This is a genomic window from Kitasatospora sp. NBC_00374 (assembly GCF_041434935.1).
Lineage (GTDB): Bacteria > Actinomycetota > Actinomycetes > Streptomycetales > Streptomycetaceae > Kitasatospora.
The window spans coordinates 6,190,195-6,651,567 of record NZ_CP107964.1 but is presented as its reverse complement, the minus strand read 5'-3'; the positions used below and the strand labels follow the sequence as shown (position 1 = coordinate 6,651,567).

At 72.9% G+C, this 461,373-nt stretch carries 398 protein-coding genes, 1 tRNA gene, 6 pseudogenes and 2 riboswitches (2 of these 407 cut by a window edge); of the genes and pseudogenes, 181 read left to right on the top strand and 224 right to left on the bottom strand.

Translation table 11 applies throughout. The features are described 5' to 3' along the window. The 6 genes from ggt to OG871_RS29640 all read right to left on the bottom strand — a co-directional run. Positions 1-1,034, bottom strand: partial view of a gamma-glutamyltransferase gene (ggt, locus tag OG871_RS29665; protein WP_371500992.1) — the 5' portion only. It extends 754 nt beyond the left edge of the window; the window shows 1,034 of its 1,788 coding nt (coding positions 1-1,034); the start codon lies at positions 1,032-1,034; its stop codon lies off the left edge, out of view. Between the two features lie 188 nt (positions 1,035-1,222). After that, a tRNA-Leu gene (locus OG871_RS29660) sits at positions 1,223-1,309 on the bottom strand. A gap of 77 nt (positions 1,310-1,386) precedes the next feature. Beyond that, positions 1,387-2,499 (bottom strand): ROK family glucokinase, encoded by a 1,113-nt coding sequence (locus tag OG871_RS29655; protein ID WP_371500990.1) that lies wholly within the window; start codon positions 2,497-2,499, stop codon positions 1,387-1,389. Further along, positions 2,496-3,275: an ATP-binding cassette domain-containing protein gene (locus OG871_RS29650; RefSeq protein WP_371500988.1), complete on the bottom strand. Its 780-nt coding sequence runs from the start codon at positions 3,273-3,275 to the stop codon at positions 2,496-2,498. Before OG871_RS29650 ends, OG871_RS29655 begins: the two co-directional genes overlap by 4 nt. Further along, positions 3,275-4,264, bottom strand: a complete 990-nt coding sequence (locus tag OG871_RS29645) for an ABC transporter permease (RefSeq protein WP_371503466.1) — start codon at positions 4,262-4,264, stop codon at positions 3,275-3,277. The genes OG871_RS29650 and OG871_RS29645 overlap by 1 nt, the downstream gene beginning before the upstream one ends. A 38-nt stretch (positions 4,265-4,302) precedes the next feature. Beyond that, positions 4,303-5,277, bottom strand: coding sequence for a substrate-binding domain-containing protein (locus OG871_RS29640; protein ID WP_371503465.1), 975 nt, complete (start codon positions 5,275-5,277; stop codon positions 4,303-4,305). Positions 5,278-5,697: 420 nt separating this feature from the next. Between OG871_RS29640 and OG871_RS29635 the strand changes: the two genes are divergently transcribed. After that, on the top strand, positions 5,698-6,771 hold the full coding sequence (locus OG871_RS29635; RefSeq protein ID WP_371500986.1) for an alpha/beta hydrolase: 1,074 nt from the start codon (positions 5,698-5,700) through the stop codon (positions 6,769-6,771). Between the two features lie 76 nt (positions 6,772-6,847). Here OG871_RS29635 and OG871_RS29630 read toward each other — a convergent pair whose 3' ends face one another. From OG871_RS29630 to OG871_RS29615, 4 genes are all read right to left on the bottom strand, one after another. After that, complete coding sequence (locus OG871_RS29630) at positions 6,848-8,086, bottom strand: acyltransferase family protein (protein ID WP_371500984.1); 1,239 nt, start codon at positions 8,084-8,086, stop codon at positions 6,848-6,850. Positions 8,087-8,125: 39 nt separating this feature from the next. Then, positions 8,126-10,270: a bifunctional polysaccharide deacetylase/glycosyltransferase family 2 protein gene (locus OG871_RS29625; RefSeq protein WP_371500982.1), complete on the bottom strand. Its 2,145-nt coding sequence runs from the start codon at positions 10,268-10,270 to the stop codon at positions 8,126-8,128. 24 nt (positions 10,271-10,294) lie between these two features. Next, positions 10,295-10,903: a hypothetical protein gene (locus tag OG871_RS29620; RefSeq protein ID WP_371500980.1), complete on the bottom strand. Its 609-nt coding sequence runs from the start codon at positions 10,901-10,903 to the stop codon at positions 10,295-10,297. A 273-nt stretch (positions 10,904-11,176) separates the two neighbouring features. After that, positions 11,177-12,769 carry a PucR family transcriptional regulator gene (locus OG871_RS29615; RefSeq protein WP_371500978.1) on the bottom strand — a complete coding sequence of 531 codons (1,593 nt, stop codon included), beginning with the start codon at positions 12,767-12,769 and terminating at the stop codon, positions 11,177-11,179. A 456-nt stretch (positions 12,770-13,225) separates the two neighbouring features. On the opposite strand from OG871_RS29615, the gene OG871_RS29610 reads away from it, so the two are divergent. The 10 genes from OG871_RS29610 to OG871_RS29565 all read left to right on the top strand — a co-directional run bounded on the left by OG871_RS29610 (position 13,226) and on the right by OG871_RS29565 (position 26,541). After that, positions 13,226-14,113 (top strand): xanthine dehydrogenase family protein subunit M, encoded by an 888-nt coding sequence (locus tag OG871_RS29610; protein WP_371500976.1) that lies wholly within the window; start codon positions 13,226-13,228, stop codon positions 14,111-14,113. Beyond that, complete coding sequence (locus OG871_RS29605; RefSeq protein ID WP_371500974.1) at positions 14,110-14,595, top strand: (2Fe-2S)-binding protein; 486 nt, start codon at positions 14,110-14,112, stop codon at positions 14,593-14,595. The genes OG871_RS29610 and OG871_RS29605 overlap by 4 nt, the downstream gene beginning before the upstream one ends. Further along, positions 14,592-16,952 (top strand): xanthine dehydrogenase subunit D, encoded by a 2,361-nt coding sequence (pucD, locus tag OG871_RS29600; protein ID WP_371500972.1) that lies wholly within the window; start codon positions 14,592-14,594, stop codon positions 16,950-16,952. Before OG871_RS29605 ends, pucD begins: the two co-directional genes overlap by 4 nt. A gap of 287 nt (positions 16,953-17,239) precedes the next feature. Further along, positions 17,240-18,724, top strand: a complete 1,485-nt coding sequence (locus tag OG871_RS29595) for an NCS2 family permease (RefSeq protein ID WP_371500971.1) — start codon at positions 17,240-17,242, stop codon at positions 18,722-18,724. A gap of 98 nt (positions 18,725-18,822) precedes the next feature. Then, on the top strand, positions 18,823-20,019 hold the full coding sequence (locus OG871_RS29590; RefSeq protein WP_371500969.1) for an XdhC family protein: 1,197 nt from the start codon (positions 18,823-18,825) through the stop codon (positions 20,017-20,019). A gap of 731 nt (positions 20,020-20,750) precedes the next feature. Beyond that, positions 20,751-21,971 (top strand): hypothetical protein, encoded by a 1,221-nt coding sequence (locus OG871_RS29585; RefSeq protein WP_371500967.1) that lies wholly within the window; start codon positions 20,751-20,753, stop codon positions 21,969-21,971. Between the two features lie 64 nt (positions 21,972-22,035). Continuing rightward, a complete protein-coding gene (locus OG871_RS29580) occupies positions 22,036-24,117 on the top strand; it encodes a tetratricopeptide repeat protein (RefSeq protein WP_371500965.1) in 2,082 nt (693 codons plus the stop codon). A 177-nt stretch (positions 24,118-24,294) separates the two neighbouring features. Further along, positions 24,295-24,723, top strand: a complete 429-nt coding sequence (locus OG871_RS29575; protein ID WP_371500963.1) for an XRE family transcriptional regulator — start codon at positions 24,295-24,297, stop codon at positions 24,721-24,723. 67 nt (positions 24,724-24,790) lie between these two features. Beyond that, entirely contained in the window at positions 24,791-25,333 is a 543-nt protein-coding gene (locus OG871_RS29570) for a ParH-like protein (RefSeq protein WP_371500961.1), read from the top strand. Further along, complete coding sequence (locus OG871_RS29565; protein ID WP_371500959.1) at positions 25,324-26,541, top strand: MAB_1171c family putative transporter; 1,218 nt, start codon at positions 25,324-25,326, stop codon at positions 26,539-26,541. Before OG871_RS29570 ends, OG871_RS29565 begins: the two co-directional genes overlap by 10 nt. Positions 26,542-26,610: 69 nt before the next feature. Here the strand turns inward: OG871_RS29565 and OG871_RS29560 are convergent, their stop codons facing one another. Genes OG871_RS29560 through OG871_RS29545 form a run of 4 tightly spaced genes read right to left on the bottom strand, consistent with a single transcriptional unit; the run spans position 26,611 to position 31,218 of the window. Further along, positions 26,611-28,329 (bottom strand): SDR family oxidoreductase, encoded by a 1,719-nt coding sequence (locus tag OG871_RS29560; RefSeq protein WP_371500957.1) that lies wholly within the window; start codon positions 28,327-28,329, stop codon positions 26,611-26,613. Continuing rightward, the gene (locus tag OG871_RS29555; RefSeq protein WP_371500955.1) at positions 28,326-29,174 is read right to left on the bottom strand and encodes a M24 family metallopeptidase; all 849 of its coding nucleotides are present in this window, start codon (positions 29,172-29,174) and stop codon (positions 28,326-28,328) included. Before OG871_RS29555 ends, OG871_RS29560 begins: the two co-directional genes overlap by 4 nt. A 14-nt stretch (positions 29,175-29,188) precedes the next feature. Further along, positions 29,189-30,274: a 2Fe-2S iron-sulfur cluster-binding protein gene (locus OG871_RS29550; protein WP_371500953.1), complete on the bottom strand. Its 1,086-nt coding sequence runs from the start codon at positions 30,272-30,274 to the stop codon at positions 29,189-29,191. 59 nt (positions 30,275-30,333) lie between these two features. Further along, complete coding sequence (locus OG871_RS29545; RefSeq protein ID WP_371500952.1) at positions 30,334-31,218, bottom strand: metal-dependent hydrolase; 885 nt, start codon at positions 31,216-31,218, stop codon at positions 30,334-30,336. A gap of 196 nt (positions 31,219-31,414) precedes the next feature. On the opposite strand from OG871_RS29545, the gene OG871_RS29540 reads away from it, so the two are divergent. Beyond that, on the top strand, positions 31,415-32,107 hold the full coding sequence (locus OG871_RS29540) for a pyridoxal 5'-phosphate synthase (protein WP_371500951.1): 693 nt from the start codon (positions 31,415-31,417) through the stop codon (positions 32,105-32,107). A gap of 23 nt (positions 32,108-32,130) precedes the next feature. On the opposite strand, the gene OG871_RS29535 is transcribed toward OG871_RS29540, so the two are convergent. The 7 genes from OG871_RS29535 to OG871_RS29505 all read right to left on the bottom strand — a co-directional run bounded on the left by OG871_RS29535 (position 32,131) and on the right by OG871_RS29505 (position 40,831). Beyond that, complete coding sequence (locus OG871_RS29535; RefSeq protein WP_371500949.1) at positions 32,131-32,910, bottom strand: IclR family transcriptional regulator; 780 nt, start codon at positions 32,908-32,910, stop codon at positions 32,131-32,133. Between the two features lie 285 nt (positions 32,911-33,195). Further along, complete coding sequence (locus OG871_RS29530) at positions 33,196-34,656, bottom strand: catalase (RefSeq protein WP_371500947.1); 1,461 nt, start codon at positions 34,654-34,656, stop codon at positions 33,196-33,198. A 44-nt stretch (positions 34,657-34,700) separates the two neighbouring features. Beyond that, positions 34,701-35,966, bottom strand: coding sequence for an allantoicase (gene alc, locus OG871_RS29525; protein ID WP_371500945.1), 1,266 nt, complete (start codon positions 35,964-35,966; stop codon positions 34,701-34,703). A 13-nt stretch (positions 35,967-35,979) separates the two neighbouring features. After that, complete coding sequence (allB, locus tag OG871_RS29520) at positions 35,980-37,341, bottom strand: allantoinase AllB (protein ID WP_371500944.1); 1,362 nt, start codon at positions 37,339-37,341, stop codon at positions 35,980-35,982. Between the two features lie 166 nt (positions 37,342-37,507). Further along, the gene (locus OG871_RS29515) at positions 37,508-38,650 is read right to left on the bottom strand and encodes a glycerate kinase (RefSeq protein WP_371500942.1); all 1,143 of its coding nucleotides are present in this window, start codon (positions 38,648-38,650) and stop codon (positions 37,508-37,510) included. A gap of 382 nt (positions 38,651-39,032) precedes the next feature. Then, positions 39,033-39,926, bottom strand: a complete 894-nt coding sequence (locus tag OG871_RS29510) for a 2-hydroxy-3-oxopropionate reductase (protein ID WP_371500940.1) — start codon at positions 39,924-39,926, stop codon at positions 39,033-39,035. Between the two features lie 59 nt (positions 39,927-39,985). Then, positions 39,986-40,831: a TIM barrel protein gene (locus OG871_RS29505; protein ID WP_371500938.1), complete on the bottom strand. Its 846-nt coding sequence runs from the start codon at positions 40,829-40,831 to the stop codon at positions 39,986-39,988. 204 nt (positions 40,832-41,035) lie between these two features. Between OG871_RS29505 and OG871_RS29500 the strand changes: the two genes are divergently transcribed. The 7 genes from OG871_RS29500 to OG871_RS29470 all read left to right on the top strand — a co-directional run bounded on the left by OG871_RS29500 (position 41,036) and on the right by OG871_RS29470 (position 46,927). Next, positions 41,036-41,308, top strand: a complete 273-nt coding sequence (locus OG871_RS29500; protein ID WP_371500936.1) for a thiamine-binding protein — start codon at positions 41,036-41,038, stop codon at positions 41,306-41,308. Beyond that, a complete protein-coding gene (locus tag OG871_RS29495) occupies positions 41,305-41,676 on the top strand; it encodes a helix-turn-helix domain-containing protein (RefSeq protein ID WP_371500934.1) in 372 nt (123 codons plus the stop codon). The genes OG871_RS29500 and OG871_RS29495 overlap by 4 nt, the downstream gene beginning before the upstream one ends. Before the next feature lie 195 nt (positions 41,677-41,871). Further along, positions 41,872-42,387 (top strand): 2-oxo-4-hydroxy-4-carboxy-5-ureidoimidazoline decarboxylase, encoded by a 516-nt coding sequence (uraD, locus tag OG871_RS29490; protein WP_371500933.1) that lies wholly within the window; start codon positions 41,872-41,874, stop codon positions 42,385-42,387. 49 nt (positions 42,388-42,436) lie between these two features. Beyond that, the gene (gene uraH, locus OG871_RS29485; RefSeq protein WP_371500931.1) at positions 42,437-42,772 is read left to right on the top strand and encodes a hydroxyisourate hydrolase; all 336 of its coding nucleotides are present in this window, start codon (positions 42,437-42,439) and stop codon (positions 42,770-42,772) included. A gap of 26 nt (positions 42,773-42,798) precedes the next feature. Continuing rightward, positions 42,799-43,713, top strand: a complete 915-nt coding sequence (gene pucL, locus OG871_RS29480; protein WP_371500929.1) for a factor-independent urate hydroxylase — start codon at positions 42,799-42,801, stop codon at positions 43,711-43,713. A 289-nt stretch (positions 43,714-44,002) separates the two neighbouring features. Beyond that, positions 44,003-45,481 (top strand): nucleobase:cation symporter-2 family protein, encoded by a 1,479-nt coding sequence (locus OG871_RS29475; protein WP_371500928.1) that lies wholly within the window; start codon positions 44,003-44,005, stop codon positions 45,479-45,481. Between the two features lie 63 nt (positions 45,482-45,544). Next, positions 45,545-46,927, top strand: a complete 1,383-nt coding sequence (locus tag OG871_RS29470; RefSeq protein WP_371500927.1) for an 8-oxoguanine deaminase — start codon at positions 45,545-45,547, stop codon at positions 46,925-46,927. A 179-nt stretch (positions 46,928-47,106) separates the two neighbouring features. Here OG871_RS29470 and OG871_RS29465 read toward each other — a convergent pair whose 3' ends face one another. The 3 genes from OG871_RS29465 to OG871_RS29455 all read right to left on the bottom strand — a co-directional run bounded on the left by OG871_RS29465 (position 47,107) and on the right by OG871_RS29455 (position 51,636). Beyond that, a complete protein-coding gene (locus OG871_RS29465) occupies positions 47,107-48,348 on the bottom strand; it encodes an ammonium transporter (RefSeq protein ID WP_371503464.1) in 1,242 nt (413 codons plus the stop codon). 199 nt (positions 48,349-48,547) lie between these two features. After that, positions 48,548-49,543, bottom strand: coding sequence for a TAXI family TRAP transporter solute-binding subunit (locus tag OG871_RS29460; protein WP_371500925.1), 996 nt, complete (start codon positions 49,541-49,543; stop codon positions 48,548-48,550). Then, a complete protein-coding gene (locus OG871_RS29455; protein WP_371500923.1) occupies positions 49,540-51,636 on the bottom strand; it encodes a TRAP transporter permease in 2,097 nt (698 codons plus the stop codon). Before OG871_RS29455 ends, OG871_RS29460 begins: the two co-directional genes overlap by 4 nt. 464 nt (positions 51,637-52,100) lie before the next feature. Between OG871_RS29455 and glsA the strand changes: the two genes are divergently transcribed. From glsA to OG871_RS29435, 4 genes are all read left to right on the top strand, one after another. Further along, entirely contained in the window at positions 52,101-53,780 is a 1,680-nt protein-coding gene (gene glsA, locus OG871_RS29450) for a glutaminase A (protein ID WP_371500921.1), read from the top strand. A 108-nt stretch (positions 53,781-53,888) separates the two neighbouring features. Further along, positions 53,889-54,908, top strand: a complete 1,020-nt coding sequence (gene glnII, locus OG871_RS29445) for a glutamine synthetase (protein WP_371500919.1) — start codon at positions 53,889-53,891, stop codon at positions 54,906-54,908. A 140-nt stretch (positions 54,909-55,048) separates the two neighbouring features. Beyond that, positions 55,049-55,177, top strand: coding sequence for a hypothetical protein (locus OG871_RS29440; RefSeq protein ID WP_371500918.1), 129 nt, complete (start codon positions 55,049-55,051; stop codon positions 55,175-55,177). Beyond that, on the top strand, positions 55,174-55,791 hold the full coding sequence (locus tag OG871_RS29435; RefSeq protein WP_371500916.1) for a hypothetical protein: 618 nt from the start codon (positions 55,174-55,176) through the stop codon (positions 55,789-55,791). Before OG871_RS29440 ends, OG871_RS29435 begins: the two co-directional genes overlap by 4 nt. A 22-nt stretch (positions 55,792-55,813) precedes the next feature. Here the strand turns inward: OG871_RS29435 and OG871_RS29430 are convergent, their stop codons facing one another. Further along, entirely contained in the window at positions 55,814-56,200 is a 387-nt protein-coding gene (locus tag OG871_RS29430) for a gamma-glutamylcyclotransferase (protein WP_371500914.1), read from the bottom strand. Between the two features lie 195 nt (positions 56,201-56,395). Continuing rightward, the gene (gene aceB, locus OG871_RS29425) at positions 56,396-58,075 is read right to left on the bottom strand and encodes a malate synthase A (protein ID WP_371500912.1); all 1,680 of its coding nucleotides are present in this window, start codon (positions 58,073-58,075) and stop codon (positions 56,396-56,398) included. A gap of 190 nt (positions 58,076-58,265) precedes the next feature. Between aceB and OG871_RS29420 the strand changes: the two genes are divergently transcribed. After that, positions 58,266-59,060: an IclR family transcriptional regulator gene (locus tag OG871_RS29420; RefSeq protein ID WP_371500911.1), complete on the top strand. Its 795-nt coding sequence runs from the start codon at positions 58,266-58,268 to the stop codon at positions 59,058-59,060. Positions 59,061-59,063: 3 nt separating this feature from the next. Here the strand turns inward: OG871_RS29420 and OG871_RS29415 are convergent, their stop codons facing one another. Further along, positions 59,064-59,366, bottom strand: a complete 303-nt coding sequence (locus OG871_RS29415) for an antibiotic biosynthesis monooxygenase (RefSeq protein WP_371500910.1) — start codon at positions 59,364-59,366, stop codon at positions 59,064-59,066. Between the two features lie 78 nt (positions 59,367-59,444). Between OG871_RS29415 and OG871_RS29410 the strand changes: the two genes are divergently transcribed. After that, on the top strand, positions 59,445-59,918 hold the full coding sequence (locus OG871_RS29410) for a hypothetical protein (protein ID WP_371500908.1): 474 nt from the start codon (positions 59,445-59,447) through the stop codon (positions 59,916-59,918). Between the two features lie 30 nt (positions 59,919-59,948). Here the strand turns inward: OG871_RS29410 and OG871_RS29405 are convergent, their stop codons facing one another. Both OG871_RS29405 and OG871_RS29400 read right to left on the bottom strand, forming a co-directional pair. Next, a complete protein-coding gene (locus OG871_RS29405) occupies positions 59,949-61,151 on the bottom strand; it encodes a hypothetical protein (RefSeq protein ID WP_371500906.1) in 1,203 nt (400 codons plus the stop codon). A gap of 1 nt (position 61,152) precedes the next feature. Beyond that, positions 61,153-61,323, bottom strand: a riboswitch (cyclic di-AMP (ydaO/yuaA leader). Between the two features lie 147 nt (positions 61,324-61,470). Then, entirely contained in the window at positions 61,471-62,331 is an 861-nt protein-coding gene (locus OG871_RS29400; protein WP_371500905.1) for a MerR family transcriptional regulator, read from the bottom strand. 155 nt (positions 62,332-62,486) lie between these two features. Here OG871_RS29400 and OG871_RS29395 point away from each other — a divergent pair, with 155 nt between their 5' ends. Then, positions 62,487-62,816, top strand: coding sequence for a hypothetical protein (locus OG871_RS29395; protein ID WP_371500903.1), 330 nt, complete (start codon positions 62,487-62,489; stop codon positions 62,814-62,816). Here the strand turns inward: OG871_RS29395 and OG871_RS29390 are convergent. From OG871_RS29390 to OG871_RS29380, 3 genes are all read right to left on the bottom strand, one after another. Continuing rightward, positions 62,809-63,939: an alpha/beta hydrolase gene (locus OG871_RS29390; protein ID WP_371500901.1), complete on the bottom strand. Its 1,131-nt coding sequence runs from the start codon at positions 63,937-63,939 to the stop codon at positions 62,809-62,811. The two genes, OG871_RS29395 and OG871_RS29390, sit on opposite strands and share 8 nt — an antisense overlap. Before the next feature lie 70 nt (positions 63,940-64,009). After that, entirely contained in the window at positions 64,010-64,666 is a 657-nt protein-coding gene (locus OG871_RS29385; RefSeq protein ID WP_371500900.1) for a Pr6Pr family membrane protein, read from the bottom strand. 207 nt (positions 64,667-64,873) lie between these two features. After that, complete coding sequence (locus OG871_RS29380) at positions 64,874-65,437, bottom strand: histidine phosphatase family protein (RefSeq protein WP_371500898.1); 564 nt, start codon at positions 65,435-65,437, stop codon at positions 64,874-64,876. 298 nt (positions 65,438-65,735) lie between these two features. On the opposite strand from OG871_RS29380, the gene OG871_RS29375 reads away from it, so the two are divergent. Next, positions 65,736-65,948, top strand: a complete 213-nt coding sequence (locus OG871_RS29375) for a CbtB-domain containing protein (RefSeq protein WP_371500897.1) — start codon at positions 65,736-65,738, stop codon at positions 65,946-65,948. A gap of 24 nt (positions 65,949-65,972) precedes the next feature. Then, the gene (locus OG871_RS29370) at positions 65,973-66,728 is read left to right on the top strand and encodes a CbtA family protein (RefSeq protein WP_371500896.1); all 756 of its coding nucleotides are present in this window, start codon (positions 65,973-65,975) and stop codon (positions 66,726-66,728) included. Positions 66,729-66,844: 116 nt separating this feature from the next. Here the strand turns inward: OG871_RS29370 and OG871_RS29365 are convergent, their stop codons facing one another. Beyond that, positions 66,845-67,708, bottom strand: a complete 864-nt coding sequence (locus tag OG871_RS29365; protein WP_371500895.1) for a universal stress protein — start codon at positions 67,706-67,708, stop codon at positions 66,845-66,847. A 124-nt stretch (positions 67,709-67,832) separates the two neighbouring features. Beyond that, a complete protein-coding gene (locus OG871_RS29360) occupies positions 67,833-69,275 on the bottom strand; it encodes a PLP-dependent aminotransferase family protein (protein ID WP_371500893.1) in 1,443 nt (480 codons plus the stop codon). Between the two features lie 75 nt (positions 69,276-69,350). Between OG871_RS29360 and OG871_RS29355 the strand changes: the two genes are divergently transcribed. Both OG871_RS29355 and OG871_RS29350 read left to right on the top strand, forming a co-directional pair. Then, positions 69,351-69,587 carry an RNA polymerase subunit sigma-70 gene (locus OG871_RS29355; protein ID WP_371500892.1) on the top strand — a complete coding sequence of 79 codons (237 nt, stop codon included), beginning with the start codon at positions 69,351-69,353 and terminating at the stop codon, positions 69,585-69,587. A 3-nt stretch (positions 69,588-69,590) separates the two neighbouring features. Then, complete coding sequence (locus OG871_RS29350) at positions 69,591-70,166, top strand: Clp protease N-terminal domain-containing protein (protein ID WP_371500891.1); 576 nt, start codon at positions 69,591-69,593, stop codon at positions 70,164-70,166. A gap of 57 nt (positions 70,167-70,223) precedes the next feature. On the opposite strand, the gene OG871_RS29345 is transcribed toward OG871_RS29350, so the two are convergent. The 3 genes from OG871_RS29345 to OG871_RS29335 form a co-directional block, all read right to left on the bottom strand. Then, the gene (locus OG871_RS29345) at positions 70,224-72,371 is read right to left on the bottom strand and encodes an MMPL family transporter (protein ID WP_371500889.1); all 2,148 of its coding nucleotides are present in this window, start codon (positions 72,369-72,371) and stop codon (positions 70,224-70,226) included. A 120-nt stretch (positions 72,372-72,491) separates the two neighbouring features. Next, positions 72,492-75,902: a BTAD domain-containing putative transcriptional regulator gene (locus tag OG871_RS29340; RefSeq protein ID WP_371500887.1), complete on the bottom strand. Its 3,411-nt coding sequence runs from the start codon at positions 75,900-75,902 to the stop codon at positions 72,492-72,494. Positions 75,903-75,972: 70 nt separating this feature from the next. Further along, on the bottom strand, positions 75,973-76,452 hold the full coding sequence (locus OG871_RS29335) for a group III truncated hemoglobin (protein ID WP_371500885.1): 480 nt from the start codon (positions 76,450-76,452) through the stop codon (positions 75,973-75,975). Positions 76,453-76,565: 113 nt separating this feature from the next. Between OG871_RS29335 and mgrA the strand changes: the two genes are divergently transcribed. Next, positions 76,566-77,558, top strand: a complete 993-nt coding sequence (mgrA, locus tag OG871_RS29330; protein ID WP_371500884.1) for an L-glyceraldehyde 3-phosphate reductase — start codon at positions 76,566-76,568, stop codon at positions 77,556-77,558. A gap of 55 nt (positions 77,559-77,613) precedes the next feature. Here mgrA and OG871_RS29325 read toward each other — a convergent pair whose 3' ends face one another. The 5 genes from OG871_RS29325 to OG871_RS29305 form a co-directional block, all read right to left on the bottom strand. Beyond that, positions 77,614-78,255 (bottom strand): winged helix-turn-helix domain-containing protein, encoded by a 642-nt coding sequence (locus OG871_RS29325; protein WP_371500882.1) that lies wholly within the window; start codon positions 78,253-78,255, stop codon positions 77,614-77,616. Between the two features lie 315 nt (positions 78,256-78,570). Next, entirely contained in the window at positions 78,571-79,197 is a 627-nt protein-coding gene (locus OG871_RS29320; RefSeq protein WP_371500880.1) for an ATP/GTP-binding protein, read from the bottom strand. After that, positions 79,178-79,615, bottom strand: a complete 438-nt coding sequence (locus tag OG871_RS29315; RefSeq protein ID WP_371500879.1) for a DUF742 domain-containing protein — start codon at positions 79,613-79,615, stop codon at positions 79,178-79,180. Before OG871_RS29315 ends, OG871_RS29320 begins: the two co-directional genes overlap by 20 nt. A 7-nt stretch (positions 79,616-79,622) precedes the next feature. After that, positions 79,623-80,042, bottom strand: a complete 420-nt coding sequence (locus OG871_RS29310; protein ID WP_371500876.1) for a roadblock/LC7 domain-containing protein — start codon at positions 80,040-80,042, stop codon at positions 79,623-79,625. Continuing rightward, positions 80,039-82,729, bottom strand: coding sequence for a nitrate- and nitrite sensing domain-containing protein (locus tag OG871_RS29305; RefSeq protein ID WP_371500874.1), 2,691 nt, complete (start codon positions 82,727-82,729; stop codon positions 80,039-80,041). Before OG871_RS29305 ends, OG871_RS29310 begins: the two co-directional genes overlap by 4 nt. A 389-nt stretch (positions 82,730-83,118) precedes the next feature. Here OG871_RS29305 and OG871_RS29300 point away from each other — a divergent pair, with 389 nt between their 5' ends. After that, positions 83,119-84,939, top strand: coding sequence for a long-chain fatty acid--CoA ligase (locus tag OG871_RS29300; protein WP_371500872.1), 1,821 nt, complete (start codon positions 83,119-83,121; stop codon positions 84,937-84,939). A 335-nt stretch (positions 84,940-85,274) separates the two neighbouring features. On the opposite strand, the gene OG871_RS29295 is transcribed toward OG871_RS29300, so the two are convergent. The 3 genes from OG871_RS29295 to OG871_RS29285 all read right to left on the bottom strand — a co-directional run bounded on the left by OG871_RS29295 (position 85,275) and on the right by OG871_RS29285 (position 87,347). After that, positions 85,275-86,078 carry an SGNH/GDSL hydrolase family protein gene (locus OG871_RS29295; RefSeq protein WP_371500870.1) on the bottom strand — a complete coding sequence of 268 codons (804 nt, stop codon included), beginning with the start codon at positions 86,076-86,078 and terminating at the stop codon, positions 85,275-85,277. A gap of 219 nt (positions 86,079-86,297) precedes the next feature. Continuing rightward, positions 86,298-86,663 carry a glyoxalase gene (locus OG871_RS29290; RefSeq protein ID WP_371500869.1) on the bottom strand — a complete coding sequence of 122 codons (366 nt, stop codon included), beginning with the start codon at positions 86,661-86,663 and terminating at the stop codon, positions 86,298-86,300. 69 nt (positions 86,664-86,732) lie between these two features. Beyond that, the gene (locus OG871_RS29285) at positions 86,733-87,347 is read right to left on the bottom strand and encodes a hypothetical protein (protein ID WP_371500867.1); all 615 of its coding nucleotides are present in this window, start codon (positions 87,345-87,347) and stop codon (positions 86,733-86,735) included. Positions 87,348-87,755: 408 nt separating this feature from the next. On the opposite strand from OG871_RS29285, the gene OG871_RS29280 reads away from it, so the two are divergent. Both OG871_RS29280 and OG871_RS29275 read left to right on the top strand, forming a co-directional pair. After that, the gene (locus tag OG871_RS29280; RefSeq protein WP_371500865.1) at positions 87,756-88,925 is read left to right on the top strand and encodes an exonuclease SbcCD subunit D; all 1,170 of its coding nucleotides are present in this window, start codon (positions 87,756-87,758) and stop codon (positions 88,923-88,925) included. Further along, positions 88,922-91,957 (top strand): AAA family ATPase, encoded by a 3,036-nt coding sequence (locus tag OG871_RS29275; protein ID WP_371500863.1) that lies wholly within the window; start codon positions 88,922-88,924, stop codon positions 91,955-91,957. The genes OG871_RS29280 and OG871_RS29275 overlap by 4 nt, the downstream gene beginning before the upstream one ends. A 38-nt stretch (positions 91,958-91,995) precedes the next feature. Here OG871_RS29275 and OG871_RS29270 read toward each other — a convergent pair whose 3' ends face one another. From OG871_RS29270 to OG871_RS29255, 4 genes are all read right to left on the bottom strand, one after another. Continuing rightward, on the bottom strand, positions 91,996-92,217 hold the full coding sequence (locus OG871_RS29270; protein ID WP_371500861.1) for a hypothetical protein: 222 nt from the start codon (positions 92,215-92,217) through the stop codon (positions 91,996-91,998). A 94-nt stretch (positions 92,218-92,311) separates the two neighbouring features. Beyond that, on the bottom strand, positions 92,312-92,734 hold the full coding sequence (locus OG871_RS29265; RefSeq protein WP_371500859.1) for a YjbQ family protein: 423 nt from the start codon (positions 92,732-92,734) through the stop codon (positions 92,312-92,314). A gap of 143 nt (positions 92,735-92,877) precedes the next feature. After that, positions 92,878-93,144, bottom strand: a complete 267-nt coding sequence (locus OG871_RS29260; protein WP_371500857.1) for a hypothetical protein — start codon at positions 93,142-93,144, stop codon at positions 92,878-92,880. A 189-nt stretch (positions 93,145-93,333) separates the two neighbouring features. Further along, positions 93,334-94,242, bottom strand: coding sequence for a hypothetical protein (locus tag OG871_RS29255; RefSeq protein ID WP_371500856.1), 909 nt, complete (start codon positions 94,240-94,242; stop codon positions 93,334-93,336). A gap of 497 nt (positions 94,243-94,739) precedes the next feature. Here OG871_RS29255 and OG871_RS29250 point away from each other — a divergent pair, with 497 nt between their 5' ends. After that, positions 94,740-96,938 carry a CDP-glycerol glycerophosphotransferase family protein gene (locus OG871_RS29250; RefSeq protein ID WP_371500854.1) on the top strand — a complete coding sequence of 733 codons (2,199 nt, stop codon included), beginning with the start codon at positions 94,740-94,742 and terminating at the stop codon, positions 96,936-96,938. Here OG871_RS29250 and OG871_RS29245 read toward each other — a convergent pair. Beyond that, complete coding sequence (locus OG871_RS29245) at positions 96,926-97,303, bottom strand: hypothetical protein (protein WP_371500852.1); 378 nt, start codon at positions 97,301-97,303, stop codon at positions 96,926-96,928. The two genes, OG871_RS29250 and OG871_RS29245, sit on opposite strands and share 13 nt — an antisense overlap. A 358-nt stretch (positions 97,304-97,661) precedes the next feature. On the opposite strand from OG871_RS29245, the gene OG871_RS29240 reads away from it, so the two are divergent. Continuing rightward, positions 97,662-98,333, top strand: a complete 672-nt coding sequence (locus tag OG871_RS29240) for a lysophospholipid acyltransferase family protein (RefSeq protein WP_371500850.1) — start codon at positions 97,662-97,664, stop codon at positions 98,331-98,333. Between the two features lie 144 nt (positions 98,334-98,477). Here OG871_RS29240 and OG871_RS29235 read toward each other — a convergent pair whose 3' ends face one another. The 6 genes from OG871_RS29235 to OG871_RS29210 form a co-directional block, all read right to left on the bottom strand. Further along, positions 98,478-100,283 carry an ABC transporter ATP-binding protein gene (locus OG871_RS29235; protein ID WP_371500848.1) on the bottom strand — a complete coding sequence of 602 codons (1,806 nt, stop codon included), beginning with the start codon at positions 100,281-100,283 and terminating at the stop codon, positions 98,478-98,480. 164 nt (positions 100,284-100,447) lie between these two features. Beyond that, entirely contained in the window at positions 100,448-101,221 is a 774-nt protein-coding gene (locus OG871_RS29230; RefSeq protein ID WP_371500846.1) for an SDR family NAD(P)-dependent oxidoreductase, read from the bottom strand. A 109-nt stretch (positions 101,222-101,330) separates the two neighbouring features. Next, on the bottom strand, positions 101,331-102,338 hold the full coding sequence (locus OG871_RS29225; RefSeq protein ID WP_371500845.1) for a zinc metalloprotease: 1,008 nt from the start codon (positions 102,336-102,338) through the stop codon (positions 101,331-101,333). A 322-nt stretch (positions 102,339-102,660) separates the two neighbouring features. Further along, on the bottom strand, positions 102,661-103,542 hold the full coding sequence (locus OG871_RS29220) for an SDR family oxidoreductase (protein ID WP_371500843.1): 882 nt from the start codon (positions 103,540-103,542) through the stop codon (positions 102,661-102,663). Continuing rightward, positions 103,539-104,465, bottom strand: coding sequence for an alpha/beta fold hydrolase (locus OG871_RS29215; RefSeq protein WP_371503463.1), 927 nt, complete (start codon positions 104,463-104,465; stop codon positions 103,539-103,541). The genes OG871_RS29220 and OG871_RS29215 overlap by 4 nt, the downstream gene beginning before the upstream one ends. 5 nt (positions 104,466-104,470) lie before the next feature. Then, positions 104,471-106,009, bottom strand: coding sequence for a flavin-containing monooxygenase (locus OG871_RS29210; RefSeq protein WP_371500842.1), 1,539 nt, complete (start codon positions 106,007-106,009; stop codon positions 104,471-104,473). Positions 106,010-106,202: 193 nt separating this feature from the next. Between OG871_RS29210 and OG871_RS29205 the strand changes: the two genes are divergently transcribed. The 3 genes from OG871_RS29205 to OG871_RS29195 all read left to right on the top strand — a co-directional run bounded on the left by OG871_RS29205 (position 106,203) and on the right by OG871_RS29195 (position 109,580). After that, positions 106,203-106,964 (top strand): MerR family transcriptional regulator, encoded by a 762-nt coding sequence (locus OG871_RS29205; RefSeq protein ID WP_371500840.1) that lies wholly within the window; start codon positions 106,203-106,205, stop codon positions 106,962-106,964. 396 nt (positions 106,965-107,360) lie between these two features. Continuing rightward, entirely contained in the window at positions 107,361-108,596 is a 1,236-nt protein-coding gene (locus tag OG871_RS29200) for an MFS transporter (protein WP_371500838.1), read from the top strand. Between the two features lie 87 nt (positions 108,597-108,683). Further along, positions 108,684-109,580, top strand: coding sequence for a DMT family transporter (locus OG871_RS29195; RefSeq protein WP_371500836.1), 897 nt, complete (start codon positions 108,684-108,686; stop codon positions 109,578-109,580). Between the two features lie 41 nt (positions 109,581-109,621). On the opposite strand, the gene OG871_RS29190 is transcribed toward OG871_RS29195, so the two are convergent. Further along, positions 109,622-109,828, bottom strand: a complete 207-nt coding sequence (locus tag OG871_RS29190; RefSeq protein ID WP_371500834.1) for a DUF397 domain-containing protein — start codon at positions 109,826-109,828, stop codon at positions 109,622-109,624. 64 nt (positions 109,829-109,892) lie between these two features. Continuing rightward, positions 109,893-110,813, bottom strand: a complete 921-nt coding sequence (locus OG871_RS29185; protein ID WP_371500833.1) for a Scr1 family TA system antitoxin-like transcriptional regulator — start codon at positions 110,811-110,813, stop codon at positions 109,893-109,895. A gap of 37 nt (positions 110,814-110,850) precedes the next feature. Between OG871_RS29185 and OG871_RS29180 the strand changes: the two genes are divergently transcribed. Beyond that, positions 110,851-111,072, top strand: coding sequence for a hypothetical protein (locus OG871_RS29180; protein ID WP_371500831.1), 222 nt, complete (start codon positions 110,851-110,853; stop codon positions 111,070-111,072). Between the two features lie 253 nt (positions 111,073-111,325). Here OG871_RS29180 and OG871_RS29175 read toward each other — a convergent pair whose 3' ends face one another. Next, a complete protein-coding gene (locus tag OG871_RS29175) occupies positions 111,326-112,096 on the bottom strand; it encodes a (2Fe-2S)-binding protein (protein ID WP_371500829.1) in 771 nt (256 codons plus the stop codon). A gap of 443 nt (positions 112,097-112,539) precedes the next feature. Here OG871_RS29175 and OG871_RS29170 point away from each other — a divergent pair, with 443 nt between their 5' ends. From OG871_RS29170 to OG871_RS29145, 6 genes are all read left to right on the top strand, one after another. Further along, positions 112,540-113,736 carry an acetyl-CoA carboxylase biotin carboxylase subunit family protein gene (locus tag OG871_RS29170; RefSeq protein ID WP_371500828.1) on the top strand — a complete coding sequence of 399 codons (1,197 nt, stop codon included), beginning with the start codon at positions 112,540-112,542 and terminating at the stop codon, positions 113,734-113,736. After that, entirely contained in the window at positions 113,733-115,409 is a 1,677-nt protein-coding gene (locus tag OG871_RS29165) for an IucA/IucC family protein (protein WP_371500826.1), read from the top strand. Before OG871_RS29170 ends, OG871_RS29165 begins: the two co-directional genes overlap by 4 nt. Before the next feature lie 70 nt (positions 115,410-115,479). Continuing rightward, positions 115,480-117,267, top strand: coding sequence for an IucA/IucC family siderophore biosynthesis protein (locus tag OG871_RS29160; protein WP_371500824.1), 1,788 nt, complete (start codon positions 115,480-115,482; stop codon positions 117,265-117,267). After that, positions 117,264-118,454, top strand: coding sequence for a type III PLP-dependent enzyme (locus OG871_RS29155; RefSeq protein WP_371500822.1), 1,191 nt, complete (start codon positions 117,264-117,266; stop codon positions 118,452-118,454). The genes OG871_RS29160 and OG871_RS29155 overlap by 4 nt, the downstream gene beginning before the upstream one ends. 42 nt (positions 118,455-118,496) lie before the next feature. Continuing rightward, on the top strand, positions 118,497-118,904 hold the full coding sequence (locus OG871_RS29150) for a VOC family protein (RefSeq protein WP_371500820.1): 408 nt from the start codon (positions 118,497-118,499) through the stop codon (positions 118,902-118,904). Positions 118,905-119,003: 99 nt separating this feature from the next. Further along, complete coding sequence (locus OG871_RS29145; protein ID WP_371503462.1) at positions 119,004-119,807, top strand: inositol monophosphatase; 804 nt, start codon at positions 119,004-119,006, stop codon at positions 119,805-119,807. A gap of 15 nt (positions 119,808-119,822) precedes the next feature. On the opposite strand, the gene OG871_RS29140 is transcribed toward OG871_RS29145, so the two are convergent. From OG871_RS29140 to OG871_RS29125, 4 genes are all read right to left on the bottom strand, one after another. Then, the gene (locus OG871_RS29140; RefSeq protein WP_371500818.1) at positions 119,823-121,025 is read right to left on the bottom strand and encodes a cytochrome P450; all 1,203 of its coding nucleotides are present in this window, start codon (positions 121,023-121,025) and stop codon (positions 119,823-119,825) included. A gap of 98 nt (positions 121,026-121,123) precedes the next feature. Further along, positions 121,124-121,843: a tRNA-dependent cyclodipeptide synthase gene (locus OG871_RS29135; RefSeq protein WP_371500816.1), complete on the bottom strand. Its 720-nt coding sequence runs from the start codon at positions 121,841-121,843 to the stop codon at positions 121,124-121,126. 636 nt (positions 121,844-122,479) lie between these two features. Beyond that, entirely contained in the window at positions 122,480-123,979 is a 1,500-nt protein-coding gene (locus OG871_RS29130; RefSeq protein ID WP_371500815.1) for an aspartate aminotransferase family protein, read from the bottom strand. Next, positions 123,976-125,343: a diaminobutyrate--2-oxoglutarate transaminase family protein gene (locus OG871_RS29125; protein WP_371503461.1), complete on the bottom strand. Its 1,368-nt coding sequence runs from the start codon at positions 125,341-125,343 to the stop codon at positions 123,976-123,978. The genes OG871_RS29130 and OG871_RS29125 overlap by 4 nt, the downstream gene beginning before the upstream one ends. Positions 125,344-125,622: 279 nt before the next feature. On the opposite strand from OG871_RS29125, the gene OG871_RS29120 reads away from it, so the two are divergent. Further along, a complete protein-coding gene (locus OG871_RS29120) occupies positions 125,623-126,252 on the top strand; it encodes a class I SAM-dependent methyltransferase (protein ID WP_371500813.1) in 630 nt (209 codons plus the stop codon). Positions 126,253-126,270: 18 nt separating this feature from the next. Here OG871_RS29120 and OG871_RS29115 read toward each other — a convergent pair whose 3' ends face one another. The 9 genes from OG871_RS29115 to OG871_RS29075 form a co-directional block, all read right to left on the bottom strand. Continuing rightward, positions 126,271-127,227: a hypothetical protein gene (locus OG871_RS29115; protein WP_371500812.1), complete on the bottom strand. Its 957-nt coding sequence runs from the start codon at positions 127,225-127,227 to the stop codon at positions 126,271-126,273. A 72-nt stretch (positions 127,228-127,299) separates the two neighbouring features. Next, complete coding sequence (locus OG871_RS29110; protein ID WP_371500810.1) at positions 127,300-128,637, bottom strand: ABC transporter substrate-binding protein; 1,338 nt, start codon at positions 128,635-128,637, stop codon at positions 127,300-127,302. A 181-nt stretch (positions 128,638-128,818) separates the two neighbouring features. Beyond that, complete coding sequence (locus OG871_RS29105) at positions 128,819-129,439, bottom strand: ATP/GTP-binding protein (protein WP_371500808.1); 621 nt, start codon at positions 129,437-129,439, stop codon at positions 128,819-128,821. Next, positions 129,420-129,749 (bottom strand): DUF742 domain-containing protein, encoded by a 330-nt coding sequence (locus OG871_RS29100; protein ID WP_371503460.1) that lies wholly within the window; start codon positions 129,747-129,749, stop codon positions 129,420-129,422. The genes OG871_RS29105 and OG871_RS29100 overlap by 20 nt, the downstream gene beginning before the upstream one ends. Positions 129,750-129,849: 100 nt before the next feature. Then, positions 129,850-130,260 carry a roadblock/LC7 domain-containing protein gene (locus OG871_RS29095; protein WP_371500806.1) on the bottom strand — a complete coding sequence of 137 codons (411 nt, stop codon included), beginning with the start codon at positions 130,258-130,260 and terminating at the stop codon, positions 129,850-129,852. After that, entirely contained in the window at positions 130,257-132,875 is a 2,619-nt protein-coding gene (locus tag OG871_RS29090) for a nitrate- and nitrite sensing domain-containing protein (RefSeq protein ID WP_371500804.1), read from the bottom strand. Before OG871_RS29090 ends, OG871_RS29095 begins: the two co-directional genes overlap by 4 nt. Before the next feature lie 48 nt (positions 132,876-132,923). Further along, the gene (locus tag OG871_RS29085; RefSeq protein ID WP_371500802.1) at positions 132,924-133,721 is read right to left on the bottom strand and encodes an MHYT domain-containing protein; all 798 of its coding nucleotides are present in this window, start codon (positions 133,719-133,721) and stop codon (positions 132,924-132,926) included. 243 nt (positions 133,722-133,964) lie between these two features. Continuing rightward, positions 133,965-135,314, bottom strand: a complete 1,350-nt coding sequence (locus OG871_RS29080) for a cytochrome P450 (protein WP_371500800.1) — start codon at positions 135,312-135,314, stop codon at positions 133,965-133,967. Between the two features lie 99 nt (positions 135,315-135,413). Beyond that, positions 135,414-136,481 carry an RNA ligase (ATP) gene (locus OG871_RS29075; RefSeq protein WP_371500798.1) on the bottom strand — a complete coding sequence of 356 codons (1,068 nt, stop codon included), beginning with the start codon at positions 136,479-136,481 and terminating at the stop codon, positions 135,414-135,416. Between the two features lie 243 nt (positions 136,482-136,724). Here OG871_RS29075 and modA point away from each other — a divergent pair, with 243 nt between their 5' ends. The 3 genes from modA (at position 136,725) to OG871_RS29060 (ending at position 139,526) form a co-directional block, all read left to right on the top strand. Then, complete coding sequence (gene modA, locus OG871_RS29070; protein ID WP_371500796.1) at positions 136,725-137,540, top strand: molybdate ABC transporter substrate-binding protein; 816 nt, start codon at positions 136,725-136,727, stop codon at positions 137,538-137,540. Further along, a complete protein-coding gene (gene modB / locus OG871_RS29065; protein WP_371500794.1) occupies positions 137,537-138,373 on the top strand; it encodes a molybdate ABC transporter permease subunit in 837 nt (278 codons plus the stop codon). Before modA ends, modB begins: the two co-directional genes overlap by 4 nt. An 88-nt stretch (positions 138,374-138,461) precedes the next feature. Next, positions 138,462-139,526 carry an ABC transporter ATP-binding protein gene (locus OG871_RS29060; protein ID WP_371500792.1) on the top strand — a complete coding sequence of 355 codons (1,065 nt, stop codon included), beginning with the start codon at positions 138,462-138,464 and terminating at the stop codon, positions 139,524-139,526. A gap of 9 nt (positions 139,527-139,535) precedes the next feature. Here the strand turns inward: OG871_RS29060 and OG871_RS29055 are convergent, their stop codons facing one another. Both OG871_RS29055 and OG871_RS29050 read right to left on the bottom strand, forming a co-directional pair. After that, positions 139,536-140,189, bottom strand: coding sequence for a response regulator (locus tag OG871_RS29055; RefSeq protein WP_371503459.1), 654 nt, complete (start codon positions 140,187-140,189; stop codon positions 139,536-139,538). A 2-nt stretch (positions 140,190-140,191) separates the two neighbouring features. After that, the gene (locus OG871_RS29050) at positions 140,192-141,346 is read right to left on the bottom strand and encodes a sensor histidine kinase (RefSeq protein WP_371500791.1); all 1,155 of its coding nucleotides are present in this window, start codon (positions 141,344-141,346) and stop codon (positions 140,192-140,194) included. 348 nt (positions 141,347-141,694) lie between these two features. Here OG871_RS29050 and OG871_RS29045 point away from each other — a divergent pair, with 348 nt between their 5' ends. Continuing rightward, on the top strand, positions 141,695-142,204 hold the full coding sequence (locus OG871_RS29045) for a hypothetical protein (RefSeq protein ID WP_371500789.1): 510 nt from the start codon (positions 141,695-141,697) through the stop codon (positions 142,202-142,204). A 213-nt stretch (positions 142,205-142,417) separates the two neighbouring features. Next, positions 142,418-143,365, top strand: a complete 948-nt coding sequence (locus tag OG871_RS29040; RefSeq protein WP_371500787.1) for a DMT family transporter — start codon at positions 142,418-142,420, stop codon at positions 143,363-143,365. A 4-nt stretch (positions 143,366-143,369) separates the two neighbouring features. On the opposite strand, the gene OG871_RS29035 is transcribed toward OG871_RS29040, so the two are convergent. After that, complete coding sequence (locus OG871_RS29035; protein WP_371500786.1) at positions 143,370-144,083, bottom strand: aminoacyl-tRNA hydrolase; 714 nt, start codon at positions 144,081-144,083, stop codon at positions 143,370-143,372. A gap of 31 nt (positions 144,084-144,114) precedes the next feature. Beyond that, positions 144,115-145,035, bottom strand: coding sequence for a hypothetical protein (locus OG871_RS29030; protein WP_371500785.1), 921 nt, complete (start codon positions 145,033-145,035; stop codon positions 144,115-144,117). A 137-nt stretch (positions 145,036-145,172) separates the two neighbouring features. Here OG871_RS29030 and OG871_RS29025 point away from each other — a divergent pair, with 137 nt between their 5' ends. Then, entirely contained in the window at positions 145,173-145,544 is a 372-nt protein-coding gene (locus tag OG871_RS29025) for a YbjQ family protein (RefSeq protein WP_371500783.1), read from the top strand. A gap of 77 nt (positions 145,545-145,621) precedes the next feature. Here OG871_RS29025 and OG871_RS29020 read toward each other — a convergent pair whose 3' ends face one another. Next, positions 145,622-147,145 (bottom strand): FAD-dependent monooxygenase, encoded by a 1,524-nt coding sequence (locus OG871_RS29020; protein ID WP_371500782.1) that lies wholly within the window; start codon positions 147,143-147,145, stop codon positions 145,622-145,624. A gap of 48 nt (positions 147,146-147,193) precedes the next feature. Between OG871_RS29020 and OG871_RS29015 the strand changes: the two genes are divergently transcribed. Next, positions 147,194-147,829: a TetR/AcrR family transcriptional regulator gene (locus tag OG871_RS29015; protein ID WP_371500780.1), complete on the top strand. Its 636-nt coding sequence runs from the start codon at positions 147,194-147,196 to the stop codon at positions 147,827-147,829. On the opposite strand, the gene OG871_RS29010 is transcribed toward OG871_RS29015, so the two are convergent. After that, positions 147,813-148,508 carry an NAD(P)-dependent oxidoreductase gene (locus OG871_RS29010; RefSeq protein WP_371500778.1) on the bottom strand — a complete coding sequence of 232 codons (696 nt, stop codon included), beginning with the start codon at positions 148,506-148,508 and terminating at the stop codon, positions 147,813-147,815. The genes OG871_RS29015 and OG871_RS29010 overlap by 17 nt on opposite strands. Before the next feature lie 83 nt (positions 148,509-148,591). Here OG871_RS29010 and OG871_RS29005 point away from each other — a divergent pair, with 83 nt between their 5' ends. From OG871_RS29005 to OG871_RS28995, 3 genes are all read left to right on the top strand, one after another. After that, positions 148,592-149,194: a TetR/AcrR family transcriptional regulator gene (locus OG871_RS29005; RefSeq protein ID WP_371500777.1), complete on the top strand. Its 603-nt coding sequence runs from the start codon at positions 148,592-148,594 to the stop codon at positions 149,192-149,194. Positions 149,195-149,405: 211 nt separating this feature from the next. After that, positions 149,406-150,416, top strand: a complete 1,011-nt coding sequence (locus OG871_RS29000; protein WP_371500775.1) for a Scr1 family TA system antitoxin-like transcriptional regulator — start codon at positions 149,406-149,408, stop codon at positions 150,414-150,416. Positions 150,417-150,503: 87 nt separating this feature from the next. After that, positions 150,504-151,025 (top strand): hypothetical protein, encoded by a 522-nt coding sequence (locus OG871_RS28995; RefSeq protein WP_371500773.1) that lies wholly within the window; start codon positions 150,504-150,506, stop codon positions 151,023-151,025. A 27-nt stretch (positions 151,026-151,052) separates the two neighbouring features. Here the strand turns inward: OG871_RS28995 and OG871_RS28990 are convergent, their stop codons facing one another. Beyond that, positions 151,053-151,655, bottom strand: a complete 603-nt coding sequence (locus tag OG871_RS28990) for a hypothetical protein (RefSeq protein WP_371500772.1) — start codon at positions 151,653-151,655, stop codon at positions 151,053-151,055. A 230-nt stretch (positions 151,656-151,885) separates the two neighbouring features. On the opposite strand from OG871_RS28990, the gene OG871_RS28985 reads away from it, so the two are divergent. Then, positions 151,886-152,752, top strand: coding sequence for a GyrI-like domain-containing protein (locus tag OG871_RS28985; RefSeq protein WP_371500770.1), 867 nt, complete (start codon positions 151,886-151,888; stop codon positions 152,750-152,752). An 85-nt stretch (positions 152,753-152,837) separates the two neighbouring features. Next, entirely contained in the window at positions 152,838-153,890 is a 1,053-nt protein-coding gene (locus tag OG871_RS28980) for an FAD-dependent oxidoreductase (RefSeq protein WP_371500768.1), read from the top strand. 87 nt (positions 153,891-153,977) lie between these two features. Here OG871_RS28980 and OG871_RS28975 read toward each other — a convergent pair whose 3' ends face one another. From OG871_RS28975 to paaA, 7 genes are all read right to left on the bottom strand, one after another. Further along, entirely contained in the window at positions 153,978-154,664 is a 687-nt protein-coding gene (locus tag OG871_RS28975) for a class I SAM-dependent methyltransferase (RefSeq protein WP_371500767.1), read from the bottom strand. A 43-nt stretch (positions 154,665-154,707) separates the two neighbouring features. Further along, positions 154,708-155,310: a hypothetical protein gene (locus OG871_RS28970; protein ID WP_371500766.1), complete on the bottom strand. Its 603-nt coding sequence runs from the start codon at positions 155,308-155,310 to the stop codon at positions 154,708-154,710. Positions 155,311-155,432: 122 nt separating this feature from the next. Then, positions 155,433-156,497, bottom strand: coding sequence for a 1,2-phenylacetyl-CoA epoxidase subunit PaaE (paaE, locus tag OG871_RS28965; protein WP_371500765.1), 1,065 nt, complete (start codon positions 156,495-156,497; stop codon positions 155,433-155,435). Then, entirely contained in the window at positions 156,498-157,007 is a 510-nt protein-coding gene (gene paaD / locus OG871_RS28960) for a 1,2-phenylacetyl-CoA epoxidase subunit PaaD (protein ID WP_371500764.1), read from the bottom strand. Continuing rightward, positions 157,001-157,885 carry a 1,2-phenylacetyl-CoA epoxidase subunit PaaC gene (gene paaC / locus OG871_RS28955; protein ID WP_371500762.1) on the bottom strand — a complete coding sequence of 295 codons (885 nt, stop codon included), beginning with the start codon at positions 157,883-157,885 and terminating at the stop codon, positions 157,001-157,003. The genes paaD and paaC overlap by 7 nt, the downstream gene beginning before the upstream one ends. Positions 157,886-157,901: 16 nt before the next feature. Continuing rightward, a complete protein-coding gene (gene paaB / locus OG871_RS28950; RefSeq protein ID WP_371500760.1) occupies positions 157,902-158,195 on the bottom strand; it encodes a 1,2-phenylacetyl-CoA epoxidase subunit PaaB in 294 nt (97 codons plus the stop codon). Then, positions 158,188-159,159 (bottom strand): 1,2-phenylacetyl-CoA epoxidase subunit PaaA, encoded by a 972-nt coding sequence (gene paaA, locus OG871_RS28945; RefSeq protein ID WP_371500758.1) that lies wholly within the window; start codon positions 159,157-159,159, stop codon positions 158,188-158,190. Before paaA ends, paaB begins: the two co-directional genes overlap by 8 nt. Positions 159,160-159,397: 238 nt before the next feature. Between paaA and OG871_RS28940 the strand changes: the two genes are divergently transcribed. After that, on the top strand, positions 159,398-159,796 hold the full coding sequence (locus tag OG871_RS28940) for a hypothetical protein (RefSeq protein ID WP_371500756.1): 399 nt from the start codon (positions 159,398-159,400) through the stop codon (positions 159,794-159,796). A gap of 137 nt (positions 159,797-159,933) precedes the next feature. Here the strand turns inward: OG871_RS28940 and OG871_RS28935 are convergent, their stop codons facing one another. Further along, complete coding sequence (locus OG871_RS28935; RefSeq protein ID WP_371500754.1) at positions 159,934-161,334, bottom strand: M20 family metallopeptidase; 1,401 nt, start codon at positions 161,332-161,334, stop codon at positions 159,934-159,936. Between the two features lie 622 nt (positions 161,335-161,956). Between OG871_RS28935 and OG871_RS28930 the strand changes: the two genes are divergently transcribed. Beyond that, positions 161,957-162,961, top strand: coding sequence for an aldo/keto reductase (locus OG871_RS28930; RefSeq protein ID WP_371500752.1), 1,005 nt, complete (start codon positions 161,957-161,959; stop codon positions 162,959-162,961). Positions 162,962-163,009: 48 nt separating this feature from the next. Further along, positions 163,010-163,597 (top strand): TetR family transcriptional regulator, encoded by a 588-nt coding sequence (locus OG871_RS28925; RefSeq protein ID WP_371500750.1) that lies wholly within the window; start codon positions 163,010-163,012, stop codon positions 163,595-163,597. 36 nt (positions 163,598-163,633) lie between these two features. Here OG871_RS28925 and OG871_RS28920 read toward each other — a convergent pair whose 3' ends face one another. Further along, entirely contained in the window at positions 163,634-164,140 is a 507-nt protein-coding gene (locus tag OG871_RS28920; protein WP_371500748.1) for a DUF2199 domain-containing protein, read from the bottom strand. A gap of 186 nt (positions 164,141-164,326) precedes the next feature. Here OG871_RS28920 and OG871_RS28915 point away from each other — a divergent pair, with 186 nt between their 5' ends. Beyond that, positions 164,327-165,232, top strand: coding sequence for an ADP-ribosylglycohydrolase family protein (locus OG871_RS28915; RefSeq protein WP_371500746.1), 906 nt, complete (start codon positions 164,327-164,329; stop codon positions 165,230-165,232). Between the two features lie 71 nt (positions 165,233-165,303). Here the strand turns inward: OG871_RS28915 and OG871_RS28910 are convergent, their stop codons facing one another. Further along, on the bottom strand, positions 165,304-165,570 hold the full coding sequence (locus OG871_RS28910) for a GlsB/YeaQ/YmgE family stress response membrane protein (RefSeq protein WP_371500744.1): 267 nt from the start codon (positions 165,568-165,570) through the stop codon (positions 165,304-165,306). Positions 165,571-165,726: 156 nt separating this feature from the next. On the opposite strand from OG871_RS28910, the gene OG871_RS28905 reads away from it, so the two are divergent. From OG871_RS28905 to OG871_RS28845, 13 genes are all read left to right on the top strand, one after another. Further along, a complete protein-coding gene (locus OG871_RS28905) occupies positions 165,727-166,437 on the top strand; it encodes a response regulator transcription factor (protein WP_371500742.1) in 711 nt (236 codons plus the stop codon). Then, on the top strand, positions 166,434-167,900 hold the full coding sequence (locus tag OG871_RS28900) for a sensor histidine kinase (protein ID WP_371500740.1): 1,467 nt from the start codon (positions 166,434-166,436) through the stop codon (positions 167,898-167,900). Before OG871_RS28905 ends, OG871_RS28900 begins: the two co-directional genes overlap by 4 nt. A 107-nt stretch (positions 167,901-168,007) precedes the next feature. Continuing rightward, positions 168,008-168,400, top strand: coding sequence for a hypothetical protein (locus OG871_RS28895; protein WP_371500738.1), 393 nt, complete (start codon positions 168,008-168,010; stop codon positions 168,398-168,400). 7 nt (positions 168,401-168,407) lie between these two features. Next, on the top strand, positions 168,408-168,617 hold the full coding sequence (locus OG871_RS28890; RefSeq protein ID WP_371500736.1) for a hypothetical protein: 210 nt from the start codon (positions 168,408-168,410) through the stop codon (positions 168,615-168,617). A gap of 159 nt (positions 168,618-168,776) precedes the next feature. After that, positions 168,777-169,580: a glycosyltransferase family 2 protein gene (locus OG871_RS28885; protein ID WP_371500734.1), complete on the top strand. Its 804-nt coding sequence runs from the start codon at positions 168,777-168,779 to the stop codon at positions 169,578-169,580. A 304-nt stretch (positions 169,581-169,884) separates the two neighbouring features. Further along, on the top strand, positions 169,885-170,418 hold the full coding sequence (locus tag OG871_RS28880; protein ID WP_371500732.1) for a cysteine dioxygenase family protein: 534 nt from the start codon (positions 169,885-169,887) through the stop codon (positions 170,416-170,418). After that, positions 170,412-170,855, top strand: coding sequence for a rhodanese-like domain-containing protein (locus OG871_RS28875; protein ID WP_371500730.1), 444 nt, complete (start codon positions 170,412-170,414; stop codon positions 170,853-170,855). The genes OG871_RS28880 and OG871_RS28875 overlap by 7 nt, the downstream gene beginning before the upstream one ends. Positions 170,856-170,912: 57 nt before the next feature. Further along, on the top strand, positions 170,913-172,028 hold the full coding sequence (locus OG871_RS28870) for an ABC transporter ATP-binding protein (RefSeq protein ID WP_371500729.1): 1,116 nt from the start codon (positions 170,913-170,915) through the stop codon (positions 172,026-172,028). Further along, entirely contained in the window at positions 172,018-172,686 is a 669-nt protein-coding gene (locus OG871_RS28865; RefSeq protein ID WP_371500727.1) for an ABC transporter permease, read from the top strand. The genes OG871_RS28870 and OG871_RS28865 overlap by 11 nt, the downstream gene beginning before the upstream one ends. Further along, on the top strand, positions 172,683-173,378 hold the full coding sequence (locus tag OG871_RS28860) for an ABC transporter permease (RefSeq protein ID WP_371500726.1): 696 nt from the start codon (positions 172,683-172,685) through the stop codon (positions 173,376-173,378). The genes OG871_RS28865 and OG871_RS28860 overlap by 4 nt, the downstream gene beginning before the upstream one ends. Further along, on the top strand, positions 173,375-174,292 hold the full coding sequence (locus tag OG871_RS28855) for an ABC transporter substrate-binding protein (protein WP_371500724.1): 918 nt from the start codon (positions 173,375-173,377) through the stop codon (positions 174,290-174,292). The genes OG871_RS28860 and OG871_RS28855 overlap by 4 nt, the downstream gene beginning before the upstream one ends. Positions 174,293-175,005: 713 nt before the next feature. Beyond that, the gene (locus tag OG871_RS28850) at positions 175,006-176,745 is read left to right on the top strand and encodes a glycosyl hydrolase family 18 protein (RefSeq protein ID WP_371500723.1); all 1,740 of its coding nucleotides are present in this window, start codon (positions 175,006-175,008) and stop codon (positions 176,743-176,745) included. 90 nt (positions 176,746-176,835) lie between these two features. Beyond that, entirely contained in the window at positions 176,836-177,804 is a 969-nt protein-coding gene (locus tag OG871_RS28845; protein ID WP_371500721.1) for a hypothetical protein, read from the top strand. 28 nt (positions 177,805-177,832) lie between these two features. On the opposite strand, the gene OG871_RS28840 is transcribed toward OG871_RS28845, so the two are convergent. The 3 genes from OG871_RS28840 to OG871_RS28830 form a co-directional block, all read right to left on the bottom strand. Next, the gene (locus OG871_RS28840; RefSeq protein WP_371500719.1) at positions 177,833-179,119 is read right to left on the bottom strand and encodes a multidrug effflux MFS transporter; all 1,287 of its coding nucleotides are present in this window, start codon (positions 179,117-179,119) and stop codon (positions 177,833-177,835) included. A gap of 117 nt (positions 179,120-179,236) precedes the next feature. After that, positions 179,237-179,596 (bottom strand): hypothetical protein, encoded by a 360-nt coding sequence (locus tag OG871_RS28835; RefSeq protein WP_371500717.1) that lies wholly within the window; start codon positions 179,594-179,596, stop codon positions 179,237-179,239. Positions 179,597-179,680: 84 nt separating this feature from the next. Continuing rightward, a complete protein-coding gene (locus OG871_RS28830) occupies positions 179,681-180,862 on the bottom strand; it encodes an acyl-CoA dehydrogenase family protein (protein WP_371500715.1) in 1,182 nt (393 codons plus the stop codon). A gap of 121 nt (positions 180,863-180,983) precedes the next feature. Here OG871_RS28830 and OG871_RS28825 point away from each other — a divergent pair, with 121 nt between their 5' ends. Next, entirely contained in the window at positions 180,984-181,556 is a 573-nt protein-coding gene (locus OG871_RS28825; RefSeq protein WP_371500713.1) for an N-acetyltransferase family protein, read from the top strand. 10 nt (positions 181,557-181,566) lie between these two features. On the opposite strand, the gene OG871_RS28820 is transcribed toward OG871_RS28825, so the two are convergent. Together OG871_RS28820 and OG871_RS28815 are read right to left on the bottom strand one after the other, a co-directional pair. Then, on the bottom strand, positions 181,567-181,899 hold the full coding sequence (locus OG871_RS28820) for a DUF6204 family protein (RefSeq protein ID WP_371500711.1): 333 nt from the start codon (positions 181,897-181,899) through the stop codon (positions 181,567-181,569). Then, complete coding sequence (locus tag OG871_RS28815; protein ID WP_371500709.1) at positions 181,892-182,635, bottom strand: TetR/AcrR family transcriptional regulator C-terminal domain-containing protein; 744 nt, start codon at positions 182,633-182,635, stop codon at positions 181,892-181,894. Before OG871_RS28815 ends, OG871_RS28820 begins: the two co-directional genes overlap by 8 nt. Before the next feature lie 97 nt (positions 182,636-182,732). Here OG871_RS28815 and OG871_RS28810 point away from each other — a divergent pair, with 97 nt between their 5' ends. Next, positions 182,733-184,286, top strand: coding sequence for an MFS transporter (locus OG871_RS28810; RefSeq protein ID WP_371500707.1), 1,554 nt, complete (start codon positions 182,733-182,735; stop codon positions 184,284-184,286). Between the two features lie 19 nt (positions 184,287-184,305). On the opposite strand, the gene OG871_RS28805 is transcribed toward OG871_RS28810, so the two are convergent. Together OG871_RS28805 and OG871_RS28800 are read right to left on the bottom strand one after the other, a co-directional pair. Further along, entirely contained in the window at positions 184,306-186,039 is a 1,734-nt protein-coding gene (locus tag OG871_RS28805; protein ID WP_371503458.1) for a cholesterol oxidase substrate-binding domain-containing protein, read from the bottom strand. A gap of 183 nt (positions 186,040-186,222) precedes the next feature. Next, positions 186,223-186,582, bottom strand: a complete 360-nt coding sequence (locus OG871_RS28800; RefSeq protein WP_371500705.1) for a hypothetical protein — start codon at positions 186,580-186,582, stop codon at positions 186,223-186,225. Positions 186,583-186,745: 163 nt separating this feature from the next. Here OG871_RS28800 and OG871_RS28795 point away from each other — a divergent pair, with 163 nt between their 5' ends. Then, positions 186,746-188,140 (top strand): class II fumarate hydratase, encoded by a 1,395-nt coding sequence (locus tag OG871_RS28795; RefSeq protein WP_371500703.1) that lies wholly within the window; start codon positions 186,746-186,748, stop codon positions 188,138-188,140. Between the two features lie 79 nt (positions 188,141-188,219). On the opposite strand, the gene OG871_RS28790 is transcribed toward OG871_RS28795, so the two are convergent. The 4 genes from OG871_RS28790 to OG871_RS28775 form a co-directional block, all read right to left on the bottom strand. Beyond that, positions 188,220-188,663 carry an SPW repeat protein gene (locus OG871_RS28790; RefSeq protein WP_371500701.1) on the bottom strand — a complete coding sequence of 148 codons (444 nt, stop codon included), beginning with the start codon at positions 188,661-188,663 and terminating at the stop codon, positions 188,220-188,222. A 98-nt stretch (positions 188,664-188,761) separates the two neighbouring features. Next, the gene (locus OG871_RS28785; protein WP_371500699.1) at positions 188,762-189,793 is read right to left on the bottom strand and encodes a winged helix DNA-binding domain-containing protein; all 1,032 of its coding nucleotides are present in this window, start codon (positions 189,791-189,793) and stop codon (positions 188,762-188,764) included. Positions 189,794-189,821: 28 nt separating this feature from the next. Then, positions 189,822-190,784, bottom strand: coding sequence for a hypothetical protein (locus tag OG871_RS28780; RefSeq protein ID WP_371500697.1), 963 nt, complete (start codon positions 190,782-190,784; stop codon positions 189,822-189,824). After that, positions 190,781-191,128: a PadR family transcriptional regulator gene (locus tag OG871_RS28775; RefSeq protein ID WP_371500695.1), complete on the bottom strand. Its 348-nt coding sequence runs from the start codon at positions 191,126-191,128 to the stop codon at positions 190,781-190,783. Before OG871_RS28775 ends, OG871_RS28780 begins: the two co-directional genes overlap by 4 nt. Before the next feature lie 181 nt (positions 191,129-191,309). Between OG871_RS28775 and OG871_RS28770 the strand changes: the two genes are divergently transcribed. Together OG871_RS28770 and OG871_RS28765 are read left to right on the top strand one after the other, a co-directional pair. Next, a complete protein-coding gene (locus OG871_RS28770) occupies positions 191,310-191,852 on the top strand; it encodes a PadR family transcriptional regulator (RefSeq protein WP_371500693.1) in 543 nt (180 codons plus the stop codon). Between the two features lie 39 nt (positions 191,853-191,891). Beyond that, the gene (locus tag OG871_RS28765; protein ID WP_371500691.1) at positions 191,892-193,592 is read left to right on the top strand and encodes an acyl-CoA dehydrogenase family protein; all 1,701 of its coding nucleotides are present in this window, start codon (positions 191,892-191,894) and stop codon (positions 193,590-193,592) included. Between the two features lie 63 nt (positions 193,593-193,655). Here OG871_RS28765 and OG871_RS28760 read toward each other — a convergent pair whose 3' ends face one another. The 4 genes from OG871_RS28760 to OG871_RS28745 all read right to left on the bottom strand — a co-directional run bounded on the left by OG871_RS28760 (position 193,656) and on the right by OG871_RS28745 (position 199,354). Continuing rightward, on the bottom strand, positions 193,656-195,032 hold the full coding sequence (locus tag OG871_RS28760) for a M28 family metallopeptidase (RefSeq protein ID WP_371500689.1): 1,377 nt from the start codon (positions 195,030-195,032) through the stop codon (positions 193,656-193,658). 179 nt (positions 195,033-195,211) lie between these two features. Then, positions 195,212-195,883, bottom strand: a complete 672-nt coding sequence (locus tag OG871_RS28755; protein WP_371500687.1) for an epimerase — start codon at positions 195,881-195,883, stop codon at positions 195,212-195,214. 528 nt (positions 195,884-196,411) lie between these two features. After that, a complete protein-coding gene (locus tag OG871_RS28750) occupies positions 196,412-198,499 on the bottom strand; it encodes a sensor histidine kinase (RefSeq protein ID WP_371500685.1) in 2,088 nt (695 codons plus the stop codon). A gap of 102 nt (positions 198,500-198,601) precedes the next feature. After that, positions 198,602-199,354 carry a response regulator gene (locus OG871_RS28745; protein WP_371503457.1) on the bottom strand — a complete coding sequence of 251 codons (753 nt, stop codon included), beginning with the start codon at positions 199,352-199,354 and terminating at the stop codon, positions 198,602-198,604. A 149-nt stretch (positions 199,355-199,503) separates the two neighbouring features. Between OG871_RS28745 and OG871_RS28740 the strand changes: the two genes are divergently transcribed. Further along, a complete protein-coding gene (locus OG871_RS28740) occupies positions 199,504-200,436 on the top strand; it encodes a hypothetical protein (protein ID WP_371500684.1) in 933 nt (310 codons plus the stop codon). Positions 200,437-200,452: 16 nt separating this feature from the next. On the opposite strand, the gene OG871_RS28735 is transcribed toward OG871_RS28740, so the two are convergent. The 3 genes from OG871_RS28735 to OG871_RS28725 all read right to left on the bottom strand — a co-directional run bounded on the left by OG871_RS28735 (position 200,453) and on the right by OG871_RS28725 (position 202,425). After that, positions 200,453-200,851: a hypothetical protein gene (locus OG871_RS28735; RefSeq protein ID WP_371500683.1), complete on the bottom strand. Its 399-nt coding sequence runs from the start codon at positions 200,849-200,851 to the stop codon at positions 200,453-200,455. Continuing rightward, positions 200,848-201,177 (bottom strand): hypothetical protein, encoded by a 330-nt coding sequence (locus tag OG871_RS28730; protein ID WP_371500681.1) that lies wholly within the window; start codon positions 201,175-201,177, stop codon positions 200,848-200,850. The genes OG871_RS28735 and OG871_RS28730 overlap by 4 nt, the downstream gene beginning before the upstream one ends. Positions 201,178-201,306: 129 nt before the next feature. Beyond that, on the bottom strand, positions 201,307-202,425 hold the full coding sequence (locus tag OG871_RS28725) for a hypothetical protein (RefSeq protein WP_371500679.1): 1,119 nt from the start codon (positions 202,423-202,425) through the stop codon (positions 201,307-201,309). A 182-nt stretch (positions 202,426-202,607) separates the two neighbouring features. On the opposite strand from OG871_RS28725, the gene OG871_RS28720 reads away from it, so the two are divergent. After that, positions 202,608-203,210: a hypothetical protein gene (locus tag OG871_RS28720; protein ID WP_371500677.1), complete on the top strand. Its 603-nt coding sequence runs from the start codon at positions 202,608-202,610 to the stop codon at positions 203,208-203,210. A 179-nt stretch (positions 203,211-203,389) separates the two neighbouring features. On the opposite strand, the gene OG871_RS28715 is transcribed toward OG871_RS28720, so the two are convergent. Then, a complete protein-coding gene (locus OG871_RS28715; RefSeq protein WP_371500676.1) occupies positions 203,390-203,740 on the bottom strand; it encodes a hypothetical protein in 351 nt (116 codons plus the stop codon). Between the two features lie 245 nt (positions 203,741-203,985). On the opposite strand from OG871_RS28715, the gene OG871_RS28710 reads away from it, so the two are divergent. The 7 genes from OG871_RS28710 to OG871_RS28680 all read left to right on the top strand — a co-directional run bounded on the left by OG871_RS28710 (position 203,986) and on the right by OG871_RS28680 (position 212,003). After that, positions 203,986-205,275 (top strand): phosphoribosyltransferase family protein, encoded by a 1,290-nt coding sequence (locus tag OG871_RS28710; protein ID WP_371500675.1) that lies wholly within the window; start codon positions 203,986-203,988, stop codon positions 205,273-205,275. 224 nt (positions 205,276-205,499) lie between these two features. Next, complete coding sequence (gene hppD, locus OG871_RS28705; protein WP_371500673.1) at positions 205,500-206,708, top strand: 4-hydroxyphenylpyruvate dioxygenase; 1,209 nt, start codon at positions 205,500-205,502, stop codon at positions 206,706-206,708. 20 nt (positions 206,709-206,728) lie between these two features. Continuing rightward, complete coding sequence (locus OG871_RS28700) at positions 206,729-207,928, top strand: homogentisate 1,2-dioxygenase (RefSeq protein WP_371500671.1); 1,200 nt, start codon at positions 206,729-206,731, stop codon at positions 207,926-207,928. Continuing rightward, positions 207,925-208,746 (top strand): hypothetical protein, encoded by an 822-nt coding sequence (locus tag OG871_RS28695; RefSeq protein ID WP_371500670.1) that lies wholly within the window; start codon positions 207,925-207,927, stop codon positions 208,744-208,746. The genes OG871_RS28700 and OG871_RS28695 overlap by 4 nt, the downstream gene beginning before the upstream one ends. After that, positions 208,743-209,960 carry a fumarylacetoacetase gene (gene fahA, locus OG871_RS28690; RefSeq protein WP_371500668.1) on the top strand — a complete coding sequence of 406 codons (1,218 nt, stop codon included), beginning with the start codon at positions 208,743-208,745 and terminating at the stop codon, positions 209,958-209,960. Before OG871_RS28695 ends, fahA begins: the two co-directional genes overlap by 4 nt. A gap of 119 nt (positions 209,961-210,079) precedes the next feature. Next, positions 210,080-211,108, top strand: a complete 1,029-nt coding sequence (locus tag OG871_RS28685; RefSeq protein WP_371500666.1) for an enoyl-CoA hydratase/isomerase family protein — start codon at positions 210,080-210,082, stop codon at positions 211,106-211,108. A gap of 118 nt (positions 211,109-211,226) precedes the next feature. Continuing rightward, positions 211,227-212,003 carry an enoyl-CoA hydratase gene (locus tag OG871_RS28680; protein ID WP_371500664.1) on the top strand — a complete coding sequence of 259 codons (777 nt, stop codon included), beginning with the start codon at positions 211,227-211,229 and terminating at the stop codon, positions 212,001-212,003. 29 nt (positions 212,004-212,032) lie between these two features. Here OG871_RS28680 and OG871_RS28675 read toward each other — a convergent pair whose 3' ends face one another. Further along, on the bottom strand, positions 212,033-213,049 hold the full coding sequence (locus OG871_RS28675) for an NAD-binding protein (RefSeq protein WP_371500662.1): 1,017 nt from the start codon (positions 213,047-213,049) through the stop codon (positions 212,033-212,035). Continuing rightward, the gene (locus OG871_RS28670; protein ID WP_371500660.1) at positions 212,995-213,822 is read right to left on the bottom strand and encodes an NAD-binding protein; all 828 of its coding nucleotides are present in this window, start codon (positions 213,820-213,822) and stop codon (positions 212,995-212,997) included. The genes OG871_RS28675 and OG871_RS28670 overlap by 55 nt, the downstream gene beginning before the upstream one ends. Before the next feature lie 175 nt (positions 213,823-213,997). Here OG871_RS28670 and OG871_RS28665 point away from each other — a divergent pair, with 175 nt between their 5' ends. Then, entirely contained in the window at positions 213,998-214,582 is a 585-nt protein-coding gene (locus OG871_RS28665; protein ID WP_371500658.1) for an HdeD family acid-resistance protein, read from the top strand. Positions 214,583-214,720: 138 nt separating this feature from the next. Continuing rightward, entirely contained in the window at positions 214,721-214,891 is a 171-nt protein-coding gene (locus tag OG871_RS28660) for an Lrp/AsnC ligand binding domain-containing protein (protein ID WP_371503456.1), read from the top strand. Between the two features lie 18 nt (positions 214,892-214,909). Here OG871_RS28660 and OG871_RS28655 read toward each other — a convergent pair whose 3' ends face one another. Continuing rightward, complete coding sequence (locus OG871_RS28655; protein WP_371500657.1) at positions 214,910-215,215, bottom strand: antibiotic biosynthesis monooxygenase; 306 nt, start codon at positions 215,213-215,215, stop codon at positions 214,910-214,912. Between the two features lie 154 nt (positions 215,216-215,369). Between OG871_RS28655 and OG871_RS28650 the strand changes: the two genes are divergently transcribed. Continuing rightward, positions 215,370-215,630, top strand: a complete 261-nt coding sequence (locus OG871_RS28650) for a Prokaryotic metallothionein (protein ID WP_371500655.1) — start codon at positions 215,370-215,372, stop codon at positions 215,628-215,630. Between the two features lie 43 nt (positions 215,631-215,673). Here the strand turns inward: OG871_RS28650 and OG871_RS28645 are convergent, their stop codons facing one another. The 3 genes from OG871_RS28645 to OG871_RS28635 form a co-directional block, all read right to left on the bottom strand. Then, positions 215,674-216,960, bottom strand: a complete 1,287-nt coding sequence (locus OG871_RS28645) for an ATP-binding protein (protein WP_371500653.1) — start codon at positions 216,958-216,960, stop codon at positions 215,674-215,676. A 113-nt stretch (positions 216,961-217,073) separates the two neighbouring features. Further along, positions 217,074-218,321, bottom strand: coding sequence for a cytochrome P450 (locus OG871_RS28640; RefSeq protein WP_371500652.1), 1,248 nt, complete (start codon positions 218,319-218,321; stop codon positions 217,074-217,076). A 105-nt stretch (positions 218,322-218,426) separates the two neighbouring features. After that, complete coding sequence (locus tag OG871_RS28635) at positions 218,427-219,245, bottom strand: EI24 domain-containing protein (RefSeq protein ID WP_371500650.1); 819 nt, start codon at positions 219,243-219,245, stop codon at positions 218,427-218,429. A 135-nt stretch (positions 219,246-219,380) separates the two neighbouring features. Between OG871_RS28635 and OG871_RS28630 the strand changes: the two genes are divergently transcribed. Together OG871_RS28630 and OG871_RS28625 are read left to right on the top strand one after the other, a co-directional pair. After that, positions 219,381-220,412, top strand: coding sequence for an MBL fold metallo-hydrolase (locus tag OG871_RS28630; RefSeq protein WP_371500648.1), 1,032 nt, complete (start codon positions 219,381-219,383; stop codon positions 220,410-220,412). Between the two features lie 135 nt (positions 220,413-220,547). After that, complete coding sequence (locus OG871_RS28625) at positions 220,548-220,973, top strand: nucleoside deaminase (protein WP_371503455.1); 426 nt, start codon at positions 220,548-220,550, stop codon at positions 220,971-220,973. A gap of 78 nt (positions 220,974-221,051) precedes the next feature. Here OG871_RS28625 and OG871_RS28620 read toward each other — a convergent pair whose 3' ends face one another. Both OG871_RS28620 and OG871_RS28615 read right to left on the bottom strand, forming a co-directional pair. Further along, positions 221,052-222,854 carry a hypothetical protein gene (locus tag OG871_RS28620; protein ID WP_371500646.1) on the bottom strand — a complete coding sequence of 601 codons (1,803 nt, stop codon included), beginning with the start codon at positions 222,852-222,854 and terminating at the stop codon, positions 221,052-221,054. A 185-nt stretch (positions 222,855-223,039) separates the two neighbouring features. Beyond that, a complete protein-coding gene (locus tag OG871_RS28615; protein WP_371500644.1) occupies positions 223,040-224,491 on the bottom strand; it encodes a lipase maturation factor family protein in 1,452 nt (483 codons plus the stop codon). A 211-nt stretch (positions 224,492-224,702) separates the two neighbouring features. Between OG871_RS28615 and OG871_RS28610 the strand changes: the two genes are divergently transcribed. Next, positions 224,703-225,653 carry an EamA family transporter gene (locus OG871_RS28610; protein WP_371500643.1) on the top strand — a complete coding sequence of 317 codons (951 nt, stop codon included), beginning with the start codon at positions 224,703-224,705 and terminating at the stop codon, positions 225,651-225,653. A 326-nt stretch (positions 225,654-225,979) separates the two neighbouring features. After that, entirely contained in the window at positions 225,980-227,062 is a 1,083-nt protein-coding gene (locus OG871_RS28605; RefSeq protein WP_371500641.1) for a sugar ABC transporter substrate-binding protein, read from the top strand. 414 nt (positions 227,063-227,476) lie between these two features. On the opposite strand, the gene OG871_RS28600 is transcribed toward OG871_RS28605, so the two are convergent. Together OG871_RS28600 and OG871_RS28595 are read right to left on the bottom strand one after the other, a co-directional pair. Next, on the bottom strand, positions 227,477-228,334 hold the full coding sequence (locus OG871_RS28600; RefSeq protein WP_371500639.1) for an EamA family transporter: 858 nt from the start codon (positions 228,332-228,334) through the stop codon (positions 227,477-227,479). Positions 228,335-228,421: 87 nt separating this feature from the next. Continuing rightward, the gene (locus tag OG871_RS28595) at positions 228,422-228,631 is read right to left on the bottom strand and encodes an EF-hand domain-containing protein (protein ID WP_371500637.1); all 210 of its coding nucleotides are present in this window, start codon (positions 228,629-228,631) and stop codon (positions 228,422-228,424) included. Between the two features lie 124 nt (positions 228,632-228,755). Between OG871_RS28595 and OG871_RS28590 the strand changes: the two genes are divergently transcribed. The 4 genes from OG871_RS28590 to OG871_RS28575 all read left to right on the top strand — a co-directional run bounded on the left by OG871_RS28590 (position 228,756) and on the right by OG871_RS28575 (position 232,778). Next, the gene (locus OG871_RS28590; RefSeq protein WP_371500635.1) at positions 228,756-229,628 is read left to right on the top strand and encodes an Fpg/Nei family DNA glycosylase; all 873 of its coding nucleotides are present in this window, start codon (positions 228,756-228,758) and stop codon (positions 229,626-229,628) included. Between the two features lie 69 nt (positions 229,629-229,697). Further along, on the top strand, positions 229,698-230,621 hold the full coding sequence (locus OG871_RS28585; RefSeq protein WP_371500633.1) for a 1-phosphofructokinase family hexose kinase: 924 nt from the start codon (positions 229,698-229,700) through the stop codon (positions 230,619-230,621). A gap of 90 nt (positions 230,622-230,711) precedes the next feature. Then, a complete protein-coding gene (locus OG871_RS28580) occupies positions 230,712-232,190 on the top strand; it encodes a phytoene desaturase family protein (RefSeq protein WP_371500631.1) in 1,479 nt (492 codons plus the stop codon). An 87-nt stretch (positions 232,191-232,277) separates the two neighbouring features. Further along, positions 232,278-232,778: a hypothetical protein gene (locus tag OG871_RS28575; protein ID WP_371500629.1), complete on the top strand. Its 501-nt coding sequence runs from the start codon at positions 232,278-232,280 to the stop codon at positions 232,776-232,778. 42 nt (positions 232,779-232,820) lie between these two features. On the opposite strand, the gene OG871_RS28570 is transcribed toward OG871_RS28575, so the two are convergent. After that, positions 232,821-233,576 (bottom strand): SUMF1/EgtB/PvdO family nonheme iron enzyme, encoded by a 756-nt coding sequence (locus OG871_RS28570; protein ID WP_371500627.1) that lies wholly within the window; start codon positions 233,574-233,576, stop codon positions 232,821-232,823. A 53-nt stretch (positions 233,577-233,629) separates the two neighbouring features. Here OG871_RS28570 and OG871_RS28565 point away from each other — a divergent pair, with 53 nt between their 5' ends. Both OG871_RS28565 and OG871_RS28560 read left to right on the top strand, forming a co-directional pair. After that, positions 233,630-234,046 carry a GNAT family N-acetyltransferase gene (locus OG871_RS28565; protein ID WP_371500626.1) on the top strand — a complete coding sequence of 139 codons (417 nt, stop codon included), beginning with the start codon at positions 233,630-233,632 and terminating at the stop codon, positions 234,044-234,046. 71 nt (positions 234,047-234,117) lie between these two features. After that, positions 234,118-235,065 carry an ROK family protein gene (locus tag OG871_RS28560; RefSeq protein WP_371500624.1) on the top strand — a complete coding sequence of 316 codons (948 nt, stop codon included), beginning with the start codon at positions 234,118-234,120 and terminating at the stop codon, positions 235,063-235,065. A gap of 64 nt (positions 235,066-235,129) precedes the next feature. On the opposite strand, the gene OG871_RS28555 is transcribed toward OG871_RS28560, so the two are convergent. Then, positions 235,130-237,235, bottom strand: coding sequence for an MDR family MFS transporter (locus OG871_RS28555; RefSeq protein ID WP_371500622.1), 2,106 nt, complete (start codon positions 237,233-237,235; stop codon positions 235,130-235,132). A 139-nt stretch (positions 237,236-237,374) separates the two neighbouring features. Here OG871_RS28555 and OG871_RS28550 point away from each other — a divergent pair, with 139 nt between their 5' ends. Both OG871_RS28550 and OG871_RS28545 read left to right on the top strand, forming a co-directional pair. Beyond that, positions 237,375-237,803: an HIT family protein gene (locus OG871_RS28550; protein ID WP_371500620.1), complete on the top strand. Its 429-nt coding sequence runs from the start codon at positions 237,375-237,377 to the stop codon at positions 237,801-237,803. A 133-nt stretch (positions 237,804-237,936) separates the two neighbouring features. After that, positions 237,937-238,263, top strand: coding sequence for a hypothetical protein (locus OG871_RS28545; protein WP_371500618.1), 327 nt, complete (start codon positions 237,937-237,939; stop codon positions 238,261-238,263). 23 nt (positions 238,264-238,286) lie between these two features. Here OG871_RS28545 and OG871_RS28540 read toward each other — a convergent pair whose 3' ends face one another. Then, entirely contained in the window at positions 238,287-239,147 is an 861-nt protein-coding gene (locus OG871_RS28540; protein WP_371500617.1) for a PaaX family transcriptional regulator C-terminal domain-containing protein, read from the bottom strand. A 20-nt stretch (positions 239,148-239,167) separates the two neighbouring features. Next, positions 239,168-239,767 carry a GNAT family N-acetyltransferase gene (locus OG871_RS28535; protein WP_371500615.1) on the bottom strand — a complete coding sequence of 200 codons (600 nt, stop codon included), beginning with the start codon at positions 239,765-239,767 and terminating at the stop codon, positions 239,168-239,170. 73 nt (positions 239,768-239,840) lie between these two features. Here OG871_RS28535 and OG871_RS28530 point away from each other — a divergent pair, with 73 nt between their 5' ends. Further along, positions 239,841-240,851, top strand: a complete 1,011-nt coding sequence (locus OG871_RS28530) for an alpha/beta hydrolase family protein (protein WP_371500613.1) — start codon at positions 239,841-239,843, stop codon at positions 240,849-240,851. A gap of 126 nt (positions 240,852-240,977) precedes the next feature. Here OG871_RS28530 and OG871_RS28525 read toward each other — a convergent pair whose 3' ends face one another. Together OG871_RS28525 and OG871_RS28520 are read right to left on the bottom strand one after the other, a co-directional pair. Continuing rightward, positions 240,978-241,181 (bottom strand): acyl-CoA thioesterase, encoded by a 204-nt coding sequence (locus tag OG871_RS28525; RefSeq protein ID WP_371500611.1) that lies wholly within the window; start codon positions 241,179-241,181, stop codon positions 240,978-240,980. A 48-nt stretch (positions 241,182-241,229) separates the two neighbouring features. Beyond that, positions 241,230-241,697: a nitroreductase/quinone reductase family protein gene (locus OG871_RS28520; protein ID WP_371500609.1), complete on the bottom strand. Its 468-nt coding sequence runs from the start codon at positions 241,695-241,697 to the stop codon at positions 241,230-241,232. 145 nt (positions 241,698-241,842) lie between these two features. Between OG871_RS28520 and OG871_RS28515 the strand changes: the two genes are divergently transcribed. Both OG871_RS28515 and OG871_RS28510 read left to right on the top strand, forming a co-directional pair. Then, a complete protein-coding gene (locus OG871_RS28515) occupies positions 241,843-242,592 on the top strand; it encodes a TetR/AcrR family transcriptional regulator (protein WP_371500607.1) in 750 nt (249 codons plus the stop codon). Positions 242,593-242,605: 13 nt separating this feature from the next. Next, positions 242,606-243,406, top strand: a complete 801-nt coding sequence (locus tag OG871_RS28510) for an aminotransferase class IV (RefSeq protein WP_371500605.1) — start codon at positions 242,606-242,608, stop codon at positions 243,404-243,406. A 53-nt stretch (positions 243,407-243,459) separates the two neighbouring features. Here OG871_RS28510 and OG871_RS28505 read toward each other — a convergent pair whose 3' ends face one another. The 3 genes from OG871_RS28505 to OG871_RS28495 form a co-directional block, all read right to left on the bottom strand. Further along, positions 243,460-244,062: a superoxide dismutase gene (locus OG871_RS28505; protein WP_371500603.1), complete on the bottom strand. Its 603-nt coding sequence runs from the start codon at positions 244,060-244,062 to the stop codon at positions 243,460-243,462. A gap of 238 nt (positions 244,063-244,300) precedes the next feature. Beyond that, on the bottom strand, positions 244,301-244,621 hold the full coding sequence (locus tag OG871_RS28500; protein WP_371500601.1) for a GNAT family N-acetyltransferase: 321 nt from the start codon (positions 244,619-244,621) through the stop codon (positions 244,301-244,303). A gap of 223 nt (positions 244,622-244,844) precedes the next feature. Next, positions 244,845-245,768, bottom strand: a complete 924-nt coding sequence (locus OG871_RS28495; protein ID WP_371500599.1) for a LysR family transcriptional regulator — start codon at positions 245,766-245,768, stop codon at positions 244,845-244,847. A 108-nt stretch (positions 245,769-245,876) separates the two neighbouring features. On the opposite strand from OG871_RS28495, the gene OG871_RS28490 reads away from it, so the two are divergent. Continuing rightward, positions 245,877-246,572, top strand: a complete 696-nt coding sequence (locus OG871_RS28490) for a type 1 glutamine amidotransferase domain-containing protein (protein WP_371500597.1) — start codon at positions 245,877-245,879, stop codon at positions 246,570-246,572. 10 nt (positions 246,573-246,582) lie between these two features. On the opposite strand, the gene OG871_RS28485 is transcribed toward OG871_RS28490, so the two are convergent. The 3 genes from OG871_RS28485 to OG871_RS28475 all read right to left on the bottom strand — a co-directional run bounded on the left by OG871_RS28485 (position 246,583) and on the right by OG871_RS28475 (position 250,370). Next, on the bottom strand, positions 246,583-247,119 hold the full coding sequence (locus OG871_RS28485; RefSeq protein ID WP_371503454.1) for a PadR family transcriptional regulator: 537 nt from the start codon (positions 247,117-247,119) through the stop codon (positions 246,583-246,585). 63 nt (positions 247,120-247,182) lie between these two features. Further along, positions 247,183-249,204 (bottom strand): FAD-dependent oxidoreductase, encoded by a 2,022-nt coding sequence (locus OG871_RS28480; RefSeq protein ID WP_371500595.1) that lies wholly within the window; start codon positions 249,202-249,204, stop codon positions 247,183-247,185. A gap of 80 nt (positions 249,205-249,284) precedes the next feature. After that, a complete protein-coding gene (locus OG871_RS28475; RefSeq protein WP_371500593.1) occupies positions 249,285-250,370 on the bottom strand; it encodes a GNAT family N-acetyltransferase in 1,086 nt (361 codons plus the stop codon). A gap of 369 nt (positions 250,371-250,739) precedes the next feature. Here OG871_RS28475 and OG871_RS28470 point away from each other — a divergent pair, with 369 nt between their 5' ends. Continuing rightward, positions 250,740-251,405, top strand: a complete 666-nt coding sequence (locus OG871_RS28470) for a DUF4232 domain-containing protein (protein WP_371500591.1) — start codon at positions 250,740-250,742, stop codon at positions 251,403-251,405. A 12-nt stretch (positions 251,406-251,417) separates the two neighbouring features. On the opposite strand, the gene OG871_RS28465 is transcribed toward OG871_RS28470, so the two are convergent. Next, entirely contained in the window at positions 251,418-252,083 is a 666-nt protein-coding gene (locus OG871_RS28465) for a hypothetical protein (RefSeq protein WP_371500589.1), read from the bottom strand. A gap of 208 nt (positions 252,084-252,291) precedes the next feature. On the opposite strand from OG871_RS28465, the gene OG871_RS28460 reads away from it, so the two are divergent. Beyond that, positions 252,292-252,567, top strand: a complete 276-nt coding sequence (locus tag OG871_RS28460) for an SHOCT domain-containing protein (RefSeq protein WP_371500587.1) — start codon at positions 252,292-252,294, stop codon at positions 252,565-252,567. 24 nt (positions 252,568-252,591) lie between these two features. Here the strand turns inward: OG871_RS28460 and OG871_RS28455 are convergent, their stop codons facing one another. Together OG871_RS28455 and OG871_RS28450 are read right to left on the bottom strand one after the other, a co-directional pair. Next, positions 252,592-252,885 carry a hypothetical protein gene (locus tag OG871_RS28455; RefSeq protein ID WP_371500585.1) on the bottom strand — a complete coding sequence of 98 codons (294 nt, stop codon included), beginning with the start codon at positions 252,883-252,885 and terminating at the stop codon, positions 252,592-252,594. A 90-nt stretch (positions 252,886-252,975) separates the two neighbouring features. Further along, on the bottom strand, positions 252,976-254,172 hold the full coding sequence (locus tag OG871_RS28450; protein ID WP_371500583.1) for a M20 family metallopeptidase: 1,197 nt from the start codon (positions 254,170-254,172) through the stop codon (positions 252,976-252,978). Positions 254,173-254,432: 260 nt separating this feature from the next. On the opposite strand from OG871_RS28450, the gene OG871_RS28445 reads away from it, so the two are divergent. From OG871_RS28445 to OG871_RS28435, 3 genes are all read left to right on the top strand, one after another. Then, on the top strand, positions 254,433-255,845 hold the full coding sequence (locus OG871_RS28445) for a family 2B encapsulin nanocompartment shell protein (RefSeq protein ID WP_371500581.1): 1,413 nt from the start codon (positions 254,433-254,435) through the stop codon (positions 255,843-255,845). 131 nt (positions 255,846-255,976) lie between these two features. After that, positions 255,977-256,777 (top strand): hypothetical protein, encoded by an 801-nt coding sequence (locus OG871_RS28440; protein ID WP_371500580.1) that lies wholly within the window; start codon positions 255,977-255,979, stop codon positions 256,775-256,777. A gap of 49 nt (positions 256,778-256,826) precedes the next feature. Further along, on the top strand, positions 256,827-257,597 hold the full coding sequence (locus OG871_RS28435) for a hypothetical protein (protein WP_371500578.1): 771 nt from the start codon (positions 256,827-256,829) through the stop codon (positions 257,595-257,597). Positions 257,598-257,770: 173 nt separating this feature from the next. On the opposite strand, the gene OG871_RS28430 is transcribed toward OG871_RS28435, so the two are convergent. Then, positions 257,771-259,825, bottom strand: coding sequence for an APC family permease (locus tag OG871_RS28430; protein ID WP_371503453.1), 2,055 nt, complete (start codon positions 259,823-259,825; stop codon positions 257,771-257,773). A gap of 424 nt (positions 259,826-260,249) precedes the next feature. Next, positions 260,250-260,424: riboswitch (M-box (ykoK) riboswitch) on the top strand. 364 nt (positions 260,425-260,788) lie between these two features. On the opposite strand from OG871_RS28430, the gene OG871_RS28425 reads away from it, so the two are divergent. After that, positions 260,789-261,955 carry a magnesium and cobalt transport protein CorA gene (locus OG871_RS28425; RefSeq protein ID WP_371500576.1) on the top strand — a complete coding sequence of 389 codons (1,167 nt, stop codon included), beginning with the start codon at positions 260,789-260,791 and terminating at the stop codon, positions 261,953-261,955. Between the two features lie 25 nt (positions 261,956-261,980). On the opposite strand, the gene OG871_RS28420 is transcribed toward OG871_RS28425, so the two are convergent. Beyond that, positions 261,981-262,985 (bottom strand): magnesium and cobalt transport protein CorA, encoded by a 1,005-nt coding sequence (locus OG871_RS28420; RefSeq protein ID WP_371500574.1) that lies wholly within the window; start codon positions 262,983-262,985, stop codon positions 261,981-261,983. Positions 262,986-263,153: 168 nt separating this feature from the next. On the opposite strand from OG871_RS28420, the gene OG871_RS28415 reads away from it, so the two are divergent. From OG871_RS28415 to OG871_RS28385, 7 genes and pseudogenes are all read left to right on the top strand, one after another. After that, the gene (locus OG871_RS28415) at positions 263,154-263,948 is read left to right on the top strand and encodes a VOC family protein (protein ID WP_371500572.1); all 795 of its coding nucleotides are present in this window, start codon (positions 263,154-263,156) and stop codon (positions 263,946-263,948) included. A gap of 93 nt (positions 263,949-264,041) precedes the next feature. Next, positions 264,042-264,338 carry a hypothetical protein gene (locus OG871_RS28410; RefSeq protein ID WP_371500571.1) on the top strand — a complete coding sequence of 99 codons (297 nt, stop codon included), beginning with the start codon at positions 264,042-264,044 and terminating at the stop codon, positions 264,336-264,338. Between the two features lie 118 nt (positions 264,339-264,456). After that, on the top strand, positions 264,457-265,668 hold the full coding sequence (locus OG871_RS28405; protein ID WP_371500569.1) for an FAD-dependent monooxygenase: 1,212 nt from the start codon (positions 264,457-264,459) through the stop codon (positions 265,666-265,668). 158 nt (positions 265,669-265,826) lie between these two features. Further along, positions 265,827-266,618 carry a ParA family protein gene (locus OG871_RS28400; protein WP_371500567.1) on the top strand — a complete coding sequence of 264 codons (792 nt, stop codon included), beginning with the start codon at positions 265,827-265,829 and terminating at the stop codon, positions 266,616-266,618. Beyond that, the gene (locus OG871_RS28395) at positions 266,615-267,511 is read left to right on the top strand and encodes a hypothetical protein (RefSeq protein WP_371500565.1); all 897 of its coding nucleotides are present in this window, start codon (positions 266,615-266,617) and stop codon (positions 267,509-267,511) included. The genes OG871_RS28400 and OG871_RS28395 overlap by 4 nt, the downstream gene beginning before the upstream one ends. A 156-nt stretch (positions 267,512-267,667) precedes the next feature. Next, positions 267,668-268,828, top strand: a complete 1,161-nt coding sequence (locus OG871_RS28390) for a sulfite oxidase (protein WP_371500563.1) — start codon at positions 267,668-267,670, stop codon at positions 268,826-268,828. 144 nt (positions 268,829-268,972) lie between these two features. Further along, a pseudogene (locus OG871_RS28385) lies at positions 268,973-269,305 on the top strand (hypothetical protein); the annotation flags it as partial. Positions 269,306-269,331: 26 nt separating this feature from the next. On the opposite strand, the gene OG871_RS28380 reads toward OG871_RS28385, so the two are convergent. Then, entirely contained in the window at positions 269,332-269,454 is a 123-nt protein-coding gene (locus OG871_RS28380; RefSeq protein ID WP_371500561.1) for a DUF397 domain-containing protein, read from the bottom strand. After that, complete coding sequence (locus OG871_RS28375) at positions 269,438-269,701, bottom strand: hypothetical protein (RefSeq protein WP_371500559.1); 264 nt, start codon at positions 269,699-269,701, stop codon at positions 269,438-269,440. Before OG871_RS28375 ends, OG871_RS28380 begins: the two co-directional genes overlap by 17 nt. Positions 269,702-269,768: 67 nt before the next feature. Between OG871_RS28375 and OG871_RS28370 the strand changes: the two genes are divergently transcribed. Continuing rightward, positions 269,769-269,999, top strand: a complete 231-nt coding sequence (locus OG871_RS28370) for an ATP-binding protein (RefSeq protein WP_371500557.1) — start codon at positions 269,769-269,771, stop codon at positions 269,997-269,999. Between the two features lie 4 nt (positions 270,000-270,003). On the opposite strand, the gene OG871_RS28365 is transcribed toward OG871_RS28370, so the two are convergent. The 3 genes from OG871_RS28365 to OG871_RS28355 form a co-directional block, all read right to left on the bottom strand. Beyond that, a complete protein-coding gene (locus OG871_RS28365; protein ID WP_371500555.1) occupies positions 270,004-273,099 on the bottom strand; it encodes an AAA domain-containing protein in 3,096 nt (1,031 codons plus the stop codon). A gap of 318 nt (positions 273,100-273,417) precedes the next feature. Then, complete coding sequence (locus OG871_RS28360; RefSeq protein ID WP_371500553.1) at positions 273,418-274,101, bottom strand: response regulator; 684 nt, start codon at positions 274,099-274,101, stop codon at positions 273,418-273,420. Further along, positions 274,098-275,339: a sensor histidine kinase gene (locus OG871_RS28355; protein WP_371500551.1), complete on the bottom strand. Its 1,242-nt coding sequence runs from the start codon at positions 275,337-275,339 to the stop codon at positions 274,098-274,100. Before OG871_RS28355 ends, OG871_RS28360 begins: the two co-directional genes overlap by 4 nt. 224 nt (positions 275,340-275,563) lie before the next feature. Here OG871_RS28355 and OG871_RS28350 point away from each other — a divergent pair, with 224 nt between their 5' ends. Then, the gene (locus OG871_RS28350) at positions 275,564-276,373 is read left to right on the top strand and encodes a DUF4386 domain-containing protein (RefSeq protein WP_371500549.1); all 810 of its coding nucleotides are present in this window, start codon (positions 275,564-275,566) and stop codon (positions 276,371-276,373) included. A 17-nt stretch (positions 276,374-276,390) separates the two neighbouring features. Here OG871_RS28350 and OG871_RS28345 read toward each other — a convergent pair whose 3' ends face one another. The 19 genes from OG871_RS28345 to OG871_RS28255 all read right to left on the bottom strand — a co-directional run bounded on the left by OG871_RS28345 (position 276,391) and on the right by OG871_RS28255 (position 298,766). Next, positions 276,391-277,629, bottom strand: coding sequence for a VWA-like domain-containing protein (locus tag OG871_RS28345; protein WP_371500547.1), 1,239 nt, complete (start codon positions 277,627-277,629; stop codon positions 276,391-276,393). Then, the gene (locus OG871_RS28340) at positions 277,626-278,906 is read right to left on the bottom strand and encodes an AAA family ATPase (RefSeq protein WP_371500545.1); all 1,281 of its coding nucleotides are present in this window, start codon (positions 278,904-278,906) and stop codon (positions 277,626-277,628) included. The genes OG871_RS28345 and OG871_RS28340 overlap by 4 nt, the downstream gene beginning before the upstream one ends. Before the next feature lie 56 nt (positions 278,907-278,962). Beyond that, positions 278,963-280,372 (bottom strand): hypothetical protein, encoded by a 1,410-nt coding sequence (locus OG871_RS28335; protein WP_371500543.1) that lies wholly within the window; start codon positions 280,370-280,372, stop codon positions 278,963-278,965. A gap of 247 nt (positions 280,373-280,619) precedes the next feature. Then, a complete protein-coding gene (locus tag OG871_RS28330) occupies positions 280,620-281,561 on the bottom strand; it encodes a YhjD/YihY/BrkB family envelope integrity protein (RefSeq protein WP_371500541.1) in 942 nt (313 codons plus the stop codon). Between the two features lie 249 nt (positions 281,562-281,810). After that, complete coding sequence (locus tag OG871_RS28325; protein WP_371500539.1) at positions 281,811-283,652, bottom strand: Ig-like domain-containing protein; 1,842 nt, start codon at positions 283,650-283,652, stop codon at positions 281,811-281,813. Positions 283,653-283,756: 104 nt separating this feature from the next. Continuing rightward, the gene (locus OG871_RS28320; protein ID WP_371500537.1) at positions 283,757-284,833 is read right to left on the bottom strand and encodes a hypothetical protein; all 1,077 of its coding nucleotides are present in this window, start codon (positions 284,831-284,833) and stop codon (positions 283,757-283,759) included. Positions 284,834-285,623: 790 nt separating this feature from the next. Then, on the bottom strand, positions 285,624-286,430 hold the full coding sequence (locus OG871_RS28315) for an ABC transporter permease (RefSeq protein WP_371500536.1): 807 nt from the start codon (positions 286,428-286,430) through the stop codon (positions 285,624-285,626). Between the two features lie 5 nt (positions 286,431-286,435). Beyond that, positions 286,436-287,203, bottom strand: coding sequence for an ABC transporter permease (locus tag OG871_RS28310; RefSeq protein WP_371500534.1), 768 nt, complete (start codon positions 287,201-287,203; stop codon positions 286,436-286,438). Beyond that, positions 287,200-288,207, bottom strand: a complete 1,008-nt coding sequence (locus OG871_RS28305; RefSeq protein WP_371500532.1) for an ABC transporter ATP-binding protein — start codon at positions 288,205-288,207, stop codon at positions 287,200-287,202. The genes OG871_RS28310 and OG871_RS28305 overlap by 4 nt, the downstream gene beginning before the upstream one ends. Continuing rightward, positions 288,207-289,352 carry a hypothetical protein gene (locus tag OG871_RS28300; RefSeq protein ID WP_371500530.1) on the bottom strand — a complete coding sequence of 382 codons (1,146 nt, stop codon included), beginning with the start codon at positions 289,350-289,352 and terminating at the stop codon, positions 288,207-288,209. Before OG871_RS28300 ends, OG871_RS28305 begins: the two co-directional genes overlap by 1 nt. After that, positions 289,349-290,131 (bottom strand): hypothetical protein, encoded by a 783-nt coding sequence (locus OG871_RS28295; RefSeq protein WP_371500528.1) that lies wholly within the window; start codon positions 290,129-290,131, stop codon positions 289,349-289,351. Before OG871_RS28295 ends, OG871_RS28300 begins: the two co-directional genes overlap by 4 nt. Beyond that, positions 290,128-291,366 (bottom strand): M16 family metallopeptidase, encoded by a 1,239-nt coding sequence (locus OG871_RS28290; RefSeq protein WP_371500527.1) that lies wholly within the window; start codon positions 291,364-291,366, stop codon positions 290,128-290,130. The genes OG871_RS28295 and OG871_RS28290 overlap by 4 nt, the downstream gene beginning before the upstream one ends. Positions 291,367-291,683: 317 nt before the next feature. After that, positions 291,684-292,370 carry a 2OG-Fe(II) oxygenase gene (locus tag OG871_RS28285; RefSeq protein WP_371500525.1) on the bottom strand — a complete coding sequence of 229 codons (687 nt, stop codon included), beginning with the start codon at positions 292,368-292,370 and terminating at the stop codon, positions 291,684-291,686. Positions 292,371-292,426: 56 nt separating this feature from the next. Next, the gene (locus OG871_RS28280; protein ID WP_371500523.1) at positions 292,427-293,329 is read right to left on the bottom strand and encodes a helix-turn-helix domain-containing protein; all 903 of its coding nucleotides are present in this window, start codon (positions 293,327-293,329) and stop codon (positions 292,427-292,429) included. A gap of 263 nt (positions 293,330-293,592) precedes the next feature. After that, positions 293,593-294,708, bottom strand: coding sequence for a tRNA pseudouridine(13) synthase TruD (gene truD / locus OG871_RS28275; RefSeq protein ID WP_371500521.1), 1,116 nt, complete (start codon positions 294,706-294,708; stop codon positions 293,593-293,595). A 189-nt stretch (positions 294,709-294,897) separates the two neighbouring features. After that, positions 294,898-295,623, bottom strand: coding sequence for a 2OG-Fe(II) oxygenase (locus OG871_RS28270; protein WP_371500519.1), 726 nt, complete (start codon positions 295,621-295,623; stop codon positions 294,898-294,900). Beyond that, on the bottom strand, positions 295,620-296,282 hold the full coding sequence (locus tag OG871_RS28265; protein WP_371500517.1) for a hypothetical protein: 663 nt from the start codon (positions 296,280-296,282) through the stop codon (positions 295,620-295,622). Before OG871_RS28265 ends, OG871_RS28270 begins: the two co-directional genes overlap by 4 nt. Then, positions 296,279-297,442, bottom strand: coding sequence for a histidinol-phosphate transaminase (locus OG871_RS28260; protein WP_371500515.1), 1,164 nt, complete (start codon positions 297,440-297,442; stop codon positions 296,279-296,281). Before OG871_RS28260 ends, OG871_RS28265 begins: the two co-directional genes overlap by 4 nt. Further along, positions 297,429-298,766 (bottom strand): radical SAM protein, encoded by a 1,338-nt coding sequence (locus tag OG871_RS28255; protein ID WP_371500513.1) that lies wholly within the window; start codon positions 298,764-298,766, stop codon positions 297,429-297,431. Before OG871_RS28255 ends, OG871_RS28260 begins: the two co-directional genes overlap by 14 nt. A 301-nt stretch (positions 298,767-299,067) precedes the next feature. Between OG871_RS28255 and OG871_RS28250 the strand changes: the two genes are divergently transcribed. Then, entirely contained in the window at positions 299,068-300,474 is a 1,407-nt protein-coding gene (locus tag OG871_RS28250; protein WP_371500511.1) for a hypothetical protein, read from the top strand. Between the two features lie 147 nt (positions 300,475-300,621). Here OG871_RS28250 and OG871_RS28245 read toward each other — a convergent pair whose 3' ends face one another. From OG871_RS28245 to OG871_RS28235, 3 genes are read right to left on the bottom strand one after another with little or no spacing between them, the layout of a single operon-like run. Beyond that, positions 300,622-301,242 (bottom strand): 2OG-Fe(II) oxygenase, encoded by a 621-nt coding sequence (locus OG871_RS28245; RefSeq protein WP_371500509.1) that lies wholly within the window; start codon positions 301,240-301,242, stop codon positions 300,622-300,624. 38 nt (positions 301,243-301,280) lie between these two features. Continuing rightward, positions 301,281-302,033, bottom strand: a complete 753-nt coding sequence (locus OG871_RS28240; RefSeq protein WP_371500507.1) for an SDR family NAD(P)-dependent oxidoreductase — start codon at positions 302,031-302,033, stop codon at positions 301,281-301,283. Beyond that, a complete protein-coding gene (locus OG871_RS28235; RefSeq protein ID WP_371500505.1) occupies positions 302,030-302,749 on the bottom strand; it encodes a class I SAM-dependent methyltransferase in 720 nt (239 codons plus the stop codon). Before OG871_RS28235 ends, OG871_RS28240 begins: the two co-directional genes overlap by 4 nt. Positions 302,750-302,959: 210 nt before the next feature. On the opposite strand from OG871_RS28235, the gene OG871_RS28230 reads away from it, so the two are divergent. The 6 genes from OG871_RS28230 (at position 302,960) to OG871_RS28205 (ending at position 311,101) form a co-directional block, all read left to right on the top strand. After that, positions 302,960-304,156, top strand: coding sequence for a hypothetical protein (locus OG871_RS28230; protein ID WP_371500503.1), 1,197 nt, complete (start codon positions 302,960-302,962; stop codon positions 304,154-304,156). Then, a complete protein-coding gene (locus tag OG871_RS28225) occupies positions 304,153-304,923 on the top strand; it encodes a tyrosine-protein phosphatase (RefSeq protein ID WP_371500501.1) in 771 nt (256 codons plus the stop codon). The genes OG871_RS28230 and OG871_RS28225 overlap by 4 nt, the downstream gene beginning before the upstream one ends. Continuing rightward, a complete protein-coding gene (locus OG871_RS28220; RefSeq protein WP_371500499.1) occupies positions 304,920-305,921 on the top strand; it encodes a GNAT family N-acetyltransferase in 1,002 nt (333 codons plus the stop codon). Before OG871_RS28225 ends, OG871_RS28220 begins: the two co-directional genes overlap by 4 nt. Positions 305,922-306,198: 277 nt before the next feature. Beyond that, positions 306,199-307,248, top strand: coding sequence for a helix-turn-helix domain-containing protein (locus OG871_RS28215; RefSeq protein ID WP_371500497.1), 1,050 nt, complete (start codon positions 306,199-306,201; stop codon positions 307,246-307,248). A 220-nt stretch (positions 307,249-307,468) separates the two neighbouring features. Further along, positions 307,469-310,318 (top strand): glycoside hydrolase N-terminal domain-containing protein, encoded by a 2,850-nt coding sequence (locus OG871_RS28210; protein ID WP_371500496.1) that lies wholly within the window; start codon positions 307,469-307,471, stop codon positions 310,316-310,318. Between the two features lie 81 nt (positions 310,319-310,399). Beyond that, the gene (locus OG871_RS28205) at positions 310,400-311,101 is read left to right on the top strand and encodes a FadR/GntR family transcriptional regulator (protein ID WP_371503452.1); all 702 of its coding nucleotides are present in this window, start codon (positions 310,400-310,402) and stop codon (positions 311,099-311,101) included. An 84-nt stretch (positions 311,102-311,185) separates the two neighbouring features. Here OG871_RS28205 and OG871_RS28200 read toward each other — a convergent pair whose 3' ends face one another. The 4 genes from OG871_RS28200 to OG871_RS28185 form a co-directional block, all read right to left on the bottom strand. Next, positions 311,186-311,860, bottom strand: a complete 675-nt coding sequence (locus tag OG871_RS28200) for a FadR/GntR family transcriptional regulator (RefSeq protein ID WP_371500494.1) — start codon at positions 311,858-311,860, stop codon at positions 311,186-311,188. A gap of 141 nt (positions 311,861-312,001) precedes the next feature. Continuing rightward, positions 312,002-313,036, bottom strand: a complete 1,035-nt coding sequence (locus tag OG871_RS28195; protein WP_371500492.1) for an ABC transporter permease — start codon at positions 313,034-313,036, stop codon at positions 312,002-312,004. Beyond that, positions 313,020-314,609: a sugar ABC transporter ATP-binding protein gene (locus OG871_RS28190; protein WP_371500490.1), complete on the bottom strand. Its 1,590-nt coding sequence runs from the start codon at positions 314,607-314,609 to the stop codon at positions 313,020-313,022. The genes OG871_RS28195 and OG871_RS28190 overlap by 17 nt, the downstream gene beginning before the upstream one ends. Before the next feature lie 40 nt (positions 314,610-314,649). Next, on the bottom strand, positions 314,650-315,696 hold the full coding sequence (locus tag OG871_RS28185) for a sugar ABC transporter substrate-binding protein (RefSeq protein ID WP_371500488.1): 1,047 nt from the start codon (positions 315,694-315,696) through the stop codon (positions 314,650-314,652). Positions 315,697-316,072: 376 nt separating this feature from the next. Here OG871_RS28185 and OG871_RS28180 point away from each other — a divergent pair, with 376 nt between their 5' ends. The 10 genes from OG871_RS28180 (at position 316,073) to OG871_RS28135 (ending at position 324,517) form a co-directional block, all read left to right on the top strand. Beyond that, entirely contained in the window at positions 316,073-316,924 is an 852-nt protein-coding gene (locus OG871_RS28180) for a fumarylacetoacetate hydrolase family protein (protein ID WP_371500486.1), read from the top strand. A 33-nt stretch (positions 316,925-316,957) separates the two neighbouring features. Next, entirely contained in the window at positions 316,958-318,301 is a 1,344-nt protein-coding gene (locus OG871_RS28175) for an L-fuconate dehydratase (RefSeq protein WP_371500484.1), read from the top strand. Then, positions 318,298-319,056 (top strand): SDR family NAD(P)-dependent oxidoreductase, encoded by a 759-nt coding sequence (locus OG871_RS28170; protein WP_371500482.1) that lies wholly within the window; start codon positions 318,298-318,300, stop codon positions 319,054-319,056. Before OG871_RS28175 ends, OG871_RS28170 begins: the two co-directional genes overlap by 4 nt. A gap of 11 nt (positions 319,057-319,067) precedes the next feature. Further along, positions 319,068-320,060 carry an aldo/keto reductase gene (locus OG871_RS28165; protein WP_371500481.1) on the top strand — a complete coding sequence of 331 codons (993 nt, stop codon included), beginning with the start codon at positions 319,068-319,070 and terminating at the stop codon, positions 320,058-320,060. Continuing rightward, positions 320,060-320,800, top strand: a complete 741-nt coding sequence (locus tag OG871_RS28160; RefSeq protein ID WP_371500479.1) for a (Fe-S)-binding protein — start codon at positions 320,060-320,062, stop codon at positions 320,798-320,800. Before OG871_RS28165 ends, OG871_RS28160 begins: the two co-directional genes overlap by 1 nt. Then, entirely contained in the window at positions 320,797-322,284 is a 1,488-nt protein-coding gene (locus OG871_RS28155; RefSeq protein WP_371500477.1) for a lactate utilization protein B, read from the top strand. Before OG871_RS28160 ends, OG871_RS28155 begins: the two co-directional genes overlap by 4 nt. Next, entirely contained in the window at positions 322,281-322,919 is a 639-nt protein-coding gene (locus tag OG871_RS28150; protein WP_371500475.1) for a lactate utilization protein C, read from the top strand. The genes OG871_RS28155 and OG871_RS28150 overlap by 4 nt, the downstream gene beginning before the upstream one ends. Continuing rightward, complete coding sequence (locus OG871_RS28145) at positions 322,916-323,227, top strand: L-rhamnose mutarotase (RefSeq protein ID WP_371500474.1); 312 nt, start codon at positions 322,916-322,918, stop codon at positions 323,225-323,227. Before OG871_RS28150 ends, OG871_RS28145 begins: the two co-directional genes overlap by 4 nt. Next, positions 323,224-324,072 (top strand): amidohydrolase, encoded by an 849-nt coding sequence (locus OG871_RS28140; RefSeq protein ID WP_371500472.1) that lies wholly within the window; start codon positions 323,224-323,226, stop codon positions 324,070-324,072. The genes OG871_RS28145 and OG871_RS28140 overlap by 4 nt, the downstream gene beginning before the upstream one ends. A 100-nt stretch (positions 324,073-324,172) precedes the next feature. Beyond that, positions 324,173-324,517 carry a hypothetical protein gene (locus OG871_RS28135; RefSeq protein ID WP_371500470.1) on the top strand — a complete coding sequence of 115 codons (345 nt, stop codon included), beginning with the start codon at positions 324,173-324,175 and terminating at the stop codon, positions 324,515-324,517. A 27-nt stretch (positions 324,518-324,544) separates the two neighbouring features. On the opposite strand, the gene OG871_RS28130 is transcribed toward OG871_RS28135, so the two are convergent. Then, positions 324,545-326,905, bottom strand: coding sequence for an arylsulfatase (locus tag OG871_RS28130; RefSeq protein ID WP_371500468.1), 2,361 nt, complete (start codon positions 326,903-326,905; stop codon positions 324,545-324,547). A gap of 634 nt (positions 326,906-327,539) precedes the next feature. On the opposite strand from OG871_RS28130, the gene OG871_RS28125 reads away from it, so the two are divergent. Then, the gene (locus tag OG871_RS28125; RefSeq protein WP_371500466.1) at positions 327,540-328,904 is read left to right on the top strand and encodes a glutamate decarboxylase; all 1,365 of its coding nucleotides are present in this window, start codon (positions 327,540-327,542) and stop codon (positions 328,902-328,904) included. 232 nt (positions 328,905-329,136) lie between these two features. On the opposite strand, the gene OG871_RS28120 is transcribed toward OG871_RS28125, so the two are convergent. The 7 genes from OG871_RS28120 to OG871_RS28090 all read right to left on the bottom strand — a co-directional run bounded on the left by OG871_RS28120 (position 329,137) and on the right by OG871_RS28090 (position 358,857). Continuing rightward, positions 329,137-329,334, bottom strand: coding sequence for a hypothetical protein (locus OG871_RS28120; RefSeq protein WP_371500464.1), 198 nt, complete (start codon positions 329,332-329,334; stop codon positions 329,137-329,139). After that, a complete protein-coding gene (locus OG871_RS28115) occupies positions 329,334-330,092 on the bottom strand; it encodes an SRPBCC domain-containing protein (RefSeq protein ID WP_371500462.1) in 759 nt (252 codons plus the stop codon). Before OG871_RS28115 ends, OG871_RS28120 begins: the two co-directional genes overlap by 1 nt. Before the next feature lie 32 nt (positions 330,093-330,124). After that, positions 330,125-331,372 carry a cytochrome P450 gene (locus tag OG871_RS28110; protein ID WP_371500460.1) on the bottom strand — a complete coding sequence of 416 codons (1,248 nt, stop codon included), beginning with the start codon at positions 331,370-331,372 and terminating at the stop codon, positions 330,125-330,127. Positions 331,373-331,382: 10 nt separating this feature from the next. Next, complete coding sequence (locus OG871_RS28105; RefSeq protein ID WP_371500459.1) at positions 331,383-331,598, bottom strand: MbtH family protein; 216 nt, start codon at positions 331,596-331,598, stop codon at positions 331,383-331,385. 3 nt (positions 331,599-331,601) lie between these two features. Beyond that, positions 331,602-355,916: a non-ribosomal peptide synthase/polyketide synthase gene (locus tag OG871_RS28100; protein WP_371500457.1), complete on the bottom strand. Its 24,315-nt coding sequence runs from the start codon at positions 355,914-355,916 to the stop codon at positions 331,602-331,604. A gap of 102 nt (positions 355,917-356,018) precedes the next feature. Further along, entirely contained in the window at positions 356,019-358,316 is a 2,298-nt protein-coding gene (locus OG871_RS28095) for an ATP-binding cassette domain-containing protein (protein WP_371500455.1), read from the bottom strand. Between the two features lie 190 nt (positions 358,317-358,506). Beyond that, on the bottom strand, positions 358,507-358,857 hold the full coding sequence (locus OG871_RS28090) for a DUF5132 domain-containing protein (protein ID WP_371500453.1): 351 nt from the start codon (positions 358,855-358,857) through the stop codon (positions 358,507-358,509). Positions 358,858-359,396: 539 nt separating this feature from the next. On the opposite strand from OG871_RS28090, the gene OG871_RS28085 reads away from it, so the two are divergent. Genes OG871_RS28085 through OG871_RS28070 form a run of 4 tightly spaced genes read left to right on the top strand, consistent with a single transcriptional unit; the run spans position 359,397 to position 364,618 of the window. Next, entirely contained in the window at positions 359,397-360,980 is a 1,584-nt protein-coding gene (locus OG871_RS28085; RefSeq protein ID WP_371500451.1) for an ABC transporter substrate-binding protein, read from the top strand. A gap of 13 nt (positions 360,981-360,993) precedes the next feature. Continuing rightward, positions 360,994-361,962 (top strand): ABC transporter permease, encoded by a 969-nt coding sequence (locus OG871_RS28080; protein WP_371500450.1) that lies wholly within the window; start codon positions 360,994-360,996, stop codon positions 361,960-361,962. A 35-nt stretch (positions 361,963-361,997) separates the two neighbouring features. Then, on the top strand, positions 361,998-363,830 hold the full coding sequence (locus OG871_RS28075) for a dipeptide/oligopeptide/nickel ABC transporter permease/ATP-binding protein (RefSeq protein ID WP_371503451.1): 1,833 nt from the start codon (positions 361,998-362,000) through the stop codon (positions 363,828-363,830). Further along, positions 363,827-364,618 carry an ABC transporter ATP-binding protein gene (locus OG871_RS28070; protein ID WP_371500448.1) on the top strand — a complete coding sequence of 264 codons (792 nt, stop codon included), beginning with the start codon at positions 363,827-363,829 and terminating at the stop codon, positions 364,616-364,618. Before OG871_RS28075 ends, OG871_RS28070 begins: the two co-directional genes overlap by 4 nt. A 215-nt stretch (positions 364,619-364,833) precedes the next feature. Here the strand turns inward: OG871_RS28070 and OG871_RS28065 are convergent, their stop codons facing one another. Further along, complete coding sequence (locus tag OG871_RS28065) at positions 364,834-365,916, bottom strand: alpha/beta hydrolase (protein WP_371500446.1); 1,083 nt, start codon at positions 365,914-365,916, stop codon at positions 364,834-364,836. Between the two features lie 325 nt (positions 365,917-366,241). On the opposite strand from OG871_RS28065, the gene OG871_RS28060 reads away from it, so the two are divergent. Beyond that, positions 366,242-367,276: a 3-oxoacyl-ACP synthase III family protein gene (locus OG871_RS28060; protein WP_371500444.1), complete on the top strand. Its 1,035-nt coding sequence runs from the start codon at positions 366,242-366,244 to the stop codon at positions 367,274-367,276. 145 nt (positions 367,277-367,421) lie between these two features. Further along, the gene (locus OG871_RS28055; RefSeq protein ID WP_371500443.1) at positions 367,422-368,762 is read left to right on the top strand and encodes a glutamine synthetase; all 1,341 of its coding nucleotides are present in this window, start codon (positions 367,422-367,424) and stop codon (positions 368,760-368,762) included. Between the two features lie 161 nt (positions 368,763-368,923). Here OG871_RS28055 and OG871_RS28050 read toward each other — a convergent pair whose 3' ends face one another. From OG871_RS28050 to OG871_RS28040, 3 genes are all read right to left on the bottom strand, one after another. After that, on the bottom strand, positions 368,924-369,538 hold the full coding sequence (locus OG871_RS28050) for a GNAT family N-acetyltransferase (RefSeq protein WP_371500441.1): 615 nt from the start codon (positions 369,536-369,538) through the stop codon (positions 368,924-368,926). Then, on the bottom strand, positions 369,535-370,707 hold the full coding sequence (locus tag OG871_RS28045; protein WP_371503450.1) for a type III PLP-dependent enzyme: 1,173 nt from the start codon (positions 370,705-370,707) through the stop codon (positions 369,535-369,537). The genes OG871_RS28050 and OG871_RS28045 overlap by 4 nt, the downstream gene beginning before the upstream one ends. A gap of 1,176 nt (positions 370,708-371,883) precedes the next feature. Then, positions 371,884-372,315 carry a hypothetical protein gene (locus OG871_RS28040; RefSeq protein WP_371500439.1) on the bottom strand — a complete coding sequence of 144 codons (432 nt, stop codon included), beginning with the start codon at positions 372,313-372,315 and terminating at the stop codon, positions 371,884-371,886. Positions 372,316-372,907: 592 nt separating this feature from the next. Here OG871_RS28040 and OG871_RS28035 point away from each other — a divergent pair. The 10 genes from OG871_RS28035 to OG871_RS27990 all read left to right on the top strand — a co-directional run bounded on the left by OG871_RS28035 (position 372,908) and on the right by OG871_RS27990 (position 385,206). Further along, positions 372,908-373,852 (top strand): hypothetical protein, encoded by a 945-nt coding sequence (locus tag OG871_RS28035; RefSeq protein WP_371500437.1) that lies wholly within the window; start codon positions 372,908-372,910, stop codon positions 373,850-373,852. 107 nt (positions 373,853-373,959) lie between these two features. Next, positions 373,960-374,352, top strand: coding sequence for a peptidase inhibitor family I36 protein (locus OG871_RS28030; RefSeq protein WP_371500435.1), 393 nt, complete (start codon positions 373,960-373,962; stop codon positions 374,350-374,352). A gap of 150 nt (positions 374,353-374,502) precedes the next feature. Continuing rightward, positions 374,503-374,988 (top strand): hypothetical protein, encoded by a 486-nt coding sequence (locus OG871_RS28025; protein ID WP_371500433.1) that lies wholly within the window; start codon positions 374,503-374,505, stop codon positions 374,986-374,988. Positions 374,989-375,076: 88 nt separating this feature from the next. Next, a complete protein-coding gene (locus OG871_RS28020; RefSeq protein WP_371500432.1) occupies positions 375,077-375,982 on the top strand; it encodes a hypothetical protein in 906 nt (301 codons plus the stop codon). A gap of 927 nt (positions 375,983-376,909) precedes the next feature. Then, the gene (locus tag OG871_RS28015) at positions 376,910-377,416 is read left to right on the top strand and encodes a hypothetical protein (protein WP_371500430.1); all 507 of its coding nucleotides are present in this window, start codon (positions 376,910-376,912) and stop codon (positions 377,414-377,416) included. A 277-nt stretch (positions 377,417-377,693) separates the two neighbouring features. After that, positions 377,694-378,956 (top strand): hypothetical protein, encoded by a 1,263-nt coding sequence (locus OG871_RS28010; protein ID WP_371500428.1) that lies wholly within the window; start codon positions 377,694-377,696, stop codon positions 378,954-378,956. Between the two features lie 743 nt (positions 378,957-379,699). Beyond that, positions 379,700-381,679 (top strand): BTAD domain-containing putative transcriptional regulator, encoded by a 1,980-nt coding sequence (locus OG871_RS28005; RefSeq protein WP_371500426.1) that lies wholly within the window; start codon positions 379,700-379,702, stop codon positions 381,677-381,679. 971 nt (positions 381,680-382,650) lie between these two features. After that, complete coding sequence (locus OG871_RS28000; protein ID WP_371500424.1) at positions 382,651-383,082, top strand: hypothetical protein; 432 nt, start codon at positions 382,651-382,653, stop codon at positions 383,080-383,082. A 337-nt stretch (positions 383,083-383,419) separates the two neighbouring features. Beyond that, on the top strand, positions 383,420-384,310 hold the full coding sequence (locus OG871_RS27995; RefSeq protein WP_371500422.1) for a peptidoglycan-binding protein: 891 nt from the start codon (positions 383,420-383,422) through the stop codon (positions 384,308-384,310). A 68-nt stretch (positions 384,311-384,378) separates the two neighbouring features. After that, the gene (locus OG871_RS27990) at positions 384,379-385,206 is read left to right on the top strand and encodes a CHAP domain-containing protein (RefSeq protein ID WP_371500421.1); all 828 of its coding nucleotides are present in this window, start codon (positions 384,379-384,381) and stop codon (positions 385,204-385,206) included. A gap of 1,116 nt (positions 385,207-386,322) precedes the next feature. Here the strand turns inward: OG871_RS27990 and OG871_RS27985 are convergent. Beyond that, positions 386,323-386,769 (bottom strand): MarR family winged helix-turn-helix transcriptional regulator, encoded by a 447-nt coding sequence (locus tag OG871_RS27985; protein ID WP_371500419.1) that lies wholly within the window; start codon positions 386,767-386,769, stop codon positions 386,323-386,325. A 110-nt stretch (positions 386,770-386,879) separates the two neighbouring features. Between OG871_RS27985 and OG871_RS27980 the strand changes: the two genes are divergently transcribed. After that, positions 386,880-387,809 carry an alpha/beta hydrolase gene (locus OG871_RS27980; RefSeq protein ID WP_371500417.1) on the top strand — a complete coding sequence of 310 codons (930 nt, stop codon included), beginning with the start codon at positions 386,880-386,882 and terminating at the stop codon, positions 387,807-387,809. Between the two features lie 746 nt (positions 387,810-388,555). Further along, the gene (locus OG871_RS27975) at positions 388,556-389,065 is read left to right on the top strand and encodes an RICIN domain-containing protein (protein WP_371500415.1); all 510 of its coding nucleotides are present in this window, start codon (positions 388,556-388,558) and stop codon (positions 389,063-389,065) included. Between the two features lie 87 nt (positions 389,066-389,152). Here the strand turns inward: OG871_RS27975 and OG871_RS27970 are convergent, their stop codons facing one another. The 4 genes from OG871_RS27970 to OG871_RS27955 all read right to left on the bottom strand — a co-directional run bounded on the left by OG871_RS27970 (position 389,153) and on the right by OG871_RS27955 (position 392,166). Beyond that, the gene (locus OG871_RS27970) at positions 389,153-389,458 is read right to left on the bottom strand and encodes a hypothetical protein (protein WP_371500413.1); all 306 of its coding nucleotides are present in this window, start codon (positions 389,456-389,458) and stop codon (positions 389,153-389,155) included. 662 nt (positions 389,459-390,120) lie between these two features. Next, positions 390,121-390,687, bottom strand: a complete 567-nt coding sequence (locus tag OG871_RS27965; protein ID WP_371503449.1) for a transposase — start codon at positions 390,685-390,687, stop codon at positions 390,121-390,123. Beyond that, on the bottom strand, positions 390,603-391,157 hold the full coding sequence (locus OG871_RS27960; RefSeq protein ID WP_371503448.1) for a winged helix-turn-helix domain-containing protein: 555 nt from the start codon (positions 391,155-391,157) through the stop codon (positions 390,603-390,605). The genes OG871_RS27965 and OG871_RS27960 overlap by 85 nt, the downstream gene beginning before the upstream one ends. A 280-nt stretch (positions 391,158-391,437) precedes the next feature. Continuing rightward, positions 391,438-392,166, bottom strand: a complete 729-nt coding sequence (locus tag OG871_RS27955) for a TetR/AcrR family transcriptional regulator (RefSeq protein WP_371500412.1) — start codon at positions 392,164-392,166, stop codon at positions 391,438-391,440. A gap of 89 nt (positions 392,167-392,255) precedes the next feature. On the opposite strand from OG871_RS27955, the gene OG871_RS27950 reads away from it, so the two are divergent. Both OG871_RS27950 and OG871_RS27945 read left to right on the top strand, forming a co-directional pair. Beyond that, on the top strand, positions 392,256-393,116 hold the full coding sequence (locus tag OG871_RS27950) for an SDR family oxidoreductase (RefSeq protein WP_371500410.1): 861 nt from the start codon (positions 392,256-392,258) through the stop codon (positions 393,114-393,116). Between the two features lie 134 nt (positions 393,117-393,250). Continuing rightward, positions 393,251-394,075 (top strand): annotated as a pseudogene (locus OG871_RS27945) (IS481 family transposase); the annotation flags it as partial. 187 nt (positions 394,076-394,262) lie between these two features. Here the strand turns inward: OG871_RS27945 and OG871_RS27940 are convergent. Beyond that, entirely contained in the window at positions 394,263-395,024 is a 762-nt protein-coding gene (locus tag OG871_RS27940; RefSeq protein ID WP_371500409.1) for a maleylpyruvate isomerase family mycothiol-dependent enzyme, read from the bottom strand. 62 nt (positions 395,025-395,086) lie between these two features. Here OG871_RS27940 and OG871_RS27935 point away from each other — a divergent pair. After that, positions 395,087-395,266: pseudogene (locus OG871_RS27935) on the top strand (integrase core domain-containing protein); the annotation flags it as partial. Between the two features lie 1,049 nt (positions 395,267-396,315). On the opposite strand, the pseudogene OG871_RS27930 reads toward OG871_RS27935, so the two are convergent. From OG871_RS27930 to OG871_RS27905, 6 genes and pseudogenes are all read right to left on the bottom strand, one after another. Next, positions 396,316-396,428: pseudogene (locus tag OG871_RS27930) on the bottom strand (thioredoxin-disulfide reductase); the annotation flags it as partial. Between the two features lie 116 nt (positions 396,429-396,544). Beyond that, the gene (gene aspS, locus OG871_RS27925; protein ID WP_371500408.1) at positions 396,545-397,852 is read right to left on the bottom strand and encodes an aspartate--tRNA(Asn) ligase; all 1,308 of its coding nucleotides are present in this window, start codon (positions 397,850-397,852) and stop codon (positions 396,545-396,547) included. A gap of 262 nt (positions 397,853-398,114) precedes the next feature. Further along, positions 398,115-399,230, bottom strand: coding sequence for a radical SAM protein (locus tag OG871_RS27920; protein ID WP_371500406.1), 1,116 nt, complete (start codon positions 399,228-399,230; stop codon positions 398,115-398,117). Further along, positions 399,214-400,389, bottom strand: a complete 1,176-nt coding sequence (locus tag OG871_RS27915; RefSeq protein ID WP_371500404.1) for an amidohydrolase family protein — start codon at positions 400,387-400,389, stop codon at positions 399,214-399,216. Before OG871_RS27915 ends, OG871_RS27920 begins: the two co-directional genes overlap by 17 nt. A gap of 35 nt (positions 400,390-400,424) precedes the next feature. Then, positions 400,425-401,414 carry a TauD/TfdA family dioxygenase gene (locus OG871_RS27910; protein WP_371500402.1) on the bottom strand — a complete coding sequence of 330 codons (990 nt, stop codon included), beginning with the start codon at positions 401,412-401,414 and terminating at the stop codon, positions 400,425-400,427. Positions 401,415-401,647: 233 nt separating this feature from the next. Then, the gene (locus tag OG871_RS27905; RefSeq protein WP_371500400.1) at positions 401,648-402,127 is read right to left on the bottom strand and encodes an ATP-binding protein; all 480 of its coding nucleotides are present in this window, start codon (positions 402,125-402,127) and stop codon (positions 401,648-401,650) included. A 449-nt stretch (positions 402,128-402,576) separates the two neighbouring features. Between OG871_RS27905 and OG871_RS27900 the strand changes: the two genes are divergently transcribed. The 3 genes from OG871_RS27900 (at position 402,577) to OG871_RS27890 (ending at position 405,273) form a co-directional block, all read left to right on the top strand. Next, on the top strand, positions 402,577-402,942 hold the full coding sequence (locus OG871_RS27900) for a helix-turn-helix domain-containing protein (RefSeq protein ID WP_371500398.1): 366 nt from the start codon (positions 402,577-402,579) through the stop codon (positions 402,940-402,942). Positions 402,943-403,378: 436 nt separating this feature from the next. Beyond that, entirely contained in the window at positions 403,379-404,392 is a 1,014-nt protein-coding gene (locus tag OG871_RS27895) for a hypothetical protein (RefSeq protein WP_371500396.1), read from the top strand. Then, on the top strand, positions 404,389-405,273 hold the full coding sequence (locus OG871_RS27890) for an aminoglycoside phosphotransferase family protein (protein ID WP_371500395.1): 885 nt from the start codon (positions 404,389-404,391) through the stop codon (positions 405,271-405,273). The genes OG871_RS27895 and OG871_RS27890 overlap by 4 nt, the downstream gene beginning before the upstream one ends. Before the next feature lie 224 nt (positions 405,274-405,497). Here the strand turns inward: OG871_RS27890 and OG871_RS27885 are convergent, their stop codons facing one another. Continuing rightward, positions 405,498-406,646: a hypothetical protein gene (locus OG871_RS27885; protein ID WP_371500393.1), complete on the bottom strand. Its 1,149-nt coding sequence runs from the start codon at positions 406,644-406,646 to the stop codon at positions 405,498-405,500. A gap of 238 nt (positions 406,647-406,884) precedes the next feature. On the opposite strand from OG871_RS27885, the gene OG871_RS27880 reads away from it, so the two are divergent. From OG871_RS27880 to OG871_RS27835, 10 genes and pseudogenes are all read left to right on the top strand, one after another. Continuing rightward, the gene (locus OG871_RS27880; RefSeq protein ID WP_371500391.1) at positions 406,885-408,138 is read left to right on the top strand and encodes a helix-turn-helix transcriptional regulator; all 1,254 of its coding nucleotides are present in this window, start codon (positions 406,885-406,887) and stop codon (positions 408,136-408,138) included. Positions 408,139-408,185: 47 nt separating this feature from the next. Next, the gene (locus tag OG871_RS27875; RefSeq protein WP_371500389.1) at positions 408,186-409,454 is read left to right on the top strand and encodes a hypothetical protein; all 1,269 of its coding nucleotides are present in this window, start codon (positions 408,186-408,188) and stop codon (positions 409,452-409,454) included. Beyond that, on the top strand, positions 409,451-412,768 hold the full coding sequence (locus OG871_RS27870) for a hypothetical protein (RefSeq protein ID WP_371500387.1): 3,318 nt from the start codon (positions 409,451-409,453) through the stop codon (positions 412,766-412,768). The genes OG871_RS27875 and OG871_RS27870 overlap by 4 nt, the downstream gene beginning before the upstream one ends. Positions 412,769-412,798: 30 nt before the next feature. Then, positions 412,799-415,741, top strand: a complete 2,943-nt coding sequence (locus tag OG871_RS27865; protein WP_371500386.1) for an RNaseH domain-containing protein — start codon at positions 412,799-412,801, stop codon at positions 415,739-415,741. Positions 415,742-415,804: 63 nt separating this feature from the next. After that, positions 415,805-416,739: pseudogene (locus OG871_RS27860) on the top strand (transposase); the annotation flags it as partial. A gap of 455 nt (positions 416,740-417,194) precedes the next feature. Continuing rightward, complete coding sequence (locus OG871_RS27855; protein ID WP_371500384.1) at positions 417,195-419,240, top strand: N-6 DNA methylase; 2,046 nt, start codon at positions 417,195-417,197, stop codon at positions 419,238-419,240. A gap of 76 nt (positions 419,241-419,316) precedes the next feature. Further along, entirely contained in the window at positions 419,317-420,972 is a 1,656-nt protein-coding gene (locus tag OG871_RS27850) for a type I restriction-modification system subunit M (protein ID WP_371500383.1), read from the top strand. Continuing rightward, positions 420,969-422,180 carry a restriction endonuclease subunit S gene (locus tag OG871_RS27845; RefSeq protein WP_371500381.1) on the top strand — a complete coding sequence of 404 codons (1,212 nt, stop codon included), beginning with the start codon at positions 420,969-420,971 and terminating at the stop codon, positions 422,178-422,180. Before OG871_RS27850 ends, OG871_RS27845 begins: the two co-directional genes overlap by 4 nt. Positions 422,181-422,283: 103 nt before the next feature. Then, a complete protein-coding gene (locus OG871_RS27840) occupies positions 422,284-425,613 on the top strand; it encodes a type I restriction endonuclease subunit R (RefSeq protein ID WP_371500379.1) in 3,330 nt (1,109 codons plus the stop codon). A gap of 247 nt (positions 425,614-425,860) precedes the next feature. After that, positions 425,861-426,475: an ISAs1 family transposase gene (locus OG871_RS27835; RefSeq protein ID WP_371500378.1), complete on the top strand. Its 615-nt coding sequence runs from the start codon at positions 425,861-425,863 to the stop codon at positions 426,473-426,475. Between the two features lie 377 nt (positions 426,476-426,852). Here the strand turns inward: OG871_RS27835 and argS are convergent, their stop codons facing one another. Further along, positions 426,853-428,613 carry an arginine--tRNA ligase gene (gene argS, locus OG871_RS27830; protein WP_371500377.1) on the bottom strand — a complete coding sequence of 587 codons (1,761 nt, stop codon included), beginning with the start codon at positions 428,611-428,613 and terminating at the stop codon, positions 426,853-426,855. Between the two features lie 483 nt (positions 428,614-429,096). After that, positions 429,097-429,945 carry a methyltransferase domain-containing protein gene (locus OG871_RS27825; protein WP_371500375.1) on the bottom strand — a complete coding sequence of 283 codons (849 nt, stop codon included), beginning with the start codon at positions 429,943-429,945 and terminating at the stop codon, positions 429,097-429,099. 594 nt (positions 429,946-430,539) lie between these two features. On the opposite strand from OG871_RS27825, the gene OG871_RS27820 reads away from it, so the two are divergent. Then, on the top strand, positions 430,540-430,974 hold the full coding sequence (locus tag OG871_RS27820; protein WP_371500373.1) for an NUDIX domain-containing protein: 435 nt from the start codon (positions 430,540-430,542) through the stop codon (positions 430,972-430,974). Between the two features lie 642 nt (positions 430,975-431,616). On the opposite strand, the gene OG871_RS27815 is transcribed toward OG871_RS27820, so the two are convergent. After that, entirely contained in the window at positions 431,617-432,684 is a 1,068-nt protein-coding gene (locus OG871_RS27815) for a DUF4192 domain-containing protein (protein WP_371500371.1), read from the bottom strand. A gap of 290 nt (positions 432,685-432,974) precedes the next feature. Further along, positions 432,975-434,012, bottom strand: a complete 1,038-nt coding sequence (locus OG871_RS27810; protein ID WP_371500370.1) for a DUF932 domain-containing protein — start codon at positions 434,010-434,012, stop codon at positions 432,975-432,977. Positions 434,013-434,367: 355 nt separating this feature from the next. On the opposite strand from OG871_RS27810, the pseudogene OG871_RS27805 reads away from it, so the two are divergent. From OG871_RS27805 to OG871_RS27795, 3 genes and pseudogenes are all read left to right on the top strand, one after another. After that, a pseudogene (locus OG871_RS27805) lies at positions 434,368-434,666 on the top strand (DUF6087 family protein). A 232-nt stretch (positions 434,667-434,898) separates the two neighbouring features. After that, entirely contained in the window at positions 434,899-435,399 is a 501-nt protein-coding gene (locus tag OG871_RS27800) for a hypothetical protein (protein ID WP_371500368.1), read from the top strand. Further along, positions 435,380-438,877 carry a tetratricopeptide repeat protein gene (locus OG871_RS27795; RefSeq protein ID WP_371500366.1) on the top strand — a complete coding sequence of 1,166 codons (3,498 nt, stop codon included), beginning with the start codon at positions 435,380-435,382 and terminating at the stop codon, positions 438,875-438,877. The genes OG871_RS27800 and OG871_RS27795 overlap by 20 nt, the downstream gene beginning before the upstream one ends. On the opposite strand, the gene OG871_RS27790 is transcribed toward OG871_RS27795, so the two are convergent. The 13 genes from OG871_RS27790 to OG871_RS27730 all read right to left on the bottom strand — a co-directional run bounded on the left by OG871_RS27790 (position 438,874) and on the right by OG871_RS27730 (position 446,488). After that, positions 438,874-439,182: a hypothetical protein gene (locus OG871_RS27790; protein ID WP_371500365.1), complete on the bottom strand. Its 309-nt coding sequence runs from the start codon at positions 439,180-439,182 to the stop codon at positions 438,874-438,876. The genes OG871_RS27795 and OG871_RS27790 overlap by 4 nt on opposite strands. A gap of 104 nt (positions 439,183-439,286) precedes the next feature. Then, positions 439,287-439,655, bottom strand: a complete 369-nt coding sequence (locus OG871_RS27785; RefSeq protein WP_371500363.1) for a single-stranded DNA-binding protein — start codon at positions 439,653-439,655, stop codon at positions 439,287-439,289. Positions 439,656-439,664: 9 nt separating this feature from the next. Further along, positions 439,665-440,222 (bottom strand): hypothetical protein, encoded by a 558-nt coding sequence (locus OG871_RS27780; RefSeq protein WP_371500361.1) that lies wholly within the window; start codon positions 440,220-440,222, stop codon positions 439,665-439,667. A gap of 51 nt (positions 440,223-440,273) precedes the next feature. Then, a complete protein-coding gene (locus OG871_RS27775; protein WP_371500359.1) occupies positions 440,274-440,564 on the bottom strand; it encodes a hypothetical protein in 291 nt (96 codons plus the stop codon). A gap of 355 nt (positions 440,565-440,919) precedes the next feature. Further along, complete coding sequence (locus OG871_RS27770) at positions 440,920-441,366, bottom strand: hypothetical protein (RefSeq protein ID WP_371500357.1); 447 nt, start codon at positions 441,364-441,366, stop codon at positions 440,920-440,922. Next, the gene (locus OG871_RS27765) at positions 441,363-441,731 is read right to left on the bottom strand and encodes an HU family DNA-binding protein (RefSeq protein ID WP_371500356.1); all 369 of its coding nucleotides are present in this window, start codon (positions 441,729-441,731) and stop codon (positions 441,363-441,365) included. The genes OG871_RS27770 and OG871_RS27765 overlap by 4 nt, the downstream gene beginning before the upstream one ends. A 99-nt stretch (positions 441,732-441,830) precedes the next feature. Beyond that, the gene (locus OG871_RS27760; protein ID WP_371500355.1) at positions 441,831-442,067 is read right to left on the bottom strand and encodes a hypothetical protein; all 237 of its coding nucleotides are present in this window, start codon (positions 442,065-442,067) and stop codon (positions 441,831-441,833) included. Positions 442,068-442,133: 66 nt separating this feature from the next. Next, the gene (locus OG871_RS27755; RefSeq protein WP_371500353.1) at positions 442,134-442,739 is read right to left on the bottom strand and encodes a hypothetical protein; all 606 of its coding nucleotides are present in this window, start codon (positions 442,737-442,739) and stop codon (positions 442,134-442,136) included. Between the two features lie 159 nt (positions 442,740-442,898). Beyond that, positions 442,899-443,858, bottom strand: a complete 960-nt coding sequence (locus OG871_RS27750) for a LysM peptidoglycan-binding domain-containing protein (protein ID WP_371500351.1) — start codon at positions 443,856-443,858, stop codon at positions 442,899-442,901. Positions 443,859-443,984: 126 nt separating this feature from the next. Further along, complete coding sequence (locus OG871_RS27745; protein WP_371500349.1) at positions 443,985-444,341, bottom strand: hypothetical protein; 357 nt, start codon at positions 444,339-444,341, stop codon at positions 443,985-443,987. Further along, positions 444,338-444,526, bottom strand: a complete 189-nt coding sequence (locus OG871_RS27740; protein WP_371500348.1) for a hypothetical protein — start codon at positions 444,524-444,526, stop codon at positions 444,338-444,340. The genes OG871_RS27745 and OG871_RS27740 overlap by 4 nt, the downstream gene beginning before the upstream one ends. Before the next feature lie 198 nt (positions 444,527-444,724). Then, positions 444,725-445,801 (bottom strand): hypothetical protein, encoded by a 1,077-nt coding sequence (locus tag OG871_RS27735; protein WP_371500347.1) that lies wholly within the window; start codon positions 445,799-445,801, stop codon positions 444,725-444,727. Between the two features lie 102 nt (positions 445,802-445,903). After that, complete coding sequence (locus tag OG871_RS27730) at positions 445,904-446,488, bottom strand: hypothetical protein (protein ID WP_371500345.1); 585 nt, start codon at positions 446,486-446,488, stop codon at positions 445,904-445,906. Between the two features lie 315 nt (positions 446,489-446,803). Between OG871_RS27730 and OG871_RS27725 the strand changes: the two genes are divergently transcribed. Continuing rightward, on the top strand, positions 446,804-447,622 hold the full coding sequence (locus OG871_RS27725) for a hypothetical protein (RefSeq protein ID WP_371500343.1): 819 nt from the start codon (positions 446,804-446,806) through the stop codon (positions 447,620-447,622). Between the two features lie 65 nt (positions 447,623-447,687). On the opposite strand, the gene OG871_RS27720 is transcribed toward OG871_RS27725, so the two are convergent. The 16 genes from OG871_RS27720 to OG871_RS27645 form a co-directional block, all read right to left on the bottom strand. Continuing rightward, complete coding sequence (locus tag OG871_RS27720) at positions 447,688-448,077, bottom strand: hypothetical protein (RefSeq protein ID WP_371500341.1); 390 nt, start codon at positions 448,075-448,077, stop codon at positions 447,688-447,690. Between the two features lie 178 nt (positions 448,078-448,255). Beyond that, positions 448,256-448,858 (bottom strand): GTP cyclohydrolase I, encoded by a 603-nt coding sequence (folE, locus tag OG871_RS27715; RefSeq protein ID WP_371500340.1) that lies wholly within the window; start codon positions 448,856-448,858, stop codon positions 448,256-448,258. Continuing rightward, complete coding sequence (locus OG871_RS27710; RefSeq protein ID WP_371500338.1) at positions 448,855-449,586, bottom strand: 7-carboxy-7-deazaguanine synthase QueE; 732 nt, start codon at positions 449,584-449,586, stop codon at positions 448,855-448,857. Before OG871_RS27710 ends, folE begins: the two co-directional genes overlap by 4 nt. Continuing rightward, entirely contained in the window at positions 449,583-450,083 is a 501-nt protein-coding gene (locus OG871_RS27705; protein ID WP_371500337.1) for a 6-pyruvoyl tetrahydropterin synthase family protein, read from the bottom strand. The genes OG871_RS27710 and OG871_RS27705 overlap by 4 nt, the downstream gene beginning before the upstream one ends. Continuing rightward, positions 450,080-450,451, bottom strand: a complete 372-nt coding sequence (locus tag OG871_RS27700; protein ID WP_371500335.1) for a hypothetical protein — start codon at positions 450,449-450,451, stop codon at positions 450,080-450,082. Before OG871_RS27700 ends, OG871_RS27705 begins: the two co-directional genes overlap by 4 nt. Continuing rightward, entirely contained in the window at positions 450,448-451,380 is a 933-nt protein-coding gene (locus OG871_RS27695; RefSeq protein WP_371500333.1) for a hypothetical protein, read from the bottom strand. Before OG871_RS27695 ends, OG871_RS27700 begins: the two co-directional genes overlap by 4 nt. Further along, positions 451,377-452,279: a hypothetical protein gene (locus OG871_RS27690; protein WP_371500332.1), complete on the bottom strand. Its 903-nt coding sequence runs from the start codon at positions 452,277-452,279 to the stop codon at positions 451,377-451,379. Before OG871_RS27690 ends, OG871_RS27695 begins: the two co-directional genes overlap by 4 nt. Next, positions 452,276-453,121, bottom strand: coding sequence for a hypothetical protein (locus tag OG871_RS27685; protein ID WP_371500330.1), 846 nt, complete (start codon positions 453,119-453,121; stop codon positions 452,276-452,278). The genes OG871_RS27690 and OG871_RS27685 overlap by 4 nt, the downstream gene beginning before the upstream one ends. Positions 453,122-453,595: 474 nt before the next feature. Next, positions 453,596-454,852, bottom strand: coding sequence for a hypothetical protein (locus OG871_RS27680; RefSeq protein WP_371500329.1), 1,257 nt, complete (start codon positions 454,850-454,852; stop codon positions 453,596-453,598). An 83-nt stretch (positions 454,853-454,935) separates the two neighbouring features. Next, the gene (locus tag OG871_RS27675; protein WP_371500327.1) at positions 454,936-456,198 is read right to left on the bottom strand and encodes a recombinase RecT; all 1,263 of its coding nucleotides are present in this window, start codon (positions 456,196-456,198) and stop codon (positions 454,936-454,938) included. A gap of 304 nt (positions 456,199-456,502) precedes the next feature. Further along, positions 456,503-456,820 (bottom strand): hypothetical protein, encoded by a 318-nt coding sequence (locus OG871_RS27670; RefSeq protein ID WP_371500325.1) that lies wholly within the window; start codon positions 456,818-456,820, stop codon positions 456,503-456,505. Positions 456,821-456,952: 132 nt separating this feature from the next. Further along, positions 456,953-457,195 (bottom strand): hypothetical protein, encoded by a 243-nt coding sequence (locus OG871_RS27665; RefSeq protein ID WP_371500323.1) that lies wholly within the window; start codon positions 457,193-457,195, stop codon positions 456,953-456,955. A gap of 28 nt (positions 457,196-457,223) precedes the next feature. Continuing rightward, positions 457,224-457,442: a hypothetical protein gene (locus tag OG871_RS27660; protein WP_371500321.1), complete on the bottom strand. Its 219-nt coding sequence runs from the start codon at positions 457,440-457,442 to the stop codon at positions 457,224-457,226. A gap of 14 nt (positions 457,443-457,456) precedes the next feature. Beyond that, positions 457,457-457,825 (bottom strand): hypothetical protein, encoded by a 369-nt coding sequence (locus OG871_RS27655; RefSeq protein WP_371500319.1) that lies wholly within the window; start codon positions 457,823-457,825, stop codon positions 457,457-457,459. Next, positions 457,822-458,529 (bottom strand): hypothetical protein, encoded by a 708-nt coding sequence (locus OG871_RS27650; protein ID WP_371500317.1) that lies wholly within the window; start codon positions 458,527-458,529, stop codon positions 457,822-457,824. Before OG871_RS27650 ends, OG871_RS27655 begins: the two co-directional genes overlap by 4 nt. A 17-nt stretch (positions 458,530-458,546) precedes the next feature. Further along, on the bottom strand, positions 458,547-461,373 hold the 3' portion of the coding sequence (locus tag OG871_RS27645) for a hypothetical protein (protein ID WP_371500315.1). It continues 611 nt past the right edge of the window; only the last 2,827 of its 3,438 coding nucleotides appear in the window; its start codon lies beyond the right edge, outside the window — the gene reads right to left on this strand; it ends in the stop codon at positions 458,547-458,549.

Here is a 461,373-nt window from a genome sequence, read left to right as displayed (position 1 = left end):
TCGCCGACCCAGCGCCCCCGGTCGGCGAAGGCGATCCGGCTCGCCTCCAGGAAGCGGTGGTAGTACTGGGTGTCGTCCAGCCGGGAGAGGTCGCTCTGCCGCAGGATGCCCAGCGCCTCGCCGCCGGTGGTGCCGCCGGAGGAGGAGGGCGCGATGCCGTTCACCTCGAGGCCCCGGTAGGCGACCTTGGTCGGCTGCTGGAGCAGTACCTGATAGGCCGCCAGGTCGGCGGTGGTGACCTGGCCGGGCCGGGCGTTGCGGCCGGAGGCCGGGTCGACCGGCGGGTGCTGGAGGGTGCGGACCAGGTCGGCGCCGATCGGGCCGCGGTAGAGCGCGTCCACGCCCTGGCGACCGAGCTCGCGGTAGGTGGCGGCCAGGTCGGGGTTGCGGAACCGGGAGCCGACCACCGGGAGCGCGCCGTTCGGCAGGAAGAGCTGCCGGGTGGCCGGGAAGTCCTTGAAGCGGCTCTGGTTGAGCGCGGTCTGGTCCTGGAAGGTCTGGTCGACCGTGAAGCCCCGGTCGGCGATCCGCTCGGCGGGGCGCAGCACCTCGCCGAGGGAGCGGCTGCCCCAGAGCTTGAGCGCCTTGTCCCAGGTCGCGGGGGCGCCTGGGACGCCGACGGACAGGCCGCTGGTGACGGCGTCGGCGAACGGCAGCGGCTTGCCGTTCTCCTGGAAGAGGGTCTCGTCGGACCGGCGCGAGGCGGTCTCCCGGCCATCCAGGGTGGAGACCCGGCCGGTGCGGGCGTCGTAGAGGACGAAGTAGCCGCCACCGCCGATGCCGGCCGAGTAGGGCTCGGTGACGCCGAGCGCGGCCGCGACGGCGACCGCGGCGTCGACGGCGTTGCCGCCGTGGCGGAGCACCTCGATGCCGGCCGCGGTGGCGTCCGCGTCCACGCTCGCGACGGCGCCGCCGTAGCCGGCGGCCTCCGGGACCTTGGGCGGGGGCGCTGCGGCCCGGGCGGGCGCGACCACCGCACAGACCAGGGCTGCGGCGATCGCCAGAGCGGGAACCGAACGGGCCAGGACTCTCATACGGACCTCCTGAGGCGGCGTCAGTTCCCGTTCTTTCACAGGTGTGGTGCACAGGACAACCGCGCATCGCCGCACTACCGGCCGGTAGCCTTCGGTTCCCCGGCCGCTGGCCCGTCCTGGATCTCGATCCCGCTGAGGTGCGGCGGGGAACACAGCGAGGCCGGTCGGAGATGTCCGACCGGCCTCAGTGGTGCGCGAGGGGGGAGTTGAACCCCCACGCCCTTTCGGGCACTGGAACCTGAATCCAGCGCGTCTGCCTATTCCGCCACCCGCGCCCGAGTGATGAGGAAACCCTACCCGATCCGCGGAACCTCCCGGACCACCACCCACCACCCTCCGGAGCCGGCCGCCGCTACCGCAGCGAAGCCCGTTCCGCGCGACGGCGTTTGACGGTGCGGAAGCGGCGGGCCACCTGACGGGCCAGGTCGGCCGCGCCGACCAGCCCGGCCTCGTTGCCGAGGGCCGCCGGCACGATGCCGGCCTCGGGGCGGAAGCCACGGCCGGTCAGAGTGCGGCGGAAGGCGTCCTGGGCCGGGGCGAGCAGCAGCTCGCCCGCCTCGGAGACACCGCCGCCGACCACGAACCGCCCCGGGTCCAGGGCGGCGGCCAGGTTGGCGATGCCGACCCCGAGCCAGTGGCCGACCTCGTAGAGCAGCTCGACCGCGATCGGGTCGCCGTCCCGCGCGGCCTCGGTGACCAGTGGTCCGGTGATGCCCGCCGCCGTACCGCCGGCCCGGGCCAGCAGCGGCTGGATCACCGGGGACTCCTCCTCGACCAGCCCGCGGGCCTCCCGGACCAGCGCGTTGCCCGAGGAGTACTGCTCCCAGCAGCCGCGGTTGCCGCACGGGCAGCGGTGCCCGGCCGGGACGACCTGCATGTGGCCGAACTCGCCGGCCAGCCCGTACTTGCCCCGGTCCACGTAGCCGTCCCGGACCACCGCCCCGCCGATCCCGGTCCCCAGGGTGATCATCACCATGTGGTCCTCTCCGCGCCCGGCACCGAACCGCCACTCGGCCCAGGCCGCGGCGTTGGCGTCGTTCTCCACGATCACCGGGAAGCGCAGCCGCTCGCTGAGCGCGTCCCGCAGCGGTTCGCCCCGCCAGTTCAGATGGGGGGCGAAGAGCACCTTGGAGCGGTCCGCGTCCACCCAGCCGGCAGCGCCGACGCCGACCGCGTGGACGTCGTGCTTGTCCGCGAGTTCGAGCACCAGCTCGACGATGACGTCCTCGACCACCCGGGGGCTCTTGCTCTTGTCGGGGGTCTCGGCGCGTACCCGGTCCAGCACCCGGCCCTCGCCGTCGACGACTCCGGCCACCACCTTGGTGCCGCCGATGTCGACACCGATGGTGGGCAGCCGCAGCACCCCGGCCGGCAGGGTACGCCGTCGGCGGTCGGCCCCGCGCTGGCCGATGCCGAACAGGGTGGGCAGGACCGGCGGCCGCGCGCTGTCGTTCGGGCTGGTCACTGGGGTGGACGCTCCTTCGGGTCGGGGCGGCCGAGCTCGTGGCTGAGCTCGGCGAGGTCAGAGCCGCCCGCCATCTCAGTGGTGAGCCGTTCGAGGCTGATCTCCGCGCGCGGGTGGCTACCCGCCATCCTCCCCCTTCGCAGCAGCGTGAAGTGGTCACCCACCAGAAAGGCGTGGTGCGGGTTGTGGGTGATCAGCACCACCCCGAGCCCGGCCTCCCGCGCGGCGGCCACGTACGTGAGCACCACGCCGGACTGCTTGACCCCGAGCGCGGCCGTCGGCTCGTCCAGCACCAGCGCCTCGGCGCCGAAGTGGACCGCCCGCGCGATCGCCACGCACTGCCGCTGGCCTCCGGAGAGGGTGCCGATCGGCCGGTCCACGTCGGCCAGCTCGATGCCCATCCGGGCGAGCGCCTCCCGGGTGACCGACCGCATCCGGGGGATGTCCAGGCGCAGCGAGCCGAGCTCGGCGCCGAGGAAGAAGTTCCGCCAGACGGGCATCAGGGGGACGACGGCGAGGTCCTGGTAGACCGTCGCGATGCCGAGGTCGAGGGCCTGGCGCGGCGAGGTCAGGCGCAGCTCCCGGCCGCCCACGGTGTAGGTTCCCTCGTCGTGCTGGTGCAGCCCCGCGATGATCTTGATCAGGGTGGACTTCCCGGCTCCGTTGTCGCCCAGCACACAGCTGATCCGCCCGGCCTCCACGGTCAGCGACACCCCCTCCAGGGCCCGCACCGAGCCGTACCACTTGCCGACCCCGGCCAGTTCCAGCAGCGCCATCAGGCCCTCCCCAGCTCGGCCCGGTGCTTGACCCAGGAGTTGAGCAGCGCGGCCAGCAGCAGCATCCCGCCGAGGAAGAACCTGAACCAGTCCGGGTCCCACTGCGCGTACACGATGCCCTTGCTGACCATCCCGAAGATCAGCGCGCCGAGCGCCGAGCCGGCCACCGAGCCGTAGCCGCCGGTGATCAGGCAGCCGCCGATCACCGCCGCCACGATGTAGATCAGCTCGTTGCCGACCCCCTCGCCGGACTGCACGGTGTCGAAGGAGAACAGCAGATGCTGGCCGAGCACCCAGGCGCAGAAGCCGACGCCCAGGTAGAGGCAGGTCCTGGTCCTGGCGACCGGCACACCCACCGCGCGGGCCGCCGCCGCGTCACCGCCGACCGCGAACACCCAGTTGCCGAAGCGGGTGCGCAGCAGCACCCAGCTGCCCGCCGCGACCAGACCGAGCCACCACCACACCGTGGCCCGCACCGTCAGCCCGCCGACGGTGAACTCCGAGGCGAACAGCCAGTGGCAGGAGGCGAAGCCCTCCATGTCGCCGATCGGCATGGTGCTGACGGTGCCGGAGACCAGTTTGGTGACGCCGAGGTTGGCACCGGTCAGCATCAGGAACGTGCCGAGCGTGATGATGAAGCTGGGCAGCCGGGTGCGGCCGAGCATCCAGCCGTTGAAGCCACCGACCGCGAGCACCACCGCGAGCGAGACCGCCGCCCCGACCCAGGTCACGGCGGTGAGCTGGTACGAGACCATCGACGAGGTCAGCGCCGCGGTGGTGACCAGCACGCCGGCCGAGAGGTCGAACTCCCCGCCGATCATCAGCAGCGAGACCGGCACCGCCATGATGCCGAGGGTGGAGGCCGCGTACAGCACCGTGCCGAGCGAGGACAGCCGCAGGAAGCTGTCGGCCGTCAGGGCGAAGAACAGGAAGACCGCGACCGCCGCCAGCAGGGCCCCGAACTCCGGGCGGGCGACCAGCCGGTGCATCCGGCCGCGGCCGCCCTCCAGCACCTCGGCGGGGGCGCTCACCGGGTGCCCCGGGCGACGTACCGGGCGAGCGCGGCGGCGTCGTCCTTGGTCAGCACCTGCGGGCCGGTGAGCACCGGGCCGCCGCCACCGAGCGCGTCCAGGTTGTAGCGGTGGAGCCAGAGCAGGTCGACGCCCTCGTAGCCCTGGAGGTAGGGCTGCTGGTCGACGGCGAAGCCGACGGTGCCGGCCTGGAGGCCGGTGACGACCTGGGTGCCCAGGTCGAAGGTGTCCAGCTCGACCGGCCGGCGGGCGTCCTGGACGGCCTGCAGGCCGGTGGCGGCCAGCGGCGCGCTGAGGGTGAGCACGGTGTCCAGCGAGGGGTCGGCCTGGAGCTTGGCGGCGATCGCGGCCCGCGCGTCGGGCAGGTTGACCCCGTCCACGTACAGGGTCTGGAAGCCTCCGCCGAAGGCCGATCGGGCACCGGTGCAGCGCTGTTCCTGGCCGACGTTGCCCTGCTCGTGGATGACGCACAGCACGCCGGTGCGCGAACGCCGGGCCAGTGCGCGGCCGGCGGCCTCGCCTGCGGTGGACTCGTCCTGGCCGATGTGGGTGAGGGCGCCGAACCGGGCGGAGAACTCCTGGCCGGAGTTGATGCTGATGACCGGGATGCCGGCCGCCTCGGCCTTGGCCAGGACGTCGGCCATCGCGTCGCCCTTGGCGAGTGAGACCAGCAGGCCGTCCACCCGCTGGTCGATCGCGGCCTGGACCAGCTGCACCTGATTCTGGGTCTGCGCGTCGTTGGAGTAGAGGAAGGTGATGTTGTCCTTGGCCGCCGCCTGCTCGGCCCCCTTGCGGACGGTGTCCCAGAAGGAGTCGCCGGCGCCGGCGTGGGTGACCATGGCGACCTTCCAGCGCGGGGTGTCCACCGCGCCGCCGGCCGTGGCCGCCCGTTCCCTCGCCTGCTCGGCACGGCGGCCGCCGGTACTACTGCACCCCGCCGTCAACAGGAGCACCACGAGCAGCAGCAGCATCGTCCGTGCTCTCACTGTGACGCTCCACCCTTCGCCCCGGCCGTGGATACCAGTGTCGGCGCCGGGCGGCCCGCGGTCGAGGTCGCGTACGGCCGCCCGGGTGAGCCGCTCTGACGGTTCGGCAGTTCGAGCGGCGGGTCCCGCCAGGTCGGGATATGCCTGAGAGCAGATCGGGTCCGCACCGTGCGGTCGTCCGGTCGGGTGGCAGACTTGGGTCGGCACTCGACCGGGACTCACGGAAACGTGATGTTCCTCTCAGGTTTCCTTCAGTTCGGCGAGCAACTGATCGCCCGTTCCACCCCGTCTGATCCATTGGAGCACGCCCTGGGCGCCCTGAGCCCCGGGCGACCGCAACCCGGATACGAGAAACATTCCATGCAACTGACTGGCACACCATTCCTTGTCGTCACGATCATCCTCGTGCCGATCTCCATCGCGGCGGCGCTGCTGCTCTGGGGGCGGGTGCCCGGGCCCAGGCCCGTGCAGATCCTGTCCAGGCTGGTGATGATCCTCTTCTGCCAGGTGACGGCCGTGACCATGGTCTTCGTCATGGTCAACAACGCCAACCTGATCTACGGGAACTGGGACGACCTGCTCGGCACCGGCGACCACGTCCGGGCCGTCCCGAAGGTCGCGGCCGACAGCGCGGGCAGCGGCTCGGACGGCAAGACCCGGGCCAAGGTGATCCAGTCCTTCAAGAGCGTCGGCGACCCGAAGGTGCCGAACGACGTGCAGCACACCGAGCTGAAGGGCGAGCTGTCCGGTGTGGACGGCGAGGTCCTGGTCTGGCTGCCGCCGCAGTACAACGACCCCGCCTACAAGGACAAGAACTTCCCGGTGGTCGAGCTGCTGCCGGGCTGGCCGGGCTCGTCCAAGACCTGGTACGGCACGCTCAAGGTCTCCGACCAGCTCAAGCCGATGATGCAGCGCGGCGAGGTCACGCCGTTCATCCTGGTCTCGCCGCGGACCAACCTGCTGGGCGACGACGTGGACACCGGCTGCGCCGACGTCAAGGACAAGGTCAACGCGGACACCTGGCTCTCGCGGGACGTGCCGCAGATGGTCCTGGACAACTTCCGGGCCGACCCGTCCGCCGACCGGTGGGCGGTGGCCGGCTACTCGGCCGGCGGCCACTGCGCGGCCAAGCTCGCGGTGGAGCACCCGAACCGCTACCGGGCCGGCATCAGCCTCTCCGGTTACAACGACCCCGCGCAGGAGCCGCACTCGCTCACCGCGAAGGACCCGGCCCTGCGGGAGAAGTCGAACCCGGTCAACATCCTCAAGACCGCCCAGACCCCGCCGAAGACCGCACTGTACGTCAGCGGCAACAAGGGCGACGGCTACGAGGCCGCGCTGGCCCTCAAGGACGCCGCCAAGCCGCCGACCACCGTCACCCCGGTGGAGACCACCGGCCCGCACGCCAGCGACGTCTGGAAGCCGATGGTCCCCGAGATCTTCAAGTGGCTGTCGGGCATCATCCCCGCCCAGCACTGACGGCACCGACCGTCCGGTCGCACAGACGCCTCGGGCCCCGGCAACTGCCGGGGCCCGAGGCGTCTGTTGCGCGCGGTCAGCGGCGGTGCGCCGCCGACCGGATCTGCCGCGGGTACGGGAACAGCCGGGGCCGGCGCTTGGCGGCGACGTCCTCGATCCAGCCGAAGGCGACGATGCACAGGCCGATCAGCGGCCAGGCCAGCAGCATCGGCAGCCACTCGCTGTCCAGCAGCCACGGCACGTTCTCGGCCAGCAGCGGCAGACCCCAGGTGAGGCCGATCAGGCTGATCGCCGCGGTGATCGCCAGGTTGTGCCAGAGGTAGACGGTGACGGCCCGCGAGTTCAGCAGGCTGATCAGCCCGCCCCAGCGGCGCAGCCGCGGCGGCCACTCGTCCCACGACGGGCTGGCGTTCAGCAGCAGCAGGACGAAGCCGAAGGACCAGACGGCCTGTCCGAGGGTGCTGTCCTCCAGGGTCGCCGGGCCGCCCACGTCGTTGGTGCCGTTCAGCGTCCACCACAGCGCCGCGGCCATCACGAAGGGCACCACCGAGGGGGCGAGGTAGCGCGGGAACCGGTTGAGCATCCCCTCCTGGTACGCCATGCCGAGCAGCCAGCAGGAGCCGTAGATGGCCAGGCCGTCGACGATGCTGTACAGCTCGGGCCGCAGGTCGACGTAGCCCAGCTCCAGGACCACGCAGAACAGCATCGGCGCGGGCACCACCAGCCACGGGACCTTGCGCATCAGCCTCAGCAGCAACGGCGACAGCAGCACGAACCACAGGTAGGCGCGCAGGTACCAGAGCGGTCCGGCGGCGTGCTCGCCCCAGGCGTGGTCCAGCAGGCCGTGCACCCCGGGCAGCGGATCGCCGTACGGCGGGTCGCTCAGCGGCAGGATCCACAGCAGCATGCGGCCCCAGAAGCCCGCCGTGCTGTGCCCGGAGGAGGCGGCCGACCACCCCTGCAGCAGCATCCCGGGCACCGCGATGACGCCCATCAGCCACAGCGGCGGCAGCAGGCGGCGCAGCCGGCCGCGGATCACCGACAGCGTCGGCCGGGCCAGCGAGCGGGCCATCAGCGAGCCGGCCAGCGCGAACATCACGCCCATCGACGGGAACACGATCGGCAGCCAGGACCAGGCGAACATGTGCAGGAACACCACGCGGACGAGCGCCAGCGCCCGCAGCAGGTCGAGGTAGCGGTCGCGGCCGGGCACGGCCCGGACCGGCGGGCCCGGAACGGGGCCGGGGGCGGCCGGACCGGAGTCGAACGGCCCGGTGCCGGGGGGCGCGTACCCGGGGTGGGCTGGCGCGGTCATGGTGGCCTCTCGGTGGTGGGTGTGGTGGTGGGCCGGGGCTCAGACGTTGACGGGGACGTCGACCTCGCCGGTGCGCTGGAGCTTCTGCCAGCGCAGCCGGCCGCCGGTGAGCGCGGTGATCCAGGACTGCAGCAGCACCAGGTACATCAGCTGGCGGTAGACCAGCTGCTGCAGCGGCAGGGTGATCAGGTGCCAGGGCTTCTCGCGGTCCAGCCAGAACGCGTACCCGGCGCAGACCAGCTGGACGATCAGGACGGTGAACCAGGCGGCGAGCGTCTTGGGCGCGTCCACGAAGAGGATCCCGTACACCAGGAAGACGTCGAAGAGCGGGGCGAGCAGCGGGGCGAGCACCATGAACAGGGCCACCAGCGGCAGTCCGACCCGGCCGAACCGCCCGGCCGGCCCGGAGGCCAGCACCGCGCCGCGGTGCTTCCACATCGCCTGCATGGTGCCGTAGCACCAGCGGTAGCGCTGCGACCAGAGCTGGGCCATGCTGCCGGGCGCCTCGGTCCAGGCCCGGGCGTTCTCGGCGTAGACCACCTGCCAGCCGTTGATGTGCAGCGCCATGGTGAGGTCGGTGTCCTCGGCGAGGGTGTCCTCGCTCATCCCGCCGGCCTGCTCCAGGGCCTCGCGGCGGTACGCGCCGACGGCACCGGGGACGGTGGGCATGCAGCGCAGCTCGTCGTACATCCGGCGGTCGAGGTTGAAGCCCATCACGTACTCGATGTGCTGCCAGGCGCCGATCAGACTGTCGCGGTTGCCGACCTTGGCGTTGCCGGCGACCGCGCCGACGCCCGGGTCGGCGAACGGCTGCACCAGCTCGCGGACGGTGGAGGGCTCGAAGACGGTGTCGCCGTCCATCATCACGATCAGGTCGTGGGTGGCGTGCGCGATGCCGGTGTTGAGCGCGGTGGCCTTGCCGGAGTTCGGCTGGCTGATCACCCGGACCCCGGGCAGGTCCAGCTCCTCGACGATCCGGACGGTGTCGTCGGTGGAGCCGTCGTCGATCACGATCACCTCGACCGGGTGCTCGCTGTCGATCAGGGAGCGCAGGGTGTTGGCGATGCACTCCTGCTCGTTGTAGGCGGGGACCAGCACGGTGGCCGCCTCGGTGACCGGCGGGCCCCAGCCGAAGGTCTTGCGCCGGGTGCGCCGGGCGTGCTTGACGGACAGGAAGAGCATCAGGGCGAACCGGCCGAACACCAGGGTGCCGACCACGGCGAGCAGCACGATCAGGACCGGCATCACCAGCACCGCCGCGTGCGCGAGGCCGAGGAAGAGCTTGCCCTCCCACAGCTGGAACCCGGTGACCTTCGACATCGAGGTCTCGGCGCCGATCGACTCGCTGACGGTGCTGAAGCGGTAGCCCTCGGCCTGCAGCCTGGGCATCATCACCTTGAGCGCGGCCACGGTCTGGGACCGGTCGCCACCGGCGTCGTGCATCAGCACGATGTGCCCGTCACCGGTCTTCTTGGGCATCGCGGCGGCGACGATCGCGTCCACGCCCGGGCGCTGCCAGTCCTCGGTGTCCTCGTCGATGAACGCGGTGACGTACCCGCGGTCGGCGAGCTTCTTGAGCACCGGCCAGGTCAGGTCGTCCAGCGCGGCCGCGTCGGAGGAGTACGGCGGGCGGAACAGCGCGCTGTGCACCCCGGCGACACCGGCCAGGGCGAGCTGGGTCTGGGCCATCTCCCAGGTGATCCGGCGGTCCGACTGGAGGGTGAAGTCCGGGTGGGTGAAGGAGTGCAGGCCGATCTCGTGGCCGTCCGCGATGATCCGCCGGATCAGGTCCGGGTGGCGGGTCACCATCGAGCCGGTCACGAAGAAGGTGGCCTTGGCGTGGTACTGGGCGAGGACGTCGAGGATCTGCGGCGTCCACTGCTCGTCCGGGCCGTCGTCGAAGGTGAGCGCCATGGTGTGGTCCTGCGCGCGGTAGTTGCGCGGGGCCCCCGGCCCGCGGGCGTCGATCACCGGACCGCCGGTCAGCAGGTCCGGCGGCACGGTGGTCTTGTCGACGGACACGTTGATCCGGGCGTCGTGGAAGACCTCGTTGGTCACCAGGCCGCGCAGCAGCAGGGTGGCGAGCAGGGTGAGCAGCACCACCGTGGGCAGGCTGAATCTCAGGGGTGGGACGGCACGGCGGCGCGGGCGACTGGCCGCTCGCCTGCCTCGGGTTCGCAGCATGGCTGTGGTCCTTGGTACGGCAGCCTAGCGGGGCTTGGCGGCGGAGCTGGCGGATCGGGGGGTGACCGCGTTGACGGCGGCGGCGCCGGGACCGGCGGTAGCGCCGGCGGGCTTGGCCGAGGTGGTCGCCGTCCTCGCCGTGCCGGTCGGTTTCCCGGTGGCCGGGCCGGTGGCGACGGCCGAGGCGGACGCGGAGGGCTTCCCGGTGGCCTTCGCCCCACCCGGGGACGGGGACGGGGAGGCGGAGACGGTCGCGGCGGCGCTCGGCGCGGCGGAGCCGGACTCCCCCAGCACCTTCTGCCCGCCGGAGCTCGCCGTGCGGGTCGGGATCGGCATGGCGGGTGCCTGGGAGTTGGACCCGGCGACGGTGGTCAGGGCGGTGGCCGCGAAGCCGGCGCAGGCCAGTCCGGCGATCCAGCCGAGGCCGCGCAGGGCCCGGCCGCGTCGCCCGCTCTGGTCGACGAAGACGGCCTTCGGGATCTCGGTGTGCACCTGGACCCGCTCGACCCCCCGGGCGACGGGCTCCGCAGCAGCCGGAATGGTCACCCAGGGTGACCGAAGCTGGAGCGTTTCCTCGTGCCGCACATACGCGTCGGGCGGATCCTCGGGTATGCGGTAACGCGGATTGGTCACGGTACGCAGTCAACTTTCGCAGCCGCGCGCCGGATCGAAGACGTCGACCGCGAGCGGAGAAGGGGGACAGGTGCGCACGGAGACCCCCGCACCCCGGCGACATCGCGGGGTGGTTCGTCCGTTGCGGACGGCCCCCCTTCGCGTTGCGGTCGAAAACTACCTTACAAACCTGGGAGGAAACTGTAAGAGTTGGCCCGATTCGCCCCTATTTGCAGCAGATCGAAATCAACTCGTGACCGATTTGCTGGAACCTTTACCGGCCCCTGTCAAGTATCAGGCGAGTTCCAGAGCCAGGTAGAAGTCGACCCGGTCCTCCAGTCGGGAAAGATCACGCCCAGTCAACTCCTCGATGCGCCCGATCCGGTAACGCAGAGTGTTCACGTGCACGTGCAGCTGGGCCGCGCAGCGGGTCCACGAACCGTCCGAGCGCAGGAACGCCTCCAGCGTCCTGACCAGGTCCGCCTGGTGCTCGATGTCGTACGCGATGACCCGGTCCAGCAGGCGGCTGCGGAACGCCCGGCGGACCTCGTCCGGGACGGCGGCCAGCAGCAGGACGTGCGAGGCGAGCTCCTCGGGGCCGGCCACGCAGACCCGGCCGACCCTGGCGGCGGCGATCCGGCGGGCGTGCCGGGCCTCCTCCAGGGCGCCGCGCAGACCACCGGCCTCGTCGGCCGGGGCGCACACGCCGACGGTGATCCGGCCCTCCGAGCCGAGGCCCGCCTCCAGGGGGGCGAGCAGGTCGCGCAGCGCCTCCGCGGGCACCGCCGCGTCCAGGGCCGGCAGGACGCCCACCGCGCCGTTGCCGGAGCCCGCCACCAGCGCGCGGTCCGAGGCGTCGCCGAGCGCCTCCTCCAGGATCGTGCGCAGCACGCCGTCGGGCAGTCCGGTGCTGTCGGCGCTGAGCACCAGCCAGGTGCCCTCACCGCTCGCCTGCGCCGCCTTGGCACCCTCGTAGCGGGCCGCCATCGCCGAGGAGGCGTGCAGGGCGCGGCTGATCTCGGCCGGATCGGCATCCCGCTGCAGCAGGGCCAGCACCTCGTCCGCGAGCCGGCGGCGCAGCCGGCGGCCCTCGTCGCGGCGGATCCGCTCGGCGGCGACCAGCCGGGCCAGGTTCTCCGCGAGCTGCTGGCGCTTGCCGGTCCACTCGGTGACGTCGCCGGCCACCGCGAGCACCCAGTCGGCCAGCGGGTTCTCCTCGGCCGGGTCCGCGGCGGCGGGCAGCAGCGAGTACGAGCCGGAGATCAGCCGGGCCCGGTGCGGGGGGCGGCGGCGCTGGCGCTGGGCGGCCAGATGGGTGCGGGCCAGCTGGTCGCGGTCCTCGGCGGAGAGCCGGTCGACCGGGCCGGCGATCACCCGGCCGGTGGGCGTGAGCACCCAGCAGTCCAGGTCGAGGTCGCCGCCGAGCAGGTCGAGCACGGCGTCCAGGCCGCCGCTGCCGGCGGCCGAGACCAGCATCCGGTGGCGGTCGACCAGGGCGGCCAGGTCGGCGGCCCGGTCCGCGGACACCTGCCTGCCGACGAACTCGGTGACGGCGCCGAAGGCGATGTCGTCGGGCACCGCGAGCAGTGGCATCCGGTGCCGTCCGCAGGCCTCGATCAGGTCCTCGGGCACCGGGCCGACCTCGGCCTCGCCGGCTGCCAGCGCGACCGCCCCACCGGCCACGATGGTGCGTACGAAGCGCTCGGAGTCCTCCGGGGAGGTGCGCCACAGCATGCCGGTGAGCACCAGCTCGCCGCCGTGCAGGTACCGGCCCGGGTCGTGCAGGTCCGTGGTCATGACACCGCTGACCTGCCGGTCGAGCTCGTCCTCGGCGGCGAGCAGCCGTAGCCCGAGGGTCCCGGGGGCGAGCAGGTCACGGACACGCATCCGCAGACTCCTTCGTCTGGAGGTGGGGGTCTGGTGGTGTGGGGGCTCACAGTGTGCCCCAGCCGAAGGCCTCGGTGTTACGTCTCAACGGCGGCCCGGGTCACGGGGTCGTAGCGCCGCCATCACGACCGGATTACGGTCGTATTGAGCGGTCCGGAACCGCTTGGGCTGGGCCGTTGCCCTCGTTAGAGGAACGTACAGGATGCCGGGCAGCACCACCGCCGGGGCTTCATGCCATCGGTGACTGCCTGCGGGAGGTCGGTCGGAGGTTCACTGGCCACACGCCGCCGGACACACCCCGGTGACCAGGACTCAACGCCCCGGCAACGGGGCAGTAGCAGAGTCCGAAACCCGAGGGTGAGAACTCGGTGCAGCCGCCTCCGAACGGGCGAGCGGCCGGGTTCCGGGCACTGTGCCCGACCGTTCTGGTAGGCGACGACTTGAGGAGACACCCGCATGGAGTTCCTTCGGCCCGCTACGTGGGACGAGGCACTCGCGGCGAAGGCTGAGTACCCGACCGCGCTGCCGATCTCGGGTGGCACGGACGTCATGGTCGAGATGAATTTCGACGTGCACCGGCCATCCGCGATTCTCGACCTGAACCGCATCACCGAGCTCACCGAATGGTCGAACGACGGCGATGTCGTCCGCCTCGGCGCAGCCGTGCCGTACACCCGGATCATCGACGAGCTGTCCGGCCCGCTGCCGGGCCTCGCGCTGGCCTCGCACACCGTGGGCTCTCCGCAGATCCGCAACCGCGGCGGTGTGGGCGGCAACCTGGGCGGCGCGTCCCCCGCCGGTGACGCGCACCCCGCGCTGCTGGCCGCCGGCCGTGACGTCTTCGTCGAGGCCGCCTCGGTCCGCGGGACGAGGATGATCGCGATCGACGACTTCTACGTCGGGGTGAAGCGCAACTCGCTGGAGCAGGACGAGCTGATCCGTGCCGTCCACATCCCGGTGGCCGACGGGCCGCAGCAGTTCTCCAAGATCGGCACCCGCAACGCGATGGTCATCGCGGTCTGCGCCTTCGGTTTCGCACTGCACCCGAAGAACGGCACCGTCGGCACCGGGATCGGTTCGGCCGCCCCCACGCCGCGCCGTGCCGTGGCGGCCGAGGAGTACCTGCAGGGCGTGCTCGCCGAGCGCGGCCTGTGGGAGTCGGGCGACCTGCTCGGCGCCGAGGTGATCCAGCAGTTCGGCGAGCTGGTGAAGGCCGCCGCCTCGCCGATCGACGACGTCCGCGGGACCGCCGACTACCGCCGGCACTCGCTGGCCGTGATGGCCCGCCGCACGCTCACCTGGACGTGGAACGACTACAGCAAGCAGATCAGGAGCGCGGCATGAGGGTCACTTTCACCGCCAACGGCAAGCCGGTCGAGGCCGACGACGTGTGGGAGGGCGAGAGCCTCCTGTACGTACTGCGCGAGCGGGTCGGCCTGCCGGGCTCCAAGAACGCCTGCGAGCAGGGCGAGTGCGGCTCCTGCACCGTCTACCTGGACGGCACCCCGGTCTGTTCCTGTCTGGTCGCGGCCGGCCAGGTGCAGGGCCGCGAGGTCCGTACCGTCGAGGGCCTCGCCGACGAGGACGGCGAGCTGGGCCTGGTCCAGCAGGCGTTCATCGACGCCGGCGCCGTCCAGTGCGGGTTCTGCACCCCCGGCCTGCTGGTGCAGACCGACGCGCTGCTGGAGCAGGACGCCCAGCCCAGCGACACGGACATCCGTGAGGCGCTGTCGGGCAACCTGTGCCGGTGCACCGGTTACGAGAAGATCATGGACGCGGTGCGGCTCGCTTCCGCCCGCAAGTGCGCGAAGGCGGCCTCCGAATGAGCACTCGTACCATCCAGGGTCAGAAGAACCTGCAGGACATCCGGCAGGCGAGCAAGGACGGCATCGGCGGCTCGCCCCTGCGTCCGGACGGCAACCTCAAGGTCAAGGGCGAGTTCGCGTACTCGTCGGACATGTGGCACGAGGACATGCTCTGGGGCATGGCGCTGCGCTCGCCGCACCCCCGCGCCAACATCCTCGGTGTGGACATCTCCGAGGCGCTCAAGCTGCCGGGCGTCTACGCGGTGCTGACGCACGAGGACATCCCGGGCTCCAAGTTCTACGGTCTGGAGATCCAGGACCAGCCGGCACTGGCGATCGACAAGGTCCGCTACCACGGCGAGGCGATCGCGCTGGTCGCGGCCGACCACCCGGAGACGGCCCGCCGCGCGGTGAAGAAGATCAAGGTCGAGTACGAGGTGCTCACCCCGATCGTCACCGAGGAGCAGTGCCTGGCCCCCGAGATCCACGGCTACGTCCACGAGCCGCACGAGTTCAAGTCGCACGGCCACGGCAACATCTGCCACGAGCAGAGGCTGGTCTCCGGTCTCGGCGTGACCGACGAGGTGCGGGCGATGGCGGACGTCATCGTCAGCGGCACCTACGAGGTCGGCATGCAGGACCAGGCCTTCCTCGGCCCGGAGTCCGGCCTGGCGGTGCCCGCCGAGGACGGCGGCATCGACCTCTACGTCGCCACCCAGTGGCTGCACGTGGACCGCCAGCAGATGGCCCCCGTGCTCGCCCTGCCGGAGGAGAAGGTCCGCCTCACCCTGGCGGGCGTCGGCGGCGCCTTCGGCGGCCGCGAGGACCTGTCCATGCAGATCCACGCCTCGCTGCTGGCCCAGCGCACCGGCAAGCCGGTCAAGATCGTCTATGCCCGGGACGAGTCCTTCTTCGGCCACGTGCACCGCCACCCGGCGAGGATGTTCTACGAGCACGGCGCGACCCGCGACGGCAAGCTGGTCTTCGCCGACTGCCGGATCGTGCTGGACGGCGGCGCGTACGCCTCCGCCTCGCCCGCCGTCGTCGGCAACGCCGCCTCGCTCGGCCACGGCCCGTACGTGATCCCGAACGTGAAGATGCACGCCATCGCGCTCTACAGCAACAACCCGAGCTGCGGCGCGATGCGCGGGTTCGGCGCGGTGCAGGCGGCCTTCGGCTACGAGACCCAGATGGACCGGCTCGCGGCCGAGCTCGGCATGGACCCGGTCGAGCTGCGCCAGCTGAACGCGATGGCCGAGGGCGACCGTCTGCCCACCGGCCAGCAGATCGACTCGCCGGCCCCGGTCGCCGAGCTGCTGCAGCGGGTCAAGGACATGCCGCTGCCGCCGCCGCTGGACCTCGACAACCTCGACGTCCGCACGCTGCCCGGCGCGCTGTCCAACACCTCGCACGGCGAGGGCATCGTCCGCGGCATCGGCTACTCGGTCGGCATCAAGAACGTCGGCTTCTCCGAGGGCTTCGACGACTACTCCACCGCCCGGGTCCGCCTGGAGGTCATCGGCGGCGAGCCGGTCGCCATGGTGCACACCGCGATGGCCGAGGTCGGCCAGGGCGGCGTCACCGTGCACGCCCAGATCGCCCGTACCGAGCTGGGCGTCGAGCAGGTCACCATCCACCCGGCCAACACCGAGGTCGGCTCGGCGGGCTCCACCTCCGCCTCCCGGCAGACCTACATGACCGGCGGTGCGGTGAAGCTCGCCGCCGAGGCGGTCAAGCAGGCGCTGATCGAGAAGGGCCGCCGGCGCTACGGCTGGACCCAGCTCGACATCGACCTGGTCGACGGCAAGGTGGTCTCGCGGAGCGCGGGCGCGCTGATCTCGATGGTGGACCTGCTCGGCGACGAGGCGATCGACCTCACCCGCGAGCACCACCACCGTCCGACCGTCCCCTTCGACAAGGAGACCGGGCAGGGCTTCGGTCACGTCCAGTACACCTTCTGCGCCAACCGCGCGGTGGTCGACGTGGACGTCGAGCTGGGCCTGATCAAGGTGGTCGAGCTGACCGCGGCCCAGGACGTCGGCAAGGCGCTGAACCCGCTGTCGGTGGTCGGCCAGATCCAGGGCGGCTGCACCCAGGCGCTCGGCCTGGCCGTGATGGAGGAGATCATCGTCAAGGACGGGAAGGTGCGCAACGCGTCCTTCACCGACTACCTGATCCCCACCATCCTGGACACCCCGCCGATCCCGGTGGACATCCTGGAACTGCCCGACCCGAACGCCCCGTACGGGCTGCGCGGTGTCGGCGAGGCCCCCACCGTCTCCGCCACGCCGTCGATCGTCGCCGCGATCCGACAGGCCACCGGCATCGCCCTGAACCGCATCCCGGTCCGGCCCGAGCACCTCACCGGAACGCTCTAGCCCCCACCAGACCTCCCCGGGGCGGCGACCGTCTTCCCCGCCGCCCCGGGGCAGTTCCACAAGAGACAGCTCCACAAGAGAAACCAGAGCACCACCCCCACGCAACAAACGTGCACCATCCCGCTGCCTCTCCCACGCCGGGGCTCTGCAGCGGTGCGCACCACCCCCGCGCCGCAGCCCACCGCACATGCACATCGTGAGTCGAACAGTCCCCCTGCGCCTGCTCCTATGCCTGGCGAAAAGGTCGGCTCGCCCACCCCAACCCCCTTTGAACCTTGGGAGTGGACATGACCCGGATCCCGACGGAGCCCGGCACCACTGAAGAAGCACCCGCCGCTGACGAGCCCCTCACCTCGCCACCGGCAGCAGCCCCGCCGAGAAACGCGCTGGACGCCTACTTCAAGATCTCCGCCCGGGGCTCCAGCCTCGGCAACGAGCTCCGAGGCGGCCTCACCACGTTCATGGCGATGGCCTACATCGTCCTGCTCAACCCGATCATCCTGAGCGGCGCCGACGTCAACGGCCTCAAGCTGGACCACGCGCAGCTCACCACGGCGACCGCGCTCGCGGCGGCGGTCACCACGATCCTGATGGGCGTGGTCGGCAACGTCCCGCTGGCGGTGGCCGCAGGCCTCTCGGTCTCCGGCGCGATATCCGCCCTGGTCGTCCCGCACACCACCTGGCCGCAGGCCATGGGCCTCTGTATGATCTACGGTCTGCTGATCGTGCTGCTGGTCGTCTCCGGGCTGCGCGAGAAGATCATGAACGGCATCCCGCTGCCGCTCAAGCACGCCATCACCATCGGCATCGGCCTGTTCGTGGCCCTGATCGGCCTGGTCAAGGCGGGCTTCGTGCACACCGGCGGCCCGACCCCGGTCTCGCTCGGCGCGTTCGGCGAGCTGTCCGGCTGGCCCGTCCTGGTCTTCTGCCTCACGCTGCTGACGATCTTCGTCCTGCTGGCCCGCAACGTCCGCGGCGCGATCCTGATCGGCATCGCCGGCGGCACCGTGGTCGCGTTCGTCGTCAACGCGGTCGTCGACCTGCCGGCCAAGACCTGGAGCAGCTCCGCCCCGGTGTGGCCGGGCAGCCCGGTCTCGGCGCCCGACTTCGGCCTGTTCGGCAGTGTCGACCTGTTCGGCGCGTTCGGCAGCCACGGTCTCGGCGCGATCAGCGCCACGGTCGCGGTCTTCACCCTGGTGCTGGCCGGCTTCTTCGACGCGATGGCCACCATCATCGGCGTCGGCACCGAGGCCGGCCTCGCGGACCGGCAGGGCCGGATGCCCGGCCTGTCCAAGGCGCTGTTCATCGACGGCGCCGGCGGCGCCATCGGCGGCCTGTCCGGTGCCTCCGGCCAGACCGTGTTCGTCGAGTCGGCCACCGGTGTCGGCGACGGCGCCCGGACGGGCCTGGCCTCCGCCATCACCGGCGCGATGTTCGCCCTGATGCTGTTCTTCTCGCCGCTCGCCGCGATCGTCCCGGTCGAGGTCGCCGCCGCCGCCCTGGTGGTGATCGGCTCGATGATGATGAGCCAGGCCCGGCACATCGACTGGTCGGACCGCGAGGTCGCCATCCCGGCCTTCCTCACCTGCGTCCTGATGCCGTTCACCTACAGCATCACCGCCGGTGTCGCCGCGGGTGTCATCTCCTACACGGTCATCAAGGCCGGCACCGGCAAGTGGCGCGAGCCCGGCCCGCTGATGTGGATCCTGACCGGGGTCTTCGTGATCTACTTCGCGCTCGTCCCGATCAAGGACTGGCTGGGCGTGCACTAGGCACCGCCCGCCCACCCGCCGCGGTACGGGGGCCACCCGCCCCGTACCGCGGCACCTTCCGTACACCGTGCACACTCGACTGGTAAGGAGCACCGGACATGCAGGACATCGCCGAGCAGCTGCACGCCTGGCACGCCGCCGGGCGGTCCTTCGCCGTGGCCACCGTGGTCGGGGTCTCCGGCAGCGCGCCGCGTGATCCGGGTGCCGCCCTGGCCGTGGACGCCGTCGGCGAGGCGATCGGCTCGGTCTCCGGCGGCTGTGTCGAGGGCGCGGTGTACGAGCTGTGCCGGGCGGCGATCGAGAGCGGCGAGCCCGTCCTGGAACGCTTCGGCTACAGCGACGAGGACGCCTTCGCGGTCGGTCTGACCTGCGGCGGCATCCTGGACGTCTTCGTGCAGCCGGTCGTCCCCGGCGCCGACCCCGCCCTGGACGCCGGGATCGCGTACATCGCCTCCGGCACCCCGGTCGCGCTCGCCCGGGTGATCGCCGGACCGGCCGGACTGCTCGGCGCCACCGTCGCCGTCACCGCCGACGCCCACCACGGCGCGCTCTCCCCCGCCCCCTCGACGACCGCACCGCTGGAACGCGCGGTGGTCGCCGAGGCCCGCGCGATGCTGGACGCCGGCCGCACCGGCCGGCTGGTGCTCGGCCTCGACGGCCGGCCGTGCGACGACGAGGGGCAGGGCACCGTCACCCTCTTCGTCGAGTCCTACGTGCCGGCTCCCCGGATGCTGGTCTTCGGCGCCATCGACTTCGCCGCCGCCGTGGTGCGGATCGGCAGGTTCCTCGGCTACCGGGTGACGGTCTGCGACGCCCGCCCGGTGTTCGCCACCGCGCGCCGTTTCCCGGACGCCGACGAGGTCGTGGTCGACTGGCCGCACCGCTACCTGGACTCCCAGCTCGACCGGATCGACGGCCGCACCGTGCTGTGCGTGCTCACCCACGACGCGAAGTTCGACATCCCGCTGCTGGAGCGCGCGCTGCGGCTGCCGGTCGGCTACGTCGGCGCGATGGGCTCCCGCCGGACCCACCGGGACCGCAACGCCCGGCTGCGCGAGGTCGGCCTGACCGACGCCGAGATCGGCCGGCTGCGCTCGCCGATCGGCCTGGACCTCGGCGCCCGCACCCCCGAGGAGACCGCCGTCTCGGTCGCCGCCGAGATCGTCGCCCACCGACGCGGCGGCAGCTGCCTGCCGCTCTCCGCCGGCCACGGCCCGATCCACCACGACCTGGCCCGCGCCGAGGCGGCCGAGCAGCCGGCCGAGCGGCCACGTGAGCGCTCGCACGCGGCCTGATCCGCGACGCCGCCCATGACCTGACCTGACGTACCGTCACCAGCCCGACGCCCCAACGGCGTCGGGCTCTTCCGTATGCCCGCACCCCCCGCCCGACACCCTCCCCTCATGATCGGAGATGAAACATGGAGACATCTCCATTCACATCCGTTGACACGCTTGATTGACCACCGCCATGCTGAGCCAGCTGAAATGACGACCCGTCACACCGGTGTTCATCTCAGCGACCCTTCGCTGCTGCGCACTTCCTCAAGGGGGTGATTCCGCATGAAGAAGATCGCCATCCGCAAGGTCGGCCCGGTCCGCATGACCAGCGCCGCCAAGGCCCTGTACGCGCCGTGGGACTGCATCGTCGTCGCGAACTGACCCGTACGGCAGCCCGCTGCCCACACCTGTGGAGGGGGTGCTCCCGCATGAAGAAGATCGCCATTCGCAAGGCCGGCCCGGTCCGCCTGACCAGTGCCGCCAAGGCGCTGTACGCGCCGTGGGCGTGCATGCTCGACGTCTGATCGGCCGATCCCGTCACCCGTAACCCGTGAAAGGGGTGTTTCCGCATGAAGAAGATCGCCATTCGCAAGGCCGGCCCGGTCCGGATGACCAGCGCCGCCAAGGCCCTGTACGCGCCTTGGGACTGCATCATCGTCGCCCAGGCCTGATCCAGTACCGCACCGGGTCGTTCGCGCCTGCCGCGGACGGCCCGGCTCGGCGGTTTCCGCACGCAGGAGGTTGCCTTGCCACCCCGTCCGGACAGCGACACCGCCCGGAACCCGCTGGACCTGCCGCAGCCGATGCACCCGCTGGTCTTCCACCCCGAGGGGGACGAGGTCGTGGTGGGCCGCGCCGACACCGACACCTACGTGGTGCTGCCGGCCGACGGCGCGTACCTGGTCCACCTGCTCGCCGAGGGCACACCCCCGAACCGGGCCGCCGCGTCCTACCGTGAACGGTGGGGCGAGGACGTCGACATCCGGGACCTGCTCGACTCACTCGACGAGCTGGGCTTCCTGCGCGGCGCGGACGAGAGCGCAGCCGAGACCCGCCCCGTCCGCCACCAGCGGCTCGGCCGCGCGCTGTTCAGCGCCCCGGCCTGGGTCTGCTACGCCGCCGTCACCGCCCTCTGGCTGGTCGAGTGCGTCCGGACCCCGGACCTCCTCCCGGACTACCACCACATCTTCTTCACCCCGTACTACAGCCTCATCGTGCTGTTCCTGCTGGTCGGCCAGACCCCGCTGATCGCCCTGCACGAGGCCTTCCACGCGCTCGCCGGGCGCCGGCTCGGCCTGCACTCCCGGTTCAGCCTCGGGCGCCGGCTCTACTACGTGGTCGCCGAGACCTCGATGGACGGACTGGTCGCCGTCCCGCGCCGCCGGCGGTACCTGCCGATCCTCGCCGGGATGCTCGCGGACGTGCTCGCGCTGGCCGTGCTGACCCTGGCCGCCGACCTGCTGCGCCGGCCGGACGGCAGTCTCCCCCTCGTGGCCGCGCTCTGCCTGGCGCTGGCCTACGCGACCGTGCTGCGGCTCGCCTGGCAGCTGCTGTTCTACCTGCGCACCGACCTGTACCTGCTGATGACCACCCTGCTCGGCTGCGTCGACCTGCACAGCGCCGCCACCTTCGTGCTGCGCCGGCGGATCCGCCGGCTCACCCGCCGCCCAGCCGAGGACGACGCGCACCTGCACCCCACCGACCTGAGGGTCGCCCGCTGGTACAGCTGGCTGATGGTGTTCGGCTACGCGTTCACCATCCTGCTCGGCGTCACCACCGCCGTGCCGATGAGCTACCACGTCGTGGCCGGGGTGCTCGGCCGGTTCACCGGCGGCGGCTCCACCGTCGGGCTGATCGACTCCGCCACCGTACTCACCCTCAGCGCCGCCCAGTTGGCGGTCGCCGGCGCCATCGCGCTGCGGGACCGCCGCGCCGCCCGGGCCCCCCGGGCCCCGAAGGCCGCCTGACCGCCACCCGTTCCGCGTTCCCCGTCCCGTCCCGTTCCGTCCCCGCACGAAAGGCAGCACCCTCATGGCCGAGCACCGGCACCACTGGATCCGGGCCACCCACCGCAGCGCCGCGGCCGACGCCCGCACCGGTCTGGACCTGCCCGAGCTGCTGGCCACCGTGAGCGCGCACCGGCGCCTGCGCGGACCGTACACCGCCGTCGGCGGCATCCTGCGAGCCGTCGTCCCGGACGCGCTGGTGCGCTGCCCCGAGGCGGTGGCCCGGCACGACGTCGAGATCCTCTCCACCGCGCCCGAGCTGCGCCCGGTCGTCCGGGCCACCCGCGAGACGCTCACCTCGCTCGCCATCCCCAAGGAGCGCACCCGGTTCTACTCCCGGCTGCGCACCCTGCGGATCACCCACGGCCTGGTCGAGTTCCTCACCGCGTACGTCCGCTCGCTCGACGACGGCCCGCGCACCCTGGCGGTCGAGGACGTCCAGCACGCCGACCCGACGGACCAGGAGTTCCTCGCGGTCCTGCTGCGCCGGGCCGACCCCGCGCTGCTCACCGTCGTGATCGGCACCGGCCCCGACGCCCCGGCCGTGCCCGAGGGCCCCGTCGAGGCGCCGCTGCCGCCCGCCCTCGCCGCCCACTGCGCCGTCCTCGACGTGGACGCCGCCCCGCAGCCGCTGCCCGCCGACCCGGCCCGCGCCTGGGTGGACGGCGACGGCACCTCGGACGACCCCCGGACCGAACAGGCCTACCTGGCCCTCCCGGCCGACCGGCGGGCCGCCCTGCACGACCGCCGGTACCGGGAACTCACCGCGCTCGCCGAGGAGTCGCTCGGCCACGGCGCCCTCACCTGGCACGCCCAGTACGGCGGCGACCCCGCCGGCACCGGGATCCCCGCACTGCGCCGGGCCCTGGACACCTGCATCGACCTCGGCTTCTACCACGCCACCGTGGAGCTCGGCGAGCGCGGACTGACCCTCACCGGGCCGGACCAGGACCTGGACGCCTGGTGGGCCTTCACCACCAAGATGACCACCTCGCTCGCCGCCCTGGGCCTGCCCGAACGCTCGCTCCCCTTCTACACCGAGGCCCGCGCGCTCTCCACCCACCCGCTGGTGCACATGCAGGCCGCCTACGCGACCTCGATGCTGTACACCCGTCACTTCGAGCCCGGGGAGCGCGACCACCTGGTCGCCCGGGGCTGGATCAACCTGGCGATCGCCCTGGCCGAACAGCTGCCCGACCCCAAGGAGCGGGTCGCCCGGGCCGTCTTCAACCGCAACGGGCTCGCCCTGATCGAACTGCACCAGGGCAACCTGACGGGCGCGCTCACCCTGCTCGACAGCTGCCTCGCCACGCTGGACGAGACCCTCGACCCGGACGAACACGCCCTGCACCGCTCGGTGCTGCGACACAACCGGGCCCAGGTCACCGGGCAGCTGGGGATGCACGAGGAGTCGATCGCCGACTTCACCGAGGTCATCACGCTCGACCCCAACTACGCCGAGTACCACTTCGACCGCGGTATCGCCCGCCGGGGCCTGGGCCGCCCGGTCGAGGCCCTCGCCGACTTCGAACAGGCCGTACGACTCTCCCCGCCGTTCCCCGAGGCCTACTACAACCGCGCCGACGTCCGCGCCGAACTCGGCGACCTGGAAGGGGCGGTGGACGATTTCGGGTACGTCCTCGAACTCGACCCGGCCTTCCCCGACGCCCATCTCAACCGCGGCGGCCTGCTGCTCGCGCTCGGCCGCCTGCAGGACGCCTGGCAGGACGCCGAGGCCGGCCTGGCGCTCACCCCGAACAGCCCCGAACTCTGGTGCCTCAAGGCCCAGTTGCACGTCGAGGCCGGGGCTGCGGAAGAGGCCCTGCGGGCGCTCGGGTTCGCCCTGGCGGCGGCCCCCGAGTACGCCCCGGCCTGGGCGCTGCGCGGCGGCCTCGCCTACGAGCAGGGCGACCTGCCCGCGGCGCTCAGCGCGCTGGAGCGGGCCGCCGAACTCTCCCCCGATCCGGAGATCCGCTTCAACCTGGCGGTCGCCCTCCGGGAGTCCGGCCGCCCCGAACGCGCCGCCGAGCTCCTGGACACCCTGCTCTCCGAGGAGGAGGACCCGGACGTCCGCGCCGAGCGCGACCGCTGTCTCGCCGCGGGCTGACCGCCCGTCAGCAGCCCAGGCGGAACGCCGGACACCGCTTGATCCGCACCAACTTTGCACCGAGCCCGCACCACCCCACGGTATCCGCGCCAGGTCGGCGCCAACTACGATGTCCCGGGAACAATCCCGACTCCAGCTGTGCTCACCCGGCCGGCGTGGGACCGTGAGGGAGGCGCTTTGACTGGTCCGGACCTTGACCCGCCCACACTCAGCGACCGGATCGACCGTCTGTTCCAGGTCGTCCGTCGACCGAGTGGCGAGCCCTACAGCCACGAGGAGGTCGCCCGCGCCTGTCGCGAGGCCAGCGGGGAGACATTTTCGGCCACCTACCTCTGGCAGCTGCGTACCGGGCGCAGGGACAACCCGACCAAGCGTCATCTGGAGGCGCTGGCGCAGTTCTTCCAGGTCCCGCCCTCGTACTTCTTCGACGACGAGCAGAGCGACCGGATCACCGAGGAGCTCGCGCTGCTCGGCGCGATGCGCAACGCCGGCGTCCGGGAGGTCGCGCTGCGGGCCGTCACCCTTTCCCCCGAAGGGCTGGGCACCATCAGCGACATGATCGAGGCGATCGCGCGCAGAGAGGCCAGATCACAGCGGTCCGAGTGATATCTCCCGTCCGGCGCCCGCGCCTAGGATCGGGGGCTGTTGGTCGGACGGCAGGGTGGGAGTGGCGATGGCAGTGGCGGACCGGCACGGCAGGCGGCTCTGGCGGCGGTGTCAGCAGCTGGTCGCCGACGCCCCGCTGCCGGTGCCCTTCGAGATCACCGGCTTCCTCGGCGCGCTCTCCGAGCAGCTGGACCGGCCGATCGAACTGATCCCGCTGCCGACCGGCGTCCGGGCGCCGTGCGGGTTGCTGGTCAGCACCGACCGCGCCGACTACATCGGCTTCCCGACCGACACCACGCCGCTGCACCAGCAGCACATCGTGCTGCACGAGGTCGGCCACCTGCTCTGCGGCCACCGCGGCGGGCTCGCCAGGGCCGACGACGCCACGGCCGGGCCGCTCTTCCCCCACCTGTCCGGTGAGCTGATCCGCCGCGTCCTCGGCCGCACGGTCTACAGCGAACTGCAGGAGCAGGAGGCCGAACTCTTCGCCTCGCTCGCCCTGCACCGCACCAGCCGGGCCCGGCCCGCCTCCCCCGCCGGACGGGCCGGCCAGGCCGACCGGCTCGGCTCGATCTTCGACCGCCCGGCCCGATGGGGCTCATGTCCGTGATCGACCTCGCGGCCGTCGTGGCCTGCCTGGTCGCCCTGCTCGGCATCGTCGTCCGGCTCCACCAGGTCCGCGGCAGCCGCCTGCGCTCGGGCACCTGGTACCTGGTCGCGTTCGCGCTGTGCATGGCCCTCGCGATGGCGTCCCTCGCCCCCTCGGTGTCCGAGAGCGCCCGCGGGCACCCGTCATGGGCCCTCGGACTCGCCCTCGCGGGCGGCGAACTCAAGGTCGCCGCCCAGGGGTTCCTCGCCCTGCTCGCCCTCTCGGTGGAGCCCCCCGAACGCGGCCGCCGGCTGATCCGGCGCCAGGTCGCCGGCACGCTGGCGGTGATGGCGGCGGCCGCGGCCGCCTTCCTGAGCGCCGGGGCGGTACCGGCCGTCGGCGGCCTCTACGTCGCCGAATCCGGGCGACCCGCGCTGACCTGCTACAACTCCCTCTTCACCGTGCACTCCACCTGGTGTCTCGCGGTCTTCCTGCTACTGATCGGCCGGGCCGCCCGGCAGGTCGACGACCGCCTGCTGCGGGCGGGCCTGCGGCTGGTGCTCGCCGGCGCCTTCGTCGGACTCGTCTGGGCGGTCCTCAGCATCGGCCCGCTGTGGGACGCGCTCACCACCGGACACCAACTCACCCGCGAGGACCGGGTCTCCGCCACCGCCAGCGTGCTGGCCCTCACCCTCGGGATCGGCGGCGCCACCCTCACCGCCTGGGCCGGGCTCTCCGCCCGGCCGTTCCGCTGGCTGCGCGCCTGGTACCGCTACCGCAGGCTGGCCCCGCTCTGGTGCGCGCTGCACTCCGCCGTACCCGGGATCGCCTTCGACGCCGCGGCCGGCAGCCACCGGCTGCCCAGGGACGCCGAGTTCGCGCTGTACCGGCGGATCATCGAGATCCGGGACGGACAGCTCGCCCTGCGCCCCTACCTGCACCCCGAGGCGGCCGCCTGGGCCGCGGCCGAGGCCACCGTGCGGGAGCGCGCCGACCCGGTCCGGCTGGCGGCCACGGTGGAGGCGGCGGTGCTGGCCACCGCGCTGGAGGCCGCGGCGGCCGGCCGGACCAGGACGGCCGCACCGGGCGGACGCTACGTCCCCCGGGAGATGCCCGCCGACCCCGATGTGGAGGCCGCCTGGCTCTGCCGGGTCGCCGACGCGTTCCACTGCTCGGCCACCGTCCGCCGCCTGCGCGGCCGCGCCCGCGACGAGCTCACCGGCCCCTGACCCGGGTCACGGGTCAGGGGCCGGGGGTCGGGTGCCGCCGGACGCGCTGCCGGGAGCCCTGGGCGGCGGCTACCCGACGTTCAGCCGGGCGGCGAGGCGCAGCAGCCCCGGCGAGAGGCGGCCGAGCAGGCGGGCCGCCTTGGCCTCGAAGGTGACCGGGACGACCGGCTTGCCGGTGCGTACGGCGCGGAGGATCTCGGCGGCGACCTTCTCCGGGGGGAAGCCCCGGCGGGCGTAGAGCTTCGACGCCCGTTCCTGCTTGGCGGCCTGCTCGTCGGCGCCGACACCGGAGAAGGTGGAGGTGCGGGTGATGTTGGTGTTGACGATGCCGGGGCAGATCGCCGAGACGCCGATGCCGTGCGGTGCCAGTTCGGCGCGCAGGCAGTCGGAGAGCATCAGGACGCCCGCCTTGCTGGTGGCGTAGGCGGCGAGCACCTTGGACGGCAGGTAGGCCGCGGCGGAGGCGAGGTTGACGATGTGCCCGCCCTCGCCACGCTCCACCATCAGCGCGCCGAACGCCCGGCAGCCGTGGATGACGCCCCAGAGGTTGACGTCCAGGACCCGCTGCCACTCCTTCTCGGTGGTCTGCAGGAAGGTGCCGGAGTGGCCGATGCCGGCGTTGTTGACCACCACGTCCGGCACCCCGTGCTCGTCCGCGACCTGCCGGGCGAAGGCGTCGACGGCCGCACCGTCGCTGACGTCCACCCGGTAGGCGTGGGCGGGGGTGCCGATCAGGGTGCAGAGTTCGGCGGTGCGGCGGGCGGAGTCCAGGTCGAGGTCGGCGACCACCACCCGGGTGCCCTGCTCGGCGAAGGCGAGCGCGGTGGCCCGGCCGATGCCGCTGCCGCCGCCGGTGACCACGGCGAGCCTGCCGCTGTCCGGCGGCCCCTGGCTCTCCCCGGCGGCGGTGCGGGCGGCGAAGTCGCGGACGAGTGCGGCCACCGCGGGTCCCTTCTCCAGGAGCGCCGACCAGTGGGTGGCGTTGAGGGTGCGCCTGGTCAGCCGGGGCACCCAGCGTTCCAGACCTTCGGACAGGAAGTCGGAGACGTAGTGGTCGCGTTCCAGGGTGACGAGCTGGACGGGCACCTCGGTGGGCCGTTCGCGGGGCCGGCGGATGGTGGGCCGCATGTTCGCCCGGTAGAGCTCGATGCCGCGGACGGCGTCCTGCTTGAGCGTCGGCTGCGGGTGTCCGGGCCGGGGCCGGACCGCCTCCAGGTCGCGCAGGACCCGGGGCCAGGCCCGGGCGAGCCAGAGCCGCCAGGCGGCGGGGGCGAGCACCGGCAGGTGGAAGGCGGTGATGTACCAGGAGTGCGCGCCCTGCACCAGCAGCTGCCGCAGGTGGCGCGGGGTCGGGCGGCGCAGCCGGTGGCGGATCCAGAAGCCCAGGTGGTCCAGCGAGGGGCCGGACATGGTGGTGTAGGAGGCGATCCGCTGCTCGGCGCCGGGCTCGGTGACGGCCTCCCAGGACTGCACCGAGCCCCAGTCGTGGGCGACCACGTGCACCGGCTCGTCGGGGCTGACGGCCTCGGCGACGGCGAACAGGTCGGCTCCGAGCAGCTCCAGCCGGTACTCGCTGCGGGCGGCCGGGACACCGGAGCGGCCCGCGCCGCGGACGTCGTAGCGGACCACGTGGTGGTCGGCGGCGAGGTCGGCGGCGACGTCGTCCCAGACCGTGTGGGTGTCGGGGTAGCCGTGCACCAGGATGACGGTCGGGTGGGCCGGGTCGCCCTGCTCGAACACGGCGAGCGGCAACCCGCCGGAGTGGACGGTGCGGCGGCGGACGGTCATCGGGCCTCCTCCAGGCTGTGCTGCGTGGTCCAGCGCCGCACGTGCGGCAGGTCGTCGTCGAGCCAGTAGGCGTCGTCCTCGGTGACCACCAGCAGTTCCTCGAACTTGATGCCCACCTCGCGGAAGCCGATGTGCGGTTCCACCGCCCACAGTCCGGGGGTGGGCGCGTGCCGGGAGGCCCGTCCGTCCGCCCAGAGAGGTGAGCGGCCGTGCAGCCGTTCGCTGATCAGCTCCCGGCCGAGGGTCTGGAGTGTACGCACCCCGAACCCGAACAGGTTGACCCCGGCGGGCCCGCGCGAGGTGGTCCGGGTGACCTGGTGGCCGATCACCCGGCCCGGGTAGACGCGGTGCCGGTTGTCGTAGCCGTGGGCGGCGATCTGGGCGTCGACGGCGGCGTACACCTCGTCGAGCGGCTTGCGGGCCCTCACCTCCCGCAGGATCAGCTCCCGGTAGACCTGCAGGTCGCGGGCGAGCCGGTCCCAGACCGGGTTCTCGCCGACCTTGCCGCCGTAGCCGATGTCGGCGGTGTAGCCGTCCACGACGGGGGCGCAGTCGAGGACGTACGGCATGCCCTCGGCGAGCCGCCGGTTGCCGGCGAAGAACTGCAGCGGGGTGTGGAAGTGCCGGAAGGCGGTGCGGTCGCCGAACCAGGCGAACGGGACGTGGAAGAAGTCCTGCACCCCGGCGGCGACCAGGCAGCGGCGCAGCTTGCCGGTGGCCTGGCGCTCGGTGACACCGGGTTCGATCCAGGCGGCGACCTGCTCGGCGCAGTGGTAGGCGAGCTGCTGGGTCTCCCGGAAGCGGGCGAGGTCGTGGTCGCTGTAGGGGAAGGCGGGCTTGGGCATCGGGTGGTCTCCTCTTACACGTCGAGCACGAGGGTCTCGCCCTCGGCGGCCCGGGAGACGCACGGCAGCAGGGCGCCGCCGGCCCGGTCCTCGGGGGTGAGGCGGCGGTCGCGGTGCTCGGGGGTGCCGGCCAGCACCTGGACCCGGCAGGTGCCGCAGAAGCCCTGGTGGCAGGAGTACGGCAGGTCGGGGCGCAGTTCGCGGGCGACGTCCAGGGCGGATCGGTCGGCGGGGACGGCCAGGTCGGGGCCGTCGGCGCCGAGCCGGAGGGTGAACGGGCGGCCGTCCGGGATCGGTGCGGCACCGAAGCGTTCGAAGTGCAGCGAGCGGGCGGGCGAGGCGTCCAGGGCGCGCTGCACGGCGGCGAGCATCGGGGCGGGGCCGCAGCAGTAGACGGCGGCGCCGCGGGGTGCGCGGGCGAGCAGGTCGGCGGCGTCGGGCGGGCCGCCGTGGTCGTCCGTGCGGACCTCGACGCGGTCGGGGTCGAGGGCGCGCAGCTCGTCGGTGAACGGCAGGCCGGCGGCGGTCCGGCCGGTGTGCACCAGCCGCCAGTCAAGGCCGCGCCGTCGGGCCTCGCGGGCCATCGGGAGCAGCGGGGTGACGCCGATGCCGCCGGCCAGCAGGAGCACGGCGGGCTCGCCGCAGAAGGCGAAGCCGTTGCGGGGCCGGCGGGCCGTCAGCCGGGCGCCGGGGTGCAGGTCGTCGTGGATCTCCACCGAGCCGCCCCCGCCGTGGGCGATCCGGCGGACGGCGATCCGGTAGGTGTACCGGTCGGCCGGATCTCCGCACAGCGAGTAGTGCCGCTCGCGGCCGGAGGGCAGGGTGAGCAGCAGCCGGGCGCCGGGCTGCCAGCGCGGCAGCGGGCCGCCGGCGGGATCTGCGAGCAGGAGCTCCGCCACGTCCTCGGCGATCCGGCGGTGGCGGGTGATCACGAGCCGCAGCGGGGCGGCGGGGCGGGGTGCCGGACGGCGGGGGTTGCGGCGCAGGCCGGGGCGGCCGAGGGCGGGGGTGTACCAGTCGCTGAAGGCGGTCAGCCTGCGCAGGAAGCGGTCCGGCCGGGGGCGGCCGTAGAGGTCGGGCGGCGGGGTGAGGAGGTCCATCGGGGCGGCTCCGGGCGGGGGTCGGTTCGGTCGCGGGGGCGGGCGCCGGGCGCGCCGGGTCAGTCCTGCGCCGCCGCGCGGGCGGCCGGGGAGCCGGCGAGGTAGCCGAGGGCCTGGCTGGAGGAGCCCTCCTGGGTGGGGTGGTAGCCGGGCCGCAGGTAGCGCAGGGCGGAGCGGACCATCCGGGCGGGTTCGGGCAGCATGCCGCGCCGGGCGTTCTGCCGGGCCTGGCGCCAGGTGGGGCGGAGGCGGCCGTCGAGGGTGGGGTCGGCGGCGAGCAGGTAGCGCACGCCGCGGACCCACAGGTGGGTGAGCAGCGGGCCGGACAGCGCCATGCCGCGGATCCGGCGCCAGTAGCCGGGGTCGAGGTGGACCATCAGGTCGTAGGCGACGCTGCGGTGCTCGACCTCCTCGGCGCCGTGCCAGCGCAGCAGGTCGAGCATGGTCGGGTCGGCCTGGGCCAGGTCCAGGCCCGGGGAGTTGAGCGCCCAGTCGCCGAGGAAGGCGGTGAAGTGCTCGATCGCGGCGACGTAGGCGACCCGTTCGACGATGCTCTCGCGGCGGCGGTCGGGGGCCAGGGTCGGCCGCTCGCCGAGGACGCGGTGGAACAGCCAGTTGACCTGCCGGACGTACGGGCGGGGGTCGAGGCCCTGGCCGAGCAGGTGGTCCAGGACCTCCTGGTGGGCCTCGGCGTGGATGGCCTCCTGGCCGATGAAGCCGAGGACCTCCTCGCGCAGCTGCTCGTCGGTGATGTAGGGCAGGGCGTCCTTGAAGACCTTGACGAACCAGCGCTCGCCCTCGGGCAGCAGCAGGTGCAGCACGTTGATGGTGTGGGTGGCCATCGGCTCGTCGGGGATCCAGTGCAGCGGCAGCTGCGACCAGTCGAAGCGGACGTCCCGGGGCTCCAGCACCAGGCTGTCGTGGACGTCGGTGGGACGGGGCATGGAGTGCCTCCTGACCTGCGGTGGGGGCGGCGACCAGCAGCAAACTACTCGCGGGTAGGGCGGCCGACAAGGGTTTCGGCGATTCTTATCGACACTGAGTCTAATAAGCTCGCGACGTGCCGGGAAGAGGACCCGCGCGGACCAGTAGGGTGGAGCCCCTGATCCGACGGACCCGACCGACGAGAGGAGCGGCGCCGTGCTGGAGCAACCGCACGACCTCGGCCCGGGCACCGTGGCCGGAGTGCTGAGGGAGCGTCCGCCGATGGACCGCGAGCTGCCCGGCTTCGACCCGGCGGCGGCCCCCGCCGCCCCCGGCCCGCTCTTCGTCGAGTGGCTGCTCGGCGCGCTCACCGCCGAGGTCCCGGACGCACAGGTCGCCACCCTGTCCACGGTGGACGCCGACGGACTGCCGGACGCCCGGATGCTGGTCCTGCGGGACGTCGACGCCGAAGGGGCCGGCTGGCTCTTCGCCGGCGACACCGACAGCCCCAAGGGCCGCCAGCTGACCGCGCACCCGGTGGCCGCGCTGACCTTCTACTGGCCGCCGCTCGGCCGCCAGGTCCGGATCCGCGGCTCGGTCGAGACCGCCGCCCCGGAGCTGTCCGCCGCCGAGTTCCTGACCCGCTCCCCCGCCGCCCGCGCCGCGGCGCTCAGCGGGCCGCAGAGCGGGCCGATCGACTCCACGGACGCGTACGGGGCCGAACTGGCCGCGGCCCTGGAGCGGTTGGCCGCCGACCCCGGCCTGATCGCCCCGGGCCACACGGTGTACACCCTGCGGGCCCTGGCCGTGGAGTTCTGGCAGGGCGACCGGGCCCGCCGCCACGTCCGACTGCGCTACGAGCGGCCGTCTCCCGAGGCCGCCTGGACCAGCGGCCTGCTGCGGCCCTGACGGCCGCACGGACGGGCGGCCCGTCAGACCGCCATCGCCAGCATCAGCGGCGCCGCCTGGGCGGCCAGCAGCTCGGCGGCGCCCTTGAGCTGGTGGATCCGCTCCACCGGCATCGAGGTGGCCAGGCAGCCGACGGTGGAGCCGGCGGTCACCGGGACGGCGGCACAGACCGTGCCCAGCGCGTACTCCTGGATGTCGAGCACCGGGACGGTGGCCGGCTGGCGCTCCAGGCGGTGCATCAGCTGCTCGGGGTCGGTGATCGTCCGGGCGGTGAGGCGGGCGATCGGGTGCCGGGCGAGGTGGTCGCGGCGGCCGTCGTGGTCGAGCTGGCTGAGCAGGCACTTGCCGATCGCGCTGGCGTGCGCGGTGGCCCGGAAGTCCACCCACTCGTCGACGGCGGGCGCGTGGTCGGCGGCCGAGACCGCCTCGACGCACAGCTCGCCGTCCTGGTAGCGGCTGAAGTAGACGGCGGCGCCCAACTGGTCGCGGAGTTCGGCGAGTTTGTGGTGCAGCTTGGCCCGGATGAGCTGTTCGCGGTTCTGCCGGCCGAGCAGGGCGAGCGTGCCGCCGAGCGACCAGATGCCGTCCACGCAGTGCAGGTAGCCCTCGGTCTCCAGCTCCTCGGCCAGGCCCTGGACGGCGGCGGACGGGAGCGAGAGGTCCCGGCCGAGTTCGGCGAGGGTGGCCCCGTGCGGGTGCCGGTCGACCGCCTCCAGCAGTCGCAGGGCCCGGCGCAGCACCCCGAACGGACCGGGCCCGCCCTGGCCAAGCGTGGCCTGGTGGCCCCGGGTCGGTACCGACATGGCGTCCCCTCTCCGTCGCAAGCGGCGCGCGGACCGGCCGCGCTGTCCAGACTAGCCACCTGAGGCCCCGTCAGGGGCGGCTCTGCGGGATATCCGTGCAGGTGGGGACGGAACATGCGGTTGGCATATGCCGTGGCGAGCCGGCGCCGGACAGCACGACGGCCCCCTCCCCACTGCCCGGGGGAGGGGTTCTCCCCCGACCTCCGGCCGGGGGCACCCCCAGGCCGCCCGCCCGGGCTCGGGGCCCGGGCGGGCGGGTGAGGGTCGGTCGGGTGGAGCCGGGGGTCAGGCCTCGTCGCCGGCGCGGAGCTTGGTGACGGCGGCCTCCAGGCGGGCGCCGTACTCCTCGTCGGCCGCGTGGAAGTGGGCCAGGTTCCTCTCGATGACGTCCTCGCGGCTGACCTGCGCCAGGAAGCCCGCGATGTTGTCGATCAGACGGGTCTTCTCACCGGCCGACATCAGCCGGTAGAGCTCGCCGGCCTGGAAGAAGTCGTCGTCCTTGGTGTGCGCCGGCGTGGTGTAGGTGCCGGTGTGGCCGTCCAGGCGCAGCGGCGCGGCGAGCGCGCTGTCGGTCTGGGCCGGGCCGTCGAAGGAGTTCGGCTCGTAGTTCTTGCCGCGGCCGGCCGTGTTGAGGGCCGAGTAGCCGTCCCGGCCGTAGTTGTTCGCCTCGGTCGCCTTCGGGGCGTTGACCGGCAGCAGGGTGTGGTTCACACCGAGTCGGTAGCGCTGGGCGTCCGCGTAGGCGAACAGGCGGCCCTGGAGCATCTTGTCCGGGGACGGCCCGATGCCGGGCACGAAGTTGTTCGGCGAGAACGCGGACTGCTCGACCTCGGCGAAGACGTTGTCGGGGTTGCGGTTCAGCACCAGGCGGCCCACCTTGACCAGCGGGTAGTCCGCGTGCGGCCACACCTTGGTCAGGTCGAACGGGTTGAAGCGGTAGTCCGCGGCCTCGGCGACCGGCATCAGCTGAACGTAGAGCGTCCAGGACGGGAACACGCCCCGCTCGATGGCCTGGTGCAGGTCGCGCTGGTGGCTGTCGGCGTCGGCGCCGAGCACCTCGGCGGACTGGTCGCCGTCCAGCGAGCGGATGCCCTGGTTGGTCTTGAAGTGGTACTTCACCCAGAACGCCTCGCCCTGGGCGTTGACCCACTGGTAGGTGTGCGAGCCGTAGCCGTTCATGTGACGGTACGAGGCCGGGATGCCGCGGTCGCCGAACAGCCAGGTGATCTGGTGGGTGGAGGCCGGCGAGTGGGCCCAGAAGTCCCAGACGTTGTCGGCCTCCTGCACGCCGGTGAACGGGTCGCGCTTCTGGGAGTGGATGAAGTCGGGGAACTTGATCGGGTCCTTGATGAAGAACACCGGGGTGTTGTTGCCGACCAGGTCGTAGTTGCCCTCGGCGGTGTAGAACTTCAGCGCGAAGCCGCGCGGGTCGCGCACCGCGTCGCTGGAGCCCAGGTTGCCGGCCACGGTCGAGAAGCGCAGGAAGACCTCGGTGCGCCGGCCGACCTCGGCCAGGAAGTCCGCCCGGGTGTACTGCGAGACCTCGTCGGTGACCTCGAAGTAGCCGTAGGCGCCGGAGCCGCGGGCGTGCACCACGCGCTCCGGGATGCGCTCGCGGTTGAAGCGGGCGAGCTTCTCCAGCAGCTGCTGGTCCTGGATCAGCAGCGGGCCGTACTCGCCGGCCGAGGCGGAGTTCTGGTTGTCGGCGACCGGGGCGCCGGACTCGGTGGTCAAGATCTTCGACATGAGGGTCCTTCAGTTACGGCGGTGCGGGGTGAGGTGGAGCGGCGTCAGACGCCGAGCAGGCGCCAGACGGCCGAGCGGCGGCGGGAGGACTGCTCGCCGTCGGGGCCGTCGGTCGGCTGCAGGGCAGCGACAGCGGCGGTGGTCGCGGCGGCGTCCGCGAGCGGGCGGGAGGCGGTGAGCGCGGCGGCCTCCGCCGCGTTCAGCCCGGCCCCGGTGAGGGCGGCGGCGGCCTCGGCGGCCGGCAGCGCGTCGAACCAGCGCAGCGCCAGCGCGGCGCGGCCGTCCTCGGTGAGCCTGCCGGTCAGCCGCAGGCGGGCCAGGCCGCCGTCGGGGTACACGTTGATCCGTACGTGGGTCACGGGCCGGCCCGCGGGGAGCCGGAAGCGGTGCCGGGTGTCGGGCTGCAGGCGGGTCCGGGGGAGGACCTCGAACCAGCCGGCCGCATCCGTGGAGGGGTCACCGCCGCGGGAGGCGTCGTAGCCCACCAGGTCGGCCCAGCCGGGGGCGTTGGCGACGAAGTGGGTGGTGTCCACCTCGGCGGCCAGGACCTCGCCGCCCCCGGCCAGGGCGATCTGCACCCAGTCGTTGGCCTTGTCGCGCCGACGCCGGGTCTCCCAGCCCTCGCCCATGACGGAGGCGCGACCGGGAGCGTTCAGGTTGTGCGGGGAGGAGAAGTAGCGGTCCGAGGCGGCCTCGGCGACGCCGCCGAACTCCTGGGCGGCCAGGTCGAAGGTGAGGCCGTCCAGCTCGCGCGGGTCGGGCAGCACCTCACCGTGGACCCGCAGGCGGGCGACGCCGCCGTCCGGCCAGATGTTCAGCCGGACGTGGGTGTAGCGGGTCCCGTCCCGTACCTCGAACTCGTGGGCGGTGTCGCCCCGGAGCGCGGTGCGCGGCACCAGGTCGACCCACTCGGCGGCCAGGACCTCCTCCGGCGAGGGCTGCCCGGGGACGGACGCGCCCTGCACCGAGCCGGTCTCCGGGTAGTTGCCGGTGAAGTGGGCGGTGTCCACGATCACGCCGCGGATCACTCCGGCCGCCCCGAGCCGGACGATCGCCCAGTCGTGGTCCTCGTCGGTGGGGTGCGGCTGCTCGGCGCTGACGCCGCGGCGGCGCTTGCTCTCCCAGCCGTCCATGATCTGGCCCTTGTGGCCGAAGGTGTGCGGGCGGAACTCGGCCGGCTTGGCGACCAGCAGGTTCTCCGCGTCCGCGAAGGTGTCCTCGTTGGTGGCCACGACGCCGGCGCCGAGCAGCCGGGAGGCCAGGTCGACCAGCTCGGTGAAGGGAGCGCTCGGGGTCTGACTGGTGCTCAACGAAAGTCTCCTTCTATCGGCGGGCGATCTGGCGGCCGAACGGCTCGGCGGCGGTGTCCACGACCCGGCCGCGCAGCCAGGTGGTGCGGACGGTGCCGGTGAGGGTGCGACCGGCGTACGGGGTGACGGGGTTGCGGTGGTGCAGCTCCTCGGCGTGCACCGCGAACGTGCCGTCGGGGTCGAAGGCGACCAGGTCTGCGTCGTGGCCGACGGCGATGGCGCCCTTGGTGCCGGTCAGGCCGACCAGCGAGGCGGGGCCGCTCGACATCCAGCGCACCACGTCGGACAGCGTGTGACCGCGGCGGCGGGCCTCGGTCCAGATCGCCGGCAGGCCGAGCTGGAGGGAGGCGATACCGCCCCAGGCCGCGGCGAAGTCGCCGCTGCCGCCGTAGCGCCGGAGCAGCTTGAGGTCCGGGGTGGACGGCGAGTGGTCGGAGACCACGGCAACGAACTCGCCGGCCGCCAGCGCCGCCCAGAGCAGGTCGCGGTTGGACTCGTCCCGGATCGGCGGGCAGCACTTGAAGGCGGTGTCGCCGTCCGGCACCTCCTCGGCCGACAGGGTGAGGTAGTGCGGGCAGGTCTCGGCGGTCACCCGGACGCCGTCCGCGCGGGCCTGCCGCAGCAGCGGCAGCACGGCGGCGGAGGAGACGTGCAGGATGTGCACCCGGGCACCGGTCCGGCGGGCGGTGTCCAGCAGCCGGGCGACGGCGGCGGACTCGGCGTCGTCGGGGCGCGAGGCCAGGAAGTCGCGGTAGTGCACGCCGGGCTGCTGCGGCGCGGCCGCCAGGACGGCCGGGTCCTCGGCGTGGATGATCGCCAGCGCGCCGATCCGGGCCTGCTCGGCCAGCGCCGCCTCCAGGTCCGCCTGCTCGACGTGCGGGAACTCGTCCACGCCGGAGGGCGCCAGGAAGCTCTTGAAGCCGAAGACGCCGGCGTCGTGCAGCGGCTCCAGGTCCCCGGTGTTGCCGGGGATCGCCCCGCCCCAGAAGCCGAGGTCGACCCAGGCCTGGCCCTCGGCGGTCTTCCGCTTGGCCGCCAGGCCGTCCAGCGTGGTGGTGGGCGGGACGGAGTTGAGCGGCATGTCGATGACGGTGGTGACCCCGCCGGCGGCCGCGGCCCGGGTGGCGGTGGCGAAGCCCTCCCACTCGGTGCGGCCGGGCTCGTTGACGTGGACGTGGGTGTCCACCAGGCCGGGCAGCAGCGCGAGGTCGCCGAGGTCGGTCAGGTGCTGGTCGCCGGCGAGCAGGGAGCCGTGCTCCGCGATCTGCTCGATCCGGCCGTCCCGGACCAGGACGTCGGCGGGACGCTCGCCGTCCGGCAGCACGACGCGACGGGAGCGGATCACCGCCGTGCTGGGCGTCTCGCTGAGGGGCATCTGGACCTCCGGGCCGGGTGTGTCTGGTGGGGCCGTTGATGACGGGCAGGCCGTGCCACCGAGGGAAGTTGAGGTCTGACCATCAGACTTTCACCCCGAGTGCTCGGAGCCTAGGCCTGCCTTCAACAAAACGTCAATGTAGGAAACTACGAGTGGCCGAACGGGGTCAGCGGGCCAGCAGATCGGCCGCCAGCCGCTCCCCCGCGACCTCCGCGAGCTCGGCCGCCCTGGTCATGCTGTCGCCGGGCCGCTCGGCCAGATCGGTGAGCGCGACGGCCGCGGCGAAACCCGCCGCCCGCCACTGGTCCTCCGACAGTTCCAGCCGCCCTGCCACGGCGGCCACCCGAACCCCCGCCCGAGTGGCCGCCGCGGCAACGCCGGCGGGAGCCTTGCCGTGGAGCGTCTGTGCATCCAGGCAGCCCTCGCCGGTCACGACGAGACGCGCCCCACGCACAGCCTCGTCGAAACCCAGCAGTTCGAGCAGGAGCTCGATGCCGGGTCGCATGGTGGCGCCGAGCAGGGCCAGGGCGGCGAAGCCGACCCCTCCCGCCGCTCCGGCGCCGGGTGCGTCCCGCACGTCCCGACCGGTGGCCTCGCGGACCGCGTCCGCCCAGCGGGTCAGGCCCTCTTCCAGGACCACCAGGTCACCACCGTCCGCACCCTTCTGCGGACCGTAGACGGCGGTCGCGCCGCGGGCGCCGAGCAGTGGGTTGTCCACGTCGCAGGCGACCACGACCTCCACCCCGGTCAGGCCGTCGGCGAGCGACCCGAGGTCGATCCGGGCCAGCCTGCGCAGGGCGGCTCCGCCGGGTGCCAGCTCGGCGCCGTCGGCGTCCTTCAGCCCGATGCCGAGCGCCTGGATCATGCCGGCGCCGCCGTCGGTGCAGGCACTGCCGCCCAGCCCGAGCACGACCCGCTTGACGCCCAGTCCGACGGCCCGGGCGATCAGCTGGCCGACCCCGTAGGAACCGGCCGCGAGCGGGGCGGTCCGGCCGCCGGGGAGCCTGGCCAGGCCGGAGGACTGGGCCAGCTCGACCACGGCGGTGTCGCCCTTGACCGCGATCGCGGCGTCCACCGGCAGGCCGGTCGGACCGGCCACCTTCACCGGGACCCGGGTGAAGCCGGCCGCCAGCGCGGCGGCCAGGGTGCCCTCGCCGCCGTCGGCGACCGGGAGCTCGCGGACCTCGACGCCGGGCCGGGCGCGGCGGATGCCGGCGGCGATCCTGGCCGCGACCTCGGCGCCCTCCAGCGTGCCCTTGAACTTGTCGGGGGCGACGACGACATGGCCCTGGGTGGGGGTTGCGGGCATGGCGTGGGCCTCACTTCCGGGTCGGGCTGATGAGCGGTGAACGATGCGGCTCGGGGCAACCACAGCATGTGCTTACCCGGTTTTCGGTACGGATGGGGTGCGACCCCCTCCCCGCCGTTCTCCCCCAGCCTTCGGCCGGGGGTACCCCCACACGTCCCGCTTCCGACGTACGCGTGGCTCCCCTCGGCGAGGGAGGGGGCCGGGCGGGGCGCGCAGGCACGACCGAAGTGCCCCCGGGAGGGATGCGCGCACCGCCGGCTTGGCCTCCTGGTGGCGCGGGCACGACCGGACAGGTACACGCCACCAGGAGGAGCTTTCGGGTCTCGCCGGGGGACGGTTGTCAGGGCACGTCCCCCGGCGAGGGGTCTTGGACCGGCCGGCCCTACGCGACCTCGCGGCCGGAGAGGCGCTCGACGCCCCGCAGCAGGGCCGAGTGGTCGAGCGAGCCGTCGCCGTTGGCGCGGGCCGAGGCCACCAGCTGGGCCACCACGGCGCCGACCGGCAGCGCCGCACCGACGGCCCGGGCGGCGTCGGTGACGATGCCCATGTCCTTGTGGTGCAGGTCGATCCGGAAGCCGGGGGCGAACTGGCGGTCGATCATGTTGGCCTTCTTGCGGTTCAGCACGGTCGAGCCGGCCAGACCGCCGCCGAGCACGTCGAGCGCGGCCGGGAGGTCGACGCCGGCGTTCTCCAGGAAGACCACGGCCTCGGCCAGGACCTGGATGTTGACGGCCACGATCAGCTGGTTGGCGGCCTTGACGGTCTGGCCGGCGCCGGCCGGACCGACGTGGATGACCGTGGTGCCGAGCGCGTCGAACAGCGGCTTCGCCTCGGCGAAGTCGGCCGCGTCGCCGCCGACCATGATCGACAGGACGGCCTCGATCGCGCCGGCCTCACCGCCGGAGACCGGGGCGTCCAGGGTGCGGACCCCCCGGGCGGTGGCGGCGGCCTCGACCTTGATCGAGGTCTGCGGGGTGATCGAGGACATGTCGATCACGAGGGTGCCGGCCTTCACGTTCTCCAGCACCCCGCCCTCACCCAGGATGACCTGCTCGACCTGGGGGTCGGCGGGGACCATGGTGATGACGACCTCGGCGTCCTCGACCGCCTCGGCGATGCTGGTGGCGCCCAGGCCGCCGGCCGCCACCAGGGCGTCGATCGGCGGCTGGGTGAGGTTGAAACCGGTCACCCGGTGGCCGGCCTTGACCAGGTTGGCGGCCATCGGGCTGCCCATGATGCCGAGGCCGATAAAGGCGATCTTGCGGGAGGCGCTCATCGCGTCGCGTTCCTTCGTACGTGGTGGGTGGGGAGGCGGTGACTGCTCGGCGGCGCCGGTTACCTCGCGGCGCGCAGCTCGCGCGGGAGCCACGCGAAGCCGTCGGCGCTGACGCCGTTCGCGGGGCGGTACTCCAGGCCGATCCGGCCGGTGTAGCCGGCGGCGGTGAGCCGGGCGAAGAGGTCCTCGAAGTCGAGGTCGCCGGTACCGGGCTCGTTGCGGCCCGGGGTGTCGGCGATCTGCACGTGGCCGAAGCGGTCGGCGTAGGTGTCGATGACGGCGGCCAGGTCCTCGCCGTTCCTCGCCAGGTGGTAGAGGTCGCAGAGGAACCTGGCGTTGCCGAGGCCGGTGGCCGCGTTCACCCGGTCCACCACCTCGACGGCGGCGGCCGCCGAGACCAGCGGGTAGTCCGGGGACTCGGGCCGGTTGAGGGCCTCGATCAGCAGGATCGCGCCGATCGAGTCGGCGGCCCGGGCGGCGAGCACGAGGTTCTCCAGCGCCAGCTCGTCCTGCTCGGCGGCGGTGGCGCCCTCGACCCGGTTGCCGTAGAGCGCGTTGAGCGCCTTGGTGCCGAGCGACTCGGCGAGGGCGACCGTCACCGGGACGTTCTCCCGGAAGCGCTCCTTCTCGGCGGGCACGGAGACGGTGCCGCGGGCGCCCTTGGTGAGGTCGTCGAGGAAGTTGAGGCCGGTGAGCTGGACGCCGGCGTCGCTGAAGGCCTTGCGGAGCGCGTCCAGCTCGGCCTGGGCCGGGGTGTGCTCCGCGCCGAAGGGCCACCACAGCTCGGCGGCGGTGAAGCCGGCGGCGGCCGCGGCGGCGGGGCGCTCCAGCAGCGGGAGCTCGCCGAACAGGATCGACAGGTTGACCGTGTAGCTGTGCTTTGCGGCGGCGGTCACGTCGTTCACCTCTCACTCTCTCTTCCGTCTTCCGCAACTTCCACGATCCGGAAGAGCGATTCTGCTTGGTGGAAGCTTGTCCCGCGGTCCGCGGAGTGTCAAGGCCGTCACAACAATTTGTTGAAGCGGCCGAAACCCGCCCGCCCCATGGGTGCTCGACTGTCTGATCGACCAGCCCCTGTCATCCGCAGGGCCGCTCGCTACAGTGAGCGGGTGCGATTGATGGTGGAGTTCACGACAGAACCGTTCGAGCTGGACAGCTTCCCCGACCACGCCAAGGCCGCCCGCCGGGTCGTGGACGAAGCCGGTCTCGCCGTCTCGGTCGGCCCCTTCGGCACCAGCGCCGAGGGCGACGCCGAGCAGACCCTGGCGGCCGTGACCCGGCTGCTGCGCGAGACCCTGGACGCCGGGGCGACCCGGATCTCCGTCCAGGTCAGCGTGCTCGACGACGACAACCAGACCCCGGAAGGAGTGGGTACGCAGTGAGCAACTCCCTGGAACACCCGCTCACCGCGGCGATAAAGCCGCTGCTCGACGCAGTCGGTGCGACCGCGGTCGAGGTCCGCGAGGCCCGGCCCGACGACGTCCTGCTGGAGTGGGACGGCGCGCCGGCCGTGGCCGTACGGCTGCCGCACCTCAGCAGTGCGCTGGACCGGCTGCTGGCCGAGATGGCCCGCCAGTTCGACGGACGCCCGCTCGCCGAGCTCGACCGCGCCGACAAGCAGCGCGTGGTCGCCCTGCTGGAGGAGCGCGGCGCGTTCACCGTGCGACACGGCGTCGAGACGGTGGCCTCGGCGCTGGGCGTCAGCCGGTTCACGGTGTACAACTACCTGAACCGCCAGGACGGCAAGTAGGGGCGGGCCCCCGGGCCGGTTTCGCCCCAGTCTGTCCCGCCGTCACGCCGGACACACTTGGCGAATCGCACACGACATGCGGCGGTAACGGCCCTCGGCTCGAAACGTAACCACCAACCGTTCAACAAAGTGTTGACGGGCCGGGGTGGTGGATCTAGCTTTTGCGGGTGGCACCACTCTTCAGGAGGTCCACCCGTGACCAACCACCCTCATCCGTCCTCCGCGGCGCTCGAGAAGCTGTCGGCGGCTCCGGCCGCCGAGCTGCGTGAGACGCTGCTGGAGATCTGCTCCAGCCCCGGCTGGGCCGCGTCGGTCGCGGCCGCCAGGCCGTGGTCCGACCGGGACGCGCTGCTCGCCGCCAATGCGGCGGCCATGGCGGCGCTCACGGCCGAGGACCTGGCCGACGCCATGGCCGGCCACGCCCGGATCGGCAAGCCCAGGACGGGCGACGCCACCTCCGAGCGCGAGCAGGCCGGCATCCGGGGAGTGGACTCCGCGCTCCTCGACGAACTGCACCGGGCGAACGCCGCCTACGAGGCGAAATTCGGCCATGTGTTCCTGATCTGCGCGACCGGCCGCACCGCGGCCACCATGCTCGCCTCCCTCCGGGAGCGCTTCCCGAACGATGCCGCCACCGAGGCGGAGATCGTCCGCGGCGAGCTGCGCAAGATCAACGACATCCGCATCAACCGCCTGCTCGACGAGGACTGACCTCGTCGACGGTGAGTCGACTCCTGCCATCAGTAAGGTCATTCAACCCATGACTGGCATCTCCACGCATGTGCTCGACACCAGCCTCGGCCGCCCGGCCGAGGGTGTCCCGGTCGAGCTCGCACTGCACACCGAGGGTGGCTGGAAGGTGCTCGGCACCTCCGCCACGGACTCCGACGGCCGGGCCAAGGACCTGCCGGCCGTGGAGGCGGGCTCGGTCGTCCGGCTCCTGTTCGACACGGCCGCGTACTACGCCGCCGCCGCGGACCAGGCGCCGTTCTTCCCCGAGGTCTCGATCGTCTTCACGGTCGCGCCCGCGCAGCACCACTACCACGTGCCGCTGCTGCTCAACCCGTTCGGATACTCGGTCTACCGCGGAAGCTAGACCGCTTCAAAGCTTAGGAGCCAGCCATGGCCCACGTGCTCGGACAGAACCAGTACGGCAAGGCGGAGAACCGCATCGTCCGGGTCTACCGTGACTCGACCCGTCACGAGATCAAGGACCTGAACGTCTCGGTCGCCCTCTCCGGCGAGTTCGACGACGTCCACCTCACCGGCTCCAACGCCAACTGCCTGCCCACCGACACCACGAAGAACACCGTGTACGCCTTCGCGAAGGAGTACGGGATCGAGTCGGCCGAGGCCTTCGGCATCACGCTGGCACGGCACTTCGTCGACAACACCCCGCCGGTGCACCGGGCCCGGATCCGGATCGAGGAGTACACCTGGGACCGGATCAGGACGCCGGACAGCTCGGCGCGCTTCATCGGTTCCGAGGAGGTCGGCCACTCGTTCGTCCGCAACGGCGGTGAGGTCCGCACCTGCGAGATCGTCTACGACGGCGAGAGCGTCCAGGTGATCTCCGGGCTCAAGGAACTGACCGTCATGAACTCCACCAACTCGGAGTTCTGGGGCTACATCAAGGACAAGTACACCACCCTCCAGGAGGCGTACGACCGCATCCTCGCCACCCAGGTCACCGCCCGCTGGAAGTACTCCTACAGCGGCCGCGAGGGCGAGGCCCAGCCGAACTGGAACCGCTCCTACACCCACGTGCGGCGCCACATGCTGGAGGCCTTCGCCGAGACCTACTCCTACTCGCTGCAGCAGACCCTGCACGCGATGGGCACCCGGGTCCTCAACAACCGCGCCGAGGTGGACGAGGTCCGCCTGGAGCTGCCGAACAAGCACCACTTCCTGGTCGACCTGGCGCCCTTCGGTCTCAAGAACGAGAACGAGGTCTACTACGCCGCGGACCGGATGTACGGCCTGATCGAGGGCACCGTGCACCGCGAGGGCGTCGTCCCGGTCATCCCGGTCGCCTGAGGCACACCCCATGACCGCCGTCCGTCGCCGCAGCACCCTCCGGCCCCCGCGGGCCGGACGGTCGCGGACGGCATGCTCCACCCGCACGGCCAGTACCACCTGCACGTCCGCTTTCTCCACCCCCACCAACCGGAGACCGTGCCCGCCTCACGGCGGCCGCCCCGGGGAGCTGGAGAGACCGGCCGAGGGACCCTTGCACCGCCGTCCCGCCCTCGGCCGAGGCGAGTTCCGCCGGTCTTCTCCAGCGCCGCGGGCGCGTCGGGAGCCATGGGCACAAGAGGGGCTCGACATGGCACTGCGCTCGACCAGTACCGCAGACGGCGGTTCCACCCCTGACAGACCTTCGCGGCCGGACGGCACGTCCAGCCTCCCTGACACCCCGTCCGGCCCGAAGACCGTCCACCCCGTGGACGAGCTGCTGCCCCCGGTGAAGCTCTTCAGCACCGGTCTGCAGCACGTCGCCGCGATGTACGCGGGCGTTGTCGCGCCCCCGCTCATCGTCGGCGCCGGCGTGGGGCTCTCCCCCGCCGAGCTCGCCCTGCTCATCTCGGCCAGTCTGTTCACCGCGGGCCTGGCCACCCTGCTCCAGACCCTGGGCATCTGGCGGATCGGCGCCCGGCTGCCGTTCGTGAACGGCGTCTCGTTCGCCGGTGTCGCCCCGATGCTCGCCATCGCCAAGGGCTCGATCGACAAGGACGGGGGCCCGAAGGACGCCCTCCCGGTGATCTTCGGCGCGGTGATCGTCGCGGGGCTCCTGTGCTTCCTCGCGGCACCGTACTTCTGCAAACTGATCAGGTTCTTCCCACCGGTCGTCCAGGGCACCGTGATCACCCTCATCGGGGTCTCGCTGCTTCCGGTGGCGGTCAACTGGGCCCGCGGCGGAGCACCCGGCGCACCCGGCTACGGCTCGATGCGGGCGATCGGCCTCGCCGCCTTCACCCTGGCGGCGGTCGTGCTCTGCAACAAGCTGCTCCGTGGCTTCTGGCAGCAGCTCGCGCTGCTGATCGGGCTGGCGCTGGGCACCGCACTGGCCTTCCCACTCGGCCTGGCCGACTTCGGGCCGGTGGGGGACGCGAAGATCTTCGCGCTCCCGTCGCCGTTCCACTTCGGGGCGCCGGTCCTCGACGCCGCGGCGATCGCCTCGCTGTGCATCGTCATGGTGGTCTCGATGACCGAGTCCACCGCCGACATGCTGGCGCTCGGGCAGATCGTCGACCGGCAGGCCGACGAACGGACCCTGGCCGCCGGCCTGCGGGCCGACGGACTGGCCACCGCCGTCAGCCCGGTCTTCAACGGCTTCGCGGCCAGTGCCTTCGCCCAGAACATCGGGCTGGTGGCGCTGACCAACATCCGCAGCCGCTTCGTGGTCGCGGCCGGCGGAGGGATCCTGATCCTGCTGGGCCTGTTCCCGGTCCTCGGGTCGCTGGTCTCGCTGGTGCCGCAGCCCGTCCTCGGCGGCGCCGGGATCGTGCTCTTCGGCACCGTCGCGGCGAGCGGCATCCGCACCCTCGCCGAGGCGGGCATGGAGTCCAGTGCCAACACCATCCTGGTGTCGGTGTCGCTCGGGGTAGGCATCATCCCGATCGCCGCCCCCACCTTCTACGACGCCTTCCCGGAGGCCTTCCGGACCCTGATGCACTCCGGAATCTCGGCCGGCTGCGTGATGGCCGTCCTGCTCAACCTGCTCTTCCACCACGTCGGCGCCGCCCGTAGGTCCCCGACCACCGAGCCACCCGGCACGGCGGTGTCAACGGCGACACCGTCCTGATCGGCGGGGGGCGCGCACCGCTCACCTGTGCGCCCCCTCCCTCGCCCCCATAGGAGTCACACCATGGCAGTCCAGCCCCCGCCCGCCGACCAGCGGATCGTGATCGAGAACGTCGCCGTCGCCACGGTCGACGCCAACGACACCGAGTACACCCGCGGTCACGTGGTCATCCTCGGCAACAAGATCGAGTCGGTCGGCGACGGCCCCGCCCCGCAGTGGCTGGACAACGTGGTGCGCCGGATCAACGGCGAGGGCCATCTGATCACCCCCGGCCTGGTCAACACCCACCACCACTTCTACCAGTGGATCACCCGCGGCCTGGCCCAGGACAACATCCTGTTCGACTGGCTGGTCGCGCTCTACCCGACCTGGGCGCGGATCGACGACCGCCTGGTGCACGCCGCCTCCCAGGGCTCGGCGGCCGCCCTGCTCAAGTCCGGTTGTACGACCGCCAGCGACCACCACTACGTGTTCCCGAAGGACGGCGGCGACATCCTCGGCGCCTCCATCGAGGCCGTCCAGGAGCTGGGCCTGCGCTTCACCGCGCTGCGCGGCTCGATGTCCCGCGGCAAGAGCGACGGCGGGCTGCCGCCGGACTTCGCGGTGGAGAAGACCGAGGACATCCTGATCGCCTCCGAGGCCGCCGTGGACAAGTACCACGACTCCTCGTTCGGCTCGATGCTGCACGTGGCCATCGCGCCCTGCTCCCCCTTCTCGGTCACCACCGACCTGATGCGCGAGGCCGCCGAACTGGCCCGCCGCAAGGGCGTGCGCCTGCACACCCACGGCTCCGAGACGGCCGAGGAGGAGGAGTTCTGCAAGGAGCTCTTCGGCATGGGTCCGACCGACTACTTCGAGTCGGTCGGCTGGCTCGGCGAGGACGTCTGGATGGCGCACTGCGTCCACATGAACGACTCCGACATCGCCAAGTTCGCCGAGACCGGCACCGGTGTCGCGCACTGCCCGTCCTCGAACGCCCGCCTCGCGGCCGGCATCGCCCGCGTCCCCGACATGCTGAAGGCCGGCGTACCCGTCGGGCTCGGCGTGGACGGCACCGCCTCCAACGAGTCCGGTGAGCTCGGCACCGAACTGCGCAACGCACTGCTGATCAACCGTCTGCACGGCCGTCCCGACGCGCTCACCGCGCGCAGCGCGCTGCGCCTGGGCACCATGGGCGGCGCCCGGGTGCTCGGCCGCCAGAGCGAGATCGGCTCCATCGAGGCGGGCAAGCTCGCCGACCTGGCGCTGTGGAAGGTCGACGGCATCATGCACTCGTCGATCGCGGACCCGGTCGCCGCCCTCACCCTGGGCGCACTGCCGCCGCTGGCCGTGCTGTTCGTCAACGGCAACGCCGTGGTCGAGAAGGGCACCCTGACCACCGTCAACGAGGACCAGATCGCGCTGGCCTGCGCCCGCGCCGCCAAGGAGCTCGCCTCCCGGGTCTGATCCCCCACCGACTCCGGTGCCGCGCCCGGGACGGCACGGCACCGGAACCTCGACCGGCCCACCGGCCGACGAGGGCGCAGCCCCGGACCCACGGCGAGGGTCCGGGGCTGTGATGCGCCGTCATCGTCCCCGCGTCGGCGGCGGACGGGTGGCTTTTGGCGGCCTGCGGACCGTCGGCCCTACGGCCGCACCTCCGTCCTGCGGTGGTTCGGGACGACCGTCGTGATGCCGCCCGGGCCGGTGACCGGGCCGGTGTGCCACAGGGCCGGCGTGCCGGCCGGTTCGCCGAAGTCGTAGGCGGTCTCGGCGTGGAAGGCCAGGTCGACCCCGGAGGTCTCGTCGTCCTCGCTCGCCCGGAGGCCGACGGTGAGGTCGACCAGCTTGGCGAGGACCCAGGAGACCACGAACGAGAAGGCCATCACCGAGAAGGCCCCGATCGCCTGCCGGCCGAGCTGGCCGAGGCTGCCACGGCCGCCGGTGGCCAGGACGCCGACGAGCAGGGTGCCGACGAGGCCGCCGACCAGGTGGACGCCGACGACGTCCAGCGAGTCGTCGTAGCCCAGCCTGAACTTGAGACCGACCGCCATCGAGCACAGCACCCCGGCGACCACGCCGATCAGCATCGCCCCGAAGGCGTTGACGTGGGCACCGGCCGGGGTGATGGCGACCAGTCCGGAGACCGCGCCGGAGGCGGCGCCCAGCGTGGTGAACGCGCCCTGCCTGAACCGCTCGTACGCCAGCCAGCCGATCATCGCGGCGCCCGTCGCGACCTGGGTGTTCAACGCCATGATCGCGGCCGTGCCGTTCGCCGCGAGGGCCGAGCCCGCGTTGAAGCCGAACCAGCCGAACCAGAGCAGGCCGGCGCCGAGCATCACCAGCGGCAGGCTGTGCGGCCGCATCGGCTCCTTGGTGAAGCCGATCCGCTTGCCGACCACCAGGACGGCGGCGAGCGCGCCGATGCCGGCGTTGATGTGGACCGCCGTGCCGCCCGCGAAGTCGATCACGTCGAGCTTGAAAAGCCAGCCGTCCGCCTGCCACACCCAGTGCGCGACCGGGAAGTAGACGAACGTGACCCAGAGCACGATGAACAGCACCCAGCCGCTGAACTTCGCCCGGTCGGCCAGCGCACCGCTCATCAGCGCGGGCGTGATGACCGCGAACATCAGCTGGAAGAGGGCGAAGGCGAAGATCGGGATGCCGCCGCCGGTGAGCAGGCTCTCCGGCCCGACACCCCGCAGGCCGACGTAGCCGAATCCGCCCAGCAGCCCGCCGCCCAGATCGTCGTCGAAGGTGAGCGAGAAGCCGTAGAGCACCCACAGCACGCTGACGACGCCGAGCGAGACGAAGGACATCATCAGCATGCTGAGTGCGCTCTTCACCCGCACCATGCCGCCGTAGAAGAACGCCAGCCCTGGCGTCATCAACATGACCAGCGCGGCGCTGATCAGGACGAAGGCGGTATCTGCGCCGTTCACTGTCGAAAGTCTCCTCAGCTCGGGGATGCACCTCCCGGCTCCTGCGGGAGGTGGTGGTGCCGGCCGGACGCCGGCCGTTCGCGTCCTAGGGGCTGTCTGACAATTCCCGCCGCGCGCTGATGCGATGCGAATCGTCAGACAGCCCCTAGCGCCCGGCGCGGGCCGTCAGCGCCTGCCGGGCGCCGGGGTTGAGCGGGATCGGCCCGGTCTCGGCGGCCGTGTCGGTGGTGATCTCCTTGGCCGCGGCGTTCGCCCGCTCCAGATCGGCCCGGCGGTCGAACATCAGGTCGACGATCTGCTTGGCCAGTTCGGGGTCGAATCCCTTCTTCACCAGCAGCACGTTGGGCACCACCACGGCCGGGACGTCGGCCGGCTGCCGGTAGACCGCGGCCGGCACGGTACCGGGCCGGTAGACCTCGCCGTACTGCTTCTGCAGCGCCCCCAGCAGCGGGGTGACGTCGAGGAAGCGCACCTTGTCCCCCAGCGTGGTGGTCAGGTCGGTGATCCCGCCGGTGGGCAGACCGCCGGACCAGAAGAGCGCGTCGACGGTGCCGTCCTTCATCGCGTCGACGGTCTCCGGCAGGCCGAGCCGCTGCGCCTTCACGTCCTTGTCGGCGTCGAGCCCGCCCGCCTTCAGGATCCGACGGGCGATCACCTCCGTGCCGGAGCCGGGCGAGCCGGTGGAGACCCGCTTGCCGCGCAGGTCCGCCACGGAGGTGATGCCGGAGTCGGCCCGGACGAGCACCTGGGTGTAGTTCGGGTAGAGCCGGGCCAGCGCCTCCACGGGCTGCCGGTCGGGGAAGGATCCCGTGCCGGTCACCGCGTCGCTCGCGGTGTCCATCAGCGAGAAGGCCACGTCGTAGCTGCCCGACACGAGACCCTGGACGTTCTGGACGGACGCCCCCGTGGCGGTCGCGGTCGCCCGGTAGCCCTTGATGTTGTCAGAGATCAACTGGGCGAGACTGCCTCCCAGTTGGTAGTAGACGCCGGTGGTGTTCCCGGTCGCGACGGTGAGCCGCCCGCCGGGCGCCGCGCCCTCGTGGGCCGCTGGGCCGGTCTGCTTGCCGCCGCAGGCGGTCACGGCCAGGACCAGCGCACAGGCGGCGGCGAAGCGCAGGGCGCGCTGACGGACGTACTTCATGACGGGGTGTTTCCTTTCGGGAGGGGTGAGGGGTCGCCCGGCCCGGCGGCGGCACCCGCCGCGGAGCGGCGGCGTACCAGGTGGGCCAGGACGGCGGCGCCGAGCAGCGCCGCTCCGGCGGCGATGGAGACCGGCTCCAGGTAGAGCAGGAGGAGTGCGGCGCCCGCGCAGAGCCCGCGTTCGAGCACGGTGGCCGGCCCGAGCAGCCGGCCGCCGGTGGCCGCGGCGAGGGCGGCCACCGCGAGGGCGGAGACGGCCGTGGTCCAGACGACGTCGACGAGCGGCCCCTGCCCCAGCAGGTGGGCGCCGTTGTCCGTCAGGACGAAGGCGAACGGCACCAGGAACGCGGGCAGCGAGTACTTCCAGGTCTGCGTCATGGTGCGGATCGGGCTGCCGCCCGTGATGGCGGCGGCCGCGGCGGCCGCCAGTGCCGTCGGCGGCGTCACCTCGGACAGCACGGCGTAGTAGAAGATGAACATGTACGCCTCGGGGGTGGCCACGCCGAGCGAGATCATGGCCGGCGCGATGATCACCGCGGAGATGATGAACGAGGCCGTCACCGGCACCGCGAGCCCGAGGACCGACACCGCCACGGCGGCGAACAGCACGGTCAGCGTGAGCCGCACCGTCGGGTCGCTGCCCAGGACGCCCGCGGCGTCCACGATGATCGCCGCAAGGTTGAGGCCGAGCCCGGTCTGGGTCACCACCGCGACGATGATTCCGGCCGCCGCGCAGGTCGCCACCACCGGCAGCACCGACCGGCTGCCCTCCGCGAGCGCCGCGTACAGCCGGCGCGGGGTCAGCCGGTGCCGGGGGTCCAGGAAGGAGAGCGCGACCTGCAGCGCCGTCGCCCCGACCACCGCCTTGAACGGCGGCAGGCCCGCCGCCATGAAACCGATGATCAGGAACAGCGACAGGAAGTGGTGGCCGGACCTCGCCAGCAGCCGCGGCACCGACTGCCGCTCCACCTCGACCACCCTGGTCAGCGAACGGCGGGCGTCGATCTCGACCGCCAGCAGGATCCCCAGGTAGTACAGGGCGGTGGGGATGGTGGCGTAGAGCAGCACCGTGAGGTAGCCGACCCGAAGGTACTCGGCGATGACGAACGCCGCCGCGCCCAGGGTCGGCGGGGAGAGGATCGCCCCGATCCCGGCGGCGGCGAGGATCCCGCCGCCCTGCTCCCTGCTGTAGCCGGCCCGGCGCAGCAGCGGCCAGGCGACCGAGCCGAGGCTCACCGCGGTGGCCGCGCCGGAGCCCGACACCGTGCCGAGCAGGAAGCCGGCGACCGTCACGGTACGCCCGGGGGCGCTCCGCGAGCCGCGGAAGGCGGCGAACGACAGGTCGATGAAGAAGCCGCCCGCGCCGGACAGTTCGAGCACCGCGCCGTAGATCGTGAACAGCACGATGTAGGTCGCCGCCACACCCAGCGGCACCCCGTAGAAGCCGTCGGTGCCCATGAAGAGGTTGGCGACGATCGCGTCGGCGTCGAAGCCGCCGTGCGCCAGCGACCACTCGTACGGGAGCAGGCCCCCGTAGTAGGCGTAGAGCAGGAACGCCCCGCAGAACGCCGGGAGCACCCACCCGGTGGTCCGCCGGCAGGCCTCCAGGATCAGGAGCAGCAGCACCGCTCCCGCCACCGTGTCGGCGGTGGTGGGCAGTTGACGCCGCTCCAGGAAGCCGTCGAAGTCGACCAGCGGGTAGAGGCAGACGGCCACCGCGAGGGCGGCCAGCAGCCAGTCGAGCACGCCCGGGTCGTCCCGGTCGTCCCGGTCGTCCCGGCTCCCGGCGGCGCCCGGGCGGCGCCACCGCAGCAGGGCCGCCGGCATCCGTATCCCCGCGCGGTGCGTGAGGAAGCACAGCGGCAGCGCGGCGGCCAGGAAGACCGTCAGGTAGTACTGGGTGCCCCTGGCCGGCGGGTGGAAGACCGCCAGCAGGACGAAGACCGACAGGGCCGCGCAGACCGCCGACACCACGGCGAGGACGGGCGGGGAGAGCCGGCGCATCGGGCGCTCCTGGTCGTACTCGGCCACCAGCTCCTCGACGCTGCGCCGTTCCGGTGCAGCGTCGTTCGGACATGGAATTCGCTCGGACAACGGAATTGACCCTTTTCTCTCCGCAGGCCCGGCGCGACCGATTCCGGATCGGCGCCGGCGTGCTGCGCCAGCCCATCAGCAGCGGATTGTGATCGGCAACCCGGTAATCCCCGGGGGGCGCGACCTCTCGGTCCCCGGCCGATATGTTTTCGGTACCCGGCCCGAAACACGTCGGCGGATCCGGCGACTGTCGGCGGCCGATCCGGGGAACCAGCCCCGGCAAGGGAACTCCGCCCGACGTTCCGTCAGATTCACCGGACGTCGACCCGGTTGCCGGTACGTCGGGGAAGGCGGCGGCCGGCCGTGGCGGCAATCCACCGAAAGACTTTCGGGATGCAGCCGGAATCCACCGAAACACCAACCCGGAGATTAGCGCCGACGACCCCGTTTCCGTTTCTCCACGGCTTGTTCCGCTGCTGGAATCGGATGTGTCACCGGGCCGTCCGAGGGGAGCGAACAGCAGCATGGGAACAGCTTCAGGAGCCACCGCGGCGAAAGCGGGAAAAGGCGCCGAGGTGACGGGCGGGAGCTCTTCGCCCGCCGACCGGGGCCGGCCGTCGGGGGCGAACGCACCGGACGACACCGGGAGCCACCGCAGACTCTTCGACACCTTCAGGAAGGACGCGCAGGGCCGGGTCTCCCGCGTGGAGATCATGGCCCGCCTCCGGCAGGCGGGCATCACCCCCGACGACCCGCGGGTCAGGGATCTCTGGGGCCAGCCCGGCGCGGCGCCCGCCGAGGGCCAGGGGCTGGACCTCGCCGAATTCGCCCGGCTCTGCCTGCGCCACCAGGGGCTGATCGCCCGGGCCGTCAAAGGCGAGCTGGTCGTCCCGGACTTCCCGTCCTTCGTGGCCGACCTCACCAAGATCCACGAGGAGCTGGTGTCCGACCGGCGGGGCGCGGTCGCCGACTACATCCCGCAGCTGAAGCGGGTGCCGCCGGACCAGTTCGCGGTCGCCGTGTGCACGGTGGACGGTCAGCGGTTCAGCATCGGCGACGCGGGCGTGGGCTTCTGTGTGCAGTCCGTCTGCAAGCCGATCAACTACGCGCTCACGCTGGAGGAGCACGGCGCCGAGGTGGTCCACCGGCACGTCGGCCGGGAGCCGAGCGGGCGCGGGTTCAACGAGCTGTCGGTCAACGGGGACGGGCTTCCGCACAACCCGATGATCAACTCCGGCGCCATCATGAGCTGCGCGCTGATCAAGCCGGACCTCGCCATCGCCGACCGGTTCGACTACGTCGCCGACACCTGGCGCACCCTGTCCGGCGGCAGCCCCGTCGGCTTCAACAACGCGGTCTACCTGTCGGAGCGGCAGACCGCCGACCGCAACTTCGCGCTCGGCTACTTCATGCGCGAGCACGGGGCGTTCCCGGAGGGCACCGACCTGATCGAGACCCTGGAGTTCTACTTCCAGTGCTGCTCGGTCGAGCTCGACGCCGGCGGGCTGGCCTCGGTCGCGGCCACCCTCGCCAACGGCGGGGTCGTGCCGCTCACCAGCGACCGGGTGTTCTCCACCGACTCGGTCCAGAAGTGCCTCTCGCTGATGTCCTCCTGCGGCATGTACGACTACTCCGGCGAGTTCGCCTTCACCATCGGCCTGCCGGCCAAGAGCGGGGTGTCCGGCGCGCTGATGCTGGTCATCCCCCAGGTGATGGGCATCGCCATCTGGTCCCCCCGGCTGGACCACCTGGGGAACTCCGTCCGCGGCATCGAGGTCTGCCGCCGACTGGTCGAGACGTACAACTTCCACATGTACGACTCGCTGGTCGGCAGCGACCGCGACGGCAAGCGCGACCCCCGGCTGCAGAAGAACCAGAGCGCCGTCGACGGCACGGTCCGGCTGCTCTGGGCGGCGAGCACCGGCGACCTGGACGGCGTCCGCGCCGCCCTGGCCTCCGGCGTCGCCGCCCGCGCCAGTGACTACGACGGCCGCACGGCGCTGCACCTGGCCGCCTCCGAGGGCCGTCTCGACGTGGTCGGCTACCTGCTGGAGCAGGGGGCCGACGTCACGGCCACCGACCGCTGGGGCGGCACCCCGCTCTCGGACGCCGAACTGGGCGGACACACCGCCGTCGCCGAGGCCCTGCGCAGGCCCGCCGGCCACCCCGCCGGGTCCGCGCGGCCCGGCCGGCGCAGCGCCTGAGGGCCCGTACCGCCCCACCCGAAGCCAACCCCACCCGAAAGACCAACCCCACCCACCCCGGCGGCACACCTCCGTGCCGTCGGTACCACCTTCCCGAAGGGACCAACCATGAGCTACCGCGCCGAGTACATCTGGATCGACGGCACCACCCCGACCGCCCGGCTGCGCTCCAAGACCAGGATCCTGTCGGACTGGGACAAGCTGCCGCTCTGGGGCTTCGACGGCTCCAGCACCGGCCAGGCCGAGGGCCACGCCTCCGACCGGGTGCTCCAGCCGGTGTTCTCCTGCCCGGACCCGATCCGCGGCGGCGACAACCTCCTGGTGCTGTGCGAGGTCCTCAACACCGACATGACCCCGCACGAGTCCAACAGCCGGGCGCGGCTGAGCCCGGTCGCCGGGCAGTTCGCCGAGCAGGAGCCGCTCTTCGGGATCGAGCAGGAGTACACCCTGTTCAAGGGCGCCCGCCCGCTCGGCTTCCCCGAGGGCGGTTACCCGGCCCCGCAGGGCGGCTACTACTGCGGTGTCGGCGCCGAGGAGATCTTCGGCCGCGAGATCGTCGAGAAGCACCTGGAGCACTGCCTCGCCGCGGGCCTCGGGATCAGCGGCATCAACGCCGAGGTGATGCCCGGCCAGTGGGAGTTCCAGGTCGGCCCGCTCTCCCCGCTGGACGTCGCCGACCAGCTGTGGATCGCGCGCTGGCTGCTGCACCGCACCGCCGAGCAGTTCGGCGTCCGGGTCAGCCTCGACGCCAAGCCGGTCAGCGGCGACTGGAACGGCGCCGGCGCCCACACCAACTTCTCCACCAAGGCCATGCGTGAGGGCTACGACCCGATCATCACCGCCTGCGAGGCGCTGGGCGCCGAGGGAAAGCCACTTGAGCACGTCAGCTCCTACGGCGTGGGCATCGAGAACCGGCTGACCGGCCTGCACGAGACCGCCCCGTGGGACGAGTACAGCTACGGCGTCTCCGACCGCGGCGCGTCCGTCCGCATCCCGTGGCAGGTCGAGATCGACAAGAAGGGCTACATCGAGGACCGCCGCCCGAACGCCAACGTCGACCCCTACGAGGTGACCCGGCTGATCACCGACACCTGCTGCGCCGCACTAGAACGCGCCTTCCAGGCCTGACCGTCACGGCCGCCCCGGCCCGCTGGGCCGGGGCGGCCGCGCTTGTGCGCTGGCAAGGTGTGGACAGCCTCGGCGAGTTGTCCTATATTCGGCCGATCCCTGCGCGTGATCAGCACCGCAGGCCGTTTCGGGGGCCTTCCATGCACCATGTCACCGGCCGTCAACTCACCGATCCCCGGCCGATGACGCTGGTCGCCCAGGACACCCGGGCCCGCACACCGCTGCCGGCCGGAGCGCCGGTCGTCGCCCGGCCGGTGGAGCAGCCTTGAGCTACGGCACCTTCGCCCGGCTGGCCCGTGACCCGTCCCTCCCGTTCGGGAAGCGGGTGTCGAACCTGCGCTCCTGCGTGCAGCTGTACCGGCCGCTCGGCTTCCACGCCACGCTGGACTTCCTGGAGTCCCGGGCCGGGCACTTCCAACGGGACGAGGGCGCGCTGCTGCGGGCCCTCGCCGAGATCGACGCCAGCCGCGCCGCCTGGCAGCGGGAACTGGCGTCCTACGCCCTGGTGCGGCGCGCCGCCAAGCGGGCCGGGCAGCGCTCCCCGCGGCGCGACGAGCGCAACCCGCACCTCTGCGACCGCTGGCACGCCGCCCCGCGGGAGGGCGCCCTGCACGCCGTCCGGTTCGCGCACCGTCGGCTGCCCGGCCCCGCGGCACCCGGGCTGGACCACCTGGTCGCCGTCTGTCTGGCCGCCGGCGGGAGGCTGGACGCCGAGGGCCTGGCGGCGCTCGCCGCGTACCGGTCCGCCCTGCTGGAGAGCCGGACGGTGGCGCTGTACGAGGACGCCTCGGCCTGGCGCCGCGCCGACGCCGAGCTGGCGGTGTGCCACCGGATCGCGCTCGCGGCCGAACTGCCCGCCCCGGCTGCGCCCGGCGCGGGCTGAGCCGGCGTCGGCGACCGGCCGGTCAGGCGGTGCGGCCCAGCGTGGCGAGGTAGGCGCGCCAGCCGCCGTACTCGGTGATCTCCCTGTGCACACCGCGCTCCAGCTCGCCCCGGGCCAGCACCATGGACAGGCAGGCGGAGCCGTCGGCCAGCTCGATCACGCCGAGCTCCAGGGCGCGGGGCTCGCCGGGGAGGATCACGTCGCGCAGGTGCGCCAGCGGGACGTCGTACAGCTCGCCCTCGATGGCGGTGTCGACGGCCGGGTCGGCCAGCAGGCCGGGGCAGACGTCGCCGAGCGAGAAGAACCGGTAGCCCGGCGCGGTCCGGACCGGGCCGAGCAGCATGTCGGCGACCGAGGGGTGGAACGGGCCGCCGACCATGGCCTGGCCGTTGAAGAAGATGCGTGCCATCGGGTGGTGCCTCCGGGGGGACGGCGCGGCCCGGCCGAGGGCGGGACCTCCCCAGGTGTGCCCTCGGCCGGGCCGTGTCGGTGGGCCGTTTCCGTACCGACGCGGCGACGGTCGTACGGATCGGCGAAAACGGTGCGGGCAGTGCTACAGCCTGGCAGGCTGCGGACGGCTCGCGGCTGGATAGATTGGGCTCGTTCAGCCGAGCAGGCGCAGCGCCGGCAGGGTGAGGAAGTCGACGAACTCCTCGGCCAGCGCGACCTGTTCGAAGAGCCTGGCGGCCTCGGCCCAGCGCCCACCGGCGTAGGTCTCGTCGCCCAGTTCGGCCCGCAGCGCGGTGAGCTCCTCGGCCACGAGCCGGCGGACCAGCTCGGCGGTGGTCTTCTCGCCGGTGTCGGCGAGCACCACGCCGTTGTTGATCCACTGCCAGATCTGCGAGCGGGAGATCTCGGCGGTGGCGGCGTCCTCCATCATGTTGAAGATGCCGACGGCGCCGAGGCCGCGGATCCACGCCTCGATGTAGCGGACTCCGACCTGGACGGCGTTGTGCAGGCCGGCGTGGGTGCAGCTGCCGCCGGCGCCGGCGATGTCGAGCAGTTGGGCGGCGGTGACGGTCTCGGCCGGGCCCGGGTTGTCCTTCTGGTTGGGGCGCTCGCCGAGGACGGCGTCGAAGGAGGCGCGGGCGACCGGGACGAGGTCCGGGTGGGCGACCCAGGAGCCGTCGAAGCCGTTGCCGGCCTCGCGGTCCTTGTCGGCCTTGACCTTGACCAGGGCGGCGGCGTTGACCTCGGGGTCCTTGCGGGAGGGGATGAAGGCGGCCATGCCGCCGATGGCGTGGGCGCCGCGCCGGTGGCAGGTCTGCACCAGCAGGCGGGTGTAGGCGGCCATGAACGGGGAGGCCATGGTGACGCTGTTGCGGTCCGGCAGGATGTAGTGCTCGCCGGCGTCGCGGAAGTTCTTGACGATCGAGAACAGGTAGTCCCAGCGGCCGGCGTTCAGGCCCGCGGCGTGCTCGCGCAGCTCGTGGAGGATCTCCTCCATCTCGAACGCGGCGGTGATGGTCTCGATCAGCACGGTGGCCCGGATGGTGCCGTGCGGGATGCCGAGCGCGGCCTGGGCGTGGGTGAAGACGTCGTTCCAGAGCCGGGCTTCCAGGTGGCTCTCGGTCTTCGGCAGGTAGAAGTACGGGCCCGAGTTCGGGTCCTGCTCGCCCTTGGCGAGCAGCCGGGCGGCGTTGTGGAAGAAGTACAGGCCGAAGTCGAGGAAGGCGCCGGCCACCGGGTCGCCGTCGACCAGCAGGTGGTTCTCGTCGAGGTGCCAGCCGCGGGGGCGGACCACGACGGTGGCGAGCTCGGCGGCGGGCTTGAGGGTGTAGGCCTTGCCGGCCTCGGAGGTGAAGTCGATCCGGCCCTCGAACGCGTCGATCAGGTTGACCTGGCCGGAGAGGACGTTCTCCCAGGTGGGGGCGGTGGCGTCCTCGAAGTCGGCGAGCCAGACCCGCGCGCCCGAGTTGAGGGCGTTGATCACCATCTTGCGGTCGGTCGGGCCGGTGATCTCGACCCGGCGGTCCTGGAGCGCGCGGGGGGCGGGGGCGACCTGCCAGTCTCCGGCCCGGACCTCGGCGGTCTCGGGAAGGAAATCCAGCGTTCCCGTCTCGGCGATCTCGGCACGCCTGGCCTTGCGTCGGGTCAGGAGCTCCTGCCGGCGGCCTTCGAAGGTTCGGTGGAGGCCGACCACGAAGGCGACCGCCTCCGGGGTGAGCACCTCCTCTGCGCGGGGGACACGCGGACCGGCGACAGTGACGACCGGGGCGGCGGGGGAAACGCCCGGGGGCACCTCCGGCCGAAGGCTGGGGGCGGGTCCCTGATCTGCACCCATGGGCAGGACACTCCTTGGACGGTTGTGAATGCTTGGGGAGCTCCGGTGGGAACTTCCCAGATCCGAACCCACCTACCGGCGGGTTTCGTTCTGTAGGGTGGAGACTAGTTTCCGCGATACAGAATTTCAACGGTTTGTTGAGCTAGATCGCTGGGACTCTACTCCTCCTCCGACAGTGAAGGGAACGCCGGTGGCCAGCACCCCCGCCGCAGCACCGACAGGCACCGAGCGCGCCGCCGGTGGCGTGCAGTCCGTCGAGCGCGCCTTCCAGTTGCTGGAAGCGCTCGCCGACTCGGGCGGCATCGCGACCCTGAGCGAGCTCTCCACCACCTCGGGCCTGCCCATGCCCACCATCCACCGACTGATCCGTACCCTCGTCCAGCAGGGATATGTCCGCCAGGACACCGCGCGCCGGTACACCCTCGGCCCGCGGCTGATCAGGCTCGGCGAGACCTCCGGCCGGCTGCTCGGCAGCTGGGCCCGCCCCTACCTGGCCGAGCTGATGGAGGCCACCGGCGAGACCGCCAACCTCGCGGTGCTGGAGGGCGGCGAGGTGGTCTACGTCGGCCAGGTGCAGTCCCGGCGCTCGATGCGGATGTTCACCGAGGTCGGCCGCCGGGTTCAGCCGCACTGCACCGGCGTCGGCAAGGCCCTGCTGGCCCAGCTGCCCGAGGAGGAGACCCGGGCCCTGCTCGGCCCGCAGCCGCTCCAGTCGCACACCCCGTACACCGTGACGGACCCCCAGGAGCTGATCATCCAGCTCGCGCACGCCCGCGAGGCCGGCTACGTGGTGGACGACCAGGAGCAGGAGATCGGCGTCCGCTGCATCGCGGTCGCGGTGCCCGGCGCGCCGACCCCGACCGCGCTCTCGGTCTCCGGCCCGGAGGCCCGGATCCGGGCCCTGGAGTCGGCGGCCGGCAGCGCCGCACTGGTACCGGTGATGCGTCAGATCGCCCTGCGGCTCGGGCAGGTGCTCGCGCCCTGACGGTCAGTCGGGGTGGACGACCGAGGCCATCAGCGCGAACACCACCAGGTCCGGCTCGGACCCGGCCTCCCGGAACAGCCGGGGCGCGGCGGCCATCTTCGGATCCGCCCGCACCGCCTCCAGGGCGGCCAGGTCCCGCCACAGGCTCTGCACCCGCCAGTGCCGGTCCGGGCCGCGCAGCAGCTCGGTGCGCAGCAGTCCCTCGGGCAGCTCGCCGGAGATCAGGGTGCGGTACGCCGTCACGAACCCCGCCTCCCGCTCCTCGGCGATCCGGCCACTGACCTCACTCAGTACCTGCTCGGACACCCGCGTCCTCCTCCACTCGTACCATCTTCGGTCGCTACCGTGAGTATCGACCAGAGTGCGAGCGGTGGGAGGTCCGACATGTCCGGGAGGGTGAGTCCGCGTACGGCGGCCGCGCTGGCGGCGGCGCTGCTGGGGGTCTGCGGCACACTCGGTGCGGCGCGGCCGTCCGACGCCGACCTGCAGGTGGTCCGGCTCGACCCGGACCCGGCGCCGCCCGGCGGCGCCACCACGCTGCACGCCTTCGTCGCCAACGCCGGGCCCGACCGGACGGCCTCGCCGTTCACCGTGCTGGTCGACCTGCCGGCCGGCTTCACCTTCGAGGGGCCCTTCTTCCCCGGCTCCTGCACGCCCGGGGCCGCCGGGCACCTGCTGCGCTGCGAGTTCCCCGCCGGGCTGGGCTCCGGGCGCAGCGCGACGGCACTGGCCCCCGTCCGGGTGGCACGAGAGGTGCCCCCCGGCACACGGGCCGAGGGGCACCTCGTGGTGGTCGGGGCCGACGACCGCCGTCCGGCGGACAACGGGACCTCGTTCACGCTGCGCGTGGCGGGCTGATCGGACGCTGCGTGTGGGGCGGGCCGACCGTCAGCGGTAGACCCGCACGTAGTCCGCGGCGAAGGTGATCGGCGCGGTGCCGGAGGGGGCCGGGTGGTACTGGCCGGCGCTCAGCGACAGGTTGAGGATCAGGTACGCGGACCAGGTGGTGCCGACCCCGGTGTTGTCCGAGAAGACCTTGGTGCCGTTGACGTACCAGTCGACGGAGTTGGCGCCGTAGTAGGTGCCGATGGTGACCCACTTGTCCTTCGCGACGGCGCCCGCGTCGGTGTAGTACTTCGAGCCGGACTTGACGTGGTTGGTCAGCTCCAGCAGGTTCGGGTTGTCCGGGTGGTACTCGAACGAGTCGATCTCCCCGTTGCCGTTCTTCCAGGTCCACAGGGCCGGCCAGGCGCCGGTGCCGGAGGGCAGCTTGACCCGGGTCTCGGCGTAGTCGCCGGTCTTCACCTGGAAGCCCTCGGCGGAGTACTCGGTGGTGAGCAGGCCGGTGTCCCAGGCCTGCTTGCCGTTCTCCAGCTTGTTGGCGCTGGGCCTGGCCGTGAAGTTCGCGCTGCCGCCGGAGACGCTCACGCCGCTCTTGCTCAGCCAGTCCAGCTTGTTGTCGTCCGGGTTGTGGTTGCCGTAGCGGTACGAGCTGCTCTTGTCGGTGGTCCAGCGCGATGCGGAGAGGCTGTCGAACTCGTCCGACCAGGTCAGCGACTTGCCCGCGACCGGGGCGCCGGTGCCGGGGGTCGGGGTCGGGGTCGGGGTCGGGGTCGGGGTGGGGGTGGGCGCCGGGGTGGGCGCCGGGGTGGGGGTGGGCGCCGGGGCCGGCGCGGGGGCGGTCGAGGCGCTGACCGTCAGCGTCTGCGAGGGCAGGTTGTGCCAGGCGTTGGCGGAGTCCTGCCAGAAGCCGAACTGGGTGTACGTGCCGGCCGGCAGGCTGCGGGCCGCGCTGGTGAAGGTGGTGCCGCTCGGGCAGATCTGCACGTTGGAGGCGTTGCCGGGGAAGTCCAGGTTGTGCCCGGCGGCGTCGCGGACGCCGACACCGAGCGTCTTGGCCGTGAAGCAGCCGGAGGAGTGCACCGCGAGGGTGGCCTTGGTGGCCGTGTTGGCCGCCATCGCGGTCGGCGAGAGGCGGTCCTGGGTCACCGTCGGGGCGGCGGCCTGCGCCTGGCCGACCAGCGGGACGCCGGCGAGCACGGTCGCTCCGGCGAGCAGGCCGAGGCGGGCAGGGGTCGGTGAAAGTCGCATGGAGGGTCCTCTGCGACGCCTGCGAGGTGAGCTGTCGGGTTCGGGCACGAGGCTGCCCGGCCGCCTGCGGAGCGGCTTCACCCCAAGCCGTGCACCCGGCTCCGGACGGAGCGAGGGCGCGACGACAACAAACCTGGTTCCCCCGCTCCTGTCCAGAAGGTGGTCGGGTGACCGCCGTCGGGTGGACAGGACTAGGCGTCCCGACCGCGGGTCTGCCCAGCCGGGCATCCCGTGCAGGCTAGGCAGATGGGTCGCATACCGACAATGAGACGTCCCTCACAGGTACCCCCGCCTCCGGCCCCGGCCCCGCCCCCCGGCGTCACCAGAACCGGGGCTGCCCCGGGATGCTCTCCAGGTCCGCGAGGACGAGCTCGCGGTCCTCGGGGGCGGCGATCTCCTCGGCGGCGGCCAGCGCCTGCCCGGTCCAGGCCCTGGCCTGCTCCGAGTCCCCCGCCACCGCCGCCGCCCGGGCAAGCGCCTCGTAGGCGAAGGCCAGGTCCCAGTCGCCGATCGCGTGGGCCCGGCAGATCTCCAGCCCGCGCCGGGCGTGGTGCAGCGCGGGCTCCGCCCGGCCGAGCACGGCGTACACCCGGGAGCACTGCCACTCGCCCCGGCTGAGGTTCACGGCCGTGCCCACCTCCCCCCAGTGGTGGCGCGAGGCGTGCGCCATGTGCACCATGCGGTCGTCGTCCTCGACCGAGCGGTCCTCCCGCTCCAGCAGCCGCCAGACCCCGTTGAACAGGTCCACCGCCAGCTGCCGCTCGTCCGCCGGGGCCGCGGCCCCCGCTACGTCCTCGCCCATGACCGTGTCGATCCCTTCCTCGATCAGATGATCCGTGCGGTGGACGGCGCCGCGCAGCCGGTCCAGCCGGGCCTGCAGCCGCCGCCGGTGGTCGGCCAGCACCCGGCGCACCAGCGCACCGCCGTCGCCGTCGCCCGCCGCCTCGGCGGCGGCCAGGCACTCCCGTACCCGGTCCAGCGGCAGGTCGACCGCCCGCAGCACCCGCACCAGCCGGGCCGCGGCCACCTGCTCGGCCCGGTAGTACCGGTAGCCGGTGTCCTGGTCGACCTCGGCCGGCCGCAGCAGCCCGATCCGGTCGTAGTGCCGCAGCGCCTTGGCGGTCAGGCCCGCGCGCCGGGCCATCGCGCCGATGGTGAGCAACCGTTCCGTTCCGTCCACGCCCCGAATCTAGGACCTTGCCCCGCGGGAAGCTCAAGGCCGACGAGCCGGACCGTTCGAAGCGGGCTCGGCCGGGCACCCGTCCGCTAGGTTGGAGGCAGCGGCCGGAGCCCCGGCCGTGGCCGCCGCCGACCGTTCAGAGGATCACCCCCGAGATGACCGCGCCCCTGCCTGGCTTCGCCGGACATACCTACCTGTTCGACGTCGACAACGGCGCCGCCTTCCGCAACTCCTACTCCGCCGACGGGACGCGGCTGCGCTGGGAGGGCCTCGGCGAGTCGGCCGGCCAGTGGGAGGACGTGAAGCTGCACGTCGCGGAGATCGGCCCGCAGCAGTACTTCGTCAGCTGGACGGAGCAGAGCGGCATCACGGTCAGCCATGTGATGGACCTGGACGCGCTCACCGTGCGGGTCTTCTGGACGTACGAGGGCGAGGGCGGCCGGGTCGGCGAGCTGCACACCGGCAAGCTCCAGCCGGTCAGCTGACCGCCAGCCGCGGCGAGAGCCACTCCAGCGCGGAGGGCAGCAGCCGGCTCCAGGTCTGGAAGTTGTGGCCGCCCTCGGGCACCGTCGCGGTGGCCAGCGCCATCGGGCCGCGCACCGCGGCGGCGAACGCCCGGGTGTCCCGCAGGTAGTCCCCGTCACCGCGTTCGGCCCCGGCCAGCAGCACGGCGATCGCGGGCGGCGGGAGATTGTTCAGCCGCCAGAGCAGATCCGCCTCGTCGCGGCGCCGTCGGCTGCCCCGGAAGAGGTCGCCGGTCGAGGCGTCCTCGGCGGCCCGGTAGTAGCCGGACATCGAGACCGCGCTGGGGAACACCTCGGGATGGCGCATCGCCAGCTTCAGCGCGCAGTAGCCGCCGGTGGAGTTGCCCATCACCGCCCAGCCCTGCGGCCGCACCGACACCCGGTAGCCGGCGGCGACCGCCCGCGGCACGTCCTGCGTGAAGTAGGTCTCCGCCTGCACACCGCCGGGCACGTCCTCGCACTCGGTGTCGGCCGGCATCGCCGGGGACGGCCGCATCAGCACCAGCACGGTCGGCTGCATCCGCCCGTCCCGGTTCAACCGGAGGGCCGCACCGGGGTAGTTGAGCCGGGTCAGCAGGTTCCTGGCGTCCCCCGGGTAGCCGGTCAGCACCACCACGGCAGGGAAGCGGCGGTCCGCGTACGCGGGCTGGAAGTACTGCGGCGGCAGGTAGACGAACCCGTCGGTGCTCAGCCCGGAGCGCGGACCGGGGATCCGGACCGCCTGGATCTCGCCCGCGGACCGCGGGTCGCGCCCGCTCGGCCCGGCCCCCTGGACCGGCTCGCGGCCCAGTACCTGCACGGGCCCGGCCGGCCGGCCGTCGGCCCCGGTTCGGACGGTGACCGGACCGGGGTCACCGGTGCCCAGCAGGTCGTCCCAGCTGGTGTAGAAGGAGAAGTAGGAGTTGGCGGCGAGCCCGAGTGCGCAGAGCACGGTCAGCTGGGTCGCGAGCAGCGCCCCGATCCGGCCGAGCACCGCCGCCCAGTGCCGCCGCGCCAGCCGCGGCCAGCAGCCGACCGTCACGGCCATCGCCAGCAGCGCGGCGCCGACGGCGACCGCCAGGACCTTGTGGCTCGTCAGGCCCATGTCCGCGTTCCCGCTTCCTCTTCCTCGAACGACTCGGCTCGGATCGGATCGGCTCGGCAGGTCCGTCGGCTCAGGTCGGGTCGGCGGCGCTCCCCCGGGCCGCCCTGGCGTGCCGCGGTGTCCGGCGCACGGCCCGGCGGTTGCCGATCCACCGCACGGCCGCCGCCACCAGCACGAACGCGCCCATCAGCAGGGTGCAGGCGCCGGCCACCCGGCCGTAGCCGCCGCGCAGGTCCGGGTCGACGAAGGGGTACGGGTACCAGTGCACCAGCGGCCCCCGGAGCAGGGTGTACGCCAGGTACACCAGCGGGAAGACCAGCCACTTCAGTGCGGTGACGCGGCTCAGCCGGGCGACCGGCGGCACCATCAGCCAGTCCGCGAGGTAGACCACGGGCATCAGCCGGTGGACGATGTCGTTCACCCACGGCAGGAGCAGCCCGAGGTGGTAGCCCGAGAGCAGCACCGCGTAGACCAGCCCGGTGATCACCATGTAGAGCACGATCGCGCCGCGGATCCCGTCCGGTACGCCCGGGCGGCCGCGCAGCCCGAGCACGCCCCCCGTGATCAGGACGAGCAGGCCGCCGATGTTGCTGAGGTTGGTGAAGTAGCTGAAGAAGTCGGTGAGCGGCTCGCCCTCGCTGACGGCGTGGTAGCCCTGCACGGACAGGGCCGCCGCCGCCAGCAGGCCGAAGGCGATCCGCCCGAGGTGGACTGCACGTTCCCGCATGGTCCCGACCTCCGCGCCGCTGAATGATCATCAGTCGGCAACATCATCGGCCCGGCCCGCCGGAGCACTCGGGAGGCGGACCGGCGGCGCGGACGCCGTCACCCGTTCGGACCGGGCGTCCGCACGGAGCCCCGGCGAGACCTGCCGGAGGGGCCGGGCGACGTCGGCACCCCGGGCCGGCGGCGGCCGGCTCGGTCAGAGCCGCCGTCAGTCCGCCAGGGGCGAGCCGCAGGCGAGGTTCCAGCGGCCTGCGCCGCCGGTGAGGCGGGTGAGGGTGAGCGGCTCGACGTCGAGGCGCCAGAAGGCCTGCGGGGGCAGGGCGAGGGCGTGCAGGACGGCGGCGCGGATCACGGCGGGCTCGGCCACGGCGATGGTGCGGCCGCCGTCCAGGGCGGCGAGCCAGGTGCCGACACGGACCGTCAGGTCGAGGAGGGACTCGCCGCCGTGGGGCGCAGCGGCGGGGTCGGCCAGCCAGGCGCCGAGGGCCGCAGGGTCCGTCGCGGCGAGTTCGTCGAGGGTGACGCCGCGCCAGCCGCCGGTGTCCAGGTCGGCGAGGGCGGGGTCGCTCTGCGCCGTCAGGCCGAGTGCGGCGGCGGTCTCGGCGCAGCGGCGGGAGGGGGCGGCCGAGACCCGGTCCGCTCCCGGGGTCCGGGCGGCCGCCGAGCGGGCCCGGCGCAGGCCGGCCTCGGAGAGCGGGGCGTCGGAGCCGAATCGGGCCGCGCGCAGGTCTGTTGAGGCCGCCGGTGAGATCAGCATCACCCGGACCGTCATCGGTGCCCTCCTCCCGCCCGGCGGCAAGCCCGGCACGTACACGTACGGTTTTCCGGCGGCGCCGCGCGCCGTGCCGTGCGCCGTGCGCTCCTGCTGCAGCCCTTGGCCGAGCCGCCGCCCCACGGTACCGTCACCTCGACAATTGACGACGGTGTGACGGAAGCCGGTGAGATCCCGGCACGGTCGCGCCACTGTGTACCCGGTGCCCGACTCCTCGTCAGGTGCCGGAAAGTCAGACCCGACTCCGTCGTCCACTGCTCCATCGAACGGGACGCGAGTTCCCCCAGGAGGTCCGGTCATGGCTCACCCCATCGCCCCCGCCGCCGCTCCGGCGATTCCCCCCATCTCGCTGAAGGCGATCGCCCCGTGGGCGGCGTTCTTCGGCATCCTGATGCTGGTCGTCATCTACTTCGTCGGCGCCGAGCAGGGCGCCACCGCACTGATCTCCGGTGAGACCGTGCACGAGTGGGTTCACGACGGCCGGCACCTGCTCGGCTTCCCCTGCCACTGATCTCCACAAGGGGAAGCAACGCTCATGAACTCCGTCTCTGTCAGATCCCTGCTCGTCCGGGGCATGCTCGCGGGCCTGGCGGCCGGCGTGCTCGCCCTGGTCGTGGCCTACCTCCTGGGTGAGCCGCACGTCGACGCCGCCATCGGCTTCGAGGAGGCGCACGCCCACTCGCACGGCGACGGCGAGGTGGAACTGGTCAGCCGCAGCCTCCAGTCCACCCTCGGCCTGGCCACCGGCATCCTGCTGTACGGGCTCGCGTTCGGCGGCATCGCCGGGCTCGCGTTCTGTTTCGCGCTGGGCCGGATTGGCCGCTTCGGCCCGCGGGCCACGGCCGCGCTGCTCTCGGGCGCCGGGCTGGTCGCGGTGTACGTCGTGCCGTTCCTGAAGTACCCGGCCAACCCGCCGTCGGTGGGCGAGCCGGACACCATCGGCAGGCGCACCACGCTGTACTTCCTGATGATGGTGCTCAGCGTGCTGCTCGCGGTGGCGGCCACCATCCTCGGTCGCCGGCTGGCGCCGAGCCTGGGCAACTGGAACGCGACGGCGGTGGCGATCGTCGGCTTCGTGGCGGCCGTCGGTGTGGCCTACGCGGTGCTGCCGGTGGTGGACGAGGTCCCGGAGGACTTCCCGGCCTCGCTGCTGTGGCAGTTCCGGCTGTCCGCGCTGGCGATCCAGGTGACGCTGTGGAGCGGCTTCGGCCTGCTCTTCGGGCACCTCGCCGAGCGCCTGCTGAACCCGGCTCCGGCCACCGCGCCGGCCGCCCGGGCCGCTGCGGTCTGAACCGCGGTACGACCCACGCACGACCCTCGTACCACCCGAAGGCCCGGCGGGATGCCCGCCGGGCCTTCGGCGTTCCCGGCCCCCGGGTGCGCCCGGGGCCGGACCGGTGTTGCGGGTCAGGCCGGTACCACCGCGACCGGGCAGTGCGCGTGGTGCAGGACGGCGTGCACCGCCGTCCCCAGCCGCAGGCCGAAGTGCGGCGAGGGCTCGTGCCGGGAGACCACCAGCAGCGCGGCCCGGCGTGAGGCCTCCACCAGGGTCGCCGCGGTCGCACCGGTGAGCGGGCGGGCGTCCACCCGCACGTCCGGGAACTCCTCCGCCACCGGTTCGACGGTGTTCCGCAGCAGCTGCGCGTGCAGCCGGGCCTCCTCCCCCACCTCGTCGATCATCGGCGCCATGTGCGCGGCATCGGCCACCACGGGTGACCAGGTGTGCAGGGCCTCGACCGGCAGCCGTCGGTCGGTGGCCTCACGCAGCGCGAACCGCAGGGTCTCGCCGTCGCGTTCGTCGCGGATGGCGACCAGGATGTGATTGCCCGTGTCCGGGGCGCCCCGGACCACGACGACCGGGCACCGGGAGTGCGCGGCCACCCGCAGGCTGACCGAGCCGAGCAGCAGCGAGGCGAAGCCGCCGTGGCCGCGGGTGCCGACCACCGCGAGCTCGGCGTGCTCGGCGGCGGTGAGGACGGACTCGGCGGCGTCCCTGGGCACCACGTCCCCGGTGAGGCGCAGCTCCGGGTGGGCGGCGGCGAGCTTGCCGAGCGCCTCGTCCAGGACGGCCTGGGCCTCGCGCAGGATGAGGTCGGTGACGGCGGCGCCGGTCCGTGGGGAGAGGGTGACGGTGCCGGTGTTCACGGCGTGCACCAGGTGCAGTGCGCACCCTCGACGTTCGGCCTCCTGGGCGGCCCATTCGGCGGCGGCCGCGGCGGGCACCGACCCGTCCACGCCTGCCACCACGCCTGCGGGGGCTCTGTTGTTCATGACCGCCTCCGGGAACGATCCACGCCCTCCGCACCGGCCCCGGCCGGGACCGCCACGCAGGGCCCTGGTACCAGGATGCGCCTCGCGGCGGCCGTATGCCGTGGCTCGCCTCCCCGGCCCCGCCTCAGCCGCGGTCGGGCGGCAGGGCCCGGCACAGGGCTGCCAGGGCGGCGCCGTACGCGCGCTCGGGCGGGGTGGCGTAGCCCACCACCAGGCCGTGGGTGGCGGGTGCCGCGGCCGCCGGGTGGCGGAAGGCGGCGAGGCCGTCGACGGCGAGCCCCAGCCGGGCCGCCGCCGCGAGGGCGCCGGCCTCGGTGCCGGCGGGCAGCCGCAGGACGGCGTGCAGCCCGGCCGCGATCCCGGTGACCTCGATGTGCGGTGCGTGCGCGGCGAGCGCCGCGAGGAGCCGGTCACGGCGGTGCCGGTAGCGCTGCCGCATCCGGCGCACATGGCGGTCGTAGAGGCCGGACGCGAGGAACTCGGCCAGGGTCAGCTGGTCCAGGGTGCCGGCCCAGGCCTCGCGTTGCCCCTTGGTCGCCAGGACGGGCCCGACCAGCCGCTCCGGCAGGACCATCCAGCCCAGCCGGAGGGCCGGGGAGAGGCTCTTGCTCACCGAGCCGAGGTAGAGCACCCGCTCCGGGTCCAACCCCTGGACGGCGCCGACGGGTTCGCGGTCGTAGCGGAACTCGCCGTCGTAGTCGTCCTCCAGGAGCAGTCCGTCGCGGGTGCCGGCCCAGTCGACCGCCGCGGTACGCCGGGAGGCGTGCAGCGGCCCGCCGGTGGGGAACTGGTGCGCCGGGGTGAGCAGCACCGCCCGAAGGCCCCGGCGCGAGGCCAACTCCGCCACCCGGGCGCCCTGTTCGTCGATCTCCAGCGGTACGGTGCGCACTCCGGCCTGGGCCAGCAGGTCGCGGTGGAAGCCCAGCCCGTACGCCTCCACGGCCAACGGCCCGCGCAGGGGTCCGCGCCCGGCGCCACCGGTGCCGCCGAACAGCAGCCGCAGCGCGTGGGCGAAGCCGGAGCACAGGACGATCCGGTCCGGTGTGGTGCGTACGCCGCGGGCGCGGGCCAGGTACTCGGCGAGGGCGCGGCGCAGCTCGATCCGGCCCTGCGGGTCGCCGGGTCCGAAGGCCTCGTCGGGGGCGGCGTTCAGGGCGCGGCGGGCGGCGGCGAGCCAGGCCGTGCGGGGGAAGGAGGCGGCGTCCGGCTGGCCCTGCCGCAGGTCGTGGGCGGGGCCGGGCGCCTTCCGCGGCGCCTCGGCGGGCCGGTGGACGGGTTCGGGTGGCGCGGCGCGCTCGGCCACCCGGGTGCCGGAGCCCTGCCGGGCGGCGAGCCAGCCTTCGGCGACCAGCTCGGCGTAGGCGCCGGCGACGGTGTTGCGGGCGATCCCGAGGTCGGCGGCGAGCGAGCGGTAGGGCGGCAGCCGGGTGCCGGGGGCCAGCCTGCCCTCCCGGACCGCCTCGCGCAGGGCGCGGGTGAGGGCGGCCTGCCGGCTCCCCGGCCGGGCGAGCGTCACGTGGAGGTCGATGCCGATGCGTTCGGCGGCGTCGACCCAGGATTCGGACACGGGACCGGACCCTACCAGCGGGCCAGAGTGTCAACCAGGGTTGACAACGCCGGGGCGTCAACCTACGTTGACATCATGAGCGAGACCAAGGAGCTCGCGGCAGCCGCGAGCAGCCGCGACCCGGCCGTCGGACTGCGCGCGGTCCGCGCCCTGCGCGAACTGGCGGACCGGCTGGAGGACCTCCAGGTGGCCAACGCCCGCGGCCAGGGCTGGTCCTGGCAGGACATCGCGGTGTGCCTGGGCGTGAGCCGGCAGGCAGTCCACAAGAAGTACGCCCGACGGGGATTCCCCACGAACGAGGACGGAGGCTGAGCAATGTTCGAACGATTCACGGCTTCGGCGCGCCAGGTGGTGGTACGGGCCAGGGAGGAGGCCGCCGAGCTCGGGCACGGGCACATCGGCACCGAGCACCTGCTGCTCGCCGTCCTCGCCGACGCCGCCGAGCCGTCCGCCGCCGTCCTGGTCGACGCTGGCCTGGACCACGCCACGGCCCGCGAAGCGGTAGTGCGACTGCTGGGCGGCGGCATGGACGGGCTGGCGCTGGCCACCATCGGGGTCGACCTGGACGCCGTCCGCGAGGCCGTGGAGGCGGTCTTCGGGGAGGGTGCGCTGGACCCGCCGGCGGAGGAGCCGGCCCGGCGCCGCGGCTGGTTCCGCTCCGGGGAGGCCAAGGGCGGACGCGGCGGGCGCAGCCCGTTCACGGCCCGGGCCAGGAAGACGCTGGAGCTGTCGCTGCGGGAGTCGCTGCGCCTGGAGTCGGGCCGGATCGCCACCGGCCATCTGGTGCTGGGCCTGCTCCGCGAGGGCGAGGGCCTGGGCGCCAAGGTGATCGCGGACCACGGGCTGGACTTCGCGGCAGTCCGCAGGACCGTCGAAGCCACCCTGATCTGACCCCGGACGCCGGTCCGCCCGGCGGGGCTCGCAGCCCCTCCGGGCGGACCGGGCGGATCAGGCCGGCACGCGCTCGGGCTCGGGCTCGCGGGCGGGCGGCACCACCGGGTCGCCGCCGTGCTCGATCCGCAGCTCGGGCAGCAGGCGGTCCAGCCAGGCCGGGAGCCACCAGTTGAGCCGGCCCAGCAGGGTCATCGTGGCGGGGACCAGCACCAGGCGGACCAGGGTGGCGTCGATCAGCACCGCCACGGCCATGCCCACCCCCATCATCTTGACGGTGATGTCCGGGTCGATGGCGAAGCCGGTGAAGACCGCCACCATGATCGCGGCCGCGCTGCTGATCACGCGCCCGGTCGCCGACAGGCCGCGGACCACGCTGCCGCGCGCGTCACCGGTGGCCAGCCACTCCTCCCGGACCCGGGCGAGCAGGAACACCTCGTAGTCCATCGACAGGCCGAACAGCACGGTGAACATCAGGATCGGCACCCAGCTGGAGACCGGCACCGAGTGCGGCAGCCCGAGCGCCTTCGCGCCCGCGTCGGACTGGAAGACCGCCGTCATCACCCCGTAGGCGGCGGCCACCGAGAGCAGGTTCATCACCGCCGCCTTCACCGCGATCACCGGCGCCCGGAAGAGCACGGTGAGCAGGATCAGCGAGAGCGCGACCACGAACGGGACGACCACCCAGAGCCGGTCGGAGAGCCGCTCGGAGATGTCGGCGAAGGAGGCCACCACACCGGTCACCTCGGCGCCCGCGGGCGGCAGGAGCTCGCCGCGCATCCGGTCCAGCAGCCGGGCGGTCCGCTCGTCCTGCGGGCCGGTGGCCGGCTGCACCGACAGCACGGCGGCGTCGCCGGCCTTGTTCAGCAGCGGCGGGGCGACCGCCGCGATCCCCGGGTCGGCCGTCAACCTCTGCGTGATCGAAGGAAGTTCCGCGGCGGGGAGCCGGCGCAGGTCGACCGCGACCAGCAGCGGCCCGTTGGCCCCCGGGCCGTACGCCTCGGCCACCAGGTCGTACGCCTTGCGGGTGGTGTTGCCCTCCGCCTGGCTGCCGGCGTCCTGCGGCCAGGTGCGCATGCCCAGCATCGGGGCGGCCAGCGCCAGCAGCACCACCAGGGAGGCCAGCGCGGCGGCGGCCGGACGGCGGCCGATCAGCCGCGCCCAGCGCTCGGTCCTGGTCGGCCCGGCGCTCTCCGCCGGCACCGGGTCGCGGCGCTCGGCGCGACGCAGCAGCCGCGGCCCGGCCAGCGAGCAGAGCGCCGGCACCAGGGTCAGCGAGGCCAGCATCACGGCGCCGACCACGACGAAGGTCGCGTAGCCGAACGAGGAGTAGGTGGGCAGCCCGGCCAGCTTGAGGCCGAACAGCGACACCAGCACGGTGGAGCCCGCGACCACCACCGAGGAGCCCGCCGTCGCGGTGGCCTCGGCCGCCGCCGCCTGCCGGGTCAGCCCCTTGCGCAGGCCCTCCACGTGGCGGCTCACCAGGAGCAGCGCGTAGTCGATGCCGACCCCCAGGCCGACCATGCTGGCCACCGTCGGCGCGGTCGGGCTGATGTCGGTGACGGCCGCCAGCAGGGTGGTCAGCGCGGTGCCCGCGCCGAGCCCGGCCAGCGCCACCACCAGCGGAAGCCCGGCCGAGACCAGGGTCCCCAGCGAGAGCACCAGGACGATCAGCGCGGCCACGATGCCGATGATCTCGGCGGTGCCGTCGGGGGCGGCGAAGTTCTCCGGCAGCTGGCCGCCGAACTCGACCTCCAGGCCCGCGTCCTGCGCCGGGCGGGCCGCCTCGCGCAGCGCGTCCAGGCCCTCGGAGCCCTCGAACGCGGTCACCGGTATCAGGTAGTTGACGGCCAGCAGGGCCGTGTCACCGCCGGCGGAGAAGACCGGCGGGGCCACCGGGCCCGCGCCGCGGACCCCGCCGATCCGGCTGCTCACCTCGGCCAGGACCGACTCCGGGACGCGCTGCCCGGTGCGGTCGTGGACGACCACCCGGGCGCTCGCCCCGGACATCTCCGGGAAGCGCTCGCGGAGCAGGTCGAGTCCGGCGGTGGAGCGGGTGCCGGGCACCCGGTAGTCGTCGCGAGGGGAGCCGCCGAAGGCGGTGGCAAGCCCGAACAGGGCGGCGAGGAGCAGCACCCAGCCGAGCACGGTGTGCCAGGGTCTGGCGGCTGCGGCGCCGCCGAGGCGGCCGAGGAGGGAGGACATGACGGGCCTTTCGGCTGGTCCGGTGCAGGAGACCTGCTCAGCGTGGCCGGTCGGGCTTGGAGTCGACTTGGCGGGCACTTGGAGAGCGGTGCGGGGCCGGACCTGCGTCCCGCAGGCAGGTTAGAGGTCCGGGCCGAGTTCCGCCAGAGCCCGGAGGGCCTCGGCCTCCCAGTGCGGGGCCTCCCACCGCCGGGCCACCTCGGCGGCGGCCCGGAAGTGTTCGGCCGCCTCGGCCGCCAGCCCCAGGTACCGGGCCAGTTCGCCGCGGACCAGAGCCACCGGGCGCAGCGCGATCGAGGTGCTGGCGGCCCCTGCCACCAGGTGCTCCAGCTCGGCGAGTTCCGCCAGGAGTGCGGCCGCCTCGGCCCGCTCGTCCAGGGCGATCACCGCCATGGCCCGCAGCGCCAGGAAGAAGGAGCGGTAGTAGTCGAGCGTGATCGGACGCCCGGGGGTGCGCGCCGCCCGGGCCTCCTCGATCCGGCCGTCCTGGGCCAGCGCGAGCGCGAGGGCGTCGTCGACCAGCGGGCCGTAGATCGCGGCCGCGGCCCGGACCAGCGGCAGTTCGTCGCGCAGCCGGCCGCCCTGGATCGCCAGGGTGAGCCGGTAGACCGCGTCGAACCCGTCCGCGTGCAGCGACCCGCGCGAGCGCAGACCGTCCACCGCCCGCACGTACAGCGCCTCGGCCTCGGCCGGGCGGCCCGCGATCAGCGCCATCATGCCCTGCTGGCACAGCCCGACGTCGACCAGCTCGGGCAGCCCGTACGCCTCGGCGATCCGCAGGCCGGCGTCGATGTGGGCCCGCAGACCGGGCAGGTCGGCCCGGACGGCGGCCGCGGTGGCGTGCAGGTGCTCGGCGTGCCAGCGGTACGCGGGAAGGTCGAACTCCTGGGCCAGCTCGATGAGTTCGTCGGCGATCTCGGTGCGCAGGTCCAGGTCGTGCTCGTAGTCGTGCACCCGGGCCTGGGCGGCCAGCGCGCGGGCGAGCAGCCGGGGGTCGCCGACCTCGCGGGCGATCCGGACCGCCTCCGCCCCGGCCTCCCGCCCGCCGTGCGAGCCGCTGCAGTCGAGTTCGTAGGTGAGCGCGTCCAGCAGCCGGCAGCGGGTGACCGGCGGCAGGTCGTCCCGGCGCAGCAGGGCGGTGAGCGCGTCGATCGCGAGCTGGTCGACCGAGCCGTAGGGGTGTGCCACCCAGGGGGTCGGCTCGGTCCAGGCCGTCCAGGCCTCGATCAGCAGGTCCTCGCGGCCGCTCTCCCGGGCGAGGCCGACGGCGGCCGACCTGGTGGCCAGCGCGGCCGCGACGGCGCCGGCCCTGACCTGGGCCCGCAGCAGCGCGCCGAGCAGGGCGAGCCGCCGGGCCGGGCGGTCGTCGGCGCCTTCGGGTACCAGGTCCAGCGCGTCCAGGGCCTGCCGGAGCAGCGCGGCGCAGTTCTCGTGCGCGTACCGGCGCTCGGCGGCCTCGGCGGCCCGGACACAGTGGTCGACGGCCGGTTCGGCGGTGGCCGCGGAGGCGGTCCGGGAGTAGTGGTGGGCGAGCGCGGTCAGCCGGTCGGGGTGCAGGGTGCTCAGCGCCTCGGCGACCCGGCCGTGCAGCCTGGTGCGGCGCAGCGAGCTCAGGTCGGCGTAGAGGGTGTCGCGGACCAGGGCGTGGATGAACCGGACGGTGCCCGGGCGCGGTTCGGTGAGCAGGCCGCCGACCAGGGCCGCTTCCAGGGAGTCGAGCAGCCGCTCCTCGCTCTGGCCGGAGGCGGCGAGCAGCAGGTCCACCTCGGCCTCCCGGCCGACCACCGCGGCCAGCCGCAGCACCTCGACGGTGGCCCCGGGCAGCCGGGAGAACCGCCTGCGCAGCACGTCCCGGACGCCCTGCGGCACCTCCTGGACGGCGACCAGCGCGCCTTCCCCGGCGAGCAGTTGGGCGCTCTCCAGCAGGTAGAACGGGTTGCCTCCGGTGCGTTCGGCGAGCGCCCGGACGGTGCGCGGGTCGACCTCCGCCGAGCAGACCGACTCGATCAGCCGGCCGGCCTCCTCCTCCGCCAGGCCGGCCAGCGGCAGCCGGTACGGCGACCTGCGGGCCAGCACGGCCAGGATGTCGGTGAGTTCACCCTCCCCCGGGCGGTGCGCCACCACCAGCAGCAGGCCGGGCAGTTGGGCGGCGGCCAGCGCGGCGAGCAGGGCGCGGGTCTCCTGGTCGGCCTCGTGCAGGTCGTCCAGGAGGACGGCGACGGGCCGCTCGGCCGCCACCCGGCGCAGCCAGTCCTCGACGGCCCGGTGCAGGCGGAAGCGGCCGACCAGGGCGTCGGCGGGCTCGCCGCCGGCCGGGTGGGGCGGTTCACCGCCGAGCAGCGGGGCCAGCCGGCGGGCCACGACGTGCGGGAGGTGGGTCTGGGCGGCCAGCTCGCGCAGCGCCTCGGTCCAGGCCCAGGCCGGTGGCGCACCCTCGGTCTCGGGGCAGCGCCCGCCGGCCACCAGCCAGCCGGCGCTGCGGAGTTCACCGCGCAGCCGGCCCAGCAGGGTGGACTTTCCGGCGCCCGCCTCGCCGCTGACGACCGCCACCGCGTGTCCCTCGGCCTCGACCTCCCGGGCCGCCCGGCGCAGCGCGCCGAGCTCCTCCTCGCGGCCGACGAACAGCGGGCTGGGCGGGCCGTTCCCGCACCGGCCGCCGGCGCGCGGGGCCGGCTGGAGGGCGGCCGGCGTGGCCGGGGCGGGCGGCAGCAGGTCCGCGCGCTGGGTCAGGATGGCCGCCTCCAGGTCGACCAGTGCCGGGTGCGGGTCGAGGCCGAGCTCCTCGGTCAGCAGTGCCCGGGCGCTGCGCAGCGCGTCCAGGGCCTCGGCCTGCCGGCCCGCGCCCCACAGGGCGAGCGCGAGCAGCCGCCGGCCCTCCTCGCGCAGCGGGTACTCCTCGACCAGCGCCCTGGCGCCCGGGACGGCGTCCCCGGGACGGCCTTCGGCGAGTGCCGCCTCGACCGCCAACTCGCGAGCAGAGATGTGCAGTTCGCCGAGCCTGGCGATCTCGGTCAGGGCCCACGGCTGGTCCGCGAACTCGGCCAGCGCGGGGCCGCGCCACAGCTCCAGGGCGGCGTCGACCGAGTGGGAGAGCGGCTTCGCCCAGTTCTCCGCCACCTTCGCGGCGAACGGCAGCAGCCCCCGGGCCTCCCGGACGCCGGACTCGAACTCCCACGCGTCCACGGCGGGAGCCGCGAGATCCAGCGCGTACCCCGGGGCCCGGCTGACCAGCAGCCTGGCCGGTTCGCGCGGGCCGCGGCCGGGCTCCAGCAGGCGCCGCAGGTTCGACACGTAGGCCTGCAGCGAGGCGGCGGCCTTCGCGGGCGGGCGCCCGCTCCACAGGTCCTCGATCAGGCGGTCGACCGGGACCACCTCGCCGCGGGCCACCAGCAGCCGGGCCAGCACCGCGCGCTGCCGGGGGCCGCCGAGCGCGACCGGGCGCCCGTCGACCAGGGCCGTCAGCGGGCCGAGCACCGTGAGGGCGACCCGCTCGGCACCGTCCCCCGGGCCGGGCAGGGCTGCTCCGTGCACGGACGCCGAAGCTCCGCCGCCGTACCGCACCTGCCCTCCTCGCGCCCGCCGTTCCGGGGTCGTGACGAGCCTATGCGATCGGCCCGGGTGCGTTCGACGAGGCCGCCGGGGGTGCGGGCCGGCCGCGCAGCAGGACCACCGAGAGCGGGACGAACCCGCCCGCGCCGCCGTCCGTCCCCCCGCCCGAGGTGCGGCGCAGCATCGCCAGGGCGATCCGCTCGCCCTGCTCCTTGGCCCGGTCCGCCACCGGCCCCCGGTACAGCCCGTCCACGCTCGCCCGCCACAGCTGGACCCAGCGCCCGAAGTGCTCGGCGGTCATCGGCCGCTGCCGGTGCAGGCCGGCGTGCGGGGCGAAGGCGTCGCGCCGGTACTCGGCGCTGCGCAACAGCGCGCGTTCCCAGAAGTCGGTGATGTGCGGGAGGTGCGCCTCCAGGTCCAGGCCGGCGATCTCGGTGAAGAACGGGCCGATCAGCGGGTCGGCGAAGGCGGCCCCGTAGAAGCGCCGGAGCAGGCGGTCGAGGTCCGCCCGGTCGGTGATGTCGGGGCACATCGGCGGCTCCTCTCCCGGTGGTTCCCTCTCCCGGCCAGCCTACGTCCCACCGTGCGGACGACGCAGGCGTCACAGGCCCCGCCCGGCGGCCACCGCCTGGCAGGATGCTCCCCATGAGCTATCTCGCCGCCGACGACCGCTACCGCTCGATGACCTACCGCCGCGCCGGACGCAGCGGGGTGCAGCTGCCCGCCGTCTCGCTCGGCCTCTGGCACAACTTCGGGGACACCCAGCCGCTGGAGGTCCAGCGCGCGGTGCTGCGCAGAGCCTTCGACCGCGGTATCACCCACTTCGACCTGGCCAACAACTACGGCCCGCCGTACGGCAGCGCCGAGGCGAACTTCGGCACGCTGTTCGCCCAGGACTTCCGGCCGTACCGGGACGAGCTGTTCATCGCCTCGAAGGCCGGCTACGACATGTGGCCCGGCCCGTACGGCGACGGCGGCTCGCGCAAGTACCTGCTGGCCAGCCTGGACCAGTCGCTGAGCCGGATGGGCCTGGACTACGTGGACGTGTTCTACTCGCACCGCCACGACCCCGACACCCCCCTGGAGGAGACCATGGGGGCGCTGGACACGGCGGTGCGCTCGGGTCGCGCGCTGTACGCGGGCATCTCCAACTACTCGGCGGAGCAGCACCGCGAGGCGGTCGCGATCCTGCGCGAGCTGGGCACCCCGATGCTGCTCAACCAGGCGAGCTACTCGATCCTCAACCGCAGGCCCGACGAGGAGGGCCTGCTGACCGCCGTGGGTGACACCCGGACCAGCCTGATCGCCTACTCCCCGCTGGCCCAGGGCCTGCTGACGGACCGCTACCTCAGCGGCGAGGTGCCGGCCGGTTCGCGGATGTCGGTCGGCCACTTCCTGAAGGAGGAGGCGCTGACCGGCGCGAAGCTGGAGCAGCTGCGCGCGCTGAACAAGGTGGCGGAGCAGCGCGGCCAGAGTCTGGCGCAGCTGGCGCTGTCCTGGGTGCTGCGCGACCCGCGGGTGGTGTCGGTGATCGTGGGTGCCAGCAGCGCCGCCCAACTCGACCAGAACATCGACGCGTTGAACGGTGCGCCGCTGACCGACGAGGAGCTGGCGGAGATCGACCTGCTCAGCCGCTGAGGCCGGTCCGACGCGTCGGGGGGCGGGCCGGTGCGGCCCGCCCCCCGACGTTCGGTCAGGCCGCTGCCGGGGAGTACTTGTAGCCGACCCGACGGACCGTCACGATGGAGTCGCGGTAGGCCGCCCCGAGCTTGCGGCGCAGCCGCGCCACGTGCACGTCGACCGTCCGGCCGTCGCCGACGTGGCCGTAGCCCCAGACGGCGGAGACCAGGTGGTCGCGGGTGTGCACCCGGTGCGGGTGCTGGGTGAGGTGGGCCAGCAGCTCGAACTCCAGGTAGGTGAGGTCGAGCAGTTTGCCGTCGACGTAGGCGTTGCGCCGGTCCGGGTCGACGCTGATGCCGCGGCCGGAGGGCACCGCGGCGGGCCGGGCCGGGGCGGCGGGAGCCGGCGCCGGCTGCTCCGGCTCGGCCGGGACCAGGACCAGGTAGCCGACCAGCGGGTGCCCGGCGGCGGCGCCCAGCTGGGCGCCGTACTGGGCGAGCAGGCTCTGCGGGAGCGCGGACTGCGGGAGCGCCGCGACCAGCGCGCCCTCCGGCAGACCGGCCAGGCCGGCCAGAGCGACCGGTGCGGCGGGTGTGGCGGGGCGGGTCGGATGGACGGGCTCGCGCCGACGGTCGGCGCTCGACGGGACGGACCGGACCGCGCGCAGGTGCGGGGTCGCGGAGGGAACGGGCAGGGTGGCCGTGGAAGAAGACATGGTGCCGCTCTTTCGCGCGTGACGACTGGGGTGGAAGCGTCTGCGCGTCGAACCGGGCCGTGCGGGCGGAGCTGACGGAACGTCAGGCCGCGGAGCGCCGGGACGCGCGAGGCGAACCCGGACACGTCTGGTCGAAGAGGTGCGGCTGTCGGGACGGCCAGAACGGCTCAAGGTCGAAACGACCCTCAGCGCTGTCCTCGACAAGATTCATGGGGCTATTCAACCAGACGAACGCGTCCTTGCGCCCCATCAGATCGGACCTCACCCGGTGGCGTCCCTTTTCGCCCGGTCCGGCCGGATAACCGGGCCGGGCGGTCACCCGCGGGCGGCCCGGACCCGGTCGGCGGCGTGCTCGACCAGCCGGATCAGCAGCTCCTTGCCGTCCTCGCGGCTGCGGGCGTCGCAGAGCAGCACGGGCACCTCGGGGTCGAGGTCGAGCGCCGTCCGGACGTCGTCGGGCGCGTAGGACTCGGTGCCCTCGAAGCAGTTCACCGCGACCACGAAGGGGATCCGGCGCCGCTCGAAGAAGTCGACCGAGGGGAAGCAGTCGGCCAGCCGGCGGGTGTCGGCCAGGACCAGGGCGCCGAGCGCCCCGCGGGCCAGCTCGTCCCAGACGAACCAGAACCGGTCCTGGCCGGGCGTGCCGAACAGGTAGAGCGCGAGGCCGGGCCGCAGGTCGATCCGGCCGAAGTCCATGGCGACGGTGGTGGTGCGCTTGGCCTCCACCCCGTGGGTGTCGTCGACCGGGCGGCCGAGCTCGCTCAGCTGCTCCTCGGTGCGCAGCGGCCGGATCTCGCTGACCGCGCCGACCAGGGTGGTCTTGCCGACGCCGAAGCCGCCGGCCACCAGGATCTTCAGCGCGGCGCTCCCCCAGGGCCCCTGGGGGGCCGGGGTGGGCCCGGTGGCCGGGGCGGGGGCTGTCTCAGAGTGCGCGGAGGCCATTGATCACGTCTCGCAGCAGGCGCTCGTCCGGGAGATGGGCGAGCTGGACGGGTCGGGTGACGTCGACGAGCCGGGCGTCGTTCAGGTCGCCGAGCAGGACCCGTACGACACTGACCGGCAGGTCGGTGTAGGAGCCGAGTTCCGCGACGCTCAGCGGCTCGTCGCGGCAGAGCGCCAGGATGGCGTGGTGCTCCGGTGCCAGCGGGTGGTCGACGGCGGCCTGCTCGGCCCCGCTGACCGCGGTGACCAGGGAGATCAGGTCGAACAGGCCGTCGTCGGCGGGCCTGGCCCGGCCCCCGGTCATCGAGAACAGCCGCACCACCGGGCCCGCGTCGTCGTCGAACCAGCGGTCGTCCACGGGAGTGCGGGGCGCGAACAGGTCGAGCGCGGGCTCGGTGGCGGCGTCCTCGGTGCTCATCGGTCCCTCATCTCCCGGGCGGAGCGGGCTCGGTGCGCGGCTCGGCGGAGAGGTGCTCGCCGACCCGCTTCACCAGCAGGGCCATCTCGTAGGCGATCTGGCCGACGTCGGACTCGGCGTCGGCCAGTACGGCCAGGCAGCTGCCGTCGCCGGCGGCGGTGATGAACAGGAAGGCCTCGTCCAGCTCGACCATCGTCTGCCGGACGCCACCGACCTGGAAGTGCCGGCCGGCGCCCTTGGCCAGGCTGTGGAAGCCGGCCGCCACGGCGGCCAGGTGCTCGGCGTCCTCGCGGCCGAGGCCGCTGGACACCCCGGTGGCCAGCCCGTCGCTGGAGAGGATCACCGCATGCCTCAGGGTCGCCACCCGGCCGACCAGTTCGTCCAGGAGCCAGTCGAGGTCCCCGGACGGCTGTGCTGTTGCGGTCATGATTCGGTTCCTTCCGCCGGTGCGGATTGTGCGGGTGCTGCGGGAGCAGGTGCTACGGGCTGTGCGGATGCTACGGGTTGTGCCGATTCCGTGGGCGGCGTGGGGGCCGCGGGTGGAGCGGGTTCGGACGGCTGGGGGGCCGCCCGGGTGGGGGCCGCCGGGAGCGCGTACGGCACGGGGGCCGAGGGGAGCGCGATCCGGAGCCTGGGCGGGCCGGGCACCCGCTCGGGGGGCTGGGCCGACCGGTCGGCGGGAGCTGCGCCGGCCGGCTCGGGCTGCTCGCGGACGACCGTCAGGGAGGCCGGCTGCAACCGGTCGCCGCGGCCGCGCTGGAAGCCCCGCTGGAAGGAGGCGAAGGTGGCCCTGGCCTCCTCCGGCGAGCGCTCACGGGCCGGCTCGGCCGGCTCCGCGGTGGCTGCCTGGTCCTTCAACTGCGGTGCCAGGTTCGCCTGTCGGACCCGCCGCGGCAGCAGGCCGCCGGCCACCGGCGGGGCGGCGTGCGCGGGGCTGGTGGGTACCGGGCGCTCCTCGACCGGGCTGTCCGCGCGGCGGTGGCGGCCGCCGGATCCGTCCGGGACCAGGACCGGGCCGCCGGCCGCCCGGCGCCGCGGCAGGCCGCCGGGGGTGCTGGCGGGCTGGACGGGCGAGGGCTTGGGTCCGCCGGCCCGGCGGGGCGCGGAGCGGACCGGCTCGTCGGCGCCGAGCGGGGCCGCCGCGGCCCGGCCGTGTCCGCCGTCGCCGACCGGGGCCGCCGCCACCGGCTGGGCCGGCACCTGGTCGACCGAGAGCTCCGTCGCCTCGGCCAGCAGTTCGCGCGGGATCAGCACCACGGCCGAGGTGCCGCCGTACGGCGAGGGGCGCAGGTGCACCCGGATGCCGTGCCGCCGGGCCAGCCGGCTGACCACGAACAGCCCGAGCCGGTCGGTGTCGGCGAGGTCGAACTCCTGCTCCACCGCGAGCCGCTGGTTGATCTCCTGGAGGGCCTGTTCGCTGAGGCCGAGTCCGCGGTCGTCGATCTCCAGGCAGAAGCCGTGCGCGACCACCTCGCCCTGCACCGTCACCTGGGTGTGCGGCGGGGAGAACACCGCGGCGTTCTCGACCAGCTCGGCGATCAGGTGGGTGACGTCGGCGACCGAGCTGCCCAGCAGGCCGGTGCCCGGGAACGGGCGGACGATCACCCGGGCGTAGTCCTCGACCTCGCCGACGGCGGCCCGCACCACGTCCACCATCCGCACCGGCTTGCGCCAGGCCCGGCCGGGCGAGCCACCGGAGAGGATGATCAGACCCTCGGAGTGCCGCCGCATGCGGGTGGTCAGGTGGTCCAGCCGGAACAGGTCCTCCAGCTCCGCCGGGTCCTCGGTGCGCCGCTCCATGGTGTCCAGCAGGGTGAGCTGGCGGTGCAGCAGCACCTGGCTGCGGCGGGCGAGGTTGACGAAGACCGCGGAGACGCCGCGGCGCAGCTCGGCCTGCTCGACCGCGGCCTCGACGGCGACCCGCTGGACCTCGTTGAAGGCCCGGCCGACCTGGCCGATCTCGGCGTTGCCGAAGTTGAGCTGCAGCACCTCGGAGGCGGTGTCCACGCTCTCGCCGCGGCGCAGCCGGAGCATCACCGAGGGCAGCCGGTTGCCGGACATGTCGAGTGCGGCGTTGCGCAGCGAGACCAGCTCGCGGGCGAGCTTACGGCCGATCCGGTAGGAGATGAGGATCGAGGCGACCACGGCGGCCAGGCCGACGGCACCGGCGATGCCGCCGCGCAGCAGCGAGTTGATCGCGTAGGACCTGGCGCGGTCGCTGTTGGCGGCGTCCAGCCGGCTGTTCAGGCTGGCGAGGTCGGCCAGCACCCGGTCGGCGTTCTCGTGCCAGGGGTCGTCGGTGTTGCTCTTGACCTCGTGGATCCGGCTGTCGGCCTCCTCGAAGGCGCGTTCCGCGCGGGCCAGGGTGGTCCAGTCGATGCCGCCCTGCAGGACGCGGAAGTCGCCCTGGTCCTGGGGGTCCAGCTCGGGCAGGTAGATCCGGTACAGCGCCTGCTGGCTGTGCTGGTAGTCCAGGGCCGCCTGTACCTTGCGGTCGTCCGGGGCCGCGGTGAGCTGGAGCGCCTCCATCGCGACCGCTTCCTGGGAGAGGAACTCGCGGGCGCGGGTCAGCTCCACCAGGACGGTGCCCTGGCGGGCGAGCGGGCCGGCCTGGGTGGCGACGAAGGAGGACCGGAAGGTGAAGACCGGCTGGACCAGGCCGCCGTAGTCCGTGATGACGGTCTCCCAGCCGTCCCGGCCCTGGTTCGCGCGGCTGCGGATACCGGCCAGTTGCTCGGACACGCTCAGCACGTCGCGGAACTTGCGCTGCTGGTCGCTGTCGAGCTTGGCGGCGTCGGCGCCGTCGACCATGGAGCGCAGCAGCTGGAGATCGCGGTCGGTGGCGGCCTGGGCCGCCTGGTAGGAGTCCGCGGTGGTCCTGGAGCCGCGGTCGGCCACCCGCATCACGGCGGCCCAGCGCTCGGCCTGCAGGTCGCGGACGTACTGGTCGGAGGGGCTGCCGAACGCCTTGTAGGTGGCGTTGACGTCGAGCTGCCCCCAGACGTCCCAGGTGGTGACGAGTGTCGCGTACACCCACAACCCGGTCAGCGCCACGATGGGCACCATGAGCAGCGCGATGATCCTCGCGCGGATCGAGCTGCTGCGCAGACGCATGGGGTCCTCGGGAGGGGTGGGCCAGGCGCGGACAGGGGGTGCGGACGGGCGGCCTCGGGCCGCCACGTGAGGCGGGTGGGGTCGGTCCGGCGACAAGGCCGGGCCGTTGGATCTGCGTGAGCTTACTACTCCCTGACCACCTGTTCGAAGGGTGAATATCCATTGCTTTCGCGGCTGTCCGGATCATCCATATTTTTCCTTTGATGGCGTGTTCGACCTGCTGCGCTCCGACGGGCTTCGGAGGTTGGCACGTGCCGATCCCGATCAGGTCGGCGGCACCTCTGGGCAGCGATCCGGCGATCCGGTAACTTCGCTGCAGTCCGCCCCCCGGCCGACCCCTGGCCCACCCCGGGGCGGCCGACCGCTCGGACCATCGGATCGGGGGCAGCGTGCGCGAGTTCAGCAGCCCGGCCCTGGCCGAGGCCGCGACCGGCGGCCTCGCCGACAGCGTCTACGACGCCGCGGAGCGCACCCCCACGCTGGTCCAGCTGTCCCGTTGGCTGCGCGACGACTGGCAGCCGGTGACGGCCCTGCGCTTCCGCGACGAGGTGCTCGCCCTCGCCAAGGGACTGCTGACCCGGGGGGTCCGCTACGGCGACCGGGTCGCGGTGATGTCCACCACCCGGTACGAGTGGACGCTCTTCGACTATGCGCTGTGGTCTATCGGCGCCATCCCGGTGCCGGTCTACCCGACCGCCGCCGCCGAGCAGGTCCGCTGGATCCTGGCCGAGACCCAGGCCGTCGCGTGCGTGGTGGAGGACGAGGACCACGCGATGACGATCGGCGCGATCTGCGACGCGCTGCCCGACCTCACCGGCATCTGGCAGCTCGACCGCGGCTGCGTGGCGGCCCTGATGGAGGACGGCCGCAGCGTGCCGGACGCCCTGGTGCACCGGCAACGGCTCGCCGTCGGGCCCGACAGTGTGGCCACCGTCATCTACACCTCGGGCACCACCGGGCGGCCCAAGGGCTGTCTGCTCACCCACGCCAACTTCGCGGCCGAGGCCGATACCCTGCTGGCCGGCTGGGGCGAGGTGATCCGGGACGGCGGCGGCGCTCCCCCCGCCGTCCTCCTCTTCCTTCCGCTCGCGCACGTCTACGGCCGGGTGGTCCAGATCGCCGCGCTCCGCGGCGGGATCCGGATCGGCCACCACGGCCGGCTCTCCGCCGACTCCCTGCTGCCGGCGCTGGCCTCGTTCCGGCCGAGCTTCCTGCACGCCGTGCCGTACATCTTCGAGAAGATCCACCAGAGAGCCCGGGAGCGCGCGGAGAGCAGCGGGCGGCTCGAACTCTTCGAGCAGGCCTCCGAGGTGGCCGTCGCCTGGGCCACCGCCCGCGAGCAGCGCAGCCTCGGCCGGGGCCCCGGGCCCAGCGCGGCGCTGCGGATCCGCCACCACGCCTACGACCGCATGGTGTACCAGCGGCTGCGGGCCGTCCTGGGCGGGCGGGTGCGCAACGCGATGTGCGGCGGCTCCTCGCTCAGCCGCGAGCTGGGGCTCTTCTTCTCCGGCGTGGGGATCACCGTCTACGAGGGCTACGGACTGACCGAGACCACCGCCGCCGTGGCCGTCGCGCCGCCCGACAAGCCCAGGTTCGGCACGGTCGGGCCGCCGATCCCGGGCACCAGCATCGCGATCGGCGAGGACGGCGAGGTCTGGGTGCGCGGCGACACCGTCTTCGCCGGCTACCTCAACCACCCCTCCTGTACCGAACAGGCCCTGTACGACGGATGGCTGGGCACCGGCGACCTCGGTTCGCTGGACGAGGACGGCTATCTGACCATCACCGGGCGTAAGAAGGAGCTGATCGTCACCAGCAGCGGCAAGAACCTGGCGCCGTTCGCCCTGGAGGAGCGGGTCCGGGCCCACCCGCTGGTGGCCCAGTGCCTGGTGGTCGGCGACAACCGGCCGTACGTGGCGGCCCTGATCACGCTGGACCCGCAGGCCCTGGCGCACTGGCAGAAGACCCGGGGCCGCGAGCAGCTCGACCCGTGGGCCTCCCTGGTCGACGCGGACCTGCACGCCGAGATCCAGCGCGCGGTGGCCGCCGCCAACACCACGGTCTCCCGTGCCGAGTCGATCCGCGCCTTCCGGATGCTGCCCACCGAGTTCAGCATGGAGGACGGTCTGCTCACCCCGTCCCTGAAGCTGCGCCGGCACGCGATCGTGCAGCGGTACGCCTCGGACATCGAGGAGCTCTACACCGGCTGACGGGCCGAGCGGCGGACCGGGCGACGGGCCGGGCGGCGGGCCCGGTGACGCTCCGCATGGCGGCTCTTGACGGGGCGACAGTCCACAGCGCTGCGCCGAGTCGCGGCCTGCGCGGCGGGCGCCGCCCTGGCCGTCCTCGACCTCGCCGCGCCGGCCGCCCCGGCCGACCAGGCACCCGGCACCCGGCACCAACCTGGCCACCAACCCCGGCTTCGAGATCCCCACCCTGCCGCTCGCCGGCCAGGGTCGGGGCTGCGGCCCGCCGGGCCGGTGGACTACCTGCGCTGACCGGATCGTGGGGGAGCGGCCGGCTGCGGCCGGTCCCCCACGACTGCTCAGACCCCGGCGGTGAAGGCGGGCAGGTAGCCGCCCGACTGGCCGGCCGCCTTGGGGTGGTAGCTCTCGTCGACCGGGAGGGTGGTGCTGTTCAGCCACACCGTCCCGCTCGCGCAGATCTCGTGGCCGGTGAAGAGGCCTCTGACGTCCTTGAAGGTGAAGCCGGCGTCGGCGGCCCGCTTGGCGATCACGTCGTCCAGCGTGTCGGCAGCGCCGTTGATGGCCGCGCGCTTGGTGTCGCCGATGCCGAAGATGCAGCTGCCGCCGATCTTGTAGAGGTGCGGGTACCCGAGCACCACCACGTGCGCGTTGGGCGCCTTGCTGTGGATCGCGGTGTAGACCTGGTCGAGCTTGCCGGGCAGCGTGGTGGTGGCGTAGCTCTTCGCCGCGGCGACGGCGCTCAGGCAGGCGCTCTCGCTGTTCAGCACGCAGGTCTGCATGGTGTCGGCGAAGCCCGCGTCGTTGCCGCCGATGGTGATGCTGACCAGCGTGGTGGAGGAGTCCAGCACGGAGAGCTGGCTGTTGAGGACGTCGCCGGTGCGCGCGCCGGAGCACGCCACGAACGAGAAGGCGGACGGCCCGTGGGCGTTCTTCCACAGGTACGGGTACGCGTTGGTGCTGCGCTTGCAGCTGCCGCTGTCGCCCAGGTAGCTGCCGGCGCCGACGCCGGCGGAGTAGGAGTCACCGAGTGCGGCGTACCTGGCGCCCGCCGCACCGGCGTCGGTGGCGGCCGCCAGGGTGGCGAGCGAGAGCAGGACGGCCGTCAGGGCTGCGGGCAGGGCACGGCTACGGACACGGCGCATGAGCACCTCCGGGAGAGTGATGTGGGTCACATTCTGGATACCAGCCAGTAGCCAACCCGGATAGTGGTCATGCCAAAGTTGCCGTCGCCCGGAGGATGAATTTTTTCCCAGCGGCGGTCGACAGCCGGGAAGTTGACGTTCGGTCGAGGTCAGAGCGCCGGCCGGCCGGTCTTCAGCGAACCGTCAGCCGGCTCCCAGGAAAGCCGTCCTGAATTTCCGTCAGGCCACGACGATCTCCAACTCGAAGCCCTGCGCGTCGATCAGGTGCACCGCCTCACCGGTGTCCACCCGCTGCCGCCAGCCGGCCGACAGCGCCGCCGCCACCGCCGCACGCGACCCGTGCACCGCCAGGTGGTTGAGCCCCGCCCGGAGCCGCTCGTGGCCGCCGGGGAGCAGCGCCGGGGACTGCTCGAACACCAGGTACGCCGAGCCGAGCCGCCAGCTGCGCCCGTTCGCCCAGTGCTGGAACGGTTCACAGCCGAGCGCCACGAGCACCGGGCCCCACTGGGCCTCGGCCACGGCCAGGTCGTCGACCCAGAGCTCGACGTGGTGGAAGAGGCCGGGCTGCGCGGCGGGGCCGGTCACGGGTGTCGACTCCCGGGCTCGGGGGACGGGTGCGCACGACATCGTGCCAGAGCGGACGGCGTCGGAGCGTCAGAAGGTACGGCCGGCCTCGGGGAAGCGGCAGCCGGCCGCCGGGAGCTCCTCGATGGTCTCGTCGGCCACGGCGGGCACACCCAGCCGGCCGACGGCGCACGCCACCGCCGCCCGCGCCTGCCGCAGGCCCGGCGCGCCCCACCCCAGCAGCTCGACCGCCAGCCCCGGGGCGACCAGCAGCCGCCGGTAGTGCCGCCCGGAGGCCGGGTCCGGAGCGGTCGGGCCGACCCGGCGCAGGGCGGCCGCCATCCGGACCCGGGCGCACTCGTGCCCGCCGTTGGCCGAACCGACCCGGTCGTAGAGGTAGCCGAGGTAGTGCGGGCGGCCGATCTCCGCCTGCGCCTCCTCGGCCGACTCGCGGGCCAGCGCGGCACCCGGGTCGCCGCGGTCCTCCGGCTCCAGCGAGCCGCCGGGCAGGCTGACGATGCCGTCCTTCGGGTTGACCAGGGTGAGCACCCGCCCGTCCGGGGCGAACAGCCAGCCCCAGGACTGCTTCACCGGGAGCCCGGCCGGTACGGGCTCGCCGGGCCGCCACGGCCAGCCGGCCGTCGGGCGACGCCGCACGCGGCCGAGCAGGTCGGAGATCTCCGCGCTGTACTCGATGCGGCCCATGCGTCTCCCTTCGGGCTCGGGTCGCGGGCTCGGCGGCCGGCGGTCGGTGGGGCCACGACCGGCGCCGGGCCACGGAGTGGGCTCGGCGGGGCCCGCCTCACACTCCGCCTGTTGATCTTCCCCGAACAGACGGTCGATGAACAGTCCTGGCCGCCGCCCGGGGCACGGCCGGGCCGCTCCCGCGCCCCACAGCCGCGCGCACGGGCACGGGCCGGGCGGGCCGGCGCCGCCGGGCCGCCCGCGTCCGGGGACCTTACCGAACGCCGGCCGCGAGTGTCCCGATCGTCCCGGAACCGCCCGGCCTGTCGGTGGTTCCTGTGATACTCGGTGCTGGTCGGCCGGTCCCCGTGCCGACCCGGTGATCCGGAGGGAGCAGGGCGTGGCGCGCATGCGGGCGGAGGCGGTGGCGTGAGGCTGCTGCACACCTCGGACTGGCACCTCGGCCGTTCGTTCCACCGCGAGAGCCTGCACGAGGCCCAGCGCACCTTCCTGGACCACCTGGTCGCGGTGGTCCGCGCCGAGCGGGTCGACGCCGTCCTGGTCGCCGGCGATGTCTACGACCGCGCGCTGCCCGGCCTGGACGCCGTGGCGCTCTTCGACGACGTGCTCTTCCGGCTGGCCGGCCTCGGCGTGCCCACGGTGTTCATCAGCGGGAACCACGACTCGGCCCGGCGGCTCGGCGTCGGCTCCCGGCTGATCGACCGCGCCGGCATCCACCTGCGGACGGACCCGGACGGCTGCGCCGTCCCCGTCCTGCTCGCCGACGAGCACGGCCCGGTCGCCGTGTACGGGCTGCCCTACCTGGAGCCCGCGCTGGTCCGGGAACGCTTCGGGCTCGACCGCGGTGGGCACGACCGGGTCCTCGGGGCCGCCATGGACGCCGTCCGCGCCGACCTGGCCGGCCGGGAGGCGGGGACGCGGGCCGTGGTGCTGGCGCACGCCTTCGTCACCGGCGGCGAGGCCAGCGACAGCGAGCGCGACATCACGGTGGGCGGGGTGGCGAGCGTGCCCGCCTCGGTCTTCGAGGGGGTCCACTACGCCGCCCTCGGCCACCTGCACGGCAGCCAGACCCTCGCCCCGCACCTGCGCTACAGCGGCTCCCCCCTCGCGTACTCCTTCTCCGAGGAGCACCACCGCAAGTCGATGTGGCTGGTCGACCTCGCCGCGGACGGCTCGGTGGCGGCCGAGCGGATCGACTGCCCGGTGCCCCGCCCGCTGGCCCGGCTCCGCGGCACCCTCGCCGAGCTGCTCGCCGACCCCCGGCACACCCCGCACGAGCAGTCCTGGGTGCAGGCCACGCTGACCGACCCGGCCCGCCCCGCCCAGCCGATGGACGAGCTGCGCCGACGCTTCCCGCACGCCCTGCAACTGCTGTTCGAGCCCGAGGGCGGCGACGCCGACGGCGCGCTCTCGTACGCGGCCCGGGTCAGCGGCCGCAGCGACCTGGAGGTCGCCGAGGGGTTCGTCCGGCACGTCCGGCCCGGCCGGTCGGTCGACGCCGCGGAGCACGCCTGGCTGGTCGAGGGCCTGGAGTCGGTCCGGCGGAGCACCGAGCGCGCCCAGGAGGAGACCCGATGAGACTCCACCACCTGACCGTCACCGCGTTCGGCCCGTTCGCCGGCACCGAGCAGGTCGACTTCGACCGGCTCGCCGACACCGGGCTCTTCCTGCTGCGCGGCGCCACCGGCGCCGGCAAGAGCAGCGTGCTGGACGCGGTCTGCTTCGCCCTGTTCGGCGAGGTGCCCGGGGCCCGCAAGGGCAATCCGCTGCGCAGCGACCACGCCGATCCGGCCAGGCTCACCGAGGTCCGTCTGGAGCTGACCCTCGGCGGGCGGCGGCTGGAGATCACCCGCAGTCCCGAACAGCGTCGCCCCAAGCGCCGCGGCACCGGCTGGACGGTCGAGAAGCCGCAGACGCTGCTGCGCGAGGCGGTGGCCGGTCCCGAGGGCGGCGCGCCCGTCTGGCGGGCGCTGAGCAAGTCGCACCAGGAGGCCGGCGAGGAGATCCGGCACCTCGTCGGGATGAGCCGGGACCAGTTCTGCCAGGTGGTGCTGCTGCCGCAGGGCGACTTCGCACGCTTCCTGCGCGCCGACTCCAGGCAGCGCGCCGAGCTCCTCGGCAAGCTCTTCGACACCCGCCGCTTCGAGCTGCTGGAACGCTGGCTGGCCGAGCAGCGCCAGCAGCAGGAGGCCGCCGTCCGCGACGGCCGCCGGCGGCTGCGCGACCTCGCGGCCCGCGCCGAGGAGGCGGCCGGCCCGTTGGCCGAGCCGGCCGAGGAGTGGCTGCCCGCCGAGGACGGCCCGGCGGCCGGCTCCGCCGGACTCACCGACGCCGTCCTCGGCTGGGCGGCGGTCCTGCGGGTCGGCGCCGCCGAGCAGCTGGCCGTCGCCGAGAGCGGCCTGGCCGGTGCCGAACAGGCACACGCCGCCGCCCAGCACCGTCGGCAGCGGGCGGCCGGGCTGGCCGACCGCCAGCGCCGGCACCGGGCGGCCGCCGTCGCGGCCGCCGCGCTGGCCGGGCAGGCGGCCGCGCTGACCGGCGAGCAGGAGCGGCTGACGGCCGCGCAGGCCGCGGTCGGCGTCGAGACGCTGCTGCGCCTGCGGGCGAACGCCGCCGCCGCGCTGCGTACCGCCGCCGAGGACGACCGCGTCCGGCGGGCCGCGCTGCCCCTCGACGGCGGCCTGCGGGAGGCGGGCACCACCGACCTGGCCGAGGCCGAGCACCGGCTGCGGGCCGAGGTCGGCCGGCTGGAGGCCGCCCGGGCCGACGAACAGCGGCGGGCCACGCTGACCGGGGAGCTGGCGGGGCTGGCCGCCGAGCGGACCCGCGCCGAGGAACTGGCCGAGGAGGCCCAGGACTGGCTGGTCGACTACGACGGCCGGCTGAAGACCCTGCAGGAGGAACAGGCGGCCGCCCGCGCCGCCGAGGCCCGGGTCGAGCAGCTGGACAGGCGCCGCGCCGAGCTGACCGACCGGCTCGCCGCCGCCGAACGCCGGGACGCCCTGCGGGCCCGGATCGCCGTCGCCGAGCCCGCCGTGCTCGACCTGCGCAGCCTGGCCCAGGACGCCCGGGCCCACACCCTCGACCTCCAGGAGCGGCGGCTGGCCGGCATGGCCGCCGAGCTCGCCGGAGCGCTGCGCCCGGGCGAGGCCTGCCGGGTCTGCGGCTCCGCCGAACACCCGGCCCCGGCCCGTCCGGCCGGCGCGCCGGTGACGGCGGCGGACGAACGACGGGCCCGCGACGCCCAGCGGCGGGCCGAGGAGGAGCACGACGGCGCCGAGGCCGCCCTGACGGTCCTGCGGGTCGACGAGGCCGCGGCCGCCGGCTCGGCCGGCACCCTCGGCCCGGCCGGGCTCGCGGCCGAACTGGCCGAGGTCCGGCAGGCCAGGGCCGACGCGCTGCGGGCCGCCGACGGGCTCGGCCAGACCGGTCAGCGGATCGAGCAGCTGGCCCAGGAACAGCACGGCAGGCAGCAACGGCTGCGCGAGGCCGACGCGCGGGCGGCCGCCCTCGCGGCCCGGATGCAGGCGCTGGCGACCGAGAGCGAGACGCTGTCGGAGCGGATCGCCGCCGCCCGGGGCGACGCACCCTCGGTCGCCGCACGGGCGTGCGGGCTCGCCGCGCTGGCCGAGTCGGTGGCGGCCGCACTGGCCGCCGCCCACACCGCGGGCCAGGCCGCCGACCGGCTGGCCGAGGCCGAGCGGGAGCTGCACGAGGCCGCGCTGGCGGCCGGTTTCGACGGTGCCGACGCGGCCGCGGCCGCCGTCCTGCCGGCCGCCGAACGCGCCGCGCTGCGCGATCGGCTGGAGCGGCTGCAGGCCGACCGGGCCGCCGCCGAGGCCGGACTGGCCGACCCGGAGCTGATGGCGGCCGCCGCCGAACCGCCGGTCGACCAGGAGCTGGCCCAGTCGGAGCTGCTGCGGGCGACCGAACGGCTGCGCCGGGCCGCCGCCGAGGACAGCGCGGCCCGGGAGCGGTGCCTCGCGCTGAGCCGGATCGGCGGCCGGCTCACCGAGCTGGCCGCCGCCCTGGCCCCGGCGCTGGAACAGTACGGCCGGATCAGCCGGCTGGCCGGCCTGGTGGCCGGCGCGCCCGCGGACAACGCGCTGCGGATGCGTCTGGAGTCGTACGTCCTGGCGGCCCGGCTGGAGCAGGTCGCCGCGGCGGCCAGCGACCGGCTGGTGAAGATGTCGGGCGGCCGCTACACCCTCGTCCACAGCGACGGCCTGGTCTCCGGGAACAAGCGCTCCGGCCTGTCGCTGCGGGTGGTCGACGCCTGGACGGGCAGCGAGCGGGACACCGCGACGCTGTCCGGCGGGGAGAGCTTCTTCGCCTCACTGGCCCTCGCCCTCGGCCTGGCCGACGTGGTGACGGACGAGGCGGGCGGGATGCCGCTGGACACCCTCTTCATCGACGAGGGCTTCGGCAGCCTGGACGAGCACACCCTGGAGGAGGTGATGGACGTGCTGGACGGCCTGCGGGAGCGGGACCGGGCGGTCGGCATCGTCAGCCACGTCGCCGACCTGCGCAGCCGGATCCCCTCCCAGCTGCTCGTGCGCAAGCACCGGCACGGCTCGACCCTCCGGCTGGCGGGCCGCGAGGACGCGTAGCGCCCTCCCCGCGCGCCGCCGGCCGTGGACCGGGCGGGTCAGCCCGAGCAGGCGATCCGCTGGGCCTGCTGCCAGGTGCAGACCGGGCAGTAGGTGCTGCCCCGGTGGTCGGCCGGGTACTCGGTGGGCTCCCCGCACAGGACGCAGTCGGCGCGCGGCCCGGCCGGGTCGGCCGGCGCCGTCAGGCCCCGGGTCGGGTCGCCGGCGGGCGCGAGCTCGCACAGCGGGGCGGCGTCGGCGGGTGCGGGCTGGTCGGTCATGCCGTCTTCCTACCCCCCGCACCCGGCCGCCGCAAACCCCGCCCGCCTGCCGGGACGCCGGGCGACCGCGGAGCCCGGCCGGGGACCGTACGGCTCAGCCGAGGAAGGAGAGCCGGACCGAGCGCCGGGGATTGTCACCGTTGGTGTCGACCAGCACCACCGACTGCCAGATGCCGAGGGCGAGCTGTCCGTTGATCACCGGGAGGGTGGCGTGCGGGGCGACCAGTCCGGGCAGGACGTGGTCCCGTCCGTGGCCGGGGCTGCCGTGCCGGTGCCGCCAGCGGTCGTCGGCCGGCAGCAGCTCACGCAGGGTGGCGAGCAGGTCGCGGTCGCTGCCCGCGCCGGTCTCGATCACCGCGACCCCTGCGGTGGCGTGCGGGACGAAGACGTTGAGCAGGCCGCTGCGGCCGGCCGCGGCACCGACCAGGAAGGCCGCGCAGCGCTCGGTGATGTCGACGGCCGCCTCGTCGGAGCCGGTGGTGATCTCGAAGACGATGGAGTGGAAGTTGTCCGCCATGGCGCCATCCTGACGGATCATCGGCCCGGCCCCGGACCATCGCGTCCGGCGTGGCGACGGCGGCCGGACCGGCTCCGGACATGACTGAGCGAGGCATGGCCGTCAGTCCCCGGCCATGCCTCCGCGCCGTCGGCCCGCCGGGTTCAGCCCCGGCTGCCGAACAGACTCCGCCGGAGCCGGCGCAGCGGGGTCAGCAGCCGCACCCGGGCCGCCCGCCGAGGCGTGGCCGGGGTACCGGCGCCGCGCGGCGTCAGCTCCCTTATCAGTCCGAGCGCTTCGGCGGTGTCCACCGCCGGGAGCGCGGGTGCGCCCAGCACGGCGAGGTGCCGCTCGATCCGGCGGCCGGTCGTGCCGACACCGCACTGGACCGCGGGCACGCGTGGCCGCGTCCGCACTTGCATGTGTTCCATCAGTTTCCCACCCCTACGAGGCGCCAGGGCCGTGAGGCGAAGACTATCCGTGTGAGACGGAGTTCGCGCAACCGTCCTGGTGTGCTGCCACCGTATCGTGCGGCAGGAACTGACACATCACCAGGTACGAGTGGCCTGGGTCACGAGTGGGCATCGAAAGCGGGATTCACGCCCCCGGCCCGCGTCGGGTCAGGCGGGCCGCGCCGGGCGCACCCCGGCGCTCTCCTGCAGTTGGACCTCGGGGCCGTCCGCCTGTTCCGGTGGATCGATCAGCCAGGAGACCCCGGCACCCGAGAGCCCGAGCCCGGCGAAGGCGGCGAGCAGCAGGACCACCAGCCAGGCGCCCGGCCCGCACCAGTCGATCAGCCCGCCGTTGCGGAGCAGGCCGACCAGCCCGAGCAGGCCGGTGACGACCAGCGCGGCCATGCCGCCCAGCACCCGGCGCAGCTCGGCCTCCCACCAGCCGAGCAGCAGGGCGACGCCGAAGGCGAGGCACCAGGCGCCGAGCACCCGGACGTCCAGCGGCCGGACCTCCCACGGCCAGCGCCTGGCGGCGGCGTCCGGCAGGGCGTACAGCAGGAGGCCGGTGGCCGTGACGGTGAGGCCGCTGGAGAGGACCGGGGCGGCGACCCACCAGGGCAGGCGGGGCGCGCGGGGCGGCTTCGCGCCGGCGACCCGCCACTGTGCGCCCAGCGCGACCAGGCCGACGAGCGGGGCGGCGAGGTGGACGCCGAGCCAGCCCCAGGCGGCGGCGAAGGCCGGGAGCGAGCCGCCGGTGAGGTGGAGGGTGCGGTGGCCGAGCAGGCTGGCGCCGAGCATCAGCAGCATGAAGAGCGCGCTCGCGGCGGTGGCCACCCTGACCTTCTCCCAGGCCCGGGCCCGCAGGGCGAGGGTGAGCATGACGCAGGAGCCGCCGTAGCCCGCGCCGAGCAGGGCGGCGGTGACCGGGGACATCCGCCAGGCGAAGAGGCCGTCGGTGGATCCACCGAAGAAGGTGAGGGAGAGGAAGACGCCGCCGGCGGTCACCGCGAGGGGGCCGAGCACCAGGAGCCTCAGGGCGGGGCTGACCGGCCTGGCGGAGGGTGTCGGCCGGCTCATCGGGGCTCCTTTATGAGACTTCGCGTCAATATAGGAGCCGGGGGACACCCAGGGCAATGCCTGGGACATCATTCAGAAATTGAACACAGCGGAGGGATTGACGCGGCCGAAACCTCCAAGCAATATCTCTACCAGGGCCGCATCACCGGACAGCTCCCCCGAGCTCGTCGCTTGTGTGTTCGACATATGAATAATCTTCCGACACTGCAGTGAGTCACTGCTTGGCCGTCTCGACGCTGCGACGGTTCGACTCCCCCGCGGTGGACGGACCGGCGGTCGGCCGTTGAGGGTCGGCCGGACCGCCACACCGGGCTGCCGGTGCCGCCGCTCGCACGGCGCGGCACCGGCGGTCGCGTGTTCACCCCTCCTCCCCCTCCGCGCTGCGCCGCCGCACCCCGCGCCTGCGCGGTGATCGGCCCGGCGCCCCGGCTCGCTAGAGTTGGCCGCACCGGCGAACCTGCCGAGAGCCGTCCAGCACCGTCGCGGAGAACCCACGCGTGAGCCCCCTCCTGAGCATCGTCCTGCCGGTCCACGGGGTCGAGCGCTACCTGCCGCACTGCCTCGACTCGCTCACCGCCGAGCACGCCCGGCCCGGCGAGGTCGAGGTGATCGCGGTCGACGATCTCTCCCCCGACGGCTGCGGCGGGATCCTGGACGCCCACGCGGCCCGGGACGAGCGGTTCCAGGTCCTGCACCTGGCCGAGAACCAGGGCCTCGGCGGTGCCCGCGCCGCCGGCCTCGCCGAGGCGAGCGGCCGCTACGTCTGGTTCGTCGACAGCGACGACTGGCTGCCCCCGGGCACCCTGGACGCCGTGCTGACCGAGCTGCGCCGGGAGCAGGAGACCGAGCAGGCCGGCGGCCGCCCCGTCGACGTGCTGCTCACCGACTTCACCCACGTCTACCAGGACGGCAGCACCGAGCCCAACCCCTGGCGCCACCTGCTCTCCGGCCCCCCGCTGGCCGACGGCTGCACGCTGGCCGAGCATCCCGCCCTGCTCACCGCCGTGATGGCGGTCTGGAACAAGGTCTTCCGCCGCGCGTACCTGCTCGGCCTGGACGTCGCGTTCGGCCGCGGCTACTACGAGGACATCTCGGTCACCTACCCGGCCCTGCTCGCCGCCGAGCGGCTGCGCTACCTGGACCGCTCCTGCTACGCCTACCGGCGCGGGCGGCCGGGCGCGATCACCAACACCGCCTCCCCCAAGCACGCCGACGCCTTCGCCCAGTACGACGCGATCTTCGCCTTCCTGGACCGGCACCCCGGCATCGGCGCCCCGCTGCGCACCCTGGTCTTCGAACGCACCGTCAAGCAGGCCGTCACCGTCTACGACACCCCCGGGCTGGTCCCGACCGACCTGCGCGCGGAGTTCTTCGGCCGGATCACCGACCACTTCGAGCGGCACCGCCCGGCCGGCTACCGCTTCCCCGGCGGGGTCCGCGGCCTGCAGTACCGGCTGGTCGCCCGCGGCGCCCGCCGCTCGTACGCGGAGCTGCGGCGCACCGGGCAGCTGCCGCGCACGGTGAAGCGGAGCACCCGGGCGGTGGCGCCGGCCGTCCGCAAGGCCGTGCGGGGCAGTGCCCGGTTCACCGCCTACAACGCCTTCCGGCGCCTGCCGCTGGACCGGAACCTCGCCGTGTACGCGGCCTACTGGCACCGCGGCTACGCCTGCAACCCGGCCGCGATCTACGAGAAGGCCAAGGAGCTGGCCCCGCAGATCCGCGGGGTGTGGGTGGTGGAGGACCGCGCGCGGGCCGCCGCGCTGCCGCCGGGCGTCCCGTACGTCATCGTCAACACCCCGGCGTACCTGCGGGCGATGGCCACCGCCACGTACTTCGTGAACAACGTCAACTTCCCGCACACCATGGCCAAGCGGTCCGGCACCGTGCACCTGCAGACGCAGCACGGCACCCCGCTCAAGACCATGGGCATGGACCTGAAGAACTTCCCGGTCGCGGCGGACGGGATGGACTTCGAGCGGCTGCGCGAGGCCGTCGCCCGCTGGGACTACCTGGTCTCCTCCAACCCGCACACCAGCGAGCACTTCGCCCGGGCCTTCCCCGGCCGGTACGAGATGCTGGACACCGGCTACCCGCGCAACGACCGGCTGGCGCTGGCCACCCCCGAGGAGTGCGCGGCGGTGCGGACGCGCCTCGGCATCGCGCCGGGCAGCACCGCCGTGCTGTACGCCCCGACGCACCGGGAGGCCCAGGGCGGCTACGTGCCGCTGGCGGACCTGCAGGAGCTCGCGCACCGGCTCGGCCCGTCCTACACACTGCTGGTGCGCACCCACTACTTCCACGACGGCGGGGCGGGCGACCTGACGGCCGGTCCGCAGGACGCCCGCGTCCTGGACGTCTCCGACCACCCGGTGGTGGAGGACCTCTTCCTGGCCTCGGACGCCCTGGTCACCGACTACTCCTCGATGATGTTCGACTACGCCGTGCTGGACCGCCCGATCGTGATCTTCGCACCGGACTGGGCCGAGTACCGGCGGGACCGCGGCGTCTACTTCGACCTGATGGCCGAGCCGCCGGGAGCGATCGCCGGCGACCAGGACCGGCTCGCCGAGGCGCTGCTGGCCGGCGACCCGGAGCCGGCCGCCCGGGCGGCGTTCCGCAAGCGGTTCTGCCCGTGGGACGACGGCGGGGCGGCGGAGCGGGTGGTCCGCCGGGTGTTCCCGGTTCAGGAGGGCTGACCGCCCGGGGCGAGCTCCAGGTACTCGGCGACCAGGCCGTCGGGGTGCCGCAGGTGGCGGGCCCGGCCGTGCGGCATGGCCGGCAGGTCGCGGACGAGTTCGGCGCCCTGGGCGAGCAGGAGTTCGGTCGTCCCGGCGAGCGAGTCGACGGTGAAGACCACACCGACCGCCCGGGTCGGGGCCAGCGCCTCCTCGGCCCCGCTCAGTACCAGCACCGGCCCGACCACCGTGGCGCTCAGACCGGTGGCCGGCATCCGCAGGGTCGGGCCGGCGGCCGTGCCGGTGACGTGCTGGTAGAGGACCACGGTGTCGGAGTGCCGGTCCTCCTCCGTGAAGACCGGGACCAGGGCAGTGTTGATCGGCATGGCCGCCCCCCAGGGCTCGACATGTCTCGGCTCGGCGCGCGACCCGGCCCCGCGCGGTCCGGGCCGGCGTGCCTGCCCCGGCTCGGCGCGACCCGGTGATCCGCCTTCACACGCTAACCCGTCGGAAGTCGCCCGGTCCGGCTTCCGCCGGATCCGGTGCCCGGCCGGGCCGCCCGAGGGCCCCCGCCGGACCCCGATGTCGTCCGCGCGTGGCCGAGCCTGCGCGGGGCGTGACGGGAATCGCACCGGACTTCGGGCCGGAAGGAGTGGACGGGCCCGGGGGGCAGTGTCGTAATCTGCCAGCTGACCTCGGCTCCGCACGGGCCGAGCCCATGAGTCAGCCGGCCGGGGAGGGCCCATGATCAACCTCATCACCAAGCTCGTGCTCAAGCCGCTGGCGAAGTCGGTCTACCGGCCCGTCATCGAGGGGCTGGAGAACGTGCCGCGCAAGGGTGGGGTGATCCTGGCCAGCAACCACCTGTCGTTCATCGACAGCGTGGTCATCCCGCTGACCGCGCCGCGCCAGGTGTTCTTCCTGGCCAAGGCCGAGTACTTCACCGGCACCGGTCTCAAGGGCGCGATCGTGCGCTCCTTCTTCACCAGCGTCATCAACGCGGTGCCGGTCGAGCGCGGCACCTACCGCTCGGCGGCGGCCTCGCTGGAGCAGGCGCTGGAGATCCTCCAGGACGGCAAGGCCTTCGGCATCTACCCGGAGGGCACCCGCTCGCTGGACGGCCGGCTCTACCGGGGGAAGACCGGGGTCGCCTGGCTGGCGCTGACCGCGGGCGTCCCGGTCGTGCCGGTGGCGCTGGAGGGCCCGCAGGACATCCTGCCGGTCGGCCGCAGGATCCCCCGGGTCCGCCAGGTGACGGTCCGCTTCGGCAAGCCGCTGGACTTCTCCGAGCTGCACGGGCAGGCCCGCTCGGCCAAGGCCCGCCGTCAGGTGACGGACGAGGTGATGGCCGCGATCCAGGAGCTCTCCGGCCAGGAGGCCGCCGAGAGCTACAACGAGCTCCCCAAGGCGGCCTGAGCCGCCGTCGGGCCCTCGCCCGCCGGGAACTCCCGCATCCGCCGGCCGATCTCCCCCGCGCCGGTGGCGGGCACCGAGTGGTGCGAGGCCTGCGCCGGCACGTCCACCCGGACGTCGGCCCGCCGGGCCGGGGCCGGCCCGGCCTCAGACTGACACCGGGTGCTCGCGCCTGAGCAGCGCGGCGTAGCGCCCGCCGAGGGCGAGCAGCTCCTCGTGGGTGCCGAGCTCGGCGATCCGGCCGTGGTCGAGCACCGCGATCTGGTCGGCCCCGCGGACGGTGGACAGCCGGTGCGCGATGGTGATCGTGGTACGCCCGGCGGCCAGCGCGTCGATGGCCTGCTGGACGGCGAGCTCGGTCCGGTTGTCCAGGGCGCTGGTCGCCTCGTCCAGGATCAGCACCGGCGGGTTGCGCAGGATGGTGCGGGCGATCGCGAGGCGCTGCTTCTCGCCGCCGGAGAAGCGGTAGCCGCGCTCGCCGACCAGAGTGTCGTAGCCGTCCGGCAGCGCCGTGATCATGTCGTGGACCTGGGCGGCGCGGGCGGCGGCGACCAGTTCCCCGTCGGTGGCGGCGGGCTTGGCGAACCGCAGGTTGTCGGCGACCGAGGCGTGGAAGAGGTAGGTCTCCTGGGACACCACGCCGACGGCGTCGGCCAGGCTCTCGAAGGACAGCTCCCGTACGTCCGTGCCGTCGATGGTGACCCGGCCCCCGGTGACGTCGTAGAGCCTGGGCACCAGGTAGCTGAGGGTGGTCTTGCCGGACCCGGTCTCGCCGACCACGGCGAGCGACCCGCCGGCCGGGATCTTCAGGTCGATGCCGGACAGGGTGGGCCGCTCCTGGTCCGGGTGGTAGCGGAACTCCACGCCGTCGAAGGCCACGTCGCCGCGGACCGCGGCCGGGCGGACCGGGTGGGCGGGCTCGGCGATCTCGACCGGCAGGTCGAGGTACTCGAAGATGCGCTGGAACAGGGCCAGCGAGGTCTGCACCTGGACGCCGGTGGAGAGCAGGCTGACGGTCGGACGGAACAGGCCCTGCTGGAGCGAGACGAACGCGACCAGGGTGCCGATCGAGACGATCGGGGCGCCCCCGGCGGCGGTCAGTCCGGCGGCCCAGTAGATGAGCGCCGGCATCGCCGCCATCACCACGCCGATGGTGGACATCCGCCAGCGCCCGGCCATGCTGGAGCGCACCTCCAGGTCGGCGAGCTCGTCGGACTGCCGGGTGAACTCCCGGGACAGCGAGCCGGAGCGGCCCATGGTGCGGCCCAGCAGGATCCCGCTGACCGAGAGCGACTCCTGTACGGCCGAGCTCATCGCCGCCAGCTGCTTCTGCCGCTCGGTGGTGATCTTCTTGCGCTCGTTGCCCACCCGCCGGCTGATCCAGACGAACAGCGGCAGCAGCAGCAGCGAGACCACCGTCAGCCGCCAGTCGAGGGCGACCATGGCAACCACGCTGGCGACCACACTGGTCAGGTTGGACACCAGCGAGGTGGCGGTGGAGGTGACGGTGGACTGCATGCCGCCGATGTCGTTGGCGATCCGGGACTGCACCTCGCCGGTGCGGGTGCGGGTGAAGAACGCCAGCGACATCCGCTGGAGGTGGCTGTAGACGGCGGTGCGCAGGTCGTGCATGACGCGCTGGCCGACCGTGGTGGAGATCAGCGTCTGCAGCACGTTGAAGACGCTGTTCACCACGGCGGCGGCGATCATGCCGAGCACCAGCAGGCTGAGCAGGCCGGTGCGGCCCTGCGGGATCGCGGTGTCCAGGACGGCACGCAGCAGGAACGGCGTGGTCACCGAGACCACCGCGGAGGCCGCGACCAGCAGGCCGACGACGGCGAGGCGGCCGGCGTACGGGCGGAACAGCGTGGCGATGCGGCGCAGCTCGGCGGGCGGCGGCGGTTCGCCCTTGGGGCGTTCGGGTGGGGTCCAGTCGTTCCGGTCGGGTCGCAAGGGCAGCCTCCATCGGCGCGGGTGGGCGGGGAACCAGCATACCGAGCCTGGCTCATGATTAGGCAAACTAATAATGAGCCTCACAGTATTCCTGGCTCCGCGCGCCCGGGCCCGCGCCGACGTGCGGCCGCTGCGGCCGCTGCGGCGAGGTACGACCGCGGCGGTCAGTCCGTACGGTAGGTGCGGGCCGCCTTGGAGGAGACCCCGCCGAGCTTGCCGCTGGGCAGCAGCCGGGCCAGCGCCACGATCGCCTTGTAGCGCTTGCCGGGGACGGAGACCGAGCGGCCGCGGGCGAGGTCGCGCAGCGACTCGTCCACCACGCGGTCGGCGGAGAGCCAGCCCCAGGCCGGGACGTTGGAGGTGCCCATCCCGGCGCGCTGGTGGAACTCGGTCCGGGTGAAGCCGGGGCACAGGGCCTGCAGCCGCACGCCACTGCCGCCCAGGTCGCGCGCGACGCCCTGGGTGAAGCTCACCACCCAGGCCTTGCTCGCCCCGTACGTGCCGCGCGGCAGGAAGGCGGCCACCGAGGCGACGTTGACGATGCCGCCGCGCCCGCGCTCCCGCATGCCGGGCAGTGCGGCACCGGTCGTCCGCAGGATCGCCTCGACGTGCACCTTGAGCATGTCCAGCTCCTGCTGGAGCGGGACGGTGAGGTAGGCGCCGCGGTTCCCGAAGCCGGCGTTGTTGATCAGGATGTCGACGGGCCGCTCGCCGTCGCGCAGCCGGTCCTCGACCGCGCCGATCCCCTCGTCGGTGGCCAGGTCGGCCCGGAGTGTCTCGACCTGGACGCCGTACTTCTTGGCGAGTTCCTCGGCCGTCGCCGCCAGCCGCCCGGCGTCCCGGGCGACCAGGACGAGGTCCCGGCCGTCCTTGGCCAGGCGGCGGGCGAAGGCGGCGCCGATGCCGGCGGTGGCGCCGGTGATGAGAGCTGTGGTCATGGACAGACCGTACTGGCTGGTAGGCCGGGTGCGCACCGGCGCCGCCGGCACGCGTCCGTACCGGGCCCCGCCAGGCGGCCCGGTACGGACGGTCGGTGGCCCGCGCGGATCAGGCGCGGTAGGAGGCCCAGGAGTTGGTCATCCGGGTGACCTGGCCCGGGGTGAACTGGGTCATGCAGGAGTCGTAGGTGTAGTCCATGAAGTTGTGGATCGGGTCGACGCCCGTCGAGGAGCAGGTGTTCCGGCCGGTCGGGCACTCGAAGGCCGCACTGGCCTCCGCCGGGGTGTCGCTGACGGAGTCGCCGCTGCCGCTGCAGCCGCCCTGGAAGGTGTGGTAGAGCCCGAGCCAGTGCCCGACCTCGTGGGTGGCGGTGTCGCCCTGGTTGTAGTTGGCCGCCGAGCCGCCGGGCAGCGAGGCGTCCAGGATGACCACGCCGTCCATGGTCGGCTGCGACCGGTAGGAGCTCGGGAAGGTCGCCCAGCCGAGCAGGCTGTCACCGAGGTTGGCGGTGTACAGGTTGAGGGCGTTGGCACCGCCCTTGTGCAGCGCGGTCTTCATCGACCGCTCGGCGCTGGTGCCGTCGGTGATGCCGTTGTACCAGGCCGCCTTGTCGGTGTAGTCGGTGGCGACCAGCTGGAACTTGAACGGGGTCGCGGTGTTGCCCGACCCCTGACCCCCGTACGCCGCGTTGAGGACGGCGATCTGACTGCTGATCGCACTCGCGCTCAGCTTGCCGGTGGTGCCGCTGTGGATCACGTGGAAGTAGACCGGGATGGTGGTCGCGGCGAGACCGCCGTCCACCAGGCTGCGGGAGTCGGACGAGCGGCGCAGCTGCTCGACGGTGGACTTGAGGTCCGCGTCCATCGCCTTGACCTGTGCGGCCGTCAGCGAGTTGGGGTCGTGCGCGGTGGAGCCCTCGGCCTGGCGCGCGGCGGCGTCGGCGGCCGGGGCGGCCTGGCCGTCCACGCACTGGGTCTGGGCGGCCGCCGGGGCGGCGGCGAGCGTCGAGAACGCGGTGGGGGCCGCGAACTGGGTGACGCTGAGCGCGCCGGCCAGCGCGGTGACGCTGAGGATCCGGTTCGCGATGCGGGCAGCGGAACGGGCAGGACGAGACATCTGCTCTCCCGTGGGGGTGTGGGGGGTGGCGGATTGGGGCCGCCGAGCAGAGGTTAAGCACTGCCGCCGTGTACGCGTCAGGTCCGTTCCGGCCGCGAAATTGTCCGGACAAATGACCCAAGTACCGCATGTTTAACGGAGTTTGGGGCTCTCCAGATGGAGGCTTTACATCCGGGACACCTCACCGGAACACCGCCTACATGGCTGAAAACCGCCCCCTGCCGCTCCGGGGCCGCACACCCCCGGTCGCACCCGGGCGGGCGGCGGCCCAGCACACGGGGCACCGGGGGTGACCCCGGCGCCCCGGTCGGGCGGTGGCGCGTCAGCCCTGGCGCACGGCCGAATCCGCCTCGCCGCCGGCCCCGACCGGACGCAGCCGGTCCCCCGCGGTGGCCTTCAACTCCGGTGCGAGCTTCGCGACATCACGTGCGCCCACGGCCGCGATCAGGCTCGGCAGCAGCCACCGCACCGGCTGCATCCCGCGCAGCCACGCCTGGGCGTAGACGTGCGCGGAGCGCCGCTCGATCCCGGCCACCAGCCGGTCCACGGCCGGGCCGAGCGGGTAGGTCTTGTTGGCCGGCCACGGCAGCCGGGCCCGCATCTGCCGCAGCACGGTGTCCTGGTCCGCCCCGCGGACCATGTCGGTGTCGGTCCAACTCAGGTAGCCGACACCCACCTTGACTCCCTGATAGGCGACCTCCGCGCGCAGCGAGTGGGCGAACGCCTCGACCCCCGCCTTGCTCGCGCAGTACGCCGCCATCAGCGGCGCGGGGGTGATCGCGGCCAGCGAGGCGATCTGCAGCAGGTAGCCGCGGCTCTCGACCAGCGCGGGCAGGAAGGCCCGGGCGGTGACCACGCTGCCGAGCAGGTTGACCTCGATGACCCGGCTGAACGCCCGGTGGTCGCTGTCCAGCAGCGGCCCGCCGATCGCGATGCCCGCGTTGGCCACCACGGTGTCGATCCGCCCGTAACGGTCCTTCACGGCCCGCGCGGTGGCGCTCAGCGCCTCCAGGTCCGTGACGTCCGCCTCCCAGGACGAGGCCTCGGGTCCGCACTGTGCGGCGACCGCCTTCAGCTCCGCCGGCTCCAGGCCGACCAGCGCGACCCTGGCCCCGCGCTGCGCCAGCCTGCGGGCCGTCAGCGCCCCGACACCACGGGCCGCGCCGGTCACCACGACCACCTGACCTGCGATCGACGGGCTCATCCGACATCACTCCTCTGGTCTGCGGAAACGAGGTTGACGATGCGCCGGATCTCACCGGCCACCTCGGCCGGGCGCTCGACCGGAGCCATGTGCCCGACACCGGGCAGCTCCAGCAGGCCCTGCGGCGAGGGCAGCGCGGCGAGAATACGGCGGGCGTGCACCGGCGGGGTGAGCCGGTCGTGGGTACCGACGACCACCGCGGTCGGCACCGCCAGGGCGGCCAGGGCGGCGTTCAGCTCGACCGTCCGCAGCACCTGCGACCAGCCGTACCGGGTGCCGGTCGGGCAGGTGTGCACCACCCGGGCGCAGGCCTCGACCTGGTCGGCGGGCGTGGCGGGCCCCATCGTGGCGTACTTGAGCAGCGCCCGGCTGACCGCGTTGACCGGCCCGAGCGGCAGCCGGGACTCCAGGATCAGCCGGTGCAGGAAGCGGCGCAGCCGCACCGAGCGGACCGCGTCGGGCACCACCCTGAGCTCGGCCAGCAGATCGCTCGGACCGGTGCTGATCAGCACCGCGCCGCTGGTGCGGGCGGTCACCTGCGGGCGGTCGGCGGCGGCCATCACGGTCATACCGCCCATGCTGTGGCCGGCCAGCACGGCCCGCTCGCCGGCCGGGAGCAGCGCGGTGAGCACGGCCTCCAGGTCGTCGGCCAGCTTGGCGGTCGAGAAGCCGGCCGGGCTCGCGGGCCGGTCGCTGCCACCGTGGCCGCGCTGGTCGTAGGCGACCACCCGGTGGTCGGCGGCCAGCCGGTGGATCACCGGCGCCCAGAACGGCACGGCGCAGGTCCAGCCGTGGGCCAGTACCACGGTCGGCGCGCCGTCCGGACCGAACACCTCGACGTGCAGCCGGGTGCCGTCGGCCGAACGGACCCGGCGGGTCTCCACGGGCGCGGGCAGCACGTGCGGGTCGAGGGTCTTCGCCATACCGCTCACGCGGGGACCTCCTCGGCGGCCGGGGCCGCGACGGCCCGCTTGATCAGCTCGTACTCGGCGAGGTCGACCCGCCGGGTGGCGCGGCGGAAGGAACTGGTGGAACCGGGCCAGAGCACGGTGTTGCGGCCCGAGGCGTCCAGGTACCAGCTCTTGCAGCCGCCGGTGCTCCAGACCGTCCGGCCCATCCGGTGCTGGAGTTCGAGGTTCCAGTGCCGCTGCGCCCGGACGGTGGGCTGCAGGGCGGCGGCGCCGACGGCGTCCAGCGCGGCCAGCGCGTCGATCAGGTAGTTCAGCTGGGACTCGATCATCAGGATCATCGAGTTGTTGCCCAGACCGGTGTTGGGGCCGATCACGAAGAACAGGTTGGGGAACCCGTGCACGGTGGAGCCGCGCAGCGCCTCCATGCCGTCCTTCCACTCCTCGGCCAGCGCGCGGCCTCCGATACCGAAGACCCGCTGGGCGATCGGCATGTCGGTGACGTGGAAGCCGGTGCCGAAGACCACCGCGTCCACCTCGTGCTCGCTGCCGTCCGCAGCGACCAGGGTCGAGCCGCGCACCTCCCGCAGGCCGGCGGCGACCACCTCGGCGTTGGGGGCGGCGAGCGCCGGGTAGTAGGTGTTGCTGAGCAGGATCCGCTTGCAGCCGATCCGGTAGTCCGGGGTGAGCTTGGCGCGCAGCGCCGGGTCGGGGATGCTGCGGGCGATGTGCCGCTCGGCCAGCTGCTGGACCAGCCGCAGGGCGCCGGGGCGGCGGACGAAGGCGTCCACCTGGAGCTCGCGCAGCGCGAACAGGGTGGCGCGGCGCAGCGTGCCGGTCGGCGGGACACGGGTGTGCAGCCACTTCTCGACGGCCGAGATCTCCCGGTCGGCACGCGGCAGGACCCAGCCGGGGGTGCGCTGGAAGACGGTGAGCCTGCCGACCCTGGGCTGGATCGCCGGGATGATCTGGGCCGCCGAGGCGCCGGTGCCGACCATCGCGACGCGTTTGCCGGTCAGGTCGTAGTCGTGGTCCCAGCGCGAGGAGTGGAAGACCTTGCCGGGGAAGTCCGCGAGACCCGGCAGGTCGGGGATCTGCGGGTCGGCGAGCGGTCCGGCCGCGGAGACCACGGCGTCGGCGGTCCACTCGCCCCTGCCGGTGCGGATCCGCCAGCGGGTCGCGTCCTCCTCCCAGCGCAGTTCCAGCACCTCGGTGTCGAAGCGCAGGTGCGGGCGCAGGCCGAAGGTGTCGGCGACCTTCTCCAGGTAGGCGCGGATGTCCGGCTGGCCGGAGAAGCTGCGCGGCCACTCGGGGTTGGGCGCGAAGGAGAAGGAGTAGAGGTGCGAGGGGACGTCACAGGCGCAGCCGGGGTAGCTGTTGTCGCGCCAGGTGCCGCCGACCGAGGAGGCGCGTTCGAGGATGACGAAGTCGGTGACACCGGCCCGGCGCAGCCGGACCCCGGCCCCGAGGCCGCCGAAGCCCGAGCCGATCACGGCGACCCTGACGTGCGGGGTCCCGGCGGGGGGCGGGGCGGCGGGCTGCTTGCTGCGGGGAACCATGCGGCGGACCTCCTGCGGCGAGGTGTGGGGGTGCAAGACGGGTGTGCACGACAGGTGTGCACGGGAGGTGTGCACGACCCATTAAAACCTTGCCAGTAATCACTGGCACGATTGGCAGGGTAGCCCCTGCCGGCAGTTCCCGGAAGAAGCCGGACCACATCGGTTCGCCGCCGCCCCGCCCTATGCTGGCCGCGTGGCTGAGACCGAGGAGATCAAGCAGGGGGACGGCACGGCCGCGCGCCGGTACCGGGTCGAGGAACTGGCCGAGGCCGCCGGGATCACCGTGCGCACGCTGCGCTTCTACCGCGAGCGCAAGCTGCTCCAGCCACCCCGCAAGGAGGGCCGGATCGCCTGGTACGGCGAGGAGCACCTGGCCCGGCTGCGGGTGGTCGCCGAACTGCTGGAGCGCGGCCACGCCCTCGGCGGCATCGCCGAGCTGATCGGCGCCGGCGAGCGCGGACGCGACGTCGCGGAGCTGATCGGCCTGCAGGACGCGATCGTCGCCCCCTGGTCGGACGAGACCCCGGTGCACCTCGACTGGGCGGAGCTGCAGGCCGCCTTCGGCGACCAGCTGACCGAGGAGAACACCGCCGAGTCGATCGCCCAGGGCTACATCACCGTCGAGGACGACGGCATCACCCACATCAGCCGGCGGCTCATGGACGCCACCATCGCCCTGGTCGACGAGGGCGTACCGCTCGGCGCCGTACTGGCCGCCAGCCGCACGGCCCAGGAGCACGCCGACGCCATCGCGGAGTCCTTCATCTCGCTGATCGCCGACCAGCTGCTCCCCCCGCTCGACGAGGTGGACCGGCTGACGCCCGCCGAGGCGGGCCGGCTGCGCGACCGGATCCTGCGGATCAGGCCGCTGGCCCGGGCGGTGGCCGACACCCAGTTCGCCCTGGCGATGGACCGCCGGGTCCAGGCGGAGTACGAGCGGCTGGGCCGGCACTGAACCGGCACCGGCCGGACACTTGCCGGTGACACCCAATCAAGTTAGGGTTGCCTAAGCTTCACCGGCTGTGGCTCGCGCCTCGACGCGCGGGCCCCGGACCATCGACTTCGGTGTCCGCGCGAGGGGTCTCGCGGGCACCGGCGAAGCCACGGCCCCGCCCACCCGGTGACGGTCCATCGGGCGGGCGGGGCCGTCGGCGTTTCACCCAGGCCCCCTTGGTGGCTCCTCCAACTCCCCCGTACCCGCCGGCCCCGGCCCGCTGGGCGATCCGCCCCTTACCGGCCCGCCCGGCCCACCCGTACGGTCGAGGCTCACCCGCACGCTGTCAGACCAGCCAGGGCCGACGGACGGGAGGCGGGCACCCCGACGCGGCCCCGCCCCGGGGGGTGGCGGCTGATGGCCGCTGTCACACGTTTCAAGGCCGCCGTGCGGCTGACCGGCCGCAGCGTCCTGCTCTGGTCCCTGCTCGGCCGGCTGCCCAACGCGATGTGCCCGATCGGCAGTCTGCTCCTGGTCAGCCACAACTCCGGCAGCGTGTGGCGGGGTTCGGCCGTCACCAGCGCACTCGCGGTGTCCCAGGCCGTGGCCGGACCGCTGGTCGGGCGGCTCGCCGACCGGCGCGGCCAGCGGGTGGTCGGGCTGGTCGCCGCGGCCGTCAACGCCCTGGCGATCCTGGCCCTGGTCGCGGCCTCCGAACTCGACCTCCCGCTGCCGGCGCAGCTCGCGCCCGCCGCCCTGATCGGCCTGTCCGTCCCCCTGGTCGGCCCGCTCTCGCGCAGCCGGTGGGTCCGGCTCGCCGACGGCGACCGGGAGTCCGCCGCCGCGGCGATCTCGCTGGACGGCATCATGGACGAGATCAGCTTCACGGCGGGGCCGGCCGTGGTCGGCATCCTCGCGACGCTGCTCGACCCGGCCGCCGGGCTGCTGCTCGCCGCCGCCCTGGTCGGCGTCTGCGGGACGCTGTTCGCCCGCCACCGCACCGCCCCGGCCGGAACCGCCGGCCGCTCACCGCGCTCCCGCGAGGCCCTGTCGACCACCCCCTTCGTCCTGCTGCTGGGCGGCATGGCGCTGCTCGGGGTCTGCTTCGGATCCGTCCAGGTCGGCGTCACCGCGACCACCGAGCACCTCGGCCACCCCGGCGCGGCAGGCCTGCTCTACGGGCTGCTCGGCCTCACCAGCTCCTTCGCCGGGGTGGCCACCGCGGCGCTGTCCGCGCGGTTCGGGCTGCCGCTGCGGCTGAAGGCCGGCACGGTCCTGCTGCTCTCCTCCTCCCTGCTGCTGCCCGGCGCCGGCACCCTGAGCGCACTCGCCGTCGGCATCGGCTGCCTCGGCGTCGCCGTCGCCCCGCAGATGATCACGATGTTCGGTCTCACCGAACGCGCCGTCCCCGCCGACCGCCTGGGCGAGGCGATGGCCGCCCTGGTCAGCAGCATCACCCTGGCCCAGTCCGCCGGCACCGTCCTGGCCGGCCGGCTCGCCGACCTGCACGGCCCGGCCGCGCCGTTCCTGGTCACCTGCGCGGCCGCGGCCGCAGCCGCGCTGCTCGCGCTCACCACCGCCACCGAGGCCCGCTACCGCCGCCGCGACCACCCGGCGACGAGGATCCCGCCCAGGGTCGCGACCGGGCGCTGAACGGACGGGCACTCGACCACCCGGGCCAGGGCGGAGCGGGACGAAACCCGCTTTCCAGCGATCGGGAGCACGGCCTAGGTTGGCCGGATGACCGAGGGAGACACCGTAGTGGCACCGGCAGTGGCACGGATGGACCGCAGGGCGCTCGCCGCCGTCTCGACCACGGTGGTGCTGTGGGCGTCGGCGTTCGTCGCGATCCGGGGTGCGGGCGAGCACTTCGGGCCGGGGGCGCTGGCGCTCGGGCGGCTGCTGGCGGGGTCGGTGGCGCTGCTCGTCCTGCTCGCGGTCCGCGGGGAGGGGCTGCCGCCGCGGGCGGCCTGGCCGGGGATCGCGGCCTCCGGGGTGCTGTGGTTCGGGGCGTACATGGTCGCCCTCAACTGGGGCGAGCAGCAGGTGGACGCGGGCACCGCGGCCATGGTCGTCAACGTCGGCCCGGTGCTGATCGCGCTGATCGGCGGCAAGGTGCTGGGCGAGGGGTATCCGCCGAGGCTGCTGGCCGGCATGGCGGTCTCGTTCGCGGGTGCGGTGGTGGTCGGGCTGTCGATGTCGGGCGGCGGCGGGAGTTCGGTGCTGGGGATCGCGCTGTGCCTGCTCGCGGCGGTCACCTACGCGGGCGGGGTGGTGGCCCAGAAGCCCGCGCTGCGGTACGCCTCCCCGCTCCAGGTCACCACGTTCGGCTGCCTGGTCGGCACGGCCGCCTGCCTGCCGTTCTCCGTCCAACTGGTGGACCAGGTCGGGCGGGCACCCCTGTCGGCCACCCTCGGGGTGGTGTACCTGGGCCTGTTCCCGACCGCGCTGGCCTTCACCACCTGGGCGTACGCCCTGGCCCGCACGACCGCCGGGAGGATGGGTGCCACCACCTACGCGGTGCCGGCCCTGGTGGTGCTGATGGCCTGGGCCGTACTGGGCGAGGTGCCGGCCCTGCTGACCCTGGCCGGCGGCGCGCTCTGCCTGGCCGGTGTGGCGGTCTCCCGCCGCCGCTGAGGGCTCCGCCAGGACGGGAGCCCCCGGCGGCGGCGGGACGTTCAGATCTCGCAGGCGGCGGCGAAGCCCACGAAGGACCGCCATGCCTCGGTGCCGACCACCAGACTCGGGCCGTCCGGATCCTTCGAGTCCCGGACCGGTACGACACCGCTGCTCAGGAAAGTGCGCGCCATCTCGACGCACAGTCCGCCGTTTCCGCCGCTATAGCTGCTCTTCTGCCACTCGGCCAGCTCCAGATCGACGTTCATTCGTGTGCTCCTCATATGTTCGGCGACATGAATTGCGTGCCCTCCCCTGCCTCCTGCGGGCTTTTCAGCCGTCCTCGGCCCGGGCGTGCTGCGTGTGTTCCCGGGCCGCGGCGTCGATCAGGGCCAGTGACGCCGCGGGGGTCAGGGCATCGGCCCTGGCCAGATCGAAGGACAGTTGGCACTTGCGAACGGTTGTCACGTCTTCCACCAGGATGGCGGCGTGCGGCCCTTCGATGTAGGCCATGTCGGGGCTGCCGTCCGCAAAGGACATCAGGCTCATTACACCCTCGAGCAATGCGTGCGGGCCTTGTTTGATCGGAAGGATCTGGACCACGGCCAGGTGCGACCGGATCAGTTCGCCCAGGAACCGCAACTGGTCGGACATGACGCCGTGCCCGCCCGCCGGTCTGATCAGGGCCGCCTCGTCGGTGAGCCACCACAACAGCGGTCGTGTTGGACTCCCGAGCAGGTGCTGGCGCCCGAGACGGTTCTTGACCTGCGCCTCGACCTCCTGCTCGTCGGCCACCGGCATCGCCGAACGGAACACCGCCCGCATGTAACCCTCGGTCTGCGCCAGGCCGGGAATGAAGTTTCCGGAGTACTCGGAGATGGCGCAGGCCCGCCGCTCCAATTCGGCGTACAACCGGAAGTAGTGCGGGAAGGAGCTGCGACCGACGTGCGGCCACCAGCGCCCGAAGATACCGCCCGTGTCGAGCGCGCCGTCCAGTCTCTGCGCGAACTCCTTGCTGGGGAGGCGTCGTCCGGTCTCCACCTGGCCCACCAGTGAACCGGTGTAACCGAGGACTTCCCCCAGGGCTTCCTGGCTGAGTCCGGCGGCCGTTCGGAATCGGCGTAGTTCGGCGCCGAAGAGTGCCTGCATCGATTCGGAGGGGTCGAGTTCTCGCGGGTTCGGCATGGACGGCCCCGGTCTGTCACTTGCGGTGTTGGACTTCCTGCTCTGGCGATCGTAACGCTGCGTGGCCAAGCTGTAACAGAAATCGGACCAAGTCAGGAGATTCGCGATGGACGAGCCGGCAGGGGTCGACGGGTTGCTCCGGAAACAGCGGGACGGATCGCGCCGGGTGAGCGCGATGACGATCCGGGTGTACCGGCTGACGCCGCACGGCGAGCGCAGCACTCTCTCCCGGTCGACCGTCCGGACCGACGAGGCGTCACGCGACCCGCTGCGCTGGGGCGACTGCCGCTGCCCGCGCTGCTGCGGGCGTCAGTCGCCGGACAACTGACCGCTCCCGCCGGGCGGTTGCCGGACCGCGCGGAGCGGCCGGGAGAGCAGGCCGCCGATCCCGGCGGCGAGGACGGCCGCCGCGCACAGCAGCGTGGCCGCGGCGGCGCCCGCCGCATCGGCGTACGCCCCCGGGGCGGACGCGGAAGGGCCGGCCCTCGCAGGACGGGTGGCGCGGTGTCGGGGGAGGCCACGGCCGCCGACCCCAGGAGCCTCGACCTGCTCGAGGGCAAGCCGCCTGCGGTGGGCGGGGCTCAGGCCTCCAGGCGGCGGACGCGCTCCTCGTCGCCGGTGCGCGGGCAGGTGACGCAGGCCTCGTCGGGGCGGATGGCGTAGTAGAGACAGCAGCCGGCCCGGGTGCGGGTCCAGTGGGTGCGGCCCCCGGTGCCGGTCAGGCGGCGGAAGTCGGCGGCACCGGGGAAGGGCGGGGTGTCTCCGGGCAGGAGCGCGGCCGCGGCCTCGACCGCGTGGTCCTCCTCGCCGAGCAGCTTCCCGAGGTGGCAGATGCCGGAGACCAGGTCGTCGGCGGCCATCCCCCACAGGGCGCGCGGGCCGCGTTTGACGAGCGGCTGGAAGGCGGCGAGCACCGGCCCGAGGTGGTCGGCGACCGCGCTGCGCAGCTGCGCCCCGCCGCCGGCCGCCCAGCGGCCCGGGCGCAGTGCCAGGCGGCCGTCGGCCGGGGCGATCCACAGGTCGGTGGCGCGCAGGTCCGGGATCCGGCCCTGGAGGTACCAGGGGCCGCTGACGAGGAGTGAGACCGACCAGAGGTAGTGGTGCAGGGCGCGGGAGGCGGCGACGTGGGTCCGCGGTACCCGGCCGTGCTCGGCCGCGATCCGGGCGCTCTCGCCGGCCACCAGCTCCTCCACCGAGCAGGCCAGGGTGTCGGCCCGGCGCCAGCCGGGCCCGGTCATCGGCCGACCGGTGAGCTCGACCCGGAGGGCGCCGTCGCAGGCGGCGAGGAGGAGCCGATAGGTCTCGGACAGTTCGTCCGTCCGGTGACGCTGATCGGCCGTCAGCTGGAGCATCGGGACTCCCGGCAAGGGATAAGGTGAGGCTTGCCTTGATCCACAACTGACGGTGCGTCCGATCAGTCGAGGGGGCGAAGCCGCAACTTGACGAGATAAGGTTCGCCTAACCTAACATGCGGTTCGTGCTGACAACCGCCCAGCCGGATCCGGCAACTCCGACGAGTGACGCCGAGCTGGCCATTCGGCCGCCGATACCGCGGCGCACACCACGGTCGACGGCACCGCACGGACCGGCGGACGCGCCCGGTCCGGCCGCCGCCGCGCGCCGGTCGGGCTGACCGGGATCCGGCAGCGACCGACGGTGTGACAGTGCGCCATCCGGGTGAAGAACTCAAGGTCACCCCCGGGCCGGGCCGGCCGGGACCCCACCCGCACCACCCGGCCCCCGCCATCACCCGATCCCCATCCGCCACGCCCGTCGACCACAGCGAGGACCATGAATGCGGCTCTACCTGCTCGCCCTGAACCCCACCGACTCCGTCACCCTCGGTTTCCTGCCCGCCGCCGCCCGGCTCGGGCTGACCGTCACCGTCCTCACCGACTGCCCGCAACAGCACCGCAGCGCCTACGCCGGGCTGGAGTTCGCCCCCGAGGTGCTGGACTGCGCGGTGCACGACTTCCGTGAGGTGATCGGGCTGATCTCCCGGCACGCGGCGCCGGACGCGGTGTTCAGCAACAGCGACCACCTGCAGACCCAGACCGCCCTGGCCGCCGAGTACTTCGGGCTCGCCGCCAAGGACTGGCGGGCCGCCCTGCGGACCAAGAACAAGGGCCAGCTGCGCCGCCACCTCACGGCGGCCGGCCTCGACACCGTCTGGTCCGCCGAACTCGCCCCCGGACAGGACCCGGCCGACCTCGACCCGCCCTACCCCTGCGTGGTCAAACCGCGGGAGGGCGTCGCCAGCGAGGACGTCGCCCTGGTCGCCGACGCCGGCGAGCTCCTGCGGCGGTGCGCCGAGATCCGGGGCCGCAGAACGGCCGCCGCCCTGGTCGTCGAGGAGTTCCTGCCCGGCCGGCTGTACACCCTGGAGACCCTCGGCGACGGCGCCGTCCGGCACGTCCTCGGCGGCTACCGCACCACGGTCTCGGCGCCCCCGCACTTCATCGAGGAGGTACTGGAGTTCGTCCCCGCCCACCCGGCCCCGGTGGTGGCGCAGGTGCTCGCCCAGCTGGACGCCCTCGGCGTCGGCCTCGGCGCCTGCCACACCGAGTTCGTCGTCCAGCCGGACGGCCGGGCCCGGCTGATCGAGGTCAACTACCGTGCCATCGGCGACCACTGCGACCTGCTGCTCGAACAGCTCCTGGAGATCCCGTACTTCGAGCTGGTGCTGCGCGCCCACCTCGGCGAGCGGCTCCCCGCCGACCTCGGCCTGCGCGCCGACCGCCGGGCCCGGATCGAGGCGGTCTGCGCCGGGCGCGCCGGCACCCTGACCGCCGCCCCCGGGCCGGTCGAGCAGGACCGCGCCGGCGTCCGGCTCGGCTACCGGCCGACCCGGGCGCTCGGCGAACGGCACGCGCACTACCGCACCAACCGCGACTACCTGGGCCTGGTCTGGGCGGTCGGCCCCGACCAGGACGCGGCCGACCGGGCCGTCGCCGGGTTCCTCGCCGCCAACCACTGGGAGATCGCACCGTGACCGAGGCCGAGTCGCTGACCCTGCGGGTGCTCAGCGCACTGCTGCGCGAGGACGTGGTCGCGCTGCGCAGCGCCGGCGTACCCGAGCAGCGGACGGACGGCACCTGGCTGCGGTCCGGCACGCTGGCGCTGCCGGTCGCCGAGGACGGGTACCAGAGCGAGTACGCCGCCAGGCTGCCGCTGCTGGAGTCCGAGGGCCACCGGCTCACCACCCTGCCGGAGATCCTCGGCCGGGTGGCCGAACTGGCCGACCCCCGGGACCGGCCGGGCCACCTCGACTTCGCCGAGGAGTGCCGCCAGACCCTGGCCACCATGCGGCTGCACTCGGCCTCCCGGGCCGAGGTGCTCGCCCGGCTCGCCGACCGGTACGGCCCGGACACCGCCGACTGGACCGGCCCGGCGGCCTCCCTCGCCTTCGACACCCTCGCCGCCTACCTGGACCACCCGGTCTACCCCACGGCACGCGGCCGGTCCGGCCTCACCGACGACCAACTGCGGCGATACGCGCCAGAGTTCCACCCGACCTTCGCACTGCGCTGGCTGGCCGTCCCGGAACGGCTGCTGACCGTCCACGGGACCGGCCCGCTGCCCTCCTGGTGGCCCAGCTCCCGGCAGCTGGGCCTGCGCCCGGGCCTGGCCGTGCTGCCCGTCCACCCCTTGACGGCCGACCACCACCCGGAGCGGCTGGTGCCCGGCGCCGCCCTCGCCGAGGCGCCCCGCCTCGACGTGCTGCCGACCCTCTCGATGCGGACCGTCGCCGTCGCCGGGGACCCGTCCTGCCACCTCAAACTCCCGCTCGCCACCGCCACCCTGGGCCTGCGCAACCGCCGCACCATCAAGCCCGGCACACTGGCCGACGGCGCCGCCGGGCAGCGGCTGCTGGCCGCCGTCGTCGCCCGCGAACCGCGCTTCGCCGGGCGGATCCTGCACGCCGACGAGCAGCGCTGGGCGCATGCCGGGCACGAACTGCTGGCCGTGCTGCTGCGCCGCTGCCCGACCGGCCTGTCCGGCGCCGTCACGGTACCGCTCGCCGCGCTGACCGCCACCGCGCCCGACGGCCGACTGGTCGTCGACCAGCTCGCCGACCGCTTCCACGGCGGCGCGGTGCTCGACCTCTACCGCGACCTGCTGACCCTGCTGCTGGACTGGCAGACCACCCTCTTCGGCTACGGCATCGCCCTGGAGTCGCACCAGCAGAACACCTCGCTGGTCCTGGACCGCCCCGGCGGCCGCACCCGGCTGCGCCTGCTCCTCAAGGACAACGACGGCCCGCGGGTCAACACCGCGAGGATCGGCGAACTCGGCCGGTTCGTCCGGGAGTTCGACGACCGGCGGATCTTCGGCGAGGACGACCTGGCGCTCACCGACCTGTTCACCACCATCACCGCCCACCTGTGCACCGCCGCACCCGCCTTCGCGCTGGCCGCCCACGGCCGGGCGCCCCTGGACCAGACCCTCGGCCTGCTGCGCACCGCCCTCACCGAAGCCGTGGACCGCCTCGGCGCGGCCGGCGAACCGCTGCGCACCCGGCTGCTGGACGCCGAGCGGCTCCCGGTCAAGGCCATGGTCACCGCCGGCACCCTGCTCAGCAAGGAACGCTCCGGCGCCGCCGACATCAACAAGCACTACACCACCGGCCCCAACTACCTCCGCCGACCAGGGATTCAGCGGTGACCGCCGAGGGCGTCGGCACCCGCCCCGCCCTCCCGGCCGCCCTCGCACGTCCGACCCGCAGGAGCCAACGATGACGACCCCCCGGACCCTCCGTCCGCAGCACCACCACGCCCCGTCGGTGGCGCCCACCACCCTGCCCACCGCCGAGCACGCCGTCGCGCACACCCTGCTCAACTGCCTGCTGCGCGAGGTCTCCGGGCCCGAGCACCAGACCGCCGTCACGGACGGCCGCCTGCTCCTGCGGCTGCCCCGGACCGGCGTGGTGCTCAGGGCCGCGCTGCGCCGCACCTCGCTCACGGGGGCACACCGCTTCACCGGGCCCGTCCTGGAGGAGACCCCGGACGGCCGTCGGGAGCTGGGCTGGCGCGAACTGGCCGAGCGGGTACAGGCCGAACTCACCCTGCGCAGCGGCCTGCGCAACCCCGAGTTCCTCAGCCAGCTGGCCTCCAGCCACGCGGGCGTCGCCGCCGCGCTCACCGACCGCCCCTCCCCCGGCCCGGACCGCTACCTGGAGTCCGAGCAGGCGCTGCTGTTCGGCCACCGCTTCCACCCGGCGCCCAAGTCCCGTACCGCCGAGCGCGGTTCGTGGGCCGACTACGCGCCCGAGGCCCGCGCCGCCTTCCCGCTGCACCACCTCGCCGTCCGCGGCGACCTGCTCGCCGAGGAGAGCTGCGAGCCGGCCGCCGGCGCGCTGCTGGACGGGCTGCGCCCGGTCCCGGACGGCTACCGCCTGTTGCCCGCGCATCCCTGGCAGTACGAGCTGCTGCGCGAGAACCCGCTGCTGCGGGCCGCGATCGGGCGCGGGCAGGTGCTGGACCTCGGCCGGGGCGGCGAGCCGTTCACCCCCACCGCGTCGGTCCGCACCCTGGCCGGCGCCGGGGCCTTCCTCAAGTTCAGCCTGAACGTGCGGATCACCAACTGCCTGCGCAAGAACGCCGCGTACGAGCTGACCGGCGCCGTGGCGCTCACCCGGCTGCTGGCCGGCCCGCTGGCCGACCTGGCCCGGCGCTTCCCGCACGCCGCGGTGCTGCGCGAACCCGCCTACCGCACCCTCGCGCTGCCCGGGCCGGACGGGGAGCCGGACACCGCGCTGTTCGAGGGCCTCGGCGTGATCGTCCGCGAGGGCACCGCGGAACGGCTGCGCCCCGGTCTCACGCCGCTGCTGGCGGCCGCCGTCGCGGACGAGTACCCGACCAGCTCGGCCCACATCTCGGTGCTGCTGGACGGCGCCGGCCCGCACCGGGCCCGCCGGTGGTGGGCCGCATACCTGCGGCTGCTGGTGCCGCCGGTGCTGGCCGCCTACTTCGACCACGGGGTGGTCCTGGAGCCGCACCTGCAGAACGTGCTGATCTGCGTGGACGCCGCGGGCCGCCCGGCCCAGGTGCTCTTCCGCGACCTGGAGGGCACCAAACTGCTGCCCGAGCTCAACGGCCCCGCGCTGGCCGCCCTGCCGCCCGAGGTGGCCGGCCCGATCGCGTACGACGCCCGGCGCGGCTGGGACCGGGTGGTCTACTGCCTGCTGGTCAACCACGTCGCCGAACTGCTGGCCGCCCTCGCCGACCGGTACCCGCAGCTGGAGGCCGCCCTCTGGGCGGAGGTCCGCGCGGTGCTGGCCGAGTACGCCTCGGCGCACGGCCGCCCGGCCCGGCTGGGCGCCCTTCTGGCCGGCGGGCCGCTGCCCGCCAAGGCCAACCTGCTCACCCGGTGGGAGCGCCGCGCCGACCGGGAGGCGGGCTACGTCCGGCTGCCCTCGCCGCTGGCCGAGCCCGTGCCGACCGGGCCGATGCCGTCCGGGCCGATGCCGTCCGCGGCCGGCCCGGTGCCGACCGCCCGGTGCCGGCAGGGGGCGCTGCGGTGAGCGGCCCGGTGCTGCGCGCGGCCGACGCGCTCGCGGCCGAGCAGCTGCCCGCCTTCCTCTACGACCTGCCGGGCCTGCGCGCGCACGCCGCGGCCGTCCGGGCGGCGCTGCCGGAGCGGGTCGAGCTGTACTACGCGGCGAAGGCCAACCCGGCGCCGCCGCTGCTGACCGCGCTGCGGGGCGCCGTCGACGGGTACGAGGTCTCCTCCGCGGGCGAGTTGGCGCACGTCCGGGCGGCCGTCCCGGACGCGCCGCTGGCCTTCGGCGGGCCTGGCCGGACACCGGCCGAGTTCACCGCCGCGCTGGCCCTCGGGGTGCACCGCTGGCACGTCGAGAGCGAACGGGACCTGCACCTGCTGGCCGCCGCCGCGACCGGCCCGGTCGACCTGCTGCTGCGGGTCAACCTCCCGGTGGCCTCGGGCACCCTGGACTCGGTGGCGCTCGCCATGGGCGGGCGGCCCACCCCGTTCGGGCTCGACCCCGACCGCGCCGCGGCCTGCCTGGAGCTGCTCGCCCGACCGGAGTACGCCCGGCTGCGGCTGCGCGGGGTGCACGCCCACCTCGCCAGCGGCCTGGCCGCGGCCGAGCAGCTCGCCCTGGCCGAACGGGTGGTCGAGTGGTCCGTCTCGCTGGCCGCCCGGCACGGTTTCGCCCTGGACGAGGTCAACATCGGCGGCGGCATGGCGGTGGACTACGCCGACCCGGCCGCGCGCTTCGACTGGACGGCCTTCGGCAAGGGCCTGGCCGACCTGCTGGACCGCCGTCCGGGCCTCACCCTGCGGATCGAGCCCGGCCGGGCGCTGACCGCCTACTGCGGCTGGTACGCGACCGAGGTCCTGGACGTCAAACACAGCCACGGCGAGGACTTCGCGGTGCTCGGCGGCGGCACCCACCACCTGCGCACGCCGGCCACCCGGGGCCACGACCAGCCGTTCACCGTCCGCCCGGTCGCCGCCTGGCCCCACCCCTGGCCGCGGCCCGCCGTCACCACCGGCCGGGCCACCCTGTGCGGCCAGCTGTGCACCCCGAAGGACGTCCTGGCGCACCGCGCCCCGGCGGCCGGGCTGCGTGCGGCCGACCGGGTGGTCTTCGCCATGGCGGGGGCGTACGGGTGGAACATCTCGCACCACGATTTCCTGATGCATCCTCATCCCGGCTTCCACTTCCTGGAGGGCGGCGAGGACTGACCGGCGCCGCCGCGGCGGCGCCCACCCGAGAGGAGCCCGGCCATGGACTGGAAGCTGGAGGTCGTGGTGGTGCCCGTCGTCGACCTGGACCGCGCCAAGCACTTCTACGCGGAACAGGTCGGCTTCGGGCTGGACCACGACACCAGGCTCGGCGAGCACGGCCGGGTGGTGCAGCTGACGCCGCGCGGCTCGGGCTGCTCGATCGTGCTGGGCGCCGGGATCCCGCAGTCCGCGCCCGGCTCGCTGCGCGGGCTCCAGCTGGTCGTGGACGACGTGGCGGCGGCCCGGGCGGAGCTGGCGGGCCGGGGCGTGGACGTCACCGAGGTCCGCCACCTCGGAGGCGACGGGACGTGGGCATCCGGGCCCGGGGAGCCGTGGAACTCCTTCATCTTCTTCGAGGACCCGGAAGGCAACAGCTGGACCGTCCAGGAGCGGCCCGCCGCCTCCTGACGACCCCGGCCCGGGGCCGCCCCGGAGGGGTCCCGCCGCAGGTCCGCGCCGCACGACCGTGCGAGAGTGGTACCTGGTGAAAGGAGCGGTCAGGTGCTGATGGAGAAGGTGGCGGAGATCCTCGCCGAGGCGTCAGCCGAGGCGGTGGAGCCCCGGTTCCGGGCCCTGGCCACCGGCGAGGTGATGGAGAAGGCCCCCGGCGAGGTGGTGACGGTCGCCGACCGCGAGGCCGAGCTGATCATCGCCCGGCGGCTGCAGGAACTGCTGCCCGTCCCGGTGGTCGGCGAGGAGGCGGTCTCCGCCGACCCCGCGCTCGCCCGGGCACTGACCTCCGAACCCGCCGTCTGGCTGGTCGACCCGATCGACGGCACCTCCAACTTCGTCGCCGGCCGGCCGGAGTTCGCGGTGATGGCCGCGCTGGTCCGGGACGGCCGGACGGTCGCCTCCTGGATCTGGCAGCCCTCCACCGGAACGGCCTACGCGGCCGAGCTGGGCGCCGGCGCCTGGCGGGACGGGCACCGGATCACCCGGGAGCGCGCCGCCGACCTCCCGGAGAAGTGGCACGGGCTGCTGAAGAGCCGCTTCCTCGACCCGGCCCTCCACCATCAGCTGCACACCAGGGCCCGGGCCTTCGGCCGGCTGGAGGAGGGCCTGCGGTCGGCCGGCATGGAGTACCCGCTGCTGGCCGACGGCGGCCTCGACTTCATCCTCTACTGGCGCACCCTGCCCTGGGACCACGCCCCCGGCTCACTCCTGGTCACCGAGGCGGGCGGGGTCTCCGCCCGCCTCGGCGGCACGCCGTACCGGCCGGAACCGCCCGGCTGCGAGGACGGCCTGCTGGTGGCCGCGGATCCCGCCCTGTGGGAGCGGGCCCGCGACATCCTCCTCGGCGTCGGGGGCTGATTCGGCCCGGACGGGCTACCAGACCACCGGGAGCCGCTCCGGGAGCCGCTTGATGAAGCCCGGGCGCCAGGCCAGCTGGTCGGCGGGCAGCGCGAGCCGCAGCTCCGGCAGGCGCTGGACCAGGGCCGTCAGGGCGATCTCGGCATGGGTGCGGCCCAGCGCGGAGGCCGGGCAGAAGTGCCGGCCGGCGCCGAAGGCCAGGTGCGGGTTGGCGGCGCGGTCGAAGTCGATCCGCTCCGGCTCCGGGAACACCGCGGGGTCGTAGTTGGCACCCTCGATCAGGACGAGCACCAGCTCGCCCTTCCTCACCAGCACCTCGCCGACCCGCACGTCCGCCAGCGCCAGGCGGGGCAGCGCGTCGCCGATCGACAGGTTGTACCGCAGCAGCTCGTCCACCGCCCGGTCGATCACGGCGGGCTCCGCACGCAGCCGCTCGGCCAGCTCCGGCCGCAGGGCCAGCGCGATGATGGCGTGCAGCAGGAAGGCCGAGGTGGAGACCGCGCCCGCGCCGAACAGCGAGAGCGCGACGGTGGCCAGCAGCTCGTCGCTGACCCGGTCCGAGACGTCCGGCGAGCGGCGCAGCTCGGCGAACCGGCCGAGCAGGCCCTCGGTGGGCCCGGGGTCGGCGTTCAGCCGGTCCAGCATGTAGCCGAGGTCCTTGTACCAGTTGGGGGCGGAGCCCTCGAAGGGCGCCGGGCTGGTGATGAACGCGACGTCGATGCCGGACATCAGCCGGCGCCAGTCGTCGGTGGGCAGGCCGAGCAGCCGGCAGTGCAGGGCGGCCGAGTAGGGCTCGGTGAAGGAGTCCCGGAGGTCCGCGGGCGGACCCTGCTCGACCAGCAGGTCGAGCAGCCGGTGCGCCTCGGCCTCCAGCCGGCCGGCCAACTCCCGGTCGGCGCGCGGGCTGAGGGTCTTCATCACGGCGTTGCGCAGTCCGGCGCTGTTGATGTTGCCCATGTTGTTGACGACCTCGGGCGGGATGGTCAGCGCGTACTGGCGCGGCACGCCGGGGTTGGCGGTGTCCTTCAGGCTGAACCGCTCGTCCTCCAGCACCTGCTTGGCCAGCGCGTAGGTGCTGACCAGCCAGGCGTCGTCACCGGTCATGGTGCGGACCCTGGCGATCGGGTGCCTGTCCCGCAGCAGGGCGGCCTCCTCGGGCAGCACGTCGCCGCGGCGGGAGAGCGGGAAGGTGAACTCGGGCTCGGCTGTGGTGGTCATGTGGATGCGCTCCTCGGCAGACGGTTCGGTCGGGATGGGCGGTTCGGTCGGGGTGCGCGGGCCGCCCGGGCGCGGGCGGCGGGCCGGCTGTGGGGGGCTCAGGCGGCCACGGGCTGCGGCACGGCGGCCGGCCGGACCACGGCGTAGCCCTGGGCGGGCGCCGCGCGCAGACCCTGGCCGCGGCCGAACAGCACCTCGGTGAGCGGGAGTTCGACGTGGTAGCAGGAGACGGACGAGTCCACCCCGAGCAGCGCCGGGGTGTCCAGGAAGAAGGGCAGCTCGGCGGCTATGTACTGGACTCCGGCGGCCAGTTGGACGGGCGTGGGCCCGGCTCCCTCGGCCAGCCTGGTCTGCAGGAAGCCGCGTGCCATGCCCTCGGTGGCCGCCCGCAGTACCGGGTCGGTGTCCAGTGCGGCCAGGACGGCCGAGTGCAGCCGCCGGTAGGCGGGCTGCGGGGTGAAGTCGGAGAGCGCGTGGGTGCCGACCCGGTCCGGGCCGGCGTCCTCGACGGCGCGGCGGATCCGCCGCTGGGTGGCCTTGACCTCCTTGGCGGCCCGGCGCTCGGCCTGCTCGGCGGGGTGGCCGCCGGCCAGGAACTGGGTGGCGACGTGCAGATCGGCGTGGACCACGTCCACCCGTTCGAAGAATGCCCTGCCCCAGCGGATGAGGTCGGCGAGTCGCTGGTGGCTGAAGTAGCTGTTGCCGGGGCTGACACCGATCAGCAGGTGGTCGCCGCGGTCGAAGACCGCCCGGCAGCGGTCCGAGAACGGGACGGCCTCGAAGGTGTCCGGTGTCGTGGTCGGAAGGGTTTCGCTCATACCGCGGCCTCCGCGTCGCAGGGCTGGATCCACCGGCCGGCGGCAGCCGGGCACGGTGGAGAGGGTCGGGGCGGTGCAAGGTGCATGAGGGAGTGCAGGGGTGACCGATGACGGTGCGGGAGTGAGGGGTGGTGCGGATGCCGCGGCGCGCGCAGCCGGGCCGTGATGCGGCCGACGGGCGGGAGGCGGCGGGGAACGCCGGGCCGGGGCAGGGTGCCGCGCCGGGCCGGTGGAGGGGTGGAGACGAGAGGGCCGGCGGATCAGCCGGAGACGGGCCTACCCGGTCGATCCGAGGGCGCGGTCGACGCCACGGGGCGGCAGGCCGCAGTGACCGCACGGACGCGGCGGCACATGGTGGATCCCCCTTGCGCCGCTAGTCCCTGGGTGCCGTGTGCTCCCGGTGTGGCGGCGGCTACCCGAAGTTACCGCTGCGGTTCCGCTTCCCCGCAAGCCGAGCCCCGGGGTTGGCGGGAAATCGCCTTGGTACGGCCGGAATCAGCTGGACAGATTGCAGGAAAGTATGTCCACAAAGGCTTCCGGATCACCGGCTCGCGCGGGCCGAAAACGCTGCGGATCCACCGCGCGCCAGTGTGTTTTCGTCCAGAGGGAAGGGCGCCCGACCTGCGGCGCGCTGTGTCACCGGCCAATTCCCGACGCGCCGTCCGAGGTCTCCGATTCCCGCCCGGCGCGGACGATGTCGGACAGGATCCGGGCGGTGTCGGCCGCCGTGCTGTGCGGATTCAGCAGGGTGAGTTTCAGCCGCACCCGGCCCGGTCCCTCGCCCGGCAGCTCGGTCCGGCCGACCACCGCGCGGCCCTCCCGCAGCAGGGCCCGTCGGAGCTCGGCGTTGACCCGGTCGGCCGTCACCGGGTCGCCGCCGGCCGGCCGGTAGCGGAACACCACGGTGGTCAGGATCGGCTCGCAGTGCAGTTCCAGGGAGGGTTCGGCGCGGACGGCGGCCGCCGTCGCACGGGCCAGGTCGTGGCAGGCCTCGACCAGCCGGCCGAGCCCGTCCCGGCCCAGGGTCCGCAGGGTGACGGCGAGTTTGAAACCGTCCGGGCGGCGGGTGGTGCGCAGCGAGCGGCCGAGCAGGCTCGGGTAGCCGGCCTGCTCGTCGTCGGCCGGGTTGAGGTAGGCCGCGTGGCGGGCCAGCGAGGCGTAGTTCTCGGCCCGCGCGGTCAGGAAGACGCCGGCGGCGGCGGGCTGCCAGCCGAGCTTGTGGAAGTCCAGCGAGACGGAGTCGGCGCGGGCGATGCCGTCGAGCAGCGGGGCGAGCCGCCGGGAGAGCAGGGCGCCGCCCCCGTACGCGGCGTCCACGTGCAGCCGGGCGCCGTGGCGGGCGGCCAGGTCGGCCGCCCGGTGCAGCGGGTCGACCGCGCCGGTGTCCGTGGTCCCGGCGGTGGCGACCACGGCGATCGGCGTGCGGCCCGCGCGTACCGCCCCGGCGAGCGTGTCGGCGAGCGCCCGCGGGTCCATCCGCAGCTCACGGTCGACCGGGACGGCCAGGACCGCGCGTTCGCCGAGGCCGAGCAGGGCGGCGGCGCGCTGCACCGAGAAGTGTGCCGCGCGGGAGGCGACGATCACCGGCCGGACTCCGGCCGGCAGGCCGTCCAGCTCGACCCCGCCGCCGAGGACGGCGTCCCGGGCGAGCATCAGGCCGAGCAGGTTGGACTCCGTCCCGCCGGTGGTGACCACCCCGGCCGCCCGGCCGGCCGGGAAGCCGACCAGCTCGGCCAGTTCGGCGAGCAGCTCGGTCTCGAAGACGGTGGCGGCCGGGGCCTGGTCCCAGGAGTCCTGGGACGGGTTGAGGGCGGCGACGGCGAGGTCCGCGGCGACCGCGACGGCCAGCGGCGGGCAGTGCAGGTGGGCGGCGCAGGCGGGGTCGGCCGGGTCGGCGCTGCCCTGGGCGAGGTGGACGGTCAGCCGCAGCAGGGCGTCCGGGTCGGGCTCGTCCCGGCCGTGGCGCAGCACCCCGGCGAACTGCTCGGCGAGCCGGTCCGGCGGGCCGGCCGGGATCGGGCCGGAGCGCTGCTCGGCGCCCACGGCCAGTGCGGTGAGCACCAGTTCCAGCAGCGGGCCGAGGGCGGCCGGGCCGGCGACGCCGCCGGAGAGCGGGGGCTGCGGCGGCCCGTTCACCGCCGGTGCCCGGCCGCGGCGGTCTCGACGGCGTCGCAGAGGCGCTCGAGCACCGCCTCGGTCTGCTCGTCGCTGATGGTGAGCGGCGGGAGCAGGCGCAGCACGGCGTCGTGGCGGCCGCCGAGTTCGACGATCAGGCCGCGCTCCAGGCAGGCCCGGCGGACCTCGACCGCGAGCTCCGGGTCGGGCGGCAGGGCGCCGCAGCTGTCCGCGTCGCCGGCCGGGTCGACCAGTTCGATCCCGATCATCAGGCCGCGGCCGCGGACGTCGCCGACGGCCGGCACCCGGGCCTTGAGCCCGTCCAGCCGGGCGGTGATCCGGGCGCCGACCAGCTCGGCCCGGGCCACCAGGCCGTTGGCCTCGACGTACCGCAGGGTGGCCGCGCCGGCCGCCATCGCGAGGGTGTTGCCGCGGAAGGTGCCGGTGTGCGCGCCCGGCTCCCAACCGTCGTACTGCTCGCGGTAGACCACCACGGCCAGCGGGAGGCTGCCGCCGATCGCCTTGGAGAGCACCATCGCGTCCGGCATGATCCCGCTGTGCTCGACGGCCCACATCGCGCCGGTGCGGCCGACGCCGGTCTGCACCTCGTCGACGATCAGCGGGATGCCGCGCTCGGCGGTGATGCGCCGCATCTCGCGCAGCCAGCCGTCCGGGGCGGGCACCACACCGCCCTCGCCCTGGACGGCCTCCAGGATCATCGCGGCGGGCGGCACCACCCCGCCGGACGGGTCGTCCAGCAGTCGCCCGGTGTACGCGGCCGACAGCTCGGCGCCGCGCTCGCCGACCCCGAACGGGCAGCGGTACGGGTACGGGTAAGGGAGCCGGGTTACCTCGCCGCCGCCGGGCAGTGGGGATTTGACGGCGACGCTGCCGGTGACGGCCAGCGCGCCCGCCGTCATGCCGTGGTAGGCGCCGGTGAAGGCGAGTGCACCGCGCCGGCCGGTGGCGGTCTGCATCAGTTTGAGCGCCGCCTCGACCGCGTCGGTGCCGGCCGGCCCGCAGAAGTGCACCCGCGCGCCGGCGGCGAACGCGGGCGGCAGGCTGGCGAACAGGGCGGTGGTGAAGTCGTCCTTCTCCGCGGTGGCGAGGTCCAGCAGGTGCAGCGGCGCGCCACTGTCCAGGGTGCGCCGGATCGCCTCCAGCACCACGGGGTGGTTGTGGCCGAGGGCCAGCGTGCCGGCGCCGGAGAGGCAGTCGAGGTAGCGGCGGCCGTCGGCCCCCTCGACGGTCATCCCGTTGGCGCGGACCGGGACGATCGGAAAGGACCGGGCGTACGTCCGGGCGGCCGACTCGCGGATGCGCTGGCGGCGCAGGATCGCGTCGCCGACGGGGACGGCGGTGTCGACGGTGGGGGTCACGGGCAGGCTCCCTCGAAGTTAGGTAAGCCTAAGTTTACTGGTCGCAGCCGCGCGGCCGCGCACCGCCACCGAACTCCACCTGACCGGATGACGGCCGCACACCCCGCCGACGACCGGAACAACGACCGCCACCCCGGTCGGACACGGCCCGCACCCCACCGGATTCCGACCGGCCACGAACGGTGGCGGCGGCCTGCCGGCGGGCCCCGGCAGGGCTCCGCCGGCCGGACGGGTGGGGCGGGTTGGCTACGCTGGCGGCGAGCGAAACCCCAGGGAGAGCAGAGCATGTCGGACGCGGCGGAGCGGTCCCGTACCCGTGAGTTCTTCGCCGCGCGGGCGGCCGGATGGGATGCGAGGTTCCCCGACGACGGGCCCCGCTACGCCGAGGCGATCGCCGAACTCGGTCTCGGAGCCGGGCAGTTCGTGCTGGACGCGGGCTGCGGCACCGGGCGGGCGCTACCGCTGCTGCGGGCGGCCGTCGGGCCCGACGGAACGGTGCTGGGCGTGGACCTCACGCCCGAGATGATCGACCGGGCCCGCGCCCACCGGGCGCACGCCGCCCTGCTGGTGGCCGACTGCACCCGGCTGCCGCTCCCCGACGCCGCCGTCGACCTGGTCTTCGGGGCCGGCCTGATCTCCCATCTGCCGGGCCCCGGCACCGGCCTGCGCGAGCTCGCCCGGGTCACCCGCCCCGGCGGCCGCCTCGCGCTCTACCACCCGGTCGGCCGGGCCGCCCTGGCGGCCCGCCACGGCCGGCGGATCACCGCGGACGACCTGCGGGCCGAGCCCAACCTCCGCCCGCTGCTGGCGGCCTGCGGCTGGCAGCTGACCGGCTACACCGACACCGACGACCGCTACCTCGCCGTCGCCGTCCGGGCCGAGGCGCGGGAGGTCCGGGCCGAGCACGGGCTCTGAGCCCGCCGGCCCCGTGCCTCAGATCTCCGCGCGGCCGCTGACCGCCCAGGCCAGGCCGGTGGCCGGATCCTCCAGGGTGAGGTGGAGGTAGCGGAGCTCGTCGGCCGGTTCGCTCCAGGTGAAGCAGCGCAGCCGGGCCACCAGGGACTCGATCTCGGCGCGCGCGGGGCGGACGGCGCCGGTCATGGCGGCCAGCACCCGCCAGAGGGCCAGCCGGCCGTGGGCCGCACCGGTGGAGGGGTGCTCGGAGCCGACCCGGACCAGGACGGGGTAGGCGGCGGTGAACGGCAGGTGCCCGCCGACGACCTGGCCGGCGGGCGCCGTCCGGGCGGCCGCGTCGGGGCCCGTGCCGCGTACGCACGACACCGTGGCCCAGGGGGCGAGGGTGGCGAGCAGCCGGGTGGCGGCCAGCCCCGGGACCAGCTCGCCCGCCCCGGGCAGCTTCACCGGACCGAGGCCCTCCCGGGTGGCGGGCAGCGCCGGCGGGACCCGGAGCGCTCCGCCGCTGCGCAGGTACTCGGGGACCAGGCCGCCCTCCTGGCGCCCGGCCGCCTCCCAGGCGGCGAGGACCAGCGGGACGCCCTCCGGGTCTGGTTCGGCCTCGGTGGAGAGGTCCTCGCCGAGCAGGACCCGGGTGTGGGTGACCAGCCGCCGGATCGGTTCCGGGTCGAGCAGGGGCGCGAGCCGGCGCCAGGAGTGACGGGTGGCCAGCACCTCCCACAGCGGCCCGGCGTCGTGGTCGGCCGGGCCGGCGGCGGTGTCCGGGCCGCCGTCCTGGTCGAACAGCCGGGCGGCCAGCTCGGGCGGCGCCCCGAAGGCGATCAGGTGCCCGAACGGCGCCGCCTCGGCGACTCCCACCGCCGGGCCGTGCAGTGCCACGGCCGCCGCCCGGGTACGCCGGTAGGCGCCGAGCAGCTCCGTCCAGCGGCCCTCGTCGGCCAGCGCTGCCAGCCTGCGGTGCTGATAGGTGATCACATTTTGAGCGTACGACGCCGGTCGCCGCATCGGCCGACGGCACGGCGGCCCGGTGCGTCGCCCACGACCGCTCTACTGCGGCGGCTTCCCGCCGGTGAGCACCCAGCGGACGTCCACGAAGCCGCTCTGCTGTTCCGTCAGCCGCCCGTCCTTGACCTGCTGGAAGGTGACCCAGGTGTTGGTGAGCCGGGGCGACTCCGCGCTGGGCAGCATGTCGCCCTGGCCCCAGTTGAGCGGCGGGGTGACGCCCCCGGTGTCGATCGAGTCGCCGCTGTCCAGCTGTGCCCGCAGGCCCTTCGCGGTGAGCGGCTGGCCGGCGGAGGAGATCCGGTCGACCGCCTGCAGGAAGGTCTGGTAGGCGACCCAGGTGGTCTGCACGGCGAGGTCGGAGGTGTCGACCGGCTTGGCGCCCGAGGCGGCCGCGTTGCCGGCCGTGGTCCGCAGGTCGTCCCAGACCTTCGAGGTCTCCGGCGGGAACCAGCCGGTCGCCAGCGAGCCGTTGAGCGGGCTGCCGGCGCCGCCGGTGGAGTCGATGACGGCCTGGTGGACACTGCCGATCACCGAGGCCAGCTGGGTGCGCCTCGGGTTGGCCTTCCGGTAGGCGTCCAGCAGGAGCAGGGTCTGCTCGGGCCCCAGGGCGGCCGTCACGCAGCCGCCGGCCCGGTCGTCGCCGACCGCCCTCTGCACCGGGGCGGCCATCCCGGCGGCGTCGGCGCGCTCCGGCACCTTGACGTCGGTGAGCCTGATCCCGGCCGGGGCGACGGCCGCCGAGAGGTACCGGGTGAGGGTGTCGCCGTTGCCGGTGTCCGGGCGGATCAGCGCGACAGCCTTGCAGCCGGCCGCGGCCAGCTGCCGGCCGCTGCCCGCGATCAGGGCCGGGGTGCCGCCGGCCACCGGGTAGGACAGCGGGCTGCTGAACTCCGAGCCGGAGACGCCGTACCCGCCGAGGTACGGGATGCCGGCCGCCTCCAGGGTGGGCATGAAGGTGTCGCCGAACTGGCTGTACGAGCCGATCACCGCGACCGCGTGGGCGGCCACGGCCTGCTGGGCACAGGCGGTGACGCCGGCCGCGGTGTTGTGCTCGTTGCAGGTGAGGACCTTCAGCTTCCGGCCGGCCCGGCCGCCCTTGGCATTGACCTCGCGGCCGATCTCCTCGGCCAGCGCCGTCACCCCGGGGCGGTCGGTCGAGCCGGTACCGGCGGGGGCCCAGGTCATCACCGTCAGCGCGGCACCGGCGTCGCCGCCCGCCGCGTCGGCCGAACCGCCGCAGGCCGCCGTGGCCAGCAGCATCGGCAGCAGGGCGGCGGCAGCGGCCGCGGACCCGGCCCGGCGCCGCCCGGCCGGGTCTCCCCCACCTGCCCGACGCCCTTCGGAGGGGTCTCCCCCGGACGCCACGGTCCGCCTGCTCATGCTGCCTGCCCTCGTTGGACTGCTCGCGGCGCGGGACCGCGCTCGCTCGGCGGCCAGCCAAACGGCACCGGCACACGGCCAGGCGGACGGCGCACGAACACAGGGCGGACGGCTCCGTAACAACAGGGTCGAAACTCCTGGTGGGCCGTCGAACCGGAAGCTGACGCTCAGTCACCAGCGGTCACCCGGGCCCCGGTCCGGAGACCTCGGCGAGCAGCCGGGCGGCGTGCACCCGCCCGGCGTGTTCGACCAGGCTGATCAGCACGTCCTTGCCCGAGCCCCGGTGCCGGGCGTCGCACAGCACCACCGGCGTGGCCTCGTCCAGGTCGAGGGCGCGGGAGACCTCACGGGGGCGGAAGACACGGCTGCCGGCGAACTGGTTGACGGCGACCACGAACGGGATGCCCCGGTGCTCGAAGAAGTCCACCGCGGGGAAGCAGTCGGTCAGCCGCCGGGTGTCGGCGAGCACCACGGCGCCCAGCGCCCCCTGGGCCAACTCGTCCCAGAGGAACCAGAACCGGTCCTGTCCCGGGGTGCCGAACAGGTAGACCGACAGCCCGTCCCGGATGGTGATCCGGCCGAAGTCCATGGCGACCGTGGTGGTGGTCTTCCGCTCGACCCCGCCCAGGTCGTCCACCCCGCGGCCGGCCGCGGTGAGCTGCTCCTCGGTACGCAGCGGGCGGATCTCGCTGACCGCGCCGACCAGGGTGGTCTTGCCCACCCCGAAGCCGCCGGCCACCAGGATCTTCAGGGCCAGCACCGGGGCGTCCGGTGACGGCGGGTCACAGTGCGCGGAGTCCATCGATGACCTCCTGGAGGATGTGCTCGTCGGGGAGCAGGGCCGGCGGTACGGGGCGGCTCACCCGGATGTACTCGGCGTCCAGCAGGTCGCCGAGCAGCACCCGGACCACGCCGAGCGGGAGGTCCACCTCGGCGGCGATCTCGGCGACCGAGAGCGCGTCGCCGCGGCACAGGTCGAGGATGGCCGCCGGCTCCGGCCCGACCGGCGGATCGGCGTCGGCCGGTATGTCGGCGACCACCAGGGCGATCAGGTCGAACTCCCGGCCGTCGGGCCTGGTCCGGCCCCTGGTCACGGCGTACGGGCGGACCATCGGGCCGGCCGCCTCGTCGTACCACCGCTCGGGGGCGGGCCCGGTGGGGAGGCCGAAGGAGGAGCCGGGCGGATAGGAACGCGGCGGGTACGGCACCTGCTCAGCCCCCGACCGAACCGCGCGGCGGGGTGTACAGGTGCTCGCCGACGCGGCGGACCAGCCGGGCCATCTCGTAGGCGACCAGCCCGAGGTCGGCGTCGGCGCGGGCGAAGACCGCCAGGCAGGTACCCTCGCCGGCGGCGGCCACGAACAGGAAGCCGTGTTCCAACTCGACCATGGTCTGGCGGACTTCGCCCGCCTCGAAGTGCCGTCCGGCGCCCTTGGCCAGGCTGTGGAAGCCGGACGCGACGGCGGCCAGGTGCTCGCTGTCCTCACGTCCGATCCCGGCGGAGGTCCCCATCGCCAGCCCGTCGGCGGAGAGCATCACCGCGAACCTGACCTGGGCGACCCGGGCGACCAACTCGTCGAGCAACCAGTCGAGTTCTCCGGCGTGGTGGGTGGTGCCGATCATCGACGCTCTCCTTCGGGGCCGGTGGGGCGGGCGGGCTCGGTGACGGGGGCCGGCGCGGCGGAGCCCCGGGCCCAGCCCTGCTGGTAGGCGGACATCGCGGCACGGACCTCGTCCGGGTGGCGGCCCGCCGGGGCGGGGCCGGCCGAGCGCGGGCGCGGTCGCGGCCGGGGCGGGGCCTCGCGGAGCTGCGGGGCCAGGCTGGCCTGGCGGACCCGGCGGGGCAGCTCGTCCTCCTCGGCCGCCGGCGGCGGGGCCGGCGAGGCCTCCGGCGGGCCGAGCGCGACAAGCGGCCTGGGGCGGGCCGCCGGAGCCGGGGCGGGGGCGGGCGCCGGGGCGCCCCACTCGGGGCGGTCGACGGCCCGCCGGAACGGTGTGGGCCGCAGCACCCCGGGGTCGGCGCCCCGGGCGCCGAACGGGACGGCGGTGGCCGGCGGCCCGACCGGCTGCTCGGCGACCGGCCGCTGCTCGACCGGCTGCCGCTCGACCGGCCCCTGCTCGACCGGGCGGCGGGCCGGCGGCAGCGAGCTCCGCGGGGGCGGCCCGTCCGGCTCGGGTGTCTCCAGCAGCGCGGTGGGCAGCAGCACCACGGCCGTGGTGCCGCCGTACGCGGAGGGCCGCAGCGCCACCCGCACCTCGTGCCTCCTGGCCAGCCGGCTGACCACGAAGAGGCCCAGCCGGTCACTGTCGAAGAGGTCGACCTGTTCGGTGGCCGCGATCCGCCGGTTGGCGTCGGCGAGGGCCTCCGGGCCCATGCCCAGCCCCCGGTCCTCGATCTCCAGCGCGTAGCCGTTGCCGACCTGCTCGCCCCGGATGTGCACCTTGGTGTGCGGGGGCGAGAACCCGGTGGCGTTCTCGACCAGTTCGGCCACCAGGTGGGTGAGGTCGGCGACCGCGGGGCCGGTCACCGCCGCGAACGGCAGCCGGTGCACCTCCACCCGGGCGTAGTCCTCCACCTCGGCGACGGCCGCCCGGACCACGTCCACCAGCGGCACCGGCCGGCGCCAGGCCCGGCCGGGGGCCGCGCCGGAGAGGATGATCAGCCCTTCGGCGTGCCGGCGCATCCGGGTGGTCAGGTGGTCCAGCCGGAACAGGTCGTCCAGCTCCGCCGGATCCTCGGTGCGGCGCTCCATCGCGTCCAGCAGGGTGAGTTGACGGTGCACCAGGACCTGGCTGCGGCGGGCCAGGTTGACGAACACGCCGGAGACGCCGGAGAGCACCTCGGCCCGCTCGACGGCGGCGGTCACGGCCGCCCGCCGGACGCTGCCGAGGGCGCCGTGCACCTGGCCGATCTCGTCCTCGCCGTGCGGGCGCAGCGGTGCCTCGGCCTCCACGTCGATCTCCTCGCCGGCCCGCAGCCGCCGCATCGTGGACGGGAGTTGGCGGCCGGCCAGTTCGAGGGCCGAGTTCCGCAGGCCGATCAGCTCGGTGACCAGGCCGCGGCCGATCTGCACCGAGATCAGCAGCGAGGCGACCACGGCGATCAGGCCGAGCAGCACGGCGGCCCCCGCCGGGGTGAACAGGCCGACGGCGTACGGGTCGGAGCGTTCGACGGCGGCGGCGCCGGCCCCGCTCCGGACGGCGCCCAGGCCGCGGGCGACGCCGTCCGCGGCGAGCACCCAGCGCTCGGGGGCGACCGCCGCGACCGCGGCCCGGCCGTCGGCGGCGGTGCGGACGGCGTCCTCGTAGCGGGTGAGGTCGCGGTGGTCGGGGCCGTCGGTGACGGCCTGCAGCGCGGCCCGGTCGCCGGGCCGCAGGTCGCGGGCGGCGGTCTGCTCGAAGAGCCGGCGGGCGTGGGCGGTGGCGCCGTACTCGCGGAACTGCTCCTCGGTGAGCCGGCCGGCCGCCTGCCCGGTGCGCAGCAGCGCGTCCTCGCGGGCCAGCAGTTCGTGGGAGTGGGCGAGCTCCAGCAGCACCCGGGCGTCGGAGCCGGCCCGGTGGCCCTGGAGGGCGGCGACCGCGCCGGTGACCTCCAGCGCCCGGTCGACGGCCGCGCCGTACGCGGCGTAGGCGTCGGCCCAGCCGGCGGTGCGGGCGAGGAGCCCGGCCCGCAGGTCGGCGAGGCCGGCGACGGCGGCGGTGAGGGCGTCGACCCGGCCGGCGGTCTCCGGGCCGAGCCCCTCGGCGTCGGCCCGGTTGTAGCCGGGGGCGAGGGTGAGCGGGGCCGCCGCCCGGTCGGTGGTGGCGGCGGCCTCCCGCAGGGCGCTCTCGCGGGCGAGCCCCGGCAGGGCCGAGAGCTGTCCGGCGGCGGACCGTTCGGCCTGCAGGGCGGCCACGGTGGCCTCGGCCGGGATGCGCAGGGCGCGGTCGAGGCTCTGGGTGCGGCGCAGGTCGGCGACGTTCTGGGCGGTGGTGACGGTGGCGAAGGACCACAGGGCGATCACCGAGACCACGGGGACCATCAGCAGGGCGAGGATCTTGGCCCGGACGGTCCGGGGGCGCAGCGGCAGGGCGCGCCGCGGGCCGGGCGCGGGCGGTTCGGGGCGCTGGTCCTCCCGGGCCGGCGGTCCGGCGTGGGCGCCCCGGCGGTGCCCGCCCGCGCCGGGCCGGACGGGGCCGCGGGGGGCGCTCGGGGAGGCCGTCGGCGCACTGCGGGGGGTACCGCGGCGTACGCGCATGGGTGGCTGCCTTTCGGGTGTGGGCGTGGGGTGCCGGGCCGGACCGGCTCAGGCGGCGCGGTCCAGTGCGGTGGGGTGCAGGTCCTCGACGGGGAGTTCACCGGCCTCGCGGTAGGCGGCCCGTTCCTGAGCGCTCGGGGAGAGGGCGACGAAGGCGGAGGTGAGGAAGAGGAAGGAGCCGAGCCCGACCGCGAGCGGGAAGATGAACTGCATCGGGGTGGCGCCGTCGAGACCGGTGCGGGCCGGGTCCAGGTGGACGTGCACGGCTGCCATGCCGGTGTAGTGCATGGAGCTCACCGCGAGGCCCATGACCAGGGCGGCGCCACCGGCCGCGGGCAGGGTGCGGATGGTGACGGCGGCCCAGAGGGCGGCGGTGGCGGCGGCGATCGCGATGACGACGGAGAGGGCGACCGCCCCCGGGGTGTAGGAGAGGGTGCCGTGCATCCGGACCGCGGCCATGCCGAGGTAGTGCATGGCCGCGACGCCGAGGCCGGTGACGCAGCCGCCGATCAGCAGGCTGCGCCCGCGGTGGGCGCCGTGGCCGACCACGAAGACGCCGAGGCCGACCACGAGCACGGCGACCAGCAGGCTGAGGAGGGTGAGCGGCACCTGGTAGCGCAGTTCGGTGCCGTCCACGGAGAAGCCGAACATGGCGACGAAGTGCATGGTCCAGATCCCGGTGCCGATCGCGGCGGCGGCGGTGAGCAGCCAGTTGCGGCGCGAGGGGCCGGTGGCGGACAGGGCCCGCAGGGTGCAGCGCAGGCCGAGTGCGGCTCCGATGCAGGCCATCAGGTAGGAGAGGGTCGGGGTGAGCCAGCCGAAACTCAGGTGGTCGATCGTTCCCATCGGGGCCTCCGTGCGGTTCGGCATATGCCTTCCGCATGTGCGCTCTCGTTCTCGGATGCGCTGGACGCTACCGAGCGTCCGCGGATGGTCACCCGAAGATGTGAAAAGCCGCCCACCCCAAGGGTCGGATGTGCTCGAATGGTGCCCCTCTATGGCCGACCGCCATCTGACATACCGTCACATGGCGGACATATGGCCGCGCAAAAGGGGCGCACGGGAGAGATCCCGTACGCCCCGAGCGCACTACTTGGCGGCGGTCAGGGCGATCCTGACCTGGCCCTCCACCCTCAGGGTGATCCCGTGCGAGAGCCGGACATCGGTGTCCACCGCGGCCACCTCGAAGCGGCAGAGCAGCGCCGCGAGACCGAGGACGGACTCCAGCATGGAGAAGTGCTGGCCGATGCAGGCCCGCGGCCCGCCGCCGAACGGGAACCAGGCGTAGCGGTGCCGGGCCGCCTCCCGTTCCGGGGTGAAGCGCTCCGGGTCGAAGCGCTCCGGGTCCGACCAGTGCTCGGGGTGCCGGTGGGTGACGTAGGGGGCGACCAGGACGTCGGCGCCGGCCGGTATCGGTACGCCGTCGACGGTGCAGTCCGCGGCCGCGCGCCGGCCGATCACCGGCGCCGCGGGGTAGAGCCGCATGGCCTCCTTGAGGACCTGGGTGAGGTAGGGCAGGGCGGCGAGGTCCTCGGCGCGGGGCGCCCGGCCGTCGCCGAGGACGGCGAGCGCCTCGGCCCGGGCGCGGGCCTGCTGCTCGGGATGCCGGCCGAGCAGGTGCAGGGCGAAGGTGAGCGAGGTCGCGGTGGTCTCGTGACCCGCGAGCAGGAAGATCAGGACCTGCTCGCGCAGCTCGGTGGCGTCGAGCGCCTCGCCGTCCTCGCCCCGCGCGTCGGCGAGCAGGCCGAGCAGGTCGTCGGAGCTCCGTCCGGCCCGACGGGCGATGATCTCGTCGCAGACCCGGTACAGCGCGTGCTCGGCGGCCCGGGCCTCGCGGTTGCCGGGGGTGGGCCAGCTGCGCGGCAGCCGCAGCGGGGAGACGCCGCGCGCGCGGACGTAGCGCCCGAGGACGGGGAACCGGGTGCGGACCACGTCGATGGCCGCCTCGACGTCCGCGCCGAACAGGATCCGGGCGACGGCCCGCAGCGCGAAGCGCGACATCTCGTCGGCGGCGTCCACCACACCGCCGGGCACCCGGGCCCAGCGCTCCGCGAGGGCCTCGGCCTCGATGCCGACCGCCTCGGCGTAGCCGTCCACCCGGCGCCGGGTGAACAGCGGCTGGACCAGCCGGCGCTGGCGCTGGTAGTCGGTGTCCTGGGAGGTCAGCAGGCCGTTGCCGAAGGTCTGCCGGATCTCCTCGTAGAAGACGTTCTCCTTGCGGAAGTTGGCCGCCTGGGTGGCCAGCACCTGCTGTGCGCCCTCCGGGGAGAAGACCATGTGGAACTCGCCCCGCAGCCCCGGCGGGCCGGCGACGAAGCGGACCACGTCTCCGTGGTCGCGCCGCGCGTCCAGGTAGGCCTGGAGCGGGTCCCGCTTCAGGTCGAGCAGCGACCCGAGGAGCGGGAGCCCGGTCGGGCCCGGGGTCCGGGTGGCCGGCATGACACCTCCGAGTGGGGAACGGATGTACGTATCCGCACCACGCTAGCCGAGGGTCCGTCACCACATAAGAGGGCAAAGGTGCACGCCCGTTGCCCGCGACTACTCGAACTCGGTGCCGCCCTTGCGGGTCAGGTACGCCCCGCCGACCACCTTGGCGATCGCCCGGCCGCCCAGCACCGGGCTGTACCGCTCGGCGACCGGCCGCACCACCACGCCCTCGCGGATGTGCAGCGCCCGGCCGGACACCGTCTCCCGCCCCTCGGCCAGCTCCAGCACCCGCCCGGCCTCGAACGGTCCGGTCCACAGCTGCGGCACCAACGGCAGCTCGCCCGCGAGCAGTTCGGCCGCGTCCAGCCAGACCGTCTGCCCGTCGACCAGCGCGCAGACGTCGAAGGCCGCGTATCCGGGCAGCTCGCTGCCGCCGACCGCGCCGTACCCCAGGTCCTGCACCCCGGCGCCGAAGACCTCGCCGAAGATGCCCACCCGGCTCGCCCCGAGCCGCTCGGCCAGCCGGGCCGCCACCTCGGCGACCCGGTGCGCGCGCACCGCGCGCCAGTACAGGTTGCGCCCGTCCTCCTTGAGCGCTAGGCCCTGCGCGCCGATGCCCTTGGAGGAGACCTGCACCCGTCCGCCGTCCGCGTGGAAGGTCAGCAGGCAGCAGCTGCCGTGCAGCTTCTCGGTGACGACGACCGGCTCGCCGGGCTCGAAGACGTCGGGGAAGCGCTTGAGGTTCTCGATGTCCACCCAGGGCAGCAGGTCCGGCGCGGCCTCCACCTCGCCGTTCATCGCGGTCGGGATCGGCGGCGCCCACTTCACGATCCCGAGCAGCTCGGCGAAGTCCCCGCCGGTCTCGGCCGCCCGCGCCAGCTCGGTGTCGGTCACCGCGCGCGGGCGGCAGACGATGCCCTGGGAGAGCTCGCCGCGCAGCCGGACGGCCTTGACCCGGTCCGCGTTCCCGCCGGCCAGCCGGCCGGTCAGGCCCAGCTCCTCGATCAGCGCGGCCGGCAGGACGGCCTGCTCCGGGATGTAGACCGCGAGGTCCCCGGTACGGAACGCGCCCTTGGCGACCACCGCCCGGTAGAGCCCGACCTGGGCCAGCTCCAGCGCGTCGGCGTTCGGGTGCTCATGGATGGTCAGCCGCTCGGCGGTGACCCGCAAGGTCGACATCCCGGGGTACTCCTCCCCTGTCGCGCCGCCCCCTCGGCCGCGCCGTCCGGACACTCTCGCCGCCGGGCACCCGCCGCGGCCAGGGATTTTCCGGTTGAGCTATCGCACATGCGATCATCCGGGCACCGGCCGACTGGCCTGTGCGATGAAACAGGGGATTTTTCGGCCGCATTTGCGACAGTATGATCAGCGTTGCCGCCGCACCCCCGCGCCTGTCACCGGCGCGGCAGAAGGGGAAATCCCATGAGCTCCATCAGACGTCGCACCGCGCTCGCCGCCGCCTCCGTGCTGGCCCTCGCCGCCGGCCTCACCGCCTGCGGCAGCGACGCCGCCACCCCGGCCGCCTCGTCCTCCCCGGCCGGCGCCGGCTCCTCCGCAGCCGCCCCCAAGGCCACCGGCGCGATCACGGTCTTCGCCGCCGCCTCGCTCAAGGAGTCCTTCACCGAGCTCGGCAAGAAGTTCGAGACCGCCAACCCCGGCACCAAGGTGACGTTCAACTTCGCCGGCAGCTCCGCACTGGCCCAGAGCATCAACTCCGGTGCCCCGGCCGACGTGTTCGCCGCCGCCAGCCCGGCCACCATGAAGACGGTCGTCGACGCCAGGGGCGCGGAGACCTCCAAGGTCTTCGTCCGCAACACGCTGGCGATCGCCGTCCCCAAGGGCAACCCGAAGCACATCAGCGGTCTGGCCGACCTCACCGGCGTCAAGGTCGCGCTGTGCGCCAAGGAGGTGCCGTGCGGCTCGGCCGCCGTCACCGCCCTCGCGGCCGGCGGCGTCAACCTGACGCCGGTCACCCTGGAGCAGGACGTCAAGGGCGCCCTCACCAAGGTCGAGCTGGGCGAGGTGGACGCCTCGCTCGTGTACAGGACCGATGTCAGGGCCGACACTGCGAAGATCGACGGCGTGGACTTCCCCGAGGCCGCGAAGGCCGTGAACGACTACCCGATCGCCGCGCTGACCAAGGCTCCCAACGCCTCGGCCGCCGCCGCGTTCGTGGCCTACATCCAGTCGGACGAGGCCAAGCAGGTCCTGACCGCCGCGGGCTTCCAGACCCCGTGAGCCGGGCCGCACCGCCCACCGACGGCGCGCCGGCGGCCACCCGCCGCCGGCGCGCCCGCCGGATCCCGTACGCCCTGCTGCTGCCCGCCCTGCTCGGCCTGGCCTTCCTGGTCCTGCCGCTGGTCGGGCTGCTGATCCGGGCGCCCTGGAGCGCGCTGCCCGAACAGCTCGCCAGCACCGAGGTCTGGGAGGCGCTGCGGCTCTCGCTGATCTGCGCGACCTCCGCCACCGCCATCTCGCTGGTCCTCGGCGTGCCGCTGGCCTGGCTGCTTGCCCGTACCGAGATCCCGGGCCGGCGGATCGCCCGCGCGCTGGTGACCCTGCCCCTCGTGCTGCCCCCGGTGGTCGGCGGCGTGGCGCTGCTGCTGGTACTCGGCCGCAACGGCATCGTCGGCCGCTGGCTGGACTCGGCCTTCGGCCTCACCCTGCCGTTCACCACCACCGGTGTGGTGATCGCCGAGGCCTTCGTCGCGATGCCCTTCCTGGTGATCAGCGTGGAGGGCGCGCTGCGCGCCGCCGATCCCCGGTACGAGGAGGCGGCGGCCACCCTCGGCGCCTCCCGGCTGACCGCGTTCCGCCGGGTGACGCTGCCGCTGGTCGCCCCCGGCATCGGCGCCGGCGCGGTGCTCGCCTGGGCCCGCGCGCTCGGCGAGTTCGGCGCCACCATCACCTTCGCCGGCAACTTCCCCGGCCGCACCCAGACCATGCCGCTCGCCGTCTACCTCGCCATGGAGCGAGACCCCGAGGCGGCGATCGCGCTCAGCCTGGTGCTGCTCGCGGTGTCCATCGCGGTCCTCGCCGGACTGCGCGAGCGCTGGCTGTCGACCCCGTGAGCCGGCGCCACCCGGCTGCCCGCCGGACGGGCGGGAGATCCGGCGGGGAGTTCGCCCGCCCGTCGCCCCCTCCCCAGGAGCCAGCACCATGACGCCGCCCGCCCTCGACGCACACCTGCGGGTGGACCGCGCCGCGTTCACCCTCGACCTGCACCTCACCGCCGCCCCCGGCGAGGTGGTCGCCCTGCTCGGGCCGAACGGCGCCGGCAAGTCCACCGCACTGCGCGCCCTGGCCGGCCTGCTCCCGCTGACCGCCGGTCACCTCCGGCTGGACGGCGTCACCCTGGAGGAGCCGGGCACCGGGCTGCACACCCCGGCCGAGGAGCGCCCGGTCGGCGTGGTCTTCCAGGACTACCTGCTCTTCCCCCACCTCAGCGCCCTCGACAACGTCGCCTTCGGTCTGCGCTGCCACGGTCTGCGCAAGGCCGCCGCCCGGGCCGAGGCCCGGCCCTGGCTGGAGCGGATGGGCCTGGCCGAGCACGCCGCCGTCCGGCCCCGCAGCCTCTCCGGCGGTCAGGCCCAGCGGGTCGCGCTGGCCCGCGCACTGGCCGTCCGTCCCCGGCTGCTGCTGCTCGACGAGCCGCTGGCCGCCCTGGACGCCCGGACCAGGCTGGAGATCCGCTCCCAGCTGCGCCGCCACCTGGCCGCGTTCGACGCGGTGGCGGTCCTGGTCACGCACGACCCGCTGGACGCGATGGTGCTGGCCGACCGGCTGGTGGTGATCGAGGACGGCCGCCAGGTGCAGGCCGGCACTCCCGCCGAGATCGCCCGGCGCCCGCGCACCGACTACATCGCCCGGCTGGTCGGCCTCAACCTCTACCGCGGCGCCGCCGACGGCCACCGGGTCGAACTCGCCGACGGCGGACCGGTCCTGGTCACCACCGAGGACCTCACCGGCGAGGCGTTCGTCGCCTTCCCGCCGTCCGCCGTCACCCTGCACCGCGAACGGCCCGACTCCAGCGCCCGCAACCTCTGGCAGCTCACCGTGGCCGGTCTCGACCTGCACGGCGACCAGGTCCGGGTCGACCTCACCGGCGCGCTCCCGCTGGCCGCCGACCTCACGCCGGCCGCCGTCGCCGAACTCGACCTCGCCCCGGGCAGCACGGTCTGGGCGACCGTCAAGGCGGCCCAGACCCACGCCTACCCTGCGTAGTGCCCGGCCTCAGCCCTGGTCCGGAGCGACGAAGCCCGACTCGTAGGCGGCGATCACGGCCTGGGTGCGGTCCCGGGCGCCGAGCTTGCCGAGCAGGCTGCTGACATGGGTCTTGACGGTCTGCACGCCGAGGAAGAGCTGTTCGGCGACCTCGGTGTTGGACAGGCCGCGGGCCATCAGCCGCAGCACCTCGGCCTCGCGCCCGGTCAGGCCCGCCCGGGCCATCGCGGCCCGCGCGGGGCTGTTGGCCCGGCGCGTCGCGAGACTCCGGATGGCGGCCGGGAAGAGCAGTGACTCCCCCGCCGCCACCAGCCGGACGGCCTGGACGATCTCGGCCGGGCGGGCCCGCTTGAGCAGGAAGCCGTCCGCGCCGGCGCGCAGCGCCTCGTAGACGTAGTCGTCGTTCTCGAAGGTGGTGACGACGAGGATCTTCGGCGGCGGTACGCAGCCGGCGAGGATCGACCGGGTGGCGGCCAGCCCGTCGACCTCGGGCATCCGGACGTCCATCAGCACCACCTGCGGCCGCAGCGACCGGGCCAGCGTCAGCGCCTCGGCACCGTCCGAGGCCTCGCCGACCACCCGCAGGTCGCCCTGGGCCTCCAGGACGGCCCTCAGTCCGGCCCGGACCAGCTCCTCGTCGTCGGCCAGCAGAATGTCGGTCATCGTCACGCGGCCAAGCGTAGGGGCAGCCGTACCCGCACCACCCAGTCGGACCCGTCCATGCCCGTGCTGGCCTCGCCGCCGAGCAGCACGGCCCGCTCGCGGATGCCGCGCAGGCCCTTGCCGCCCGGCCGGCGCCGCGGCTCGCCCGGCACGCCGTTGGCACAGTGCAGCTCCAGCGCGCCGCCGGCGATCCGCGCCACGACCCGGATCGGCACCCCCGGCGCGTACTTGAGGGCGTTGGTGACGCTCTCCTGGACGATCCGGTACGCCTCGCGGGACAGCACGCCGGGCAGGTGCTCGGCGCGGGCCTCGATGGTGTCCTCGACCGGGCTGCCGGCCGCCCGGGCGGTGGCCAGCAGCGCCGGGACCTGGTCCAGTCCGGGCCGTTCGACGGCCGCCCCGTCGGGGCTCTCGCGCAGCAGGACCAGGGTCCGTTCCAGGTCCTCCATGGCCTGCCGGCCCGTCGACTCGATGACCTCCAGGGCCCGGTCGCGGAACGCCGGGTCGGCCACCTCGCGGGCCGCGCCCGCCTGGAGCACCGTCACGGTGAGCGCGTGGCCGATCGAGTCGTGCAGTTCGCGGGCCAGCCGGTTGCGCTCCAGCAGCCGTTCGGCGCGCAGCTCGGCCGCGGCCAGCCGCTCGGCCCGGGAGGGGCCCAGCAGGCCCTGAGCGAGCCGCAGTTGAAGCCGTCCGACGAGCACCACCGACCAGCCGATCACGAGCAGCACGACCGGCGCGAGCAACGGGCGGGCGCCGGCCAGGGGCTCCCGGGCCAGGTCGACGGCCAGCATCGCCCCCCGCACCGAGACCAGACCGACCGCCGTGCCGAGGCCGACCCGGGCGACCAGCCAGCAGGCCGTCCGCCACCGGTCGGCCCAACTCGCGGACGGGGCGGCGCCGATGCTCTCCTCCCGCGCGGGCACCAGCAGCAGTCGTGCCTGGACGCCCTCGGCCCGGCGGGTGGCCGGGATCAGCGCCGCGAGGCAGAGCAGCACGGTGTCCACCACCGCGGCCGCCGTCAGCGTGTGCACCGGCGAGCCGCCCTCGATGCCGGGGTAGACCACCAGCACCACCCCCGCGAACACCGTGCCGATCAGCAGGTGCAGCCAGCGCGCGTAGGTGACGGACTGCAGGAACGGGGCGAGGATTCGGGGCACCCGTCCATCGTGCCAGCTCAGGGCTGTCCGGCGGCTCCCTCTCGGGAGGGAGGAGGCAGGGAGGGGATCCCCTCGCGGGCGGGATCCGCCGGGCCCGCCGCCCCGGTTGACTCGGATCACCAACCAGCCAGGGAGGCCGGCGTGATCGAGGTACGAGACCTCTGCAAGTCCTACGGCGGGACGCCTGAGCGGGCCGTGGCGCCCGCCCGCGCACGCCGGGCTCCGTCCCCGCGGGGCTCGCTCCGGCCCGGACCGCGAACTGCGACCGAAGCCGGCCGGGCACGTGACGGCGTCACTACGATCGGTCAACGACCCGTCCCCGTCCGGCCGTTGACCCAGGAGGCCCTCGTGACCGACGCAGGCCGCTCGCTCCAGCTGTTCCGTCTGCTCACCCGCCTGCATCCCGAGCTCTGGGAGCTGTTCCACCCGCACGTCCCCTCCGTCGGCGTGGCGGAGCGGTACGACCTGTCGGCGATCGACGCCCACGCGTTGCCGCCCGTGGTCCGGATCTCCCGTACCGTCCGGTGGACCGCCGGCTCGGTGGCGCAGGCGACGATCGCCGCCGACCTCGCGGGCCGGGACGCCGGCGACATCCTCCGGGAGATCGCCGACGACTGGTGCGGCACCGGCAGCGGACACCGGATCCCGTGGCCGCGCCGCTGGCCGGTGCCGTGGCCGCCCGGGGAGCCCTACCCGATCGACCCGAAGGCCCTCACCGCCTCGGTCCAGGCCGAGGCGGGGCTGGTGTTCCAGTCCTACGCGGACTCGATCGCCGACGAGCGGCTGAGCGGCGCCTTCGCCGAGCTGGCCGACCGGCTGACCACGTCCGCGCTGGAGGTCGGAGCGCTCGACCGGTAGGCCGCGGCCCAGGTGGCGCCGGCCCGCCGGCCCGGCGCCACCACCGGCTAGGCTGGCCGGCATGCCGCAGACCGTGCTGCCACCTCCCGCCGCCTGAGCGGGCGGCCAGGCCACTGAGAGACCACCCCGGGTGATCACCACCCCCGGGCCGGTCGGTGCTGCCCGCGTACGGGATCGAGCGACCGACCTCATGTCTTCGGTGGGAGAACACCCATGTCTGCTTCCCGTGCCCTGCCCGTCGGGCGGGCCCTGCTCTACCTCGTGCTGTCGGCGACCGCCTGGGGCACCGCCGGCGCCGCCGCCGCGCTGCTCTACGGCCGCAGCGGCCTCGGCCCGATGGCGCTGACCTTCTGGCGCTCCGCCGGTGGGGTGGTGCTACTGCTGGCCGTCCGGGCACTCGGCGGCCGCCCGGCGGCCCCGACGGCGCGGCCGGCGGCGCTGCGGCGCCGGCTGTCCCGGATCCTGGTGAACGGCCTCGGGCTGACCCTCTTCCAGGCCGCCTACTTCCTCGCCGTCCAGCGGACCGGGCTGGCCGTCGCCACCGTCGTCACGCTCGGCGCCGCGCCGCTGCTGATCGCCGTCGGCGCCCGCCTGACCATGGGCGAACGGCTGGGCGGCGCGGGCGGGCTGGCGGTCGGCGGGGCGCTCGGCGGGCTCGCGGTGCTGGTCCTCGGGGACGGCGGCAGCGGCCAGGTGCGTCCCGCCGGCGTGGCCTGGGCGCTGCTCTCCGCCGCCGGGTACGCCTGCATCACCCTGTACACCCGGCGGCTCGGCCGGGCCGGGGACGGCGGCAGCCCGTACACCACCGCCCTGTGGTCGTTCACGGTGTGCGCCGTGTGCCTGCTGCCGTTCGCGGCGGCCGAGGGGCTGTGGCCCGACCCGGCCGGGATCGGCCGCACCCTCGGGCTGCTGGCCTACCTGGCCGCCGTGCCGACGGCGCTCGCGTACGGGCTGTACTTCGCGGGCGCGGCCGTGGTGCGGGCCACCACCGCCTCGGTGGTGGCCCTGATCGAGCCGGTCAGCGCCACGGTCATCGCGGTGCTGCTGCTCGGCGAGCGGCTGACCACGGCGACCGCCGCCGGGACGGCCGTGCTGCTGCTGTCGGTCACCGGGCTGGCGCTCGCCGAGGCCCGGCCGGCGGCCCGGGCCAGGCCCGCCTGACGGGTCAGCCCTCGCGCAGCGCGGGGTGGTCCGCGACGACGGTGCAGCTGCCGGGGGCGATCTCGGTGAAGCCCGCGTCGCGGACCAGCGGGAGCCCACTCGCCGTCAGCTCGGCCCAGGCGCCGGGGCTCGCGGTCCGTACGGCCAGCGCGAAGCCGGACTCGGCCCACTCCTTGCGCCGGGCGCCGTCCAGCCGCCACCAGGCGAGCTGGGCGGCGTGGCCGGTCTGCGCCATGGTCTTGCCTGCGCTCATCTCCAGCTCGGGGTTGAGCCACAGGACCGGGCCGTCGGGGGCGGTGGCGGGCGGCTCGGCGTCGTCCAGGTCGGTGCCGGAGACCTGGAGCTTGGCCAGCTCCCTGGGCCAGCCGTCCAGCGGGACCGGCGGGAAGACCCGCACCTCCGCGGTGGCCCCGGCGACGGTGATGCCGGGCAGCTCACCGGCCTTGCGCCACTCGCCGCCGCGGGCCCGGCGGACCACCTTGCGGATCCGGGCGTCCTCCCAGGCGGCGACCCGCTCGGCCCACTCCCCCTCGGGGCCGGTGACCCGGGGGTCGGCGAGCAGGGTCAGCACCGCGCGGGCCGAGGTCTCCAGCGCGTCGGTCCGCGCCGGCGGGTCGGTCCGCTCCAGGCGGACCACCAGCGGCAGGACGTACTGCTCGAGGCTGTCCCGGTCGGCCGGCTCTTCGGGGGTGCTGGGGGCGTCGAAAGGTGAGCTCACCCCACCAGGATGCCAGCCCCGCCGTCGGTGATCAGCGCCGGTAGCCCCGGCCGGCGTCGCGCTCCTCGGCGTCCTCGTAGGCGAGGAACCAGCCCTCGGGGTGGGTGGCGGCCAGCAGCTGCTCGGTGCGCTGCAGGGCGTCCAGCTCCGGGTCACCGTCGTCGGGACCGAAGACGCCGAACAGTTCGTCCGCGCAGCCGTCCCAGTCGTAGTCGTAGAGGTCCGCCGGGAGGTCGCCCATCATGTCCGCGACGGACTCCGGCTGGGCGCCGAGCAGCGCGCGGGCGTCCGCCAGCGCCATCCGCAGGGCGAGCTCCTCGGCCAGGCAGCGCGGCAGCGGCCACTCGCCGAGGGCGAGGTCGTCGGCCAGGTCGTCGAAGGTGCGGGCGAGGGTGCGGCGCCAGCCGCGGTGCAGGCCCCAGGTGCGCTGCGGCAGCCGGGAGTAGACCGTCCACTCGCCCTCGTCGCCGTCGGTGACGGGCTCGTCGAGGTGCTCGTCCAGGTCGTCGTAGGCGGCGTCGGCGAGGGCGATCAGCTGGGTGTGCAGCAGGCACGCGGTGCGCGGGGTGAGCGTCCAGTCGCCGCTGTCGCCGTCCTCGGTCTCCAGCGGGAACAGCTCGGCGAAGTCCGGGGCGAAGTCGTCGGTGATGCTGATCTCCAGCGTGCCGCCGAGCGCCTCGATGCCGGGGATGGCGGCGACCAGCCGGTCCGGGTGCAGCAGCGCGCCGAGCGCGGCGTTGGGGTCCTCGGTCACCTCGCGCAGCAGGTCGGCCCGCTGCCCGGCCGGGTCGATGCCGCCGAACTCCAGCTCCGCGACGGCGGCCTGCGCGGCCGCGCGCAGGGCCGGCCAGTCGGTGATCCGGATGCCGAGGACCACCGTCGCCTCGATGTCCTGCGCGTTGGACTCCTCCGCCGCGCCCGGCCCCTGCGGATGATCGCTTCGCTCGCCCATGCGCCTACAGTACGGCCCCGGCGGCCCTGCTTCACCGGTGCGTACCGGTTCTTCTCCCGGCCCGGCCGTCCGCCGGACGCGGCACCCTCCCGGCGCGCCAGCCGCGTGGGCCCGGACCGATCGGCGAGGGTGGTGGGATGAGCAATCTTGACGACTACGGTGGCGGGCAGCGCCCGTCCGACAGTGTGCTGGTGGTCACCACCAACGACGTCCCCGGCTACCGGGTTGACCAGGTCATCGGCGAGGTGTTCGGGCTGACGGTACGCAGCCGGCACGTCGGCTCGCAGATCGGCGCGAGCCTGAAGTCGCTCGTGGGCGGTGAGCTCAAGGGCCTCACCAAGACCCTGGTGGAGAGCCGCAACCAGGCGATGGAGCGGCTGGTCGAACAGGCCAAGTCCCGGGGGGCGAACGCCATCCTGATGATGCGCTTCGACGTCTCGGAGGCGGCCGACCTGGGCACCGAGATCTGCGCCTACGGCACGGCCGCGGTGATCTCCCAGACCGGCTGATCCGGGTTCCCGGACCGGGTGCGGGCGCGGGGCGAACGCCCGGCCCGCACCCGGTCCGCTGTCGGCGGTGGGAACGCTCAGGGCGCCGCGGGTGCGCCGAACCAGGTGGCGAGCGCCTCGGCCAGGCCGTCCCCCGGACCGCCGTGGTCGGTCGCCCAGACCACGAAGCCGTCCGGGCGCACCAGCAGGGCGGCCGGCCCTGGCCGGTCGGGGCAGGAGGCCGTGACGGTCCGGACGCGGTCGGCGTAGCCCTCGATCTCCGGCGTCGCCGGCGACAGCCGCAGCAGCAGGCCACCGCCCCGGTGGAAGTGGTCGGCGAGCCGGCTGCCGTCGGCGAGGACCAGCTCGGGTGCGGCGGCCCCGACCAGTGGGTGGCCGTCCGGCGGACCGATCCGCTGGAGCACCCCGGAGAGCCTGCGCGCCATGTACGTGCTGCCGTCCGTCCCGGCCAGCAGGTCGGCGACGACCGCCCGCAGCGCCCGCTCGTACGGGCGCGGCCGCATCAGGGCGACCTGGGCCCTGGTCCAGTCGAGGACCTGCGCGGCGACCGGGCGGCGCTCGGCGGTGTAGCTGTCGAGCAGCCCGTCGGGGGCGGTGCCGCGTACCACGGCGGCCAGCTTCCAGCCGAGGTTGGCGGCGTCGCCGAGGCCGAGGTTGAGCCCCTGCCCGCCGAACGGCGAGTGGACGTGCGCGGCGTCCCCGGCCAGCAGCACCCGGCCGCGCCGGTAGTCGTCGGCCAGGCGCGCGTTGTCGGTGAACCGGGTCGCCGAGCGCACGGCCGTCACGGTCACCTCCTCGCCGGTCACCCTGCGCAGGGCGGCGGTCAGCTCCTCCGCCGTGATCGGGGCGTCCCGGTCTGCGGGCGGGCCCTCGAACTGGACGGTGAGGATCCGCCCGGCCATCGGCCCGTTGACGAACACCCCGGTGTCGGTGGCCTGCCAGCCGCGGCCGAGCTTCTCGCCGCCCTCCAGGTCGACCATCGCCTGGTGGCCGGTGATCTCCGGGTCCGTGCCCGGGAAGGCGAAGCCGGCGAGCTTGCGGACGGTGCTGCGCCCGCCGTCCGCGCCGACCAGCCAGCCGGCCCGCCGCTCTCCCCCGTCGGCGAACCGCACGGTGACGCCCGTCTCGTCCTGGTCGAAGCCGGTGACGGTGACGCCGCGCCGGACCTCCACCCCGAGGTCCGCCGCCCACCCGGCCAGCATCGCCTCGATCGCCTGCTGCGGCACGGCCAGCACCTCGCCGGCCGGGCCGAGGTCCGCGAGGGCCGGGTCGCTCCCGTCGATCCGGGTGCCGTCGATGACGATCCCGCCGAAGTGCGCGGCGAACCGCGGCACCCGGGCGGGCCCGCCCCCGCCGCCCTGCTGCCGCATGAACTCCCTTACCTGCACCAGCAGTTCTTCCTGGGCGGCCTGCAGTTTCGGGAGCAGGCCACGCCGGTCCAGCGCCCGGGCGCTGGCCACGTTCACGGAGCCGGCCTTGACGGTCCGGTCCGGCTCGGTCAGCCGTTCGACGATCAGCGGGTGGGCACCCGCCAGCTTGAGTTCGCATCCGAGGAGCAGCCCGACCGGACCTGCCCCCACGATCACCACGTCCGTGTCCATGGAAAAGAATGTACCCGGTAAAAGTTTTGGTTCGCTACACTTTTCCGTATGGACCTGGACCACCTCCCGCTGCGCGAGCGCAAGAAGCAGCAGACCCGCGAGCGGATCTCGGCCGCGGCCACCGCACTCTTCGTCGCCCGCGGCTTCGACGAGGTCTCGGTGGCGGAGGTCGCCGAGGCCGCCCAGGTCTCGAAGATGACGGTGTTCAACTACTTCCCCCGCAAGGAGGAGCTCTTCCTGGACCGCGTCCCGGAGGCACTCGCCCTGCTCGACAGCACCGTCGGCGACCGGCCCGAGGGCCGGGGCGCCCTGCCCGCCCTGCGCGACCTGATGCTCCGCCTCGCCGAACAGGACCATCCGTTCGCCGCCACCGGCGCCCGGCACCCCGCCTTCTGGCGCACCGTGCTCGCCGCCCCCGCGCTGCGCGCCTACGCCCGCGAGTCGGTGGAGGTCCTGGAGGAACACCTGGCCGACCTGCTGATCGCCGAGGGCCAGGACGAGCGGACCGCCCGCTTCACCGCCGCGCTCGCCGTCACCGCCCTGCGCACCGTCTTCACCGGCAACGCCCGCCGCCTGCTCGCCGGCGACCCCGCCGAGGAGGTCGCCGCCGACCACCCCGCCCTCACCCGCCGCACCTTCGCGGCGGTCGAACAGGCCCTCGCCGCCTTCACTTCCCCTTCTTGACCGCCTCGCGCCAGATCAGGCCGAGGATGCTCGGCCGGACAGCGGTGGTGATCACCGCCATCGCCCTGCGGCCGTAGCGGTCGTCCCGGAGCTGGGCAAGCATCGCGGCCGCGAGGTCGGCGCGGGCCGTGAACAGACCGTCGGCCCGGTCCTCGGCGACCTGATAGTCCGTCGGCGCCGGGTGGTCGAACAGCCCGGAGGGCCGGACGATCGTCCAGACCACGCCGCTCGCCCGGATCACCGACTCCATCCGCCGCATGTCCTCGTGCAGGGTGCGGCCCAGCCGCCGGTTCACCAGCGGATCCATCACGTGGTTGAAGAAGAACTCGCCGCTCGGCCGCCACTTCGGGTCCGTGACACTGGAACTGACCGCCACCAGCCGCCGTACCCCGTGCCGCTCCATCGCCGCGAGGATGTTGGCCACGCCCTGCGAGTAGACCGTGACCGGCGCCGGGCTGAACGGCACCCCCAGCACCGACAGCACGGCGTCGCGACCGGCGACCGCCGCGTCCACCGCGGCGGGATCGGCGACGTCCGCGCCCACCACGGTGAGGCCCGCCCTCGGCGCGACGCCCTCCGGACGCCGGGTCACCGCCGTCACCTCGAACCCCGACGCCAGTGCCTGCTCGACGACCTGACGACCCGTCGGGCCACTGGCCCCGAAAACCACGATACGCATCTGTCGACTCCCCGTCCGGGACCGGACGTTCCGGCCTCTCGGGCCTTGACACTGCGCGCCGGCACCGGGCAGGTTCAACGACGATGAATAAGTTACGAGGACGTCCACCCGGCAACCCGCCCACCCGCGAACGCATCACCGAGGCTGCCCGGGCACTGTTCCTGGCACGCGGCTACCGGGGCACCACGCTCAGAGCGGTCGCGGCGGAGGTCGGCGTCGACCAGGCCGTGGTCAGCTACCACTTCGGCTCCAAGAAAGGCCTGTTCGGAGAGGTGATGCAGCTCCAGTGCGCACACTCCTTCGCCCTCGCCGCAGCGCTGGAGGGGCCGGCCGAAGGACTTCCGGTCAGGCTGCTGAAAGCCGTCACCGACCTCTGGGACGACCCCGAGTTCCAGCAGATGTCGGGCCAGGACCGGGACGTCCTGGAGGTGCTCCGGGAGTACCTCGAAGGCGAGGTACTCGGCCGGATCGCTGAATATCTCGGCGGCCCCGAGGCGACCGAACGCGCCACCGCCGTGGTCACCGTCATCGGCGGCCTGATCTTCACCCGCTACCTCAACCCCCTGCCCACCACCGCCCGCCTGCCCGCCGCCGACATCCACCGCATCCTCACGCCGACCCTGCACGCGGCCCTCCACGGACGCACCCGCCGGACGGCGCCGCGACGGCGGGTTTCGGTCGCCTGAACTGTGCCGGCAGGATCCGGCACAACTGCGGAACCCCTGGTCAGGGCGGGGGCGGTCCGACGGAGCGTCACATTCGGCCACCAGATACTCACTCGCGGTAGTAGCGTGCTGAGGGAGGGCCGATCGCCCGGATCCGCCCGGCTGGGGGTGCTGCGCTGTGGGAAACCGTCGACCGGCAAGGCCGCACGGGGCGTTGGCCCCGAAGGCGTTCATGTGGCTGCTCACCGACCTGCGGACGTCCGCGGGCGTGACCGCCAGCGCGCTCGCCCGGCAGGTGCCGTGCCACCCGTCCTTCATCTCCCGCCTGGAGAGCGGCGACCGGGTACCGCAGCGGGACTTCGCCGAGAGATGCGACGCCATCCTCGGAACCGGCGGCCGGCTGGCCCGCGCCTGGGACGAGGTCGCCTGGTACGCGGAGGTCGAACACCCGGACTGGTTCCGGCGGTACGCGGAGATGGAGGCGGAGGCCGTCCATCTGCGTGAGTATCAGGTCAGCCTGGTGTCCGGACTGTTGCAGACACCGGCGTATGCCGAGGCGCTCTTCCGTGCCCAGAACGAGACGGCCGACGACGGGCAGATCGCCGAGTTCGTGGACGCCAGACTGAGTCGGCAGCATCGATTCTTCGACGGGCCGGACGCTCCGACCCTGTCGGTGGTGCTCGACGAGGCCGCCATCCAACGCGAGGTCGGCGGAGCAGAGGTGATGGCCGACCAGCTCGCCCACCTCCTGGCGGTGGCGGAACGGCCCAACATCACCCTCCAGGTCGCACCGTTCACCTTGGGCGAGCGCACCCGGTCAGGAATGACGTTCAAACTCGTCACGCTCCCGGACGGCGCTCGGTGGATCTACTCCGAGAGTATCGCCGGAGGCCATTTCCTCAACGATCCGAACCAACTCTCGCGGCGCACACGGGCCTATGATCGGCTCAGCGCCGACGCCCTCTCGACCGGCGAGTCGGCCCAGTTGATCCGCCGTGCGATGGAAGGACTGACGAACATGAGCCGGAAGCCCACCGACCTGTCCGCCGCGAAGTGGTCCAAGAGCAGCTACAGCGACGGCAACGGCGGAGACTGCGTCGAGGTCGCCGCCAACCTCGCCCCCTCCGGCATCGTGCCGGTCCGGGACTCCAAGAACCCCGACGGCCCCGCCCTGGTCTTCCCGGCCGCCGCCTGGACCGACTTCGTCCGCGCCGCTGTCGACGGCGAGTTCGGCACGATCTGAGTCTAAGTCACCTTTCGTTCCAGGAGCGGCGCTGCCACCCGCCGGGGCGCCGCTCGGCGCGGGCGTAAGGACGCACATACTGCCCGCATGGCACACCAATCCCCCCGCAGGGCCGCCGCCGCCCCGCTCGCGACGGCCCTGCTCGTCCTGCTGACGGGCTGCACCTCCGGCGCGACCACGCCGAGCGACAAGGCGGGGACGACCTCCTCCGCCGTCGGCTCGCTCACCGTGAAGAGTTTCCGGGCCCATCTGGAACTGACGGACGGTCTGCTCCAGGCGCAGCCGTCCGGGGCGGCCGAGCTGACGGTGACCGTCCGCAACGAGGGTTCCGTGCCCGAGCACCTGGCGCAGGTGAGCACGGCGGCCAACGGCCGGTCGGCGTTCCAGGCCGGGAAGGGGCCGGAGAACCTGCTCTCGACCGCGGGTGTCCTGATCCGCCCGGGCGAGAGTGTCACCTTCGGCGGGGACGGCCCGCGGATCCTGTTCCCCGCGCCCGCCACACCGCCCGCCGCCACCGCCGCCACCACCGGCGGCGGCGCCTCGGTCGACACCATCATGATCTTCGCCGTCGCCGGACTGGTCCACCTCCCGGCCAAGGCCGCCGCGTAGGGCCGGGTACGGGCGGCCGGCCTCCGGCTACGGGTGGTAGAGCTCGCTGATGCTGGTGATCACGTTCTTGCCGTCCGCCTTGATCACGTACTGGTTCCCGTAGCAGTTGTACGGCGCCGCCACGGCCGTCGGGTTCTTCAGGCAGTCGTCCATGTGCTTCATGAAGGTGTCCAGGTCGACCGGCTTGCCCGTCGAGCCGACCAGCAGCGTGGTCTTGACGTCGTTGCTGAAGGTGTAGACGGCGGGGGCGCCGTAGCCCTCGAAGTAGCCGTCGTTGGGGACGTCGGGCCCACAGACGAACTTGGTGGCCTTGGCCCGCATCCACACGCTGGTCAGGTAGCCGTTCTCGGTGGCCTCGACCACGTGGCCGACGCTCGACGCCTGTGCCGTGCAGTCGGCCTTCGGGGTCGCGCCACCGGACTTGGCGGGGCTCGGCTTGGCGCTGCCCGGCTTGGCGCTCGCGGTGGGCTGGGCCGACGGCGCCGCCGAGGTGGTGGACGTCGCGGCCGTGCTGGGTGCGGCCGACCCGGCGGTGCCGGCGCCGCCGGACGTGTCGTCCGGGTCGCAGGCGGTGAGTGCGAGCGCGGCGACGGCGACGGCTGTGGCGACGAACAGACGGCTGGCCTTCATGGTGGTTCCCCCCTGGGATCGGATCACGGCCGACCGGTCGGTGACGGCCGGTCATCTACCTGCACGGCGCAGGCCCGTCTTCCGTTGCCCCGGTTGCACGCCTGTGACACTGCTGAGCCGATCCGCGGTCATCCCGGCGGCCGGGGACCCGACCGGGGCGGGCACAGGATGTCGGGTCGGGCAGGGTGGGTCGTTCCTAGGGTGGGTGATCAGAAGGGAAGGAGACCGGGGTGCTGGAACGGCTGAACCAGGCCATGGAGCACATCGAGGGCCGCCTCGACCAACCGATCGAGGTGGCCGAGCTGGCCCGGATCGCGGTGACGTCGGAGTACCACTTCCGGCGGCTGTTCTCCGCACTGGCGGGTATCCCGCTGTCGGAGTACATCCGCCGTCGGCGGCTCACCGTCGCGGGCGCCGAGGTGCTGTCCGGGGAGCGCACGCTGCTGGAGGTGGCGGTGCGGTACGGCTACACCTCCGGGGAGGCGTTCGCCCGGGCGTTCCGTGCCGTGCACGGCGTCGGCCCGGGCGAGGCCAGGCGGACCGGCGCGGCTCTGCGGTCCCAGCCCCGGATGTCCTTCCGCCTCATCGTCGAAGGGAGCAGCAGCATGCAGTACCGAGTGGTGGAGAAGGAGGAGTTCCGCGTGGTGGGCAGGCGGGCCCGGGTGCCCCTCGTCCACGAGGGGGTGAACCCGGCCATCGCCGCGTTCATCAAGGGCATCGACCAGGAGACCGTGCGGCGGATCGCGAGCCTGTCCGACCAGCAGCCGGAGGGGATCGTCTCGGTCAGCGACAACCTCGCCGACAGCCGCGCGGAGGGCACCGAACTGGACTACTACCACGCCGTGGTGACCGGTGCCGAGGCACCGGAGGACCTGGACTCGCTCACCGTCCCGGCCGGGGACTGGGCGGTGTTCGAGAGCAGCGGGCCGTTCCCGCTCACGCTCCAGCACCTGTGGCGGGACGTGTTCACCCAGTGGTTCCCGTCCAACCCGTACCGCAGCAGGCCGGGCCCGGAGATCCTGCGCGTCCGGCTCTCGCAGGACGGGGCCGAGGCGGACGCGGCACTGTGGATCCCGGTGGAGCGGACCGCCCGCTGAGCACCGTGGCCCGGCCCGGGAACAGTCGCGCCGGGGCCGATGTTTCACCGGCGTGACTGTTTACCGTGCAACCAGTGAGCCGTCGATGGTCGACGTCGTGGTGATCGGCGCCGGCCAGGCCGGCCTGTCGGCCGCCTACCACCTGCGGCGGCGCGGCTTCGCGCCGTACGAGGGCTTCGTGGTGCTGGACGCGGACCCCGCACCCGGCGGCGCCTGGGCGCACCGCTCGCCCTCGCTGCGGATGGCCACCGTGCACGGCTTCCACGACCTGCCGGACTTCGAGCTGCCCGCGCCGGACCCGGCCGCCCCGGCCCGCGAGGTGGTCCCGGGCTACTTCGCGGCGTACGAGGCGAAGCACGCGCTGCCGGTGGTGCGGCCGGTCCGGGTCCGGGCCGTGCGCCCGCTGCCGGACGGCCGGCTGCTGGTCGACACGGACGCCGGGCAGTGGTCGGCCCGGGCGCTGATCAACGCGACCGGGACGTGGACCAGACCGTTCCTCCCCCACTACCCCGGGCGCTTCGCCGGGCGGCAGCTGCACTACGCCGACTACCGCGGCCCGGAGGAGTTCGCCGGGCAGCGGGTCGTCGTGGTCGGCGGCGGCGCGTCCGCCGTCCAGGTGCTCTCGGAGGTCGCCGCCGTCGCCGGGACGGTCTGGGTGACGCGGCGGCCGCCGGTCTACCACGACGGGCCGTTCACCGAGGAGTTCGGCCGGGCCGTGGTCGCCCAGGTCGAGGAACGGGTCCGGCTGGGGCTGCCGGTGCGCAGCGTGGTGAGCGTGACCGGGCTCGGCCCCTCGGTCGCGTACCGGCGGGCGCAGGAGCTGGGTGCGCTGGAGCGCCGCCCGATGTTCGACCGGCTGACCGAGCACGGTGTGGCCTGGGGCGAGCACGAGGAGCGCGTCGACGCCGTCGTCTGGGCCACCGGCTTCCGTCCGGAGATCACCCACCTCGCCCCGCTCGGCCTGCGCGGCCCGGGCGGCGGAATCCGGATGGACGGCACCCGGGCCGCCGCCGACCCCCGGATCCACCTGGTCGGCTACGGCCCGTCCGCGAGCACCATCGGCGCCAACCGCGCCGGGCGCGCGGCGGTCAACGGGATCGTCGGGCTGCTCGGCGAGCCGGCGATGGCGGTCCGCTGACCGGCCGTCATCCCGCGCGGGGCGAGCGGCGCGGCCCGGGCGAGGACGGCCGTCCACCGCTCCCGGTGTCCCGCCCGCTCGGCCCGGTCACCGCGCGTCGGCGGCCTCCGGCCCGGCGCCCGGCTTGCGGGCGACCAGGACGGCCTGCGGGGTCAGCTCGGTGAAGTCGCCGAAGTCGTCCGGCTCGCGCAGCAGGCGGGCGCGGACGGGCAGGCCGGCCCGGGCCAGGAGGTCGGCGACCTGCTCCGGCTGCCGGCGGTGGAAGTCGAGCGAGACCGGGTGGCCGAAGGCCTCGGCGACGTGCCGGGGTTCGTCGCCGACCTGGAAGGCGAGCAGTGCGTGGCCGCCCGGGGCCAGCACGCGGTGGAACTCGGCGAAGACGTCCGGCAGTTGCCGGTCCGGGACGTGGGTGGTCGAGTACCAGGCGAGGAGGGCGCCGAGGGAGGCGTCCGGGAGGTCGAGGGCGAGCATCGAGCCGACCTCGAACCGCAGGCCGGGGTAGGACTCGCGCGCGACCGCGACCATGCCCGGCGAGAGGTCGATCCCGAACACGGGCAGGCCGAGGCCGTGCAGATGGGCCGTGACGCGCCCGGTGCCGCAGCCGATGTCGGCGACCGGGCCGGCGTCGCCGCCCGGCACCAGTTCGGCGAAGGCGGCGAGCGCGGCCCGTTCGAACGGTTTGGCGGCCAGTTCGTCGCGGAAGCGGTCGGCGTAGTCGGCCGCCACGGCGTCGTAGGAGGCGCGGGTGGTACGGACGAAGTCTGGTTCGGTCACGCTCGGGCACGATACCCGGCCCGACCCGCCGAGCACCGGCGGATCAGCCGCGCAGGGCGGCGAGCGAGGCCCGGGCGAAGTCGTCCATCTCCTTGAGCACGGCCTCGGTGTCCTGGTCGTCCGGTGTCCCGCGGAAGGAGACCAGGAAGGTCAGGGTCATCTGGACGTTGCTGTCGCGGGTGACCAGCTCGAACATCGGGCTGCGGTCCGAGCCGGCCGTGTTGCGGAACCGGAAGGCCTCCCGGCCCACCCGCTTCACCTCGCTCACCTTGCCGTCGACGGCGTACTTGGGCTGGTTCTCGGTGCGGTCGAAGGTGTGCAGCTTGCGGGCGAGCGCGGTGTCCGGGAGGAAGATCACGTCGACCGTGGTGACGGTGTGCTCGAAGGGTGAGGCGCTCTGCGGGCTGAAGGAGGCCACGCACTTCGCCGCCGGCGCACCTCCCGCGCTCCGGTGGGAGGGTTCGTCGGTGCCGAACGGCTCCCCCAGCGGGTCGACCAGCTCCCGGAACGGGAGGACGCCGCAGATGTCCTCCTTCGCCCGGTAGTCGCCGGGCCCGTCCTTCTCGGGCGCCGGGTCCGAGCCGCAGCCGGCCGCCAGCAGCACCGCGAACAGGGCCGACCCGCAGCGGGCCAGGTGGTTGCGCATCCGGTCTCCCTCGGGGTCAGGACGAGATCCGCCAACTCAACCACAGTCGTGTACACATGAGTTGATGATTGTCCCGATCCGCGAACGGAGACCGGACGCGGCTGCGGCGGTCGCCGCCCGGCTCAGCGGTCGTAGTCGACCGTGACCCGGTCCGACACCGGCCGGGCCTGGCAGGTCAGCACGTAGCCGGCCGCCAGCTCCTTCTCCTCCAGGGCGAAGTTGCGCCGCAGGTCCACCTCGCCGTCCACCACCAGGGCCCGGCAGGTACCGCAGACACCGCCCTTGCAGGCGAACGGCAGGTCGGGCCGGGAGCGCTGGGCGCCGTCCAGCAGCGAACGGTCCCGGGGCAGCGCCAGGGTGGAGGAGCGGCCGTCCAGGATCAGCGTGACCTCGCTCAACTCGCCGTCCGGGACGGCCTCCACCCGTTCGGCGGCCGGCTCGTCCTCGGCGTGGAACAGCTCCTGGTGCACGCGCTCGGCGGACACCCCGAGCTCGGTCAGCAGCTCCTTGGTGCCGATCACCATGCCGTACGGGCCGCAGAGCCAGAAGTGGCCGACGGCGGGCAGGTCGACCAGCGCGCCGAGCAGCGCCCGGACCCGGTCGGCGTCGAGGCGGCCGCTGAGCAGTTCGGCGTCCCGGCTCTCCCGGGAGAGCACGTGCAGCAGCTGGAACCGGCCGAGGTGGCGGTCCTTGAGGTCGGCGAGCTCGTCGGCGAACATCACGGTGTCGCTGCGGCGGTTGCCGTAGAGCAGGGTGACATGGGAGTCCGGATGGGCGTCCAGCACGGAGCCCGCGATGGAGAGCATCGGGGTGATGCCGGAGCCGGCCGCGATCAGCACGTGCTCGGCGGGCTCGGTCAGGTCGGGGCTGAACAGCCCGGCGGGCGGCAGGACCTCGACCGGCTCGCCGACCCGGGCCTGGTGCACCAGCCAGCGCGAGAACAGCCCGCCGGGCACCTCCCGCACGGCGATCCGCAGCGGGCCGCCGACCGGCGAGCAGAGCGAGTACGAGCGGCGCTCGTCGGCGCCGTCGACCAGCCGGCGCAGCGTGAGGGTCTGGCCGGGGCGGAAGGCGAAGTCCTCGGCGAGACCGTCCGGCACCTCGAAGGTGACCGCGACCGCGTCCTCGCAGAGCCGTTCCAGGGCCGCGATCCGCAGCTGGTGGAACGTCGGTCGGCGGACGGCCATTCAGATCTCCTTGATCCGGTCGAAGGGCTCCCGGCAGTCGCGGCAGCGCCAGAGCGCCTTGCAGGCGGTGGAGCCGAAGCGGGACAGCTCCTCGGTGTCGGCGGAGCCGCAGTTCGGGCAGGTGACGGCGGCGACGGCGGCCCGCCGGGTGGGGCCGAGCCGCAGCAGACCGGGGCCGGGGCCGGCGGTGGTGTGCGGCGGGGCGATGCCCGCCTCGGCGAGCTTGCGGCGGCCGTCCTCGGTGATCAGGTCGGTGGACCACGGCGGGTCGAGCCGCAACCGGACCCGGACGTCGCTGAAGCCCGCCGCGCGCAGCCGGCCGTCGACGTCGGCGGCCATCTCGGCGACGGCCGGGCAGCCGGAGTAGGTCGGGGTGATCCAGGCGGTGACCGCGTCGCCGTCCTGCTCGACCTCGGACAGGATGCCCAGGTCGGCGAGGGTGAGCATGGGCAGCTCGGGGTCGGGGACGCCGGCCGCCACCTCCCAGGCGCGGGTCTCGGTGGTCACCATGTCGCCCCCGGGTGGGCCCGGGCCAGCACCTGGAACTCGGCCAGCAGCGGGCCGAGCGCCTCGGTGTGCACGCCGTCCCGTCCGGCCCGGCCACCGACCCGGGCCAGCGGCGGGGTGGTGGGCACGGTCAGGCAGGCCTCGCCGATCACGGCGGCCAGGTTCGCCAGCACGCCCTCGCGCAGCCCGGAAGGGTCGACGCCGAGCCGGAGCTCGGCCTCGTGCGGGGTGAAGAGCTCGTCCAGCAGCGGCCAGACGGCGTCCAGCCCGGCCTGCATCCGGGCGGCGGAGTGGGCGGTGCCGTCACCGAGCCGCAGGGTCCAGGAGGCGGCGTACTCCTGGTGGTACGCGAGCTCCTTGGCGCCCCGGGCGGCGACGGCGGCCAGCACCGGGTCGGCGTGGCCGGAAAGCCGCAGGTAGAGCGCGTGCCGGGCGGTGGAGAAGAGCAGCAGTCGGGCCACGGAGTACGCGAAGTCGCCGTTCGGGGCCTCGACCAGCCGGACGTTGCGGAACTCGTGCTCCTCACGCCAGTAGGCGAGGTCGTCCTCGGTGCGGTTGCCGCCGTCGGCCTGGCCGGCCCGGGTGAGCAGGTGGCGGGCCTGGCCGAGCAGGTCGAGGCCGAGGTTGGCGAGCGCCACCTCCTCCTCCAGCTCGGGGGCGCGGGTGCACCACTCGATCAGCCGCTGGGCGAGGATCAGCGCGTCGTCGCCGAGCATCAGGCAGTACGCGGCGAGGTCGGCGCCCTCCACTCCGGGCGGCACGGCGGTGTCGACGCCGAGCAGCGGGTCGGCGAAGCCGGTGCCGTACGCCCAGCGGGCCTCGCCCTCCGGGTCCGGGGACGCCTCGGAGAGGTGCAGGTAGACGTGGTCGTCGTCGGTCATGGTCTGCGGTCCCCCGTCAGATGTGCGGGACATCCTCGGGGATGTCGTAGAAGGTCGGGTGGCGGTAGACCTTGTCGCCGCTGGGCGCGAAGAACGGGTCCTGCTCGTCGGGGGTCGAGGCGGTGATCGCGCTGGAGCGGACCACCCAGAGGCTGACGCCCTCGTTGCGGCGGGTGTAGAGGTCGCGGGCGTTGAGCAGCGCCATCCGGTCGTCGGGCGCGTGCAGCGATCCGACGTGCACGTGGTTGAGGCCGCGCCGGGGGCGCACGAACACCTCGTAGAGCGGCCAGCCGGCCTTGGTCTCAGTCACGATCGGCTCCACGTTCCGCTCTCCGCTTCTCCGCGTACGCCAGGGCCGCCTCGCGGACCCAGGCGCCGTCCTCGTGGGCGGCCCGGCGGCGCTCGACGCGCTGCTCGTTGCACGGGCCCTGCCCCTTGATCACCTGCTTGAGCTCGGACCAGTCCGGCTCGCCGAAGTCCCAGCTGCCGCGCCCCTCGTTCCAGCTCAGCGCCGGGTCGGGGAGGGTGACGCCGAGGTGCTCGGCCTGCGGCACGGTCATGTCGACGAACCGCTGGCGCAGCTCGTCGTTGGTGTGCCGCTTGATCCGCCAGGCCATCGACTGGGCGGTGTTCGGCGAGTCGCCGTCCGGCGGGCCGAACATCATCAGCGACGGCCACCACCAGCGGTCCACCGCGTCCTGCACCATCCGGCGCTGGGCCTCGGTGCCGCGCATCAGCGTCATCAGCAGCTCGTAGCCCTGCCGCTGGTGGAAGGACTCCTCCTTGCAGATCCGCACCATCGCCCGGGCGTACGGCCCGTACGAGCAGCGGCACAGCGGGACCTGGTTGCAGATCGCCGCGCCGTCCACCAGCCACCCGATCACGCCGACGTCGGCGAAGGTCAGGGTGGGGTAGTTGAAGATCGAGGAGTACTTCTGCCGGCCGGAGATCAGCTTCTCGGTCAGCTCCGCGCGGTCGATGCCGAGGGTCTCGGCGGCCGCGTAGAGGTAGAGGCCGTGGCCGGCCTCGTCCTGCGCCTTGGCGAGCAGGATCGCCTTGCGGCGCAGCGAGGGGGCCCGGGTGAGCCAGTTCCCCTCCGGCTGCATGCCGATGATCTCCGAGTGGGCGTGCTGCGCGATCTGCCGGATGAGCGTCGCCCGGTAGGCGTCCGGCATCCAGTCCCGGGGCTCGATCCGCTGTTCGGCGGCGATCACCTCGTCGAAGTGCGCTTCCAGACCCGGCTCTGCCAGGCCCGTCGCCTCTGTCGCCGTCATTTGCACCCGCCTCCCGACTGACCGTTCGGTCGGTTCCATTGTGGACGCCGGTACCGCACCTTGACAAGGCGGTCCGTGAACGGAGTCCGCCGGGCGGGCCGGACGGCGGACTCCGGCCCGGCCCGGGCAGGCCCGGCCGTTCCCGCCGCGCGGCGGGAACCGGCTGTACGGCCCTCGTCTGGGCCGGTATCTTCGCGCGGTGCGCGCTCCGTCGGCGCGCCGCTGGGAGGGGAGCTCCATGACCGACACCGCGACCGCCGGCCTCGTCCAACTGATCCTCACCGCCGTCGCGGTCCTCGCACCGCTCGGCGGCGCGATCGTGGCCGCCGTCTTCATCCGGCGCCGGGGGCTCAACGCCCGCCTGGCGATGGCCGGCTGCCTGGTCATGCTGCCGGGGCCGATGGTCGTCACGGTCGGCTCGGTAGTCGGCCTGGAGCCGCTCGTCGACGCCTTCGGCCCCGCCACGGCGTACAGCATGCTGTCGGCGGTCACCGTCCCGTTCCACCTGATCGGGCTCGGACTGGTGCTCGCCGGAGCCCTGGTCGCCCCCGCCGCAGAACGGCTGCCGGCCCCGGAGGCGATCCGCGTCGGCGACCCGGAGGCGGGCTGGCACGAGGACGCCGGCGCCGCGGTCTGACCCCCGGGCCACCCGGACCCCCGGCAGCCAGGGCCGACACGGCACGGCTGCGGCCCAGGGCCGACGGCTCCCGGGCCGCAGGGGTCCGCCCGGCGCCGCTCGCGGCCGGACCCGGCGGCGAGCCCGGCCGGGCCCGGTCAGGCCCGGTCGCGCAGGCGGGGCAGCGGGACGGCCAGCAGCGTCGCCAGCAGGGCGATCCGCGGGGCGACCTGGTCGACCCGGATGTGCTCGTGGCGGGCGTGCGCGCCGGCCCCGACACCGCCGAGTCCGTCCAGCGTGGGCAGCCCCCGCGCGCCGGCCGCGTTGGTGTCGCCCGCGCCGCCGGCCGGTGCGCCGTCGAGCTGCTGACCGAGCGCCGCGGCGAGCGAACGCACGTGCCGCAGCAGCAGGTTGCCGGACCGCTCGGGCCAGGCCGGACGGCTGGAGATCACCTCGGCCCGCACCCGCGCCCCCGGCCGCAGCGCGGTGAGCCGCTGCAGGGTGTCCAGGGTGTGGCGCTGCGCCTCGGCGGTGGCGAACCGCAGCCCGAGCTCGGCCTCGGCCCGCCCGGCCACCACGTTCGCCCGGGTTCCGCCGGTGATCCGGCCGGCGTTGAGCTCGGTACCGGGCTGCCGGGCCAGACCCCGCACGGCGACCAGCTGGTCCACCAGCTCGTCCACCGCCGAGACGCCGAGCGCGGCGTCGTTGCCCGCGTGCGCCTCCCGGCCGGTCACCGTCAGCCGGACCCGGGACGAACCGCGCCGGGCCGTCTTCAGCCGGCCGTCCGGATGCGAGGGCTCCAGGCCCAGCACGGCGGCCGCGCCCCGCAGGTGGCGCTCGACCAGGACCCGGCCGCTCGGGCTGCCGACCTCCTCGTCCGCGACCACCACCAGCCGGACGGTGCGGTGCGGACGCTGACCGAGATCGGCGAGCAGCGCGAACGCCCCCTCGACGAGCGCCAGGCCGGCCTTCATGTCGAGGACACCCGGGCCGCTGAGCAGCCCCTCGGACTCCTCCACCGGCCAGTCCGCCAGCGTGCCGACCGGCCACACCGTGTCGTGGTGGCCGACGACCAGCAGGTGCGGGAGGTCGGGCCGGCGTCCGGGCCACTCCATCACCAGGTGGTCGCCGGCCGGGCCGGGCTCACGCCTGACGTCCGCGCCGGTGTCCCGGAAACCGGCGGACAGCTCCTCGGCCAGCGCGTCCAGCCGCGGGGCGTCCCCCGACGGGGACTCCATCCGGGCCAGGTCGGCGCAGCGGCGGCGGACCCCGCCGGCCAGGGTGCGGGCCCGGCTGCTGAGCGTCTGCGGCAGGCCGGGGAGGGCCGCGATGGCGGCGGCCGCGGCCGTCTGGGGAGCGGTCGCCGGGGCGGCGGTCGTCGGGCCGGCGGCGCTCGTCGGGGTGGCGGCGCTCGTCGGGGTGGCGGCGCCGCCGCTCGTACTGTCGCCCTCGGGCGCACCGTCCCCCGGCAGCTGGTCGGCGGTGCGGTGGGAGGCGGCCGCGGGCCCGGAGCCCGCCGGGGCGCCGGTGACGGCCGCGTCGACGGTATGCGCGCTCATCGGGCACCTCCCGTGCCGACGGTACTGAGCGGCCTCGTCGCGGCGTCGGCGACGCCGCAGCCGTGACGGGCACGGCGGGCCGGGAGCGCGCGGCGGCATGGCGCCTGGCTCGGCAACGACAGGTGGTGCGACCTCGGGCTGGGCAACACTGCGTCCTCCTCGCTAAGTCCGGCGGCCCCGGCTCGGCCCGGGCCCGTGGACGACGGCCTCGATACCTCGGTGCGGACGGGCACCGGCGCAGGGGAAGCCGAGAAGCGAGCCTAGAAGATTCGTTCGTCTCCCTGCGAGGTGGCCCGGCACTCCACGCGTCCTTCACGGCCGGTGGCGGGGGCAGCCCTCGGGGGATCTCCTCCAGGAGGCAGCCGCGCCGTGGCCTGGCGCGGAGCGGGGTGCGGTCGGTGGATCACACCTGGTTCCACCATGGACCTCCGTCGACGCTTCAGCAGCGCGAACGGCCTGCACAGGCGCCCACTCCAGGCCTGATGGGTGACGTGGGATCAGCCTTCGGTACCAGTCGAGAGGTGCGATCTCGAATGACAGATATTGAAATCTGTCATCCCACATGGCATAGTTGTCATCTGTCAGCCCCATCCTGTCCCCGCCCCGATCCGAGGAGCCCCTCATGGCCACCACCCCCCGCACCGCCCTCGGCCGCACCGGCCTGACCACCTCCGTCCTCGGTCTCGGCCTGATGGGCATGTCGGACCTCTACGGGCCGGCCGACGAGGCCGAGTCGATCGCCACCGTCCACGCCGCCCTCGACGCGGGCGTCACCCTGCTCGACACCGGCGACTTCTACGGCATGGGCCACAACGAGCTGCTGCTGCACGAGGCCCTGCGCGGCCGCGACCGCGCCGCCGTCGAGATCAGCGTGAAGTACGGCGCCCAGCGCGGCCCGGACGGCGGCTGGCTCGGCTACGACGCGAGCCCCGCCGCCACCAAGTCCGCGCTCGCCTACACCCTGCGCCGGCTGCGCACCGACTACATCGACGTCTACCGCCCCGCCCGGCTCGACCCGAACGTGCCGATCGAGGAGACCGTCGGCGCCATGGCCGACCTGGTGAAGGCCGGCTACGTCCGCCACATCGGCCTCTCCGAGGTCGGCGCCGACACCCTGCGCCGGGCCGCCGCCGTGCACCCGATCAGCGACCTGCAGATCGAGTACTCGCTGATCTCCCGCGGCCCGGAGGAGGAGATCCTGCCGACCGCCCGCGAGCTGGGCATCGGCGTCACCGCGTACGGCGTGCTCTCCCGCGGTCTGCTCAGCGGCCACTGGCAGCGCGGCCGGGAGATCGGCGGGGGCGACTTCCGGGGCCACAGCCCGCGCTTCCAGGGCGACAACCTCACCCACAACCTGGGGCTGGTCGAGGCCCTGCGGTCGATCGCCGAGGCCAAGGGCGCGACGGTCGCCCAGGTCGCCATCGCCTGGGTCGCGTCGCGCGGCTCGGACATCGTCCCGCTGGTCGGCGCCCGTCGCCGGGACAGGCTGGCGGAGGCGCTCGGCTCGCTGCGGGTCGAGCTGTCCGCGGCCGATCTCGCGGCCGTCGAGGCTGCCGTCCCCGCCGGTTCCGCCGCCGGTGACCGGTACGCTGCCGCACAGATGGCGCACCTCGACAGCGAGCGCTGATCACCCCGCAGACCGCTCGTGAAGACCGCACGTTAGGACGTACCCGCCGTGGCCACGGACAGCACACTCACCCCCGAGCAGATCCTGGGCGCGGCGGAGGACGTCCTGCGGCGGTTCGGGCCGGCCAAGGCCACGGTGGTCGACATCGCCCGCGCGCTCGGGGTCAGCCACGGCAGCGTCTACCGGCACTTCCCGAGCAAGGCGGCCCTGCGCGAGGCCGTCACCCAGCGCTGGCTGGACCGCGCCCACCACAGCCTGGCGGCGATCACCGCCGAGCGCGGCGCGGCCACCGAGCGGCTGCACCGCTGGCTGGCCACCCTGTTCGCGGCGAAGCGCGCCAAGGCCCTGGAGGATCCGGAGCTGTTCGCCACCTACACGACCCTGGTCGGCGAGCTGAGCGACACGGTCGAGGCGCACATCGAGACGCTGGTCGGCCAGCTCGCCGAGATCATCCACGACGGCATCGACCAGGGCGCGTTCCGGCCCACCCACGTGCAGACCGCCGCCCGGGCCGTGTTCCAGGCCACCGCCCACTTCCACGACCCGGCGCACGCCGCCGAGTGGACCAGGCCGCAGGCCGAGGCCGACTTCGAGGCGGTCTGGGCGCTCCTGCTGAACGGGCTCAAGGGCGCCTGAACGGCTGCCGCATCCCCCAAAAAGAGAAGGCCGTCCTCAGCCGGGCAGCAGCAGCTCCGCGAGTTCGCCCAGCCGCGCGGCGGTGACGCCCTCGCGCTGCTCGACCGCGAGCGGATGGTCGGTGGGCTCCAGCTCGATCAGGGGGCGCACCCCGACCGCCCGGGTGCGGACGTGCGCCTTGAGCAGGAGGGTCGACTGCCCGTAGCCCGGCAGTTCGGTCGAGAGCCAGCCGAAGTACGGGGGCTCCTGCTCACGTGCCGGGTCCTCCCACAGGTCGCAGGTCCGACCGAAGTTGGCCTCGCTCAGTGAGACCCAGACGCCCCAGGAGAACGTGTCGCCGGTGTCCAGGACCGGGATCTCGATCAGGCCGTGGACGTAGAAGTGCCGGCCCTTGACGACGCACTGGTCGGCGGTCAGCTCACTGTCGCGGCGCCACGCGTAGCGGCGCTTCCAGCCCACCGGGGCGGGGGAGCCGTACGACAGCGGCGGGCCGTCCTGCGGCTCGGCGCAGCAGGAACAGGCGTGGTGGTGGGCGGCAGGCATGCCGCCCACCCTACGCAGCAGGTCAGAGCCGGTTCCCGCCTCCCCCGGCCGCAGGGAGCCGGGATCGGGCCGGGCCCCGGTCGAGCCTGGGTCGGGCTTGCGCCGGGGTCCGCGTAAACCCCTCGCGCCCCGGGGCGGCCGGGCGCGAGGATGGGCGGCGAAGGTTGTTCTCACCAGGAGGAAGACATGGCGGCCCCGACCCCCGCGCTCGACAGTCTCCAGGGCCTCGCCCTCGGCGACGCCTTCGGCGACCGCTGGTTCTCCCCGCGCGTGGACGAGGCCGCCGCCGAGTACCGGGCCCGGATCCCGCGCAGGGCGCCCTGGCACTGGACCGACGACACCGCCATGGCCCTGACGCTCTTCCGGCACCTGGCCGACCACGGCGAGGTCCGGCAGGACGAACTGGCGGCCGCGTTCGCCGCCGAGTACACGGCCAACCCGGGCCGCAAGTACGGCCCGTCGATGCACCAGGTGCTGCGGCGGATCCACCAGGGCGCCGACTGGCGCGAGGTGACCTCCTCGGTGTTCGGCGGCCAGGGTTCGCACGGCAACGGCGCGGCGATGCGGGTCGCTCCGCTCGGCGCCTGGTTCGCGGCCGATCCGGACGCCGCCGCCGGGCAGGCCGAACTGGCCGCCCTGACCACGCACTTCAACCCCGAGGCGGTGGCCGGCGCGGTCGCCGTCGCGCTGGCGGCCGCGTTCGCCGCCCGCAGCCGGGGCGGTCCCGCCCCCGACCGGGTGGAGCTGCTCACCCGGGTCGCCGACCTGCTGCCGGCCGGCGATGTCCGCTCGGGCCTGCGGACGGCGGCCCGGTTCCCGGCCGGGACGTCCGTGCGGCATGCGGCCGTGGTGCTCGGTTCGGGCTCACGGATGTCCGCGCAGGACACCGTGCCGTTCGCCCTGTGGTGCGCCGCAGGGCAGTTGGACTCACTGCCCGAGACCATCTGGCAGACCCTCGGCGGCTGGGGCGACATGGACACCACCTGCGCCATCGCCGCCGGCGTCACCGCCGCCCGGACGGGGCTCGCCGAGGTGCCGGCCGCCTGGCTCGCCGCCCGCGAGGAGCTGCCGGGCCTGCCGCCGCCCCGCTGACACCACGAAGGGCCGGGCCGCCGCCGATCGTACGGCTGCGGCCCGGCCCGGAAGCCCGGTCGGGCTCCCGGTCAGTCGCGCGACTTCCCGAAGACGAGCCGATAGGCGATCAGCAGCACCAGGGCGCCGACGATCGCGGATCCCCAGGTGGGGAGGTCGAAGAAGTTCTTGGAGATCGGCTTGTCCAGGATCTTCGAGGAGAGCCAGCCGCCCACGAACGAGCCGGCGATACCGATCAGGGTGGTGACGATCACGCCGCCCGGGTCCTTGCCGGGCAGCAGGAACTTCGCGATGGCCCCGGCGACCAGGCCGAGGATGATCCAGCTGACTATGCCCATACCCTCTGTCCTGCCCTTCGTCCGGCGGAGCGAATCGCATCCGCCTCACCCCGCAGGACGCCGGGCCGGCCCCCGGCGGTTGCGGCGACCCGGAACCCGGTCGGCCCGCCGTCACCCGGACATGAGAGGGTCTGGCCCGGACGGGAGGAGGCCCCGATGGACGGGAACGCAACGGCCGGCCGGGTCCTGGTCGTGGACGACGACGCCGCCATCCGCCGCTCGCTGGAGCGCGGACTGCGGCTGAGCGGCTTCACCGTGCTGCTCGCCGAGGACGGCCGGGCCGCACTGCGACGACTCTCCGAAACCCCGGCCGACGTCCTGGTCCTGGACGTGTCGATGCCCGGCCTGAGCGGCACCGAGGTCTGCCGGACCCTGCGCGCCGCACGGGACGACACCCCGATCCTGATGCTCTCCGCCCTCGACGAGCTCGCCGACCGGGTGGCCGGCCTGCAGGCCGGCGCGGACGACTACCTGGTCAAACCGTTCGCCCTGGAGGAGCTCGTCCTGCGGCTGCACGCCCTGCTGCGCCGCCGCCCCGCCACCCCCGGCGACCTGCTGCGGGTCGGCCCCCTGACGATCGACCCGGCCACCCGGCAGGCCCACTGGGACGACTGCGAACTCCGGCTCACCCGCCGCGAGTTCGAACTCCTCACCCACCTCGCCCGGAACGTCGGCATCGTACTCGGCCGGGACCAGCTGCTCGACCGGGTCTGGGGCTACGACTTCGAGGTCCGCAGCGACGCCGTGGACACCTTCATCAGCTACCTGCGGCGCAAGCTGGAGGAGGGCGGCCGGCCCAGGACCATCCACACCGTGCGCGGGGTCGGCTTCGTCCTGCGGCTCCCGCCGAACGGCGGGACGCCGTGAGACGGCCCGGCGCGACGCGCCCCGGCATCCGGCTGTCCACCCGGATCGCGCTGTGGGTGACCGTCCTGGTCCCGCTGCTGGTGGTCGCCTTCGGGCTGCTGCTGCTCCCGCTGGTCAACCGCGACCTGCACCACCAGGAGGACTCCGTCCTCACCGACCGGGCCGCCGCCGTACTGCCGAGCGTGCGGACCCTGCTCACCGCCGACCGCCGCGGCCGGCCCAAGTCCGAGCAGAACCAGCAGCGCAAGGTCATCAACGAGGCCCTGGACGCCGGCGTGCGGCTCGCCTCCCAGGACGGCGAGGTCCTGGTCGCGATGGGCCCCCAGCCCACCGACCCGACCCGGCTGCCCACCCGCGCCGGCGGCCCGGTCACCGTACGCGGCGACGGCCAGGCCTGGCGGGTGCTCACCGTCCGGATCGACGGCGCGGCCCCGGGCACGCTCTGGCTGCTCGCCCCCATCCCCGCGACCAACCCGCAGCTCGCGGCCGTCCGCCGGCGGGTCCTGCTGATCGCACTCGTCTCCGCACCGGTCTCCGGACTGATCGCACTCGCCGTCGCCGAACGCGGGACGGCCTCCCTGCGGCGGCTCAGCCGCCGGGCCGCCGCGCTCGACCCGGGCGCCGGCGCGGCCGCCTTCACCCACGGCCGCACCGGCACCGCCGAGGTGGACGAACTCGCCTCCGCCATCGGCCTGGTGCTGTCCCGCTACGACGAACAGGCGGCCCGCACCGCCCAGGCCCTGGACACCGCCCGGTCGTTCTCCTCCGCCGCCTCCCACGAGCTGCGCACCCCGCTGATGAGCATGCGCACCAACCTGGACGTCCTCGCCGCCCACCCCGACCTGCCGCGCGCCGAGCACACCGAGGTCGTCCAGGAGCTCCAACAGGACCACGCCCGGCTGCTGGAGCTGCTCACCGCCCTGCACACCCTCGCCCGCGGCGACCTCGTCGAGGTCTCCGCGTTCAGCTCCGCCGATCTGGCCGAGCTGGTCGACGCCGAGGTCGCCGAAGCCTCCCGACGCCACCCCACGGCCACCATCCACGCCGAACTCCCCGCCGGTCTAAGGGTGTTCGGCTGGGAGTCCGGGCTGCGGATCATGCTGGCCAACCTGCTCGGCAACGCGGCCCTGCACGGCCACCGACCCGGCGGGGCCGCCGACATCCGGCTGTCGCTGCGGGCCGAGGACGGCTGGGCGGTCCTCACCGTCGACGACCGCGGCCCCGGCATCCCCGCCGCCGACCGGGTCACCGTCTTCCAGCGCTTCCACCGCCGCCAGGACAGCCCCGGATCCGGCCTCGGCCTGACCCTGGTCGCCCAGCAGGCCGCCCTGCACCGCGGCACCGTCACCATCGACGACGCCCCCGGCGGCCAGGGCTGCCGCTTCACCGTCCGCCTCCCGCTCCCCCACGGCACCGGCCCCGCCGACCCGCTGCCGCCCCGCCGCGACTGGCTCTCCGGCTGACGCCCGCCGCACGGACCGCGGCTTCCACAGGGAATCCACAAGAACGGCCCCTACGCTCCTGCCGAGTCGGGAACCACCGACATCCGCGAACCGGAGAAGAGGCCACTGTGCTCGTCAACCGTAAGGCCACCGCGGCCGCCGTCGCCTCGCTCGCCGTCGCGGGCGCACTGCTCGCAGCCGCCCCCGCCGAGGCCGCCCCGACGCCCAAGGGGGACGGCGCCAAGGCCATCTGCAAGCGCCTCCCGAAGACCGAGGAGCGCGTCGCCAAGTCCCTGGAGCGGCTCAACGGCGATGCCGGCACGGTCGGTTCGGTCGCCCGGCTGGAACAGCGCGTGAACAACGCCAAGACCGCCGGTCACACCGAGATCCAGACCTACCTGAACGACCGGCTGACCTTCCGCAAGAGCCTGGTCACCACCCTGCAGACCCGCCAGAACGACCTCAAGTCCGTCGCGACCTGGTGCGGCACCCAGAGCGCGTCCCCGTCGACCGGCAAGTGACCGGCCGGTGACCCGACGCACCAAGGCCGCCTGCGCGGCCGCGGCCCTCACCGCCGCCCTCCTCCTCACCGCCTGCGGCCCCGACACCGCCACCCCGCACCAGGCGGCCCCCTCCGCCACCCTCGACGAGTCCCAACTCGCCGACCTCCAGCAGAAACTGGACGCCGCCGAAAGCGCAGCCGCCGCAGCCGACCAGAACGCCACCGAGGACAACTGACACCCCCACACCCCCACCCTCAGCCACCGTAGACCTGCCCTTCCCCGAGGGCAGGTCTACGGTCGTTCGCGCCGCCGCCGGCCCGGACGAACCGGCCACGGGCCAGGCTGCGCGTCGAACATAGAATCGACCGGGTCGACCTGCCGACCCGGGGGAGCCATGCGCGCACGCGACGGCCAGGACAGCACGCCCTCGGGGCCGGCCCCCACCGTCTCCGTGCTCACCGCCTGCCGGACGGGCCGGGTCGCGACGCTTCCGGACGCCCTCGCCTCCCTGGAGGCACAGCACGGCACGGACTGGGAGTGGGTGCTGCAGTTCGACGGGCCCGTCCCGGCGCTGCCGCCGGCCCTCCTGCCGGCCCACACCTCCGGGCGGCTGACCGTCGGCGGCAGCGAGCGGCCGGGCGGGTACGGGCCCGCCGAGGCCCGTAACCGGGGACTCGCCCGCTGCCGGGGCGAGTTGGTGCAGAACCTGGACGCGGACGACGAGCTGGAACCGGACGCGCTGACCCTGCTGGCCGGCGCGCTGCGCGAGCGGCCCGACGCCGCCTACGCCGTCGGTGACGCCCGGGACCTGCTGCCCGACGGCTCACTGGTGTCCGTCGCGCTGGAGCTGCGCCCCGGTCTGCTCGCACCCGGCGAGGTGTACCGGCACTGGCGGACCGAGCCCGCCTCGGCCTACTCCGTACCGCTGCACCCGGCCGGGGTGATGTGGCGGCGCTCGGTGCTGCTGGAGTTCGGAGGGTGGCCGGCACTGTGGGGAATGGACGACACGGCCCTGCTGATGGCCGTGTCGGCCGTCCACCCCGGCGTCTACGTGGGCGCCGACACGCTCCGGTACCGCCTCCACGAGGGCCAGCTCTCCACCCGGGTGGCCCGGCACCGGGGCGGTCTCGGGGACCAGGTGGCGATGGTCCGCCAGCGGGTGGCCGCACTGCGGTGGCGGGCCCGGGTGGGGCGGTGAGCTGGGGGGCCGGTGGGGGGATGGGGTTGGTCCGGGGGGTGGACCCGGCTTGACTCGGTGGGGGATTGTCGTGAACGATTCGGCGCATGAAGCCCGGCACCGCTCTGGTCTGCCGCCTGCACGTCGATCTGCGACGCCAGGCGAGCGACATGTGTGCCCGCTGACCGTTCGTCTCCGCCCTGTGCCGTTCTCCGGGGCCCTGTTCCACTGACGTCTCCCCCGTCCTTCCGGTCGGTGTCCCGTGCTGTTGTCGCGCAGGGGCGCCGCCGTCCCTCCGGCTCGTTGAGGACCTCCGATGAGTGTTGTGAGTCTTGTTCCAGCGCCGACGCTGACGCCGCCGCAGACGCCGGCACCGGCTTTGGCGCCCGCACCGGCCGCGCCGCAGCCGCTGTCCCCGAACGCCCTGCGGAAGATCGTCCGTGAGCTGGCCGAACGGCCCGACGAGTGGCTCCACCGGGTCCGACTGGCGGGCGACGACCGCTGGTACGAGCGGCTGGCGGCGGACGCGGACCACGAGGTGTGGCTGATCAGCTGGCTGCCGGGGCAGTCCACCGGGTTCCACGACCACGGCGGCTCGCGCGGGGCGTTCACGGTCGCGCTGGGCGAGTTGGAGGAGCTGTCGCTGGGCGGTCCCGAGCAGGGGCTGTTGATCCGGCGTCTGGGGCGCGGCACGGAGCGCGCGTTCGGCCCGGAGTACCTGCACGACGTGCGCAACACCGGTACGGGCCCGGCGGTGACGATCCACGCGTACTCGCCGCCGCTGGGCGGGATGTCCCGGTACGAGCTGCGGGTCGGCGGCCTGGTCCGGACCGCGGTGGAAGGGCCGGAGCAGTGGTGAGCGCGGCCGGTCGGGTGAGCGGGGTGGACGCGCTGGTGGCGCGTTCGCGGGTCGGGGTGCACCGGCCGGGGCCGACGGAGGCTCAGGAGGCGGCGGCCCGGGGTGCGCTGCTGGTGGACATCCGTCCGGCCGCTCAGCGTGCCCGGGAGGGCGAGATCCCCGATTCGCTGATCATCGAGCGCAATGTGCTGGAATGGCGGCTTGATCCGACGGGCAGTCACCGGATCCCCGAGGCGAGCGGCAGCGAGATCGAGGTGATCGTGGTCTGCTCGGAGGGGTATGCGTCGAGTCTGGCGGCCGCGAGTCTGCGGGAGCTGGGCCTGCACCGGGCCACGGACCTGGACGGCGGCTTCGTCGCCTGGGCCGCGGCCGGGCTGCCGACCCGTCCGGCGGATCAAGGTTTGCGCCGAGCCGAGCCCGGGCACCAGCATGGCTGACTTACCGTTCGACAGTTGTTCGATTCCACCGCACGGCCACCGCTGAGGACCAACCCTGTGATCAGATTCGACGGCGCCGCCAAGCGCCACCCCGACGGCACGGTCGCCGTCGGGGGCCTTGACCTCGACGTCCCCGCCGGGCGAATAACAGTCCTGGTCGGTCCGTCCGGCTGCGGCAAGACCACGATCCTGCGGATGGTCAACCGGATGGTCGAGCCGACCTCCGGCCGGGTGCTGCTGGACGGCGTCGACGTCGCCGAGCAGGACGCGGCCAGGCTTCGCCGCGGCATCGGGTACGTGATCCAGCAGGCCGGCCTGTTCCCGCACCGGCGGGTGCTGGAGAACATCGCCACCGTGCCGCGGCTGCTCGGCTGGGACCGCAGGCGCTCCCGGGCCCGCGCCCAGGAGTTGCTGGAGCTGGTCGGCCTGTCCCCGGAGACGGGCACCCGCTACCCGTACCAGCTGTCGGGCGGTCAGCAGCAGCGGGTCGGAGTGGCCCGGGCGCTCGCCGCCGACCCGCCCGTCCTGCTGATGGACGAGCCGTTCAGCGCGGTCGACCCGGTGGTGCGGGCCGGTCTGCAGGAGGAGCTGCTGCGCCTGCAGTCGGAGCTGAACAAGACCGTGCTGTTCGTCACCCACGACATCGAGGAGGCCGTCCGCCTGGGCGACCAGGTGGTGGTGCTCCGCGAGCACGGCGAGATCGCCCAGCTGGCCGATCCGCACACCCTCCTCACCGCTCCGGCCGACGCCGACGTGGCGGCCTTCCTGGGCCGTGACCGCGGGCTGCGCGGCCTCGGGCTGCGGCCGGCGGACGGCCTCGGCCTGGAGCCGGTGACCCACCGCCCCGGCGGCTGGCAGCTGGCCCTGGACGGGGACGGCCGGCCGCTCGGCTGGCGCTCCCCGCACAGCGCGGGACTGCACCCGGCGCCCGCCTTCCACCCCGGGCGGGACACCCTGCGCAGCGCACTGGACGCCGCGGTGCTCTCCCCCGCCGGTGCGGCCGTCGCGGTGGACGACACCGGCCGGGCCACCGGCCTCGCGGACCGGGCGACGGTCCTCGCCGCCACCGGGCCTGCCACCGTCACGTCCCCGTCCGCAGCCGAGGAACCCGCCGAGGAACCCGCCGGGAAGCCCGCCGAGGCCGAGCACGGGGCGGCGCCCGGTGGACGGTGAACCCCTGGTCCGCTGGAACTGGATCGGCGACCATCTCGGCTACCTGCGGGACCTCACCCTGGACCACGCCGTGATCGCCCTGGTCCCGGTGCTGATCGGCACCCTGGTCGCCGTCCCGCTGGGCCTCGCCTGCACCCGCTGGCCGAAGCTGTACCAGCCGCTGGCCGGCCTGTTCAACGTGGTCTACGCCCTGCCCTCGCTGGCCGTGTTCGTGGTGCTGATCCCGTACACCGGGCTGGCCACCCGGGCGACGGTGATGATCCCGCTCACCTTCTACGCCGTCGCCGTCCTGCTGCCGACCACGGTGGACGGGCTGCGCGCGGTGCCCGAGGCCGTCCGGCAGGCCGCCACCGCGATGGGCTACGGCCACTGGCACCGGCTGACGGCCGTCGAGCTGCCCGCCGCGGTGCCGTTCCTGGCGGCCGGGCTGCGGGTGGCGGCGGTCGCCTCCATCTCGCTGGCCGCGGTCGGCGCGCTGGTCGGCCGGGGCGGTCTCGGCTACCTGTTCATCGACGGCTTCCAGCGGACCTTCCCGACGCCGATCGTGGCCGGGATCGTCCTGGTGGCGCTGCTGGCGCTGGTCACCGATCTGCTGCTGGTGCTGGCCCGGCGGCTGCTCGCCCCGTGGGCGACCCGGCGGGCGGGGGCCGGCCGATGAACTGGTTCAGCTGGCTCAGCACCTTCTTCACCGCCCCGGACCACCGCAGCGGCCCCGACGCGATCGCCCACCGGATCGCCGAACACCTGGTGATCTCCGGCGAGGCCCTGCTGCTCGCGGCGGTGCTCGCGATCCCGGTCGGCCTGCTGATCGGCTACACCGGCCGCGGCACCTTCGTGGTCACCGCACTCACCGGCGTCGCCCGGGCGCTGCCCACCCTGGGCCTGGTGACCCTGGCGGTGCTGCTGGCCGGGGTCGACGACCTCGCCGTACTGGTGCCGCTGGTCGCGCTGGCCGCGCCACCGCTGCTGGTGGCCACCGCCGAGGGCATCGCGGGCACCGACCCGGAGGTCCGCGACGCCGCCCGCGGGATCGGCCTGACCCACCGCCAGGTGCTGTTCGGCGTGTGTGTCCCGGCGGCGCTGCCGACGGCGCTGGCGGGCCTGCGCACCGCGGCCGTCCAGGTCATCGCGACCGCCACGGTGGCCGCCTACGTCGGCCTCGGCGGGCTCGGCCGGTATGTCATCGACGGGCTGGCCACCCGCGACTTCCCGACCACGCTCGGCGGCGCCCTGCTGGTGGTGCTGCTGGCCGTGGCCACCCAGCTGGTGTTCGCCCTCCTGATCCGTCTCACCCTGCCGCCCGGCGCCCGCGTCCGGCGGTCCGCCACCACTCCCAAGGAAGCACTATGACGTCCCGTCTGGTCAGAACCCTCACCGCCGCCGCGATCGTGCTGGGCGCGGCCGCCTGCAGCTCCTCGGGCGGCAGTGACCCGCTGGCGGCGCCCGGCAGCGGCGGCGCCGCCTCGGGGACCGGAGGCAGGACCGTGGTGGTCGGCTCGGCCAACTTCCCGGAGAACGTGCTGCTCGCCTCGATCTACTCGCAGGCCCTCAAGGCCAAGGGCGTGAAGGTCGAGGAGAAGTTCAACATCGGCAGCCGCGAGGTGCTGTACGGGCAGCTGCAGAGCGGCAGCTTGACGGTGCTGCCGGAGTACAACGGCGCCCTGCTCGGCTACCTGGACCCGAAGGCGACCGCCACCGGCACCCAGGACGTCAACGCCGCGCTGCAGCAGAAGCTGCCCGCCGAGCTGGCGGTACTGGACTCGGCGGCGGCCGAGGACAAGGACTCGCTCACCGTCACCCAGGAGACCGCGGACAAGTTCCAGCTCAAGAGCATCGCGGACCTCGGCGCCAAGGCGGGCGAGTTCACCCTCGGCGGCCCGCCGGAGTTCAGGTCGCGCCGCGAGCAGCAGTTCAAGGACGTCTACGGGCTGACCTTCAAGGAGTGGAAGCCGACCGCCGACACCACCGCCAACGCCCTCAAGGACGGCGGCATCCAGGTCGGCAACGTGTTCACCACCGACCCGCGGATCGTCCAGTTCAAGCTGGTCTCGCTGGCCGACCCGAAGAACGCCTTCAGCTCCCAGAACGTCACGCCGCTGGTCAACAAGGCCGGTGTGGACGCGACCGCGACCGCCGCGCTGAACGCCGTCTCCGCCAAGCTGGACACCGCCGGGCTGACCGCCCTGATGACCAAGGTCGCGGTGGACAAGGAGGACCCGCAGAAGGTCGCCAAGGACTGGCTGAAGGCCAACAACCTCGGCTGATCGTCCCCCCGCCGCCGGTCGAGGCGGTGGAACAACTCCCGGGTCGGGCGCCCCCCGGCGTCCGACCCGGGAGTGGTCATCAGCGGAACCGCGCGCCGGCCACCGGGCCCGCGGTCCGTACCTTCTCCCGCGGCCCCCGCGGCCGGCCGCCGCCCGCCCGCGTCGCGAACGCCGCACGGGGGTCCGCCTCCGCGCCGGGGCCGACACCCGCGTCCCACGGCGCCACCACCGCCCGCACCGGCGGCGTGCGGAAGTCCGCTGCTCCTCCTGCGTCCGGTCGCATGTCGGCCCGGGCTTCCCGGGCGGGGCCGCACGGTGCGGCGGTGACGAGCGACTCGGGGCCCTGGCCTGCCGCCTCCCCGGGCGGCGGTGCGGGGCTCATCGGCGCGGGCGGTGGCCGCCCTCCCGGTCGAAGTCGCACATGAGAGCGATCATCTCGGATCGGTGGCGGGCTCGGCAAGCGGGACGTCCGCCCGGGACACCGGCGCCGGACGCTGCGCTGACGAACTGTTAGGGCTCTTGACAGACGACTGGTCTAGTCCAAACATAGGCGGTGGTCTTCCGACCGGGACGCATCGTGGGGGTGTGACCACCGGCCGGCTGTGCTGTCGTGCACCGCCGCACCACCCCAGCCGTACCTGCCGCCGCCGCGGCAGTCACCGCCGCGTCCAGGTCCGGGCCGGCGGCCTTCCTTCCTGTCTGTTGGAGCATCCATGCGCCTGTACAGATCGATCCAGGCCCTGCTGACCACCTGTGCCACCGTGGCCGCATCGGCGAGCCTGCTGGTCGTCGGCGGCGGCACCGCCCATGCGGCGACCCCGCTGCCGCAGCACGTCTTCGCCCCCTACTTCGAGGCCTGGACGGGCGCCGATCCGGCCACCCTGGCCGCCCAGTCCGGCGCCAAGCACCTGACCATGGCCTTCCTCCAGACCGCCGCCAAGGGATCCTGCACGCCGTACTGGAACGGCGACACCGGGATGCCGGTCTCCTCCACCGTCTTCGGCAGCGAGATCACCACCATCCGGGCCGACGGCGGCGACGTCATCCCGTCCTTCGGCGGCTACACCGCCGACAACACCGGCACCGAACTCGCCGACAGCTGCACCGACGTGAACGCCATCGCCGCGGCCTTCGAGAAGGTGATCACCACCTACGAGATCAGCCGGATCGACCTCGACATCGAGGACAACTCACTGACCAACACGGCCGGCATCGACCGCCGCAACAAGGCGATCAAGCTGGTACAGGACTGGGCCGCCGCCAACGGCCGCTCCATCCAGTTCTCGTACACGCTGCCGACCACCACCGGCGGGCTCGCCGCCAGCGGACTCGCGGTGCTCAAGAACGCGGTGCAGAACAACGCGCGGATCGACGTCGTCAACCAGATGACCTTCGACTACTACGACAACGCCGCCCACACCATGGGCGAGGACACCAAGACCGCGACCACCGGGCTCTACAACCAGCTCGCCAAGCTCTACCCGGCCAAGTCGCCCGCGCAGCTGTGGGGTTCGATCGGCATCATCGAGATGCTGGGCATCGACGACTTCGGCCCGGCCGAGACCTTCACCCTGGCCGACGCCACCAACGTCTACAACTGGGCCACCGAGAAGGGCATCAACACGCTGTCCTTCTGGGCGCTGCAGCGCGACAACGGCGGCTGCCCCGGCACCGCCGGCTCCGACAGCTGCTCCGGGATCAACCAGAACACCTGGGACTTCTCGCGGATCTTCGCGCCGTTCACCCGCGGCGGCCAGAGCACCAACGACTTCTCGGTCGCTCTGGCGCCCGCCAACGGCGCCGTGAACCCGGGCGGTTCGGCCACCGCGACGGTCAACACCGCCGTCACCGCGGGCTCCGCGCAGACCGTCAACCTCGCCGTCACCGGCGCACCCGCCGGCGTCACCGCCAGCCTGAGCGCCTCCTCCGTCACCGCCGGCACCGCCGCCGGCCTGACCATCACCACCACCGCCGCGGCCGCCCCCGGCAGCTACCCGCTCACCGTCACCGGCACCGCCCCCTCCGGCAGCCGCACCGCCACCTACACCCTGACCGTCAACGGGTCCGGCGGGAGCGGGCTGGTCAACGGGGGCCTGGAGAGCGGCAGTCTGAGCCCCTGGACGTGCCAGAGCGGCGGCGCCGTGGTCTCCACGCCGGTGCACGCCGGGAGCAGGTCCCTCCAGGCGGCGGCCACCGCGGGTCAGACCGGCGAGTGCGGCCAGAGCGTGACCCTCGCGCCCGACACCAGGTACACCCTGAGCGCGTGGGTGCAGGGCAGCTACGCCTTCCTGGGTGTCAGCGGCGGTGCCACGGCGAGCAGCTGGACGTCCAGCACGGGCTGGACCAGGCTGAGCGTGCCGTTCACCACCGGGGCCTCCGGCACCGTCACCGTCTACCTGCACGGCTGGTTCGGGCAGGGCAGCGTGTACGGGGACGACTTCACCGTCTCCTGACCCTTCCGGCCCCGCAGGTCCGCACGGTCCTCCGGGCGGACCTGCGGGACCGTCCCGCGAAATCGCTCCGGTGTTCTAGGATCGCTGACCATGAGTGACGGGTGGGGCACAGGCAACGGCTGGGGCGGGCCCAACGGACCGCAGCCCGCCGGGCAGCCGCAGACCGGGCCGGACTGGGCGGCCCTGGCCGAGCAGCACGACCAGGAGCAGCGGCGGCGCAGGCAGCGCCGGGTCGTCGGCGGGGCGGTGGCCGCCACCCTGGTGATCGGCGGGCTCACTGCCACGGCCGTCGCGGTGACCGGCGGGAAGCCGTCCCCGGCGGCCGCGGGTGACGCGCGGCCCAGCCCGGCTTCCGACAGCCCGACGGCGCTCGCCTTCGGCGGCTCCTCCGAGACACCGTCACCCACCGCCTCGGCCCTGCCCTCGCAGTCCGCCTCCACGTCCGCCTCGCCCGGCGCCTCGGCGAGCGCGTCGCGGTCGGCCTCCGCGAAGGCCACCGGCAAGCCCGGCGGCGCCTCCGCCGCGCCGTCCGTCCCGGCCGGGCCTCCGGACCCGCTCACCGTGATCTCCGCCGCGGCCACCGACACCGCTCCGCTGGATCCGGCCGGCCTGTTCTCCTCGACCACCCTCACCGTCAACGGCAAGACCTGGACCAGGGTGGCCACCGGCTCGGCGGACCCCTGCTGGAACGCCACCACCGGCCACCTCGGTGACCCGGTCACCGCCCAGGGCTGCCGGGCGATGCTTCGGGCCACCTACACCTCGGGGACCAGCGCGGTGACCATCGGCGTCGCCGTGTTCGACGCCAAGGCCAACGCGGACGCCGCGGCCGCCGGCCACAAGGGCCAGGTCCAGGGCCTGGTCCCGGCCGGCAGCACCTCGTTCTGCACCACCGAAGGCTGCCCGGGCACCCATGGCGCGATCGGCCGCTACACCGTCTACACCGTCTCCGGCACGACCAAACCCGGCGGCAACGCGACCGACGCGACGGCCACCGCCGCCGGGGCGGGCTTCGCCTCCTACGCCCAGTCGCAACTGCTCGCCCGGGGCAGGCGGTAGCCCCACCGGGGCGGGAGCAGAGGTACGGCTACGCGGCCGCCGGGCTGTCCGCGACCGGCTCGGGCCGGGCCCACGGGCGGCAGAGCAGCAGGTAGGCGGCCCCGGCGAGGACGGCGCAGGTGAGTACGACGGCGCCGAGGGCGACCGCCGAGGGCTCGCCGCCGATGCTGCTCAGCGGGGCGACCACGGCGCCGCACAGGAAGGTGCTGGTGCCGAGCATGGCGGAGGCCGAGCCGGCCGCGTGCGGGGCCATGGTGAGCGCTCCGGCGGCGGAGTTCGGCAGGATCAGGCCCTGGCCGGCCATCAGCAGGAACAGCGCGGGCCACACGCCCGCCAGCCCGACGTCCCAGACCGTGGTGAAGGCGATCAGCGCCACGCCGGCGAGGCCGACGGCGGCGAGCCCCACCTGCATCAGCACGGACTGGCTGAACCGCCCGGCCAGGACCCGGCCGTTGAGCTGCGTGAAGGCCACCACGGCGACCGAGTTGGTGGCGAAGATCAGGCTGTAGGTCTGCGGGGAGACCTGGTAGACGCCCTGCAGGACGACCGAGGAGCCGCCGATGTAGGCGAAGAGCGCCCCGAAGGCGAAGGTGCTGGTCAGCACGTACCCGACGAAGGGCCGCTCCCTCAGCAGGCCGCCGATGGCGCGGAAGGTGACCGCGAGCCCGCCCGCGTGCCGCCGCTGCGGGGGCAGCGTCTCGCGGAGCACGAACAGCATTCCGAGGGTGAGCGCCGCGCCGAGCACCGAGAGCACGGCGAAGGTGCCGCGCCAGGGGGTGAACCGCAGGATCTGGCCGCCGACGACCGGGGCGAAGATGGGGGCCAGTCCGGAGATCATGCCGAGCGAGGCGAGGAAGCGGATCATCGCGACGCCCTCGTAGCGGTCCCGGGCGATCGCCCGGGAGATCACCAGCCCGGCCGAGCCGGCGACGCCCTGGACGAGCCGCGCGCCGATCAGCACCGGCATCGACGGGGCGAGGGCGCAGACCACGGTCGCGAGGGTGTAGACCACCAGGCCGACCGTCAGCGGCCGCAGCCGGCCGAGCCGGTCACTCAGCGGGCCGAACAGCAGCTGGCCGAGGGACAGGCCGATCATCGATGCGGTGATGGTCAGCTGGGCGGCCGGCACGGTGGAGTGCAGGTCGGTGGTGAGCGCCGGCAGGGCCGGCATGTAGAGGTCGAGAGTGAGGGGGCCCAGCGCGACGAGGCCGCCGAGCACGACCACGGTGGTCGGGCTCGGCGGCGCGGCGGTCGCCGGTATCGGGCCGGAGTCGGTCGAGCGGTCCCCGTCGGCGTCGACGGATGGGGATGCCATGGGGCTCCTTCGCGTGGCGGTTACGCCCCGTCCTATCGCACGCGGACGGTCCCGCGAAACCCGGGGCCCCCGATCGTGGCGGGGGTGTGGGGCAGTCGGCGGTCTGTCCCCGTCCGGTCAGGCGGCGGCGCGGAACTCGTGCACGACCTCGATCCGCCCCACCAGGTGCCGGTTGAACTCGGCCAGCTCCTCCGCGGGGACCCACAGCTCCAGGATGGTCTCCCCGCCGGCCTGCCGGACGGGGTAGCGGGCCAGGAAGGCGGTCTCCACCTCGAAGCGTGTGACGTAGCCGGCGCCGGAGGCCGGGACGTTCCAGTCCCGCGCGATCCGGACGGCGTAGTCCTCGTTCAGCACCGGGTAGAAGATCGGCTGCTCCGGGAGCCGCGGCGGCCAGGCCCGCCAGTCGGCGGCCTCGACCAGCGCCAGCTCCGCAGGGCCGGTGGGACGCCAGAGGGTGGTGGTGTCGGTGGTGGTCACGGGTGCGGGTCTCCTTCGGGATCGCTGTGCACCGTAGCCAGCCGCGCCCCGCGGCCACCACCGGTTATCCGGGCCGGTCGGGCGTCAGCGGTAGGCGGCCTCACCGGTGATCGCCTCGCCGAGCACCAGCGTGTGGATCTCCGAGGTGCCCTCATAGGTGAGCACCGACTCCAGGTTGTTGGCGTGCCGCAGGGGCGAGTACGCGGTGGTGACGCCGTTGGCGCCGAGGATCGTCCGGGCGGAGCGGGCGATCTCCAGCGCGGTGCGGACGTTGTTCAGCTTGCCGAAGCTGACGTGGGCGGGCAGGCTGCGGCCCTCGTCCTTGAGCCGGCCGATCCGGACGGCGACCAGGTAGGCCTTCTCCACCTCCAGCATCATGTCGACCAGCTTCTGCTGGGTCAGCTGGAAGCCGGCGATCGGCCGGTCGAACTGGATCCGGGTCCTCGCGTAGTCGAGCGCCGCGGTGTAGCAGTCGCGGGCCGCGCCGACGGTGCCCCAGAGGATCCCGTACCGGGCCTCGTTGAGCGAGGAGAGCGGGCCGCGCAGGCCGCGCACGCCGGGCAGCATCGCGTCGGCGGGCAGCAGCACCTCGTCGAGGACCAGCTCGCTGGTGACCGAGGCGCGCAGCGAGAGCTTGCCGTGCACGTCGTTGGCGGTGAAGCCGGCGGCGCCCCGCGGGACGAGGAAGCCGCGCACACCGTCCTCGGTCTGCGCCCAGACGACCGCGACGTCCGAGACCGAGCCGTTGGTGATCCACATCTTGGAGCCGGAGAGCACCCAGTCCTGGCCCTTGCGGCGGGCGCGGGTGCGCATGTTGGCCGGGTCGGAGCCGAAGTCCGGTTCGGTGAGGCCGAAGCAGCCGATCGCGCGGCCGGCGGCCAGCTCGGGCAGCCACTGCTGCTTCTGCTCCTCGGAGCCGAACGCGTGGATGGAGCGCATCGCGAGCGAGCCCTGGACGGAGACGAAGCTGCGCAGCCCGGAGTCGGCGGCCTCCAGCTCCATACAGGCGACGCCGTACTCGGTCGCGGTGGAGCCGGTGCAGCCGTAGCCGTCCAGGTGCATCCCGAGCACGCCGAGCCGGCCGAGTTCGGGGGCGAGCTCGCGCACCGGGAACACACCGCGCTCGAACCAGTCGCCGATCTCCGGGCGGATCCGCTCCTCGGTGAACTTCCGCACGGTGTCGCGGATCAGCCGCTCCTCGTCGGTGAGCAGCTCCCCGACGGCGAGCAGGTCGGCCGGGTCGAGGCGGTCGGGGGTGGTGGCCATGGCGGTCTCCTCGGGCGGTGACGGCGCGGCGGGGGTGGGGCCGCGGCGACGAGTATGCCGCGCCCGCGGTACCGGCCGGTACGAGATGATGCCCACAGTCGACCGACGATTGGAGCCCGACATGCCCGAGCTGCCCACCGCGCCGGCCGTTCCCGCCGTTCCCGCCATCACGCGCCTCGGGGCCGGGGAACTGCTGGCCGGTGCCGGGGAGCTCGGCGAGCTGCTGACGGACGCGGTGGCGGGCGGTTCCTCGGTGGGCTTCCTGGACCCGCTGGACGCGGGCGAGGCCGCCGCCTGGTGGCGGGGCCTCGCGAGCGGGGTGACGGACGGTTCGATCGCGCTCTGGGCGGCGCGGGACGGCGCGACCGGCCGCCTGCTGGGCACCGTCCAGCTGCGGCTGAGCACCATGCCGAACAGCCGTCACCGGGCCGAGCTGGCCAAGCTGATCGTGCACAGCGCGGCGCGCGGCCGAGGCCTGGGCCGGGAGCTGCTGGGGCACGCCGAGCGGCAGGCGGTCGTGCTCGGGGTCGGCCTGTTGCTGCTGGACACCGAGACCGGCAGCCCCGCCGAGCGGCTGTACGACGCGGCCGGCTGGACCAGGCTGGGCACCGTGCCGCGGTACGCCGCCGACCCGGCCGGGGTGCTGCGGCCGACCACGTTCTTCCACAAGTCGCTGCCGCTGCCGGCCGGGTGAGCCGCGGCGGTCAGCGCCGGGGCCGGCGGATCTTCATGTCGTCGAGGCTGGTGGCGCTGCCGCGCAGCGGGCCGTGGCCGACGCCGCGTCCGGCGAGGGTGGCGGCCGCCCGGTCGCAGGCGTGCCCGACCGCCGTCCGTTCGTCGCCGTCGCCGGGCTGCCGGACCACGCACCGGAAGCTGAAGGTGCGCAGTGCGCGGTCGTAGACGAGGGTGCCCTCGTCGGTGAACGCGGCGTCGAGGATGTCGTGCCGGTCGGCGGTGGCGAGCAGGTCGGCGCGGCGGGCCTCGTCCAGGTCCGCGAAGACGCCTCGGACGATGACGCGGTAGGTGCGGTCACTCACGGTCGGTGGTCTCCCTGTCGTTCCCGGTCGTTCCCGGTGGGGGTGCGGCGACGGTGCCGGGCTCGGGCAGCAGTGCGGCCATGCCGTCGAGGAGGCGTTCGAGGCCGAACGCGAACCGGTCGTCCATGGTCGGTGCGGTGAGGTCGCCGGCGAGGGCGACGAGGTTGGGGAAGGCCGCCTCGGGCAGTCGGCGGAACTGGGCCCCCACCGCGGTGGCGGCCTCGCGCCGCCCGGCCCCCATGGCCTCGGAGGCCGAGAGGGGAGTCTGCTCCTGGAGCACGAAGCCCTGCACGTAGACGCCGAGCATGTGGTTGATCAGCGCGGCGTCGGCGTCGGCGAAGCCGGCCTCGCGGAGCCGGCCGAGCTGGTCCTCCATCAGGCGCAGGATGTGCGGGCCGGGGGCCAGTCGGCCGGCGGTGACCTTGGCCGCGTCCCGCTTGCCCAGCAGGTGCTGCCGGTGGAGTTCGCTGTAGGCGCGCAGCTGGTCGCGCCAGGGGCCCTCGCGGGGCGGGGGTTCGGCGTCGGCCATCAGCGCGTCGGTGAGCAGGTCCAGCAGCTGTTCCTTGTTGCGGACGTGCCAGTACAGCGAGGCGGCCTTCACGCCGAGCTCGGCGCCGACCTTGCGCATCGACAGTCCGTCGATCCCTTCGCGCTCCAGTACCCGCAGGGCGGCCTGCGCGATCGCCTCCCTGGTCAGGCCCGGCTGCGGGCTCGCGTCCGCACCGTCGTCCACCATCGGCCGCCTCCGTTCCGAGAGATTCCGCTTGCCATCTAACACTGTTAGGGGCATTCTTGCCACGCCGGGACATCGACTAACACTGTTAGGGAGAGTGATGGAGGAGTTGACCCCCCGGCGCAAGAGGCTGGTACTCGCCACCCTGTGCGCCACCATGTTCATGGCAATGCTCGACAACGTCGTCGTCAACAACGCGCTGCCCCGGATCGGGCGGCAACTGCACGCCGGCGTCGACGGGCTGCAGTGGATCGTCGAGGGCTACAGCCTGGTCTACGCCGCCCTGCTGCTGACCGGCGGCACGCTCGGCGACCGGTACGGGCGCAAACGGATCTTCCTGACCGGCCTGGCGCTGTTCACCGCCGGATCCGCGGCGGCCGGGCTGTCCTGGTCGACCGGCCCGCTGATCGCCGCCCGGATGCTCCAGGGCCTGGGAGCCGCACTGCTCACCCCGGGCAGCCTGTCGGTCCTGCGGCACGTCTTCACCGACGAGCGGGAGCGGGCCCGGGCCGTCGGCCTCTGGTCCGGGGTCTCCGCGCTCGGCCTCGCGGTCGGCCCGGTCGTGGGCGGTCCGATCGTGGAGGCGTTCGGCTGGTCCGGGGTGTTCTGGATCAACGTCCCGGTCGGCGCCGCGGGACTGCTGCTGGCCGCCCGGGCACTCCCCGAGTTCGCCGGCCGGGCCCGGCGGTTGGACCTCGCGGGGCAGGCACTGTCCGCCCTCGGCCTCGGCGCCCTGGTCTACGCCCTGGTCGAGGGACCGACCCACGGCTGGACCGAGCGCGGTGTCCCGGCCTGCGCCGCCGCCGCGGCCCTGCTGCTGCCGCTCTTCGCCCTGGTCGAACTGCGCACCGCCGACCCCATGCTCGACCTGCGATTCTTCCGGGATCCCGCGCTCACCGCAGCAGCCCTGAGCGGCTTCATGGTGAGCTTCGGGATCTTCGGCACCTCCTTCTTCCTGCCCCTGCTGATGCAGGACGTGATGGGCTGGGCCCCCTCGGACGCCGGGCTCGCCGGGCTGCCGATGACCGCGATGATCGTCGTCGCCGCGCCGCTCTCGGGCGCGCTCACCGCCCGCCGCGGACCGCGTCCGCCCCTGGTGACCGGCCTGGCGCTGTGCGCCGCCTCGCTCGCGGGCCTGTCGGCCTACGGCGAACAGGCCCGCTACCCGCAGTACCTCTGGGTCCTGCTGGCCATGGGGCTGGGCATGGGGATGACCTTCACCCCGGTGTCGATCACGGTCATGCAGCGCGTCGACCCGGCCCGGGCCGGCATGGCCTCCGCGACCGTCAACACCCTGCGCGAACTCGGCGGGGTCGTCGGGGTGGCGGTCCTCGGGGCCGTCCTCACCAGCCGTCTGGCCGGCGTCCCGACCGGCTCGCCGGACCTCCTCGGCGTCCCGCCGGAGCAGCGGCACCCGGTGCCCGGGCCAGCCGCCGGAGCCCTCGCCGCCGGTCCCGGCGACACGCTGCCCCAGGCCCTGCGCGACGCGGCGGACGCCGCCTTCGTCGACGGCCTCCACCTCGCGCTGCGCTGCGGCGCCGCTGCCCTGGCCGTCGCCGCCGTGCTGGTGGCCGTCCTGCTCCGGCGCGCCCCGGCCGCCCCCTCCCCGGCGGCCGGCCGGCCGGTTCCCGCGGCGGAACCGGTCGGCCGGTAGCCGGGCCGGTCCGTCGGTCTCAGCGCAGCAGACGGTCCAGGAAGTCGTTGGAGAAGACCCGGTCCGGGTCGTACCGGTCGAGGACGGCGACCGCCTCGGCCCAGCCGCCGTCCTCGGCCAGCGAGGCCGGGACGGTGCGGTCGAGCATCTCGTCGTCGGCCCAGGCGGCGTCCTCGCTGTACGCCCAGCCCTTGGACCACTCGACCCGCAGCCCGGCCCGGGTGCCGTCGAAGGTGCGGAGCAGGAACTGCTCCAACTCCCGGCAGAACCGGGCCAGTCCGGGGGTGCCGGGGAGACTGAGGATGTCCAGCCAGACGGCGGTGTCCCAGTCCGGCCGGTCGGCGCGCGGGCGCAGGGCCGAGAGCAGCGGCGGGCGGGCGCCGGGAACGCCGGAGCGGGCCGGGTCGTCCAGACCGGTGACCCGGATCTCCACGCCGCCGTTCACCGGGAACTCGCCGCGCGCCCGGTACCGCGCCAGCAGCGCACGGTAGAAGGCGGCGAACTCGGCGGCCACCCACTGGAGGTCGGCCCGGCGGGCGAGCACCGCGTACCCGTTGGCGGTGACCCGCAGGGTGCTCGGGCGGACGTACTGGAGCAGGGTGCGGGAGGGTCCCCACAGGTCCGAGCGCAGCCCGCCGGCCAGCAGGTGCACCAGGGCGTCGCCGCTCAGCAGGTCGCGCAGCACCCCGCCGGAGAGCAGCAGGTCGGTGAGGTCCCCGGTGAGTCCGATCTTGGTGACCAGGTACTGGAGCTGCCCGAGCAGCGGCGCCGAACCCCAGGCGCCGGCGGCGATCTGCCCGGCCAGCCGGGCGACCGGCTCCGGGATCCGGTCGGAGAACGGGTAGTTGTACGGCTCGCGCACCTCGCGGGCGGGGATCGGCCGGGTCGGCGCGGTGCTCCACACCTTGACCCAGGGCAGCTCGGTGAACGCGTACCAGATCACCTCCACCCGGCCGGAGGCGTCCACCAGGCCCGCCAGGCTGCGGCCGCCGGAGCCTGGCGGCGCGAGCAGCTCGGCGACGGGGATGTCGAGGCGGCTGACGCAGCGCAGCCGCTGGTCCTGGCCGACCCGGAGCTCGACCTCGGTGAGGAAGGCCCGCCCGAGATGGACCAGGAAGGCGGCGGCGTCCGCCTCCGAGCGCTCGAAGGTGCGCAGCACGTACCGTCCGGCGGCCGGGTCGAGGACGACGGCGGTGAACCGGACCACCTGGTTGCTGAGGGTGCCGTAGCCGTGGCCGGCCACCGGCTGCGCCCCGGCCGGCGGGAGGGCGGTGCCGTGGCCGCCGATCGCGAGCACACCGCCGACGGTCAGCTCCCCGGGGGCGGGGCAGGCCGCCACGCCGAGGCCGCGGTCGGCGAGGTGGGCGAGCAGCGCCTCCATGTCGGCGCCGGTCTGGGCGCGGACCGTCGCGCCGTCGACCTGGGTGAGCGCGGTGAGGTGGCGGGTGGTGTCCAGCAGCAGCACCCGGGCGGCGGCCGGGGTGCCGTCCGGGACGGTGAGCGGGGCCCAGGTGTGGCGGTGGCCCTGGGCGCGCAGCCGCCAGCCGTTGGCGCGGGCCCAGTCGGCGAGCAGGACGACCTGCTCGGGCGACTCGGGTGCGCAGGTCCAGAGTTGGTCGGCGTGGATCTCGCCGGACCAGTTCCGGTACTCGGCGCGGTAGGGCGTCACCCCGGCCGGCAGCGCGGGCGGCAGCGGGACGGCGGCGCTCGCGCTCTCCGGCCCGAGGGTGCCGTTGAGCAGCCACCCGGCCATGCCCAGCGCGGCCGTGCCCGCGACCAGTTCGCGCCTGGTCAGTCCCGTGCCCTGGTGACGCTCCACAGCTGCCCGCCCCGTGTCGGATGTTCCGGATTCCGGGCCGACGCTAGGCAGCGGGGCGGGTCGGACGCACACCGGCGCACCGATCTTCATTCTTCCGAGTGAAGATTCGACGGTTCGTCAGCGCGGGGACCGAAATGCTGCTTCGGCGAAGTTGTCCCAGTGTCCGGCCGACCCGGCCGGCAGGCAGACCCAGTCCTTCATCGGCCGCCCGCCGGCCGGGTCGAACAGGTGCGCGTCCGGCAGGTGCAGGGCCTCGGCGAAGGCCGGGGTGTCCCGCCCGAGCCGGCAGACCAGCTCGCCCCGGTGCAGGCCGAGGAAGGCCTTCCCGTTCGCGTCCTTCAGGCACGGCATGCCGAACATCTGGGCCGGGGTGGCCCCGTGCGGCGCCAGCTCGGCCGCGATCTCCTGGTAGCGGCCGGCCGGGTCGGGCACCTCGGCCGGTTCCGGTCCGTCGGTCAGTTGCGGTGTGTCGGTCACCCCGCCATGCTCCCGCACCGCGACGCTGGCCGGGGGTTGCCCCGCCGACCGACCGGCCGGACGCGGTGCGGGTGCGCGGCCGGGTCGGACCTCGGGATCGGACCTCGGGATCGGAAATATTGCGGCCGCCCGCGCGGCTCGGGAGAGCAGGAGGTGTCACACGATGGGTGATGAGGACAGGTTCCGGGTCGAACACGACTCGATGGGCGAGGTGCGGGTGCCGGCCGCCGCCAAGTGGCAGGCGCAGACCCAGCGGGCGGTGGAGAACTTCCCGGTCTCCGGCCTGCGGCTGGAGCGGGCGCACATCGCCGCGCTGGCCCGGATCAAGGCCGCCGCCGCGCGGGTCAACGCCGAACTGGGCGTGCTGGACGGCGAGACGGCCGAGGCGATCGAGCAGGCCGCGTACGAGGTCGCGGAGGGCCACTGGGACGACGAGTTCCCAGTCGACGTCTTCCAGACCGGCTCCGGCACCTCGTCGAACATGAACGCCAACGAGGTGATCGCGACCCTGGCCGGCGAGCGGCTGGGCCGGCCGGTGCACCCCAACGACCATGTCAACGCCAGCCAGTCCTCCAACGACGTCTTCCCGTCCTCGATCCACATCGCCGCCACGGCGGCCGTGACCTCGGAGCTGGTCCCGGCCCTGGAGCACCTGGCGGAGGCGCTGGAGCGCCGGTCGGCCGAGTTCGACGACGTGGTGAAGGCCGGCCGGACGCACCTGATGGACGCCACCCCGGTCACCCTCGGCCAGGAGTTCGGCGGCTACGCGGCGCAGGTCCGGTACGGGGTGGAGCGGCTGCGCTCGGCCCTGCCCCGGGTCGCCGAACTGCCGCTCGGCGGCACGGCGGTCGGCACCGGCATCAACACGCCGCCGGGCTTCGCGTCCGCCGTGATCGCCGAGGTCGCCCGCACCACCGGGCTGCCGCTGACCGAGGCGCGCGACCACTTCGAGGCGCAGGGCGCCCGGGACGGACTGGTCGAGCTGAGCGGTCAGCTGCGGACGGTCGCGGTCGGCTTCACCAAGATCGCGAACGACCTGCGCTGGATGGGCTCGGGCCCGCGCACCGGCCTCGGCGAGATCAACCTGCCGGACCTCCAGCCGGGTTCCTCGATCATGCCCGGCAAGGTCAACCCGGTGCTGCCCGAGGTGGTGCTGATGGTGGCCGCCCAGGTGATCGGCAACGACACGACCGTCACCGTGGCCGGGGCGAGCGGCAACTTCGAGCTGAACGTGATGCTGCCGGTGATCGCCCGCAACGTCCTGGAGTCGGTGCGGCTGCTGGCCAACAGCGCCCGGCTGCTGGCCGACCGGACGGTGGAGGGGATCACCGCCAACGCCGAACGGGCCCGCGAGTACGCCGAGTCCTCGCCGTCCGTGGTGACACCGCTCAACCGCTACATCGGCTACGAGGAGGCCGCCAAGGTGGCCAAGCAGGCGCTGGCCGAGCGCAAGACCATCCGTCAGGTGGTGCTGGAGCGCGGGTACGTCACACGCGGGGACCTGACCGAGCAGCAGCTGGACGAGGCCCTGGACGTCCTGCGGATGACCCACCCCTGACCGGACCGCCGGCTGGCGGCCGGGGACACGAGTCCGGCCGGTGCGGCGCCCATGCACGCACCGGCCGGACAGCTCTCACTCAGCTGCCGCCATCACGGCGCAACGGGGAACCGGCCATGGAGATCGCTCCCAGCGACAGGCAGATCATCAGACCGCCCACGACGAGGTTGGTGAGGATCGTCCGGAAGACGGCCTCACTGCCCACCGTCCACCAGGGGGCGAGACAGGTCCAGGCACCGATGGCGAGGCAGGCCCACGCGCGGGCGTGGGTGCGCTCGTACGCGGAGCCGTAGCCCGCCATCAGGACGGTGAAGGCCAACCCGAGGACCAGGTTGCTGATGGTCAGCGCGGAGAAGCCGGAGAATCCGACCACCCACGGGGAGATCGCCAGGAAGAGGCCGGCCAGCATGGCCAGTGCCTCGACCGCCTGGGCGCGCGGGGTGGCCGCGGCCCGCTCGTAGTGCTCACGCAATTCCAGGATGTCCGGGTGGTGCTCCATGCCCATGGGCAACTGGGTCGACACCGGGACCACCTCCTCAGATCGGGACCGGCAGGCGCATGGTCACTACCCACTATGGACCTGATATCACACTTATTCGACCCTTATGTCCGATTTTTCATCTACACTTCCTCCACCCTCAGCGGAAGTGCCTCGCACAGGAAGGCCCGCAGCGCTCCGGCCTCCTCCTCCAGCCCAGCCCGGACGGTCGCCGGCAGCGGCTCGAAGACCTCCACCAGCAGCTCGCCCGCCGCCCGCCGCCAGGTCCCCAGCACCCGCCCGTCCACCACCAGCGCGGGCCGGACCACCCCGCCCCCGGCGTTGATCAGCTTCGTCCGCGCGGGGTCCAGCATCAGCTCCCGGGAGCGGTAGCCGAGCAGGTACGTGTCGTACGGGCCGAGCAGCCGCACCAGCGGCGGGCCCGGCGCCGGCGGCGCCGCGCCCGGCAGGGCGGCCAGGCCCGGCAGCACCTCGACCGCCCCCGCCGCCTCGAAGGCGCGCCGCGCCACCGCCGGGGCCAGCCCCGCCCAGGCCGCGAAGTCCGCCGGGCCGGCCGGGCCGAACGCCCCGAGGTAGCCACGGGCCAGCTCCTCGACGGCGAACTCGCGACCGGGCGGCACCGGCCGGTACCCGGGCTCGCGCGGGGCCGCGTCGGCACCGCGGCAGAGCACGCCGTGCGCCGCGAGGAACGCCGTCAGATGCGCGGGAGCCTGCCCGGCCGGCTCCACCGGGACGCCGTGCCCGCGCAGCCGCGCGATCAGGTCCGCCCGGCTCGGCGGCGGGTCGAGCACCGCGGGGGCGGCGGCCAGCGCCCGCGCACACAGCTCCTCGGTCAGCCCGAGTTCGCGGCGGCGGCGCGCACCGGCGGCCAGGTTGCGCTCCCGGAACAGCGTCAGCATCCCGGCGGCGTCCTCGGCCGGCACCAGGTGCAGGGTGCCGCGCATCAGCCAGGTGGTGACCACCTCGCCGGACTCGTACGCGGCCCGCACCGCGTCCGGCCCGGCGACCCCGCGGGCCCGCAGCGCCAACCGCGCCGCGCCGGCGTCCTGGGCCTGGACCCCGGCGCAGCGGCGGGCCGCCCGGGCCACGTCCGGCGAGCCGTCGGCGAACTGGGCGTGCATCCGCCACCGCAGCAGCTCCGCGTCATCGATCACGCCGCCATTGTGCCGGGCCGCGAACGGCTCAGGCCGGATCGGCGGGCTCGGCGCCCCGCACCCGGCGGATCATCCGGACACCCGCCGCCAGCGCGACCATGAGGCCGACCAGGACCAGGTAGGCCGTCAGCATCCGGCCCACCCGGGGGAGCCAGCTCGACCCCTCCAGCAGGCCGGGGAGCAGCCAGACCAGGCCGACCAGCCCGGCACCGGCCGCCCGGAGACGGTCGGGGCGCCTGGCCGCGAGGTGGCCGAGCAGCACGGCCGCGGCGGCCAGCAGGGGCCAGCACACGTACACGTTGAGGAGGGTGGTGCCGCTGAAGTACCCGTAGAGGTCGGTCCGGTGCGAGACGATCAGCAGAGTGGCGTAGGAGAGGGCCACCGCGGTGACCTTCCACCGGCCCCGCACCGAGCGGTCGAGCAGCGTCGGCGGCGCGAGCAGCACCACGGCGCAGAGCACCGCCCACTGCGTCACCCCGCCGTAGAGGAGCTGCGTCCACGGGCCGAACACCACCGAGAGCGCCGCCCAGAGGAGGGTCGCGACCAGGGCCAGCGCCCGGGCGAGCCGCCAGCGTCCGACCGCGACGGCGACGAGGACGAGGACCCACGGCAGGTACGCCGCCATGGCGTACAGCACGGACTGGACCGCGACCCGCAGCCCCAGGTTCGGGTAGGGGTGGCGGACCCGGTAGGCCAGCTCGCGCAGTTCCGGCAGCAGGACCCACATGCAGAACCCGGCCAGCAGCCCGAGCACGACCGGGACCGCCCCGGCGAGCACCCGGCCGGCCGGGTCGGTGGCGCCGATCCGCAGCCGCAGCCGCAGTGCGTGGGAGGCGAGGTCGAGGCGTTCGCGGAGCACCGCGCGGCGGCTCAGCCCCTCGGCGGCCTCGGCGAAGGTCGCGGCGATGTCCTCGCCGTGGGCCGCCCGGTAGCGGGCCGGGTAGAGCCCGATCAGCAGCCGGCCGGCCTGCGGGGTGTGCTGGTCGCTCATGCGCTCGCTCCGTTCGGACGCAGCCGGGCCCCGCCCAGCCGGCGTTCGGCCTCGACCACGGCGAGCCGCAGCCGCCGGGTCTCCTCGGTCAACAGGTCCTGGCCCTGCCCGGTGAGGGCGAAGGTGCGGCGCAGCCGTCCGCCGACCACCTGCTCGCTCTCGACCCTGACCAGTCCCTGCTGGAGCAGCCGGTCGAGCGCGGTGTAGAGGGTGCCGGTGCGCAGCCGGGTGCGGCCCTCGGAGATGGCGAGCACCTCCTGGATGATCGCGTAGCCGTGCCGGGGGGCGTCGGCGAGCGCGGTGAGCACGAGCCTCGTCGGCTCCTGGAGTTGACGGTCTGTCATGATCGAAGCATAGGTCCACGGTCGCCATATGTCGATGGTCAACCTATTGAGACTCACGGGCGCGGCACGACGGCCGGATCCGGCAGGTCGGCGGCGCGGCCCCGGCGGCCGAGCGTGAGTTGCGTCTCAACCCGGTGCGGCGCCGTTGCCTATGCAACTCGTTGCATAGCAGGATGCGGGTATGGCACTGGAGCACGCGATCCTCGTCTCGCTGCTGGAGCAGCCCGGCTCCGGCTACGAGCTGGCCCGCCGGTTCGACCGGTCGATCGGCCGCTTCTGGACCGCCACCCACCAGCAGATCTACCGGGTGCTGCGGCGGATGGAGACGGACGGCTGGATCGCCGCCGAGGAGGTCGCCCAGGACGGCCGGCCGGACAAGAAGGTCTACTCGGCCGCCGGCCCCGGCCGGGCCGCGCTCTCCGCGTGGCTGCGCGAGCCGGTCGAGCCGGAGACCGTCCGGCACGAGCTGGCCGTGAAGATCCGGGCGGCGGCCTTCGACGATCCCGCCGCCCTGGTCTCCGAGGTCGAACGGCACCGGGAGTCGCACGCCGCCCTGCTGGCCCGCTACCTGGCCGGCGAGCAGCGCGACTTCCCCGCCGACGCCGAGCCCGACGCCCGCCAGGAGCTGCAGCACGTGGTGCTGCGCGGCGGCATCGAGTACGAGCGGATGACCCTCGCCTGGCTGGACGACGTGCTCGCCACCCTGCACCGCCTCGCCCGCTGAGCCCGAAGCCCACTGACCCTCAACCCCAGGGACGACACCATGCTCTTCAACCCGCGCAACTACGACCCCGTGCAGTTCGACGAGCCGACCCGCCGGCTCCTTCGCGCCACCGTGGACTGGTTCGAGTCGCGTGGCAAGAAGTCGCTGATCGACAGCTACATCGACCGCACCTGGTACGCGGACTTCCTGGAGTTCGCCGCCAAGGAGGGGCTGTTCGCGGAGTTCCTGACGCCCGCCTCCGCCGACGGCGACAAGCGCTGGGACACCGCGCGCAACGCCGAGCTGAACGAGATCCTCGGCTTCTACGGCCTGGGCTACTGGTACACCTGGCAGGTCACCATCCTGGGCCTCGGCCCGGTCTGGCAGAGCGAGAACGAGGCCGTCCGGGCCCGCGCCGCGAAGCTGCTGACCGAGGGCCACGTGATGGCCTTCGGCCTGTCGGAGCGCAGCCACGGCGCCGACATCTACTCCACCGACATGATCCTCACCCCGGACGGCGAGGGCGGCTTCACCGCGACCGGCTCCAAGTACTACATCGGCAACGGCAACGTGGCCGGCCTGGTCTCGGTCTTCGGCCGCCGCTCGGACGTCGACGGACCCGAGGGCTACGTCTTCTTCGCCGCCGACAGCCGCCACGAGGCCTACCACCTGGTCAAGAACGTGGTGAACGCGCAGATGTACGTCAGCGAGTTCCGCCTGGAGGAGTACCCCGTCCGGGCCGAGGACGTGCTGCACACCGGCAAGGCCGCCTTCGACGCCGCGCTGAACACCGTCAACGTCGGGAAGTTCAACCTCTGCACCGCCTCGGTCGGCATCTGCGAGCACGCGATGTACGAGGCCGTGACGCACGCCCACAACCGGGTGCTCTACGGCAAGAAGGTCACCGACTTCCCGCACGTGCGCCGCGAGCTGACCGACGCGTACGCCCGCCTGATCGCGATGAAGCTGTTCAGCGACCGGGCCGTGGACTACTTCCGCACCGCCTCCCCCGAGGACCGCCGCTACCTGCTCTTCAACCCGATGACCAAGATGAAGGTCACCACCGAGGGCGAGAAGGTCATCGACCTGATGTGGGACGTCATCGCGGCCAAGGGCTTCGAGGCGGACACCTACTTCGACAAGGCCGCCAAGGACATCCGCGGCCTGCCGAAGCTGGAGGGCACGGTCCACGTCAACCTGGCGCTGATCCTCAAGTTCATGGGCAACTACCTGTTCAACCCGGCCGAGTACGCGCCGGTGCCGAGCCGGCTGGACGCCGCCGACGACGAGTTCCTGTTCCGCCAGGGCCCGGCCCGCGGCCTGGGGGCGATCCGCTTCCACGACTGGCGGACCGCGTACGACGCGCACGCGCACGTCCCGAACGTCGCCCGCTTCCGTGAGCAGGCGGACGGGTTCTGCGCCCTGCTGCTGGCCCACGCGCCCAGCACCGAGCAGCAGCAGGACCTGGACTTCCTGCTGGAGATCGGCCAGCTGTTCGCGCTGGTCGTCTACGGCCAGCTGGTGCTGGAGCAGGCCGAGCTGACCGGCCTCGACGCGGACGTGCTGGACCAGGTCTTCGACGCGCTGGTCCGGGACTTCTCCGCGCACGCCACCGAGCTGCACGGCAAGGCCTCCACCACCGACGAGCAGGCCGCCTGGGCACTCGCCCACGTCCGCCGCCCGGCCGCCGACGCCGAGCGCGCGGCCCGGGTCTGGGGCCGGGTCGAGGCGCTCAGCGGCGCGTACGAGATGCAGCCGTAACGACGGCGGAGGGCGGGGGCGCCGGTTCTCGCCGGCGCCCCCGCCCTCCGGTGTGACGACGCCTCAGAAGGTGAGCTTCCAGCTGTCGATGTAGCCGGTGTCCTGCGCCGCGACGTCCTGGACCTTCAGCTTCCAGGTGCCGTTGGCGACCTCGCCGGAGGCGTTCACCGTGTAGGTGGTGACGACGTTGTCGGCGGAGTCGTTGCCGCTGGAGTTCTTCAGCCGGTACGTCGAGCCGTCCGGCGCGACCAGGTCGATCACCAGGTCGCCGCGCCAGGTGTGCTTGATGTCCACGCCCACCTGGAGGGCGGCCGGCGCGTTGCCGGTGCGGCCGGCGACGGTGATCGAGGAGGTCACGGCCGCGCCCGCGTCCGGGACGGCCACGTCGGCGGCGTTCTCGAAGACGTTGCCGCCCGGGGTGGTCGGCGAGGGGGAGGGCGACGGCGTGCCGCCACCGGCGGCGAGCGTCCAGATCGCGTACGCGATGGCGTCGCTCATCCGGTCCAGCACGGTGTCGTCGATGTTCGCCGAGGTGTCGCAGGAGGAGTGGTAGCAGCGGTCGAAGGCCTGGCCGGCCGTCCCGCCCCACTTGGCCGCCTGGGCACTGGTCTTGGTGTAGTCGGCGCCGCTGAACAGGCCGCCGACGGCGATCCCCGCGTTCTTGAACGGCGAGTGGTCCGAGCGCCCGTCGCCCTCGGTCTCCGGCTCGGTGGCGACGCCCAGGCCGCTGAAGTAGTTCTGGAACAGCGTGTCCAGCGCGGCGTTGTCGTCGTAGACGAAGTAGCCCGGGTTCGGCGAGCCGATCATGTCGAAGTTGAGGTACGCCTCGATCTTCGAACGGTCGGCGCTGGAGAGGCTGTTGACGTAGTTCTTGGAGCCGACCATGCCGGCCTCCTCGGTGCCCCACCAGCCGAAGCGCAGGTGCTTGGCGGGTTGCAGACCGGCCCGCGAGACGGCCAGCGCGGTCTCCAGGATGCCGGCCGAACCGGAGCCGTCGTCGTTGATGCCCGGCCCGCCCGTGACCGAGTCCAGGTGCGCGCCGACCATGACGGTGTGCGCGGTGTCGCCGCCCGGCCAGTCCGCGATCACGTTCCAGCTGGTGGCGCCGTTGTAGGTGTAGGACTGCAGCACGGTGGTGAAGCCGGCCGCGTCCAGCTTGCCCTTGACGTAGTCCGCCGAGGCCTTGTACCCGGCCCGGCCGTGGGCCCGGTTGCCGCCGTTGGCGGTGGCTATGGACTGCAGCTGGGCGAGGTGCGCCTTGACGCTGGCCACCGGGATGTCCGGTGCGGCCGCGGCGGCCTGAGGGGTCGTCGTACCGGCGGCGGCGCCGCCCGGGACGAGGAAGGTGGCGGCGGCAGCAGCGGCGACCGCCACTGTGGCCACGGCGGAGCGGCGGACACGGGATCGCCGTATCGCACGCCGCACGGCGGGCTCGGACATGGAGGGGCTCCAGATTCTGGTGGGGCAGAACAGGACCGGGCCGCCGCGTCCGGGTTGGGGTACGGGCGCGGCGTGGAACAAAAGTTGACGCGCCCATGATGATTAGGTGACGCAAAGCATTCGTCAAGAGGCCCCGGTACAAGGGCAGGTGGGGCGCCCGGGCCGCGGCCCGGCTCCGGCTACGCCCCCAGCCGGTTGATCTCCCGGGTCGGCAGGACCCGCTCGGCGTCACCCCGCAGGGCGACCGCCAGCATCGCGCGGCCCACCGTCTCGGTGGTGGTCACCCGGTCGGGCAGGAACCGCCGCAGCAGCGGCAGCAGCGGCGCCGTCACCGCGTACCCGGCCCGGTACCAGCCGGTCCGCGAACGCGCCCCGTACAGCGGCTGGATGAAGCCGGGCCGGAACATGTACGTGTCCGGGCCCAGCGCCAGCAGGTCGTTCTCGGTCCGGCCCTTGACCCGCGCCCACATGGCCCGGGAGCGCTCCGTGCGGTCGGTCCCCTCCCCGGTGACGTACGTGAAGGTCAGCCCCGGGTTCAGGTCGAGCAGCAGCCGGGCCGCCGCGAGCGGGTAGTCGTACGAGATCCGGGTGTACTGCCGCTCGTCCATCCCGATCGCCGAGACGCCCAGGCAGTAGAAGCAGGCGTCGAGGCCGCCCAGCCGGTCCTGGATCGGCGACAGGTCGGCGAAGTCCGCCGTCGCCGCCTCGCGCAGCCGGGGGTGGGAGCGGCCGAGCGGGGACCGGACCACGGCGAGCACGCTCGCCACCCGGTCGTCCAGCAGGCACTCCCGCAGCACCCCCTGGCCGACCATCCCCGAGGCGCCGAACACCACGACCCGCAGTCCGCTCACAGCACGTCTCCCCAGGTGGTCGCCGACGGTCGCCAGCACGATCCTGGCACCCCCGGGCACCCGTCGACGAGCGACTCGCCTGCCCACCGGGGCGGTGGGCAGGCGAGTCGCTCGGACGTGCTCGGGTCGGGGCGGTCAGTCGGGGCAGGGCGGCTGGTGGACGCCACCGCAGCCGCCCACCTCCGCGGTCGCGGAGGCCACCGCGGCGCCACCGGGTGTCGCGCCGCCCGACCCGTCCGCGGGTTCCCTGCACTTCGGCTGGTTGACACCCCCGCAGCCACGCACCGGACCCAGCCCGAGCCGCCTGACCACAGGTACCGCCACCGCGGCCGCCACCACTACGGCGAGCGCCGTGGTCAGCCGTCCTCCTGATATCGATGCCATCTCATCTCCTCCTCGGGCGTCGGCACGGCCGGGCGACCGTGGACCGAAGGCCCGTTCGGGCCCGTGGTACGACTCTCCCCCAGGTCCCGTCCCGGGCGCATGGGCTCGGCGTCCCCCTTCCGCCCGGGATCGCCGACCCGCAGGTCAGCCCGCCTGCTCGGCCGCGGCCGCCCGGGGAAGGACCGCGCGGACCACCGCGCCGCACGCGTCGTTGGCGGCACTGAAGGTCCCGCCCAGTTCCTCGGCGCGCTCGGCCATCGAGCGCAGGCCCACCCCGACACTCTCGGTGTGGGCCGGGAAGCCGCCGCCGTTGTCATGCGCCTCGACCGCCACCTCGTCCGGGCCGACCCGCAGCGAGAGACGGACATCGGTGGCGCCGGAGTGCCGCACCACGTTGTTGAGCGCCTCGCCGCTGATCCGGTAGACCGCGACCTCCACCGCAGCGGGCAGGGCGGGCAACGGGTCCGGGTCGAGGTCGAGCAGAACCCGCAGTGTCTGGCCGCCGAACCCGTCCACGAGCTGGCGCAGCGCCCCGGCCAGGCCCTCGCTGCCGAGAGCGGCGGGCGCCAGGCCGTCGGTGATCCGGCGCAGCTCGGTGATCGCCTGGCCGATCCCGGTCGAGGCGGCGGTGAGCGAGGTCTCGGCAGGGGAGCCGGCGGGCAGGCGGCAGCGCGCGGCGTCCACCTTCAGCCGCAGCCCGGACAAGGCCGGGCCAAGGCCGTCGTGCAGGTCGTGGCGCAGCCGGCGGCGCTCCTCCTCGCGGGCGAGCACCAGCCGCTTGCGGCTGGCCTGGAGGTCCTCGTACAGCCGCAGCGAGGCGATGGCCGGCGAGGCCTGGTCGGCGAGCAGGCCCAGCACCTCGTGGTCCTGCCGGTCGAGCGTTCGCTGGCCGGATCGCGGCGACACCCGCAGCTCGCCGATGGCCATGCCCTCGTAGCTGAGCCGGAAGCTCTCCACCGGCTGGTCCCGGCGGCCCATCCGAGCCAGCTCGCGGGAGCCGCCGCTGGTGTGCACCAGCACCGACGCGCCCGGCAGGCCGAGCGCGCCGACCACCGCCTCGCACAGCAGCGGCGGCGCGTCGGCCGGGTCCACCGCCCGGCTCATCCGTTCGGCGAGCCGCCGGGCCACCTGGTACGGGTGGGCCCGCTCGCCGTAGTAGTACCGGTCGACCACGCCGACCACGCCGCGGGCGGCGGGGCGCAGCAGCGCGCCGAGGGCGGCTGCGACCAGCATCGTCCACCACCAGTCGCTGCGGTCGCCGCCAGGCCACACCAGGTGCGCCACCAGGGCGGCGGCGAGCAGGGCGCCGAACAGCAGGATGCAGAAGACGTAGGCGGACACGTAGCGGCGGGTGGCCCGGTCGAGCGAGACCGAGCGGTCCCGGCGGAAGGCCACGGCGAGGCCCAGCAGCCAGCCGGCCGGACCGAGCAGCGAGACGCCGTAGGTCACCCAGGCGCCCTGCGCGCCGGTGTAGGCGGGGACGGTGACCAGCAGCATCCAGAGCAGGTACGGCACCAGGACCTCGACCAGTCCGCGGTGCGGTCCGGGCGAGCGCCACCAGCGGAAGCCCGCCACCGCCAGGGTGAAGCCGACCGTGGCGGTGGCGGTGTCCTGGGCGATCGGGTCCAGGGTGCTGTGCAGGTGCGCGCTGAACTCGCCCCAGCCGCCGCTCAGCAGGGGGTTCGGGACGCCTGCCCAGTCCGGCATCGAGGAGGTGTTGAAGTAGCCGAGCACCACGCTCCAGAGCCCCACCAGGACCGGGATCACCCGCCACGGCCCGCGCGGCAGGGTCCCGTCCGGGAGCCAGAGCGGGAAGCCCAGGGTCATGAACATGTACGTGACGTCGGAGGCCAGCACCACCAGGGCGACGAGGTTCGCGGCGACCGGGCCGGCACCGGCGAGGCCGGCCCCGAGGCCGACGGCCATCCGCAGGCACTGCAGCAGTCCGGTGGCGACCAGGAGTGCGCCGAGCCCCCGGCCGTTGCGGTTGACCAGGATGAACACCCCGGCCAGCGCGAGCAGCAGGAAGAGCGCCACCTGGGCGCCGTCGAAGAGGTAGTCCTCGCTGATCCCCGGCTCGTGCAGATGGGTGAGCGCGAGGACGGACCAGCAGAGCGCGCAGAGCACGGTGGCCCCGCAGGCGACCAGGGCCCATCCGAGGCGCACGGGCGGCGTATCGGTGCCGGGCCCGTCGTCCGCGGTGGTGTCGGTGGCAGTCTCCATGGTGATCATCCAGCCCTCCTCGGCCCCCGTCGCCCCGAGCTGTCCATGCTTCCGCGCCCGCCGTCCCAACCGCACGGGCCGGTGGTCCCGACCGCGGCCCGGACGGGGGTCTCAGCGGTCGCCGAGCCCCATGTCGCGGGCCCGGGCCACCGCCTCGGCGCGAGTGGCGACGTGGAGCTTCTCGAAGATGTGGGTGACGTGGTTGCGCACGGTCTTCTCCGCGACGAACAGCTCGCGGGCGATCCTGCGGTTGTCGAGGCCGCGGGCGACCAGGTCGAGCACCTCGGCCTCCCGGGCGGTCAGCGCGGGGAACAGCTGCCCCGCCTCGCGCAGCCGGCTGCCGGAGAGCAGCGCGGTGATCCGGACGGCGATGTCGGCCCCGAACACGGCCCCGCCGGCGGCCACGGTACGGACGGCGTGCAGCACCTCGTCCCGGCCTGCGCCCTTGACCAGGTAGCCGCGGGCTCCGGCCTGCAGGGCGGCCAGCAGGCTGCCGTCGTCGTCGGCCATGGTGAGCATCAGCACCGGGACGGCCGGGGCCGGGCCCTGCGCGTCCGTCGCCCGTCCGTCCGGGCCCGGGGCATCCGAGCCGTGAACGTCCGGGCCCTGAACGTCCGGGCCCTGAACGTCCGGGCCCTGGGCATCCGGGCCGTGCTCGGCGAGCCGGCGGACCGCGTCCAGGCCGGAACCGTCGGGCAGCGAGAGGTCCATCACCACGACGTCGGGCCGGCACGCGGCGACCGCGTCCACCACGGCGGCCACGGTCTCGGCCTCCCCCACCACCTGCACTCCGTCGGCGCTCTCCAGGGCCGCCCGCAGGCCTTCTCGGAAAAGCGGATGATCGTCAACAATCAGTACACGCACCGTCGCCACGTTCCTCAGCCGATCGTCCACGCCGCCGACACTAGCAGTGCCATCAGGGTGACTCTTCGTGACATGCGGAGGCCTGCGGCCGGTTCCCGGGGGATCCTCCGACAGCACCCACCCGGAATTCCGTCGCGAGAGGCTGCGCCATGGCATCGAGACTTCTGCGAGCCGGTCTCCGGCTGGCCCTGGCGATCGGCGCGGTGGCGTCCGCCGCGGCCCTGCCGGTCACCCCGGCCGCCGCCGCCCCCGCCGACCTGGTCCCCTGCGTCCCGGGCCTCGTGCGGCAGGGCCCGTGCTCGGCCCTCGGCCGGCCGGAGCGCCTGGGCGACGGCCTGGTGCGGACGTACGCGCAGCTGGACGGCGGGCGTCCGCTGGCCGTCGGCGTGCTGTACGCGGACGCGGCCCTGCGGGACCTGCCCACCGCGATGACCGACGGCCACCACTGCTACGACGTCGACGGCGACGGGCACACCGACCCGGCGACCGAGTGCGCGGCCAGCCACGAGCGCGTCCTCGCCCTGCCCCGGGCCCTGCTGGACCTCCCCGGCATGCCGCTGCGCTGGGTGCTGCTGAACTGGAACCCGATGGGGCACCCGCCGGCCGGCGTCTACGACCGGCCGCACTTCGACACCCACTTCTACCTCCAGCCGAAGGCCGAGCGGGACGCCATCCGCCCCGGCCCGTGCCGGGGCCTGATCGACTGCGCCGACTTCGCCACCGCGACCCGGCCGGTGCCGCCCGAGTACCTGCCCGCCGACCACCAGAACCGCAACCTCACCGAGGTGGCGATGGGCAACCACCTGCCGGACCTCACCTCCGCCGAGTGGCACGGCGCGAGCTTCACCAGGACCTTCCTCTACGGCTCCTACGACGCCCGGATCAGCTTCCTGGAGCCGATGGTGTCGCTGAAGACCCTGCGCGAGGCGCGGACCGCTGACCCGGCCGCCGCCTGCGCCCCCGTCAAGCAGCCCAAGGCCTGGCAGCAGCCGGGCTGGTACCCGCGCAGCTACTGCGTGCGGTACCGGCCCGAGCTGCGGGCCGCCACCGTCTCGCTGGAGGACTTCGCCCGGCACGGCTGACGGGGTCGGCGGCCGGTCACGGCCGCACGCGCCCGCCGGTCCGGCGCCTCGGGCGGCGCGGCGCGACGGGGGTGCGCAGGGCGAGGCAGAGCAGTTCCGCGCCGAGCGGCCCGGCCCGCAGCCGCAGACCGCGGCCGGCCGGCGCCAGCAGCAGGTCGCCCTCGGCGGCCAGGTGGTGGGCGGCGTGCGGCAGTTGCTCGGCGAGCACCGGGCCGCGCAGCACGAACCACGCGGACTCGCTGTCCGCCCGACCCGGATGCTCGTGCTCGGCGCCGGGGCTCAGCCGCAGGTGCTCGAAGGACTCGGTGGCGCTGCGCACCATGGCGCGCTGCGCCAGCGACCGGATCCGGGTGTACTCGCCCTCCGGGCCGACCAGGACGGCGGCCGAGGCGGTGGCGGTGGTGACGACGATCATCGGAAGCCTCCTCGGGGGACGGCCAGCACGGCGTGGAAGTACTCCAGCCCGTCCGGGCCGGCGGTGAGGGTGAGGCTGCCGCCGAGCGGCAGGGTGACGGCGGTGCCCTCGGCGAGCGGGACGTCGGCGCCCTGGCTCCCGGCCCGGCCGGAGCCGGCGGTCACGTACAGGGCGTGCTCCACGCCGTCGGAGGCCAGGTCGAGCTCGCCCTCCGGGTCCAGCCACGACAGGCCGATCCCGAGCAGGGGGCCGGCGAGCACCCGGCCCGGGTCGACGGCGCGGCCGCGGTACAGGGCGGTGACGGCGGTCCTGGCAGTGCTGCCCATGGCTGGTCTCTCCCGTTCTCGCGAGGTTCTGGCGGTGCGCTCGCGGTGTGCCCGCGGGCTGTCCGCTTTCGACGATCGGCCACCCGGTGTCCCGGGTGCACGGGCGCGGCGTCCCGTCCCGGGCCCGGATCAGCTCTCGCACCGGGCCGGGACACCGGCCCGGCGGCTGCGCGGGATGCCGCCGGGCCGTACGGCGTCGGCTGCGGCGCGCAGCGTCCGCTCGTCCACCTCGGTCAGCAGACTGCCGTCGGCGCAGTACGGCCGGCCGAGGCCCTCCAGCAGCACCAGGCCGCGCTCGCCGTCACGCCCGGCGGCCAGCCGGAGAGCGCCCGGCAGGTCGGCGGGGTCGACACCCGGCGGGAGTGCGACGGGCATCCCGGCCCGGCGGAGCAGCTCGCGGTGGGCCCGCTCGTCCGCGAGGGGCAGCAGGCCCAGGTGGGCGGCCGCCCGGGCCGCGACGAGCATCCCGAGCCCGTCCGCCTCGCCCGCGCGCAGCGCCCCGCCGGTCAGCAGTCCGATCGCCCGGCCCAGGGTCCGGCCGTACCCGAGGGCGCGCCCGGGGCCGCGCTCCAGCGGGTCGTAGCCGGTGACGGCGGCGCGGGCGTCGGCGCACAGCGCGATCAGGGCGGCGGCCTCGCGCTGCCGGTAGCCGCCCTCGGGGCGGAGCAGCGCGTCGAGGGCGGCGTACCCGGCGGGGCAGACCGCCAGGACGCTGCGCACCGCGTCGATCGCCCCGGCGGCCGGCACGCCGGCGGCCGTGATCGCGTCGAGCGGGCAGAACACCAGCTCCGGAGCCTGCCAGACGCCCAGCACGCCGGAGCCGACGGTGTGCCGCAGCGACAGCGCGGGACCGCAGGCGGCGGCCAGCGTGGTCGGCACCTGCACCAGGCGCAGCCCGTTGAAGACCAGGGCGGCGAGCAGCCCGGCGGTGTCCGAGGTCCGGGGGCCGCCGACGCCGAGGACGACCGTGCGGCGGGTGATCCCGGCGGCCAGGGCCTGTTCGGCGAGACGCTCGACCGATCGCAGGGTCGTGGCGGCGGGGGTGCGCAGCGGCAGGGCGTTCGGGGCGGTCGGCTCCGGCGGCGGGTCGGACTCCGCCACCACCAGGAACCGGTCGGCGTTCAACGTGGCCAGGGTGCGGGCGAGTTCGCCCCGGGCGGCCGGTCCGCTGCGGGCCAGCAGCCGGACGGCGGCTCCGCCGGTCTGCAGCAGGCGGTCGAGGGCGACCGCAGCGGTGGGATGCGCCATCACGGCCCTCCTGTCCCCGGGCCGCGGGAGCGACCCGACGTTGCCACCGTGCGCCGCCCGCCGCCCCGGGCGCCTGAGCCCTCACGCCCGGCCACGGCCCGTTCCCCGCCCGGGACCGGAACCGGCGGCGCCGGGCGCCCGTCCAAGGGCCGACACTCCGTCACCTCCGGAAGGACACCGCGATGAAGCGTCGTGCCGCCCTCGCTCTGGCCTGCGCCGCAGTGGCCCTGGCCGCCGCCTGCGGCGCGCCCGCCCCGGGCCCGTTCACCGTCACCGTCTCCACCTCGGACGGCTCCCCCGGCAGCGCCTCTCCTGCCGGCACCCCTGCCGGCACGCCCACGGCCTCCGCCGAGCTGCAGGCCGCCGCCACCGCCCTCGGCGACCAGGGGCGCGGCGCGTTCGCCGACACCTGGGCCGCGCTGGCCGTGGACGGCGCCAACGGCCGCGTCCTGCTCTACGCCACCAGCGGCGACCGCGCCCGGCAGCTGATCGCCGCCGCCCGTGGCGCCCACCCGGAGACGGCGGCGGTGGAGGTGCGGGTCGCCCTGTGCACGTACACGGCCGCGCAGGAGCTCGCGGCGGTCGACCGGATCGTCGAGGCGCAGCGGACCGGGCAGATCCTGCTGGACGTCTACGGGGTGGGGCCCAGCGGTGACGGCAGTGGCGTGGTCGTGCACACCTCGGCCGAGGCGCTGCAGGCCCGCGACTTCGTGCGGCAGGTGCAGAGCGCGGCGGGCGAGGTCCCGGTCAGGCTGGTGGAGGGCCCCCGGGCGATTCCCGCCTGAGGGCCGGGGCCCGGGCCTGCCCCGGCTACGGCGCCCCGCTCACAGCCGCTGCACCGCGGGGCACGCCGTCCCCTCGGGTTGGCCACCGGGCCCACCGGCGTGCAGCCCGTGGCCGACCGATTCACCCGAACGGGCCGTGGACCGAGGCGGCCGCCGGGCGGTGTCGGTGCCGGCCTCGGCTACTCCTCCCCCGAGGCCGGGACGGCCAGTTCCGCGTGGACGTACTCCAGCCCGGCGCGGCCCGCGGTGAGCGCGGCCGCACTGCCGGGCGGCAGGGTCAGCGCGTGGCCGGGCCGCAGCGGCACCCGGACGTCACCGGTGGCCGCGCGGCCGGAACCGGCGCTGACGTACACGGCGTGCTCGACGCCGTCGGCGGCCAGCTCCGCCCGTTCGCCGGGCCCGAGACGGACCACCGCCAGGGCGCGGAACGGCCCGGCGAGGCCGTCCGTCGGCGTGATCCGGCGCAGGCCGGTGAGCGCGCGGTGGTCGGGCAGCGGCGCGCGGGGCGCCGGTATGCGGGGGGCGGTCATCTCGATCACCAGCCTTTCCGGGCTTCCTCGCCCGGGTGGGCGTGGCCGTCGGGGACGGTCCCCCGCGGCCGCTCCGGGGTGTCGTGGCAGCTCCTTCAACTCGGCTGCCGCCGCGGCGGGTTCCGCGGCCGGTCAGGCCTCCACCGTCGCCGTCCCGCCGTCCCGGACGCACGGGCGGCAGGCCACCCCGCGTCCCGCTCCGGTCCCGGCCGGGGCGGACGTACGGTGGAGGGGGAGGCGGCACCATGCACTTCACCGACCGCAGGGACGCGGGCCGCCGGCTGGCGGCCGAGGTGATGCACCTGCTCGCCGCCGATCCGGTGGTGGTCGCACTGCCCAGGGGCGGGGTGCCGGTCGCCGCCGAGGTCGCGCGGGCGCTGGGTGCCCCGCTGGACATCTGCGTCATCCGCAAGCTGGGCGTGCCGAGCCAGCCCGAGCTGGGGATGGGCGCGATCGGCGAGGACGGCGTCCGGGTGGTCAACGACCGGGTGATGCGCGGCGCGGGCGTCGCCCCGGCGCAGCTGGCCGCGGTCGAACGGGAGGAGCGGGCGGAGCTGGAGCGGCGGGCCGAGCGGTACCGGCGCGGACGCCCGGCGATCCAGCTGCGCGGCCGCACCGTCGTGGTGGTCGACGACGGTGTGGCGACCGGCTCCACCGCGCTGGCGGCCTGCGAGATCGTCCGGGCCCGGGGCGCCGCGCGGGTCGTGCTGGCAGTGCCGGTCGCGCCGGAGGACTGGGCGGACCGGCTCGGGTCGGCCACCGACGAGCTGGTCTGTCCGTTCACCCCGTCCCGGTTCTGGGCGATCGGCCAGTTCTACGACGACTTCGAGCAGACCACGGACGCCGAGGTGCTGGACTGCCTGGCCGAGGCGGGCGAGCGGCACCCGGCCGACGAGCCGACCGTCCGGACGGTCTTCGACCTGCCCGGCGCCAGGCTGACCGGCGACCTGGCCGTCCCCCACCATCCGCTCGGCGTGGTGCTGTTCGCGCACGGCAGCGGCAGCAGCCGGCACAGCCCGCGCAACCGGGCCGTGGCCCGCCTGCTCAACCGCGCGGGCCTGGGCACCCTGCTGCTCGACCTGCTGACCAAGGCCGAGGAGGGCGACCGCGGCAAGGTCTTCGACCCGCCGCTGCTCGGCGCCCGGCTGGCCGAGGTCACCCGGCGACTGCGCGCGGATCCGGCCTGCACCGGGCTGCCGCTGGGCTACTTCGGTGCGAGCACCGGCGCCGCCGCCGCGCTGTGGGCCTCCACCGAGCCCGGCACCGAGCCGGCCGCGATCGTCTCCCGGGGCGGCCGCCCCGATCTCACCGGCCCCAGGATCGCCCGGGTCACCGCGCCGACCCTGCTGATCGTCGGCGGTGCGGACACCGGCGTCCTGGAGCTCAACCGGCTGGCGCGGGCCGAGCTGGGAGGCGAGAGCGGTCTGCTGGTGATCCCCGAGGCGGGCCACCTGTTCGAGGAGCCGGGCGCACTGGCGGCGGTCGCCCGGGTGGCCGCCGAGTGGTTCACCCGGCACTTCACGTTCGAGGATTGAGCTGCGGCACCGCCACCGACCCGATCCCCGTCCCAGGAGCCCCGCGCACCGCCCGAAACAGTGGGCAATCTGAACAGAAGAACCGCCGCCCGTCTGCTCACCTTGTACACATTGATCAGTGAAACCCCGACCTGTTGCCCAACCGGCCTGCCAGGAGCAAGCTCTGCCCAACCGATGGCGCCCACCCTTGCGCCGCGGACCCCCTCGACGTGGAGGAAGCACCGATGACCGCCAACGCCGTTGAACTCACCCCCGAGGAGCTGGAGGCCGGCCTCGACGCGGAGCAGCTGCGCCGCCTGGTGGGCCTGGTCGAGCACAACCCGGCCAACGACCCCTTCCCGGTGATCGCCCAGGACGCGGTGGTCTTCGTCGTCGGCAACGCCACCCTGACGGCCCAGCTGTACCAGGCCGTCTTCGGCATGGAGCTGGTCGCCTACTCCGGCCCGGAGACCGGCCGCCGGGACCGCAAGTCGTACGTGCTGCGCTCGGGCTCCTGCCGCTTCGTGATCAAGGGCGGGGTCGCCCCGGACAGCCCGCTGCTGGACCACCACCGCCGCCACGGCGACGGTGTGGTCGACCTCGCGATCGAGGTCCCGGACGTGGACAAGTGCATCGAGCACGCCCGCGCCCAGGGCGCCCGGATCCTCGAGGAGCCGAACGACGTCTCCGACGAGAACGGCACCGTCCGCCGCGCCGCCGTCGCGACCTACGGCGAGACCCGCCACACCCTGGTCGACCGCTCCCGCTACACCGGCCCCTACCTGCCGGGCTACGTGGTCGCCGAGAGCAAGGTGCAGCGCCCGGAGGGTACGCCGAAGCGGCTGTTCCAGGCGCTCGACCACGCGGTCGGCAACGTCGAGCTCGGCCACATGAACGAGTGGGTGGGCTTCTACAACCGGGTCATGGGCTTCGTGAACATGGCCGAGTTCGTCGGTGACGACATCGCCACCGAGTACTCCGCGCTGATGAGCAAGGTGGTCGCCAGCGGCAACCACCGGGTCAAGTTCCCGCTGAACGAGCCCGCCATCGCCAAGAAGAAGTCGCAGATCGACGAGTACCTGGAGTTCTACGGCGGCCCCGGCTGCCAGCACCTGGCGCTCGCCACCAACGACATCCTCACCACCGTGGACGTGCTGCGCTCGCGCGGCGTGGAGTTCCTCTCCACCCCGGACTCGTACTACGACGACCCCGAGCTGCGGGAGCGGATCGGCAAGGTCCGCGTCCCGGTCGAGGAGCTGAAGAAGCGCGGCATCCTGGTCGACCGCGACGAGGACGGCTACCTGCTGCAGATCTTCACCAAGCCGCAGGGCGACCGGCCGACCGTGTTCTTCGAGTTCATCGAGCGGCATGGTTCGCTGGGATTCGGCAAGGGCAACTTCAAGGCGCTCTTCGAGTCCATCGAGCGCGAGCAGGACAAGCGCGGCAACCTCTGAGCCCGTGAGGAGACTCCACGATGGCGCACTACCGGCAGCTGGGCAGCATTCCGCCCAAGCGGCACACCCAGCACCGCACGCCCGAGGGCGGGCTCTACTACGAGGAGCTGATGGGCGAGGAGGGCTTCACCTCCGACTCGTCGCTGCTCTACCACCGGAGCATCCCCTCCGCGATCGTGGACGCCCGGACGTGGGTCCTGCCGGACCAGTCCACCACCCCGAACCTTCCGCTGCTCCCCCGCCACCTCAAGCTGCACACGCTGTTCGAGGGCGAGGACTGGAAGGACACCGACGCGGTGACCGGGCGCCGGCTGGTGCTCGGCAACGCGGACGTGCGGATCAGCTACGTCGCGGCGGGCGCGCCGAGCGAGCTGTACCGCAACGGGCTGGGCGACGAGTGCGTCTACGTGGAGTCCGGCTCCGGCACGGTGGAGACGGTGTTCGGCACCCTGGAGGTCGGCCAGGGGGACTACGTGATCATCCCCCGGGCCACCACCCACCGCTGGGTCCCCGCACCCGACGCGCCGCTGCGCGCGTACTGCATCGAGGCCAACAGCCACATCACCCCGCCCAAGCGCTACCTCTCGCGCTTCGGCCAGCTGCTGGAGCACGCGCCGTACTGCGAGCGGGACCTGCGCGGGCCGGTCGGGCCGCTGCTGGTGGACGGCACCGACGTGGACGTACTGGTCAAGCACCGCGGCGCGAACGGCGTGGTCGGCACCCGGTACACCGTGCCGGACCATCCGTTCGACGTGGTCGGCTGGGACGGCTGCCTGTACCCGTACGCCTTCAACATCGCCGACTTCGAGCCGATCACCGGGCGGATCCACCAGCCGCCGCCGGCCCACCAGGTCTTCGAGGGCCACAACTTCGTGATCTGCAACTTCGTGCCGCGCAAGGTGGACTACCACCCGCTGTCCATCCCGGTGCCGTACTACCACGCCAACGTGGACAGCGACGAGGTGATGTTCTACTGCGGCGGCGACTACGAGGCCCGCAAGGGCTCCGGCATCGCCCAGGGCTCGATCTCGCTGCACCCCGGCGGCCACACGCACGGGCCGCAGCCGGGTGCCTACGAGCGCTCGATCGGCGCGGAGTTCTTCGACGAGCTCGCGGTGATGGTGGACACCTTCCGCCCGCTGGAGCTCGGCGAGGCCGGGACGGCCGGCGAGGACCCGGGCTACGCCTGGACGTGGTCCGGCCGCGGGCCCGCCCGGTGACCGTACCCGCCCTCTACCGGGGGCTGTTCGACGACGCGGCGCTCTTCCCACCGGGAGACCTGCCGCTGCCCGAGGCGGTGCCGGCCCACGAGGCGCACCGGTCCGCCTGGTACGCCGAGGCGGTCGGCCCGTTCCTGTGCGGAGCGGGCCGGCTCGCCGAACTGCGGGCCACCACCACCGCACCCCTGCGGGTCGCCCTGGTGCTGCCGGGAGGCAGCAGCCAACTGGCGCCCGCACTGGCGGACGCGGACGGGCTGACCGTGGTCGGCGTGGAGCTCGCCGACCCCGACCTCCGTGCGGCGGTGGCCACCCTGAACGAGCAGCTGCCGCCCGGGGTCGCGGCCGCCGTGGAACTCCCGCGCGGCGAGGGCCTGGAGGCGTCGCTGGACGTGCTCGCCGGCACGCCGTACCGGGCCAAGTTCCGCACCGGAGGGCTCGCCGCCGGGGCCTTCCCCTCGGAGGCCGAGCTGGCCGCCTTCCTGGCCGGCTGCGCCGGGCGCGGGCTGCCGTACAAGTGCACGGCCGGCCTGCACCACGCCGTCCGGCACACCGACCCGGCCACCGGCTTCGAGCACCACGGCTTCCTGAACGTCCTGCTGGCCGCGCAGGCGGGCGACGACGCCGGGCTGGCCGCCGAGGTGCTCGCCGAGCGCTCCGGCGAGGTGCTGGCCAAGGCCGCACTCGACCTGACGGACACTCGGATCGACGACGTGCGGCGCCGGTTCACCGCCTTCGGCACCTGCAGCGTCGCCGAGCCGCTCGCCGACCTGGCCGCCCTCGGCCTGCTCGCCCCGCCCGCCCCACTGGAGGACCGTTGACCGCCACCACCTGGCTCGCCGTGCCGGCCGACTCCCCGTTCGGCGTCCACAACCTGCCGTACGGCGTCTTCACCGCTCCCGACCGCCCCGGCCGGCGGCGGATCGGCGTGCGCATCGGCGAGCAGGTCCTGGACCTCGGCGCCACCGCGCGGGCGGCCGGCGCACCGTCCGTCCTGCTGGACGCGGACACCCTCAACCCGCTGATGGCCGCCGGGCGTTCCACCTGGACGTCGGTGCGGGCCGCGATCACCGAGTGGCTCACCGACGAGGCCCACCGGCCGGCCGTCGTCCCGAACCTGGTGGACCTGGCCGAGGTCGAGCTGCACCTGCCGTTCGAGGTGGCCGACTACGTCGACTTCTACGCCTCCGAGCACCACGCCACCAACCTGGGCAGGCTGTTCCGGCCCGGGTCGGAGCCGCTCACCCCCAACTGGAAGCACCTGCCGATCGGCTACCACGGCCGGGCCGGCACGGTGGTGGTCTCCGGCACGCCCGTGGTGCGCCCGCACGGCCAGCGCAAGGCACCGACCGACCCGCTGCCCTCCTTCGGCCCCTCCCGCCGGCTGGACATCGAGGCCGAGGTCGCCTTCGTCGTCGGCACCCCGACCGAGCTGGGCAGCCGGGTGGCACTGGCCGACTTCGCCGAGCACGTCTTCGGCGTGCTGCTGCTCAACGACTGGTCCGCCCGGGACATCCAGGCCTGGGAGTACGTGCCGCTCGGCCCGTTCCTCGGCAAGTCCTTCGCCACCTCGGTCGCCCCCTGGGTCGTCCCGCTGGCGGCCCTGGAGCACGCCCGGGTCGCCCCGCCGGCCCGCGACGTCGAGCCGCTGGAGTACCTGGACGACCGGGCCGCCGAGCCCTGGGGCCTGGACCTGGACCTGGAGGTCTCGCTCAACGGCCACCCGGTCTCCCGCCCGCCCTTCGCGGCCATGTACTGGACGGCCGCCCAGCAGCTGGCGCACATGACGGTCAACGGCGCCAACCTGCGCACCGGCGACCTGTACGCCTCCGGCACCGTCAGCGGCCCGGAGCCGGAGACCCGCGGCGCCCTGATCGAGCTCACCTGGAACGGCGAGAACCCGGTCAAGCTCCCGGACGGCACCACCCGCACCTTCCTGGAGAACGGCGACGAGGTCTCCATCACCGCCACCGCCCCGGGCCCCGACGGCACCCGGATCGGCTTCGGCGAGGTCTACGGCCGCATCGTGCCGTAACCGCGATCGCGCCTGGGCCGCGGTCCCTCCGGTGGGCCTCCGACACGGTCGGGGGCCCACCGGCGTATCCGCGGCCTAGGCTGTCGGGGGCACCGACCCCCGTGATCTGGAGGACCCCGATGGATGTGCTCGTCGAGCGGGACGGCCTGGCCGGCCGCATCACGCTGAACCGGCCGAAGGCCCTCAACTCGCTCACCCACGCGATGATCCGTACCGTCCGCGCGGCGCTCGACGAGTGGGCCGCGGACGCGTCGGTGGCCACCGTGGTGCTGACCGGCGCCGGGGAGCGCGGGCTGTGCGCGGGCGCGGACGTCCGGGCGATGCACGACGACGCCAAGGCCGGCGGGGTCGGCTTCCGGGCGTTCTTCCGGGACGAGTACCTGCTGAACGAGCTGATCTCCCGTTACCCCAAGCCGTACGTCGCGGTGATGGACGGCATCACCATGGGCGGCGGGGTCGGCGTCTCCGCGCACGGCGGTCTGCGGATCGTCACCGAGCGCTCCACGGTGGCGATGCCGGAGACCAGGATCGGCCTGGTGCCGGACGTCGGCGGCAGCCGGCTGCTGGCCCGCGCGCCCGGTGAGCTGGGCACCCACATCGCCCTGACGGCCGGCTCGATGACCGCCGCGGACGCGCTGACCTGCGGCTTCGCCGACCACTATGTGCCGCTCACGCAGCTGCCCGCCCTGCTGGCCGAGCTGGCCGAGCGGCCCGCCGCCGAGGCGGTCGCCGCCCGGGCGGGCGGCGCGCCCGCCTCCGAGCTGGCCGCGCAGCGCGTCTGGATCGACCACTGCTACGCGGCGGACACGGTCGAGGAGATCCTCGACCGCCTGGCGGACAGCGGCGTGCCGGAGGCCAAGGAGGCCGCCGAGCAGATCCACGCCATGTCCCCGACCGCACTCAAGGTCACGCTGGCGGCCCTGCGGCAGGCCCGCGGGCACCGGACGCTCGGCGAGACGCTGGAGCAGGAGTACCGGATCTCCTGCGCCGCGCTGGACAGTCACGACCTGGTCGAGGGCATCCGGGCCCAGGTGGTCGACAAGGACCGCGACCCGCACTGGCGGCCCGCCACCCTGGCCGAGGTCACCGCCGCCGACGTGGCGCGCTACTTCTCCGCCGCCCCCGACGGCACGCTCGGGATCGGGTGACCACCGTCTCAGCAGTCGAGACTGGCGCGTCCCCCGGTGCGTCCGCGAAGGTATGGACGGGCAGGGCGCGTCGAGTGCCGTCACAGCAAGCGTCACAGCGCAGAGGGAGTCAACGACGATGACCGACTACGAGACGATTCTGGTGGAGCGCAAGGGCCGGGTCGGGCTGATCACGCTCAACCGGCCGAAGGCGCTGAACGCGCTCAACAACCAGCTGATGAACGAGGTGGTGGCCGCCGCCAAGGCGTTCGACCGGGATCCGGAGATCGGCGCCCTGGTGATCACCGGTTCGGAGAAGGCCTTCGCGGCCGGCGCCGACATCAAGGAGATGCAGGACAACCGCTTCCCCGACGTCTACCTGGACGACTGGCTGGGCCCCTGGGACGAGCTGGGCCGGCTGCGCAAGCCGGTGATCGCCGCGGTGGCGGGCTACGCGCTGGGCGGCGGCTGCGAGTTGGCGATGCTCTGCGACATCCTGCTGGCCGCCGACACGGCCAAGTTCGGCCAGCCGGAGATCAAGCTCGGTGTCATCCCCGGCATCGGCGGCTCGCAGCGCCTGACCCGCGCGGTCGGCAAGGCCAAGGCGATGGAGCTGTGTCTGACCGGCCGGATGATGGACGCCGAGGAGGCCGAGCGGGCCGGCCTGGTGTCCCGGATCGTCCCGGCGAACGACCTGCTCGCCGAGGCGATGGCCGTCGCCGAGACGGTGGCCGCGATGTCCACCCCGGCCGCCGTGATGATGAAGGAGAGCGTCAACCGGGCCTTCGAGACCACCCTCGCCGAGGGCGTCCGCTTCGAGCGCCGGATGTTCCACGCCGCCTTCGCCACCGCCGACCAGAAGGAAGGCATGACGGCCTTCGCCGAGAAGCGTCCGCCGTCCTTCACCCACCGCTGAGCCACCGCTGAGCCACCGGGCGGCCCGGATCAACTCCCCCCGCTGTCCAGGGTGTTGATCCGGGCCAGTCCGCTCCTGGTGGCGGCCACCACGATCCGGTCGCCGGTTTCGAGCCGCCGGGCCCGGTCGGCGAAGTTCCACTGGTGGTCCCCGGGCCGCCGGGCCAGCCGGACGGCGATCACCCGGACCCCGCCCGCACCCTCGATCTCGTGGGTGTCCCGGCCCAGCAGACCGGTGCCCTCCTCGGCCGTCAGCTCGGCGATCAGCAGCACATGCCGGTAGACCGAGAGCGTGCCCAGCACCTCACGGCCCATCAGCGCGGCCGCGAACGCCGGCGCGGACAGGTAGGAGACCGAGCGCGAGGCCACGTTCCCCAGGGTGGCGTACACGTGGTGGGCGAAGTCGTCGTCGAACAGCCGTACCACGATGCGCACTTCGGGCCGGACCGCACGGGCCTCCAGGGCGGCCTCCAGATTGGCCGCGTCGTCGGTGGTGACGGCGACCAGGGCGCGGCTGTACTGGACCCGGGCCCGCCGCAGCTGGCTCTCCAGCGGCGCGTCCCCCACCAGCACCGGCAGGCCGAGCGCCCGGACCGCCGCGATGCCGCGGGCCTGCGGATCGCGTTCGATGCAGACCACCGGCACGCCGGTCTCGTGCACCAGGGCGGCCACCCGGGTGCCGACGTTGCCAAGGCCGACCACCACCACGTGGCCCCTGGTCCGGGACCCCGGCGCCCTCGGCAGTCCGCGCCGACCGGTGGCCAGCATGTCGACCACGATGGCGGTGGCCACCGGGACGAAGGTGATGCCGCAGAAGGTGACCACCACCTGGGCGAGGCGCACCCACGGCCCGCCCGGGGTTCCCGGGCCCGGCTGGTCGGGCTGGGCCGCGCCGGCCAGGTCCAGCAGCGTGAGGTACGCCGCCCAGCCGATGCTGCCGTTGTAGTACCAGATCACCCAGCCGCCGAGCAGCACCGCCGCCAGCGCGGTGGTCAGCCCAGCCGGAGCCGGACGCCGGTGAAGTAGCGCAGCACGTCCTGCAGCCACCAGCGGGTCCGTTTCCACCAGGGGATCCGCACCGGCGGCTCGCTGGTGAGCGCCTGCAGGACGGCCACCCCGCCGCGGTCCTCGGCCGCCTGCGGCGCGGCTCCCGGCCCCAGCTCGATCGGCCCCTCGGAGCCCAGCCGGCTGGCCAGCGCGATGAATTCGGCCGCCCGGCCGCCGGTGTCCGGCAGCAGCCGGAGCCGGTTCAGGTCCTGCCGGTCGATCCGGTCGGCGACCAGGCAGATCTGGTTGCCGTCGATCTCGTCGCCGTACGCGACGTAGAGGTAGCGGTCCCCCACCCGTACCGAGTTGGGCCGGTCCAGCGCGCCGTTGGCGAAGGCCGGGGCGGCGGTCGCCGAGCCGGACAGCGCCGCGCAGTTGGGCAGCAGCTTCTCGATGTGCTCGCCGAGCCGCTGGTTGAACATCCGCAGCACGATCCGGATGCCGGGGTTGCGGCCCTGCGCGGTCAGCGCGGCGTGGATGTTCTCCTGGTCGGTGCCGTCCATCAGCGCGATCCCGCGCGCGCCGTCCACCCCGGCCGCGCGCAGCGCCTCCGCGGTGACGGTGCTGTACTCCAGGACCGCGGCGACACCGGCGAGCTGCTCGATCCGCGGCCCGTGGTCGCGGGAGCGGTCCGGCACCACGGCGACCACCGGCACCTCGTAGTGCTCGATCAGCTCGACGATCAGCCGGTGCGCGAGTGCGTTGCCGCCGCAGACGACATAGTGCCCGGCCGCCGGCACGGCCCCAGGGTCCCCCTGCCCTTCCTCCGTCATAACGTCCGATCCTATGTCGCCCGAACGGGTCAACGGCTGGACGGAAGGTGACTGACGGGCAATCATCCGTCGACCTGACGGATCATCCGAACGGTCGAGCGGCGCGCGCGGGGCCGCTCACCGGCGGCGGAGAGTGGGAGGGTCCGCCGCCCTTCCCCGCGTCAGGAGCTCCGCCATGGACACCCCGTACACCCCGCCCGACGGCCCGTTGCAGCGGCTGGCCCGTGCGGCCTGGCAGGTGGTGCTGGCCGCCGGGCTGGTCTCGCTGGCGCTCGGGGTGATCGTCTTCGTCTGGCCCGAGCAGACCCTGTGGGTGGTGGGGGTGCTGTTCGGGATCTACCTGGTGATGATCGGCGTCTTCCAGCTGGTCGCCGCGTTCGGTACCCACCGGGAGACCGCGCTGCGGGTGATGGCCTTCGTCAGCGGCGCGCTGTGCGTGCTGCTCGGGCTGCTCTGCTTCCGCAGCGCGGTGCAGTCGCTGGCCCTGCTGGGCATCTGGATCGGCATCGGCTGGCTGTTCCGCGGTATCACCCTGGTGGTGGCGGCCTGCTCCGACCCGGGGATGCAGGCCCGCGGCTGGCAGATCTCCGGCGGGGTGCTCAACGCGCTGGCCGGCGTGCTGCTGATGGTCTGGCCGGTCCACTCGGTCGCCGCGCTGGCCATTCTGGCGGGCTGCGGGCTGGTCGTGCTGGGCCTGGTCGAGATCGTCACCGCGGTTCGGATCCGGCGGCTGGCCAGGGACCTGTCGGCCGGCACCTGAGCGCCGGCGTCCCCGGCGGTCAGGCGGTCGCGGTGACCCCGGCGACCAGCAGGAGCAGCACCGCGGAGACGGCCGAGAGCCGGCGGGCCGCCGTCGGGGTCCCGCCGACCGAGGCCCCGAGCCGGCCGGCCGCGACGGCTGTTCGGCGATCCGGACTATCTGCTGCGGATCGCGGTCGCCGACATCTCGGCGTACGAGCGGTTCATCACCGACGTGCTCTCGGGGCTGCCGGGGATCGCCCAGGTCAAGTCGCACCTGACCATGAAGCAGGTGAAGGCCGACCGGGGGTTCCCGGAGATCCGGCCCTGACCCGGCCGGCCCGGCGGCTCACTCCTCGGAGAGCGGCTGGTAGTGGGAGACCTTGGGCGGGTGCTCCAGGAAGTTCAGCTGCCCCTCGGCCCAGACCGGCCTGATCCGCCACATCGGTCCGGCGTGGGCGAGCAGCGCGGCCTCGTCCCGCCAGCGGGTGATCATCAGGACCCGGTGGTCCTCCTCGCCCACGGCGTTCAGCAGCTCACCACCCAGGCAGCCCTCGGTGCGCACGATCTGCGGCAGGGCCTCCTCTATCAGCCGGGCGCAGAAGTCGTCGGCGTGGTCGGGCGCGACGTGCGCCTCCCAGATTCGGACGATCATCGGGCCTCCTCGGCCTGGCGCCCCCCTCCCCCCAGTATCGGTCAGTACCCGCCGTGCGTCCGGTCGATTTGCCGGGTGCGGCGGCCGGCCGAAGACTCGTTACGTACCGGCCGGCAGGCGGCCGGGCCGGAGCGGTGGAGAGGAAGTCGCGGTCATGGCGGTCTGTGTGGTGTGCAAGAACGACTACTGGCTGGCTTTCGAGATCAAGACGGTGAGCGGGGACACCTACACCTTCGACAGCTTCGAGTGCGCGATGGAGAAGCTCGCCCCGCGCTGCGAGTACTGCGAGGTACGGATCGTCGGCCACGGGGTCGAGGTCTCCGGCAGGTTCTTCTGCTGCGCCAACTGCGCCCGGAGGGACGGCGGCCTCGGCGAGCAGATCCGGGACGCGGTCGGCGCCCACCCCGGGGCCTGAGGCACCCGGCCCCGTCCCGCCCCCGGAAGCCGCGGGCCCGGGGTCAGACCCGGGCGTGCGAGCCGATGTCGGCGGTGAACTCCTCGACCATCGCGGGGGTCACCGTCGGCCGGCACTGGGCGATCGCCGCCAGGTAGTCCTCGGTGGTCGCCCCGGCCGGCCGGCTGCCGATCTCGCCGAGGTCCCGTTCGAAGGCGGCCTGGGCGGCGATCCGGGCGGCGTGCTCGATGTCGGCGGGGGTGAACAGCTCGGTCCGCCTCACCAGTACCTCCAGGTCGACGTCGGTCCTGGTCACCGCGTACCGGGACCAGATGGCGGCCCTGGCCTCGGGGTCGGGGGTGCCGATCGGGATCAGGTAGTCGAAGCGGCCCGGGCGCAGGAAGGCGGAGTCCAGCGAGCGGATCGAGTTGGTCGCGCAGACCAGCAGCCGCTCCTCGCCCTCGCGGAAGCCCGGGATCAGCTTGAGCAGCTCGTTGGTGACCCCGTGCATCCCGCCCACCGCGCCCTCGGCGCGGGTCGGGGCGATCTCCTCCACCTCGTCGATGAAGACCAGCACCCGCTCCAGCCGCGCGATCCGGGCGAACGCGGTCCGCAGGGCGGCTGCGAGGTTGCCCTCGTCCGCCAGCCGGGAGGGCAGCAGTTCGACGAACGGCCAGCCGAGGCGGGAGGCGACGGCCCGGGCGAAGGTGGTCTTGCCGGTGCCCGGCGGGCCGAACAGCGCGATCGCCCGCGGCGGCCGGACCCCGTGCCGGGCGGCCCGCTCCGGCTCGGCCAGCGGGAGCACCACCCGGCGCTCGATCAGGTTCTTCTCCGTCTCCATGCCGGCCACCTTGTCCCACAGGTCGCCCGGGAGCAGCCGCCCGCCGAGCTCCTCCAGCAGGTTGGCGGCCGGCCCGGCCGCGGGCTCGGCCTTCTCGAAGTACGCGACCGCCGGGCGCCGGGTGTAGCCGGCGTTGCGCAGGCCCTCGCCGAGCAGCTCCTCCTCCGGCAGCACGTACGCGATCCGGCGCACCCGCCGGGCGACCAGCCGCCGTTCCAGCTCGCGCAGCAGCGCGCTGGCCAGGCCCCGGCCGCGCCAGAGCGGGGAGATCGCGATCCGCATCACCCAGGCCCGGTCGCCGGCCAGGTGGGCCAGCGCGGTGCCGATCGGGACCCCCTGGCTGACGGCGACCACGGCGGGCTGGCGGGAGGTGAGCGCGGTGATGCACTCCGCCAGCGAGAACACCGACTCCTGGCCCAGCTCGGCCGTGGTGTCGATGAGGTGCACGACCGCCGCCAGGTCGTCCTCCCGGTAGTCGTGAATGAGCCAGTCGTGAACGGAACGGTGCACCGCGGCCGCCTCTCCTCGTACGTTCCCGGAACCGTAGGGCGGGAGGAGCGGCGGCGGTGTACTCCGGTTCGGACAAGCGGGCCGGCCGAACCGTACGATGCGGGACTGGCCGGTCAGGCCGCGGGTGTGAAACCGAAGCGCAGCGACCTGACCCGGTTGTCGAAGCTGGACGGGATCAGCTCGGGCGAACCCACCGAGCGGATGTCCGGGAGGCGGGTGAACAGCTCCTGGTAGAGCACCTTCATCTCCTGGCGGGCCAGGTAGGCGCCGAGGCAGAAGTGCGGGCCCCCGCCGCCGAAGCCCAGGTGCGGGTTGGGCGAGCGGGTGATGTCGAAGGCGTCCGGGTCGGTGAAGACGGCCTCGTCGCGGTTGGCCGAGCCGAAGAACAGCACCACCTTGTCGCCCTTGGCGAGCGGGGTGCCGTTCAGGACGTGGTCGGTGGCGAGGGTGCGGCGGAACTGGATGATCGGGGTGCTGTACCGGACGATCTCCTCCACCGCGCCGCCGATCCGGGCGTCGAAGTCCTCGGCGAGCAGGGCGCGTTGGTCGGGGTGCTCGGTCAGCAGGTGGAGGCCGTGGGCGAGTGCGTTGCGGGTCGTCTCCACCCCGGCCACCAGCAGCAGCGAGAAGAAGGCGCCCAGCTCCCGGGAGCTGAGGTGCTTGCCGTCCACGTCGGCGGTGACCAGGGCCGAGATCAGGTCGTCGGCGGGATGCCGTCGGCGCTCCCGGCCGAGCGCGGCGATCACGGCCTGCATCCGGGCCAGCGCCCGCAGGCCGCGCCCGGGGACGCGGATCCGGCTGCGGGCCACGCCGGTGTTCTCGGAGGCGTGGTTGATCTGCGCGAGGATCTCCCGGCGCTGCCGCTCGGGGATGCCCATCATGGTGCAGATCACCTGGTACGGCAGCTCGGCGGCGACCGCGGTGACGAAGTCCTGCGGCCGGCTCTCGACCACCTCGTCGACGATCCGTCCGGCCACCCGCCGGATGTCCTCCTCGACCCGGGCGATCAGCCGCGGGGTGAACGCCCGGGAGACGATCCGCCGCAGATCGGCGTGGCGGGGGTCGTCCAGGTTGACCATCGAGTCGCCGAACAGGGCGCGTACCCAGCGGGCCGGCTCGGGGGTGGTGACGCCGGGGCCGCTGAGGAACACCTCGGGCGTCCGGCTCGCCGCCACCACGTCGGCGTGCCGGACGAGCGCGTGGAAACGGCGGCCGGTGGCGCGGTCGGTGAAGACCGCCGGACGGTCCAGGGCGCGCAGCTGCGCGAAGGCCGCGGCCCGGTCCGCGTCGGGCAGCCGCCAGAACCCCGGATCCGCCAGGTCGATTCCGGGCTGGATCTCGGCGCGCACCGGTGCAGTCATGAGGGAATTTATGGTGCACCGGCCGCCGCACTGTCAAATTGCACAGGGAATTCGAAAGAATAGCCGTCCATGAATTCCCTGTGCCATTTCCGGATTTCCCCGGCGTCAGTCCTTGGAGAGGTCGATCGGCACGTCCCCGTCCGACTCGGCCGGCTCCTCGGCGTCCGGCTCGACCAACTCGTCCGGCTCGACCGGTGCCAGGTCGCGCCCCAGCAGGGTCGCACCGGCCACCGCACCCGGCATCGCCAGCACCGTCACGAACGGCACCAGGAAGAGCAGCGTCACACCCACCCCGAAGCCCAGCGTCAGCGGCATCCGGCCGCGCAGCAGCCGCAGCCGCTCGCGCTGCGGTATCCCCCGGCGCTGCAGGGCCACCGCCGACAGCTCGGCCGTCAGGTAGTAGCCGGACACGCAGACGCCGAGCACCGGCACCACGGTCTGGCCGACCAGCGGCACGAATCCGGCGGCGAAGAGCAGTACACCGAAGCCGACCACCCGCAGCAGCACCTGGACGCTGTCCCGCGCGGAGACCAGCAGCTCGCGCCAGAGCGACACCTCGGGCGCCGGCGGGGCGCCGCCCTCGCTCTCGTCCACCTTCTCGCACAGCGACTCGTAGAACGGCTGCCCGACCAGCAGGGTGGCCGCGGTGAACGTCACCAGCGACAGCAGCCCGCTGGCCGCCACCACCACCGCCACCACCAGCCCGCGCAGCAGCCCTTGCCACGGCGAGGCCCAGTGGTCGGCGAACGGCGTCGCCCAGTCCGCGAGATCGCCCGACCAGACCACCAGCGCGGTCAGCGCCGCCACGTAGCCGACCAGCGTGATCAGGGCGGGAATCATCCCGAAACCCCACCACCGCCCGTGCCGCACCACCCAGCGCTGCCCCTTGAACAGATAGCCGACCCCCGCCGCAAAATCTCGCATACCCGCAGCCTACGGGGCCCGCGCCGACCCGATCCGGGGCGGGGCCGCGGGAACCGGAGCGGCCTCGTCGGCAGTCTCCTCCGCTGCGCGCCCGAACGGGCGTGCGTATCCGAACCCGACCACGGCTGGGGAGACATGACGGATCGAAAGACGATCGACGACACGGACGGAGAGCCGGCCGGGAACCCGGTGGGACGCCGCGGATTCCTGCGGACGGCCGTCGCGGGGGCGGCCGTCCTGCCGGTGATGGGCGCGCTCGGCGGGACGGCGGAGGCCGCCGAGCCCACGCCGACAGCCAGCCCGACAGCCAGCCCGACAGCCACGCCGCCGACGGGCGACCCGGTCTTCCGCTGGCTCGGCACGTCCGGCTGGCGGATGGAGTCCGGCGGGAAGAACGTCCTCTTCGACCCGTACATCACCCGCTTCGACACCGGCCTGGCGAAGGGCGCGTTCAACCCGAGGACGGAGCTGTCGGTCCGGCCCGACCTGGTGACCGAGCACGCGGGCCGGCCCGACCTGATCCTGGTCAGCCACAGCCACTGGGACCACGTCAGCGACGTGCCGTACCTCGCCACCACCGGCGCCGCGCCGATCGTCGCCACCCAGACCACCTGCCACCTGCTGCAGGCGATGGGCGTGGACCCGGGCCGGCTCGTCGTCGTCAAGGGCGGCGAGGTGCTCGACTTCGGCTACTGCACGGTGGAGGTGGTGGCGAGCCTGCACAGCCGCAACGCCTCGTACCGGTACTTCGCACCCGGCACCCTCACGGCCCCGCCGGCCACCCGGCCGGCCACCATCGCGGACCTGCCGGAGGGCGACACCCTCGCCTTCCAGATCCGCTTCGGGGACGGACCGGCAGCATTCCTGATGGGCGCGAGCGACTTCGTCGAGCGCAACCTGTCCGGGCTGCGGCCCGATGTCGCGATGATCGCCGTACCGAGCAGCAAGGCCACCCACCGGTACGTGCCGCGGCTGCTGCGGGCCCTCGGCAACCCGCGGACGGTGGTTCCGGTCCACTGGGACAACTTCGAGATCCCGCTGGCCGACCCGGCGGTCCAGGATCCGGCCATGGACCTGGCCGGCCTGGTCGCGGAGGTCCGCCACGCGGCGCCCGGCACCCGGATCGTCACTCCCGAGCACCTGGCACCGCTGCGCTTCGGACGGTAGCCGGGGCCGGCCGGGGACCCACGGCCGTCCCGGCCGGCGGAGCGGCACACTGTCCCGGCCCGGAGGCGTACCCGATGATGAGGGGCCGGGTCGGCGAGCGGAGAGCGGTGGTTGGTCGCGGTGGACGTCGAACGGATGCTGGCGGTGGCGGTCGAGGAGGCCAGGACCGGGCTGGCCGAGGGCGGGATCCCGATCGGTGCCGCGCTGTTCGGCGCCGACGGCGAACTGCTCGGACGCGGGCACAACCGCCGTGTCCAGGACGGGGATCCGTCCATGCACGCCGAGACCGCGGCCTTCCGCGCGGCCGGGCGGCTCCGCGGCTACGGACGCACGGTGATGGTCACCACGCTGTCGCCCTGCTGGTACTGCTCGGGCCTGGTACGGCAGTTCGGGATCGGCCGGGTGGTGATCGGCGAGGCGAGCACCTTCGAGGGCGGCCACGCGTGGCTGGCCGAGCACGGGGTCGGCATCACGGTGCTGGACGACCCCGAGTGCGTCCGGCTGATGACCGGATTCATCGCGGCACGGCCGGAGCTGTGGTTCGAGGACATCGGGGAGTGACGGAAGCCCGCCACGGACGACGTGCCCGCCCGAGCGGCGATCGCTCGGGCGGGCACGGTCGGGCAACGGCGGCTGCCGTCAGCCGCGGGCCTCGGTGACGGCGGCGCCGAGCGCCTCCTTGATCCGGGGCCCGAGCCGGGCGAAGCCCAGCTCCTTCATCGCGGCACGCAGCAGCTCGTCCTCGGACCGCTCGACACCGTCACTGTCGATCCAGCGCACCAGCGAGGTCAGCTCGGCGGGCGTGTAGGCGGTGACGGGCCGACCGGCGGTCAGCTCCGGCTTCTTCGGCCGACGGGCCTTCTTCGGCGCCTCGGCGGGCTCCTCGACGGGCTCCTCGGCGACAACGGGCTCAGGCTCGACGGCCGGCTCCACGACGACGGGCTCCTCGACGGCCACGGGCTCGACCTCGGGCTCGGGCTCGGGCTCGACGACCGGCTCGGGCTCCGCCTCGACGGCGACCGGCTCGACCACGGGCTCGGCCTCGACGACGACGGGCTCCTCGACGGCCACGGGCTCGACCTCGGGCTCGACCTCGACCACCGGCTCGGGCTCCGCCTCGACGGCGACCGGCTCGACCACGGGCTCGGCCTCGACGACCGGCTCGGCGACAACGGGCTCCTCGACGGCCACGGGCTCGACGTCGGCCACGGGCTCGACGTCGGGCTCGGCCTCGACGACCGGCTCGGGCTCCGCCTCGACGGCGACCGGCTCGGCGACAACCTCGGCCTCGACCACCGGCTCGACGACGGGCTCCTCGGCGGGGGCCTCCTCGACGACGACCTCGGCCACCGGCTCGGCCTCGGCCTCGACCACCGGCTCCTCGACGGCGACCGGCTCGACGGCAGGCTCGGCCACCGCCTCGACGGCCTCGACCTCCGTCTCCGCCTCGACCGCCGCAGTCGGCTCCTCCCCCCGCGGCCCGGCCGCGAGCGCCTGCCGGGCGGCCTGCTCCTCGGCCTCGACGTCGGCCTCCGCGCCGACCTGGCGGTCGTACGCGGCGAGTGCCGCGTCCCGGTCCGCCTGACGCTCGGCCAGCTCGGTCAGCAGGGTTTCGAGCCCGGCCTCGGCGAGTTCCTCGCGCGCGGCGTGCAAGGCGGGCAGCCGGTAGAGGGTGCCCTCGTCGGCGGCCAGGCGGTCGACCAGGTCGGCGAGTTCGCCCAGGGGCAGGGCCTCCAGGTCGCGCTCCGGCAGGAGGCGGCCCAGCGAGCGGACGGCGGTGCCGAGCGACTCGACGGCCTGCGCGGTCTCGGCGATCAGGGTGCCGCCGACCGGGACGACCGGCCGGGCGGCGGTGTCGTCGTCGGCCAGGGCCACCCAGTCGGTACGGGCCTCGGCGGCGGCCGTCAGGGCGGCGTGCAGGTCGGCGCGGCTGGTGCGACCGCCGACCGTGAGGCTCTTGGCCTGCGAGCGGAGCGTCCAGCGCTGTCCGAGCGAGAGCTTGACGCCCCGCTGCTTGCGCCAGCGGCCGTCCGCGGTGGCGGCGATCAGCGACTCGAGGTCGGCCTCGTACACGTCGGCGCGGAGCGTGCCGGAGGCGCGCTGGACCCGCTGGAAGACGTCGAGCAGCAGGTTGAGCCCGTGCAGGGTCTCCGGGACGTTGAGCCCGGCCTTGGCCGCCAGCCCGGTGACCGCCGCGCCGACGGCGCGGATGTCACCGTTGCGCAGTTCGGCCAGCACCGTGGTGGCGGCGCGGGCGTCCTCGGGGTCGGTGACGTGGTCGGCGGCCTCGATCCAGGGATGGGTCTCGGTGGTCAGGGTGAAGCCGCCCTGTTCGGCGTACCGGCCGAGCTCCTCGCGGGTGCTCCGGCGGCCTTCGCCGTCCGGGGTTTCCGCTGGGGCCGGCACCGTGGCGTCGGCGTCGTTCAGAAAGCGCACTGTCATGGCAGGTCCGGTTCTGGCGGGAGGCTGGCGGGGAAGGTTTCAGCGGTCGGGGCGTCGCGAGCAGCCCGGCTCGGACGGCGCGGAGGCCCAGGATACGGGTGAGCGTTCGAGGCACGCACGCACCGGGGCCCGTACAACTCGCCGCGCCGCCGCGGTATCGCTCTACGCATCACGTCGTATACCGCTCAGCGGCGCTGCGGGGGCAGCAGGTGGGCGAGGTCGTGACGGGTCGACGGGCGGAGGTAGTCGTGCACCGGTGTGCGGTGCCACCAGGCGCCGGTGGCCCGCAGTTCGCTCCAGGAGGTGAAGCGGTAGCGGTACAGGCGTGCCCGGACGAAGGTCGGCGGGGCGGACGGGAAGGGGTTGTGGCGCAGCAGGGCCAGGGTGTCCGGGTCGTTGACCAACAGTCGGGCCACGAACGAGCCGAACCAGGGCCTGGCGTACGAGGGGGTGATGGCGGCGAACCACATCAGCCAGTCGAGCCGCAGGTGGTAGGGGGCGAACTGACGCGGTATCCGGCCGACGGCGCCGGGCTTGCCCTTGAAGCCGTACTCGTGCCAGGTGGTGCGGTCGGTGACGGCGGGGTCGTCGGTGCCCTCGACCACGACCTCGTGGCGCAGCCGTCCGACGGTCCCGAAGGCGCCGTACGCGTTGACCAGGTGGATCCGGTTGAAGGAGCGGTTCATCTGCTGGTGGTGCGAGAGCAGGTTGCGGGCGGGCCAGTAGCTGAGTGCGGCGATCAGGGCGGTGAGGGCGATCACGAGGGCCTGGTACCAGAGCGGTCCGGCGGGGCGGGCGGGCGGGTCCGGGAGCGGGAACGGCAGCCGGTCGGCGTCGACCGCCGAGACGGCGAGGGCGATGGTGAGCCAGTTCAGCCAGGCGAAGTTGCCGGAGAGCACCAGCCAGAGCTGGGTGACGGCGATCAGCGCGGCGGCGGCCGTCGCGGCCGGCTGGGGCAGGAAGAGCCCGAACGGCACCACGAGCTGCACCAGGTGGTTGGCCGCGACCTCGACGCGGTGCAGCGGGCGGGGCAGGTGGTGGAAGAACCAGCTGAGCGGGCCGGGCATCGGCTGGGTCTCGTGGTGGTAGTAGAGGCAGGTGAGGTCGCGCCAGCAGCGGTCGCCGCGCCATTTGATCAGTCCGGCGCCGAACTCGACCCGGAACAGCAGCCACCGCAGCAGCCAGAGCACGAGCACCGGCGGCGCGACCTCGTCGTTGCCGAGGAAGGCGGCCAGGAAGCCGGTCTCCAGCAGCAGGGACTCCCAGCCGAAGGCGTACCAGGTCTGGCCGACGTTGACGATCGACAGGTAGAGCACCCACAGCACACCCCAGAGGGTCATGGCCGCCCAGAGCGGCAGCAGATCGTCAACGCCGGCGAGCAGGGCGGCCGACAGTGCGGCGCCCGTCCGGGCGGCGGCGGCGAAGGCCCGGTCCGAGTAGTGCAGGTGGAACAGGCTGGGTGAGTGCCGGGCCGGGACGCGGGCGGTGAACTCGGGGACCGGCAGCATCCCGCGCTCGCCGATCAGCGCGCGGAACTGGTTGGCGGCCGCGACGAAGGCGGTCAGGTAGACGGCGGCCAGCAGGCGCTGGAAGACCTCCCGGGCGAGCCAGTACTCCGGTGCCGCGAACCACTCCACCCCGTGCGCTCCTCGGTCGCCCCTCGAACGGGCTCCATCCCTACCATCCGGTCGGGGCCGCCCGGGTGGCGGGCACACCTCCGGCGGCCGCCGTTCATCCGGTCGGCCGAGGTGGCGGGCAGGGTGCGGCCCTATCTCCGTGTACCTGCGGCGCCGGATGTGGTCTCATACCCGCACAGACCGCCAACAGGACCAAAATCAGGAGTCACACATGTCATCCTCGGCACCGCGAGCGACGGCGGACGCCACGTCCCCCGGGCCCGCCCCCACCCCGGCCCGGCCCGCCCTCGGCGGGGCGGTCTGGGCGGCCCTGGGCATCGTGTACGTGGTGTGGGGCTCGACCTACCTGGCGATCCGGGTGGCGGTCGAGACGATGCCGCCGTTCCTGTCGGCCAGTGCCCGGTTCTTCGCGGCGGCCCCGCTGCTGGCCCTGCTCCTGCTCTGGCGTCAGGGCCCGGCCGCGCTCCGGGTGACCGGCCGCCAGCTTGGCTCGGCGGTCGTGGTCGGGCTGCTGCTGCTGGTGGGCGGCAACGGGCTGGTCGTCCTGGCGGAGCGTTCGGTGCCGTCCGGGCTGACGGCGCTGCTGGTGGCGAGCGTGCCGCTGTGGGTGGTGCTGCTGAACCTGTCCACGGGCCGGCGCCCGCCGCTGGCCACGCTGGCCGGCGTGCTGCTCGGCCTGGTCGGCCTGGCGGTGCTGACCTCACCGGGCCTGAGCGGGGAGGTCAGGCTCAGCGGCCTGCTCTCGGTGGTGCTGGCCGCGCTGATCTGGGCCTTCGGCTCCTTCCTCGCCGGGAAGCTGGAGATGCCCGCCAACCCGATGGCCGCCAGCGTGTACGAGATGTTCGCCGCCGGTGTCGGGGCCCTGCTGCTCGCCGTGCTCCGCGGTGAACCGCAGCACTTCGAGCTGGCGGCCGTGTCGACCCGCTCCTGGCTCGCCCTGGCGTACCTGTGCAGCTTCGGCTCGCTGATCGCCTTCACCGCGTACGCCTGGCTGCTGCAGCGGGCTCCGCTGTCCCTGGTCGCGACGTACGCGTACGTCAACCCGGTGGTGGCGGTGGTGCTGGGCTGGCTGGTCCTGGCGGAGCCGCTGACCTGGCCGGTGCTGCTCGGCGGCGCGATCGTGGTGAGCGGGGTCTTCCTGGTGGTCCGCGCCGAACGGTAGCCGAACGATGGTGGACGAACGGAATCGGCCGGACGGCCGGGGCGCAGCCGCCGGGCAGGCCCCGGCCGTCCGCGGCTCCGGCGTCCGCGCGGGCCGGGTTCGCCTCCGCCTGACGGGAGTTGGGCCGCCATGTTGAGAAGTCGACCACAACCTCGACCGAGCCTCGGACTCTACGCGGGTCACATCAAATGATCATTCAAGAAGGTAACGACTTGGTCGACATTGTAAGCAGGATGCTTTAATTATTGACGTCACATCGGAGCGCCCGCTTGACTCCCCTTCACTCGCCGCGAGGCTGCGGCGCTGTCAGGGAGGCACCACCCACCATGAACGCAATGACGCGTCGCCTGCTCGTCGGTACGGCCGCTGTGTCGATGACGCTGTCGCTCGCCGCCTGTGGCCTGAACGACCCCTCGTCGTCCGCGCCCAGCAACAAGACCATCGGTCTGCTCCTGCCCGAGCGGGCTTCCTCGACGCGCTACGAGAGCTTCGACAAGCCGCTGATCGAGGCCTCGGTCGCCGGACTGTGCACCAAGTGCACCATCGACTACGCCAACGCCGACGGCGACGAGGGCAACCAGAAGCAGCAGTTCGAGGACATGCTGGCCCGCGGCGTCAAGGTGATCCTGCTCGACGCGGTCAACGCCAAGGCGACGGCACCGTGGGTGGAGGAGGCCAACAAGAAGGGCGCCAAGGTCGTCGCGTACGACCGGCTCGCCGCCGGCAACGTGGCCGCCTACGTCTCCTTCGACAACCGCCGCACGGGCGAGCTCCAGGGCCAGGCCCTGCTGGAGGCGCTCGGGCCCAAGGCCGGCAACGCCCAGGTCGTCATGGTCAACGGCGCCGAGAGCGACCCGAACGCCGCCGACTTCAAGCTCGGCGCCCACAAGACGCTGGACGGCAAGGTCAAGGGCATCGCCTACGAGCAGTCCGGCGAGTGGAAGCCCGAGGTGGCCGCCCAGAAGATGACCGAGGCCATCGGCAAGCTCGGCAAGAACGGCTTCCAGGCCGTCTACTCCGCCAACGACGGCATGGCCGCGTCCATCATCGAGACGCTGAAGAAGGCCGGCATCGACAACGTCCCGGTCGGCGGCCAGGACGCCTCGCTGGACGCCGTGCAGCGGGTGCTCACCGGCGAGCAGGCCTTCACCATCTTCAAGCCCTTCCGCCCGGAGACGGACGCCGCCGCCAACATCGCGGTCTACCTGGTCAAGGGTCTGGACGTGACCTCGATCGCGACCGCCATCACCGACAGCAACGGCGCCCAGATCCCGTCCATGCTGCTCAGCCCGATCGTGGTCACCAAGCCGCGGATCAACGACACCATCATCGCCGGCGGCCTGTACACGGCCGCCCAGATCTGCGACGGGCCGCGCGCCGCGGCCTGCAAGGCCGCGAACATCCAGTAGCGGCCGGGCGGTGCCCGGGGCTCAGCCCCGGGCCCGCTGCGTCGCCACGATGCACGCCAGGACCGCCACCGCGGCCACCGGCGCGGCCTGCGACGGTTCCTCCCCCAGCACCAGCCCAGCCCGGCGCCAGCAGCGGCTGGGCGAGCTGGAGCTGGCTGGCCCTGGGCACGCCTTCGTACCGCACCCGCTCCAGGAGACCACCCTGGCGCTGGTCGGCTCCCCCGCCTGGTCGCACCACCTACGCACGCGGTCCGGCGCCCTGCACGACCGTCGGCAGGCCCTGGCCGGCGCGCTGCACCGGCGGCTGCCCGCGCTGCTCCCCGAGCGGCTGCCGTACGGCGGCTACCACCTGTGGCTGCGGCTGCCGGACGGCCGGGACGAGACCGCGCCCCGCGCCCGGTGCGGCCGCACCCGTCAGCCGTGCACCAGCTCCAGGACGGCGATCCCGGCCAGCACGGTGGCGCTGGCGGCCAGCCGGATCCGGCCGAGGCCCTCGCGCAGGACGAGTGCCCCGATCACGGCCGCGACCACGATGCTGGTCTCGCGCAGGGCCGCCACGGTCGCCAGGTCGCTGCCGGGCTGGGCCTGCGCCCACACCACCAGGCCGTAGGCGGTCAGCGACATCACGCCGCCCGCCAGGCCCTGCCGCCAGCCGACCCGCAGCAGGCCGGGCAGCGCGCGGCCCCGGACGGCGGCGGCGACCACCAGCATGGCGAGGCCCTGGGTGAGGAACATCCAGGCGATGTACCCGGCGGGTGTCCCGGACTGCCGCACGCCGGTGCCGTCGACCACCGTGTAGCCGGCGATCATCACCCCGGTGCCGACCGCGGCGGCCAGGGCGGGCAGGTGGGCGCGGCCGGGCAGCCCGCCCGCGAAGGCCAGGCCGGCCAGCCCGAGCGAGATCACCAGGACGCCGGTGAGCTTGGCGGCGGGCAGCCCCGGGCCGAGGACGGTGGCCGCGAGCAGCGCGACCACCAGCGGTGAGGTGCCGCGCGCGATCGGGTACATCTGGCCGAAGTCGCCCAGCCGGTAGGCCTGGAGAAGGAGCAGCTGGTAGCCGACCTGGAGCGCCGTGGAGGCCGCGATGTACGGCCAGGCGGCCGGGTCGGGTGCGGGGGTGAGGCAGGCCAGCACGGCCCCGCAGCCGAGGAAGGCGGTGTTCATCAGGGCGAAGCCGGCCAGCTTGTCCCGGACACCGTGGGCGAGCGCGTTCCACACCGCGTGCAGCACCGCCGAGCCGAGCACCACCAGGGGCACGACATGGGAGGCCACGCCGCTCCTTCCGTTTCCGTCGGGATCCGGTCCGTGGGACGGCGCGGCCCCGGCGCCGCGAGCGGGGCCGGGGCCGGGCCGCGCGGGTCAGCGAGCCTGGATCGCCCAGAACTCGTCGAAGGACAGCAGGCCGTCCCGGCTGGTGTCCGCGTCGCTGATCAGGGCCTGGGCCTTGGGCACGGTGATGTACGGGTCGCCCATCTCCGCCATGACCTTGGAGTACTCCTCCGGCGAGATGTGCCCGTCGCCGTCGACGTCGAACCGGGCGAAGACCGCCTTGGCCGTCTCGATGTTCATCTGGCCTGTCCTCCACTTGAGTGTCACTGTGACGGCGGTACCCTACCCGGCCGCGACCGGATGTCCGGTACGTCCCCCCTCGGCAGCGGTGGCCGCCCACCCGGTCGCGGGCCACACTGACCGTGTGCCGGAGCTGCCCGAAGTCCAAGCCCTGGCCGAGCGCATGACCGCGGACTGCGCCGGCCGCGCCCTCGCCCGGCTGGACGTCCTGTCGGTGCAGGTGCTGAAGACCTTCGATCCGCCCGCCCACGCGCTGCACGGACAGGCCGTCAGCGGGGTCGGGCGGTACGGCAAGTTCCTCGACCTGGCGACCGCCGACGGCCTGCACCTGGTGCTGCACCTGGCCCGGGCGGGCTGGATCAGGCGCCGCGCGTCCTTCCCGGACCGCCCGCCGGCCCGCCGGCCCGGCCACGGCCCGCTCGCCCTGCGGCTGGTGCTCGACGACGGCTCGGGCTTCGAGGTCACCGAGCAGGGCAGCACCAAGCGGCTGGCCGCGTACGTGGTGACCGACCCGCGGGCGGTGCCGGGGGTGGCCCGGCTCGGGGCGGACCCGCTGGGTGCGGACTTCTCGCGGGCGGCGCTGGCCGACCTCACGTCGGGCGTCCGCAAGCGGCTGAAGACCCTGCTGACCGACCAGACCGTGCTGGCCGGCATCGGCAACGCCTACTCGGACGAGATCCTGCACACGGCCCGGCTGTCCCCGTACACGCTGGCCTCCGCGCTCGACGAGGAGCAGCTGGGGCGGCTGTTCGACGCCGTCCGGCAGGTGCTGTCGACGGCGCTGGAGCGGGCCCGCTCGGTGGCGGCGGCCGACGGGCTGAAGGCCGAGAAGAAGGCGGGGATGGCCGTGCACGGCCGGGCCGGGGAGCGCTGCCCGCGCTGCGGGGACACCGTACGGTCCGTGAATTTCGCCGACTCCTCGCTGCAGTACTGCCCGACCTGCCAGACCGGCGGGCGGACGCTGGCCGACCGGAGACTGTCGCGACTGCTCAAGTAGATGATTGAATCTGCTCGAAAGAGCCATGCATCGCGCAGGAAACGTCACTCCGTGGGGGAGTCAGCAGCCGTGATCCTCATCGTCACACCCAACCCCGCACTCGACCTGAGCTACACCGTCCCCGACTTCCGCCCGCACACCGGCCACCGGGTCACCGAGGTCGCCTCCCAGGCCGGGGGCAAGGGCGTGAACGTCGCCCGGGTGCTGACCGCGCTCGGCCGTGCCACGCTCACCGTGCTGCCGCTGGGCGGCCCGACCGGCGCCGCCGTCCGGGCCGACCTGGACGCCTCGGCCCTTCCGTACCACGCCGTCCCGATCGCGGGCGAGACCCGGCGGACGGTCGCGGTGATCGACCGGACGGACGCCACCCTGCTCAACGAGCCCGGCCCCGAAGTCTCCGGCCCGGAGTGGGCGGCCCTGCGGGCCGAGGTGGCCGCCCGGCTGCCGTCGGCCGGTGTCCTGGTGCTCTCCGGCAGCCTCCCGCGCGGCCTCCCCCGGGACGCCTACGCCGACCTGGTCGCCCTCGCCCGCACCCACGGCGTGCCGACCGTGCTGGACGCCGACGGCCCCGCGCTGACCACCGCCCTCGCCGCCGGGCCGACCGTGGTCAAACCCAACGCCGCCGAACTCCGGGCCGCCACCGGACTGGCCGACGTGCCCGCGGCGGCCGCCGCCCTGCGGGCCGCGGGCGCCGACACGGTGGTCGCCTCGCTCGGCCCCGACGGCCTGTTCGCACTCACCCGGGACGGCGCCTGGCGCTGCGCCCCGCCGACCGCCGTCACCGGCAACCCGACCGGCGCGGGCGACTCGGCGGTGGCCGCGATCGCCGCCGGACTGCTCGGCGGCGCCGGCTGGCCCGCCGTCCTGCCCGACGCCGTGGCGCTCTCCGCGGCCACCGTGCTCGCACCGCGGGCCGGCCGCTTCGACCCGGTCGCCTACCGTCGGTTCCGCGCCGCCACCACGGCCCGCGCCGTCGCCGAACCCACCGGCTGAGCCGGCACACACCGCCCGCCGCCACCGCCGCGCGCCCGCCTGGCAGAGTGGGTCACCTCCGGGCAGCGCGAACGGCGAAGGCGGCGGGACATGATCGGCGACCGGTCCAACGGCGAGGCCGACGCGGTGGTGGTCGGCTCCGGCCCGAACGGCCTCGCCGCCGCCCTCGTCCTGGCCGGCGCGGGACTGCGGGTCGAGGTGCACGAGGCCGCGGACACCGTCGGCGGCGGAGCCCGTACCGCCGAACCGACCCTGCCGGGCTTCCGGCACGACGTCTGCTCGGTGGCGCACCCGATGGCCCTCGCCTCACCGTTCTTCCGGGCCTTCGGGCTCGCCGGGCGGGTCGACCTGCTCCAGCCCGAGATCGCGTACGCCCAGCCGCTGGACGGCGCCCCGGCCGGGCTGGCCTGGCGCGACCTGGAGCGCACCGTCGCCGGCCTCGGCCGGGACGGCGCCGCCTGGCGGGCCGTGTTCGGGCCGCTGGTGGAGCACTGGCAGGGGCTGGTCGGCACCGTCCTGTCCGACCAGCGCCGCCCGCCCGCCGATCCGCTCACCGCCCTGCGGCTGGTGCTGCGGACCGTCGAGTTCGGCACCCCCGCCTGGACCGCCCGGTTCCGCGAGCCGACCGCCCGCGCGCTGCTCGCCGGCGTCGCCGCCCACGCCCTGCGGCCACCGCGCGAACTCGCCCCGGCCGGCGCCGCGCTGCTGCTCGGCACCCTCGCCCACGCCGTCGGCTGGCCGGTCCCGCGCGGCGGCAGCCAGGCCATCACGGACGCCATGGCCGACGAACTCTCCCGGCTCGGCGGCCGGATCGTCACCGGCCACCCCGTCACCTCGCTCGCCGATCTCCCGCTCGCCCGCGCGGCCCTGCTCGACACCTCGCCCACCGGCCTGCTGCGGATCGCCGGCCGGTGCCTGCCCGACCGCTACACCCGCAGGATTCGGGCCTACCGCTACGGCGCGGGCGCCTGCAAGGTCGACTTCGCGCTCGGCGGCCCGGTCCCGTGGCGCGACCCCGACTGCGCCCTGGCCGGCACCCTGCACCTGTCCGGCACCCAGGCCCAGACCCTCGCCGCGGAACGCCAGGTGGCGGCCGGCCGGCACACCGAACGGCCGTACGTGCTGGCCGTCCAGCCCGGCGTGGTCGACCCCACCCGGGCCCCGCGCGGGCAGCACACCCTCTACACCTACGCCCACGTGCCGCACGGCTCCACCGTCGACGCCGCCGAGGCGGTGACCGCCCAGGTCGAACGGTTCGCCCCGGGCTTCCGCGACCTCGTGCTGGCCCGCACCACCCGCACCGCCGCCGACCTGGCCGCCTACAACGCCAACTACGTCGGCGGGGACATCGGCGCGGGCGCCATGAGTCTGCGTCAGACCCTGCTGCGCCCGGTCCCCGCGCTCGACCCGTACGCCACCCCGATGCCCGGCCTCTACCTCTGCTCCGCCGCCACGCCGCCCGGCCCCGGCGTGCACGGCATGTCCGGTCTGCACGCGGCCGGGCGCGCCCTGCGCCAGGTGTTCGGCGTCCGCACCGACCCGCTGGAGTTCGTCCGCCGGGCCGGGTGAGCACCGGCGAGGCCGACGGGCAACGGCCCAGGTCCACGACGTACGCCGGTTTGCCGACCGCACGGCCGTTCGGGCACAGTGGCCGCCGTGATGGAACGCGAGGGACACCGCTGGGGCGGAAAGGCAGTCGTCCTGGGCTGCCTGACACCGATTCTGCTCGCGTTCACGGCGGTGGCGGTGGTGGCCGGCGGTCTGCTGGAGTCGGCTCCCGGCCAGGGCAAGGACCCGACCGCCTGTTCCTCCTCGTTCCGGGAGATCGACCAGACCAGCGGCTACTTCGGCCTCACCCTGCCGGCGGACGCCACCGCGCTGCGCCACGACACGGTGTCCCGGCCGCTGTTCGGCGACCACGATCTGATGGCCACGTTCACCACCACTCCGGAGGGGCTGCGGGAGTTCCTGGACACCGGCGCTCTGCCGGCCCCCGCGCCCGCACCCGGCTCCGACCCGGTCACCGGCTGTGGGGCGCGGACCGGCGGCGCCTTCGCGCAGGCCGTCCGCGACGGCCGCGGACAGCGCGTCACCGTCCAGGTGTACACCGAGGAGCCGTCCCACCCGCGCGTCGTGCTCCGCGCCTCGGACGGCTGACCGCGGGCCCCGCGTCAGCCGGTCCCCCGGCCGCCGCACCGCTCAGAGGTCGATCACGGCCCGGGCGAGCAGTTCGTCCGAACAGTCCGCGGGATCCCCGCCGCCCAGCAGCTCGGCCAGGTACGGGTCACGGTAGGCGGTGGCCAGCGGGAGCCAGGCCCGGAAGCCGCCGTAGCCGCCGCAGGTGGCCTCGCCCCCGTCGCCGCCGAGCACCACGCCGGGATCCGAGGTCAGCTCGGCCTGGTAGGGATCCCGGCCGATCCGCAGGCCGAAGGCGTTCGCCGCCTGCTGCGGGCCGTCGGGGGTGCTGAACGGGTCCGCCGTCGCCGGATGCGTGTCGCCCCACCGGAACAGGCTCCGGGCGCCCGCGCCGCAGGCGTACTCCCACTCGTCGGGGGTGGGCAGCCGCCGACCGGGCGCGACCGGGAGCTCCAGCGCGTCCACGCTCATCAGGAAGGACGGCAGCTCCACCGCCCGCCACGGGCTCAGCACACCCGCGAGGTACCCGCCGAGATCGGCGGACGGCTCGACGTACTCGCCGCTCCGCGCGTAGGCCGCCGCGAGAGCGGCGGCCGGGCGGAAGCCGGCCGGGTCGAACCCCAGCTCGGCCGCACCGCCCGGAACCAGCGCGAACTCCTGCCCGCACACCCGGAACAGCGCCCGCGCGGGGCCGTCGGCCCGGCACTCGACCGTCCAGTCCTGCGCTCCGACCTGATCGGCGACCCTCCGGGCGAACCCGCGGGCCTGTTCGGCCGTCAGGGCCCGCCAGCGGTCCAGGGTCATGGTGGTGTCGGTCATGCGCGGCAGTCTGGCAGTCCGCACCGACAAGGGCGCCGCCTAGCATCGGCGGTATGAAGATCAGTTACGAGTGGCGCGGCACGATCGACAACGAGGCCCTCGACCACCTGCACGCGGAGGGCTTCGGCCACCCCGGCCAGGACGTCGACCGGCAGGCCCGGCTGGAACGGCACAGCCTCGGCTGGGTCTGTGCCCGGCTCGCGGGCCGGCTGGTCGGCTTCGTCAACGTCGCGTGGGACGGCGGGGCACACGCGTTCGTGCTGGACACCGTGGTCGCGGGGGACCTCCGGCATGCGGGGGTCGGCCGGGAGCTGGTCGCGGCGGCCGCCCGCGGCGCCCGCGAGGCCGGCTGCGACTGGCTGCACGTCGACTTCGAGGAGCACCTTCGGCCGTTCTACCTCGACGCCTGCGGATTCGCGCCGACGGACGCGGGACTGCTCCGCCTCGGCGGCGGGCCGGCCGGCTCCTGACCAGGGCGGCCGCCTCGGGGTAGCCTGGCGGGCCGGTGGCCCGGGCGGGCCGCGGACGGAAGGTGGCGACGGTGGCGGGTGGCGAGGCGAAGCGGCTGGTGGCAGCCGTGGACATCGGCGGGACGAAGATCGCGGCCGCGCTGGTGCGCGAGGACGGCACCCTGACCGCCCGTACCCAGCGGCCGACCCCGGCCGGCGCCGGGGCCCCGGTGGTGCTCGACACCGTGCTCGCCCTGGTCGAGGAGCTCGCGGCCGGCCCCGGCTGGGCCGCGGTGGAGGCCGTCGGAATCGGCAGCGCCGGCCCGGTCGACGCCTCGGCGGGGACGGTCAGCCCGGTCAACATCCCGGCCTGGCGCGGATTTCCGCTCGTGGAATCGGTCGGCGCGCACCCGGCGGTCCGGGCCACCGGCGGGCCGGTCACGCTGATCGGCGACGGGGTGGCGATCGCCGAGGCCGAGTACTGGCAGGGCGCCGCCGCCGGGTGCCGCAGCGCCCTGTGCATGGTGGTCTCGACGGGTGTCGGCGGCGGCCTGATCCTCGACGGCCGGGTGCACGCGGGCCTCACGGGCAACGCCGGGCACATCGGCCACATCAGCGTCGACCTGAACGGCGAGCCCTGTCCCTGTGGCGGCGTGGGCTGCGTGGAGGGCCTGGCCAGCGGCACGGCCATCGCCCGGTACGCGCTGGCGCACGGCTGGCGTGCGCCCGGTCCGGACACCTCGGCGGCGGCGGTGGCCGAGGCCGCACGGGCCGGCGACGGGATCGCGCTCGCCGCCTTCGACCGGGCCGCCCGGGCGCTCGCGGCCGGGATCGCCGCGACGGCCACCCTGGTCGAGATCGAGGCCGTGGTGATCGGGGGCGGCGTGGCCCAGTCCGGCCCCGTCCTGTTCGATCCGCTCGCCCGCCACCTCGACACCTTCGCCGCCCTGCCGTTCGTCCGCGGCATCCGGGTGGAGCGGGCCCGGCTCGGCACGGACGCCGGCCTGGTCGGCGCAGCGGCGGCCGCCCTGCGGGCCTGACGCTCCGCCACGTACCCGGCGGCCCCCGAGCTGCCGGCCCCATCACCAGCGACCCGGGGCGGTGTCACGGCGCCCGCCGCGTCCCCGGTCCCCGGGCTCCCGCGCCGACCGCCTCGGGACGCTCGTGCGGCGGGAGGCCCTCCGACAGTTCCTCCACGATCAGGCGCTTGGCGATGGTGTCCACCGCCGCCCGGAGCTCGGCGCTGCGCGGTCGGCCGCGGTCCTTCTCCAGCTCCTGGTTGAGCCAGTCGGCCCAGGCGTGGTTGAGCGCGTCGGCCTCGCGCCGGCCGGTGTCGGTGTGGCTGAGGAAGGTGCCCTCGCGAGTCAGATAGCCACCCTCGACCATGCGCTCGAAGGCCGGTTCCAGCACCTCCGGGGGGAGCTTGCGGCGGGCCGCGATCAGGTTGAGGTTGGCGTGGCCCATCGTCCGGGTGAACAGTTCGACCTGCATCACCGCCCAGGCGCCCGCGATGTCGAGGTGCGAGTCGGAGCCGCGGACGATCTGCCGGGCGGTGTCCAGGTCGGTGCGGCGCAGGATGCCGGCGACGGACAGCTCCAGCAGCCGGGCCGAGTCGCCGGAGCCCGGCGAGGCGAAGCCCTCCCCCATGTCGGTGGAGCCGGCCCGGGCCGAGTCCCGCAGCTTGACCTGCTTCAGGAAGAGCGCCACCACGAAGCCGAGCAGGGCGACCGGCACCGTCCACAGGAACACGGTGTGCAGTGTCCGGGCGTACGCGTCGACGATCGGCGCCGCCTGCTCGGCGGGCAGTCCGTGCAGGCCCTCCGGGCTCTGGGCCGCCTTGGCCAGCTCCGCCGGGTCGCCGCCGGCCCTGGCGGCCGCGGCCACCCCCGCGGCCAGATTGGTCGCGAGGGCGTTGGCGTAGATGGTGCCGAACACCGCGGTGCCGAAGGAGCTGCCGAGGGTGCGGAAGAAGGTGACGCCGGAGGTGGCGGTGCCGAGGTCCGCGTAGTCGACGGTGTTCTGCACGGCGATGGTCAGCACCTGCATGGACAGGCCGATCCCGGTGCCGAGCACGAACATGTAGAGCGAGTCGAGCCAGGCCCCGCTCTGCGCGTCCATCCGCGACAGCAGGTACAGGCCGACCGCCATCACCAGCGAGCCGACGATCGGGAAGATCCGGTACCGGCCGGTCCTGGACACCACGTTCCCGCTGAACACCGAGGCGATCAGCAGGCCGAGCACCATCGGCAGGGTCCGCACACCCGAGACCGTGGCGGAGTCCCCGTCCACGTACTGCAGGAAGGTGGGCAGGAAGGTCATCGCGCCGAGCATGGCGAAGCCGACGACGAAGCTGAGCACCGAACAGACCGTGAAGACCGGGTTGCGGAACAGCCGCATCGGCAGCATCGGCTCGGCGGCCCGGGTCTCCACCAGGCAGAACGCCGCGAGCGCCAGCACGCCGAGGACGAACAGGCCGATGATCGTCGCCGAGCCCCAGGCGTACTCGTTGCCGCCCCAGCTGGTCCCGAGGATCAGGGCGCTGGCGCCGACGGCGACCAGGGCGATGCCGAGGTAGTCGATGACCGGCCGGGAGGCGGAACGGACCGACGGGATGTTCCGGGCCGCGGCGATCACCACCAGGATGGCGATCGGGACATTGACGTAGAAGGCCCAACGCCAGGTCAGGTGGTCGGTGAACAGGCCGCCGAGGAGCGGGCCGATCACGGTGGCCACGCCGAAGACCGCGCCGATCGCCCCCTGGTACTTGCCGCGCTCGCGCAGCGGGATGACGTCCGCGATCAGCGCCATCGAGGTGACCATCAGACCACCGGCCCCGACGCCCTGCATGGCCCGCCAGCCGATCAGCAGCGACATGTTGGTGGCCAGACCGCAGAAGAACGAACCGGTGATGAAGACGATCGCCGAGACCTGGAAGACCAGCTTGCGCCCGAACAGGTCACCGAACTTGCCGACCAGGGCCGTGGTGACGGTCTCCGCGAGCAGGTAGGAGGTCACCACCCAGGACATGTGCTCGGCCCCGCCGAGGTCGGCCACGATGGTGGGCAGCGCGGTGCCGACGATCGTCTGGTCCAGGGCGGCCAGCAGCATGCCGAGCATGACGGTGCCGAAGACGATGTTGCGCTGCCGCCGGTCGAGGACGGGCGGCGCCGCCCCCGGCGCCGCGGGGGCGCTCTCGCTGGTGGTGGTCACGCTCGCATCCTCACACCGGCGCCAGGCCCCCGCCCGCGCTGACGTCCGCCGAGGTGACGCCCCGTCGGACGGCATTCCGGCCGGCCGCCACCGGCCCCGCTGCCGGGGACGACGGCCCGGACCGGGCGACAATGGCGCGGTGGAGTGCATCTTCTGCGCGGTGGTCGCCGGGACGTTCCCCGTCCACCGGGTGCTGGAGGACGAGGCGGTGGTGGCCTTCCTGGACCACCGGCCGCTCTTCCCCGGCCATGTGCTGGTGGTGCCCCGGGAGCACGTGGAGACCGTGACCGACCTGCCGGCCGAGCAGGTCGGGCCGTACTTCTCCCGGGTGCAGCGGGTGACGGCGGCCGTCGAGTCGGGGATGTCGGCGGCGGGCAGCTTCGTCGCCGCCAACAACCGGGTCAGCCAGTCCGTCCCGCACCTGCACGTCCATGTGGTCCCGCGGAACCGGAAGGACGGGCTGCGCGGGTTCTTCTGGCCGCGCGGACGCTACCGGGACGAGGAGCACGCCGCCGCGACGGCCGCCCTGGTCCGGGCGGCCCTGGAGACCACCCGACCAGGAATCTGATGGCACGTCAATTCGATTCCGGGGACACGCCCTTAACTTCTGTTCCAGCTGTGGATCGGACGGTCGGCGCGGTATCTTTCGAGCCGTTGTCGTTGCCCACACACATTCCACACCTGGCATTGGAGAGTTCGCCATGGCCGTCCCCAGGTCGCTCACCGCCCTCGTCGGCGCCGCCGCACTCTCGCTCACCCTGGCCGGCTGCTCGGACCCCCCGGTCGGCACCATCACGGCGACCGACGGCGTCACCACGGTGAAGCTGAGCAGCCCGTTCAACGGCACCTGCCACAGCTTCACCGCCCAGGGCGTCACGGCGGTGCGCAACAACATCCTGGCCGACATCGTGCTGCACCACGGCCCGGACTGCGCGGACCCCCAGGGCGCGGAGACGTTCTACCTGGCCACCGGGACGTCGGTCGAGGACCGCAACGAGCGCTGGCTGAGCTTCTCGATCGTCGGCTGAACCGCCGGACGCGGGACCGGCGCCTACGCGGCGCCCAGCACCCGCGCGTACGCGGCGAACAGCGCCGGGCCGCCGGGAGGCTGGACGTCCAGCAGGCGGGACCAGCAGCGGGCGAAGACCTCCCTGGCGTGGGCGCCGGGCCACGGGCCGGGCAGGAGCTCCGGCGGAAGCAGCGGGTCGGGCTCCATCGCCCGGGTGAACTCGGCGGCCAGTTCGACGGCGGTGGTCAGCGCCTCGGTGGCGGTGGGCGTACGGCCCGCGAGGCGGTCGAGGCGGGAGCCGGCGACGGCCGCCAGGCGGTGGTAGCCGGCCGCCAGGTCCTCCAGCGGCCAGAGCCGCCGGGCGAGCGCGGACGGGTCGGTCTCGGTACCGATCCGCAGGTCGCGGGTGGTGAGGGTGGTGACGGCGTCCAGGACGCCGAGGCTGCGGGCCGCCGCGGCCACCTCCTGGTCGATCCGGTTGGCCGTGACGTACAGGCCGCCCTGGAGCGGGGCGCCGCCGAGCCGCAGGACGGCGGCGCGCAGCGCGTCGCGGGCCGGGCGGGCCGATTCGGGGACGGCGAAGGCGGTCAGCTGCCAGGAGCCGTCCCAGGGGGCCAGGCCGCGGTCCTGCAGGTAGGCGTAGGCCACCAGGTCCAGGTCGGGGTCGAACGCGCCGGTCGCGTCCGGGGTGATCCGCAGGACGGCCTGCCGGCCCCGGCCCTCCTGGGTGAGCCGGCCCTCGGCGGCCAGCCGCTTGATGCACAGCCGGACCTGCTGGTCCGTCATGCCGAGTGAGCCGGCCGCGGCGTAGAGCTCGCCGGCGTCGACCGTGCCGTCCGTCCGGACCATGCCCAGGACCAGGACGCGGGTGGGGATCTCGACGGCGGGTGGTGTGTGCGGCATCCTCCGAGCATAGGCGCCGGTCACCGGCCCGGGTCGGGCAGCGGCCTGACCATGGTGGTGACCGCGCCGAAGCCGAGCGGGCGGCGCAGCCAGGGGGTCCGGGCGGTGTGCCGGACGGTGTAGCCGTGCCGCTCGTAGAGGGCCCGGGCGCGCGGATTGGTGTCGACCACGTCGAGGGTGAGCCCGTCGTAGCGGTGCTCGGCGGCGATCCGGTCCAGCTCGGCGAGCAGCAGGGTGCCGACGCCCCGGCCGCGCAGGGCGCCGTCGACGGCGATGCTCTCGACCGCGAGCAGGCCCGGTCCGGGCCGGTGTTCGAGCAGCGCGAGCACGGCGAGCCTGGGCAGCGCGGCCAGCGGCCCGTAGACGCGGGCCACCTGAGCGGCCGTGCCGCCGACCAGCGAGCGGCCCTCGTGCCGGTATCCGGCGACGGCGACCACCCGGCCGTCGAGCAGCGCGGTCACCGCCCGGTCGCGCCGGAGGTGGGCCGCCACGAAGGCGCGCCCCCGCTCCGGCGGCCCGAGGGCGGGGCCGAGTTTGCGGCCGAAGGCCTCCCAGTAGAGCTCGGCGACCCGGTGGTCGGCGTCGGTCGGTATCCCGCGGTGAAGGGTCGGCTCGGTCATGGGTCAAATCTAATACGATCGCTGGCGATACGATAGGTTTCTGTTCGATAGTTCTACGAGGAGGGGGCCGGACATGGCGAGAAGACTGGTCTGGACGTGCGTGGCGGTGCTGCTGCTGGCGCTCGGCCTGGGCGGGATCGCGATCCACCAGAACGACTACCGGATCCGGGAGCAGCGGGTGAGCGTCGAACACGGCGGCCACACCCTGGACGGGGTGCTCGCACTGCCTGAGGGTGGGCGGGGGCCGTACGGGCTGGTGGTCTTCGTCCACGGCGACGGACCGATCGACGCCACCCACGACACCTTCTACCGCCCGATCTGGGAGGCGCTGGCGAAGGCGGGCTACGCCTCACTGTCCTGGAACAAGCCCGGAGTCGGCGGATCGCCCGGCAACTGGCTCGACCAGAGCATGGACGACCGGGCCCGCGAGACCGAGGACGCCATCGCCTGGGCCAGGACCAGGCCCGAGATCGACGGGCGGCGGGTCGGCCTGTGGGGGGCCAGCCAGGCCGGCTGGGTACTGCCGAAGGTCGCGGCGCACGATCCGGGGCTGGCGTTCGTGATCGCGGTCTCCCCCGCGATCAGCTGGGCGGCCCAGGGCCGCTACAACCTGCTCGCCGAGCTGAGCGACCGCGGCGCCTCGGCCGAGGAGACCGGAGCGGCCGTCCGGCGGCAGGACCTCCGGGGCGAACTGCTCGGCCGCGGGGCCTCGTTCGAGGAGTTCCGGGCCGCGGCCGGCGGTGAACTGGACGGCTTCACCCCCGAGCGCTGGGCCTTCGTGGCCCGCAACCACACCGCCGACGCCACGGCCGATCTCAGGGCCATGCACGGCACCCCGGTGCTGCTCGTGCTGGCCGGGCACGACCGCAACGTGGACGCGGCCGAGACCGAGGCCGTCTACCGCTCCGTCCTGCCGGCCGGGAGCCTGGACGTACGGCACTACCCGGACGCCACCCACTCGCTGGTGACGCCGGACATCGAGCGGTCCGAGGTGTCCGCGGTGCTGACGGCCGTGTTCGCGCCGCGGTCGCTGTTCGCCGACGGATTCCTGTCCGACCAGCGGGAGTTCGCCGCCCGGCACTGAACCGCCGGAGACCGCCGGGGAACTCGGAGGCCGAGCAGCCCCGGGTCCTTCGCGCCCGAGCGCAGGGCCCGGGCCGGGTCCGCCACCAGCCCGCGCCCGGACAGGTCGAGGATCCCGGCGAGGCGGTCACCCCGGCCGCCACGGTGCCGTCGGCACCACCGGCCCCACTCCCCGGGCGAGCAGGTCGGCCTGCCGGACACCGGCCGCATCCAGCAGCGCCCACCGGGCGTGCTCCGCGTACTGCAGGTGGACGGCCTGGTTGAGATGCCCCTGCGCGTCGGCCCCGTACCCGCGGACGGCGACCCGCACCGCGAACTGACGGTCGGTCATGTCCCGCACGCCACCCGGCCGCGGCTTCGTCGTGCCGCGCACCGCCGCTCAGCGGGCGAGGCGGAAGACCGGGTAACCGGGGGCGATCCGCCGGAGTTCGGCGTCGGGGGCGTGTTCGTCGACTCCGTCGAAGAACACACCGACCTCGAACTTCCAGCGGCGCAGGTAGGCCCGGAGCACCTCGGGCTTGTCCTGGTCGGCCAGTTCGGTGGCATGGAAGGTCTCGGCGCGGCGGCCGAGACGGAGTTCGCCGGTGCCGGCGACCCGCAGGTTGCGGACCCACTGGGTGTGGCCCCGCGGCGCGACCAGGTAGCGCTCGCCGTCCAGGGTGAGCAGGTTGACGGGGGTGGTGCGCCACTCGCCGCTCGTGCGGCCCCGGACGGCGAGGACCCGGGAGCCCCACAGGCTGAGGCCGGCCCCGGTGAGCAGCCGGACGAGCCGGTTGGTCAGGCCGAGGGCGGCGCCGCCGAGGCGGGTGGTGGGCAGGACGTAGCGGGTGGCGGCGTGCTCGGACATCGCGGTACCCCTCGGATTGTGAGCGTCGATTTCGTTCGAGAGCAGTGCTCTCGCCCGCCTCTCCACCATGGCAGCGTCCGAGGCCCGGGTCAAGAGCACTGCTCTCGTTTGTGTGCGCCGATCCGACCTGTGGCAGGCTGTCCCCATGGCAGCCATCAGGAACGCCCGCGAGCGGGCCCGCGCCGAGCTCACCCGGGAGATCAAGGAGGAGGCCCGTCGCCGACTGGCCTCCGAGGGTGCCCAGCGGCTGTCGCTGCGCGCGGTCGCCCGCGAGCTCGGGATGGCCTCCTCAGCGCTCTACCGCTACTTCCCCAGCCGGGACGACCTGCTGACCGCACTGATCATCGACGCGTACCGCGACCTCGGCGACACCGCCGACCGCGCGCTGGCCGAGGAGTCCTCGGCGGACGGGCCGGGCGGCGCCCGGCGCCGGTGGCGGGTCCTGTGCCAGGCCGTCCGGGGGTGGGCGCTGGCCCACCCGCACGAGTACGCGCTGATCTACGGCACCCCCGTCCCCGGCTACCGGGCGCCCGCCGAGACCATCGAGCACGCCGCCCGGCTGCCGCTGGCCCTCGGCGCGGTGGTGCGCGACTGCGGGACGCTCCGCCGCGATCCGCCGTCCCGCCCGCTGCCTCCCGGCCTGGCCGCCCAACTGGGGCCCGTCCGCAGCCAGTTCTTCCCCGAGTTGCCCGAACCGGTGCTGGTGCGGGTGGTGACGGCCTGGATCCAGCTGCTCGGCATGCTCAGCTTCGAGCTCTTCGGGCACCTGCGCGGGTCGGTCGACCCGGCGGACGAGTTCTTCGGCTACTCCGTCGAGGAGTTGGCCGACCTGCTCGGCCTGCCGGCGGATCCGCCGTCGCCGACCGGGCCGAGCCGACCGGCCGGGGCGAGCTGACAGACTGTCCGGCATGATCGAGCTGAACGGGGAGCCGGCCCGGGTGCCGGAGATCACCGCGCTGGCCCTGACCAACTACGGGCACTTCACCACCCTGCGGGTCGAGGACGGGCGGGTCCGCGGACTCGGCCTGCACCTGGCCAGGCTGGTCCGGGACTGCCGGCTGGTGTTCGGGGCCGAGCTCGACCCGGAACTGGTCCGCGCCCGGCTGCGGGAGACGCTCGGACGGGACGGGGCCGGCCGGCCGGGCGCCGCCCCGGTCACCGTCCGGATCACCGTCTTCGACCCCGGGCTGGGCCTGGAGCGCCCCGGCGGGCCGGCCGACCCGCAGCTGCTGGTGACCACCCGGCCGGCGGCCGGCGCCGCCCCGCCGCCCCTGCGGGTCCGCACCGTCGAACACCGGCGCGACCTGCCCGAGGTCAAGCACACCGGCCTGTTCGGCCTGCTGCACCAGCGGCGGCTGGCCCAGCTGGCCGGCTTCGACGATGCCCTGCTCACCGGCCCGGGGGCCCGGATCAGCGAGGGCACCACCTGGAACGTCCTCTTCCACGACGGCCACCGGCTGGTGACACCGGACGCCGAGTGCCTCCCCGGCGTCACCACCGCCCTGCTCGCGCGGGCCCACGGCGGCCCCCGGCGGACGGAGCCGGTGACCGCCGGGGACCTGGGCCGGTTCGAGGCGGCCTTCGCCACCAACGCGGGCTTCGGCATCCGCCCGATCGCGCAGATCGACGGCGTCCGCTTCGACCCGGCCCGTCCGCTGCTGGCCCGCCTGCGCGAGGAGTACCTGGCGGTGCCCGCCGAGGAGGTGTGACCCGCCGTCGAAGCCGCGGTGAGGCGCCCGCCGGGCGCCTCACCGGACGGGCGTCAGGCGCCCGCGGCGGCGGCGAAGCGGGCGGCCACGTCGTTCCAGTCGACGACGTCCCAGAGCTTGGTGACGTAGTCCGGGCGGACGTTCCGGTACTGCAGGTAGTACGCGTGCTCCCAGGCGTCGAAGGCGAGCAGCGGGGTGGTGCCCTGGCCGACGTTGCCGTGGTGGTCGTAGACCTGCTCGACGATCAGGCGCCGGCCGAGCGGCTCCCAGGAGAGGATGCCCCAGCCGGAGCCCTGGACGCCGACGGTGGCTGCGGTGAGCTGCTTCCTGAACGCCTCGAAGCCGCCGAAGTGCTCCTCGATGGCGGTGCCGAGGGCGCCGTCGGGGCGGTCGCCGCCGTCCGGGGAGAGGTTCTCCCAGAACAGCGAGTGCAGGACATGGCCCGAGAGGTGGAAGGCCAGCGTCTTCTGAAGCCCCACCAGAGCGCCGAACTGCTCCTTGTCGCGAGCCTCGGCCAGCTGCTCCAGGGTGTCGTTGGCACCCTTGACGTAGGCGGCGTGGTGCTTGGAGTGGTGCAGCTCCAGGATCTCGGCGGACATGGCCGCCTCGAGCGCGGAGTAGTCGTACGGCAGGTCGGGAAGTACGTAGGTGCCCATCGGGACACGGCCCCTTTCAACGGTGTCGATCATGCCGGTCCCACACTATTGCGTATTACTTGCAATAGAGAAGTAGATGCTTCAGCATGTTGTGTGCGAGGGGGCCGGCCCGTCGGCCACCAGGACTCCACTCCCCGCGGGACGCCGGGTCCTTCCTGACTGACGATCGTCTTCCCAACCGGCGACCGCCGGGACACCGGCCGACCCCCGCGCGTCCACCCGGCCCGCCGGGCCCGGGTCACAGGTTGAACCGCACCCGCCGGTCCACCGGGACGAGGTCGGTGTACTCCCGGTTGCGGCCGATCCAGACCCGGACGAACGGGCAGTACGGCAGCACGGCCAGCCCGCGCCGGCGGGCGGAGTCCAGCGCCTCCCGGATGAGGACGGCGGCCAGGGCCTGGCCTTCGCGGCCCGTCGTGATCTCGGTGTGCAGGAACGCCATCTCGCCCTCCGAGAGGTGGTACTCGGCGAACCCGACGGGCTCCGAGTCGGGCTCCCCGACCCGGATCTCGAAGCGGGACGCCGCCGGGTTGTCCGTCACGTACGTCTCCGTGGTCATGCTGCCTCCCGTGCCTCGGTGGTGATGTCCCGTCAGGGTAGGCGGCCCGGGGTCGGCCGCCCCGGAGCGCCGCGAGCTGCCGCGCGAACGGCAGCACGTCGGCCGCGGTGACCGCGTCGAGGACGCCGCGCAGGGCGGGCGGTGGCCGGGGTCGGCCGGTCGGTGGGCAGTCGGGCGGAGGAGGGCACGCTCCGGTTGCGCCGGGCCCTGTTCCCGGCACCCGTCACCACTCCCCGGCCACCGCCAGCAGCCGCTCCCGCACCTGGGCCACCGACTGCGACACCGCGCCGCCGGCCCGCCGGGCCAGGTACAGGGTGTTGATCGGCGGATCCTGCGGATCCAGCAGCGGCACCAGCGCGCCGGACGCCAGCTCGGCCCGGCACAGATAGCGGGGCAGCACCGCGATCCCGGCCCCGGCCGCCGCCGCGGCCAGCAGCCCGCGCAGGTCCGGCAGCACCAGCGCGGCCCGCGCGCTCAGCCGCACCCCGAAGACGTGCCGCCAGTACCGGCGGGCGATCGGGTGGTCCTCCGCGTAGCCGAGCAGCGGCACACCGGCCAGCGCGCCCGGGCCCTCGGCGGCCGGGCGGCCCGGCCCGATCCGCTCGGCCCACCCCGGCGCGGCGACCAGCACGAACTCCTCGTCCATCAGCGGCGCCGCGGCCACCTCCCGGCCGCGCGGCCGGACGGCCGACAGCACCAGGTCGTACCGGCCGCCGCGCAGCCCGGTCAGCAGGTCCTCGGCCAGCCCGGTGGTGGCCCGCAGCCGCAGCCCGTCGGCCACCAGGGGAGCCAGCGCGGGCAGCGCCAGGACGGACAGCAGCTCGGCCGGGCCCGCCAGGTGGACGGGTTCGGCCGGGCCGCCCGGGCCCGGCGCCACCCGCTCGGCCACCTCGGCGAGCGCGTCCAGCGGGCCCGCCACCGCGGCCGCCAGCTCCGCCGCGACGGCGGTGGCGGCCACTCCGCGCGGCAGCCGCTCGAACAGCTGCCGGCCGAGCTGGAGCTCCAGCGCCCGGATCTGGGTGGTCACCGTCGGCTGGGACAGGCCGAGCACCCGGCCGGCGGCCGTGAACGAGCCGGAACGGTGGACGGCCAGGAAGGTGCGCAGCAGGTCCAGGCCCGGCCCGGTATGCGAAAAGCCATGGGTCACATAGCCAAGCCTATTGGTCCCCGGCGGGCCGACCGGCCTACCGTCGGAGCCGTCACCGGTACGGCGACCCGGATCCGGCCCGCCGACCGCTCTGCTCAGGGAGACCACATGTCCAAGATCCTGTTCGTGCTGACCGGCGCCGCGTACTGGACGCTCGCGGACGGCACCGAGCATCCGACCGGCTTCTGGGCCGAGGAGTTCGCCACCCCGTTCCACGCCTTCACCGCCGCCGGGCACGAGGTCACCGTCGCCACCCCCGGCGGCGTGCGGCCGCCGGTCGACGGGGCCAGCCTCTCGGCCGGGGCGCTCGGCGGACAGGCCGCGGCGGACGCGCTCGCGGCCGAGCTGGCCGAGCTGCCCGCGCTCCGGCACCCGGTCAAGCTCTCCGAGGTCGAACTCGCCGACTACGACGCGGTGTTCTACCCCGGCGGGCACGGCCCGATGGAGGACCTCGCGGTCGACGCCGACTCCGGCCGGCTGCTCACCGCCGCGCTCGCCTCGGGCAAGCCGCTGGCCGTGGTCTGCCACGGCCCGGCCGCCCTGCTGGCCGCCGAACTCCCGGACGGCGGATCGCCGTTCGCGGGCTACCGGCTGACCGGCTTCAGCAACGCCGAGGAGCGCGCCGCCGGCCTCGCCGACCGGGCGAAGTGGCTGCTCCAGGACCGCCTGGTGGCGCTCGGCGCGGACTACCGGGAGGGCGAGCCGTGGGCGCCGTTCGTGGTCACCGACCGCAACCTGGTCACCGGCCAGAACCCGGCCTCCTCCGGCCCGCTGGCCGAGGAGGTGCTCAGCCGGCTCGCCTGAGCACCCCGGCTCAGTCCGCGGCGCCCAGCACGGCCGCGGCCTCGGTCAGCCAGGCGACCCAGAACTCCTCCAGGTTGATCCCCGCCTGCAGCACCAGGTGCTGCAGGCGGTTCTCCTGCGCGGCCCGGTCGGCCGGGAAGTCGCGCCGCTCGATCTCCCGGTACTCCTCCAACTGGGCGCGGTGCAACTGGAGATGGCGCCGGAACTCGGCGTCCAGACCGGTCGCGCCGACCACCGCGGCGGCCCGCAGCCGCAGCAGCAGCGCGTCCCGCACCGGCTTCGGGTCGTGCTGCTCGGCGACCCAGCCCGCCAGCTCCGCGCGCCCGGCCGGCAGCACCTCGTACTCCCGGCGGCCGCCGCGGACGGGCACCTCGTGCGGCAGCTCGCGGATCAGGCTGGACTCCTCCAGCCGGCCCAGCTCCCGGTAGATCTGCTGGTGGGTGGCGGACCAGAAGTAGCCGATCGACCGGTCGAAGCGGCGCGTCAGCTCCAGCCCCGAGGACGGCTTCTCCAGCAGGGCGGTGAGGATGGCGTGCGGCAGCGACATGGGACGGATCGGCCTCTCCTGGCTGACTTCGTAGGAGCGCATCCTACGGAGTCGGGCGGCCCGTCAGAGGGCCGCCGCGAGGCGGGTTCCCTGGTCGATGGCCCGCTTGGCGTCGAGTTCGGCCGCCAGGTCCGCGCCGCCGATCAGGTGCGGCTCCCGGCCCCGGGCCCGCAGCTCCTCGTACAGGTCGCGGCGCGGCTCCTGGCCGGCGCAGAGCACCACGGTGTCGACGGCGAGCAGACGGGGGCTGCCGTCGACGGTCAGGTGCAGGCCCTCGTCGTCGATCCGCTCGTAGCCGACGCCGGCGACCATCTCCACGCCCCGGTGGCGCAGTTCGGTGCGGTGGATCCAGCCGGTGGTCTTGCCGAGACCCGCCCCGACCTTGGTGGTGGACCGCTGGAGCAGGTGGACGGTGCGGACGGCCGGCGGGCGGACGGGCGTGCGCAGCGCGCCCGCCGAGCGGTACTCGGTGTCGATGCCCCACTGTTCGAAGAAGGCGGCCGCGTCCCGGCTCGCCCCCTTGCCGGGGTCGGTCAGGTACTCGGCGATGTCGAAGCCGATGCCGCCGGCGCCGATGACGGCGACCCGGGGGCCCACCTCGGCCCGGCCGCCCAGCACGTCCAGGTAGCTGACCACGCTGGGGTGGTCGACGCCGGGGATGTCCGGGGTGCGCGGGGTGACGCCGGTGGCCAGGACGAGCTCGTCGAACTCCTCGGCGAGCAGGCCGTCGGCGGTCGCGGTGGTGGAGAGGCGGACGTCGACGCCGTGGATCTCCAGCTGCCTGCGGTAGTAGCGCAGCGTCTCGTCGAACTCCTCCTTGCCCGGCACCGTCCGGGCCAGGTTGAGCTGCCCGCCGATCCGGTCCGCGCCGTCGTACAGCGTGACGGCGTGTCCGCGTTCGGCGGCCGAGACGGCGAGGGCCAGGCCGGCGGGGCCGGCACCGACCACGCCGATCCGCTTGCGGCGGCGGGTGGGCGCGAGGATCAGCTCGGTCTCGTGGCAGGCCCGGGGGTTGACCAGGCAGGAGGTGATCCGGCCGCTGAAGGTGTGGTCCAGGCAGGCCTGGTTGCAGCCGATGCAGGTGTTGATGGTGTCGGCCTGCGCGCCCTCGGCCTTGGCCACGAAGTCGGGGTCGGCCAGCAGCGGACGGGCCAGCGAGACCAGGTCGGCGTGGCCGTCCGCGAGCAGTTGCTCGGCGAGTTCGGGGGTGTTGATGCGGTTGCTGGTGACCAGCGGGATGCCGACGGCGCCCATCACCTTCCGGGTCACCCAGGTCCACGCGCCGCGCGGGACGGAGGTGGCGATGGTGGGGATCCGGGCCTCGTGCCAGCCGATTCCGGTGTTGATGATGGTGGCGCCGGCCGCCTCGACGGCCCGGGCCAGCGCGACCACCTCCTCCAGGGTGGAGCCGCCGGGGACGAGGTCGAGCATGGAGAGCCGGTAGATCAGGATGAACTCGGGCCCGACCCGCTCGCGCACCCGGCGGACGATCTCGACCGGGAAGCGGATCCGGTGCTCGAACGGGCCGCCCCAGCGGTCCTCCCGGCGGTTGGTGCAGGCGGCCACGAACTCGTTGATCAGGTAGCCCTCGGAGCCCATGATCTCCACGCCGTCGTACCCGGCCCCCTGGGCGAGCGCGGCGGCGTCGGCGAAGTCCTCGATCGTCCGCTCGACCTCCTCGTCGGTGAGGGCGCGCGGCGGGAACGGGCTGATCGGTGCCTGCAGGGCGCTGGGCGCGACCAGGTCGGGGTGGTAGGCGTAGCGGCCGAAGTGCAGCAGCTGCAGGGCGATCCGGCCGCCCTCGCGGTGCACGGCCTCGGTGATCACGCGGTGCTGCCCGGCCTCGGCCTCGGTGGTGAGCTTGGCACCGCCCGACCAGGGGCGCCCCGCCTCGTTCGGTGCGATGCCGCCGGTGACGATGAGACCGACGCCGCCCCGGGCGCGCTCGGCGTAGAAGGCGGCCATCCGGTCGAAGCCGCCCTCGGCCTCCTCCAGACCGACGTGCATCGAGCCCATCAGCACCCGGTTGGGCAGCGTGGTGAAGCCCAGGTCGAGCGGGCTGAGCAGGTTCGGGTACGCGGTCATCGGGCGCCTCCTGGTCCGTGGGTCACGGCCTCACGGTAGGACGCCCGCAGGCGCCTATGCAACTAGTTGCACAAGTGCTCTCACTCACCCTCCTCCGGGACGGCCCGCCGGCGCTCCTTCAACCGGTGCTTGAGCCCCAGCAGCGCCCCCGAACCGCCGTGCGGCACCAGCCAGGACTCGTCGAAGCGGTCCACCGCGTCGAACCGGTACTTGTACGGCTCGGTGCCGCGCAGGAAGTCGAAGGTGCTCAGCCCCTGCTCGGCGCAGGCGCGGACGGCCTCGGCGATCACTGCCGTGCCGAGCCGCAGCTCGGCCAACTCCGGTTCCCAGCCGATCTGGTAGTACGCGAACGCGGAGCCCCAACGGAAGCCGTACAGCACCCCGACCACCTGCCCGCCGCGCTCGGCCAGCAGGAAGGCCGGCCCCTGCTCGGGGCCGGCGGCGGCCGAACGCTCCAGTACCCGGGCGTGCAGGGCGCGGCGCCGGTCGTCGAACGTGGTGGGCCGGCCCATCGCCGCGCGGCGCACCCCGTGCAGCCGCAGCACGGTGTCCAGCAGCTCGGGGCCCGCCTCCTTGGGCGGCACCCAGCGGAAGGCCACCCCCGCCGCGGCGAGCTTGCGGCCGTAACGGCGCAGGTTCGCCCGGAACTGACGGGAGCCGATCGCGTCGAAGCCCCGGCTGAGATCGGTGCGCGGGCAGGCCGCCAGGGCGACCCGGCGGGCACCGGGCGGCAGCAGGTCCCGCTGCCCGGGGTCGAGGTCGGGCAGCCAGAGCGTGCCGCCGCGGGCCCGCGCCGCCAGGAACTCGCCCACCTGAGCCCGCCGTTCGGGGAGCGCGACGAAACCGCAGTGGTCCGCGGCGCCCGGCCCGGAGCCGAGCGCGGTGAGCACCGGGGCCGACAGCGGCAGCCGGGGGTGCAGCCGCTCGCGGGTGCGCAGCAGCGGCACCACCGCCTCCACCCGGCCCTCGGACCCGCGCCAGACCGCGATCTCGGCGCCGCCCGCGCGGCCGCCCGCACCGAGCGTCTCCCACCAGGCGAGCACCCACTCGGGGGTCATGAACCAGGAACCGGCCGGGTCGGCCGCCACCAGCTCCCGCCAGCCGTCGACCACCGCCGCCGGCAGTGCGGGCGTCCGGTGGATCTCCGGGCCCTGTGCTGTCACCATCGTTCGCTCTCCCCCAGCCGTCGCGGCGGCCCGGCCGGCCGCCGGTGCCGGCGGGCGGCTCCGGGCCCGAGGGAATTGTGTCGAACAGCGGTGGGGTACGGCCGGGTTTCTCCCGAACCGGCCCGGGGCGCCGCGCACATCGCGGCGGAACCGGCCGAGGGGCTGGACGTCCGGCCACAACAGACGGCCGCGAACCGGGACCGCGGGCGACTGGTCGACCGTGCGCTGCGGGGAGCCGGCGGCCCGGCGGCCGGCCGCGGGCGGACCGTTACCGGGTCGGAACCGGGCGCGGTGAACTGACCGGTGCCGCCCGGCGTGTGAGCGGGGGTAGGGGCCGCCGACCGGCCGGGCCCACCCTCAGGAGGACTCATGAACCCGCACCCGTCCAAGGTCGTCATGGCGCTGCTGGCCACGGCGGTACTCGGCCTGGCCGCCACCGGCTGCTCGGGCGGCGGCAAGAAGCACACCTCGCAGTCGGCCAAGGGCGGTTCGGGCTCCACCACCCAGGGTGCGGGCGGCGGCGCCACCGCCGGGACCGGCCCGACCAGGTCCGCGGGCAGCAGCACGAGCCCCAGCGCCAAGCCGTCCGACTCCGACCGCTGCCACACCGCCGACCTGCGGGCCGACGTCCAGCTCCAGCCGGACCACCCGGGCTCGGCCATGCTGCTGCTGGTCAACAAGGGCACCCGGACCTGCACCGTGTACGGCTACGCCGGCCTGGGCGGGCTGCTGGCCGACAACAGCCCGGTCGTGCTGGCCACCACCCGGGTCCCCCAGCCGGGGCCGCCGACCCAGGTCACCCTGAAGCCCGGCACGACCGCCTTCGCGGGCCTGGCCTGGGCCTCCTGCAGCAAGTCCGACCCGGAGTGCAAGGTGCTGGCGGGTCTCTCGCTCACCCCGCCGGACGAGACCACCCAGGTCACGGCCGCGGTGCTCGGCACGGACGGCAAGCAGGTCAACGCGCTGGCCGTCTCCAAGGCCGGGGTGCGGGTCGGCTCGCTGCAGCCGTCCAACCAGGGCGTGCTGCTCTCCTGACCGGGTCCGCGATCAGGGCTCGGTGCCGCCGGGGCGTCCCGGGGTCCGGCCGGACCAGCGCGGTTCCACCTGCTCCCAGGCCGGTTCCCAGGTCGCCAGGGCCCGCCGGTCGAGCATCCGGGACCGCACCGCGCAGGCCGCCCCGGCCGCCGTCGCCAGCGCGGACGAGGTGAGCAGGCCCGTCACGACCGCGCTGAGCGCGATGTCCGTTCCCGAGCGAGGTCCCGGGGCCGCCTGGCCGGCGTCGTCGACCCAGATCGCCACCCGGCTGCCCGCGGCCGTCCCGGGCGGGACGGCGACCCAGCCGCTGACCTGGCCCGCCGACGGGTAGGACCAGCCCGCCTCGACCAGCACGCTGTCGCTGCCCTCGACCCCCGAACCGACCGGGGTGTCGGCCGCGTCCCCGGCCACCGCCGAGGTGGTCGCGCTGACCCGGTGCCGGTGCAGGGCGTCCGTGTCGGCCGCGTGCAGGCCGTCGTGCCAGGCCAGTGCCGTCAGCGCCAGCCCGGCCACGACCGATGCGGCGAGGGCGAGCACGAACCAGACCACCAGGCGGCTGCGGGCCCGGTCCGAGGCGCGGCAGAGCGGGTTGGCCTCCCGGCCCGCGGCACGGCGCAGATGGCCGCGGAGCGTGGTGGGCCCGCCCGCCCGTCCGGTCCTGGCTGGTCTGCGCGACATGGTGCTCCTCCTCGGCGGGGAGTTGCCGGGTGCGGCACCGCGGGCCGGAGCACGCGGACGTACCCGGCTTCCAGTCTCACTCCCCCGGCCCATCGGGGCACCCAGGACGAGGGTCCGGCCTCCCTCGCCTGCCCGCGGGCGCACCATGGAGTCAGGGCGGCCCAGGGTGCGGGCCGGGCCCGCCGCCCGTCGTCCGAGGAGGCGCGGCATGATCCACCAATGGCACCACGGGGGCATGAACGGCTGGGGGTACGGCCTGGCGGTTCTGCTGCTGATCGCCGTCCTGGCCGGGGTCGCGCTGCTCGCCGTCCTGGTGTACCACCAGGCCGCCGACCGGCGCCCGGCCGGGCCGCGGGCCGGCGACCCGGAGGCGTCCGAGCAGCGGCCCGCCCCCGAGCGGCTGCTCGCCGAGCGGTACGCGCTCGGCGAGATCGAGGACGAGGAGTACCGGCGCCGGCTCGCGGTGCTGCGACACCGCGAGTGACGGACCGCGAGTGACGTGCCGTGCTCAGAGCGCCGCGCCCTCGGCCATCGGCCGTCGGGCACCGTCCACCTCCAGGACGCAGACGATCTCCTCGCGGGAGTCCGCCGGGTGCTCGATCTCCAGGTCGAACACCCGGGGCGGCTCCCCGGGCAGCTCACCGGAGAGCAGCTCGGCGGCGGTGGAGTGCCGGCGCCGCCGCTGGTAGCCGACCTCCTTGCCGTCGACGAGCAGCTCGTACTCCGTCCTGCGGCCGTCGCGGATGTTCAGCGTGACCGAGTGGCCGGCGTGGTCCAGGTGGAAGTGGCGGTGTCGGCTCATGGCTGGCTCCCGTCCGGGGGTCCGTCCGTGCAGGTCCATGCTCCCCCCGGTCGGTGCCGCACGCCGCCGCCGGCGCGGGACGGACGCCCGTCAGGCCCGTTGCCGCAGGGCCAGCGCCGCCAGCAGCGCGGCGCCGTCCGCGAGCACGGACTCGTCGAAGGCCGCCTCCGGCGAGTGGTTGTACGGCGCGGTGTCCGGGTCCCGGCCGGGCAGGGTGGCGCCGAGGAAGAAGTAGGCGCCGGGCACCCGGTTGAGCACGAAGGAGAAGTCCTCGGAGCCGGCCAGCGGGTCGGGCAGTTCGGTGCAGCGCTCGGCGCCCAGCAGCTCCCGGGCGGTGTCGGCCACGAAGGCCGCCTCGGCGGGGTGGTTGACCGTCACCGGGTAGTCCTGCTCGTAGGCCACCTCGACCGCCAGGCCGTGCGCCTGCGCGATCCCCCGGACCACCCGGGGCAGCACCTCGGCGGCCCGGGCGGCCGCGTCCGGGGAGAAGCTCCGCACGGTGGCCGTGAAGGAGGCCTCGTCGGGGATCACGTTGTGGGCGTCACCGGCGTGGAAGGTGCCGACCGTGACCACCACCGGGTCGAACGCGGAGAACGTCCGGGTGACCGCGGTCTGCAGGGCGGTGACCATCTCGCAGGCCGCCGGGATCGGGTCGAGCGCCGCGTGCGGCGAGGAGCCGTGGCCGCCGCGGCCGCGCACCACCACCCGCAGCCGGTCGGCCGCCGCCATGATCGGGCCCGGCCTGATCCCCGTGACACCGCTCGCCAGCAGGGCCGAGGAGACGTGCAGCGCGTACGCGGCGGCCACCGGGCGGTCCGGTCCGGCGGCCGTCAGGACCCCCTCGTCGATCATGATGTCGGCGCCGCCGTCGCCCTCCTCGCCCGGCTGGAACATCAGCACCACGTCACCGGCGAGCTGCTCGCGCCGGTCGGCCAGCAGCCGGGCCGCGCCGACCAGGATGGCGGTGTGCAGGTCGTGGCCGCAGGCGTGCATCCGCCCGGGCAGCACCGAGCCCGGCTCACCGGCGGGGGCGCGCTCGTGCACCGGCAGGGCGTCCATGTCGCCGCGGAGCAGGACGGTCGGGCCGTCGCCGCCGCCGCGCAGGACGGCGGTCACCGAGTCGAGCGCGGTACCGCGGGTCACCTCCAGCGGCAGGCCGTCCAGGGCGTCCAGCACCTTGCGCTGGGTGAGCGGCAGCCGGAGCCCCAGCTCGGGTTCGGCGTGCAGGGCCCGGCGCAGGGCCACCAACTCGGGCTGCAGGGCGTGGGCGGCTTCCAGCAGATCCATCCTCGGAACTCCTCGCACGGGGGGGACGGGGGACGCGCGTTACGGGCGTCGGCGGTCGAACGCCAACCCAACATCTTGAGGTTTCACTCGATCGAGTAGCAGTGACTCCTCCGGACGGCTCAGGGAGCCGGTGAAGATCTAGTGTGCCGCTAGGGCGGATCGGTTCGCCATCCCCGCCATATTGCCTTTGCCACCGCACATCTGATGCACCGCCATCTCTGCCGGGCGGCGCGACGAAACCAGACGAAGGAGCCCTGCCGATGCCCGTGGACACGAGCCCGGAGACACAGCAGGTACAGCAGCCGCAGTCGAGCCTGACGACCGCAGCCGCCCGAAATCTTGCCACCACCACCAAGTCCGCACCGCAGATGCAGGAGATCACCTCCCGCTGGCTGCTCAAGATGCTCCCCTGGGTGCAGACCGCGGGCGGCGCCTACCGGGTCAACCGGCGGCTCACCTACACGGTGGGGGACGGCCGGATCGAGTTCGTGAAGTCCGGGCCCGAGGTCCGGGTCATCCCCCGCGAGCTCGGCGAGCTGGCCCTGCTGCGCGGGTTCGAGGACGTCGAGGTGCTGACCGCGCTCGCCGACCGCTGCGTCCAGCGGGACTTCGGGCCCGGCGAGGTGCTGGCCGAGCGTGGCACGCCGGCCGACGAGATCCACCTGATCGCCCACGGCAAGATCAACAAGGTCGGCACCGGCAAGTACGGTGACACCACCGTCCTGGAGACCCTGGGCGACGGCGACCGCTTCGGCGAGCAGGGCCTGCTCGACGCCGACGCCGACTGGGAGTACACCGCCACCACCCTGACCGCCGGCACGGTCCTCACCCTCTCCCGGCGCGAGTTCGAGGCCGTCCTCGGCGGCTCGGAGGCGCTGCGGGCACACATCGAGGAGTTCCGCTCGCTCCCGCTGCAGCGGCAGAACGAGCGCGGCGAGGCCGAGATCCCGATGTCGGCCGGCCACACCGGCGAGTTCGAGCTGCCCGGCGCCTTCGTGGACTACGAGCTCAAGCCGCGCGAGTACGAGCTGAGCATCGCCCAGACGGTGCTGCGGGTGCACACCCGGGTCGCCGACCTCTACAACCAGCCGATGAACCAGACCGAGCAGCAGTTGAAGCTCACCATCGAGGCCCTGCGCGAGCGCCAGGAGCACGAGCTGATCAACAACCGCGAGTTCGGCCTGCTCAACAACGCCGACTTCAGCCAGCGGATCCAGACCCACTCCGGCCCGCCCACCCCGGACGACCTCGACGAGCTGCTGAGCCGCCGCCGCGACTCGGAGTTCTTCCTGGCCCACCCGCGCACCATCGCCGCGATCGGCCGCGAGCTCAACTCCCGCGGGCTGTACCCGGACCACGTCGACCTGAACGGCCACAAGGTGCCGGCCTGGCGTGGCGTACCGATCCTCCCGTGCAACAAGATCCCGATCACCAAGGAGCGCACCAGCTCGATCCTGGTGCTGCGCACCGGCGAGGACAACCAGGGTGTGATCGGCCTGCACCAGACCGGCATCCCGGACGAGTACCAGCCGAGCCTGTCGGTCCGGTTCATGGGCATCGACGAGAAGGCGATCATCTCCTACCTGGTCACCGCCTACTACTCCGCCGCGGTCCTGGTCCCGGACGCGCTGGGCGTACTGGAGAACGTCGAGATCGCGCACGGCCGTAACTAGTAGACATTTCACCAAGTTGGTAGGACGTCAGGCGGCTCGGTCGAGCCGCCTGACGTCGGTCCGGGCACAGAAACCTCCCTCCACGGACGCCGGAGACGAGGCACCAGGAGCACCCAGGAGAGGGGACGGCCGTGCGAAGAGCAGTCGGTCCGGTGGACGCCACCGCCGACCAGTCGGTCCCGGCGGACGGGCCGCCGCACCGCGGGCCCCGGTTCCCGTGCACGGGCCCGGTCGCCCACCGCCTCCGGCTGGCCGGGGCGGCCGTGGGGATGGCCGCCGTCTGCACCGTGCTCGCGGGCGGGGCGACCGCCGCGGCGAAGGACCGGCCCGCCACCCACGGGCCCGAGCACCCCGGGCCGGTCGTCGAGGCCTGCCTGTCGATCCGGGCCGGGGTGTCCGGCGCCGAGGTCGACCTGGACCTCCGGGTGGAGCTCTCCGGCGGCCGGCACCCCGGGCACCCCGGGCACCACGGCCCCGGCAGGCCGCCGCGGCCCTGCCCGACCCCTCCGCCCTGCCCGAAGCCCACGCCGACGCCCACGCCGACTCCACCGCCGACGCCCACACCGACCCCGACCCCGGCCCCGGCCCCGGCCCCGCGGACGACGATCGAGCCTGCGTCCGCGCCGCCGAGCCCACCGCCGCCGCCCGCCCGGAAGCCCACGCCGCGCCCTCCGACGCCGACGCCGAGCCGCCCGGCACCCGCGCTCGCGCCGCCGGTGCCGGAGCCGAGCCCGCCCGCGCCGGCCCCGCCGACACCGTCGCCGAAGCCGATCCGGCTTCCGCCGCCCCCGCCCGCACCCGAGGCGAAGCGGCACCAGAACACCCCGCCGACCACCACCATGCTGCTGGTCACGGTCCCGGCGGTGCTCGCCGCGGCTGCCCTCAAACCACGCTCGCGGACCGCCGGTGGCGGTCGCGGCGGCAGGTCCTGAACCGGCCTCACCACCGGTTCACCACCGTCTGTCCGGACAGGAGTTTGCCATGTCGGAGTGGTTGGCCCTCGCGATCGCCATGCTGGCGGCGTGCGCCGTCGTGGTCGCGGTCGTCTTACTGAGGCACCGTCGGGTCGCCGAGGACGACGACCCGACGGAGACCCCGGACGTCATCGAGTACATGACGATGATGATCGGCGTGGTCTACGCGATCGTGCTCGGCCTCGCCATCGCGGGTGTGTGGGAGGCACGCAGCGCCGCCCAGGACGACATCCTCCGCGAGGCCCAGTCCCTGCACGAGGTGAGCGAACGGGCCCAGGTCTATCCGGCCGACTTCCGCGACAGGCTCCGGGCCGACGTCGACGCGTACGTCTCCTTCGTGGTCGACACCGAGTGGACGTACATGAAGGAGCACGGCGAGATCTCCTCGCAGGGCACCCGGTTGCTGGCGCAGCTGCGCGCGGACGCCGCCGGGCGCACCCCGCAGAACGACCTGGAGGCCCAGACCTACCAGCCGATCCTGGACCGGATCGCGATCGCCGACGAGACCCGCAACTCCCGCGGGCAGAGCACCGGGCCGACCATGCCCGGGGTGGTCTGGTTCGGGCTGATCGTGGGTGCGCTGGTCACCGTGGGCATGATCTTCACCCTGCAGATCCGCCGCTCCCCGCGCGAGCTGTTCCTGGCCGGGGCGTTCAGCGCGCTGATCGGGTTCCTGCTGTTCCTGATCTGGGACTTCGACGACCCGTTCGGACGCGGTATCTCGGTCACCACCCAGCCCTTCCTCGACCTCTTCCCCTCCATCGGAGGGGCGAGCTGACCGCGGCCGGGTGCCGCCCCCGCGCCGGGGCCGGCACCCGGCCGTCCGTCAGTCCGCCGGTGGTGTTGCCGGTGTCGCCGAGAGGGGCCTTCGAGCCCCGTCCGCGGCCACGACGGCGCCGCTCTCCGGACGCGCCGGAGCCCCGGGCTGTCCCGGGGCTCCGCGAGCGGTGGTCAGACCGTCTCCGGGACGTCCTCCGCGCGGACGTCCTCCGCGCGGACGTCCTCCGCGCGGACGTCCTCCGCGCGGGCGTCCTCCGCGCGGGCGCCCTTCGTCCGGACGGGCTCGCCGCGGCGCACCGCGCCGGGGGCGCGGCGGGCGGGGTGGTCGGCGCGGGGGGCGGAGGAGAGCTGCCAGGGCACGCTGATCACCATCACACCCGGGGTGAACAGCAGGCGGCTCTTCAGCCAGAGCGCCGACTGGTTGTGCAGCAGGTGCTCCCACCAGTGGCCGACCACGTACTCGGGGATGAAGACGGCGACCGCGTCCCGGGGGCTGGTGCGGCGCACGGTACGGACGTAGTGCACCACCGGCTTGGTGATCTCGCGGTACGGCGAGTCCAGCACCTTGAGCGGCACCTGCACGTCGAACTCGTCCCACTGGGTGCGCAGTTCGTCGGTCGCCTCCTTCTCCACCTCGACCGTGACGGCCTCCAGGGTGTCCGGGCCGAAGGCCTGGGCGTAGCCGAGGGCGCGCAGGGTGGGCTTGTGGAGCTTGGAGACCAGGACGATGCCGTGCACGTTGGAGGGGCGGACGGACTCCTCGCGCGGGTCCTCGACCGCCAGCTCCGAGGCGACGGTGTCGTAGTGGCGGCGGATGGCGCGCATCATCAGCCACAGCACGATCGCGGCGACCACGGCCAGCCAGGCGCCCTGGGTGAACTTGGTCAGCAGCACGATCACCAGCACCAGGGCGGTGGTGACGGCGCCCAGGCCGTTGATGATCCGCGAGCGCTGGGCGGCGCCGCGCACCGGGGCGTCGGTCTCGGTGGCCAGCACCCGGTTCCAGTGCTTGACCATGCCGATCTGGGAGAGCGTGAAGGAGGTGAAGACGCCGAGGATGTAGAGGTGGATCAGGCTGGTGACGTCCGCCTTGTAGAGCCAGAGCAGGCCGCCGGCGACCACCGCGAGGGCGATGATGCCGTTGGAGAACGCGAGGCGGTCGCCCCGGGTGTGCATCTGCCGGGGCAGGTAGCGGTGTTCGGCGAGGATCGAGGCCAGCAGCGGGAAGCCGTTGAACGCGGTGTTCGCGGCCAGGATCAGCACCAGCGCGGTCGCGGCCTGGATCACGTAGAACAGGATGCTGTCGCTGCCGCCGAACACGGAGGCCGCCAGCTGCGCGATCACGGTCTGCTGGGTGTAGCCGGCGCAGTCGGCGGGGAGGCCGGTCAGCTGGCAGGCGTCGTCGACGTAGTGCACCTTCGAGATCAGCGCCAGCGCGGTGACCCCGACGAACATCACCACCGCGGTGATGCCCATGACCGCCATCGTGGTCGCGGCGTTGCGCGACTTGGGCGCCCGAAACGCCGGTACGCCGTTGGAGATCGCCTCCACCCCGGTCAGCGCCGTGCAGCCGGAGGCGAACGCCCGCAGGCCCAGCAGCAGCAGACCCAGGCCCGCCAGTGTGTCCCCGCCGTGCTCCGGCGCGATCCCGAAGGCCGCGCTCTCGGCCACCGGCGCGTCACCGAACACCATCCGCACCAGCCCGGTGGCGATCATCAGCAGCATGGCGCCGATGAACAGGTACGTCGGCGCGGCGAAGGCGTTGCCGGACTCCCGGACACCGCGCAGGTTCATCGCCATCAGCAGCGCGACGAACCCGACCGCCATGGCCACGCGGTAGTCCGCCAGGCTCGGCAGCGCCGAGATGATGTTGTCCACCCCGGACGCCACCGACACCGCGACCGTCATCACGTAGTCGACCAGCAGCGAAGCCGCCACCACCAGCCCGGAGTTCGGGCCGAGGTTGCGGGACACCACCTCGTACGAGCCGCCACCGCTCGGGTAGGCGTGCACCACCTGGCGGTACGAGGCGACCACCACCACCATCAACCCGACCACCGCGGCCGCGACCCACGGGGTCAGATACAGGAAGGCGGTACCGCCCACGGTCAGGACGAGCAGGATCTCCTGCGTGGCATAGGCCACCGAGGAGAGCGGGTCGGAAGCGAAGATCGGCAGCGCCAGCCGCTTGGGGAGCAGGGTCTCGCCCAGCTCCTCGCTGCGCATGGCCCGGCCGATCACAAGGCGCTTGAGCGCCTGGGGCAGATTGAACACACGGGCGAGCGTAAGGCGCCGGGAGCAGTCGGCAAGCTGCCCCGAAACGGTCGGAACACGCCCCGGTCGAGACCATCCGCTGAAACGTTTCCGCAGGTCGGACGGGTGGACCGGGCCGCACTACCCCTCAGTAGGTACGCCCTGCGGCGACCCGTTAAGGGATCGTCAAGATATGCCTGTCGGACCACCCATATCTGCCCATACAGAACAATTCACCGGCCCTTCCGTCACTGCATCCGCGACCGGAGGCGCCAGACCGCCCGGCACGGTCGGCCCCCGCCGATCCGCGCCGACCCATCTGACGCCCAGTCGACTGCCGCCGCCCGGAAGCTGGTCGGTGACGGTGTCGGCCGGGTCTACACTGGGCGCAGTTGTGCAGGCACCTCGTTCGGTGAGGCGTCGCCACGGACACAGGCCACTGACCCCACGACGTCGAGAGACGCCCAGGTTCAGGACAGGTCTCCCCGGCCTAAGGGGTGACCCCAAGTGGCTGCACCCCTCGGGTGCTACGCCGTGGCGTGCCAAAGCTCTGACGAGTTCAGGGGTGCCCCACCCGGTCCGCGGTGTATCCGCCGTGCCCGGGGGAATCTCCTGTGTGCCGAGTCCCGGCGACCCCTGCGGGCGCCCCGACGGCGAGGAGGTGAGAGCAGTGGAGTGCAGTAGTCCGGGCCGAAGTCGGCCCCACCCCGGGATGATCCCGTCCTGCCCCGACACCCTGTGCCTCTGCCGCCGTCCGTCGTCCGTCCCCCTCCGCAGCTCCCCGCGCTGACCTCAGCAGGATCGCGCGGGGCGCCCGCGCACGGGCACCGGACACAGCCGGGCGCTCCGGGGCGCTCCCACCCGCCTCCCCTGCGGACGCTGCCGATCGGCGTCGCCGGGCTCCGTGGCGGACACCGATCCGTGGAGGTTCCTGCCATGTCCGACTGGCGTGTGCGCGCGGTGCGCGCGAGCAAGCGTCCGTTCAGCCGTCCCGCCGGGCCGGTCCCCACCGGGCCGACGCCGGCGCCCGAACACTCGATGGACCCGAGGACGGAGCACCGGACGGAGTCGGTCACGCTCGAACGCTCGGTGGTGGACGCCGCGGTCTACCGCGACGGCCACCGGATCGACGCACCCGCCAGCCTGTCCGAGATCTACCAGCAGATCCCCGGCAAGCCCGGCACGATGACCTGGATCGGACTGTTCCGGCCCGCCGAGGCCCAGCTGACCGAGGCCGCCGAGCGGTTCGGGCTGCACGAGCTGGCGATCGAGGACGCCATCGTCGCCCACCAGCGCCCGAAGCTGGAGCGTTACGGCGACACCCTCTTCGTCGTGCTGCGCGCGGCCCGCTACCTCGACGACGACGAGGAGGTCGACTTCGGCGAGATCCACCTGTTCGTCGGCCCGGACTTCGTGGTCACCGTCCGCCACTCGCAGTCCCCCGACCTGTCCGCCGTCCGCCGGCGGCTGGAGGACGACCCCGAGCTGCTCGCGCTCGGCCCCGAGGCCGTGCTGTACGCCGTCCTGGACGCGGTGGTCGACGGGTACGCGCCGGTCATCGCCGGACTTCAGCACGACATCGACGAGATCGAGACGGAGGTCTTCGGCGGCGACCCCGGGGTCTCCCGGCGCATCTACGAACTCTCCCGTGAGGTCATCGAGTTCCAGCGGGCGACCCGCCCGCTGCTGGACATCATGGCCAGCCTGGAGGCGGGCTTCGAGAAGTACGGCACCGACGAGGAACTCCGGCGCTACCTGCGCGACGTCGCCGACCACGCCACCACCGCCGCCGAGCGGGTCGACGGCTTCCGCCAGATGCTGCAGAACATCCTCACCGTCAACGCCACCCTGGTCTCGCAGGCCCAGAACGAGGAGATGAAGCAGCTCGCCGAGGCCGGGCACGCCCAGAACAACGAGATCAAGAAGATCTCCTCCTGGGCCGCCATCCTGTTCGCCCCGACCCTGATCGGGACGGTCTACGGCATGAACTTCGAGCAGATGCCGGAGCTCAAGTGGGTCTTCGGGTACCCGTTCGCGATCGCCCTGATGGCCCTGGTCTGCGCCAGCCTCTACCTGGTCTTCAAGCGCCGCGACTGGCTCTGAACCGAGCCGTCCGGGGCGGCCGGGTTCAGAGCCAGTCGTTGCGGCGGAACGCCCGGAAGGCGAAGGCGCAGACCGCCACGATCAGCAGCAGGACGGCCGGGTAGCCGAACGTCCAGTGCAGCTCCGGCATGTACTCGAAGTTCATGCCGTAGATCCCCACCACCATGGTCGGCACCGCGACCAGGGCGGCGCCCGCACTGATCTTTCGCATGTCGGTGTTCTGCTGGAGCGACAGCCGGGCGACGCTCGCGTCCAGGATGCCGGCGACCAGTTCGTCGAAGGAGGCGATCCGCTCCTTCGCCTGCAGGTGGTGGTCGGCGACGTCGCGCAGGTACGCGGCGAGGCCGGCCGGCACCTCCGGCAGCGAACCGTCGGCCAGCCGCTTCAACGGGACCCCGAGCGGCACCACGGCCCGCTTGAACTCCATCAGCTCGCGCTTGAGTTGGTAGATCCGGCCGGCGTCGTCCGTCCGCTCGGGCGAGAACACCGCGGTCTCCAGCTCCTCCACGTCCCGCTCGAAGGCGTCGGCGACCTCCAGGTAGTGGTCGACCACGTGGTCGGCCACCGCGTGCAGGACGGAGACCGGACCCAGGCCCAGCAGCTCGGGGGCGGCCTCCATCTCCCGCCGCACCCCGGTCAGCGCCGGGGCGCTGCCGTGCCGCACCACGATCGCGAACCCGGGCCCGGCGAAGACCATGATCTCCCCGGTGTCGACGATCTCGCTGGTCGCCGTCACCCGGTCGTGGGCGACGTAGACGATCGTCTTCAGCACCAGGAACAGCGTGTTCCCGTAGCGCTCCAGCTTCGGCCGCTGGTGGGCACGGACGGCGTCCTCCACGGCCAGCGGGTGCAGCTCGAAGGCGGCCGCGATCTCGTCGAACTGCTCGGCGGTGGGCTCGTACAGGCCGATCCAGACGAACCGGCCCGGCTGCTCGCCTATCCGCTTCAGCACGTCCGCCAGGTCCACCCGGCCCGGCAGCCGCCGGCCGTCCTCGTACAGCGCGCAGTCCACGACCGCCTGCGAACCCATCACGCCACCGCCCTCCCGGACCCGGCACAGCGCCGTGCAGCCCACGGCGCGCCAACCTACCCGTCCGGACCGGCCAGGGTGAAGCCGGTCAGCGGCTCGCGGCCGACAGGCGGGCGGCGGTGCCCGGTGTCAGGCTGGCTCCCGATGGATCTCTGGAAGGAGTCCCCCATGATCACCACCGACTTCGTGCCCGGCTCCCCGTGCTGGCTCGACCTCGGCGCGCCCGACGTCGACGCGGCGACGGCCTTCTACACCGCGGTGTTCGGCTGGGAGGCGCAGTCGTACGGCCCGGAGGCGGGCGGGTACACCTCGTTCCGCCACGGCGGGAAGACGGTCGGCGCGGTCGGCCCGCTCAACGAGGAGGGCGCCCGCTCCGCCTGGATGCTCTACTTCAACACCCCCGACGCCGACGCGACGGCGCAGGCCGTGGAGCGCATGGGCGGCACCGTCCGGGTCCAGCCGATGGACGCCGGCGAGGACGGGCGAATGGCCCAGTTCACCGACCCGCAGGGCGGGCAGTTCGCGGTCTGGCAGCCGGCCGCCCAACCCGGTCTGGAGGCCGTCGACGAGCCGGGCACGCTGAGCTGGACGGAGCTCTACACGACCGACGCGGACGCCGCCCGGCAGTTCTACGGGGAACTCTTCGGCTGGCAGACCGAGGCCATGCCGATGCCCGGCGCAGAGGGAACGTACTGGCTGATCACCCCGGCCGCACTCCCCCAGGAGCGGATGCAGGGCGGCCTGATGCAGCTGGCCGCGGAGCACCTGGCGCTGACCGGCGGGCGGGCGTACTGGCACCCGGTGTTCGCGGTCGCGGACTGCGACTCGACGGTCGCCGAGGTCACCGGTAGCGGGGGCAGCGTCCAGATGGGGCCCGAGGACGTACCCGGCGTCGGCCGGCTGGCCGTCTGCCTCGACCCCTCCGGCGCGGACTTCGTCGTCCTCAAGCCCTCCCCGAACTGACCCGCCACCTGCGTCGGCCCGCCGGGCCGGTCGGGACGGCGTCCGGCGTGAGATCCCCCGGCCCGTCCGGGGGATCTCACGCCCGGGAGTGCCATGCGCCACCGCCACAGCTTCCACGCCGACCGGGCCGGGCACTCCGTCACCGTGAACATCCGGTCGGGCTGGATCACCGAGACGGAGCTGCTGGTCGACGGCCGGGAGATCGCCTTCCACCGGGAACACGGGCCGGGCACCCTGCCGCGGACGCTCTCCGGCGCGCTGCCCGGCCGTCCCGACGAGCCGTTCCGGGTCCGGATCGACCGCCCCGCGGCCGGCTCGCCCGCCCTCGTCTGCGAACTCGGCCCGGACGGAGACACCCTGCCGATGGTGGAGACCACCGCCGCGCCGTGAGAGCCGTCCGGCCCCGCCCGGTCGACTACTGCGTCACAAACCGTTTCGCGGGCCGCATCGCCGCGAAGGCTCCCGGGGTCGGACGACGGTCTGCACGACAGCGGCGGGAGAACATGCGGTGCGCGGAGGACGGGTGGCCGTGGTGGGCGGGAGCGTGGCGGGCTGCGCGGCCGCACTCGCCGCGGCGCGGACGGGTGCGGACGAGGTCGTGGTGTTCGAGCGGGCCGCCGGGCGGCTCCAGGACCGGGGCGTCGGGCTCGCACTCCACAACGACCGGTACGCGGAACTGGAGGCCGCCGGTCATCTCGACGCCGGCATGCCCTGGGTCCAACTCGCGCGCCGGCCCTGGGTGGTGCGCGACGGGGAGCGGCGCGCGGGCCGGGAGATCGGTGTCCTGCCGTTCCCGTTCCGCTCGTACAACTGGGGTTCGCTCTGGCAGGAGCTGCGGAGCCGGATCCCGGCCGGTGTCGACTACCGCACCGGCGCCGCCGTCGGCCGGGTGGTCCCGGACGCGGCGGGCGCGGTGGTGTGCCTGGCGGACGGGAGCGAGGAGCGATTCGACATGGTGGTCGGCGCGGACGGCTACCGCTCGGTCGTCCGGGCCGCGCTCTACCCGGACGCGGTCGCCCGCTACGGCGGTTACCTGGCCTGGCGCGGGACGCTGCCGGCGGACCGGCTCCCCGGCCCGCCGGAGGCGTTCGCGGACCGGGACGCGACGACGGTGGTGTTCCCCGGCGGCCACATGATCGTCTATCGCATCCCCGGCCCGGGCGGCGCCGGGACGGACGTCAACTGGGTCTTCTACGCCACCCCGCCCGCCTCCGCCGTCCTGCGCTTCGACGACCCGGCCGCCGCGCCGGGCCGCGACCTCACCGCCGAGCTCGCCGCGTACCAGGACGCCCTGATGGAACGCCACTTCCCGCCGTTCTGGCAGGAGGTGGTCCGGCTCACCGACCCCAACCAGGCCTTCGTGCAGCCGATGTACGACATGGCCGCGCCTCACTTCGCCCACGGCCGGCTCGCCCTCGTCGGCGACGCGGCCTCGATCGCCCGCCCGCACACCGGCAGCGGCGCGATCAAGGCACTGCAGGACGCCAGCGTGCTGGAGCGCGCCCTGGCCGGCGCGACAAGCTGGGAGGAGGCCCTGCAGCGCTACGACGCCGAACGGGCGCCGGTCGGCCGGGCCGTGCTGGAACTCGGCCGCAGCCTCGGTCGGGCGCAGGTCCAGGAGACCCCGCGGTGGGAGGCGATGGACCAGGCCGCGGTCGAACGGTGGTGGCAGGAGGCGGGCGGCGGCACCGGCTTCGGGGGGCACGCGCTGCGCGGCTGAGCACGCGGGGGCGGCGGAGAGCTGGGCCTTCCGGCCGCCGTCCGGGTGTTCCTTGTCCGGGGCGGGCGGCCGTCCGGGCTGTTGGGTGATCGGATAGTTACTCTGCGAGCACGGCCCACCCCTCACGGTGGCCGGAGCGCGGCGGAGAGGAAGCCCGAATGCGGATTGCGGTGTGTCAGAACAAGGGCGGCTCGGGGAAGTCGGCGATGGTGGTGAATCTCGCCGCCGCCCTGGCCGAGGCCGGCGAGGAGGTGGACGTCGCCGACGTCGACCCGCAGGGCAACGCCTCCCGCCGGCTGGGTGCCCGGCCGGAGCCGGACCAGATGACGATCAGCGAGGCGATCAAGTGCGACGCCCTGGGGGCGGCCAGGGACGCGTACGTGCCCTGCGGCTGGGGCGGGATCTACGGTCGGCGGATCCGGGTCCTGCCGGCCAGGTTCGAGCTGGAGAACCGGATCTCCGAGGCCGGCACGGTCGGCGCCGTGAAGCGGCTCAGACGGGCGCTGGCGGGGTGCGACGACCGCAGGATCACGCTGCTCGACTGCCCGCCGTCCCTCGGGCACCTGACCCAGCTCGCGATGGTGGCCGCCGACGTGGTGCTCATCGTGGCCGAGCCGGAGTTCGACGGGATCGAGGGCGCCGTGCGGGTCCTGAACTTCGTCCGGGACCACGCCGACGACCTCAGCAACCCGCGGCTACGGGTGGCGGGGGTCGTCCCGTCGCGGGTGCGCACCGGCCTCGGCGTGCACGACTTCCAGATCGAGGGGCTCGACGCCTGTTTCCCCGGGCTGGTGTGGGCGCCGCACATCCGCGAGCGGGCCGTCGTCAAGGCCGCCGCCGACTCCGTGGCGCCGCTGCGTTCGCTGCGGACCGTTCCCGCCCGCGAGGTCGCGGACGACTTCGCGAAGCTCGCCACGAAGGTCAAGCACCTCCAGGAGGCCGCCGCATGAGCGAGCGCCCGCGCCTTCAGCGCCCCGACAGCACCGCGACCCTGGCCGGTCCGGAGACCCTGCTCATCGGCAACCGCCCGGGCAGCCGCCGTACCGCCGCACGCCCCGACGCGCCGGACTCCCCCGCCGTGCCGGTCCGGCTCGGCGAGTGCACCCTGGCCGAGCTGGAGGCGCGGGTCGCCGCCGCGCAGGCCGAGGGGGTGGAGGCGGTCCGGCAGGCCGAGGCCCAGTTCGAGTCGGACAAGCAGGCCGCGCACCTGCGGTTCGCCCAGCACGCCGGGCCGGCGCTGTGGGAGATCCACGACCGCAGGCTGTACAAGGCGACCCATGCCACCTGGGACGAGTACCTGACCGAGCGCTGGAACCTGTCCCGGTCCTACGCGCACCGCCTGCTGGAGATGATCCCCGTCCAGGCCGCGCTGTTGCCAAATCCGGCTTTTGGCAACCTGGTGCTCCGCGAGTCCCAGGCCCGGGTGCTGGTGCCCGTCCTGCGCGAGTACGGCGCCGAGCAGGTCCGCGAGGTGGTGGAGAAGGTCCTCGCCCACGGCGCCAGGCCGACCGCGAAGGCCCTGACCGCGGCCCGGGCCGAGCTCGGCTACGTCCCCAGCAGCGTCGCCGAGTGGGAGCGCCGCGAGCCGGTCGACCGGCCGGGCCCCGCCCCGGAACCGGACGAGAGCAGGCTGGCCCTCGGCGACCTCGAACGGCTCGCCGGGGTCCTGCGGGCCGCCCTGCGCGACCTTCCCGCGACGCTGGCGGCCACCGCCGCGCACTCCTTCCCCGCGGAGACGGAGGCCGCCGTGGCCGATCTCCGCAGGCAGCTGCGCCGGGCGGCGGGCCTGATCGGGGCGGACCTGGTCGACCGGCGGCGCCACCCGGCGGTCGACGGACGCTGACGGGACGGCCTCGGGCGGCGGTGGGTGGTGCGGCGGTGCGCGGCGGTCGGGAGTGCGACGGCGCCGCGCGCTGCCTAGCCTGGGTGGGAGGAGCCACCGGCCCGCCCCGCCGCGAGCGACGAGGCCGGGCGCGGGGCTGGGCGAAGGGACCGGCGGATGGACCCACGGCTCGGAGAACTGAGCGGACCGGCCCGGTTGGCCGGACCGGACGAGGACATCAGCGCTGCGGAACTCGGCCTGGCCGCCCGCAACCACGGCCTGCCGCTCGAAGCGATGGTCGACGACCTCACGCCGCCCGGCCTGCACTACGTGCTGGTGCACTACGACATCCCCCGGGTGCGGCCCGGCGCCGAATGGCCCGTCACGGTGGGCGGCCGGGTGCGCCGGCCGCTGACCCTCGACGTCGCCGAGCTGCGGCTGCGCCACCCGGCCACCTGCCGGGTCACGATGGAGTGCGCCGGCAACGGCCGGGCCCGGCTGGAGCCCCGGCCGATCAGCCAGCCCTGGCTGGTCGAGGCGGTCGGCACGGCCGAGTGGACGGGCGTGCCGCTGGGGGAGGTGCTGGCCGAGGCCGAGGTGGAGGACGCCGCCGTCGAGGTGGTCTTCACCGGCGCCGACCACGGCATCGAACGCGGCGTGGAACAGGACTACCGGCGCAGCCTCCCGCTCGCCGAGGCGATGCGTCCCGAGGTGCTGCTCGCCTACGAGATGAACGGCCTGCCACTGCCCCCGCAGCACGGGCACCCGCTGCGCCTGGTGGTCCCCGGCTGGTACGGCATGGCGCACGTGAAGTGGCTCCGGGGCATCAGCGTGGTCGACACCCCGTTCACCGGGTTCCAGCAGGCGGCCGCCTACCGGATCCGCCGGTCACCGGACGACCCCGGCCGGCCGGTCACCAGGATGGCGCCGCGCGCGCTGCTCGTCCCGCCCGGCTTCCCCGACTTCCTGTCGAGGGCGCGTGTCCTGCGGCCCGGGCCGGTCCTGCTGGAGGGCCGGGCCTGGTCCGGCACCTCTCCCGTCCGCGCCGTGGAGGTGAGCACCGACGACGGCCGGAGCTGGACGGCGGCGGACCTGGACGCGGCGGGCGGCCACCCGTGGGCCTGGCAGAGCTGGCAGGCCCGCTGGACGGCGACCCCGGGCAGTCATGTCCTCTGCGCCCGGGCGACGGACGCCGACGGGCACACCCAGCCGCTCGAACAGGCCTGGAACACCGGCGGGTTCTGCAACAACGCCGTCCAGCGCGTCCCCGTGCTGTGCGTGCCGGCGGCCGGCCCCGACGGCGACCCCGTACGCGACCCCGGCCACGACCCCGGCTGAGCCGCCGTCGGCAGCCGAGTCGCGCGGCGACACGTCCCGACGGCGTGCAGGGCCTGCCGAGCTTCTTCCGGAGCTACGCCGACGCACCGTCGCCGTGGCCCGCGACTGCCAGGGTGGCGCTGGAGAGATACCAGCTGCGCGGCCGACTTCGTCCTCCTCCGGCCGGACGGAATGCCACTCGCTGTGGCCGACGCCAAGTACAAGGCCGGCAGGCCCGGCGGATACCCGGACGCCGACCTGTACCAGATGCTCGCCTACTGCACCGCGCTCGGGCTCGCGGAGGGACACCTCGTCTACGCGAAGGGCAGCGCCCCGCACACCTCGCACCGCGTCCGGCACACGGGCGTCACGATCCACCAGCACGCGCTGGACCTCGACCGGCCGCCGGCCGGGCTGCTGGCGTCCTTGTCGCTGCCGGGCTTACTGCCGACGTACCCGAGCTGGAAGGCGCGTTGCTCTGGGATGAGCCTGAAGTAGAGCCGGTCCTTGCCAGGTGGGCCCCGTCAGGCCTTGTAGCTGGCGGCAAAGCGGACGAATGCCGTCCACCCAGCAGGGTCAAGCCTTAGCACCGGCCCTGCCTTGTCCTTCGAGTCGCGAACATGTACGGCCTCAGCGGAGGCCGCCACCTCGACGCACTGGCCGCCCTCCTCGCTGCGAGTAGCCCTCCTCGATCAGCTGGGCGCGGGCCCCGGAGACGGCCATGCGCCCCTCGGGACTGCGGCTGCCGAGGGTGAGGATGGTGTCCCTGCTGCCAGGCGGCAGGGACAGCGCCCACAGCAGCAACGTCTTCGCGGTGGCCCGTAGACGAGGGTGGCGGACGATCTCGTGGGACGCCCGTACGTAGCGCTCGGGCGCGATAAAGTGAACGTGCATGAGGAGCTTCGACTCCATGTGCCGGACCCCGGGGTGTTGACGCACCGCCGGGGTCAACTATTGATCTGTGACCGCCGCTGACCCCCGGCGGCGCGGCATGGACGGGACAGCAGCACTTCGCATCGAGGTGTCCGACACCCGCACCGAGCGGACGCCGCCGGCTGTTGCGGGAACTCCCTGCTCGGAGGCCGAGTCGGGCCGGGGCCTTCTCCTCGTCAGCCGGCTCGCGGCCCGCTGGGGCACTGTCCCGCGCGCGGCAGCGCCGGGCAAGGGCGTCTGGGCCGAGTACGTCCGCTGAGCCCTCACGGCAGCCAGCGGGCGGCCTGGTCCCGGGGGACACGGGCGGCGTCGACGTACCAGAGGCCGTTCGGCTTGTCCCAGCGGGCGCCGAGCGACCTCTTGGCCTCGTCCTTCTCGTTGTAGGCGACCTTGAGGTAGAGCCGGCCGTTGACGACGTCTCCCGGGCGGATGCCCACGGGATCGGCTGCGGTAGGAACCGAAGGCCCGGCGTCGGCGGTACCGCGGCCGCCGTGCCACCTGCCCTCCCCACCGGTCGCCGCCTGCGGATTCCACGCCGCGCGGTCCTTGCGTGCCCGGTCGATGACCCGGCTGACCTGCTCGCACGACGCGGGGTCGGTGAAGCGCATCATCAGGTCGGTCGGGCCGGCGTTCGCCAACAGGTTCAGCGATCCGTGCCAGAGCACCGCGCTGTCGAGGATGAGGACCTTCTCGTGCATCCGTTCCCGGAAGTCGACCTCGCAACCGGCTGCCCTCAGCTGGTCGATCCGCTGCTGGTGGCGGTCTGTCCCGGCGGCGTCCCGCTGTTCTTCGGGTGCCCGGGTGTAGACGACGACGCGAACGCCCGCGGCGGCGCGTTCGCCCAGGAGCGCCGACCACCGGTGCACCGGCTGCGGGTCGAGGAACGGGCAGTAGATCTCGATGCTGGTGCGGGCCCGTGCGATGTCCCACTCCACGGCCTTGTAGACCTCGTCGGCCGGGAAGAACGCCGGCCGCGCCAGTTCCTCCTCCGAGAGGGCGGACAGCTGCGCCGCATCCCGGGTGGGAACCAACTGGTCGGCGGACATCAGCTGGGCGCGGCTCTCAAGGTGGTCGAGCATGACGCGGGCCTCGCTGTGCGGGGCGAGATGTCGACGCAGGTGCTCGACGTCGGCGACGACGATCAGGTGGTCCTGGGCCCGGCTGAGGGCGACGTTCAGCAGCCGGCAGGTCTGCGAGGACAGCCCGGTGCCGCTGTAGAAGATGCCGGGATCCTTTCCGGCGCCCACCGCGGTGTCGAAGACGACGATCGGCCGCTGGCTGCCCTGGAAGCGGTGGATGGTGTCGACGAGACCCTCGTACTCTTCCCCGAACCGGTACGTCAGACTGCCCTTCAGGGCCTTGACCTGGGCGCGGTAGGGGGCGATGACCGCCAGCCGGTCGGTCGCACGTTCCCCCTCCGCGAGGTCGGTGCCCTCCCACTTGCGGCCGGGCAGCACGCCTTCGTACTGGAGCCCTCGGACAAGTTCGTGGACCACGGCCTCGTTGACCGTGTTGGCCCGGTAGTCGGGCCCGGCGATCCGCTGCTTCGAAGTGTCGACGAGGATGACCGGGACGTCGACCAACGGGTTGGAAGGGATCCGGCTGCCATCCGCGCGGCCCGTGGCGAGCGGCGCGTCCGGATAGGCGACGGCGTTGACGAGTTCGCAGATCGGCCCGCGCATGCGGTACTGGGTGTCGAGCGCGACGAGGCGCGGGTCCTCACGGACCGCGCCGGACTCGGTGACCAGACCGGCCGCGTGGAAGGCGTCCCGGGCCGCCCAGTGCCGTGAATGGGCACGTTCCTCGTCCGTGGCCTTCCGGTCACCGTCCCCCTTGGTGACCGCCGGCAGCTGCCGGAAGTCCCCGGCCACGACGACCCGCTTCCCGGCGAGGCCGGCGGCGAGCCAGGCCGACGGGAGGTCGACCATCCCCGCCTCGTCGATGACGACGACGTCCACCCGGTCCAGCAGCTTCCGCGACTGCACCGCCTTGGCGACCGTGGCCCCCATGACGCGGCACCTGGAGCGCACGGTCTGCTGGATCCTGCTGCGCTGCCGGTTGAGCTCGTCGGCCTGCTTCTGCAACCCGTCCGCCTGCCGGACGAGTTCTGCGAACGACGGGAGCCCCGTGAGCTTCTGCCGGACCCCGGCAAGGCGCCCGCTCACCTCGCCGATCCGGGCGGCGAGTTCCTGGGCCTGGCGGCCGGCCGCGACACCTAGGTACTCGGCGTTCTGTGCCGCCTGCACAGCCCGGTCGAGGTCGCTCCGCCAGGCAGCCAGCCTGGCCTCCTTCCGCTTGGCGAAGGGCCCGGTCGGAGCTCCCGCCTGGCTGATACTCAACCGCAGTCCGGCTGCGTCGGCCTCCCCCCTCAGCTTCTCCTGCTCGGCAGCAACCGCCGAAGCAGTTGCCTCCTTCCAGGCGGCGCGGTCCGCCGTGAGACGTTCCTCCAGCGTCCGGGCCTCATCGTGCAGTCCCAAGCCGGTACGGGCACGGCCAAGGGCGTCCGCCGTCTCCGTGAGCGCCTCGTCGAGCCGGGCTGAGACCCTGGTGGCGATCCGGGCGGTGTCGACGTAGTCGCCGTACCTCTCGCGCAGCGAAGGCAGCTCGATGTCGCCGCCACGCTGGACCAAGCCCTCGGCGAAGCCTTCCTGGCCGGCCAACAGGTCGCAGATCCGCTCCAACGCCTGATCGACGGCCACCTTGGTCGGGGCGAGGAACAGGACGTTGTGGCCCTGCCGAAAGTTGCCCTCGACGATGTGCCCGACAACGTCCGTCTTTCCCGTTCCCGGCGGCCCCCACAGGAAGAGGACCTGACTTGCCAGGGCCCGCTCGACGGCCTGCCGCTGGCGTGGGTTGAGCTTCAGAGCATGCCAATCGGCCACCCACCGCGCGGGGTCGGACTCCCGCCCGAGAACCGGAGTGCCCTGACCGACGATCCACCCCGCGCTCTCGATCCGTACCGGCCCCTCCGCCTCGCCCGCCGCCTCCAGGCGCTCGGCGAGGACCACAAGACCGGCCGAGTCGTCCTTGCGGAGCTGGGCGTTGTCGATGCTCTGGCCCAGGTTCTCACTGACGGCCAGCCGCACCTTGCCGTCCGGCATCCTGGAGGCCTCAGCCGTCGCCCAGGGGCCGCGGGCGTGTGAGAGCCGCACGAGCACGGGTGTGCCGTCCAGGGACCGCGGCCACTTCCGGCACCCGAACAGGTACTCGTACCGCCCCTCCGTTGCGGACACGAGACGACCGTGGAATATGTCCGCCTTCTCCGCGTCCTTGGCGTCATCACGCCGCTCGGTGCGTATCTCCGCTCGGACGGCCGCCAACAGTTCCGTCACCGGATACGGCCGCTCGGTCTGCGTCATGCGTGCGCTCCCCCGTGACTCCCGCAATTTGCTTCGTCCACTGTAGGGAGAACACCCGGGGCCGCGGGCGCCTTTGGACGGGTATGCATCTCAAGCCGATGCTCACCTCCTGACGACGTTCAGGGATAAGGCCGTCCCAAGGACCAGGCCGGGGTGCCAGCCAGAGAGGGAGGGCCCAGCCGAACGGAAGGCGCAACTCAGCGGGACCAGGCACTTCCCATCGGCGCCGGGCCCATCCCGATCGGTGGTGTCCAGCGGTCGAGCCCCTCGCCTCCGAAGGCCGCCCCGCCCTGTGGGAACGCCGCCCATGTCGGGGCGCTAACCGGGACCGGGACCGGCCCCCGGGTCCGGGCCGCCCGCGTCGTGGACGCAGCGGGCGACCTGGACCCGGTTCGTGACCTCCAGCTTCGCGAACACGCTGCCCACGTGCGTCTTCACGGTGGCCACCCCCATGAACAGCGACCGGGAGATCTCCGTGTTCGTCAGCCCCTCGCTGACCGCGTACGCGACCTCCCGTTCGCGGTCCGTCAGGCGGTCCAGCAGGGCGCGGGCGGCCCGTCGGCGGGAGTCGTCCGGCGAGGCGGTGACGGCGGCGATCAGGCGGGTGGTGACGGCGGCGGACAGGATCGGTTCGCCGAGGGCCACCCGCCGTACGGCGAGGACCAGGTCGGCCGGCGGGGTGTCCTTGAGCAGGTACCCCACGGCGCCGTGCCGCAGCGCCGTCAGGACCGTCTCGTCGGTGTCGAACGTGGTCAGGATGACGACCCGGGCGCCGGCGCCCTGTTCCCGCAGCCGCCGGGTGGCGGCGAGCCCGTCCATCCTCGGCATCCGGATGTCCATCAGGACGACGTCGGGCAGCTCGTGCGCGACCAGGTCGAGCGCCTGCTGGCCGTCGGCCGCCTCGCCCACCACCTGGAGGTCCGGGGCGCCGTCCAGGATCATCCGCAGACCGGCTCGTACCAGCGGATCGTCGTCCACCAGCAGGACCCGGACCCTGCTCACGCCGGCCACGGCAGGCTCGCCCGCACCACGAAGTCCCCGCCGTGCTCCGCCCCGAACTCGACCGTCCCGCCGTCCGGTTCGGCCCGCTCCCGGAGCCCCGCGAGGCCGACCCCCGCCGACGGCAGTGCCAGGCCCGGCCCGGCGCCGGCCCGGTTGCGGACCTCGATGCCGAGCCGCCCGCCGGGTGCTCCGGCCAGCCGTATGCCGACCGGCTCGCCGGGGGCGTGCTTGCGGGCGTTGGTCAGCGCCTCCTGCACGACCCGGAACGAGGTGCGCGACATCGCCTCCGGCAGCCCGCCGAGGTCCGCCCCGGCACCTGCGGGCAGGCCCGAGGTGTCGAGCCGGACCACCGAACCGGCCTCCCGGGCGTCGGCCAGCAGCGCCGGCAGCTCCGCGAGCGTCGGCTGGGACCGCTCGACACCCTCCACCGCCCGGCCGTCCCGCAACACGCCCAGCACCTGGCGCAGTTCGGTCAGAGCCAGTTGCGCGTTGCTCTGGATGGTCTGGGCGGCGGCCGCCGTCTCGGCCCGGTCGAGGTCCTCCCGGTACGTCAACACCCCGGCGTGCAGCGCCACCAGGGAGATCCGGTGCGCCAGGTCGTCGTGCATGTCCCGGGCGATCCGCGTGCGCTCGGCCTCCCGGGCCGCCTGCGCGGCCAGGTCCTGCTCCCGCTCGGCGGTCAGCGCCCGCTCGTGCAGCGAGGCGAGCAGCTCGCGGCGGGCCCCGAGGTAGCCGCCCGTGGCGGCGGCGGCCGCGTAGATCGCCAGCACCACCAGGACGTTGGCCGCCACCGAGGAGGCTCCGCCGTCCACGGCGGGCGACAGCCACGGGCGGTACACGCCCTGGGAGACGATCGCGCCGACCGCCGAGAGCGCCCCCGCCCCGACGATCCACCGCCGCCGGCGCCAGGTCGCCATCGACCCGACCGCCAGCACCACCGCTCCCAGCCCCGCCACCGAGACCGGGGCCACGGCCACCGCCGCGTACGCGACGGCCGGCGGGAACCGGCGCCGGAGCGTCAGCAGGGCCAGCACCGCCGCGCCGAGCAGCAGGTCCAGCAGCAGCGCCCCGCCGACCCGTTCACGCTGCGCCGGCGCCGGCGACCCGGAGAGCAGGACGGCGGCGTGCGCGATCCAGGCGACGCAGCCGACGGCCGCCGCGAGCAGGTAGGGCCACACCCGTGACCAGGCACTGGGCGGCGCGTTCAGCTGAGGCAGCGGCGGTCGTGGAGTCTTCATGGGGCCACAGCGTAGGGGGCTCGCCGCAGCCCGGGGACCCCCGTTCAGCTCGGCCGTCTCCACCCTGGGGTGGAGGCGTTTTCCGACCGCGAGGGGAGGTCTGCGCCGCGCCGGGTCGGCAGGCTGCTCATCACCGGATGCGACCCGCCGGGCCGAGGGCCGCACACCCATTCCACGCAGGCCACCTCATCCACGCCACAGGGCGACGAGACGGAAGCAGGACGATGAGCACACACCGAAGGACCGCGACGATCACGGGGGCACTGTTCATCCTCGCGGCGATCACCTCGATGGCGGGCCTCCTCCAGTACAGCCCGATCCTGGACCACCCCGACTACACCGTCGCGGGCCCGGCGCAGGCCGGCCGGGTGGCGGCCGGGGCGCTCCTGGAGGTCATCTGCGCGTTCTCCGTCATCGGCATCTCGATCACCGTCTTCCCGGTCCTGCGCCGGTACCGCCAGGGATTCGCCCTCGGGTACGTCTGCTTCCGGCTGCTGGAGGCCACCGTCATCCTCGTGGGCGTCATCAGCCTGCTCTCGGTCGTGACCCTGCACCAGGACTTCGCACGGACCCCGGACGCCGACTCCTCCGCGTACCTGGCGGTCGGACGGGCGCTGGTGGCGGTCCACGACTGGACCTTCCTGGTCGGCCCCAACCTCGCCCTGGCCCCGAGCACCCTGATGATGGCCTGGTTCCTGTACCGGACGAGGGCGGTACCGCGCTTCGTGGCGCTGCTGGGTGTCGTCGGCGGCCCGCTGATCTTCGTCTCCGCCACGCTGGTGCTGTTCGGCGCCTACCAGCAGATCTCGACCTGGGGAGCCCTGTGCGCGCTCCCGGTGTTCGCGTACGAGATGACGCTGGCGGGGTGGCTCCTGGTCAAGGGCTTCGCCGCACCCGAACCGGCGCCCACCGCCGCACCCGCACCCGCACCCGAACCGGCGCCCACCGCCGCACCCGCACTCGCACCCGCACTCGCACCCGAACCCGCCCTCGCGGCCCCCGACGCGCGGCGCGGTGAGCCGGCCGACCGCTGATCCGGCCGGCCCGGGCTTCACCCGATGGTGACCACCCGGGCCCACTCCGGCGGCGAGTCCGGCACGTAGTCGGGATCGTTCTCGTCCCACGACCCGGCCCGCTGCCGGGGAAACAGGCCCACCACCGTCCGGCACGCCGGCCGGTGGTCCGGCCATGGCGTCTGACCGTCGGTCAGCACCACGACGACGTCCGGTCGGGGCTGCGTCCGGAGTGCCTTCGCGAAGCCGGTCCGCAGGTCCGTACCGCCGCCGCCCAGCAGCGGGATGCCCTCGGCGCGGCACAGCGGGTGCACGACCCGGGCCGCCGCGTCGCACGGCAGCACGGTGACCAGGTCGCGGCGGCCGCCCACGGCGCGGGAGATCGCGGCGACCTCCAGGAGTGCGCTGCCGAGTTCGGCGTCACTGACCGAGCCGGAGGTGTCGATGACCACGGCGACCCGTGGCGGCCTGCGCCGCAGGCTCGGCAGGACGACGCCGGGCACCCCGGCCGAGCGCCGCGACGGCCGGCCGTAGGTGTAGTCCTCGCCCGCGCCGGAACCGGACACCGCCGAGCGGACCGCCGCACCCAGCAACTCGCGCCACGGCTGCGGCGGATGGAACGCATCCTCGGCCCAGCGCCGCCACCCCTGCGAGGCGTTCCCCGGGCGGCCGGTGATGCCCTGCGCCACCCGGAACCGCACCGCGTCCTGCTCCTGGGCACTGAGACCGTGGGCGCCGTCGGGCCCCAGGTCCCACTCGCGTTCCAGGCCGTCGGCGCCGCTGCCGCAGTCCAGCCAGGCCATGGCCTGCGTGAGCGGTCCGAGGCCGAACTGGCGCAGGTAGTCCTCCATGAGCTCCCCTTCGGGCAGCTCCAGGGACTGCGGCCGGACGGCGCCCTCGGGCCGGACCAGACCGTCGCCGTACACGTCGTCGTTGATCTCGCAGTCCGCGGCGATGTTCATCCGCAGCCGTTCGCCCGGGCCGGTCAGCCCGCGTTCCCGCGCGACCCGGTCGCTGCGCCCGTGGTGGTCGCGCAGCAGGTGCGACACCTCGTGCACCCACACCGAGGCCAGTTCCTCCACCGGTGTGCGCTCGACGAACGGCGGCGAGACGTAGCACCGCCAGTGCCGGTCGACGGCCATCGTCGGCACCCGTCGCGACTCCACGGTGTGCAGGGCGAACAGCGCCGTCGCCAGGTAGGGCCGGGCCCGAGCGGCGTGCAGTCGGGCGGCGAACAGCTTGTCGAGGTCCAGTGCCCTCGGCGGGGCCGGGGTCACCGGCCGGCCTTCGCGGCGACCGCGATCCGGTCCGCGGCCCGGTCCGCGGCCCGATCCGCCCGCCGGGACAGCGCCACCGCGCCGGCGAGCCGCTCGATCGCGGCCGGCACGTCCCAGTCCTGTCGGCGCAGCGAGGCGAGGGTGGTCGCCGGGACGACGACCAGGTCCGGGGCTCCGGTCTCCATCGCGCGGACGAGGAGCGTCCAGGCCGCGTCCCAGCGGGCCCGCTCCGGGCGCTTGCGGACCGCGTCCACCACGCCGTCGAGCACGGCCTGGCGCAGATCCCCGCGCTCCGGCAGGGCGGCGCCCGCCGGGTCGGCGAGCAGCACCTCGGGGTCGGGGAGGTCCATCCGGTCCAGGCCCGCCAGCAGTTCCAGCCCCGGACCGTCCCCGACCGTGCCCCTGACCAGCAGGGAGAGCACGTCCCGGGAGGAGCCCGCCGCGGTCGCGAAGGCGATCAGACACAGGGTCATCTCCCAGCTCCGGGGCGACGGCCAGGGGCCGCCCCGGCGGGTTTCGTTGCCGGGCAGACGGTGGACGAGCGCGGGGCGGGCGGCGAGGAGCCCGCACACCGCACGGCGCGCGAAGGCCACGGCCTCCGGCAGCCGCTCCGGGTCGAGCCGGGGCAGCGTCGCCCGGGGCCAGGTGCCGCCGAGGCCGCGGACCACGACGTCGTGGTCGTGGGTCCACTGGAGATGGACGAACCGGTTGGCCAGGGGCGGGCTCAGCTCCCAGCCGTCGGCCGCCGAGGAGCGCGGATTGGCGGCAGCCACGATCCTTACCCCGGGCGGCAGTTGCAGGGCGCCGATCCGCCGTTCCAGCACCAGGCGGAGCAGGGCGGCCTGCACGGCCGGCGGCGCGGTGGACAGCTCGTCGAGGAACAGCAGCCCCCGGCCGGCCCGCACCAGCTTCACGGCCCAGTCCGGCGGGGCCATCGGGACGCCCTGTTCCGCGGGGTCGTCCCCGACGACGGGCAGCCCGGAGAAGTCGGACGGCTCGTGCACGCTGGCGATCACCGTCGTCAGCGGAAGGTCCAGCGCCGTGGCGAGCTGGGTCAGGGCCGCGGTCTTGCCGATCCCCGGCTCTCCCCACAGCAGGACCGGCAGATCGGCGGCCACCGCCAGGGTGAGTGCCTCCAGCTGCGAGTCGGGGCGCGGTTCGGTGGTGGCGTCGCGCAGCAGGGCCAGCAGGTCACCGGCGACGTCGAGTTGGGAGGTGCGGGGCGGGTCGGCGAGGGTCTCGGTGGCAGCGGACGGGGCGGGTGCGGGTGCGGGCATGTGTCATCACCTGTCGGTTCGTGGGAGCGGAGTCTGCGGAGGGGGAGGTCCCCGGGTCAGCGAGGCATCGCGTGGCGCGGGTGGGAGCGGCGATCGCTGGATCGGCGACGGTCCGGGCCGTTACGGGCGGGACCGGGGCCGGCCAGGCCCGCCCTGAACAGTCCGTAGGTGATCCGCTGCAGCGCGGCCGCCTCCAGTTCGTCCCGCAGCGCGCCGCTGCGCAGCAGGGCGTCGGGGCCGAGCAGTCCCTCGACCACGGCCAGCGCGCCGGCGGTGTCGCCGTGGTCCAGGCGTTCGCGGACGCCGCCGAGGCAGTCGGGTCGGCGGTGCGCCTCGTCGATGGCCTGCAGGCACGGAAGCGGCGTACCGGTCAGCGCGACCAGCAGTTCCTCCCGCCGGATCTCGGCGGGGTCGTGGTCCATCGGCGCCAGGACGCCGTCGACCAGGCCGATCCGGTGCCGAGCTCCCCGGCACTCCACGAGGCGCGGCTGTCCCGCCCGGTCGGGAGGCCGCAGCGGGCCCGCGGCCGGACGGCCCGGTACCAGTGCCGAGGCCACCAGCGGATGCAGCCGCTCGACCTCGATCGCTCCGGCGCGGACCAGTTCCAGGTCGGGCAGCACCCAGGTCGCCGCGTCCGGCAGCACCGGCGGCGCGACGGGAGGTCGGTTGACGGGCGCCGCCGCGATCCGCAGGGCGGGCGGCCCGAGACCGTCCGGGTCCGCGGCGAGTTCCAGGAGCAGCCGACGCCGCCCGCCGAGTCGTACGCCGACGGCTCCGGCGGCGCGCCCCTCGGCGTGGAGCAGGATCCCCGCCTCGGCCGCCCACCGGTCGACGGCGCAGCGGCGCCCCTGCGGCACTGCTCCCCATGGGTCCCGGTCCGTCGCGGGGCGGCCGTCGGAGGGCGGCCGATCGGCCCCGGAACGGGTCCGCAGCTCGTCGGTCCTGCGCGCGTCCCACAGGTGGCGGTGCAGGTCGAGACGGAACCGCCGGTCGGGACGGGGACGGGGATGGGAATGCCGGCGGGCGTCGGCCCCACCCGGGCACTCGTCCCACAGCGCGAGGCTGATCCGCTGACCGGCATCCGCCCAGGCCGGCGGAGTCCGGACCACCAGGTGCACCGCGCCCGCCCCGGCACGCCCCACGGCGTCGTACCGCGCCAGCGTCAGCGTCAGCCCCGGTCGCAGCAGCCCGTCGGGGGCGATCCTCGGGAAGTGCCAGCGCAACAGGTCGGGCGCCAGGTGGCGCAGATCGGCCCGGACCCGCGCTGCGAGGTCACGGCCGTGGGTGCGCGCCACGGAGCGCAGATCGAGATCGACGTCGAGGCCCGCGGCGGCGCACGCCCCCGCCCAGTCCCCGACGGAGCGGCGGGCGGACGCGGTCTCGATCACGGACGGCGGCACGGCGTACTCGCGCACGCGCAGCCAGAAGGAAAGGCGGGAATCCCCGTTCACGGCCTGAGTGAGCATCAGCACTCACCTTGCGTGGACGGGACCCCCGATCTGTCAGCAGGAGTAGTCGTCATCGCGGGGAGCATAGCCCTCGCCGGCTCCGGCCTGCCAGGCATTTCCGGATCGAGGCGCATCCGGCCCCGCCGGCCCACGCGGCGTACGCCGTCGACGAGTTACCCGGCGACCGGCGGCGCGCCTCCCCCGGCTGCGCCCGGCCCCTGCCCGCCGGCCCAGCCGCTCGCGGCACCCGTGCCGTGGGCGCCGCTCAGGGATGTTTCGACTTCCTGGACGACCGGATGCGGGAGATCTGCCCGCGGGCGGTCTGCCACCGCTCCCGCGCCTGGGCGATCACGGTGTCCCATTCCCGGCGGACCTCGTCATCGGCCGGCCGCTCACCCCGCCGGATCCGGTCCAGCTCGTCGTCCACCTCCCGGCCGAGTACCGCCGCCCCCACGACAACGAGCACGACGCCGAAGAACGCCGACAGCATGGCGAAGACCACGCCGATCGCGCCGTAGCGCGAGGCGTACGCGTCGAACAGGCGCGGCACGTAGAACGCGGCACCCGCCGAGTAGACCGCCGTCAGGACCGCCGCGATGATCCCGAACGGCACGAGGTCCCGCCAGGCGATCCGGTTCGCGGACAGCACCCGACCACCCCAGACGAGGAAGGCGCCGGTCACCGACGCTCCGAGCAGGTACGCCCACAGCAGGAGATGCCGCCCCTGGCCGACGGCACCGAGGAGCCAGCCGTCCACCAGCGCACACACCACGAAGCCGACGGCCCACTTCAGGTCGTTCAGTGTGTTGCGCACACTCAACGGCTTGAGCTGCCAGGTCTGTTCGAAAAGTCGCTGAGCCGCGCGCGCGAAGCTCAACGTCGAGATCACCAGGAAGACCGCTCCGAAGACGCCGACACCCACGTCGGGCGGCACGGACAGGAGCTGGCGGACCGCATCGGCCGCGTCCCCCGTGAGGCCGTACCGACTGATGATGTGGTCGGCGGCATCCTCGTCCCCGCCCCAGGACAGAGCGGCCCCACCGAGAATCGCGAGCGGCACCGTCGCCGTCAGCATGCTGGAGGCCAGCGCCATCGACCGGTCGAAGCCCGCGATCCGCTGGAAACAACCGACGACGCGAAGCGCGAACGCCGGGCGCAACCAGAACGTCAGCGTCCTGCCGACGCGCTCGCGGTCGATCTGAGCCACCCTCCTCTGTCCGAACCGACGGACGGTTCCGGTCCGGCCGCCGGTGGCAGCGGGCCGGATCCGCACGTCGTGAGCAGCGTGCATGCCGTTCTTCCCGACGGTACGGCCGGCCCCGGAGAGCCCATGACAGACGCGCAGAGTGCGCCGGGTCGCGGTCAGCCGTTCGGTGGACAGCCGGACCACCTGCTACCGGCACCCTCGCCGCACCGGCCGACGGCGGCTACCGGGAGCCTGCCCGCCCGTCCCCAATCACCGGCACTGTCCGGACCTCGGCCCGTCCGCCGTGTTGCCCGCCTGGGACAGCGTCGGTATGTTGCCGTCGCAGCTCAGGGGCCCGCCGACCTGGTTGCCCTCGAACTCGGGGACGCTCTGGTCGGGCAGCAGGCCGCTGCCGCTGTTGCCGGTGATGGTCACCGGCGCCTTCAGCGTGTTGCCCGAGACCTCCATGCCCCCGGTGTTGCCGTTCAGGTGCACCGGGGCCTCGAAGGTGTTGCCCGCGCACCCCGTCGTGTCGTCCCGGTCGGAACCGATCAGCACGAAGCCGGTGGTCCCGTTGACGCCGAGCGGGCCGGACAGGGTCGACCGGCAGATGGTGAGTGCGGCCGCGCCGTCGGCGGCGACCGGGCCGTTGATCCGGACGCCCGAGACGGCCAGGGCGCCGCCCGGCTTCACCGTGACCGGCCCGTCCTGCTCGCCGCCGGGGCCCATGCACAGCGACTGGCCGGAGGCCACGGTCAGCCTGCCGTGGTGCGCCGTGACGCACGGCGCGCTGAAGCCCACGGTCACATCGGTGGGCTGCGGCGTGCTGCTCGCGGTGAAGCCCGGGTCGCCGCTGTAGGTCGCGGTGATGCCGTGGCGCCCCGGCTGGAACTTGCCGGTGCTGAGGCTCGCCCGGCCGCCGTTCAGTGGCACGGTCGCCAGCGTCGTCGTCCCGTCCGCGAAGGTGACCGACCCCGCCGGGGTGCCCGCGGCCGGGATGGCCGGGGCGACGGTCGCGGTCACGGTGACGGAGTGCCCGAAGAGCGGAGTGGCGGTGTCCGCGGAGAGGGAGACCGAAGTTCCGTACCGGAACGACACGGTGGCCCTGCCGCTGCCGTGGTTGACGCCCTGGAGGAGGGAGACCCCGGTCGCCGTCGGCGCCGCGTGGCTGCTGCCGCCGCCACCGCCCGCGCCGGGGAAGTAGCCCGGATTGCCGCCGCCGGAGCCGCCGCCACCGCCGTGCCAGCCGCCACCGCCACCGCCGCCGCCGGGGCCGCCCCCACCGCCGTTGCCGCCGGTGCCGCCGCTGCCGGGGTTGGGCTCGCTGGTGATGGGGTCGAAGTCGATGCCGGGGGTGCCGGGGCCGCCCACCAGGGTGTTGGGGTTGCCGTGCCCGGCCGCGGTCCGGCCGGCACCGCCGCCGGCCAGGCCGGAGCCCAGCGGGCCGTTGCTCTGGCCGCCGTCCCGGCCGACCTCGCCGCCTCCGGCGCCGCCCTGAAGCTCGGGGCCGCCGTTGCCGGCGCCACCGCCGCCGCCCGCGACCAGGACCCGGTCCGCGCCGCCGAACGCGCCGACCCGGACGTCCGAGCCGCCGCCGCCCGAACCGCCGCCGCCGTGCGCGCCGCCGCCGCCGCGCCCGTGGCCGGTACCGCCGGGACGCGCGAACTCACCGTGGCGGGACGAGCCGGGTATGCCGGCCGCGCCCAGGGTGAGCTGGAGGGTCTGGCCCGGCGTCACGGGCAGGGTCGCGCGGGTCTCACCGCCGAGGCCGCCGGGCGCTCCGTCGATCGCGGGGTGGGGAACGATGTAGCCCGCCGCGCTGCCGCCCTCGGCGCCGAACAGGTCGACGGTCACGGCTGTCACGCCGTCCGGGACGGTGAAGGTGTCCGTACCGACGGAGTTGTAGGTGCAGGTGGGCTGCGGGGCGGTGGTGAGGACACCGCCCGTGCCGCAGGGAGCGGCCGCACTCGCCTGGCCGGTCGCGGCGCTCGCGGTGCCGGCGACCGCGGTGACGGGCACGATCGCCGCGGCGACGAGGCCGGTGGTGCCGGCCACCGAGATCATCCTGGATCTGAGGATCGTCCGCCGGGACTTCGGGCTGCTGTTGCTCATGGGAGTCGACGCTTTCTCTCCGGTCCTGTGGGCGACCGGGGTGGGGAGAGGGATGGTCCGCAGGCGGGACGGGCCCGCCTGCGGACCAGGGTTCGACCGGTGGCTCAGACGCCGTCGTTGGCGCAGAGCGCCCAGACGTCCGAGTAGGTGTTGGCGGAGCCGGCTCCGCCGGTGTGGGTGTAGGCGGTCCAGTACGCGGCCGACGTGGTCCCGTCGCCGACCGGACTGCCGCCGCTGTCGCTGGGGTAGCTGCCGTTGAGGTGGTCGCCGCCCGAGCCCGGCCCGGTGAAGTCGGTGGTCGTGACGCTGCCGCCACTGATGGCCGCGCCGCCGCTGACCAGCTTGCCGTCGGTGCCGCAGCCCACGGTCACGGTCTGGCCCGTGGTCGCCGAGGTCGGGCCGCTCACCTCGCTGTGGTGGACCTTCACGGTGACGCCGCTGACGTTGATGCCGCCGCCGCTGCAGATCGCGTACGCGTACGTGGTGTTGGTGGTGCCGCCACCGCCGCCGTTGTAACCGACCGCCGTCCAGGAGTCGGGGTTGGTCTCACCGTCGGCCGCGGCCTTCAGGCCGTAGTCGTGCGCGGAGTTGTCGAAGGTGGGGAAGCTCGCGATCGGCTTGAGGCTGCCGACGTCGGCCGGGGTGGTCCGGGCGCCGCCGCCGAGCAGCACGGTGTTGGCCGGGCAGGTCGCCGTGACCGCGAGGGGCGTCGACGAGGTGGTCGGCCCGGCGGCCTTGTTCATGACGGTCTGGGTGTGGTTGATCAGATTGCTGGTGAAGCAGACCGCGTACGGGGTGGACGAGAACGAGCCGTTCACCGCGCCGCCGCTGCCGCCGATGCCGAGCCAGTGGGTGTTGTCGGTGCCCACCACACCGGTCGAGCCGGTGTACTCGGTGGAGCCGTCGGAGCTGGGCGCGGTGCCGTTCACGTGGTTGCCGTTGGACGACGTACCGGTGCCGATGGCCTGGTCGATGCCGCCGCCGGAGACGAGACCGCTGCTGCAGTCCGCGTGGGTCGAGATCTCGGAGAAGGTGGTGGAGGGGCCGGCGGTGGCCCCGGGGGTCTTCACCGTCACGCTCACGGTGTTGGCGTACGCGACGCCCGGCACCGCCAGGGCCAGTACGGCGCCCATGACCAGCGCCCTGCCCACGGCGAAGTGCCGCAGAGATCTCTTGTGCAACGAACTCTCCCTTGTTGATTCCGGGCTGGCCACCCGTCGGCGGCGAGGCTTCGCTGCGGAGTGGGGGCCGGCCGACGTCGTGTGGGTGGTGGCGGGGTCGCCTGCTGCGGCACCGGGTCAGCCGCCCTGCGGATGTACGCCGCCGTCAGCACGCGTGCGGAGGTGGGGGGACGTGGATGCCACCCCCCTGCAGCGTGACGGCCCAAGGGTGTTGGACCGGCCGCCTCGCCGTCCTCATCATGGGGTCGCAGATGCGGACCGCAACAGCGGTACAGAGCAGCATCTACAACCCGTCTGGGCAGCCCGACCTGGCAGATGCGACAGTTGACAGCCAGGCCGGTCCCCGCCGAACCCGGCGGTCAGCCCGTCCAGGGCCCGCCGGCCGGAGCGCACTCGCCCGTGCCCTGGCATCGTCCTGAGCGGTCGTCCGCGGGTGGCCGGGGTGGCGTTCCACGCCCCGTCGGGCGGCCCGTAACGGCCGTGGCCTCCGCCGAGCGGATGCTCGGGGGAGGCCACGGTCACACGCTGCCCGGCGGCCCCGCGGAGCAGTCGGGCCGATCGAACGTCAGGCAGCCACCTGGGCCTGGGCGAACCAGCGCTGGTCGGGGTTGCCGGTGCACTCCCAGATGCCGAGCGTGGCGCCGTTGTCCGTACTCCAGCCGGGCAGTTCCAGGCAGCTGTCGGCGGTCGGGTTGTAGAGCGTGCCGTCGAAGCGCCGTACCCGCGCGCGTGTTGGTGGTGGCCGGACCGTTGGGTTCGCGCGGCGGCGTCCGGTGGTCGGGAGTGCGGTTCAGGCGGCGTAGTCGAATGAGCCCTTGCGGCGGCCGCGTCGGCGGATCGCGGCGGTGGCGAGGCAGGCGATGGTGAGCCAGAGGAGGCCGGTGAGAAGGGTGAGGGCGACGGCGTGGGCCACCGTTGCGGGGGTGTCGTGGGCGACCACGGCGCGGACGGCGGTCAGGGCGTGGGTCAGGGGGAGGGCCGACGCGATCGCCTGAATCCACGGGGGCCAGAAGGACACCGGGACCTGGACTCCGGTGATGGCCATCGCCAGAAGGTTGCAGCAGGTGGAGATCACGTTGCGGGAACCCGGCAGGCCGATGGCGAGGGAGCCGAGGAGCAGGCCGAAGCCGTAGGTGCTCAGGGCGGTGGCGAGGATCAGCAGGGCGAGGACGGGGAGTTCGGCGGGCGCGGTGTGGACGCCGAAGACCGGGGCCAGCAGGAAGAGGGAGACGGCGGAGGTCAGCGCACCACCGAGCGGGGCGTAGAGGCCGCGGCCGAACAGGACGGTGCTCATCGGGGTGGGGGCGGCCGCGAGGAGCGCGAGGGTGCCGTCGTAGCGCTCGCGGACGCCGGCGGAGACGACCGTCATGGTTTCGAGGACGCACACCATGACGGCGTTGCCGATGACCAGGTAGCGCACCTGTTCTTCGGAGCCGAGCAGTCTGCCGATTAGGGCGAAGAACGTGACCTGGGAGAGCATCCGGCCGAGCCAGCCGAAGGTCCAGGTGCGCCAGTTGTGGGTGTGGCGGTACTCGGCGGCGGCGGCGACCGCCGCGTACCGGACGATGCGCAGTTGGTGGAGGAGGGTCTGAGTCATGACGGTCACACCTCGGCCAGGGTTCCGGCGGCCTTGGCCCGGCGCAGCATCGCGGTGATGGCCAGGACACCGGCGGCTGCGCCGGCCAGGCCCAGGGCCGCGATGACGGCCAGTGACCGTGCGGCGTCGGGGACGGGGCCCGGGGTCAGCGTCCGGCGCAGCAGGTCGGCGCTCCAGGTCAGGAACACGGCCGAGGAGAGCGGGCGCACCCAGTCGGGCAGCATCGAGGCCGGGACGAGGACGCCGGCCAGCAGGTAGAAGGGGTAGGTGAGGGTGTTCTGCATGAGACGGGCGTTGGGTGCCAGGACGAACAGCGCCGACATGAGGGTGGCGGTGCCGGCCATGGCCAGGGAGGAGACCGTCAGGCAGAGGGCGAACAGCGGGCCGTGTTCGATGCTGAGGGAGATGCCGAAGGCGCCTCGGGCGACCAGCCAGGCCTCGCCCATGCTCAGCAGGCTCACGGTGGTGACGGCCACGATGCGGCCGAGTACCACCACCGGGAGCCGTGCCGGGGTGGCGATGAGCGCTTCGAGGGTTCCCCAGGACCGTTCCTTGGTGATCACCTCGCCGGCGATCAGCAGAGCCATGTCCCACAGTGTCATCAGGACGGGCGCCATGATCGAGTAGGGCGCCAGGTCGCGCCGGCCGGCGTATTCGCTGATGGACAGCAGGACCAGCGTGGTCAGCGGTGTCCGGACGAAGATGAGCAGGACGTCGGGGCTGTGGCGGGCGAGGGTCAGCTGGAAGCGGACCGATCCCCAGAAGGTGATCACGGGCTCACCCGCATCTTCCGCTCGCCGATCACCCGTACGTACAGCTCTTCCAGGCTGGGCGGGCCGGTTCGGACGGTGCTGACGTCGGCTTCGACCAGGCAGGTCAGGACCTGGCGTGTGACGTCGGAGGAGTCGGTGTCCACGCAGAGTTCGCCGTCGGGCCGCCCGGGCCGTACGGATGCGCCCGGCAGGTTCTCGATCCGCGCGGCCACCGTGCCGGGCACGCCCCAGGCCTCGACGCGCTCGCCGGTGCCCAGCCGGCGGGCCAGTCGGCGGGGGTCGCCGCTGGTGAGGACGCGGCCCCGGTCGATGAGGGTGACCTCGTCGCAGATCGCTTCGGCCTGGGCCATGTCGTGGGTGGTGAGCAGCACGGTGCGCCCTTCGGCCTTGAGGCGGGCGACGAAGTCGCGGAAGCTGTTCGCCGCGACCGGGTCCATGCCGGTGGTGGGTTCGTCCAGGAGCAGGACCCGGGGGTCGCCGACCAGGCCGCGGGCCAGGTGGAGGCGCTGTTTCATGCCCCGGGAGAATCCGTTCACCTTGTCGTCGGCCCGGTCGGTCAGCCCGACCTCCTCCAGCAGTTCGGCGACCCGGGTGCGCAGGTTCCGGCCGTACAGCCCGTAGAGGGCGCCCCACAGTTCGAGGTTCTGGCGGGCCGTCAGCCGTCCGTAGAGGCCGCGGTCGCCGCCCAGCACGATGCCGATCGAGCGGCGTACCGCCTGGGTGTCGGCGGCGACGTCGTGGCCGAGGATGCTGGCCCGGCCGGCGGTGGGCAGCAGGGTGGTGGAGAGGATCTTGCACAGGGTGGTCTTGCCGGCTCCGTTGGGGCCGAGCAGGCCGTGTACCGATCCTTGCGCGACCGACAGGTCCAGCCCGTCGAGGGCGACCACTTCGCGGGCCTGGGCGCCGCGGCCGGTGGTGAAGACCCGGCGCACTCCGTGGACCTGCACGGCGGGTGTGTCGCCGTGCGGGGCGGGCGTGGCGCCGGGTTTGCTCGCGTGGGCCATCAGGTGTCCTTCCCGAGGCGGTCGAGGACGCGCAGCGCCGTGTCGTAGGCGTCCTGGGAGACGATTTCGCCGCACACCAGCAGGTAGTCGCCGATGGGGGTGCGCAGCAGCGACACGCCGTCGGTGTCGTACCGGTGGGTGCGGGTGGAGCCGGGACGGGCTGCCGGGCGGCCCAACGGCATTCCGTAGACGGGCAGTTGGGCGGCGAGTCGGGCCTCGACGGTGGCAGCGGCCGACTCGGCCCGGTCCTCGGCCCGGTCCTCGGCCCGGTCTTCGGTGCCGGGCCGGCCGGTCGGCCTGGACCGGTCGGCGAGCTCGGCGGCGGCCGGCTCGCGCAGGGCCCGGGTGTAGGCGTCCAGCAGGTCGGCGCCGGCGCCTTCTCGGGTGTAGGCCAGCAGCTCCAGCAGTTCGGGGGCGAGGCGGTGGCCGGCGGCTGCGAGCGCCAGGCCGGCCGGCGTGGGCGGGGCGGGGTCGGCGAAGAGCATCAGCACGTCCACCGCGTCCTTGGCGTGGAAGGCGCGCTGGAACCGTTCCTCGGCCAGTGTCAGCAGGTCGGCCAGCCACGGGTCGTCCGGCAGGGTGGTGTGGGGCGGGACGGGGCCGCCGGGGGTGCGCGGGAACGGCAGGGTGGAGAGCTCGATGTTGTGGGGGCGGTCGAGGAGTTCGTCCTCGGAGGCCCAGTGGAGTCCCAGGGTGACGTCGGTGCGCTCGCCGTGGCGGCTCAGGGTGAGGTCCGCGCGGTCCAGCGGCACCTGTCCGGCGATCAGGACGGCCGCGCGCCACAGCTGTTCCTCGCCGGACACGACGAGGTCGAGGTCGCCCACGGGGCGCATCAGGTGCGCCGGGTAGCGTCCGGCCAGCGAAGGCCCCTTGACCAGCCGGACGGGCAGTTCGGCGGCGATCCGCTCGTACAGCTCCGCGTACCGGGCGGCTCGGTCGCGGGCGCGGCGCATCAGGTCGCGGGAGCCGGAGCCGAGCGGCAGGCCCTCGGCGGCGGCCGCCGAGACGACCAGCTGGGGCAGGGCCGACGAGGCCTGTTCGGCGCGGCGCATCAGGGTGCGTACGCTCTCGTGGTCCTCGACGCCCAGCAGCCGGCGGAGCAGGTCCAGGGTCACCGGGCGTACGGGCGGTGCGGCGGCGGTCACGGGGCCTCCTTCGCCGTGGGTGCGGGCGCCCACCAGAACTCGTGGTCGATCCGCCAGCCGCGGGCGAGCAGTGCGGTGACGATCCGCCAGGTGTCGCGGCCGCCCGTGGCGGGGTCCTGGTCGTGGCCGTGCACCACGTTGCCGACCAGGGCCTGTCCCAGGGTCTGCGCGTGGGCGGCGGCGGCCCGGCAGAGCACGGCGGTGGTGAGTGCGACGTCCTCGCCGTCCTCGACCAGGACGTCGACGAGTTCGGTGATCGGCTCGCCGGTGACGTCGTCGTCGCGGCCGGTCAGCAGCGTTGCGTGGCCGATCGTGCGGCCGGCGCGGCGGGCCACCAGGGAGACGCGCCCGGGTTGGGCGCAGACGGATTCGGCGATGCTGCCGGCGGCCGACGCGGGCACGGCGTGGCCGATGTCGGCGGCGCCGCGCATCAGGGCCCGGGTCAGCCAGGTGAGCACCAGGGTGTCGTCGTCGGCCGCGGCGGGCACCACCTCAAGGGTGTGCTCGGGGTCGGGCAGGTCTGCCGGGTCGGCGCACCGCAGGTAGGTGAGGCGGCGGCGCCAGGGCGCGGGCAGGGTGGTGTCCGGCGGGGTGCGCAGCAGGGTGCTCCGGGTCTGCGGGCACTGGGTGTGCAGGGCGGCGCGGGCCTGGGCGAGTCGGGCCGAGTCGGTCAGCAGGGCCGGGCCGGGCTGCTGGATCAGCAGGTGGTGCTCGCCGGTGAGCGGGTCGGTGTAGGGGCCGGCCGTGACGCCGGACAGCGGGTCGGTGTCGGCGGTCACGAGGCGTCCGGGCGGACCGCGGCGACGAGGTTGCCGCGCAGCCGGGCGGCGGCTGCGGCGATCTGGGCGGGTGTCACGGCGCGCAGGTCGGCGCGGGCCCGGGCGAGGGACCAGTCGGCGGTGCCGGCTCGGGTGTGCATGGCGATCAGCTGTGCGTGGTCGAGCGGCGACTCGGCCTGGAGGACCAGCCGCATCTCGGCCTTGCGCCGGGCGGAGTCGAAGTCCTCCTCGGTCAGCCGGCCTTCGGCGAGGTCGCCCAGCAGCGAGTCCACGATCTCCACCAGTCGGTCGGCGGCCTGCGGTTCCACCCCGGCCAGCAGCCGCCACACACCGGTCTCCGCGTAGGAGCGGTTCCAGGACTCGAAGGAGTACGACAGCGCCTCCTGGCCGCGCAGCTTGCGGTACAGCAGCGAGGAGGGGCTGGAGCCCAGCAGGGTGGCGATCAGGCGGTAGGCGGCCTCTTCGGGACTGTTCAGCGTGCAGGAGCGGGCGGCCAGGCAGACCCAGACGAAGTCGCGGTCGGCGGGCCACCGCGGCAGGCCGGTGTCGGGTGCGGGCAGGGCGGGCGAGGCGAGCGGCTCGGCCGGGGCATCCGTCTGCGCCGGGGCGAGTTCGGCCAGCAGTTCGTCGAGCCCGTCGATCGGGCGCGGGCCGACCACGACCAGGGCCCGGGGGCGGTGCAGGAAGTCGCGGCGGTGCTCGCGTGCCACGTCGGCGGCGGTGAGCGTCTGGAGTTCCGCGATGCGCCCCCCGACCGGCCGGCTGAGCGGGTGGCCGGGGAAGAGCTTGTCGAAGACGGCGTCCTGGACCAGGTCGGCGGGGTCCGCGGCGGCGGTGACCAGCTCCTTGACCACCACCTCGCGCTCCCGGTCGAAGGTCGCGGTGTCGAACGTGGGCGTCAGGACGGAGCGGAGCATCGCGGGCGCCGCCTCGGCGGCGTCCTCGGCGGCGACCTGGGCGTAGAAGAGCATCGTCTCCAGCCCGGTCTCGGCGTTGGTGTGCCCGCCCATGCGCTCGACCTGCTCCGCGAACGAGTGGCGGCCGTCGGCGGGCTGCGAGAACAGCAGGTGTTCCAGCAGGTGGGCGACCCCGCTGCCGCCCTCGGGGTCGCGGCGGGCGCCGTGGGCGACGGCCAGGCACAGGCTGGTGGTCTGGAGCCGCGGGTCGTAGACGCCGATCACCGGCGTCCGGACGCCGCCCGGTGCGGGTGCGAGCGTGTCTCTCGTGGGCGTCATGGGTTTTCCTTCCTTCCTTGGCGGAACGGGGCCAAAAGGCGGTGCCGCCACGGAGCGAACCCCGCGGCGGCACCACCTACCCGGTGGGTATCAGACTCTGGGTCAGGCCTTCTTGGTGATGACCTTCTCCAGGCGGGGGGAGACGAGGGAGACGTGGTTGCGAGTCATTTTCTGTTCCTTTCTCAGCGGGATTCACTCGGATTTTCCTGCACCGTCGCGAGGCTTTCCGGCCCCGTTTCGGCGATGCCTCATTCCAGCAGTTCCGCCGAGTGCCCATCAAGGGCCGGCTCGCATTCTTTCCGTGTGGCGGAACGAATTCACTGTTCGGTGAGGTGGAGCAGGAGGACCTTCCGGTCCTCGGCCGCAGACGCGGAGACGGGCGTGACGGCGTGCCAGGACTGTTCGGAGGGGCACATGACGATCGATTCGCCCGCCCTGGGCAGCACACGCCGCCTGACGTCGCCGGCGTCGGAGGAGCCCAGGACGAGGAAGTGGCCTTCGTGGTCCGCGGGCCAGTTCGCGTTGAAGTACCAGGTCTGGGTGACGAGCTTGTCGAGGCGGTCGGTGTGCGGGTCGATCCAGGCGCCGGCCGGGTACCGCACGGCCCGGATCTCCAGGGCCGCGCCCGAGACGTCCCGGCCGGTCAGCTCGCCGACCGCCGACCGGTACCCGGGTGAGCACAGCGCGTCCAGCAACTCCCGCCACAGCGGCGTGAGTCGTCGTAGCGCCTCCGGATCGGGCCGGCCGTCACGGACCAGGCCGAGGTTGTCGGTGCGGTAGCCCTTCTCGCCGGGCCGGCCGCTCGCGCGCTCGGTTCGGGTGAAGCCGCGGTCCGGGAACTCCTCGACGAGCCGGTCCAGCAGCGGCCGGCTCAGCATGCCGTGGACGGTGCCCCAGGTGAACGGCGACGTGTTCAGGGTGGTGCCGCGCAGGGCGTCGAAGTCGACGGCGGGCGGGGCGGGGGTGGCGGGGCGGGCGCTGGGGCCGGCCTCGGTATCGGCCATGACGGCTTTCGGGTCCTTCCGTGCGGGGGGCGAGGGCGGGTGGGGTGGCGTGCGGGTCATCGGGTGCCGCTGTACGGCGTCCGCGGGTCGAGCTGCGCGGCCAGGCGGGCCGTCAGTTCGCGGGCGGTGTCGCGCAGCATGGGCGCCGTACCGCGCCGGCCGGCCGGGTCGGTGCCGCCGACCAGGCAGAGGGCGGCCAGCAGGCCGGCGCCGTCCGCCCGGACCGAGCAGGCGAGTACGGAGTGGGACCGTTGGGCGTCCGCCAGGGAGACCACCGGGCCGGCCGAGGGGGGCGTCCGCACCCGGGCGGCGGTGCCGGGGCCGTCCGCGGCCGGGCCGAGCCGCCGCGCTGCGACCACGCCACCCCGCTGCGGGGCGGCGTCGGCGAACCCGGCCGGCCGGGCTGCGGCGCCGGACGGGGCAAGGCCCTGGTCGCGGCCTTGGGCAACGGCGTGGAACAGCCGACGGGCGAACTGCCTGACGGTCCAGTCCCGGGCTTCCGCGTCCTCGTCGGCGGCGCCCTCGCGCAGCAGGTGGACGACCTCCTGGCCGCGTGGCACCGACAGGTACACGGCGGCGCCCGAGACCTGGTGCAGCCGCTGGAGCAGGGGCCGGGCCAGGATGCGCAGGCGCTGGTCGCGGGGGGATCGGGCGCCGAGCAGGTGCATCTGCGGCCCCAGCTGCAGTCCGCAGTGGCCGCGTTCGAGGAAGCCCGAGTCGAGCAGTTCCGCGATCAGCCGGTGGGCCGTCGGCTTGGGCAGATCGGCGCGGCGGGCCAGTTCGGAGAGTGACAGTTCCAGGTCGTCCGGGCCGAAGGCGTTCAGCAGCGCCAGACCGCGGGTCAGCATCGAGTCCCGTCGGCGGGTCGGGGCCGGTGGGTGCCCGGCCGCGCCGCCGGCGGCTGCGTCGAACGGTGCCGTCTGTCGGTGGCAGGGTGCGGAGGCATGGGAAGTGAGCATGGGGTTCCCGGGAGGTCAGGGGGTGCGGCCGCCGTGGACGGACGGCAGCAGGTCCGGCTGGTCTTCGGGTACGGATTCTGCCCAGCCGGTGCGGCCCCCGGAAGGCGCGCGCGCGTGCCTGAGCAGGACATTTCCGGTTCCGGACAGGCCAGGGGCCCGGGCCTTCGCTCCCCCGCAGCGCCCCAACAGCACAGCGGTCCCGCCGATCCGGCCCGGTGCGGGCGATCGGCGGAACCGCTGGCGGTGTGTGGTGGGAGACCTTGTCAGGCGGACGCGGCGAGCAGGTGTGCGGCTTCGCCCGCCGGCGCCGGCTGACGGGGAGCCCGGGCGAGTTGCAGCAGGAACTGCGCGACCACGCCGGTGGCGTAGCAACCGGACGGCAGCATGAACGAGAGCGTGCACTTGGACCGGCCCTCGAAGAGGTCGTCCGGCTCCACCGGCCCCAGGGTGAGGATGGTGTGCAGCACGGTGGGCCGGCGTGAGACGCGCATGCGCAGCGCGCCGTCGGCCCACCGCCACTTCTCGTACTCCAGCTCCGGGCAGGTGGCCATCAGGGTGAGCGCGGCCCGCGCCGTGGTCGGGAACAGGTAGGTCAGGCTGTCCCGGTCCACCGTCTCGGTCTCCGCGGGTCCGGCGGTTTCGGCCAGAAGGGCGGCCAGTCGCCGGTTCCACAGGTGCGAGGAGTGGGCGGTCCGGTAGAAGGCGGTCACCCGCTGGTCCAGCTGGTCGAGGAACGTCCGGGCGCTGCCCTGGTGGGCCAGGGCGCGCTTCCCCTCGGCGGAGCCGGAGGAGCGCAGCAGCGCGAAGGCCGTGTCGGGATCGTCGTCGAGCAGCGCTTCGCCGATGCGGTGCGTCACCCGGGGGCCGCCGGGGACCCCGAAGCGCTGGGTGTCGTAGTAGTTGGCGAACGCCACGCCCGTCTCGCCGCGGGGTACGCGGCGCAGCTGTTCGGCGAGGTCGTCGTCGATCGCGCGGAGGGTCAACCGGAAGGCGTTGCCGAGCAGTTCGCCGATCTCGATGCGGCGCTCGGCCGGTCCCAGCGGGGTGAAGGTGAGCCAGCGGCCGGACTCGGCGGACTCCCGGTTGAGCCGCTCCAGCAGGGCGGGCGGCACCTCGCCTTCGACGGAGACGGTCTGCTCGGTGACGCCGTCCTCGTCCTTCAGGCCCGCCGAGGAGACGGCGCCGCCGGGCAGGTCCAGCGCCCGGGCGAGCAGGTCCATGGCCTCGAAGGTGGTGTATCCGCGCTTGCGCAGCCGCAGGTGCTGGTGGCGCGGCCGGGGGTCGCCCCGGCCCGCTCCGAAGGGCGCGGGCTCGGCGAGGGCCGGCACCTCGTGGACCAGGAAGTCCTCGGGTACCGCCTTCAGCACGGGAGTCCCCATGTTTTCCTTCCCCTTCTGGGTCCCCCGGGATTCGGGGCGGGCCGGAATTTCCGCCGGCCGAAACGGACGGTCTTATCAGCGAGATCGGCGCTCCGGAGGATCTGGGCGCGCACTGTTCCTGTTCGATGCCAGGAAGAAAGGGTGTTCACGCCGACCCCGCACGGATCGCCGATCTCGCTGAAGCCGACACTAGTACCGGTCCGGCCGGGCGGCCATGGCCGGTTCCGCCGCACGGAATTCCCTTTCGGTGGATTCCGGTTCGGTGGATTCGGGTTCGGCGGGCCGGTGGAAAATCACCTGGGCGGAAAGCCGGGCGGCGCCCGGATTGCGCGGGTCGGCCTTCTCCACCGCGTGCCACGACTTCTCGCTGCGGACCAGGACGACGCTCGTGTTGTCCGCGGGCGCCACCCGGTGGACGACGTCGTCCGCCGAACCGGAGCCGAGGACGAGCAGGTTGCCGCCCCACTGCGCCGGCCAGGGCCGGTTGAAGTAGAAGACGTGCGTGACGAGCTTGCTCTCCTTGTCCACGTGCGGGTCGAGCCAGCAGTCGTGCGGGTAGCGCCAGAGGTTGACCTCGACCGGGCAGGACGCCAGGTCGATCCCGGTCAGCTCGGCCAGCCGCGCCCGGTAGTCCGCTCCGGTGACCTCCGCGAGGAAGGCGCGCCAGGGCGCGGGCAGGTCGTCGTCCGGCCGCGCTCCACCGTCGGCCGGCGGGGACGCCGGGTGCAGCACGCGGGCCCACATGGTGTACGTCTTGTGCGGATCGGCGCTGCTCACCTTGGTGAAGCCGGTGTCGGGAAAGGTCTGCCGCAGCCGCTCCGCCCGGTCGGGCGGGAAGGTCGCGTCGAGGTGGTAGTAGTCGAACGGGTCGTGCACCGCCCGGGCTCGGGACAGGCGCACCGATGGGCTGGTCAAGGTTCCTCCACCGGGTGGGGGGCGGTGGTCCCGGTCGGGCCGCCGCAGGTACAGGAGCTGAGGCCGGCACTGGTCGGCTCGGCGTCGGGGCCCGGTGCGCAGGCGGCCAGCAGCGGCAGCAGTTCGCTGAGCGCCCTTCTGGTCTGGCGGCGGGTGCGGCAGACCACCGTGCGGCCGGCGAAGCCCGTCAGGAGCGGCCTCGTCGCGACGAGTTCGCGGCGCCGGAAGCCCGTCACCTTGCGCAGCAGGGCCGACAGGTCGCGTACCGGCTTGTCCTGTGGCCCGAGTTGTCGGGGCAGGTACTCGCCGCTGTCGGCGCCGCGGCGCCGCAGGCGCAGGCTGCGCCGCAGCACCCGCCAGGCGCAGACCAGGGCGGGAGGGTCGAGCAGGACCGCGATCTCGGCCCGGGCCAGGCGTTCGGGGATGGTGCCGAGGTGGTTGCCGTCCACGATCCAGCGCTCGTCGGCCGCGAGCCGGGTCACCGTCCGGCGCCATTCGTCGTCCGGGGTGCGCTGCCAGCCCGGTCCCCAGTACAGGTCGTCCAGGTGGAACAGCGGTATGCCGGAGCGGGCCAGCGCGTGGCAGAAGGCGGACTTGCCGCTTCCGGGGCTGCCGAGGACGGCGACCCGGCCGGCGAGGCGCCTCGCCGGGGCCGTCACGGCTGCCTCCGGGCGGGTTCGGGTCGTGCGGCGGCGCCCGTCGGGTCGGCGATGGCCGCGGCGACCCGGTCCATCACGTCCGGGCCGGCCAGTGAGATGCGCAGGCACTCCTCCAGGCCCGGCACCTCGGTCAGCGCGCGGACTCGGAAGCCGTGGTGGAGCAGCGTGCGGGCCGTCTCGGGCGGGGCGCTGCGCGAACCGGTGTGGAAGGTGACGAAGTTGCCGCCCGGGCCGAGGCGCCGCCAGCCGGGGTGGGCGCGTTCCACGGCGTCGGCGAAGCGGCTGCGGATCGCCCGCACGTCGTCCCAGATCCGTTCGAACTCGTCGTGCTGGTGGAGCAGTTGGCGCAGGAGGGCGAGCGCGGGCGCCGACACGGTGCTGTCGGGGCGGTAGCGGGCGAGGTGGGCGGTGGTCTCCTCGCGGGCGAACACGGCGGCGACGCGGGACCCGGCCAGCGCGTGCGACTTGGAGTACGAGCGCACCACGACGAGCCGCGGGAAGCGTTCCAGCAGCGGGACGTGGGTCACGCCGGCGAACGCGCCGTAGCACTCGTCGATCACCAGCAGGTGGCCGTACCGGTCGCAGGCGTCGGCGAGCCGGGTGACGTCCTCGGCGGACACCAGCAGTCCCGACGGGCTGGCGGGGTTGGTCAGCGCCACCACGGCGGGGGGAGCCGAGCGGACGGCGTCCAGCAGGGGGCCGATGTCCAGCCGGGGCGGTGTGCCGGTGATCTGGGCGCAGGCCGTCACCGGGACGCCGCGCAGCCGCGCGTAGTACCGCCAGGCCTCGAACGACGGCTCGGGCAGCAGCAGCCGGCGCGCGGGCACCGCGAAGGCGTCCACCAGCAGCCCGATCGCGGAGTCCGATCCGGCCGTCAGCAGGATGCGGGACGGCGGGACGCCGTGTCGCTCCGCGAGGGCGGTCAGCAGCTCCTCCTGCAGCGGGTAGGAGCGCACGTCCTGCGGGTCGATCCCGGCCAGGGCGCGGGCCACCAGCCGGTCCGCCGCGGGGTGCTGGAGTTCGCAGCTCTTGAGGTTGACCACGCCGGCCGGGTGCCGGCGGGGCGGGTGGGAGACCGTCAGGGCCGAGGCGTGGACGGGGAAGCCTGCGCCGCCGCCGCCCGGCTGCGGCAAGCCGGCGGGGGCCTCACGCGGTGACATGGTCGGGGTGCTGCGGGATCGACTCGAACACCGTGGTCAGCCGGTCCTCGGCGCCGAACATGAAGGCGTACCAGGCGGCGCGCTCGTCGGCGTCGCCCGTCCCGCCCGGTTCGGCGATCAGCTGCCGGTTGTACCGGCTGATCTGCGGCGTGCTGAGCTCCGGGGACATCGCGTGGTACGGCGTGTACATGGTGGGCCGCACCCGGGCGCCGACCTCGCGGGCGGTGGCCACCGTCCGGGCGACGCCCTGCGGGGTTGTGCCGGGCAGGCCCACGATCACGAAGGCGTTGAGCTCGACGCCGGCCTGTGCGCACCACTGCGCCACCGTGCGGAAGCGGTCCTCCTCGATGTGCTTGGCCCGGGGCAGCGTCCCCTGGGCGTCGGCCTCCAGCGTCTCCAGGCCCACCGAGATCCGTACGCAGCCCGCCCGGCCCATCAGGGCGACGAGCTCCTCGGTGAGGTGGTGGAGGGTGGTGGCGCACTTCCAGCGCGGCTGCACCGGGCCGGTGAGGAACCGCTCGCACAGCTCCGTCACCCAGCGCCGGTCAAGGGTGAACGTGGGCGCGTAGAAGGCGACGTACTCGAAGGGCTGCCGGGCGTACGCCTCCTCGATGTACGCGACCGCCCGGTCGACGGAGAGCCGGCGTTCGCGCAGCCCGAAGATCGAGGGCACCTCGCAGAAGTCGCAGTTGACGGGGCAGCCGCGGGCGACGGGCACGACCAGCTCCCGGCGGAAGGGGATGCCGCAGAACTTGTGGTCGTCGTTGAAGTAGAGGCGGTCCTGGGCGGCGTACGGGATCTCGGCGACGTCCGGCAGCACCCACTGGTCGGCCGGCAGCGTGTCGCCCGGCTGCCGCGGGGCGTGCCAGGTGCCCGCGACGCGGACCGCGACTCCCGGCAGCGGCCCGGTCGGGCCGCCGTCCGCGACCGCGCGCACGACGTGCGCGACACCGCACTCGTAGTCCCCGGACTGCACGATCGCGTCCAGGTCGTAGCGCATGAAGTGGCCCGGGTTCATGCTGCTCAGCCGGCCGAAGGTGACCACCCGGCTGTGGGGCGACAGCTCCCGCACGTAGGTGATGAACCGCTCCAGGCCGTCCACCGCGTCGAAGTCGTTCATCACCGCCACGACGTCGTAGCCACCCTGGAAGAGCAGGTTCCCGACCGCCTTCCAGTTCATGTTCAGCACCCCCGCGTCGTACACGTCGACGCGGCTCACCCCCGGGTCGCGGCGCAGGTGACCGGCGGTCATGAAGGCCGGGGTGTGGTGGCCGGCGTTGAAGTAACTCGGCACGTGCGGTGGCCAGATGACCAGAACTTTCACGGGGATCACTCCTGGATTCGTGTCGATTCGGACATGGTGGGCGCCCGTGACGCGGGACGGAAGCCGCGTTCCGCCCGGCGAAACCGCGCGCAGACCTCGCGGGCGCCCCGCCCGTAGGGTGGCGAAACGGGCGGCGGGCGGCGTGCCGCGATCCGGCCCCGCCGCGGTGCCCTGCCGTGCCGCCCGCCCGTTTCGCCACCTGACCCGCTTCGCCCCCGTCCTGCGCAAGGCCCCGGACCGCCCGCGGTCCCGGAGGCCCGTCCGCAGCCGTTCCCGGGTGCCCGCCGGAAGGACAACTCGCATGCACACCCAAGCCCCTGCCGGCGCCCCCGCCCTCCTCGACCGGCCGTCGCCACCGTCCGCCGCCGACTGCTGGGAGGTGACGCGGACCGGGCACCGGACGGACGTCGTCGTGCGGCCCTCGGGCTTCAAGCACCTGCTCGTCCCGCTGCTGGCCGCGTCCTGCCTGGCCGAGCGGCCGTGGCGGATCACCAACGTGCCCGACATCGCCGACACCCGGGTGCTCGGCGCGGTGCTGCGCGAGGTAGGCGCCGACGTGCGCCACGACCCCGGGACGCGGACGCTCACCGCGCACGGCGCCGGCGTGACCGGCCAACACATCCCCGAGCACCTCTCGGGCCAGGTGCACGGCGGCGTCTACCTGCTGCCGGCCCTCCTGGCGGCCACCGGCCGGGTGGTCTCCGGCTCCCACGGCGGCTGCTCCATCGGCGACGGCGCCCAGGGGCAGCGCCCGCTGGCGCACGTCGCGGCCGTGATGGAGCGGTTCGGCGCGCGGTGCGTGACCGGCCCCGGGCACCTGACGGCGAGCGCGCCGGCCGGCGGGCTGCGCGCGGCGGTCGTCGACCTGGCCGACTTCGCCGTGCGCGAGCCGGTCACCGGCACCCTCACCGGCCCGCACTACTCCGGCGCGACCAAGACCGCGCTGCTGCTGGGGGCGGCGGCCAAGGGGACGACCGTGCTGCACAACCCGTACCCCAAGGCCGACGTGTTCGAGCTCGCCCGGGCGCTCGGCTCCGCCGGAGTGCCCGTCCGGATCAGCCGCGAGGAGATCGTGGTCGAGGGCCGCGGCGGTCCCCTCGGCGCCGCCGAGGTGCGGCTGCCGTCCGACCTGATGGAGGTCCTCACCCTGGTGTCGCTGGCCGTCTGCCTGGACACCCCCACCCGCGTCCTGCTGGACCGGCCCGAGGCGGTACGCGAAGGCCTGGCACCCGAACTGTCCTGCCTGGAACGGATGGGCGTGCCGCTGGCCTGGGACGGCGACGTACTGCGGGTGCAGCCGGTGGAGCGCGTCACGGCCGTGGACGTCATCGCCGCCTCGCACCTGCTCTACAGCGACGCGCAGCCGCTGCTCGTGCCCATGCTGCTGCGCGCCACCGGCCCCTCGCGGCTCACCGACACGGTCTGGGGCGCCCGGTTCGGCTACGCCGAGGGCCTGCGCCGCCTGGGAGCCGACCTGACGGTCGAGGGCTCCCGGCTGCTGGTACGCCCCAGCCGCCTGCGGCCGGTCGGCGGTCCCCTGCACGGCGGCGATCTGCGCGCCGTGATGGCCCTGGTGATCGGTGCGCTGGCGGCAGGCGGCCGCTACCGGGTACACGGCGTGGGGCACCTGGCGCGCGGCTACGCCCACCTGGCGGACAAGCTGCGGCTGTTCGGCGCCGAGATCAACGAGGCCCCGCCGGGCGGCTGAGGCCGCCGCGCCCTGCGGCCCGGGAGCGAGCGCTCCCGGGCCGCAGGCGTCTGATCCGGGGTGTTCCGGGCCGGGCAGCGGCGAGGCGGTCCACTCCGAGTGGAGTGGACCGCCTCGCCGCTGCGGTGCCGGGTACGCCCGCCGGCGTCAGCGCCACATCTCGACCTGGACGGTGTACCGGTACTCCGGCGCGCTCGGCCTGATCGGGGCCACCGCGTGCCACGAGGCGTCGGACCGGGCGAAGACCACCGAGCGGCCCGCGCCGGGCACCACCGAGGCCACCGCCGGGGAGTCCTCCCCCGGTTCGGCGCGGACCAGGAAGCTGCCGCCGTCCTGCGCCCGCCACTGCTCGTTGAGGTAGAACACGTGGGTGGCCCGCTTGTCGGCCTTGTCGGTGTGCGAGGAGACCCCGTCGCCGGGACCGAACACGAAGACGCCCACGTCGATCGGGCAGGAGTCGGTGTCGGCGCCGACCGCCGCGCGCACCCAGGAGCGGTAGCCGGCGCCCAGCACGGCGGCGGTGAAATCGCGCCAGGCCGCGCCGGCCTGCTCCAGCCCCGCCAGCGCCCGGCCGCGGGAGACCAGCGGCAGCACGTACATGCCGTACGTCTTGTCGCCGCCGGACGTGCGCTCGATCCGGCGGAACGCGTCCAGCTCCGGCAGGTCCGCGCGCAGCCGTGCACGGGAGCCGGCGGGCAGCAGGTCCTGCGCCACGGCCCAGCGGTAGGGGTGCGTCCGGGCGTCGAGGGGGGCGTCGAGCTCCAGCATGCGGGTTCCTTCTCCGTACGGGTGTGGGACGGCGGTGCTCACAGCGGCGGTTCCGGGACGCGCGGGCCGTGGCTGACGATCGGGGTGCCCTCGGCGCCGGGCTCGCGGCTGCGCAGGATCTGCAGCTCCTGGAAGGGCGCGGACTGCTCGGCGGCCGCCCGCCAGATGATCCCCGCGACCTCGGCCGGGTCCATCATCGTGCCGTAGTCGATCTCCAGACCGGTGTGGAAGTCGGGTACGGCCAGCCCGCCCGGGTTGATGACGGTGACCCGGTTCGCCGGGTCGGCGGCCACCAGCTCCGGCACCAGGCTGCGGCTGACGTGGGCCTGGGCGGCCTTCAGCGCGCAGTACAGCGACTCGTTCTCCCGCCGGCGCCAGCCGGAGGAGGAGGCGATGGTCACCAGGTGGACACTGGCCGGGGCGGTGGCCAGGATGCGGCGCAGCAGCCGCAGCGGGCCGGTGAGCAGCAGGCTCGTGAGGCCCTCGATCTCCGCGTCGGTGGTGTGCACCAGCGGCTTCTTCAGGAACGCGCCGGCCACCCAGAACAGATGGAGCGGCCCGGGCAGGTCGACGTCGGCGGCGTCCACGCTCGCCGGGTCGCTCAGGTCGAGCTCCCGCAGGACGAACCCCCGCGCGTCGGCCGGTGCCATGGTGTGCACGGAGCGGCCGTAGACGTAGGTGTCGAGTCCCGCGTCGCGGGCCTGCACGGCGAGTTGGCGGCCCAGCCCGCGGGTGCCGCCGATGACGGCGGCCACCGGTGCGTTGGGCGACGGTGGGGTGACGGCGTTCACGAGGGTTCCTCACAGTCGGGGGCGGGGACGAACTCCAGCAGCAGGAAGGGCGGCCTGGTGGCGGTCCGGGTGAACTTGGCCCCGAATGCGGCCCGGTGCTCCTCGCCGGGCCGGGGCTCGTGCAGCCGCCTCAGGACCAGGCCGGCCCGGCGGGCGTCCTCGGTGATCAGCCCGAGCGGCCTGCGGTAGTAGGTGACCACCAACGGCGGCGGCCCGTACGAGCCCCACTCCTCGGTGATCTCCTCGACGGCGTGGTAGTCGCCCCGCGCGGAGCAGAAGTCGGCCAGCGGGTGGTGAGTGGAGATCAGCAGCCGCCCGCCCGGCGCCAGCACCCGGCGGAACTCCGCCAGCACCGGCTGCCAGTCGGCCAGGTAGTGCATGGTCAGCGAGGACACCACCACGTCGACGGAGCCCGCCGGCTGGAAACCGAGCGGCTCGGCGAGGTCGTGCACGAGCACCTCGGCGCCCGCCCCGGCGCGCTCGCGGGCCAGCTCCACCATCGTCGGGCTGGCGTCCAGGGCGACCACCCGGGCGCCCTCGTCGACCAGCCGCCGGGTCAGGCGCCCGCCGGCGCAGCCCGCCTCCAGCACCCGCAGGCCCCGGCACGGGCCGAGCAGGTCGAGCAGGGCCGGCCGCTCCAGCAGGGTGTTGAACGGGTTGGTCGCGCTGCCGCGGTCGTACTGCTCGGCGAAGCGTTCGTAGCTCAGGGCGGACACGGCCCACTCTCCTTCGTCCTCGGCTGGCCCGACGGGGATCCGCGGCACCGCCCATCCGAGGCGCCGCCCACTCTAGGAGGGCGCCGGGCCTGCCACGAGGACGTGTTCCGGGAGGCGAAACACCAGGCGCGGCCGGCGGCACCCCCGGTTCAGGATGACGCCGGAGCCTGCGCCAGACGGCGGGACGACCCACAACGGAGAGGGGCACTTGTGTCAGCCGAGCCATGGAGCGCCGCACGCGCCCGGATCGACGGCCGGCGCCCGGACGACGGCGGCTTCACGCTGTCGCGGTGGTGCGCCCGGGTGTCGGTCGACAGTGACCTGCCCGGACTGAACGAGCTGATCGCCGGCCTGCTCGGCCCGTACTTCCCGATCGTGCCGGGACGCGACCTCGACGCCGTGGGTGTGACGGTCCGTCGCACCGAGCGGCTGCCCGTCGCCTCGGACGACCTGGAAGCCGTCTCCCGCACCCCGCAGTTGTGGCTGGACGAGAAGGGGCCGCGGTTCGTCGTCCTCGACCACACGCCGGAGCGCGCCGTCCTGCTGCGCGACATGGAGGCGGACAGCGACCCCGTCCTGATCACGGCCGAGCGCTCCGGCCGGATTCGGATCGACGTCACCGACGACGGACCCGGGACCAGGCGCGCCGTCGTCCGCCTGCTGACCTTCCTGCTGTGCGGGCAGTTGCACGCCGCGGGCGTGCCGGTGCTGCACGGCTCGGCGGTGGCCCGCGACGGGCAGGCCGTCCTGATCGCCGGTCCCACCAACGCGGGCAAGTCCACGCTGGCGTTCCTCGCCGCGACGCTGGCCGGCTGGGACTTCGTGTCGGACGACTCGCTGCTGGCCTGGCGCGACGGGCCGGGCGGCCCGCCGCGGATCAGCGGCATGCCCCGGCGGATGGGCATCAGTGTCGGCAGCCTGCTCACCCACCCCGACCGGGCCCGCTTCGAACGGCACCCGCTGCGCCGCTACGACGGCGCCCCGGTCGGCGTCCTCCCCACCCCGCCGGCCGACGCCTGGTCGCGGGAGACCCGGGTGCGCCTGTACTGCGACGTGGACGAGTTCGCCGCCGTCACCGGCGTCGCGCTGGAGCAGAACGCCACCCCGACCGCCGTCGTCCTGCCCACCGCCGACCCGGGAATGACCGGCTGGCACATCGAGGAGGCGGACGACGACGATCCGCTGGAGCTGCACCCCACCGAGGGGCGCAACCTGCGGCACTACGTGGACTACCTGCATCTGCTGCCGCCCCGGGAGGCCGACACGCGGGCGCGAGCGGACGTCCTCGACGCGCTGCGGCGCCTGCCTCGCATCCGGGTGCGCTACGGCCCGGACGTCAACACCGACTTCCCGCGGTTCTGGAACGACGTCACCGCCGCCCTCGGCCTGACGGCGGTGCGGTCATGACGGCACCGGCGCAGGCCGCGGGCCTCGGCGTCAACTTCCGCGTGGTGCAGGCGGCCGGACTGCGGCCCGGCCGTCTGCTGCGCAGCGGCGACGTGACCGCCTTCACCGACCGCGAGGCCGCCGAGCTGCGCGACCACTACGGCGTACGGACCGTCATCGACCTGCGCAGCACGCGCGAGTCGGACCGCTACGGCCGCCCCCGGGCGCTGGCGAACGCTGGCATCCGCTGGGTCCAGGCACCGGTGACCGGGTACGCCAGCACCCCCATCGACAAGCCGCGCCCCACCTCCGACGACGTGGTGCGCTACTACCACGGCATGCTCGCCGAGGCGGACCCCTCGTGCTGGCCACGGCTGGTCAGCGAGCTCGCCGAGGCCGCGTCGGCGCCGTTCCTGGTCTGCTGCCACTGCGGCAAGGACCGTACCGGCGTGGTGGTCGCCTCGCTGCTGGAGCTCGCCGGCTGCCCGCAGGAGGACATCGCCCTCGACTACGGGGAGAGCGCGGCGGACCTGGTCGCGCAGGTGGACCGGTTCCAGGACAAGTGGGTGCGCCGCGGGCACACCCGTGACGACTACCTGACCCGGATGCAGGTGCGCCCGGGCACCCTGCGCACCTGGCTGGGCGAGGTGCGCGAACAGCGGGGCGGCCTGGTGGCTTTCCTGCGCGAGCGCGGCGTGGCGGAGGCGGACCTCACCCGGCTGCACGGCGCGCTGGCAGCAGCTCCGCCGTCCGTGGCGGCCGGCGCGGACGGCCGGGCGCGGCGATGACGGCCACGGCCGCCGGGCCGCCCGACGTGACCAGCCCGGTGCCCCGCGAGGTGTGGCGGCACGCGCTGTCCGCCGACCCGCTGGCGCTGGTCACCCAGACCCCGGGCTGGCTGGACGCGATCCTCGACACCGGTGACTACCTGGACGCCGGACGCTGGTACCGGTGGCCGGACGGCCGCCAGCTCATCCTGCCGATGGTGCGGCCCCGTTGCGCTCCGCCGGGCGGGGAGGGCGGACTGGCCTGGCCGAGGGAGTGGGGCATCGGCGGTGTGGTGGCCCCCGGCCAACCCGTCACCGAGGCGCAGGCGCGGGCGGTCTTCGCCGACCTCGGCCGCCGCCGCGGCGGCCCGGTGCTGCTGCGGCCCAGCCCGCTGACCGACGCGGTCTGGCGGTCCGCGGCCCCCGCCGCGGCCCGCGTCACCCCGCGCGTGACGTACGTCGTGGACCTCGCCGGCGGCTTCGACGCGGTCTGGCGCGAGCGGTTCAGCGGGCGGGTGCGGCGCCACGTCCGCAAGGCCGAACGCTCCGACCTGACCGTCGTGCGCGGCAACACGCCCGCCCTGCTGGACGACTTCGACCGCCTCTACCGGCTGTCGGTGCGCCGCTGGGCCGACCAGGAGGGGACGGACCACGCGACGGCGCTGCGGCACGCCGACCGCACCAACCCGCGCCGGAACTTCGCGGCCGTCGCCCGGCACCTGGCCGAGGACTGCGTGATCCGGATGGCCTACCTCGGCGGGGAGCCGGTGGCCGGCATCGTCACGCTGTGGCACGGCCGGCACGCCAAATACTGGCGTGGCGCGATGGACAAGCCCGCCGCCGCGGCGACCTGCGCCCCCACCCTGCTGCAGTCTCTCGCCATCCGCGAGGCGTGCGAACGCGGCTGCCTGCTCTACCACATGGGCGACAGCCGCGCCGGCGACCCGGTGTCCCGCTTCAAGCTGGGCTTCGGCGCCGCCGCGCACCACGGCGCCGCGTACGCCCTGGGGCCGCTCTGAGCGTCCGGGACCGTCCGGCTGCTGGTGATTCCGCGTTGAACGGCCGTAGACCACCGCCTGGAAGCATTCCTGCGGACGGACCCGGACCGAACGCCCCGGGTCTCAGGCAGCGGCCGGGTCCCAGGCCGTGGAACAGAATCGGGAGGGGCACATCATGGATCCGAGCTTCGACACCGCCCACGCGGAACACCCTCGCGGACCCGCGCATCCGGGCCGTGGTCTCCGCCGTCCGCCGCACCGGCGGGTTCGGCGGCTGACGGTGTCGCAGTCCGATCGCATGCCCGAGCCGTTCGACGACCACCGCACCGGCCGGCCGGACCGGGCCGACGTCGGCACCCGCGCGCCGGGGCTCGAGTGCCTGGGGGTGGACACCCTCTCCGAGCAGGTCTACCGGATCACGCTGCGCCACCCCGGCGACGGTGTCGCGGACATCGCCCGGCGCCTCGACGTGCCCGAGGCACAGGTGGGTTCCTGCCTGGCCACCCTGGCCGAACTGTCGGTGGTTCGCCCCGTCGGGCACGCCTTCTACCCGGTCGGCCCCGAACGGGCCATGGCGTTGCTGCTCGGGCGCCGCCAAGCCGAACTCGCCGCCCACCAGCAGCGCATCGAGACCGCCCGGGCGGCGGCGGCGCAGCTGATCGCGGAGTGCGCCGACCTCTATCCCGGCAGCGCGGCGGGCGAGGAGGTCGTCCCGGCCCGGGACCTACCCGGACTCCTCGCGGAACTCGGCGACCAGACGCACAGCGAGGTCATGGTGTTCGCCCCGCACGGCGCCGACACCCCTGCCGCTGCCGCTGCCGACTCGACGGCCGACCAGGCCCTGCTCGCACGCGGCGTGCGCCTGCGCACCATCCACCTCGACAGCGTGGTGCACAACCCCACTGCCCGCGCCCGCCTGGCCGGGCTCACCGAGTACGGTGCCGCCGTCCGCACCGCGCCCGTGCTCCCGCTCGGCATGACCATCCTCGACCGACGGACCGCCGTGCTGCCCGGCGGCCCCGACGACACCCGCCCGGGCGCCGTCGTCCTGCGCCGCCCCGGGGTGCTGACCGCCCTGTGCGCCCTGTTCGAGAACACCTGGGCCGACGCGACCCCACTCGGACGCCCGGCCGCCCCGACCGCGCTCGGGCTGAGCCGGCAGCAGGCACAGACCCTGGAGCTCCTCGCCGACGGCATGACCGACGAGGTGATCGCCAAGCGCATGGGCGTCTCGTCCCGCACCATCCGCCGGATCGTTGCGGAACTCCTCGAACAACTCCAGGCCCGCAGCCGCTTCGAAGCCGGCAAACGCGCCGTCCAGGCCGGCCTGCTCCCCGCCTGCCCCTGACCGATCCGCCAGTGACCGTTTCACCGCCCGGCCCTTCTTCCCGCACGGGGGCCGACGCACGCCCAATCCCCCCACACATCTGATGTTCCGGCAGTCCACTTCCCGTAAGTGGAGGCGAATCCCTTCCATGGCGGTGTCGGCCAGGCTAGCCTGGCCGACATTCATCTGATGTATTGCTGGGTTCCGATCCCGGCCCGCACCGTCAGGAAGGACGCCACCCATGTCCGAGTCCACTGCCTCCCACCCCGGGCCCACCCCCGTGAACGGGGTGTCGCGTCGCGGCCTGCTGCGGACGGCCGCGTCCCTCGGCGCGCTGTTCGCGCTCGGCTCCCTGCCGGAGTTCACGGCAGCCGCTGCGGCGGTGACACGGCCCGGCTCGCTGTCGCTGGTCCCGGACGGCCAGGCCGTCACGCTCTGGTACACCACGCCCGGCAGCGAGTCCTCGATCCTGGAGCAGGGCCTGCCGATCGGCAACGGGCGGCTCGGCGCGACGGTCACGGGCAACCCGTCCCATGACGCGCTGTACCTGACGGACGCCACCCTGTGGACCGGCCACGCGAACGCCTCGCTCGGCTCGGACGGCCAGTTCCCGTACGGCACCACGGACTTCGGCACCTTCGGCCTCCTGGCCAAGGCGTACCTGGACATCCCCACCCACACCACCGACGCGATCAGCGGCTACCGCCGCACGCTCGACCTCTCCAACGGCCTGGTGACCGCGTCCTACCAGCAGGGCGGTGTGACGTACCGGCGCGAGGTGTTCTCCAGCCACCCCGACGACGTCATCGTCGTCCGGCTCACCCAGAGCGGCGGAGGCTCCTACACCGGATCGATGACCCTCGCCGGAACGCGGGGCGAGTCCGTCACGGCCGACGGCGCGACCGCGAGCGTCTCCTTCGGCACCGCACTCCCCAACTCGCTGAAGTACTCGGCGGTGGTGAAGGTGGTCGGTACCGGCGGCAGCGTCTCGGCCTCCGGCGCACAGGTGCGGTTCACCGGCTGCACGGAGGTGCTGCTGATCGTCTCCGGCGGCACCAACTACAAGGCGGACGCGTCCACCGCCTACCAGGACACCGCCGTCGTGCCGCTCGCGGTCGCCCGCGCCAAGGCGTCGGACGCGTCCACCGTCGCCGCATCCGCCCTGCTCGCCACCCACGTCGCCGACCACCAGCGGCTGCAGCAGACCATGACGCTGAACCTGGGCACCTCCAGCGCCGCGCAGCGGGCCATGGACACCGCCTCCCGGCTCACCGCCCGCGCCGCGGCCGGCTCCGCGCCCGATCCCGAACTCGAGGCCTCCTACCTGCACTTCGGCCGCTACCTGGCGATCTGCGGCTCGCGCGGAAGCCTCCCGCTCAACCTCCAGGGCCTGTGGATCGACCGCAACGACCCGGACTGGATGAGCGACTACCACACCGACATCAACGTCCAGATGAACTACTGGCTGCCCGACCGCACGGGTCTGTCGGAGTGCTTCGACGCCTTCACGGACTACTGCGTCGCCCAGCTGCCGGGCTGGCAGGCCGCGACCCGGGACCTCTTCCAGGACTCCCGCAACGGGTTCCGCAACAGCTCGGGCAAGGTGGCCGGCTGGACTCTCGCCATCTCCACCAACGTCTGGGGCGGGAACGGCTGGTGGTGGCACCCGGCCGGCAACGCCTGGATGTGCAACTCGCTGTACGAGCACTACCAGTACACGCAGGACGCCGCCCACCTGGACAGGATCTATCCGCTGCTCAAGGGTGCCTGCGAGTTCTGGGAGTCCCGGCTCGTCACCAGGACCGTGCCCGACCCGGCGACCGGCGGCACCCGTCAGGTGCTCGTCGACGACCACGACTGGTCGCCCGAGCACGGCCCGACCGACGCGATCGGCATCACCTACGCACAGGAGCTGGTCTGGCAGCTGTTCCGGAACTACCGCGAAGCCTCCGCCAGGCTCGGCAGGGACGCGGCCTACGCCTCCACCGTCGGCACCCTCCAGAGCAGGCTGTACCTGCCGGAGGTGAGCGCCACCACGGGCTGGCTGGAGGAGTGGATGACCGACGGCAACCTCGGCGAGACCACCCACCGCCACCTGTCCCCGCTCGCCGGCCTGTTCCCCGGCGACCGCATCAACCTCCAGGACTCCCCGCCCGCGACCATCGCCGGCGCCACCGCCCTGCTGACCGCCCGCGGGATGGTCGGCTTCGGCTGGGCCAGCGCCTGGCGCGCCCTGTGCTGGGCCCGCCTGAAGAACGCCGACAAGGCCTACCAGCTGGTGCTCGCCGTCCTGAAGCCGTCGGTGAACTTCAGTAACGGCACCGGAGTCAACATGTTCGACATGTACAGCTTCGGCAACCGATCCACCTTCCAGATCGACGCCAACTTCGGCACGCCGTCGGCGATGGTCGAGATGCTGGTGCAGTCCCGGCCCGGACGGGTCGAGCTGCTGCCCGCCCTGCCGTCCGCCTGGGCCGCGACCGGCAGCGTCACCGGCGTCGGCGTACGCGGCGGCCTGACCGTCGACCTGAGCTGGACGTCAGGCCAGGTCACCAGCGCGACGCTGCGCGGCCTGGCGGGGGCGAGCACGACCGTCGTCTTCGGCGCCTGGAGTCAGGCCGTCACGATTCCGTCCGGCGGTTCGGTGACCGTGACGCCGCCGGCCCGGGCCACCGTGTTCCAGCTGGTCAACCGGAAGAGCGGCAAGGCCGTCGACGTCCCCGGCGCCTCCACCGCCGCGGGCACCGGTCTGATCCAGTACACCCCGAGCAGCGCCGCCAACCAGCGTTTCCGCTTCACACCCGTCGGGGGCGACGTCCACGAGATCGGCTGCACGCACACGTCGCTGGCCTGGGACGTCAGCGGCGGCTCCACCGCCGACGGTGCCAGGCTCATCCAGTGGACGCCCACCCACGGCACCAACCAGCAGTGGCGGATCACCGACACCGGCGACGGGTACGTGACGATCACCTCCGTCCGCAGCGGCAAGGTGCTCGGCGTCACGGGAGGCTCCACAGCCGACCAGGCACCCGTCGAACAGCAGACCGCCAACGGCGGCACGGCCCAGCAGTGGCGCCGCATCCCGGCCTGACACCGAAGCGGCCTCACCCTGGATGAGCGGAGACTATGCTGTAAAGATCAGATGTTTGAGTGAAGAGGGAGGCGGATGCGCGTGCCGGTCACCGACGAGGCGATCGACAAGATCAAGGCGATGATCGTCAGTGGCGAATTGCGTCCCGGGGCGAGGCTGCCCAAGGAGGCCGACCTCGCCGATCGGCTGGGCCTGTCCCGCAGTTCGCTGCGCGAGGCCGTGAAAGCCCTCTCGCTGATCAGGGTGCTCGACGTCCGCCAGGGCGACGGCACCTACGTGACCAGCCTGGAGCCCGAGCTGCTGCTGGACGCGCTCGGCTTCGTGGTCGACTTCCACCAGGACAACACGGTGCTGGACTTCCTGGAGGTACGACGAATCCTGGAACCGGCCGCGACGGCGATGGCCGCGAACCTCATGTCGGACGAGGACATCGCCCGCCTGCGCACGGTCCTCGAAAGCCTGGGCGACGATCCCACGCTGGAGGAGCTGATCGCCAACGACCTGGAGTTCCACCAGCAGATCGCCGCCGGTTCCGGTAACGCGGTGCTCTGCTCGCTGGTCGAGGGGCTCTCCGGACCGACCACCCGCGCCAGAATCTGGCGCGGCGTCACCGAGGAGGGAGCCGTGGGACGCACCCGGGAGCAGCACGAGGCGATCCTGTCCGCCATCGAGGCCCGCCGGCCGGACCTCGCCCACGCCTGGGCCACCGTCCACGTCGCCGGGGTGGAGCAGTGGCTTCGCAAGATGCTCGGCTCGGCCGCGTCCGCGCTGCCGCCGCTCTAGCGGGAGGCCCACAGCCGCCGACCGGTCCCGGTTCACGTCCGAGGCCGTCCTTCCTGCCGGGAGGACGGCCTCGGACGTGCGGGCTCACACCGGGGAGCCGACGGCGAGCCAGTCCTCCACGGCGGCGACGTGCACCGTGGCCACCGCGGCGGCCAGTTGGGCGTCGCGGGTGGTGAGGGCCCGCAGGATGGCCTCGTGCTCGTGGTGGGCGGCCCACCGGACGCTCTCCCGGGCGCCGCGCACGATCCTCAGCCGCTGGGTGTGCGTGGACAGGATGCCCAACAGCGTGGAGAGGACCGGGTTTCCGAGCGAGTCCACGATCACCCGGTGGAACTCGACGTCCAGCTCGACGAACCGTTCGATGCTCTCGGCCTGCGCGCCGGCCGCGAGGATCGCGCGCAGCTCGGCCAGCTCGCGTTCGGAGAGCCGGCCCGCCGCCAGGGCGGTGGCCTGCGGCTCCAGCATCCTGCGGACGTGCAGGAGCTGACGCGCGGAAGGCCCGTGGGAGACGTCCGCGGCGAACGACATCGCCTCCAGCAGCAGGTGCGGTTCGAGGCCGGAGACATAGGTGCCGTCGCCCTGTCTGGCGACCAGGATCCGCAGGGCGGTGAGCGCCCGCACCGCCTCGCGCAGCGAGTTGCGGGACAGCCCCAGCTGTTCGGCGAGGTCGGCCTCGTTGGGCAGCCGGGCGCCGGGGGCGAGCGCCCCGGACACGATCATCTCCTTGACGCGTTCGATCGCGAGGTCGGTCAGTCCCAAGGCGGGCTCGCCTTCTGCTCGGCACCGGTCGGACGGCGGCGCATGCCGGTACTCCTTCGCTGCGGACGGGGAAGCCGGAAGCGGCGGGCGAGCCACATGGGGGTTGGCTCGCGCGCCGCTCCGGACTCCGGGGTGGGGCGGCTACTCCTGCTTCTCCCCGGAGGCGAAGCGGGAGACGATCAGGGCCAGGATGATGATCGCGCCGTTGAGGAACTGGTTCCACAGCGGCGGCACACCGGCCAGGGTCATCACGTTGACCACCAGCTGGAGTGTCAGCACACCGGTGAGCGCACCGAAGAGGGTGCCGCGCCCGCCGTTGAGGCTGACGCCGCCGATCACGGTGGCCGCGAACACCTGGAAGATCCAGCCGCTGCCCTGGTCCGCGGAGATGGAGCCGTAGTGGCCGGTGTACAGGATGCCGGCGAAGGCGGCGAGCACGCTGCCGAGGATCAGTACGGCCCAGGTGATCCGGTCGACCCGGATCCCGGCCGCGCGGGCCGCCTCGGCGTTGCCGCCGATCGCGTACAGCGCCCGGCCCTGCCGCAGCCAGGCCAGCGCGGCGCCGCCCACCAGGAAGAACAGCGCACAGATCCAGATCGCGGCGGGCGCGCCCAGCCAGGACGCGCTGCCCAGGTACCGGAACGAGCCGGGCAGGTTGACGATCGACCGGCCCTCCGAGATCGCGACCTGGAGCCCGCGCAGCAGGGTCAGCGCGCCGAGGGTGACGATGAAGCCGTTGAGCCGGAGTTTGAGGATCAGGAAGCCGTTGACGGCGCCGATCAGCACACCGACCGCCAGGCAGAGCGGGATCGCCGCCCAGCCGGGGAACAGCCCGAGCCCGTTGAAGCGGTCGCCGTGGTCGGGCAGGACGAGCCACACCGCGATCACGGGCGCGACGCCGATGGTGGACTCCAGCGACAGGTCCATCCGTCCGGCGATCAGGATCAGCGCCTGGGCCAGCACCAGCAGGCTCAGCTCGGTCGCCTGCTGGCCCACGCCGAGCAGGTTGTCCGAGGTCAGGAAGGCGGGCGAGACCGCGAACCCGATCACGCCGAGGACCAGCAGCACCGGGAGCAGGGAGAGGTCCCGGTAGCGGGCGAGGTCGAAGCGGCGGCCGGGGGCCGCGACGGCCGGGACGGCGGCGGGGCGCTCGGTGAGCTCAGTGCTGGGGGTCATGGCCATGGCCTTCCTTCGTGTCGGTGCCGGCCATGCCCTCCATGGCGGCGACCAGCTGTTCGTCGCTCCAGCCCCGGACGAACTCGGAGACGAGCCGGCCCTGGAGCATGACGACCACGCGGTCGCAGATCCGCAGGTCGTCGAGCTCGTCGGAGACGATGAGGGCGGTCTTGCCCTGGTCAGCCACCTGTCTGACGGTGCCGAGCAGGGATTCCTTGGACTTGATGTCGACGCCGTTGGTCGGCCGGATGGCCACCAGGACGTGCGGCCCGGTGGCGAGCGCCCTGGCGATGACCACCTTCTGCTGGTTGCCGCCGGACAGCGCGTCCACCGGGGCGTCCGGCCCCGGAGTCTTGATGTCCAGGTCGGCGATCATGCGGGCGGCGAAGGCGCGGGTCCGCGACGGCAGGACAAGGCCGAAGGGCCCGAGCTGGTCGCCGACGGTGAGCGTGGCGTTCTCCGCGACGCTGCGCCCGGGGACCAGGCCCTGGATGTGACGGTCCTCGGGGACCAGTCCGACCCCGGCGGCGAGCGCGCCGGCCACCCGGCCGGGCCGGACGGTGCGCCCGGCGACATCGATCCTGCCGCCCTTCGGCCGGTGCAGTCCGGCGATGGTCTCGCCCAGTTGGACGTTGCCGCTCGTGGCAGCCCCGGCGAGGCCGACCACCTCCCCCGCGCGGGCGGTCAGCGTGACGTTCTCGTACGCGCCGGGCAGGCTCAGGTCCTCGATGTCGAGCAGCAGGGGCGCGTCGGCGGGGATGTCGGCACCGGCCTGCCGGTCGTCCGCGGCGGTCCCGCGGGTCTCGCGGGTCTCGCCGGTCATCGCCTCCACCAGTGCGTGCTGGTCGAGTCGGGCGACCGGGGCGGTGGTGATGTGCCGTGCGTCGCGGTACACGGTGACGGTGGTGCAGAGGTCGTAGACCTCCTGGAGGTGGTGCGAGATGAAGAGGAACGCCACACCCCTGGCCTGGAGTTCGCGCAGCTTGGTGAAGAGCCGGTCGATGCCCCTGGCGTCCAGCTTCGCGGTGGGCTCGTCAAGGACGATGAACCGGGCGCCGAACGACAGCGCCCGGGCGATCTCGACGAACTGCCTCTGCTCGACGGTGAGTTCGTCGATACGGGCACAGGGGTCGACGTCGACGCCGTACTCGGCGAGAAGCCCGGCGGCCCGGCGCCTCAACTGCCGCCAGCCGATCGGGCGCAGGCCGCCGCTCTGCCGGTTCAGGAAGAGGTTCTCGGCCACGGTGAGCTCGCCGACGACCATCGAGCGCTGGTAGACGCAGGCGACCCGGGAGCGCCAGGCGTCGGTGTCTCCGTGGGCCGGTGCCGGTTCGCCGTTGAAACGCAGCGTGCCGGTGTCCGGGCGCTGAAGACCGGTCAGGATGGAGACGAGGGTGGACTTGCCCGCGCCGTTGCGGCCGACCAGGGCGTGCGACTCGCCCGGCGCCACCGAGATACGTGCGTCGGCGAGTGCCACCGTGGCGCCGAAGCGCTTGCTGATGCCGTCGGCCTCGACCACCGGCGCCGGAGCGCGGCCGGCGGCGGGGTCGAAGGCGGGGCTGGGGTCCGCCATGGGACGGTGTCCTTTCCGCTGGGGTTGCCGAAGGTCGGGATCAGTGACCGACGCTGTTGCCCCAGAGGGTCTTGTCGTCGACGTTCTCCTTGGTCACCAGCGGCGCGGGAAGCTGGTCCTCCAGGCCGTTGGGCAGCTGGATGATCGTCGACTGGTGGTCGGTGGGGCCGGGCTGGAAGGTCTTGCCCTCGGCGGCGGCGTTCGCGTAGTAGAGCGCGTACTTGGCGTAGAGGTCGGCGGGCTGCGAGATCGTGGCGTCGATCTGCCCCTTGCGGATCGCGTCGAACTCCTGCGGGATACCGTCGTTGGAGATGATCGCGATGTGGCCGGGGTCGCCGACCGGCTTGAGCAGGCCCTTCTGCTGGAGCAGGGCGAGGGTGGGCTGCAGGAAGACGCCGCCGGCCTGCATGTAGACGCCGTTCAGGTCCGGGTGGGCCGCGAGGGTCGACTGGAGCTTTGCGGAGGCGACGTCACCCTTCCAGTCGGTCGCCAGCTCGATCACCTGGATCCCGGGGAACTCGGACTTCATACAGGCCGCGAAGGCCTCGGAGCGGTCGCGGCCGTTGATCGAGTCGAGCGCGCCCTGGAACTCCGCGACCGTGCCCTTGCCGCCGAGCTGCTTCCCGAGGAACTGGCAGGCCTTGGTGCCGTACGCCTTGTTGTCGGCCCGGACCACCATGTAGACGCTGCCCTTGTCCGGGCGGGTGTCCACGCTGACCACCGGGATCTTCCTGGCCGCGAGCGCGTCGAGGGTGGAGGCGACGGCGCCGGTGTCCTGCGGCGCCATGACGACGGCCTTGGCTCCGGTGTTCTGGAAGACCTGGACGTTGGCGACGAGCTTGGTGATGTCGTTCTGCGAGTTGCTGACCGGGAGGGCCTTGAGGCCCTGCTCGGTCACGCCCTTCTGGACGTACTGGGCGTAGGAGTTCCAGAAGTCGGAGTCGGCACGCGGCAGGTCGATGCCGATCGCCGGCCTGCCACTCGCGCCGTCGGCGCTGTCACTGCCTCGGTTGCATGCGGTCCCGAGACCGGCCACCAGGACCACTCCGGCGGCGACGGCCACGGTCCGGGAAGTGCGAGGGTTCATGGTGCTGATCTCCTTGACTGTCTGGACTGACCCGGGGCGGGGCGGATCAGAGCGTGGGGGTGGCCCAAATCCAGGCGACCTGCGCAGCTCTGCGCGATCCGATGCTCGGGGAGATTCATCGGATGGCTTGCGGCACGGAGGACCTTACGAGTCCGACATCCCGCTGACAAGTAGAGACCTCGGATGAATGTCGAGCGTGACCCAGAGGTTACGGCCAGCCGGGCAGGAGATTAGGGCTACGGCTACCGATGCGCGGCGCAGACCTCGGATGGATCCTTGCGTTTTCCCCTGGACTGCTCCTATGGTCGACGCACAGCGGATTCATCGGATGTCTGCCTCTCCGGGCTGGAACTCCGAAGAGATAGGAGGTTTTTCCGTGAAACTGCTCCGACTCGGCTCCGTCGGCCGGGAGGTCCCCGCCGTCCAGGACCGCGACGGCCGGACGTTCGGCCTCGACGGTCTGACCAGCGACATCGACGGGTCCTTCCTGGCCGACGGCGGCGTCGAGCGGGTCCGCGCGGCGCTGGCAGCGGGCACCCTTCCGGTGCTGGACACCGAGGGCCTCCGGGTGGGCTCACCCGTCTCCCGGCCCGGCAAGGTCGTCTGTATCGGGCTGAACTACCGCGACCACGCCGAGGAGACCGGCGCCGCCATCCCGGCACGCCCCGTGGTGTTCATGAAGGACCCGGCCACCGTGGTCGGGCCGTACGACCGGGTGCTGATCCCGCGCGGGTCCGCGAAGACCGACTGGGAGGTCGAGCTCGCCGTGGTGATCGGCCGTCAGGCCCGCTACCTGGACTCCCCCGCGAGCGCCCTGCGGACCGTCGCCGGGTACGCGATCAGCAACGACGTCTCCGAGCGCGAGTTCCAGCTCGACTTCTCGTCCCAGTGGGACCTCGGCAAGTCCTGCGAGACCTTCAATCCCCTCGGTCCCTGGCTGGTCACCGCCGACGAGATCGCCGACCCCCAGGCCCTCGGTCTTCGCCTGTCCGTGAACGGCGAACCCCGCCAGGACGGCAGCACCGAGAACATGATCTTCGATGTGGCGTACATCGTCTGGTACCTGAGCCAGTACATGGTGCTCAACCCGGGCGACGTGATCAACACCGGCACCCCCGCCGGGGTCGCACTCGGCCTGCCCGGCACCCCGTACCTGCGCGCCGGCGACCGCGTCGAGCTGGCCATCGACGGCCTCGGCCGGCAGTCCCAGGCCTTCGCCCAGGCCTAAGCGCCTCCCGCCCCTTCTGAGAGGACCGGACCCTTGCCCTCGGTCACCCCGCGGATCATCGCCGTCGACACGTACGACATCCGCTTCCCCACCTCGCGCGAGCTGGACGGCTCGGACGCGATGAACCCCGACCCGGACTACTCCGCCGCCTACCTGGTGCTGCGCACCGACGCCGGCGACGGGCTGGAGGGCCACGGCTTCACCTTCACGATCGGCCGGGGCAACGACGTGCAGGTGGCCGCGATCAACGCGCTGCGCGAGCACGTCGTCGGCCGGCCGGTCGCCGAGCTGTGCGCCGACCCGGCCAGCCTCAACCGCGACCTGATCGGGGACAGCCAGCTGCGCTGGCTCGGCCCGGAGAAGGGCGTGATGCACATGGCGATCGGGGCCGTGGTCAACGCCGTCTGGGATCTGGCCGCCAAGCGCGAGGGCAAGCCGCTGTGGAAGCTGCTCACCGACGCCGAGCCGCAGTGGCTGGTCTCCCAGGTCGACTTCCGCTACATCGCCGACGCCCTCACCCCCGAGGAGGCACTCGCCCTGCTGCGGGCCGGCCGGGCCGGCGCCGCCGAGCGGGAGGCCGTCCTGCGCGAGCGCGGCTACCCCGCGTACACGACCTCGCCGGGCTGGCTCGGCTACAGCGACGACAAGCTCACCCGGCTCGCCGAGCAGGCCGTCGCGGACGGCTTCACACAGATCAAACTGAAGGTCGGCGCCGACCTCGCCGACGACATCCGCCGCTGCCGCGCCGCCCGGGCCGCTGTCGGGCCGGACATCCGGATGGCCGTCGACGCCAACCAGCGGTGGAACGTCGCCGAGGCGATCGAGTGGACCCGCGCGCTGGCCGCGTTCGACCCGTACTGGATCGAGGAGCCCACCAGCCCCGACGACATCCTCGGCCACGCCACCATCCGGGCCGCCGTCGCGCCGGTCAAGGTCGCCACCGGCGAACACGTGCAGAACCGCATCGTCTTCAAGCAGCTGCTCCAGGCCGGCGCGATCGACATCCTCCAGCTGGACTCCGCCCGGGTCGGCGGCGTCAACGAGAACCTCGCCATCCTGCTCCTCGCCGCCAAGTTCGGCATCCCGGTCTGCCCGCACGCCGGCGGCGTCGGCCTGTGCGAACTGGTCCAGCACCTCTCGATGTTCGACTACATCGCGCTCTCCGCCACCACCGAGGACCGCGTCATCGAGTACGTCGACCACCTCCACCAGCACTTCACGGACCCCGTGGTCATCCGGTCCGGGCACTACACCGCGCCCACCGCGCCCGGCTTCTCCGCCACCATGCACCCCGAGTCCATCGCGACCTACACCTACCCGGACGGCCTCTTCTGGGCCGCCGAGGCCACCTTGAACCGCGCGGAGGTCACCGCATGACCCTCGACCTCGACGGGCTCACCGCCCTGGTCACCGGCGGCGCCTCCGGCATCGGCCTGGCCACCGCGCGGCTGCTCGGCGAGCGCGGCGCCGACGTCGCCGTGCTCGACCTCGACCCCGGCGGGCTGCGGCCGCCCCTGCACGGCTTCAAGGCCGACCTGGCCGACGACGCCTCGGTGCGCAGCGCCGTCCGCGAGGCCGCCGAACGGCTGGGTGGCATCGACATCCTCGTGAACAACGCGGGCATCGGCGCGGCAGGCACCGTCGAGGACAACCCCGACGAGGTGTGGCACCGAGTGCTGGACGTCAACGTACTCGGCATCGTCCGCACCACCAGGGCCGCGCTGCCCTACCTGCGTGGTTCCGCCTTCGCCTCCGTGGTCAACACCTGCTCCATCGCCGCCACCGCCGGGCTGCCGCAGCGCGCGCTGTACTCGGCCAGCAAGGGCGCGGTCCTCTCACTCACGCTGGCGATGGCCGCCGACCACGTCCGCGAGGGCATCCGGGTCAACTGCGTCAATCCGGGTACGGTGGACACGCCATGGGTCGGCCGCCTGCTGGACGCGGCCACCGACCCGGCCGCCGAGCGCGCCGCGCTCGACGCCCGCCAGCCCACCGGACGCCTGGTCACCGCCGAGGAGGTCGCAGCCGCCATCGCCTACCTGGCCTCCCCCGCCGCCGCATCCGTCACCGGCACGGCGCTCGCCGTCGACGGCGGCATGGCCGGACTCCGGCTGCGCCCGGCCGGACAGTGAGGACGACGCCCATGCACCACGTCCGGCTCGGCCGCAGCGCCGTCACCACCACCCGCCTCTCCTTCGGCGGCGCGGCGATCGGCAACCTCTTCACCGCGGTCGACGACGCCACCGCCGCCGCGGCGGTCGACGCCGCCTGGACGGCCGGCATCCGCACCTTCGACACAGCCCCCCACTACGGACTCGGCCTGTCCGAGCGACGGTTGGGAACGGCCCTGCACGGCCGTCCCCGCGCGGAGTACCAGCTCTCCACCAAGGTCGGCCGACTGCTGGATCCCGTCTCCGAGCCCGCCGGTGACGACCTCGCCCACGGCTTCGCCGTCCCGGCCACACACCGACGCCGGTGGGACTTCAGCGCCGACGGCGTACGGCGCGGCCTGGAGCAGAGCCTGCTGCGCCTGGGGACGGACCGCGTCGACACGGTCTACCTCCACGACCCGGACGACCACCTCGACCAGGCTCTCACCGAGGCCTACCCGGCGCTGGATCAGCTGCGCTCCGAAGGCGTGATCGGAGCGATCGGCGCGGGCATGAACCAGTCCGCCGCGCTCACCCGCGTCGTCCGCGAGACGGATGTCGACGTGGTGCTGCTGGCCGGGCGCTACACGCTCCTGGACCAGTCGGCGCTGGCCGACCTGCTGCCGGCGGCATCCGAGCGGGGCGTCTCGGTGGTGATCGGCGGGGTCTTCAACTCCGGCCTGCTGGCCGATCCGCGGCCTGGAGCGACCTTCGACTACGCCGCCGCCGCACCGGAGTTGGTGGAGCGCGCGCTGCGCATGCAGGAGGTGTGCGCGCGGCACGGCGTGCCGCTGCGGGCCGCCGCCGTCCGGTTCGCCTTCGGCCACCCGGCGGTGGCCGGTGTGCTGGTCGGCGCCCGCAACGCCGAAGAAATCACCGACGCCGCACGGCAGTTCGGCCTCCCGATCCCGCCCGGCCTGTGGGACGAGCTGAAGACCTCGGGGCTGCTGCCGGCCGGCGTCCCGGTACCGAAGGACGGCACGTGATGCGCATCGCCCTCTTCATCACCTGCTTCAACGACACGCTCTTCCCCGACACCGGCAAGGCCGTCGTCCACCTCCTGGAGCGGCTCGGCCACACCGTCGAGTTCCCCCCGTCCCAGACCTGCTGCGGGCAGATGCACTTCAACACCGGCTACCGGCCGGAAGCGATGCCGCTGGTGGCCGGCTTCGTGCGCACGTTCGGCGGATACGACGCGGTGGTGACCCCGTCGGCGTCCTGCGCCGGCATGGTCCGGGACAGCCACCCGGTACTCGCCGACCAGTACGGCGACGACCAGCTGCGGCGCGAGGTCGGCGAACTGGTGCCCAAGGTCCACGAGTTCACCGAGTTCCTGACCGACGTCCTCGGAGTGACCGACGTCGGCGCCGCCTTCCCGCACCGCGTCGCCTACCACCCGACCTGCCACTCCCTGCGCGGGCTGCGGCTGGGCGACCGGCCCGAACGGCTGCTGCGCGCGGTGCGCGGCCTGGAGCTGGTCGACCTGGAACGGCCCGACTCCTGCTGCGGCTTCGGCGGGACGTTCGCCGTCAAGAACGCGGACACCTCCGCCGCCATGCTCGCCGACAAGACGGGCGAGGTCACCTCGACGGGCGCGGACGTGCTGTGCGCGGCGGACAACTCCTGCCTGATGCACATCGGCGGCGGACTCTCCCGCCAGGGCTCGGCGGTACGGACCATGCATCTGGCCGAGATCCTGGCATCCACCGAAGGGGACCCGCGATGAGCGGCACCATGGACGGCCGCGGCGTGGTCTTCCTCGGCAGCCCGGCCTTCCCCGATGCCGCCCGCACCGCGCTCGCGGACACCCGACTGCGGACCAACCTCCGCAGGGCGACCACCACCATCCGCGACAAGCGCCTCCAGGTCACCGGGGAGCTGGACGACTGGGAGGACCTGCGGGCCGCCGGCGAGGCCGTCAAGCGGCGGACACTGCGCCATCTCGACGTCCATCTCCTGCGGTTGGAGGAGTCGGTGACCCGGGCGGGCGGCGTGGTGCACTGGGCCGCCGACGCCGCCGAGGCGAACCGGATCGTCACCGAGCTGGTCCGGGCCACCGGCGGCCGTGACGACGAAACGCGTGAGGTCGTCAAGATCAAGTCCATGGCCACCCAGGAGATCGGGCTCAACGAGGCCCTCGCCGAGGCCGGCATCGCCGCGTACGAGACCGACCTGGCCGAGCTGATCGTCCAGCTCGCCGACGACCGCCCCTCGCACATCCTCGTCCCGGCGATCCACCTGGGCCGCGCCGAGATCCGCGACCTGTTCGCCACCGAGATGGCCCGCTGGGGCCGCCCCGCACCCGAAGGGCTCACCGATGACCCGGCGGCGCTCGCCGAGGCGGCCCGGCTGCACCTGCGGGAGAAGTTCCTCCGCGCGAAGGTCGCGGTGTCGGGAGCCAACTTCGCCTGTGCGGACACCGGCACCGTCGCCGTCGTGGAGTCCGAGGGCAACGGGCGGATGTGCCTGACCCTGCCCGAGACGCTGATCACGGTCATGGGCATCGAGAAGGTGCTGCCGAGCTGGCGCGACCTGGAGGTCTTCCTCCAGCTGCTCCCGCGCTCCTCCACCGGCGAGCGGATGAACCCGTACACGTCCATGTGGACCGGCGTCACCCCGGGTGACGGACCGCGCGCCTTCCACCTCGTCCTGCTCGACAACGGGCGCAGCGACACCCTGGCCGACACCGTCGGCCGCCAGGCGCTGAACTGCATCCGCTGCTCCGCCTGCCTCAACGTCTGTCCCGTCTACGAGCGCACCGGCGGCCACGCCTACGGCTCCGTCTACCCGGGGCCGATCGGCGCGGTACTCACCCCGCAACTGGTCGGTGTGGAGCACGCGGCCTCGCTGCCGTTCGCCTCCACGCTCTGCGGGGCCTGTTACGACGCCTGCCCTGTGAAGATCAACATTCCCGAGGTCCTCACGCATCTGCGGGCCGAGGTGGTCGAGGCCAAGCGCGCGGGCCGCCGCCTGCCGAGCCCGGAGGCGCTGGCCATGAAGGCCGCCACCGCCGTCCTCGTCTCGCCCGCCCGGCTCGGGTACGCCCAGCGGGCGGCCGCGCTCGGTGGCCGGGCGCTCGCCCGGCGCGGCCGGATCGGACGGCTGCCCGGACCGTTCCGCGGCTGGTCCGACAGCCGCGACACGCCCGCACCGCCGACCGAGTCGTTCCGCACCTGGTGGCGCAAGAACCGTGAGGGAGAGCAGGGATGAGCAGCCGCGAGAACGTACTCGGTCGGATCAGGGCCGCGCTGACGGACGTACCCACCACCGAGAGTCCGCAGGACGTTCCCGTACCTCGCGACTACCGGCGCAGCCACGCCGAGGGCGACCTCGTCGACCTGTTCGCCGAACGGGTCGCCGACTACCGCGCCACCGTGGTGCGGGCGGACGTCACGCAGGCCGCCGAGGTGATCGGCCGCACCATCGCCGGACGCGGGCTGACCCGGGCCGTGGTGCCGGACGGCTTCCCGCCGCAGTGGCTTCCCGCCGGCGACCGGACCTGGCTGCGCGACGATCCGCCGCTGGGCGTCGCCCGACTCGACGCCGTCGGCGCCGTGCTGACCACGGCCGCGCTCGGCATCGCCGTCACCGGCACCATCGTGCTCGACGCCGGGCCCGGCCAGGGCCGGCGGGCCCTGACACTGCTGCCCGACTACCACCTGTGCGTCGTCCGAGCGGAGCAGATCGTCGGCGACGTCCCCGAAGCCCTCGCCCGGCTCGACCCGGCGCGACCACTGACCTTCGTCTCCGGTCCGTCCGCCACCAGCGACATCGAGCTCGACCGGGTCGAAGGAGTGCACGGTCCCCGTACCCTCGACGTCCTCATCCTCACGGAGACCTCATGAGAGTCGCCCTGCACACCCGCGTCCGCCCCGACCGCATCGAGGAGTACGAGGCCGCCCACCGCGAGGTCCCGGCGGAGCTCACCGCCGCCATCCGCGCAGCCGGGGTCACCTCCTGGACCATCTGGCGCTCCGGCACCGACCTCTTCCACCTGCTGGACGCCGACGACTACGCCGCCGTGCTCGCCGCACTGGAGGCACTGCCGGTCAACATCGCCTGGCAGGCACGGATGGCCGACCTGCTGGACGTCGTCCACGACTACTCCGCCGACGGCGGGGCCGCCGCACTCCCGGTGATCTGGCAGCTGTGATCATCGACGCGCACCACCACATCTGGGACCTGACGGCCCGACAGCAGGACTGGATCGCCGGCGACAGGCTCGCACCCCTCGCCCGCTCCTTCTCCGTCGCCGACCTCGAACCCGGGGCCCGGGCGGCCGGGGTCACCTCCACGGTGGCGGTGCAGACCGTCTGCGTGCCCGAGGAGACACCCGAGCTACTGGCCGTGGCGGCCGGCAGCGACCTCGTCGCCGGAGTCGTCGGCTGGACGGACCTGACCGCGCCCGACGTCGCCGACACCCTCGCCGCCCTCCGTGAAGGACCCGGCGGAGAGCACCTGGTCGCCATCCGCCACCAGGTGCAGGAAGAACCCGACCCCCGGTGGCTGCTGCGCCAGGACGTCCGGCGCGGCCTGCTCGCGGTCGCCGCGGCCGGCCTCGCCTACGACCTCGTCGTCAAGCCGCACCACCTGCCCGCCGCGATCGCCGCGGCGGCGAGCCTGACCGAGCTGACCTTCGTCCTCGACCACCTGGGCAAACCCCCCGTCGCGACCGGACCGCTCCACCCCTGGGCGGACGACCTGCGCCGGCTGGCAGCGCTCCCCAACACCGCCTGCAAGCTCTCCGGCCTGCTCACCGAAGCCACTGCGCACACCTGGCGGATCGAGGACCTGCGCCCCTACGCCGACACCGCGCTGGACGCCTTCGGCCCGCAGCGTCTGATGTTCGGCTCCGACTGGCCCGTATCGACCCTGGAGGCCGACTACGCAGACGTCGTCCGGATCACCGAGCGGCTCACGCAGGCACTGAGCCCGGACGAGAAGGACGCCGTCTTCCGCCGCACCGCCGCCCGCGTCTACACCCTGCCCCTGCCGTAGCCCCGTGTCACTGGACGCGGTGCCCGGCCAGTTCTGCTCGGACGTCGTGGGTGCGTGTGACACTCGGAGTCGGTTGTTCTTCCCGGGTGAGGTGGTCGCGATGGCGGTGTCGGTCCCGGTCGGCGATGTGCGGGTCGTCGCGGTCCGTGCGGCGCTGGAGCCCTTCGCGTGGCGGTCCTTCACCACCGGGCTGGTCTGCCGCCGTGCGGTGGCCGCCATGGACGGCGGTGATTCGGGCTCGTTCCGCCTCCCCGGCCCGCGGACGGGGGCGAGCCCGCAGGACGAGTGCGTCGAGGCACTCGTCGAGGTCCTGAACGGCTGCCGCTGGCGGGCGCTCACCGTCGACGGGCTGAGCCGGCTGCTGGTGGGCGCCGCGCTCGGGTGGCGGCAGGAGCGGGCCTGGTTCGACATCCGGCTGGGCCTGCTGCTGGACGGCGTCGCCTGACCAGTGGCAGGCCCGGTCGGGCGGGCCTCACTGGCGGGCCATGTGCATGCGCATCTCGCTGGGGGCGTCGACGATCAGGTCGCCGGACATGTCGACGGTGACGCTGTGCAGGGTGCCGCTGAAGCGGAACGGCGCTCGGTAGTCGGGGGTGACGGCGGAGCCGGGGTTGGCGCCGCAGCACATCCCGCCGGGGTTGAAGGCGACCGGGGTGGTGAACGGCATCTCGGTCTCGCCGACCAGGCGGCCGTCGACGTACAGCTGGGCGCGGCCGGGTGCGCCCTTGCCGTGGGCGATGTCCGGGGCTCCGGTGGGTTCGAACTCGAAGCGCAGCGCGTGCCGGCCCTCGGGCAGCGGCTCGGTGGAGGCCACGTGGTGCAGGGTGCGCTGGACGTAGTTGTGGGCGTAGTGCAGGTGGTTGTCCTTGACGTAGAGGGTCCAGCCACCGGCGTTGGTGCCCTGGCAGAGCAGGACGCCCTCCGCGCCGCCGGGCGGGATCTCCACGTCGGCGGTGACGCTGTGCGGGCGGTTCAGGACCCGGGGGGCGACGGCGGCCGGCAGGACCTGGGTGTCGGGCCGGAAGGTGTAGCTGGTGCGGTCCTCGGTGATCTGCGGGCGCTCGAGCATCAGGCGCTCGAGGGCGCTGCCGTCGATCGGCAGCACGTTGTACCGGCCGGCCTCCACGTACCACAGGGCGATCATCTCGATCAGTTTGCTGCGGTGCTCCTCGGCGAGATTCGTGGTCTCGGCGACGTCCTCCTCGACGTGGTACAGCTCCCAGTGGTGGGCGTCGAGGTCGTCCAGGTCCGCCATGGTGATCGGGGTGCCGAACGGACGTTCGGCCTCGGCGAAGTTGGGGCCGGGCCAGGGGCAGACCGCGCGCCAGCCGTCATGGTCGATCGCCCGGTGGCCGAACATCTCGTAGTACTGAGTACGGTGGCGGGTCGGGGCGGCAGGATCGTCGAAGGTGTGCGCGAAGCTGACCCCGTGCAGGGGCGACTGGGTGACCCCGCGGATGGTGGCGGGCGGCTCGATGCCCAACACGTCGAGCACGGTCGGGACCATGTCGATGATGTGCGCGAACTGGTGGCGGATCTCGCCGCGGGCCTTGATGCCCGCGGGCCAGTGGACCAGGAAGGGGTCGCTGACGCCGCCGCGGTAGGTCTCCCGCTTCCACCGCCGGAACGGGGTGTTGCCCGCCCAGGTCCAGCCCCACGGGTAGTGGTTGAACGTGGTCGGGCCGCCGATCTCGTCGATCCGCGCCAGACTCTCCTCCAGCGACTCCGGCGCGTTGTTGAAGAACTGCAGCTCGTTGGTGGTGCCGGTGACCCCGCCCTCGGCGCTCGCGCCGTTGTCGGAGACCACCATGACCAGCGTGTTGTCGAACTCGCCGGTCTCCTTCAGGAAGTCCAGCAGCCGCCCGATCTGGTGATCGGTGTGCGACAGGAACCCGGCGTAGACCTCCATCATCCGCGTGGCCAGCCGCCGTGCGCCGGGCGTCAGCGACTCCCACGCCGGCACGTCCGGGTCGTGCGCGGACAGCTCGGCGTCCGGCGGCACGATGCCGAGCTGCTTCTGCCGGTCGAAGGTGTGGTCGCGGTAGGCGTCCCAGCCGTCGTCGAACCGGCCCCGGTAGCGGTCCGCCCACTCCTTCGGCACGTGGTGCGGGGCGTGCGTCGCGCCAGGGCACAGGTGCAGGTAGAACGGCTTGTCCGGGGCGACCTGCTTGGCGTCCGCGATGAACGACATCGCCCGCTGGGCCAGGTCCTCGGTCAGGTGGTAGCCCTCCTCCGGCGTCGCCGGCTGCTCGACCTGGTGGTTGTCGTACACCAGGTCCGGGTACCACTGACTGGAGTCCCCGCCGAGGAAGCCGTAGAACCGCTCGAAGCCGCGCCCCAGCGGCCACCGGTCGTACGGCCCCGCAGCCGACTCCTGCTCCGAGGGCATCAGGTGCCACTTGCCGACCATGTACGTGTTGTAGCCGTGCTGGAGCAGCATCTCCGACAGGAACCCGTTCTCGAACGGGATCTGCCCGTTGTACCCGGGAAACCCGGTGGCGAGCTCCGTGATCGCCGCCATGCCGTTCGCGTGGTGATTACGGCCCGTCACGATGCACGAGCGCGACGGCGAGCACAACGCGGTGGTGTGCATGTTGCTGTAGAGCAGCCCGCCCGCTGCCAGCCCGTCCAGGTTCGGCGTCTCGATCGGGCTGCCGTAACAGCCGAACTGCCCGAACCCGGTGTCGTCCAACACGATGAACACCACGTTCGGTGCACCCGGCACCGCCCGCACCGGCTGCGGCCACGCCGGAACCGACTCCTGCGTGGTCCGGCCGATCACCCCCGGGAAGGAACTCCCCGGCTTGTACTCGCTCCACGACGACTGCGACATACCTGGCCTCCGTTACGCCGGCGGGCAATTCCTTGCGGCCAGCACTCGACGTCTACGATCTGTGAGGTACGACGACGGGCCGCAAGCCGACCGGCCGACACCACCGGCCCGCGGCCCGGTCACGAAGCACGAAGCACGAAGCACGAAGCACGAATCACCTGCGGGCATCGGGCACCCACCCGCTGAGCAGTACCCCTGCCAAGCTAGGCCGCGAGTATCACTGCCGCCATCGGGACCGGGCCCACCTGGTCCGGGACCGGGATCCACCGGCGCCCCGACCCACCGGGCGGAGAAGCCCCCGCCGGACACGCCACCTGCCCTGACGACCCGTGCCCCCGTCCGCCAGGCCCGACCGCTCACGGAACCAGGGCGGCGGGCTCACTGTGGACACCGGTGGTCAGGCGGCACGGCCGACGACGAACAGCCCCATCGCAACGGTGATCTCCAACAGACGGTCGGTGTCGTCCGGGTACGGCTCGGAGCCGGCCGGCCGCCGGGCAACTACCCGTGCGCGGGTGCCCGCATTGACGAGCGGGCAGCCGGGCGTCGGGAGGGTACGCCGTTCGCGTGCACTTCGAGCCCGGCCCGCAGGTCCTGCCATGGCTCCCGTCCGGGACGTGGTGGAGTCGCCGGCATGAGCAAGAGTGAGACCGCGGCCCTGTTCGGCAACCGATTCCTGACCGCACCTGCTCCCTCGGATACCTTTCCCGAGGACGGCATGACCGCGACGGACGCCATGAGGCTGGTGGACGCGGACCTCGCCATGGAGGGCGACCCCCAGCGCAACCTCGCGACGTTCGTCACCACCTGGATGGAGCCGGAGGCGCAGCGGATCATCGCGGAGAACCTCCACCGCAATTTCATCGACCACGCGGAGTACCCCATCTCCGCCGAGATCGAGCAGCGTTGCGTGCGTATGCTCGCCGACCTCTTCCACGCGCCGGGGAAGACCGCCGGGTGTCGGACCCAGGGTTCGTCCGAGGCGATCATGCTCGGTGCGTTGTCGCTGAAGTGGAAGTGGCGGGAGCGGCGGCAGGCGGCCGGCCTGTCGGTGGAGCGGCCCAATCTGGTCTTCGGCGGTGATGTCCATGTGGTGTGGGAGAAGTTCTGCCGCTACTTCGACGTGGAGCCGCGGATCGTGCCGCTTGCCGAGGACAAGTACACGATCGGCCCGGAGGATGTGGAGCCGCACCTCGACGAGAACACGATCGGTGTCGTCGCCGTTGTCGGTACCACGTTCACCGGCCACATGGACGACGTCGTCGGCATCGACAAGCTTCTGCGGGAGATCCGCACGAAGCGGGACCTCGACATTCCGATCCATGTGGACGGCGCCAGCGGCGGCTTCGTGTGGCCGTTCCTCTATCCCGATTCGAAGTGGGACTTCCGGCTCGAGCAGGTTCGTTCGATCAACGTCTCGGGGCACAAGTACGGCCTGGTCTACCCCGGCATCGGCTGGCTGGTCTTCCGCGAGGAGTCCGACCTGGCCAAGGACCTCGTGTTCTACGAGAACTACTTGGGCAAGACCGACGCGACGTTCACGCTGAACTTCTCGACCGGCGCGTCGATGGTGCTCGCGCAGTACTACAACTTCGTGCGGCTGGGCCGCCAGGGCTACACGTACGTCATGGAGATGATGCAGGCGAACGCCCGCGCGTTGGCGGACAACCTGCGTGGCAGCGGCCGGTTCGAAGTGATCGGCAGCGATCTCGAGCAGCTGCCGCTGGTCGCTTTCCGCCTCGCCGGCAAGCACTCCTACGACGAGTCGGACATCGCCTGGCAGCTCTCGGCCGAGCGCGGCTGGATGGTGCCGGCGTACACGCTCCCGCCCAACGCGCAGCGGGTGAAGATCCTGCGTGCCCTGGCCAAGGAGACCTTGAGCCGCGAGCAGATCGACCGCCTGACACAGGACATCGCCGACGCGTGTGCCACCTTGGACCACAAGGGTGCGGCCCACGACGTCGAGCGGGCCCAGACCAAGCGCGGCACCGGCTACTGACGGAGCACCCGAAGCCTCGGGGGCGGGCCTCGAAGGCGCCCCGCCGGCGAGGCCAGGGTCAGGTCCCGGTTGGCCGACCGTGCGGCAGCGGCTGACGGGGGACGCCTCGGCCAGGACGTTCACCGCGTGGCCCTGGCCGCAGCCGACGTCCAGCGCGCCGCGTCTCGGCGTCCTCCGCGTTCGGCGTCGGCCCGGGCGCGCGGTGGCGCCCGGGCCGACGCGCCCGGAGCGGCTACCAGTGGCGGCGTGGCGGCGGGTTGAGTTTGGCGGCGAGCGCGGAGAGGAAGGTCGGGAGCTTGTCGACCATGTTCTTGGGGACCGGGGTGCTCTGAACGGTGCCCCTCCTCACGTCCTCGACGACGAGGGCGTAGGTACCGTTCTCCTCGACGAGTTCGGCGGCGAAGAGCAGCGTCTGTGTGGAGGTTCCCATCAGAGCTCCCGGGTCTGGGTGTCGTTGAGCCAGGCCGTCCACGCCTTGGTGGCCTGCTGCTCGTCGGTGTCCTCGGCGAACAGGTGGTGGCCGAGCCAGATCGGCACGTTCCAGGTGCTGCCGTTGAAGAAGCGGTACAGGGCGTCCGCGCCGCGCAGGCCGAGGAAGTCGGCGCTGAGCCAGTCGACGACCACCGCCACGGGGTCGTGGTCCGGGTCGGGGGAGAGGAGCGTGAACCGGTCGCCGACGGCCGCGTCGTCGGCGAGGCCGAGGCGTCGGCGCAGGGCGGCGAAGTCGGCCGGGTCGGCGGTGGGTTCGGGGAGCTGGGCCCTGACGTAGACGGCGGGGCGGCCGGCGAAGTGCCGGAGGTACTCGGCGAGGCCGTGCTGGTAGAAGTCGACGTGCTTCTCGGCCGCGTCCGTCTTGGCGTCCCAGGCCCAGGCCTCGTCCACAACGCCCGTGTGCACCCAGTGGATTCCCATCCGCAGGCGGCTCGTTCCGGCATCGGCCGGCTCGATGTGGTAACTGAGGGTGTTGGAGAACCCGCCGTCCTGGGTCGCCCGGACGGCGAGGTGCCGCGGCGGCTCCCAGGCCACGACGGTGGCATCGCCCCGGGTGGCCTTTCCGCCGACGTGCGGCTCGATCTCCATCGGGTAGAGCCAGCCCAGGTTGCCGGCGCCGGTGGCCACCGCGTCCCAGACCTGCTCGGGCGTGGCGGGCAGGTCCTGTTCCCGGCGGACCTCGAACTCTCGGGCCATGGTCGGTACTGCTCCTTCGTCGTGGTTCACGGTCAGTAGGCGATCGGGAGGGCGCACAGCCGCCGTTGCAGCGGGTTGGGCCGCCAGTCCAGCTCCGCCCCGTCGGCCAGCCGCAGCTCCGGCAGCCGGCGCACCAGCGTGCCGACGGCGACCTCCGCCTGGAGCTTGGCCAGTGGGCCGCCGAGGCAGAAGTGCGGGCCGTGGCCGAAGCTCAGGTGCCGGTTGCCGGGGCGGGACAGGTCGAGCCGGTCGGGGTCCTCGAAGCGTTCGGGGTCGCGGTTGGTCGCACCGAGGAACAGGTACGCCAACTCGCCCTCCCGCAGCGTCCGTCCGCCGATCTCCAGGTCCTGCGCGACGACCCGGACGATGGCCTGGGTCACCGTGTCGTAGCGGGCCGACTCCTCGATGGCGCCGCGGATCAGGCCCGGGTCCGCGCGCAGCCGGGCCAGCTGGTCCGGGTGGCGCAGCAGGGCGAGCACGCCGTTGCCGATCAGGTGGGTGGTGGTCTCGTCGCCGGCGGTGATCAGGACGAAGCAGGTGGACAGCAGTTCGGAGTCGGTGAGCCGGTCGTCCTGCGTCTGGGTGGCGACCAGTGCGCTGATCAGGTCGTCGCCCGGTGCGCGCCGGCGCTGCCGGATGAGCCCGGACAGGTACTCCTCGTACTGCTCGATCGCCGCCTCGGACTTGTCGATGTCCTCGGCCAGCCGGCCGAAGCGGTGGAACCAGTCCTTGACCTGGGGCCGGTCCTCGTCGGGGATGCCGAAGAGCTCGCAGACGACGGACATCGGCAGCGGGGAGGCGACTGCCTCGATCAGGTCCGTGGTCGGTCCGGCCGCGACCGCCTCGTCGATGAGCCGGTCGACGATCCGCTGGACACCGTCGCGCAGGGCTTCGACGCGCCGGGCGGTGAAGGCCTTGTTGGCCAGTCTGCGCAGCCGGGCGTGGTCCGGCGGATCGGTGTTGGTCATCACCCGGCCGAGCCGGTCGGTGAGCCGGCTGAAGGCCTTGAGGTCGCCGCCGAGCGCGGTGTAGGCGCGGGTCATCCTGTCCCGGTCGTTGGACAGCCGCAGGTCGCCCAGCGCGGCCTCGACGTCGGCGTGCCGGGTGAGGTACCAGGTGCCCTGGGCGCTGCGGTGGACCGGGTCCTCGCGCCGCATGCGGGCGTAGAGCGGGTACGGGTCGCGCCGGGCCTCGGGGGTGAGCAGGGCCGCGGCGAGGTCGTCCGGCCGGGCGGGGCCCACGGTGTCGCGGGCCCCGTCCAGGGTGTCGGTGGAGGTCATGTCGGCCGCGCTACCGCTGGGCGTCCATGGCGTCCGCGAGGCTCTTGGGCCGCATGTCGGTCCAGGCCCCCTCGACGTACTCCAGGCAGTCGGCGTGGGTGTCCGGGCCGTGGGCGACGGTCCAGCCGTCCGGGACGTCGGCGAACTGCGGCCAGAGCGAGTGCTGGTTCTCGTCGTTGACGAGGACGAGGAAGGTGCCGTCCTGGTCGTCGAAGGGGTTGGTCATGGGTCAGTCCTCCTGGTGGGAAAGGGTGGTGTCACCGGCGTCGCCAGTGGCCTCGGAGTCGTGGGCGTCGCCGGTGGCCTCGGCGATCCTGGCAGCCAGGACCGGTCCGATCTGGGCCAGCGAGCCCGCCTGGGTCATCTGGTCGTGCCGGGTGGTGATCTCGTGCGATTCGATCCGGCCCGCGATGTACGGGCGCCAGACCTCCGGACCGGCGTCGTCGTCGCCCCGGCCGATCGTGGAGTTGAACAGCAGCAGGTCCCCGTCGTACCGGCCGGGGACGAAGTCGACCGCCAGCTTCGCGTTGTTGATCATGATCTGGACGATCACCTCGACCTGCCGCTCGTCGAGGCCGGCCAGCGCGCTGCCGCGCCGGTTCAGCACCTCGGCGACCTCGGCGTAGGTGATCTCCCGCTCGCCCAGCTCGGCCGGATCGACGTCGAGCACGCCGACGAGCACGTCCCGGACGGTGGGTACCGGCTCCTCCTCGAACCGCACGTCCTTCACCGGGTAGGCGTCGAGGATCGCCAGCAGTGCGGTCCGCTCGCCGCGTGCCTGCAGTTCGCAGGCCAGCGCGTGGGCGATCAGCCCGCCCGCGGACCAGCCGAGCAGCAGGTACGGGCCCTGTGGCTGGATCTTCTGGACGTGGTCGGCGTAGTCGGCCGCCATCTCCTCGTAGGAGGTCGGCAGTGGTTCGGGCCGGCCGAGGCCGCGCGCCTGGAGCGCGTAGACCGGGTGCTGCGGGCCGAGGTGGTTCAGCAGCCCGCTGTAGGACCAGCTGATGCCGCCCCCGGGGTGGACGCAGAACAGCGGGGTGTCCGTCCCGGTCGAGCGCAGCGGCAGCAGGACGTCCAGCGCGTCGGCCGGGTCGTTCATGGCCAGGCGTTCGGTGAGCCCGGCCACGGTCGGCGCCTCGAACAGCATCCGCAGCCCCAGCTCCAGACCGAGGGTCTCGCGGACTCGGGAGGCCAGCCGGGCGGCCAGCAGCGAGTGCCCGCCCAGGTCGAAGAAGCCGTCGTCGATGCCGACCTGCTCCCGTCCGAGGACCTCGGCGAACAGGCCGCACAGCAGTTGCTCCTGCGGCGTCCGGGGGCCGCGCCCGGCGTCCGACGCCCCGTAGTCGGGGGCCGGCAGGGCGGCCCGGTCGAGCTTGCCGTTGGCGGTCAGCGGCAGCGCGTCCACGGTGACGAACGCTGCCGGCACCATGTAGTCGGGCAGGTCGCGACGCAGCCGGGCGGACAACTCGGCCGTCTCGGGCCCGCCATCGGGGGCGGGCACCAGGTAGGCGACCAATCGCTTGTCGCCCGGCCGGTCCTCGCGGGCGACCACGGCGGCCTGGGCAACGCCCGGGCAGCCCGCCAGGACGGCCTCGATCTCGCCTGGTTCGATCCGCAGGCCGCGCAGCTTGACCTGGTGGTCGACGCGTCCGCCGAACTCCAGCGTGCCGTCGGGCAGCCACCAAGCGAGGTCGCCGGTGCGGTACATCCGGCTCCCGGCGGGCCCGTACGGGTCGGCCGTGAAGCGCTCCGCCGTCAGGCCGGGTCGGCCGAAGTAGCCGCGGGCGACACCCGTCCCCGCGAGGTACAGCTCGCCGACCATGCCCGTCGGCACCGGCCGCAGCCGGTCGTCGAGTACGTAGGTGCGCATGTTCGCCATCGGGCCGCCGATCGGCACGGTCGCGGCGTTCTCCGCAAGGTCGCGCACCGGGTGGCGGGTGGCCAGGGTGGTGGCCTCGGTGGGCCCGTAGCCGTTGACCACCTCGATGCCGGGGCAGGCCGCGAGCACCCGGGCGGCGGCGGCCGGGGAGACCACGTCGCCGCCGGTCCACACCTCGCGCACCCCGGCCAGCAGGCCCGGCCGTTCCTCGGCGACCAGCCTGAACAGTCCGGCGGTCAGCCACAGTCCGGTCACGCCGTGGGTGGCGATCGTGTGTTGCAGCAGGTCGAGGTCGAGCTGCTCGGGCGGGGCGACGACGACCCGGCCGCCGTTGAGCAGCGGCACCCACAGCTCGTAGGTCGAGAGGTCGAAGGCCGTCGGGGAGTGCATCAGCACCCGCTCGTGCCCACCGCCGCGCCATTCGGGGCTCAGCGCGAGGCCGACCACGTCGCGGTGGGTGACGGCCACGCCCTTCGGCCGCCCGGTCGAGCCGGAGGTGTACATGATGTACGCCAACTGTCCGGGCTCGCAGGAGACTTCGGCGCCGGGTCGGCCTGCGGCCAGGGACTGCTCCAGTGCGGCGAGCACCTCCGGGGTGAGCACCAGAGCGGCTCCGCTCTCCCGCATGATCAGCTCGATCCGGGAGGAGGGGAAGCGCGGGTCCAGCGGCACGTAGGCGCCGCCCGCCTTGATGATCGCCAGGATCGCCACGACCAGCTCGGCCGAGCGGTCCAGCATGACGGCGACCGGCGTCTCCGGCCGTACGCCGTGGCGAGCCAGCGCCCCCGCCAGGCGGTCGGCCCGCAGGTCGAGCTCCGCGTAGGTCAGCTCGGTGCCGCCCGCCACGACCGCGATCGCGTCCGGGGTGGCCCGCACCTGGCGGGCGAACAGCTCCGGCACCGAGGCTGTCGGCAGCGGCGCGGCCGTGTCGTTGAACCCGTGCAGCAGCCGGTGGCGTTCCGCGCCGGACATCAGGTCGATCCGGCTGATCGGCCGGTCCGGGTCGGCGGCCGCCGCACGCAGCAGGCGGGCCCAGCGATCGAACAGCAGCTCCACGGTGGGCGCGTCGAACAGGTCGGTGGCGTACTCCACCGCGCCGACCAGGCCGTCGGCGCTGGGGGCACCTCCCGGGCCACCAGGCCCAGGGGGACCGTCCGGGCGGAACTGCTCGGCCAGGCTGAAGGTCAGGTCGACCCGGGAGGTCCCGGTCGGCGCCTCCAGGTGGCCGGTCTCCAGCCCCGGCAGCGCGAACTCGCCGAGCGGCGCGTTCTGCAGGGCCAGCATGACCTGGAACAGCGGGTGGTGGGCCAGCGACCGCACCGGGTTGGCCACCTCGACCAGGTGCTCGAACGGCACGTCCTGGTGGTCGTACGCGGTGAGCGCCTTCTGCCGGACCCGGCCGAGCAGTTCGGCGAAGCCGGGGTCGCCGGTCGTGTCGGTGCGCAGCACCAGCGTGTTGACGAAGAAGCCGACGAGCTCGTCCAGCGCCTGATCGGTGCGGCCGGCGATCGGGCTGCCGATCGGAATGTCCGTACCGGCGCCGAGCCGGGTGAGCAGGGCGGCGAGACCGGCCTGGAGCACCATGAACATGCTGGCGCCGCGCGCGGCGGCCAAATCCCGTAGGTCCTGGTGCAGTTCGGGGTCCAGCCGGACCACGACCCGGTCGCCCCGCTGGGAGGCCACCGGAAGCCGGGGCCGGTCGGTGGGCAGCTGCACCTGCTGCGGGATCCCCGCCAGCTCGTCCTTCCAGTAGGCGAGTTGGCGGGCGAACAGGCTGTCCGGGTCGGCGGTGTCGCCGAGCAGGTCGCGTTGCCAGCGGGTGTAGTCGGCGTACTGCACCGGCAGCGGTGACCACGGCGGCTCCTCGCCCCGGCAGCGTGCCGCGTAGGCCGTCGCGAGGTCGCCGGAGAGCGGGCCCATCGACCAGCCGTCGGCGGCGATGTGGTGCACCACGACGAGCAGCACGTGCCGGTCGGGGGCGAGGGCGTACAGCTCGGCCCGCACCGGCGGCTCCGCGGCCAGGTCGAAGCCGCGTTGGGCGGCGTCCGCCAGCCGCTCGGCCAGCCGGCTCTCGTCGAGCTCGACCACCGGCAGCGCCGGACGGGCCTGGGCGGCGCCCAGCACGACCTGGTGCGGGACGCCGCCGGTCTCACGGAAGACCGTCCGCAGGCTCTCGTGCCGGGCGACCACGTCGGCGAGCGCGGCGACAAGGGCCGGCCGGTCGAGGCGACCGGTCAGACTCAGCGCGAGCGGCATGTTGTAGGTGGCGCTCGGCCCGTCCATCCGGTGCAGGAACCACAGGCGGCGCTGGGCGAAGGACAGTTCGACGCGCTCCGGGCGGGGCCGGGCGGTCAGCGCGGGCCGCGCCGTACCGGAGCCGTCCAGGCGGGCCGCCAGGGCGGCCACGGTCGGGGTCTCGAACAGGGTGCGGACCTCCAGCTCCGCGCCGAGGGTCGCCCGGACCCGGGAGGCGAGGCGGGTTGCGAGCAGCGAGTGCCCGCCGAGGTCGAAGAAGCTGTCCTCGACCCCGACCTGGGCCAGCCCGAGCACCTCGGCGAACAGCTCGGCGAGGAGTTGCTCCTGCGGGGTGCGCGGCGCCCGCCCGCCCGCGGCCGGGCCAAGGTCGGGGGCGGGCAGCGCGCGGCGGTCAAGCTTGCCGCTGGCCGTCAGCGGCAGCGCGTCCAGCGCCACGAACGCCGACGGGACCAGGTAGTCGGGCAGCCGCCCGCGCAACCAGTCGCGGAGTTCGCCGAGGAGGGCGCCGGTGCCGCGGCTTCCGGTCGGGCGGTTGGTCAGCGTCGACAGCGCCCTGCCGGTGGCCCCGGCCGACCGGTACGGCTCGACGGGGGAGCTGTGGAGCGCCTGCGGGTCGGCGAGGACGACGTCCACGGCGTCGGCCGCGGTCACCGACCAGGTGACGGCCACCGTGCGGTCGAACTCCCGCCCGAGGGCGTGGAAGTCCTCCGGGTCGGGGAGCTCGCCGTCCTCCGGGGCGTGCAGCCGTTCCAGCAGCTCGGAGACCGGCCCGTCCGCGTCCTGCACGGCCCGGGCCAGGGCGGCCTCCCGCGCCACCCGGCGGTTCGGCACCCCGGTGATCCGCAGCACCTCGGCGGTCGGCTGGGCGAGGAGTTCACGCAGCCCGGCCAGATCGGCGACCTGCCGTCCCCATGCCAGTTCGACGGGCCGGCTCGGGGCCGGCGGGGCGACCGGCGCCTTGTGCAGCGTCACGTCGTAGCGGTAACGGGTCAGTTCGTTGTGGTGGCGGCCGCGCTTGACCTCCACGGCCACCGCGCCGATGGCCGTGCCGTGCTCCCCCAGGACGGTGAAGAAGTCCGGGTCGACCAGGAGCTCCTTCTCCACCCGGACGGCCTGCTCCACCGCGCGACGCACGGCCGCGAGGTCGGCATCATCGCCGGTCCGGTGCAGCTGGACGGCGGTGGCCAGCGGGCGCAGCAGTCGCAGGTTGCGGACGTCGCCGACGAAGAGCGCGCCGCCGGGGGCGAGCAGCCGCATCAGCTTCCCGATCACGTCCGCGAGGTAGTCGGCGGACGGGAAGTACTGCACCACCGAGTTGATCACGATGGTGTCGAATTCCCCGGCCGGCAGCCCGTCGGTGTCGTGCGCCGGCCGGGTCTGCAGCACCACGCGGCCGGCCAGCCGCTCCTCCCCCACCACCTGGGCGCTCAGGGCCTCGATCGCGGTGGCGGAGAAGTCGGTCGCCCAGTAGGTCTCGCAGTGCGGTGCGACCTGCGAGAGCAGCAGGCCGGTGCCGACGCCGACCTCCAGCACCCGGCGCGGGCGCAGGGCCAGGATGCGGGCCACGGTGGCGTCCCGCCACTCCCGCATCTGCTCGACGGGGATCGGACCGGCGTCGTAACTGCTGTTCCAGCCGACGAAGTTCTGCCCGAAGGCCGCTTCCTCGGGGGCGATGGGCAGGGCGTCGTAGATGCCCTGCCACTCGCCCACGTGGTCCGCTTCCAACGCGTCGTCCCGGGCCGCGTCCTGGCTCGGGACGACGTAGCCGACGAGCCGGTCGTCCTGGGCGAGGACGGCGGCCCGGGCTACGGCGGGGTGCTCGGCCAGCGCGGCCTCGACCTCGCCCGGCTCGACCCGGAAGCCGCGGACCTTCACCTGGTCGTCGGCGCGGCCGACGTACTCCAGCTGTCTTCCCCCAGCCTCCGACCGGGGGTGCCCCCAGCCCAGCCAGCGCACCAGGTCGCCGGTGCGGTACATCCGCTCACCGGTTCCGAACGGGCAGGCGACGAACCGCCCGGCCGTCAGGCCCGGCCGGTTCAGGTAGCCGCGTGCCAGACCCGCGCCCGCGACGTACAACTCCCCTGCCACGCCCGGCGGCACCGGTCGCAGCCGGTCGTCCAGGACGTACACCCGGGCGTTGGCGATCGGCCGGCCGATCGGCGGTACGCCCGCCCCTGAGGACAGCGGGTCGCTCATGGTCGCGCACACCGTGGTCTCGGTCGGGCCGTACGCGTTGATCATCCGGCGTCCGGGCGCCCAGCGCGCCACCAGTTCCGGCGGGCACGCCTCACCCGCCACCACCAGCGTCGACGCGGTCACCGCACCGTCCGGCACGGCGGCGAGGACGGACGGGGGCACCGTCACATGGGTGATGCCGAGGCCCGGGTCGGTCAGCGCGGCGAGCGGATCGGCCGCGGGGGGCAGCACCAGGGTGGCTCCGCGCAGCAGGGCGGTGTAGATCTCCGACACCGACGCGTCGAAGCTGGGCGACGCGAACTGGAGCACCCGGCTGTCGGGTTCGATCGCGAAGCGCTCGATTTGGGCGGCGACCAGGCTCGCCACGCCGCCGTGGCTCACCACGACGCCCTTGGGGCGGCCGGTCGAGCCCGAGGTGTAGATCACGTACGCCGGGTGCCGGACGTCGAGTGCGACCTGCGGGTCGGTGTCCGGCCAGTCGCCCTCGGCCACCATGGACGGGTCGTCGACCAGCAGCGCCGGACGGGCGTCGTCGAGCATGAAGGCGATCCGCGACTGCGGGTACGCCGGGTCCACCGGCAGGTACGCGGCCCCGGCCTTCAGCACGCCCAGGACCGCCACCACCGACTCCACCGACCGCGGCAGGGCCACCGCGACGATCTGCTCCGGGCCGACGCCCCGGTCGATCAGCGCATGCGCGAACCGGTTCGCCCACGCGTTGAGTTGACGGTACGTCAACGCGTGCTCGCCGCAGGCCAGCGCGACCGCGTCCGGCACCGCCGCCACCCGCGCCGCGAAGGCCCGCGGCACCGGGACGGCGCCCACGTCCCGGGCGGTCGCGTTGCCCTTCTCCAGCAGCCGGTGCCGCTCGTCGGCGTCGAGGAGGTCGATCCCTCCGATCGGCTGCTCCGGGTCGGCGGTGACGGCCTCCAGCAGGAGCGTCCAGCGCCGGACCAGGGCCTCGACCGTGGAGCGGTCGAACAGGTCGGTGGCGTACTCGACGGCGCCGGCGATCCCGGCCGGGCTCCCGGCCGGGCCGAACCGTTCGACCATGCTCAGGCCCAGGTCGAACTTGGCGGTTCCGGTCGCGACCGCGTAGGTGGTGACGTCCAGGCCGGGCAGCGAGAACCGGCCCATCGGAGCGTTCTGGACGGCCAGGACGGTCTGGAACAGAGGGTGGTGGGAGAGCGAGCGGGACGGGTTCAGGGCCTCCACCAGGTGCTCGAACGGCACGTCCTGGTGCGCGTACGCGGACAGCGCCGTCTCCCGCACCCGGCCCAGCAACTCGGCGAAACTCGGGTCCCCGCTCGTGTCGGTGCGCAGCACCAGCGTGTTGACGAAGAACCCGACCAGGTCGTCCAGCGCCTCGTCCGTGCGCCCGGCGATCGGACTGCCGATCGGGATGTCCGTCCCTGCGCCCAGCCGCGTGTACAGGGCGGCGAGCGCGGCCTGCAACACCATGAACAGGCTCGTCCCGGTATTCCGCGCCAACTCCGCCAGCGCGGCGTGCAGTTCGGCGTCGAGCTCCAGGCCGAGGTGGTCCCCCTGCCAGCCGGCGACGGCCGGGCGGGGCCGGTCGGCGGGCAGCTGGAGCAGCTCCGGCAGGTCGGACAGCTGCCGCTTCCAGTAGTCGAGCTGCTCAGCGAACCGGCTCTGCGGGTCAGCGGCGTCGCCGAGCAGCTCGCGCTGCCACAGCGTGTAGTCGGCATACTGCACCGGCAGAGCCGGTCGGTCCGCCGTCCGGCCCTCGCAGCGGGCCGCGTACGCCTCGGCCAGGTCCCGGGCCAGCGGCCCGGTGGACCAGCCGTCGGCGGCGATGTGGTGCATGACCAGCAGCAGCACGTGCTCGTCCGGTGCGAGCGCGAACAGCTCCGCCCGCAGCGGCGGCTCCGTCGCCAGGTCGAAGGGCTGCCGGGCGGACTCGGCGAGCCGCTGCAGCAGTTCATCCTGCGTCACCTCGGTGGGCCGGGCCCGGAGGCGGACCGCGGCCGGGTCCAGTACGCGCTGGCAGGGTACGCCGTCGACCTCGGGGAACACCGTCCGCAGGCTCTCGTGCCGGGCCACCACGTCGGCCAGTGCCCGGTCCAGCGCGGGCCGGTCGAGCGTTCCGGTCAGCTGGAGCGCCAGCGGGATGTGGTAGGCCGCGGCGGCGTCCATGCGGTGCAGGAACCAGAGCCGGCGCTGGGCGAAGGACAGCGGCACCGCCTCCGGCCGCTCCTGCGCGGTCAGCGCCGGGCGGGTGCGGCCGGCCCCGGCCAGTGCCCCGGCCAGGCCGGCCACGGTGGGCGCCTGGAAGAGTGCACGCAGCCCGAGCTCCACACCGAGCACCGAGCGCACCCTGGCGGCCAGCCGGGTAGCGAGCAGGGAGTGCCCGCCCAGGTCGAAGAAGTCGTCGTCGACCGAGATCTGCGGCACGTCGAGCACCTCGGCGAACAGCTCGGCAAGGATCTGCTCCTGCGGGGTGCGCGGCGCCCGCCCGCTGCCCGCGGGGGCGGCTTCGGGCGTGGGCAGCGCCGCCCGGTCCAGCTTCCCGTTCGGCGTCAGCGGCAGCGCGTCCAGCACCGTGAAGACAGACGGCACCAGGTAGTCCGGCAGCCGCTCGCGCAGCTGCGCAGCCAGCTCTGCGGGACGGACGGCCTGGTCGGGGCGGACCGCCACGTAGCCGACGAGCCGGTCGTCCCGGACCGCGACGGCAGCCTGGGCAACGGCGGGGTGCTCGGCCAGCGCGGCCTCGACCTCGCCGAGTTCGACGCGGAAGCCGCGGACCTTCACCTGCTGGTCGGCGCGGCCGACGTACTCCAGCTCGCCTCCCCCAGCCTCCGGCCGGGGGGACCCCCAAGCCCGGCGCCGCACAAGGTCACCAGTGCGGTACATCCGCACACCCGCTGGCCCGAACGGGCAGGCGACGAACCGTCCGGCCGTCAGGCCCGGCCGGTTCAGGTAGCCACGTGCCAGGCCGGGGCCGGCGACGTACAACTCCCCCGCCACGCCCGGCGGCACCGGCGCCAGCCGCTCGTCCAGGACGTACGCACGGAAGCCCGCGACCGGCCGTCCGATCGGCGGCACGCCGGACCTCGGGGACAGCGGGTCGCTCATGGTCGCGCACACCGTGGTCTCGGTCGGACCGTAGGCGTTGATCATCCGGCGCCCGGGCGCCCAGCGCGCCACCAGCTCCGGCGGGCACGCCTCACCCGCCACCACCAGGGTGGCGGCCGTGAGGTCGGCGCTCTCCAGCGCGGCCAGGGCCGAGGGCGGCAGCGTCACGTGGGTGATGTCCAGCCGGCGGTCCGTCAGTGCCTCCAGCGGGGCCTCGGCGGGGGCCAGGACGAGGGCGGCTCCGGTGAGCAGCGCGCTACACAGGTCCCAGAAGGACGCGTCGAAGCTGGGCGAGGCGAACTGGAGCACCCGGCTGCCCAGCGTCACGCCGAGCCGCTCAGCCTGTTCCGCCACCAGACCCGACACGCCAGCGTGGCTCACCACGACGCCCTTGGGGCGGCCGGTCGAGCCCGAGGTGTAGATCACGTACGCCGGGTGCCGGACGTCGAGTGCGACCTGCGGGTCGGTGTCCGGCCAGTCACCCTCGGCCACCATGGACGGGTCGTCGACCAGCAGCGCCGGACGGGCGTCGTCCAGCATGAAGGCGATCCGCGACTGCGGGTACGCCGGGTCCACCGGCAGGTACGCGGCCCCGGCCTTCAGCACGCCCAGGACCGCCACCACCGACTCCACCGACCGCGGCAGGGCCACCGCGACGATCTGCTCCGGGCCGACGTCCCGGGCGATCAGCGCATGCGCGAACCGGTTCGCCCGCACAGCGAGCTGACGGTACGTCACCTCCTCGCCATCGCAGACCAGCGCGACCGCGTCCGGCACCGCCGCCACCTGCGCCGCGAACAGCTCCGGCAGACCCGCCCCGGCCGTTCGGTCCTCGACGGCGGGCAGTAGCTCGCGGCGTTCCTCGGCGGAGAGCAGGTCGATCCCGCCGATCGGCCGGTCGGGCGCGGCGGTGACCGCTCCCAGCAGCCGCAGCCACCGAGCGGCCAGGGCCTCGACCGTCGGGCGGTCGAACAGGTCGGTGCTGTACTCGACCGCGCCGCTGAGTCCTCCCGGCGCGCCGCCCGGCCCGTACTCCTCCGCGAACCCGAAGGTCAGGTCGAGGCGGGCGGTCCCGGTGAGCACGGCCATCCCGGAGACCCGCAGGCCCGGCAGGTCGAAGTCGCCACCGGGCGCGTTCTGCACGACCAGCCCGGTCTGGTACAGCGGGTGGTGGGAGAGCGAGCGGGACGGGTTCAGCGCCTCCACCAGGTGCTCGAACGGCACGTCCTGGTGCGCGTACGCCGACAGCGCCGTCTCCCGCACCCGGCCCAGCAACTCGGCGAAACTCGGGTCCCCGCTCGTGTCGGTACGCAGCACCAGCGTATTGATGAAGAAGCCGACCAGGTCGTCCAGCGCCTCGTCCGTGCGCCCCGCAACCGGGCTGCCGATCGGAATGTCGGTGCCCGCGCCCAGCCGCGTGTACAGCGCGGCCAGCGCCGCCTGCAGCACCATGAACAGGGTCGTCCCCGAGCGGCGTGCCAACTCCACCAGCGCGGCGTGCAGTTCGGCGTCGATCCGGAGCTCCAGCAGGTCGCCGCCGTACGACATGGCGGCCGGGCGCGGCCGGTCGGCCGGCAGCTGCAGCTGCTCGGGCAGCCCGGCCAGCGCCTGCCTCCAGTAGGCGACCTGGCGGGCGAACACGCTCTCGGTGTCGTGCTCGTCGCCGAGGATCTCGTGCTGCCACAGGGTGTAGTCGCCGTACTGCACCGGCAGGGGCGGCCACTCCGGTGCCCCGCCGCCCTGCCGGGCGGTGTAGGCGGTGGCCAGGTCACGGGCCAGCGGGCCCATGGACCAGCCGTCCCCGACGATGTGGTGCATGACCAGCAGCAGCACGTGCTCGTCCGGCGCGAGGGCGAACAGCTCCGCCCGCAGCGGCACGTCCGAGGTCAGGTCGAAGCCCCGCACCGCCGCCTCGCGCAGCAGGGCGGGCACCTCCGCCTCGGCGGCCGCGCGCACGGCCAGCGGGACGGCGGCCTCGGCGGGTTCCAGCACCCGCTGGTGCGGAATTCCGGCGGTGTGCGGGAAGACCGTGCGCAGGGTCTCGTGCCGGGCCACCACGTCCGCGAGCGCGGCGTCCAGCGCGGCCCGGTCGAGGTCGCCGGACAGGCGCAGGGCCAGCGGCATGTGGTAAGTGGCGCTGGGCATCCCGAACTGCTGGAGGAACCAGAGCCGGCGCTGGGCGAACGACAGCGGCATCGGTTCGCGGCGGGGCCGGGGCACCAGGGCCTGCCGGGCGGTGCCGGCGTCGTGCAGTCCGGCCGCCAGCCCGGCGGGGGTCGGGGTGCGGAACAGTGCGCGCAGCTCCAGCTCGACCCCGAGGGTCGCCCGGACGCGGGAGACCAACCGGGTGGCGAGCAGGGAGTGGCCGCCCAGCGCGAAGAAGTCCTCGTCGACGCCGACCCGGGCGAGGCCCAGCACCTCGGCGAACAACTCGCACAGGATCTGCTCCTGCGGCGTGCGCGGCGCCCGGCCACCTGCGACCGCACCGGACTCCGGCGCGGGCAGCGCCGCCCGGTCCAGCTTCCCGTTCGGGGTCAGCGGCAGCGCGTCCAGCAGCACGAACGCGGACGGCACCAGGTAGTCCGGCACCCGCTCGCGCAGGTACGCGGCGAGTGCCGCCACGGTCGTCCCGCTCCCGTCCGAGGGGACGACGTACGCGACGATCCGGGTCTCCCCCGGCCGGTCCTCGCGGGCGAGCACCGCGACCTGGGCGACGCCCGGGTGCGCGGTCAGCTCGGCCTCGATCTCGCCCGGCTCGATCCGGAACCCGCGGATCTTGACCTGGTGGTCGACGCGGCCGGCGAACTCCAGCTCGCAGTCGGCGCGCCAGCGGACCAGGTCGCCGGTGCGGTACATCAGCGTGCCCGCCGGACCGTACGGGTCGGCCACGAACCTGCTCGCTGTCAGCCCCGATCGGTTCAGGTAGCCGCGGGCCAGGCCCGCTCCGGCCAGGTACAGCTCGCCCAGCACGCCGGGGGCGACCGGTCGCAGGGCCGAATCCAGCACGTACACCCGGCAGTTGGTGATCGGGCGGCCGATCGGCACCGGCAGCGGGCAGTCGGCGGGGTCGGTCGGGAGCGCGTAGGCGGTGATCACGTGGGTCTCGGCGGGCCCGTAGTGGTTGTGCAGCACCCGGCCCGGTCGGCGGGCCCGGAAGCGGCGCACGGCACCGCCCAGCCGCATCGCCTCGCCGGCCTGCGCGACCAGCCGCAGGTGCGGCAGGTCCAGCCCGGCCTCCTCGGCGGCCTCGGCCAGCGCCTCGACCACCAGGTTGGGGGCGAACAGCTCCTCGACCCGGTGCCGGTCCAGCCAGTGCGCGAACAGTTCGGCGCTGCGGCGCTGCTCCTCGGTCGGCACCACCAGGGTCTTGCCGTACAGCAGCGCGGACAGCACCTCCTGTACCGAGACGTCGAAGCTGATCGCGGTGAACTGCGCGGTGCGGGTTCCGGGTTCGCCGCCGACGGCCCGGTGGTGCCACGCCAGCAGGTTCAGCAGCCCGGCAGCGGGCATCACCACGGCCTTGGGACGGCCGGTGGAGCCGGAGGTGTAGATGACGTACGCCGGGTGCCGGGCGTCCACGGGGACGGCCGGGTCGTGCTCCGGCAGGTCCCCGGCCGGGGTGACGGATGCGAGGCCGTCGAGCACCACGGCGGGGCGGGCGTCCTCCAGCATGTACGCGATGCGGGCGGCCGGGTAGTCCGGGTCGACCGGCAGGTATGCCGCGCCCGTCTTGAGCACCGCGAGGACGGCGACCACCAGCTCGGCCGAGCGCGGCAGCCGCAGGGCGACGACCCGCTCCGGGCCCACGCCGCGCGCGATCAGCGCGTGGGCCAGGCGGTTGGCCCGGCGGTTCAGCTCGCGGTAGGTCAGGACGGTGTCCTCGAGGACGACCGCCGGGGCCTGCGGGGTCTCCCGCGCCCACGCCTCGAACAGCGCGGGCAGGGTGGCCTCGGGAGCAGGACGGGCGGTGTCGTTGCGGGCGACCAGCAGCTCGTGCCGCTCCTCGGGGGTGAGGACGTCGATCCGGCTCAACGGACGCTCCGGCTCGGCGACCACCGCCGCCAGCAGCCGCAGCCACCGGGCGACCAGGGCCTCCACCGTGGCGGGGTCGAACAGGTCGGTGCTGTACTCGACCCGTCCGACGATGCCCTGGGCCGGACCGCCGGTGCCGCCGCGCTCCAGCAGGTGGAAGCCGAGGTCGAACATCGTGGTCGGCGTCCGCACCAGGACGATCTCGGCGGCCAGGCCGTCCAGCGCGAACTCGGTGCTGGGCACGTTCTGCAGCGCGAGCAGCACCTGGAACAACGGCTGGCGGGCGAGCGAGCGGGACGGGTTGAGCGCCTCGACGACGTGCTCGAACGGCAGGTCCTGGTGCGCGTACGCGCCGAGCGCAGCCTCCCGGACCCGGCCCAGCAGCTCGGCGAAGGTCGGGTCGCCACTGGTGTCCGTGCGGAGCACCAGGGTGTTGACGAAGAACCCGACGAGGTCGTCCAGCGCCTGGTCGGTCCGGCCGGCGATCAGGCTGCCGACCGGGATGTCCGTGCCCGCGCCGAGCTTGTCCAGCAGCGAGGCCAGGGCGGCCTGCATCACCATGTAGACGCTGGCGCCGTGCTCCCGACCCAGCTTGACCAGTCCGGCGTGCAGATCGGGGTCCAGTTCGACCGCCAGGTGGCCGCCGGCATGGGAGGGGGTCGCGGGGCGGTGGCGGTCGGCGGGGAGCCGGATCTGCTCCGGCAGGTCCGCCAGCTGCCGGGTCCAGTAGTCCGCCTGACGGGCGAACAGGCTGTCCGGGTCGGCCGGGTCGCCGAGCAGTTCGTGCTGCCACAGGGTGTAGTCGGCGTACTGCACGGGCAGTGGCGCCCACCGCGGCTCCTCGCCCCGGCGGCGTGCCGCGTACGCGGTGGCCAGGTCGGCGGCCAGCGGGCCCAGCGACCAGCCGTCGCCGGCGATGTGGTGCATCACCAGGAGCAGCACGTGCTCGTCCGCCGAGACCTCGAACACCTCGGCGCGCAGCGGTGGTTCGGTCGCGAGGTCGAATCCGCGCGCTGCGGCCCCCGTCAGCAGTTCCGGTAGCGCCGCCTCGTCGGCCGGGGTGACCGACAGCCTCCGGCGCGCCTCTCCGGGGGCCAGCACCTGCTGGTGGGGCACGCCGTCCGCGGCCGGGAAGACCGTGCGCAGGGTTTCGTGCCGCTCGACCAGGTCACCCAGCGCCGCCTCCAGGGCCGCCAGGTCCAATGGTCCCGAGAGCCGCCACGCGAGCGGCATGTTGTAGACCGAGTCGGCGTCCTCCAGCTGGCGCAGGAACCACAGCCTGCGCTGGGCGGACGACAGCGGCACCATCCCCCAGCCTTCGGCCGGGGGTGCCGCCATGGGCCGCTCCGCCTTCCCCAGGGCGAGCCGGGCCCGGTCCGCGCCGCCCAGCCCGGCGGCCAGCCCGGCCACGGTCGGGGTGCGGAACAGGGCGCGAAGCTCCAGCTCGACCCCGAGGGTCGCCCGGACCCGGGCCGCCAGACGGGTGGCGAGCAGGGAGTGCCCGCCGAGGTCGAAGAAGTCGTCGTCGACACCGACCTGCGGCAGGCCCAGCACCTCGGCGAACAGCCCGGCCAGCACGTGTTCCTGAGGAGTGTGCGGTGCCCGGCCGACGCGCGGCGCGGTGGACTCGGGCTCGGGCAGGGCCCGCCGGTCGAGTTTGCCGTTCGGGGTCAGCGGCAGCGTGTCCAGCGCCACGAGCGCCGACGGCACCATGTAGTCCGGCAGCCGCTCGCGCAGGTGCGCCCGCAGCTCCTCCGGCCGGAGCTCCGCCCCGGTGGCGCGCTGCAGGTAGGCGACCAGGCGGGGGTCCTGCGCCCGGTCCTGCCGGACGATCACGGCGGCCCGGGCGACCTGTGGGTGCTCGGCGAGGACGGCCTCGATCTCGCCCAGTTCGATGCGGAAGCCGCGGACCTTGACCTGGTCGTCGGTGCGGCCGAGGAACTCCAGGTTCCCGTCCGGATTCCACCGCACCAGGTCACCGGTGCGGTACATCCTCCCTCCTCGCCCGCCATCGGGCTGGGGGCACCTCCCGGCCTCCCCCAGCCTTCGGCCGGGGGGACCCCCATGGCTGGGGGAGAGGGGCCCGTCCCCGCCCGGCCCGAACGGGTCCGCCACGAACCGCGCCGCGGTCAGAGCCGGCCCGTTCAGGTAGCCGCGCGCCAGGCCCGCACCGGCGATGTACAACTCACCCGGCACACCGGCCGGCACCGGCTGCAACGCGGCGTCGAGCACGTACAGCCGGACACCGCCGAGCGGGCGGCCGATCACCTGCCGCGGGCTCGACTCCAGCGGCGCGAAGACCGAGTCCACCGTGCACTCGGACGGCCCGTAGTAGTTCAGGGAGGACACTCCCTGAGCGGCCCGCAGCCGCTCCCACAGCTGCTCGGGGATGGTCTCCCCGCCCAGCCCGATCATCGAGGGGCGCCACCGCGGGTCGTCCAGCAGGCCGTGCTCGACGAGGACTTGCAGGTAGGACGGAGTGCCGCCGACGGTGTCCAGCCCGGCCCTCGCGGCGTACGCGAGGTAGGCGTCCGGATCGGTCCAGGTCGCCTCGTCCAGGACGTGCAGTTCGTGGCCCGCGAAGAGGGCGAACAGCTGGTCGCAGGAGGCGTCGAACGACACGGACGTGGTCAGGCCCACCCGCATCCGCTCCCCCGTCCGGGAGACCAGTGGGCCTTGGTTGGCGAACAGGTTGAGCAGGCCGCCGTGTGTCGCCACCACGCCCTTGGGCCTGCCGGTGGAGCCGGAGGTGTAGATGACGTAGACCGGATGGGCCGGATCGACGACCGCCATCGGGTCCGTCGCCGGGCAGGACGCCACCAGGGCGGACATCTCCGGGTCGTCGAGCACCAGCCGGCCGACCGGACCGCCGTCGGGGAGGCGCTCCGCGGACTCGGCGTCGGTCACCACCAGGGCCGGCCGGGCGTCCTCCAGCAGGTACCCGATCCGGGCCGCCGGGTACTCCGGATCGACCGGCACGTACGCCGCACCGGTCTTCAGCACCGCCAGGATCGCCACCACCAGCTCCGCCGACCTCGACAGTGCCACCGCCACCAACCGCTCCGGGCCCGCACCCCCCGCGATCAGCGCCTGCGCCAACCGGTTCGCCCGCGCATCCAACTCCGCGTACGTCAACGACGCCTCCGGCCCCACCACCGCGAGAGCATCCGGTGCTGCCCGCACCTGCGCCCGGAACAACTCCGGCAGACTCGCGGTGAGGTCCTGGACCGCCGGGCCGGTGCCCAGCGCCGCCAACTCACCGCGCTCCTCGGCCGTGAGCAGGTCGATCCTGCTGAGCCGCCGCCGCGGGTCGGCGACCGCGGCGCGCAGCAGCCGCTCCCATCGCCCGATCATCGTCTCGACGGTGGCCGGGTCGTACAGGTCACTGGTGTACTCGACGGACCCGTCGATCCCCTCCGGGGAGCCGTCCTGCGCGTGCCGCTCGGCCATGGTGAAGATCAGGTCGAGCTTGGCGGTGGTCGACGCCGACGACAGGTCGGCGACGCGCAGCCCGGGCGGCGCGAAGTCGGCCCGGGGCGCATTCTGCAACACGAGCATGATCTGGAACAGCGGGTGGTGCGCCAGCGACCGGGCCGGGTTCAGGACCTCGACCAGGTGCTCGAACGGGAGGTCCTGGTGGGCGTACCCGGCCAGTGCGGTGTCCCGGACCCGGCCCAGCAGCTCGGCGAACGTCGGATCGCCCGAGGTGTCGGTGCGGAAGACCAGGGTGTTGACGAAGTAGCCGACCAGCTCGTCCTGCGCCTGGTCGGTCCGGCCTGCGACGGGGCTGCCGACGGGGATGTCGTCGCCCGCGCCGAGCTTGCTCAACAACGCCGCCAGGCCGGTCTGGAGCACCATGAACAGACTGGTCCCGTGTGCGCGGGCGAGTTCGCGCAGGCTGCGGTGCAGTTCGGCGTCCAGCCCGGCCCGCACGGAGCCGCCCCGGTGCGAGGCGACCGCCGGGCGGGGCCGGTCGGTGGGCAGCTGGATCCGCTCCGGCAGGTCGGCCAGCTGCCGGGTCCAGTAGTCCGCCTGGCCGGCGAACAGGCTGTCCGGGTCGGCCGCGTCGCCGAGCAGTTCGTGCTGCCACAGGGTGTAGTCGGCGTACTGGACGGGCAGCGGCGCCCAGCGCGGCGCCTCGCCGCGGCGGCGCGCCGCGTAGGCGGCGGTCAGTCCCTGCGCGAGCGGGCCCAGGGACCAGCCGTCGCCCGCGATGTGGTGGAGCACCAGTTGGAAGACGTGCTCGTCCGGAGCCAGTTCGAACAGCTCGACCCGTAGCGGCGCGTCGGCCGCCAGGTCGAACCGGCGGTCCTTCGCCACCGCCATCAGAGCGGGCAGCTCGGCCTCGGTGGTCCGGTGCACGAGCAGCCGCGGACGGGCCGCCACCGCGTCCAGCACCTGCTGGTACGGCACGCCGTCCGCTGCCGGAAAGACGGTACGCAGGCTCTCGTGCCGCTCGACCACGTCCGCCACGGCGGCCTCCAGGGCCCGCCGGTCCAACTCGCCGGACAGCCGCCAGGCCAGCGAGATGTGGTAGTTCGCGCTGGCGCCCTCCAACTGGTGCAGGAACCACAGCCTCCGCTGCGCGAAGGACAGCGGGACCACCTCGGGGCGCTCGCGCCGGACCAGGGCGGTCTGCGCCGGCCCGGCCGCCACCAGGACGGCGGCCAGCCCCGCCGGGGTCGGTGCCTCGAACAGGGTGCGCAGCGGCATCTCCACGCCGAGCGTCGCACGGATCCGGGCGGCCAGGCGGGTGGCCAGCAGCGAGTGCCCGCCCAGGTCGAAGAACCCGTCCTCGACGCCGACCGACGCCGCCCCCAGGACCTCGGCGAACAGCTCGCAGAGGACCTGCTCCTGCGGGGTGCGCGGCGCGCGGGAGGCGGTCGCCGGGGCGAGGTCCGGGGCGGGCAGGGCCCGGTGGTCCAGCTTGCCGTTGGCGGTCAGCGGCAGCGCGTCCAGCGCGACGAACGCCGACGGCACCATGTACTCCGGCAGCCGTTCGCGCAGGTGTGTCCGCAGGTCGGCGGGGCTCGGGGCGGCGCCCGCGGCCGGCACGAGGTACGCGGTCAGCCGGGTGTCGTCGGCCCGGTCCTGCCGGGCCAGGACGGCGACCTGGGCGATGCCGGGGTGGGCGGCCAGCGCCACCTCGATCTCGCCGAGCTCGATCCGGAAGCCGCGCACCTTCACCTGCTGGTCGGCCCGGCCGACGTAGCGCAGACCGCCTCCCCCGGCCTCCGGCCGGGGGGACCCCCAGGCCGCGCGGCGCACCACGTCGCCGCTGCGGTACATCCGCGACCCCGGCGGCCCGAACGGGTCGGCCACGAACCGCCCGGCGGTCAGACCGGGCCGGTTCAGGTAGCCGCGCGCCAGGCCAGCGCCCGCGACGTACAGCTCGCCGGGCACGCCCGGGGCCACCGGCCGCAGGCCGGCGTCGAGCACGTACGCCCGCAGGTCCGGGAGGGGCGTTCCGACCTGGCCGGCGGCGGTGCCGGAGCGGTCGAGCGCCGCGTACGTGACGTGCACCGTGGTCTCGGTGATGCCGTACATGTTGACCAGCCGCGGCGCGTCCTGCGGGTGCCGCTCGTACCAGCTCGCCAGCCGGGCGTGCTCCAGCGGCTCGCCGCCGAACACCACGGTGCGCAGGGCGAGTCGGCGGCCGATCTCCGGGGCCTCCGCGTCCGCCTGCATCAGCTGGTAGAAGGCGGACGGCGTCTGGTTGAGCACCGTCACCCGCTCGTGGGCGAGCAGTTCCAGGAACCGGCCGGGCGAGCGGCTGGTCTCGTGGTCCACGACCACCAGGCGGCCGCCGTGCAGCAGCGGGCCCCACAGCTCCCACACCGAGAAGTCGAAGGCGTAGGAGTGGAAGAGGGTCCACACGTCCTCGGCGGAGAAGCCGAACAGCTCCCGGGTGGTGTCGAACAGGCGCACCACGTTGCGGTGCGGGACCACCACGCCCTTGGGGTTGCCGGTGGAACCGGAGGTGTGGATGACGTAGGCGGCGTGGCCCGGATCGACGGCGACCGCCGGGTCGGTGTCCGGCAGTCCGTCCAGGTCGACGGTGTCCAGGAGCAGCCGGTCCACCTGCTCCGCCCCCGGCAGCTCCCCGGTCCGGCTCGTCGTCACGAGCAGCGCGGGCCGGGTGTCCTGGAGCAGGTAGGCGATCCGGGCGGCCGGGTACTCCGGGTCCACCGGGACGTACGCGGCGCCGGCCTTGAGTACCGCGAGCACCGCCACGACCAGTTCCGCCGAGCGCGGCAGGGCCAGGGCCACCAACTGCTCCGGCCCCACCCCGCGGGCGATCAGGGCATGTGCCAGCCGGTTGGCGCGGACGTTCAACTCACCGTACGTCAGGTGGGCTTCGCCGTCAGTGAGGGCGGTCGCGGCGGGGTCGGCCCGCACCTGCCGCTCGAACAGTGCGGGCAGGCCGCTCTCCGGCAGCTCCCCTCCCCGGCCGGTGGCGGCAGGCAGGAGCGCCCGGAGCTCGCCGGCGGACAGCACGTCCACCCGGCCGATCCGCCGGCCGGGATCGGCGGCGACGGCACGCAGCAGCCGCAGCCACCGCTCGACGATCCCGGTGACGGTGGCCGCGTCGAACAGATCGGTGCTGTACTCCACCACGCCCGACAGCCCGTCCCCACCGGGCTGTTCGGCCAGGACGAAGGTCAGGTCGCACTTGGCCGTCCCGGTCGGGACCAGATCGGCCGCCACCCGCAGCCGCGGCAGGTCGAAGGTGCCGAGAGGTGTGTTCTGCAGGGTGAGCATGGTCTGGAACAGCGGGTGGTACGCGAGCGTCCGGGTCGGGTTCAGCGCCTCCACGAGGTGCTCGAACGGCACCTCCTGGTGCGCGTACGCGGCCAGCGCGTCGGAACGCACCCGGCGCAGCAGTTCGGTGAACGACGGGTCGCCGGACAGGTCGGTGCGCAGCACCAGGGTGTTGACGAAGAAGCCGACCAGGTCGTCCAGGGCCTCGTCGGAGCGCCCCGCGACCGGCGTGCCGATCGGGACGTCGGTGCCGGCGCCGAGCTTGCCCAGCAGGGCGGCCAGGCCGGCCTGGAGCACCATGAAGAGGCTGGCGCCGCCGTCGCGGGCGAGTGCGCGCAGGCCCTGGTGCAGTTCGGCGTCGATCCGCACCGGCAGCTGGGCTCCCCGGTAGGACATCACCGCGGGCCTGGGCCGGTCGAAGGGCAGCTCGACCTGCTCGGGCAGGTTGGCCAACTGCTGACGCCAGTAGGCGAGGTGACTGCTGATCAGGCTGTCCGGGTCAGCGGCGTCGCCCAGCAGTTCCCGCTGCCAGAGGGTGTAGTCGGCGTACTGGACCGGCAGCGGCGACCACTGCGGCTTCGACCCCTCGCTGCGGGCCGCGTAGGCGGTCGCCAGGTCCCGCGAGAGCGGCCCCGTCGACCAGCCGTCGCCGGCGATGTGGTGCACCACCAGCAGCAGCACGTGCTCCTCGGGGCCGAGCTCGAACAGTTCGGCCCGCAGCGGCGGTTCGTCGGCGAGCTCGAAGCCGTGCCGCGCCGCCTCGGCCAGCCGGTCTGCCAGGTCGTGTTCGCCGGTCTCGGTCACCCGCAGCCGCGGCCGGGCCGCGTCGGGGTCGAGCACCCGCTGGTACGGCGCGCCGTCGGCCACCGGGAAGACGGTGCGCAGGCTCTCGTGCCGCTCGGCCACGTCCGTCAGGGCGGTTTCCAGGGCGCGCTGGTCCAGCCTGCCGGAGAGCCGCAGTGCCAGCGGGATGTTGTAGGTGGCGCTCGGACCCTCCATGCGGTGCAGGAACCACAGGCGGCGCTGCGCGAAGGAGAGCGGAAGTGTCTCGGGCCGCTCGCTGGCCGCGAGCGCGGGCCTGGCCCGGCCCGCGACGTCCACCGCGGCTGCCAGTTCCGCGACCGTCGGCGCGTCGAACAGGTCGCGCAGCCTCAGCTCCACGCCCAGCACCGACCGGGCCCGGGCGACCAGCCGGGTGGCCAGCAGGGAGTGTCCGCCGAGCTCGAAGAAGCTGTCGTCCAGCCCGACCTCGACGACCCCCAGTACCTCGGCGAACAGCCCGGCGAGCAGGTGCTCGACCGCGGTGCGCGGAGCACGGCCCGGTGCGGTGGACTGCCGCTCGGGTGCCGGGAGGGCGCGCCGGTCGAGTTTGCCGTTCGGGGTGAGTGGCAGCGCGTCCAGCACCACGAGCGCCGACGGCACCATGTGCGCGGGCAGCCGCTCGCGCAGGTACTCGCGCAGGGCGGTGCCGGTCACCGTGGCCCTGGGTGCGAGGACGGCGTGGGCGACCAGCCGGGTCTCCTCCTCGCCGCGCACCACGACGGCGGCCCGGACGACCTGCGGGTGCTCGGCGAGGACGGCCTCGATCTCGCCCAGTTCGATGCGGAAGCCGCGGACCTTGACCTGGTCGTCGGTGCGGCCGAGGAACTCCAGGTTCCCGTCCGGATTCCACCGCACCAGGTCACCGGTGCGGTACATCCTCCCTCCTTGCCCGCCATCGGGCTGGGGGCACCTCCCGGCCTCCCCCAGCCTTCGGCCGGGGGGACCCCCATGGCTGGGGGAGAGGGGCCCGTCCCCGCCCGGCCCGAACGGGTCCGCCACGAACCGCGCCGCGGTCAGACCCGGCCCGTTCAGGTAGCCGCGCGCCAGGCCCGCACCGGCGATGTACAACTCACCCGGCACGCCCGCGGGCACAGGTTGCAGTGCGCCGTCGAGCACGTACAGCCGGACACCGCCGAGCGGGCGGCCGATGACCGGGCGCGGGCTCGAGCCCACGGATGCGATCACCGGGTTGACAGTGCACTCGGACGGCCCGTAGAGGTTGAGGCAGGACACTCCCTCGGCCGCCCGCAGCCGCTCCCACAGCCGCTCCGGGACGGCTTCGCCGCCCGCGGCGACCAGCGCCGGGCGCCACCCCTGGCTGCCCAACAGCCCGTGGTCCACGAGGTCGTGCAGGTAGGAGGGGGTGGCTTCGACGTAGTCCAGGCCGCAGCGCCGCGCGTAGTCGACGAAGGCGTCCGGGTCGGTCCAGGTCGCGTGGTCCAGGACGTGCAGTTCGTGGCCCGCGAACAGGGCGAGCAACTGGTTCCACGACGCGTCGAACGACACCGACGTGGTCAGGGCCACCCGGTGCCGCCGCCGTGCATCGACCACGGGCGGGAGGTGCACCTGACGGAGGTCGGTGAGCAGGTTGAGCAGGCCGCCGTGCGTCACCGCCACGCCCTTGGGCCTGCCGGTGGAGCCGGAGGTGTAGATGACGTACGCCGGGTGGGCCGGATCGACGGCCACCATCGGGTCCGTCGCCGGGCAGGACGCCACCAGGGCGGACATCTCCGGGTCGTCGAGCACCAGCCTCCCGACCGGACCACCGTCGGGCAGCCGCTCCGCGGACGCGGCGTCGGTCACCACCAGGGCCGGCCGGGCGTCCTCCAGCAGGTACCCGATCCGGGCCGCCGGGTACTGCGGGTCCACCGGCACGTACGCCGCACCGGTCTTCAGCACCGCCAGGATCGCCACCACCAGCTCCGCCGACCTCGGCAGCGCCACCGCCACCAACCGCTCCGGGCCCGCACCCCCCGCGATCAGCGCCTGCGCCAACCGGTTCGCCCGCGCATCCAACTCCGCGTACGTCAACGAGGCTTCCGGCCCCACCACCGCGAGGGCATCCGGGATCGCCTCCACCTGCGCCCGGAACAACTCCGGCAGGCTCACGGTGAGATCCTGGACCGCCGGCCCGGTGCCCAGGGCCGCCAACTCACCGCGCTCCTCAGCCGTGAGCAGGTCGATCCGGCCGACCGTCTCGTCCGGGTCGCAGTCCGCGACGGCGTCGAGCAGGGCGAGCAGCCGCTGCTGGTGTGCGGCGAGGTCGTCGTCGCCGTACACCTCCGGCGCGCCGTGCAGCCTGAGCAGCGGGGGATTGCCGTCCCGGTAGTCGAACACCCAGACGGCCAGGTCGGTGGTCGACCCCGACACGAAGTGGTGCACCGAGGCGGGGTGCCCGGCGAAGCTCGGCCTGGCGTTGAAGGCCATGATGTTGACGATCAGCGGGAACGCCGTCCCGATGCTGCCGGGCGCGCCGAGGTCGCGCAGCAGGTCCTCGCTGCGGTAGCGCTCGTGCGCGACGGCCGCATCGACTTCCCGCGCCGCCTGGGCGACGAGGTCGCCCCACGGCATGTCCGGTCGCACGGTCAGCCGCAGGGGCACCACGTTGGACATGGTGCCGGGCACGGACATCAGGTCGCGGTCGGCGCCCCTGCGGGCGGTGACGGGGAGGGCGAGCACCACGTCCTGGGCGCCGCTCAGCCGGTGGGCGTAGAGCGCCGTCGCGGCGACCACCAGCCGGGACCACCGGACACCGGCCCGGCCCGCCGCCGCCCGCAGCGCCTCGGGGCTGCGCAGTTCCCGTTCCTGGGCCAGGCGCAGGGCCTGGTGCGGGTCGGTCGCGGAGGTGTCGGTGAGCCTGGTCGGGGCGGGCAGGTCGGCGAAGCGCCCGGTCCAGTAGGAGCGGTCGGCGGTGAAGTCGGCGGACGAGCGGTAGGCGGCGTCGCTGTCGACCAGGTCCCGCAGCGAACCGAACGGGCAGGACGGGACGGGAGTGCCCTCGGCCAGTGCCGAGTACACCGCGCCGACCCGCTGCCGGACCATGGAGCTGCTGATCGCGTCCAGCACCACGTGGTGGTAGTTGAGGTACCAGAGAAACTCGGTCGGCGACAGCCGGATCAGCGCGTGGCCGAACAGCGGGTCCCGGGCGAGGTCCAGCGGGCGGGCCAGGTCCCGTTCCATCCATGCCATGGCCGCCGCCCGGGGGTCCGGCTCCGCGCCGAGGTCGAGGTGCGCGGGTGCCCAGTCCCAGGTCTCGCGGAGGATCTGGCGCGGGCCCTCACCGTCGTCGACGAAGGTCACGTGCAGGGCGTCGACCTCGTCGACCACCCGGCGCAGCGCGGCTTCGAACAGCTCCGGATCGACCGGCCCGTGGATCTCCAGACACTCACCGACGCGGTAGCCCGGGACCGCCGTCCGGGAGCTCTGCTCGGCGAGCCAGATCTCCCGCTGGGCCGCGGTCAGGGGAAGGACGTCGCCGTCGCGGCGGGGCGGGCGGGACATGGGGTACCTCCAGAAGTGTGGGCGGGCGGGCGCGCAGGGCGCGCAGGGCCGCGCCGACCGCGGTGGCGTCACGCGGTCGGCGGCCGGGGCGGCTCTCTACGGTCAGGCGGCGAGTTCGCCGGCCTGGAGCTGCCAGAGGGATGCGTAGAGTCCGTGCTGGGCGAGGAGTTCGTCGTGGGTGCCCTGTTCGGCGATGATGCCGCCCTTGTCCATGACATAGATCCGGTCGACATGGCGGACCGTGGAGAGGCGGTGGGCGATGACGACCATCGTCCGGTCGGCCGCGAAGCTGCGCAGTGTGCGCTGGATGGCGGCCTCGGTCTCGTTGTCCACGGCGGAGGTGGCCTCGTCGAGGATGACGACCGGCGAGTCCTTGAGGATCGCGCGCGCCAGGGCGATCCGCTGCCGCTGGCCGCCGGAGAGCGCGGCGCCGCGTTCGCCGATCAGGGTGTCGTAGCCGTCCGGCAGCGTCGCGATGAAGGTGTGCGCCTCCGCCATGGCGGCGGCCTGGACCACGGCCTCGTCCGGGGCTCCGAAGCTGCCGTAGCGGATGTTGTCGGCGATGCTGCCGTCGAAGAGGAACGGGTCCTGGGCGACGAAGCCGATGGCGTGGCGCAGGTCGTACCGCCGCAGGTCCCGGACGTCCTGCCCGTCGAGCAGCACCCGGCCGGACTCCACGTCCTGGAAGCGCATCAGCAGTTTGGCGATCGTCGTCTTGCCGGATCCGGTGGCACCCACCAGGGCGGTCACCTGCCCGGCCGGGATGGTCAGCGAGAGGTCCTCCAGGGTCGCCGGCCGGCCGGGGTAGGCGAAGGTGACCCCGTCAAGGACGATCTCGCCCCGCACCTCGGCGGGGTCGAGTGTCCCGTCGCCGCCGTCCGCCTCGACGGGCAGGGCACGCAGCCGCTGGACCCGGTCGTAGGAGGCGAGGGTGCGCTGGTACTGGTCGGCGATGCCGCCGAGCCGGCTCATCCGCATCAGCAGCATCTGGGGCAGCCCGATCAGCGGACTGAACACCTCGAAGCGCAGGGTGCCGTTGAGCACCGCACGGCCACCGATCAGCAGGGTGCCGGCCATCGACGCGGTGGTGCAGGCCCGGACGGTCTCGGCGTGGCGGATCGTGCTCCGATCGGTCTGCCGGCTGCTCTCCTGGACCTCCTCGCTCAGCCCGTCGATGCGCTCGGCCTCGTAGTCCTCGGTGCAGAAGCTCTTGACGGTCGCACCGGCTTCGAGCGAGTTGATCACCTGGCTGCCCAGCCGGGCCCGGCGCTCGCCGGCGGCGGCGTAGCCTGCCGCGGCCTTGTCCTGGTGGTGCAGCGAGAGCCAGGCGATGACCGGGATCGGCAGGAACGCGATCCACGCGATCTGCGGTGCCAGCAGGAGGAACGCCGGTACCAGGAGGGCCAGGCTGGTGCCGAGTTGCAGCACGTCGTTGGCCGGGCCGGCGAAGAAGGCGCCCAGCTGGCCGACGTCGTTGGTGAGCGTGCCGGCCACCCGGCTGGTCCGCTCGCCCTCCAGGTGTCCCAGTTCGAGGTGCTGGACGTGTCGGTACGTGCGGCCGCGCCAGTCGTGCTCGATGTCCTGGCCGAGTCGGCGCCACTGGACGTTCGAGGCGTACGAGAGGCCCGCCACCGCGGCGCAGGCCGCGGCCACCAGCCCGGCGAGCCCCCAGAGTTGGGCGGAGGCCGTGGTCAGGCCGAGGCTGACCAGAGGGGCCGCCTCACCCTTGATGAGGACCAGGCCGGTCCAGCCGAGGAAGGTGCCGAGTGCCACTTCCGCGGCCTGGCAGGCGACGGACAGGGTGGCGGCCCGGTGGAGGCGGCGGCGGTGCGGTCCGACGATCTCCAGCAGGGGGTGGCGTTCGGTACCGGGCCCGGCCGCGTCCCGGGACGCGGCGACCGTTCTGTGCCACGCCTTCCGCAGGACGACCGCGGTCGCCACGGCCACCCCGCCCACCGCCACCAGTTGCCTGCCCAGTGCCGACCCCTTGATCAGCGCGACCCCGGCCGCGACCCCGCCGCCGACGGCGAGCACGGGGCGCACGACCGGGCCGCGGCCCGTCTGCGGGGCCGACGCGGAGGCGGGCCGGGCCGGCGCCTGGCGTCCCGCCCCGGTCGGATCCTCCGCGACCCGGCTGACGACCCTGCGGACGATCCGGCCGACGTCCGCGGCGCGCAGCCGCGCGTCGTGCCGGACGAGCACCCCGCCGGTGACCGGGTTGGCCTGGGCCTCGGTGATCCCTGGAATGCGGCGCAGCGCGGCGGCGAGGATCTCGGCCGTCCGGGGCCGTCCGAGCACCAGCTTGACGTCCCAGCGCTGGCGGCCCGGGGTGACCGAGCGGGGGCTCGCGCCCGGTTCCACGGAGCCGAATCCGGCTGCGACACCCAGTAGCGATGGCATGTGTACGATCACCTGTTTGCGGAGGTCACGGAGAACTGTCACGGAAACGACGGATCACGGCGACGGAGCGGGAGATTCTGGACAGCGATTCTGTGCGGCCGAACGGCCTGCGAACGGCCGCCGCCGGGGCGCGTTCCGCCGAAATCGATCGGCGTGCGCGCCTGGCGGCGGCCGCAGTCCTCACGGGCTGTCAGTGCGACTTTCCGGCGACGGCGCCGGCGGTCGCCCGGATCTTCGGGGTCCTCGCGTCCCCCTCGGCGTGGCCGGCAGCCCCTCCCTTGGCGCCGTTCCCGGCGGTGTGCCGGCCGTCACCGGGGTGGTCCTCGGTTTCACCGGCGGCGATCTGGGCGGCCATCACATCGGCGGCCACTTCTGCCGCGAGGTCGTGGATGTTCTCCCCGGCCTCCTGGGCCGCCTTCTTCACCTCCATCGCGAGGCCGACGGATGTCTTGACGACCCCGCGCACCAGTGGCTTGAGAAGTCGCTTGGCCAGCGGCGCGACGATGAGACCGACCAGGAAGGGGGGTACCAGGGGTGGCATGATGCTCCGTCCTCTCTACGCATACGTATGACAGGGAACCCGGGCACGGCGAACACCGGAGCAGCGCACAGCCGGGCGGATGGAAGCATTCCATCTCGGAATCCGGGATTCACCTAACGAATCGGATTCCCGGATACCGGAACGCGCCGTCCGATCCCACGGTCACCGTACTCGAACCATGTCGGCCTGAGCCAAATGGATTCTGCTGGATTCACTCGTGCGAGTGGTCATGGCCTTCCCGCGACATCCGAATCCCAGCGCACTCGAACGCCATTTTGTGCTATTACCGATTATCCGCCTCGAATGAGCGTCACATTGCCGCGCCGCCCATCGCCGCAGCCCGGGAATGGCGGCTTCCCACCCCGTCGGACTCGCGGCAGCGAGCCCCGCCACCCTCTCGTAAGGGTGAACAAGGATCGCCCGCCCCGTCACCCCGGACGGCTCCCGGCCCAGCCATCAGGCATCTCCGGACGCTCGAACACTTCTGCCGTGCACGTTAGTTGATTCACCACGACCGGACCCGGTGACACCATGACGGCATGCCCCGACGTAACCCGCCGGTCGTCCTGGCAGCTGCCCTCACCGCCTCGGCCGTCGCGCTGGGCGGCTGCGACGGCGGCGCCACCTCCTCGACGACCACCCCCCTGGTGGACCACGGCACCGTCCGGATCGCCGAGTCCAGCGAGACGCCGAGCTTCGACCCGTACTCGGCCTTCGGCGCCTCCCACGCCCGCTACGCCTACGACGCGCTGGTCAATCTCGCCCCCGACGGCACCCTGGTCACCGGCCTGGCCTCCTCCTGGCAGGCCACGGCCACCGCGGCCGCCTTCACCCTCCGCCCCGGCATCACCTGCTCCGACGGCACCCCCCTCACCGCCTCGGCGGCGGCCCGGGCGCTCAGCTACGCGGGCGACCCGGCCCACCAGCTCGCCGGCGCCCGGACCGTCCTCCCGAACGTCCCGTTCACCGCGAGCGCCGACGACGCGACCGGCACGGTGTCGGTGACCGCCGCCGCCCCCTTCCCGTTCCTCACCCGCACCATCGGCCTGCTGCCGATCGTCTGCCCCGCCGGCCTCGACCGGCCCCGTGCGCTGGACCGCGCCACCCAGGGCACCGGCCCCTACGTGCTGACCCGCTACACCCCCGGCGGGCCGTACGAGTTCACCGTCCGCGAGGGCTACTCCTGGGGGCCCGCCGGGGCGACGACCGCGGTGCCCGGGCTCCCCGCACGCATCGTCATCTCGGTGGTGCCCCAGGCCTCCACGGTGGCGAACCTGCTGCTCACCGGCGGCGTCGACATCGCGAGCGTGAGCGGGCCTGAGCGCGCCCGGCTCACCGGCCGCGGCCTGGCGACCACCGACGTGGCGACCGTCATCGGGCTGACCTTCTTCAACCAGCGCCCCGGCCGGGCACTCGCCGATCCGGCGCTGCGCCGCGCCCTGGTCTCCGCCCTCGACCGCCAGGGGCTCGCCAACGTCGCCGCCGGCGGCACCGGCAGCCCCGCCACCGACTTCGGCGCCGTGGGCGCCGTCTGCCACGCCGACCTCGCCGACGCCAACCTGCCCGCGCAGGACGCCGCCGAGGCCCTGCACGCCGCCGGCTGGACCCGCTCCGCCCACGGCCCGCTGGCCAAGGACGGCCGGCCGCTCCGGCTCCGCCTGATCACCAGTTCCGACCTCGGCCCGACCCTCGCCTCCGTCGCCGAGCTGATGGCCCGGGAGTGGACGGCGCTCGGTGCCGAGGTCGAGCTGGTCACCGAGAGCCTGCCCGCCCTCGTCAATGCCATGTACCGGAGCGCCGACTTCGACGTGGTGGTCGGCAGCACCCCGGGTTTCGCCCTGCCGGTCGGCTTCATCCCCTTCTTCTCCGGCCCCACCCCCGCCCAGGGCCTCAACTTCGCGGCCGTGGCCAACCCCGAGTACGACGCCCTGGTCGCCCAGGCCCTCCGGGAGACCGACACGACGGGCTGCGACACCTGGAACCGGGCCGCCGCCTCGCTCTTCCGCTCGGCCGACGCGCTGCCGATCGCCGAAGGCCGGAGCAGTGTGTACGGCTACCGCACCACCTTCACCACCACCTTCGGCGGCCAGCCCGTCCCCACCAGCATCCGCCTCCACCAGTGACCCGGGGCCCACCATGTCCGTACCCCAGCTACTGCGACACCCCTGGACGGTGTTCCTCGGCCGCCGCAGTATCCGGCTGCTCCTCTCCCTCGCAGCCGTGCTCACCGCGTCGTTCGCGATGGTCCGCCTCATCCCCGGCGATCCGGTCCGGGCCGCGCTCGGCATCGACGCCGCCCCCGACCTGGTGGCCGCCCGCCGGCACGCCCTCGGGCTCGACACGCCCTTCCTGTCCCAGTACCGGCACTACCTCGGCGGCCTCCTGCACGGCGACCTCGGCACCTCGCTGACCACCGGGACACCGGTCGCGGAACTGGTCCGCACCCGGCTGCCGGCCACCCTGGAGATCGCCGGCCTCGCCTTCCTGGCCACCCTCGCCGTCGCCCTGCCCGGCGGCCTGCTGGCCGCCGTCCGCACCCGCGACGGCCGCCGCCCGCGCACCGAGCTCGCGTTCACCGCGGCCACCGCCGCAATGGCCGGAGTACCGGACTTCGTCCTGGCCGCCGGACTCACCGCGTTGCTCGCCGTCGGCCTCCAACTGCTCCCGGTGGCCGGGGCGACAGGCGTCGAGTCCTTCGTCCTGCCCGTCCTCGCGCTCGCGCTCGCCCCCACCGCCGTCCTGCTGCGCATCGTCCGGGTGGAGGCACTGAAGGTGCTGAACGAGGACTATTTGCGCACCGCGCGCAGCAAACGGCTGTCCCCCGCGCGCCGCTACCTCCGCCACATGGCACCGAACACGGCCACCGCCGCACTCACCGTCGCCGGGAACCTGCTACCCGCCCTGATCGCCGGCACCGTGCTGGTCGAGAAGGTCTTCGCCTGGCCCGGCATCGGCTCCGCCATGGCCCAGTCCGTGGTCGCCCAGGACTACCCGGTGGTCCAGGCCATGGTGCTGGTGCTGGGCACCGCCGTGCTGCTCGCCGGCCTCCTGGTCGACGTGCTGCTCGCCGTGCTCGACCCCCGTTCGGCGATCCGGGAGATGTGACCATGAGCCTTCCACCCAGCCTCCGGCGCTCGCCCATGGCCTGGACCACCGCCGTCATGCTGGCGTCACTGGTCGCGCTCGCGCTGATCGGCCCACTGGTCTGGGGCGCGGCAGCCGACCGCCCGAACCCTGCGGCCGTGCTCCAGGGCCCCTCCGGGGAGCACCCCTTCGGCACCGACAACCTCGGCCGGGACCTGCTCGCCCGGGTCCTGACGGCCACCCGGCCCTCCCTGCTGCTCGCGCTGGCGGCGGTCCTGCTCGGCGCGGCCGCGGGAGTCCTCCTCGGGGCCTGCACCGCCGTCCTCGGCCGGCGCGCCCGCCGGCTGACCGCCGGGCTGATCAACCTCCTGCTCGCCTTCCCGGCGCTGCTCGTCGCCATGTTCCTCGCGGTCGTGTTCGGCGCGGGCGCGGCCGGGGCGGTGCTGGCCCTCGCCGCCGCGGGCGTCGCCGGATACGCCCGGCTCGCCCAGACCCTCGCCGCCGGCGTCGCGGGCACCGACCACCTGGCCGCGGCCCGGGTCCTCGGCCTGCGCCGCCACCGGCTGCTGTGGCGGCACGTCCTGCCCAACATCGCCGAGCCGCTGCTTCTGAGCATCACCACGGCGGCGGGAAGCACCCTGGTCGCGCTCTCCGGGCTGAGCTTCCTCGGGCTGGGCGTCCAACCGCCCGGCTACGACTGGGGGCAGCTGCTCAACCAGGGGCTCGACCGGATCTATGCCGAGCCCCTGCCCGCGCTCGCCCCGGGCCTGGCCGTCCTCTACGCGGCCCTGGCCTTCCAGCTGCTCGGCGAGGTCCTGGCCGGGAGCGTCGCCCGGCGCGGCCCGGTACCGCGCACGCCCGCGCCGACGCCTGCCCCGAGCGGCCCCGCCGAGGACGGGCTGGTCCTCCAGGTCGAGGACCTCACCGTCGAACTCCCCACCCAGGACGGCCCGATCCGGCCGGTGCGCGGCGTAAGTCTGTCGCTGCGGCCGGGCGAGATCGTCGGGCTCGTCGGCGAGTCGGGGTCGGGCAAGTCGCTCACCGCGCTCGCCATCGCCGACCTGCTCCCGCACGGCGCCCGGATCTCCCGGCGCACCCTGCGCCTGCTCGGGGCCGACCTCGCCGCCCTACCCCCGAGGGAACGGGACCGGCACCTCGCGACGGGCCTGGCGGTGGTCTTCCAGAATCCGGCCTCGGCGCTCAACCCGTCCCTGCGGGTCGCCACCCAGCTCACCGAGGCCGTCCGGGCCCACCGCGGCGCGGGCCGTGCGCAGGCCGCCGCGCAGGCCGCCGACGCCCTGCGCCGGGTCGCCCTGCCCCCGGCGCTGCTGCGCTCGCGTCCGCACCAGCTCTCCGGCGGCCAGCGCCAGCGCGTGATGATCGCCGCCGGGCTGATGGTGCGGCCCGGGCTGATCATCGCCGACGAACCGACCACCGCGCTCGACGTCACCGTGCAGCGGCAGATCACCGGGCTGCTCACCGACATCCGGCGGGACACCTCCGCCGCGATCCTGCTCATCAGCCACGACATCGCGCTCGTGGGCGAGTTCTGCGAACGGGTCCTGGTGATGTACGCGGGCACCATCGTCGAGACCCTGCCCGCCGACCGCCTCGCCGACCGCGCCCGGCACCCCTACACCCGGGCCCTGGTCGCCTCGGTACCGGACCTCGCCGCCGACCGCGACCGGTCGCTGCCGACGATCGGGGGCACACCGCCGGACCCGCTCGTACCCGCGCCGGGATGCCCGTTCGAGCCCCGCTGTCCGCGCAGCCGGGACCACTGCGCCGAGCAGGCCCCACCACTGGAGGACCTCGACGCGGGCCACCGGGTCGCCTGCTGGTATCCCGTACCGGTGGCAGCGGCCCCGGAGACGGTGGCCGCGTCATGACCGTCCTTCAGGTGACCGACCTCACCGTCCGCCACCCGGGCCCGCGCGGCCCGGTCACCGCCGTCGACGGCGTCTCGCTGGAGGTCCCGTCCGGCACCACGCTCGGTCTCGTGGGCGAGTCCGGCTCCGGGAAGTCCAGCCTGGCCCGCGCGGTCGTCGGCCTCCTCCCCGTGCACGGCGGACGGGTCCTGATCGACGGCCAGGAGGTCCGCACCCGCACCGTGCGCGACCGGCGCCGACTCGGCCGCCTCGTCCAGGTCGTCCTCCAGGACCCGGACACCGCGCTCGACCCCCGGATGACGGCCCGCCAGGCGCTCGTCGAAGCAGCCACCGTCTTCCGCCGACTCGACCGGGCCGCCCGCGCCGCGCACGTCACCGAACTGCTCGGCCTCGTCGGCCTGGACCCCCGGCTCGCCGACCGCCTACCGCGGCAGCTGTCCGGCGGCCAGCGTCAGCGGGTCGCCCTCGCCCGCGCCCTGGCCGTCGAGCCCGGCCTCCTGATCGCGGACGAGGTCACCTCGGCGCTCGACGTCTCGGTGCAGGCCGGCGTCCTCAACACGATCCGCGAACTCCAGCGGCGGCTCGGCCTGTCGATGCTGTTCATCGGCCACAACCTGCCGGCGGTCTGCCACGTCTCCGACACGGTGGCGGTCATGCGGCACGGCCGGGTCGTCGAGACCGCCCCCACCGAGACGATCCTGCACGCACCGCGGCATCCCTACACCCGAACGCTGCTCGCCTCCGTGCCCTCCCTGCGCGTCTCCCCACCCGAGCGGAAGACGTCATGACCGTCGCCCCCCGAACAGAGGTGGCCACCGGAGCCTGGATGACCGGCGCCGCCACGGGCGCCAGCGGCAACCGTTCGAAAACACCCCCGACGGGCCGCGTCGCCACACCTCCGATCGGTACCGGCCACGACAGTGCCCCAGGGCGGCACCGCCACGAACACACCGGCGCCACCATGGATTTGGGCCCTCTTCCCCCGCCGACTCCGCGCGCACGGTCAGGGGCAGGCCGCCCGCAGCTCCCGCAGCAGGCCCTCGACCACACCGACCACGAACTCCGGCGCCTCGCGCGGGAAGTCGTGGCCCGTCCCCTCCGGCGTGTACACCAGCCGTGCCGTCGTCGACGCGGCCAGGTACCGGACCCTGCTCCGGAGGTAGAAGCGGCTGATCCGCTCGGCCTCGGCGGCGTCCCGGGCAGCGGCCAGCACCGCCTCACCGCCGGTGAGGTCACGGGGTACCGCCAGCACCAGCGGCAGGTCCCCGAGGTCCCCGTCGTACACCACGGTCTCCCAGCCGACCCTCGCCAGCCCGGACGGCGACAGCTCGGCGAAGGCCGAGGCTGCCGCGCAGCCCTGCCCGACCCGGTCCGCCAAGCCGCGATGGGCACCGAACAGCTGCCGCACCGCCGTCAGCAGGAAGCCCCGGCGCATCGCCGCGAGCTGCCCGTTGGGCGGCCCGAAGGCGACGACCTCCAGGGGCGTCGGGTCGAGCAGTACGAGCCCCGCCACCAGGTCCGACCGCCGCCTCGCCGCGTTCGCGACCAGCAGCCCGCCGAAGGAGTGGCCGACGAACACGAAGGGGGCCCGCTCCCCCGCTTCCTCCAGCGCTGCCAGCAGTTCCTCCGCCTCACCCGCCGTCGTCCGGGGGAAGGGCCCGACATCGCTCCAGCCCGTCCCCAGGCGGTCGACCAGCACCGACCGACTGCTACCGGCGAGCACCGTGTGCAACTCCCGGAACTCCGCACCGGGGGCATGCCCGCCGGGCATCCAGACCACCGTCGGCCCGCCGCCCGCTTCCCCCTCGCCCAGGACGTGCATCCGGTGGCCGCCCACGTCCACCAGCCGCCCCGGCGGCGGATTCGCCCGCGCCTTCCGAGCCAACAGCACCAAGTGCCGCGCGGCGCCCGCCGCCAGCAGCGCTCCGACGGCCATCGCCAGACCGCCGAGCACCACCGCCCAGGCCGCCCGCGACCCGACCAGCCCGACGCCCACCCCCACCACCAGCACCGCGACCGGCACACCGAGCCAGTCCCGGCTCAGCAGCGCGAGCAAGGAGTCCGCGACTCGTCCGTCCCGGCGCATCGGCCCTCCGCAAAGACATTCGAAATCCGGTCGCCACCAGTATCCGCCCTCCGCCCATCCGCCCCCACTCGGATCGCGGTGGACGCGCAGCAGGTGCCGTCCCATGGCACGACGGAGAATTCCGGCACCGCGATGTCAAGCAATCAAATGTTTCCTCACGCTCACGGATTAAAGAGCGATCTCCCCACCCGTTTTCCGTGAGACGATTCGGCGTCGGAATTCAACGGACCCGGCAGCGCCAGTCCATTCACGGACGATATCGAAAGGAACGGAATATGGGAGTTCGTCGAGGTGCGCCGATCGCACCGGGGTGGAGCGCCGCAGCGTGACCGTGGCCCTGGACCAGACCCTGTTCCATCAGACCGGCGCCGGCCTGTCCGTGCCGTTCTCCATCGCCGGGACGGGGATGCACCTGCCACCGGCGGTCGTCACCAACCTGGAGCTCACCCGTACTCTGGACACCAGCGACGAATGGATCACCAGTCGCACCGGTATCCGCGAACGCCGCCGCCTGGCCCCGCACCTGGCGACCTCCGACATGTGCGTCGCCGCCGCCCACCCGGCCCTGGAGGCCGCCGGCATCGAGCCCGCCCGGCTGGACGCGGTCATCGTCGCCACCTACACCGGGGACCAGCCACTCGTGTCGACCGCGCTGATCGTCAAGGACGCCCTCGGCGCCCACCGCGCCCTGTCCCTGGACGTCACCCAGGCCGCCTGCGCCTCCGGCATCCAAGCCACGCTGATCGCCGCCCACCTCCTGCAGAACCCCTCCATCACCACCGTCCTGCTCCTCGCGGCCGACTGCGCCTCCAGGATCACCGATCCCAACGACCGCACCACCGCCGTCTTCTTCGGGGACGCCGCAGCGGCCGTCGTCCTCACCCGCACCGACACCCCCGGAGCGGGCCTGCTCTCCTACGACCTCGGCTCCCAACTGTCCTACGGCGTACAGATCCCCGCCGGAGGCTCACGGCTGCCCGCCAGCGCCGCCACCGTCGCCGCCGGAGACCACTACCTGTCCATGGACGGTCGCGCCGTCTGGAACGCCGCGACCACCCGCCTGCCCGAGAGCATCACCAGCGCCACCCAGCGCGCCGGCGTGCCGATCGACGAGGTCCGACACTTCTTCCTGCACCAGGCCAACCTGAACATCCTCACCGCAGCCCTGGCAGCCTTGGGCGTTGCCCGCGAGCGCGTGCCCGTCACCGTCGACCGGCTGGGCAACACCGGATCAGCAGGCCTGTTCACCGCGCTCCACTCCGCCGCCTCCGCAGGCTCCCTGCTCCCGGGAGACACCTACGTGCTGTCCGGAATCGGAGCGGGCTTCCAGTGGGGAACCCTCTGCCTCCGGCACGCCTGAGCGATCCTCAGGACCGACAGGGCCCTCCCCCGGCGTCTCCCGCGCCTGCGTCCTGTGTCACGTCGCTGCTCCGGGCGCCCACGAACGAGTGAACCCCCGGCCGATTCTCGGCACGCCCGCCGCCGCGGACACCAGCATGGGCGTCATGACCACCACGCACTCCCGGGCCGAACGGGCTGCCCAGGCCCGGTCGGCCGAAGCCCAGCTCGCTGCCGACGGAATCGACGGGGTGGTGTTCGGCTGGGTCGACAACGCCGGGATCACCCGGGTGAAGTCCGTCCCGCTCAACCAGCTCGAACACGCCGCCGAGTACGGTGTCGGCGCCGTACCCTGTTTCGACCTCTCCCTGGTGGACGACTCCTTCACCACCACACCTTCGAGCACCGGCCCGGTGGGCGACCTGCGGCTCGTCCCCGACCTCGACCGGCTCACCGTGCTCGCCGCCCAGCCCGGCTGGGCCTGGGCCCCGGCCGACCGCCACACCCAGGACGGCACCCCGCACCCCGGCTGCCAGCGCAGCTTCGCCCGCCGGACCGCCGAGGCCGTCGAGCGACGCGGGCTCTCGGTGCAGGCCGGGATCGAGATCGAGTGGGTGGTGGCAGACGCCGCCGGAAACCCCGCGACGGTCGAACCCGCTTACGGGATGGCCCGCTTCATCGAGCACTCCGACTACCTGCGGGAGGTGCTGCGCGCCCTCACCGAGCAGGGGCTGGCCGTGCTCCAGATCCACCCCGAGTACGCCGCCGGGCAGTTCGAGGTCTCGGTCGCCGCCGAGGGGCCGGTGGAGGCGGCCGACACCGCGATGCTGGTGCGCCACACCATCCGAGCCGTCTCCGCCCGGCACAGCCTGCGGGTCTCGTACGCGCCCGTCTTCACCGAGGGCGCGATCGGCAACGGCGGCCACCTGCACCTCAGCCTCTGGCGACAGGACCGGAACCTCGGGCACGGCGGCCCCGGCCGCCACGGGCTGCACCCCGAAGCCGAGCAGTTCCTCGCGGGCGCACTGGCCGAACTGCCCGCCCTGCTCGCCCTCGGCGCGCCCAGCGTCGCCTCCTACCTGCGCCTGGTCCCCTCCCACTTCGCCGGGGCCTACCGTTGCTGGGGCCTGGAGAACCGCGAGGCGGCGCTGCGCCTGATCGCCGGCTCCACCGCCAGGCAGGCCAACGCCGAGTTCAAGTGCTTCGACGCCGCCGCCAACCCGTACCTGACGATCGGCGGCGTGCTGGCCGCCGGACTTGCCGGACTCGACGCCGGCCTGCCCCTCCCGCCCGAGACCCGGAGCGACCCCGCCGCCCTCGGCAGCGCCGAGCGCCTCCCGGCGAGCCTGTCGGAGGCGACCGACGCGTACGAGAAGTCCGCACTGCTGCGGCAGGCACTCGGCCCCGAGCTGTACGAGAACGTGCTGGCCGTACGGCGGGCGGAGGCGGAGCTGTTCGCCACGCACACGGACGAGGACGTCATCGAGGCCGTCCGCTGGCGGTACTGACAGAAGAATGGACAGAGTTCAACGGGCCCGGCCCCGGAAGGCCCAAGACGCTCCGAGGGTGGGCGCCTACGGGGAGCCGCGGGTCGGCGGCGCAGCACCCGGTCCGGGCTTCCCTCCGGGAACGAGCCGGCCGGCCAGTCCTCGGTCGACCGGCCGCACGCTCAATTCCGGGTCGGCCCGACAGGCAGCCCGGCGCACCCGGTTGCCCGCGGCGCACCCTTCGCGTCCGCGACCTGCGCCGGACAGCCGGGAGCCGGACCGGTGACAGCCCGCTCCAACGGCTTCGCCATGTAGACCGCCTCGGCACCGTAGCTCGCGGGCAGCCCGATCTCCGGCCGGGTGCGGTAGCCCAGCAGCGTCCACATCCTCTGCGAGCCGTGCACGGCGACCAGGGAGAGCGTCCGGTAGCGGGCCGACCACCCGGTCTCCTCCAGGTGCCGCTGCATCCGGCGGGCCAGGCCCCGGCCACGTGCTCGCTCGGCGATCACCAGGTCGTGGAGGTGCAGGTTGCTCCCCTTGCGGTTCTCCCTCACCGTGCCGCCCTCGGCCAGGCTCAGGTCCGGGCAGCGGAAGAGCGGGTACGGCAGTGCGAGCAGGTAGCCGGCGAAGCCGCCCGCGTGCTCCAGCACGAAGCAGGTCGAGGGCGAGGCGCGGTGCCGGGAGCGCAGTGCTTCCTCCCCCTCGGACAGGCCGCTCGCCGCGTAGGCGCGTTCCTCCAGTGCGACCACCTCGTCCCAGTCCTCTTCCCGAAGCAGCCGAATCCGGGTGTCGCTCATGCGGCGCCTCCGTCCGGGGCCGAACCGCCTACGCAGGTGTACGGCAACGGCCGGAAGCCGTTGAACCCCTGGGTGGCGTACGCGGCGGCGTACGCACCGCAGGAGTGGACCCAGACCGGGTCGCCGGAGGCGAGCGTCCGCGGGACCCGCACGAAGCCGTCCTCCTGGGCGTAGGCGTCGTCGCTGTCACAGGTCGGACCGGCCACCACGGCGTTGACCAGCTGCCCACCGGGATGAGTCGGGAACTCCAGCCGGTACTGCAACTGGTCCATTTCGTACAGGCCGTTGAACTTTCCGCAGCTGAGATAGAGCCAGTCCTCACGGGTGCCGTCGAGCCGGTGGCGTGAGGTGAGCCGGGCGACGTGGGCACGGATCGCGCCGTGGTCGGCGACCAGGTGGCGGCCGGGCTCCAGCAGGAAGTCCAGCGGGGCGGCGTTGACGGCGCGCAGCCGTTCCACGCCTTCGCGAATCACCGCGAACATCTTGTCCAGCGGCGGTTCCAGCGGTCGGCCGTGCCGGTCGAGGACGCCGAGGGCGGGCAGTCCCCCACCGAGGTTGATCCGGTCCGGAACGATGCCGTGCCGGTTGAGCGCCTCCAGCAAGCTGGCCAGCGTCTCGATCGCCTCACCCCAGGCTTCGGCCGTCATCTGCTGGGAACCGACGTGCACCGACAGACCGGAGGGCACCAGTCCGGCGGCCCGGGCGGCGTCGAGCACCCGCAGGGCGTCCTCGGGCGAGCAGCCGAACTTACGGCTCAAACCCCACAGCGCGCCGTCGCCGGTGGTCGCGACCCGGCAGAACACCCGTGAGCCGGGGGCGTGTTCGGCGATCGCGGCGACGTCCTCCGGGCTGTCGGTGGCGAAGTCACGCACACCCAGCCGGTAGGCCTCGGCGATGTTGCGGTCGGACTTGACGGTGTTGCCGTAGTGGATCAGTTCGGGGGCCGCCCCGGTGCACAGCGCCTGGGCGATCTCCTGCGGGCTGGCTGCGTCGAAGCCGGACCCGAGCCTGGCGAGGTGGTCGAGCACCTCGTCCACCGGGCAGGCCTTCATCGCGAACCGGACCGAGACGCCGGGCAGTTCGGCGCACAGGGCGGTGTACTGGCGCCCGATGCCGTCCAGGTCGTAGATGATGGCGTCCTCCGTGGCGGCGACGAGCGCGGCACGCAGGGCGGAGTGGTCCTGCCGGCCCGGGTGGCAGTACTGACCGGGGAGGAGCTCGGCGGAAGGGTGCACGGTGGCCGACGCGGTCAGGGTGCGGTGACCGGTTCTGCCGCAGTCGGCCGTCCGGCGCGATTCGGCGATCTGACGCGTGTCGGGGGCCTGAGGCCTCACGTGTGAACTCCCAATTGGACTGGATGATCGGCGCCAAGAGCTTGCCCGCGCCAAGAGATGGGCCGAGGGGTCCGAAGGTCGGCCAGGACGCCTGACCCGGATTCCTCCCTCGCCGCACTCTATGTACTTCGGGGTCCGTGCCTGCGCCTGCCGTGCACCCTGTCCGGCCTGCCGCTCGCTGCCGCAGTGCACCGCCGCGCCGGCGGTACCGCGCTCGAACCGGGCAGTGGGGCACCTCCGGTCCGGCCGACGCACCAGACGCGTAGTGCACGAACGCTTCTGTCGGCGCCGACGGGACGCCAGGCCCCTGGGACGTTCCCGGTCCCGTTCCTGCCAGTCCCTGTCGGCAGTTGCAACGGCGCCCAGAGTCACCGCTCGACACGCAGAACCACCCGAACGGCACCGATGCGAGCCTCTACGGCCTTGACGATCAGGTCCCGTCGGACGCTGTCGCAGATCACCGGTATCCACGCGCGACCGCCTCATCTGAGCTGCGGGGCCCCACGAACGGGACACTCCGCCGACCGGTCTCCCTTTGCCACCGGCCAAGGGAGAACCCCAGGTCAGCCAGCATTATCGTGAACTGGTGGTCGCACAGAGGTCGCCAGGCGGGCGCACACCGGGAGGAGGAACACTCCGCGCGCTCGACCCTTCGAGGCGACACCGTGCGCTGCTCACCGAACCCGGGCAAATACCGAGGACGCGTCTACCGACGCTGCGGCTGCCGCGACGACCACCGCCGACAGCTCGGCACCACCTGCCCCCGCCTCGCCGCCGACCCGCACCACGGCACCTGGGCGTTCGCCGTCGACGCCCCGTCCCCCGGCGGCCACCGCCGCACCAACCGCCGCGCCGGCTTCCCCGACGAACTCGACGCCCGCACCGCGCTGCGGCGCTTCAACCAGGTCCTGGCCCCGTGCGTCATCACGACCCCAGGCAGCGCACCGCCGAATACCTCCGGGACCGGCTGGACGAGCAAGAACTCCGCCTCAAGCCCACCACCATGGCCCGCTACCGCGCATACGTCGAACAGGATCCGTCCAGTGACTCCAGACCGGGGAGCGCAGTCGTCTCGAACGCCTCCACCAGCCGGTCGACCGCCGCCGGGTCGAACCCGAGGCGCACCAGCCGGAACCCCGCCCCCGGCTGCGCGTCGCCCCGGCGGGACACCGCGGCCTCCCAGCCGGCCACGCTGACCGTGCCGCCGAATACGGTCAGCAGCTCCTGGCGCTGGTCGTGCAGCGCCGTGTAGCTGTCCCGCTCGCTCTGCGCGCTCTCCCACCACGAACCCAGCAGGATCTTCCCGAGCCGCCGGTCCGAGAAGATGCCGAACCCCCGGTAGCCGGCCTGACCGGAGAGCAGCCCGACGGATTCCGCCTTCAGCCGTCCCGGTCCGCCACGGAACCGGCAGCTTGCGCCCTCCCCGCCCACCTTCCATCGCACGCCCGACTCGCCCCCCGGTCAAACGCTGAACGTCGCGCGGTCGGGGATGTCTGCGGCGCACAGCCCTGACCAGCCTGAACGGCGGCCTGGCAATCGGGCGGCCGGCGACCTCTGGCGTCATGGGAATCTCGACGCGCGGCCACCGTCCCCATGCAGCAACGCCGTCCCCTGGCCCCTTACATGGCATTCAGGGTGGGGAATTGACTATCCGTCGACACCATAGGGCTGCTGCCCGCCAACTCGGGCAGAGGTGCTCGGCTTCGGAATGTGCCGTGCAGGTTCAGATCCTGTCGTCCCGACAGCGATGTCGGAGCCCCGCTGACTGGACGAAAGTTCAGGCAGCAGCGGCAACGCGCTGATCCGGCTCGCCCGGCAGAACTGACCCGGGCGCCGAGGCTCCCGGCCGGCGCCGCCGGGTATTACGGGGATGAGACCACCGCGATACCTCCGCGCACCACGATGGCGTCCAGGGCGAGGGCTCACCCGGCGGCCCACTGCCAACGGACCGGAAGAGGACGCAGGACGAGATGCGGAAGATGTGCAAGCACCTGGCCATGAGTGCAACGGTGACCGCGATCGGGGCCGTCGGCGTATGAGTTCCGCCGTGCATCAGCGATCGACCGGCAGCAGTGCGGGAGTACGGCTGGCCGGCCTGGCCGCGCTCATGTGCCTTGCCCTGGCGGGTTGTTCGCCATCCGGGGAGCCAGCCACCGAGGCGGTGCCGACCACGCAGTCTCCGTCCGCGCTCCCGGCGAGTGCTGATCCGCATCTTCCTATCGAGACGTATCTCTTCTCCGAGGCGGAGACAGAGAAGCTGGCCAGGGCGGGAGCCGTGCTGCGCAAGGCGTGCCTGCAGCGGTTCGGTCTCGACTACGCCATCAGCCCCGCCGGCCCGTCGACCGGACCGCGCACGTTCATGGACCGCCGGTACGGCGTGACGGACCTGGCCGAGGTGGCGGCCAACGGCTACCACCTCGGCGACCGCGACCCGCGCACCCACCCGGTCGACCCGACGCAGTTCTCCGCCGAGCAGCAGCAGGTGCTCACCGGACACCTCCCGGGGAAGACCGGTGCGGACGACACGAAGCTCGAGGTCAACGGCGTACCGGTACCACCCGGCGGCTGTTACGAGGAGGCGAAGCGGGGCCTGGCCGGTTCGGGGGAACTGGGCCCGAGCAGCGCGGCCCAGCAGGCCAACTACCAGACCTTCAAGGCCAGTATGTCGGCGGCGCAGGTCACGCAGGCATTCGAGGCGTGGTCCGGCTGCATGAAGAACAAGGGCTACTCCTACCCCAATCCGATGGATGCCATCAGCGACCACCGATTCCTGGGAGACTCACCCACGCCGCTGGAGCTCCAGGTGGCGACGGCTGACGTGACCTGCAAGCAGCAAGTGGGTCTGATCGACACCTGGTTCGCGGTCGAGGCTTCCTTGCAGAAGGAATTGATCGCACGGCAACAAGCCGATTTCACGGCGGCGCTCGCGGCGAAGACCGAGGAACTCGCCAAGGCCGACGCCGTGCTGCGCGATCAGTGAAGTAGTGGGCTGACACTTTTCACGTCCGGGCGCGCCCACCCTTCCCCAGGCAAGCCGAGGGGATTGCACACACGCCTGGAACGTCCATGAAGAGAGGACCAAACAAAATGAAGCGTACCCTCAAGCTCGCCGCAACGGCCCTGGGCGCTGCCCTGCTCGTCCCCGCCCTCGCCACCGCCGCGCACGCCAACGCGAGCGACTGCGAGGAAAGCCACTTCTGCTTCTTCTACAACTCGAACGAGCAGGGCTCCCACAACGCACTGGGGGGGAGGGACGTGCCCGACCTTTCCGGTTATAAGTTCACCAGCCCCGGCAACGGCCAGGGGCAGGGCGTCAAGAACAATGCCGCGTCGGCCGTCTCCAACGTGTGCATGACGGTCACGGTGTTCTACAACTCCAACTACAGCGGCCCGCGCGACGCGTTCAACTACCGCAATGCGAAGAACCTGGAAGAGACGTACAACGAGAACGCCTCGGTGTATTTCGCCAAGGACTGCTGAGCCCCACCCACCTGGCAACCGGGCCCCGGTACGCGCTCTCGCGTAGCGGGGCCGGGCTGCGCCCAACGACTGTGCCGCCCCGGGTGGATGGCACAGGTCGCCATTGGGTACGCTTGGGCACACGAAATGATCAAGAAAATGGGGGAGTCAATGCTCTTTGCTCGTAAGGCACTTGTCACTGCGTCAATAGCGCTGTCGGCCGTTGTCGGCACCCTTGCTATAGCTTCTCCGGCGAGCGCGGGAATCTCGACCGGCTCGGACAGCGTCGGCGACTGTGACGCCCAGTGCCTGGTCCTCTATTACAACACCGGCTACGCCGGCTCGCATACGACCATTCACTCCACCACCCCCAGTGGCGGCGAGGGCGTCTACGACCTGTCGGGGTACACCTTCCAGAGCGGCGGTGCCGGGCAGGGGAAGAGCCTGAAGAACAACGCAGCCTCGGCGAAGGCCCGGATCTGGAGTATCGACTCCAGCGTGACGGTCTACTTCAACAGCGGCTACGCCGGCCCCTGCGACAAGTTCCACAAGACCGAGTACCCGGCCGCCTGGCAGCTCTCGAACACGTACAACGAGAACGCGTCGGTGTACTTCCGGAACGTTCCGGTCAACCAGGGCTGCGTCAACTTCGGTTGATCGGAGTCATGAATTCGTGGCGGCCGCGTACCCACGCGGCCGCCATATTCCTTGTGGAGAGAAGTGGATGACTGTGGGGAGACAGAGCTTGCCGACCGGGGCATCACGCGCTCTTGTGTTTGTCGCGGCCGCGCTCATGGCGACGGCCGCCTGTTCGGCAACCAAGGACCGAACCGGCGGTGAGCCCGGCGGTCGGAGCGTGGACGTTCGTCCCTCGGCCGTGGCCTCGGGCAGCGTTTCCATGCCTATCGAGAGGTTCGCTCTCACTGCCGAGGAGTCCAGCGCGGTCGACCGGGCCAAGGTCCTCCTGGCCAACGAGTGCCTGGGAGGCTTCGGTCTGGACTACCGGATACCGGAGCACCCGCCGCTGGTTGCCGAATCCTCCAGGCGCTACGGGATATCGGACCGCGAGGTCGCCCGCGACCACGGATACCACCTCCCGCCACCGGCCGGCGGGGCAGGCGCCACCAAGCAGCCCACCGAGGCGCAGGAAGCGATCCTGCTCGGAGCGACTCGTGCCGGAGAGCCGCAGTCGACAAGCCCCGACGGCCGCCCGATTCCACCCGGCGGCTGCTACGGGGGTGCCGAGGCCCGGCTGGACGGCGGCCCGCGCCCTGAGTCCGACATCGCCGCCGCGGCGGCCATCGACAAGGAGAGCTTCAAGCGGTCCCTGGCGGACCAGACGGTCGCATCCGCCTTCCGCGCGTGGTCGACCTGCATGGAACGCCACGGCTACCAGTACCAGGACCCCATGGCATCCGTGGGGGATCGGGCGTTCGACACAGCGGAGCCGACGGAGCGCGAGAAGGCCGTGGCTCTGGCGGACATGGACTGCAAGACCGAGACAGGTCTGCTGAAGGCCTGGAGTGCGGCTGAGGCGGAGATCCAGACGCACATGATCGAGGAGAACTCCTCGGCCCTGAACAGGCTGAGCTCCTTCCAGAAGCGCAAGATCGGCCTTGCCCGCGAGGTGATCGCACGCCTCGGCAGCTGAGCAGCACCCCGACACGGCGAAGCCCTGTGTGCGGCCTCCGGAGCGTGAGGATCTCCACCCACGTCCCCGCTGTCACGCAGGGCATCGGCGCGGCCGGGAGGATCGTCGACAGTAACCGGCAGACCGTCAGTCAACTTTCCGGTCCGGGCACTTGCGACCGCGAGGACCGGGGCCACGGACAGGTAGCAACGGGCCGCGCCGCCCCGGGCCTGTCCGGGGTTCGGATCAGGTGGCGGGTTGAAGGCTGCGGGGCCGGCTTTCCTGGTGTTCGAGACGGAAACGTTCCGTGATCACCGTTTCATGGCCACCGTATCGCCGCCGTCGCGCCTCCATGGCGCGAGCCCAGTCGTCACCGGCCGACGCCGCACCTGAGGTTCGCCCACAGGGCCCGGCCTGATGGCTCGTCATGGAGGCGGGGGCCCGGCGCGGCGGCGAGATCGGGAGGTGGTGGCGACACAAGGGCCTGAAGCCTCGTGGGAGTCGGTGACCAGCCATGGCATCGAACCCGAACCACCACCGCCTACTTGGAAGTCACGGCAGTGATCACGTCGTCCACCGGCTCAGACCTCCACCCACCCCGCCAGGAGCGCCAACTCCCGGCCGCCCCGCGGGACGAAGCCCAGCGCCCCTGTCGGGTTCGCCACCGGGCCCGTGGTGGTGTGACAGCGGGGTTATCCGGCTGATACGCGCCCTTCCTAGGTTGGTCCCGGAGCGGACCGGTCCCGCCGATTCCGGACCGTAGCTCCTCAGCGGGACCACGCGGGACCACGTGCACCTCTGCTCCCTGCCCCACCTGGGCCGGCGGCACCTACAACCAGAGCGTGGGCAACCGGAACTACTGCAACACCTGATCGACCCGAAGCACCGCGACACCCACAACCTCCGCCGCGCCGCGCCGTCGCGCGGCGGCCTTTCGGAAGGACCCTCGTGACACCCAGCAAGTCCGGTCGCTCCACGGCCCGCAGGCGCATCCTGCGCACCGCCCTCGTAGGCACGGCGATCGCCTGCGCGATCGGTCTGACCACCACCACCGCGTCGGCCGCCGCCTTCGTCGCGAACTTCACGCTCTCCCAGTCCGACTGGACCGCCGGTGACAGCGTGGGGGCGGACAACGGTATGTCGCAGTTGGTCCTCCAGTCCGACGGCAACCTGGTGCTCTACAAGTTCACCGGAGCCGAGAGCTACCCGGCCTGGGCTTCGGGGACCAGCGGCCACGGCGTCGTGCGGGTCGACTGGTCGCGGTCCGGATACGTCAAGCTCCTCAACTCCTCCGGTGGCATCGTCTGCACTCTGGGCGCGCTCAACCCGGCGCCCGGCGGCCACGCCGAGCTCCGGAACGACGGCAACCTCGTCTTCCTCAACAGCAGCGGCAATGCCACCTGGGACACCGGCACCTCCCACGGGACCGGCAACCGCAACTACTGCTACACCTGATCGGCCCTACCCGCCGGACACCTCCGCGACACACACAGGGCGCTGCCCCGGGATGCCTCTGCTCCCGGGGCAGCGCCCTGTGCATCTCCGGTCAAGCACACTCGTCCCCTGTGCAACAATCTGATGATCAGCCATCTGGTGCGCGTCCATATTGCCGCAGGTCAGCAGTGGGGCCGGGGGGGTTCGTGGCAGCGAGACCGGCTACGGCTGACGGCAACGGAGCTGAGGGGGAATCCGGGGATGTCGGTACCAACCGTGGGCGGCGAAGGGGACTCCGTTGCCCCGTAGGCCACGACCGCTCGACCCCGACGACGGCCCACTGCAGGCGTTCGCCTACGAGCTGAGGTGTCTGCGGCAGGCGGCCGGGAACCCGACCTACCGGGCACTCGCAGCTACCGCAGGCTTCAGTGCCACGACGCTGAGCGACGCCGCCGGCGGTGTGCGCAGGCCCACACTGGACGTGACGCTGGCGTATGTCGGCGCCTGCGGTGGCGATGCCGAGCTCTGGGAGAAGCACTGGTACGTACTCGAACGCCGGCTCGCCGGCAGCACCGGAGCCGACGCGCGGGTCCGGCCGTCGAGTGTGCAGGCCGCACTGACCGTCTCGGAGGTGATCGAGCCGACGCAGGCGGACGCCGGGAACCGAGCCCCGGTGGTGGACGCGTTCCAGAAACAGGGCTTCGAGCCCGAACCGATCGACGGCGATGAGCCGGGAGCTCCGCAGCGGCGCCTGTGGCGGTCGCGGGCGTGGCTGCCCGTCATGGCCGTCGCCCTGGTCCTGATGCTGGTGCTGACCAGCCTGCTCGTGGACCTCAAGCGCGGGTCCGGCGATACGGACACGGTCTCCGGATCCGGCTGTCCGGTCGGCCCGGCCGGCGGGACCCTCTTCCAGGGCACGACCTACGTCGGGAGCACCCGGGTCCGCAGCAGCGCCAGCCGCAGCGCACCGGTGATCGACGAGATCCCGCCCGGGTGCAGGGTCCAGTTCGTCGGCTTCTGCATCGGTGACGCCGAGGTGGACGTGACGGCCGGGACTCCCGATGTGCGCTGGTTCAAACTGGGCAGCGGCGGGATGGTCTCGTCGGGGGTGGTGCACGGCAATCCGCCGTGGGAGTTGAGGCCGGACCGCTGCCCGGGTGAGTTCCCGGCTCCATCGTCGATCTCCCTGGCGGTCGCGCCAAGGCTCTCCGATCCCGAGGCCGTGGAACTGCGCGCCAGCGGTTCGTATCTCGGCATCGTGGGGTTCGCCGGGTACTTCTCCGACAGCGGCCAAGCCGTGCCCGTGCCGCGCTGGCACCAGCTCGGCCTGATCGGCGTCGGCGTCGACGGATTCGTGCTCCCCTGGCGGATCGCGAAGCCGACGGCTGATCAGGGCCCGATCCAGCTGATCGCCGTCGCCTGCCTGGGTGGGGACGGCCCCACCGATGTGCTGGACGCGCTGACCCTCCCCCCTGCGGCTCCCACCCAGGCGCGGCCGCTGTCGCTGGGCGAGGGCGACCGGAACGCGGCCGCACGGACCGCCTGCCGCTACCCCGCCTAGAGTCTGATCCGGCCCGCCGGGTGCGACAGAAAAGTTACCGCGCACGCGAAGAATGTCCGGTGCGGCGCGGCCGGCGGCCAGACGGCACCGCCGGCCGCGTCGCGCCATGGCGTGCCCTTCCGTTACAGGGCGAGCGGTGAGTCACCGTTCGGTCCTGGCCCAGGGGCGAGCCGGCTCCACGGTCGGGTTCGCTCCGGTGAACCCGTCAACGTCTCCACCGCCTCCGTCGCCACGGGCGGCGCCGCCTCGCTCGCCGTCGCCGACGTCGACAAGACGGCCGGCACCTGCGCCGACACCCCGGTGAGGGTTCGGGCGGTCCCGAGTACCGGTGCGCCGACTTCGTGCCGTGGGTCTGGCGGAACTCCGGTTTCCGCACCGGTGGGTTGGACACCGGTGCTGCCAGCTTCGACACCTACGGCCGGGGCAACGGCACCCCGTACACCTCGGCCTCCTCCCAGCGCAGCCGGGCGACGCGGTCGCCCACGGCAGCGTGAACGACGCCGACATCCATCGTTGTCCGGCTGTCCGACGGTGCGCTCGGGCGTTGTCAGGACGTTGTCAGGTCGTTGTACGGACCCTGTCAGGACAGCGGAACGCCGTTCGTTTGTACGGGATTGATTGTCCATCACCGGCTCAACGCTCCTGACAACCAGTCGTCGCACAAGATCTTGTCCGTCAGCACGGTGCGCCCGGCGAACCCGCGTGCACCGTTCGGAACACCGACGGCGCAGGAGAACAGGCGAGTGGAATTCGGGATCCTGGGGCCCCTTGTGGTCCGTGACGGAGTGCAGACCCGCACCGTCCCCGGCGGCAGGCAGCGGGCGCTGCTCGCGGCGCTCCTGGTCCGGCACGGGCAACCGACGTCAGCGGAGTTCCTGACGGAGGCCATCTGGGACGGGCACCCGCCCAGGAGTGCCTCCGCCGCCCTGCGCAACTACGTGATGCGGCTGCGCAAGGCGCTCGGCGCGGCGGGTGAGCGGATCGAGACCACCGCCGGCGGCTACCGGATCAACGTCGACGTGCAGGAGTTCGACCTCCAGAGCTTCACCGTCCTGCGTGACGAGGGCATCGCTGCGCTGCGCCGACAGGACTTCGAGCGCGCCGCCGCCCGGCTGGACACTGCCCTCCAGCTGTGGCGCGGGCCCGCGCTGGCCGACATCCCCTCGGACGCGCTGCTCCGCAAGGAGGCCGGGTGGCTGGCCGAAGCCCGCCTGGACGCCATGGAGGCGAGGCTGGAGGCACAGCTGCGGCTGGGCGGCGACGTCCGGGCACTCACCACCGAGCTGCAGGCACTCACCACCGAGTACCCGGAGCGGGAGCTGCTCTGGGCCCAGCTCATGACGGTGCTGTACCGCAGCGGGCGCCAGTGCGAGGCGCTGGCCGTCTACCAGCGGGTGCGGCAGACACTGATCGAGGAGATCGGCGTCGAGCCCGGCAGTGAACTGCGCGAGGTTCACCAGCGTGTCCTGCGCGGTGACCCTGCCCTCGACGGGCCGACCCGGCCCCGCCCGGAGCCGATCGGCATCAACTCCGCGAGCGCCGGCGCGGCAGCAGACACCGGAGCCGACGCGGGGGCCGGAGCGGGCGCAGGCACGGCCGGGCACCCGGCACCCGACCGGACCGCGCACGGTCGACCGGCGTTCGCCGTGACGCCATGTCAGCTTCCCCCGGCGCTACCTGACTTCACCGGGCGTACATGGGAGACGTCCCTGCTCACCGGCCGGCTGATCGCCGTGGACCGCACGGCACCGTTCACCGCCGTGATCTCGGGCCAGCCCGGCGTCGGCAAGAGCGCGCTGGCCGGCCAGGTCGCGCACGCCACCCGGGCCGCGTTCCCGGACGGCACGCTGCACGCCGAGCTCCGCGGGACGGACGACAGCCCGGCCCTTCCCGCCGCCGTGCTCCGGACCTTCCTGGTCGCGCTCGGCGTTCCCGCCGACCTGGTGCCGGTCGGACTGGAGGACCGGATCTCGCTCTACCGCTCGCTGCTGACCGGCCGTCGGGTCCTTGTGGTGCTGGACGATGCCCGCGACAGCGCCCAGGTCCGCCCGCTGCTGCCCGGCGACCCCGGCTGCGCGGCGCTGGTCACCGGCCGCTACCGACTCGCCGACCTGGTCGGGGCACTGCCGCTCGAACTGGACGGGCTGTCGGCGGCGGAGGCCGAGCTGCTCCTGCGGCGGCTGGTCGGAACCACACGGGTGGCAGCCGATCCGCAGGCAGCCACCCAGGTGGTCGCCGCCTGCGGACGACTTCCGCTGGCGCTGCGGATCTGCGCGGCCCGGCTGGGCGCGCGCCCCGGCTGGAGCATCCGGCACCTCGCGGACCGGCTGGCCGACCAGCTGATGCTGTTGAACGAACTGCGGGTGGGCAGCCTGGACATCAGGGCCAGTGTCGAGCCCAGCTACCGGGCACTCGAGCCCGCCGCCGCCCGGGCCTTCCGGCTGCTCGCCACGGCCACGGACGGCCCCCTCTCGACCGTGCAGGCCGCCCAGGCACTGCACCTTCCGCTGCCGGCTGCAGAGCACTTGCTCGAACGGCTCGTCGACGCACACCTGCTGGTCACCGACGCGCCCGGCCGGTACCGCTACCCGGCCCTGCTGCGGGCCTTCGCCCGCGAGCAGGGTGGCCTGCGGCCCGGGGTGGTGCCGGCGCAGCAGGACAGGCGCGCCGCCGCCGAACGGCCGGTCACGCTCGCCGACTCCGGGTGCGCGCTGGGCCACTGAGGTCTGACGCGGCGTCCGGCCGCCGCGTGGGCCCGGCCCGGCGGCGGCCGGACGCCGCGTCAGGTCGGCTCGGCTCAGCAGTGAACACCGGGCAGCGGTAGTCGGCCCTCGTGCCGTGCCGTCGGTGTCGTAGGTGATGCCGGTCACCATGACGCGGTGCCCTGCGCCGTGCACGGTGACCGGACCGGCGCAGGAGCTGCAGTAGATGTCGGAGCGGCCCGGATCCATCGGGTACTCGACGGCCGTGCACCGGCCGGGGCCGCCGCCCTCTGGGCCGTCCCGGCGGCCGGCAAGCAGCGCGACCCGGGTCAGGGTCGGCGTGCCGGAGAGGCTGCCGGTCTTGACGTTGACGGCACAGTTCCGCCCCGTGGAATTGTTCCGTTTGTCCAGGAGGGGCAGATCGGATTGCCGGCCACCACGCGAGCATGGCGACTCCGCGTACCACCGCCGTCTCCGACCGGTATCGCGCCACTCGGCCCGGCCGCGCGAGCCGCAAATCCTCTTCCTCACACCGCTTGTGACGTCTTCCTACCTGAGGCCTCGTCATATCCCTTGGGTCAGAGGCCGAGTTACTGACCGATGACGGGAGTGATACGCGCCGCGTGGAGGATTCCCGTGGATTCGCGACCAGCCGGCCGCCGCACCACCCTCAGCTCGCGGAGGACCTTGGGCATGCACGCCCGTATACGCACGAAACTCATCCGCACTCTCACCCCGCTCCTCGCGGTGGCCGCCGCGGCGCCGGGCTCTTCCGCCTCATCCGCCCGTGTCCGCGCGCCCTGAGGTCCTGGCCGGGCTGCTCCGGCGCGGCGGACCGGCGCCATGTGACCCGACTCGAACCGCAGCCCCCGCCACCTCGGCACCGGGGACTCGGCATTCCGGTCTGTCTGCGGAAGAGGCTCACGCCAACGCCTTGGCGGCTGCCGAGAGCCTCTCCTCCATTCCCATTCCTGAAAGAAGGTTGTTTCACCATGCGTATCCTGACCAAGATCGCTGCCGTCGCGGCCCTTGCCGTGCCGACGCTCCTTGCGGTTCCCGGGACTGCTCAGGCCTCCACTCCGTCTGGTTGTTCCAGCGTCACGCAGATCGGCAGCACCGCCTACCTCAACGTCGGCGGGGAGACGATGGCGTCGGTGAAGCAGTACAAGGGCTGCGGGAAGAACTACTCCTACCTGTACGTGTGGCAGGGCTACCGCTCCTCCCACAGCAGTTGGGATGTGTGCGCGGCCATCGTCACCGGCGGCGGACACGTCCAGGACCCCCAGTGCGGCCACAACGACGTGGAGATGTGGTCCTTCGGCGCCGACACCCTGTCGGAGTGCACCCAGGCCCTGGGCTGGAACGGGACCGGCCCCATTCCCTACTCCGGCGAGGTCGCCGTCAAGACCGACGTCCGCTGCTGACCCTTCGGCGCCACGGCGACCGCCGTGGCGCCCACAGCCGCTGTTGCTGATTGTCCGGCGGATTCCGCGAAACCGGCCATGTCCATCGAGCAGCACCGTTCCCCGAGCCGTCACCGGAACTCGTACCGCTCACCCGGCTTCGCCGGGCAGCGGCAAGCGCACCTGCGCGGACGCCGCCCTGCTCCGCAGCAACCACATCGCCGACGGCCGCACCCACCAGCGGTGCCGCTGAGCGCTGCCCCAGCCGGGAGCCCTCCAACAGACCTCTCACCCGCCGGTGCCCGACAGCGGGACGAGGTCAGGGCCGATCCTCCACCGAACCAGAAGGAACCACCACATGGCATCCGCCACCAAGACCCGCACCACCGCGACCCGACTGCTCACGGCCGTCGCCGTCCTGAGCGGCCTGGTGCTGAGCGCCGCACAGGCCCACGCGGCAACCCCGCCGTCCCACACCGAGGTGCCGTCGGCCACCGCCGCCGCGCTGCCGGTGGTGGACATGGAAGCCACCGTCCTGGCTGCCCAGATCGATCCCCGACGCCCCGACAGCACGCTGACCCCGGGGGCCAAGGACTCGGTCCTGGCCGTCGAGCGGGCCCTGCAGGCCCGTAACCTCCTCGACGCCCGCTGGGTGGACGGGTACTTCGGCACCACCACCATCACCGCCTACGCCGCCTTCCAGCGCTCCCTCGGCTACACCGGCCTGGACGCCAACGGACTGCCCGGCTCCTCCTCGCTCACCGCACTCGGGCAGGGCCGATTCACCCTCACCCACCAGATCGCAGCGGGCGCGCGCGTGCAACGCGACGGATACACCGTCGACACCCGCACCCAGAAGATGCTCACCGAAGCCGAACGCCTCCTGGGCTTCCACCTCACCCTGGACCAGGGCTCCTACAACCCCGGCGGCGACCCCACCTCCGCGGGCACCCACGACGGCGGTGGCGTCGTGGACGTCAACGTCGACGGTATGTCCAGCAGCACCCGCACCGCCGTCGCCCGGGCACTGCGCCAGGTCGGATTCGCCGCCTGGGTCCGCAACCCCAGCCAGGGCGACTGGCCGTGGCACATCCACGCCGCAGCGATCAGCGACACCGATCTGGCCACCCAGGCCCAGAACCAGGTCGGTGACTACTACCTCGGCCTCAACGGACTGGCCAACCACGCCGCCGACGACGGCCCCCGCATCCCCATCCAGACCTGGGAGGAGTACCAGCGCACCCACTGACCCGCGCGCGGTACCACCCGAGCACGACCGAAGCACCCGTCGATGACACGTCACGAAAAGAGTAGGTCTTGAAGAAGATACGCACCACGCTCACCGTCGCCGGCACCGCACTGGCCATGGCCGTCCCCCTCATCGCCACCACCTCCGCCCCCGCCTTCGCCGCCTCCCGCGACGGAGCCTGCGACTCCGGAGAGTTCTGCCTCTACTACAACAGCGACCAGGCCGGCTCGATCTCCGACTTCACCGGCTCCATCAGCGACTACGGCGCCACCCAGCCGAGCTGCTACGAATTCAAGAGCGCCGGCAACGGCCAGGGCGTCTGCGTCAAGAACAACGCCGCCTCGGTGTGGAACCGCACCGAGAAGACCGTCCGCGTCTACTTCAACAGCGGCTACGGCGGCGCCAGCCAGGACTTCGCCCCCGGCGCCAAGGGCAACCTCAACTCCACCCTGAAGAACAACGAGGCCTCCCACCAGTTCCTCGGCAGCAGCGGCGGCGGTGGCAACGAGGGCGCCACCAACGACTTCGACCACGGCACCCGCGGCTTCGCCGCCGACAACTGCACCGCCTTCGCGGCATACCGCGTCGCCAGCCGTCTCGGCGTCCCGAACTTCAGCAACTCCTGGGGCGGCACCACCTGGGGCAACGCCAACACCTGGGACGACGCCGCCCGCCGCGTCGGCGTCACCGTCGACACCACCCCCACCGTCGGTGCCATCGCCGTCAACGACACCCACGGGGACTATGGCCACGTCGCCTACGTCAACGCGGTCTACTCCGACGGCTCCTTCGACGTCGAGGAGTACAACTGGAACAACCGCCTCGCCTACGGCACCCGCAGCCACCTCCGTGTCAGCAGCGCGGAGAACTCCTTCCAGCACATGCTCCACTTCTGAGCAACCACCAGCAGGACACCGGCACACCCGCGCCAAGGGCAGCTTTACAGCCGGGATGATCTTGTGAGTGTGCAGGCCACGGCGGTGTGACGACGTCCGCCGGAGCAGCAGCGGTACACAACGAAGCCCCGTCGAACGAAGGCGACCTGGAAAGGCCATCTACCCGACGGGGCTTCGACGCGCCGCCACTCTGCCAACGACCGCCCCGTCAAGTCGGGCCGTGCCGGTACTGCAGAGGTGCTTCGAGAGCTTGCCACCTCCGTTTCGCGCAGAGGTGGTCGGCGTTGCCGCCGGAGGAGACAGTCCGCTGGACCATCCCCCGGATCACCTTCATCAGCTGACCCCGAATCCGTCCGTGGCCGGCGGCAGTACCGCCACCGGCCGCGGACGCATTGGCTCCTGGCGGCGCGTCAGACTCTCTGCCGTGTCGGTCGACCGGCACGACAAGGAGACCCGGAGGTAGCGCCCATGACGCGGTACAGCGTCGACCCCGACCGGCGCGAACCGATCGCCTCGTGGGGGCACCGGCGAGGGAGACCTCTCCACTCGCATCGCCACCCTGCCCAGCGGTGCGGACACCGGTGGGCTGCCGGCCCTGGCCCGCTCGCTCACCCACCTGTCGCCTGGTCCAATCCGCCAACCGCACCGGCCGCGCCCTGCGCGACCTCGACGACCAGACCCTCACCGACGCGGTCCGCGCCGAGACATGTCCGCCGGGAGATCTACGGCTACCTGCTCGCGCACTACGCGCTCAGCGCCCTGATCTGCCGGGCCGTGACCAACGCCGGGATCGATCCCGACCGGGTCAAGTTCACCCGCACTCTGCGGCTCATCCGCCGGCACGTCACCGCGACGCCGGCGGCCTTCTCCCCCTGACCGGCAAGACCGCGTCATCGAGGCGATACACCGCGACATCACCAAACACAGAAGGCGCAACCCGCGGCGCCGCAAGCGCAGTTACCCCAGAGTCGTCAAACGGGCCCGACACAACAGCTACCGCGTCAAGCGCCCCGGCAGCGTCGGCACCCGCCACAGCGCGCCGCCGACCATCCGCCTCGCCGACCTTCAAGAAGCCGCTTGATCAACTTAAGCCAAGCGGCATTGGGTCATGGCCCCTCATCCCGGCTGACCGTGGGGGCCTGCATCGAGGGTTGCGCGAAGGATGGCCAGGGTCGAGGCGATGCGGGCCAGGTCGTCAGGGGGAACCGCCGCGGTCAGTGAGGTGAGCTCGCTTTCGACAATGGGGCGGGAGGCGGACAGCTGCTTCTCACCCGCGGATGTGAGGCGGAGGACGGACGAGCGGCGGTCCTGCGGGTGCGCGACCCGCAGGCACCAGCCCGCAGCCACCAGCCGGTCGACCGCCTTGCTCACGGCTCCCACGGTGATCGCCACTTCGCCGACGATGTCGAGCACGCGGCACCCCGGCACGCGGTCGATGATCTCCAGAAGCTCGAACTGTCCCAGCCCCAGCCCTTGTTCGGCGCGCAACCGGGCGCTCACCGCGTTGTAGAGCCGGGTCTCGACGCGGACCAGATCGATGAAGATCGGAGTGATGCGGCTCACATTAACCTTCCAGTGGATTCCTGGGAATCATCTTCCTCGGAATCCGGTTGGGGTCAGGCAGGTGGATTCCCAGGAATCCATCCTCGCACCCCGACTCATGGAGGCCCCACATGTCCCGACAGCAGCGCGACGCCCTGGACGCCGTACTCCGTTCCGCCCCTCGCAGCGAGATACGGCCCACTCCCGAGGAGCAGCGCAGCGGTTTCGCCGCGGCTGTCACCCGTCCCGCGCCGCAGGGCGTGCTCACCCGCAGGGCCGTGCTGGGCGGGCGGCCCACCCTGGAGTTGGAGCCTGCCGAAGCCTCCGGCCGCGGCCGACTGCTCTACCTGCACGGCGGCGGCTACGTCATCGGCTCACCGGACACCCACGCAGGACTGGTCGGTGAACTGGCCCGCCGCGCCGGGCTGCGCGCGATGTCGGTGGACTACCGGCTGGCGCCCGAGCACCCCTTCCCCGCGGCTGTCGACGACGGGCTCGCGGCCTACCGCGAGCTGCTGGCGTCGGGCACCGACCCGCGCGACCTCGTCATGGCCGGTGACTCCGCCGGTGGCGGATTGAGCATCGCCACGCTGCTCGCCGCCCGGGAGGCCGGGCTGCCGCAACCAGCCGCCGTGGTCGTCTTCTCCCCCTGGGCCGACCTCACCCTCGCCGGGGGAAGCATCCGTTCCAAGGAGAGCGCCGATCCCATTTTCACAGCGGCCGACGTGCGCGCCTGCGCCGATCTCTACGTCGGCGCAGGCGACAGGGCGCATCCCCTGGCCAGCCCGGTGTTCGCCGACCTCACCGGACTGCCCCCACTCCTCGTGCAGGTCGGGGCGAACGAGGTACTCCTCGACGACGCGGTCCGACTGGCCGGCCGCGCGGGCGCCGACGGCGTCGAGGTCACGCTCGAAGTCGGCCCCGGCCTCCCCCACGTCTTCCAGCACCACTACGGCCGCCTCGACGAGGCGGACGCCGCACTCGACCGCGCCGCCCGCTTCCTCACCGCCCACCTGAGCGCCGGCCGCCCGGGCGCCGACCATCTCGAACCGGTCCACTGACACCGACCCCGGCGGCCTCCACATGATGTCGGCGACGGCTGCAGGAGCACCATCGCCGACATCACGGGTTCAATTTCAGTACTGTCCAAGTTGTCCGACGCCGACTTCGCCAAGAGGCACCGCGACGGCGTGTTCGCACAGCTCAACGGCCTGCTACACCTCCTCGTCCGCACCCCTCACCGCTGCCTGCTCCGCCTCCGCACCGGCGAACTCCTCACCACCGAACCCTCCACCGACGCCGATCCGTTGTCGCCGCCTCGGTCCTGCACCACCAGCGCACCACTGCACCCGGCACCCCCGTTCCCGGCACCCTCCGCCTCGCCATCGGTGGTAAGCGGCACATCGCCACCTTCTCCCGCGCCGCCCTCTGACACTCCTCGCACCGGCCGCCGCACGGGCCACCCGCGGGCACCACGCGCCGCTCCCGAAGCGCCGGAGCCCCGCCAGTGCCTCGGGTACCGCAGTGCCCGGTCGGGAACCCCACCGGGCCGTCAGCCGCCGCGACCCCTCGGATGGGAGTTGATGCAGCCGCAGGTGGCATGATCAAATTCATCCGGCCGCGCCGCTCCGCAGGGAGGCTGCGACGGCCTGACGCAGTATCGGGGGGACGACGGGAGAGCTGAAGGCCGCGCGCGTCCGGCCGGGACCGCTGTCGCGAGCCGGTCCGGTCGGCCCTGGCTGCCCGCGCAGGCCCGCACCCCTTGGGGCGTCCGCTTCAATCCCGTCGTCTTTGAAAGGTCGCCATGATGAACACCGCACGCCGGATATCGGCGGTCGCCGCAGTCGCCCTGGCCTTCAGCCTGGCGAACACCGGCGCCGCCCAGGCCGTCTCCGGAACCCAGGAGCTGATCGCCTACGGCTCAACTCCCAAGTGCGCCACTCCGCAGGGCAACGGAACGGCCAACGGCACACCTCTGACGGTCTGGGACTGCACGGGTTCCGACGTGCAGCGGTTCCAGTTCTTCAGCTCCGGCGAGGTCAAGCACGTGCAGAGCGGCAGGTGCGTCACCCCGCGTGGCAACAGCTACTCGAACGGGACCGTTCTGACCCTGTGGGACTGCACCGGCTCCAGCGTCCAGAAGTGGAACGTCGGCAGCCACTACGACGCGGGCAACAACCGGACGACCCCACTGTTCAACTCGGGCCAGTGCATCACCAACGAGGGCAACAGCTGGGCAAACGGCACCTGGCTGACCCTGTGGACCTGCAACTCCTCCTGGCCCGCCGTCCAGGACTGGGCTGTCTGGCTGCGGTGAGCCTCATCCGCCCTGATCGCCGAGCGGCCCGTCCCCGGCCGCACCGAGGACGGGCCGCTCGGAGTCAGGCGCGGCAACGCAGCATCGTCAGCGGGGCACCCAGACCGCGCGGCTGACCATGGCGCTCAGAGCTGAGCCGGTCGAGCGCCAACGCAGGCTGGGCGGAGACCTGAAGCTCAGCCGGCTTCGCCGAGCTCGGCCAGCCGGACCCGTAGCTCCGCCCCACGCGGCCCACCGGTGGCCCTCGTGGATCTCGCAGGCGCAGAGCAGCTGCTGACGCGCCGTCGGCAGGCCACCCCGCGCGGCGGCGGCCTCGGCGCGCGCCTCGCGGATCGGGGCCTCGTCGGCGGGCGTGCGGCGGGATTCGACGACGGCGAGAGCCTGGTCGAGCAACTCGGCGGCCTCCTGGTGCCGGCCGAGCTTCAGCTGAACGCTGCCCAGCGTGGTGGCGATCCGGGCGGTGATGCGCTGGTTCTTCTCGCTGACGCGGCAGGAGAAAGAGGATCTCGGACTGCTCGAGTTCGTCGGACTGGGCTGTCTTGTCGTAGTCCGCAGTGTCGCGGCCCTCGACCGAAAGGGTCATGAAGGTGCCGGGGGTCCCCGCCAAGGCCTGGGTGTACTTGAGGCAGCCCCAGTGTTCGGCGAGACCACGACCCGCTCCCCGCCGCGAGAGCGCGATCGCCCGGCCGAGGGCGTGCAGAACGTGCCAGGGCGTCAGCTCGACACCGGTACCGAGTTCCCTGGTCGGTATGGGCTGGAGGCCGGACCTACGGCGGAGGGCTTCGAGTTCGTTCTCCTTCCGTTCCTTGTCGTCCCGCGCCGCAACCGCTTCCACCTCGCCAAGCAGCTTGACGCTGGAGTGCGCGGCAGCGTTCGACGTTTGAGCCAGTTCGCGGAGTACCTCGGCCGCCCGCATCACCCTGCTCCCCCTCCAACTCGCCTTCCCCAGAGAGCTGATGTCGTACCTTGACAGCTGTTCCGGGGGCGCATGCCAGGGCGCACGTGAGCACGCATCGTTCGTCTCTGGGAACGTGCACCTTACTGACTTCGGCTCGTCAGGGTGGCGTTGGGGTGTCGAGGGCCAGGCCGGTGCCGGCTATGAAGCCGTCGAGGGTGTCGGGCCGGTACTGCAGGCGCTTGATCCGGTTGCGTACGAGGGCCTCGAGTCGGTCGAGGGCCATGACGGCGAGGTTGGCCAGGCTGTGCTTGACGTGTACCCAGACCCACTCGACGGGGTTGAGGTCGGGCGAGTAGCCGGGGAGCAGGAACACCGTCAGCCAGGCACGCTCGGCGATCAAGTCGCGCATGGCGTGGGAGACGTGGGTGTTCAGGCGGTCCCAGACCAGCACGATCGGCGCCTTGACGAGCTGGTGGACACCGTCGACCAGGGCGATGAAGTCGCGCTCGCCCATGCTGCGGCGCTTACCTCTGCCCGCGGGATGGGCGCGCAGGCGGTGGCACAGCCGGGTGCGGGAGCCGGGCCGCATGGCGATCATCCCGGCCACCGACAACCGTCCTGAGCGGCGGCCGCTGACCGTCACGACCGGCGTGCGGCCTCGCCGGCCCCAGGTGCGTCCTCTGGGCGGACGGCGGGTGAAGCCTGCCTCGTCCTCGAAGCAGATGTAGCCCCCGCAGGCCGCCCGGGCTCTTTTACCTCCGCCCAGGTCACCTCCTTCCACGCGGTGACGGCCTGCTCGTCCCGCTCGGCCACCCGCCGCGCGGGGACCTGCGCGCTGAAACCGAGCCGGTGCATCAGCCTCGTGGCCCCGGACACGCTGTAGGAAAGGTGGAACTTCCGCCCGATCAGCGTGGCCACCCGCGCCGCGGTCCACACCTGGTCCTCCACCCAGCCGTGTGCGGCCGGGCCCTGGTCCAGGTATGCGGCGAGTTTCTCCAGGCAACGCGGCGACAGGCCGCACCGCGACCCACCCGGGCCGCGAGAGGCCAGAGCCTGCACACCGCCACCGCGCCACAACTGGTGCCACTGGTAGGCCGACTTCGGGCTCACTCGCAGACGCCGGGCCACTTCCGGCAGCTTGATCCTCTGCTCGAACAGCTCGGCCGCCTGCATCCGCACCGACTCCCGGCGCACCCGTCCCGCGGCGGTCAGCCCGCCCCCATCCGCATACCTCACACACCACCGGATACAACCACCACAACAAGCCCATCAGGGACTTCGGGAGAGTTCACCCTGACGAGCCGAAGTCAGTAACAGTGGGCGGCGGAGATGTGATCAAGGTTGGCGGCGCGTTATGGCCAGGGGAAGCCAGCCGGAGCCGTGTGGTCGCCCACTGTCTCATCTCGTGGAGGCTGCTTCATCGCACGATCTCTCCTCGTGAGGTTCAACCTGCACGACGGCGCTTGACGCACGATCAGGCACGCGGAGCGCCATCGTCCGCCGCCAGGCGCGTGAGCCACTCACGCAGCAGGCGCTGCTCCGCGTCGCTCAGGACATCGGAGTCGTCGGGGAGGGCCGCGCGCAGCGCGCGGGCCGCCGCGACGGGAGGGGACTCCGCGGCGGGAATCGCCGGCTCGGCGCGGGTGACGGCCGCGACCATGGACTCACGCAGGACGGTCAACAGCGCCGGATTGCGGCGGTCCGCGGGGGTGGAGTGCCAGGTGGTGACTGCGCCTCGGCCGGTGGCCTGGATGATCTGGGCGGCCAGTTCCTCGTCGACCCGCAGCCATCCCCCGGCCGACAGACGGCGCACCCGGCCGTGGAGGATCTCCAGGCCCGAGCGGTGTGCTGCGTCCGATCCCAGGCCGGTGGCCCGGTTCATCACCGCGAACAGCTCGGGGCGGGAGATCCCGAACTCGACCACCGTGTCCCAGCCGCGGCGCAGGTCCTCCACCGGGTCCTGCGGGGCGGGGTCGAGCTGTGCGCGCTTTCTCTCCAGGAACTGCGCGTAGCCATGCTCGGCGACGGCTTCCAGGAGCCCCTCCTTGTCGCCGAAGAGGCGGTAGATCGCTGGCGGCTGCATGCCGGCCGCGGCGGCGACCGCGCGGGTGCTCACCGCGTCAGGGCCGCCGTTCTCCAGCAGCTCGACGGCTGCCTCGACGATGCGGCGTCGAGGGTTGTCGGTTGAGTCGCGTGTAGCCATGAACCGATGGTACCGAGGATCTGTTTCCATCGGAATTTCCAGTGTTACTGTTGGAGCGATTCCACTGGAAACATCGCTGGGGGAGCCCAATGATCATCGTTACCGGAGCCACCGGAAAGCTCGGCCGCCGCACCGTCGAGCGCCTCCTGGAGCGGGTCCCCGCCGACCGCGTCGGCGTCAGCGTCCGCGACCCCCGCAAGGCCCAGAACCTCGCCGACCGCGGCGTCCGCGTCCGGCAGGGCAGTTTCGACGACCCCGACTCGCTCATGCACGCCTTCGAAGGGGCCGAGCAGCTGCTCCTCGTCTCCCTCGACCGCACGGGCGAGGAGTGCGTCAGCGGCCACCGTGCCGCCATCGACGCCGCCGTGAAGGCCAAGGTCGGCCGCATCCTCTACACCAGCCAGATGGGCGCTGCGCACGACTCCCGCTTCCAGGCCTGCCGGGACCACGCCAGGACCGAGGACCTGCTGCGCGCCACTGGCCTGCCCTGGACCGCGCTGCGCAACGGCTTCTACGCGGCCAGCGCCCTGCAGTTCCTGGAGTCCGCCCGCCACACCGGCGATATCGCCCTTCCCGCCGACGGCCCTGTCGCCTGGACCGGCCACGACGACCTCGCCGAGGCCACCGCGGCGATCATCCTCGATGAGGGCCGCTTCGACGGGCCCACCCCGCCGCTCACCGGCCCGGCGGCGCTCGACTTCGACACCGTCGCCGAGATCGCGTCGCAGACCACCGGACGGCCCTTCACCCGCACCGTCGTCCCCGACGACGCCTTCCGCGAGCAGGTCCTGGCGCACGGCGCCCCGGCCGCGATCGCCGACCTGATGCTGAGCATCTTCGGCGCGGCGCGGGATGGCGAGTTCACCACTGTCGACTCGACGTTGGCCGAGCTGATCGGGCGGGAGCCCGCTACCTTCCGCACCCAGTTGGAGCGTGCCTGGGCCGAATAGATCCAGCGGGGCGCGCAGACGGCCCCGGCCTGACTCGCCGCCCACAAAGGCTCGTTCTCTGTCGCCCGAGGACGTCGATCGCCAGATCGGCGGCCTCGGGCACAAGACCCAGGCTCCGCATCACATTCCGCACCATCCCAGAGGCTTCCCGTGCCCCACCCCATGCCCGGCTGACCATCCACGGCAGACGGCTCCTCGTCGAACGGGTCCGCGCTGGCAGGCCCATCGCCCACGGCGCCGAAGAAATGGGCATCTCCCGCACCACAGCCCACAAATGGGTCCGGCGCTGGCGAGCAGAAGGCCATCCGGGGCTGTATGACCGTTCCAGTCGAGCCCTGACGACACCGCACCGAACCCCTGCCGATGTCGAGAATCGCATCTGCGAGCTACGGCGTGACCGCAAGCTCGGCCCTGCACGGATCGCCCCGATCCTGGGCATACCCAGCTCGACGGTCCACCGCGTCCTGACCCGCCACGGCCTGAACCGGCAGCGCTGGATGGACCGGCCGACCGGTCAGGTCATCCGACGCTACGAACGATCACGTCCTGGGGAACCGGTCCACGTCGACATCAAGAAGCTCGGCAACATTCCCGACGGCGGCGGACATCGGATCATGCCCCGCCAGCAGGCCGCCGGCAATCGGCAGGCCACAACCGACGCGCGCAGGGGCAGCTGTCCCGTGATCGGCTACAGCTTCGTCCACACAGCCGTCGACGATCACTTCCGGCTCGCGTAGAGCGAGGCTCTGATCGACGAACGCGAAGAGACCGCGGCCTCCTTCTGGCAGCGTGCGAATACCTTCTTCGCCGAGCACGGCATCACCGTCGAGCGTGTCCTCACCGACAAGGGCTCCTGCTACAGATCCCGCCTGTTCGGCCAGACTCTCAGCGTCGCCGGCATCGTCCATAAGCGCACGCGCCCCTATCGTCCGCCGACGGACGGCAAGGTAGAGCGCCTAAGAGCACCTAACAGAAACCCTGGTCGTAGCCATATCCCCTTCCTGGCTGAGTCGGCAGTGCTGCAGGAGGCGCTCGGGCCCGAGCTGTACGAGGCCGTACTGGCCGTCCGCCGCGCGGAGGCGGAGCTGTTCGCGACATTCACCGACGCGGACGTCATCGAGGCCGTCCGCTGACGGTATTGACTGGCTACTCCTCGGGCTCCCAGGCGATCAGCTGCTCGAACACCTGCTGGTCGCCCTCGATCTTCAGGTCGCTCAGCGTGAGGCGGCCCCAGACGAAGAGGAGCAGCTGCTCGGCCGTGCCCGTGGCCGAAGCGGAGGCGGGCGCGGCGTCGTCCGTGGGGGGTGCGGGCCAGGCGCCGGTGCCGTCCAGCGCGAGGAGCCAGGAGCGGCCCTCGGTGGCGTGGTAGTGGATGGTGGCGGCCTCGTGCGGCCAGGCCGCCGGGGTGGAGTTGCAGGTGTCGAGAAACTCGGCCACGCCGTCGATCGCGACGTCCGCCGGCATCGACTGCACGGCGCCTGCGGCGGGCTGGGCGTCGTAGGTGTGCACCAGCACCTCGTGCACCCTGCGCCGGGCAACGCCCCAGGCATTCGCCGGCGACACGCCGGCGCTCCACCACGCCCAGCACTCGCGCTCCGGGCCAGCCTCGCGCAGCGCACTCAGCAGCAGCTCGTTCGACTCGGCGTACCAGGCCAGCAGCGCCTCGAGCTCGCGCGGCACCTCCGCGGCATCCTTGGCCGACGGAGCCTCGGCCGGGCCCGCGGCGACGATCGCGGCCCACCAGCGCTGGCCCGTACCCAGGTGCTGCACCAGATCGAACAACGTCCACTCGGGGCAGGACGGCACCGGCGCGTCAAGGCTGGGCGCGGCGGCAACCGCACTCCGGAACGCGGCCGACCGCTCGTCGATCAGTTGCAGCAGGGCGGAATACTCAAGACTCTCTGTCACATCGCCTACCTGTCACCCCAGCTCAGCCGACCGCACCCTATTTTTCAGGCCGTCAGCTGCGGGAGTTAAATCGCACCCTGCTCGACGAATGGGCGTACGTGCGCCCGTACTCCAGCAACGCCGAACGCACCGAAGCCCTGACGGACTTCCTCCACACCTACAACTACCGCCGGTGCCACACCGCACTCGATGGCCAGCCACCCATCAGCCGTGTCGACAACCCTGCGGGTCAATACAGGTAGGTAGCCGAGGAAGTGGTCCCGCCAGGTCGGCTCGTCCCAGGTGTCCGTGGGCAGGACCGTGTCGACCCCAACACCCCCACCGGCAACGCCGGCAGCAGCACCGACCACAGCCGTGCCCGCCAGCCGGTCCGACGGGCGCACCACGCCCTCAGGGCACCCATAACGAAGGGCCCGAACGGCACCCACAGCACTACCGGGACGAACAGCAGAACCCACCACTCGTCCGAATACCCGAACATCATCGGCGCCCCCTCACATCGCCCGCCCTCGGGCTTCCTCCCCCGCCGCACCGCTGTGTGAACCAGCCCGCCACTGGCGGCCAGCCCTTCCGCGCGGATCGTAGAAGCGACGTTGCGTCAGCCGGTGTGTGCGCGTTGATCGTCCAGCCGCTTCCGGGCGCCGTCGATGGCAGAGCACACCGACGTACCTGGGCTCCACCCCACAGCGTCCGGGCCACCCGCGTGGACGACCGTAGACCGGCGTTGACCTGCGTAGACGTACTGGCGGCGGTCACCGCGTCCCCGGAGCGTCCCCGGGCAACAGGAAAGGGCCTGGAAGCTCTAGGCTTCCAGGCCCTTTGACCTGCGACTTTAACGTCGGGACGACAGGATTTGAACCTGCGACCCCTTGACCCCCAGTCGCGCGACCATTCAACTTTCTGCACGTCAGGCGCTGAACGGAGCGCGGCGTCCGTGCGATGGAAAAGAAGTCCGCGTACAGCGGTTCGCCGCGTGTGGTCCCTCGCCTGTCCCCAGCGTAGCGGGCGCTGACCTGCCAGGCGACCTTCCCGAGGGACCTCTCTATGAACCTACGGAAATGCGCTCAGAAACACCTATCAGGTGCCATATGAAACCAGCCGGAGGCTCAATTCGGACCGATTGCAATCTAGAGGTGATTGCAATCGGGCCCCGGGGGCTCCGTGAGAGAGGGCAGGGCCCGGCGGCGGGTGGCCGTCCGGGCCCCGTGAACTGACAGGTGCCGTGCGAGGTGCTGCTACTGGGCGGGCTGCAGCTCGGCTGGGTCCTCGAGGTCGCCCGTGGCCAGGTCCGCAGGGCTGGCAGATAGCGCTCAGCGTCCAGGGCCGCTGAGCATCCGGAGCCGGCGGCGGTGACGGCCTGGCGTAGGTATGGGCGACAACGTCGCCCGAGCCGAACACGGCCGTTGAAATCCACCCAGGTACTGGGTCCGCCGTCACGGCCGCTACGCGACGTTCCAGGTCGTCCGCCTGATGCCGCTACCTCGACGCGGCTTCTGAGCTGACCTCAACAGCAGACGGCGTCAGGGTTCCAGCCTGTTGGGGCCACGGAAGAGGAACGTCGCCTCACGGATCGAAGGCAGGCCGAGCAGGAGCATGATCACCCGGCTGAGGCCCAGTCCGAAGCCGCCGTGCGGCGGGGTGCCGTAGCGGAAGCAGTCAAGGTACTGAGCCAGTGGCGCGAGCTCCATGCCCTTCTCCAGGGCCTGCGCGCTCAGCACGTCGTGGCGGTGCTCGCGCTGGGCGCCGGTGGTGATTTCCACGCCCTTCCAGAGGAGGTCAAAGCTGGCTGTCGTGTCTGCGCTGTCAGCGCGGCGATGGTGGTAGAACGGACGGACCTCGGCCGGGAAGTCGGTGATGAACACGAACTCGTGGCAGTACTCCTCGGCGATGAGTGCCGACAGCGTGCGCTCGCCCTCCGGGTCGAGGTCGACCGCTTCCCCGGCCGGGTCCCACCCGGTGGCGCGGAGCTTCGTGAGAGCCTCGGCCATGGTGACTCGGGGGAACGGCAGGGTGGGGACGGTGACGTCAACGCCGAACAGTTCGGCGATCTGCTCGCCGTGCTCTGCACAGACGTCAGCCAGGACCCGCTGGAGCATATGTTCCTCGAAGGCCATCACGTCCTCGACGCTGTCGATCCAGGCGATCTCGACGTCGACGCCGGTGAACTCGGTGGCGTGGCGGGAGGTGAACGATGGCTCGGCTCGGAAGACGGGGCCGATCTCGAAGACCCGGTCGATTCCGCCTGCGATGGCCATCTGCTTGTAGAACTGCGGTGACTGCGCCAGGTATGCGGTGCGGTCGAAGTAGCCGACCTTGAAGACCTCGGCACCGGATTCGGAAGCGGTCCCCATCAGCTTGGGGGTGTGCAGCTCTGTGAAGCCCTCGTCGTCGGCGATCTGACGCATCGCCTGTTCGATGGTGGTCTGGACGTCGAAGACCAGGTGCTGGGAGGGGCGACGCAGGTCAAGGAACCGCCAGTCGAGGCGCTGGTCGAGTCCGGTGTGCTCGTCGATCGGAAGGCCGGTCTCCGCCTGGGCGACGATCTCCACGCTCTCGGGCAGGACCTCCAGGCCGCCGAGTTTGACGACCGGGTTCGCGACGACCTTTCCGGTGATCTTCACGGCGGATTCGAGGGTCACCTCTTCGAAGGCTGCTTCAATCCAGTCCTCCTCGCCACCGCGCGGGTGGGTGACCTGCACCAGGCCGGTGTGGTCACGGACCAGGACGAACTGCATCCGGCGCTGGAGGCGGAGAGTGTTGATCCAGCCGTAGACGGTGACGGTCTCGTCCAGATGCGAGCTGAGGTCGCGGATCAATGTACGAGCCATAAGAGGCAACTCCCTGGTTGCAGGCGCGTTGGTCGCGCGGTTTCGGCGGGTGGTAGACGGCCACCCGGGGGGAGCCCCAGCGTAGCGGACGTCTGGGATCAGGGCGCGCCGTTATCGCCCGATACGGTGACTGCGGCGCTGAGCGGTGGTCGGTCGCGGCGACGGCCTGCCCCCGGGCACCCAGCTAGAACTGCCAGGCGCCGAAGGGCGACGGTCAGGACAGGCCGGCGCCGCGATCGGGCGCTCCCCGCGGGGCTCTGGCTCAGGCCAGGCTGAAGACGCCGGAGAACACTGGGAGGTCGTAGCGCCTAATGATGTCGTTGAAGCCCAGGTGAGTGTCGATCAGGCCGTCGAGGTCATAGTGGAACGGGATGTCCTGCTGCTTGACGACGAAGGGGGTCAGCACCGTAGGAGACGGTACGACACCGAGCGCCGCGATGGTCTCGAGTCCGCGCAGGGTGTCCTCGGCGGGCTCGATGCCGGCCAGCAGGCAGCTGCCGACCTGCTGGTGCCCGAAGATCTCTACCGCGTCGGAGAAGACGCTGACGTAGTCCTCAAAGGTCAGCGTGCCCTTGTAGCCGTGGACGTACTTCTGCCGGTAAGCGTTGTTGACGATCTCGACGCCGCTGTTGAAGCGGCTCACACCCGCTTCGTGGAGCGCCTTGAGGTAGTCGTGGCGTCGCACCGCATCCTGACGCAGCGTCGGTGGAATGACCTGGGAGACGTAGATCCCCTGTTCGTAGCCGGCCTCCCGGAGCGCCCGCGCAATACGGCGGTGGCGGTCCAGCTCGAGCTGCTCGTTGGTGATGCTGCCGGTGCACAGCCACACGATGTCGTATTTGGTCCGGAAATCCTCGGCGTGCTCCTGGACATGGGCGAGGCACTGTTCGAAGTTCGCCTTGTAGCTCGCGGCCGGGACCTGCTCGACCGCGAGGACCTCCCACTCCGACTCCTTGAAGCAGAAGTCGCAGGAGTAGGCGCAGTACGTGTGGTAGTCGAAGACGAAGCTCCGCAGCCCGTTCTCGCGCAGCAGCCCGAAGTTGTACATACCGGTGGGCGCTCGATCGTCGTCGACGAACTGGGCGCACGCTACCGAGCGGGCCTTGCCGTTGATGGTGGCAGTGAGCTGGCCAGCGTCGAACATGAAGGGGGAGCTCTGGTTGACGCGGACGGTGACCTTCTTGCGGTAGTCCGGCCCGCTGATCTCGATCTCGATGCGCGGAATGACCTGCCCCAGCACCGGCAAACGCAGCGCGGTGGTGGTGAGTTGGACGCCGTCACGCAGCGCACCGAGGCGGAAGGCCTCTTCCAGGGGAACCTTGTCCAGGCTCTTCAGGCGCAGGGCGAAGCGGGAGTCCCGGTCAGTTCGTGCGGTCATGGCGGACCTCCAGCTTGGCGGTGGCGGCGGGCATCATGCGCCCTGCATTGGCGCTGAGCAGTCCCGCAGCGGCGTCATGCGGCAGTGCTTCCAGTGCGGGGGCCCAGGCCGAGGCCGGATCGGTCGGGGTGCCGGGGTGGGGGTAGTCGGTAGCCAGCATGATCCGGCGGTGGAGCCAGTCGGGCATCGCTGCCAGGTCCTCGCCGAGGCCGACGGAGAAGAAGAGAGTGTCCCGGTCCTGCAGGTAGTGCTTGGGCGGCTGGTCGGGGAGTTGCTGGCCAGTGCCGTGCAGGGTCTCCCACGACTCGTGGGCGCGTTCTATCCAGGCCGGGAGCCAGCCGGCGTTGCACTCATGGAAGGCGAAGCGCAGGTGGGGGAAACGGTCCAGGACGCGGGAGTCGAGGAGAGCGGTGAGGAAGAGCTGTCCGGGCAGGGTCTCGTGGACGTGGTTGAAGAATCGGCCCAGGCGGGGGTTCTGCAGGCTGGTGGGCTGCTCGGTGCCCAGGAAGTGGGGGATGGCTACCTTGTGAAGGTGGACGGTCAGGCCGATGTCCTGAGTGGTGGCGAAGAAGCTGTCTGCGGTTCGCAGACTTGTACCGATGCCGGTCGGCAGCATGACATGGCGGAAGCCCTGTTCGGCAAGGCTGACGACTCGCTTCACCAGGCCTTCTGTGAAGGCGAGTTGGGCGACTGGAAGCAGGCGTCCGCTGGTGTCGGCGGTCATATCGAGCAGCCAGCGGTTGTAGGCGTCGAAGTGCGCGACGGTGTAGGGGCTGTCCGGTCCAGCCTCTCTCGGCCAGATCAGGCCGAGAGAGGGGAACAGCAGGGTAGATCCGATGCCCGTCTCGTCCAGCCAGGCAACCCGGTGCTCCGCGTTCCAGGAAGCCGATGTGCACGAGTCACGGTAGGAGGCGAAGCTGCCGTCGGCCGGCAGGGTGTTCCAGTCCTCGACGGCCTGTCCCGGGACCGGGACAATCCCGCCGAGGCGGCGGATTATTTGAGACGGTCGGCCGTTGACGAGCAGCTTGTCGCCGTCTGCCGGGTCGCGGAGCACCTGCAGCCCGTTCTTGCGGTAAGCCGGGTCCAGGTAGTCGGGCCAGAGCCAGAGCGGCTCCATGATGTGCCCGTCGGTGTCGACAACTTGGTGATCTCGCCACATGGCGTGGGTCCTCCCTGGAGGTCGCTGAGTTGGGGTCACTTGGGGCGTGCGAGGGTGCTGCGGAACTCACTCGGGTACTGGTCGAAGCGGGAGTCGGAAACGACCCGTTCGTCCGCCGGCAGCGTGCGGCGCAGGAGTACCCGCTGGATCCACCGGTCGGTGCCGTCGAACCTGGGCTGGAGAGCGGTACGGCCGTGTACGGCGCGCCGGTTGTCGATGACCAGCGCTTCCCCGGACCGCAGCGTGACCCCTTCGGCAGCGGCAGTGAATGCCGCGTTCAGCTCGGCGAGCGCCATGGCGCCCTCAGGCGACAGCGGTGTGATGCTGTGCTGGTAGTCCAGGCAGAGTCCTTCGGTCGTCTGCCGGAGAATCGGGTGAGGCTCCGTCATTCGCGGTCCCCCGGCCATGTGCGAGCCGTGGTCACTGGGAAACGCGAACATAGGCGCGGCCAACTGCCGACGGCTCGAGGCGGAGATGCTCTCCAGCGCCGTACCGATGTCCGCGACAACGGTCTGGACTGACGAGCCGGGATCCGCCCGCAGGCCCAGCAGAACGAGATGGTCCGGTGAGAGTGCGGCAAAGGCCGCCTCGGTGTGCAGCACCAGCTCGGTGGATCCTGTTGCGGACTGGATGGTTCGGTGAGACGCGATCGGATAGCGGTTCTGCACCATGTGGCCGCTGTCCCACTCGCGATAGGTGAAGATCTCTCCCACACAGGAGCCCAGCAACGCCAGGAGTGCTTCCGTCCCCAGACGGCCGATCTCTCGCTGGTGGTCGAACTTCACGTTCGGAGTCGGCGGCAGCCCGGACGGGACGGGTAGGCCGCGCACGAGCAGGACTGGGGTTCCCTCATGCGCGCCCGCCCGGGCAAGCGACCGGACAAGCTCGCTCGGCAGGTGAGGGGTGGCCGCCCGCGCTTCCTCAACGAACGCCATGCCCGACCGGTACGGGTCCGCAGTGATGCGGTCGGATAACCGTCCCAGTGCCGAGCGTGTCTCGGGTGACAGGTCAATGACTTCCACCACGCCCGCCGGTGCAGCAGGTCTGTGCGTGCGGATTTCCTCAGACGTGGCGGCGATTCGGCGCGACGCACGGCCTTCCGGGAGGCGGTGTGTGCTGGACGTCTCCGGTGTCCATGGGGAGCTGTGCTGGTCTGACATCGTTCTCCCTTGCGATGGCATGGGGGGATCGGCCTCCCGCGCGTCCGTCAGTGTGTGGTCGCGGCGGGAGGCTGAGTTCTCTAGCGAGGGGGCGGGGCTCAGCCCGGATAGGCTGGGCCGTGCGGCGATTCGACCGGCAACACGGCCCAGACGACCTTTCTGTCGGCAATGGGTGCCCACCCCCACAGCCGAGCGAATTTCTCCACCAGGAGCAGCCCGCGCCCGTCCTCGTCGGACTGGCTTCCTTGCCGACGACGGGGCGTCTCCGTGGCGTGGTCGAAGACCTCGATGAGAAGCTCTGCACCCGTCAGGCGCACGCTCAGCTCGATGTCGTCGGCCTCCTGTGACGCGCCGGCCGCATTGGTCACCAGCTCGGTGACGATGAGCTCCGCATCCGCCAGCGCGTCTCGATGCAGGTGGTCCGTGAAGTGCGCCCGAACCCGACCTCGTGCCGTACCGACGGCAGCCGGCCTTGCGGCCAGGTGGCAACTCAGCACCGGGACCGATACGCGACAGTCGCCCAGCGAGGTCAACACCATCACCTGGCCTACACCGAACGTGGTCTCTCGATCTGACAAGGTGCACCTCCCTCCTGCCGGACTCGCCGCACGCTGCCTGCTAGCACTGGCCGCGGCGGAAGCCGCGGTTCGTCATCGATGTTGGCCGCGCGGAATCCGCGTCGAAACCTCACCCGGGCCACGATCCGTAGACAGACCCGCAAGGGCTGGTCCCGGCTCCGTTCGCCAATCCCCCAAGTTGTGATCGAGATCACCGCCGCGTCAGTGCCGCAAGGGCTTCTTCGGTCTCGCACGGTGGTACCTCCTCCCAAGCGGTTCGGATCTGAGCGGTCGCCGCCGACGTCGTTCGATCCCGCGCAAATCGCGGAAACCCTCTCTGTCCCGCGGAAGTTGCGGTATGTAGTGGAGCGAGAGCGCCCGGGAACAATTCAGCCCGGGCGCAGACACCGTGCCCAGTCCGGCAAAAGGACAGCGGCCGCTGTCCACTACAGACGATTCGGGGGGACCACATGCCCAGGCCGCCACGGCCGCTCGAGCCTTCGCGCTCAGCCGCGCACTGGCTCGGGGCGGAGATCCGGCACTGGCGCTCGCTCCGCGGTCTGACCCAAAATCAGCTCGGCGCGCTCGTCCACATCAGCGGTGACCTGGTCAGCAAGATGGAGAAGGCCGAGCGTCCTTGCCGCCCCACCCATGCCGCCGCACTGGATGCCGCGTTGGACACCGGCGGCGTCCTCAGCCGCTGCCTCGCGTTAGCGAACGCTGAAATGGACAACCGCTCCCGCCTGCGTTCCGCGCAATTCGGAGCCGCTAGAGTGCGCATCTGGGCCATGACCTGCGATAACGCTCATGGACGTGCCGCCGGGGCGTTTCTCTAGGCCTAGAGAAACGCGCAGGTCAGCGAGGTGGCCGGGCGCACTCTCAAGCCAACAATGGCACCGTTTCCGTCCGGCTTAATCACCACAATATGGGGCAAGTTGACGGACCAGAAGCGGCACGTGGTGCCCGGGCTCTATCGTGACACTCGACTCGGCTCGCAACAGGCTGTCGTTCGGGTGCTCCAGAAGTGACAACCGGAAGTCCCGCCACCTGCGGAAACGCTGAGTCCTAGAGAAACGGCCTGCGGCGCCCGAAGCGGTGAAGTCGCAGGCCATGAGGCGTGTCGTTGCTCCAGTGGCCCCGAATTGCGCGGAACGCGGGTCCCGGGAAATGGACAACTCCCCCGGCGAGGCTGTCGCTGCTCCCGCGAAGCCATGGACGGCGGGCACCCTGGAGGGGCTACGGTCCGCCCCCGAATGGAACGAGCCGAGTCCCATGGAACGACGTAACTTCCTTGCCGCGACGAGTACTGCCGCCCTGGCCGTCGGCCCTCTGCTCCAGCTGATAAGCGCGACCCCTGCCACCGCCGCCCCATCAGTGGTCCGCCCTGGGGACATCGAGCAGATCCGCACCGCTGCCACCACCCTGCGCAGCTGGGACAATCTCTACGGCGGAGGCGGTGTCGTTCGCGACACCGCGTTCGCCCAGCTGCGCTGGGCGGCAGGCCTGCTCAACATTCCCTGTCCGGCGCCGCTCAGGCCCGAGCTGTTCACCGCCGTCGGCAGGCTGGCCACCGTCGTCGGCGCCTCGGCCTTCGACGCCTTCGCCCACGAAGATGCCCAGCGCCTTTATTCCTTCGCCACTGTCTGCGCGGAGGAAGTGGACAACTGGGCGCTGCGAGCGATCTCCTACAACCTGCGCTCCCGGCAGGCCATCTGGCGCGGTGATCTGGACTCAGGTCTGACCCTCGCCGAGCTGGGACTCGCGCGCGCGGACCGCCTCTCCCCGGCCGAACAGTCCATGCTGCACAACGCCCGGGCCCGGGCGCTGGCCAAGATGGGCCGCACCCAGCAGACCCTTGCCGCGATCGGGACGTCCGACGACGCGTTCGCCAATATCGTCTCCGTGAACGAAGGTCCGTGGATGGCCTATTACGACAATGCCCAGCACCATGGTGACTCCGGCCACGCCCTGTTCGATCTCGCCCTCGCCGGCCACAGTCCGCGCGAGGCACTCCACCGGCTGCAGACTGCTGTCGACGGCCACACCGAGAGCTTCGCCAGGTCCCGCACCTTCTCCCGCACCAAACTGGCCTCCCTGCGGATGGCCACCGGGGACCCGGCGCAGGCGGCCGTCGAAGGCCGCGTCGCCCTTGCCGAGGTCAGTCAGCTCCGCTCTCTCCGCGCCAATCACGAACTGGCCGACCTAGGCCGTCTCGCCCACCGTCACCGCACGGCTCCGGACATCCGCGCCCTGCGCGAGCAGATCACCTCTACGGTTGCCCTGTGACCAACGTCGATGCCTCCCACGCTCTGCTGCTCAAGGCCTGCACTGCAGCAGGCCTGTCAGCGGACCAGGCCGAACCGATACGCATCGGCGAGAATGCCCTCTGGAAGCTCCCCAACGGGGTCGTCGCCCGCATCGCCCGCCCCGGCCAGTGGACCGCCGCCGTACGGGAACTCGCAGTCGCCCGCTGGCTGCACACCTGTGGCCTCCCCGCCGTGCGCCCGTTCGACCAGATGTCCGAGCCCGTCGACGCCGACGGCCACCCCGTCACCTTCTGGCGCGAGCTCCCGCCCCACCGCCCTGGCGCAGCAGCCGACCTCGCCCCGCTCCTTCGCCAGCTCCACGAGCTGCCCGTCCCGGACTTCCCGCTTGGACGCCTCGACCCCTTCGTCCGCCTCGCCCACCGCATCGACGGAGCCGCCACCCTCGACGACGAGCGGCGGGAGTGGCTCCGCCGCCGCCTCGGAGAACTCCAGGCCGCGTGGTCCAGCCTCCCGCCCGGCCAGCCAGCCAGTGTCATCCACGGCGACGCCTGGCGTGGCAACACCGCCGTCACCACCGCCACGGCCTACCTTCTGGACTTCGAGCGCACCTCCGTCGGCCCGCCCGAGTGGGACCTGGCTGTCACGGCCGTCGGCCACACCAGCTTCGGCTCCATCTCCACGGAGGAGTACGCGGCGTTCTGCGTGGCCTACGGCGCAGACGTGACGACCTGGGCTGGTTACCCCGTTCTCCGCGACATCCGCGAGCTCCGCGTCACCTGCTTCGCCCTCCAGCACGCCGCCGCCGATCCGATCCGCCACCGCGACCAGGCCCACTACCGACTCGCCTGCCTCCAAGGCCGCCACGGACCCCGTCCCTGGGGCTGGACTGTCGTCAGCTGAAGCGGCCTACAGCAGGGTGTTCCCGGGCTCAGTCAGCCGAAGCCACGTGGTCGTCCAGCCAGCGACGCGGGCGCCCGGGCCAGGATCGGCGCCTCCAGCTCTGGCCATGTGCCCGCAGGGCCCTACTCTTGGCACGCCCGCCACCAGTGGTTTTGCGCGTCGATGGTGGTCCCCCGCAGCACTCACCACGCGGCCCCACCAGCCCGACAACGCTGGCCCGCCCCCTACTCCGCGCCAGTCTCCTCATCGGTGACGGATCCAGCAGCGTAAGGGTGGACCGGACGGCTGGCGTTGAAGGGTGCGAACCAGTCGTCCACGCTCATCGGAGCTGCCCCGAGGAGCGCGGCGGCGGGGTCCTGGCCGATCCCATCGAGGGCCGGCTCGTAGAGCCATTCGTAGTGCAGGTCCTCGTACGCGTTCTCGCGGAAGGAGCCCAGCGCTTCCTGGACTCCGTCGTCCAGCAGGTCGTGGATGTCGAGGGTCGCCTCGGTGGTCGCCAGGAGAAGCCGGAGCAGCAGTTCTTCCGCGACGCTACTGAGTTGCGAAAAGTCCGGTCGGCACAGACGGCCAGTCAGGTCCACGGCGGTGACCAGCAGCTTACGCGCGAAGAGCGGCGTATAGAGGTGAGCGAACTGGGGCGGCAGCCCTTCGAGTTGGAGCAGGCCGCCGTCACACTGGGCGGCATTCGGACTATCGCTGAGGGTCTCGATGTCCTCGAAGAGCTCATCCAGCAGGATGTCGATGGAGTAGAAGATCGCGCCGGCTGCGAGCTCGGCGTCCGCGCTCGCCACGTTGAACTCTTCGTCGAACTCCTCCTCGTCCTCTATGTCCTCCGCGGTCAGGTGCCCGAAGGTCGCGAGGCCAACGCCGGCGAGTTGAGGCGCGAGCGCGCGCAGGGTCGCCCGCATCCTCTCTCGGTCCTCGTCACTCAGTCCGGGCTGCGACGCTGCGTCTGGCGAGGTCTTGCGGTGCGTGGCGGCACGGACGGCCGGATCGGATGCGGGCGCGTCGGGGCTGTCGGCCGCTTCCAGGCTCTCCTTGGCTGAGTCGAGGTGCAGCTCGACCTCGCACTTCTGGATGGACCAGCCGGCGAGCGTCTCAGTGTGTTCCAGGATCTCGCCAATCACGGCTTCGATGGCGGCCTCGGCATCCTCCAGGGAGGGCGCGTCAACGAAGACCTTCAGCAGGGCACCTTCGGGGTGCACGCCGATGAAGTGGTCGACGATCTCGACGATCTCGCCCTCCTTCCCCTCGATGGCTTCGACCGCGTCGAGCCCCTCGCGCAGGAGATGGATGACGCCCGTTCGCTGCAGCGGGTCGAGTTCAGGGGTGCCTTCGGGCCGGCTGGTGTCCACGGTGACCGCGTAGCTCATGACACCAGCCTGCCCCATCCCGCCGACACGGCGAGACCGAACGTGTCGACGACGAGCGCACTTGCCGGCGCAAGTAGAGGGGGCCGCCCAGGTCAGGGCTTGGCAGGCGATGTTGTTGGTCGGATTGTGGTCGTCGGATATGTCCGCCCCTTCCCAGAGCGGACAGGCGCGGAGGCTGAGTACCCGTTCGGCGCCAAAAGAGTTGCCATGAAGTCTTCAGTGGGCTTTTCTAGCGGGTATGCCGAGGCGTCTGCTGGCCGTTGAGCACACCAAGATCCGGGCGCTGCGTGAGCAGGCTGGGCTCACTTCGCAGGAACTTGCCGACCGCGTGGGGGTCACGTATCGCGTGATCGTGTACTGGGAGGAGGGCAGGTACGTGCCTGAAGCCAGAAACGTGCGGCGTCTCGCTGATGCCCTCGACTGCGCCACCGCCGACCTCACGGGCACGCCCAGCGGAGCCGAGACTCTGGTTGACCTCCGGTACGGCGCTGGTCTCACCGCTGAGCAGGTCGCCACCCGACTTCGCACTACTGCCGTGGGCCGCGACCTGTTCGTGGACGCACACAAGATCCGCAGCCTGGAGCGGAACCGTCAGGTGTCCGGCTGGAACTGGAGGAAGCCAGAGCACACAGGCCGACTGGTGCAGCAGCTGGCGGCCGTGTACGAGGTGCCGGTCCGCATGATCATGGATGCCTGGATGCGTACGCGGCCAGCAGACGAGCCCCCGCGTCTGCCCGAACGCGAGCGCCACGGTCCGCCGGCATCAGCGGTCGAGGGCTGGACGGGCCTGAACGATCGGCAGCGGGTCTACCTTGGTGAGATCCTGCGGGATGATCAGATGACCGAGGCCGAGATGTGGATGCGCCGTCAGAACCAGGTCGGCATTCCGCCGGCCACGCAGTGGCGGAAGCTGCCGTTCGCGCTCGATGCGCCCGCCGAAGTAGTCGGTCACACGCGCCTTCAGCAGCGCCTGCGGAGCGCTGGTGTCCACGATCAAGGCGCTGGGGCAACCCTCCGCTCGTTGGAGCGGCTGGGACTGATCAAGGTGGCCAAGGACCGCGTGGAGGTCCCCGGAGTCGGCGAGGTGGACCGCACCCTGGTGGAAATCACTCGCCGCGGCCGCGGCTGCGCCCGTGCTGGGCTCGGAGAGCCCGTCGAGCCGACGCCACCCACACATCTGCTGTCCGAATGGCTGTGGGGCGTTCTGCTGCGTGTCTCCGCTGCCGGTCCGGAAGGTCTCCACGAGAGCGAACTGACGGGCAAGTCCCTGTTCTACCTCGCCGTCGGCTACCGGCCGAAGCCCCAAGCGCATCCCAGCAGAGGCTTCATCGAACTGCGCCCCCGGATGGCGCCTGGCGATACGCATGTCCTCGACTACCGGTGGCACGCCACCGTGCTCGGGCTGCAGCACATTGCCATCTACCTGCACGTCTACGCGGAGATGTACCCGCCTGCGGCGTCTCCGCCGCATAGTCATTTCGGGCAGTCCTAGGCCGTCCCGGGGCCATTTGTCAGACCTGTGCTCTACGGTCGTCTTCCGTGACGACCCATGCCGACGATGACGGTCTGACGTTCTCCCATTTCGAGGCGTTCCGTCTGATCAACTTCACCTTCATCAAAGCCTGTCAGACGATCACCGCCCCGGACCTGAGCCCGAGGCACCGGGCCGAGAAGCTGATGCGGTACCACGGGGACTTGCTCGCCGCGTACGGTCCTGGAGTGCCGCTGTCGTTCGGCGAGTTCCGCCGGAAACTGCGCGGCCCCATCGAGGGCCTGCTCCCGCCGTGGCTGGACCGGTCCGGTTTCGACGATCTCGACTTCCCCGTCGTCGACGCGGAGGGCTGCGTCACCGGCAACGCCTTCGACCTGCAGTGGGAGACCTCCCAGCTGCACCGGATCTTGAAGCGGCTCCGGCGGATCGGCCGCATGCGGTTCACCGAGGAGCAGCTCCAGGACGAGATCGACCAGGATCAGATGTACGAGATCCTCAAGGGTCGCGGTGACGCCCAGTACGTCAAGGACCGCGCCACGCTGGTGGAATGCCCTGCTGGCACGACTGCGGAGCTGAGCAAGCGCGGTCTGCCCCTGAACGCGATCGGCTACTACGAGGCGATCCCTTACCACGCCATCTACCGCACCTGGTGGTTCCCCTGCACGGTGTGCAAGTGGCCCATGAAGGTCAGCAAGCGGATGAGCGCGGGCCGCGAGTACTACCGCGTCGCCTGCCTCTACGGCCGTCACGCCGATACCGGAGCCAGCTTCATGTTCTGGCCCACGTCCGGAGAACCGCCGCAGCTGCACCCTGACAGCCCCGACACCCCCGCCCCGCACCAGGCGGCACTCGCATTGCACACGACAGCCCAGCCGGAGGCGAAGCCGGTTGAGGGGCATGTGGCCCTCAAACGCGGCGTGTGGCGCTACACCTGTGTGCCCGGTCTGCACGAGCTGCGTCTGCACACAGTTCTGCGGGAGCGGCTGGCCGCCAGGCAGGCAGATGTGGACGAGGCCGTGAAGCTCTGGCCGATGAGCGATGCGTACGACCACCGCATCGAGGTCAAGGGCCCAGACGGGCGAACTCACGTCTTCACCGTAGACGTGAAGGACTACACCCACGGCCGCGTCCTGGCCGAGAGCCTGCACCGCAACGAGGGCGACAAGGGTGGAGCTGAATGGCTCGTCGTTCCCGACCACCGGGCCGACCAGATCCCGCTGCTGACCGTGACCTGCCACAAGTACGGAATGAAGGCCGTGACCATGACCGACTTCGCCCAGATGGTCTGCCGGAGCGCCGGGGTGGTGTGGGCATGAGCCAGATGACCGCCAAGGGCACCTTCGTCCGTGCCGCGCTGGCCCTTGCCTCCCACTACTTCCCGCAGCAGGACGACAACGGCAAGCCTCTGGCTTCGTTCCACCACGCGGCATTCTTCGCCAGCTGCAAACCGCAGGCGTGGGAGAGGTGGAACGAGCTGAGCAGCGAGGAACGGCTGCTCGTGGCCGAGGTGATGAAGCTCAGCAATCCCGACCTCGCCGACGAGAAGCGGTTCGCGTCCGCCGCACGGATCCTCCTCGGGGCCATGAGCACTGGCGACGAGGAGGACGAGGAGACAACACTCCAGTTGTTCACCCTGGCCGGCGATCCCCTCACCGCCACCGCGGCCTACCCCCTCCTGGGAGGTGACTATCTCGGCTACGCCAAGAGCGTTCTCGCGCCGTTCCGGCGGCCGAGCAACCGGCGCAAGCCCCACGACTTCGCCGCACCGGGCCAGACGTACGAGACGAGTGAACGCACCGAGGGCAACGAGATCGTCCATGGGCGCGTCACCATCCCCCGCTTCCCCGCTTTCACCCGGCCACTCGGCCACGACTCGCTGCCGGACCTCACCACCCGGCCCGCTCTCGACACAGTCCGGGTCACCGTCCAGGAACTCAAGGACATCGCGCAGATCCTGGACACCCAGTACGAGGACACCGAGGCGGGCCCCTGGCTGTACAAGGTGCTGACGGGGCTGCTCGGCCGGGTCAAGGCCCGCGACACCGACACCGTCGACGTCCTCGACCTCCTGGCCGGCCGGACCCAGATCTTCCACGCGCCCACCGGGACCGGGAAGTCCGTGCTGGTGCGTCTCCTGGGCTCGTGGGCCGCGCTCAACGACTATCGAGTCACCCTCCTTGTCCCTGACGTCAAGGCGACTCTCGCCTCAGTCTGGGACATCAGCCATGATCTCGAGATCCTGCACCAGGCGGGCAAGACCGAACACCTGGCGACATGCGCCCCGCTGATGTCGCCGTCCTCGCGGCACGAGCGGGCCCTCAAGCATGCTTCCCTTGTCAAGGAAGACCCCGACGCCCCCGGCGATTGGGGCAAGCGAGGCCGCCGAGACGTCGACCACCTCGCCTACGGGTGCGCACAGCAGCACTGGCTCGACTCCGCCGGCATCTACCGTCCCGGCAAGGAGAACTGCCTGAGCCTGCGCGGCGGCAGGGAGATGCTGGCCTGCCCCTGGATCCCGACCTGCGGCAAGTTCACGCCCGCCTACCAGGCCGCTGACGCCACGGTGATCGTCACCAACCACCACAACTTCATCCAGGGCACTATGCGGGTGGGCATCCGGATCGACGGCCGCCCGGTCCATGCCGTCACCGTCCGCGAATTCGTGCTCCGTGCCAGCGACTTCGTCATCATCGACGAGATCGATGCCTTCCAAGCCGTCGCTGTCGACCGGTGCGCCACCACGGTCGACCTGCATTCCCGGCAACCGTGGACCGCGGAACCGCAGGTCCTGGACACCGCAGCCAAGCATCTTCCCCTACGGTTCGAGGACCAGCTCATCGAACCGGTCAGCCACGTCCGACTCATGGCCGAGTCCCTGCTGACCGGACTGTGCACCAAGGCATTCCGGCTCAACCATCACGACGACGCCAGAGTCCCGCGGCTTCGTCACGAATACGACTACGAGGGGTGGCGCCTGCCCCGCTCCAAGGATCGCGAGCTCATCGGCCTCCTGTTCCCCGAGTACCAGGTCAGCGACGGCCAGCCGCTTCCCTGCGAGGCCATCGACCGGCTCAACGCCCTAGTACCGGCCCCCGCCGTCAGCGAAGACGACGAGACGGAGTCCGCACCCATGCTTCTGGACCCAGAGTGGGAACGGGTCAGCAGGATCCTGGGAACCGTCGTCTCCCCGCGCGGCATCAACCAGCGCGACGCGCTCAAGCTCAGGCTCCACGAGGCACTCGTCCCGGTGATCAGCGACGGCCGCGCACGAAACCGGGCCATCGATCACCTCCTCATTCGCACGCTGATGAGCGAACTGGACAGCTCTCTGGCCGGACTGCGCGACACCACCCAGTCCCTGCGCCACTCTGGCTTGCTCACCGCCAACCGCATCATCGACTCCATGCGCTCCGGCGGCATCGCCGACGTGCTCCCGCACGGAACGATCGGCAGGCCGATCAACGGATACCGGGTCACCGGCATGAAGAATCCGGAGAAGGACGCCAAACTCTCCGCACAGCACATGGCCGGCGACCCGCACACCTACGTGTCGGAACTCGGCGGACTGGTCTCGCTGATCACCGCCGGAGTGGAGCGGCCCGTCTTCGGGCTCTCCGCCACGGCCTACTTCCCCCAAGCGGTCAAGGAGCACGTCCACGCCCCCGTGATGTGGTGGATGACCGATGCCCAGGAAGAATCCATCCTGGTCGAGTCCTCGGCCGTCGTCTACGGGACCGGCCACCGAAGGGCCGGGGAACGTATCCCAATCGCCGGCCAGTTCCCCTCCGACAAGCCCGACGCTTTGCGCGAAATCGGCGAACGCCTGTACGAGACAAAGCTGTCGCGGAAACTCGCGCGCCTGGCCAAGACGGACAAGACCCGCGCCCGCGTGATCCTCACAGCCAACAGCTACGAACAGTGCGGCCACATCGCAACTGGCCTGGCCAAGGCGAAGGGGCTCTCCCACCGCGTATGCGTCCTCGTCCGGGAGGAAGACCGCCACAGTAACGTCCGGCATCTCCCTGATCCGTCGCTGGTCCGCCGCATCACCGTCGAAGAGGTCGAGGAGTTCCCTCAATTCGGCGACATCCTAATCGCTCCCCTGGCTAACATCGCCAGAGGACTCAACATCGTCGTCAATCTCCGCTCAGCCATCCACTCCATCTACCTGTGCGTGAGGCCTCCGCTGATCATCGATGATCCCACGTGGATGTACGGCAGCGTCAACGCCGCGGGCATCAACTCGCTGCCCGTATCCGGCGCATCGGACCCCGTCACAGCTCTCCAGACGGCCCGCGCCGCAGCACGCGATCACCTGAGCACCATCCTTCGCTCCTCCCCGCAGCTGTCGACCATGGACCTCGTCCTCCAGGAGCAGATGGTCGCCGGAATGCTGGTGTCCCTCATCCAGCTCGCCGGCCGAGCCCGACGCGGCGGCACCAACATGGAACTGCATTTCGTGGACTACGCCTTCCACGACGAGACCTGGAGCTCCGACCTGGCCAGCATCATCGAACGCATGGCCTCCCGGTGGCTGCCGGAAGAACGCCGGCAGATGGCCGAACTCTACGGCGAAGCGGTCAATGCCTTCCTCACCTACGCAGGCGTCGACCTCGCCCTCTCCGCATAGCCCAGCGCTTCCCCGAAAGAGATCACAGCCGTGACCGACAGCACCACTCCTCTCCCGAGCACCCTCACCCTGCGCTGCACCCCCGAACTCGTCCAGGGCCAGAAGGTATACGTGCGCATCTTCCCGCGGAGCGTGCGGGATGAATGGGAGAAGCTGAAAGGCGACGGGGATGACGAGCAGAAGAACCTGCCGTACTCGACCGCCCTCACCTACCTGAAGTTCAAGACCGGCGGGTACGTCCACCTCGACCGGTATCTCAACTTCCTGGTCTCACTAGAGAAGATCGACGACGACACTCTGCGCCACGTCTTCCGGTGCATCGTCGGCTACAGCAAGGGGCTGAACACCGACCAGGCCATCCTCCTCGACGTCCCGCCGGTGGCCGACGCCATCGCGAGCACGCCTGAGCAGGAGTTCGAGATGACCCGGTTCCTCAAGCCGGCGCCGGGAAAGCAACCGAAGTGCCCCGACTGGATGTACGTGGCCGTGCCTTGGGTGGTCTCCAAGAAGCTCGCCACACAGAAGTTCACCATCTACGACCTCGTCCCGATCACCGAGAAGGTCCCCGCCAAGGAGAAGGACGGCTCCCTCAAGCTCGACGCCGACGGCGAGCAGGTCTACAAGAACCGCACGATCGGATGGAAGGCCAACCCGAACAAGCGAGAGGTCACCTACCTGCCGGACAGCAGGGGCGGGCTCATCGCCTGGGACCGCCCCTTCGGACGCAAGTACAACGTCCGTGACGACGGAACCCAGGTGAACGACGCCACCAGAGCCCAGTACGCGATGTCCCGGCTCTCGGTGGTCATGAAGACCGAGCCCAACGTTATCGACCCCGTCATCTTCCTGGACGCCCATGTCACCCGCGTCCACAGCAACACGGTCTTCGCCAAGTCGACGCACATCTACCAGGGCAGCGACGGCCTTCCGATCCTCCACACCGAACTGGTGCGCAGCGGCAGTGTCCGGGAAGTCAACCAGCGCGCCTTGGAGCTGCTGGCACGCGACGAGATGGACGTCAGTCTTCTGCAGGAGCTGCAGACGCGTGTCACGGAAGAACGGGCCCTGCTGGAGAAGGCCGCCGCCGACGGGAACTTCCCCTCGTTCATCACCCCTGACGCCGGGGTCATCCGCCCGCTCATGCCGAAGAACGACAACTTCGCCATCGGCACGGGGCCGGGCACCCTGCACCTGCGGCTTCTCGCCGAGCACGTCACCAAGGTGCTGGGCGAGAAGGCCACCTGGGTCGACTTCGCGGTGGAGCCGATGACCTTCGGGCCGCGCCCTACGGACAAACAGAAGATGACCCCGCAGGAGCGGGCCCGCCGAATCGAAGCCGGTGAACTCCTCCACACCATCGGCTTCCCACCACCCGAGGAGATCACCGCCTCCGTAAACGCTCAAGGGTTCGGGCAACTGCGGATCGTATGCCTGTGGTACCGCCACAGCACCCGTCTGCGGATGATCAACGCGCTGACCCTGGCCTTCCCGGAGGGCGCGCCCATCGGTGATCCGGAGCCAGGCGAGGAGGTCTTCCTCACTCCAAGCATCAGCGTGGTCTTCCGCAAAGCCGAGCGCTTCTTGTCCCACGGCGACGACATCAACCGGACCGTGGAGTTCAAGTCCTTCGAAGACGACTTCGCCGGCAGCGATTCGCACGTGATGGTCGGCGTCTGGTGCGAGACCGAGATCCCGGCCCTGAAGAAGAAGGATGGGGAGAAGCGAAACGCCTTCTTGCTTCGCAAGGAGCGGTATGACGGGAAGTTCCAAGTCCGTCGCTTCCTGGCCAAGAAGGACTTCGTCTGCCAGTTCACGAAGGGAATGAAGCCCGGGTCGTTCGGAAATCCCGCCACAGAAATCAACCCTCCGAAGCCGGGGAAAGATCACGCCGCCTACATGGCGCTTCTCGACCTTTACCGCTCGCTCGGCATCATCGACCAGCGCCTCGCTCGGGCCATCGCGAAGGACAAGAAGGGGGACGAGGCCGGAAGCCTCGTCTACTGCGGTATCCACGCCCGCCGGCAGGCCAAGACAGCCGACGGCAAGCACACCAAGCGCATCATCGTTGCCACCGCCCTGTTTCCGCCGGAAGAGGAGGGCGGCGCCTGGACGATGCGAGCGTGGACCCCCCTCATCGGGGCGTGGGTGCCCTACCGTCAGGCGATCACCGCCTTCCACGCCGGTGACTACGCCCTGCATGTCGACGGCAAGGGCGCGACGGACAAGGAACGCTGGGCGGAGGCAGCGGTCCACGTCGAAGATGCCCTCGCCAGCCTCGTCCGCGACGAACTGGAGCCCGGCATGGGCTACGTCGTCATGGTCGACGGGCACGCCTGCCGTCGGATGTGGACGGGCCTGCACAACGAGAACCAGAGTTACCAGGAAGAAGACATCACCGATCCGCGCACCTGGCTGCCCGGGTACGGCAAGGGCAAGAACGCGCCACGAAGAAGGCCTAGCGCCGTCATCCGGATGAACGTCGCCCCGGACGAGGTGCCCCAGTACGTCCCCGCCTCGCGCGAGAGCGACCCCAACACGGACATGGAGTCCATCCAGTTCACTTCGGCCAAATTGCACCGAGCCGAGGTAGATTTCGGAAACCCGTTCTGGGTCCTTTTCAACGTCCCGCGCAACTACCAGGCCAAGGGCGGAGACCTCGGAAGCAAGATCACCCGCTGGGACGCCGATCCGGGCAAGGGTGGTGACGAGGGCGAGCGGGAGACAAATCAGCTCAAGACCCCGTGGTGGGCCATGACCACGACCGAGATCTACCCTGTCGGCGTCGCCGTCGGCGTTGACCGGACGATGCTGGTCCGCGCAACCGCACGGTTGTGCCACCAGACCATCGCCTGGTCCGACCGCTCCCGGTACGCGGTACCGCTGCATGCGGCAAGGCAGTTGGATCTCGATCACCCGCAGTATCGACGGTCGGCGCCACCGGAGGAACAGGGGAACGAGGACTCTGATGAGTAGCCACAGTGGCAGCGCACCGGGGGCACAGCTGGTGTCGCCGGGCACGCCATCGGGACCGGTAGCGAGGTCGCCTGGCTACAGACCGCCGAGACCACGGACGGGATACCGCCGGCCCGCGCCGGAGGACGTCAACTGCCCGGTCTGGTCCTGGACATCGACGCCACCCTGGTCACCTGCCACTCCGAGAAGGAGGAGGCGGCCGCCACCTACAAACGCGGCTTCGGCTACCACCCGATGCTCTGCTTCCTGGACAACACCGGCGAGGCCCTGGCCGACCTCCTGCGACCCGGCAACGCCGGAGCGAACACCGCAGCTGACCACATCACGGTCGTCGACGCGGCCCTCGCGCAGATTCCCGACGCCCACCGCCACGGCACCCCGGTCCTCGTCCGCACCGACAGCGCGGGCAGCGCCAAAGCCTTCCTCGCCCACCTACACACCCTGCGACAGCGAGGCATCCAGACCACCTTCTCCGTCGGACACACCGTCATTGAATAGGTCCGCACCGCCATCCGAGCCCTGCCCGACCAGGTCTGGCACCCGGCTCTGGAACAGGACGGCGCCCTTCGCGCCGGTACGGAAGTCGCCGAGCTGACCGGCCTAGTCGACCTCACCGGATACCCGGACGGCACCCGCATCATCGTCCGCCGCGAGCGTCCCCACCCAGGCGCCCAGCTGTCCCTGTTCGACCAGGACGAAGGCATGCGCCACCAGGTCTCCCTCACCGACACGCCCGTCGCCGACGGCGGCTCGATCCAGTACCTCCCTCCCGCCACTTCGCCATCAACCAGACCTGGCTGGAGCTGTCCCTGACCGCCATCGACCTGCTCGTCTGGGCCCGGACCCTGCTGCTGGACGGCGAGTTAGCCACCGCCGAGCCCAAGAAGCTCCGCTACCGCCTCCTGCACGCTGCCGCCCGGATCACGCGCGGAGCGCGCCGCCTATGCCTGCGGATCGCCGCCACCTGGCCCTGGCGCCACGAGCTGACCGCGGCGTTCCGCAGTCCCGCCGAATACGAGACCACCCTCGCGGCTTGCCTGACCACCACACCGATGGTGTCCGTCAAAGCGGAGCAAGCTCACCAGACCATCGCCATCCCTGCGCCGAGGCTCAGGAGAGCCGAGACTGCCGCTCGCCCCCCCTCTGGCCCAGTTGGCCACTGCCCGGAATCCCGCGACCCTGCCAAGGCCCTGGCAGCGGCCCTGCCAGCAAGCAGCTCGCACCCTGGCCCTCACCTGGGGAGATCCGACCGGAAGGGTCGAGTCGGCAAGTAGTGTCAACCATGAGAAAGCACCCTGTCAAGATGAGACAGATTCGATAACCCCACTTATCAAAGTGATGCATTGCTCCAACCAGACCGCAAGGTCTAAGGTTCAAGCTGTGGGAGCGAGCATCAACCCTGCCTCTGGTTAGCCTGCTCTGCCTTGCGAGAGCCACTAGATAGGAGGTCAGCATGCGCTCCGAGCGCACTGTCACCCTGGCGCAGATCGCCGAGTACGCCCAGGTCCGCCGCCCAAGTGTCAGCAACTGGCGGCGGCGGCACGCTGACTTTCCCTCCCCTACAGGTGGTACGGCCTCCGCCCCACGCTTCGACATTGAGCAGGTGACCGCCTGGTTGGACAGCCGGGCAGTGCCAGCCATTGCGACCACCACCAGCGGCCACGCCACATACGGCGATGTCTTCCGTGAGGGGCTGAGGATCCATGCGGTGCTGACGGCCGGAGGCCAGGGCGCTGATGAGCGGACGAAGTTGCTCTCAGCGCTGGCCGCAGTCGCCGAGCCGTCCGGTACGTTGCGTCCCGAACCGCTAGGGGAACTGCTCACCGCGCTCGGCCCGGGTGCTTGCGCGGAACTGCTGCTGGCCTCGGGTACCCGGCACGACGGCCCCTGGAATGCCGTCCAGACGCCTGCGGCTATCGCAGCCCTTTCTCTGAGCCTGGCTGACGAGTTCACCGAGTGGCCTCACCCCGCGCGCGACAGGCGGGTCGTCGATCTCGCAGCAGGTACAGGTGCCTTCCTGGTCCCGTTCCTCGCAGGCGGCGCTCCGCAGCGAGTGATCGTCTCAGAGCCTAACCCCGCGCTAAGGGAAGCCCTGAGACTTCGGCTGCGCTGCCACGGAGTCGAGCTAGCTGCCTTGGCCGATGACGGGCTGGCTGGCGATCCCGACTGGGGGGACGCGGACCTCGTGCTTGCGGATCCGCCTTACCAGCCGGGCGAGGACGCCTTTAGCGCCGAGCACCCGCTGCGCTGGGCCGAGCGCGCGACCACCCTCCTGGCGGAGGACGGCCTCGCCCTGGTGGTTGTGCCGGAGTGGACGCTTAGCAGGACCACTGTTGGAGGTGCCATTCCCCCAGTCGTTGTGGCCCGAGAGCGGCTACTGCGCGGCCGGCACGTGCGGGCCGTCGTCCAATTCCCCCGCCGCATCCATCCATTCAGGGCCGGAGCAGAGCTGGTCCTACTCGTCCTCGCGCGCGAGGGGGAGGCCGGCAGCGCCGTCACTCTGTGCGACGCAGGACACGGTATGAAACCATTCGACTCCCACCGGCAGCCGATGGACGACCGCACTTGGGTGGAGGAGTGGGTGCTGCAGACAGTACGGCGCGTCCGTGCCGCCCGAACTCAGCCCGAACGAGGCCGCTGCGAGGACATCCCACTCAGCCAGCTGCTGGATGGCGGCCCACTTCTTCCCTCACTGCGGTTGACCTCCAGCGCTGCGACCGAAGACCACATCGACGGCTATGCCGTAGCCCTACAGGAGGCCACAGCCTCCTTCCTGAACACCCAAAGCCCAGCACGGCAATGGCTGGACCGTCTAGTCGTCACCAGGCGCCCTACCCCGGTCGGATACCAGCGACTCGGCTCCCTGCTTAGCAGCGGGCGGCTGCAGCAGCTGCCCGGGCACCGAATCGCCGTCGCTGACCTCGGCACTCACGGCCAGCGGATCTACGGTCGCGAAGAGTTGACCGGCATCCGCCCACCCGGCGAACGCCGAATCGACCCCATCGCGCTTGCCAACTACGACGCGGCGGTCATCACCGAGCCAGGAGATGTGGTCATCCTGGCCGAGGACCCGCTTCGCGCAGTCGTCGACGAACTCGGCGGCAGCGTACTCATCTTCCCCGTTCAGGGTCTACGCATTTCGGGGTATGGCGAGATGAGCGGTCCAAACTCGCGACCCAACCGGGAAACTCAGCTTCCTCTACGTCCCCACCAGTTGGCGACCGCCCTGCGGGCTCTTCGAAACTCCCGGCGCAGCAGTGGCTCGCTGGTGCGCCGAGTAGATCTGCGAGCATTGGAGATCCCGACGCTGGCAACCGGCGAGGGAGCACAGTTGGACGAGGCTATGAAGGACCTCGCCGGGCACACCGAACTGTTGCGCCGCCAGCTGGCTGCGCTTGAGCGGCTGAGCGGGGAGCTGGCCGCCGGGGTCGCGGACGGGGCGCTGACAGTACGGCTGCGAGGACCCCGACCACCAGGGCGGACGGCCTCACCGACTTAGCGGCCGGGTCTGTGTAGTCGTCAGAAACAAAGAGCCGAAGAGTAATTGGGAACCAACAGATAGGGAGCTCCCCACCGTGGCAGCACGAGCAAGCGCCGCGCGAAGCCGAAAGGCCGCCGCCAGCACCACCAAAGACCTCAAGGACACTCTATGGAGGGCCGCTGACAAGCTGCGTGGCAGCATGGACGCGGCGGAGTACAAGCACTTCGTGCTCGGGCTCATTTTTCTCAAGTACGTATCGGACGCCTTCGACGAGCGGCGTGAGGCCATCGAGGCCGAGCTGCGCGAAGAGGATGCCAACGAGCGCGAAATTCTCGAGGCCCTGGAGGATCGCGAGGAGTACATCGGCGCCGGGGTCTTCTGGGTGCCGCAGGCCGCGCGCTGGAATGACATCGCTGCCAAAGCCAAGGCGGCTGCCGGGCAAGAAAGTGTTGGCCAGCTACTGGACGCCGCAATGAAGGCCGTCGGCGACCAGAACAGCGTACTCAAGGGCGCGCTCCCGCAGGGGCTGTTCAACAACCGGGGTGTGGATGAGCGCCGACTTGGCGAGCTCGTCGACCTGATCAACCGTATCGGATTCGGCGAGCAGCTGGCCCTGGATGGGACTAGGCGCAGCGCCCGAGATGTGCTGGGCGAGGTATACGAGTACTGCCTTGGTAAGTTCGCCCTGGCTGAGGGCAAGCGCGCCGGGGAATACTACACTCCTGCCTGCATTGTGAAGTTGATCGTAGAGGTGTTGGAGCCGCAACGCGGCGAGAGGGTATATGACCCCGCATGCGGCTCTGGCGGCATGTTCGTACAGGCCGAGAAGTTCATCGAGAGCCACGGCGGCGAAGCCGTCGACATCGCTGTGTACGGGCAGGAGCTCAACCAGAACACCTGGCGGCTGGCGACCATGAACCTCGCAATCCACGGAATCCGTGCGGATCTCGGCACCAAATGGGGCGACACCTTCCACGACGACCAGCACAAGGACCTGCGGGCCGATGTGGTGATGGCCAATCCGCCATTCAACATCTCGGACTGGGGCGGCGACCGGCTGGCTATGGACCCCCGTTGGAAGTACGGCGAGCCCCCGACCGGAAATGCCAACTATGCGTGGCTGCAGCACATGGCCAGTCGGCTATCAGCCAACAATGGCCGCGCTGGCATTGTGCTCGCCAACGGGTCGATGGCTAGCAGGCAATCCGGGGAGGGAGACATGCGACAGGCGATGGTCGAGGATGACCTCGTCGCTTGCATGGTGGCACTGCCTGGACAGCTCTTCTCGAATGCTCAAATCCCGGCGTGCCTGTGGTTCCTGATGCGGGACAAATCCCCGAAGGGCGCCCAGCGGCTGACGGACCGCCGAGGGGAGGTGCTCTTCATCGACGCGCGAGGGCTCGGGTCAATGGTCGGCCGGACACAGAAAGAGCTGACGGACAAGGACATCGCACGCATCGCAGACACTGTGCATGCATGGCGAGGGACGGCATCAGCACGGGAGAAGGAGTTGCCTGCGTACGAGGACGTAGCCGGATTCTGCAAGAGCGCGAAGCTAGACGAGATCCGTGAGCACGAGTTCATCCTGACGCCGGGGCGATATGTCGGAGCGGTGGAAGTTGAGTACGACCCGGACGCGGAGCCGGCGAACGAGAGAATCACGCGGCTGACAAAGGAGCTGTTTGAACAGTTCGCCGAGTCAGCGCGGCTGGAGACGGTCGTGCGGGAGCAGCTGGGGAGGATCGGATGAATGCAATCACCACCTTGGGTGCGGCATGTACCCTGATCGTTGACTGCGAGCACAAGACTGCTCCACCGGCAGCTCCTGGGACAGAGTACGGCTTCGCTGTTGGAACTCCACACATTCGCAACGGTCGTATCCTGCTCGATTCCGCCAAGCCGATTGACGAGAACACTTATATCGAGTGGACAGCACGCGAGACTCCTCGTCAGGATGACCTGATCCTTGCCCGGGAAGCTCCGGTCGGGCAGGTTGGGCGCATCAGGGAAGGTGAGCGAATCTGCCTTGGGCAGCGCACTGTATTGCTCCGCCCTAACCTCCACGTCGCCAATGCCAGCTACCTCCACTACTTGATGCTTTCTCCTCAGATGCAGGAGACCATGCATTCAAGGGCAGCGGGATCCACAGTCCCACACCTCAATGTCAAGGACATCCGTTCACTCCCAATCCCCCCGCTTCCAGATATGGAGGAACAAGCCCAAGTTGGGAAGCTTCTCGGGGCGCTAGACGAGAAGATAACGGTTAACGAGCAGATCGCGGCTACCTCTCTTAACCTGGCCGAGTTGGCCTACGGCGCGAGTTCGTCCGCCGGAGGCGGATGGTCCCAGGTCTCGATCGGAGAAACTGCCAGGTGGCTATCAGGGGGAACACCCAAGACAAGTGTCCAGGAATTCTGGGGGGGAGATATTCCGTGGATTTCCGCAGTCAGTTTGAAGTCTCCCTGGGTTGATGATTCCGAACGAAAACTCACTGATATCGGAGCGCAAAGTGGCACTCGCATAATCCCTGCCGATACCGTGATCTTTATTGTTCGTGGATCCAGTCTAGATACTGAGTTTCGTATCGGCCTGACTCAACGAGACGTCGCATTTGGCCAGGACTGCAAGGCACTTATTGCACACGCTGGGATCGACCCCGCAGTCCTGTTTGTTGCGATCAAATCTAAGAGCACTGAGATCCTCAGCCTAGTCGACCACGCAGGCCATGGAGCAGGTCGTCTCGCTACAGAGCTAATCACCAAGGTTGAGATCCTTCTTCCGGATGCAGATGCCGCCGCGGAGGCAACCGCCAGGATCCGGCCACTGGTCGAGATCGGCGCGTCCAAACAGCGTGAGAACCGCGCACTCGCAAACCTTCGTGACGTCCTTCTCCCCAAACTGATCTCCGGCGAGTTGAAGATCAGGGACGCGGAGCGGCGGGTCGAGGAAGCTACCTGACGCAGCGCCAGCCCAGAGATCGCCCGTGGAGGGTGGCACCCCGCCCTCCACACCGCAGTAAGCGAGACCCATCCCGCACCACCATCCCAAAGGAGGCTCCACCATGCCTGCGCACAAGCCCGCCCCTCGCGGCAGCGCCGCCTACCAGGCTCCCAACGAGGCGTGGTGGGAGCGGCAGGCTCTCGATTGGCTCGCGGAGCCGTGCGGCTGGCGCCCCGTCGCTGGCGCGGACATCGCCCCGCGTAAGAGCGACCCGACCGGTATGGCCGACCCTGACGCGCCGCGCCGTACTGCGTGGAATGACCTGGTCCTCCCCGCCCGCCTGACCGCTGCGATCACTGCGATCAACCCACACTTGCCCCCGGACGCCGTCGCCGAGGCCGTCGCAGCGTTCTCCGTCCGCGAGTCGAACAATCCCTTCCACGAGTTCCACCGCATCCACAATCTCCTAACCTCTGGTGTCAAGATTCCTGTCACCGACCGCGCCACCGGTGAGACCACCACCCACACGGCCTGGGCGTTGGACTTCACCGACCCGTATGCCAACGACTTCCTCGCCGCCAGCCAGGTCACCCTCAAATCCCCGGATAACACCAAGACCCGTCGCCTGGATATCGTCGGCTACGTCAACGGACTCCCGCTCGCGGTCATCGAGTTGAAGTCCGCGTTCTCCTCTGCAGGTGCCCGCGACGGCCACAGGCAGCTAAGCACCTACCGCGGCGAGTATGGCGCTACCGCGCTTGCCCCTGTGGCCTTCGCCGTCGCCTCCGACGGAATAACCGCTCGCGTTGGCACCCTCCACACGTCCTGGGAGCACATGGCCCCGTGGGACGTGGACGACAAGAACGTGCCCATTCCACTCACCACCATCCATCCAACCCACAACGACGCCGACGGCCGTCCGACCGCTCTTGAAATCCTCCTCGCTGGGGTCTTCGAGCCGGCACGCTTCCTCGACTTGCTCTCGAACTTCCTGGCCTTTTCCAAGGACAAGGGCGGCGCGGTGGACACTGTCCGCCTCTCCAAGGCCCACCAGTACATCGCCGTCAACAAGGCTGTGGACCGCACAGTCACTGCTGTGGCTGGCGACGGCCAGATCGGCGTGGTCTGGCACACCCAGGGCTCCGGCAAGAGCGAGGAGATGAACTTCTATACCGCCAAGGTGATGAAGCATCCCGCACTGCGCAACCCCACCGTGTTGGTGCTCACCGACCGCATCGACCTCGATAACCAGCTCTATGGCACCTTCGCCCGCTCCGAGCTGCTGCCTGAGCAGCCCGTCAAAGCGAACACCACCGCCCAGCTGCACACCCACCTCGCGGTGCCCTCGGGTGGGATCATCTTCTCCACCCTGCAGAAGTTCAGGCTCAGCAAGGAAGAGCAAGAAGCTGGCTTGAGCCACCAGGTTCTGTCCGCCCGTCAGAACATCATCGTCATCGTGGACGAGGCGCACCGCAGCCACTACAACCTGCTTCAGATCGGCGGCTTCGCCAAGAATCTCCGCGACGCCCTCCCGCATGCCTCGCTCATCGCGTTCACTGGTACCCCGATCTCCAACGCAACCGGCGACACCCTCGCCGTATTCGGCGACTACATCGATATCTATGACCTCAACCGCGCCGTACGCGACGGCGCCACCGTCAAGGTTTACTACGAGGCCCGCCACATCCCGGTCGTGTTGCCCGAGGACGTGGACATCGATCTGCTCGACGGCCGTGCCGAGGATCTCACCGCAGACCTGGATGAGGAGGATCGCAAGCGGGCGCGCCGGGCCATGGCTGCGTACGAGGACGTTGTCGGTGCCCCCGATCGGATCAAGAAGCTGGCTGCCGACATCGTCGAGCACTGGGAGACTCGCCGCGCCGTCATGGCCCAGGCCATGAACCGCCTGCTTCCAGCCCAAAATGGCAAGGACACCCGGCTGACTCCTGGCAAGGGAATGATCGTCGGAGTAAGTCGCCGGGTCTGTGCCGAACTCTACAACGAGATCGTCGCACTCCGCCCCGACTGGCATTCAGACGACGACAGGGACGGCATCATCAAATGCGTCTACACCGGCAATGCCACAGATGAACAGCCGATCCAGGCCCACGTCCGCTCACAGGGTGCCATCAAGGAGATCCAGAAGCGAGCAGCCGACGAGGATGACAGGTTGGAGCTGGTCATCGTCCAATCACTGTGGCTGACTGGCTTCGACTCCCCGCCCCTGCATACCCTGTACCTCGACAAGCCCATGCGGGGTGCGGCACTTATGCAAGCTATCGCACGGGTCAACCGCCGTTTCGGTGAGAAGCCGGCCGGTCTCGTCGTGGACTTCCTGGGCATCATCGACAACCTCACCAAGGCCCTCGCCGAGTACACCCACGACGGCCAGCCCACCCCGCCAGTCATCGAGCGCGCCATCGACGCAGTTAGCCTCGTCCAGAATCAGCACAGCAAACTCTCCCATATCCTGGCCGGCGGCATCACCATCGAAGGCCGGATCATCGGCATCGACTGGAAGAAGCAGCTTCGCTCCGCATCCGCCAAGTCGTTTGTCAATGCGGTCCTGAACACCGTCGAATACCTCAAGACCCCCGAGCCCGAGCTAGAGGAGGGCAAGCCAACCGTCTCTGAGCGCTTTCTGAAGCACGCCCGAGACCTGGCGAACTCACACACCCTGTGCCCTACCGCCCTGGACTTGCGGACGATCCAGACCGACCTGGTGTTCTTCGAGGCAGTCCGGCAGTCCTGGCTAAAAATCAAGGCTCAGGAACGCGAGGCACAGGGGCTGGACTCCACAGCCGACATCCAGCTGGCGATCCGCCAGCTCACAGCCCTAGCCGTTGCTGCCGATGACGTCGTAGACATCTACCAGGCCGCAGGCCTGGAGCGGCCAGACCTCACTCACCTCGATGAGGACTTCATCCGCCGGATAAGGGAGAGCCAGCGCCCCAATCTGGCCATCGAGGCACTGCGCCAGGCGATCGAGCGCGAGGTACGGGCCGTGCACCCAAACAACATCGTCAAGCAGGAGAACTTCAGCGAGAAGCTCCGTCAGACGATCAACAAGTACATCAATGGCAGCCTGGACACCGCTACAGTCATTGCCGAGCTGGTCGCCTTCGCAAAGGAGGTTTCCGCTGACCGCACCCGCGCCACAGACCTTGGATTGTCCGAGGACGAGCTGGCTTTCTACGACGCCGTCACCCAAAACGCATCCGCCCTGGCCCTCGGAAGAGACAAGCTTTCTGCGATCGTGCGCGATCTAGTTTCTCAGGTGCGCGCGGACGCCACAGTGGACTGGCAGTACAGCGAGCAGGTTCGGGCACGGATGCGCAGCAAGGTCAAGCGGCTGCTGCGTCGCTACGGCTATCCGCCGGACCAGGCGGCCGATGCCGTGGACCGCGTGCTTCGCCAGGCCGAGGCCTCCGCCGAGGCCTGGACGCGCTGAGCAATCGGTGAACGAGGGGAGGGCAGGCGAGAATCTGCCCTCCCGTCGTCCCGGACTACCGCAAGGGCCCCTGGCGGGAATGACACCCCCCTCTCAGGGGTGCGTCACCCGTTCGTGGCGGTGCTGCTGGTTGCCGCCTCGGGGGTGATCGCCGGCGCGCTCATACGCGGCCATCGGCCAATGGGCCGCGAACGCTCCACAGCACGCTCTGGCCCGCCGGGGAGCCCGGGTCGTCGGCGCGCTGGGTGTGCGCGTCGCACCGAGCGCCGCCACGATCCGGCGGGTCATCGGTCTGGTCTGCCCGGGCGGCCTGGCCGATCTGGCGGGCGCCGATCCGGTCGGCTCGGACTCGATCGCCGTGGACGGCAAGGCCGCCCGTGGCTCGCGACACGACACCTCACCCCGCCGCCCCCTGCTGGCCGCGACGACCGGCGACGGCCGGACCGTCACCCAGCTGAGGGTTCCCGACAAGACCAACGAGATCACCTGCTCCGCCGCGTTGCTGGCGCCTTACGACCTGACCGAGGTCACGGTCACGGCCGATGCCTTGCACACCCAGCGCGCCCATGTGCGCTTCCTGGTGGAGGAGAAGAAGGCCCACTTCGTGCTGGTGGTCAAGGCCAATCAGCCCGAACTGCACCGCCGGCTAAGGTCGTTGCCGTGGAAGGAGGTCACCAAGCGCCGCTACGACCGCGAGACCGGCCACGGCCGCAAGGAGACCCGCGTGACCAGAGCCCTCACCATCACCGACCCCGGCCTGAACTCCCCCACGCCGTCCAGGCCGCACGCATCCTGCGCTACCGCACCAACCTCAAGACCGGCACCGTCAGCCGCCAGACCATCTACGCGATCACCGACCTGACCTCGGTCAAGTTCGGTAGTATTCCAGCAAGACTTCGACGTTTCGCCTGTTCAGAGGGCTGCGCGGCGAGTGCAGTGGGCTGATGCCCTATCAGGGAAGGTCTTCATGGGACCGCCCCTCGATCGTGAATCGCGGCACGCCGTAGAGACCGATCGGCCGGGTCATGGTGACTTCGGCAATCCCCACCATCAGGAGCCCATTGGGACGCGCACGCCGTGCGCATCCCAAACCGTCGGCTATCCGGGCTGGGCCCGGCTACCGCAGGTACCGACGGCCTCGACCTCGGAGAACGGCACCGCTGAACAGCGGTGGCACATTCGCGAGCGGCCTTCGGGGCGGGCAGGGAAGGCATGCCCGCCCCGAAGGCCGGTTCAGAGCTACAGGCGCTCAGGGGTTCCGATGCCGAGGAGGTCCATGCCCTGCCGGAGGGTCTGGCCGGTGAGCTGGCACAGCAGCAGCCGGGTTTCCATGACCTCTTGGGTCGGCGCCTTGAGGACGGGGCAGTGCTCGTAGAAGGTGGTGTAGGCCGATGCCAAGTTGTGCAGGTAGGCGCAGAGGCGGTGGGGTTCGAACGTTTCGCTGACGATGTCGATGGTGGCGCCGAATTCGTCGAGGAGAAGGCCGAGGGCGCGCTCAGCCGGTTCCAGGGCCAGGCCCTGGTGCGCGGTCGGGGTTACACCTTCGGGGGCCTTGCGGAGGATGGACTGGATGCGGGCGTAGGCGTACTGGAGGTAGGCCCCGGTGTCGCCGTTGAGGGAGACCATGCGGTCGGTGTCGAAGACGTAGTCGCGGGTGCGGGAGGTGGAGAGGTCGGCGTACTTAACCGCTCCGATGCCGACCTGCCGTGCACGGTCCTCGAGTTCCTCGGTGCCGAGTTGGGGGCTCTTCTCGGCGACGACGGTGCGGGCCCGGTCGACGGCTTCGTCGAGGAGGTCCATCAGGCGGACCGTCTCGCCGGAGCGGGTCTTGAAGGGCTTGCCGTCCTTGCCGAGGACGGTGCCGAACGGTAGGTGCAGGGTGCGGACGTTGTCGGGGAGCCAGCCGGCGCGCCGCGCAGTCTCGAAGACCATCTGGAAGTGGAGGGCCTGGCGGCTGTCGACGACGTAGAGGAGCTGGTCGGCGCCGAGCATCCCGGCGCGGTCGCGGATGGCAGCGAGGTCGGTGGTGGCGTAGCCGTAGCCGCCGTCGCTCTTCTGAACGATGAGAGGGGTAGGCTCGCCGTCGGGCCCCTTGATGTCGTCGAAGAAGACACACAGCGCACCGTCCGAGCGGACCGCGACGCCAGACGACTCCAGGTCGGCGCACACGTCGGCGAGCATGTGGTTGTAGTAGCTCTCGCCGATGGCGTCGGTGTCTTCGAGGAGGACGTTGAGGTGGGCGTAGACTGCTTCGAAGTACAGCTTCGATTCGTCGACCATGCGCTGCCAGGAGGCAACGGTCTCGGCGTGGCCGGCCTGGAGGTCGACGACGCGCCGGCGGGACCGGTCGGCGAAGTCGGTGTCGCTGTCGAACAGGGCGCGCGATGCCTTGTAGAGGCGGTTCAGGCGCGACATCGAGGGGCCGGAGTCGGCCGGCTCGGTGCCCTCGTCCAGCTGATTGGGGTGCTCAACCAGGTACTGGATGAGCATGCCGAACTGGGTTCCCCAGTCGCCGAGGTGGTTACGCCGGATGACCTTCTCGCCAGAGAACTCCAGGGTCCGCACCAGGGCGTCGCCGATGATCGTCGAGCGCAGGTGGCCGACGTGCATCTCCTTGGCGATGTTCGGCTGGCTGTAGTCGATCACCGTGACCCCGGGTTCGGCGCTGCTGCCGACGCCCAAGCGGGTGTCCGCCGCGCGGGCGGCCAGCCGGTCGAGGATCGCGGCGTCCGTGACGGTGACGTTGATGAATCCCGGGCCTGAGACCTCCAGGCTGGCGATCACCTCGTCCGCGGCCAGGTTCTCGAGGACGCGCGCGGCGACCTCGCGCGGGTTGGCCCGCAGTGGCTTGGCGAGGCTCATGATGCCGTTGGCCTGGAAGTCCGCGCGGTCGCTTCGTCGCAGCTGAGGGTCGCTGTCCGCGGCGTCGGGGAACGCGGCGGACAGCGCCTGTGTGAAGCGCTGCTGCACTGCGTCGGCGATGGAGAGGACCGTAGCCATAGAAGGAAGGACCACTTCCGTGAGAAGGCGGAGCCGCGCGGAGTCGCACACCAGCGGCACCCCAGGACGGTCGGCGCCGCGCTTTGAGTATCCCATGCCCTCTCGACTCGCGGACTCATTAACCCCGGGCGCCCCGGCAGCAGCAGGCCTGAACGGTGTCTCACCGCCGCAGCTCTGATTGGTCATCAGAACATGGGGCTGATCGTTCCGCTTTGCGGTCGGCGGCGTGCGCCCGGCAGCTCGCCGCCGACCTCCTCAATGAACGGCTCCACCTCATCCATGTGCGTGAGCCCGAGAACGTTCGGCACGCCCGCGACGCCCTCCGGGCCTCACCGGCCCACCGCGCCAACCCATCCCCCCGACGCCCCTGAACTCTCCTGGACCGAGCCCGAGCACCCGGCGCTCACCGTGGACACCCTCAACGCTCTCTGCTCCTTCGCCACCAGCGTCCTCGGGCACCGCCCTGTGCCGTAGACGCGCCGATCAAGCCGTAAGGGGACGATCGGCTTCCCGGCTATCGCGCTCGGGCACCGAGCCGCCCTCACGGTGCGGCGTAGCCTCACCGTCAGCCGTCTGCGGGCGCTCCGCCACAGCAATGAACGCCAGCTCGCAGAATAAGAACCCGCCCACGCGATCCGCCTCGCACACCGCGGCATACCACTCCTCAACCTCGGCGGGGCTGACCGAACCCGGCCTGTGCCTGGATGCGGACAACAGCGCCCTACGGATTTGGTCAACCCTGTCCTTCGCGTGCCCCGAGCACTCCGTCGACCACACCAGCAACGGTTCCACGCTGACCAGCCTCAGTGGACTCCGGGCGAGAAGCATTCCGAGCTTGCGGCCGATCCGGCCGTCCGCGTGATCCATCCAGCTCTGCACATCGTCCGCGAAGGCGTGGCAGACCCGCCGGTCCAGATCGGCGTCCGCGCCGGCGATAACCAGCGAGTCGAAGTCGACGTGCGCGATAATCGCCCGGCCGCCCGGCCGCAGGACCCGCGCGACTTCGATCAGCAACTGCTGCGGGTCCGGCAGGCACTCGACGGTGTTGTACGAGAGGACCACATCCGCACTCTCGTCTGTGCACGGCACTGGATCACACAAATCAGCAACGAGTGGAATCGTCGCCCCGCGGTGCCCCCTCAGCACGCTCCGCATTTGGCGCAAGGATTCCGCCGAGCGGTCGATACCGATGAGTGATGCGTCGGGCGCAACCCGGCTCACCGCCTGGAGCGTGGGTCCGGTTCCGCAACCAAGGTCGACGATCTGGCGGTGGGCGCGGGCCGTTGCTAGAGCAGCAAGTCGGGCGTGAATGGGCTCGTTACTGTCAGACATAACAGCCCCTTCCGTGATCACATCCAGTAGTCGACGAAGAGTCTAAAGACCATCCGAATTCGCACTATATGGAACATTTGCACAGTTCACATGTTGGATGGCAGTGGCATCCGCTCTCGCCCACCCCGGATTGCCTCGACCGCCTGGCAAATCGTTGTCCAGCACCCTGAATCAGCGGCTGCCTTCTCCCAACGTCGGGCACTCTTCGACCTCGCTTCGCGCGGGCCACCCCTACGAGCTTGAGCTCTGCGGTACACCAGCGCGGATGGTCTTGGCCGCACACTGGCGACCGTGCTGCCGATGATGCCCAGGTCGCAGACGCGCTGCCCCGGACTTGATGCTGGGCTGGCTGCGGGCTGGCCAGCAGGAGCGGGGTACTGCCGCGCGCCCGCCGGGAGCGAGCCCAATCTCACGCAAGAACAGTTGATCAGGCGTTCTAGCTTCTCAGCAGCGGCCCCTGACGATCGGTCAGGCTATATAGACTCGTTGGTTCCCGGAGATCAGAACGGTCAGCATCCGACCGGGTGTGGTGACCCGGTCCGACCCGAATCGGCGTTCGGCCACAACCGCCTTCCCCAAGCGAGAGGCTCATCCATGCCCGAGAAGGTCGCCAAGGACAAGGTGCTCGTCTACGTCGTGCGCGACGGGCGGCTGCTTGTGTTCCGGCACACCGACTACAGCTACGAGGAGGTCGGCATCCAGGTACCCGCCGGCAGCATCCGGCCCGGGGAGACCCCCGAGGCCGCCGCCCTGCGCGAGGCCCGCGAGGAGACCGGCCTGACCGACTTCAAGATCGTGCGCAAGCTCGGCGAGACCGACTACGACATCAGCCCGTACCGGTTCGAGATCCAGCACCGGCACGTCTTCCATCTGGAGCTCACCGAGCCGACCCCCGAGCGGTGGATGAGCCAGGAGGATCACGATGGCGAGCAGAATCCCACTCACTTCGAGTGCTTCTGGATCCCGCTGGAGGCCGCCCACATCCTCCAGGCCGGCCAGGGAGCCCTGCTAGGACTTCTACACGACTAACCCCATACGGTCTCCGCCTCAGCTCACCTCGAAGCGTGGACCGATGCTCCGGAGGCCGTTCGACGAGCGCCAGTGTTCCCCGTACCGGGGGCAGGCAGGCCCGCTCGGTGGGGTGACGGTGGGTCAGGGCTTGGGGAAGCCGTAGTGGCCGGCTGCCCAGGCGTTCGGCGGCTGCGGGGCATCCAGTCGCTTGCGCAGCTCCTGGACGGCGCGCGCGAGCTCCCCGCGGTCGTTGGCGTCGACCGTGCCGTCCAGGAAGGCCGAGACGTCGATTCGCCGGGGTCGGGGCAGAGGTAGAGCAGCACGCTGTTGGGGGCGTCGTCGGAGCGCTCCATCAGGCGCAGCGCGCCGTGGACGAGCATCTGGGCGGCTTCCGACCAGTCAGCGGGGTCTGTGGGCATCTCGACCCGCGTGGTGCCATAGGGGTGCTGGGCGGTCTCGTCGTAGATGAAGGCCACCAGGCTGTTGTCCGGCCGTTAGCCGATCAGGGATGGCAAGGCCTCGGCGGCCTGTGCCGGGTCGTGGGAGTTGAAGTCGAACATCTCGATCACGGTCGGAGGTTCCTCGCGGTCGTGGGGTGCGGTCGTGGTCGGTGCCGGTGGGCCGCCCGGCGCGCTGGCCGGGCGGCCCACCGGACCCGGCTCAGGCGGCCGCGTGGCAACCGGCGCGGTGGTCCAGCAGCGAGGTGCGAACGGGTTCGAAGTCGGGCTCGACGCCGATCAACCTGGACAGCAGGGCGACGAGACGGTTGTCGGGCTCGATGCCGTCAGCCGTCTGGATGGCGATGCAGGCGACGCCGTGCTCTCCTTGCGCCCAGGCGGTCAGGCCGTACAGGGCAAGCGGGGTGGCCCGGTACTCGTCGTACGGCTCGACGGGGAAGCGGGCCAGGGTGCGCCACAGGCTCCGCACGGCGTCCACCTCTTCGGGCTTGACGTAGTGCATGGCACGGTTGCGGACATCGCTGTACTGGAGCAGCAGCACCAGCTGCGCCGCGAGGTCATCGTCCATGTCGGCGCGGGTGGCAGGGTCCATGAGGCTGCGGACGGTGGAGGCGATCAGGTCGAGTCCGTCGTCCACGACTCCCTGGTTGCCCTCGGCGTGGATCTTCCGGTGCAGGGCGACCGTGGCGCGGTCGATGGCGTCGCTGAACCGGGTGGCGTCCGGGCCCGTGGCCGGCGCGAGGTCGGCCAGCACGTCCGCCCGGTGCGGGTACGGCGCGCCGGGCCCGCGATCGGCGTCGGCGCCGGAGGGAATCGGCTTGCCCTCGGTCGGGCAGCACTCGGGGCGCGTGCAGAGCGCCGACCACCACAGCGTGCGCGTGACGTACAGGCTGTCCCGCAGATGCACTCCCTGTTCGAGGCACGCTTCCTGCAGGTACGTGGTGAGGGGCTGGTGCGTGCTGCGGGACTCGGCGCCGTAGCCGGGGATCGCGGGGTCCGGGCAGATGAAGCCGACGACGCAGTTGAGCTGGATGTCGTGGGCGGCGGTGGAGCTCAGCAGGAACTGCAGGCTTTCGTCCACGGTCCACCGCCATTCGGTGGGGTCGGCAGGCAGCTCGGTGCTGACCATGCCGATGATCTCGTCCGTGACCTGATCGGTGCCGCACAGAACGAAGCAGTTGTCGGGGAAGTACCCGAAAAGGCCCGGCAACCTGGCCGCGAGGAGGGCGGGTCGGCTCTTAGGTCCAACCGTCTGGAGCTGGTCGGTCATGGTGTTCCTGTCTCGGTAGGTCCGGGTTCGCGGCCCGGACTGGCAACCATGCGAGCGCGTTTTCTTGCGCCTACTTTCTTGACCTAAGTCTATTTTCTGGGATGGGGCTTGGGCACACCCAAAGCCCGGTCAGATCAGACCAGTTGGGGCGTTTGCGTCGTCGGTTTCGGCGAGCAATCGGGGCCGCCGGCGCGAGGAGGAGCAGCGCCCGGGCGGCGGCGCGTCGGGTGATGGGCACTTGGCCCGCGAGGGAGCGGCGGGGGCTGGTGCCCCCCGCCGCGCTTGACGGGTCAGGCCGCGAGCAGCAGGCTCTTGGCGAGGTCCTTGAGGTCGTTCTTCTGGTCGGCCAGCAGGGTGGTCATCGCCAGGTTGTTGCGGTGCTGCTGCTCGGTCAGCTCCTCGGGGACCTTGACGTTGCGGAAGAAGTCGTCGAACTCGACAACGGCCTGCAGGGCGGCCCAGCGGGTGCCCCGGATGTTGTCCTGGGTGTCGGCCTCCCGGAACAGGTGGTGCAGGCGGTCGCGCCGCTCCTCGTGGGCCGTGACCAGGTGCTTGCGGGCGCCCTCCGCCGGGGGCGTCCACAGCTGGGCGATCAGCTTGTCGAACTCCTGGTTGGTCATCGCGGTCTGGAACAGCTGGGTGGCCTCTGCCTCGAAGGCGGCCGCGTACCGCTCGGTGAAGTCGAGGGCCTTGCGGGCCTCCTCCAGGTCGGTGAGCGCGTCCTTGGTGTGGCGGATCTTCCAGACGCGGTCGGCCTCCCCGATGGCGAGGTCGAGGGTGTTGGTGCAGACGGCCCGGATGGGGGTCTCGACGGCGACGGCGGCGGCGCGGCCGTCGTGGCTGTTGGCGAACAGGGTGTAGAGGTCGATGCGGTCGGCTGCGCCCTCGGGGTCGAGGGTGATGCTCGGGGACTGCGTGGACATGAAGACGACCCGGCCGCCGTCGAGGGCCCCGGCGGTCTCGTAGGTGACGTGGCCGCCGCCGACCAGCTCGTCCAGGAAGGCGAAGGCGTCGCGGTTCTGGATGGGGGTCCAGGTGTTGCCGACGAGGCCGCCAAGCCAGTCGCCGGTGTCGTCGCGGAAGGTGCCGAAGCGGTTGGGGATCTTCTTGCCGAGCTTGCCCTTGTGCATGGAGAGCAGCGGGCGCTTCTCGACCAGCCAGTTCAGCTTGGCGAGGTGCAGGACCTCCTCGCTGGTCTTAGCCTCCTCGGTCACCGTGCCGAGGCCATGCCACGCGGGCTGGCGGTGGGAGTAGAAGGCGGCCTCGCCGGTGGTGTTGTCGATGGCGCCGAGGTCGGCGCGGCCGGTGATGACGTCGCTCTGTCGCATTGGTCTCTCCTGTGCGGTGTGGTCCGGGTTCGCGGCCCGGACTGGCAACCTTTCGGACTTCCGTCCGCTTTCTTGACTCAAGTCTAGATGCCGGGGGCGCCCTTGGGCACACCCAAATTCGGCTCGCAGCAGGCATCCTGGAGAAGCTGAGGAAGATGGGGCGGGGGAGCCGCCGCAGAGCGTCAGGCCCGGATCGCTTTGGCCTGACGGCTCGTCGGCTGACACACTCGGCGGGGTCCTCGCGGAGCGCCGCCAGCGCGGCGACCGGCCACTGAGCCGATGCTCCGCGCGCTTCACCCTGGCGCGCTGCAGGAAGGGAGTCCGGCTGGTGGATGAGGAGCCGCTGGAGTCGTGGATGGCTCGGCGGGACGCGTCCCGCCGCCCGGTGGGCGCCTTGAAGGTGGTGCGGCTGGAGGGCAGCGAGGCGCTCCGCACGTCCAGCCGGAGGAACCACGGCTGATGTTGCGGTGGGACGGCGTGCAGCGGCTGCCGGAGACGGTCGTCGCCGACTATGCGGCGGCGCAGCGCCTGCTGCACGGGATCGACGGGGACAGCGTCGTCCGGCCCGTGCTGGCGCCCAACCTCCGGAGCCGGTCTCAATTCAGGGACGGTCTCGCCGGTTCCGCGGGTATTGATCTTCGCGGGGCGGCATGATGTGCCGGTGCGAGGGCAGAACGTCCGGGCCCGTGGGTGGATCGGTCGGCTGACCGGCCGGCGGCCGGGGCCTGCGGTTTCGGGAAGCTGTCCGAACGCATGTTACGCGCTCATGCTCGGCCTCGACCCGGCCGATCGCGTCCGGACCGACCCGACTCACACGGTCCGCGCACGGCGAGACTGGGTGACGACACCTCGAAGCGTCTCCGACGAACCAAGGGAGCACTCACCTGTGGACCCGACGATAGCAACCCTGGCCATGACGGCGGCGACGACCATCGTGGGAGCCATGGCCACCAGCGCATGGGAGACCACGCGCACCGGTGTCACCGGCCTGTTCCGCCGTCGAGGGGCGGTCGAGCAGGCCGCCATCGCCGCCCAACTCGACCAGAACGCCGCCCTGGTACTGCGCACGGCGGATCCCGAGAGCGCCCGCCGGAGCGTCACTCCGCTCTGGCAGCTCCAGATGGAGGACTTCCTGAGCCAACACCCGGAAGCGGCCCAGGAGTTGCAGACGCTGCTAGACAGGATCCAGCCCCAGCTGCCTCAAGCCCAGGAGAACTGGGTGATGAACATCGTCGGTCTGGGCGGAATCACTGTCGGGACGATGGGGCCCGGCAGCGGCGTCCACATCCACAACTCCTCCAACCCCGCGCGGCCACGGCCGACCACAGGCCCTGCCACGACTGCCGATGACGCGAGAGCGGATACCAATGAGTCTGCAGACAGGTAAGCCGGAGGGCTCGCGGGAGCCGTACGGTCCACAGCAGGTGGTACGGGCGGAGAGCGGCTTCGCCTACGGCGCCGTCAACGCCGACATCCACGTGTTCGGCGACGGGCTACCGCTGTACCTGCTGGAGAACTGGAGGCCGGCGCCGGAGACCGATGCGAGTTGGCTCCAGGAGCAGCCGAGCCGGATGCTGAACTCCCGCTTCGCCGTGGTCGGCTTCACCGGTCGCGCGGACGAGCTTAGCCAGCTGCGCACGTGGCGCGAGAGCGGCCCGCGGCTGGCGGCGCGGTGGCTGCACGGACCGGGTGGGCAGGGTAAGAGCCGTCTCGCTGCGCAGTTCGCGGCGGAATCGGCAGCCGAAGGCTGGAAGGTCGTCACGGCCACCCACGGCCCTGGCAGCGTCATACCCGAACCCGGCAGCCAGGACATGCGCCTGGACGGGTTCGCAGGTGTACTGGTGATCGTCGACTATGCCGACCGCTGGCCACCGACCCATCTGACCTGGCTGCTGAGCAACGCCATGCTCCACCAGTCGGCCGTCCCCGCCCGGGTCCTGCTGCTAGCCCGAACCGTCGACCCCTGGCCCGCGCTTCGAGCTGGCCTGATCAACCAGCAGGCAGGTATCTCCACCCAGTTCCTGGAGCCGCTGCCATCAGACGAATCGGGGCGTCGGGCCGAGATGTTCGAAGCCGCACGCGACAGCTTCGCTACCCGCTACGGCGTCAGTACGCCAGCGGGCATCGCACCCCCCGGTCCGATGGCCGGCCGCGACTTCGGCCTCACCCTGGCCGTGCACATGGCCGCGCTCGTCGCCGTGGACGCCCATGTCCACGGTCGCCAACCACCGAGCGACATGGCCGGCCTCACCATCTACCTCCTTGACCGCGAACACGCGCACTGGGGCCGTCTCTACGGCGATGGAACCCACGAACTCGACCCCACCGAGCGGACCTACCTCACCCCACCCGGTGTCATGAACCGAACGGTCTTCACGGCCGCCCTCACCGGCCCGCTCCGGCTCGCCGCAGGCAAGGAACTCCTCATCACTCTCCGGCTTCGCCCCTCCCCCGAGCAGGTCATCGCCGACCACGCGATCTGCTATCCGCCAGCCAGCCTCGACGAGCAGTCAGTCCTCGAGCCCCTGTACCCCGACCGGCTCGCCGAAGACTTCCTCGCCCTTACCCTCCCCGGCCACACCTCCGACTACCCCGCGCAGACCTGGGCCAGCCCCACGACGACCGCCCTGCTCACCCGCGACGGCGAGGACTCATCGGCGCTCTGGACTCCCCGTGCGATCACCTTCCTCGCTGCCGCGTCCGAACGCTGGAAGCACGTCGCCCCCAGGCACCTCTACCCCCTCCTCGACAGGGATCCCCAACTCGCGCTGGACGCCGGCAGCGCAGCCCTCACGTCCCTCGCCGCCCTCGACGACCTCCCTATGGAACTCCTGGAAGCCATCGAGGCCCGGTTTCCCCCCTCGCGGCACACCGACCTCGACGCCGGCATGGCAGCCCTGACCGCCCGCCTCATCCGCCACTGCTTGGCAACCACCGACGACCTCGCCGAGCACGCCCGTCTGTATCTGGTCCTCGCGGCGCGCCAGCACAACGCCGGACTCTACGACCAGGCGCTGGAAGCCACCGAAAAGCAGGTGGCGATCTTCCGGCGCCTGGTACAGGCAAACCCGGCCACCCACGAACCCGACCTCGCCGATTCCTTAACCAGCCTCGGCGTCGCCCTGTCGAAGGTGGGGCGGCGGGAAGAGGCCCTGCGGCCCGCCGAAGAGGCGCTAGGCGTCTGGCGGCAGCTGGCCCAAGCAGACCCCACCGCCCACGAACCCCACCTGGCACGGGCACTGTCCAACTGCTGCGGCCGCCTCTTGGAAGTGGGGCGGCGGGAGGAGGCCCTGCGACCCGCCGAAGAGGCGGTGGAGCTCTGGCGGCGGCTCGCACGGGCAGACCCGGCCGCCCATGAAGCCCGTCTCGCCACGGCGCTCCCAAACCTCGCTCGCGTTATGTCGGACGTGGGGCGGCGGGAGGAGGCCCTGCGGACCGTGCAGGAGGCGGTGGAACTCTGGCGGCGGCTCGCACGGGCAGACCCCGCCATCCACGAACCCGGCCTGGCCTCATCGTTGTCCAGCCTCGGTGCCGATCTATCGGAAATGGGACGTCGGCGGGAGGCGGCTGCGGCTCATCAGCAGGCGGTGGAGATCCGACGGCGACTCGCCCGAACGACCCCGGCCGCCCACGAACCCGACCTCGCGACGTCACTGATGAATCTCGGTCTCACCCTGTGGGAGGTCGGGGAGCGGGAAGAAGCAATCCGAGCAGCGGAAGAAGCACTGAACACCTGGCGGAGGCTGGCCCGAACCAACCCGGCCGCCCACGAACCCCGCCTGGCCGCATCCCTATCCAGCCTCGGTGGCCTGCTGGCAGAGGCGAGGCGCTGGGGTGATGCGCTCGAGGTTCATCAGCAGGCGGTGGAGATCCGACGGCGACTGGCCCTGATGACCCCAGCCGCGCACGAGCCGGACCTGGCGGAGTCGTTGTCCAACCTGGGCACTGCCCTGTTCGAGGCGGGGCGGCGAGAGGAGGCACTGCGGGTCGCACAGGAGGCGGCGGAGCTCCACCGACGGCTGGCCCGGGAACTCCCCGCCGCACACGAACCCGGGCTCGCCACGTCATTGTCCAACCTCAATGGCTACCTGGCCAGGATGGGGCGGCCGGAAGAGGCACTGCGGGTCGCACAGGAGGTGGCGGACCTCAGCCGACGGCTGGCCCGGGAACTCCCCGCCGCACACGAACCCGAGCTCGCGGCATCGCTGTACAACCTGGGGCTCACCCTGGCAAGGCATGATCGTCGAACGGAAGCCGCTCACGTCCTTGCGGAGGCTGTACAGATCTACCGTCGGCTCGCCGACGACGCCCCCATCACCTTCGAACCCGACCTGATGAATGCACTGTTCAATCTCGGTGCCATCCTCGCAGAAGCGGGCCATCTCCAGGACGCACTCGAACCACAACGCCAAGCCGCCGAGCTCTGCCGACGGCTGGTCCAAACCGATCCCGACCACGAGCCGCGCTTAGCATGGTCGCTCTTCAACTACGGCGCCACCTTGCACCAGATGAGACAGTGGCGGGAAGCGCTGGAACCGCAGCAGCAGGCTGTCGACGCCTACCGGCGGCTGGCCCGGGTAGAGCCCGCCACTTACGAGCCACGCCTGGTCCCATCCCTGACCAACCTCGGCCAAAACCTGATCAAGCTGAAGCAGTGGAAGCAGGCAACACACGCCATCGAGGAAGCGATCGCGGTTGCCCGCCGGTTGGCCGAGACCGACCCCGGCACACACAACGAAAGCCTGGTCGGTCTGCTGATCCTCGACGCACGGATACGCGTTGGCGGTCGGCGCGACATTCTTGGAGCGTGGCAGGCAGCCAAGGAAGCCTTCCACATCAACCTCCAGGGTGATCTGCCGCGCTAGCCGCGCTTGCGGTTGCGCAGCTCCAGGCCGGCTTCCTTCGCGTAGCGGGTGATCAGGGCGGACTCCAGGCCCGACGCCTCGGACAGCTCGTAGACGGTGCGGGTGCGGTCCGGGTAGGCACCCACGACGGCCTCGCGGCGCAGCTTGCGCATGTCGGTCAGTGTCGAGTCGACCGCGGCCAGAGGCTCGCGCAGTGCCTCCAGCATCTCGATGGGGGTGAGGCCGGCAGCCTTCAGGGCCTTGACCGCCTCCTGGAGGGCTTTGGCGGCGCTGGTCAGCTCCGTGCTCAGCTTCCTGCCGCTCATGATGCTCCTCGCGTGATGGTCCGGCTGCCCGGACGGGGTACGACGTCATGTCTATCAGTCGACCGAAGGGCGGTGCGAGCAATGGTCGCACCGCCAACCACCAACTAGTCCGCCTCGCCCCCGGCGGTCACCACACGCAGGAACGGCATCCCCTCGTGAAGCAGCGCCCCGATGTCGGACACCTCGAGTTCGATCGACGGGTGAGGGGCGGAGCCGGCGGCGCGCCCGGAGCGCTCCCGCAGGGCACCGATCACGATCACTCGGTCACCCGCCCGGAAGGTGTCGGCGATCAGCTGGGCCATGCCTCGCCAGGCGACGCACCGCAGGAGCAACGGCCCGGCAGCCGCGCGGCGCTTGCCGCGCTCGGCGAGGGCGGGGCGCTGTTCGAGGGTGAACGTGACGTTCTGGACGGGGCTGCCGGGTATCCGGTGGAGCTCCGGGCCCTTGCGGATGCGGCCGATCAACGTCTGCATGGTCACGGGTCACCAGCCCCGTCCGGCCGCGTGGCCGGCCAGCTCAGCGGCATCTGTGACTGCGGCTGCATCCAGGCACCGGGCGAGGATCAGCAGATGCCGGGCGTCGTCCAGGGCGTGGTGTCGACGGGTCTGCTGGTCGGGCAGTTCGTCCGGATCCACGCCGAGGCGGTGCGCCTCCTGCCGCAGGTCGTTGGTCCAGTCCGGGACCGCGTCCGGCAGATCCAGCTCCGTGCCGAACAGCTGGCAGAGGAGGACATGAGCGTGGGCTCCGCGCCACGACCAGAGTTCGACGTCAGGCACGGCCGCGAGGAAGTCGGCGACCTCTGCGGCGATGCGGCTGCACACCTTGACGTCCGGGTGGCTGCGGTCGAGCAGGTGGTCACCGCGTGTCGGCAGGTGCGGCCAGGCGGCAGTCCGCAGCGACGGGTCCAAGAGGACATGGCGGGCGGGCAGGCCTCTGTTGACCGCGTAGTACGTTCCACCGTCCTCGCGGACCAGGCCGATGCTGAGCAGGGCGAGCCGGTTGCTGTAGTCGAGGTACTGGGCGCTGTAGAAGACCCTCACGGCGTCTCTCCAGGGTTGGGTTCCGATTGGCAGGTCGGTGTGGTGGTGCCGTCACGAGGCGGATTCGGCGAGTTCTTGTTGCTGGGTCAGCCGCTCCAGGGTGTCGGCCTCGGACTCGAAGGCGCTGCTGTCCGGCTGGTCGTGGTAGACGCGCAGCCCGTCCAGGGCCATGCGCAGCCGCCAGTCGTGGAGCTCCTGCGGGGTGCTGTAGCGGGAGCGCTTGGCGGTGTCGTGGTCGCGGCGGAGCCTGGCCGCGGAGATCCGCCACCGATAGCGTTGAAGTCGTAGTAGTGCACCCAGACGGTCGCGCGCCCGTACTCGGCGTAGGCGAACGGGCCTCACCGATGCCGGTCACGTACGTCCAGTCGCCGTCCTGGGCGTCGCGGTGCAGCGGCTCACCGTCAGGGGCGAGCTGGGTGATGCTGCTCGTCCCCACGTGATCGAGGACGAGCACGCCGGCTCGGTGGACTGTCCAGCAGCCTTCCGCTCGGCCGAAGTTGTCGCGGCCGTGGTCGCAGTCGTCGCCGGTGTAGGCGGTGAGGATCTGCCCGTGTAGCTCGGTCTTGCTGCCGTTGTAGCGGACTCTGATGCCGGCCATGGTGTTGTCCTGTCGCCTGAAGTTGGGTGGGCCGCCCCGGGGGTTACGACCTGCGGCGGCGCGGCGCGGCAGCCGTCGGGCGGCCGCCGCACCGTCGCATCAGCCGTGTCCTTCGGAAGGCGGCGCGCAGCCTTCCATGTGGGGCCCGAGCGCTGCGTCGATCAGCTCGCGCACTGTTCGCAGCGCCTCGTTCCAGCCGTCCGACCGCTGGTCCTGCCCGCGTTGCTCGCCGAGGGAGACGACCGAGGACAAGGCCGCGAGCATCGCCGGGACCGGCAGGACGACGACGCGGGTCGCCCCGCCGTGCCCGTGGATCGCCTCAACGTCCTGCCCCCGGTCCCAGCTGACGGTCGAGCCTCGATCGCCGCGCCATCGGGTGACCGCGCCGGAGCCGGCGGCCGTCGAGAAGTAGCAACCCTCGGCCACCGTCCCGGCGCCAGAGACCCCGGACACGTCAACGTCGCGGCGCAGTACGTAGGGCGTCGGCGGGGCGGGTTGGAACTGCTCGACGAAGACGGACAGGCGGTCCGCTAGATCTCGGCTCACGCCGCGTCCTGGACCGGCGCCAGCGCCCTGGTGTGGGTGCCCTTCGGGTCCTTGCGGATGGAGCTGCCGCTCTCCGGGAGCGCGCGGCGGCTGTCCGCGAGGTCCTTGAATCGCTCGTGCGGGCGGAAGCGGGGCACCCGGCGGGCCGGGACCTTCATCCTCTCGCCGGTCTGGGGGTTGCGGGCGAGGCGGCTGGCATGCTCGACCGGCTCGAAGGCACCGAAGCCGGTAACGGAGACCGTGTCACCGGCGACGACGGCGCGAACGATGGTGTCCAGCACCGCCTCGAGGGCGGCGGTAGCGGCGCGCCGGCCTCCGAGCTGGGGGGCGAGGCGGTCGATGAGGGTGTTCTTGTTGATCTTCATTTGCGCGTTCCTGTCCTGGGTTGGGTGAGTGGGGCGTGGTGCCGGGCCGGGCGCCGGTGTCGTCGTCACGGCGCCCGGCCCGGGGTGTGGGGTGCGCCGCTACACGGCCAGCTGCGGCACGGGCGCCGGGGCCGGGCTGGGCGCGGGCAGGGGCGGGGTGACGACCGGCTTGGCCGGGCCGGGAGGAGTGGCGCAGCCGGGCTGGGCGGGCTGCGATGCCGGGATTGTGGGCGGCTGGCTGGGGGCGTCGGCGGTGCGCGCCACGGCGGCGCCGCTGATGGTGCCGAGCACCAGTCCGGCGAGGAGAGAGCCGACGAACAGAGCGGGGCTGCGCATGGCGGGTTCCTTCCTGTGGTGCGGCCTGACCGGCCCCGCCCGGGGGCGGGGCCGGTCAGGTTCCGGTCAGTGGCCGGGGGTCGGGCGGCCAGGCACCAGGGGCGGGAGGCTGGTCGCGGTGGGCGAGGGGCTGGAGGTGGCCGACGGGCTCGGCGCGGGGGCCGGGCTCACGGTCGTGGTGGGCGACGGGTTGGGTGCGCAGATCGTCGGGGCGCCGGTCGGGGCGGGCGCCACCGGGGACGGGGCGGTCTGCACGTGGGTGACCGTCACGGTGACGGTCGGGACGGGGGCGGGCTGCTCGGCCGTCTGGGTGACGACGGCTGGGGCGGGGGTGAGGCCCGGGGCCGGGATGGCGGGCGCCATCGGCAGCGCCGGGGCGGCCGGGGCCAGGGCCGGGGCCGCCGGGACCTGGGTCGGCAGGGCCGGGAAGGTCGGGGCCTCGGTGTTGAGCTGGGCCGGGGCGGCCGTCAGGGTCGGGACGAGGTTGGTCGGGATGGGCTGGGCGCTCGGGGCGGGGGTGGCGGCCGGGCGGCCCATCACGACGGAACCGGCGACGAACCCGGCGGCGGCGAGGCCGAGGGCGACCACGGTCCGCTTGTCGAGGCGCTTGGTGGCCGGGCGGGTGCCGGTCTCGCTCTGAGCGTTGGCCTCGGTGGCGGGGGTGTCGGTCATGGGGCTGTACTCCCTGTGCGTTGGGCCGGGGCTTCGCGTTCCCCGGCTGGCAGGACCAGCCTCGCACAGAACAGACTTCAGTCAAATAACCAGACCTAGGTAACTTTAGGTTCGGGATGGGCACTCAAAGCGCCCACCCCGAAGGCGAGTTGACGGGTCCTACCGGCCGCGCAGGCCGTGAGCGGTCTGGTAGGCGTACAGCCAGGTCACCGGCCCCGTCAGCCCGTCTGCCGGCCCCAGATCGCCGACGTAGCGCTCCTGGAGCGCCTGCACCTTCTGGAGGTCGAGCGGCTCCATGTCCTCGCTCGGCCCGACCCGGTACGGCGGCCCCCACTCACCGGCCTGGAGCCAGGTCTGCAGCTGCTTGGCGTACGGGCTGTGCGCGCCCAGGACGAAGTGCTCGCGGCCCGGGAACGGTGGGGCCGGAATCTGGAGCTGCTGGCCGGCCTGGAGGTCGGGGTCGGAGATGCCGTTGAGGGTGATGAGCTGCGTCACGCTCGTTTCGAACCTCCCGGCGAGCGCGCTGAGAGTGTCGCCCGGCTGCACCGTGTAGATGCCGGCGCCGTCACCGGAGGGCTGCGGCGCCGGCTGCTCGCCGCCGCCCCCTGCGGGTCGGGGTGCGCCGCGCTGGATCCAGCCGTACAGCTCGTCGCCGGGGCACGTGGTGGCGTAGCCGTCGCGGTGGCCGCGCACCTCGCCGCCGACGCCGCCCTCGCCGCGGCAGTACTCGATGGCGTCGACCAGGCCGCCCAGCATCTCGTTAGTCGGCGAGGTGATGCCGGAGGTGCCCACCATCGCGCACACCGCGTAATGGCCGGCGTTCAGCGTCGAGTTGCCGTTCGCCCCGTTCCTGCGACCGAGGCCGCGCCCCTCGTGAACGTACCCGTGAGGGCACACGACGAACGAGTAGGCGATGTCGATCCAGTCCTCGTTCGGGTCGTCGAGGTGGGCGCGCTGGATGTCGCGGACGTGGCCGGCGCACCAGCCGTGGTCGCCCAGCAGACCACCGGGCACGGCAGACCCCTCGTAGTGGATCTTCACGCCTCGCGTGGAGGTGATGCGGGCGTAGGAGCCGGTGGGCGCCGCTGCGCCCCACTCGGCGCGGGAGACGAGCTTCACCGGCCCACCTCCCGCGCGAGGGCGGCCCGGCGGTCGCTCATGTGGTTGGTCGGCACGATGTCCTCCCATGTGGGGGTGGTTGATGCGCCGGGACGCTATGCGGCAACCGCCGTTAAGGTCGCGCCGTCAGCTGTCGACCCTCTCGACCAACACCCCGCCCTCGTAGCCGAATCGGCGCTTCCGCACGTACTCGGCGGGCAGGAAGATCGGCACCACGCCGCCGCCCTCGGCCGGCACAAGGCCGGTCCTGTAGCCGGCCGTCAGGACCATCACCCACTCTTCCGGCTTGGCTTCGGCGAAGCCCGCGGGCACGGTGGTGCCCTCCGGGACGCGCCGCTCGCTGGCGCGGCGGGCGTGCTGGCGGGCGATGTGCGGGCACAGCGTCAGGGCAGCTTCCGCGCAGGCCTCGTGCATCGGCGGGTCCGTGTAGCCGCCGGCCTCGGCCGACCCGGGCCCGCCGAGGAACGCGACGTGCCCGCTCATCCGCCGGGCCACAGCGCGCAGCACCCCTTGATGGCGAGGTACATGGCGGTCTGCCCGTTGATCGACACGAAGTCGGCCGTGCCATCTGGCCGCTCGTTGACGGCGGGGATCGGCAGGCCACGACGCAGGTCAACCGGCCGGGCAGCGAGACCAGGCGGCAGGTCAGGCAGAGTGGTCTTCGACATGTTCTCCTCCAAGGCGCCCCGTCGCGAGGGGCTGGCAACTGGCTGGCCGCGCTCGCGCAGGACCCCAGCGCAGCGGCCGGGCCTGGCGGAACCAGGTCCTGAACAACGTGCCCCGGCCCTGCCGGTAGCGGGCCCGGGACCCGTGCGCGGACGGGTGCCACCACAGTCCCCACCGCTGCCCGGGGCGGACAACAGGGCTCAGCGCACGGAACGGACGACGCCCTCCGGGGCCATCCCCTGAGCGTCGAGCAGGTCTTCCGATACCCAGTAGGGCTCGACCAGCGCGGAGTCCGCGACGGTGCGGCCCGGGCCGCGCCACACCGTCTTCAGGTGCCCGCTGCGCTGATGAGGGGGCAGTCGCCAGCCGCCCCGTCCGCCGCTCCCCGTAGGCGCCGGCCTGGGGCCCTGACGGGCCTCCTGGGCCCGGACGCGGGCTGCCTTGAGGGCAGGGCCCAACCGCCACCCCAACCGCAGGAACTGGTCAGGCTTCTTCCAGGAGCGCTGCTGGTCACGTTTGGCGCTCTTGCCCCTGCCCGCGCCCTTCGACCTGACCTGGGAGGCCTCCTGAATGTCCGCCTTGGACGAGCAGAGATACATGGCGAGCCGCAGAACGTGCCCGACGAAGCTCACCTCACACTCCGTCGGCTCCTCGCGTCCAACCTTCCGCGCGTTGCGCAGTGCCAGGTCTTGCACGGTGAACCGCGCCTCGGTGTCTGTCGGGATGGAGCAGTACAGGTACTCCAGCCCGACCGCACCCCGTTCCTCGCTCCGGTACTCGACCACCGCCACGGCGGCCAGCTCGCCCATGCGCGGATCGGTGGTGTGGCACAGCAAAGTGCTGTCCTGCACCCGTCCGCACAGCATCACGGCCAGCAGCAGGCCAGGCCCGCCGTCCAGCGCCACGCACGGCCACGGCTCGGCGAGGACGAGCATTGGGTTGTTTGGTCGCCTCAGCCGCCGGAACACACCTCCGGCCATCGTGCCGACCGCGTAGCTCTGGAGCTCGGACCCCATGTCGGGGTGCACGGCATACACGCACTTCTCCCGGCCCCACAGCCTCCACATCGCCGAGAGGGTCGTCATGTTCCTGATCTCGTGCACGCCCAAGTCACCGGCAGACCCGGCGGCGATCATGGCGCCGCCCTCGATCGCCTGCTGGGGCAGTAGCCCGAGTCCTATGCGGCGCAGGATGCGGTCTGCGGTCTGCATCTCCCACTCCACCCGCTCCGCTGCCTCGGCCACCATGCGGCCGACCATCACGTCCTTGCTGGCCATCTCGGCCCTCCACCCCCCAGGCCCCGTTGGCCCGACGTCCCCCACACTCACCAGCCAGAGCAAAGGCGGACAACAGTCTGATATGGCACCAGACTTGGGAATTCAGGACTCCGGGCCTTCGACGAGCTCGGCCTCGACAACCTGCGCGTCCTCCTCCAGCTCCGTGGCGAACTCCTCGCGGATCTGCGCCAGCCGGGCCGCCAGCCGGTCGATGTCCTCACCCGCCCCGCTCGCCGCCGGCAGCTCACCCCCACCCGCCGGCGCCAGCTCGATACGGGCCTGCGCCGCGCGGCCGAACGTCTCCGGCGCCAGGCACGCCAGCAGGAACTGCGCGGCCCTCCAGTCCGGCTGCGCGAAGTCCCGCTCCGTCTGCACGACCTGCTGGCCGCTGTCGGGATCACGCACCACACGGGTCCGCTCCCGCAGCACGTGCCCGCCCTGCGCCGCCTTCCGCACCAGCAGCACCAGCTGCGCCTTGCCCTCGCTACGCGCGCGCATGAACCTGTCGCGAAACTCGCGAAACTGCCGCTCCCCCGACTTCGCCCGCTGCCCCGCCTCGATACGCTGCTGCTCCTGATCCCCGCGCTCCAGCCACCGGTACACCGTGCTGGCGTGCACGCCAGCCATCGGCGCCGCATCGCTCACCGGAACGCCGGCGCGCACCGCATCGAGCAGCCTCTTCTCCACCTCCGGTTCGAGGGCTGGGCGGCGGCCACGGCGGCCAGGACGAGGGGTATCCACAGTGGGGACGGTACGTCGGCAACCAGGTCAAGGGCGCTCTGAGGCACTCCAGGTCACGTGGAGCCGCCGCAGAGCCCGCTGCACAGGGGATGGCTCCTGCGGCCAGAAGGGCGCGCGCCGCCGAGCACACCAGACTCAACTGCGCCTCGATACCCCCCAGTTCACCCCTGACAGGCCCTATGAATTCAGCACACGGAAACGCAGGATTGACCACCTGCCTCCCACGGCATGCAGCCATATCCAACCGACCCGAGGTGCGCAATGAGCCAACGATCGACCCGAACCGCCTGGAATCTCATGCGCCGAGCTGGACTTGTTGCACTGGGTGCCCTTGCGCTGTTGGGTGGGCAAATTCAGCCCGCCGGAGCAACGGACTACACGCTCCAGCTCAACCCCGGAACCACGCTCTACCCCGGCGAGTCTGTCTGGTCCCCGAATCACCTCTACCGGATCACACAGCAGGCAGACGGGAACCTGGTCGAGTATGCCGCCCCCGGAAACAAGCCGTTCTGGGCGAGCGGAACCGGCGGACATTCAGGCTCCGTGACCCAAATGCAAAGCGACGGAAATCTCGTCGTCTATGCCCCGGGCCACGTTGCTATTTGGGCCACTGGCACGGGAGGCCACGCCGGCACCGTACTTCAGGTTCAGGACGACGCGAACGTCGTCCTCTACGCCCCAGGCCACGCTGCAGTTTGGGCAACGAATGCCCAGAACATCTCACCGTGCACGGACGGCAGCAGGGATCAGGCGGCCCAGTACGCGGCGAAAGGCGAGTTCTACACGCCCGTCCCGGCGGCGACGTGGTCCGACCCCGTTGTCAGCTACGCCGTGGAGCTCCGCTTTCACCCACAAACCCGCTGCGCATGGGCGCTCGCGACTGGAGGTAGCGGCGGAAGCGAGGTCTGGATTGAGCGGTCCAGGGACGGCGGCGCTCACGTAGCTGAGTCGGAGCTAGGCAAGCGGCCGGTGAACGGCAGTTCCTACACCGGTGTCTTCAACGACTCCTTCCCGTACGTCGTGAGGGCGTGCCGGTCCAACATCGTCGGCGGTGCTACGCATTGCACCTTGTGGTTCTGATGGGCCGTCTAGCACGGCGGGCTGCGCGCAGCACCGTCTGGTGCCGCGCGCAGCCCGCGACGCTGCTACTCCCAGCCGAGGTTGTAGACGAACTCGTCGTACGCGTAGCCCGTCGCGCCACTGACCATCGGGGGCAGAGTGACCACGGCTGCCGGGTTGCCGTTCTCGTCCATCGTCAGGTCCTCCACCGGCCCGCCGAGGGTGGTCTGCCGGGAGCCGTCCTCGGTCTCCCACACCGTGACCACCAGGGCGTCGTCCGGCAGTGCGACGAGCCGCCCCCACAGCATGGAAGCGCTCATGACGTCCTCGGCGGTGTTCACCTGCGGCAGGCCGACCACACAGACTCGGCGGCCGGTCTCGTCGCGGACGTGGGCCTGGACCGGCCAGCCGACGACGGCCCAGCCGGACCCGTCGTCGGTGGCACGCTCGGCGACGACCACGGCGTCAGCAGGCATCTGCAGGAGCCTGGCCCGGAGGGTCGAGACTCGCAGCACATCTGCAGGCACCTCAAGGGGGACAGTCAGCAACATCGTTGGTCTCCTTGACCGGTAGGCGGCCGGGATTCGCGGTCCCGACCTGGCTCTGCGATCCTCCACCGACACCGCGCACCTTGGGCACAAGTTCCCTGCTCTGTCAGGACGGTGTCGGCATCAGGGCGAGCACCTCAGCGCGGCGGGCAGGGTCGGTGTCCAGCAACCCGGTGAGGTGGGTGGTGACCATGGCCGCATCGTGTGCCCGAGCGCCGCGCAGGGTCATGCAGGCGTGCTGGGAGCGGATCAGGCACGCTGCGCCCTGGACGTCCAGGTGGGAGTCGAGGGCTTCCACCACCTGCCGGCCGAGGCGCTCCTGCACCTGCGGACGGGCGGCGTACTCCTGGGCGAGGCGGGCCAGCTTCGACAGGCCCACGATCCGGGCGCCGGGCCTGGGCAGGTAGGCGACCGTGGCCCGGCCGGGGAACGGCAGGACGTGGTGCTCGCACAGCGCCACGAACGGCACCTGGACGGCGGCGATGATGCCGGGCCGCTCATCCTCGGGCGAGAAGGTCACCTTCAGGTGCCGGGCCGGATCGAGGTGTACGCCGGCAGTCAGCTCGGCCAAGGCCTTCGCCATGCGGCGAGGCGTGTCGATGGTGGACTCGCTGTCGCACGGGATGCCGAGGGCAGAGAGCAGGCCGGCGGCGTGCGCCGCGGCGGCGGCCAGGTCCAGGCCTTCGGGAACGGGAGTTGTGGTTGTCATCGGTTGCGCTCTCCAGGCCACAGCAGCACGTGCTGCCGCATCGACAGGTTCCAGTTGTGGCCGATCACGTGCTCGGCCAGGGAGCGCGCCACGTCGATGGTGCGCTCGCCGGTCGTTCCTTCGGGCATCACCCACACGGCGTGCGGGGGGATGTGGAAGCGCTCGACCAAAGCGGCGATCTCCTCGAGGTCGTCCGGGCCGGTGGCCACGAACTTGAACCGGGCCCGGTCCCGGTGGCTGAGGTCCGCGAACGCCTCCAGAGCATCGGGGATAATCCGCCGGTCCTCCGCGACGCCGGAGTTCTCGAGCTTCGGGGAGACGTTGAAGCTCAGCCGCGGCACCCCGAGGCTTACCGGCTTCGGCGTGATGGTGCCGTTGGTCTCGATCTCGACGCGGCGGGTGGTGTGGCGCAGCACGGCCATCCAGGACCGCCAGGCGTCGGTGCCCTGGTGCAGCAGGGTCTCACCGCCGGTCAGCACGATGATGGCGTGCGGGTGCTCGGCGGCCCATTCGGCGAGGTCGACCACCGGCACGCGGGTGATCTCCTTGCGCAGGTCGAACCTTTTGCCGTCCCAGGAGTACGGGGTGTCGCACCAGCTGCAGGTGAGATTGCAGCCGCCCAGGCGCAGGAACAGGGCCAGGCGGCCTGCGGACGGCCCTTCGCCCTGCAGCGTGGGGCCGAACTTCTCCACCACGGGCAGGCTGGCCGGCAGGACGAGTGCGCTCACTGCTGCGCCGCCGTCCACGACGCGGCGTTGACCGCGGTCTCGGACACACGCACGTGAGAGACGACGGCGCCGGCGGCCCTGGGCAGGGTGTGCAGGGCGTCGGTGGCGACCCTGCTCAGGAGCTCCGCGACGGCTTCTACGCTCGGCCAGCCGAGGTCGGCGGCGTGCTGCTCCTGCTCGGTCGGGTCTTCCGCGCCGAACCGGAAGAGCTTGCTGCCGTGCCCGGCGAGGATGGGCGCGAGCGGGTCGGTGTGGCCGAGCATGGTGCCGTGGTCGAGGAAGGTGTCGATCCACTCGCGCAGGGCCCGCTTGAACCCTCCGAACTCCACGACGGTGCCAGCCGCGAGGTTGGGTGAGGTGACGGTGATGTCGGCCCACCAGCTGTGGCCGTGCAGGTTCTCGCACTTGCCGGCGAGATGGGGAAGCCTGTGGGCGGTCTCGAAGTTGTGCCGCACGGTGACGGCGTGCCGCACGGTGAGGGCGTTGCTGTCGCTCACTCCGTGTCTCCCTTCGGCAGGCGGACAACGGCGCCAGCCTCTCCGTCCTCGGAGACGGCCACCTCGTCCAGGCGCAGGCCCATCGCGGTCAGGTGCTCAGCGAGAGCGCGGGCCAGGGTCTCGCACGAGGCGGGTCCGCACTCGCGGTCGCCGGGGCCCCACCAGGCGCGGATGTGGTCGGCGAGGTCGTGGAACTCGGTGTCGCGGTCGTCGTGGACGACGTGGACGGCGGCGCGGATGTGGAACAGGTGGCGGTGCCGGGCGCGCAGGTAGGCGCGGTGCTCGGGAGCGGCCGGCCAGTGGTGGAAGCCGGGCAGCCGGACCTCCGCCCACACGGTCGCGCTCGGCGTACCGGGGCTCGTGATCATGGTGTCTCCTTGTCGGTGACGGACGGGTAGGACTGTTGGCCGAGCAGGTGCTCCCGGGTGGTCCGCGCGAGGCTCCACACGGTGGTGGTGGCTTCGACGGTCTGCGCGCACATGAGGCAGCAGGCCGTGCGGCCTCGTGTCGGGTGGGCCGGCTGGTCGAGGTCGTAGCTGAACCCGCGGTCGATGACGCCGACCTTGCGCAGCAGCGCGGAGTCGATCCGCACGTCCGGCCAGCGCAGCGGGCCAAGCCACGTAGAGGAGTCGCAGGAGTCCGGCGGCACGGCCAGGCACCATTCGTTGACCGTGAGGCCGAGGACGTGCACCCACAGATCGGGATACCGGCGGTGCCGCTCCCACAGGGTGTGCAGGAGCCTCAACCGCACCGGGGCGGGGGCCTGGACGACGTTCCCGAAGCAGATCCGGTCGTACTGCTGCGCCAGCTCGTCGAAGTACTCCCAGCCGTCCACCAGCGGGTGGTACACCGGGATCGGGGCGAGCCCTTCGCCCTCCAGCCGGGCACGGGTTCGGATCTTGTTGTCGCGGCCGCCCTGGTCGAGTTCGATGTAGCCCCACAGCCGGTCGCCGTGGCGTTGTACGAGCTCGATGTAGCGGGTGTACAGGTTGTCGAAGCCGTCGATCTGCTCGGGTGCCAGGCGCAGCGCCTCGTCCATGGAGACGCCCGGGTTCGCTCGCTTGTACTGGTTGGTCAGCCAGAAGATCCCCGAGTCGAGGAGCACCTTGTGGCCGGCATCCAGCAGCTCGACCAGTCGGCGTTCGTGGCCGGCGGTCAGGAGGTCGTTGGTGGCGAGCAGCACGTACGACGGGTAGTGCTCGGAGTCGCCCGCGGCGAAGTAGATGTGCCGGTTGGCCGGGTCGAAGGCGCCACCGCCGGTCTTCCTCACCGCAGTCTTCTTGGCGCGGGCGGTCATCGCAGCGCCCCTTCCTGGTCAGTGCGCGCGGGGGTCGGACCGGTCAGGTCCTCGATGCGGTGAGCGGCGTGGTGCCAGCTGCGCCCGAGGGCGGCGGCGGCATCCGCGCAGATACGGGCGGCGGCCTCGTAGGAGGTGGTGTCGCCGGGGGCGTAGCGGAAGCCGGCGGGCAGGTTGCCGACCCGGCGCAGCATGGCGGTCTCGATGCGCTGGTGGTTCCAGCGCAGCGGCGCCAGCCAGGACGAGGAGTCGCAGGAGTCCGGCGCGAGGGGTAGGCACCATTCGTTGGCGGTCAGGCCGAGCGCGTGCATCCACAGGTGTGGATAACTGCGGCGGCGCTCCCAGAGTGTGTGCAGGATCCGCAGTCTGACCGGCGCCGACGCCTGGACGATGTTTCCGACGCAGATCCGGTCGTACTGCGAGGCCAGCTCATCGAAGTAGTCCCAGCCGTCCACCAGCGGGTGGTAGACCGGGATCGGCGACAGGCCAAGCTCGTGGAGGCTGGCACGCTGCGCACGCTTGTGGACCAGGCCGCCCTGGTCCAGCTCGATGTACCCCCACAGCCGGTCCCCGCATGTCCGAGCAAGGTAGATGTACCGCTCTCGCAGCTCCTCGAAGCCGTCGATGTTCTCGGGCGGCAGCGCCAGGGCCTCGTCCATCGACACCCCGTGGGCGCGCCGGTGCCGGTTGGTCAGCCAGAAGATCCCCGAGTCCAGGAGCACTCGGTTCCCGGCATCCAGGAGGCCGCGCAACCGCCGCTCCTCTGCATCGCCCATCAGCTCGTTGACCGCGGTCAGCACGTACGGGCCGGCGTTGTACTCCCCTCCGCCGGCCGTGAAGTAGATCGGCCGCTCGGCCGGGTCGAAGGTGCCCCCTGCGGTCGGCAGGACCGCCGTCACGACTCGTCGTCCACGAGAACGGGCTCCTGCCCGCTGATCCGCGCCCACTTGTCGAGGAGGTGACTGGCCAGGTACCGCTCGGGCTGCACCATCACCAGCCGCCGCCCCGCCGCACGGTCGGCGAACGGCGCCAGCGGGGTCGGGTAGGGCAGGAAGAGGCTGTCCTCGATGAGCAGGGGCGACCAGGCCGGCCAACCGTCGAAGACCTCGGCGACCACGAGGCGGTGTTCGCCCAGCTCCCACACCTGGCCCTTCTCGACCTGGTGCTCGGGTTCGCCGACCGTCACGCCTGCCAGGGCGAGCAGGTCACCACGGGCGGGCTCTTCCGGCGCCTCTTCCGGCCCCTCCTGAACGCCGGTCTCGTCCTCCGCCCCATCGGTTTCCAGATCCGCGAGAAGAGCGTCGAGCTGCCCGCGGTCGAAGCCGGTGGCGGCGAACAGGTCAGCGTCGAGGTCCTCCAGGCCGCTCAGCATGTCCGCCAGGTCCGCGTCGTCCCAGCCGCCCTTGGTGGTCAGGTGGTTGGAGGCGATCAGGTACGCCTCGGCATGTGCGTCGTCCCGGGATGCCCAGCCGCGCACCACCGGGACGGTCCACGTCCCGTCACCACTGACCACGACGCCGTCCGGCGCGGGCTTGCCCGCGTTCCGGCGGCGGGCGAGCGCGTCGTACCGGCCATGGCCAGCAACGAGGCGGCCGGTGCGCTCGTCGAGAAGGCCCGGCTCGGTGAAGTCGAACTGATCTACGGACGCATCCAGCCCGCCGTTGTCGTGCCCCTTGGGGTTGCGTTCGGCGGGCCGGATATCGTCCAGCGGCATGTAGTCGATGTAGCGAGGGGCAGCCATGAGCGGGGAACCTAGGCGGCCTGCACCTGTTAGGTCGCGTCGAGCGAACTACCTGACTGCCTGTGAGGGTTCACCGCTCCGTGGTGCCCGCTGCGGGGCGGGCCAGGCGCGACCGGGTGGGCCCCAGGCGGCTGAACGGGTCTCCGAAAGCCGCCACGAGTCCGTCGTAGATCGGCGTGCCGGCGTCGCGCGCGCTGTTGGCCGTCGCGGTGGGCGCGCGCACGGGGACAACGACCGCAGCGCCGGGCGGTACGGGTGACAGGGCGGGCCGGGACGCGAACCATGGGGGGGACTGCGCGTCAGCCACAGGCTCGGGGCTGGTCATGAGGACAACGTTCCTTTCAACTCAACTGTTGGTTATGGACGTTAGGAATCGCGACGGGCTTGGTCGCGGCGGGCCGGGGCGGCAGGTGCCGGCGGGGGTGCGCGGGCCAGGCCACAGAGGCCCGACCGCGCGCGCCGCGTTTGGCGTTCTTACGTGCCCTTGCTGCCGCGCTTCGCCGCCCGGACACGCCGGACCTCATCGCGGCCGCCGGTCCGGCCCTGCTTCGTCGGGTAGTCCAGCTCTGCGAGGGACGGACGCTCACCGGGCGGGTTGTCCCAGAACGCCTCCAGCTGCCGCACGCGGGCCGTCAGGTCCGGCTCCGGGTCCTTGAGACGCCCGCCCGTCCGGACGTACTCGTACTCGCCGTAGGTGCCGTAGGGCACGCCCTCCAGCAGGGTCTTGGCGATGGACTGCTGCTTGTCAGCGTCGGACTTCGCGGCCCGATGCCGGTCGTAGTCCGCCAACGCCCACTCGATGTCGGCTTTGTCCGCGATGAGCGTGTAGGACTCCGGGGACCGGCCTGCCTTCTCCGCGCCGGCCATGTTCCAGCAGTGGATGCGGGCTGGGCAGTACCGCCGGCAGATCGGGTCGTTGCTCGGGCCGGATCGGTCGCGGGGCAGCTCGGTGCCGAGGTCGAGGGCCGTGGCGATGGCGATCAGCCTGGCCAGCGCGCGCCTGGCCGCGTTCTCGTCGTAGGGCCTCGCGAACTCCTCGTCCGCGCCGCTCTTGCGCTCGAAGTAGATGATCCGCACCTCCCGGACCAACTCGCCTGCCAAGACCAGGGCGAGGGCGTACAGCTGCGCCTGGTCCCAGACCTCCTCGGCCGGGCCCTTCTCACCGACCTGGGACCACTGCCAGTCCCCGGCGGTCTTGAAGTCGTACAGGACGCCAGTGATCGGGTCGTACTCGTCGTAACGGCTCGGCCGGTCGAGTCCCGGCAAGGTGACGCGCTGCTCGTACAGCCGCCACGGGTAGAGCGCGCGGCGCCGTACGGCAACCGAGTCGTGGATGAGGATCCCGGCGGTCGCCGCGCGCCGGTCGGTGGGCGCCGGGGTGTAGCCGGGGGGCGGGTTCTCCCGGTACCAGATAGCCTTGCGGCAGGACGTGGTGTCGGAGGCCCCGATCGACCAGTGCCCCTTCGGCCGGGGAGCACGGCGGCTACGCCGGCGTGTGCGGTCGTACTCGGCGAGATCCTGTCCAAGGCTGCGCCCGGTGCCGACCTGGGCGCGTTCCCGCAGGAGGTCCGCCGGATCGCGGCGGTACCGTCCGCATGCAGTTGGGGCGTGGCCGCCGGAGCGCTTCCTACCTCGGTGGACGTGGCGAGGAGCGCCGCAGCGGCAGGGCAGCATGCGGGGGCCGATGGTGGTGGCAGCGGCCGCGAGTTCGCGGGCACGCTGAATGAGCAAGGGGTCCAAGGTGATTCCCGAAGGTGGGCAGGCCGGCCAGCCGCGCGAGGGCGACTGGCCGGCCTGCGGGTAGGTGGTGGCGCTCAGGCCTGATCGGCGGCGCGGCGACCCCACGCGCGGTGGTCGGGGTTCTGGCGAACGAGCATGCCGCCGTCGGCGAGGTACTGCGCGGCGTCCTCGTTGTGTTCGCGAAGCGCGGCGACGGCGTGGTCTCGAAGCCCGTGGAGGAGCTGGCTCAGTTCTTCGGGTGTGGCTTCGGTGGTGTTCTTGCCGTTGGATTCGCGCCAGCGCCGGGTGATCTGGGTGACGTTCCTGCCGAGGGCAGCCGCGTAGGCGCGCACTTCCGCGCGGAGCTCTTCGAGTGTCGGCGGCCCGGCGGTGTCATCTTGTGCCGGACTCGGCTGCTGGTCCCCGCCCGGGTCGGCTCCTGGGGCGCTGTCCGCTGTTGTGCTCTCCACCACGGTGCCTCGGATGACCACCGGGCCGGGCTGGGACGCCTCCGAGCGGGCAGCGCGTCGGCGCGCTGCGCCTTCGTCACGGGCAAGCTCTCGCTGCGCGGCGTCCGCCCGGCCCATCTCGTCGTGTTCGTAGATACCGGTCAGCTCACGGGGGAACGCGACACGCCACGCCTGAGCTTCCGCGACCTTGCCGATCATGTGGGTGCCCATCACCGGCCAGAGTCCGGAGAGGATCTTGTTGCCGGTCTTCGCGCCATCGCCGGAGAACGGATCCCTGGTCCACTCGTCCTTCGTGACGGCGAACTCCTTGAACAGGGCGACAGCCTGAGAGACCGTCCGGTCGCCCGCGATGCTGTAGTGCTCAATGCGGCACATGGCGGCGGCCGGAGGCCCGTCGCCGAGCCAGACATCAACCCACCGACGGCGGTTGATACCGTCCTCGCCCTCGGTCCACCACTTCGGGTCGTCCTCGGGGCCGGTCCAGAACGGGCCCTGGCGCCGGATGAAGCGCTTGGTGCGCTGGCCGATGTGCCGGAACCCGTCGATGCCGGTCTGGGCGGTGTAGAACAGCTCGTCGGGCTTGTTGTACACCTTGCGCTTGCGCGCGATGTAGTAGATCTCGCGGCGGAACGGGTCCAGGCCCGTGCTCTTGCAGATGTGGAAGAACGCGACCTGCTCGTGGGTAGGCGCGTCCTTGAGTCCGATCGAGGCGAGGGCCGATCTCTGCGCCTTGGTCCAGAACCGCTGATCGGAGGTGATCTCCAGGACCTGGTCAGCGGTCTGGATCGCCATCTCGGCGCGGTTGTCGTTGAGCGGCGTGATCGGCTCGGGCGCGGCCGGCGCATCCTGCCGGGCGGCAGCAGGCTTGTCCTGCTGGGTAGTTGTCACCGTGAGGTGCCTTCCTTATCTCCGTGGCGGCACCGGGGTTCGCAGGCCCCGGTGAGGCTGCCTGCGTCCACCCTCCCGCTCCGGGGACGCCCGTGGGAACACCCACCACGTGGCCAAATCAGCTGCGGAGACTGGAGATTAGGAAGAGTGGCCGCCGAGCCCGCGGGGTGCGAATCCCGCCCGGTTCCTCGCGCTCCCCTGATAAGGAGACAGCCCCGAAGGGTTGGTTGCCAGAGCACGAGGTCGGTTGGCCCGGCGGCCACATCTTCACTCTAGGGTACGGTCGGCGCCAGCCGAAGGCCGATTACCAACCGGAACGGCGGTCCGGGGCGGTCGCACGCTCCAGTGCACCGGCCCCGGCGTGCTGCCACAGGCCGTCGTAGAACGTCTTGGACGCCACGACTGCCAGCGCCACGGTGGTCAGTGCGGTCTGGGCATGCGCGATGTCACCACGGGCCAGCACGGTGACGATGCCGACGATTGCGGAGGCCACGGCGCCGACCACGGCGCGTACCGGCTTGGTCCAGTGCGGCTGCTGGATGAAGGCGGTGGCCCAGGGGGTGATGGCGCCGAGCAGCAGGCCCCACGCCTCGGTGTCGTTGAGGAGGTCGTTCACGGTCATCTCTCCCGGGTGCTGGTGGTGTGCGGGTCGGATTTGGCGGTCATAGCGGCCAGGTGGCAATCAGGGCGATGGCGGCGCTGGCCAGGTAGCGGCTGGTGAACCGGTAGCGGGCCAGGAGGCTGGCCGGTTCGGTTACTCGCGGGGTGGCCGTTCGTCCCTTGACAGCGCGGCGGGCAGGCCGGCCAGGGTCAGGCCAGTGACGATCACGCTCGGGTCCGCCGGAGGGGTCCACACCTCCCGGACGATCACGGCCATGCCGAGCAGGAACAGGACCGCGTCCCGCAGTGTCGTCAGCCCGGTGATCTGGCGCCATCTGGTCCTCCGTCGGTGTCGTCGGCCAGCTGCGGGCTGCTGGCCGTCCGGGGGCTGTTCCACAGCCGGGGACGGTAGGACGGGGCGGTGCTTACGGTCGCGTCGAGGTGTTCTGCAGCTCGGCCAGAGCGGCCTCGAGATCCGTGATCCGCTGGTCCTTGGCGGCCTCGCGGGCGGCCCGGACGGCGTTCTCCTCGCGGGCGAGCGCGAGCTCGGCTTGGGCCTTGCCCCAGGCCTCGGTCAGCTGGGCGCCGAGGCGGGCGATGTAGGGCTCGGCGTCGACCGTGATCGGGTCGCTGGCGCGGTCCATCGGGGGCGTCTCCTTCATGAGGTGGGGCGTGGGGTGTTGGCTGGGCATTCCGGGTGGCAGGCGCAGGTCTCCTCCCAGCGGATGCGGACAGGCAGCGCCTGGGCGGTGGGGCAGGGTGTCGGCTCCTGGCAGTCGGCGCAGCGGCCGGTGGGGAGTCCGGCGAGGGCCTGCGGGCGGTGGAGTGCCCGAGCGCGGTCGGCTTCCGTGGTGCGGCTCGCGGCCTGGTGGAGCCAGTGCTGGGCCCATGCCTCGGCTCCGGCCGCTTGCTCGCGCAGCTGCCGGACGCCGGCGCGCAGCCTGGCTGCCTCCATGGGGCTCAGGCGGCGGCTCTCGGCGTGCCCGAGCAGGTGGTCCAGCTGGTCGGGGGTCGGCCTTTCGCTCATGCCGGGTTCTCTCCCCTGCTGTCTCGGTGGGCCTCGTTGCGCCGGGGCACGGCAGCGTCCCACATGGGGGTGCCGAAGGTCTCGGGGAAGCTCGCGGGCGTGCCGGGCGCGGGCGGGGTGTCGGCCAAGGGCGCCGCGAGTTGCTGGCGGGCCTGCTCGACCATGGCCCTTTTGGCGGCGACTCCTTCGGAGGTGATGCCGTGGTCGGCGCGGATCACGGCAAGCGGGTCGGGGGCCGACCGTGCTGCGGCTTGTCCTGTGTTGTGCTTGCCTCGGGGCGGGATGGGCGCGACGACGTGGACGCGGGTGCGTTTGGCGTGCTCGATCCGTTCCAGGTGCGCGGCGCGGGCTGCGGCCCGGTCGGGCGCATTGTGCAGAGTGATGGGGGCTTCGTCGCCGATTCTCAGGCCGTGGATCGCTTGGGTGGAGGGGGCGGTCAGGCCCTTGGCGGCGGCGGGGTCCTGGGCGCGGTGCTCGATCGGGTCCGGGAGGAAGGGTTCGTGCAGGACGATGTCGAGGATCTGGTTGAGGCCGGCCTCGGTGGTGTGGTCGAGGTCGTACTCGGCTGCTCGCCATTCCAGCGTGGCGGCCGGGAAGACGGTGACGTGGTGCTCGCCGTCCGTCCGTCGCTGCCGCACCTGCCAGCAATCGGTTGGCCCGATACGGGTCCGGGTCGCTTCGATGATCTCGTACTGCTCGGGCATGTCGTCTCCTTCGTCTGTCAGATGCGGTAGCACCAGAACCCGAGGCTCCCGTCTCCGCTGGTCGAGTTGAGGCCTACGGTGAAGCCAGTACGGGTGTTCGCGACGACTTGCCACTGGCGCAGTGCCTGCGAGTCGCGGAAGGTCGCGATCGGAACCATGTCCGAGCGCATCGTTGGGCCGTACGCGAGCGACATGGCCGCCCAGTTGTTCATCTGCACGGTGCCGGTGAACAGGCCGTAGTCGTCGCCGGCTGCCCAGTAGTTCGCCCAGGTACCGCGGTACTGCACGGCGGAGTTGTCGATCCAGAACTCGCTGTAGGAGTCGTCGTCGTTGCGCCGGCCGAGCCAGGCCCCGCGATCGGTGACGTAGACATAGCCGTGCCGGGTGTTCTCCGTCAGATAGACGAGGGCAGCACCGTCCCCTGACATACGCAGGGCTCCGCCCCAGGGTGTCTGGTTGTCGGTGCGGATGGTTTCCAGGGTGGATACGTAGTCGGTCAGGTAGAGACGGAACGCGGCGTCCTGGTCGCGGAGCCGGAAGCTGCCGCTGTTCAACCCGATGTAGGCGCTCCCGTTGTTGCCGCCGATGGCGTTGATGAAGGCGTAGTCGGCACCACTGGTCGGGAAGAAGCGGATCTCGGGCAGGCCGCCGCCGGGGTTGATCTCGATTCGCTGGCCGCTCACGCCGCTCGACAGACCACCGACGATCTTCACGGAGCCGTCGCCCGCCGCGATGGAGACGGTCTGCACGCCGGCCGCGTTCCACGCCCCGATGCCACCGGCGTTCAGTTCGACCCTCGCGCCGCTCTCGGCCGTCTTGATGCGGGCGGAGACCGTGACGTCGGCCTTGAGCTGGCCGACCGTCAGCTTGCTCGCGGAGACGGTGCCGATGTTCGCGTCCTGGATGGTCGCCAGCGCGATTTTCGCGCCAACGATCGTGGCGTCAGCGATCTGAACGGCTCCGATGATGTTCGGCGGGAACTCAAGCGCCTCGACGGTCAGCATGTCGACTTCGGTGATGGCTGCCGTACCGCCGTCGAGGTTCAGGAGCATGTGCGGCCGGACGTAGCGCACGTTCGGGTGCAATGTCGTGGGCTTCTGCGGGTCGGGCTGGGTGTTCCAGAACGGACCGGCCACCGGCCCGTAGCCCTTGAGGAACCCGGTGAGTGTCACCCAGCCACCGCCCGGCACAAGGACCGTGTTGTTCGCGGCGATGTAGAACGCGAGATCTGGGGTGTCCGCGCCAGCCGTGTTGATGCGGGTGGTGCCGTCGGCCGCGATTCCCGTCACCCCTGCGGAGACCTTGCTTGCGGTGCCGGCGGTCTGCCGCACGCGCACCGAGACGCGGTAGAGGATGTTCGGGTCGAGGAGTAGGTTCTCCGACCACTCCAGGCGGACCACCTTGCGGGCTTCCAATGCCCGGGCCCCGGTGGGCGCATCCGCCCGGGCGACGGTGCTCCATGTCGCGGTGGCGTCGCCGGCGGTCTTCACCCACCGGGGGTCATCGGAGGCGAACCCGGTGAAGAAGCTGGTCTGAAGACTGGCACGTTCGACGTCGGCCCACTTACCTGCTGTGAGGATCTTGTCGGCGAGGTCGGAGCCGATCACCGTGTCCGGGATCGCGGAGACCTCGGCGGATGGCGCGGAGGCGTTGCCCGCACGGTCGACGGCGCGGAACTTCAGGTAGTAGGTGGTGCCGTAGGCGAGGCCCGTGATTGGGGCCGCGGCCGCACCGGTCAGCCGGTCCATCACCGTGGCCGCCGTCGGCGTGAAGCCGGCGGCGGTGGAGGCGTGGACCTCGAGGGCGGCGAAGTCGGCGGGCATCGCCTCGCTCTGCGCGCCGAGGCCGTCCCAGGTGGCGCGGATGCCGCCGATCAGCCGGGCCAGGATGGGCTTGGACGGCACCGGCGGAGGCGTGGTGTCAGTGGCGAGGATGATCTCCTCGGACTCCTGCCAGCCGGAGGAGTTACCGGAGGCGTCCACGGTGCGCACCCGGGCCCGGACGCGCTGGTCTGCGGGCAGCTGGTCGTAGTGCGCGACGGTGCCGTTGACGGCCTGCTCCGGGGACCACTCAGGAACGCGGCCGCCGATCGGCAGGCCTGGCAGCAGGTAGGAGACGTAGTAGTTCCCGGCGTCGTCGTAGGCGGTGCCGTCGGCGTTCTCGGTGACCTTCGGCCAGGACACGGCCAGGGCGGCCTGCTGCTGGCCTTCCGCGTCCAGGTAGGCCCAGGAGCCGACCAGCACGGCGGCCGGCGGCTTAGGGGCAACGATGTCGTTGCGGTCGCCGAGTGGCGGCAGGGGCGTGCGGGAAGCGGACGCGGCACCGTTGGTGAGGGCGTCCAGGCGCCGCTGGATGCGGATGCGCTGCTCCACGAAGACGTCGTTCAGCTCCAGGGAGCTGGTCGGCAGGCCGCCCTCGTCGTAGGTGGTGGCGATGGTGCGCACCCGCAGGGGCTCCAGTGTGGCCGGGTCGGTGCGCCGCTGGTCGTACCGGATGTAGTCGCCGGGCTGGTAGTCGATGCCGGGGTCGTGCTGGGTGGCGGCCGGGTCGAGTTCGATGGTGAAGCCCTCGGCGGCCGTGGTGAGGCCGCCGAGGGTGACGCGGGCGAGTTCGGCGAGGGTGGCGGCGTCGGTGATGCCTCCGCGTCCGTCGAACGCCTCTCGGCGGCCGTAGCGGGCGGCAGCGGTCGCGTCGACCACCTCGGCGAGGGCGCCTCCGTCGCCGGCGGCCAGCAGGTGGGATCGGACGGCGCGTCGGGAGCGCTGGCGGGGGCCCTTGAGGACGTCACGGCCGAGGTAGAGCACGATGCCGGGGTGGTCGGTGGCGCAGACCGTGTCGGGCACA

Coding starts and splice junctions, on each gene's coding strand:
- OG871_RS28195 (WP_371500492.1), bottom strand. CDS start 313,036: ATGACCCCCAGCACTGAGCTCACCGAGCGCCCCGCCGCCGTCCCGGCC.
- OG871_RS28765 (WP_371500691.1), top strand. CDS start 191,892: ATGCTCTTCAACCCGCGCAACTACGACCCCGTGCAGTTCGACGAGCCG.
- OG871_RS28520 (WP_371500609.1), bottom strand. CDS start 241,697: ATGTCCGAGCACGCCGCCACCCGCTACGTCCTGCCCACCACCCGCCTC.
- OG871_RS28915 (WP_371500746.1), top strand. CDS start 164,327: ATGGCGGCCCCGACCCCCGCGCTCGACAGTCTCCAGGGCCTCGCCCTC.
- OG871_RS29645 (WP_371503466.1), bottom strand. CDS start 4,264: ATGCACCGGCTGGTCGCCCGCCCGGAGTTCGGGGCCCTGCTGGCGGCG.
- OG871_RS29015 (WP_371500780.1), top strand. CDS start 147,194: ATGGACCTGGACCACCTCCCGCTGCGCGAGCGCAAGAAGCAGCAGACC.
- OG871_RS29375 (WP_371500897.1), top strand. CDS start 65,736: ATGGCTCACCCCATCGCCCCCGCCGCCGCTCCGGCGATTCCCCCCATC.
- OG871_RS29595 (WP_371500971.1), top strand. CDS start 17,240: ATGACCCGGATCCCGACGGAGCCCGGCACCACTGAAGAAGCACCCGCC.
- OG871_RS28530 (WP_371500613.1), top strand. CDS start 239,841: ATGGCGAGAAGACTGGTCTGGACGTGCGTGGCGGTGCTGCTGCTGGCG.
- OG871_RS28315 (WP_371500536.1), bottom strand. CDS start 286,430: ATGACTCAGACCCTCCTCCACCAACTGCGCATCGTCCGGTACGCGGCG.
- OG871_RS29325 (WP_371500882.1), bottom strand. CDS start 78,255: ATGTCTTCTTCCACGGCCACCCTGCCCGTTCCCTCCGCGACCCCGCAC.
- OG871_RS29565 (WP_371500959.1), top strand. CDS start 25,324: ATGTCCGTGATCGACCTCGCGGCCGTCGTGGCCTGCCTGGTCGCCCTG.
- OG871_RS28605 (WP_371500641.1), top strand. CDS start 225,980: ATGAACGCAATGACGCGTCGCCTGCTCGTCGGTACGGCCGCTGTGTCG.
- OG871_RS28115 (WP_371500462.1), bottom strand. CDS start 330,092: ATGGCCCGAGAGTTCGAGGTCCGCCGGGAACAGGACCTGCCCGCCACG.
- OG871_RS29210 (WP_371500842.1), bottom strand. CDS start 106,009: ATGGTTCCCCGCAGCAAGCAGCCCGCCGCCCCGCCCCCCGCCGGGACC.
- OG871_RS28185 (WP_371500488.1), bottom strand. CDS start 315,696: ATGAACCCTCGCACTTCCCGGACCGTGGCCGTCGCCGCCGGAGTGGTC.
- OG871_RS28830 (WP_371500715.1), bottom strand. CDS start 180,862: ATGGCCACCACCCCCGACCGCCTCGACCCGGCCGACCTGCTCGCCGTC.
- OG871_RS28340 (WP_371500545.1), bottom strand. CDS start 278,906: ATGCCCGCACCCGCACCCGCCCCGTCCGCTGCCACCGAGACCCTCGCC.
- OG871_RS29365 (WP_371500895.1), bottom strand. CDS start 67,708: ATGAACAACAGAGCCCCCGCAGGCGTGGTGGCAGGCGTGGACGGGTCG.
- OG871_RS29275 (WP_371500863.1), top strand. CDS start 88,922: ATGAGACTCCACCACCTGACCGTCACCGCGTTCGGCCCGTTCGCCGGC.
- OG871_RS28610 (WP_371500643.1), top strand. CDS start 224,703: ATGTCATCCTCGGCACCGCGAGCGACGGCGGACGCCACGTCCCCCGGG.
- OG871_RS29460 (WP_371500925.1), bottom strand. CDS start 49,543: ATGAAGTACGTCCGTCAGCGCGCCCTGCGCTTCGCCGCCGCCTGTGCG.
- OG871_RS28435 (WP_371500578.1), top strand. CDS start 256,827: ATGTCGGAGTGGTTGGCCCTCGCGATCGCCATGCTGGCGGCGTGCGCC.
- OG871_RS28150 (WP_371500475.1), top strand. CDS start 322,281: ATGAGCAGCCGCGAGAACGTACTCGGTCGGATCAGGGCCGCGCTGACG.
- OG871_RS28065 (WP_371500446.1), bottom strand. CDS start 365,916: ATGCGCCGGGACGGACGAGTCGCGGACTCCTTGCTCGCGCTGCTGAGC.
- OG871_RS28145 (WP_371500474.1), top strand. CDS start 322,916: ATGAGAGTCGCCCTGCACACCCGCGTCCGCCCCGACCGCATCGAGGAG.
- OG871_RS28420 (WP_371500574.1), bottom strand. CDS start 262,985: ATGGGTTCGCAGGCGGTCGTGGACTGCGCGCTGTACGAGGACGGCCGG.
- OG871_RS27975 (WP_371500415.1), top strand. CDS start 388,556: ATGAACACCGCACGCCGGATATCGGCGGTCGCCGCAGTCGCCCTGGCC.
- OG871_RS29230 (WP_371500846.1), bottom strand. CDS start 101,221: ATGACCACAGCTCTCATCACCGGCGCCACCGCCGGCATCGGCGCCGCC.
- OG871_RS28460 (WP_371500587.1), top strand. CDS start 252,292: ATGATCCACCAATGGCACCACGGGGGCATGAACGGCTGGGGGTACGGC.
- OG871_RS29515 (WP_371500942.1), bottom strand. CDS start 38,650: ATGCCCGCAACCCCCACCCAGGGCCATGTCGTCGTCGCCCCCGACAAG.
- OG871_RS28225 (WP_371500501.1), top strand. CDS start 304,153: ATGACGGCACCGGCGCAGGCCGCGGGCCTCGGCGTCAACTTCCGCGTG.
- OG871_RS28805 (WP_371503458.1), bottom strand. CDS start 186,039: ATGGCCGGGTGGCTGCTCAACGGCACCCTCGGGCCGGAGAGCGCGAGC.
- OG871_RS28730 (WP_371500681.1), bottom strand. CDS start 201,177: ATGGGCAGCACTGCCAGGACCGCCGTCACCGCCCTGTACCGCGGCCGC.
- OG871_RS28810 (WP_371500707.1), top strand. CDS start 182,733: ATGGAGGAGTTGACCCCCCGGCGCAAGAGGCTGGTACTCGCCACCCTG.
- OG871_RS29135 (WP_371500816.1), bottom strand. CDS start 121,843: ATGAGCGAAACCCTTCCGACCACGACACCGGACACCTTCGAGGCCGTC.
- OG871_RS28155 (WP_371500477.1), top strand. CDS start 320,797: ATGAGCGGCACCATGGACGGCCGCGGCGTGGTCTTCCTCGGCAGCCCG.
- OG871_RS28905 (WP_371500742.1), top strand. CDS start 165,727: ATGGACGGGAACGCAACGGCCGGCCGGGTCCTGGTCGTGGACGACGAC.
- OG871_RS28290 (WP_371500527.1), bottom strand. CDS start 291,366: ATGACGCCCACGAGAGACACGCTCGCACCCGCACCGGGCGGCGTCCGG.
- OG871_RS29345 (WP_371500889.1), bottom strand. CDS start 72,371: ATGTCCTCCCTCCTCGGCCGCCTCGGCGGCGCCGCAGCCGCCAGACCC.
- OG871_RS27670 (WP_371500325.1), bottom strand. CDS start 456,820: ATGACCGTGAACGACCTCCTCAACGACACCGAGGCGTGGGGCCTGCTG.
- OG871_RS28125 (WP_371500466.1), top strand. CDS start 327,540: ATGAGCAAGAGTGAGACCGCGGCCCTGTTCGGCAACCGATTCCTGACC.
- OG871_RS27795 (WP_371500366.1), top strand. CDS start 435,380: ATGAGTCTGCAGACAGGTAAGCCGGAGGGCTCGCGGGAGCCGTACGGT.
- OG871_RS27720 (WP_371500341.1), bottom strand. CDS start 448,077: ATGCCTGCTGACGCCGTGGTCGTCGCCGAGCGTGCCACCGACGACGGG.
- OG871_RS28485 (WP_371503454.1), bottom strand. CDS start 247,119: ATGTCGCTGCCGCACGCCATCCTCACCGCCCTGCTGGAGAAGCCGTCC.
- OG871_RS28505 (WP_371500603.1), bottom strand. CDS start 244,062: ATGGGCACCTACGTACTTCCCGACCTGCCGTACGACTACTCCGCGCTC.
- OG871_RS28100 (WP_371500457.1), bottom strand. CDS start 355,916: ATGTCCCGCCCGCCCCGCCGCGACGGCGACGTCCTTCCCCTGACCGCG.
- OG871_RS29075 (WP_371500798.1), bottom strand. CDS start 136,481: ATGTCGACCTTGCGGGTCACCGCCGAGCGGCTGACCATCCATGAGCAC.
- OG871_RS29020 (WP_371500782.1), bottom strand. CDS start 147,145: ATGGACACGGACGTGGTGATCGTGGGGGCAGGTCCGGTCGGGCTGCTC.
- OG871_RS29395 (WP_371500903.1), top strand. CDS start 62,487: ATGACCGCGCCCCTGCCTGGCTTCGCCGGACATACCTACCTGTTCGAC.
- OG871_RS27695 (WP_371500333.1), bottom strand. CDS start 451,380: ATGACCGCCCGCGCCAAGAAGACTGCGGTGAGGAAGACCGGCGGTGGC.
- OG871_RS27820 (WP_371500373.1), top strand. CDS start 430,540: ATGCCCGAGAAGGTCGCCAAGGACAAGGTGCTCGTCTACGTCGTGCGC.
- OG871_RS28750 (WP_371500685.1), bottom strand. CDS start 198,499: ATGATCACCATGGAGACTGCCACCGACACCACCGCGGACGACGGGCCC.
- OG871_RS28535 (WP_371500615.1), bottom strand. CDS start 239,767: ATGACCGAGCCGACCCTTCACCGCGGGATACCGACCGACGCCGACCAC.
- OG871_RS28095 (WP_371500455.1), bottom strand. CDS start 358,316: ATGCCATCGCTACTGGGTGTCGCAGCCGGATTCGGCTCCGTGGAACCG.
- OG871_RS28540 (WP_371500617.1), bottom strand. CDS start 239,147: ATGCCGCACACACCACCCGCCGTCGAGATCCCCACCCGCGTCCTGGTC.
- OG871_RS28035 (WP_371500437.1), top strand. CDS start 372,908: ATGAGTTCCGCCGTGCATCAGCGATCGACCGGCAGCAGTGCGGGAGTA.
- allB (WP_371500944.1), bottom strand. CDS start 37,341: ATGCCCCTCAGCGAGACGCCCAGCACGGCGGTGATCCGCTCCCGTCGC.
- OG871_RS28110 (WP_371500460.1), bottom strand. CDS start 331,372: ATGACCTCCACCGACACCCTGGACGGGGCCCGCGACACCGTGGGCCCC.
- OG871_RS29195 (WP_371500836.1), top strand. CDS start 108,684: ATGACCGAGGGAGACACCGTAGTGGCACCGGCAGTGGCACGGATGGAC.
- OG871_RS28980 (WP_371500768.1), top strand. CDS start 152,838: ATGGTCGACGTCGTGGTGATCGGCGCCGGCCAGGCCGGCCTGTCGGCC.
- OG871_RS28650 (WP_371500655.1), top strand. CDS start 215,370: ATGGCGGTCTGTGTGGTGTGCAAGAACGACTACTGGCTGGCTTTCGAG.
- OG871_RS28580 (WP_371500631.1), top strand. CDS start 230,712: ATGATCGGCGACCGGTCCAACGGCGAGGCCGACGCGGTGGTGGTCGGC.
- OG871_RS28030 (WP_371500435.1), top strand. CDS start 373,960: ATGAAGCGTACCCTCAAGCTCGCCGCAACGGCCCTGGGCGCTGCCCTG.
- OG871_RS28910 (WP_371500744.1), bottom strand. CDS start 165,570: ATGGGCATAGTCAGCTGGATCATCCTCGGCCTGGTCGCCGGGGCCATC.
- OG871_RS28470 (WP_371500591.1), top strand. CDS start 250,740: ATGAACCCGCACCCGTCCAAGGTCGTCATGGCGCTGCTGGCCACGGCG.
- OG871_RS28970 (WP_371500766.1), bottom strand. CDS start 155,310: ATGCGCAACCACCTGGCCCGCTGCGGGTCGGCCCTGTTCGCGGTGCTG.
- OG871_RS29255 (WP_371500856.1), bottom strand. CDS start 94,242: ATGAGCCGGCCGACACCCTCCGCCAGGCCGGTCAGCCCCGCCCTGAGG.
- OG871_RS27760 (WP_371500355.1), bottom strand. CDS start 442,067: ATGCGCAGCCCCGCTCTGTTCGTCGGCTCTCTCCTCGCCGGACTGGTG.
- OG871_RS28445 (WP_371500581.1), top strand. CDS start 254,433: ATGCCCGTGGACACGAGCCCGGAGACACAGCAGGTACAGCAGCCGCAG.
- OG871_RS28860 (WP_371500726.1), top strand. CDS start 172,683: ATGAACTGGTTCAGCTGGCTCAGCACCTTCTTCACCGCCCCGGACCAC.
- OG871_RS27650 (WP_371500317.1), bottom strand. CDS start 458,529: ATGCCCGAGCAGTACGAGATCATCGAAGCGACCCGGACCCGTATCGGG.
- OG871_RS28735 (WP_371500683.1), bottom strand. CDS start 200,851: ATGATCGTCGTCACCACCGCCACCGCCTCGGCCGCCGTCCTGGTCGGC.
- OG871_RS28775 (WP_371500695.1), bottom strand. CDS start 191,128: ATGACAGACCGTCAACTCCAGGAGCCGACGAGGCTCGTGCTCACCGCG.
- OG871_RS28245 (WP_371500509.1), bottom strand. CDS start 301,242: ATGCTGGAGCTCGACGCCCCCCTCGACGCCCGGACGCACCCCTACCGC.
- OG871_RS28250 (WP_371500511.1), top strand. CDS start 299,068: ATGCACACCCAAGCCCCTGCCGGCGCCCCCGCCCTCCTCGACCGGCCG.
- OG871_RS29355 (WP_371500892.1), top strand. CDS start 69,351: ATGAGCGAGACCAAGGAGCTCGCGGCAGCCGCGAGCAGCCGCGACCCG.
- OG871_RS28625 (WP_371503455.1), top strand. CDS start 220,548: ATGCTGGCGGTGGCGGTCGAGGAGGCCAGGACCGGGCTGGCCGAGGGC.
- OG871_RS29030 (WP_371500785.1), bottom strand. CDS start 145,035: ATGGGCGAGCGAAGCGATCATCCGCAGGGGCCGGGCGCGGCGGAGGAG.
- OG871_RS28685 (WP_371500666.1), top strand. CDS start 210,080: ATGGATGTGCTCGTCGAGCGGGACGGCCTGGCCGGCCGCATCACGCTG.
- OG871_RS28525 (WP_371500611.1), bottom strand. CDS start 241,181: ATGACCGACCGTCAGTTCGCGGTGCGGGTCGCCGTCCGCGGGTACGGG.
- OG871_RS28190 (WP_371500490.1), bottom strand. CDS start 314,609: ATGGCGGACCCCAGCCCCGCCTTCGACCCCGCCGCCGGCCGCGCTCCG.
- OG871_RS28515 (WP_371500607.1), top strand. CDS start 241,843: ATGGCAGCCATCAGGAACGCCCGCGAGCGGGCCCGCGCCGAGCTCACC.
- OG871_RS28135 (WP_371500470.1), top strand. CDS start 324,173: ATGGCGGTGTCGGTCCCGGTCGGCGATGTGCGGGTCGTCGCGGTCCGT.
- OG871_RS28595 (WP_371500637.1), bottom strand. CDS start 228,631: ATGAACATCGAGACGGCCAAGGCGGTCTTCGCCCGGTTCGACGTCGAC.
- OG871_RS29110 (WP_371500810.1), bottom strand. CDS start 128,637: ATGAGCAGGCGGACCGTGGCGTCCGGGGGAGACCCCTCCGAAGGGCGT.
- OG871_RS29240 (WP_371500850.1), top strand. CDS start 97,662: ATGATCAACCTCATCACCAAGCTCGTGCTCAAGCCGCTGGCGAAGTCG.
- OG871_RS28570 (WP_371500627.1), bottom strand. CDS start 233,576: ATGACCGACACCACCATGACCCTGGACCGCTGGCGGGCCCTGACGGCC.
- OG871_RS29200 (WP_371500838.1), top strand. CDS start 107,361: ATGGCCGCTGTCACACGTTTCAAGGCCGCCGTGCGGCTGACCGGCCGC.
- OG871_RS28365 (WP_371500555.1), bottom strand. CDS start 273,099: ATGACGCAGACCGAGCGGCCGTATCCGGTGACGGAACTGTTGGCGGCC.
- OG871_RS29055 (WP_371503459.1), bottom strand. CDS start 140,189: ATGACCGACATTCTGCTGGCCGACGACGAGGAGCTGGTCCGGGCCGGA.
- OG871_RS29640 (WP_371503465.1), bottom strand. CDS start 5,277: ATGCTGCTGCTGCTCGTGGTGCTCCTGTTGACGGCGGGGTGCAGTAGT.
- OG871_RS29140 (WP_371500818.1), bottom strand. CDS start 121,025: ATGACCACCACAGCCGAGCCCGAGTTCACCTTCCCGCTCTCCCGCCGC.
- paaA (WP_371500758.1), bottom strand. CDS start 159,159: ATGACGGCGACAGAGGCGACGGGCCTGGCAGAGCCGGGTCTGGAAGCG.
- truD (WP_371500521.1), bottom strand. CDS start 294,708: ATGGGGACTCCCGTGCTGAAGGCGGTACCCGAGGACTTCCTGGTCCAC.
- OG871_RS27660 (WP_371500321.1), bottom strand. CDS start 457,442: ATGGACCGCGCCAGCGACCCGATCACGGTCGACGCCGAGCCCTACATC.
- OG871_RS28455 (WP_371500585.1), bottom strand. CDS start 252,885: ATGAGCCGACACCGCCACTTCCACCTGGACCACGCCGGCCACTCGGTC.
- OG871_RS27950 (WP_371500410.1), top strand. CDS start 392,256: ATGATCATCGTTACCGGAGCCACCGGAAAGCTCGGCCGCCGCACCGTC.
- OG871_RS27700 (WP_371500335.1), bottom strand. CDS start 450,451: ATGATCACGAGCCCCGGTACGCCGAGCGCGACCGTGTGGGCGGAGGTC.
- OG871_RS27995 (WP_371500422.1), top strand. CDS start 383,420: ATGGCATCCGCCACCAAGACCCGCACCACCGCGACCCGACTGCTCACG.
- OG871_RS29180 (WP_371500831.1), top strand. CDS start 110,851: ATGGACGAGCCGGCAGGGGTCGACGGGTTGCTCCGGAAACAGCGGGAC.
- folE (WP_371500340.1), bottom strand. CDS start 448,858: ATGACAACCACAACTCCCGTTCCCGAAGGCCTGGACCTGGCCGCCGCC.
- OG871_RS27825 (WP_371500375.1), bottom strand. CDS start 429,945: ATGTCTGACAGTAACGAGCCCATTCACGCCCGACTTGCTGCTCTAGCA.
- OG871_RS29350 (WP_371500891.1), top strand. CDS start 69,591: ATGTTCGAACGATTCACGGCTTCGGCGCGCCAGGTGGTGGTACGGGCC.
- OG871_RS27955 (WP_371500412.1), bottom strand. CDS start 392,166: ATGGCTACACGCGACTCAACCGACAACCCTCGACGCCGCATCGTCGAG.
- OG871_RS27735 (WP_371500347.1), bottom strand. CDS start 445,801: ATGGCCAGCAAGGACGTGATGGTCGGCCGCATGGTGGCCGAGGCAGCG.
- OG871_RS29225 (WP_371500845.1), bottom strand. CDS start 102,338: ATGTCTCGTCCTGCCCGTTCCGCTGCCCGCATCGCGAACCGGATCCTC.
- OG871_RS29510 (WP_371500940.1), bottom strand. CDS start 39,926: ATGAGCGCCTCCCGCAAGATCGCCTTTATCGGCCTCGGCATCATGGGC.
- OG871_RS27725 (WP_371500343.1), top strand. CDS start 446,804: ATGAGCCAACGATCGACCCGAACCGCCTGGAATCTCATGCGCCGAGCT.
- OG871_RS29315 (WP_371500879.1), bottom strand. CDS start 79,615: ATGAGCACCGAGGACGCCGCCACCGAGCCCGCGCTCGACCTGTTCGCG.
- OG871_RS29555 (WP_371500955.1), bottom strand. CDS start 29,174: ATGCCCAAGCCCGCCTTCCCCTACAGCGACCACGACCTCGCCCGCTTC.
- OG871_RS27740 (WP_371500348.1), bottom strand. CDS start 444,526: ATGTCGAAGACCACTCTGCCTGACCTGCCGCCTGGTCTCGCTGCCCGG.
- OG871_RS28450 (WP_371500583.1), bottom strand. CDS start 254,172: ATGGATCTGCTGGAAGCCGCCCACGCCCTGCAGCCCGAGTTGGTGGCC.
- OG871_RS27655 (WP_371500319.1), bottom strand. CDS start 457,825: ATGAGCGAAAGGCCGACCCCCGACCAGCTGGACCACCTGCTCGGGCAC.
- OG871_RS28395 (WP_371500565.1), top strand. CDS start 266,615: ATGAGCGAGCGCCCGCGCCTTCAGCGCCCCGACAGCACCGCGACCCTG.
- OG871_RS28335 (WP_371500543.1), bottom strand. CDS start 280,372: ATGCTCACTCAGGCCGTGAACGGGGATTCCCGCCTTTCCTTCTGGCTG.
- OG871_RS28160 (WP_371500479.1), top strand. CDS start 320,060: ATGCGCATCGCCCTCTTCATCACCTGCTTCAACGACACGCTCTTCCCC.
- OG871_RS29615 (WP_371500978.1), bottom strand. CDS start 12,769: ATGCGTGTCCGTGACCTGCTCGCCCCCGGGACCCTCGGGCTACGGCTG.
- OG871_RS27845 (WP_371500381.1), top strand. CDS start 420,969: ATGAATGCAATCACCACCTTGGGTGCGGCATGTACCCTGATCGTTGAC.
- OG871_RS29590 (WP_371500969.1), top strand. CDS start 18,823: ATGCAGGACATCGCCGAGCAGCTGCACGCCTGGCACGCCGCCGGGCGG.
- OG871_RS29630 (WP_371500984.1), bottom strand. CDS start 8,086: ATGACCGCGCCAGCCCACCCCGGGTACGCGCCCCCCGGCACCGGGCCG.
- OG871_RS28940 (WP_371500756.1), top strand. CDS start 159,398: ATGACCGACACCGCGACCGCCGGCCTCGTCCAACTGATCCTCACCGCC.
- OG871_RS27785 (WP_371500363.1), bottom strand. CDS start 439,655: ATGCAGACGTTGATCGGCCGCATCCGCAAGGGCCCGGAGCTCCACCGG.
- OG871_RS28210 (WP_371500496.1), top strand. CDS start 307,469: ATGTCCGAGTCCACTGCCTCCCACCCCGGGCCCACCCCCGTGAACGGG.
- OG871_RS28305 (WP_371500532.1), bottom strand. CDS start 288,207: ATGGCCCACGCGAGCAAACCCGGCGCCACGCCCGCCCCGCACGGCGAC.
- OG871_RS29150 (WP_371500820.1), top strand. CDS start 118,497: ATGGACTGGAAGCTGGAGGTCGTGGTGGTGCCCGTCGTCGACCTGGAC.
- OG871_RS27880 (WP_371500391.1), top strand. CDS start 406,885: ATGCCGAGGCGTCTGCTGGCCGTTGAGCACACCAAGATCCGGGCGCTG.
- OG871_RS29010 (WP_371500778.1), bottom strand. CDS start 148,508: ATGCGTATCGTGGTTTTCGGGGCCAGTGGCCCGACGGGTCGTCAGGTC.
- OG871_RS28545 (WP_371500618.1), top strand. CDS start 237,937: ATGGCCGTCCCCAGGTCGCTCACCGCCCTCGTCGGCGCCGCCGCACTC.
- OG871_RS29060 (WP_371500792.1), top strand. CDS start 138,462: ATGACGCCGCCCGCCCTCGACGCACACCTGCGGGTGGACCGCGCCGCG.
- OG871_RS28760 (WP_371500689.1), bottom strand. CDS start 195,032: ATGTCCGAGCCCGCCGTGCGGCGTGCGATACGGCGATCCCGTGTCCGC.
- OG871_RS28120 (WP_371500464.1), bottom strand. CDS start 329,334: ATGGGAACCTCCACACAGACGCTGCTCTTCGCCGCCGAACTCGTCGAG.
- OG871_RS28510 (WP_371500605.1), top strand. CDS start 242,606: ATGATCGAGCTGAACGGGGAGCCGGCCCGGGTGCCGGAGATCACCGCG.
- OG871_RS28480 (WP_371500595.1), bottom strand. CDS start 249,204: ATGACCGCGTACCCGAACCTGCTCAGCCCGCTCGACCTGGGCTTCACC.
- OG871_RS28425 (WP_371500576.1), top strand. CDS start 260,789: ATGTCCGACTGGCGTGTGCGCGCGGTGCGCGCGAGCAAGCGTCCGTTC.
- OG871_RS28500 (WP_371500601.1), bottom strand. CDS start 244,621: ATGACCACGGAGACGTACGTGACGGACAACCCGGCGGCGTCCCGCTTC.
- OG871_RS29610 (WP_371500976.1), top strand. CDS start 13,226: ATGGAGTTCCTTCGGCCCGCTACGTGGGACGAGGCACTCGCGGCGAAG.
- OG871_RS28715 (WP_371500676.1), bottom strand. CDS start 203,740: ATGACCGCCCCCCGCATACCGGCGCCCCGCGCGCCGCTGCCCGACCAC.
- OG871_RS28000 (WP_371500424.1), top strand. CDS start 382,651: ATGCGTATCCTGACCAAGATCGCTGCCGTCGCGGCCCTTGCCGTGCCG.
- modA (WP_371500796.1), top strand. CDS start 136,725: ATGAGCTCCATCAGACGTCGCACCGCGCTCGCCGCCGCCTCCGTGCTG.
- OG871_RS28635 (WP_371500650.1), bottom strand. CDS start 219,245: ATGCGAGATTTTGCGGCGGGGGTCGGCTATCTGTTCAAGGGGCAGCGC.
- OG871_RS28740 (WP_371500684.1), top strand. CDS start 199,504: ATGGCATCGAGACTTCTGCGAGCCGGTCTCCGGCTGGCCCTGGCGATC.
- OG871_RS28725 (WP_371500679.1), bottom strand. CDS start 202,425: ATGGCGCATCCCACCGCTGCGGTCGCCCTCGACCGCCTGCTGCAGACC.
- OG871_RS28680 (WP_371500664.1), top strand. CDS start 211,227: ATGACCGACTACGAGACGATTCTGGTGGAGCGCAAGGGCCGGGTCGGG.
- OG871_RS27980 (WP_371500417.1), top strand. CDS start 386,880: ATGTCCCGACAGCAGCGCGACGCCCTGGACGCCGTACTCCGTTCCGCC.
- OG871_RS27915 (WP_371500404.1), bottom strand. CDS start 400,389: ATGTGGCGAGATCACCAAGTTGTCGACACCGACGGGCACATCATGGAG.
- OG871_RS29265 (WP_371500859.1), bottom strand. CDS start 92,734: ATGGCGGACAACTTCCACTCCATCGTCTTCGAGATCACCACCGGCTCC.
- OG871_RS28700 (WP_371500671.1), top strand. CDS start 206,729: ATGGCGCACTACCGGCAGCTGGGCAGCATTCCGCCCAAGCGGCACACC.
- OG871_RS29310 (WP_371500876.1), bottom strand. CDS start 80,042: ATGACCGCAACAGCACAGCCGTCCGGGGACCTCGACTGGCTCCTGGAC.
- OG871_RS29215 (WP_371503463.1), bottom strand. CDS start 104,465: ATGGCGAAGACCCTCGACCCGCACGTGCTGCCCGCGCCCGTGGAGACC.
- OG871_RS28430 (WP_371503453.1), bottom strand. CDS start 259,825: ATGCGCAGCGAGGAGCTGGGCGAGACCCTGCTCCCCAAGCGGCTGGCG.
- OG871_RS28720 (WP_371500677.1), top strand. CDS start 202,608: ATGAAGCGTCGTGCCGCCCTCGCTCTGGCCTGCGCCGCAGTGGCCCTG.
- OG871_RS28085 (WP_371500451.1), top strand. CDS start 359,397: ATGCCCCGACGTAACCCGCCGGTCGTCCTGGCAGCTGCCCTCACCGCC.
- OG871_RS29570 (WP_371500961.1), top strand. CDS start 24,791: ATGGCAGTGGCGGACCGGCACGGCAGGCGGCTCTGGCGGCGGTGTCAG.
- OG871_RS27840 (WP_371500379.1), top strand. CDS start 422,284: ATGCCTGCGCACAAGCCCGCCCCTCGCGGCAGCGCCGCCTACCAGGCT.
- OG871_RS29305 (WP_371500874.1), bottom strand. CDS start 82,729: ATGCGTCTGCGCAGCAGCTCGATCCGCGCGAGGATCATCGCGCTGCTC.
- OG871_RS29160 (WP_371500824.1), top strand. CDS start 115,480: ATGACGACCCCCCGGACCCTCCGTCCGCAGCACCACCACGCCCCGTCG.
- OG871_RS28090 (WP_371500453.1), bottom strand. CDS start 358,857: ATGCCACCCCTGGTACCCCCCTTCCTGGTCGGTCTCATCGTCGCGCCG.
- OG871_RS29535 (WP_371500949.1), bottom strand. CDS start 32,910: ATGTCGGTACCGACCCGGGGCCACCAGGCCACGCTTGGCCAGGGCGGG.
- OG871_RS29025 (WP_371500783.1), top strand. CDS start 145,173: ATGAGCAATCTTGACGACTACGGTGGCGGGCAGCGCCCGTCCGACAGT.
- hppD (WP_371500673.1), top strand. CDS start 205,500: ATGACCGCCAACGCCGTTGAACTCACCCCCGAGGAGCTGGAGGCCGGC.
- OG871_RS28930 (WP_371500752.1), top strand. CDS start 161,957: ATGGCCACCACCCCCCGCACCGCCCTCGGCCGCACCGGCCTGACCACC.
- OG871_RS29145 (WP_371503462.1), top strand. CDS start 119,004: ATGGAGAAGGTGGCGGAGATCCTCGCCGAGGCGTCAGCCGAGGCGGTG.
- OG871_RS28285 (WP_371500525.1), bottom strand. CDS start 292,370: ATGGCCGATACCGAGGCCGGCCCCAGCGCCCGCCCCGCCACCCCCGCC.
- OG871_RS28885 (WP_371500734.1), top strand. CDS start 168,777: ATGCGCGCACGCGACGGCCAGGACAGCACGCCCTCGGGGCCGGCCCCC.
- OG871_RS29295 (WP_371500870.1), bottom strand. CDS start 86,078: ATGCGCCGTGTCCGTAGCCGTGCCCTGCCCGCAGCCCTGACGGCCGTC.
- OG871_RS28845 (WP_371500721.1), top strand. CDS start 176,836: ATGAGTGACGGGTGGGGCACAGGCAACGGCTGGGGCGGGCCCAACGGA.
- OG871_RS29085 (WP_371500802.1), bottom strand. CDS start 133,721: ATGGGAACGATCGACCACCTGAGTTTCGGCTGGCTCACCCCGACCCTC.
- OG871_RS29390 (WP_371500901.1), bottom strand. CDS start 63,939: ATGGGCCTGACGAGCCACAAGGTCCTGGCGGTCGCCGTCGGCGCCGCG.
- OG871_RS28350 (WP_371500549.1), top strand. CDS start 275,564: ATGAGCACACACCGAAGGACCGCGACGATCACGGGGGCACTGTTCATC.
- OG871_RS28390 (WP_371500563.1), top strand. CDS start 267,668: ATGGACCCACGGCTCGGAGAACTGAGCGGACCGGCCCGGTTGGCCGGA.
- OG871_RS28400 (WP_371500567.1), top strand. CDS start 265,827: ATGCGGATTGCGGTGTGTCAGAACAAGGGCGGCTCGGGGAAGTCGGCG.
- OG871_RS29190 (WP_371500834.1), bottom strand. CDS start 109,828: ATGAACGTCGATCTGGAGCTGGCCGAGTGGCAGAAGAGCAGCTATAGC.
- OG871_RS28075 (WP_371503451.1), top strand. CDS start 361,998: ATGGCCTGGACCACCGCCGTCATGCTGGCGTCACTGGTCGCGCTCGCG.
- OG871_RS28995 (WP_371500773.1), top strand. CDS start 150,504: ATGGCACACCAATCCCCCCGCAGGGCCGCCGCCGCCCCGCTCGCGACG.
- OG871_RS29470 (WP_371500927.1), top strand. CDS start 45,545: ATGGCAGTCCAGCCCCCGCCCGCCGACCAGCGGATCGTGATCGAGAAC.
- paaE (WP_371500765.1), bottom strand. CDS start 156,497: ATGGCCGTCCGCCGACCGACGTTCCACCAGCTGCGGATCGCGGCCCTG.
- OG871_RS28055 (WP_371500443.1), top strand. CDS start 367,422: ATGACCACCACGCACTCCCGGGCCGAACGGGCTGCCCAGGCCCGGTCG.
- OG871_RS28710 (WP_371500675.1), top strand. CDS start 203,986: ATGCACTTCACCGACCGCAGGGACGCGGGCCGCCGGCTGGCGGCCGAG.
- OG871_RS28670 (WP_371500660.1), bottom strand. CDS start 213,822: ATGACGGAGGAAGGGCAGGGGGACCCTGGGGCCGTGCCGGCGGCCGGG.
- OG871_RS29005 (WP_371500777.1), top strand. CDS start 148,592: ATGAATAAGTTACGAGGACGTCCACCCGGCAACCCGCCCACCCGCGAA.
- OG871_RS27855 (WP_371500384.1), top strand. CDS start 417,195: ATGCGCTCCGAGCGCACTGTCACCCTGGCGCAGATCGCCGAGTACGCC.
- glsA (WP_371500921.1), top strand. CDS start 52,101: ATGGGAACAGCTTCAGGAGCCACCGCGGCGAAAGCGGGAAAAGGCGCC.
- OG871_RS29625 (WP_371500982.1), bottom strand. CDS start 10,270: ATGCTGCGAACCCGAGGCAGGCGAGCGGCCAGTCGCCCGCGCCGCCGT.
- pucD (WP_371500972.1), top strand. CDS start 14,592: ATGAGCACTCGTACCATCCAGGGTCAGAAGAACCTGCAGGACATCCGG.
- OG871_RS28490 (WP_371500597.1), top strand. CDS start 245,877: ATGTCCAAGATCCTGTTCGTGCTGACCGGCGCCGCGTACTGGACGCTC.
- OG871_RS28050 (WP_371500441.1), bottom strand. CDS start 369,538: ATGAGCGACACCCGGATTCGGCTGCTTCGGGAAGAGGACTGGGACGAG.
- OG871_RS29405 (WP_371500906.1), bottom strand. CDS start 61,151: ATGCGACTTTCACCGACCCCTGCCCGCCTCGGCCTGCTCGCCGGAGCG.
- OG871_RS28815 (WP_371500709.1), bottom strand. CDS start 182,635: ATGGTGGACGACGGTGCGGACGCGAGCCCGCAGCCGGGCCTGACCAGG.
- OG871_RS28640 (WP_371500652.1), bottom strand. CDS start 218,321: ATGACTGCACCGGTGCGCGCCGAGATCCAGCCCGGAATCGACCTGGCG.
- OG871_RS29220 (WP_371500843.1), bottom strand. CDS start 103,542: ATGAGCCCGTCGATCGCAGGTCAGGTGGTCGTGGTGACCGGCGCGGCC.
- OG871_RS29335 (WP_371500885.1), bottom strand. CDS start 76,452: ATGTGCCCCGACATCACCGACCGGGCGGACCTCGACCGCCTGCTCCGG.
- OG871_RS28855 (WP_371500724.1), top strand. CDS start 173,375: ATGACGTCCCGTCTGGTCAGAACCCTCACCGCCGCCGCGATCGTGCTG.
- OG871_RS27810 (WP_371500370.1), bottom strand. CDS start 434,012: ATGCGACAGAGCGACGTCATCACCGGCCGCGCCGACCTCGGCGCCATC.
- OG871_RS29545 (WP_371500952.1), bottom strand. CDS start 31,218: ATGCCCCGTCCCACCGACGTCCACGACAGCCTGGTGCTGGAGCCCCGG.
- OG871_RS29580 (WP_371500965.1), top strand. CDS start 22,036: ATGGCCGAGCACCGGCACCACTGGATCCGGGCCACCCACCGCAGCGCC.
- OG871_RS29000 (WP_371500775.1), top strand. CDS start 149,406: ATGTGGCTGCTCACCGACCTGCGGACGTCCGCGGGCGTGACCGCCAGC.
- OG871_RS28840 (WP_371500719.1), bottom strand. CDS start 179,119: ATGGCATCCCCATCCGTCGACGCCGACGGGGACCGCTCGACCGACTCC.
- OG871_RS27885 (WP_371500393.1), bottom strand. CDS start 406,646: ATGAGCTACGCGGTCACCGTGGACACCAGCCGGCCCGAAGGCACCCCT.
- OG871_RS27895 (WP_371500396.1), top strand. CDS start 403,379: ATGGAACGACGTAACTTCCTTGCCGCGACGAGTACTGCCGCCCTGGCC.
- OG871_RS28325 (WP_371500539.1), bottom strand. CDS start 283,652: ATGAGCAACAGCAGCCCGAAGTCCCGGCGGACGATCCTCAGATCCAGG.
- OG871_RS28280 (WP_371500523.1), bottom strand. CDS start 293,329: ATGCTCACTTCCCATGCCTCCGCACCCTGCCACCGACAGACGGCACCG.
- OG871_RS29040 (WP_371500787.1), top strand. CDS start 142,418: ATGTCTGCTTCCCGTGCCCTGCCCGTCGGGCGGGCCCTGCTCTACCTC.
- OG871_RS29370 (WP_371500896.1), top strand. CDS start 65,973: ATGAACTCCGTCTCTGTCAGATCCCTGCTCGTCCGGGGCATGCTCGCG.
- OG871_RS29260 (WP_371500857.1), bottom strand. CDS start 93,144: ATGGAACACATGCAAGTGCGGACGCGGCCACGCGTGCCCGCGGTCCAG.
- OG871_RS27755 (WP_371500353.1), bottom strand. CDS start 442,739: ATGACCGACACCCCCGCCACCGAGGCCAACGCTCAGAGCGAGACCGGC.
- OG871_RS29170 (WP_371500828.1), top strand. CDS start 112,540: ATGCGGCTCTACCTGCTCGCCCTGAACCCCACCGACTCCGTCACCCTC.
- OG871_RS29430 (WP_371500914.1), bottom strand. CDS start 56,200: ATGGCACGCATCTTCTTCAACGGCCAGGCCATGGTCGGCGGCCCGTTC.
- OG871_RS28025 (WP_371500433.1), top strand. CDS start 374,503: ATGCTCTTTGCTCGTAAGGCACTTGTCACTGCGTCAATAGCGCTGTCG.
- OG871_RS28780 (WP_371500697.1), bottom strand. CDS start 190,784: ATGAGCGACCAGCACACCCCGCAGGCCGGCCGGCTGCTGATCGGGCTC.
- pucL (WP_371500929.1), top strand. CDS start 42,799: ATGGCCCACGTGCTCGGACAGAACCAGTACGGCAAGGCGGAGAACCGC.
- OG871_RS28415 (WP_371500572.1), top strand. CDS start 263,154: ATGATCACCACCGACTTCGTGCCCGGCTCCCCGTGCTGGCTCGACCTC.
- OG871_RS28170 (WP_371500482.1), top strand. CDS start 318,298: ATGACCCTCGACCTCGACGGGCTCACCGCCCTGGTCACCGGCGGCGCC.
- OG871_RS28465 (WP_371500589.1), bottom strand. CDS start 252,083: ATGTCGCGCAGACCAGCCAGGACCGGACGGGCGGGCGGGCCCACCACG.
- OG871_RS29120 (WP_371500813.1), top strand. CDS start 125,623: ATGTCGGACGCGGCGGAGCGGTCCCGTACCCGTGAGTTCTTCGCCGCG.
- OG871_RS29105 (WP_371500808.1), bottom strand. CDS start 129,439: ATGGACTCCGCGCACTGTGACCCGCCGTCACCGGACGCCCCGGTGCTG.
- OG871_RS29100 (WP_371503460.1), bottom strand. CDS start 129,749: ATGGTCCGCCCGTACGCCGTGACCAGGGGCCGGACCAGGCCCGACGGC.
- OG871_RS29090 (WP_371500804.1), bottom strand. CDS start 132,875: ATGCGCGTACGCCGCGGTACCCCCCGCAGTGCGCCGACGGCCTCCCCG.
- OG871_RS28215 (WP_371500497.1), top strand. CDS start 306,199: ATGCCCGAGCCGTTCGACGACCACCGCACCGGCCGGCCGGACCGGGCC.
- OG871_RS27745 (WP_371500349.1), bottom strand. CDS start 444,341: ATGAGCGGGCACGTCGCGTTCCTCGGCGGGCCCGGGTCGGCCGAGGCC.
- OG871_RS29095 (WP_371500806.1), bottom strand. CDS start 130,260: ATGATCGGCACCACCCACCACGCCGGAGAACTCGACTGGTTGCTCGAC.
- paaD (WP_371500764.1), bottom strand. CDS start 157,007: ATGGTGACCACCGAGACCCGCGCCTGGGAGGTGGCGGCCGGCGTCCCC.
- OG871_RS28375 (WP_371500559.1), bottom strand. CDS start 269,701: ATGCACGTTCACTTTATCGCGCCCGAGCGCTACGTACGGGCGTCCCAC.
- mgrA (WP_371500884.1), top strand. CDS start 76,566: ATGAGCTATCTCGCCGCCGACGACCGCTACCGCTCGATGACCTACCGC.
- OG871_RS29285 (WP_371500867.1), bottom strand. CDS start 87,347: ATGGGCCGCATCGAGTACAGCGCGGAGATCTCCGACCTGCTCGGCCGC.
- OG871_RS29440 (WP_371500918.1), top strand. CDS start 55,049: ATGCACCATGTCACCGGCCGTCAACTCACCGATCCCCGGCCGATGACG.
- OG871_RS28620 (WP_371500646.1), bottom strand. CDS start 222,854: ATGACAGTGCGCTTTCTGAACGACGCCGACGCCACGGTGCCGGCCCCA.
- OG871_RS28070 (WP_371500448.1), top strand. CDS start 363,827: ATGACCGTCCTTCAGGTGACCGACCTCACCGTCCGCCACCCGGGCCCG.
- OG871_RS29320 (WP_371500880.1), bottom strand. CDS start 79,197: ATGGCCTCCGCGCACTCTGAGACAGCCCCCGCCCCGGCCACCGGGCCC.
- glnII (WP_371500919.1), top strand. CDS start 53,889: ATGAGCTACCGCGCCGAGTACATCTGGATCGACGGCACCACCCCGACC.
- OG871_RS28220 (WP_371500499.1), top strand. CDS start 304,920: ATGACGGCCACGGCCGCCGGGCCGCCCGACGTGACCAGCCCGGTGCCC.
- OG871_RS28665 (WP_371500658.1), top strand. CDS start 213,998: ATGGACACCCCGTACACCCCGCCCGACGGCCCGTTGCAGCGGCTGGCC.
- OG871_RS29530 (WP_371500947.1), bottom strand. CDS start 34,656: ATGTCGAAGATCTTGACCACCGAGTCCGGCGCCCCGGTCGCCGACAAC.
- OG871_RS28410 (WP_371500571.1), top strand. CDS start 264,042: ATGCGCCACCGCCACAGCTTCCACGCCGACCGGGCCGGGCACTCCGTC.
- OG871_RS29380 (WP_371500898.1), bottom strand. CDS start 65,437: ATGACGGTCCGGGTGATGCTGATCTCACCGGCGGCCTCAACAGACCTG.
- OG871_RS28355 (WP_371500551.1), bottom strand. CDS start 275,339: ATGAAGACTCCACGACCGCCGCTGCCTCAGCTGAACGCGCCGCCCAGT.
- OG871_RS28770 (WP_371500693.1), top strand. CDS start 191,310: ATGGCACTGGAGCACGCGATCCTCGTCTCGCTGCTGGAGCAGCCCGGC.
- OG871_RS27685 (WP_371500330.1), bottom strand. CDS start 453,121: ATGGCTGCCCCTCGCTACATCGACTACATGCCGCTGGACGATATCCGG.
- OG871_RS28795 (WP_371500703.1), top strand. CDS start 186,746: ATGGGTGATGAGGACAGGTTCCGGGTCGAACACGACTCGATGGGCGAG.
- OG871_RS27920 (WP_371500406.1), bottom strand. CDS start 399,230: ATGACCGCACGAACTGACCGGGACTCCCGCTTCGCCCTGCGCCTGAAG.
- OG871_RS29560 (WP_371500957.1), bottom strand. CDS start 28,329: ATGACCGTCCGCCGCCGCACCGTCCACTCCGGCGGGTTGCCGCTCGCC.
- OG871_RS28825 (WP_371500713.1), top strand. CDS start 180,984: ATGCCCGAGCTGCCCACCGCGCCGGCCGTTCCCGCCGTTCCCGCCATC.
- OG871_RS27900 (WP_371500398.1), top strand. CDS start 402,577: ATGCCCAGGCCGCCACGGCCGCTCGAGCCTTCGCGCTCAGCCGCGCAC.
- OG871_RS28130 (WP_371500468.1), bottom strand. CDS start 326,905: ATGTCGCAGTCGTCGTGGAGCGAGTACAAGCCGGGGAGTTCCTTCCCG.
- OG871_RS29550 (WP_371500953.1), bottom strand. CDS start 30,274: ATGGACCTCCTCACCCCGCCGCCCGACCTCTACGGCCGCCCCCGGCCG.
- OG871_RS28630 (WP_371500648.1), top strand. CDS start 219,381: ATGACGGATCGAAAGACGATCGACGACACGGACGGAGAGCCGGCCGGG.
- OG871_RS29465 (WP_371503464.1), bottom strand. CDS start 48,348: ATGACGCCAGGGCTGGCGTTCTTCTACGGCGGCATGGTGCGGGTGAAG.
- OG871_RS28920 (WP_371500748.1), bottom strand. CDS start 164,140: ATGCCTGCCGCCCACCACCACGCCTGTTCCTGCTGCGCCGAGCCGCAG.
- OG871_RS28850 (WP_371500723.1), top strand. CDS start 175,006: ATGCGCCTGTACAGATCGATCCAGGCCCTGCTGACCACCTGTGCCACC.
- OG871_RS28990 (WP_371500772.1), bottom strand. CDS start 151,655: ATGAAGGCCAGCCGTCTGTTCGTCGCCACAGCCGTCGCCGTCGCCGCG.
- OG871_RS27870 (WP_371500387.1), top strand. CDS start 409,451: ATGAGCCAGATGACCGCCAAGGGCACCTTCGTCCGTGCCGCGCTGGCC.
- OG871_RS29270 (WP_371500861.1), bottom strand. CDS start 92,217: ATGACCGACCAGCCCGCACCCGCCGACGCCGCCCCGCTGTGCGAGCTC.
- OG871_RS28165 (WP_371500481.1), top strand. CDS start 319,068: ATGCACCACGTCCGGCTCGGCCGCAGCGCCGTCACCACCACCCGCCTC.
- paaC (WP_371500762.1), bottom strand. CDS start 157,885: ATGACCGACGACGACCACGTCTACCTGCACCTCTCCGAGGCGTCCCCG.
- OG871_RS29605 (WP_371500974.1), top strand. CDS start 14,110: ATGAGGGTCACTTTCACCGCCAACGGCAAGCCGGTCGAGGCCGACGAC.
- OG871_RS27765 (WP_371500356.1), bottom strand. CDS start 441,731: ATGAAGATCAACAAGAACACCCTCATCGACCGCCTCGCCCCCCAGCTC.
- OG871_RS28080 (WP_371500450.1), top strand. CDS start 360,994: ATGTCCGTACCCCAGCTACTGCGACACCCCTGGACGGTGTTCCTCGGC.
- OG871_RS29650 (WP_371500988.1), bottom strand. CDS start 3,275: ATGGCGCTGCTGGAACTGGCCGGGGTCGGCAAGTGGTACGGCTCGGTG.
- OG871_RS27790 (WP_371500365.1), bottom strand. CDS start 439,182: ATGAGCGGCAGGAAGCTGAGCACGGAGCTGACCAGCGCCGCCAAAGCC.
- OG871_RS28655 (WP_371500657.1), bottom strand. CDS start 215,215: ATGATCGTCCGAATCTGGGAGGCGCACGTCGCGCCCGACCACGCCGAC.
- OG871_RS28260 (WP_371500515.1), bottom strand. CDS start 297,442: ATGTCACCGCGTGAGGCCCCCGCCGGCTTGCCGCAGCCGGGCGGCGGC.
- OG871_RS27815 (WP_371500371.1), bottom strand. CDS start 432,684: ATGACCGACCAGCTCCAGACGGTTGGACCTAAGAGCCGACCCGCCCTC.
- OG871_RS29080 (WP_371500800.1), bottom strand. CDS start 135,314: ATGCCGGCCACCCGGACCCCGGGCCCGACCGGGCTCCCGCTCCTCGGG.
- OG871_RS29410 (WP_371500908.1), top strand. CDS start 59,445: ATGTCCGGGAGGGTGAGTCCGCGTACGGCGGCCGCGCTGGCGGCGGCG.
- argS (WP_371500377.1), bottom strand. CDS start 428,613: ATGGCTACGGTCCTCTCCATCGCCGACGCAGTGCAGCAGCGCTTCACA.
- OG871_RS28105 (WP_371500459.1), bottom strand. CDS start 331,598: ATGACCAACCCCTTCGACGACCAGGACGGCACCTTCCTCGTCCTCGTC.
- OG871_RS29175 (WP_371500829.1), bottom strand. CDS start 112,096: ATGCTCCAGCTGACGGCCGATCAGCGTCACCGGACGGACGAACTGTCC.
- OG871_RS29475 (WP_371500928.1), top strand. CDS start 44,003: ATGGCACTGCGCTCGACCAGTACCGCAGACGGCGGTTCCACCCCTGAC.
- OG871_RS28565 (WP_371500626.1), top strand. CDS start 233,630: ATGAAGATCAGTTACGAGTGGCGCGGCACGATCGACAACGAGGCCCTC.
- OG871_RS29385 (WP_371500900.1), bottom strand. CDS start 64,666: ATGCGGGAACGTGCAGTCCACCTCGGGCGGATCGCCTTCGGCCTGCTG.
- uraH (WP_371500931.1), top strand. CDS start 42,437: ATGACTGGCATCTCCACGCATGTGCTCGACACCAGCCTCGGCCGCCCG.
- OG871_RS29245 (WP_371500852.1), bottom strand. CDS start 97,303: ATGCCGATCAACACTGCCCTGGTCCCGGTCTTCACGGAGGAGGACCGG.
- OG871_RS28935 (WP_371500754.1), bottom strand. CDS start 161,334: ATGAGCGCGCATACCGTCGACGCGGCCGTCACCGGCGCCCCGGCGGGC.
- aceB (WP_371500912.1), bottom strand. CDS start 58,075: ATGGGTGCAGATCAGGGACCCGCCCCCAGCCTTCGGCCGGAGGTGCCC.
- OG871_RS28475 (WP_371500593.1), bottom strand. CDS start 250,370: ATGGTGACAGCACAGGGCCCGGAGATCCACCGGACGCCCGCACTGCCG.
- aspS (WP_371500408.1), bottom strand. CDS start 397,852: ATGGCTCGTACATTGATCCGCGACCTCAGCTCGCATCTGGACGAGACC.